General features: G+C 56.3%; 366 protein-coding genes, 4 tRNA genes, 4 pseudogenes, 1 CRISPR repeat array and 3 riboswitches (1 of these 378 only partly in view). Of the genes and pseudogenes, 183 read left to right on the top strand and 191 right to left on the bottom strand.

Going from position 1 to position 461,373, the window contains the following annotated elements:
* Nucleotides 1-281: 281 nt before the first annotated feature.
* The 4 genes from cas1 (at nucleotide 282) to HPC62_RS15295 (ending at nucleotide 11,983) form a co-directional block, all read left to right on the top strand.
* The gene (gene cas1, locus HPC62_RS15310; RefSeq protein ID WP_172357056.1) at nucleotides 282-2,549 is read left to right on the top strand and encodes a CRISPR-associated endonuclease Cas1; all 2,268 of its coding nucleotides are present in this window, start codon (nucleotides 282-284) and stop codon (nucleotides 2,547-2,549) included.
* Between the two features lie 74 nt (nucleotides 2,550-2,623).
* A complete protein-coding gene (cas2, locus tag HPC62_RS15305) occupies nucleotides 2,624-2,899 on the top strand; it encodes a CRISPR-associated endonuclease Cas2 (RefSeq protein ID WP_172357054.1) in 276 nt (91 codons plus the stop codon).
* A 358-nt stretch (nucleotides 2,900-3,257) separates the two neighbouring features.
* Nucleotides 3,258-10,859: direct repeats of the CRISPR family, unit length 35 nt; unit sequence CTTTCACCACCACTTCCCCGCAAGGGGACTGAAAC.
* 2 nt (nucleotides 10,860-10,861) lie between these two features.
* Nucleotides 10,862-11,608 carry a hypothetical protein gene (locus HPC62_RS15300; protein ID WP_172353195.1) on the top strand — a complete coding sequence of 249 codons (747 nt, stop codon included), beginning with the start codon at nucleotides 10,862-10,864 and terminating at the stop codon, nucleotides 11,606-11,608.
* Between the two features lie 18 nt (nucleotides 11,609-11,626).
* Nucleotides 11,627-11,983: a four helix bundle protein gene (locus HPC62_RS15295; protein WP_172357052.1), complete on the top strand. Its 357-nt coding sequence runs from the start codon at nucleotides 11,627-11,629 to the stop codon at nucleotides 11,981-11,983.
* Between the two features lie 166 nt (nucleotides 11,984-12,149).
* On the opposite strand, the gene HPC62_RS15290 is transcribed toward HPC62_RS15295, so the two are convergent.
* Nucleotides 12,150-12,527, bottom strand: coding sequence for a hypothetical protein (locus tag HPC62_RS15290; protein WP_172357050.1), 378 nt, complete (start codon nucleotides 12,525-12,527; stop codon nucleotides 12,150-12,152).
* A 385-nt stretch (nucleotides 12,528-12,912) separates the two neighbouring features.
* Between HPC62_RS15290 and cas6 the strand changes: the two genes are divergently transcribed.
* A complete protein-coding gene (gene cas6, locus HPC62_RS15285) occupies nucleotides 12,913-14,043 on the top strand; it encodes a CRISPR-associated endoribonuclease Cas6 (RefSeq protein ID WP_172357048.1) in 1,131 nt (376 codons plus the stop codon).
* 34 nt (nucleotides 14,044-14,077) lie between these two features.
* Here cas6 and HPC62_RS15280 read toward each other — a convergent pair whose 3' ends face one another.
* On the bottom strand, nucleotides 14,078-14,872 hold the full coding sequence (locus HPC62_RS15280; protein ID WP_172357046.1) for a DUF4058 family protein: 795 nt from the start codon (nucleotides 14,870-14,872) through the stop codon (nucleotides 14,078-14,080).
* 263 nt (nucleotides 14,873-15,135) lie between these two features.
* Between HPC62_RS15280 and HPC62_RS15275 the strand changes: the two genes are divergently transcribed.
* The 4 genes from HPC62_RS15275 (at nucleotide 15,136) to katG (ending at nucleotide 22,883) form a co-directional block, all read left to right on the top strand.
* Nucleotides 15,136-15,927 carry an ABC transporter ATP-binding protein gene (locus HPC62_RS15275; RefSeq protein ID WP_172357044.1) on the top strand — a complete coding sequence of 264 codons (792 nt, stop codon included), beginning with the start codon at nucleotides 15,136-15,138 and terminating at the stop codon, nucleotides 15,925-15,927.
* Nucleotides 15,928-15,998: 71 nt separating this feature from the next.
* Nucleotides 15,999-18,575 (top strand): ABC transporter permease, encoded by a 2,577-nt coding sequence (locus tag HPC62_RS15270; RefSeq protein ID WP_172358985.1) that lies wholly within the window; start codon nucleotides 15,999-16,001, stop codon nucleotides 18,573-18,575.
* A gap of 116 nt (nucleotides 18,576-18,691) precedes the next feature.
* Nucleotides 18,692-19,903 (top strand): lipocalin-like domain-containing protein, encoded by a 1,212-nt coding sequence (locus HPC62_RS15265; RefSeq protein WP_172357042.1) that lies wholly within the window; start codon nucleotides 18,692-18,694, stop codon nucleotides 19,901-19,903.
* Between the two features lie 784 nt (nucleotides 19,904-20,687).
* Nucleotides 20,688-22,883 (top strand): catalase/peroxidase HPI, encoded by a 2,196-nt coding sequence (katG, locus tag HPC62_RS15260; RefSeq protein WP_172357040.1) that lies wholly within the window; start codon nucleotides 20,688-20,690, stop codon nucleotides 22,881-22,883.
* Between the two features lie 311 nt (nucleotides 22,884-23,194).
* Here katG and HPC62_RS15255 read toward each other — a convergent pair whose 3' ends face one another.
* The 11 genes from HPC62_RS15255 to HPC62_RS15205 all read right to left on the bottom strand — a co-directional run bounded on the left by HPC62_RS15255 (nucleotide 23,195) and on the right by HPC62_RS15205 (nucleotide 38,552).
* Nucleotides 23,195-24,508 (bottom strand): NF041680 family putative transposase, encoded by a 1,314-nt coding sequence (locus tag HPC62_RS15255; protein ID WP_172353244.1) that lies wholly within the window; start codon nucleotides 24,506-24,508, stop codon nucleotides 23,195-23,197.
* A gap of 349 nt (nucleotides 24,509-24,857) precedes the next feature.
* The gene (locus HPC62_RS15250) at nucleotides 24,858-25,397 is read right to left on the bottom strand and encodes a hypothetical protein (protein ID WP_172357038.1); all 540 of its coding nucleotides are present in this window, start codon (nucleotides 25,395-25,397) and stop codon (nucleotides 24,858-24,860) included.
* 140 nt (nucleotides 25,398-25,537) lie between these two features.
* Nucleotides 25,538-26,548 carry a hypothetical protein gene (locus HPC62_RS15245; RefSeq protein ID WP_172357036.1) on the bottom strand — a complete coding sequence of 337 codons (1,011 nt, stop codon included), beginning with the start codon at nucleotides 26,546-26,548 and terminating at the stop codon, nucleotides 25,538-25,540.
* Between the two features lie 30 nt (nucleotides 26,549-26,578).
* The gene (locus tag HPC62_RS15240; protein ID WP_172357034.1) at nucleotides 26,579-27,292 is read right to left on the bottom strand and encodes a hypothetical protein; all 714 of its coding nucleotides are present in this window, start codon (nucleotides 27,290-27,292) and stop codon (nucleotides 26,579-26,581) included.
* A gap of 142 nt (nucleotides 27,293-27,434) precedes the next feature.
* Nucleotides 27,435-28,121, bottom strand: coding sequence for a hypothetical protein (locus HPC62_RS15235; RefSeq protein WP_172357032.1), 687 nt, complete (start codon nucleotides 28,119-28,121; stop codon nucleotides 27,435-27,437).
* A 201-nt stretch (nucleotides 28,122-28,322) separates the two neighbouring features.
* Nucleotides 28,323-28,838 (bottom strand): hypothetical protein, encoded by a 516-nt coding sequence (locus HPC62_RS15230; RefSeq protein WP_172357030.1) that lies wholly within the window; start codon nucleotides 28,836-28,838, stop codon nucleotides 28,323-28,325.
* Between the two features lie 83 nt (nucleotides 28,839-28,921).
* Nucleotides 28,922-29,680 carry a hypothetical protein gene (locus HPC62_RS15225; RefSeq protein ID WP_172357028.1) on the bottom strand — a complete coding sequence of 253 codons (759 nt, stop codon included), beginning with the start codon at nucleotides 29,678-29,680 and terminating at the stop codon, nucleotides 28,922-28,924.
* Nucleotides 29,667-32,099, bottom strand: a complete 2,433-nt coding sequence (locus tag HPC62_RS15220; RefSeq protein ID WP_225910557.1) for a CHASE2 domain-containing protein — start codon at nucleotides 32,097-32,099, stop codon at nucleotides 29,667-29,669. Before HPC62_RS15220 ends, HPC62_RS15225 begins: the two co-directional genes overlap by 14 nt.
* On the bottom strand, nucleotides 32,077-33,273 hold the full coding sequence (locus tag HPC62_RS15215; RefSeq protein ID WP_225906642.1) for a DUF1822 family protein: 1,197 nt from the start codon (nucleotides 33,271-33,273) through the stop codon (nucleotides 32,077-32,079). Before HPC62_RS15215 ends, HPC62_RS15220 begins: the two co-directional genes overlap by 23 nt.
* Entirely contained in the window at nucleotides 33,270-34,628 is a 1,359-nt protein-coding gene (locus HPC62_RS15210; RefSeq protein WP_172357027.1) for a hypothetical protein, read from the bottom strand. Before HPC62_RS15210 ends, HPC62_RS15215 begins: the two co-directional genes overlap by 4 nt.
* Nucleotides 34,629-35,114: 486 nt before the next feature.
* The gene (locus HPC62_RS15205) at nucleotides 35,115-38,552 is read right to left on the bottom strand and encodes a CHAT domain-containing tetratricopeptide repeat protein (RefSeq protein ID WP_172357025.1); all 3,438 of its coding nucleotides are present in this window, start codon (nucleotides 38,550-38,552) and stop codon (nucleotides 35,115-35,117) included.
* Between the two features lie 354 nt (nucleotides 38,553-38,906).
* Here HPC62_RS15205 and HPC62_RS15200 point away from each other — a divergent pair, with 354 nt between their 5' ends.
* The 3 genes from HPC62_RS15200 (at nucleotide 38,907) to HPC62_RS15190 (ending at nucleotide 42,724) form a co-directional block, all read left to right on the top strand.
* Nucleotides 38,907-40,070: an FIST signal transduction protein gene (locus tag HPC62_RS15200; RefSeq protein WP_172357023.1), complete on the top strand. Its 1,164-nt coding sequence runs from the start codon at nucleotides 38,907-38,909 to the stop codon at nucleotides 40,068-40,070.
* Nucleotides 40,071-41,249 carry a sensor histidine kinase gene (locus tag HPC62_RS15195; RefSeq protein WP_172357021.1) on the top strand — a complete coding sequence of 393 codons (1,179 nt, stop codon included), beginning with the start codon at nucleotides 40,071-40,073 and terminating at the stop codon, nucleotides 41,247-41,249.
* 68 nt (nucleotides 41,250-41,317) lie between these two features.
* Nucleotides 41,318-42,724, top strand: coding sequence for a diacylglycerol/polyprenol kinase family protein (locus HPC62_RS15190; RefSeq protein ID WP_172357019.1), 1,407 nt, complete (start codon nucleotides 41,318-41,320; stop codon nucleotides 42,722-42,724).
* Nucleotides 42,725-43,810: 1,086 nt separating this feature from the next.
* Here HPC62_RS15190 and HPC62_RS15185 read toward each other — a convergent pair.
* Entirely contained in the window at nucleotides 43,811-44,536 is a 726-nt protein-coding gene (locus HPC62_RS15185; protein WP_172357017.1) for a Bax inhibitor-1/YccA family protein, read from the bottom strand.
* Between the two features lie 532 nt (nucleotides 44,537-45,068).
* Here HPC62_RS15185 and HPC62_RS15180 point away from each other — a divergent pair.
* On the top strand, nucleotides 45,069-45,851 hold the full coding sequence (locus tag HPC62_RS15180) for an RNA polymerase sigma factor SigF (protein WP_172357015.1): 783 nt from the start codon (nucleotides 45,069-45,071) through the stop codon (nucleotides 45,849-45,851).
* Between the two features lie 171 nt (nucleotides 45,852-46,022).
* Here the strand turns inward: HPC62_RS15180 and hydA are convergent, their stop codons facing one another.
* The 5 genes from hydA to HPC62_RS15155 all read right to left on the bottom strand — a co-directional run bounded on the left by hydA (nucleotide 46,023) and on the right by HPC62_RS15155 (nucleotide 51,448).
* Nucleotides 46,023-47,444: a dihydropyrimidinase gene (hydA, locus tag HPC62_RS15175; protein WP_172357013.1), complete on the bottom strand. Its 1,422-nt coding sequence runs from the start codon at nucleotides 47,442-47,444 to the stop codon at nucleotides 46,023-46,025.
* A 316-nt stretch (nucleotides 47,445-47,760) separates the two neighbouring features.
* The gene (locus tag HPC62_RS15170) at nucleotides 47,761-48,294 is read right to left on the bottom strand and encodes a Spy/CpxP family protein refolding chaperone (RefSeq protein ID WP_205369724.1); all 534 of its coding nucleotides are present in this window, start codon (nucleotides 48,292-48,294) and stop codon (nucleotides 47,761-47,763) included.
* A gap of 433 nt (nucleotides 48,295-48,727) precedes the next feature.
* Nucleotides 48,728-49,387 carry a glycerol-3-phosphate 1-O-acyltransferase PlsY gene (plsY, locus tag HPC62_RS15165; RefSeq protein WP_172357009.1) on the bottom strand — a complete coding sequence of 220 codons (660 nt, stop codon included), beginning with the start codon at nucleotides 49,385-49,387 and terminating at the stop codon, nucleotides 48,728-48,730.
* A gap of 6 nt (nucleotides 49,388-49,393) precedes the next feature.
* Nucleotides 49,394-50,782 carry an MlaD family protein gene (locus HPC62_RS15160; RefSeq protein WP_172357007.1) on the bottom strand — a complete coding sequence of 463 codons (1,389 nt, stop codon included), beginning with the start codon at nucleotides 50,780-50,782 and terminating at the stop codon, nucleotides 49,394-49,396.
* 285 nt (nucleotides 50,783-51,067) lie between these two features.
* Nucleotides 51,068-51,448, bottom strand: coding sequence for a translation initiation factor (locus HPC62_RS15155; RefSeq protein ID WP_172357005.1), 381 nt, complete (start codon nucleotides 51,446-51,448; stop codon nucleotides 51,068-51,070).
* Between the two features lie 313 nt (nucleotides 51,449-51,761).
* Here HPC62_RS15155 and HPC62_RS15150 point away from each other — a divergent pair, with 313 nt between their 5' ends.
* The 6 genes from HPC62_RS15150 to HPC62_RS15125 all read left to right on the top strand — a co-directional run bounded on the left by HPC62_RS15150 (nucleotide 51,762) and on the right by HPC62_RS15125 (nucleotide 58,377).
* Complete coding sequence (locus HPC62_RS15150; RefSeq protein ID WP_172357003.1) at nucleotides 51,762-53,627, top strand: pre-peptidase C-terminal domain-containing protein; 1,866 nt, start codon at nucleotides 51,762-51,764, stop codon at nucleotides 53,625-53,627.
* Nucleotides 53,628-53,812: 185 nt separating this feature from the next.
* The gene (trpB, locus tag HPC62_RS15145) at nucleotides 53,813-55,051 is read left to right on the top strand and encodes a tryptophan synthase subunit beta (RefSeq protein WP_172357001.1); all 1,239 of its coding nucleotides are present in this window, start codon (nucleotides 53,813-53,815) and stop codon (nucleotides 55,049-55,051) included.
* Between the two features lie 29 nt (nucleotides 55,052-55,080).
* On the top strand, nucleotides 55,081-55,710 hold the full coding sequence (locus HPC62_RS15140; RefSeq protein WP_172356999.1) for a ribonuclease D: 630 nt from the start codon (nucleotides 55,081-55,083) through the stop codon (nucleotides 55,708-55,710).
* A 150-nt stretch (nucleotides 55,711-55,860) separates the two neighbouring features.
* Entirely contained in the window at nucleotides 55,861-56,886 is a 1,026-nt protein-coding gene (locus HPC62_RS15135) for an alpha/beta fold hydrolase (RefSeq protein WP_172358982.1), read from the top strand.
* Nucleotides 56,887-57,310: 424 nt separating this feature from the next.
* Complete coding sequence (locus HPC62_RS15130; protein ID WP_172354232.1) at nucleotides 57,311-57,811, top strand: helix-turn-helix domain-containing protein; 501 nt, start codon at nucleotides 57,311-57,313, stop codon at nucleotides 57,809-57,811.
* A gap of 20 nt (nucleotides 57,812-57,831) precedes the next feature.
* Complete coding sequence (locus HPC62_RS15125; RefSeq protein ID WP_172354233.1) at nucleotides 57,832-58,377, top strand: IS630 family transposase; 546 nt, start codon at nucleotides 57,832-57,834, stop codon at nucleotides 58,375-58,377.
* 246 nt (nucleotides 58,378-58,623) lie between these two features.
* Here the strand turns inward: HPC62_RS15125 and HPC62_RS15120 are convergent, their stop codons facing one another.
* A complete protein-coding gene (locus HPC62_RS15120; protein WP_216655265.1) occupies nucleotides 58,624-58,986 on the bottom strand; it encodes a hypothetical protein in 363 nt (120 codons plus the stop codon).
* Nucleotides 58,987-59,116: 130 nt separating this feature from the next.
* Between HPC62_RS15120 and HPC62_RS15115 the strand changes: the two genes are divergently transcribed.
* Both HPC62_RS15115 and HPC62_RS15110 read left to right on the top strand, forming a co-directional pair.
* On the top strand, nucleotides 59,117-59,983 hold the full coding sequence (locus tag HPC62_RS15115; protein ID WP_172356997.1) for a Tab2/Atab2 family RNA-binding protein: 867 nt from the start codon (nucleotides 59,117-59,119) through the stop codon (nucleotides 59,981-59,983).
* Between the two features lie 90 nt (nucleotides 59,984-60,073).
* The gene (locus HPC62_RS15110; RefSeq protein ID WP_172356995.1) at nucleotides 60,074-61,384 is read left to right on the top strand and encodes a TldD/PmbA family protein; all 1,311 of its coding nucleotides are present in this window, start codon (nucleotides 60,074-60,076) and stop codon (nucleotides 61,382-61,384) included.
* Nucleotides 61,385-61,971: 587 nt separating this feature from the next.
* Here HPC62_RS15110 and HPC62_RS15105 read toward each other — a convergent pair.
* From HPC62_RS15105 to HPC62_RS15085, 5 genes are all read right to left on the bottom strand, one after another.
* Nucleotides 61,972-62,763 (bottom strand): energy-coupling factor ABC transporter ATP-binding protein, encoded by a 792-nt coding sequence (locus HPC62_RS15105; protein ID WP_172356993.1) that lies wholly within the window; start codon nucleotides 62,761-62,763, stop codon nucleotides 61,972-61,974.
* A 37-nt stretch (nucleotides 62,764-62,800) separates the two neighbouring features.
* Complete coding sequence (gene cbiQ, locus HPC62_RS15100; RefSeq protein ID WP_172356990.1) at nucleotides 62,801-63,673, bottom strand: cobalt ECF transporter T component CbiQ; 873 nt, start codon at nucleotides 63,671-63,673, stop codon at nucleotides 62,801-62,803.
* Entirely contained in the window at nucleotides 63,670-64,386 is a 717-nt protein-coding gene (cbiM, locus tag HPC62_RS15095) for a cobalt transporter CbiM (RefSeq protein ID WP_172356988.1), read from the bottom strand. Before cbiM ends, cbiQ begins: the two co-directional genes overlap by 4 nt.
* On the bottom strand, nucleotides 64,373-65,032 hold the full coding sequence (locus HPC62_RS15090) for a carboxypeptidase-like regulatory domain-containing protein (protein ID WP_225906758.1): 660 nt from the start codon (nucleotides 65,030-65,032) through the stop codon (nucleotides 64,373-64,375). The genes cbiM and HPC62_RS15090 overlap by 14 nt, the downstream gene beginning before the upstream one ends.
* A gap of 206 nt (nucleotides 65,033-65,238) precedes the next feature.
* Complete coding sequence (locus tag HPC62_RS15085; RefSeq protein WP_225910556.1) at nucleotides 65,239-66,003, bottom strand: DUF4382 domain-containing protein; 765 nt, start codon at nucleotides 66,001-66,003, stop codon at nucleotides 65,239-65,241.
* Nucleotides 66,004-66,727: 724 nt separating this feature from the next.
* On the opposite strand from HPC62_RS15085, the pseudogene HPC62_RS23495 reads away from it, so the two are divergent.
* Nucleotides 66,728-66,916: pseudogene (locus HPC62_RS23495) on the top strand (ISKra4 family transposase); the annotation flags it as partial.
* 136 nt (nucleotides 66,917-67,052) lie between these two features.
* Here the strand turns inward: HPC62_RS23495 and HPC62_RS15080 are convergent.
* Nucleotides 67,053-68,225 carry an FtsW/RodA/SpoVE family cell cycle protein gene (locus tag HPC62_RS15080; RefSeq protein ID WP_225906829.1) on the bottom strand — a complete coding sequence of 391 codons (1,173 nt, stop codon included), beginning with the start codon at nucleotides 68,223-68,225 and terminating at the stop codon, nucleotides 67,053-67,055.
* 373 nt (nucleotides 68,226-68,598) lie between these two features.
* Here HPC62_RS15080 and HPC62_RS15075 point away from each other — a divergent pair, with 373 nt between their 5' ends.
* From HPC62_RS15075 to HPC62_RS15060, 4 genes are all read left to right on the top strand, one after another.
* Nucleotides 68,599-70,539 carry an ABC-F family ATP-binding cassette domain-containing protein gene (locus HPC62_RS15075; protein ID WP_172356984.1) on the top strand — a complete coding sequence of 647 codons (1,941 nt, stop codon included), beginning with the start codon at nucleotides 68,599-68,601 and terminating at the stop codon, nucleotides 70,537-70,539.
* A gap of 276 nt (nucleotides 70,540-70,815) precedes the next feature.
* A riboswitch (cobalamin riboswitch) is annotated at nucleotides 70,816-71,036 on the top strand.
* A 1,373-nt stretch (nucleotides 71,037-72,409) separates the two neighbouring features.
* Nucleotides 72,410-72,895: a hypothetical protein gene (locus HPC62_RS15070; protein WP_172356982.1), complete on the top strand. Its 486-nt coding sequence runs from the start codon at nucleotides 72,410-72,412 to the stop codon at nucleotides 72,893-72,895.
* A gap of 67 nt (nucleotides 72,896-72,962) precedes the next feature.
* A complete protein-coding gene (locus HPC62_RS15065; RefSeq protein ID WP_172356980.1) occupies nucleotides 72,963-73,790 on the top strand; it encodes an acyl-CoA desaturase in 828 nt (275 codons plus the stop codon).
* Between the two features lie 211 nt (nucleotides 73,791-74,001).
* Complete coding sequence (locus HPC62_RS15060) at nucleotides 74,002-75,309, top strand: SAM-dependent methyltransferase (RefSeq protein WP_172356978.1); 1,308 nt, start codon at nucleotides 74,002-74,004, stop codon at nucleotides 75,307-75,309.
* A gap of 120 nt (nucleotides 75,310-75,429) precedes the next feature.
* On the opposite strand, the gene HPC62_RS15055 is transcribed toward HPC62_RS15060, so the two are convergent.
* Both HPC62_RS15055 and HPC62_RS15050 read right to left on the bottom strand, forming a co-directional pair.
* A complete protein-coding gene (locus tag HPC62_RS15055; RefSeq protein WP_172356976.1) occupies nucleotides 75,430-76,077 on the bottom strand; it encodes a DUF3611 family protein in 648 nt (215 codons plus the stop codon).
* Nucleotides 76,078-76,163: 86 nt separating this feature from the next.
* Nucleotides 76,164-76,994, bottom strand: a complete 831-nt coding sequence (locus HPC62_RS15050) for a type II CAAX endopeptidase family protein (protein ID WP_172356974.1) — start codon at nucleotides 76,992-76,994, stop codon at nucleotides 76,164-76,166.
* A 120-nt stretch (nucleotides 76,995-77,114) separates the two neighbouring features.
* Between HPC62_RS15050 and HPC62_RS15045 the strand changes: the two genes are divergently transcribed.
* Nucleotides 77,115-78,428, top strand: a complete 1,314-nt coding sequence (locus HPC62_RS15045) for an NF041680 family putative transposase (protein WP_172353244.1) — start codon at nucleotides 77,115-77,117, stop codon at nucleotides 78,426-78,428.
* 120 nt (nucleotides 78,429-78,548) lie between these two features.
* Here HPC62_RS15045 and HPC62_RS15040 read toward each other — a convergent pair whose 3' ends face one another.
* The 4 genes from HPC62_RS15040 to HPC62_RS15025 all read right to left on the bottom strand — a co-directional run bounded on the left by HPC62_RS15040 (nucleotide 78,549) and on the right by HPC62_RS15025 (nucleotide 83,445).
* The gene (locus HPC62_RS15040) at nucleotides 78,549-79,661 is read right to left on the bottom strand and encodes a peptidylprolyl isomerase (RefSeq protein WP_172356972.1); all 1,113 of its coding nucleotides are present in this window, start codon (nucleotides 79,659-79,661) and stop codon (nucleotides 78,549-78,551) included.
* A gap of 143 nt (nucleotides 79,662-79,804) precedes the next feature.
* Nucleotides 79,805-81,529: a glycosyltransferase family 39 protein gene (locus HPC62_RS15035; protein WP_172356970.1), complete on the bottom strand. Its 1,725-nt coding sequence runs from the start codon at nucleotides 81,527-81,529 to the stop codon at nucleotides 79,805-79,807.
* Between the two features lie 499 nt (nucleotides 81,530-82,028).
* Entirely contained in the window at nucleotides 82,029-82,916 is an 888-nt protein-coding gene (locus HPC62_RS15030; RefSeq protein ID WP_172356968.1) for a hypothetical protein, read from the bottom strand.
* Nucleotides 82,917-82,929: 13 nt separating this feature from the next.
* Complete coding sequence (locus tag HPC62_RS15025) at nucleotides 82,930-83,445, bottom strand: hypothetical protein (protein ID WP_172356966.1); 516 nt, start codon at nucleotides 83,443-83,445, stop codon at nucleotides 82,930-82,932.
* 389 nt (nucleotides 83,446-83,834) lie between these two features.
* Between HPC62_RS15025 and HPC62_RS15020 the strand changes: the two genes are divergently transcribed.
* On the top strand, nucleotides 83,835-86,504 hold the full coding sequence (locus HPC62_RS15020) for an alpha/beta fold hydrolase (RefSeq protein WP_315872755.1): 2,670 nt from the start codon (nucleotides 83,835-83,837) through the stop codon (nucleotides 86,502-86,504).
* On the opposite strand, the pseudogene HPC62_RS24080 reads toward HPC62_RS15020, so the two are convergent.
* From HPC62_RS24080 to HPC62_RS24200, 5 genes and pseudogenes are all read right to left on the bottom strand, one after another.
* A pseudogene (locus tag HPC62_RS24080) lies at nucleotides 86,451-87,548 on the bottom strand (transposase); the annotation flags it as partial. The gene HPC62_RS15020 and the pseudogene HPC62_RS24080 sit on opposite strands and share 54 nt — an antisense overlap.
* 74 nt (nucleotides 87,549-87,622) lie before the next feature.
* On the bottom strand, nucleotides 87,623-87,763 hold the full coding sequence (locus tag HPC62_RS15015; RefSeq protein ID WP_225910555.1) for a transposase: 141 nt from the start codon (nucleotides 87,761-87,763) through the stop codon (nucleotides 87,623-87,625).
* A 154-nt stretch (nucleotides 87,764-87,917) separates the two neighbouring features.
* Nucleotides 87,918-89,243 carry an IS110 family RNA-guided transposase gene (locus HPC62_RS15010; protein WP_225910554.1) on the bottom strand — a complete coding sequence of 442 codons (1,326 nt, stop codon included), beginning with the start codon at nucleotides 89,241-89,243 and terminating at the stop codon, nucleotides 87,918-87,920.
* Nucleotides 89,244-89,519: 276 nt separating this feature from the next.
* Nucleotides 89,520-90,050, bottom strand: coding sequence for a hypothetical protein (locus HPC62_RS23145; protein WP_216655264.1), 531 nt, complete (start codon nucleotides 90,048-90,050; stop codon nucleotides 89,520-89,522).
* Nucleotides 90,051-90,260: 210 nt separating this feature from the next.
* Nucleotides 90,261-90,467: a helix-turn-helix transcriptional regulator gene (locus HPC62_RS24200; protein WP_172356962.1), complete on the bottom strand. Its 207-nt coding sequence runs from the start codon at nucleotides 90,465-90,467 to the stop codon at nucleotides 90,261-90,263.
* A gap of 169 nt (nucleotides 90,468-90,636) precedes the next feature.
* Between HPC62_RS24200 and HPC62_RS14995 the strand changes: the two genes are divergently transcribed.
* Entirely contained in the window at nucleotides 90,637-90,897 is a 261-nt protein-coding gene (locus HPC62_RS14995; RefSeq protein WP_172353194.1) for a hypothetical protein, read from the top strand.
* Between the two features lie 419 nt (nucleotides 90,898-91,316).
* Here the strand turns inward: HPC62_RS14995 and HPC62_RS14990 are convergent, their stop codons facing one another.
* Nucleotides 91,317-92,765, bottom strand: a complete 1,449-nt coding sequence (locus tag HPC62_RS14990) for an ABC transporter substrate-binding protein (RefSeq protein WP_172356959.1) — start codon at nucleotides 92,763-92,765, stop codon at nucleotides 91,317-91,319.
* 238 nt (nucleotides 92,766-93,003) lie between these two features.
* Complete coding sequence (locus HPC62_RS14985; RefSeq protein WP_172356957.1) at nucleotides 93,004-93,363, bottom strand: VOC family protein; 360 nt, start codon at nucleotides 93,361-93,363, stop codon at nucleotides 93,004-93,006.
* A gap of 144 nt (nucleotides 93,364-93,507) precedes the next feature.
* On the opposite strand from HPC62_RS14985, the gene HPC62_RS14980 reads away from it, so the two are divergent.
* A complete protein-coding gene (locus tag HPC62_RS14980; RefSeq protein ID WP_225910553.1) occupies nucleotides 93,508-94,341 on the top strand; it encodes an OB-fold-containig protein in 834 nt (277 codons plus the stop codon).
* A 30-nt stretch (nucleotides 94,342-94,371) separates the two neighbouring features.
* Complete coding sequence (locus HPC62_RS14975) at nucleotides 94,372-96,303, top strand: flotillin domain-containing protein (RefSeq protein ID WP_172356954.1); 1,932 nt, start codon at nucleotides 94,372-94,374, stop codon at nucleotides 96,301-96,303.
* Nucleotides 96,304-96,455: 152 nt separating this feature from the next.
* Here the strand turns inward: HPC62_RS14975 and HPC62_RS14970 are convergent, their stop codons facing one another.
* A complete protein-coding gene (locus HPC62_RS14970) occupies nucleotides 96,456-96,671 on the bottom strand; it encodes a hypothetical protein (RefSeq protein WP_172356952.1) in 216 nt (71 codons plus the stop codon).
* An 84-nt stretch (nucleotides 96,672-96,755) separates the two neighbouring features.
* On the opposite strand from HPC62_RS14970, the gene HPC62_RS14965 reads away from it, so the two are divergent.
* A complete protein-coding gene (locus tag HPC62_RS14965) occupies nucleotides 96,756-97,928 on the top strand; it encodes a transposase (RefSeq protein ID WP_172353422.1) in 1,173 nt (390 codons plus the stop codon).
* A 9-nt stretch (nucleotides 97,929-97,937) separates the two neighbouring features.
* Here the strand turns inward: HPC62_RS14965 and HPC62_RS14960 are convergent, their stop codons facing one another.
* Complete coding sequence (locus HPC62_RS14960) at nucleotides 97,938-98,606, bottom strand: sulfotransferase domain-containing protein (protein ID WP_172356950.1); 669 nt, start codon at nucleotides 98,604-98,606, stop codon at nucleotides 97,938-97,940.
* 96 nt (nucleotides 98,607-98,702) lie between these two features.
* Between HPC62_RS14960 and HPC62_RS14955 the strand changes: the two genes are divergently transcribed.
* Nucleotides 98,703-100,607, top strand: a complete 1,905-nt coding sequence (locus HPC62_RS14955; protein ID WP_172356947.1) for a glycosyltransferase family protein — start codon at nucleotides 98,703-98,705, stop codon at nucleotides 100,605-100,607.
* A gap of 41 nt (nucleotides 100,608-100,648) precedes the next feature.
* Here HPC62_RS14955 and HPC62_RS14950 read toward each other — a convergent pair whose 3' ends face one another.
* On the bottom strand, nucleotides 100,649-101,428 hold the full coding sequence (locus HPC62_RS14950; protein WP_172356945.1) for a YdcF family protein: 780 nt from the start codon (nucleotides 101,426-101,428) through the stop codon (nucleotides 100,649-100,651).
* A 333-nt stretch (nucleotides 101,429-101,761) separates the two neighbouring features.
* Here HPC62_RS14950 and HPC62_RS14945 point away from each other — a divergent pair, with 333 nt between their 5' ends.
* The 7 genes from HPC62_RS14945 (at nucleotide 101,762) to HPC62_RS14915 (ending at nucleotide 109,478) form a co-directional block, all read left to right on the top strand.
* A complete protein-coding gene (locus HPC62_RS14945) occupies nucleotides 101,762-102,505 on the top strand; it encodes a cytochrome c biogenesis protein CcdA (protein ID WP_172356942.1) in 744 nt (247 codons plus the stop codon).
* Nucleotides 102,506-102,683: 178 nt separating this feature from the next.
* On the top strand, nucleotides 102,684-104,474 hold the full coding sequence (gene sppA, locus HPC62_RS14940) for a signal peptide peptidase SppA (protein WP_172356940.1): 1,791 nt from the start codon (nucleotides 102,684-102,686) through the stop codon (nucleotides 104,472-104,474).
* Nucleotides 104,474-104,932: an NUDIX domain-containing protein gene (locus tag HPC62_RS14935; protein ID WP_172356938.1), complete on the top strand. Its 459-nt coding sequence runs from the start codon at nucleotides 104,474-104,476 to the stop codon at nucleotides 104,930-104,932. The genes sppA and HPC62_RS14935 overlap by 1 nt, the downstream gene beginning before the upstream one ends.
* A gap of 232 nt (nucleotides 104,933-105,164) precedes the next feature.
* On the top strand, nucleotides 105,165-105,845 hold the full coding sequence (locus HPC62_RS14930) for an NAD(P)H-dependent oxidoreductase (protein ID WP_172356936.1): 681 nt from the start codon (nucleotides 105,165-105,167) through the stop codon (nucleotides 105,843-105,845).
* Between the two features lie 16 nt (nucleotides 105,846-105,861).
* Nucleotides 105,862-107,016 (top strand): 7,8-didemethyl-8-hydroxy-5-deazariboflavin synthase subunit CofH, encoded by a 1,155-nt coding sequence (gene cofH, locus HPC62_RS14925; protein WP_172356934.1) that lies wholly within the window; start codon nucleotides 105,862-105,864, stop codon nucleotides 107,014-107,016.
* A 460-nt stretch (nucleotides 107,017-107,476) separates the two neighbouring features.
* A complete protein-coding gene (locus HPC62_RS14920) occupies nucleotides 107,477-108,169 on the top strand; it encodes a PEP-CTERM sorting domain-containing protein (protein ID WP_172356932.1) in 693 nt (230 codons plus the stop codon).
* A gap of 295 nt (nucleotides 108,170-108,464) precedes the next feature.
* Nucleotides 108,465-109,478 carry a TauD/TfdA family dioxygenase gene (locus HPC62_RS14915; RefSeq protein WP_172356930.1) on the top strand — a complete coding sequence of 338 codons (1,014 nt, stop codon included), beginning with the start codon at nucleotides 108,465-108,467 and terminating at the stop codon, nucleotides 109,476-109,478.
* Between the two features lie 136 nt (nucleotides 109,479-109,614).
* Here the strand turns inward: HPC62_RS14915 and HPC62_RS14910 are convergent, their stop codons facing one another.
* The gene (locus HPC62_RS14910) at nucleotides 109,615-110,541 is read right to left on the bottom strand and encodes a DNA-methyltransferase (RefSeq protein WP_172356928.1); all 927 of its coding nucleotides are present in this window, start codon (nucleotides 110,539-110,541) and stop codon (nucleotides 109,615-109,617) included.
* Between the two features lie 51 nt (nucleotides 110,542-110,592).
* Here HPC62_RS14910 and HPC62_RS14905 point away from each other — a divergent pair, with 51 nt between their 5' ends.
* Nucleotides 110,593-110,739, top strand: a complete 147-nt coding sequence (locus HPC62_RS14905; RefSeq protein WP_172356926.1) for a hypothetical protein — start codon at nucleotides 110,593-110,595, stop codon at nucleotides 110,737-110,739.
* On the opposite strand, the gene fba is transcribed toward HPC62_RS14905, so the two are convergent.
* Complete coding sequence (fba, locus tag HPC62_RS14900; RefSeq protein WP_172356923.1) at nucleotides 110,736-111,815, bottom strand: class II fructose-bisphosphate aldolase; 1,080 nt, start codon at nucleotides 111,813-111,815, stop codon at nucleotides 110,736-110,738. The genes HPC62_RS14905 and fba overlap by 4 nt on opposite strands.
* A 301-nt stretch (nucleotides 111,816-112,116) precedes the next feature.
* Between fba and HPC62_RS14895 the strand changes: the two genes are divergently transcribed.
* Nucleotides 112,117-112,695, top strand: coding sequence for a Uma2 family endonuclease (locus HPC62_RS14895; protein WP_172356921.1), 579 nt, complete (start codon nucleotides 112,117-112,119; stop codon nucleotides 112,693-112,695).
* Between the two features lie 36 nt (nucleotides 112,696-112,731).
* Here HPC62_RS14895 and HPC62_RS14890 read toward each other — a convergent pair.
* Nucleotides 112,732-112,803 (bottom strand) — tRNA-Lys (locus HPC62_RS14890).
* A gap of 267 nt (nucleotides 112,804-113,070) precedes the next feature.
* The gene (locus HPC62_RS14885) at nucleotides 113,071-113,940 is read right to left on the bottom strand and encodes an aldose epimerase family protein (protein ID WP_172356919.1); all 870 of its coding nucleotides are present in this window, start codon (nucleotides 113,938-113,940) and stop codon (nucleotides 113,071-113,073) included.
* Nucleotides 113,941-114,084: 144 nt separating this feature from the next.
* On the opposite strand from HPC62_RS14885, the gene glsA reads away from it, so the two are divergent.
* The 6 genes from glsA (at nucleotide 114,085) to HPC62_RS14855 (ending at nucleotide 120,163) form a co-directional block, all read left to right on the top strand.
* On the top strand, nucleotides 114,085-115,110 hold the full coding sequence (gene glsA, locus HPC62_RS14880; protein ID WP_172356916.1) for a glutaminase A: 1,026 nt from the start codon (nucleotides 114,085-114,087) through the stop codon (nucleotides 115,108-115,110).
* Between the two features lie 423 nt (nucleotides 115,111-115,533).
* Nucleotides 115,534-116,232 carry a fasciclin domain-containing protein gene (locus HPC62_RS14875; protein WP_225910552.1) on the top strand — a complete coding sequence of 233 codons (699 nt, stop codon included), beginning with the start codon at nucleotides 115,534-115,536 and terminating at the stop codon, nucleotides 116,230-116,232.
* A gap of 516 nt (nucleotides 116,233-116,748) precedes the next feature.
* Entirely contained in the window at nucleotides 116,749-117,219 is a 471-nt protein-coding gene (locus HPC62_RS14870) for a hypothetical protein (protein ID WP_172356914.1), read from the top strand.
* A 137-nt stretch (nucleotides 117,220-117,356) separates the two neighbouring features.
* Nucleotides 117,357-117,980, top strand: coding sequence for a Uma2 family endonuclease (locus HPC62_RS14865; protein WP_172356912.1), 624 nt, complete (start codon nucleotides 117,357-117,359; stop codon nucleotides 117,978-117,980).
* A 206-nt stretch (nucleotides 117,981-118,186) separates the two neighbouring features.
* The gene (locus tag HPC62_RS14860) at nucleotides 118,187-118,609 is read left to right on the top strand and encodes a hypothetical protein (RefSeq protein WP_172356910.1); all 423 of its coding nucleotides are present in this window, start codon (nucleotides 118,187-118,189) and stop codon (nucleotides 118,607-118,609) included.
* A 327-nt stretch (nucleotides 118,610-118,936) separates the two neighbouring features.
* Nucleotides 118,937-120,163 carry a DUF3747 domain-containing protein gene (locus tag HPC62_RS14855; RefSeq protein ID WP_172356908.1) on the top strand — a complete coding sequence of 409 codons (1,227 nt, stop codon included), beginning with the start codon at nucleotides 118,937-118,939 and terminating at the stop codon, nucleotides 120,161-120,163.
* Nucleotides 120,164-120,369: 206 nt separating this feature from the next.
* Here HPC62_RS14855 and HPC62_RS14850 read toward each other — a convergent pair whose 3' ends face one another.
* Nucleotides 120,370-120,789 (bottom strand): DUF1622 domain-containing protein, encoded by a 420-nt coding sequence (locus tag HPC62_RS14850; protein WP_205370661.1) that lies wholly within the window; start codon nucleotides 120,787-120,789, stop codon nucleotides 120,370-120,372.
* Between the two features lie 660 nt (nucleotides 120,790-121,449).
* Here HPC62_RS14850 and HPC62_RS14845 point away from each other — a divergent pair.
* Together HPC62_RS14845 and HPC62_RS14840 are read left to right on the top strand one after the other, a co-directional pair.
* Nucleotides 121,450-121,887, top strand: coding sequence for a DUF6918 family protein (locus HPC62_RS14845; protein ID WP_172356906.1), 438 nt, complete (start codon nucleotides 121,450-121,452; stop codon nucleotides 121,885-121,887).
* Nucleotides 121,888-122,533: 646 nt separating this feature from the next.
* The gene (locus tag HPC62_RS14840; protein WP_172356904.1) at nucleotides 122,534-123,004 is read left to right on the top strand and encodes a single-stranded DNA-binding protein; all 471 of its coding nucleotides are present in this window, start codon (nucleotides 122,534-122,536) and stop codon (nucleotides 123,002-123,004) included.
* A gap of 26 nt (nucleotides 123,005-123,030) precedes the next feature.
* On the opposite strand, the gene HPC62_RS14835 is transcribed toward HPC62_RS14840, so the two are convergent.
* A complete protein-coding gene (locus HPC62_RS14835) occupies nucleotides 123,031-125,556 on the bottom strand; it encodes an Eco57I restriction-modification methylase domain-containing protein (protein ID WP_172356902.1) in 2,526 nt (841 codons plus the stop codon).
* 176 nt (nucleotides 125,557-125,732) lie between these two features.
* Between HPC62_RS14835 and HPC62_RS14830 the strand changes: the two genes are divergently transcribed.
* On the top strand, nucleotides 125,733-126,209 hold the full coding sequence (locus tag HPC62_RS14830) for a T3SS (YopN, CesT) and YbjN peptide-binding chaperone 1 (RefSeq protein ID WP_068507856.1): 477 nt from the start codon (nucleotides 125,733-125,735) through the stop codon (nucleotides 126,207-126,209).
* A gap of 229 nt (nucleotides 126,210-126,438) precedes the next feature.
* On the opposite strand, the gene HPC62_RS14825 is transcribed toward HPC62_RS14830, so the two are convergent.
* Nucleotides 126,439-126,564 (bottom strand): DUF4278 domain-containing protein, encoded by a 126-nt coding sequence (locus HPC62_RS14825; RefSeq protein ID WP_172356900.1) that lies wholly within the window; start codon nucleotides 126,562-126,564, stop codon nucleotides 126,439-126,441.
* A 312-nt stretch (nucleotides 126,565-126,876) separates the two neighbouring features.
* Here HPC62_RS14825 and HPC62_RS14820 point away from each other — a divergent pair.
* Nucleotides 126,877-126,960 (top strand) — tRNA-Ser (locus tag HPC62_RS14820).
* Between the two features lie 68 nt (nucleotides 126,961-127,028).
* Here the strand turns inward: HPC62_RS14820 and HPC62_RS14815 are convergent.
* Entirely contained in the window at nucleotides 127,029-127,289 is a 261-nt protein-coding gene (locus HPC62_RS14815; RefSeq protein ID WP_172356898.1) for a MoaD/ThiS family protein, read from the bottom strand.
* Between the two features lie 620 nt (nucleotides 127,290-127,909).
* On the opposite strand from HPC62_RS14815, the gene HPC62_RS14810 reads away from it, so the two are divergent.
* The 3 genes from HPC62_RS14810 to recF all read left to right on the top strand — a co-directional run bounded on the left by HPC62_RS14810 (nucleotide 127,910) and on the right by recF (nucleotide 131,474).
* The gene (locus HPC62_RS14810; RefSeq protein WP_172356896.1) at nucleotides 127,910-128,614 is read left to right on the top strand and encodes a Crp/Fnr family transcriptional regulator; all 705 of its coding nucleotides are present in this window, start codon (nucleotides 127,910-127,912) and stop codon (nucleotides 128,612-128,614) included.
* Nucleotides 128,615-128,982: 368 nt separating this feature from the next.
* Nucleotides 128,983-130,305 carry a type III glutamate--ammonia ligase gene (gene glnT, locus HPC62_RS14805; RefSeq protein WP_172356894.1) on the top strand — a complete coding sequence of 441 codons (1,323 nt, stop codon included), beginning with the start codon at nucleotides 128,983-128,985 and terminating at the stop codon, nucleotides 130,303-130,305.
* A gap of 41 nt (nucleotides 130,306-130,346) precedes the next feature.
* Entirely contained in the window at nucleotides 130,347-131,474 is a 1,128-nt protein-coding gene (gene recF / locus HPC62_RS14800; RefSeq protein ID WP_172356892.1) for a DNA replication/repair protein RecF, read from the top strand.
* On the opposite strand, the gene HPC62_RS14795 is transcribed toward recF, so the two are convergent.
* From HPC62_RS14795 to HPC62_RS14780, 4 genes are all read right to left on the bottom strand, one after another.
* Nucleotides 131,471-132,490, bottom strand: a complete 1,020-nt coding sequence (locus tag HPC62_RS14795) for an aldo/keto reductase (RefSeq protein WP_172356890.1) — start codon at nucleotides 132,488-132,490, stop codon at nucleotides 131,471-131,473. The two genes, recF and HPC62_RS14795, sit on opposite strands and share 4 nt — an antisense overlap.
* Before the next feature lie 91 nt (nucleotides 132,491-132,581).
* Nucleotides 132,582-133,508 (bottom strand): 15-cis-phytoene synthase CrtB, encoded by a 927-nt coding sequence (gene crtB, locus HPC62_RS14790; protein WP_172356888.1) that lies wholly within the window; start codon nucleotides 133,506-133,508, stop codon nucleotides 132,582-132,584.
* A 103-nt stretch (nucleotides 133,509-133,611) separates the two neighbouring features.
* Nucleotides 133,612-135,039: a 15-cis-phytoene desaturase gene (gene pds / locus HPC62_RS14785; protein WP_172356886.1), complete on the bottom strand. Its 1,428-nt coding sequence runs from the start codon at nucleotides 135,037-135,039 to the stop codon at nucleotides 133,612-133,614.
* Nucleotides 135,040-135,216: 177 nt separating this feature from the next.
* Nucleotides 135,217-135,933, bottom strand: a complete 717-nt coding sequence (locus tag HPC62_RS14780) for an SDR family oxidoreductase (RefSeq protein WP_172358975.1) — start codon at nucleotides 135,931-135,933, stop codon at nucleotides 135,217-135,219.
* 96 nt (nucleotides 135,934-136,029) lie between these two features.
* On the opposite strand from HPC62_RS14780, the gene HPC62_RS14775 reads away from it, so the two are divergent.
* Complete coding sequence (locus HPC62_RS14775) at nucleotides 136,030-136,188, top strand: hypothetical protein (protein WP_172356884.1); 159 nt, start codon at nucleotides 136,030-136,032, stop codon at nucleotides 136,186-136,188.
* A gap of 388 nt (nucleotides 136,189-136,576) precedes the next feature.
* Here HPC62_RS14775 and HPC62_RS14770 read toward each other — a convergent pair whose 3' ends face one another.
* Complete coding sequence (locus tag HPC62_RS14770; protein ID WP_172356882.1) at nucleotides 136,577-136,717, bottom strand: hypothetical protein; 141 nt, start codon at nucleotides 136,715-136,717, stop codon at nucleotides 136,577-136,579.
* Between the two features lie 492 nt (nucleotides 136,718-137,209).
* On the opposite strand from HPC62_RS14770, the gene HPC62_RS14765 reads away from it, so the two are divergent.
* From HPC62_RS14765 to HPC62_RS14750, 4 genes are all read left to right on the top strand, one after another.
* Nucleotides 137,210-138,175 (top strand): SGNH/GDSL hydrolase family protein, encoded by a 966-nt coding sequence (locus tag HPC62_RS14765; RefSeq protein ID WP_225906754.1) that lies wholly within the window; start codon nucleotides 137,210-137,212, stop codon nucleotides 138,173-138,175.
* Nucleotides 138,135-139,436, top strand: coding sequence for an FGGY-family carbohydrate kinase (locus tag HPC62_RS14760; protein WP_172356880.1), 1,302 nt, complete (start codon nucleotides 138,135-138,137; stop codon nucleotides 139,434-139,436). The genes HPC62_RS14765 and HPC62_RS14760 overlap by 41 nt, the downstream gene beginning before the upstream one ends.
* A 563-nt stretch (nucleotides 139,437-139,999) precedes the next feature.
* Nucleotides 140,000-141,379: a type IV pilus twitching motility protein PilT gene (locus HPC62_RS14755; RefSeq protein WP_172356878.1), complete on the top strand. Its 1,380-nt coding sequence runs from the start codon at nucleotides 140,000-140,002 to the stop codon at nucleotides 141,377-141,379.
* 133 nt (nucleotides 141,380-141,512) lie between these two features.
* Entirely contained in the window at nucleotides 141,513-142,316 is an 804-nt protein-coding gene (locus HPC62_RS14750; RefSeq protein ID WP_172356876.1) for a circadian clock KaiB family protein, read from the top strand.
* Between the two features lie 49 nt (nucleotides 142,317-142,365).
* On the opposite strand, the gene HPC62_RS14745 is transcribed toward HPC62_RS14750, so the two are convergent.
* Genes HPC62_RS14745 through HPC62_RS14735 form a run of 3 tightly spaced genes read right to left on the bottom strand, consistent with a single transcriptional unit; the run spans nucleotide 142,366 to nucleotide 145,830 of the window.
* Nucleotides 142,366-144,120 (bottom strand): PhnE/PtxC family ABC transporter permease, encoded by a 1,755-nt coding sequence (locus HPC62_RS14745; RefSeq protein ID WP_172356874.1) that lies wholly within the window; start codon nucleotides 144,118-144,120, stop codon nucleotides 142,366-142,368.
* Between the two features lie 16 nt (nucleotides 144,121-144,136).
* Nucleotides 144,137-144,895, bottom strand: coding sequence for a phosphonate ABC transporter ATP-binding protein (locus HPC62_RS14740; RefSeq protein ID WP_172356872.1), 759 nt, complete (start codon nucleotides 144,893-144,895; stop codon nucleotides 144,137-144,139).
* Nucleotides 144,895-145,830 (bottom strand): putative selenate ABC transporter substrate-binding protein, encoded by a 936-nt coding sequence (locus HPC62_RS14735; RefSeq protein WP_225910551.1) that lies wholly within the window; start codon nucleotides 145,828-145,830, stop codon nucleotides 144,895-144,897. Before HPC62_RS14735 ends, HPC62_RS14740 begins: the two co-directional genes overlap by 1 nt.
* 310 nt (nucleotides 145,831-146,140) lie before the next feature.
* Here HPC62_RS14735 and HPC62_RS14730 point away from each other — a divergent pair, with 310 nt between their 5' ends.
* Both HPC62_RS14730 and HPC62_RS14725 read left to right on the top strand, forming a co-directional pair.
* The gene (locus HPC62_RS14730) at nucleotides 146,141-148,036 is read left to right on the top strand and encodes a fatty acyl-AMP ligase (RefSeq protein ID WP_172356870.1); all 1,896 of its coding nucleotides are present in this window, start codon (nucleotides 146,141-146,143) and stop codon (nucleotides 148,034-148,036) included.
* Between the two features lie 512 nt (nucleotides 148,037-148,548).
* The gene (locus HPC62_RS14725; protein ID WP_172356868.1) at nucleotides 148,549-150,000 is read left to right on the top strand and encodes a S1C family serine protease; all 1,452 of its coding nucleotides are present in this window, start codon (nucleotides 148,549-148,551) and stop codon (nucleotides 149,998-150,000) included.
* Between the two features lie 186 nt (nucleotides 150,001-150,186).
* On the opposite strand, the gene HPC62_RS14720 is transcribed toward HPC62_RS14725, so the two are convergent.
* From HPC62_RS14720 to metH, 3 genes are all read right to left on the bottom strand, one after another.
* On the bottom strand, nucleotides 150,187-150,477 hold the full coding sequence (locus HPC62_RS14720; RefSeq protein ID WP_172356866.1) for a nucleotidyltransferase family protein: 291 nt from the start codon (nucleotides 150,475-150,477) through the stop codon (nucleotides 150,187-150,189).
* A gap of 114 nt (nucleotides 150,478-150,591) precedes the next feature.
* On the bottom strand, nucleotides 150,592-151,905 hold the full coding sequence (locus HPC62_RS14715) for an NF041680 family putative transposase (RefSeq protein WP_172353244.1): 1,314 nt from the start codon (nucleotides 151,903-151,905) through the stop codon (nucleotides 150,592-150,594).
* 243 nt (nucleotides 151,906-152,148) lie between these two features.
* Nucleotides 152,149-155,817 carry a methionine synthase gene (gene metH / locus HPC62_RS14710; protein WP_172356864.1) on the bottom strand — a complete coding sequence of 1,223 codons (3,669 nt, stop codon included), beginning with the start codon at nucleotides 155,815-155,817 and terminating at the stop codon, nucleotides 152,149-152,151.
* A 418-nt stretch (nucleotides 155,818-156,235) separates the two neighbouring features.
* Here metH and HPC62_RS14705 point away from each other — a divergent pair, with 418 nt between their 5' ends.
* On the top strand, nucleotides 156,236-156,823 hold the full coding sequence (locus tag HPC62_RS14705; RefSeq protein WP_172356862.1) for a response regulator: 588 nt from the start codon (nucleotides 156,236-156,238) through the stop codon (nucleotides 156,821-156,823).
* A 108-nt stretch (nucleotides 156,824-156,931) separates the two neighbouring features.
* On the opposite strand, the gene HPC62_RS14700 is transcribed toward HPC62_RS14705, so the two are convergent.
* Both HPC62_RS14700 and HPC62_RS24055 read right to left on the bottom strand, forming a co-directional pair.
* A complete protein-coding gene (locus tag HPC62_RS14700) occupies nucleotides 156,932-157,324 on the bottom strand; it encodes a response regulator (protein WP_172356859.1) in 393 nt (130 codons plus the stop codon).
* Nucleotides 157,317-158,981 (bottom strand): ATP-binding protein, encoded by a 1,665-nt coding sequence (locus tag HPC62_RS24055; RefSeq protein WP_216655263.1) that lies wholly within the window; start codon nucleotides 158,979-158,981, stop codon nucleotides 157,317-157,319. Before HPC62_RS24055 ends, HPC62_RS14700 begins: the two co-directional genes overlap by 8 nt.
* 553 nt (nucleotides 158,982-159,534) lie before the next feature.
* Between HPC62_RS24055 and HPC62_RS14690 the strand changes: the two genes are divergently transcribed.
* A complete protein-coding gene (locus HPC62_RS14690) occupies nucleotides 159,535-160,518 on the top strand; it encodes a Gfo/Idh/MocA family protein (RefSeq protein ID WP_172356857.1) in 984 nt (327 codons plus the stop codon).
* 30 nt (nucleotides 160,519-160,548) lie between these two features.
* Here the strand turns inward: HPC62_RS14690 and HPC62_RS14685 are convergent, their stop codons facing one another.
* Nucleotides 160,549-160,863, bottom strand: a complete 315-nt coding sequence (locus tag HPC62_RS14685; protein WP_172356855.1) for a hypothetical protein — start codon at nucleotides 160,861-160,863, stop codon at nucleotides 160,549-160,551.
* Between the two features lie 86 nt (nucleotides 160,864-160,949).
* A complete protein-coding gene (locus HPC62_RS14680; RefSeq protein ID WP_205370648.1) occupies nucleotides 160,950-161,372 on the bottom strand; it encodes a RusA family crossover junction endodeoxyribonuclease in 423 nt (140 codons plus the stop codon).
* A gap of 578 nt (nucleotides 161,373-161,950) precedes the next feature.
* Between HPC62_RS14680 and HPC62_RS23975 the strand changes: the two genes are divergently transcribed.
* The 4 genes from HPC62_RS23975 (at nucleotide 161,951) to devC (ending at nucleotide 165,591) form a co-directional block, all read left to right on the top strand.
* Nucleotides 161,951-162,073 (top strand): hypothetical protein, encoded by a 123-nt coding sequence (locus HPC62_RS23975; RefSeq protein ID WP_267313411.1) that lies wholly within the window; start codon nucleotides 161,951-161,953, stop codon nucleotides 162,071-162,073.
* A 308-nt stretch (nucleotides 162,074-162,381) separates the two neighbouring features.
* Nucleotides 162,382-163,110, top strand: coding sequence for a CorA family divalent cation transporter (locus HPC62_RS14675; protein ID WP_172356853.1), 729 nt, complete (start codon nucleotides 162,382-162,384; stop codon nucleotides 163,108-163,110).
* Nucleotides 163,111-163,227: 117 nt separating this feature from the next.
* Nucleotides 163,228-164,397, top strand: coding sequence for an efflux RND transporter periplasmic adaptor subunit (locus HPC62_RS14670; RefSeq protein WP_172356851.1), 1,170 nt, complete (start codon nucleotides 163,228-163,230; stop codon nucleotides 164,395-164,397).
* A gap of 51 nt (nucleotides 164,398-164,448) precedes the next feature.
* A complete protein-coding gene (devC, locus tag HPC62_RS14665) occupies nucleotides 164,449-165,591 on the top strand; it encodes an ABC transporter permease DevC (RefSeq protein WP_172356849.1) in 1,143 nt (380 codons plus the stop codon).
* Nucleotides 165,592-165,849: 258 nt separating this feature from the next.
* On the opposite strand, the gene HPC62_RS14660 is transcribed toward devC, so the two are convergent.
* The 11 genes from HPC62_RS14660 to HPC62_RS14610 form a co-directional block, all read right to left on the bottom strand.
* The gene (locus HPC62_RS14660) at nucleotides 165,850-166,515 is read right to left on the bottom strand and encodes a sulfotransferase family 2 domain-containing protein (RefSeq protein WP_172356847.1); all 666 of its coding nucleotides are present in this window, start codon (nucleotides 166,513-166,515) and stop codon (nucleotides 165,850-165,852) included.
* Between the two features lie 39 nt (nucleotides 166,516-166,554).
* Nucleotides 166,555-166,899 carry a DUF4870 domain-containing protein gene (locus tag HPC62_RS14655; RefSeq protein ID WP_172356845.1) on the bottom strand — a complete coding sequence of 115 codons (345 nt, stop codon included), beginning with the start codon at nucleotides 166,897-166,899 and terminating at the stop codon, nucleotides 166,555-166,557.
* 142 nt (nucleotides 166,900-167,041) lie between these two features.
* Nucleotides 167,042-167,956: a carboxylating nicotinate-nucleotide diphosphorylase gene (gene nadC / locus HPC62_RS14650; RefSeq protein WP_172356844.1), complete on the bottom strand. Its 915-nt coding sequence runs from the start codon at nucleotides 167,954-167,956 to the stop codon at nucleotides 167,042-167,044.
* An 11-nt stretch (nucleotides 167,957-167,967) separates the two neighbouring features.
* A complete protein-coding gene (locus HPC62_RS14645) occupies nucleotides 167,968-169,341 on the bottom strand; it encodes a cytochrome c biogenesis protein (RefSeq protein ID WP_172356842.1) in 1,374 nt (457 codons plus the stop codon).
* Nucleotides 169,342-169,401: 60 nt separating this feature from the next.
* A complete protein-coding gene (locus HPC62_RS14640; protein WP_172356840.1) occupies nucleotides 169,402-169,791 on the bottom strand; it encodes a YkvA family protein in 390 nt (129 codons plus the stop codon).
* 92 nt (nucleotides 169,792-169,883) lie between these two features.
* Complete coding sequence (locus HPC62_RS14635; protein ID WP_172356838.1) at nucleotides 169,884-170,396, bottom strand: methyltransferase family protein; 513 nt, start codon at nucleotides 170,394-170,396, stop codon at nucleotides 169,884-169,886.
* A gap of 147 nt (nucleotides 170,397-170,543) precedes the next feature.
* On the bottom strand, nucleotides 170,544-171,065 hold the full coding sequence (locus HPC62_RS14630) for a KGK domain-containing protein (RefSeq protein WP_205370644.1): 522 nt from the start codon (nucleotides 171,063-171,065) through the stop codon (nucleotides 170,544-170,546).
* A 280-nt stretch (nucleotides 171,066-171,345) separates the two neighbouring features.
* Entirely contained in the window at nucleotides 171,346-171,786 is a 441-nt protein-coding gene (locus HPC62_RS14625) for a lipocalin-like domain-containing protein (protein WP_172356834.1), read from the bottom strand.
* Nucleotides 171,779-172,285 carry a MarR family winged helix-turn-helix transcriptional regulator gene (locus HPC62_RS14620; protein WP_172356832.1) on the bottom strand — a complete coding sequence of 169 codons (507 nt, stop codon included), beginning with the start codon at nucleotides 172,283-172,285 and terminating at the stop codon, nucleotides 171,779-171,781. The genes HPC62_RS14625 and HPC62_RS14620 overlap by 8 nt, the downstream gene beginning before the upstream one ends.
* Nucleotides 172,286-172,625: 340 nt before the next feature.
* On the bottom strand, nucleotides 172,626-173,873 hold the full coding sequence (locus HPC62_RS23140; RefSeq protein ID WP_216655262.1) for a YbaY family lipoprotein: 1,248 nt from the start codon (nucleotides 173,871-173,873) through the stop codon (nucleotides 172,626-172,628).
* A 267-nt stretch (nucleotides 173,874-174,140) separates the two neighbouring features.
* A complete protein-coding gene (locus HPC62_RS14610; protein WP_172356830.1) occupies nucleotides 174,141-174,674 on the bottom strand; it encodes a signal peptidase II in 534 nt (177 codons plus the stop codon).
* A 454-nt stretch (nucleotides 174,675-175,128) separates the two neighbouring features.
* Here HPC62_RS14610 and HPC62_RS14605 point away from each other — a divergent pair, with 454 nt between their 5' ends.
* On the top strand, nucleotides 175,129-177,861 hold the full coding sequence (locus HPC62_RS14605; RefSeq protein ID WP_172356828.1) for a cation-transporting P-type ATPase: 2,733 nt from the start codon (nucleotides 175,129-175,131) through the stop codon (nucleotides 177,859-177,861).
* Nucleotides 177,862-178,025: 164 nt separating this feature from the next.
* On the opposite strand, the gene HPC62_RS14600 is transcribed toward HPC62_RS14605, so the two are convergent.
* Nucleotides 178,026-178,364 (bottom strand): hypothetical protein, encoded by a 339-nt coding sequence (locus HPC62_RS14600; protein ID WP_172356826.1) that lies wholly within the window; start codon nucleotides 178,362-178,364, stop codon nucleotides 178,026-178,028.
* 563 nt (nucleotides 178,365-178,927) lie between these two features.
* On the opposite strand from HPC62_RS14600, the gene HPC62_RS14595 reads away from it, so the two are divergent.
* The 4 genes and pseudogenes from HPC62_RS14595 to HPC62_RS14580 all read left to right on the top strand — a co-directional run bounded on the left by HPC62_RS14595 (nucleotide 178,928) and on the right by HPC62_RS14580 (nucleotide 182,462).
* Nucleotides 178,928-180,700, top strand: a complete 1,773-nt coding sequence (locus HPC62_RS14595) for a ShlB/FhaC/HecB family hemolysin secretion/activation protein (protein WP_205370637.1) — start codon at nucleotides 178,928-178,930, stop codon at nucleotides 180,698-180,700.
* A 166-nt stretch (nucleotides 180,701-180,866) separates the two neighbouring features.
* Nucleotides 180,867-181,073, top strand: a pseudogene (locus HPC62_RS14590) (hypothetical protein); the annotation flags it as partial.
* A gap of 91 nt (nucleotides 181,074-181,164) precedes the next feature.
* The gene (locus HPC62_RS14585) at nucleotides 181,165-181,755 is read left to right on the top strand and encodes a Uma2 family endonuclease (RefSeq protein ID WP_172356822.1); all 591 of its coding nucleotides are present in this window, start codon (nucleotides 181,165-181,167) and stop codon (nucleotides 181,753-181,755) included.
* A gap of 257 nt (nucleotides 181,756-182,012) precedes the next feature.
* A complete protein-coding gene (locus tag HPC62_RS14580; RefSeq protein WP_172356820.1) occupies nucleotides 182,013-182,462 on the top strand; it encodes a DUF6036 family nucleotidyltransferase in 450 nt (149 codons plus the stop codon).
* A 34-nt stretch (nucleotides 182,463-182,496) separates the two neighbouring features.
* Here the strand turns inward: HPC62_RS14580 and HPC62_RS14575 are convergent, their stop codons facing one another.
* The 5 genes from HPC62_RS14575 to HPC62_RS14555 all read right to left on the bottom strand — a co-directional run bounded on the left by HPC62_RS14575 (nucleotide 182,497) and on the right by HPC62_RS14555 (nucleotide 190,653).
* Complete coding sequence (locus HPC62_RS14575; RefSeq protein WP_172356818.1) at nucleotides 182,497-184,122, bottom strand: alpha/beta hydrolase; 1,626 nt, start codon at nucleotides 184,120-184,122, stop codon at nucleotides 182,497-182,499.
* Nucleotides 184,123-184,170: 48 nt separating this feature from the next.
* Entirely contained in the window at nucleotides 184,171-185,817 is a 1,647-nt protein-coding gene (locus HPC62_RS14570; RefSeq protein ID WP_172356816.1) for a hypothetical protein, read from the bottom strand.
* Nucleotides 185,818-186,012: 195 nt separating this feature from the next.
* Nucleotides 186,013-188,973: a glycerol-3-phosphate acyltransferase gene (locus HPC62_RS14565; RefSeq protein WP_228721627.1), complete on the bottom strand. Its 2,961-nt coding sequence runs from the start codon at nucleotides 188,971-188,973 to the stop codon at nucleotides 186,013-186,015.
* Nucleotides 188,974-189,602: 629 nt separating this feature from the next.
* On the bottom strand, nucleotides 189,603-190,322 hold the full coding sequence (locus HPC62_RS14560; RefSeq protein ID WP_172356814.1) for a DUF6962 family protein: 720 nt from the start codon (nucleotides 190,320-190,322) through the stop codon (nucleotides 189,603-189,605).
* On the bottom strand, nucleotides 190,297-190,653 hold the full coding sequence (locus HPC62_RS14555) for an ArsR/SmtB family transcription factor (protein ID WP_172356812.1): 357 nt from the start codon (nucleotides 190,651-190,653) through the stop codon (nucleotides 190,297-190,299). Before HPC62_RS14555 ends, HPC62_RS14560 begins: the two co-directional genes overlap by 26 nt.
* Before the next feature lie 143 nt (nucleotides 190,654-190,796).
* Between HPC62_RS14555 and HPC62_RS14550 the strand changes: the two genes are divergently transcribed.
* From HPC62_RS14550 to HPC62_RS14535, 4 genes are all read left to right on the top strand, one after another.
* On the top strand, nucleotides 190,797-191,237 hold the full coding sequence (locus HPC62_RS14550) for an ArsI/CadI family heavy metal resistance metalloenzyme (protein WP_172356810.1): 441 nt from the start codon (nucleotides 190,797-190,799) through the stop codon (nucleotides 191,235-191,237).
* 215 nt (nucleotides 191,238-191,452) lie between these two features.
* Nucleotides 191,453-192,766, top strand: a complete 1,314-nt coding sequence (locus HPC62_RS14545; RefSeq protein WP_172353244.1) for an NF041680 family putative transposase — start codon at nucleotides 191,453-191,455, stop codon at nucleotides 192,764-192,766.
* A 304-nt stretch (nucleotides 192,767-193,070) separates the two neighbouring features.
* Nucleotides 193,071-193,778, top strand: coding sequence for a ribulose-phosphate 3-epimerase (gene rpe, locus HPC62_RS14540; protein WP_172358967.1), 708 nt, complete (start codon nucleotides 193,071-193,073; stop codon nucleotides 193,776-193,778).
* 147 nt (nucleotides 193,779-193,925) lie between these two features.
* Complete coding sequence (locus tag HPC62_RS14535) at nucleotides 193,926-194,699, top strand: SDR family oxidoreductase (RefSeq protein ID WP_172356808.1); 774 nt, start codon at nucleotides 193,926-193,928, stop codon at nucleotides 194,697-194,699.
* A 325-nt stretch (nucleotides 194,700-195,024) separates the two neighbouring features.
* Here the strand turns inward: HPC62_RS14535 and HPC62_RS14530 are convergent, their stop codons facing one another.
* Nucleotides 195,025-195,243 (bottom strand): hypothetical protein, encoded by a 219-nt coding sequence (locus tag HPC62_RS14530; RefSeq protein WP_172356806.1) that lies wholly within the window; start codon nucleotides 195,241-195,243, stop codon nucleotides 195,025-195,027.
* 810 nt (nucleotides 195,244-196,053) lie between these two features.
* Entirely contained in the window at nucleotides 196,054-197,043 is a 990-nt protein-coding gene (hemB, locus tag HPC62_RS14525; protein ID WP_172356804.1) for a porphobilinogen synthase, read from the bottom strand.
* 672 nt (nucleotides 197,044-197,715) lie between these two features.
* On the opposite strand from hemB, the gene HPC62_RS14520 reads away from it, so the two are divergent.
* Nucleotides 197,716-198,612 carry a polysaccharide lyase gene (locus HPC62_RS14520; protein ID WP_172356802.1) on the top strand — a complete coding sequence of 299 codons (897 nt, stop codon included), beginning with the start codon at nucleotides 197,716-197,718 and terminating at the stop codon, nucleotides 198,610-198,612.
* 32 nt (nucleotides 198,613-198,644) lie between these two features.
* Here the strand turns inward: HPC62_RS14520 and HPC62_RS14515 are convergent, their stop codons facing one another.
* Both HPC62_RS14515 and HPC62_RS14510 read right to left on the bottom strand, forming a co-directional pair.
* Nucleotides 198,645-199,319 (bottom strand): DUF2301 domain-containing membrane protein, encoded by a 675-nt coding sequence (locus tag HPC62_RS14515; RefSeq protein ID WP_172356800.1) that lies wholly within the window; start codon nucleotides 199,317-199,319, stop codon nucleotides 198,645-198,647.
* Nucleotides 199,320-199,380: 61 nt separating this feature from the next.
* Nucleotides 199,381-205,245: a cadherin domain-containing protein gene (locus HPC62_RS14510; protein ID WP_172356798.1), complete on the bottom strand. Its 5,865-nt coding sequence runs from the start codon at nucleotides 205,243-205,245 to the stop codon at nucleotides 199,381-199,383.
* Nucleotides 205,246-205,336: 91 nt separating this feature from the next.
* Here HPC62_RS14510 and HPC62_RS14505 point away from each other — a divergent pair, with 91 nt between their 5' ends.
* The 8 genes from HPC62_RS14505 to HPC62_RS14470 all read left to right on the top strand — a co-directional run bounded on the left by HPC62_RS14505 (nucleotide 205,337) and on the right by HPC62_RS14470 (nucleotide 212,681).
* The gene (locus HPC62_RS14505; RefSeq protein ID WP_172356797.1) at nucleotides 205,337-205,537 is read left to right on the top strand and encodes a hypothetical protein; all 201 of its coding nucleotides are present in this window, start codon (nucleotides 205,337-205,339) and stop codon (nucleotides 205,535-205,537) included.
* Nucleotides 205,538-205,800: 263 nt separating this feature from the next.
* The gene (locus HPC62_RS14500) at nucleotides 205,801-207,357 is read left to right on the top strand and encodes a phytoene desaturase family protein (protein WP_172356796.1); all 1,557 of its coding nucleotides are present in this window, start codon (nucleotides 205,801-205,803) and stop codon (nucleotides 207,355-207,357) included.
* An 830-nt stretch (nucleotides 207,358-208,187) separates the two neighbouring features.
* Nucleotides 208,188-208,382, top strand: a complete 195-nt coding sequence (locus tag HPC62_RS14495) for a hypothetical protein (protein ID WP_172356795.1) — start codon at nucleotides 208,188-208,190, stop codon at nucleotides 208,380-208,382.
* A 499-nt stretch (nucleotides 208,383-208,881) separates the two neighbouring features.
* Entirely contained in the window at nucleotides 208,882-209,226 is a 345-nt protein-coding gene (locus HPC62_RS14490; protein ID WP_172356794.1) for an STAS domain-containing protein, read from the top strand.
* Nucleotides 209,210-209,692 carry a Mini-ribonuclease 3 gene (locus HPC62_RS14485; RefSeq protein ID WP_172356792.1) on the top strand — a complete coding sequence of 161 codons (483 nt, stop codon included), beginning with the start codon at nucleotides 209,210-209,212 and terminating at the stop codon, nucleotides 209,690-209,692. The genes HPC62_RS14490 and HPC62_RS14485 overlap by 17 nt, the downstream gene beginning before the upstream one ends.
* 546 nt (nucleotides 209,693-210,238) lie before the next feature.
* Nucleotides 210,239-211,300, top strand: a complete 1,062-nt coding sequence (rlmB, locus tag HPC62_RS14480; RefSeq protein WP_225906887.1) for a 23S rRNA (guanosine(2251)-2'-O)-methyltransferase RlmB — start codon at nucleotides 210,239-210,241, stop codon at nucleotides 211,298-211,300.
* 338 nt (nucleotides 211,301-211,638) lie between these two features.
* Complete coding sequence (locus HPC62_RS14475; protein ID WP_172356790.1) at nucleotides 211,639-211,905, top strand: DUF1816 domain-containing protein; 267 nt, start codon at nucleotides 211,639-211,641, stop codon at nucleotides 211,903-211,905.
* 320 nt (nucleotides 211,906-212,225) lie between these two features.
* A complete protein-coding gene (locus tag HPC62_RS14470) occupies nucleotides 212,226-212,681 on the top strand; it encodes a hypothetical protein (protein ID WP_172356789.1) in 456 nt (151 codons plus the stop codon).
* Between the two features lie 105 nt (nucleotides 212,682-212,786).
* Here the strand turns inward: HPC62_RS14470 and HPC62_RS14465 are convergent, their stop codons facing one another.
* Nucleotides 212,787-213,173, bottom strand: a complete 387-nt coding sequence (locus tag HPC62_RS14465; protein WP_172356788.1) for a hypothetical protein — start codon at nucleotides 213,171-213,173, stop codon at nucleotides 212,787-212,789.
* A 353-nt stretch (nucleotides 213,174-213,526) separates the two neighbouring features.
* Here HPC62_RS14465 and HPC62_RS14460 point away from each other — a divergent pair, with 353 nt between their 5' ends.
* The 11 genes from HPC62_RS14460 to HPC62_RS14410 all read left to right on the top strand — a co-directional run bounded on the left by HPC62_RS14460 (nucleotide 213,527) and on the right by HPC62_RS14410 (nucleotide 224,847).
* A complete protein-coding gene (locus HPC62_RS14460) occupies nucleotides 213,527-215,038 on the top strand; it encodes a UbiD family decarboxylase (RefSeq protein ID WP_172356786.1) in 1,512 nt (503 codons plus the stop codon).
* A 29-nt stretch (nucleotides 215,039-215,067) separates the two neighbouring features.
* Nucleotides 215,068-215,391, top strand: a complete 324-nt coding sequence (locus tag HPC62_RS14455) for a HEPN domain-containing protein (RefSeq protein WP_172358966.1) — start codon at nucleotides 215,068-215,070, stop codon at nucleotides 215,389-215,391.
* A 214-nt stretch (nucleotides 215,392-215,605) separates the two neighbouring features.
* Nucleotides 215,606-216,295, top strand: a complete 690-nt coding sequence (locus HPC62_RS14450; RefSeq protein WP_172356784.1) for a glycosyltransferase family 2 protein — start codon at nucleotides 215,606-215,608, stop codon at nucleotides 216,293-216,295.
* A 379-nt stretch (nucleotides 216,296-216,674) separates the two neighbouring features.
* Entirely contained in the window at nucleotides 216,675-217,865 is a 1,191-nt protein-coding gene (locus HPC62_RS14445; protein WP_172356782.1) for a sulfotransferase domain-containing protein, read from the top strand.
* Nucleotides 217,862-218,653, top strand: a complete 792-nt coding sequence (locus HPC62_RS14440) for a sulfotransferase family protein (protein WP_172356780.1) — start codon at nucleotides 217,862-217,864, stop codon at nucleotides 218,651-218,653. Before HPC62_RS14445 ends, HPC62_RS14440 begins: the two co-directional genes overlap by 4 nt.
* Nucleotides 218,646-219,200, top strand: a complete 555-nt coding sequence (locus HPC62_RS14435) for a hypothetical protein (protein WP_172356778.1) — start codon at nucleotides 218,646-218,648, stop codon at nucleotides 219,198-219,200. The genes HPC62_RS14440 and HPC62_RS14435 overlap by 8 nt, the downstream gene beginning before the upstream one ends.
* Before the next feature lie 5 nt (nucleotides 219,201-219,205).
* A complete protein-coding gene (locus HPC62_RS14430; RefSeq protein WP_172356776.1) occupies nucleotides 219,206-220,177 on the top strand; it encodes a GDP-mannose 4,6-dehydratase in 972 nt (323 codons plus the stop codon).
* Nucleotides 220,178-220,249: 72 nt separating this feature from the next.
* Entirely contained in the window at nucleotides 220,250-222,469 is a 2,220-nt protein-coding gene (locus HPC62_RS14425; RefSeq protein ID WP_172356774.1) for an FkbM family methyltransferase, read from the top strand.
* A gap of 73 nt (nucleotides 222,470-222,542) precedes the next feature.
* The gene (locus HPC62_RS14420; protein ID WP_172356772.1) at nucleotides 222,543-223,421 is read left to right on the top strand and encodes a glycosyltransferase family 2 protein; all 879 of its coding nucleotides are present in this window, start codon (nucleotides 222,543-222,545) and stop codon (nucleotides 223,419-223,421) included.
* Between the two features lie 49 nt (nucleotides 223,422-223,470).
* Nucleotides 223,471-223,836 carry a basic helix-loop-helix domain-containing protein gene (locus HPC62_RS14415; RefSeq protein ID WP_172356770.1) on the top strand — a complete coding sequence of 122 codons (366 nt, stop codon included), beginning with the start codon at nucleotides 223,471-223,473 and terminating at the stop codon, nucleotides 223,834-223,836.
* Between the two features lie 294 nt (nucleotides 223,837-224,130).
* On the top strand, nucleotides 224,131-224,847 hold the full coding sequence (locus tag HPC62_RS14410; protein ID WP_172356768.1) for an FkbM family methyltransferase: 717 nt from the start codon (nucleotides 224,131-224,133) through the stop codon (nucleotides 224,845-224,847).
* A gap of 281 nt (nucleotides 224,848-225,128) precedes the next feature.
* Here the strand turns inward: HPC62_RS14410 and HPC62_RS14405 are convergent, their stop codons facing one another.
* Nucleotides 225,129-226,865: a tetratricopeptide repeat protein gene (locus tag HPC62_RS14405; RefSeq protein WP_172356766.1), complete on the bottom strand. Its 1,737-nt coding sequence runs from the start codon at nucleotides 226,863-226,865 to the stop codon at nucleotides 225,129-225,131.
* A 275-nt stretch (nucleotides 226,866-227,140) separates the two neighbouring features.
* Here HPC62_RS14405 and HPC62_RS14400 point away from each other — a divergent pair, with 275 nt between their 5' ends.
* Nucleotides 227,141-229,249: an FAD-dependent oxidoreductase gene (locus HPC62_RS14400; RefSeq protein WP_172356764.1), complete on the top strand. Its 2,109-nt coding sequence runs from the start codon at nucleotides 227,141-227,143 to the stop codon at nucleotides 229,247-229,249.
* A 239-nt stretch (nucleotides 229,250-229,488) separates the two neighbouring features.
* On the opposite strand, the gene HPC62_RS14395 is transcribed toward HPC62_RS14400, so the two are convergent.
* The 3 genes from HPC62_RS14395 to HPC62_RS14385 all read right to left on the bottom strand — a co-directional run bounded on the left by HPC62_RS14395 (nucleotide 229,489) and on the right by HPC62_RS14385 (nucleotide 233,412).
* The gene (locus HPC62_RS14395) at nucleotides 229,489-230,067 is read right to left on the bottom strand and encodes a type I restriction enzyme HsdR N-terminal domain-containing protein (protein ID WP_172356762.1); all 579 of its coding nucleotides are present in this window, start codon (nucleotides 230,065-230,067) and stop codon (nucleotides 229,489-229,491) included.
* Between the two features lie 381 nt (nucleotides 230,068-230,448).
* Complete coding sequence (locus HPC62_RS14390; RefSeq protein WP_172356760.1) at nucleotides 230,449-233,016, bottom strand: CHAT domain-containing protein; 2,568 nt, start codon at nucleotides 233,014-233,016, stop codon at nucleotides 230,449-230,451.
* Between the two features lie 84 nt (nucleotides 233,017-233,100).
* Nucleotides 233,101-233,412, bottom strand: a complete 312-nt coding sequence (locus HPC62_RS14385; protein WP_068515815.1) for a hypothetical protein — start codon at nucleotides 233,410-233,412, stop codon at nucleotides 233,101-233,103.
* 32 nt (nucleotides 233,413-233,444) lie between these two features.
* On the opposite strand from HPC62_RS14385, the gene HPC62_RS14380 reads away from it, so the two are divergent.
* Nucleotides 233,445-233,642 carry a hypothetical protein gene (locus tag HPC62_RS14380; RefSeq protein ID WP_216655261.1) on the top strand — a complete coding sequence of 66 codons (198 nt, stop codon included), beginning with the start codon at nucleotides 233,445-233,447 and terminating at the stop codon, nucleotides 233,640-233,642.
* 293 nt (nucleotides 233,643-233,935) lie between these two features.
* Here the strand turns inward: HPC62_RS14380 and galE are convergent, their stop codons facing one another.
* Nucleotides 233,936-234,955, bottom strand: a complete 1,020-nt coding sequence (gene galE / locus HPC62_RS14375; RefSeq protein ID WP_172356756.1) for a UDP-glucose 4-epimerase GalE — start codon at nucleotides 234,953-234,955, stop codon at nucleotides 233,936-233,938.
* A gap of 174 nt (nucleotides 234,956-235,129) precedes the next feature.
* Nucleotides 235,130-236,887 (bottom strand): GTPase HflX, encoded by a 1,758-nt coding sequence (gene hflX, locus HPC62_RS14370; RefSeq protein WP_172358965.1) that lies wholly within the window; start codon nucleotides 236,885-236,887, stop codon nucleotides 235,130-235,132.
* A 1,398-nt stretch (nucleotides 236,888-238,285) separates the two neighbouring features.
* Here hflX and HPC62_RS14365 point away from each other — a divergent pair.
* Nucleotides 238,286-243,724, top strand: coding sequence for an nSTAND1 domain-containing NTPase (locus HPC62_RS14365; RefSeq protein WP_172356754.1), 5,439 nt, complete (start codon nucleotides 238,286-238,288; stop codon nucleotides 243,722-243,724).
* Here HPC62_RS14365 and HPC62_RS14360 read toward each other — a convergent pair.
* Both HPC62_RS14360 and HPC62_RS14355 read right to left on the bottom strand, forming a co-directional pair.
* Nucleotides 243,643-244,086 carry a VOC family protein gene (locus tag HPC62_RS14360; RefSeq protein ID WP_172356752.1) on the bottom strand — a complete coding sequence of 148 codons (444 nt, stop codon included), beginning with the start codon at nucleotides 244,084-244,086 and terminating at the stop codon, nucleotides 243,643-243,645. The two genes, HPC62_RS14365 and HPC62_RS14360, sit on opposite strands and share 82 nt — an antisense overlap.
* 12 nt (nucleotides 244,087-244,098) lie before the next feature.
* On the bottom strand, nucleotides 244,099-244,611 hold the full coding sequence (locus HPC62_RS14355; RefSeq protein ID WP_068515812.1) for a TIGR02652 family protein: 513 nt from the start codon (nucleotides 244,609-244,611) through the stop codon (nucleotides 244,099-244,101).
* A gap of 169 nt (nucleotides 244,612-244,780) precedes the next feature.
* Here HPC62_RS14355 and HPC62_RS14350 point away from each other — a divergent pair, with 169 nt between their 5' ends.
* From HPC62_RS14350 to HPC62_RS14340, 3 genes are all read left to right on the top strand, one after another.
* Nucleotides 244,781-245,353 (top strand): gamma carbonic anhydrase family protein, encoded by a 573-nt coding sequence (locus HPC62_RS14350; RefSeq protein ID WP_172356750.1) that lies wholly within the window; start codon nucleotides 244,781-244,783, stop codon nucleotides 245,351-245,353.
* Nucleotides 245,354-245,562: 209 nt separating this feature from the next.
* Nucleotides 245,563-246,651 carry a redoxin domain-containing protein gene (locus HPC62_RS14345; RefSeq protein ID WP_172356748.1) on the top strand — a complete coding sequence of 363 codons (1,089 nt, stop codon included), beginning with the start codon at nucleotides 245,563-245,565 and terminating at the stop codon, nucleotides 246,649-246,651.
* A gap of 305 nt (nucleotides 246,652-246,956) precedes the next feature.
* Nucleotides 246,957-247,352, top strand: coding sequence for a VOC family protein (locus tag HPC62_RS14340; RefSeq protein ID WP_172356746.1), 396 nt, complete (start codon nucleotides 246,957-246,959; stop codon nucleotides 247,350-247,352).
* Nucleotides 247,353-247,452: 100 nt separating this feature from the next.
* Here the strand turns inward: HPC62_RS14340 and HPC62_RS14335 are convergent, their stop codons facing one another.
* Together HPC62_RS14335 and HPC62_RS14330 are read right to left on the bottom strand one after the other, a co-directional pair.
* Complete coding sequence (locus HPC62_RS14335; protein WP_172356744.1) at nucleotides 247,453-248,106, bottom strand: Coq4 family protein; 654 nt, start codon at nucleotides 248,104-248,106, stop codon at nucleotides 247,453-247,455.
* A 146-nt stretch (nucleotides 248,107-248,252) separates the two neighbouring features.
* Nucleotides 248,253-248,630 (bottom strand): hypothetical protein, encoded by a 378-nt coding sequence (locus HPC62_RS14330; RefSeq protein WP_172356742.1) that lies wholly within the window; start codon nucleotides 248,628-248,630, stop codon nucleotides 248,253-248,255.
* A gap of 98 nt (nucleotides 248,631-248,728) precedes the next feature.
* On the opposite strand from HPC62_RS14330, the gene hpsN reads away from it, so the two are divergent.
* Entirely contained in the window at nucleotides 248,729-249,688 is a 960-nt protein-coding gene (gene hpsN, locus HPC62_RS14325) for a hormogonium polysaccharide biosynthesis glycosyltransferase HpsN (RefSeq protein WP_172358964.1), read from the top strand.
* On the opposite strand, the gene HPC62_RS14320 is transcribed toward hpsN, so the two are convergent.
* From HPC62_RS14320 to HPC62_RS14310, 3 genes are all read right to left on the bottom strand, one after another.
* Nucleotides 249,663-251,651, bottom strand: coding sequence for a DICT sensory domain-containing protein (locus HPC62_RS14320; RefSeq protein ID WP_172356740.1), 1,989 nt, complete (start codon nucleotides 251,649-251,651; stop codon nucleotides 249,663-249,665). The genes hpsN and HPC62_RS14320 overlap by 26 nt on opposite strands.
* Nucleotides 251,652-252,060: 409 nt before the next feature.
* The gene (locus tag HPC62_RS14315; RefSeq protein ID WP_172356738.1) at nucleotides 252,061-252,849 is read right to left on the bottom strand and encodes a TIGR00297 family protein; all 789 of its coding nucleotides are present in this window, start codon (nucleotides 252,847-252,849) and stop codon (nucleotides 252,061-252,063) included.
* A 207-nt stretch (nucleotides 252,850-253,056) separates the two neighbouring features.
* Nucleotides 253,057-253,719, bottom strand: coding sequence for a class I SAM-dependent methyltransferase (locus HPC62_RS14310; protein ID WP_172356736.1), 663 nt, complete (start codon nucleotides 253,717-253,719; stop codon nucleotides 253,057-253,059).
* A 234-nt stretch (nucleotides 253,720-253,953) separates the two neighbouring features.
* Between HPC62_RS14310 and HPC62_RS14305 the strand changes: the two genes are divergently transcribed.
* The 4 genes from HPC62_RS14305 (at nucleotide 253,954) to HPC62_RS14290 (ending at nucleotide 257,296) form a co-directional block, all read left to right on the top strand.
* Nucleotides 253,954-254,373: a hypothetical protein gene (locus HPC62_RS14305; protein ID WP_172356734.1), complete on the top strand. Its 420-nt coding sequence runs from the start codon at nucleotides 253,954-253,956 to the stop codon at nucleotides 254,371-254,373.
* 94 nt (nucleotides 254,374-254,467) lie between these two features.
* Nucleotides 254,468-255,487: a tetratricopeptide repeat protein gene (locus HPC62_RS14300; protein WP_172356732.1), complete on the top strand. Its 1,020-nt coding sequence runs from the start codon at nucleotides 254,468-254,470 to the stop codon at nucleotides 255,485-255,487.
* Between the two features lie 84 nt (nucleotides 255,488-255,571).
* Nucleotides 255,572-256,885: an NF041680 family putative transposase gene (locus HPC62_RS14295; protein WP_172353244.1), complete on the top strand. Its 1,314-nt coding sequence runs from the start codon at nucleotides 255,572-255,574 to the stop codon at nucleotides 256,883-256,885.
* A gap of 168 nt (nucleotides 256,886-257,053) precedes the next feature.
* A complete protein-coding gene (locus tag HPC62_RS14290) occupies nucleotides 257,054-257,296 on the top strand; it encodes a tetratricopeptide repeat protein (protein WP_172356730.1) in 243 nt (80 codons plus the stop codon).
* A gap of 31 nt (nucleotides 257,297-257,327) precedes the next feature.
* Here the strand turns inward: HPC62_RS14290 and HPC62_RS14285 are convergent, their stop codons facing one another.
* On the bottom strand, nucleotides 257,328-257,930 hold the full coding sequence (locus HPC62_RS14285; protein WP_172356728.1) for a hypothetical protein: 603 nt from the start codon (nucleotides 257,928-257,930) through the stop codon (nucleotides 257,328-257,330).
* 280 nt (nucleotides 257,931-258,210) lie between these two features.
* Here HPC62_RS14285 and trxB point away from each other — a divergent pair, with 280 nt between their 5' ends.
* Nucleotides 258,211-259,605, top strand: a complete 1,395-nt coding sequence (gene trxB / locus HPC62_RS14280; RefSeq protein WP_172356726.1) for a thioredoxin-disulfide reductase — start codon at nucleotides 258,211-258,213, stop codon at nucleotides 259,603-259,605.
* Between the two features lie 77 nt (nucleotides 259,606-259,682).
* Here trxB and tadA read toward each other — a convergent pair whose 3' ends face one another.
* The 4 genes from tadA to HPC62_RS14260 all read right to left on the bottom strand — a co-directional run bounded on the left by tadA (nucleotide 259,683) and on the right by HPC62_RS14260 (nucleotide 266,869).
* The gene (tadA, locus tag HPC62_RS14275) at nucleotides 259,683-260,123 is read right to left on the bottom strand and encodes a tRNA adenosine(34) deaminase TadA (RefSeq protein WP_205371481.1); all 441 of its coding nucleotides are present in this window, start codon (nucleotides 260,121-260,123) and stop codon (nucleotides 259,683-259,685) included.
* A 101-nt stretch (nucleotides 260,124-260,224) separates the two neighbouring features.
* Nucleotides 260,225-262,483 carry a hybrid sensor histidine kinase/response regulator gene (locus HPC62_RS14270; RefSeq protein ID WP_225910550.1) on the bottom strand — a complete coding sequence of 753 codons (2,259 nt, stop codon included), beginning with the start codon at nucleotides 262,481-262,483 and terminating at the stop codon, nucleotides 260,225-260,227.
* Between the two features lie 1,216 nt (nucleotides 262,484-263,699).
* Nucleotides 263,700-264,188 carry a response regulator gene (locus HPC62_RS14265; RefSeq protein ID WP_172356724.1) on the bottom strand — a complete coding sequence of 163 codons (489 nt, stop codon included), beginning with the start codon at nucleotides 264,186-264,188 and terminating at the stop codon, nucleotides 263,700-263,702.
* Nucleotides 264,189-265,012: 824 nt separating this feature from the next.
* Nucleotides 265,013-266,869, bottom strand: a complete 1,857-nt coding sequence (locus HPC62_RS14260) for an iron uptake porin (protein WP_172356722.1) — start codon at nucleotides 266,867-266,869, stop codon at nucleotides 265,013-265,015.
* A gap of 592 nt (nucleotides 266,870-267,461) precedes the next feature.
* Here HPC62_RS14260 and HPC62_RS14255 point away from each other — a divergent pair.
* The 4 genes from HPC62_RS14255 (at nucleotide 267,462) to HPC62_RS14240 (ending at nucleotide 272,001) form a co-directional block, all read left to right on the top strand.
* Nucleotides 267,462-268,733: a NupC/NupG family nucleoside CNT transporter gene (locus HPC62_RS14255; protein WP_172356720.1), complete on the top strand. Its 1,272-nt coding sequence runs from the start codon at nucleotides 267,462-267,464 to the stop codon at nucleotides 268,731-268,733.
* Between the two features lie 111 nt (nucleotides 268,734-268,844).
* Nucleotides 268,845-269,384 carry a nucleoside 2-deoxyribosyltransferase gene (locus HPC62_RS14250; RefSeq protein WP_172356718.1) on the top strand — a complete coding sequence of 180 codons (540 nt, stop codon included), beginning with the start codon at nucleotides 268,845-268,847 and terminating at the stop codon, nucleotides 269,382-269,384.
* Nucleotides 269,385-269,423: 39 nt separating this feature from the next.
* Nucleotides 269,424-271,088: a PAS domain-containing protein gene (locus HPC62_RS14245; protein ID WP_225906690.1), complete on the top strand. Its 1,665-nt coding sequence runs from the start codon at nucleotides 269,424-269,426 to the stop codon at nucleotides 271,086-271,088.
* 253 nt (nucleotides 271,089-271,341) lie between these two features.
* Entirely contained in the window at nucleotides 271,342-272,001 is a 660-nt protein-coding gene (locus HPC62_RS14240) for a hypothetical protein (RefSeq protein WP_205370150.1), read from the top strand.
* 17 nt (nucleotides 272,002-272,018) lie between these two features.
* Here HPC62_RS14240 and HPC62_RS14235 read toward each other — a convergent pair whose 3' ends face one another.
* The 3 genes from HPC62_RS14235 to HPC62_RS14220 form a co-directional block, all read right to left on the bottom strand.
* Nucleotides 272,019-272,573 carry a Crp/Fnr family transcriptional regulator gene (locus HPC62_RS14235; RefSeq protein WP_172356716.1) on the bottom strand — a complete coding sequence of 185 codons (555 nt, stop codon included), beginning with the start codon at nucleotides 272,571-272,573 and terminating at the stop codon, nucleotides 272,019-272,021.
* Nucleotides 272,574-273,134: 561 nt separating this feature from the next.
* The gene (locus HPC62_RS14230) at nucleotides 273,135-273,779 is read right to left on the bottom strand and encodes a PD-(D/E)XK nuclease family protein (RefSeq protein ID WP_172356714.1); all 645 of its coding nucleotides are present in this window, start codon (nucleotides 273,777-273,779) and stop codon (nucleotides 273,135-273,137) included.
* Nucleotides 273,780-274,093: 314 nt separating this feature from the next.
* On the bottom strand, nucleotides 274,094-274,321 hold the full coding sequence (locus tag HPC62_RS14220) for a hypothetical protein (protein ID WP_172356712.1): 228 nt from the start codon (nucleotides 274,319-274,321) through the stop codon (nucleotides 274,094-274,096).
* A 97-nt stretch (nucleotides 274,322-274,418) separates the two neighbouring features.
* On the opposite strand from HPC62_RS14220, the gene HPC62_RS14215 reads away from it, so the two are divergent.
* A complete protein-coding gene (locus tag HPC62_RS14215; protein ID WP_172356710.1) occupies nucleotides 274,419-274,661 on the top strand; it encodes a helix-turn-helix domain-containing protein in 243 nt (80 codons plus the stop codon).
* Between the two features lie 109 nt (nucleotides 274,662-274,770).
* Here the strand turns inward: HPC62_RS14215 and thrC are convergent, their stop codons facing one another.
* Nucleotides 274,771-275,871, bottom strand: coding sequence for a threonine synthase (thrC, locus tag HPC62_RS14210; RefSeq protein WP_225906889.1), 1,101 nt, complete (start codon nucleotides 275,869-275,871; stop codon nucleotides 274,771-274,773).
* A gap of 849 nt (nucleotides 275,872-276,720) precedes the next feature.
* Here thrC and HPC62_RS14205 point away from each other — a divergent pair.
* Nucleotides 276,721-276,909 carry a hypothetical protein gene (locus HPC62_RS14205; protein WP_068507289.1) on the top strand — a complete coding sequence of 63 codons (189 nt, stop codon included), beginning with the start codon at nucleotides 276,721-276,723 and terminating at the stop codon, nucleotides 276,907-276,909.
* Between the two features lie 382 nt (nucleotides 276,910-277,291).
* On the opposite strand, the gene HPC62_RS14200 is transcribed toward HPC62_RS14205, so the two are convergent.
* From HPC62_RS14200 to HPC62_RS14140, 13 genes are all read right to left on the bottom strand, one after another.
* Nucleotides 277,292-278,590 (bottom strand): ABC transporter substrate-binding protein, encoded by a 1,299-nt coding sequence (locus tag HPC62_RS14200; RefSeq protein WP_225910549.1) that lies wholly within the window; start codon nucleotides 278,588-278,590, stop codon nucleotides 277,292-277,294.
* Between the two features lie 640 nt (nucleotides 278,591-279,230).
* Nucleotides 279,231-281,717 (bottom strand): tetratricopeptide repeat protein, encoded by a 2,487-nt coding sequence (locus HPC62_RS14195; protein ID WP_172356708.1) that lies wholly within the window; start codon nucleotides 281,715-281,717, stop codon nucleotides 279,231-279,233.
* Nucleotides 281,718-282,355: 638 nt separating this feature from the next.
* Nucleotides 282,356-282,475, bottom strand: coding sequence for a photosystem II reaction center protein J (locus HPC62_RS14190; RefSeq protein WP_068507269.1), 120 nt, complete (start codon nucleotides 282,473-282,475; stop codon nucleotides 282,356-282,358).
* 121 nt (nucleotides 282,476-282,596) lie between these two features.
* Nucleotides 282,597-282,716 (bottom strand): photosystem II reaction center protein L, encoded by a 120-nt coding sequence (locus tag HPC62_RS14185; protein ID WP_172356706.1) that lies wholly within the window; start codon nucleotides 282,714-282,716, stop codon nucleotides 282,597-282,599.
* A gap of 9 nt (nucleotides 282,717-282,725) precedes the next feature.
* On the bottom strand, nucleotides 282,726-282,860 hold the full coding sequence (psbF, locus tag HPC62_RS14180) for a cytochrome b559 subunit beta (protein WP_068507271.1): 135 nt from the start codon (nucleotides 282,858-282,860) through the stop codon (nucleotides 282,726-282,728).
* Between the two features lie 16 nt (nucleotides 282,861-282,876).
* A complete protein-coding gene (psbE, locus tag HPC62_RS14175) occupies nucleotides 282,877-283,122 on the bottom strand; it encodes a cytochrome b559 subunit alpha (protein WP_172356704.1) in 246 nt (81 codons plus the stop codon).
* A 140-nt stretch (nucleotides 283,123-283,262) separates the two neighbouring features.
* A complete protein-coding gene (locus HPC62_RS14170) occupies nucleotides 283,263-284,282 on the bottom strand; it encodes a photosynthesis system II assembly factor Ycf48 (RefSeq protein WP_172356702.1) in 1,020 nt (339 codons plus the stop codon).
* Nucleotides 284,283-284,421: 139 nt separating this feature from the next.
* On the bottom strand, nucleotides 284,422-284,772 hold the full coding sequence (locus HPC62_RS14165; RefSeq protein ID WP_172356700.1) for a rubredoxin: 351 nt from the start codon (nucleotides 284,770-284,772) through the stop codon (nucleotides 284,422-284,424).
* A gap of 260 nt (nucleotides 284,773-285,032) precedes the next feature.
* On the bottom strand, nucleotides 285,033-285,512 hold the full coding sequence (lspA, locus tag HPC62_RS14160) for a signal peptidase II (protein WP_068515795.1): 480 nt from the start codon (nucleotides 285,510-285,512) through the stop codon (nucleotides 285,033-285,035).
* An 84-nt stretch (nucleotides 285,513-285,596) separates the two neighbouring features.
* Nucleotides 285,597-286,181 (bottom strand): biotin transporter BioY, encoded by a 585-nt coding sequence (locus HPC62_RS14155; protein ID WP_172358956.1) that lies wholly within the window; start codon nucleotides 286,179-286,181, stop codon nucleotides 285,597-285,599.
* Between the two features lie 283 nt (nucleotides 286,182-286,464).
* Nucleotides 286,465-287,445, bottom strand: a complete 981-nt coding sequence (locus HPC62_RS14150) for a ribonuclease Z (RefSeq protein WP_172356698.1) — start codon at nucleotides 287,443-287,445, stop codon at nucleotides 286,465-286,467.
* A 319-nt stretch (nucleotides 287,446-287,764) separates the two neighbouring features.
* Nucleotides 287,765-289,165: a magnesium transporter gene (gene mgtE, locus HPC62_RS14145; protein WP_225906692.1), complete on the bottom strand. Its 1,401-nt coding sequence runs from the start codon at nucleotides 289,163-289,165 to the stop codon at nucleotides 287,765-287,767.
* Between the two features lie 452 nt (nucleotides 289,166-289,617).
* Nucleotides 289,618-291,486, bottom strand: coding sequence for an ArnT family glycosyltransferase (locus HPC62_RS14140; RefSeq protein WP_172356696.1), 1,869 nt, complete (start codon nucleotides 291,484-291,486; stop codon nucleotides 289,618-289,620).
* A 216-nt stretch (nucleotides 291,487-291,702) separates the two neighbouring features.
* Between HPC62_RS14140 and HPC62_RS14135 the strand changes: the two genes are divergently transcribed.
* The gene (locus HPC62_RS14135; RefSeq protein ID WP_172356694.1) at nucleotides 291,703-292,548 is read left to right on the top strand and encodes an LmeA family phospholipid-binding protein; all 846 of its coding nucleotides are present in this window, start codon (nucleotides 291,703-291,705) and stop codon (nucleotides 292,546-292,548) included.
* A 50-nt stretch (nucleotides 292,549-292,598) separates the two neighbouring features.
* On the opposite strand, the gene HPC62_RS14130 is transcribed toward HPC62_RS14135, so the two are convergent.
* A complete protein-coding gene (locus tag HPC62_RS14130; RefSeq protein WP_172356692.1) occupies nucleotides 292,599-292,988 on the bottom strand; it encodes a DUF1823 family protein in 390 nt (129 codons plus the stop codon).
* A 211-nt stretch (nucleotides 292,989-293,199) separates the two neighbouring features.
* On the opposite strand from HPC62_RS14130, the gene HPC62_RS14125 reads away from it, so the two are divergent.
* Nucleotides 293,200-294,249, top strand: coding sequence for a hypothetical protein (locus tag HPC62_RS14125; protein WP_205370158.1), 1,050 nt, complete (start codon nucleotides 293,200-293,202; stop codon nucleotides 294,247-294,249).
* Nucleotides 294,249-295,352 carry a 3-dehydroquinate synthase gene (gene aroB / locus HPC62_RS14120; RefSeq protein ID WP_172356687.1) on the top strand — a complete coding sequence of 368 codons (1,104 nt, stop codon included), beginning with the start codon at nucleotides 294,249-294,251 and terminating at the stop codon, nucleotides 295,350-295,352. Before HPC62_RS14125 ends, aroB begins: the two co-directional genes overlap by 1 nt.
* 206 nt (nucleotides 295,353-295,558) lie before the next feature.
* On the opposite strand, the gene HPC62_RS14115 is transcribed toward aroB, so the two are convergent.
* On the bottom strand, nucleotides 295,559-295,918 hold the full coding sequence (locus HPC62_RS14115) for a thioredoxin family protein (protein WP_172356685.1): 360 nt from the start codon (nucleotides 295,916-295,918) through the stop codon (nucleotides 295,559-295,561).
* 58 nt (nucleotides 295,919-295,976) lie between these two features.
* Nucleotides 295,977-296,687 carry an NnrU family protein gene (locus tag HPC62_RS14110; RefSeq protein ID WP_172358954.1) on the bottom strand — a complete coding sequence of 237 codons (711 nt, stop codon included), beginning with the start codon at nucleotides 296,685-296,687 and terminating at the stop codon, nucleotides 295,977-295,979.
* 552 nt (nucleotides 296,688-297,239) lie between these two features.
* Between HPC62_RS14110 and HPC62_RS14105 the strand changes: the two genes are divergently transcribed.
* The 3 genes from HPC62_RS14105 to HPC62_RS14095 all read left to right on the top strand — a co-directional run bounded on the left by HPC62_RS14105 (nucleotide 297,240) and on the right by HPC62_RS14095 (nucleotide 300,557).
* Nucleotides 297,240-297,920 (top strand): DUF4129 domain-containing protein, encoded by a 681-nt coding sequence (locus HPC62_RS14105; RefSeq protein ID WP_172356683.1) that lies wholly within the window; start codon nucleotides 297,240-297,242, stop codon nucleotides 297,918-297,920.
* Between the two features lie 63 nt (nucleotides 297,921-297,983).
* Nucleotides 297,984-299,195, top strand: coding sequence for a DUF4350 domain-containing protein (locus HPC62_RS14100; RefSeq protein ID WP_172356681.1), 1,212 nt, complete (start codon nucleotides 297,984-297,986; stop codon nucleotides 299,193-299,195).
* A gap of 420 nt (nucleotides 299,196-299,615) precedes the next feature.
* The gene (locus tag HPC62_RS14095; protein WP_172356679.1) at nucleotides 299,616-300,557 is read left to right on the top strand and encodes an AAA family ATPase; all 942 of its coding nucleotides are present in this window, start codon (nucleotides 299,616-299,618) and stop codon (nucleotides 300,555-300,557) included.
* Nucleotides 300,558-300,631: 74 nt separating this feature from the next.
* Here HPC62_RS14095 and HPC62_RS14090 read toward each other — a convergent pair whose 3' ends face one another.
* From HPC62_RS14090 to HPC62_RS14080, 3 genes are all read right to left on the bottom strand, one after another.
* Nucleotides 300,632-303,319 carry a CPBP family intramembrane glutamic endopeptidase gene (locus HPC62_RS14090; protein ID WP_172356677.1) on the bottom strand — a complete coding sequence of 896 codons (2,688 nt, stop codon included), beginning with the start codon at nucleotides 303,317-303,319 and terminating at the stop codon, nucleotides 300,632-300,634.
* Between the two features lie 14 nt (nucleotides 303,320-303,333).
* The gene (locus HPC62_RS14085) at nucleotides 303,334-307,140 is read right to left on the bottom strand and encodes a CAAX protease (protein ID WP_172356675.1); all 3,807 of its coding nucleotides are present in this window, start codon (nucleotides 307,138-307,140) and stop codon (nucleotides 303,334-303,336) included.
* A 213-nt stretch (nucleotides 307,141-307,353) separates the two neighbouring features.
* Complete coding sequence (locus tag HPC62_RS14080; RefSeq protein WP_172356673.1) at nucleotides 307,354-308,025, bottom strand: response regulator transcription factor; 672 nt, start codon at nucleotides 308,023-308,025, stop codon at nucleotides 307,354-307,356.
* A gap of 908 nt (nucleotides 308,026-308,933) precedes the next feature.
* Between HPC62_RS14080 and HPC62_RS14075 the strand changes: the two genes are divergently transcribed.
* The 5 genes and pseudogenes from HPC62_RS14075 to HPC62_RS14055 form a co-directional block, all read left to right on the top strand.
* Nucleotides 308,934-310,010 carry a Gfo/Idh/MocA family protein gene (locus tag HPC62_RS14075; protein WP_172356671.1) on the top strand — a complete coding sequence of 359 codons (1,077 nt, stop codon included), beginning with the start codon at nucleotides 308,934-308,936 and terminating at the stop codon, nucleotides 310,008-310,010.
* A gap of 235 nt (nucleotides 310,011-310,245) precedes the next feature.
* Nucleotides 310,246-310,959, top strand: a complete 714-nt coding sequence (locus HPC62_RS14070) for a polysaccharide deacetylase family protein (RefSeq protein ID WP_172356669.1) — start codon at nucleotides 310,246-310,248, stop codon at nucleotides 310,957-310,959.
* Between the two features lie 166 nt (nucleotides 310,960-311,125).
* Nucleotides 311,126-311,947 carry a tetratricopeptide repeat protein gene (locus HPC62_RS14065; protein WP_172356667.1) on the top strand — a complete coding sequence of 274 codons (822 nt, stop codon included), beginning with the start codon at nucleotides 311,126-311,128 and terminating at the stop codon, nucleotides 311,945-311,947.
* Between the two features lie 159 nt (nucleotides 311,948-312,106).
* Nucleotides 312,107-314,065, top strand: a complete 1,959-nt coding sequence (locus HPC62_RS14060) for a glycoside hydrolase family 10 protein (RefSeq protein ID WP_172356665.1) — start codon at nucleotides 312,107-312,109, stop codon at nucleotides 314,063-314,065.
* Nucleotides 314,066-314,168: 103 nt separating this feature from the next.
* Nucleotides 314,169-314,408, top strand: a pseudogene (locus HPC62_RS14055) (Uma2 family endonuclease); the annotation flags it as partial.
* A gap of 121 nt (nucleotides 314,409-314,529) precedes the next feature.
* Here the strand turns inward: HPC62_RS14055 and HPC62_RS14050 are convergent.
* The 8 genes from HPC62_RS14050 to HPC62_RS14015 all read right to left on the bottom strand — a co-directional run bounded on the left by HPC62_RS14050 (nucleotide 314,530) and on the right by HPC62_RS14015 (nucleotide 324,500).
* Entirely contained in the window at nucleotides 314,530-314,742 is a 213-nt protein-coding gene (locus HPC62_RS14050; protein WP_172356663.1) for a hypothetical protein, read from the bottom strand.
* A 37-nt stretch (nucleotides 314,743-314,779) separates the two neighbouring features.
* Nucleotides 314,780-317,749, bottom strand: coding sequence for an NHLP bacteriocin export ABC transporter permease/ATPase subunit (locus tag HPC62_RS14045; RefSeq protein ID WP_172356661.1), 2,970 nt, complete (start codon nucleotides 317,747-317,749; stop codon nucleotides 314,780-314,782).
* 127 nt (nucleotides 317,750-317,876) lie between these two features.
* Nucleotides 317,877-320,066 (bottom strand): NHLP family bacteriocin export ABC transporter peptidase/permease/ATPase subunit, encoded by a 2,190-nt coding sequence (locus tag HPC62_RS14040; RefSeq protein WP_315874822.1) that lies wholly within the window; start codon nucleotides 320,064-320,066, stop codon nucleotides 317,877-317,879.
* A 351-nt stretch (nucleotides 320,067-320,417) separates the two neighbouring features.
* A complete protein-coding gene (locus tag HPC62_RS14035) occupies nucleotides 320,418-321,836 on the bottom strand; it encodes an NHLP bacteriocin system secretion protein (RefSeq protein WP_216655259.1) in 1,419 nt (472 codons plus the stop codon).
* 203 nt (nucleotides 321,837-322,039) lie between these two features.
* A complete protein-coding gene (locus tag HPC62_RS14030) occupies nucleotides 322,040-323,170 on the bottom strand; it encodes a cyclic nucleotide-binding domain-containing protein (RefSeq protein ID WP_172356655.1) in 1,131 nt (376 codons plus the stop codon).
* Between the two features lie 57 nt (nucleotides 323,171-323,227).
* Entirely contained in the window at nucleotides 323,228-323,533 is a 306-nt protein-coding gene (locus tag HPC62_RS14025) for a hypothetical protein (RefSeq protein ID WP_172356653.1), read from the bottom strand.
* Nucleotides 323,534-323,697: 164 nt separating this feature from the next.
* A complete protein-coding gene (locus tag HPC62_RS14020) occupies nucleotides 323,698-323,988 on the bottom strand; it encodes a CTB family bacteriocin (RefSeq protein ID WP_172356651.1) in 291 nt (96 codons plus the stop codon).
* 296 nt (nucleotides 323,989-324,284) lie between these two features.
* A complete protein-coding gene (locus HPC62_RS14015) occupies nucleotides 324,285-324,500 on the bottom strand; it encodes a DUF4278 domain-containing protein (protein ID WP_172356649.1) in 216 nt (71 codons plus the stop codon).
* A gap of 268 nt (nucleotides 324,501-324,768) precedes the next feature.
* Here HPC62_RS14015 and HPC62_RS14010 point away from each other — a divergent pair, with 268 nt between their 5' ends.
* Nucleotides 324,769-325,011, top strand: coding sequence for a hypothetical protein (locus HPC62_RS14010; RefSeq protein WP_172356647.1), 243 nt, complete (start codon nucleotides 324,769-324,771; stop codon nucleotides 325,009-325,011).
* A gap of 66 nt (nucleotides 325,012-325,077) precedes the next feature.
* Here the strand turns inward: HPC62_RS14010 and HPC62_RS14005 are convergent, their stop codons facing one another.
* The 7 genes from HPC62_RS14005 to HPC62_RS13975 all read right to left on the bottom strand — a co-directional run bounded on the left by HPC62_RS14005 (nucleotide 325,078) and on the right by HPC62_RS13975 (nucleotide 334,646).
* Nucleotides 325,078-326,244, bottom strand: a complete 1,167-nt coding sequence (locus HPC62_RS14005) for a metal ABC transporter solute-binding protein, Zn/Mn family (RefSeq protein ID WP_172356645.1) — start codon at nucleotides 326,242-326,244, stop codon at nucleotides 325,078-325,080.
* Nucleotides 326,245-327,135: 891 nt separating this feature from the next.
* A complete protein-coding gene (locus tag HPC62_RS14000) occupies nucleotides 327,136-327,927 on the bottom strand; it encodes an alpha/beta fold hydrolase (protein WP_172356643.1) in 792 nt (263 codons plus the stop codon).
* Nucleotides 327,928-328,316: 389 nt separating this feature from the next.
* Nucleotides 328,317-328,829 (bottom strand): flavodoxin FldA, encoded by a 513-nt coding sequence (gene fldA, locus HPC62_RS13995; RefSeq protein WP_172356641.1) that lies wholly within the window; start codon nucleotides 328,827-328,829, stop codon nucleotides 328,317-328,319.
* 187 nt (nucleotides 328,830-329,016) lie between these two features.
* Nucleotides 329,017-330,045, bottom strand: coding sequence for a chlorophyll a/b binding light-harvesting protein (locus HPC62_RS13990; protein WP_172356639.1), 1,029 nt, complete (start codon nucleotides 330,043-330,045; stop codon nucleotides 329,017-329,019).
* 203 nt (nucleotides 330,046-330,248) lie between these two features.
* Nucleotides 330,249-331,259, bottom strand: coding sequence for a hypothetical protein (locus HPC62_RS13985; RefSeq protein ID WP_172356637.1), 1,011 nt, complete (start codon nucleotides 331,257-331,259; stop codon nucleotides 330,249-330,251).
* Between the two features lie 413 nt (nucleotides 331,260-331,672).
* Entirely contained in the window at nucleotides 331,673-332,221 is a 549-nt protein-coding gene (locus HPC62_RS13980; RefSeq protein WP_172356635.1) for a universal stress protein, read from the bottom strand.
* A 178-nt stretch (nucleotides 332,222-332,399) separates the two neighbouring features.
* Nucleotides 332,400-334,646 (bottom strand): Calx-beta domain-containing protein, encoded by a 2,247-nt coding sequence (locus HPC62_RS13975; protein WP_172356633.1) that lies wholly within the window; start codon nucleotides 334,644-334,646, stop codon nucleotides 332,400-332,402.
* Between the two features lie 237 nt (nucleotides 334,647-334,883).
* Here HPC62_RS13975 and HPC62_RS13970 point away from each other — a divergent pair, with 237 nt between their 5' ends.
* The 6 genes from HPC62_RS13970 (at nucleotide 334,884) to HPC62_RS13945 (ending at nucleotide 339,866) form a co-directional block, all read left to right on the top strand.
* The gene (locus HPC62_RS13970; RefSeq protein ID WP_205370176.1) at nucleotides 334,884-335,645 is read left to right on the top strand and encodes a DUF4058 family protein; all 762 of its coding nucleotides are present in this window, start codon (nucleotides 334,884-334,886) and stop codon (nucleotides 335,643-335,645) included.
* A 22-nt stretch (nucleotides 335,646-335,667) separates the two neighbouring features.
* Entirely contained in the window at nucleotides 335,668-336,681 is a 1,014-nt protein-coding gene (locus HPC62_RS13965; RefSeq protein WP_172356629.1) for a threo-3-hydroxy-L-aspartate ammonia-lyase, read from the top strand.
* Between the two features lie 121 nt (nucleotides 336,682-336,802).
* Entirely contained in the window at nucleotides 336,803-337,402 is a 600-nt protein-coding gene (locus tag HPC62_RS13960) for a DUF1517 domain-containing protein (protein ID WP_172358953.1), read from the top strand.
* Nucleotides 337,403-337,621: 219 nt separating this feature from the next.
* Nucleotides 337,622-338,518, top strand: coding sequence for a hypothetical protein (locus tag HPC62_RS13955; protein WP_205370179.1), 897 nt, complete (start codon nucleotides 337,622-337,624; stop codon nucleotides 338,516-338,518).
* Between the two features lie 389 nt (nucleotides 338,519-338,907).
* Nucleotides 338,908-339,471, top strand: a complete 564-nt coding sequence (locus tag HPC62_RS13950; RefSeq protein ID WP_172356627.1) for a hypothetical protein — start codon at nucleotides 338,908-338,910, stop codon at nucleotides 339,469-339,471.
* Nucleotides 339,462-339,866, top strand: a complete 405-nt coding sequence (locus HPC62_RS13945) for a carboxypeptidase-like regulatory domain-containing protein (RefSeq protein ID WP_172356625.1) — start codon at nucleotides 339,462-339,464, stop codon at nucleotides 339,864-339,866. Before HPC62_RS13950 ends, HPC62_RS13945 begins: the two co-directional genes overlap by 10 nt.
* A 69-nt stretch (nucleotides 339,867-339,935) precedes the next feature.
* On the opposite strand, the gene HPC62_RS13940 is transcribed toward HPC62_RS13945, so the two are convergent.
* The gene (locus HPC62_RS13940) at nucleotides 339,936-341,171 is read right to left on the bottom strand and encodes an LL-diaminopimelate aminotransferase (protein WP_172356623.1); all 1,236 of its coding nucleotides are present in this window, start codon (nucleotides 341,169-341,171) and stop codon (nucleotides 339,936-339,938) included.
* A 131-nt stretch (nucleotides 341,172-341,302) separates the two neighbouring features.
* On the opposite strand from HPC62_RS13940, the gene HPC62_RS13935 reads away from it, so the two are divergent.
* The 4 genes from HPC62_RS13935 to HPC62_RS13920 all read left to right on the top strand — a co-directional run bounded on the left by HPC62_RS13935 (nucleotide 341,303) and on the right by HPC62_RS13920 (nucleotide 344,737).
* The gene (locus HPC62_RS13935; protein WP_172356621.1) at nucleotides 341,303-342,106 is read left to right on the top strand and encodes a DNA adenine methylase; all 804 of its coding nucleotides are present in this window, start codon (nucleotides 341,303-341,305) and stop codon (nucleotides 342,104-342,106) included.
* Nucleotides 342,107-342,238: 132 nt separating this feature from the next.
* Entirely contained in the window at nucleotides 342,239-342,976 is a 738-nt protein-coding gene (locus tag HPC62_RS13930) for a hypothetical protein (protein WP_172356619.1), read from the top strand.
* Between the two features lie 237 nt (nucleotides 342,977-343,213).
* A riboswitch (Glutamine riboswitch) is annotated at nucleotides 343,214-343,315 on the top strand.
* Between the two features lie 34 nt (nucleotides 343,316-343,349).
* Nucleotides 343,350-343,757, top strand: coding sequence for a DUF4278 domain-containing protein (locus HPC62_RS13925; RefSeq protein WP_172356617.1), 408 nt, complete (start codon nucleotides 343,350-343,352; stop codon nucleotides 343,755-343,757).
* 389 nt (nucleotides 343,758-344,146) lie between these two features.
* A complete protein-coding gene (locus HPC62_RS13920; protein ID WP_172356615.1) occupies nucleotides 344,147-344,737 on the top strand; it encodes a hypothetical protein in 591 nt (196 codons plus the stop codon).
* 72 nt (nucleotides 344,738-344,809) lie between these two features.
* Here the strand turns inward: HPC62_RS13920 and HPC62_RS13915 are convergent, their stop codons facing one another.
* Nucleotides 344,810-345,778 (bottom strand): YsnF/AvaK domain-containing protein, encoded by a 969-nt coding sequence (locus HPC62_RS13915; protein ID WP_172356613.1) that lies wholly within the window; start codon nucleotides 345,776-345,778, stop codon nucleotides 344,810-344,812.
* A gap of 175 nt (nucleotides 345,779-345,953) precedes the next feature.
* Nucleotides 345,954-347,219 carry a YsnF/AvaK domain-containing protein gene (locus tag HPC62_RS13910; RefSeq protein WP_172356611.1) on the bottom strand — a complete coding sequence of 422 codons (1,266 nt, stop codon included), beginning with the start codon at nucleotides 347,217-347,219 and terminating at the stop codon, nucleotides 345,954-345,956.
* A gap of 1,781 nt (nucleotides 347,220-349,000) precedes the next feature.
* Between HPC62_RS13910 and HPC62_RS13905 the strand changes: the two genes are divergently transcribed.
* The gene (locus HPC62_RS13905; RefSeq protein ID WP_172353422.1) at nucleotides 349,001-350,173 is read left to right on the top strand and encodes a transposase; all 1,173 of its coding nucleotides are present in this window, start codon (nucleotides 349,001-349,003) and stop codon (nucleotides 350,171-350,173) included.
* 296 nt (nucleotides 350,174-350,469) lie between these two features.
* Here HPC62_RS13905 and HPC62_RS13900 read toward each other — a convergent pair whose 3' ends face one another.
* Nucleotides 350,470-350,766: a hypothetical protein gene (locus tag HPC62_RS13900; RefSeq protein WP_172356609.1), complete on the bottom strand. Its 297-nt coding sequence runs from the start codon at nucleotides 350,764-350,766 to the stop codon at nucleotides 350,470-350,472.
* 542 nt (nucleotides 350,767-351,308) lie between these two features.
* On the opposite strand from HPC62_RS13900, the gene HPC62_RS13895 reads away from it, so the two are divergent.
* Entirely contained in the window at nucleotides 351,309-352,880 is a 1,572-nt protein-coding gene (locus HPC62_RS13895; protein WP_172356607.1) for an AAA-like domain-containing protein, read from the top strand.
* Here HPC62_RS13895 and HPC62_RS13890 read toward each other — a convergent pair.
* A complete protein-coding gene (locus HPC62_RS13890; RefSeq protein ID WP_228721625.1) occupies nucleotides 352,855-353,901 on the bottom strand; it encodes a DUF6816 family protein in 1,047 nt (348 codons plus the stop codon). The two genes, HPC62_RS13895 and HPC62_RS13890, sit on opposite strands and share 26 nt — an antisense overlap.
* A 436-nt stretch (nucleotides 353,902-354,337) precedes the next feature.
* Between HPC62_RS13890 and HPC62_RS13885 the strand changes: the two genes are divergently transcribed.
* Both HPC62_RS13885 and HPC62_RS13880 read left to right on the top strand, forming a co-directional pair.
* Nucleotides 354,338-356,209 carry a GGDEF domain-containing protein gene (locus HPC62_RS13885; protein WP_172356605.1) on the top strand — a complete coding sequence of 624 codons (1,872 nt, stop codon included), beginning with the start codon at nucleotides 354,338-354,340 and terminating at the stop codon, nucleotides 356,207-356,209.
* Between the two features lie 539 nt (nucleotides 356,210-356,748).
* Nucleotides 356,749-357,036 (top strand): hypothetical protein, encoded by a 288-nt coding sequence (locus HPC62_RS13880; protein ID WP_172356596.1) that lies wholly within the window; start codon nucleotides 356,749-356,751, stop codon nucleotides 357,034-357,036.
* Between the two features lie 257 nt (nucleotides 357,037-357,293).
* Here the strand turns inward: HPC62_RS13880 and HPC62_RS13875 are convergent, their stop codons facing one another.
* Both HPC62_RS13875 and HPC62_RS13870 read right to left on the bottom strand, forming a co-directional pair.
* Nucleotides 357,294-358,277 carry an alpha-ketoacid dehydrogenase subunit beta gene (locus tag HPC62_RS13875; protein ID WP_172356594.1) on the bottom strand — a complete coding sequence of 328 codons (984 nt, stop codon included), beginning with the start codon at nucleotides 358,275-358,277 and terminating at the stop codon, nucleotides 357,294-357,296.
* 209 nt (nucleotides 358,278-358,486) lie between these two features.
* The gene (locus HPC62_RS13870) at nucleotides 358,487-360,934 is read right to left on the bottom strand and encodes a M48 family metalloprotease (protein WP_225906693.1); all 2,448 of its coding nucleotides are present in this window, start codon (nucleotides 360,932-360,934) and stop codon (nucleotides 358,487-358,489) included.
* A gap of 1,050 nt (nucleotides 360,935-361,984) precedes the next feature.
* On the opposite strand from HPC62_RS13870, the gene HPC62_RS13865 reads away from it, so the two are divergent.
* Both HPC62_RS13865 and HPC62_RS13860 read left to right on the top strand, forming a co-directional pair.
* Nucleotides 361,985-363,217: an efflux RND transporter periplasmic adaptor subunit gene (locus tag HPC62_RS13865; protein ID WP_172356592.1), complete on the top strand. Its 1,233-nt coding sequence runs from the start codon at nucleotides 361,985-361,987 to the stop codon at nucleotides 363,215-363,217.
* Between the two features lie 121 nt (nucleotides 363,218-363,338).
* Complete coding sequence (locus tag HPC62_RS13860) at nucleotides 363,339-366,512, top strand: efflux RND transporter permease subunit (RefSeq protein ID WP_172356590.1); 3,174 nt, start codon at nucleotides 363,339-363,341, stop codon at nucleotides 366,510-366,512.
* An 80-nt stretch (nucleotides 366,513-366,592) separates the two neighbouring features.
* Here the strand turns inward: HPC62_RS13860 and HPC62_RS13855 are convergent, their stop codons facing one another.
* On the bottom strand, nucleotides 366,593-367,303 hold the full coding sequence (locus tag HPC62_RS13855; protein WP_172356588.1) for a Uma2 family endonuclease: 711 nt from the start codon (nucleotides 367,301-367,303) through the stop codon (nucleotides 366,593-366,595).
* Between the two features lie 192 nt (nucleotides 367,304-367,495).
* Nucleotides 367,496-367,966, bottom strand: coding sequence for a thiol-disulfide oxidoreductase DCC family protein (locus HPC62_RS13850; RefSeq protein ID WP_172356586.1), 471 nt, complete (start codon nucleotides 367,964-367,966; stop codon nucleotides 367,496-367,498).
* A gap of 322 nt (nucleotides 367,967-368,288) precedes the next feature.
* On the opposite strand from HPC62_RS13850, the gene HPC62_RS13845 reads away from it, so the two are divergent.
* Nucleotides 368,289-369,179: a 4-hydroxybenzoate solanesyltransferase gene (locus HPC62_RS13845; protein WP_172356584.1), complete on the top strand. Its 891-nt coding sequence runs from the start codon at nucleotides 368,289-368,291 to the stop codon at nucleotides 369,177-369,179.
* A 218-nt stretch (nucleotides 369,180-369,397) separates the two neighbouring features.
* Here HPC62_RS13845 and HPC62_RS13840 read toward each other — a convergent pair whose 3' ends face one another.
* Nucleotides 369,398-370,405, bottom strand: coding sequence for an SDR family oxidoreductase (locus HPC62_RS13840; RefSeq protein ID WP_172356582.1), 1,008 nt, complete (start codon nucleotides 370,403-370,405; stop codon nucleotides 369,398-369,400).
* A 206-nt stretch (nucleotides 370,406-370,611) separates the two neighbouring features.
* On the opposite strand from HPC62_RS13840, the gene HPC62_RS13835 reads away from it, so the two are divergent.
* Nucleotides 370,612-371,043 carry an ArsR/SmtB family transcription factor gene (locus HPC62_RS13835; RefSeq protein WP_172356580.1) on the top strand — a complete coding sequence of 144 codons (432 nt, stop codon included), beginning with the start codon at nucleotides 370,612-370,614 and terminating at the stop codon, nucleotides 371,041-371,043.
* Between the two features lie 157 nt (nucleotides 371,044-371,200).
* On the opposite strand, the gene petM is transcribed toward HPC62_RS13835, so the two are convergent.
* On the bottom strand, nucleotides 371,201-371,293 hold the full coding sequence (gene petM / locus HPC62_RS13830; protein WP_306467093.1) for a cytochrome b6-f complex subunit PetM: 93 nt from the start codon (nucleotides 371,291-371,293) through the stop codon (nucleotides 371,201-371,203).
* 353 nt (nucleotides 371,294-371,646) lie between these two features.
* Between petM and pdxA the strand changes: the two genes are divergently transcribed.
* Both pdxA and HPC62_RS13820 read left to right on the top strand, forming a co-directional pair.
* Nucleotides 371,647-372,717, top strand: a complete 1,071-nt coding sequence (gene pdxA / locus HPC62_RS13825) for a 4-hydroxythreonine-4-phosphate dehydrogenase PdxA (protein WP_172356578.1) — start codon at nucleotides 371,647-371,649, stop codon at nucleotides 372,715-372,717.
* Between the two features lie 244 nt (nucleotides 372,718-372,961).
* Complete coding sequence (locus HPC62_RS13820) at nucleotides 372,962-373,183, top strand: DUF4327 family protein (RefSeq protein WP_084781909.1); 222 nt, start codon at nucleotides 372,962-372,964, stop codon at nucleotides 373,181-373,183.
* Between the two features lie 156 nt (nucleotides 373,184-373,339).
* Here the strand turns inward: HPC62_RS13820 and HPC62_RS13815 are convergent, their stop codons facing one another.
* Nucleotides 373,340-373,873, bottom strand: a complete 534-nt coding sequence (locus HPC62_RS13815) for a tetratricopeptide repeat protein (RefSeq protein WP_172356576.1) — start codon at nucleotides 373,871-373,873, stop codon at nucleotides 373,340-373,342.
* 391 nt (nucleotides 373,874-374,264) lie between these two features.
* Between HPC62_RS13815 and HPC62_RS13810 the strand changes: the two genes are divergently transcribed.
* The 8 genes from HPC62_RS13810 to HPC62_RS13780 all read left to right on the top strand — a co-directional run bounded on the left by HPC62_RS13810 (nucleotide 374,265) and on the right by HPC62_RS13780 (nucleotide 384,246).
* Nucleotides 374,265-375,434: a histidinol-phosphate transaminase gene (locus HPC62_RS13810; RefSeq protein WP_172356574.1), complete on the top strand. Its 1,170-nt coding sequence runs from the start codon at nucleotides 374,265-374,267 to the stop codon at nucleotides 375,432-375,434.
* Between the two features lie 198 nt (nucleotides 375,435-375,632).
* Nucleotides 375,633-377,027 (top strand): diaminopimelate decarboxylase family protein, encoded by a 1,395-nt coding sequence (locus tag HPC62_RS13805; RefSeq protein WP_172356572.1) that lies wholly within the window; start codon nucleotides 375,633-375,635, stop codon nucleotides 377,025-377,027.
* Nucleotides 377,028-377,158: 131 nt separating this feature from the next.
* A complete protein-coding gene (locus tag HPC62_RS13800; RefSeq protein WP_172356570.1) occupies nucleotides 377,159-378,511 on the top strand; it encodes a Rossmann-fold NAD(P)-binding domain-containing protein in 1,353 nt (450 codons plus the stop codon).
* A gap of 363 nt (nucleotides 378,512-378,874) precedes the next feature.
* Nucleotides 378,875-379,777, top strand: a complete 903-nt coding sequence (locus HPC62_RS13795) for a fatty acid desaturase (RefSeq protein WP_172356568.1) — start codon at nucleotides 378,875-378,877, stop codon at nucleotides 379,775-379,777.
* 183 nt (nucleotides 379,778-379,960) lie between these two features.
* Nucleotides 379,961-380,680, top strand: a complete 720-nt coding sequence (locus HPC62_RS13790; RefSeq protein ID WP_172356566.1) for an SDR family oxidoreductase — start codon at nucleotides 379,961-379,963, stop codon at nucleotides 380,678-380,680.
* A gap of 280 nt (nucleotides 380,681-380,960) precedes the next feature.
* A complete protein-coding gene (locus HPC62_RS13785; protein ID WP_172356564.1) occupies nucleotides 380,961-383,429 on the top strand; it encodes a dynamin-like GTPase family protein in 2,469 nt (822 codons plus the stop codon).
* Nucleotides 383,430-383,877: 448 nt separating this feature from the next.
* On the top strand, nucleotides 383,878-383,994 hold the full coding sequence (locus tag HPC62_RS24315) for a hypothetical protein (protein ID WP_390819231.1): 117 nt from the start codon (nucleotides 383,878-383,880) through the stop codon (nucleotides 383,992-383,994).
* 9 nt (nucleotides 383,995-384,003) lie between these two features.
* A complete protein-coding gene (locus HPC62_RS13780; protein WP_172356562.1) occupies nucleotides 384,004-384,246 on the top strand; it encodes an HNH endonuclease in 243 nt (80 codons plus the stop codon).
* Between the two features lie 362 nt (nucleotides 384,247-384,608).
* Here HPC62_RS13780 and HPC62_RS13775 read toward each other — a convergent pair whose 3' ends face one another.
* The 9 genes from HPC62_RS13775 to HPC62_RS13735 all read right to left on the bottom strand — a co-directional run bounded on the left by HPC62_RS13775 (nucleotide 384,609) and on the right by HPC62_RS13735 (nucleotide 391,380).
* Nucleotides 384,609-384,992, bottom strand: a complete 384-nt coding sequence (locus HPC62_RS13775; RefSeq protein ID WP_172356560.1) for a RidA family protein — start codon at nucleotides 384,990-384,992, stop codon at nucleotides 384,609-384,611.
* Between the two features lie 293 nt (nucleotides 384,993-385,285).
* Entirely contained in the window at nucleotides 385,286-385,843 is a 558-nt protein-coding gene (locus HPC62_RS13770) for an NUDIX hydrolase (protein WP_172356558.1), read from the bottom strand.
* 70 nt (nucleotides 385,844-385,913) lie between these two features.
* Nucleotides 385,914-386,393 carry a 2-C-methyl-D-erythritol 2,4-cyclodiphosphate synthase gene (ispF, locus tag HPC62_RS13765; protein ID WP_172356556.1) on the bottom strand — a complete coding sequence of 160 codons (480 nt, stop codon included), beginning with the start codon at nucleotides 386,391-386,393 and terminating at the stop codon, nucleotides 385,914-385,916.
* A 141-nt stretch (nucleotides 386,394-386,534) separates the two neighbouring features.
* Entirely contained in the window at nucleotides 386,535-387,401 is an 867-nt protein-coding gene (locus HPC62_RS13760) for a hypothetical protein (RefSeq protein ID WP_172356554.1), read from the bottom strand.
* A 152-nt stretch (nucleotides 387,402-387,553) separates the two neighbouring features.
* A complete protein-coding gene (locus HPC62_RS13755; RefSeq protein ID WP_172356552.1) occupies nucleotides 387,554-388,285 on the bottom strand; it encodes a histidine phosphatase family protein in 732 nt (243 codons plus the stop codon).
* Nucleotides 388,248-388,982, bottom strand: coding sequence for a metallophosphatase (locus HPC62_RS13750; protein WP_172356550.1), 735 nt, complete (start codon nucleotides 388,980-388,982; stop codon nucleotides 388,248-388,250). Before HPC62_RS13750 ends, HPC62_RS13755 begins: the two co-directional genes overlap by 38 nt.
* Nucleotides 388,983-389,117: 135 nt before the next feature.
* Entirely contained in the window at nucleotides 389,118-389,969 is an 852-nt protein-coding gene (locus HPC62_RS13745; protein ID WP_172356548.1) for a metallophosphoesterase family protein, read from the bottom strand.
* A gap of 110 nt (nucleotides 389,970-390,079) precedes the next feature.
* On the bottom strand, nucleotides 390,080-390,940 hold the full coding sequence (locus HPC62_RS13740; protein WP_172356546.1) for a GTP-binding protein: 861 nt from the start codon (nucleotides 390,938-390,940) through the stop codon (nucleotides 390,080-390,082).
* Between the two features lie 47 nt (nucleotides 390,941-390,987).
* Nucleotides 390,988-391,380 (bottom strand): SCO5389 family protein, encoded by a 393-nt coding sequence (locus HPC62_RS13735; protein WP_172356544.1) that lies wholly within the window; start codon nucleotides 391,378-391,380, stop codon nucleotides 390,988-390,990.
* Between the two features lie 178 nt (nucleotides 391,381-391,558).
* On the opposite strand from HPC62_RS13735, the gene HPC62_RS13730 reads away from it, so the two are divergent.
* Entirely contained in the window at nucleotides 391,559-392,854 is a 1,296-nt protein-coding gene (locus HPC62_RS13730; protein WP_172356542.1) for an FAD/NAD(P)-binding protein, read from the top strand.
* A 41-nt stretch (nucleotides 392,855-392,895) separates the two neighbouring features.
* Here the strand turns inward: HPC62_RS13730 and HPC62_RS13725 are convergent, their stop codons facing one another.
* The gene (locus HPC62_RS13725) at nucleotides 392,896-393,174 is read right to left on the bottom strand and encodes a hypothetical protein (protein WP_172356540.1); all 279 of its coding nucleotides are present in this window, start codon (nucleotides 393,172-393,174) and stop codon (nucleotides 392,896-392,898) included.
* Between the two features lie 308 nt (nucleotides 393,175-393,482).
* Between HPC62_RS13725 and HPC62_RS23740 the strand changes: the two genes are divergently transcribed.
* The 4 genes from HPC62_RS23740 to HPC62_RS13705 all read left to right on the top strand — a co-directional run bounded on the left by HPC62_RS23740 (nucleotide 393,483) and on the right by HPC62_RS13705 (nucleotide 397,982).
* Nucleotides 393,483-393,920 carry a helix-turn-helix domain-containing protein gene (locus HPC62_RS23740; RefSeq protein WP_172356538.1) on the top strand — a complete coding sequence of 146 codons (438 nt, stop codon included), beginning with the start codon at nucleotides 393,483-393,485 and terminating at the stop codon, nucleotides 393,918-393,920.
* Between the two features lie 461 nt (nucleotides 393,921-394,381).
* On the top strand, nucleotides 394,382-395,338 hold the full coding sequence (locus tag HPC62_RS13715) for a PIN domain-containing protein (protein ID WP_172356536.1): 957 nt from the start codon (nucleotides 394,382-394,384) through the stop codon (nucleotides 395,336-395,338).
* A gap of 63 nt (nucleotides 395,339-395,401) precedes the next feature.
* Complete coding sequence (locus HPC62_RS13710; RefSeq protein WP_172356534.1) at nucleotides 395,402-397,393, top strand: CHAT domain-containing protein; 1,992 nt, start codon at nucleotides 395,402-395,404, stop codon at nucleotides 397,391-397,393.
* A gap of 223 nt (nucleotides 397,394-397,616) precedes the next feature.
* Entirely contained in the window at nucleotides 397,617-397,982 is a 366-nt protein-coding gene (locus HPC62_RS13705; RefSeq protein WP_172356532.1) for a DUF1818 family protein, read from the top strand.
* Between the two features lie 29 nt (nucleotides 397,983-398,011).
* On the opposite strand, the gene cysC is transcribed toward HPC62_RS13705, so the two are convergent.
* Both cysC and HPC62_RS13695 read right to left on the bottom strand, forming a co-directional pair.
* A complete protein-coding gene (gene cysC, locus HPC62_RS13700; RefSeq protein WP_172356530.1) occupies nucleotides 398,012-398,572 on the bottom strand; it encodes an adenylyl-sulfate kinase in 561 nt (186 codons plus the stop codon).
* A gap of 113 nt (nucleotides 398,573-398,685) precedes the next feature.
* Nucleotides 398,686-399,525: an ion transporter gene (locus HPC62_RS13695; protein WP_172356528.1), complete on the bottom strand. Its 840-nt coding sequence runs from the start codon at nucleotides 399,523-399,525 to the stop codon at nucleotides 398,686-398,688.
* Nucleotides 399,526-399,674: 149 nt separating this feature from the next.
* A riboswitch (cobalamin riboswitch) is annotated at nucleotides 399,675-399,853 on the top strand.
* Nucleotides 399,854-399,971: 118 nt separating this feature from the next.
* Here HPC62_RS13695 and HPC62_RS13690 point away from each other — a divergent pair.
* The 4 genes from HPC62_RS13690 to HPC62_RS13675 all read left to right on the top strand — a co-directional run bounded on the left by HPC62_RS13690 (nucleotide 399,972) and on the right by HPC62_RS13675 (nucleotide 403,605).
* The gene (locus HPC62_RS13690) at nucleotides 399,972-401,207 is read left to right on the top strand and encodes a sirohydrochlorin chelatase (protein WP_172358949.1); all 1,236 of its coding nucleotides are present in this window, start codon (nucleotides 399,972-399,974) and stop codon (nucleotides 401,205-401,207) included.
* Nucleotides 401,208-401,221: 14 nt separating this feature from the next.
* Nucleotides 401,222-401,476, top strand: coding sequence for a regulatory protein SipA (gene sipA, locus HPC62_RS13685; protein ID WP_172356526.1), 255 nt, complete (start codon nucleotides 401,222-401,224; stop codon nucleotides 401,474-401,476).
* 205 nt (nucleotides 401,477-401,681) lie between these two features.
* Entirely contained in the window at nucleotides 401,682-402,995 is a 1,314-nt protein-coding gene (locus HPC62_RS13680; protein WP_172353244.1) for an NF041680 family putative transposase, read from the top strand.
* A gap of 238 nt (nucleotides 402,996-403,233) precedes the next feature.
* Entirely contained in the window at nucleotides 403,234-403,605 is a 372-nt protein-coding gene (locus HPC62_RS13675; protein ID WP_172356524.1) for a PhnD/SsuA/transferrin family substrate-binding protein, read from the top strand.
* Here HPC62_RS13675 and HPC62_RS13670 read toward each other — a convergent pair.
* The 6 genes from HPC62_RS13670 to HPC62_RS13645 all read right to left on the bottom strand — a co-directional run bounded on the left by HPC62_RS13670 (nucleotide 403,589) and on the right by HPC62_RS13645 (nucleotide 409,804).
* Nucleotides 403,589-404,472 (bottom strand): IS630 family transposase gene (locus HPC62_RS13670; RefSeq protein ID WP_205370190.1). Its coding sequence is split into 2 segments (ribosomal slippage): nucleotides 403,589-404,143 and nucleotides 404,146-404,472, totalling 882 coding nucleotides; the frame shifts between segments, so codons are not numbered across the junction. The two genes, HPC62_RS13675 and HPC62_RS13670, sit on opposite strands and share 17 nt — an antisense overlap.
* A gap of 363 nt (nucleotides 404,473-404,835) precedes the next feature.
* Nucleotides 404,836-406,236 carry a glycosyltransferase gene (locus HPC62_RS13665; RefSeq protein ID WP_172356522.1) on the bottom strand — a complete coding sequence of 467 codons (1,401 nt, stop codon included), beginning with the start codon at nucleotides 406,234-406,236 and terminating at the stop codon, nucleotides 404,836-404,838.
* Between the two features lie 899 nt (nucleotides 406,237-407,135).
* Nucleotides 407,136-408,218, bottom strand: a complete 1,083-nt coding sequence (locus tag HPC62_RS13660; protein ID WP_172356520.1) for a glycosyltransferase family 4 protein — start codon at nucleotides 408,216-408,218, stop codon at nucleotides 407,136-407,138.
* A gap of 405 nt (nucleotides 408,219-408,623) precedes the next feature.
* Nucleotides 408,624-408,845 (bottom strand): hypothetical protein, encoded by a 222-nt coding sequence (locus HPC62_RS13655; protein WP_172356518.1) that lies wholly within the window; start codon nucleotides 408,843-408,845, stop codon nucleotides 408,624-408,626.
* Between the two features lie 54 nt (nucleotides 408,846-408,899).
* Nucleotides 408,900-409,688: a DNA/RNA nuclease SfsA gene (gene sfsA, locus HPC62_RS13650; RefSeq protein ID WP_390819223.1), complete on the bottom strand. Its 789-nt coding sequence runs from the start codon at nucleotides 409,686-409,688 to the stop codon at nucleotides 408,900-408,902.
* 42 nt (nucleotides 409,689-409,730) lie between these two features.
* A tRNA-Pro gene (locus HPC62_RS13645) sits at nucleotides 409,731-409,804 on the bottom strand.
* Between the two features lie 292 nt (nucleotides 409,805-410,096).
* Here HPC62_RS13645 and HPC62_RS13640 point away from each other — a divergent pair.
* A tRNA-His gene (locus HPC62_RS13640) sits at nucleotides 410,097-410,169 on the top strand.
* Nucleotides 410,170-410,183: 14 nt separating this feature from the next.
* Here HPC62_RS13640 and HPC62_RS13635 read toward each other — a convergent pair.
* The 5 genes from HPC62_RS13635 to HPC62_RS13615 form a co-directional block, all read right to left on the bottom strand.
* Nucleotides 410,184-411,899 carry a metallophosphoesterase gene (locus tag HPC62_RS13635; RefSeq protein ID WP_225910645.1) on the bottom strand — a complete coding sequence of 572 codons (1,716 nt, stop codon included), beginning with the start codon at nucleotides 411,897-411,899 and terminating at the stop codon, nucleotides 410,184-410,186.
* Between the two features lie 440 nt (nucleotides 411,900-412,339).
* On the bottom strand, nucleotides 412,340-412,714 hold the full coding sequence (locus HPC62_RS13630; protein WP_172356514.1) for a group I truncated hemoglobin: 375 nt from the start codon (nucleotides 412,712-412,714) through the stop codon (nucleotides 412,340-412,342).
* Nucleotides 412,715-413,352: 638 nt separating this feature from the next.
* Nucleotides 413,353-413,649: a CsgG/HfaB family protein gene (locus HPC62_RS13625; RefSeq protein ID WP_255548825.1), complete on the bottom strand. Its 297-nt coding sequence runs from the start codon at nucleotides 413,647-413,649 to the stop codon at nucleotides 413,353-413,355.
* A gap of 216 nt (nucleotides 413,650-413,865) precedes the next feature.
* Complete coding sequence (locus HPC62_RS13620) at nucleotides 413,866-415,191, bottom strand: IS110 family RNA-guided transposase (protein ID WP_225906777.1); 1,326 nt, start codon at nucleotides 415,189-415,191, stop codon at nucleotides 413,866-413,868.
* 376 nt (nucleotides 415,192-415,567) lie between these two features.
* Nucleotides 415,568-415,753, bottom strand: a complete 186-nt coding sequence (locus HPC62_RS13615; protein WP_172356510.1) for a hypothetical protein — start codon at nucleotides 415,751-415,753, stop codon at nucleotides 415,568-415,570.
* A 288-nt stretch (nucleotides 415,754-416,041) separates the two neighbouring features.
* Here HPC62_RS13615 and HPC62_RS13610 point away from each other — a divergent pair.
* The 5 genes from HPC62_RS13610 (at nucleotide 416,042) to HPC62_RS13590 (ending at nucleotide 424,774) form a co-directional block, all read left to right on the top strand.
* Nucleotides 416,042-416,996, top strand: a protein-coding gene (locus tag HPC62_RS13610; protein ID WP_205370770.1) for an IS630 family transposase whose coding sequence is annotated in 2 segments (ribosomal slippage) — nucleotides 416,042-416,385 and nucleotides 416,384-416,996 — 957 coding nt in all. Because the reading frame shifts where the segments join, the coding sequence is not laid out codon by codon here.
* Between the two features lie 224 nt (nucleotides 416,997-417,220).
* Nucleotides 417,221-418,696 (top strand): hypothetical protein, encoded by a 1,476-nt coding sequence (locus HPC62_RS13605; RefSeq protein WP_172356508.1) that lies wholly within the window; start codon nucleotides 417,221-417,223, stop codon nucleotides 418,694-418,696.
* Nucleotides 418,697-419,150: 454 nt separating this feature from the next.
* A complete protein-coding gene (gene argZ, locus HPC62_RS13600) occupies nucleotides 419,151-421,280 on the top strand; it encodes a bifunctional arginine dihydrolase/ornithine cyclodeaminase (RefSeq protein WP_172356506.1) in 2,130 nt (709 codons plus the stop codon).
* 86 nt (nucleotides 421,281-421,366) lie between these two features.
* Nucleotides 421,367-422,227 (top strand): alpha/beta fold hydrolase, encoded by an 861-nt coding sequence (locus HPC62_RS13595; protein WP_205370195.1) that lies wholly within the window; start codon nucleotides 421,367-421,369, stop codon nucleotides 422,225-422,227.
* 264 nt (nucleotides 422,228-422,491) lie between these two features.
* Nucleotides 422,492-424,774, top strand: a complete 2,283-nt coding sequence (locus HPC62_RS13590; RefSeq protein WP_172356502.1) for a caspase family protein — start codon at nucleotides 422,492-422,494, stop codon at nucleotides 424,772-424,774.
* A 63-nt stretch (nucleotides 424,775-424,837) separates the two neighbouring features.
* Here the strand turns inward: HPC62_RS13590 and lepB are convergent, their stop codons facing one another.
* A complete protein-coding gene (gene lepB / locus HPC62_RS13585) occupies nucleotides 424,838-425,449 on the bottom strand; it encodes a signal peptidase I (protein WP_172356500.1) in 612 nt (203 codons plus the stop codon).
* A 573-nt stretch (nucleotides 425,450-426,022) separates the two neighbouring features.
* On the opposite strand from lepB, the gene HPC62_RS13580 reads away from it, so the two are divergent.
* The gene (locus HPC62_RS13580; RefSeq protein ID WP_172356498.1) at nucleotides 426,023-427,369 is read left to right on the top strand and encodes a dihydroorotase; all 1,347 of its coding nucleotides are present in this window, start codon (nucleotides 426,023-426,025) and stop codon (nucleotides 427,367-427,369) included.
* A 219-nt stretch (nucleotides 427,370-427,588) separates the two neighbouring features.
* Complete coding sequence (locus HPC62_RS13575; RefSeq protein ID WP_172356496.1) at nucleotides 427,589-428,671, top strand: Gfo/Idh/MocA family protein; 1,083 nt, start codon at nucleotides 427,589-427,591, stop codon at nucleotides 428,669-428,671.
* Nucleotides 428,672-428,730: 59 nt separating this feature from the next.
* Here the strand turns inward: HPC62_RS13575 and HPC62_RS13570 are convergent, their stop codons facing one another.
* Nucleotides 428,731-429,375 (bottom strand): SH3 domain-containing protein, encoded by a 645-nt coding sequence (locus HPC62_RS13570; RefSeq protein WP_172356494.1) that lies wholly within the window; start codon nucleotides 429,373-429,375, stop codon nucleotides 428,731-428,733.
* A 684-nt stretch (nucleotides 429,376-430,059) separates the two neighbouring features.
* On the opposite strand from HPC62_RS13570, the gene HPC62_RS13565 reads away from it, so the two are divergent.
* Nucleotides 430,060-431,904: a DUF2779 domain-containing protein gene (locus HPC62_RS13565; protein WP_172356492.1), complete on the top strand. Its 1,845-nt coding sequence runs from the start codon at nucleotides 430,060-430,062 to the stop codon at nucleotides 431,902-431,904.
* Nucleotides 431,905-432,034: 130 nt separating this feature from the next.
* Here the strand turns inward: HPC62_RS13565 and HPC62_RS13560 are convergent, their stop codons facing one another.
* The 4 genes from HPC62_RS13560 to HPC62_RS13545 all read right to left on the bottom strand — a co-directional run bounded on the left by HPC62_RS13560 (nucleotide 432,035) and on the right by HPC62_RS13545 (nucleotide 439,398).
* Nucleotides 432,035-433,357, bottom strand: a complete 1,323-nt coding sequence (locus HPC62_RS13560) for a homoserine dehydrogenase (protein WP_172356490.1) — start codon at nucleotides 433,355-433,357, stop codon at nucleotides 432,035-432,037.
* 174 nt (nucleotides 433,358-433,531) lie between these two features.
* Nucleotides 433,532-434,035, bottom strand: a complete 504-nt coding sequence (locus tag HPC62_RS13555) for a nucleoside deaminase (protein WP_225906695.1) — start codon at nucleotides 434,033-434,035, stop codon at nucleotides 433,532-433,534.
* 252 nt (nucleotides 434,036-434,287) lie between these two features.
* Nucleotides 434,288-437,899 (bottom strand): AAA-like domain-containing protein, encoded by a 3,612-nt coding sequence (locus tag HPC62_RS13550; protein ID WP_172356488.1) that lies wholly within the window; start codon nucleotides 437,897-437,899, stop codon nucleotides 434,288-434,290.
* Nucleotides 437,896-439,398, bottom strand: a complete 1,503-nt coding sequence (locus tag HPC62_RS13545) for an AAA-like domain-containing protein (protein ID WP_216655258.1) — start codon at nucleotides 439,396-439,398, stop codon at nucleotides 437,896-437,898. Before HPC62_RS13545 ends, HPC62_RS13550 begins: the two co-directional genes overlap by 4 nt.
* 622 nt (nucleotides 439,399-440,020) lie before the next feature.
* On the opposite strand from HPC62_RS13545, the gene HPC62_RS13540 reads away from it, so the two are divergent.
* From HPC62_RS13540 to HPC62_RS13525, 4 genes are all read left to right on the top strand, one after another.
* A protein-coding gene (locus HPC62_RS13540) for an ISKra4 family transposase (protein WP_172355863.1) occupies nucleotides 440,021-441,084 on the top strand; the annotation gives its coding sequence in 2 pieces (ribosomal slippage) (nucleotides 440,021-440,177 and nucleotides 440,177-441,084; 1,065 coding nt in all).
* 431 nt (nucleotides 441,085-441,515) lie between these two features.
* Nucleotides 441,516-444,473, top strand: a complete 2,958-nt coding sequence (locus tag HPC62_RS13535; RefSeq protein ID WP_172356484.1) for a GAF domain-containing hybrid sensor histidine kinase/response regulator — start codon at nucleotides 441,516-441,518, stop codon at nucleotides 444,471-444,473.
* 7 nt (nucleotides 444,474-444,480) lie between these two features.
* Nucleotides 444,481-445,878: a hybrid sensor histidine kinase/response regulator gene (locus HPC62_RS13530; protein WP_225910548.1), complete on the top strand. Its 1,398-nt coding sequence runs from the start codon at nucleotides 444,481-444,483 to the stop codon at nucleotides 445,876-445,878.
* A 1,014-nt stretch (nucleotides 445,879-446,892) separates the two neighbouring features.
* Nucleotides 446,893-447,183: an IS1 family transposase gene (locus tag HPC62_RS13525; RefSeq protein WP_172356482.1), complete on the top strand. Its 291-nt coding sequence runs from the start codon at nucleotides 446,893-446,895 to the stop codon at nucleotides 447,181-447,183.
* Here HPC62_RS13525 and HPC62_RS13520 read toward each other — a convergent pair.
* From HPC62_RS13520 to HPC62_RS13500, 5 genes are all read right to left on the bottom strand, one after another.
* A complete protein-coding gene (locus tag HPC62_RS13520) occupies nucleotides 447,142-448,380 on the bottom strand; it encodes an AbrB family transcriptional regulator (protein WP_172356480.1) in 1,239 nt (412 codons plus the stop codon). The genes HPC62_RS13525 and HPC62_RS13520 overlap by 42 nt on opposite strands.
* Nucleotides 448,381-448,629: 249 nt before the next feature.
* Complete coding sequence (locus HPC62_RS13515; RefSeq protein ID WP_172356478.1) at nucleotides 448,630-449,268, bottom strand: cofactor assembly of complex C subunit B; 639 nt, start codon at nucleotides 449,266-449,268, stop codon at nucleotides 448,630-448,632.
* A gap of 49 nt (nucleotides 449,269-449,317) precedes the next feature.
* Nucleotides 449,318-450,883, bottom strand: coding sequence for a circadian clock protein KaiC (gene kaiC / locus HPC62_RS13510; protein ID WP_172356476.1), 1,566 nt, complete (start codon nucleotides 450,881-450,883; stop codon nucleotides 449,318-449,320).
* Between the two features lie 233 nt (nucleotides 450,884-451,116).
* Nucleotides 451,117-451,431: a circadian clock protein KaiB gene (gene kaiB, locus HPC62_RS13505; protein WP_068507005.1), complete on the bottom strand. Its 315-nt coding sequence runs from the start codon at nucleotides 451,429-451,431 to the stop codon at nucleotides 451,117-451,119.
* Between the two features lie 95 nt (nucleotides 451,432-451,526).
* A complete protein-coding gene (locus HPC62_RS13500; RefSeq protein ID WP_216655257.1) occupies nucleotides 451,527-452,381 on the bottom strand; it encodes a circadian clock protein KaiA in 855 nt (284 codons plus the stop codon).
* Nucleotides 452,382-452,783: 402 nt separating this feature from the next.
* On the opposite strand from HPC62_RS13500, the gene HPC62_RS13495 reads away from it, so the two are divergent.
* Entirely contained in the window at nucleotides 452,784-455,585 is a 2,802-nt protein-coding gene (locus tag HPC62_RS13495) for an ATP-binding response regulator (protein WP_172356474.1), read from the top strand.
* 75 nt (nucleotides 455,586-455,660) lie between these two features.
* Nucleotides 455,661-456,008, top strand: coding sequence for a DUF952 domain-containing protein (locus HPC62_RS13490; RefSeq protein WP_172356472.1), 348 nt, complete (start codon nucleotides 455,661-455,663; stop codon nucleotides 456,006-456,008).
* Nucleotides 456,009-456,034: 26 nt separating this feature from the next.
* Here the strand turns inward: HPC62_RS13490 and HPC62_RS13485 are convergent, their stop codons facing one another.
* Both HPC62_RS13485 and cimA read right to left on the bottom strand, forming a co-directional pair.
* On the bottom strand, nucleotides 456,035-456,907 hold the full coding sequence (locus tag HPC62_RS13485) for a MinD/ParA family ATP-binding protein (RefSeq protein WP_172356470.1): 873 nt from the start codon (nucleotides 456,905-456,907) through the stop codon (nucleotides 456,035-456,037).
* 99 nt (nucleotides 456,908-457,006) lie between these two features.
* A complete protein-coding gene (gene cimA, locus HPC62_RS13480) occupies nucleotides 457,007-458,653 on the bottom strand; it encodes a citramalate synthase (protein ID WP_172356468.1) in 1,647 nt (548 codons plus the stop codon).
* A 469-nt stretch (nucleotides 458,654-459,122) separates the two neighbouring features.
* On the opposite strand from cimA, the gene HPC62_RS13475 reads away from it, so the two are divergent.
* From HPC62_RS13475 to thiO, 4 genes are all read left to right on the top strand, one after another.
* Entirely contained in the window at nucleotides 459,123-459,503 is a 381-nt protein-coding gene (locus HPC62_RS13475) for a hypothetical protein (protein WP_172356466.1), read from the top strand.
* A complete protein-coding gene (locus tag HPC62_RS13470; RefSeq protein WP_172356464.1) occupies nucleotides 459,494-459,937 on the top strand; it encodes a hypothetical protein in 444 nt (147 codons plus the stop codon). Before HPC62_RS13475 ends, HPC62_RS13470 begins: the two co-directional genes overlap by 10 nt.
* A gap of 144 nt (nucleotides 459,938-460,081) precedes the next feature.
* Nucleotides 460,082-460,501, top strand: a complete 420-nt coding sequence (locus HPC62_RS13465) for a hypothetical protein (protein WP_172356462.1) — start codon at nucleotides 460,082-460,084, stop codon at nucleotides 460,499-460,501.
* A 39-nt stretch (nucleotides 460,502-460,540) separates the two neighbouring features.
* Nucleotides 460,541-461,373 carry the 5' end (the start) of a glycine oxidase ThiO gene (gene thiO, locus HPC62_RS24195; protein ID WP_172356460.1) on the top strand. It continues 1,216 nt past the right edge of the window, so only the first 833 of its 2,049 coding nucleotides appear in the window; the start codon lies at nucleotides 460,541-460,543; the stop codon falls past the right edge of the window.

Genomic DNA, 461,373 nt, shown 5'->3' with positions numbered 1-461,373 from the left:
ACTGAAACCATGAACCAGACCAGTTGCCAAAGCTGAGCAGGTCGGTTCCCCCCTTTTTAAGGGGGGCTAGGGGGGATCGGGCTTATAGGCTCCAGGAGACTTTGAGCAGATCCCCCTAAATCCCCCTTAAAAAGGGGGACTTCCGGAGGGCGGCTCGGTTCCCCCCTTTTTAAGGGGGGCTAGGGGGGATCGGACTCAAGTGCATAAGCCTTAAATCTAATCGCTGGCTCTGGTTTTGCCTCGCAACCTTTAGCTTTTCTTTCCTTTCAGGAGATATCACCATGCTGGATCGGCCCACGCTGAATTGGCCCAAACTGGATTGGCAACGGTTTCTGTCGGCAGAAAACTTTGAGCAGACCTGGCTCAAGGTGCGGCGAAACCGGGGCTGTGCGGGGGTGGATGGCGAAACGGTTGAAGCCTTTGAGCAGGATGCCGATCGCAAGCTGGCCACGCTGCGCCGCCAAATCGAAACGGGCACCTACCAGCCGATGCCGCTGCGATCGCTCCACATTCCCAAGAAGCCCAAGCTAAAACCGGGGGAACCACCCAAAACCGAGTGGCGCGGGCTGGCCGTGCCCACGGTGCGCGATCGCATCGTGCAACAAGCCCTGCTCAACCTGCTGCATCCCATCCTCGAACCCCAGTTTGAAAACAGCAGCTTTGCCTATCGCCCCGGCCGCTCCTACAAAAGCGCCGTGCAGCAAATCGACCAGTGGCGACAACGGGGCTATGACTGGGTGCTGGATGCCGACGTGGTGAAATATTTTGACAATATTCAGCACGGTCGCCTGTTTGATGAGCTGCAAGAGCGGGTGCATGATCCGGCGATCGGGCACTTGGTGGAGCGGTGGATCGGCAGCGGCGTGTCTACCGCGTCGGGGCTGATCTTGCCGAATAAAGGCGTGCCCCAGGGCGCGGTGATTTCGCCCATTTTGGCCAATGTGTATTTCGATAATTTTGATGAAGCCATTGAGGCGGCCGGACTCAAGCTGGTGCGCTATGCCGATGATTTTGTCATTTTGGCTAAGTCCAAAGCGCGGATCGAAAAAGCCCACGACTTGGTAGAAGAGTTGCTCGACACGATGGGGCTGGAACTGCATCCCGACAAAACCCGCGTCACCCACTTCAACGACGGCTTCCGGTTTCTAGGACATACCTTCGTGCGATCGCTCATCGTGCCAGACCAGCCCAAAAGCAAGCGGCAGCGGCAGACGGAAGAAGCCGCGATCGCCCAAAAAGCCGCTGATCCAGCGCGCTCGCCGATTCTCCACTACAGCGACCCGCCGCCCCAGGCGACCCAAATGCAGCAGGCGCTTTTGGCAGCCGTCCAAACCTCAGAGCAGCCGATTCCGCCGCCGCTGTATGTCGTCATGGGCTATCGGGTGCGCGACGAAAAGCCGGTGCAAATCGAATCTAAAGAATGGACTTGGAGGAATGGCATGTCTACGCTGTATCTGGTTCGCCAAGGCACGATGCTCCGCAAAGACCACGGGCGCTTTGTCATCGAGGGCGGCCGGTTTGAAACCGAGGAAAACGAGAGCATCACAGCACAATCGCCCCCGTCCCAACCCCCAACCCCAAAATCCAAAACCCAAAATCCCCAATCTAAAACCACCGCGCCGCCGCCCATACTGGAAATTCCCATTAAAGAAGTCGGGCGCATTTTGGTGCTGGGCAATGTGCAAATTAGCACCAGCGCCCTGTCGGAATGTTTGGAGCATCAGATTCCCGTCGTGTTTATGAGCCGCGCCGGAGACTATAAAGGACACCTCTGGAGCAGCGAGTTTTGCGACCTGCCGACCGAGGCGGCCCAGTTTGGGCGGCGGCATGATCCTGGCTTTCAGGTCAAAATGGCGCAGCAAATCCTGCATGGCAAGCTGACCAACTCGCGCCATCTGCTGCTGCGGCTAAATCGCAAGCGCAAGGTAGACGGACTCCGCGCCAAAATTCATCGCATCGATCAGCACATCGCCGCCCTCCCCAAAACGGTCGATTTGGATGTCATGCGCGGGCATGAAGGCGCGTCGGCCCGGCTCTATTTCACCGCCTTGGGGCAGCTCATCACCAACCCCGGCTTTAGCCTGACAGAGCGCAACCGCCGCCCGCCCAAAGATCCCGTTAACAGCTTGCTCAGCTTTGGCTACACGCTGCTGTTTAACAACGTCCTCAGCCTCATCCTGGCCGAAGGGCTAAATCCCTACCTGGGCAATCTGCACCGCTCCGATCGCAAGGAGCCACACCTTGCGTTTGACCTGATGGAAGAATGGCGATCGCCCATTGTCGATAGCCTGGTAATGGTGCTGATTAACAAAAAAATTCTGCGCCCCACCGATTTCACCTTCCCCAACGCCGAAGGTGGAATTTATCTAAACCCCACCGCTCGCCGAGTCTTTCTCAAACATTTTGAGGAGCGCATTTCGGAAGAAATTGCCCATCCCGCAGTGCAGCAGCCTGTCTCCTATCGTCGAGCCATCCAGCTCCAGGTGCAGCAATACAAGCGCTGTCTGCAAAACTCCCAGCCCTACCTCCCTTTCATCCGAGCCACCTGATCTAAAACCCAGCTTTCAATTCCGGTCGTCAATCAAAAATCCAAAGTCGCCAATCCAAAATCAAAGGTCTGATCATGCTAGTCCTAGTGGTCTACGACATCCCCGACGACAAGCGCCGCCAAAAGCTGGCCACTTTTTTGGAAGGTCACGGACGGAGGGTGCAATACAGCGTATTTGAGTGCTTCATTTCCCTGGCAGACATGAAGAAGCTCCACGAAAAAGTCAAACGACAGGTCAAACCCGCTGAAGACAATGTGCGGTTCTACTGGATTGCCGCCGACAGCCTGCCCAAAGCCCTGACGATTGGCAGTTCTCCACCAGAACCGCCGCCCCGAGCCTACATCATCTAATACCTTCAGAGCCAATCTGCTTTAACTCAGGACGCTCCGACACAATCTAGGGCGATCGCCAGATGAGTCATTCATCAGCGATCGCTCTTTTTGCTGCTTTCTTTTTTCTTTATCCTCTAGCGCTTGACTTTTAGAAACCAATCCGGGTTAATGGAGTTCAAGAGGGCATCGTCCAATCTCCACCGATCCTTGAAAGCCGCATAACTTCGTTGACCAGCGTCGATGCCTTATTCAGTGGGCATCTCAGGCGCTAAAAATTCAGGGTCTTAAGAGAGAAAAGTCGTTTTTGAACCCCAAAAATGACCACCGTCGATTTCCGCTCACGAGCCATTGCTGGGAGCAGGTTTCAGACGGCACTCTTTCACCACCACTTCCCCGCAAGGGGACTGAAACGTTGTCGAGGAACCTGCAAACGGATCAAGCACTAGATCACCAGGATCTTTCACCACCACTTCCCCGCAAGGGGACTGAAACATTTACTTCCAAATATAAATCTAGAGAAGTTATTTGCACCTTTCACCACCACTTCCCCGCAAGGGGACTGAAACGTCATATACCAGAGTATGTATTTTCGCTTCTGTGAGTCTTTCACCACCACTTCCCCGCAAGGGGACTGAAACTCTACATCTGTTAGATCAGTGATGTTACCTAGTATATTCTTTCACCACCACTTCCCCGCAAGGGGACTGAAACGTACGTTCGCGTCGTAGTTGCGCCGTACTGCCCGCAACCTTTCACCACCACTTCCCCGCAAGGGGACTGAAACACGTTCAAGTTCTTAGAGCACTTCAATCTCTTGGAATCAACTTTCACCACCACTTCCCCGCAAGGGGACTGAAACGGTCGATGGCGCTGTAGCGCCCAATCACCTCTCTTTCACCACCACTTCCCCGCAAGGGGACTGAAACTACATTACCTACGACTTTGCGTTTTTACTACGCAGGACTAGGACTTTCACCACCACTTCCCCGCAAGGGGACTGAAACTATTGGGTATTGCTTCATAGTTATTTAATTGGTGTGCTTTCACCACCACTTCCCCGCAAGGGGACTGAAACGCTCCACCGTCTTCCGTTGGCGACAGTACTGGGGACGGCAAGCTTTCACCACCACTTCCCCGCAAGGGGACTGAAACAATCGTCTTCGGTTTAGGCGATCGCCTTTTCTTGCTCGTCTCTTTCACCACCACTTCCCCGCAAGGGGACTGAAACTAAACTCTGCTGTCAATTATTTTTAATGAACTAAAGCCTCCCACTTTCACCACCACTTCCCCGCAAGGGGACTGAAACCTCTTATAGAAAGCCAATCACCTCTTCTAAAAAAGTTCTTTCACCACCACTTCCCCGCAAGGGGACTGAAACTTATCTAACTGCCTCTAGCCTTATCTAGAGCTTCGGGCTTTCACCACCACTTCCCCGCAAGGGGACTGAAACCCGTTGTGGGCGAAAACGAATATATTGTCCAGTCGGTAATCTTTCACCACCACTTCCCCGCAAGGGGACTGAAACGCCGTATTTTATCTAAAATAGATAACTTTGCTTACATGACTTTCACCACCACTTCCCCGCAAGGGGACTGAAACATTCAGACGACGAGACCAGTGGTAGCGACGCGCTTATTTCGTCTTTCACCACCACTTCCCCGCAAGGGGACTGAAACATCTGCCGCCGGAAGCCTTCAAGCCTAGCGATGCGATCGCCCTCTTTCACCACCACTTCCCCGCAAGGGGACTGAAACCACCACTCGTAGGCGTAGTCTACAGATAATGACTCAGTTGTCTCTTTCACCACCACTTCCCCGCAAGGGGACTGAAACTCGTTTTCTCGCCTGGACGATGTGGGGGGATGCGCTTTCACCACCACTTCCCCGCAAGGGGACTGAAACTTAACTCAAGTTGCTAACTTATAGTCGGATCAGAAAGGAGTACTTTCACCACCACTTCCCCGCAAGGGGACTGAAACAGCTTTATCTAGAGCTTCGGGTAGCCCTCCGTCACATTTCTTTCACCACCACTTCCCCGCAAGGGGACTGAAACTTTCTTCCATCGTCAGCAGCTTCTGTGCCGAGTCAGGATTGCTTTCACCACCACTTCCCCGCAAGGGGACTGAAACATTTTTCCTCTAAACTTTTTCTTTTTTGGTATTACTTGAGCTTTCACCACCACTTCCCCGCAAGGGGACTGAAACAAACCATAGAAGAGCAAGGGTTTACTTACATAAAAAGAACTTTCACCACCACTTCCCCGCAAGGGGACTGAAACCATCCGAGTCATCTAACTCCTCATCGTCGTCTAAAACTTTCACCACCACTTCCCCGCAAGGGGACTGAAACTTCATTTTCTAATCTAGTAATTTTATTTTGTTGCTTTCACCACCACTTCCCCGCAAGGGGACTGAAACGGACTAGAGTCTCTAGCTGAGACTGTGACTTAAGCCCTTTCACCACCACTTCCCCGCAAGGGGACTGAAACATTGTCTCAAGAGTTCCAGCAGAAGAGACTGCTTGGCTTTCACCACCACTTCCCCGCAAGGGGACTGAAACATAGCAGTCCCATCCGTAACGGAGGCTTCTACCGTCAACATAGTTGCTTTCACCACCACTTCCCCGCAAGGGGACTGAAACTAGTTTTCGGCTTCGGCTTCGGTAAGCCAGTCTTCGATAATCTTTCACCACCACTTCCCCGCAAGGGGACTGAAACTTTCCCCAAACTCGTTTTTCTGCACGAGTAAAAAGCCGGCTTTCACCACCACTTCCCCGCAAGGGGACTGAAACGCCCACGGCTCAGCCCCTACCACCGCTTCAGGCTCCCGCAGAGCTTTCACCACCACTTCCCCGCAAGGGGACTGAAACACTAGACATTTTACTGTAAAAATAAGATAGTATGCTTTCACCACCACTTCCCCGCAAGGGGACTGAAACGTAAGGGTTCAATTCCAGGAACGTTTGACAGGAGCAATCTCTTTCACCACCACTTCCCCGCAAGGGGACTGAAACGAGTATAAAGTAAATGGCAAGAAGTTAACTTCAACTTTCACCACCACTTCCCCGCAAGGGGACTGAAACTTTAAATTTCATAAATTTAGCCGATGTCTCTTTGAATAACTTTCACCACCACTTCCCCGCAAGGGGACTGAAACCGCTCAAGTCGAAGCGCTCGAAGGCTTTGAGGTTGGCAAGCAGTGTTGATATGTCTTTCACCACCACTTCCCCGCAAGGGGACTGAAACAGCAGGAATAGTCCATTGAATAGAAGCCTCTTGTGCATTACTTTCACCACCACTTCCCCGCAAGGGGACTGAAACAGTTGTAATTATCTAACTCTAACTGGTACTGGTCTTTCACCACCACTTCCCCGCAAGGGGACTGAAACCCTTGAAGTCGAAAGGTCACGCTTGAAGTCACAGGAAACTTTCACCACCACTTCCCCGCAAGGGGACTGAAACCCGAACTCGTTTTTTTCTACGAGTAAAAAACCGGCCAAACTTTCACCACCACTTCCCCGCAAGGGGACTGAAACCCTTTTTTGTGCGGTAGTCTTTTGACTGTGATTTTGAGTCTTCTTTCACCACCACTTCCCCGCAAGGGGACTGAAACTGTAGTTAAAGCATTTCCTGCACTAGGTATTAAACTTTCACCACCACTTCCCCGCAAGGGGACTGAAACCCTTTCACGTTACTCTCCTGGACAATAGAGTGTGCTTTCACCACCACTTCCCCGCAAGGGGACTGAAACTGCAAGCGGAAGAAATATACTACCTGCACCCACTGTTCTTTCACCACCACTTCCCCGCAAGGGGACTGAAACGCCGGAAGCAAACAAAAGTAGTTTTGAAAAAGTAAGCTTTCACCACCACTTCCCCGCAAGGGGACTGAAACGTCTCAGTGCTTGCCAAGTTCCATCCGCGCAGCCCCAGTACGTTGCTTTCACCACCACTTCCCCGCAAGGGGACTGAAACTTTTTTATCTCGATAAGTAGCTGCTTGATTAGGGACTTTCACCACCACTTCCCCGCAAGGGGACTGAAACTATATATAACTAGTTAGTTCTACTAGTTAGTTCTCTACTTTCACCACCACTTCCCCGCAAGGGGACTGAAACCCTATTGAGGAAACGAAAAAGGTAGAGTCTTCTTTCACCACCACTTCCCCGCAAGGGGACTGAAACAAGATCAAAAGTGATTCCGGAGAATTAAACCATCTTTCACCACCACTTCCCCGCAAGGGGACTGAAACTTCTTCAAGTACTTCAAACTGACTCCAGTCAATTTCTTTCCTTTCACCACCACTTCCCCGCAAGGGGACTGAAACCTGCTGATTTGGTTGGCACAGCCGGGCGGGCGGCGGGATCCTTTCACCACCACTTCCCCGCAAGGGGACTGAAACACGAAACAGGTTGCCCCAATCGCCGCGCCGCCTCTTTGGCGACTCTTTCACCACCACTTCCCCGCAAGGGGACTGAAACTTGGCCACCGACATTCCTTCACAGATCAACACTTTCACCACCACTTCCCCGCAAGGGGACTGAAACCCGGTCGGCAGCTGGGCAATGGTTAACTCTGCATCCCTGAATTCGCTTTCACCACCACTTCCCCGCAAGGGGACTGAAACTTTAATAGCCCGCATTGGAATTGCGTTTAATTTTATCTTTCACCACCACTTCCCCGCAAGGGGACTGAAACTAGATGTGTATAAAGAAATTACAAACTCCTTGTCTGCTTTCACCACCACTTCCCCGCAAGGGGACTGAAACAAAATTGGCTTATAGGCGCTCAGCATCCACTCACGGCGCAGGAATCTTTCACCACCACTTCCCCGCAAGGGGACTGAAACAGAGAATTACAGTGAGATTCCCAACTCCCCCTTCGACATCTTTCACCACCACTTCCCCGCAAGGGGACTGAAACCTACCAGTAGTCTGGTGTTGCGAAATAAATTCGACTTTCACCACCACTTCCCCGCAAGGGGACTGAAACTCGCTGCGCTGCGATCGCCTCTCGCAATCGCCGCCACTGTCTTTCACCACCACTTCCCCGCAAGGGGACTGAAACTGGCAATGGCAGACATGATCGCCGAGGCGGGCAAACTAGGTGCTTTCACCACCACTTCCCCGCAAGGGGACTGAAACTCTTCTCTCGCCTTGCGCCGCTCCCAGATGGTTTTCTTCTTTCACCACCACTTCCCCGCAAGGGGACTGAAACCTAGGATCTACTTCAAGTATGTCTCTATAGCTCATAATTAAAACTTTCACCACCACTTCCCCGCAAGGGGACTGAAACAGTCCGCAACGAATTCAGCGCGATCGCCATAGTCTTTGCTCTTTCACCACCACTTCCCCGCAAGGGGACTGAAACTTCGCCACCACGTCCGTTCTTGGCGCGCCGATTAAAGGACTTTCACCACCACTTCCCCGCAAGGGGACTGAAACGTAGGGGATTCGCGCCCTGGACTTGCCGGCGAACCTTTCACCACCACTTCCCCGCAAGGGGACTGAAACCGCTCCAGTACATTCTTTTGCTTATTCTACTGGTTATACAAACAGCAACTTTCACCACCACTTCCCCGCAAGGGGACTGAAACCTGTCGGATTTCCAGGATAAATAATTGTTACCGAGTTTTCTTTCACCACCACTTCCCCGCAAGGGGACTGAAACTCTCTACCGGAAAACGCTGAGGTTGTTCTTCAGAACTTTCACCACCACTTCCCCGCAAGGGGACTGAAACGTCGATTCAGCCGACCCATTCGCCCCAAGCATTTGTTCTTTCACCACCACTTCCCCGCAAGGGGACTGAAACGCTGAGCAGATTCGCCAACGCCCCGAAAAGCTAAACTTTCACCACCACTTCCCCGCAAGGGGACTGAAACCGGACTTGCCACCACATCTTGCGAACTCCGTAACCTCTTGCGTCAGGACTTTCACCACCACTTCCCCGCAAGGGGACTGAAACAAAAACTTTTCCGGCGACATGGTGGCAGACATCAACACCACCTTTCACCACCACTTCCCCGCAAGGGGACTGAAACTTTTTAGTTCGATGTGCTTGATCGGTCTTCGTCTTGCTCTTTCACCACCACTTCCCCGCAAGGGGACTGAAACTCCCTTCTAGCCCCTCACAGCTTGAAGCTGTGAGGGACTTTCACCACCACTTCCCCGCAAGGGGACTGAAACAGAGAAACCGTGTTGCCCGAATAAGGCGTGTAGTACAACACCGTGGCATTGCTTTCACCACCACTTCCCCGCAAGGGGACTGAAACTTCAAACGTGCCCTGAGCAGTTTGAGAACCCACGGACAACTTTCACCACCACTTCCCCGCAAGGGGACTGAAACCATCGGCGGCGAAGAACTTTTTGGAGAGACGTGCTGCTTTCACCACCACTTCCCCGCAAGGGGACTGAAACGGTCGCACGCCCTCGCATTTTGCAATGTGAGTGTACCAGAACTTTCACCACCACTTCCCCGCAAGGGGACTGAAACACCCCCTTAATTTTAAATTCAGGCATAACATTGTGAGAGTTTTCTTTCACCACCACTTCCCCGCAAGGGGACTGAAACGCGCCAGCAATGGGACAGCCAAGCGGCGGCGTTTGGCTTTCACCACCACTTCCCCGCAAGGGGACTGAAACGCAGAAGCTGCTACAGCGAGAAGGAAAACCCAAGCAACTTTCACCACCACTTCCCCGCAAGGGGACTGAAACCCGTTTGAGCGAAGATCGCGTTAACGATCGAGACGTTCAGCTTTCACCACCACTTCCCCGCAAGGGGACTGAAACTCTTGCAGCGAGTTTCCCAGTTCGCGCACGGCGTCTTTCACCACCACTTCCCCGCAAGGGGACTGAAACCTGCTGAGGAGTAACTGTGATGTCACCCACGTTAGCATCGGCTTTCACCACCACTTCCCCGCAAGGGGACTGAAACGAAGTCATGAAAGTTCTCCAAATAGTTGATCCAACTTTCACCACCACTTCCCCGCAAGGGGACTGAAACACGCTCTGGGGGGTTGAATCGGTTGATGTTCCGACTTTCACCACCACTTCCCCGCAAGGGGACTGAAACTTGGTAGATGAGCGACTCTAGCTCGTCGGGGTAGTCGGCTTTCACCACCACTTCCCCGCAAGGGGACTGAAACAAAACCGTAAGGCGGCAAAAGCCCTTATGGATCAACTTTCACCACCACTTCCCCGCAAGGGGACTGAAACTACGACGCAGACGGCGACGTGTGGGATAACGCCAGACTCCCGGCTGCTTTCACCACCACTTCCCCGCAAGGGGACTGAAACGGCGGGATATCAGACTGGTTTGCGTTTGACCCGCACGTCCAGCTTTCACCACCACTTCCCCGCAAGGGGACTGAAACATCGCGGCCCGGTTTGGCGGCACCGATGAGATCCGAGATTTAACTTTCACCACCACTTCCCCGCAAGGGGACTGAAACGCTAACCATTGAGGGGCTGATGGCAGACCTGCCCATGCACTTTCACCACCACTTCCCCGCAAGGGGACTGAAACAACTTGTTCAGGTCTGCCGTATTGCGTGATTACTTTCAAGCTTTCACCACCACTTCCCCGCAAGGGGACTGAAACATGCGTGACACCGATTTGGTGCCGTCAGCGATCTCAAGGATCACCTTTCACCACCACTTCCCCGCAAGGGGACTGAAACCCGCCACCCTGAGGCCGTATCTTATGCTGTCGGGGTCTTTCACCACCACTTCCCCGCAAGGGGACTGAAACCCCCCGATGGCAGCAACACGTCATAGCGCCCCGACAACACTTTCACCACCACTTCCCCGCAAGGGGACTGAAACACAACGCGCCCATAGCCCCAGCTGCGCTCAATCGGCGTGCGTCTTTCACCACCACTTCCCCGCAAGGGGACTGAAACGGGCTGGACATCGAAACGGTGGGGCTAATAACCTGTTGCCGACTGGCCTTTCACCACCACTTCCCCGCAAGGGGACGGAAAGCTTTGGGAAAGAACGAAAAACGAAAAACGAAAAAGGAAACTGGATTTGCCCAGAATCGCCTCGCTCTTCGTTCTTCCCTCTTCGTTCTTCCCTCTTCGTTCTTTGTTCTTCCCTCTTCGTTCTTCGTTCTTCCCTCTTCGTTCTTCGTTTTTCCCTTCTCCCCCACCACTTCCCCGCAAGGGGACGGAAAGCTTTGGGAAAGAACGAAAAACGAAAAACGAAAAAGGAAACTGGATTTGCCCAGAATCGCCTCGCTCTTCGTTCTTCCCTCTTCGTTCTTCCCTCTTCGTTCTTTGTTCTTCCCTCTTCGTTCTTCGTTCTTCCCTCTTCGTTCTTCGTTTTTCCCTTCTCCCCCACCACTTCCCCGCAAGGGGACGGAAAGCTTTGGGAAAGAACGAAAAACGAAAAACGAAAAAGGAAACTGGATTTGCCCAGAATCGCCTCGCTCTTCGTTCTTCCCTCTTCGTTCTTCCCTCTTCGTTCTTTGTTCTTCCCTCTTCGTTCTTCGTTCTTCCCTCTTCGTTCTTCGTTTTTCCCTTCTCCCCCACCACTTCCCCGCAAGGGGACGGAAAGCTTTGGGAAAGAACGAAAAACGAAAAACGAAAAAGGAAACTGGATTTGCCCAGAATCGCCTCGCTCTTCCTTCTTCCCTCTTCCTTCTTCCCTCTTCGTTCTTCGCTCTTCGTTCTTCGCTCTTCGTTCTTCCTTTTTCCTCCTTCCCTCTTCCCTTGGGCACTTTAAACAGGTAAGTGCCTCTCCCTACCGCCATGCCCGAATTTCCCAAAGAAGACCTGCGACAGCGCACGAAAGCCTTTGCCATGCGGATTATCAAGGTGTATACCGCTTTGCCCAAAAGCACCGAAGCTCAGGTTTTGGGTAAACAGCTACTCCGCAGCGGAACCTCTGTCGGTGCCCACTATCGAGAAGCAGTTCGCTCTAGGTCAAAATCTGAGTACATCAGCAAAGTAGGCGTTGGGCTACAAGAACTCGAAGAAGCAATCTACTGGCTAGAGTTATTGACCGACGCTGGGCTGGTTGCTCCCCAAAAAATCAGCAGCCTGATGAACGAGGCAAGTGAACTCATCGCAATCTTTGTAACCCTCTCTAACCGGGCGAAACGATGAAAAGAGAAGAAGGAAAAAGGAAGAACGAAAAATGAAAAATGAAAAACGAAAAGGAAAACCGGATCTCGCCTAGAATCCCTTCGCTCTTCGTTCTTCCCTCTTCGTTCTTTCCTCTTCGTTCTTCCCTCTTCGTTCTTCCCTCTTCGTTCTTCGTTCTTCCCTCTTCCTATTGGGTATATATGTTGATATTTACATTACAAGCCCCCAGTGGATTGACGCAAAACGGCATACTGTAGCGCACTCGAAAAACACCTTCTGCACCGGCGGGAACATTGAAGAAAATGGTTTCGTTTCCAAATCGACGACCCCGAGCAAATTGCCGACCTGTGGGGTCGTAGAGTTCTACATCCACATCGCCAAGTGCGGAGCTTACTTCGAGGATGTAGCTTCCTGGTCTATTAATTGTTAATGTTGCCCAATTGGCCTCTCCAGCATAAAGGGGGCGTACTGGCTCTGCTTTCGCCGCGAGCGGATTCAGCCCTTCCATGAGCGCGATCGCTAGGCACATCAGGGAAACTCGACTGACCAAGCGTTGATAGTTCATAGTGGTGTTCCTATTTTTTGAAAGTACCGAATCGGGAGTTAAGCGTTTGCAGTGAGCAGGACTGGTTTAGCGCAACGGAATCAGTCAACTAAGGCGCGGTCAGTGGAACTGGTTTGGCGCAACAGCATCAGAAAACTAAGACATAGAGGGCTGGGGCTTTTTCGATTGGGGCATCCTGTAGGTGGAGCATTGAACGCAACTGACCACAGAATAGATCCCTGCTGGAAAGCTCCCTTTCCAATCAATGGGGCGATCGCCCAATCCCCAGTACCCAATCCGCAGCACCCAATCCCCAGCACCCAATCCCCAATCCCCAATTCCCACTACCAAATCCCCGTGGGGGATTAAAATGAAACGCAAACACTGCTGAGTTTCCCTGGCATCTATGCCCCGCCCTCGCGCCACGGTTCAAAAAACCCCTGCTGCGGCAAACTGGCCCGCAGACACGCAATTGGTCGGCCTGACGCTCCAGCTTCAGCCCTATGCCGACAGCACGCTCTATCCGCAATACACTATTGGGCTTCATGCCTGGTTGCTCGACCAGGTGCGCCAGATGAATCCGGAGTTATCTGCCTATCTGCACGATGGCGAGTCCGAAAAACCCTTTACAATTTCTGCGCTGCAAGGCGTGGAAATTGCCCCCGGCGGCAGCCCAAGGCTCAGGGGCGATCGCCCTTATACCTGGACGATTACTGCCCTCTCGCAACCCGTCGTCACCTGGCTCACAGACTGGCTGCGGCAGCCTCCCCAAACCATCGACCTGCGGGGCGCACCGCTCAGAATACTCGACTGGGGACTGACCAATTCCGTCCATCCGCCCACTACTTATGAGCAGTTGTTTGACGTGGCGATTCCGCCCAATCCGGCGATCGCCCTCTCTTTCCTCTCGCCCACCAGCTTTCGCCGCCACAAACATCACTTTCCACTGCCTGTGCCCGTTAACTTATTCCACAGCTACTTGCGCCGCTGGAATGATTTTTCAGAGGTTGAGTATGACCAGGAAGATTTTCTGGACTGGATCGATCGATCAGTAATCATCACCCGCCATCACTTGCAGTCTGTCAAAACAGTCGCAGGCAAGCGCGGCTCGGTGACGGGATTTACCGGAGCGATTGAGATAAGCTTAAGTAAGACAGCGCTAGAAGACTCCGAATATGTGCAGTTGTTTATGGCGCTGGGCCGCCTCGCTCCCTATTGCGGCACTGGGCACAAAACGACCTTTGGGCTGGGGCAAACCCGCTTGGGCTGGTCGTCTGCCGAAACCGAAGCCCCCCAGTCTACCCTGCAAGACCTGCTGGCTCAGCGAATTGCCGCCCTTACTGAGCATTTCCTGACGCAACGTAAGCGCACTGGAGGAGAACGAGCAATGGCGATCGCCGAAACTTGGGCCACCATCCTGGCCCGGCGCGAACTGGGCGAATCGCTGCAAGACATTGCCGAAGACTTGGGACTGCGCTACGAAACTGCCAAAACCTACGCCAAACTGGCCCGAAAAGCCGCAGAAGCACTGCCCTAATACTTCGCTTTGAAGCACTCTAAGACAAATCGCCTTAGACCGGATTCTCCAAGTCGGCTTGCTGCAAAATCTCACGCACCCACGCTTCATCTTCGGGGCGCAACGCGGGTTTTGGGGGTTGGGTATAGTCAATTGCTAGGTCAAAGCGGGCACGTCGATATACGTCATTCAGGATGCGTTGCAGATTGACCACGGGTTCTGGGTCATGAACGAGCAGCGGAATAGGAATTGCAGGAATTGGGTCTTGCAACTCGAAAGCGTAAAGATCGGCGATGGGGCGATGGCTTGCTCGACTGATCAGAATGCGGTACAGCGAGTCTGCTGCACCCAGAATGGGCATTGGCTCTCCCTCTCGCAACAAGTCAATCTCGACTAAGCTAGTGCTGGAGCCTAAGATTTTCTGGCGCTTGCTAATGTAGGCCGCTCGTCCATCCTTATTCCGTTTATTTTTGGGAGACAAAATCTCAATCACACAGACAACCTCTCCGGTTTGGGTAGAGCGCACTTCCAAGAATCGCTCGACCACCTCTTGTGGCACAGGAACCTGAACTGGAATCGGAGTTTTTTTGCTGGCAGGGGCGATTTGGCTGGATGGCTCGATATCCCCCGCAGAGCGGCGAGTCAAAGCGACATCAGCAATGCCCACCAAGCCAACTGATAAGGAGTCGTCAATGCTCTGGTAAACTCGCTCTTCGATGGCGACCCGGTAGCGAGGCGCAACTTGGGGTGTGAGATCATCTGCGATCGCCACAATCAAGCGATTATGAACCTGATGCCAAAGTTGGGGATGTTCCAGATAAGGATTCATTCCGGGAAATGGATTATCCACAACGCTCTCTCCGTTCTTCTGAATCAATTCAAAACCAGGCAGATCCCAGATTTATCGTCTTAATTCATCGTCTTGTAGGTCATGCTTCATAAGCAACGCTTTGCAAGAAGCCGATTGTGATTGGAGTGGGGAAACTTTGAGGGGGCTGTCGCCCAAAGCAGAAGACTTGTCCGGAGATCTACGTTAAGATTCTTTAAGAGCTTTCTCAGAAGGCTTGCTAGCGTCATTCTAGACGGTGTTCCACGATATCTCACGGTGTCCCTATGTCAGCAAGTTCCTGGTGGTCTGGTCTGTTTGCCTCGGCTAAACCTGCGATCGCCCTCGAAAGCGCCTCGCCTGCTCAGGGGGCCAGGGTCGAGCTACTGGATCTTTGCAAAGAATTTCAGGAAGGCGACGTGACGCGGAAGGTGCTGAATGGCATCAATTTGCAGTTTGACCCCGGAGAATTTGTCGTGCTGCTGGGGCACAGCGGCAGCGGCAAGAGTACGCTGCTGAACCTGATTAGCGGCATCGATCAGCCGTCTGGGGGCACGATTCGCATCAATGATTTGGCCATTACGGAACTGGACGAGAAATCGCGCACCCTGTTTCGGCGCGATCGCATCGGATTCGTCTTCCAGTTTTTCAACCTAATTCCGACGCTAACGGTGCTGGAAAATGTCACCCTGCCGCAGGAGTTGGCGGGCCAGTCTCCGGCGGTGGCGCGTCAGTCGGCGCTCCAGCTTTTGCAGCAGGTGGGGCTGGGCGATCGCCTAGAGACTTATCCAGATAAGTTATCCGGCGGGCAGCAGCAGCGAGTGGCGATCGCCCGCGCCCTGGCCCACGATCCGCAGGTCATTTTGGCGGATGAGCCGACGGGCAACCTGGACGAGGAGACGGGGCAGCAGGTGTTGGAGTTATTGCTCAGTCTCACCCGCACGAAGGGCAAAACCCTAATCATGGCGACCCATAACCCCGACATTGCCCGATACGCCGACCGCGTGTTGCGGGTTCAAGACGGGCATCTGATTCCCGTGATCGTGCATCCCGATCTCGCCGAGGAAGTGGTGGCATGACGAGTAGCGGCATGGCGAGTAGCGGCATCACGAGTAGCGACATGACGGCTAATGGCATGACGAGTAGTGGCATGACGGCAGGGGTGTCCAACGCCCCCCTCTGGCGCTTGGCGTGGCAGCGGATTCGGCAGCGCCCGTTGCAATATCTCCTCTGCATTTTGGGGATTGCCCTCGGCGTTGCCATGATGGTGTCGATTGATCTGGCGAACGGTTCGGCACAGCGGGCCTTTGCCCTGTCTACTGACGCAATTACCGGCCGCGCCACCCACCGCATCGAGGCGATCGCCCCCACGGGCATTCCCGAAACGGTGTATGCTGATCTGCACCGCGCCGCCCCCCGCATTCCCCTCGCGCCCGTGGTGGAGGGCTACGTGCTGGCGGATGAACTGGGCGCTCAGCCGATGCGCCTGGTGGGGGTAGACGTGCTGGCAGAATCGCCCTTTCGCAACTACTTTGGGGCGGAGGGCGAAAGCCTGGACGCGGCTTCGGTGCAGTTGCTCACCAATCCCCAGGCGATTGTGCTGTCCCAGGATGTCGCCCAGCAGTACGGGGTGGCACTGGGGGATACGCTGCATCTGGACATCGCCGGCCAGCATCGAGAGGTCACCGCTGTTGCCCTTGTCCAGTCCGATGATTCCCTCAACCGCCGTGCCCTCAGCACGCTGCTGTTTGCCGACATTGCCACGGCGCAGGAACTTTTGGGACAGACGGGGCGGCTGAGCTATATCGATGCGATCGCCCCCTCTCCTGCTGAAATCGACGCAATTCAAGCCGCCCTGCCTGCTGGCCTGAAGCTGGAAACGGCAGAAGCTCAGAAAAACGCCGTGCAGCAAATGACGGCCGCCTTTGAACTCAATCTTACGGCCCTCAGCCTGCTGGCGCTGGTGGTGGGCATGTTTTTGATTTACAACACCGTCACCTTCAGCGTGGTGCAGCGCCGTCCCCTATTCGGCATTTTGCGCTGCATTGGTGCGACGCGGGGACAGCTCTTTGCCCTGATTTTGGGCGAAGCGGCGCTGTTTAGCGTCATCGGCTCTCTGCTTGGCGTGGGGCTAGGCATTGTGCTGGGCCGCAGCATTGTGGGGCTAATCACCCAGACGATTAATGATTTTTACTTTGTCGTATCGGTGCAGCAGGTCACCCTATCGAACGCCACCATCGCCAAGGGTCTGGTGATTGGCGTTGCGGCGGCGCTGTTTGCCTCTGCGTTGCCCGCGCTGGAGGCGATGAACACCACGCCGACGCTCACGTTGCAGCGATCGACCCTGGAGGGCAAGGTGCAAAAGCTGCTGCCCATGCTGACCCTGGGCTGGGTTGGGTTTTCCCTTGCTGGCGTGGCCCTGCTGCGGTGGTCGTCGGGGGGGCTGGTGGCCGCCTTTGCCGGACTCTTTGCCGTGTTGCTGGGGGCTGCGCTGCTGGTGCCGCCTGCGATCGCCCTGCTGATGCGGGGACTAGCGCCAGCGGGCTACCGTCTGTTTGGCGTGGTGGGGCGACTGGCTCCACGGGATATTTTGCGATCGCTCAGCCGAACCTCCGTGGCGATCGCCGCCCTGATGGTGTCGGTGTCGGTGATTGTCGGCGTATCGGTGATGATTGGCTCGTTCCGGGGGACGGTGGTGGAATGGCTGGATCAGACGCTCCAGGCAGATATCTACGTGTCGCCACCCACGACTACAGCCAATCGCGTGCTAGGGAAGCTCGATCCTCAGGTCGTGGAGTCGCTGAGGCAGTGGGACGGGCTGCGTTTTGCCGTCAGCTACAACGATGCCGATGTGCGCGTGGTGGACTTTGACCGCAATGCAAAGCTGATCTCCGCCGATGGGGACGTATCTCAGGGCAAGCGGCCCTACGCCTGGATTCGTCCGGGGCTGGAACCCGACCCCTGGATGGCGCTGAGTGCGGGCGAGGGCGCGATTATTTCCGAAGCGCTGATCCGTCGAGAAAACCTGCCCGCGCCGCCGGAGACGATCACGCTGGAAACGCCAGTGGGCGATCGCCCGTTTCCCGTCCTGGCGGTATTCTACGACTATTCCTCCGATCGCGGCACGATTATCCTGGATGACGACGTGTACCGGAACCTGTGGCAGGACGACCGCATCGCGTCGCTGGGGCTATTCACCCAGCCCGGTGTCGATGTGGAAGCGATGGTGCAGGATATTCGATCGCACTTCCAGGGGCGGCAGGATTTGCTGGTGCAGTCGAACCGCAGCCTGCGGCAGGGATCGCTGGAGATTTTTGACCGCACTTTTGCCATTACCAGCGCCCTGCAACTGCTGTCGGTGGTGGTGGCCTTTATTGGCGTTCTCAGCACGCTCATGAGCCTGCAACTGGAGCGGACGCGGGAATTGGGCATCCTCCGCGCCACCGGCATGACCCCCAGCCAGTTGGGCCGGCTGACGCTGCTGGAAACGGGGCTGATGGGGACGCTGGCGGGCGTGTTTGCGATGCCGCTGGGCTTTGTCCTCGCCTGGATTTTGATTTATGTGATTAACGTGCGTTCCTTTGGCTGGACGCTACAAATGGCGCTGGAAGCCCGCTATTTCTGGCAGGCGTGGCTGGTGGCGATCGCCGCTGCGTTGCTGGCGGGTCTGTATCCGGCGCTGCGGCTGGGGCGGATGAATATTGCGGCGGCGCTGAGACAGGAGTGATTTTGGATTTTGGATTTTGGTTAGGGCCTACGCAGGGGTTGTCGGGGAGGGTTCAGTAGGTCGTTCGGATGAGGATGCGGCGTGGGGTTCGGAAGAATGGGTAGGGGAGAGGTGAAATGCGATCGCGCTTGATTCGACTTTGCGTACTGCTGGGGTTCTGCGGCGTGTTCCTAGTTACGTTCCTGAGCATATTCCTGGGTGTATTCCTGGGGGCTGCGGATTCGGCGATCGCCGCCAATGCCGTCACCTGGCAACCGCTACCCGCAGCCAGTGGAGAATACCGCAAGGCGATCGCCCTTCGAGATTGGCACTTTCCCGAAGACTTTGGCCCGCACAATGACTACCAAACGGAATGGTGGTACTACACGGGCAACCTGGAAACCGAGGAGGGGCGACCGTTTGGCTTTCAGTTGACCTTTTTCCGGCAGGCGATTTCGCCAACGGCGGCAACGGTGGCAGCAGCCTCTACGCCATCCCGCTGGCGCACAAATCAAATTTATTCCGCCCATTTCACCGTCAGCGATATTGCGGGCAGCGGCTTTTATGTAGACGAGCGATTTAGCCGCAACGCCATTGGGCTGGCGGGAGCCGAGGCCCTGCCCTACCGCGTCTGGCTGAACGATTGGTCGGCTACGGAACTGGAGCCGGGCCGCGTGCGGCTTCAGGCCCAGTCCGAGGGGGTCGCCATCGACCTCACGGTTCAGCAAACTCGTCCGCCCGTGTTGCAGGGCGATCGCGGCCTGAGCGTCAAGGGATTGGAGCCAGGGAATGCGTCCTACTACTATTCTCTGGTGCAGCAGCCTACCAGCGGAACCGTCACGATTCAGGGCCAATCCTTTTCGGTACAGGGCAAAACCTGGAAGGATCACGAGTTCTCCACCAGCGCGTTGACCGCAGGCACGGTCGGCTGGGACTGGTTCTCGATTCAATTGGAGGACGGAGCAGCCCTGATGCTCTACCAGTTGCGCCATGAAGACGGTACGCCCGAAATCACGTCGGCGGGTACGTTTATCTCGGCCTCCGGCGAGACGACCCATCTGAATCACGACGACTGGACAATCCGCGTCCTCAAAACCTGGACAAGCCCCCGCAGCAAAGCGGTTTATCCTGCCCAGTGGCAAATTCGCATTCCCCGACTGGATCTGGTGCTAGAAGGGCGATCGCGCCTCGCCGACCAAGAACTCAACACCTCCACAGCCACCTATTGGGAAGGGGCAACTGCCTTTGAGGGCACGCGGCAAGACCAGCCGATTCGGGGAGAGGGCTATGTAGAATTAACGGGTTACGCCACCCGCCTAGATTCTCTCCTGTCGGAAAGCACGCCATAACACGCCATAGCACGCCATAGCACGCCATCAGCATCCATACGAATACGAACAGCGGCTTCATGACTGAGCAGCACGCCCGTTGAGGCTGCGGGTTTACCGTAACGTTTTGTATGCACTCTAACCGTTTGAAAGGAATTCACTGTACACTCTTCCCTAAGTCAAACTCATGACGAGTATGACTTGATAACGTGTTGAAAGTTGTTTGAAAGTTGTTTGAAAGTTGTTAGAACTTACGCAGTTGGATCAATTGGACAATTTCTCACGGGCGCAGCCCACGAAAAATTCTCCAAAACTCAAAGAGCGTATCGCAAGTGCGTAAGTCCTGGCTGTTAAAAGTTGTTGAAAGTCGTTGAAAGTCAGTCATTGAAAGTCATTGAGCGACTGGGCACAACTATTCATGCTTGGCAGATTGGGCAGACCCAGGCGGAGGTGTGAGGACGAGTAACTGTTCCAAGGCGACCTCTTTACTCATCTAAGAGGCCGTCTTTACTCATCAATCTCGCAGTCAGGAAGCGTTTAATTGACTTCGAGTTTAGATATTGACCGCAATGTGCAACTTTGTCGATTTCCCTCACCCTAAATCTCTCTCCCAGGGCGGGAGAGGGACTTCAAGCCTCTCTTGCTCCTCTTCTCCCAACCCTAAATCTCTCTCCCAGGGCGGGAGAGGGACTTCAAGCCTCTCTTGCTCCCCTTCTCCCGACTTAGGAGAAGGGGTTGGGGGATGAGGGCAGATTGAAAGTTGCACATCCCGTATGTATTGAACCATGCACAAGTAGGAGTCCCTATGAGCAGCGAAAGCAAATGCCCGTTTATGGGCGGAGTTCAGAAGTTCACGGCGGGCCATGGCACGTCGAACCGAGACTGGTGGCCGAATCAGTTGAACCTGAGCATCCTCCATCAGCACTCTCCCAAGTCAAACCCGATGGGTGAAGCCTTTAACTACGCTGAGGCGTTCAAAAGCCTAGACTATGCTGCCCTAAAAGCCGACCTCTTTGAGCTGATGACCACTTCCCAAGACTGGTGGCCCGCTGACTATGGTCACTATGGCCCCCTACTCATTCGCATGGCCTGGCACAGTGCGGGAACCTATCGCATCGGCGATGGTCGCGGCGGCGGGGGCACTGGGAGCCAGCGGTTTGCACCCCTCAATAGCTGGCCCGACAACGCCAACCTCGACAAAGCCCGGATGTTGCTCTGGCCCATCAAGCAGAAATATGGCGAGAAAATCTCCTGGGCTGACCTGATGATCCTAGCGGGCAACTGCGCCCTGGAATCGATGGGCTTCAAAACGCTGGGCTTTGCAGGCGGACGGGCCGACATCTGGGAACCGGAGGAAGATATTTACTGGGGGTCTGAGGGCGAATGGCTGGGGGATAAGCGCTATACGGGCGATCGCGAACTGGAGAATCCCCTGGCCGCTGTGCAGATGGGCCTGATCTACGTGAACCCAGAGGGGCCGAACGGCAATCCCGATCCCGTGGCTGCGGGGCGAGACATCCGCGAAACCTTTGGGCGGATGGCCATGAACGATGAAGAAACCGTGGCCCTGACGGTGGGTGGCCATACTTTCGGCAAATGCCACGGGGCAGCGAGTGCGACGCTGGTGGGGCCGGAACCGGAAGGAGCCAGCATCGAAGAGCAGGGATTTGGCTGGAAAAACAGCTTTGGCACGGGTATGGGTGCCCACACGATTACAAGCGGCATCGAAGGGGCCTGGACGACCAACCCGGTGAAATGGGACAACAACTATCTGGAAAATTTGTTTGGCTATGAGTGGGAACTGGTGAAAAGTCCGGCAGGGGCGCATCAGTGGACCCCGAAAGACGGAGCAGGCGCAGGGACGGTGCCCGATGCCCACGACCCCTCCAAGCGCCACGCCCCCATTATGACCACGGCGGACATGGCGATGAAGATGGACCCGATCTATGAGCCGATCGCGCGGCGCTTCCTGGCCCATCCCGAAGAGTTGGAAATGGCCTTTGCCAAGGCCTGGTTTAAGCTGACCCACCGCGATATGGGGCCGCGATCGCGCTACCTAGGCCCGGAAGTTCCCGCCGAAGAGTTCCTCTGGCAAGACCCGATTCCCCCCGCTACCTACGACTTGATTGATCAGCAAGATATCGCTGCACTCAAGGCTAGAATTCTGGCTTCGGGATTGTCGGTATCGCAACTGGTCACAACCGCTTGGGCTTCGGCATCCACCTTCCGTGGCTCCGACATGCGCGGCGGAGCAAACGGGGCGCGGATTCGCCTGGCCCCCCAAAAAGATTGGGAAGTCAACCAGCCCGCCCAACTGGCCGCCGTGCTGCAAACCCTGGAGGGCATCCAGCAGGAGTTCAATCGCTCCCAGGCGGGCGGCAAGCAGGTTTCCATTGCGGATCTGATCGTTTTGGGGGGCTGTGCCGCAGTCGAGCAGGCGGCCAAAAATGCCGGGTATGATATCACCGTTCCCTTCCAGCCGGGACGCACCGATGCAACCCAAGAGCAGACCGATGTGGAAGCCTTTGCCCCCCTGGAGCCAACGGCAGATGGATTTCGTAACTACCTCAAAGGGGATCACACCCTGTCGGCCGAGGAACTGCTGGTGGATCGGTCGCAGTTGTTGACCCTCAGCGCCCCTGAGATGACCGTCCTAGTGGGGGGACTGCGGGTATTGGGGGCAAACTTTGGGGGCACTCAGCACGGGGTCTTTACCCGGCGGCGCGAGACGCTGACCAATGATTTCTTTGTGAATCTGCTGGATCTGGGGACGACGTGGAGGGCCGTCTCCGATGCTCAAAACTTATTTGAAGGGCGCGATCGCAAAACGGGCGAACTCAAGTGGACGGGAACCCGCGTCGATCTGATTTTCGGCTCCAACTCGCAGCTCCGCGCCCTGGCAGAAGTCTATGCCTGTGCAGACTCGCAGCCGCGATTCGTGCGCGACTTTGTAGCCGCGTGGAATAAGGTGATGAATCTGGATCGCTTCGACCTGGCATAGGCGGGGTACAACCGTTGGTGAAGCGATCTCAAGGCAGGGGCATCGTTGAGTGATTCCAGGTTCAGGCGATTTGTCTACAGGGCAATCTCGAACGGGGTTGAACACCCAAGACGGCCTGAGAATGCGGTCTGAGAATAAAGTGAAACGGCTTCAGGTGGGGATATCTAGCATTCCTGCCTGAAGCCGTTAAACTCTGTACTTTAGTTTGGACTAACTGGCATCACAATAATGCTCAACAGGATGCCATAAAGAATCTGCTCAACCGTTCATAACAGTTGAACTTAAGGAATTGGATACAATCCTGCTCGCAGTTAAGCTGCTGTTGCAACCGGACTGTTCAGGGATTGTTCGGATGTCTTGCGTTTCGAGGCTCGTTTTTTGACCATCGGATAGCAGGGACGAGGAGTTGGCTTGTGCCCCTTGCCTCGTCCTGGCGATTTACCACGAGGTTTAGGCGCAGGAGCAGGGGTGCCAATCGCTGCCAAAATGCCTGCAAACGCTTGTGCGACCCGACCCGGAGTCAACGTTTCTTGCGGTGCCTGCCAGGGCAAGGGGTGGTCAGTACAGTCCTTTCGCGCTAACCACAACTGCCAACTGAGCAACGGCATCAGGCTGCTCCACTGTTCGGTTGCCGATACAGAACTGAACTGGGGATGTGTCCAATATAGCCTCTGCTTGGCAAAGCGATACCAGTGTTCAATGGCAAAGCGACGGAGGTAGTGCAACCACAGGGTTTCTAACGGAGGCATCTGCTCACCCAGCCAAACTAACCACAAAGGAGCCAAGCGTCGCGTGCTGCTCTGTGTCTCCAGCACCTCCACGCGCAACACTTCCATTGCCCGTTTGGGGGATTTGCGGAAATGGTATGCACTCCAACGACTGACCCGCACTCGTCCCCAGTTGGGATCATCGACTTCAACGGTTTCGACCGGGACACTCCAAGTGTCAGGGTCATTGAGTTTCATCTTATGTCCATGCTTGGCAGGTGCGCCTCGCCCTCGATACGCTGGGGGCGCGCCATAGACACATCGATTGGATGTAACCCGCAGCAGCAAGTCTGCCTCAATCCCTGCCGTTTGGTTGACAAAACTGGCATTGCCGTACCCTCGGTCGTAGATCGCCAACGGACGCACCGCTAACTGCCGAGTCACTTGTTTGAGTTGGAATGCCGCTTTACTGGCGGGTGTTTCAAAGCTGGTGATGCGCTCATGCCGCAATGGTAATGCCCAACTGCCCCTGTCTTCAGCAATCCAGGCTAAGGTACTGTAGTTTTGTCCGGCTATCGGGGCATGTCCTGTTCTGCCTGATAAGGTGCGGTCTTTCAAACGCCTGGCAGCAGGACGGTTCCACCGACTCGCATCACCTGCCAACAACGGTTGCTGCTGAGTCGGTATCTGCTGCACCAACAGCTTCAGCACCTTTGATCGGGGTAGGCGGCTATCGCGCAACGCTTCATAGGTGCTCGACCACTGGCGACGAAAGACAGGACTCTGCGATAGCCTCACAAACGACACGATGCACGCACTCACTAACACGGCATCCATCAGATCAAACAGGGCATCTCTGGCGTTTCCCAAGCTGGCATACAACGTTTGGCGAAATTGCTGAAGTTCGTTGAAAATCATGGGGTCAATGTTGGTTGTACTTCATTGACCTTACGGCAGTCGGTGCTTCTCATTGACTGCCTTCCTCTTCACCATTAGTCCAAACTAAAGTCTGTAAGTATCCTCAGCGATTCTGATTGGGGCGCTGCTTATCCACTGCGGCTCTGTGCAGGGGGCTAGCGCTTCTGAGCTTGTGGATGCTGAATGACGGCCGCCTCGCCGCCAGATGCTCCAGATGCCTCAAAGTTTGATCGGAAGAGTATAGTACTGCTTCCGGTTAAAACACACTGGACAAGAAACCCAGAGATTGGACTGGGCAAACTCGCTGGGGTGTTTTGGATCGGCACAAGGGGCTGCTCTGGAGGTTAAGTTATCGGGTTTGGATTAGGGCGCTGATTAACTGCTGGATCGCGGGTTGGTGCAGGTTTAGCAGACGATTGGCTTCTTCTCGTTTATCGAACTGGGGAGGATACTCCCCGTAGTCGAGGTTGATGGCGACTGACCCATCATTGCGGATACCGAAAAATAGGAGAGGGCGGTCAAACCCGTCGGGGTTGAACTGGTTTGGCAGGGTTCTGTCGTCCACAAAGACGGAGTAGACCAGGTTTGCTGGGTTGGATTCCATCTCGACAACTCGGATGGTCGTCACGGTGCGCGTGAAAATGTTGGGGTCGGTGTAAATGTAGCCCATCATGGCTAACCGTTGTCCAGGACGCTGGCTGGTAGGCAGGTTGGTTACGCAGATTTGCCCATTGTTGACCACCTGCCCGCTGCACAAATCAGCGTTGGCGGCAAAGTCGATGGGCTGACGACCTGCGCTTTGAGCGATAAGCAATGGGGAAGTTTGGGCGATCGCCCGCAAAGGCTCTGACAGCACCGCCGAGACTCCCAGCAAAACAGACCAAACCAAGGCAGACTTCATCATCGTTTTCTGAATTGTGAGGAACATAGTCGGCATCCACTGGATACTGTGGGCAAGAATATCGTGGGCAGGGAGCAAGATTTTGACGCAGACTAGGTGTGGGATAGGAGCTTTTTCCAGACTTAGTTCTAGGGGCGGTTAACCGATTCAGCAGGGTCAGAGAGCGTCACCACAGGGTCTTTGCCACGGGCGATCAGGGCAATGCGCTGGCTGGCAGGGTGCAGCAGGCAGATTTGGTCGCGGTCAAGCTGAAAGACCAGCCAATCGTCCGGCAGGTGGGTGGCGTGGCTGATTGCCCAAACTGCAAAAGGCGTTTCTAGGGCAAAGTGCTGGCGTGCTTGGGTGGCGCGGTTGATACCGAGCAGACCACCTGCCGAAAAGACGTGGGTGTAGTAATCCCAGTCCGTGTGTGCAGCGAGTTTGGGCACGGGGCCAAAGCGGGATTGGGGTTCGGGGCTGAGGGCATCAAAGGCAGCGCGATCGATGGCGATGGGTTCTGTTTCGCCTGAGGTCAGTCTTAGCGCCTGAGCGCCATCGGGACTGAGGTAGTGCAGGGTGTAGGCGGGGCTGGGCGGGAGTTGGGCTACGGGAACGACTCGTGTTTGGCTGATTAGGCTGGTCTGGCTGTTGAAGCTGTACCAGCCAAACAGGAGTAGGTAGCTGAGGCCGTGGATTAGCAGGGTCGCCTTGAGCGCTGTCTGGATAGGCCGCTTGCGCTGCCGCAGCAGGAGCCAGAAGAAGGGATACTCGATGACCAGAGTGAGTAAGAAAGCGAGTAAGGAGGCGATCGCCAGCCAGACCTGCACATTCGCAATCGTCAGTCCAGGATACTGCGACAGGCGATTTGCCAGCAGCAGCGCCCCCGCCCAGGCCGAGGCGTAGTTCGCAGCCAGCAGCACCCAGAGCGATCGCCCCCTGGGAGTGCCAAACCACCAGGAGAGTAGCCCCGCTTCTAGATAAGCAATCACCAGGTTGCCGACCACCAAGTGAATCAGACCTGTCCACAGCAGGGCGCTGCCGCCGTTGGCCCACGCGGGGCTGGGGCACAGAGCCAAAGACAGACCGATGCCAACGAGCAGCCTGAGAGCAGCAGCGATTGAACCGCCCCAGAGTTTCAAGCACTTAAAAATGGGTGGCATAGAGCGTTTCCTGGCGGCGAATAAGGGCGATTAATTGCGGTTGAGATACGTAAACTCTATACCGTTCTCGGCTTGGCAGATGGCTCCTCGATATTGACCACCGATGAGAGTGACACCGCAGGAGCCACGTATCTCTCTTGTTTCGCCACCATACATCAGCCCCACAACACGATAGCTTGAGGCATGATCCAAGCGAAATTCAGAAGCGGCATCAGTGACAAACGAAAAGGGACTGCCATTAAAGTAGTAGCTAAAGACCAGAGCGCCTTCAGAGTGAACCCTTGCGATTTGAAAGGCTTCACATCTGAGCAGGGTATTGCCTTGAGCTTGACAGCGACTGGGTGCATTATCTCGATGAACCACCTGGATATCGCTCGAAGCCGGAGCAGGGCGAGACGCGGGAGGCGCAGAAGGGGCAGAGTTCGCGCTGGGTGGGGCGGACTGGGGCTGCGGGGCAGGCTGGGCTTGGGGAGATGGGTTGCTGCGATCGCCCCTGTTGCTTCGCGGGAAGGATGAGTCAATTGTATTGATCGTATCTGTAACATCTCGAACGGTTTCACGAATGCGCCGGAAAATGTTAGCCGTCAACACTGGGCTAGATTCGCCAGGGATGGTGACTCCACGGACTTGAGTTGCGGCAAGGCTGGGAGAAGCGCTGAGGAGTGAAGCGAGAATCAGGCTGGGGAGTTGCAGTTTGCGAGTATGACTAGCGCGAATAAGGTAACGAGCGATGGGGTATGGCATGGGAGGCTTCCTTCAAGTTTTAAAGTCAAGTTCTAAAGTGGGGGCTAATTGCAAGTTTTTAGTTCTCTGTGGTCTGGACTTATTCAGCGCTATGGAATTGAGTGGAGCGCCCCAGTGCTATGAGACTGGGGCGTATTGAGGGCTACCAGTGGCGATCGCCATAGAAGGGGCTGATGGGAGCAACTGGCGCAGGAGCGGGCTGAGGAGCGGGCCGATTGTCTGGAACCACATAGTAGTCAGGACTACGTGACGGAGCAGAACCAGACCCGCCTGAACTCAAGCTATTTGAAAGTATCCATATCCAGAAGAGGGCAGCAGCCTGATCCGCTTGCTGTCTCAAAGCTCTCTGCTGGGCTAAATAGGCCTGCTGCTGTTCTGGAGAAAGACTTTCAAAATATCGCCGCCGCCGCTCTGCTTCTAGCCGATGTTGTTCAGCGATGCGCTGTTGGCGTTCTTCATACCGCTGTCTGCGTTCCTGGGCCTGTTGCCGCTGCTGTTCAGCCCGTCGCCTGCGTTCCTCTGCCCGTCGTCTGTAGGCTTCAGCCTGCTGCTGCAATCTAATGCGATTGACTTCACGGGGAGTTTGAGACAGGAGATAGTGAGTAGAAACTGGATTCTCCTGAAAATTTTGAACAGGTAGATGAGTGGTATTGAGCGCTTGCGGGGCTTCCAACGGGTTCGTTACGATTGCCGGATTGCCTGCGGCGACGTGGGCTGCGCTTGAGGGTTGGGCAGCGGCGAGGCTGGGTGCGCTTCCCAGTAGTGAGGTGAGAGCCAAGCCAGGTAAGCCTAGCGCAAGGGCGCACCGATGAGCGCGAGAAATCTGCATGGGGCAAGTCCTCATAAACGGGTTGAATTGCAGTTGCCGGGTCATAGTTCTGGATGGGACGCACTTATTCAGCCAATTTGCGATGACCACTTTTTGAAGGCCGGTCGTGCTAACGAGGAAGAACGTGTCCATCACAGGGGAAAGGCGAGGTAGTTCGCAGAAACGAACGCAACGGGGCGCAATTCCTCAGTCTGTAATGCTTTACCGGGTCGATCGCCAATCCCGGATGAATGTGTCTAGCAGACCTGTCAGCAGATCTCGTTCGGCCTGAGCGTAACTGACCCGATAACCTAGAGATCCATATCCTCCCCCCCTGCTGTAGATATCGGCTTCAATGGTGCGGCCATTGAGTTGGACGTTGTGAAACACACGGCCTCTGACACTAATCGCCCCACCATCGTCGGTACATTCAATGGCGATTACGTATCGCGGGGTAGCCACAGGTTGTCCGCGTGGGTTAGAGACAGCCGGAACGTCATGGCGATTGAGGTATTGCACCACCGCCGCTTGCAGTTGCTCTTCACGACTGCCCAAATGACAGAGTTTCATAACTCGCACAGGCATTTGCGAGAAGCCGCGCAGGGCATCGGCTTGCGAGCTGCTGGAGGCGATCGCACTTTCCCTAGCGGCACCCAGGACAGATAGGGCAGCACAGGCAACCAGTAGCGATCGCCCCATGATGGAGGACGGGGTTGTAGGAATCGGTTGTCGAGCCATTGTCAGGTTGGAAAAATTAGTTAACAAGTTAACACTGGCTCTTTCTAGTTCTGGCAAATAGCAACTGATTCACCCGGTGGTGCCTATAGCCCCAGGGGAAAACTGCAAATCGCCGCGATCGCCTCGGACTGGAGGGCAACCCAATCTGGCGTGGGATTGGCAACTGCAAAGAGGACATGCAGCGCATCGGCGGGCATGTCTTTTTCCAGGAAATAGGCGGCCTTGGCCTGGGCGATCGCCTCCCGATTGGCTCCCTGCTGCGCCAACTCCGTTTCCATCTGGGCCAGATCAGCGGCAATTTGATCCCGCTCTTTTCCGGCTGCCATGATGGAGAAGGGCAAACGGTAGAGCAGGTCATCGGCGGGCGTGTCGTAGAAGAGCCACTCGTACTCAGCGCCAGGTTCCAGCGCCAGATTGCCAAAGCGAGTCGTCACGAAGCCATCAGCGTTGGGGGTTGCCGAATCGGTTCCCAGCGTGGCGGGCGCGGGCTGGGTCAGGTCTTTCCAGGCGGGCCGCAGGTGCATTCGATTCACCTGCCCCTGCATGACAAACATCGGCTGCTGGTGCCAGACCACTTCGCGCCGTCCAGGGGTGACAATGCAAAAGGAGTCGTCGGGGGGGACATCGGGGCCGCGGGATAGCCCCGGCTCGCCCCGGCTGCGATCTTCTCGCTCGCGCTGAAAAAATTCCACAAAGCGCCGCCAGGAACCAGCGCCTTGAGAGTCTGCTTGGGAGGGGTCGGTGGGGTTTGCTAGGGCGATGGATGGGGACAGAGCGGATAGTCCCACCCACAGACCGACCCACAGGCTTAGGGGGATTGCTGGGGTTTTAACGAGGTTCATCCGTATTCTCCCGTAGTCTGGGTAAACTATAACACCACACCGCCAGGGATGGCAGTAGCCAGGGCAGCAGCACCCCGGCGCTGATGTAGAGTTGCAGAGACAGCAGCCCATATCCAGCGGTCGCAGCCACCAGCCCTGCTGCAACCAGGCGACGTGGGTAGGGGCGATCGCCCAAATACAGACTTAGAGCCTTGCCGCCCACCGCCGCCAGCAGAATCATCCACAGGTCGGGGATGGGGATGACCAGCCGATGGGCGAGGTGGTGGTGGGTCATGTAGGCGTGAGCTTCGCCACCTGTGAAGTGGGTGGCGGGGTGCAGCGTGCGATCGCGCCAATAGCGCAGGGCGGGCGGCGGCACCAGGTTGTCGGCTCCATCGGGGGCCAGCCCGGCCGCTTCGTAGCCCCCTGCGGCCACGATCACAATCGCGTCCTTAAAGTCGGGCGACGCTGCTGCATCCTGACGCAGCGACCAGGCAGGGATGGCAGTAAACGCCCGCTCTGGCGGCAGAGACAAATCAAGAATCGGCTGGAGCCAGTGCTGCCAGGCATCGTAGGACAACTCGGTGATTGGGTGCAGCGTAGCCCGTGGGGACAGATCCAGCTCGTGGGTTTGCGGGTAGCGGCGAACCTGCTCAGCTAGGGGCGGCCCCTGGAGCGTGGGCTGTGGCCCGAAGAGCGTCCCTGTGCGTCGCCGTTGACGGAGCCGTTGGGCCACAACAAGCTGGTGGCTAAACGGGCCGGGGCGATCGCTGTGGGGGCGGTAGGGCTGCACCCGTCGCCAGGGCAACCAGGCATCTCCCAACAGAACGCGGTCTGGATCGATGACATTGGGATGGGGCGGCAGCCAGCGGCCGTTCTGTCGCACCGTGCCAAACACAAACCAGGTTTGCTGCTGGGCGATCGCCTCGGTCAGAACCCTGTTCAGTTGCTCATCCTGCTCCGGCTGAGCCAAATCGAGCAGGTAGTCGATGCCCACGACGGCCGCACCTCGATCGACCAGCGCGGCGACAATATCAGCCACCATCGCCCGGTTGATTGGGTGGTAGGTGGAAATATCCCACTGGCGGAAGCTTTCGCCATCGATCTGCACCAGCACCACGGCGGATGGGTCGTCGTCTCCCAGTTGCCCAGTGAGGTCCCGATAAACGGCCTGGGCCAGCACCCGCCGATCCAGCAGCCAGGCCTGGGGCGAAACTGGAAATTCCGTCGGCGGCAGCGTTGGGATCAGGCTCACCAGCGCCAGGGCCGCGACGATCCGGGCTTCGCGCCCGGTGGGCCGCCAGCGCCGCAGCCGCGATCGCCAGCCTTGGGGTTCCAGGCGATAGGGCACGGAGGTCGGGTGGCGAAACAGCGACGGCACCAGGTAGGCCGAGGGATAGGTGAGGCTTTGCTCGGCTCGGAGACTCTGACAGGCTCCGTGCAGCGCCTCCTGCACGTTGTGCCCCTGGGTTAGCCGTTGCAGCAGTTGCACCAAAAACGCCTGGGCGACTTCGTTATGAATCGGCTCTCGCATGATGGCGACCTGGCTGAGGCCGAGGTTAATGAGCCCCTGGGCGATGTCGAGGCCGCTGCACGAGTTGAAGAGGGCAAACTGGAGTCCCCGCTGCTGGGCGGTTTGCAAATAGGGAGTCAGGTCTTTGAGGGTGAGGGTGGTTTGGGGGGCGATCGCCACTTGTCCGCCCACCAGGGCCGCCTCATTGCTGTGGCCCGCAAAAAACAGCACGTCCCACCCCAGCGGATCGGCGATCGCCTCACACACTCGCTGCTTCAAGGCAATGGGGTCTTCTCCCGGTTGCCAGCCCAGGTATTGAACCTCCAGGAGTCGCCGCTGGGCATTGAGGGTCTGTCGTTCGCCGCTAAAGTTCAGCCCTGTTTCGTCGCCCAAAATTGCCAGCACCCTGGCCTTGCTGCGTCGGCCAGTGGGTCGGTGGGCTGTGGTGGCTCGGATCGTGGCGGGCGATCGCACGATTTGCACTGGCGCACCCAGTTCCCAGGTTTCCCAAGGCAGTCGAGCCAGATCCAGCGGCGTGCAGGTGAGAAACAGTTCCGCAACCCCTTGAGCCTGGGCCGCCGCCACGACTTCTTGGCGCAAATCGTAGAGATCGCCCTGTTTCAGCCAGGTGTGAAACTCCGACAACAGCCCCGCCTCTGCCTGCACCAGTTGGCTATGCCAGTCGATCGCGGGGGCGACCACCTGCCCTGCGCCCCCTGCCCGCCCCCGCAATGCCTGCTTGTAATAGCCCAGGTAGGCCCGCTGCCAAGCTGCATAGAGCGACAGCAGCCCCTCTGGCAAGACCACACTGGCGGTGAGCCGCTGCCCCTCGCCCCAAGACAGGTCAAACAGACAGCTTTGGTCGATTTTGTGGACGGTGAGGCGATAGACCATTGCTGCCCCCTCATGCTTCGGGATGAAACACAAAGGGCGGCCAGCTCAGGGTCGCCCCATCCGGCAGGGTAACGGAAACCCTGAAGGCTTCCTCCCAGGTGCCAAAGACCTGGGCATAGAGGTGGTTTGCGCCTGAACCCGGAGAGAGGGTGCTATCGGCCAGGATCGTTTCGGCATCGCGCACCACCAGGCGCGTCCCCGGCAAGATCTGCTCACCGGGGGTCGGCCCCAGCACCAACAGCAAACACCATTCCGGCTGGGGCCCTTCCAGATGCGTCCAGGTGAGGGCACAAAGGCGCAGGGGCACGCCCGCCCGTTGCAAATCTGTATAGGCTCCCCTGGCCGTGGGGGGAATCACCACCCCAGCCGGTTCTAGCTGACGCAGCACGGTGGCCAGGGTTTCCGCCGGGCCGTGGCTCGACCGCAGCGCGGGGGACATCACCAGCGGCGGCAGCAGCGCCCAGGTCAGGGTACTGGTCACGGTGTTGGCTAGCGTATCGAGGCGATCGCCCAGCCAGCGCCATACATTAATCGCCTCCTGGGTTGGGGAAGCGGCTTGGGGCAGTTGACCCCCTGTTTCCAACTGGGCGGGGCTGAGGCAGTTGAGATAGAGCAGAATTTCCTCAGGAGCCGTGTCGAAGCAGGCTACGGGAATGAGGGATGTGCCGTTGGGGTGTCGAAGGAGCAAGTCTTGCTGGGCCAGCAGGCGATCGCGCCGCAGACCACCCAGAATCGTCACCTGGTCGGCCTCTTCGCGCACCTCCACCAGCAGATATAGATGAGCAAAGGTGTGGGCATCTTCTAGAGTGCGTTGTGGAAGAGGCACCTGGCCATCGCTGAGGGTTCCCTGGGGCACAATGCAGAGGCGAAACCCGTTGACCGTTCCCTGCACCTCCGAACCCGGCGGCTGGGCTGGGTCGTAGGTCAGCGTCAAGCCTGAAGCGCCGTCCTCCAACCACTGCTGCACCCCCCGCAGCGCCAGCGCCCGCAAAAACGTCATCCACTGCTGCTCTGGGGACACTTGCTGGCAAATCTGCACTGCCCAGTCCACCGCAGCAGGGGGCAGCACCACCGTTGTCGGTTGCAGCGGTTCAAACGCATAGTCTGAGAGTTCGGTGGAATGGCGCATGGGGTGCAGGCTCAGAGAGGGAATAGAGACAAAGGGAATGGAGACAAAGGGAATAGAGGCTATTATCCGTGGGTTCATGGGGTTTGACCTGTCAGAAAGGTGTGGATTTTGGCGCAGAGGCGAGCGGCAAATCGACTCTTGACCTTGCGGGGTTTGGGGGACTGGGCCTCGGCGGCCGCATCTGCCATCAGGGTGTCTACCTGCTCAGACAGGAGGGTTTCTAGGGTGGCATCGAGGGTTCGGAGGCGATCGGCAGATACCAACTCTGCTGCTTCCTGCCGCACCGCTGCGGTGAGTTGGGGAATCAGGATATGGCGCACGTCCGCCCGCAGCCGCTTTAGATTCAGCAGGCGTGTGACCTGCACTTGAGAGGTCAGCCCGATGCGGGGCGCAATTTGGGTCATGGAAACTCCCTCGCAGAGGCGCAGGTGTAGCCCCTGGACATAGGGCCCATCCTGGGGCGGGGTGCGGCGGCTCAACCGAGACACGTTGGCGGCGATCGCCTCCGCAATGGTCTGCCCAAGCAACTGGTCGAGGGCCTGACGATAGCGGCGGAGAAATGTGTTGGAGTCGTCTTCGGCCTCAAAACGGGTCTGAGATCCGCCCAGGCGCTCTAGCTCGCCGTCGTCCTGGGGCTGGTAGATTTGGGGGTTGCCGCTGCGGGCGTGGATGCGGTACTGGCGCAGTTGGCTGGCCAGGTGTTTGAGCTGGGCCTTGACCGCTTTGGGGCTAAGGGACGGCATCATTTCCTGGAGTTGGGCGGGGGTCGGTTCGGGGCAGCGCCCGGTTTGTCCAGCCTGTCGCTGGCGGAGGCGATCGCGCTGATACACCGCCTGATAGCGAGCCAGAAGTTCTACGGCCTGGTCAATTTCAAAGTCGCTCCAGAGGTGATACTCCCTCAAAATTCGCCGCACCCGCTCCCTCTCGCTGTCATTCAGAATGGCCCAGTCGCTAGCCAGGTAGATGCCCTTTTCCAGCAGCAGGCGCGTTAGGGCTGGGTGGCTCTTGGTTAGCAAGTTGCACCAAGTGCCCAGGCTGGCTTTGGCGGGGTCAAAGCTGGTGAGAATCTCCAGGCTGAGGGGGCGATAGGTGGGTTTGGCGTGGCCATTGTCATCCAGCACCAGCGGAAACAGATCGGCTGCTTCTAGCCCGTGGCGATCGCCATAGCGCTGGGCCAAACTGACGCAGGTATTGCGAATCTGGTGGGAAATCCAGCAGCGCAGGCTCATCTGGGCCAGGTCGTGACCGCTGTCTTGCCCCTGCCATACGCCCCACAACGCCTGTTGCAGCCTGCGGTCTGCCCCCTCCAAATCGAGCAATGCATCAGCATAGGTGTCCTCTAGCCAGGTCTTCACGGTAGGCAGTTCTATCGGTTGGGACTGGCCGGTGCTAGTCAATCGCACCAGTTGCCAATAGCGAAAAACGTTATCCATGAATCCTATGACCGAATCAACAGCAGCATTTCAATCAAAGAGGCGACCCCGCCTAAACCATAGCGTGACCCTGCGCGTGGGCTTTGTTCTCAGAAATCCAGCCCCTCAGATCCCATCCGTCTGCTTGAAAACTAAAACAGTGGACTTTCGCCCTAACTTCCTCCTCAAAGGGGGCTAGGCTGCGGTGTACATACAAGTCTTCTATGCCTGAGTAGCGATGCTGTGATCCCCCCTAACCCTCCTTAAATAAGGGGGGAACCGAGCCACTCCGAAAGTCCCCCTTACCAAGGGGGATTTAGGGGGGTCTTGCAAAATAAGGGGGGAACCGAGCCACTCCGAAAGTCCCCCTTACCAAGGGGGATTTAGGGGGGTCTTGCAGCGCATGACGCAAACCATCAAGATGTGTGTACACAGTAGAGACCTAAGGGGGAGATCAGCCCGAATCTTTGGAACAGTAGTTCCCTGGACTCAACACCTATTCAATGTTCAGAGCGACTCCATCGGGGTCCACTGTCCTGAGAGGAAAAAGGCGGCCCAAAAGTAGGGATGGCGATGGGCTGGGTTTTGCAGCGCCGCGAGCTGCACCTGACGCAGGGCCTCGCTGCGCCCGGTTCCTTGCGCCAGGCGTTCATAGTATTGCTGCATGAGGTCAGCCGTGCGGCGATCGCTCACCTGCCACAGGCTCATCAGCAGGCTTTCGGCCCCCGCCAGCACAAACGCTCGGCGCAACCCGTAAACCCCTTCGCCATCAGCCACATCCCCCAATCCGGTTTCGCAGGCACTCAGCACTACCAGGCGCGTCCCTCGCAGGTTCAGACTGGCCACCTCCAGGGCTGTGAGTACGCCATCTTCGCCATCGCTCTCCCGCTGGTTAAAGCCCGCCAGCGCCAGCCCCGACCGCAGCAGCGGATTTTCGACCCGATTGGCGCTCTGGGGAAAGGCTCCAACCCCTGCTTCTGGTGGGGAAATGGGGACATCCGGCAAAAAGAAGCCGTGAGTGGCCAGGTGCAAAACGCTCGGCCCCTGCACCTGCTTGAGGGCGTTTTCTGTGGCTCTAGCTTCGGTCAGCACCACCGCCTTTTGCCCCAGCCAGGGACGAATCGCTGCCACTTCCAGGGCGCTACCCGCCAGCGGCCCAAACCGCAGGCTGCCCATATCGGGCGATCGCGCTCCTCCACGACTGGCAGAGGCCACCTGAATCACGCCCTGGGCATCGGCTGTGTCGAAGTCTGGATTCGCCAACACCACCGGGGGCTGCTGTGGGGGAGCCGTATGCTTTTGCCGCAGCAGGTCGCGCCCGCTGGTGAGGTAGGTCAGGGTGTAGGTTTCAATCAAGTAGCGATTTTGCCCGTCCGCCAGCGCCGCAAAGGGCACCAGATTCAGATGTCCGTCGGGAGAGAGCAGCACATAGCCGGCGTTGCCCAAGTGGGGCTGAACGGGCGCAAACACCATCTGGTAAAGCGCCTGGGCAACGGGCTGCAACTGTTCAGGCTCGTAGCAGGGCGTGGCCCGCCGTTCGCCACAGCGCAAAAACTCCAGAAATCTCTGAATTTGCCCCTCAATGGCGGCTGCATCCCCCAAGTCGGCCCAGCGCACCTCCCCAGACGGCAGCAGCACGTAGGCCGCATAGCGGGGGTCACCAAACCCTCTGTCGCTCCAGTCACTTAGGTTGCTAGCTGGCTTTTGCCCCAGGGGATTGCGGGGGTCAAAGGGTCGGTAGCGCACATACTCCACCAACGCGCCATCGGTCGGCAGGCGGGCCTGAATGTCTGCCAGGTTCACCAGCGGCGCATCCCCAGCCAGGGCCGCGCTGCGACGGGCTAGCACCGCTTCGATCTCATCGATTTGGCTCCGCAGCGTCCTCAGTTGGGCTTGCGCTTGCAGGGAAGACCCCTGTTCTGCAAAGGTGATTTCTGCGACCTGTCGCCGCCGCCGATCCAGCTCGGCCAGCAGCCGCTCATCTTCTGGGTTGGGGGCCTGCTCCAGCAGCGCTAGGGTGGTGATGCCTGCCTCCAGCACCCGCCCCTTGCGACGTAGCAGCATCGTCGCCGCCAGTTGAGCCGCATCCAGATCGTCTGGCGCAGTGTTTAAATGCAGCGAAATTGCGTGGTTCAGTGTGTTGGCTACCGAGGCTGCATAGCGCTGTCGTCCAACTTCGTTCAGCGTGGCCAGGCGGCGATCAAACTCTTGCTGCTCTAGGGCGATGCCCGCTTGCAAAACCTCCAGCGCAGCCGGGATTTTTCCCTGGGCCTGGTATAGACCCGCAAGGTTGTAAAAAATGGGCGCTCGGAAGGCTTGCAAATCGCGGCTATACCAAGCCTCCGATGCGGCCAGGGCCTGACGGTAGAGGCGCTCGGCCTCGTCGTAGCGCCCTTGGCTATGGTATGTCAGCGCTCGACCATTGAGCTGGTTTGGATCGCGGGGAGAACGCTCTTTGGGCGCGGCCGGCTGGCCTTCAAAGGCTTCTAAAGCCAAAGCGTCTGCCTCGGCATTGCGGCCCTGGGTGCGATAGAGGGTGGACGCTGCCTCTAGGAAAATGGCCCGTTCTGACGGTTGGCTGAAGCGTCTGGCGAGGTCAATCATCTCGATGAGCAGCGGTTCTGCTTCGTCGTATCGCTGTTGAGCCTGGTAGACCTGAATCAGAGACAGTAAGCTCGCGGCGATCGCCCGCTGCGCTACAAAGCCTTCCTCCCCATTCAGCAGTGCAGTCCGCCCCAGCCTGGCCCGTTCCAAGGAAAGCGCCTCTTGATAGAGGGCTGCGGCTCGTTCCAAATCCCCCTGCTGGTAAGCCATCGAAGCCATGCCGTCGAGCGCTTGGGCTAGGTGCTGGGGATTGGGGTGAGGCTGGGCCCGCAGAATCTCTAGGACTTCTGCATAGGCACTGCCCGCGTCGGCCCAGCGGCCCAGGAGGGTATAACTTGTAGCCAGGGAGATGAGAGGTTCGGCCACCTCAGGGTGGCGATCGCCCTTCTCAGCCCGCAACCGCGCAATCTGCTCCTCTAGCCTTGGGGCTGCCAGGGTATAGAGGCTATCTAATGAATATTCTTCGCCCCTGGGAACTCGATTGTGTTCTCCCCGATAGGTGAGGGCGCTTGTAGCTGCGCGGCCGCTGGCGTTGCCCCACCACAGGCGATAGCGCCCCGTGCGGCCCGCCGTCCGAGACCCCACCATCACCTGATAAGGGCCCGCGTCTTCGAGCGATAGCGCTATCTGAGTTGCTCGACCGCTGGCGGCGGCGATAAACCCCTGCTGGCGGCTAAACACAAAAATGATTAAGTCATCGAGATCCTCACTCGTGACCGCCAGGTTCACCGTCTGTCCCGCCACGCTATCAAACTGGTGGAGGTTGAAATAGCCCCCCGTCAGCGGCATCCGGGGCAATTGGGAGAGCGGCACGCTGGACAGCACAGGCTCAAACACTTCCAGATAGCCGTGACGATTTGCCTGCAAGCTGCGGGCATCGAGTTGCCCAACCACGCTTTGGGGAAAAGTCTGGGTCAATTGGGCGATCGCAGCGGGCGCAATCGGCGTGCCCTTGCCCCCGCGAGTCATTAAGCGAGCAATGGTGTGATAGCTTTCGGCTTCTTCATGGCGCTCCAGCAGGCTCAGCAGCATCGCCACCTGGTTAAATCCGTGGGGAATATTGGGATTGGTCGATGGCAGCGCCCGTTCCAACACCCGCAGCGCCTGTTCAGCTCGATCCAGCGCCGCCTCATAGCGCCCCTGGGCATAGAGTCGATTCACCTCCTCATACAGCCGTTCGGCATCTGCCAGCGTTGGCTCTGCTGGCGAGCGGGCCACGCGGGGAGCGGCGACCAGTTCGGGCGATCGCCCCGTAATTGCAGGCACAAGCGCAAGTCCTGGCATCTGTCCGCCCAGGAGCCACGTCAGCAGCAGGGCTGCCGTGAGGTTGGGTTGTTTCATAGCTCACCTCGCTGATGCAACAGTTAGGCACGAGTTAGGCACGAGTTAGGCACGAGTTAGGCACGGAATCTTCCTTGCACAGGCTAAACCATGTAAGAGGCAGTTGTCGCGAAAAACCTGTTAAAAACTCATGCAAATCTGCGTTTTTTAAGGAATTGCCTAAGTTGTTTGGAGTTCCGCCAACTGGCTGACCTGTTGCCGATGTCATCAGCGTTTGCCAAAACTCATAATCTGAATAGTTACACGGGCTGATGCCCTTACTGCTGCATCACTGGGGATAGCGCTCCCGGCTGATTCCCGGCAGCATAGGGTTTGTGCGGCCTGCAATGCTGGTCAGTTTCAAAGGAGAATGCGGTGTTAACGGTTGCCATTGGCCATAGCGACGATCCGGACGCGTATGCGGCTGCAAAGGACGTGATTGAGCAGTGTCAGACAAAGCTTCAGGGGCGATCGCCCCAGGTCGGCATCCTGTTTGCAGCGCTCGATTTTGACCACAGCCTGATTCTGGAAACCCTGAGTACGTCTTTTCCAGAGATGGTCGTCGTCGGCTGCACCACCGATGGTGAACTGTCGTCTGAGCTAGCGTTTCAGCAAGACTCAGTGGTGCTGATGGCGATCGCCTCGGATACTCTCGCCATTGGTGCAGGTGTGGGTTACGACCTCTCGCAAGATCCCGAAGCGGCCATTCAGCGGGCGATCGCCCAGGCCCGCAGCGGACTGAACCTCCCTGCCGAGGCGGTTCCGTCCCTCTGCCTCACGTTTCCTGAAAGCCTAACCTACGATAGTCCCCTGGTTGTTGCTCATTTGCAAAAAGCGCTGGGCGACTCGGTTCCTCTCTTCGGCGGCTTTGCAGGCGACCAAAGCCAGTTTCAAAAAACCTATCAGTTCTACGGCTCCGAAGTGTTGACGGATGCGATTCCCATCCTGCTGTTTTTTGGAGACCTGAAGCTGGGTCATGGCGTGGCCCACGGCTGGACACCCACGGGCGAAAGAGGAACCATCACCCGCGCTGATGGGCATCTCCTCCAGGAAATTGACCATCGGCCAGCGCTAGAGTTTTATCAGCGCTACATGAACGATTTGTTGCCCTCGACCGAGTTTCCCCTGGCCGTTTGGGAAGAGGGCGCAGATGGCTATTATCTTCGAGCTTCCATCGGCTTTGATTCAGAGACAGGCAGTATTCAGGCTATTCCCCTCTGGCCCCAAAACGCCCAGGTGCAAATTGCCCGAAGCAGCCGGGATGAAATTATCGGAGGCGCACGCACTTCTATGCAGGCGGCTTTGGCCAGCTATCCAGGACAGCGCATCGAGGCCGTGCTTTTGTTTTCCTGCTGTGTACGTCATACGCTCTTGGGCCTGCGGACCCAGCAAGAATACAAGCTGGTTCAAGAAGCGCTGCCACAGATGCCAGCCACTGCCGGGTTCTATACCTACGGCGAGATCGCTCCACTGACTCCAAACACGACATCCCGGGCGCATCACTCCACGTTCGTTACCCTGCTGCTAGGAACCGCTTAGATGGATATAGCCCAAAAGCTTGTTGCTGTTCCCTCTGTTGCATCGGCTCAGAATTGCATCAGTGCCACGCCCCTGCGGTCTGTTGAATGTCAGGAGAGTTCCGAACCGACTCCAGCGCAACGGCTGGCGGCGCTAGAGAAGGAGAACCGGATTCTTCGCAAGAAACTGGAACGCTCAGAGCGCGATCGCCAAATCCTTGAAGCCAATATGGATCGCTCTGAAAACCTCATGCGGAATGTGATTGCAGAACTGGAGGCATCGAGGTCTTCTTTGGCGCGGCGCGGGGAAGAACTGGAGCAAACCCTCTCACAGTTGCAGCAGGCGCAGGTTCAGCTGATTGAAGCTGAAAAGATGTCGGCGCTGGGAACGTTGGTCGCAGGGATTGCTCACGAGATTAACAATCCCGTGGGTTTTGTGCATGGCAACGTGAACTACACCCAGACCTATGTCCAGGAACTTCTGCGGGTCATTGCCGCCTATCAGGACGCTTATCCCATCCCAACTCCTGGCATTCAGGCGCTGCTGGAGGAGATCGATCTGGAGTTTTTGCAGCAGGATGTAGCCAAGGTGCTGCAATCTATGCAGATGGGCACCAAGCGGATTAGCGATATTGTGCGATCGCTCCGCACTTTTTCACGCCTCGACGAAGCAGACTTTAAAGATGCAGACCTGCATGAGGGCTTAGAAAGCACCCTGATGATTCTGCAACATCGGCTCAAGGCCTGTGGCGACCTGCCCGAAATTGAAATTGTCAAAGATTTTGAGCCGCTGCCCTTGGTCGAATGTTATCCGGGTAAGTTAAATCAAGTGTTTATGAACCTGCTGGCCAACGCCATTGATGCGGTGCAGGAGCGATATCGCCAGGCAGCGGAGCCGAAGCCAGCGCCAAAAATCACGCTAAAAACCCGTCAAACGGGCGATTCAGTAGCAATCCATGTGATTGACAATGGCATCGGGATAGCAGAGGGCGATCGCCCCCGGTTGTTTAACCCGTTCTTTACGACCAAGCCCGTTGGCCAGGGCGTGGGGTTAGGACTATCAATTAGCTACCAGATTGTCGCCGACCAGCATCATGGTCAGCTTTTGTGCTGCTCCAAGCTGAATGAAGGCACAGAGTTTATTATCCAAATTCCTCGCCGACAGAGCCGTCCAGCAGCCGCAAGCCCACTCGGACAGTGATGCCATTTCCCAGTCATCCTAGAGAAATGCGATGATCGAGGCAAGTCCCTGAAACTGCCTTCCTCTGCATGAACTCCTGGCTCAATATCCCCCTGATTTTACTCATTCTCGGTGGGCTGATGCTGGCGCTGCGGCACTGGCAGCAGACGGCGCGGCCCAATCCAGAACTGGTGCGGAAGCTGCTGCACATTCCGATGGGGATGGTGACGCTGACGTTTCCTTGGCTCTTTGAGTCGGTCTGGCAGGTGGCGGTGCTGGGCGGACTGGCGATCGCCTGGCTGATGACCTTGCGGCTCTATCGCCCGCTGGCGCAGGGGTTGGGGTCGGTGCTGGGGGGCGTAGGGCGGCGATCGCTCGGCGAGGTCTATTTTCCGCTGTCGGTGGTGATCTTGTTTGCCCTCACGCCGGGGCAGCCGTTGCTCTATGTCATTCCGATTTTAATTTTGGCGCTGGCGGATGCGGCGGCGGCGCTGGTGGGCACGCGCTACGGGCAAATGCGCTACGTTGCCACCGAGGGCTACAAAAGCACCGAAGGATCGCTCAGCTTCTTCATGGCAACGTTTTTTAGTGTGCATGTGCCGCTGCTGCTGTTTAGCGAGGCGGGGCGACCCGAATCGCTGCTGATTGCCACAATCTTGGGGCTACTGGTGATGCTGATCGAGGCGATCGCCTGGCAGGGACTCGACAATCTGTTCATTCCGCTGGGCAGCTTTTTGCTGTTGCAAACCCACCTGGCAATGGATACGCCCGCCTTGGTAGCGCGACTGGCTGTGTTGGGCGCACTGATCGGATTTCTCTGGCTATGGCGCAGCCACACGACACTCAACGACGGGGCGCTGCTAGGAGCGGCGCTGGTGGGCTATTTTTGCTGGTCGGTTGGCGGCTGGCCCTGGCTGCTGGCTCCACTGACGCTGGTGCTGTGTTATCCCCTGCTGATCTACCGCCCCACCGCACAACAGCCCCTCAGCCCCGCCGAAAAAGCCGTCATGATCTGGCAGCCCACGGAGAACGATTCAAACGCCTGGACGCGCATTCACAATGTCTACGCCGTGCTGAGTGTGGCGGCGGCGGGGCTGGTGTGGCTATTTCTGGCGCAGACCTTTGACCGGCCGCAACTGATTTACCCCTATACGCTTGCCTTTGCGGTGAATCTGGCGGTGATTTGTGTGGCAGGCCTGTCGCCTGTCGGCTACTGGAGCCGTCGCCATCAGTGGCAGGTGGTGCGACACATTGTGCTGAGTTGGGTGCTGCTGTTTGGGCCGCTGCTCGTCTTTCAGGGAGCCTCAACTCGTGCGATCGCCGCTGCGCTGGTCGGGCTGGTGGGCACAGCCCTGGGGGCGATCGCCTTCTACCGCATCCAGCCGCTTTTGCAGCAGCACTGTGCAGAATCCGTGCGCTGGGTCTATCGGGCACTGTTCACAACGCTGGTGTCGTGTTTGGGATTGGGGGCGATCGCCCTTGGCGCGGGCAGATAGCTGCACAGGGGGCAGAGTCTCAATTTTCTTGATGGGAATTTTACGGAATTTCCCAGAACCCCTGACAAAAAGTTTACTGACTTCCCAGTAGAATTTGCAGTAAGGTTGAAGTCTGTAGATGAACGTTTGCTGATAAGCAGCTTATAGATAAACGAGGTAGACGTAGATAAACGTCTGTAGATAAACGTCTGTAGAAGATAAACGTCTGCCACTGAACGTCTGCCACTAATAGTTGGCGAGGAATCAGTTTAGCGAGAAATCAGTTCGCAGAAACTCTTCGCTATCTTATCTCTCATTCCACTTGAGACGTGCGAAGCTCCAGGCTACTAGACCCAAGCCTTGCCCAGTTCCTGAAACTCTCACGACAAAACACGACAAAACCAGGTTAGCTCAGTGCTGGACGGGATCATCCAGATCTCGCTGGCTATCTTTGCTGGTGATTCCCTGCTAAGAATCTGAGTTGACCCGGTTTGGCTCCTTTGCTCAACTCCTTTGATGTTGATTGACGGATACTTCTATGCAACCTTCAACCGCTGCACAACTGAGTCAAGTCGCTGGGCAGATCATTGGAATTGGGGCTTTGGGTGTGGCTCTCACTGCCCTGCTGGAACCAACCGTTTCTGCTGTACAATCCTGCAATTTCTACGACTGTTCTGGTGTCGCCGCAAATATCTGCAATTTTGGGTTTTGCCTAGACCCAGGACTGGCAGATTGTCTGTTCGGTCAATGCAAAGTCGCCACGCCAGATACGGAACATCCTGCTTTACAAGTGCCTGCAAATCCGCAGTCTGACATTCTCCTGAGGGATGCTCCGATAAAGTAAGGATTTGTCGGCGTAAGGATTCATCGGCGATCGCCCGCCAGATTGTGATGAACAGCATTGGGGTAGCCTATCGGTTCGCTCTGTGCCACAGCAAAGGGCGGAGCTTGCAATGGCATTGCCCATCAAACCTGCATTTGCCCAATTGTTATCCAATTGTTATAAAGTGCAGGCCGACTGCGTGCGCCTACCAAAAAGGCTTGCTCTGCACAACGCTTGCGTCATGGATTGCGTCATGCAGAGTCAAGCCTTTACCTTCCTAGACCTTAATCTCGATTGAACGCAATCAGCAGGCGCAGAATAAAGACAAACAAATTGATGTAAGTCAAATACATCGACAGCGCCGCAGGCAGATATTGGTCATCGCGATACGTGCGGGGAAGAATGTAGAAATCTACCACCGCCGCCCCGGCAAACAGAAACACGCCAAAGGCAGAAATACCAATTTCCAGAAAAGTAGGCGTATACACTCCGAACAGAGCCAGCAGCAATTGCCCAACCAGGACGACCAACAGGGCAATCATGCCAAGCTGGACAGTTCTAGTGAGCGCCAGGCCGTCCTGATCCGACAGGTTAGAGCCGATCTGCCGTGCCACAATGAACGTCGCGCCACAGCCCAGGGCAGCCAGCCCAATCCCTGCAACACCGACCCCAGAGGTTCCCAGGGCAACCGCAATCAGCCCAGTCAGCGTGTAGCCCGTCAGCAGGCTATAGGTCGCTAGAAGGGGCAGCGCCACACCGTTGTTGCCTTTTTCTGCGACACCCCGCGCCACAAAGAAGAGAACCAACTGGGCAATCAGCGCCGCGATGAAAGTCGGCATGAACAGCGCAGGACTGTTTTGCATTACGCCCAGCCCCCCGTAGGTTCCCAGGGCCGTCAGCACCAGCCCACCCCCGACGTAGGGCAGGGCATTGCGAATCACATTAGGGCCAACCAGGGCATGAGTCTGGGCCTTGCGAATGGCATCTCGAAAATTACTGGTGTTGCTCATACGTACTCTGTTAGTCGCTGAAAGGTTGTGATATGGAACAGTTGACGAATGGAGTTAGCTCATTCCAGGTTACTCAAAATCCGAGGATTACGCCCGGCAACTGAAGTATGGAATCGTTAACGCAATTGTTAACGAAATCGTTAATGCAGTTGCAGTCTTTAAGTTCGGGACTGATGCACCAACGCAGTTGCAGTCTTTAAGTTCAGGACTGATGCACCCGCAATAAGTTTTCTGAATTTTGAGCGACTGCTCGCAGGATGCGCCCGCGAGCAGTCGCCCCACTGCGTAAGTCCTAGAGTTAATGCCTTGATTTTAGGCGATTTGGCGGATGTTAGCCGGGGTCGGGCAAGCGCTTTCCCGTAGACTTGCTGCCTCACAAACCGCAAGCAAAGGGGGCGGGTTTTCAGGGAAACTCCGTGTTTACGCTGACATACCAGAGAGGTACGCTGTTCATTCCCGTGAAATAACGATGGTTTCACCCCTCGCCAGTGCGGACAATGAGCCTAAATCTTAGAGAACAGGTACTTCCCAGATGACGGCCACTCAACCTTCTCTCCGTTCCCACAGCATGGAATTGCTGATGGCTTATCAGCAGAACAAGTCGGTGAGCATTCGCAATCAGCTCGTGAAGTTGAATGCTGGTCTAGTTCGCAAAATTGCCCACCGGGTCAGCCATCAGTGCGCCGAGCCTTACGAGGATTTAGAGCAGATTGGCTATCTGGGTCTGATTCGGGCAATCGAGCGGTTTAATCCCAGCCAGGGCTGTGCCTTTAGTTCCTTTGCAGTGCCCTATATTCGCGGTGAGATGCTGCACTTTTTGCGCGATCGCGGCAGTGCTGTGAAAGTTCCCCGCCGCTGGCAAGACTTGCAAAAAGAGGGGCAGCGCGTGCGAGCAGAATTGGTCAAAGATCTGGGTCGCCAGCCGATGGATCAAGAAATTGCTGAACACATGGGCATTTCAGTTCACGAGTGGCGTGAAATCAAGATGGCCGTGCGTAACCGCCTGCCCCTGAGCTTGGACGCAACCGTTCAGCAGGTCGATTCCTCTATCACCCTCGGTGAAACGCTGCCCGATGTGCGTTACCAAGCGCTTCAGCGCCTCGAAGAAGACCGTCAGCAGCTTCAGCGGGCGCTGAATCAACTAGAAGACAAGACCCGCGCGGCGATTGAGTTTGTGTTCTTTAGCGACTTGTCTCGCAAAGAAGTGGCCGAGCGCATCGGCGTTAGCCCAATGACCGTGACGCGCCGCATCCAGCGTGGACTGGAGCAGATGGTGTCGTTCCTGCAAATGCAAACGATCCAGACGGGTTCCTAAGATTTTTGAATCTTTTGGGTTTGGTTGAGTTCTGTTCTGAAAATCGTCAACAAGCCGTCTCCATGACCAGTCCTTTGGGGCTGGTCATTTGTCATGTTGGGATTGGCGGGTTGGGATTGGCGGGTTGGGAGAGGGATGGGCTGGACTGGAACTAGTTGATTTACGTTGCATCTACACGCGCCCAGAGGCCGATCGCCGCTGAAATTGTCCCTGCCCGACGCGACCGAGCCAGCGATCGCCCTCCACAATCAACTCCCCGCGCAAAAATACCTTCTGTACCTTGCCCAGAATTTCGCGACCTTCATAGAGCGAATAGTCTGCGTTGGAATGCTGAGCGCTGGCGCTGAGGGTGTGGCGCTGGTGGGGGTCGAACAGCACCAGGTCGGCATCGCTGCCAACAGCGATCGTCCCCTTGCGGGGAAACAGTCCAAACATCTTCGCGGGGGCAGTGGCGGTCAACTGCACAAAGCGATTGAGCGAGAGGCGACCCGCATTCACGCCGCCATCGTAAAGCAGGTGCAGGCGAAATTCGACACCGGGCGCACCGTTGGGAATTTTCTCAAAGTCGTCGCGGCCCATCTGCTTAGATTTACGCAGTCCAAAGGGCGACTCGTTGTAGCAGAAGGGGCAGTGGTCGGTGGAGACGATTTGCAGGTCGTCGGTTTTCAGGCCGCGCCAGAGGGCGTGCTGACAGGCGTGCGATCGCAGCGGTGGGGTCATCACGTATTTCGCGGCTTCAAACCCAGGGCGATCGTATTCCGACTCGTCCAGGAATAGATAATGCGGGCAGGTTTCGGCGTAGGCGGAAATGCCGCGATCGCGTGCTTCGACTACTGAGTTCAGCGCCTCCTCGGCTGACAGATGCACAAAATACACCGGAACCTCCGCCAGTTCCGCAATCCGGATGCCCCGGTGGGTGGCTTCGCCTTCCATGATGCTGGGGCGGGTCAGCATGTGGTATCTGGGTGAGGTGTTGCCCTGCTCCAGCGCCTCCTGGATCAGCGCCTGGATGACGCTGCCATTTTCGGCGTGCAGGTTGATCATGCCGCCATGCGCCCCGACCTTCCGCATGGCGCGAAAGATGTCCGCATCTTCCACCATCAGCACGCCGGGATAAGCCATGAACATTTTGAAGCTGGATACGCCGTCATGGTTTACCAAGTCGGGCAGTTCGGCTAGGGCTTCTGGCGTGACGTGGGTAAGGATGATGTGAAAGCTATAGTCCACACAGCACTGGGGTTCGGCGGCGGCAAGGCGGCGATCGAGCGCCTGTTTGGGCGTATCGCCCTGTTTTTGGAGGGCAAAGTCCACAATCGTCGTGGTGCCGCCAAAGGCCGCCGAGCGCGTCCCGGTTTCAAAGGTATCGACGGTTTGCGCGGCACCTAGGTCAAATTCCATGTGGGTGTGGACATCGATGCCGCCGGGAAACACGATCAGACCGCTGGCATCGTGAACCGTGGCGCTGTCGATGGAGAGGTCGCGGGCGATCGCCTCAATTCGCCCATGTTTCACCCAAATGTCTGCTGTATAGTCGTCCACCGCTGTAACAATTCGCCCGCCCTTGATTAGCACCTCAGACCGCACCTCAGACATTACCGCACTCCTTGCAAAGGGGACTGATCTAAGCTGCTAAAGGCTGGCGCTTTTTCGAGCCGTGCCAACCTTGAAACCAGCCCTAGACTCTGAGTTCTACATCATTTCGGGCGATCGCAAGACGGCTTTGCTTAGTTCTTTACGACTCGTAATTTGTCGTTGCAGAGGGGGCGCTGTGGATTTTCTGCGGAGGGGAATTGGGCGTTGAATTGAGCAGAGCGAGATCTGCTGACCGTGGGCCGCAAATCTCACTCTATGACGCAGTATTGACGCAGTATTTCAGTTCAGTGTTTTTGCCAAAAACCGCTGAATCGGGCTATTGCCCCTGCCCAGATAGGCCAGAACGGCTCATCCCGCGACCCATTGGGCCCTGGCCTGGGCGATCGCCCCGATTTGGGCGCATGTTTTCAAGCTGCTGGCGCTGTTCTGGGGTGAGGACTGCCTCGCTCTGCGTCCGGGCGTTTTCCATAATGGTGCGGATTTGCTGACGCTGGCTATCGGTCAGGTTCAGGTCGGCAAAGGGTTCTGGGCGAGGCCCACGTCCTGGGCCACCTGGCCCACCAGGGCCACCGCCCTGTTCCATCCGTTCGCGGCGAAGCTGCTGGCGCTGTTCTGGGGTGAGGTTGGCAAATTCCTCACGGCGGCGCTCCATCTCGGCGCGGCGTGTTTCCATCTGCTGGCGCTGTTCTGCCGTCAACACGGCCTCAATCTGGCGGCGGCTGTTTTCTCGAATGGCTTGCAACTGCTGGCGCTGGGCCTCCGTCAAATTCAGACGCTCCATTGGGCCAGAACGGGGCCCACCCATGCCGCCCGGAGGATCGGCGATCGCCGCTAGGGGTGCGAATGCCATCACACCAGCCGCGATGCCAGCCCAAAGAAACGTCTTTCGATTCAGTTTCATAGAACCTCCAAATGGTTTATCCAACATGCATTTCAGTCGCAGATATCGATTCTCTTAAGCGGCACTACGACTACGCAGCGCTACGAATGAACTGGCTGGAAGCCGGGTAGATGCTCGACTAGCAATCCAAGAATCGCAAATCTAAAATCGAGAATCGACACGAGACTGCTTGGGGGGATGAATTAATCCTATGAAGCTGAATGGGGCGATCGCCTCAGGCAAAGGTCACGACCTGAAGCATGACTTTGGTCACAGGATCGGCTCAATGCTCAAGCAAAGCGATTCCAGCGTTTCGCATCCCCGTTTCGCATCTCCGTTTCCCATCTCTGCTCGACGGCTGCTATTTGCTATCTACGAATGCTGCGTTCCCAAATGCTGCTTCTTACAAATGCTTCTGCCCAACCTTTGGCTCTGTGCCTGCTAGGAGGCGCTGAATGTTCGCTCGGTGGGTAATCAGGACGTAAATGCCTCCGGCGATCGCCAGCAAGAGGAAGGGCAAGGGCTGTCTCAGGGCAATCATCCACAGCGAGGCGGAAATGGCTCCGGCGATCGACCCCAGCGACACGATGCGAAACAGCGCCAGCATCAGCAGAAAAACGGTCGCCACGCCCAGCCCCACCTGCCACGACAGCGCAAACAGCACGCCCAGCGCAGTTGCTGCCGATTTGCCGCCCTTGAACCCAATCCACATGGATTTGCTGTGGGCCACAATGGACATCAGCCCAGACAGCATGACTGCCCAAGGGAGCCAGGTGCCCAGCGGCAGCCCGCTTGGCAAAGGCAGCGCGGCGATGTTGGGCAGGCTATAGACGTAGCGAGTGAGGGCGATCGCCGCTACACCTTTGAAGATATCGATCAGCAAAACGGCGATCGCCGGGCCGCGCCCCAAAATCCGCAGCACGTTCGTCGCGCCCGTAGACTTGGAGCCATATTGCCGAATGTCGATATCCTTGAGCAGTTTGCCCGCCCAGTAGCCTGTCGGCGTGGCCCCCAGCACATAGGCCGCTAACAGCACCAAACCCAACACCAGCCAAGCGTTCATATTGAATTACTCTGGCAAACTTGTGTTTACGGTTCTGAGCTTATCAGTAGATGGGGCTTCCGTGGCGGAGAGCGATCGCCCCAGTCGCGCAGGCTGGCGAACGGCAGGGCGTTGTGCGGCAGGGCGTTGTGCAGCAGGGGTAGTGCGGGCAGCGGCCGCAGAAGATGAGGCAGAGGGCGTGGCGATTGGTGCAGCAACAGGGCTAGATTCTGGGGACTGGCGCGTGGCGTGCGCCTCTGGCGAGAGCGGAGCAGTGGGCTTGTCGCGCAGGGCGATCGCCGCTGGGGTCAAGAGTTGCTCTAGCTCGACCTGCTGCTCGAGCTGCTGGGCAGACGACAGCAAATTGTCCAAACTCCGCAGCAAATCGCGGACAGTGTTGCGAAATGTCGGATCGCCCGTCAGTTCATCTAAGTCTGCGGTAATCTTTTCTGCATTTTGAAACGTAGCGCGGGCCGAATCTAGCGTTTGCTGGAGCGCCAGCGCATTTTCAGGCGTGCCGATTGCGTCCGTCAGGCTCCGCAGTGTAAGCGAGGCACGGGCCGCATTGTCCGACAGCGCATTCAGGTTTTGCACAAAGGCGCTATCGTCTACGAGCGGCGTGAGTCGAGTCGTCAGCAGGCGCACCTGGTTGCTGGCTTGCTCCAGGTTAGACAGCGTGCTGCTGATGGCGTAGCGATTGGTCTCCAGCAGCGAGTTGACCTGGGCAGCAGTGAGTCCGAGCTGAGTCGCTGCGCCGCCCACCGATGTTGTGGTTCGATTTGCAGACCCCGCCAGCGTCCTCAGTTCCAACTGCACAGATTTTGCGAGTTCAGTCACCTCGCCTGTCAGCGTTGTCACGCCCGCCGCTGCCCGGGAAGAGTTGAAGGTCAGCGCTTTCAAGTTTTCGATTAGTTCTGGATCGGAAAACTGGTTAGACAGGCGAATCGTGGAGCTAATCAGCGCGTCGAAGGTTACGCCCACTTCTCCAGGCAGGCGATCGCCATCACAGATAATCCCGCTCCCCGGACAATCTGCCGCCAGCGGATTGGTCGCCACCGCCTCCACAAACTCCTGACGGGGCACAATGTCAATCGCTGTTTCTCCAATCAGCCCAGCCTGGTTGGTCTGAATTGCCGAATCTCGCGGAATCCGCACCGTCGCAGGCGAAATCTGAATCTCCACCTCCGCAAACTGCGGCCCCGGCCGAATCTTCCGCACCTTGCCCACGATCACGCCGCGATACCGCACCGGGGAGCCTTCCACCATGCCCACCACGTTCGGAAACTCCACCACGGCGCGATAGCTGCGATTCCCCAGGCTCAGCCCCCGCAGCCACAGCAGCAGACTGCCGAATATGCCCAACGCCAGCAGAATCAATAATCCAACAGAGCCTTCTCGAATGGTTCGCGATCGCATGAGCTTATCCTACAAACCAGAAAAATCCCCAAACCCGCTTTACGAAAAACCGGGCATTCACTCGAACCAGAGTACTCCAAATCGAGCGAAACGGGGTAAGGGAAGAGGGAAGAGGGAAGAGGGAAGAACGAAAACAGAAGAACGAAGAGGGAAGAGGGAAAGGGAAGAACGAAAACAGAAGAATGAAGAGGGAAGAGGTTTCCGTTTTTCGTTTTTCCTTCTTCGTTCTTCGTTCTTCGTTCTTCGTTTTTCGTTCTTCGTTTTTCGTTTTTCCGTTTTCCGTTCCTACCCGCCACTCACCTTCGCCTTATACCCCTGCTTCACCAAGACCTGCACGATCTTCTCGCGGTGATCTCCCTGAATCTCGATTTCCATATCTTTCACTGTGCCGCCCGCGCCACACTGGGTTTTCAGCGTTTTCAGCAGCGTCGCCAGCGTTTCGGGCTTGGTCTGAAACCCGCTGATCACCGTCACCGTTTTGCCGCCGCGACCTTTGCGCGAGGCTTGTACGCGGATCTGCTGCTGGTTGGGCGGCAGTTCCTGCACCGGACGCTCCATTGCTGCATCCTCAAAAGCACCCGCGCCAAATTCCTGCCAGACGGTTTTTCTTCCTGGCTGAACTTTTCCTGCGGATTGAGAAGTAGGTTTACGCTTTGTGTCTGCCATAAATTGCTCTAGATAGCCGTCTGCTAAAGTCCATATTCAGAGAATCAGGAATTTTATGGACTAGGGCTGTATCAGAAAGCGAAATTCCTGATTTTACAGCGGAGAAATTTTAGTGAGAATACGCAAGGGCGATCGCCCTGATGAAAATCCACATAAAAGCTTCATCAAGAAGCCTCCAAGCTTTCAGCAATTTCGCTAACACTTGATCCCTCAGATGGGCGATCGTAGACATGTGACACGCACGCCATCGCAACAGCCTGTGTTGAAAGACACGCTGGACTGCTGACCTCTTTAACTCATACGCGCAGGTTTCATGTCAATTAGCAATAAAGATAACACTCTCAGAGGCGCTCGCAATCTGGGTAGGCTGGGTACTCGGCGCATCAATGGATATGTCGGTTCCCGCGATCGCATTGACTTTGCCAAATTCACGTTGGGCGAGGTTCGCGAACTCAGCCTCTCCATCGGACGCATCGCCAACCGCGCCAGCAGCGCTCGAATCACGCTACGCGATGCCCGCGGTGCCATTATTCGCAGCTTTAACACAGGCCGTCGAAACATTACCTTTCGGGATGACTTTGGCCCCGGCACCTACTTCATTGGCATCCAGCAGATCAAAGGCGAAGTTAACTACAAAATCACCGCCGCCGCCCGCCCCACCGAACCCGGCGAACGCCTCGACACTGCCCGCGATCTGGGAGTGCTGACGGGAACCTCAATCGTCTCGGAGGCTGTCGGCACCACCGACCCCTCCGACATCTACAAGTTCACCATCAACGATGTGGGCAACTTGCAAGCGCGGGTCAACAGCATTTCAGCAGGCAGTCGAGTAGAACTCATCCGAGATCTGAACAACAACGGGCTGATCGACAGCGGCGAAGTGATTGCCTCTGAGGTCGATTCCTTCGCGCCCTTCCAGCCCAGTATTGTCACAGATCTGCCGCAGGGAACTTACTACGTTCGAGTTTCGCCCTCCAACCCCAGCAACTCAACCCAATACGAACTGACGCTCGTCAACACGCCCTTTGGTGGCAGTCCGCCCCCCGATCCTGGAAATATCCTGGCGACTGCTCGCAATTTGGGCGCAGTGGCAGGCACAGTGACTGCTAGAGAATATGTAGGTGTGCTGGATGGTCTTGATGCTTATCGATTCACCCTAAATGATCTGTCCAATATTCAAGTCAGCGTCCAGGCAACTTCTACCAACACCCAAATTCAGCTTGTTCGCGATGTCAACGGCAATGGGCTAATTGATAACGGCGAAGTTATCGTTTCTGAAACAAACTTCAGTTCTACCAATCTGTCTCGATTCACACAGGACTTACCTGCCGGTACTTATTTCATTACCGTAGCTAGTCGCAATGCCAGCGCCTCCACGCTTTATGAACTGAATTTAGTGGCGACACCCTTTGGCGGAAATGGCCAGCCCGACCCTGGCAACTTGCTGTCTTCTGCCCGCAACCTGGGTCCCGTGGCAGGAACGGTGAACGTTAAAGAATATGTCGGGGTCATCGATGGACTTGATGCCTATCGATTCACCTTGAACGATATCTCTAACGTTCAGATCAATGTTCAAGCCACTTCTACCAATACCGAGATCCAACTGGTTCGAGATATTAACGGCAACGGGCTGATTGATAACGGCGAAGTCATTGCTTCGGATACAAACTTTAGCTCTACCAATCTGTCTCAGATTACGCGAGACTTACCTGTAGGCACCTATTTCATTACGGTGGCCAGCCGTACGGCTAGCGCCTCCACGCTTTACCAGATGAGCCTCGTGGCAACGCCCTTTGGCGGCAACGGGCAGCCTGATCCGGGCAGCACGATTCCCACCGCACGGAATATTGGCGTGTTGTCCAACACGTTCTTAGCCAAGGAACATGTCAGCGTTAATGTTGACCCCAGCGATTTCTACCAATTCACACTGAATTCCACAGCAAACTTGCAGGCACGAGTTCAGGGTACATCAGGCAACACAATCATTGAGCTAATTCGAGATTCAAACGGCAATGGGCTGGTTGACAGTGGTGAACTGATTCGGAGCGATACTAACTTTGGCAGTTCTTACCTCTCCAGCTTCATCCAGAACGGGCTGGCTGCTGGCACTTACTTCTTTAGAGTGACACCCCGTCCCGGTGTTGCAACTAACTACACTGTGGATTTTGCACTCGTGTAAATCCAGGTCACTAATTTGTAGGTAACTGATTAGTTTAGTTAAGGATCGCTACGTGGCTATGGCTGCGTGGCGATTTTGCTTTCAAGGGGCATAGTATCTCGGTTCTCCAAAGCCCACACCTCTAGCCATCTCGCGCCAGTAGCCCGATAATGGGGGCTGTAAGTATTCAAAGCGCCTTTACTACCGTGACACTGACTCCGCTTCCCCTTAACCAAACCTCAGTTCAGCGACCCGATGCCCTTGGCCGATACGGCAAGTTTGGCGGTAAGTATGTGCCGGAGACGCTGATGCCCGCGCTGAGTGAGTTGGAGGCGGCGTTTTATCAGTATCGCGACGACCCGGACTTTCAGACCGAGTTGCAGGGCTTGCTGAAAGATTATGTGGGACGCGCCACGCCGCTGTATTTTGCCGAGCGCCTGACGACCCACTTTGCCCGCCCCGACGGCACCGGCCCGCAGATTTATCTAAAGCGCGAAGACCTGAACCACACGGGCGCGCATAAGATCAACAACGCGCTGGGGCAAGTGTTGCTGGCAAAGCGCATGGGCAAGCAGCGCATCATTGCCGAAACGGGCGCAGGACAGCACGGCGTGGCCACTGCAACCGTCTGTGCGCGGTTTGGACTGGAGTGCATCATTTATATGGGCGTGCATGACATGGAGCGGCAGGCGCTCAACGTGTTTCGGATGCGGCTGATGGGGGCGGAGGTGCGCCCGGTGGAGGCGGGTACGGGCACGCTGAAGGACGCGACCTCGGAGGCGATTCGCGACTGGGTGACGAATGTGGAAACGACGCACTATATCCTGGGTTCAGTGGCGGGACCGCATCCGTACCCAATGATTGTGCGTGACTTTCAAGCCATCATTGGGCAGGAGACGCGGCAGCAGGCACAGGAAAAGTGGGGCGGCTTGCCCGACATCCTGCTGGCTTGCGTGGGCGGTGGCTCCAACGCGATGGGGCTATTCCATGAGTTTGTGAATGAGCCGTCGGTGCGGCTGATCGGCATTGAGGCGGGCGGCGAGGGCGTGGATTCGGAGAAGCACGCGGCGACGCTGACTCGCGGGCGGGTGGGTGTGCTGCACGGCGCAATGAGCTATCTGCTGCAAGACGACGATGGGCAGGTGATCGAGCCGCATTCCATCAGCGCGGGGCTGGATTATCCGGGCGTGGGACCGGAGCATAGCTTTTTGAAGGATTCCGGTCGGGCGGAATACTACAGCATTACGGACGCGGAGGCGCTGGAGGGGCTGCAACTGCTGTCGCGGCTGGAGGGCATTATTCCGGCGCTAGAAACGGCCCATGCGATCGCCCATCTCAACCGCCTCTGTCCGAAACTGGAGGGCAGCCCCCGGATTGTCATTAACTGTTCCGGCCGCGGCGACAAGGATATGCAGAACGTGGCAAAGTACCTGGACTTGAAATAGCGTCTGGATTGGTTGAGAACATTGAAAGCATGGCCCTAGACGAATTTCAGGTATTCGATGAGGATCTGTCGGCGGAGGCGCTGGCGGAGTATTTAACCGCAGAGGCGATCGCCGTTGACACAGAGACAATGGGGCTGCGGCCCTGGCGCGATCGCCTTTGTGTGGTGCAGCTTTGCGATCCTGCGGGGCGCGTGTCTGTCGTTCGCATCCTGCGGGGACAAACCGCCGCCCCCCACCTCCAGCAGTTGCTAGAAGCGCCGCAAATTACCAAAGTCTTTCACTTTGCCCGCTTTGACATGGCGGCGTTTCAGTACCATCTCAACATTGCGGTTCGTCCAGTTTTTTGCACCAAAATTGCCAGCAAGCTGGCCCGCACCTACGCCCCCCGCCACGGCCTCAAGGAGGTGGTGCAGGAGCTAGAGCGGGTGGAACTGGACAAAACCGCCCAAAGCTCTGACTGGGGCAACGCGCTAAACCTGTCGGAGGAGCAACTCCGCTATGCCGCCAATGACGTGCGGTTTCTGCTTAGCATCCGTCAAAAGCTGGCGGACATGCTCCAGCGCGAAGAGCGGTTAGCGTTGGCAGAATCTTGCTTTCGGTGTCTCCCCACCTTCGTGGATCTGGATTTGCTGCACTACGAGAACATTTTTGAACATTAATTGGTAAAATAATCAGTAGATTTACTGAGTCTCGATTTCAGCACTCTAGTTCCTCGGAACAGCTCTATCTTCCGACTCCTGAGGCCCCTGAACCCAAGTATTCACCCAGACTCCCCATCGGCCCCACTCTGGGGATAGGATGGAAGTATGATGAATGTCGTCGATGTCCTGGGCACCCCCCACGCCTACGAGCGAACTGCTCCCACCCAAACACCGATAACCCTGGTTTTTATTCACGGCTGGCTGCTGAGTCGTGCCTATTGGCAACCCGTAATTCAGCAGCTTGCGCCGAATTATACCTGCCTGTCCTACGACTTGCGCGGGTTTGGCGATTCGCAGCCGGGCCGGGCGATGTCGTCCCGCAAGGCAAGCGCCAATACTTCTTCTTGGTCTGCCCAAACCAGCGCTTCGAGGGAATCCACGAATCAGTTGCCCAGCAGCGCCGGGGGCGGCTTCGTCCCTGCAACGGCTGCGCTCCCCACTAGGGCGATCGCCCCACAGCCTCGACCGGGCTACACCCCCAGCGACTATGCCCGCGACCTAGAGCAGCTCCTTGAAACCCTAGATATCTCCAACGTCTGGCTGGTGGGGCACTCCCTCGGCGGCAGCATTGCGCTGTGGGCCGCAGACCGAATGCCCGATCGGGTGAAGGGCGTGGTCTGCGTCAATTCCGGCGGCGGTATTTACCTCAAAGAGGAATTTGAGCGCTTTCGGGCCGCAGGGCAGCAATTGGTCAAGCTGCGCCCCCGCTGGCTCTGCCATCTACCGATGGTAGACCTGATGATGACCTATATGAACGTTGCCCATCCCATCGACCGCGCCTGGGGACGACAGCGCTTGATGGATTGGGTGAGTGCTGACCCAGCGGCGGCTGTGGGCGCACTGCTCGACTCGACGACCGAAGCCGAGGTGCATCGCCTGCCGCAGGTCGTTTCTCGCCTGTCCCAGCCGGTCTACTTCATCGCCGGACAAAACGACACCGTGATGGAGCCGCAATATGTGCTGCATCTGGCCAGCTTCCATCGTCTATTTCAGCAATGTGGACAGAACGTGGTGCAGCTTCCCGACTGCGGACACCTGGCCATGATCGAACAGACCGACCTAGTGGTAGAACACTTGCAGGCGATTTTGGCGCGGCACGTTGCGGATCAGAGTTTGCAAACGATTGCTGATTAGTTCAGGACTTACGCACTCGCGACATGTTTTCTGGGTTTTGGACAATTTCTCGCGGGCTGCGCCTGTGAGAAACTATCCAACTGCGTAAGTCCTATAGTTGCTAGCTATTTACAGATGGCTCATCAGCGCCAGTTATATCAAATCTCCAAAGACCTGCTACATGTAAGAAGACGTTAGAGCTAGCCGCCATGAGTGGAGTCCTCAAAATCGATATCGCTGAAACAGCAGAAGAACTAAGAGCTAATTTGTAAAGGAGCCTGAAAGCCTTGTTAATCAAGGATTTCCGAGAAACCGCTTTTCCTGGGCAAACATGACCTCAAAGCCACACATGCCAAGAGTTTCAGGCTTCTTAAGATTTGCTTCATAAATTATATCAAATCTCCAAAGATCTGCTACATGTAAGAAGACGTTAGAGCGAGCCGCCATGAGTGGAGTCCTCAAAATCGATATCGCTGAAACAGCAGAAGAACTAAAAGCCGTCTTGGAACAACAGCAACGGTCATCACAGCGCCGTAAAGTACAGGTGTTGTGGTGGTTAAAAACCGGACAAGCGAAGAGCGTTGAGCAGTTAGCCCAACTGAGCGGTTGCCATCGCACGACCGTGTCTCGTTGGCTGAGCCAGTATCGACAGAGTGGACTCGAAGCGTTGGTGAAGGTGGCATCTCGCAGTGGACGACCGCGAGCGATTAGCGGTGAAGTCCTGGCATCTTTGGAGCGGGAACTGCAAGATCCAGAAGGCTTTAGCAGTTATGGAGCAGTGCAGCAGTGGCTCGCAGCGGTACATGGTCAACCCGTCCCCTACAAGACGGTGCATAAGACGGTGCGCTATCGGCTCAAAGCGAAGCTCAAAGTGCCCCGTCCGGTGTCAAAGAAGCAGACTCCTGGGGCGTGCGAGTCCGTTCAGCAAACCTTGCAGCCCAGATAAGCCAGTCGATTCCGCCAGCCTTGAGACAACGCTACGGGGGGCGAATCCGCTATTGGTGCAGCGATGAGAGCCGCGTCGGACTGCTGACGGTTCAACATCGCAAGTTGACGGGCTTTGGGGTGCAGCCGATTGGTTCAGTTCAATGGGACTTTGTGTATCGGTGGCTGTACGGTCTAGTGGAACCGCTGAGCGGTGCATCGTGGATAGTCGAGTTTTCTCATCTCGACAGTTCCTGTTTTGAGGCGTTTTTGCACAGCTTTGCGGCTCAGTTCCCCGATGATTTACATCTGATTCAGGTGGATAATGCCGCAGCCCATACGGCTCAGACCCTGACGATACCGGACAATGTCATCTTGGTGTTTCAGCCGCCTTATTGCCCTGAGGTCAATCCCATTGAGCGGGTCTGGCGGGAACTCAAGCGGGAGCTAGCTTGGGTTCACTTTGATGATGTTTGCCAACTCCAGCACGCCATCAGCCAGTGGGTTTGTCGCCTTTCGGCGGAGTCGCTGCGATCGCTGACTCAGTGGGATTGGATTGTCGATGCTCTATGTGTAGCGGGTATTTAGAGAATTGATATTAGCGTTTGCTATTAGCGGTTTGTATCAGCGTTCGTCTTAGAGGATGTTTGAAAAGTCCTACTGTTTGTAGCAAAGCGTACAAGATCCCCCTAAATCCCCCTTAAAAAGGGGGACTTTAAGGCGGTTTCCCCCCTTTTTAAGGGGGGCTAGGGGGGTTTAAGGGGGGCTAGGGGGGATCTCTGAGTGCTTAACATTACAGGCGATACCTTTTCAAACACCCTCTTAGCGTTCGTATCAGCGTTTGTAAAGGCGACAAACGATCGCCCCTGCGAGGTCTCTGGAAAAAGAAACCGTCGTGCCGTCTGCCTTGTGCCGGAGGCGATCGCGACAGTCATACACCTCCACCGGGCGCACCACACCGTCTACGCTCACCGCCGCCCGATATTCCCAAAAGTTTTTGGCGCTACGCTGGAGGCTTAGCACGCATACCGAATGCCCGTCTACCACCCGACAAAACACGGGCGCAGCGAGGCTGCTGCTCTGCAAAGCTGGCGCTAGCGCCCCAAAACCCAACCCCAGCTCCAACGCCAGCATCCACCCTAGCATTCGCCTAATCCCCAGCATTTTCTTCCTCATCGTTTCACGACGTTGTTTCACGACGGTTCTCAATCCAAACCCCAGAGATTCCCAATCCAAACCCCAGAAATTCTCAATCCCAAATCCAAAACCTTTAATGATCCACCGTCCCGTATGATCAAGGGCAGAGACGCACGTTAGAAGACCGGGAATGCCAACCATCTGGGAGCTAGATTTCTATTCTCGACCGGTTTTGGACGAGAAGGGCAAAAAGCTTTGGGAAGTTTTGATCTGCGAAAGCCCGCTGGACGTGAAGCAGCCAGTGGACGGGCTATTTCGCTATTCCACCTTTTTGAACAACACTGAGGTCAACTCGGTCAAGCTGCGGGAATCGGTCGAAGCGGCGATCGCCCGGGCCCCCGCCCCGCCCGACAAAATCCGCTTCTTTCGGCGGCAAATGTCGAACATGATCACCAAAGCCTGCGAGGAGGTCGGCATTCCCGCCTACGCCAGCCGCCGCACCCTCGCCCTCAGCCGTTGGCTTGACGAGCGCCTGGCCAGTGTCTATCCAGAAATGCCCAACTACCAGGCCGGCGGCAATCCCTCGGTGCTGCTGCCCAACCCCACGCCCCAGCCCCTCCCGGATGCCCTGATTGGGGAAAAGTGGGCCTTTGTCACGCTGGAGGCGACAGCCTTTGACGACCTGAGCGAATGGGCGATCGACTTTGGGGAATCGTTTCCGCTGGCGCTGGCGGGACTCGCCCCTGACACACCCGTTCCGGGTCTGCTGCTGTTTTCCAGCCGCGCCCTGCCCCTTGCTGCCTGGATGTCAGGGCTGGAACTCGCCTACGTGAAATATCTCTCTGAATCCAAGCCGCCACAACTGCTCTTGGAAACGGGTGGCAGCGACTCCTGGATTTTGGCAACCCTGACGACGGCCGCCCTCCAGCAAGAAGCCGCCCAGTTTGAAATGGCCAAAGCCAAAGCTGGCGGCATTCATTTCATCGCCGTGCAAACCGATCCGCAGGCAGAGGAATTCAAAGGATTCTGGCTGCTGGCGGAGCTGGTGCTGGGCTGAGGGAGGGCTGACAATCTCCTCTCCCCATCTCCCGGACTCTCCTCCCTGATCGCTTTAATCGCTCCATCAGCACTTTCTCCACCCCCGCCTATGGCCCCTCGTCCGCCCTCATCCCTATCCCTGGCAGAGCAACTGCTGGAATTGGCGCTGCGGTCTGGGGCCGAGGCGGCGGAGGTTTATGAGTCGCAATCGCTGTCGCGGCCGGTGTTTTTTGAGGCGAATCGGCTGAAACAATTGGAAACCTCGCAGGCAGAGGGAATTGCGCTGCGGCTATGGCGAGATGGGCGGCCGGGGCTGGCGGTGGCCTATGGGCCGGTGGAGCCAGGGGCGCTAGTGGAACGGGCGATCGCCCTCAGTCAGCTCAGCGAGCCAGAGACGATTGAGCTGGCTCCCGCCCATCCCAAGCACTACCCCGATTTGGGGGTGGGCGTGCCCGTCGAACAGTTGGTGGAATGGGGACGAGAGGCGATCGCCCTGGTGCGCGAACAATATCCCGAAGCGCTCTGCACGGCGGACTGGGAGTGCGACGTGGAAACCACGCGGCTGATCAACTCCAACGGGCTGGACTGCGGCTATACCGACACCACCCTCAGTTGCTACATGGCAGCGGAATGGATTCGCGGCGAAGATTTTCTCAGCGTGGCCGACGGCCAGACCGAGCGCGGCATTCTCGACCCGGTTTCGCTGGCGCAGCAGATTGTGCAGCGGCTCGACTGGGCGCAACGCAACACCGCGCCGCCCGTGGGCAAAGTGCCTGTGCTGTTTACTTCCAAAGCGGCGGATATGCTGTGGGGCACGGTGCAATCTGCCATGAACGGCAAGCAGGTGATCGAGCGGGCCTCGCCCTGGAGCGATCGCCTAGGGGAACCCGTGATGGATTCCCGCCTCACCCTGTCGCAGCATCCCGACATCGGCCCCTTTAGCTGCCCCTTCGACGATGAAGGCAGCCCGACCCAGCCCATCACCTTTGTCAAAGAGGGCGCGTTGCAGTTGTTCTACACCGACCGCACCATCGGCCGCGCCCTCAGCAGCGGCACCACGGGCAACGGCTTTCGGCCGGGTTTGGGCAGTTATCCCACGCCGGGCCTGTTTAACCTGATTGTCGAACCGGGCTTTAAGCCGCTGGAAAGCCTGCTGGCGCTCATGCAAGACGGCATTATCGTGGATCAAATGCTGGGCGGCGGCGCAGGCATTTCGGGCGAATTTTCGATCAATGTCGATCTGGGCTATCGAGTGCGGCGCGGTGAGGTGGTGGGCCGCGTCAAAGACACGATGGTTGCGGGGAATGTTTACACGGCGCTGCGAAACCTGATTGAATTGGGCGGCGATGCCGAATGGAATGGCTCTTGCTACACACCGTCGGTGGTGGTGGGTGGGCTGTCGGTAACGGGGCGACTGTAGGGGTGCGGATTTGGGGGATTTTGGATTTTGGATTGGGGTTTACAGCCTCCTCAGATCCAGTCTCTGAAGTACTGCTGTGGATGAAAGTGCTGGCAGTTGTGAAGACGGTTGACCTATGATCTGAAATCGCAAATCCAAAACCGCAAATCCAAAACCGCAAATCCAAAATCGAGAATCGACCTAACGGGGGGCGAATCCGCGATTGGTGCAGCGATGAGAGTCGCGTTGGACTGCTGACAGTCCAACATCGCAAGTTGACGGGCTTTGGGGTGCAGCCGATTGGTTCAATTCAATGGGAGTTTGTAAGTAGGTGGACATTAATAAATATAAAACCCAAAGACCCTGCGCCGCCCGCCGCGCGGGCGGCGCAGGGTTCAGGATCTGTTTTTTAATCTGGTCTATCCACTTAGATTGGGGATTTTAGATTGGCGATTTTGGGTTGCCTGGTTTTGGATTGCCTGTCCCTGGATGCCTGTCTTTGGCTTGCCGGCTCGGGAGGTTGCAGGGCTTTCAACAATTTTCAGCGATTTGATGTGCGTTTATGTGCGACTTCGCTGCAAGTAATCTGGGAAATGAGAGCTGCAAGACTAGTCGTGGTGCGGCAGGAGGTGGGGCATCAAGGAGTGGGGTTTTTCGAGACCATGCGCTTCCATGAGTTCCTGATTGCCCATGATCTGGCGTGGGTCGCCATCGGCAATGATGCGCCCTTCGTCTAGCAAAATCACGCGATCGCACACTTCCAGCACCAGTTCCAGATCGTGGGACGCGATCAGTAACGTCTGGGGCGCACGCTGCAAAAACTGGATCAGGCGGCGACGGGTGCGGAGATCCAGGCTGGCAGAGGGTTCGTCATACAGCACCACGCGGGGACGCATGGCCAAAATTCCGGCGATCGCCACCATCTGCTTTTGCCCGCCCGACAGGTGGTGCGGCGGTCGCGCTGCGAGGTCGGCCGTGCCCGTCAGCATCAGCGCCTCTTGCACTCGCTGGGCCACCTCTCCGGGCGACAGGCCCATGTTCTGCGGGCCAAAGGCGACATCATCCCACACCGATGCCGAGAAAAGCTGATCGTTAGGCGATTGAAACAGCAGCCCCACGCCTGGATGAAAATGTCCGGCCCGCACGGGTTCTCCAAACAGGAAAATCTCGCCTGCATCGGGGCGCAGCACCCCACACATCAGGGTGAACAGCGTCGTCTTGCCACAGCCGTTGTGGCCGATGATGCCGACCCGTTCGCCGTCTGCAATTTGCAGCGATACGTCTTGCAGCGTGCAGGGCTGTCCGGGATAAGCAAAGGTGAGATTTGCCACGGTCAGCGCATCGGGAATCGGGGCGCAAACAGGGTCAGAGCAGGTTGGGCGGAGGTCGGTTTGGGTCATTGAGTCAGGATTAGCGCGTGAGATATGAAGCAGCGAACTAGCGAAACGATAGGAGATGGGTGAGTTGCGGAACGCCAAAGGAGACAGGGACAAATCCCAGCCCCAGAAGGGCGATCGCCAGAGCAACCGCGCCCGCCAGCCCCATCATGCTAGCCAGATCAAGGGTGGAAAACGGCGTTTTGGGTTGGGCAACAGGTGCAGCGCCGGATCGGGGCGTATAGCCGTAGCCGCGCAGCCGCATGGCTTTGTAGACGCGCTCAGACTGTTCATAGCTGCGGATGAGTAAGGTTCCCGCCAGAGCGGATAAATTACCCAGATCGGTTCGCCGTGGCAAAAAGGGGATGGAGAAACCCCGATGGCGATCGCCCGATGGAACTTGCCCAAAGCCGCGCAGCCGCATGGCCAGTTTCATGGTAGCCAGGGTTTCGGCTAGGTCAAATAAGTAGCGATAGGTTAGCAGGGTCATATCGGCCAGCACCGGCGGCAGCCCGAGCGATCGCAGCGCAGCCACCAGCGTCAGAAACGGCGTTGTGCCGAGCAAAATAAAGCCCGTCGTGACGATGGCCAAAAATCGCCCCGCAATCAGCAGCATGGCAGACAGCCCCTCCTGACGCAGCACCACAGGCCCCAGTTGCCACAGGACGGTCTGCCCCGAACAGAACGGCAGCAGCGCCACCACGCCCAGCAGAAAATAGCCCGGATAGCGCAGGCGCGATCGCAGAAACGAGAGGGGCAGCCGAGACAGCCCGTAGAGCGAGAGGGCGATCGCCAGAACCACGGGCACCAGCCAGCCCCGCTCCACAAACGCAAAGGCAAACATCAGCGTCACCAGCCCCAGCAGCTTGCAGCGCGGCTCCCAGCGGTGGATCGGCGAGTCGAGATGGGCAAACTCATCCATCACCAGCCTCATGCAGCCCTCCCGCCCGTCGATTTTTTTGAGGGCTGACCGGCTGGCTGCAACGCCGACGGGTCAGATCGAGTCGGGTCTTGTAACAATTCTGGCTTGACCCGCCGCAAAAAGCCCACCAGCATTGCCGTAAACACGCCCTCAATCAGCGCCAGCGGAATATGCGATGCGACGAGTCCGTAGACGGCGACCCGCTCTGCCTGAGCATCCAGCCCACCGGGAATCGTCGCCAAAATCAGCCCAAAGAAAATCAGCGCTGCCAGCCCTAGCCCAATCGCCCCTGCCAAAAACGCAAACAGGAGATCTGCTCGCCTCGCCCCCAGCCGCCCAAACCGATGGCGCAGCCGAAACACCCACGCTGCCACCAGCGCTGGAAAGCCCATTAGCACGGTGTTAACGCCCAGCGTCGTCAGGCCGCCGTGCCCAAACATGACCGCTTGCAAAAATAGCCCAATGGCGATCGCAGGCACTGCAAAATAGCCCAACACCGCGCCCAGCAGCCCGTTCAGCACCAGATGCACACTTGCTGGCGGGATCGGAATGTGGATGGACGACGCGATGAAAAAGGCCGCCGTCAGCAGTGATGCCTTGGGGATTTGCTCCGTCACGTCTGGCATTCGGTTAATTTTCCGCAGCGCATAACCCAGCAGCGGGGCCGCCAATGCATAGCCACCAATGCAGACGGGCGCGGGGAGGATGCCATCAGGTATGTGCATTGTGAGCCTTGGGTCGTCGAGAGAAAAACAGCGCCGTTCCTACGCAGCCCCAAATCACCGAAGCCGCCATGACGAACCTCTGAATTGGATTTAGCCCGCCGCCGGAGCGCGATCCTGGGGGACTGATTGCAGAGGAACTGGTGGCAGGGGAACTAGTGGCAGGGGAACTAGTGGCAGGGGAACTGGTGGCAGCGGACGCAGGTTCACCAGCGCCCGCCGCCGCACCGCCCCCTACCGGAATCACCAAAATTTCGCCATGCCCTGCCTGCCGCACCTGCACCTCCCAGTTGCCGGGTTGGGCCGGGTCAGGCGCAAAGAGAAAGCGACCGGATTCATCGGCCGTGCCCCGCAGCCAGGGGGTTTGCGGATCGGCGGGCGAGAAGACCGCAACCTGGGCCCCAGACATGGGCTGTCCACCGTCGTAGCGAGCTTCCAGGGCGATCGCCCGCGTCTCCTGATAGGTAATATCAACCCCGTGGGCGTGGGCCGGTGCAGACAGGTTGGCGATGGTTATCCCTGTGGCGATCGCCAGCAGCCCAAATCGCAGCGCCCCAAACCGCAGAACAAGCCGCGTCCTAAACCGTCTTAAACAGCTTAAACAGCGTTTCAAAAAGCGCCCCACCCCCTGCGCTCCCTGGTAATCCATACTCAAACCTCGCCGTAAAATGCCCAACTTTAGCTCACTCAACAGAACGCTCAACAAAACACTCAACGAACGATACCCAAATCAGACTTAAGGAACCAGAGTTCACCCGGTCAGATCTAATCAGGATGTTCCTGAACCGTTCCCAAATCGCTCCAAACCTCAGGATGCACAAGCGAAAACCAAGCGGACTCAGTGCAAACTAAGAGCTAAGACTGGCGACAGTGACCCTCGCCCACATGCCCCAGTGAGGGCAGGATGCTGTTTAGCAAGTCGCGGTTTTCCTTAGACAAGCTTGTGTCCAGGGTTTTCAAGTCGGCACTCACCCGCCCATTCTGAGCCAGCGCGGCGATCGGCCCAAAGCCCAGCGCGCCCGTGTTGAGTTCGTCGTCTGCTGGAGCATCGCCATCCCCAAACAAATGGTCAAAGTGGAACGTTGCCTCTAGGTCGGCGCTGCCGTTTGCCTCCAAGATGCCCTTACGCGCATCGCCCACAAAATCCCCACAGGTAAACGTCATTTCGCGATCCAGGTTGAGCGTAAAGTTCACCGTCTGCCCATCTTTCACGCCCGTTCCCACAATCACCAGCGCATAGCCCTTGGCGGGGCCGTCCTTGGCATTCGCCATTCGCCACGACAGCGCATTATAGCGACCCGCCGGAGCCGCCACCTCTCCCACCAGAATCGGGTCTGCATTTTCATCGCCTGCCGCCAGGTCAACCGTCTTTTCTCCCGGCAGCGTCACCTGCTGTTGCGCCCGGATGGGGTCTGCACCTTCAGGATTAAAAGGGGGATCAGTCTGATAAGCGGTAATATCCGCTAGATTGACATACATATGGTCGAAAGACACCTCCCATCCATCCTTGGACACAAACCCCTGACGCACAAAATCTTCGCCGTTGGCCCGAATCTGCAAAGTCCCCTGACCTTGCGCCTGGGGCTGCGTTTGCCCCTGGGGAGCATTACTCTGAGGCACGTCGTTACCAGAACAGGCGGAAAGTAAACCAACTGCCAGCAGCGCAAATCCAGAACTTTTGACGGATGATTTGAATGATTGTTTTAAGTAACTCTTCCACATACTCCACATACTTCTTCGAGTTTCTTTCTATGATGATTTAACGCACCATTAAAACCGTACCTAACAATACTTGCCAAATCTTGAATTAATCTTGAGTTTCTTGTCGAATGTAGCGACCTCCATACAGTATCTTAAATAAGACTTGGAGAAATCAATCTTCAGATTCACTTCAGATCCTCGACGGATTGCTGAAACCCTTTCTATCTAAACCGGGCGATGTAGTCAAGCTATACGGCCTTGAAATGTAACCAGGTTTAAGTTCAGATTTTGCGATTCTTTCAACCGTGCTTTTTAACACTCATAGTTAATCTGGTTGTGTCCCAGATTTCAATGCCCTTAGGGGGGATAGGGTACAGACGGAGCCTTTTCGCAAGAGATAAAGAGATAAATTGATCGACAAATAAACGTACTGAGAAGATCAATCATGATTTTAGAGGTCTATCCCTGATGCAAGCGCTACACGCATTCAAGTAGGGTGTTTCAGTGTTTAACCATAGAGATTTTGTATTAGGAACAACCAAGTAGGTAGACATTAAAAATATAAAACCCAAAGACCCTGCGCTGCCCGCGCACCGGGCGGCGCAGGGTTCAGGATCTGTTTTTTAATCTGGTCTATCTACTTAGTACTCAACAACGGCTCGTGCATTGTCAAACCTTTGAGTTGCCGCAAGTGGAAGGAACGGTTGAGGAGATGAGTGTAGACGGCGGTAAAGTGCGATTGCGAACACCCCAAGGACAACCGAGTGAATGGCACGATTACAAGGCAGTGAATTTGCACGAGTCCTGTGTGTCTACCTTCTTCCAAGATAATAAACCTCCCATTCACGCAGGAGGTTATAATGCCTATGGGCAACAGGTAATCGTAGGATAGCCTCACACCATAGGTATCTCACACAGGTATCTCACACAGATATTTAGAGAGACAGGCAATTTCTGTTGATAAAGCGTCAGAGCGGTTTTCGTTTGCGCTTTGGGATGGGTTGTAGTGATGACACAGAGCGATCGCCCCCAAACCTGCGCCCCTGGCCCAGCGACACCACCGCAGCGCTGCTGCTTTCCCGTGCCACCCGCACCAGCAGCGCTGCCGACACTAGGCTGGCGATGACGGAACTGCCGCCGTAGCTAAAGAAGGGAAACGGTAGCCCGGTGGTGGGCAGCGCTCCTGTGGCCACGCCAATATTCAGCAGCGATTGCCCCACCAGCAGCACCACCACGCCGATCGCCACTAGTTGATGAATTGGGCTTTTGGCCTTTAGCGCCACCCGCAGCCCCAGCGCCGCGAAGGAACCCAGCAGCAGCAGCAGCAATAGCCCGCCCAAAAAACCAAATTCTTCGGCATAGACCGCAAAAATAAAGTCGGTATAGTGAATCGGCAGGTAAAACAGCTTTTGCTGCGACAGCCCAAAGCCCGTGCCCGTGAGGCCGCCAGAGCCAACGGCCAGCAAGCTCTGAATCAACTGGTAGCCGTTTTGGGCGGGGTCTGCCCAGGGATTGAGAAACGACACGATGCGATCGCGCTGATAGTCGCGCAGGCTGACGCTGAGAACGGCGGCACTCAGCCCGGCGATCGCCGTACCACCCAGGTATCGCCAGGGCAGCCCAGCCGCCAGCGCCATCAGCCATAGCAGCATTCCGCACAGCGCCGTCGTACTCAGGTTGGGCTGGAGCAAGATGCTGGCCAGCAGCACCACAAAAATGCCCAGCCAGGTAAACCGCACCCGCCACGATAGCCGATCCCACCGCCCAAAAATCCGCGCCCCTTGCAGCACCAGAAATGGCTTGATCAATTCCGACGGCTGCAAAATCGGCAATGGCCCGATCGCCAGCCAGCGACTCGCGCCGTTGACCGTTGTGCCAAATCCGGGAACCAGGGTTAGAAGAATCAGCCCCAGGCAGATCAGCATCAGCAGATCCGCCATGCCCAGCACAAACCGCAGCGGCGTACTGACCAACAGGCTAAAGCCCAGCAGCCCAATGCACCCATACAAAACCTGGCGCTGAATATAATAAAGCCCGTTGCCATGCTCGGTATCGGCGATCGCATAAGAGGCAGAAAACAGCACCGCCAGCCCTAGGCCCAGCCACAAAAACGTCAGCCAGCGCAACATCCGCGCCTCCATCGCCCAGGTATCGACTGGCGTACTTTCCCAGGGCAGCGCAGATGACCCAGAAGGGCGATCGCCCGACTCCGGCGATTTTTGGGGCGGCTCGATGATTGGCTGCACAGCCGAGGGCATCGGCGCAGACTGCACCGGACGGCGACTTTTCCCAATACTTCTCACGCGGCGGCTCATATCGCGGCGACTCGTAAAACGATTCACAAATAACAATTCACAAATAACGATTCACAGACGCAGACTCACAAATCCAGGCTCACGAATCCAGACGGAGCAAGCAAACAGCTATCATAAACCAGACTGCCTCTAACCCTAGCGCAACTTTCCCGGTGCGTTAAAACAAAATCCCTGCTGACCCCACTCTCGGATTCCCAAGATGGCTATCTTCAATGTGCGATCGCTCCGCAAAGACTTCGGCATCAAGGAAATTCTCCGGGATGCCAGCTTTAGCCTGGAGGAAGGCGATAAGGTGGGGCTGATCGGCACCAACGGGTCGGGCAAGTCTACTCTGCTGAAAATGCTGGCGGGGCTGGAACCAGCAGACGGCGGCGAGATCTGGCGCAACTCCGGCGCAAAGGTGGTATACCTACCGCAGCAGCCCGCCGTAGATGAGAATCGCACGGTGCTGGAGCAGGTGTTTGCAGACTGTGGCGAACAGATGGCGCTGGTGCGCGAGTATGAAGATTTGTCGGACAAGCTGGCGCACGGACACGGCGACCCCGACGTGCTAATGGCGAAACTATCCAGCGTGTCGCAGAAAATCGAAATGGCCAACGCCTGGGAGCTAGAAACCCAGGCCAAGGTGATCCTCAGTAAGCTGGGCATTCAGGACTTTGAGGCGCGGGTGGGCGACCTGTCGGGTGGATATCGCCGCAGAATTGCGATCGCCACTGCCCTGCTCTCCGACCCCGACGCGCTGCTGATCGACGAACCCACCAACCATCTCGACGCGCTCTCGGTGGAATGGCTCCAGGATTATCTCCAGCGCTTTCGCGGCGCGATTTTGCTGATTACGCACGATCGCTACTTTCTCGATCGCGTCACCAATCGCATCTTGGAAATCGATCGGGGCGACCTCTACGCCTACGCGGGCAACTACAGCTACTACCTGACCCAAAAGGCCGAAGCCGAAGAATCGGCCGCCAGCAGCCAGCGCAAACATGCCGGAGTCTTGCGGCGCGAGCTGGAGTGGCTGAAGCGCGGCCCCAAAGCCCGCAGCACCAAGCAAAAAGCCCGCATCCAGCGGATTCAGGACATGCAGGCGCAGGAATTCAAACAGGCCCAGGGTAAGGTCGATATCACCACCGCCGGCCGTCGGATTGGCAAAAAGGTCATCGAACTCACGAATATTTCCAAGGCCTACGGCGACCGGGTGCTGATCAAAGACTTTACCCACAGTTTCAACCCGGAAGATCGCATCGGCATCATTGGCGGCAACGGCGCGGGCAAATCTACCCTGATGAATATCATCACCGGGCGCGTGTCGCCGGATAGTGGCACGGTGGACATTGGCTCCACGATCCACATCGGCTATTTCGATCAGCACTCCGAAGACCTGGAAATCAACGAAAATCAGCGGGTGATAGATTACCTGAAAGGCGTGGCAGAACTGGTGAAAACAGCGGATGGCAGCGTCATCACTGCGTCGCAAATGCTGGAGCGCTTCTTGTTTTCACCCAACCAGCAGTATGCACCCATTAACAAGCTCTCCGGTGGCGAAAAGCGCAGGCTATTTTTGCTGAAGGTGCTGATGGGTGCGCCCAATGTGCTGATTTTGGACGAGCCGACCAACGACCTGGACGTGCAAACGCTGGCAGTGCTGGAGGAGTACCTGGAGGATTTCAACGGATGTGCGATCGCCGTTTCGCACGATCGCTACTTTCTCGATCGCGTGGTGGACGTAATTTTCGCGCTAGAACCGGGCGGCACGATTCGCCAATATCCCGGCAACTACACCACCTATCTGGAACATCTGGAGCGGCAAAAGCAGGAAGCCGCCACCGAAGCCCCCAAATCTGCTCCCAAAGTAGCCGCGAAGCCTACAACTTCTGAGTCTGCAAGCACTGTCAATTCCTCTAGCAGCGCCACCAGGCCGCGCAAGCTGTCTTTCAAAGAAAAGCGCGAATATGAAACTCTGGAGGCGAAAATTCCCGCCCTAGAAGCGGAACGGGATGCGCTAGAACAGCAGCTTTATGACCAGCCGCCTGCTGACTTTACGGAAATGCAGCGGTTGACAGAAAAGCTGGCCAGCCTGACGACCGAAATCGACACCGCCACAGAGCGCTGGCTGGAGCTAGCCGAACTGATTGACGCTTAGGACGTTTTTAAGGAACGCCTACTGTAAGATGCTTACTGTAAAACGCCTCAAGATGCTTACTGTAAAACGCCTCCTTTTGGAACGTCTTTGAACACCTTTAGAACGCCTTTAGAACACCTTTAGAATGCCCTCGAAGCACTATCCCTAGCGTTCCGTTGGGGCTGAGCCATGCTATGCTCAGGGATGGAGTTGGCGTAAAGCCGTGTTTCCCCGATGCATTCTGGATGGATTGCCTGTCAGATGGATGCCATCGCTCTGTTTCAAGGAATCATGTGCTGTCCGCCGCTCTGCTTCGGTTCTGGTGGGGATCAGCCACCAGACGCAAGGGGGAAAGTTCGGTGCAAATCCGACGCTGTCCCGCAACTGTGATGAGCGCAACCGCACGGGACGCTTGACCCTCTGTTTGCCAGATTCTTGGGCAGGGCAGATTTGTCAGTTCTTTAGCCTGAGCGCGTCGCCTCTGAGTCAGGATGCCCGCCGATAGCACCACCTGATGATTCATCTGCGAGGCATAGATGGTTTCAAGTTTAATTTTTTTGGGACGCGATCCGGGGCGATCGCCCACTTCGTACTACTCCTTTCAGGCTGCTCGATCCTTTGAAATGTTTGAACCAAACGCGGCAGATTCGCTGGAATTTTCTCCAGATGTTTGACCATGGGGATCAAAGAAAACTGCCAGACTCCTTTAGTTCGGCGGTCATCTCAGCATTTCACCGATTAAAGCTTCGGCATAGGCATGATTTGCCAGAAGTGTTGAATCTTGATGGTAAAACTTTACAAAAAGCACTCTCAAGAGGCGGATTATTGAGAATGGAAGCAATAAGTAGGTCATTACAGGCAGAATTATAGATCTTTTGTACTGGATTCAGCTATGAACTTGCCCTGCTAACATTGCGTTCAACACTTCTGATGATTTGCATGTCAATGTTTTCGCATCGTTGGGATTTGCGTCTTCAGCAAATCTTCACCAAATAGGGTGGCTAGATCCCTCGACTGCTGACCCAATTGGCTGAGCTTTTTCTTGATGATCTAGCGATTCAAAATTGCCTCAGAAAGACGCTCGAAACTTCTTTTCTAAAATCTCGTCTAGTTGATGAGCTGTGGGAAAAGAAGGCTTCAAGCAATGCTCTGTCTGGTGCGACCGCAGCAGTGAGGCTTTGCAGCGAAATTTTGCGAATTTGCACACCTATCGGATAGGTTTCTGATTGGCTAATTTGAGGTTTTATCGCTGTTATGAAATCTCCGATCTTGAGGATTCTTTGCAGTTGATTAGTCCTCTGTTAACAGAAGTGTTGAATCTTGATGGTAAAACTTTACAAAAAGCACTCTCAAGAGGCGGATTATTGAGAATGGAAGCAATAAGTAGGTCATTACAGGCAGAATTATAGATCTTTTGTACTGGATTCAGCTATGAACTTGCCCTGCTAACATTGCGTTCAACACTTCTGCTCTGTTAAGTAGGTGAACACTAATAAACGTAAAACCCAAAGACCCTGCGCCGCCCGCGCAGCGGGCGGCGCAGGGTTCAGGATCTGTTTTTTAATCTGGTCTATCTACTTATTAATCGAATTTTATTAGCCGAGTGTTATTAGCCGAGCCAGGTGTGAAAAGTCCTCAAAATAACCTTGCAAACTCGCGCGGAGATTGCATCTGAAAACGAGTGCATCCCACTTTTGTAACCCTCACCCTAAATCCCTCTCCCAGAGCGGGAGAGGGACTTTGAATCCAGCCCCCCTTCTCCCGTTTTGGGAGAAGGGGTTGGGGGATGAGGGCGAATTTGCATAACTGGGATGCACCCTCTGAAAACTGCATTGGCGTGATCAGATGTAATCAATTGTTTGACCTTTTTGAGTGTTTGATGAGAAGCGGCATGAATGCAAAGGATTGTGTTTGGCAGGGCCTTTTGGGCTACTGGCAAAACTTGTTTATTCACCAAAATATGCTGGCGCTGGGCTATCGGGCCTGGCATGGCTATATCAGCCAGGGGCGCGGGCTGCTGGCCTGTCGGGTGGCGATCGCCCAGCCCCACACGGTGGATTGGAGTATCACAACGGTTCCCTTTTCGGCGCAGTTTATTGCTCAGGCAGCGGTGCCAGAGTTTCTGCGATCGCTGGCAACGGAAGGTCGGTCAACCCAGCCAGACTTTCTGGACGAAGCGGCGATCGCCCTGCTGATGGAGGCGATCGCCCAGCATGACCCGACCCAATCCATCGTGCTGCTGATCGAGAACAACGGCACGGTCGATATCAACCTGCTTCAGCACTTGGCGATTTCCCCGGCAGACTGCCATCGCCAGGTCGAGCAGCGCTGGGACGAGTTTCAGCCCTATCTGACCGCGTTCCATTGGATCGATTAGTACCCGATTCTCCACACCTGATTTCTCTACATTTTTCCTACCGGCGCAAGCCAGGAGTTTATTCTGCATGACCGATGCCCATTTCAATGTGCCGCGTCTCCGCTGGGACGTGATTAGCTTCACTCTGTTTTTGCATCTGGCTGCTTTGCTAGCTTTTGTGCCGGCCTTTTTTAGCTGGTCGGCCGTAGCGCTGGCGGTCTTCTTGCACTTTGTCACCATTGGGCTGGGCATTTCTCTCGGCTTCCATCGGCTCGCCACCCATCGCAGCCTGAAGGTGCCGCAATGGCTAGAGTACTTTTTGATTATCTGCGGTACGCTGGCGGGTCAGGGCGCAGTCAAGGGCTGGGTCGGCTATCACCGGATGCACCACCTGCACTCGGACGAGGCCGGCGACCCCCATGACTCTAGCCTGGGCTTTTGGTGGTGCCACATCGGCTGGCTGATGCATCAAGTGCCGAGCCAGTCTCAGCTTGCCCGCTACACCAAGGATATTGCCAAAGACCCGGTTTATCGCTTTTGCCATCGCAACTACATCTGGATGCAGGTGGCGTTGGCGGTGCTGCTCTACGTGCTGGGCGGGATGCCGTTCCTGGTGTGGGGGATTTTTGTGCGACTGTTTGTGGGCTTCCACAGCACCTTCTTTGTCAACAGCGCCTGCCACATGGTGGGCTATCGGACGTATCAGACGGGCGATCGCGCGACAAACTGCTGGTGGGTGGCGCTGCTCACCTTTGGCGAAGGCTGGCACAATAACCACCATGCGTTCCAGGCCTCGGCTCAGTTTGGGCAGCGCTGGTGGGAGATTGACGTGGCCTGGCTGGTGATTCGCGCCCTGCAAGCGGTGGGGCTGGCGACGCAGGTGAAAACCATGCCCGCCTTTAAAGCGAATCAATAGAACAGAACTGACGCAGCGAGATCCCCCAAACCCCCTTAATAAGGGAGCTTCTAGCATTCTCCCCTGGAAGAAGGGGGCTAGGGGTATCGGCGTTTTATGCCTCCCCTGCGAACGTCCTAGTCGGTAATTTTTTCGCAAATTCTCACAAGCTCTCACGAACTCTCACAAACTCTCACAAACTCTCACAAAACTGTTTCTTGCAGGTATTTGTATGACAAAACCCGTTTCTTCGGTCGAACGGCAGACCTCGCAGCCAGATGCAGCGACTCGTTCAGACGCGACAGGGGCGATCGCCGACTGGAGCAAGCTGCCCAGCGGAGAGCGCTATCTCTACCAGCTTTTTAGCTTGATCGATGCTGCCGACTTTACGGTGGTCAACCCAGCGGGGCAGGAGTTTCGCTTTGGACGGGTGGGCGCGTCAGAGCCGCTGCGGCTGATCATCCACCATCCCGGCACTTACGATCGCGTCCTATCTTTTGGCACGCTGGGCTTTTGCGAAGCCTACATGGATGGCTGGTGGGATGAAGCGAACCACAACCTGGTAGAACTCATTGGGCTGTTTTATCGCAACAATGTCTATTCCAAAGCCAGCCGCAAGGTGACGCTGCCGCTGCTGTTCAAGGTGCTAACCCAGCGCTTGAAAACCGTGCCCGTGTTGATTCAAAACAGCCGCAAAAACGTGCAGCATCACTACGACCTGGGCAACGACTTTTATCAGCAGTTTCTCGATCCGACGCTCACCTATTCCTGTGGCTATCGCCGCCACGAGAGCGACTCGTTGGAAACCATGCAGTTGCAAAAATATGAGCTGATTTGCAAAAAGCTGGGGTTAAAATCTGGCGAAGCTCTGGTGGATATCGGTTGCGGCTGGGGTGGCATGTTGATCTACGCGGCGGAGCGCTACGGCGTGTCGGGAACGGGCATTACCCTCAGCGTGGAGCAGGCGAAACTGGCGCAGGAGCGAATCGAGCAGCGCGGATTGGGCGATCGCCTCACGATTAAAATTGCCGACTATCGGGAGTTTCACGGACAATTCGACAAGTTCGTCAGCATTGGTATGTTTGAGCATGTCGGCAAGGGCAGCTTTGCCACCTTTATGCAGCAGGCTAACGCGCTGCTGAAGCCGGGGGGTGCTGGGCTGCTGCACACCATCGTTACCCAGAGCAACGAGCGCAACGGAGCCTGGGTGGACAAGTATATCTTTCCTGGCGGCTATGCGCCCCAACTGCATGAGCTGACCCAGGAGCTATGGGCTGCCAAGCTTGCGGTTGCCCATTGTGAAAACCTCAAGCCCCACTATGCCGAAACGATGAAGCGCTGGGCCGAAAACCTCGTCTGCAACCGAGACACTATCGCCGCCCTGGGCGACACCTACGACGAGAAATTTCTGCGGATGTGGTATCTCTACCTGCAATCCTTTGAGGCCTCGTTTCGCTACGGCAGTCTACATGTGTATCAACTGCTGTTCTACAAGGGCAAGCCCTGGCCGCTGCCCATGCCGCTCGATTTTAGCTGGTGATGTTTGTGCAGTGGGGTTTGCTTAGCTCAGCTTGGGCGATGACGGGAGTCTGGAATTTGGGCGATCGCCCAAACCCTGCCAAGTCATCGGCTTAACACCAAGGCTCGACACCAAACGCTTCTAGCTGCGGCTCATCACGCGCAGCAGCCAGAGCGAGGCGACGATGCCGATAAAGTGCGCCATGTTGATGTTGGTCGTCGCCAGCACCAGCAGCATATCCAGCGGATTCACAAAACGGGCGGCGCTGCCCGAAAAAATAGCAAACCCCTGGGCCGATGCCTTGATCACCAGCGACCCGATGATGGCCTGTGCGCCCAGAAACGTGAGCAGCATTCCTGCCAGATTGATCATCAGCCCCACGCGCAAAAGCTGAAATGCCTCGCCGCGCTTGGGGCGCACCCGCGTATCGGCAGTCTGGAGGCGGCGACCCAGTCGGGCATAGCGAAAGGCCCAGAAGACGCTGGCGGCCAGAGCAATCAGCCCCAGCATCGAGAAAAATGCACCCGTACCCGTTTCGGTCGAGGTGGGCGAGGGCACGCCGGGGGTTGTGGTTGCAGCAGCCAGTCCGAAACTTGCAAAAATTAGCGACCCAGCCGAGATTACCCCCGGCACAAGCTGCGCCCAAAAGCTAATCCAGCCCGTGCGCCGAAACGCTAGCGCCACTCGTTGCACCGCAGGCGGCAAGCTATAGGAAGACTCGATGCGGCTAGACTGGCTTGGTCGGCTGGATCGGCTGGAGATGGGGCGATCGCTATAGCTTTCTGGCATGTCTGGGCGGGGGTAAGGGTGTCCCTGGGGTTTCGTCTATTGTATCGGGTGGGTGGGGCGATGAGGAGATGCGGTAGCGGGGAGGATTATTTAGAAGATTGATTAGAAGATTGATGGAAAACGCGCGATCGCACGCTGAGCGCCAGCCCGCCCAGACAGAGAAACCCCAGTACGCCGGCCAGAGGATTTTGGTTAATGCCCGTCATCCATTCGGGTGCTTGCCCGGTGTAGCGAATCAACGCGCCGACATTCACCAGATAATAGCCCCAGACCATGCCGCCGTGTAGCCCAATCGACAGGCCCAGTCGCCCGGTCTGCCGCTTCGCCCACACCAGCAGCAGCCCCAGCAACACCAGCCCAAAAAACTGGGGCGCGGTAGCCACCACCTCATTTAGCGGGCGGATAAAGTGCAACACGGCAAAGGTCAGTGCGTTGACCCAAAGCGCTGTACGGGGGGCATAGTCGCGCTCCAGTTCATCCAGCAGCCAGCCGCGAAAGACGGTTTCCTCCGCCAGCCCATAGCCTAGACCCACCCCCAGCCCCTCCAGCAAAAGGCGCGGAATGGGAACGGCGGGCGATCGCCAGGTTGCCCAGCCCAACCCGTTCATGAGGACAAATAAAAACAGGAGGCTGCAAAAACCCATGCCCAGCCCTTGCAGCAGTTCTCGACCCATTGCCCGCGTCCCCACTAGACCATAGTGCGCGAACCCGCCCCGCCGCCCATAGACCCAGCGCCCCCACGCCCACAGCAGCCCAAAAAACAACCCAAACAGCACGGGCATTACCAAAATGCTGACGGTATTTGCGTCGTCTACAAGGGCGTAGACCAGCGCAACGTAGGGCAGCCATAGGCCCAACAGCACCAACAGCAGACTGCCGATGCGGAGCGGAATGGGGAGGTGGGCGAGGCGGCGCAAGGGGAGGTTTTGGCCCGGCGGGCTGGGGGACTTTAGTTTGGACTAATGGTGAAGAGGAAGGCAGTCAATGAGAAGCACCGACTGCCGTAAGGTCAATGAAGTACAACCAACATTGACCCCATGATTTTCAACGAACTTCAGCAATTTCGCCAAACGTTGTATGCCAGCTTGGGAAACGCCAGAGATGCCCTGTTTGATCTGATGGATGCCGTGTTAGTGAGTGCGTGCATCGTGTCGTTTGTGAGGCTATCGCAGAGTCCTGTCTTTCGTCGCCAGTGGTCGAGCACCTATGAAGCGTTGCGCGATAGCCGCCTACCCCGATCAAAGGTGCTGAAGCTGTTGGTGCAGCAGATACCGACTCAGCAGCAACCGTTGTTGGCAGGTGATGCGAGTCGGTGGAACCGTCCTGCTGCCAGGCGTTTGAAAGACCGCACCTTATCAGGCAGAACAGGACATGCCCCGATAGCCGGACAAAACTACAGTACCTTAGCCTGGATTGCTGAAGACAGGGGCAGTTGGGCATTACCATTGCGGCATGAGCGCATCACCAGCTTTGAAACACCCGCCAGTAAAGCGGCATTCCAACTCAAACAAGTGACTCGGCAGTTAGCGGTGCGTCCGTTGGCGATCTACGACCGAGGGTACGGCAATGCCAGTTTTGTCAACCAAACGGCAGGGATTGAGGCAGACTTGCTGCTGCGGGTTACATCCAATCGATGTGTCTATGGCGCGCCCCCAGCGTATCGAGGGCGAGGCGCACCTGCCAAGCATGGACATAAGATGAAACTCAATGACCCTGACACTTGGAGTGTCCCGGTCGAAACCGTTGAAGTCGATGATCCCAACTGGGGACGAGTGCGGGTCAGTCGTTGGAGTGCATACCATTTCCGCAAATCCCCCAAACGGGCAATGGAAGTGTTGCGCGTGGAGGTGCTGGAGACACAGAGCAGCACGCGACGCTTGGCTCCTTTGTGGTTAGTTTGGCTGGGTGAGCAGATGCCTCCGTTAGAAACCCTGTGGTTGCACTACCTCCGTCGCTTTGCCATTGAACACTGGTATCGCTTTGCCAAGCAGAGGCTATATTGGACACATCCCCAGTTCAGTTCTGTATCGGCAACCGAACAGTGGAGCAGCCTGATGCCGTTGCTCAGTTGGCAGTTGTGGTTAGCGCGAAAGGACTGTACTGACCACCCCTTGCCCTGGCAGGCACCGCAAGAAACGTTGACTCCGGGTCGGGTCGCACAAGCGTTTGCAGGCATTTTGGCAGCGATTGGCACCCCTGCTCCTGCGCCTAAACCTCGTGGTAAATCGCCAGGACGAGGCAAGGGGCACAAGCCAACTCCTCGTCCCTGCTATCCGATGGTCAAAAAACGAGCCTCGAAACGCAAGACATCCGAACAATCCCTGAACAGTCCGGTTGCAACAGCAGCTTAACTGCGAGCAGGATTGTATCCAATTCCTTAAGTTCAACTGTTATGAACGGTTGAGCAGATTCTTTATGGCATCCTGTTGAGCATTATTGTGATGCCAGTTAGTCCAAACTAAAGTGGGGGATTATGGTTCTACCAAATTCTCTAAGCCCGAAATCACTTTCATCGACTGGATCGCGTCACCTGCCTTCAGTTTTTCCAGCACTTCTTTGCCTTCGACGACGTAGCCGAAGATGGAGTAGCGGCCGTCTAGCAGGTTTAGCCCAGCAGGGGTGAGTTCGGGTTCAAATAGGAAGAAAAAGAACTGAGAGGAGCCGCCGTTGGGGTCGCTGTCGGGGTGGGCCATGCCGAGGGCACCAAAGGCAGAAAAGGGCAGCACAGGCTGATCCAGATAGCGCCCCGCGTCCTCCAGCGTAATGCCGTAGGTGGGGGCTTTGTCGCCCTGCACCATCACTTCCAGGGGAATCTTGCGCTCTTGCTTGGTTTTGGGGTCGATGAAGCCGTCTTCGGGACCTGGCGGATCGCCAATTTGCAGCACATAGAAGTCTTCAGCGCGGGTGAACTTTAGCCCGTCATAGAAACCACGCTGAACGAGATCGACAAAGTTGCCTGCTGTAACCGGAGCATTGTAGCCATCCACCACGGCCACCATATCGCCCTTGTCGGTTTTGATGCTGATGGTGGCGCGTCCCTTGAGCTGGGGCAGGTTGCTGTATTCTTCCGGCACTTCGTAGGGGAACTGGGCGACCATGAGTTCTTCGAGCTGCCCCACCATGTCGAGCAGTTCAGAGCGCTTTTCCCACAGGGCAGCTTTGTTGTTTTCTTCAACGGCACTCCGCATGGCGTTGATGCCCATTTCTAGCTGGGTAATCAGCAGCCCAGCCGCCGCTTGGCGATCGGCTGGCACGCTAGCCAGCAGTTCCTTTTGCTTCGTGTTTAGAATTCGCTCCATCTGCGACAGCTTGGGGTTGATGGCGTTGAGGCTGGTGCGGCTGATGCGGAGGGGCGTAGACAAGTCTTCGAGCAGCGTTTGCAACTGGCGCACGGGCTTGTTGCTAATCGGCAGGGCGTAGCGCAAAATGGCGCGGCCGTCGGTGATGGCGTTGCCCTGGGGGAGGGCGATCGCCGCTAAGTTGCTATGGGCGGCTCCCCATCCCACCAGCAGCAGCGTCATGAGCAGAGAAACGGCTCCGGCCTTTAGCCAGCGGGTGAAGGAACGCTTGGGCAGTTGAATCATGGTTCTGCAAGAGCAACAACAGGAATCGGCTTCCTGTCTGATTTTGCCATAGCGCGGGCCGCGTGGCGGGGTTGAATTGGGGAGCAGGGGAGGGGGATGGATACACCCCACCAAAACGCCATCATGCCATTCCGCCATCGCGCTCAGCGACAGCGATACAGGTCGTAGCTATAGCCATTGATCCAGATTTTGCGAATCTCCTGCGCGGCGCAGTCCGGCTGGTTCACGTTTTCAGAAGCGTGCCAGTTGACGAGCCACAGGTCGAACGGGCGCGGCACTTGGCTTAGCGCCTGGTTCAGCGTGGCAGCGGGGGTTAACGAGTTCTTTTCGCCGTGCGCCAGGATAAACCGGGGCAGCGTGTAGGGGCTGGCATCGGGCGCAAGCAAGAACTCGCGGGCAAGGCCCATCATTTCGCCCGTTTGCACATGGGTTTGGTGGTCGGTGGCGACGAGGATGGGGGCTTCGGTATATTGCCGCATCTGGGCCGCCAGTTGCTCGGGTCGGTAATACTTTTCATAGCCCAGGTTCACTGCCACCGAGAGGGCGCTGAGAAAACCCAGAAATAGGATGCCCAAAACCGCTGTTTTCCCTGTTTTAGGAAACTGGTGGCGGGGGGCATACCAGCGGCGCGAAGTCCAGGGAGGCGGTGTTGTTGCCTCATCGGCCAGGCCGCCCCGGTTCCACAGCGTCGCCAATGCCGCGCCCAGCAGCGCCAGCGCTGCCGGAAAGTAGATGAAGTTATAACGTGCGCCCCGCGTCACGTCGCGCCCCAGTCCGTAGGTAATCAGCGTCATCACGGCGATGCCGCCCAGCACCAGCCCACCCAGTAGCACCACCGCCCAGCGCGTTTGGGGATCGGCGAGCAGCATTTTGAAACTGCGAACCAGCAGCGGCACAACCCATAGGAGAAAAGCAATCATAACCACGGCCGCTACGGCCGCCAGCGGCAAAAAGTCTGCCTCCAGCGGCAGCAAGATTACCATCACGACCCAGGCCGCAAGGAACTGAAAAATAGGGTTTAGCCACATTAACAGGTCGCTGCGGTCGTAAAAGATCCACTCGGTGAGGGGGCTGGTTTGCGAGCTAGCCAGTTCGGGCAGCCAGACGAGGCAGGCCGCAAGAGAAAGGAAGGCAACCGCAAGGAGTTGGGGATTGAGAAAGGATGAGCTGGGGTGAGCGTGGCGGTGGGCAGGAGCCTGGAAGCGCCAGAAAAAGAGGAGGGCGATCGCCTCGCTCAGCAAACTCAGCATGACAAAGTAGTGAACCGCTACACCCAGCGCATTTACCGCCACCCACCCAGCACACAGCCAGAGCGGAATCGGCTGTCTTGCCTGCATCTTGCGGACAGCAACCACCAGACAGCAGAAAGACAGCGTAATCAGCAGCAGTGCCAGCGTGTAGTGGCGGGCATCCTGCGCCAGGAATACCGCATAGGGCGACACCGCATACAGAATGGCAGATAGATTTGCCGCTAAGCGCGATCGCCCTGCCAGCCAACCCAGCCCGTAGATGGCAGGAACCGTGAGGATGGCAAACACCACCGAGAGCGATCGCCCCGCCCACACACTGACAATCCCCTGCGGCAGCGCCGGAAACAGCTTCAGCCAGAAATGCGACAGCAAAAAATACACCGGCGGGTGCGTACTCTCGCTCATGAGATAGCGCACCACGTCCTGCGGCGTGCCCTCTGGCTCCGGGCGCAGCGGCGACAGCAGATCCTCTGACGAAATCACCTGATCCAGCGGCACCGTGCGAAAACTGTGCCCCAGGCTAAACACCAGCGTCGAAAACTCATCCGTCCAAGGCGGCTTGCTGCTCAAATACGCAAACCGCACCAACGCCGCCAGCGCCATCCACAAGAGCAGCATCGCCCAAGGGCGGCCTGCAAACCAATCTCTTAGCCCTTTACTCACACCACAAATGGAAAATCGACAAGTCTTTAGGCTAGCAGGAGGGAAGGGATGGATGGAACCAAAGAGAGGGGTTGACAAAGGATAGAAGCGATGGGCCGGTGGAGATGGGGCGAAATGCGCGATCGCCCCCTGCCGCCCCTGCAATACGAAGCGATCCCTCAGCACGACCAGAACACCCTTAGGAGGGGGTGTGGGGGACGCTTCGTCCCCTGCAAAAGGGTTTGGGGGATTATCCCCCAAGGCTGTTGGCTTGGCAAGCCCCCGCAATCTTTGAAAGGGAAAAGAGACGCTGAAAAGACTGCTGAAAAGATTAAAGGCACTGAGCATAAAAAAGCGCTGCTGCGAGCAAACTCGAAACAGCGCCGATGGGTTTCTGTATGTGGGAGATAGAGGGCATTCAGAGATAGAGGGCGATCGCCCGCCGCCCCAAACCTTTCTGGTTAAATCTCCGCCACTAAACCTCCGCCACGGCCCGCTCAATCAGGCGACGAGCCAGCGTTTGCGTGCCCGTGTGGGAATAGTATTTCACCGCAATATCCAAAAACGCGCCCAGATAGTCGAGCTTATCCTTCGACACATCCGCCACCTGCACCAGCCGATCCACAATCCCTTCCTGGGTCAGGCCGTTTTGAGTCACCAAATTACCCATCCAGCCCTTCACCGACTCAAAGCTCTGGCCAATAAAATTTAGTTTCTCTTCTGAGCTTCCACCCGGAATCAGTTCATTCACACCCTTAAAGGTCTGGTTTTGCTCCAAATCCTTCGGTGAGAGTCCGTTGAGATAGGTCCCCACCTTCTGGATAAAGTTGGGCCCCAAGGGCACTAACCCATCAAACGACACCAGCGCCGCCATCCGCAGCAGCGCCTCACCACCATAGTCACCCAGAGCCGCCAAAAAGTCGCCTAGGCTGTCACCCGGAATGCCGTTGATCTGGCAAAAGGCGACCACCTCCGTCACCAGCTTCACGGCCAGGTCAACGCTCTGTGCCTGTTCTGGCTTGGGCGCGAGGTGCTTGAGCAGTCCCAAAAAGGAAATATCCTGCCCAACGCGATTCGCCAGCGCCGCCGCCCCCAGCGCACTGGAGGCACTGTCCACCGTGTTGTAAAGCCACAGCGCCTTTTGATAGCCCTGCGACTTGTCGTTATAAAGCTGGACAGCCCGTTCGCCAATCGCCTGAATCATAGCGGGATCGGTTTCCATTGTCACTGCTTTGATCGTGTTATCAAAGCCGACCAGGTTTTCCCAGTGACCCGGCACCACAAAGTCTAGAGATTTGAGGGCGCGGACGGTCAACCCGGTAGTGGGCAGATCATCCACGATTTCATAAATCGGTTTACTCATGGTCAGCGCTCCATTACTTCAGCTTGGATAGGCCAATCAGGTCAAATTTTTGAATCCAGGCGCGGCGATTTTCTTTGGTGAATTCTGGATCGCGGCTGAGGGCCTTGACCTGATAGCGATCTGCCACGAGGATGCCAGTCTGGGTGTTGCCAATTTCCAGGACGGGATAGCCCGCCAACTTTTCGGTGGCGCTGTCATACTTTTTGGCGGCAGTCGGCAGGCTAATGGTGTCAGAAATCGACAGCAGCGCCATATCCTTTGCGTCTTTCTTCAGCTTGGCTTCTGAAAACCCTTTTTTCTCTTGAGAAAAGACAACGGTATAGCCCTGACCAGAACTTGGGAAGAACTTGTTAAAGCTGCTGCCTTGTTCGGCATCTTTGGCAACGGCTCTGGCTCCGCGCTGGGTAGACTCTTTTTGCGCTTGGGCATAGGGCGAGTTGTCTACTTTGCTACAGGCCGTAGCGCCAGACAACAGCAGAACAGATAGCAATAAAGCAGCCAGTGCCTTACGCCAATTAAAACGGATCATCCTACTCTCCTTTGCAACACGGTTGAAGGTGGCTGGGTCTTACAGGCGATCGCCGCCGGGGTGCGAGGTAGACAGGTTGTGAACCTTGTCTAGCGTGGGGTAAACCAGAATCCAGAAAGGAGCCGTCTGGTCAAGCCACAACTCGTCTAAAACACCCTGTTCTGAGGCTTTTTGCAGCGTTCAGGACATAGCATAACGTTTGTGGTTCCCTTTTCTCTGTATCTATTCCGAACGCTTGGTTAGGTTTTGTAAATCTCTGGGGTTTGCGGCGGGCGATTTTTCTTTGCATTCTTCTTTGCAGGGAAAGGCAGGAAACCGGGTGTGATACGCTCTGGATTGCACAGAAATTTCGCAAAAAATTCTACGAAAACGCTCTCGGCAGCGTGCGGATGAATCGTGCGGAATCTCACCAGCAGCATTTCAGCGGCATCTCAGCTTCTCAAGGGTTTAGCAGCAGGGCTATGGCACACCACACCAGTCTGGGGCAGGCGGCACAGTTCAGCATGGGGCAGCGGAGATGGCGACCCCGAAACCTTCTCCAGACCAAGCTATTGCCCCTGGCCTGCGGGCTGACGCTGGGCCTATCGACCTGGTTTGCCCGCCCCGCCCACAGCGCCGAGCGCGTCATCGTCAACCTGGGTAATTTTGAAATTTCCCTGGCGGTGGACGACCTGGAAACCTACGCTACCACGGGCGAGGTGCGGGGCGGGCTGAAGCTCTATTCGCGGTTTTTGGGCGAAACGGGTATGGCGGAACTGCGCCAGTTTCTCCAGCGGCGGTTTGAGGTCGATCCGGTGGTGATTTCCCAGTTGCTCTATTCCTCTTTGGGCGAGGAAACCCTGCGGCGACTGGGGGCAGTCGTGCGAACCGACACGCGACAAAACGGTTTTTCCGCGATTCGGGCAGCGGCGATTTTGGCGGCGAGTGAGCCGGAGGGACTGTCTATCATCGGCTGGCTGCGGCAATATCCGTCCTACAGTATCCGCCTGAGTGCCCAGCAGTTGCTTGAACTGCGGCAGCAGTTTTCCACCCAGATCGACTATCGAGATGCCGTGGTGCGGGCAATTAACGAAGCAGCAGAAAAAGAGGCGGCTGCGTCGCCCCTGCCCGCAATCACCGGATTGCCCGATCCGGGGGAGTTGGGCCCCTACCGCGTCATTTCGCGCACGCTGGAGTTTAGCCGCGATCGCCGCACCCTCTTGGGCGATCGCATCCCTCGTCCGTTTCGCGTACTGCTGCGGCTGCCCGACGGGTTGCCCCAGCCCGCGCCCGTCGTCGTCATTTCCCACGGGCTGGGGTCTACGCCCGAAGCCTTTGCCTACCTGGGCGACCACTTCGCGTCCCACGGCTTTGTCGCTATTCTGCCGCAGCATATCGGCAGCGACGAGAGCCGCCGCACTAGCGCCCTGGCAGGTGTGCTGACCAGCCCCGTGACACCCGTGGAATTTGTCGATCGCCCGCTGGATGTCAGCTATGTGCTGGATACCCTGGGCGAGATGGCAGACACCGACCCAGGGCTGGCTGGACGTATGGACTTGCAGCGAGTCGCCGTGCTGGGGCATTCCTTTGGCGGCTACACGGCGCTGGCGTTGGCGGGCGCAAGCTTGAACACGGGCGACCTGTTTCAGCAGGAATGTGCCCGTCCGCAGGCGCGACTGGATGTGTCGCTCGTGCTGCAATGTGGGGCCAGCCGCCTGCCGCCCTATACCTACATGCTGCGCGACCCGCGAGTCCAGGCGGCGATCGCCGTCAGTCCGCTGACCCATCCCGTCTTTGGGCCCGAAGGGCTGGGGCAAATCCAGGTGCCCGTGATGATGATGAGCGGCAGCAATGATTTCATCGCCTCAGCGGTGCAGCAGCAGATTCATCCCTTTCTCTGGCTCAATACGCCTGCAAAGTATCTGGCCATCATGGTTCCCAGTAGCCACACCTTTGCCGACAACACGCCCTCCTCTGGGGCGACGCTAGACACCGTGAGCCTGCTGCTCTCTGGGCCGTCGCCGCGCCTGGGGCAGGAGTATGTGCGCGAGATGAGCCTGGCCTTCTTGCAGCGGCATTTGAACAATCAGCCCGCCTATGAGATGTTTCTGAGCGCCGCCTATGCCGAGTCGATCAGCGAGGAGCCGCTGGACTTGCGACTGGTGCGATCGCTCTCCCAGGAGCAACTGGAACAAGCCTTTGGCGGGCCGCCGCCGATTCCCTTTGTGCCAGAGGTGACGACCCGCTTACCGGGCGATCGCCCCGGGTCGGTGCTGGGGGCGATCGCCGAATCGGGCGTGCTGCGGGCCGCCGTACAACCTGGCTCGCCGCCCTTCGGCACGGTCAACGCCGCAGGGAACCTGTCGGGCTATTGCGTCGATTTACTCAACGGCCTCACCCAGCAACTCCAGGCGCAACTGGGCCGCCCGATCCGCCTCGACCTCATCGCCGCCGAGGTGTCGAACCGCTTTAGCCTGGTGCAAGCAGGCACTGTACAAATCGAGTGTGGGCCCAACACGCTGCGATCCGATATTGAGGGAGTGCTGTTTTCTGCGCCCTTTTTCCTGACGGGGGTACAGCTTTTGGCCGCGGCCGACACCGCCGAACAGTTCAACGCGCTGGGTACGCTGACCGGAGCCAGGATCGGGGTTCTGCGCGACACGGTGACCGAGCAGGTGATTCGGCAGCGCTATCCAGCGGCGCAAATTGTGACGTTGCGCGGCGATACGGCTCGTACAGCAGGATTCCAGGCGCTGCGGAGTGGCGCGATTGATCTGTTTGCGGGCGACGGCGTGCTGCTGCTGGGCGAAGCACTGCAAACCAGCAGTTCCTTGGCTAGGGCAGGCTACACGCTGCTGCCGCCAGAGCCGCTGTCTTGCGACCCCTACGGAATGCTGCTGCCTGCCACCGACTCCACCTGGCGCAACACGGTGAACCAGTTCCTCACCAGTCAGGCGGCGCGGCAGGCGGGCGATCGCTGCCAAAATGCCTGCAAACGCTTGTGCGACCCGACCCGGAGTCAACGTTTCTTGCGGTGCCTGCCAGGGCAAGGGGTGGTCAGTACAGTCCTTTCGCGCTAACCACAACTGCCAACTGAGCAACGGCATCAGGCTGCTCCACTGTTCGGTTGCCGATACAGAACTGAACTGGGGATGTGTCCAATATAGCCTCTGCTTGGCAAAGCGATACCAGTGTTCAATGGCAAAGCGACGGAGGTAGTGCAACCACAGGGTTTCTAACGGAGGCATCTGCTCACCCAGCCAAACTAACCACAAAGGAGCCAAGCGTCGCGTGCTGCTCTGTGTCTCCAGCACCTCCACGCGCAACACTTCCATTGCCCGTTTGGGGGATTTGCGGAAATGGTATGCACTCCAACGACTGACCCGCACTCGTCCCCAGTTGGGATCATCGACTTCAACGGTTTCGACCGGGACACTCCAAGTGTCAGGGTCATTGAGTTTCATCTTATGTCCATGCTTGGCAGGTGCGCCTCGCCCTCGATACGCTGGGGGCGCGCCATAGACACATCGATTGGATGTAACCCGCAGCAGCAAGTCTGCCTCAATCCCTGCCGTTTGGTTGACAAAACTGGCATTGCCGTACCCTCGGTCGTAGATCGCCAACGGACGCACCGCTAACTGCCGAGTCACTTGTTTGAGTTGGAATGCCGCTTTACTGGCGGGTGTTTCAAAGCTGGTGATGCGCTCATGCCGCAATGGTAATGCCCAACTGCCCCTGTCTTCAGCAATCCAGGCTAAGGTACTGTAGTTTTGTCCGGCTATCGGGGCATGTCCTGTTCTGCCTGATAAGGTGCGGTCTTTCAAACGCCTGGCAGCAGGACGGTTCCACCGACTCGCATCACCTGCCAACAACGGTTGCTGCTGAGTCGGTATCTGCTGCACCAACAGCTTCAGCACCTTTGATCGGGGTAGGCGGCTATCGCGCAACGCTTCATAGGTGCTCGACCACTGGCGACGAAAGACAGGACTCTGCGATAGCCTCACAAACGACACGATGCACGCACTCACTAACACGGCATCCATCAGATCAAACAGGGCATCTCTGGCGTTTCCCAAGCTGGCATACAACGTTTGGCGAAATTGCTGAAGTTCGTTGAAAATCATGGGGTCAATGTTGGTTGTACTTCATTGACCTTACGGCAGTCGGTGCTTCTCATTGACTGCCTTCCTCTTCACCATTAGTCCAAACTAAAGTTAACAGGATGACGGCGCGGACCCTGCACCACTACGTCACTGGGCAAGCGTAAACAATAGTGCCAGCGACTTTGGCTTAGCCACTCCAGCAGGTCATGGTTAGCAAACCCGCGGTCGGCTAACATAGGCCCTGAGGGAGACGGAGTCAACAGTCAACCGTGAAAAGGTACTGAGTAAATTGATGCACAGACTCTAAACGCAGCAAACCATAAGCCAGCCCGAGGTTGGCTACATTGCATTAAATGTTTCATTCCTAAATACGTTCCATTTGTTGAACTGTCATGTGTCTTTTAGCGTAACTTGAACCCTAGAATTACCGCACTCACCTCCTGCACTCGTCATCCCCTCAAGCGGACTTTGGACTAGCATCGCCGCTAGCGGCGACCTCTTCCGCTGGAGCGCCGCCAGATAGCGGTCTTCGTCATAGGGCACTCGGTCTTGCCAGCAGCGCCAGAGAATCCGTCCCCACTTATACGCCAGAGCGCGAATCGCTTTGGGATGACTTTTGCCGGATCGCCGCTGCTGCTGATAGAACGCATTGGCCCACGATGAGTGCCGCCGCGACTGGTCAGCCCACTCTACAAAGGACTGCCGCAAGAACTTTGGACAACTCCAGCGCAAATGCGTCCAACGTTTCTTGCCACTCTCCTCTTTGACGGGTGCAATGCCGATATAGCTCATAAACGCCTGGGCGCTGCCGAAGCGACTGCGGTCATCGCCAAACGCAATCAGTAGCCGGGGCGCAAGATGGGGTCCTGCTCCGGGTAAAGCATCGAAAAACGCCGCATCTGGCAAAGACTGAAACAATTGCTCAATCGTTTGATTTAACTCATCGAGTCGATGCAACAGCGCCTTGAGCTGAATCACCAGCGTTTGCACCAGCCATTGCATCGGTTCAACAATCCCTGGGTCTTCTGTCAGGGGGATGCCAGCGGTTTGGATTTGGTGAATGCGCCGCTCAATGGCGCTCCGGCGGATGACTCGATGAGACTGGAAGAACAGAGTCAATTCCTCAGCCGAAACCGCTTGGGCAGAGTGGAGGTCAGGGTATTGAGTGATAAAGTCACAAAACACTTGAGTATCTTTATCCTCAAACCACTCCAGCACTTGAGGATAAAAGTTCTTCAAAGCAGCGGTGATGCGATTGGTCAGTCGTACCTTCTCTCCCACCAGCATGCGGCGGGATTCACTCCACTGCCGCAACGCTCGCAGTTCACAAGATGCGGCTTGCCACGGGGGGATCTTGTCTGGGTGCTTGAGCAGCAGCTCAATCAAAATCTGGGCATCTACGGGGTCTGATTTTGCTCGTGAGGGCTGAAAGGCTCGTCGATAGTTAGAAACCGTGCGCGGATTGATGGGAAACAGCACTAGGTTGTCGTACTGGCACAGCGCGTAAATCAGGGGTCCTCGCTTTTGCTCCAGGCAGATGGCAATTGGGCTGTTGCCGTATCGCTGTTGCAAGGTCGCAACCCAGTTGGCAATCTCTTGCGGTTGAGCGCCAATCACGCTGTATTCTCGCTGTGCGCTCTCGGGGTCGTACAGACAGATGTCGTGTTTGCGATCTGACCAGTCAATGCCGATGTAGGCGACAAAGGTTCTTTCCATCAGCTAAGTTGGGGATAGTTTGTTGTCTGGAACTGGGCTGCCTGCTTCTGAGCGAAGAGATTATGGAAGGTGTCTGTCACCACTCCCTGAGAATTCGTTGAAGGAAGCTGGTCAAGGTTGAGGCGATGCAATATGTTAGTAGACATCGAGATGTCTGACGTTGGATGGTCGTCCTCAATCCCTAGCCCAGTTCCTTTTCCTATTACCATTTCTCTGGCTCTTAGTGAGCTGTATGAGAGGAGCGAAGCGATATGTTAGTAGACATCTGACTGTCGCTCAATGCATGGTCGTCTCCTCTCTGTTGCGGTTCTGTCTCCCCATAACCATCACATCGGGGTACGACTGCAACAGCCGATGGGCTAACCGCAGCATGGGGAGGTATCGCTTCGTGCTGACGGTGGCACTGGGATGCTCCAAAACCCGCCACAGCAGCGGCACCGCTCGTCCGCAACAGGTAACCGTCAGGTGAATCCTGCAGTAGCGATTCCACAACACCGTCGTATCGAGCGCCAGGTAAAGCCGCCGACCTTGCCAGCGATGGATGGCGGCTAGCACCAGCGGCACGTACAGACTTTTGACCCGCACCCGGCGATTGCCTAGGAAGCGCTGCCACCGGCGTTCGGTGCTTTGCGCCTGACGGGCCCGACTGGGCACATAGGCTTCCCACTGCGGCAGGCTCAACCGACCGCTGCACACCAGGGCCGTCACCATCCACGCCAGCGCTTTGAGGTGGCGCAGGTCGCGGGCATTACTGGATTGACGCAATAACGACAGCACTTGATCATAGAGGCAGGTGGTGGCTGGCATGATACAGACCCTGAGATGACGCAAATTTCAGCGTCTCATGTCAGCTCACCTTTTCCCTCTGTTGACGAGGTCTCAACTCTTTCAACCACTTGTGTCAGGCAGTCAGGTCGCAGCCTGCTTTCATCTGGGTCGCGTAAAGCTTCGGTTTGTAGCGATCGCTCTCCCAGTTGATCACAGTCGATTGGACAACATCCTGGACAATATATACGCCTAACTTTCGCCTGCCAGATCATCTAGACTGATGCCCAAAGTTTGGCAAAGTAGCTGCGTTTGCTGAGGGGTCAGCCTGGGAAGGTAGCGATCTGCTTCCCAGTTTTGCACAGTAGTGATTGTCACATCTAATCTGGCTGCTAGTTCACGCTGAGTTAAAGACGCTGCCTCACGATATTGTTTCAGCCTTTTTCCAAAGCTTTCCATCCAAATCTCTCAAACCAAATTTACCAATTTGACTTAACCAACCCGAATATGTAGGATGAGAACAGTTTCAGCAGCGCAATAAGCCAGTGCATCCCGGCGACCAACCTTTCTGCACTGGCTTAGCTTCCCTTGCTGCGGAATCATCCACACTCAACGGAACAGAACCATTATGCCTTACCGAGACTCTTTGAATCGGTGGCTTGTCGTGCGCCTGCTGCCCAAAATGCAGCGGATCACGGTGGCCGCCTTCTGCAAACGTGCTGATGCCGAGGGCTATTTGCAAGCCGTGCGGCGGCTATTGCCCCAGGCGCAGTTTGTGATTGTGTTCAATGCGGAAACCCAGCGCCATCGGCAGGATGCAGACAGAGTGACCGAAAAGGGGCGATCGCCCTCTATGCAACCAACCAAACCAACTTCGCTGCATCAATGACAGCGCAATCTATCCCTCTGGCAGTGGTTTACGATTTTTGGTGTAAATCTCGTACAGCTTTCGAGCCACTTCAATTGGGATACCTGCCAGCGGATAGAACGCTTTGACGGCTTCAGTGCCGCCTGCAAACAAAACGCTGAGCCAATCTACGATGCGTTCCCACTTTTGCGGATCGTTGCGCTTGATTTCCAGGAGTTATAAATAGGGCTTACGCAGTTGGACGACTTCTTGCGGGCGCAGCCCACGAGAAATCATTCAAAATCCAGGAAACGATTTCAGGTGCGTAAGTCCTGGCTTTAGCGTAATGGAAAACTGGGTGAGGCTGCTTCTTGCCTGCCTGGGCGTAATCCAATAGTAACTTTGGCGCTCAATGAAATGGATCGTCCAACCTTTGCTGGCCGCTAATCAATGGCTCTGAATTAATCAATGGCTCTGAATCGGTAGCTGCCTGACTCGATTCGTTGAACTTGCACCAGGACGGGCGTGAGGCGGCGATCGCCCGTGTCGAGAAACCGCACCATTTCGTCTTCTGCACCCGTGGTCGCGAAATCTGGCGCTTGCAATGCTTTTTGTAAACCGCTACGGGTCGCCTCTCGGCGCAGTCCCGCAATAGCAGCCTGGGTTGCGTCATAGGCCGTCGCCGTGCGCCAGTTTACCGTTGCGCCCCAAAGCTGCTGGGCGCTGCGGGCAAAACGGGGATAGGCATCGGGACTCCAGGGCGTGGGCAAGATCAGGCCTTCTACGGCAGCCTGACCGTCTTGCAGAATCTTTTGGGTATAGAGCGACGGGCTGCTGTAGAGCGGCAGCTTTCCGGCGTTGGCACGGGCGACCTCAATTGCCGGATCGAGATAGTTAATGCTGGGGCCGAGGTACAGTCCTGTGGCAGACTGCTCCTCGGCCTGGGCGATCGCCCTCGCTGCATCAAAGCTCTGGGAGCCAAAATCACACAGATCCTCACCCTGCTCATTCAGTAGTTTCACAATCTCGCCGCCCCGCCCGGTCAGCGCATCGATAAACGCATTTCTAAACCGGTTGTTGTCGGGCGCTTGGGAATCGTAGCAGACAAGGATTCTGGCAGGACGGGGCGATCGCGCCATAATGTATTCCACCAGCGGCAATACCATCGACTGCGCCGTGGGGACTGCGCGAAAAATATAGTCGCCCACCTTCGCGACATCGGCATCAAAGGTCGTGGGGGAAATCATCACCAGCCCATGCTGCTGATAGATCGGCGCTGCGGCCATCGACGCATCCGAGGTGTTATGTCCCACTATTGCCAGCAGGCTCTCGTTTTCCACCAGCAGCTTCGCCATTTCTCGTGTGATCGCTGGGTCGTTGTCGTCGTTGATGATGGTGACTTCTAGCCCCGCACCGTTGATGCCGCCGTTGCGGTTGACCTCATCCTGTGACTGGGCCACGCCCCGCAAAATCTCCTGCGCCACGTTGAGATTTTTGCCAATGGGAACGCTGGTGGCAATTTTGTAAGGGGTCTGCTGCCGCGACAGCCGCGCATTGTTCAGATAAATCAGCGTCTCCGGGTCGTTGGGCAGTGCCTTCAGCGACAGCTCAAACCACTCCACAGCCTTGTCGTAGTCTTGCGCGTCAAACGCGGCAATGCCCTCCCGCTTGGCAGGCGTAGTGACTGACGTGATTAACTGCCGATTGCCAAGGCTGATTCGGTCTGGCAGGCTGCTTAGGTCTGGCGGCGTCTCACCTACGGTTGGGGAGGGCGTGCCCACAACCGTAGGCGACATTCGTCCTGGCTGAAGGCGAGGAAAAATCCAGGCAGACAGCAGACCGATCGAGCCAACGGTAACCAGCAGCGAAATGATCAAAACCGTCAAATCTTTACTTTTTGTTTTTGTCATGGCGACAGGCTCCGGGGAAAATCGACAGGGATGGACGCGCAGTCAGCCAACCTCTGCGCTTACTCCGTAAGCTATTGCGCGCACCTGCTCGCCTATGTCGCCAGACCAATGCAGCGTAAACATTTCAGAATCCGCAGAAACTGCGGCTTGTAGCGAGTGCTTTAGCGCCAAAGCGCTCACTACAAACTGGGGGGCTGACCCTAAAACTAAAGTTGACAAAACGAAAGTTGACAAACCACTAGGCAGGCACAGCGACTGGCTCGTAAAGGTACTCAAACCAGTTGCCGTCGGGGTCGCGGCCATAGAACGAAGCCGTGCCGTCGCGGTGTTCGTGGACGGGCGTGACGTGAACCCCTTCGGCTTTAAGTTGCTCATAGGCAGCATCCACCTCAGCGCGATCGCCAAACACAAAGCCAAAGTGGGGCTCCGCCTGCTCGTAGGCGGCACTCAGCAGCGCCAGCCCGTCGTCCCCCGCTTTCAGATATGCCCAGTCTGGGTCTTTCCAAACCAGATCCATGCCCAAGTTCTGATAGAACTGCGCCGCTCGATCCAAATCCTCGACGCGGATCGCCACATGCCCAATGCGCTTTAGTTTCATAGCCTTTAGACGTTAAGAAACAGTCACGTTTGCCGTACTTCTATTCTAGGGCCGCTAGGATGGGCGCATAGAACTCCGGTTTCGGGAATGCTGCCTGACTTTGCTGTAGTGGATTCTGAGTAGACGATTTTTTCGCTGGCACATTTGCCCCCTGCTGCTAAGCCAGCACGACGGGGCGATCGCAGCAGGTTTCAGCCCCTTCTTCAGTCTGCCGTCATCATGCCTGTCTTTGCCGCTGCTAACTTACCTTATTGGGTGCTGCTTGGAATTGGAGTGGCGCTGTTTCTGGTAGTCATTTTTTCTGGCGGCGGCGATGATGCAGATTTAGACGCTGATCTGGACTTGGATGCCGATCTGGATGTGGATCTGGACGCAGAGTTGGACGTAGACTTCGAGGTTGCTGCGCCGCTCGACCTGGATACTGATGTAGATTCTGGCAGCGAATTCAGTCCGCTAGACGTGCTGCGGTGGTTTGGGTTGGGTCGTGCGCCGCTAATGCTGTTGCTGGCGACAGACTTCAGCCTATGGGGGCTGCTGGGCTGGATGGGCAATGTGTTTCTGGGGGGAACCCTGGAAACGCTGCTGGGGAGTTTGGCAAGTGGCTCTGTACTGCTGGGGTCGTTTGGGCTGGCGCTGGTGCTAGGTGGACAGATTGCGCGGCCGCTGGGGCGAATTTTTGCCTCCTTTGGAGAAGATGTCAGTGGCGATCGCCTCGTGGGTTGTTTGGGGATTGTCAGCACGGGACACATTCCCAGCGTGGCAGAAGGGCGCATCGGCCAGGTAGACGTGCTGGATGCGGCCCGCAATCGGGTAACGGTGAACGCTATGCTGCCAGACTGGGCCAGCGTGTTGCCCCGGCGGGGAGACGCAGTGCTGGTGATCGAGCGATCGGGGGCGGGCTATCTGGTCATTGCAAAGGACAGTCCTGACCAGGATCGCTGGCTGAACGGTTCTCATACTCTCAAAGATTCTCGTTGAGTTACTTTAATCTATCTTAGGGATATTCCAATGCTGTTCTGGCTAACGTTCATTCAGTCTTTGCCCACGGTTCCGGTTTATGAACTGGACGAGTTTCAGGCGCGTGATGCTGAGTATTCCGAAATTGTGGCGATCGCCCCCCTCGACACTGCGCTTGTTCCCACTAGGCTGGCCCAGTTTCCCGTAAGCGGACTGCTCGTATTCCCAGCGTTAATCGGCAGTTTGGTTCTGTTGCTCCTGGTGGCAGTTTTTGCGTACACCCGTGTTTACAAAATTACGCCCAACAACGAGGCATTTGTGCGAACGGGCGGGGTCTTTTTTAAGCGCAAAACCGTGATTTTGAATGGGGGCTGTGTCGTTCTTCCCGGCTTTCATGAACTGACTCGCGTACCCTTGCGCGAAATCTCCATCGATGTGGAGCGGGCTGGTAAACTTGCCGTTCGCACGAAAGATTACCTGCGTGCCGACATGCGGGCTACTTTCTATGTCTGCATCACGGCCTCTGAGGAGGACGTGCTAACGGCTGCTGCGCGGCTATCTCAGGGCAACAAGATTACGCCAGAGGACATCAAAAACGCGCTGGAAAAGCGGGCAGATGACGCGATTCGGGCCGCTGCAAAAACAAAGAGTCTGGCAGAAATCGACTCCGACAAGCTGGGCTTTGCCCAGGAAGTGTTAAACCTGATGCAGCCCGACCTGGCGAAAGTTGGGCTAACGCTGAACAACATTGCCGTATCAGAAATTCAGGAAAGCGACACTTACGACACCAACAACTTCTTTGACGCGCAGGGCGTGCGGCTGCGGACGGAGACGATTCAAAAATCCATTCAGCAAAAGCGGGAAGTGGAACTGGCTACGCAGGTCGCCATCGAGCAAAAAGAACTGGATGCTGAGAAGCGATCGCTCCAAATTTTGCAAGAAAAAGAAACTGCTCGGCTGGAGCAGCAGTTGCAGGTAGAAAGCCTGAAGGCACAGCGGGAGCGAGAAATTGAAGAAGCCAAGGTGAAAGAACTGGCTGCCACCCAGCGGGCCAAGATCCTCCAGGAAAAAACGGTGGAAGAGGAGCAAATCCGCAAGCAGTTGGGCGTGCAGCAGAGCCAAATCCAGGCGGACATTGCTCTGGAGGAACAGCAGAAAAAGCTGAAAGTGGCTCAGGCGTTGCAGCAGCAGGAGGCAGCCCTGGCAGAAATCACCCGCCAAAAAACGGTGGAATCGCAGCGGCTGGAGGCGCAGGTGCAGGTGGCAGAGTCCGAGCGGCTGGCGCGGATTGCCCAGGAGGATGCGGCGATCGCCATTGCCACCAAGCGCAAGGAAAGCCTAGAGGCCGACGCAGAGCGGGCCCGTGCCGAAGCAGGCGTAACCACTGCAACCGAACTGGAAGTCGCCGAACGGCAGCGCCAGTTGGCCGTCATCGCGGCTGAACGCGCCGCCCAAGAAAAGCGCATTTCAGAACAAAACGTGGTGGAAATCGACGTGTTCCGCCGTCGTCGTCAGGCAGAAATCGCTCGTCAGGCGGCAGAGCTAGAGGCCGAATCCATCCGCACCCTGGCCGCCGCCCAGCGCGACAAGCTGCTGGCCGAAGCCGAAGGCTTGCAAGCAGAACTCACCGCCCGCAACCTGATCAGCACGCCCAACCTGACGGCGCAAACGCTGGTCACGCTCTGGCCAGAACTCTCCGAAAAGCTGCCAGAAATTGTCAAAGCGCTGGCTCCGCAGCCGGGTGTTTTGGGCGATGCCCGCATCTACGCCTTCCCTGGCGCAGGCAGCAACGGCAACGGCAAAAGCCCCGACGTGAGCCAACTCTTGCTGTCTACCAGCGGGCTGTCGCTGATTAACACGCTGCTGGACGAAGGCAAGCTGAGTCAACTCATCGGGGCGATCGCCCAACTCATGCGCGACTCCAGCAGCCCGGCCCAGCCCGCCGATTCTGCAGCCCCGCCTGTGTCGGTAGAGTTGGAATAGTTCCAGGGCTGATGCACTGCGATCGGTTTTCTGGGTTTTGGACAATTTCTCTCAGGCGCAGCCCGCGAGAAATTGTCCCACTGCGTCAGTCCTAAGTTCGTAGCTGATACGGCGCTCCTAACGGATTTGTGAATTCGCAACTGGTTCGTATCTCATCTCAAGGCGTTGAGAACCTCTGCGAATTTCTCGTTTAGAACCGCAATCGTTTCCGGTTGCAGCTTGCGCGTGTGATCTCCGGGAAGCACCTGTCGCTTGTGGCGATAAACGTCTTCATCTTCTACCTGGAAATCAGCTTTGTGGGCTTCAAAAAGCTCCTGATAGAGTGCAGAGAAAGTGGGGCTGGGCGATCGCCCCTGCTTGACTGACAAAACAGGTTAAAGCTGGAACGAAAGCCATGCGGGAAGCAGAGCATGATTTAGGCTGAGAAGTAACCACACAAACCAGTCAAATCAATGTCACCGACTTCCCGTCTTTATGATGCGTTGAATGATTTTCTGCGTCAATGCGACATTCAGTGGCAGGATGCTCGCCATCTGCAAACACTGTGCTGGATGATCATTGGCATGATTGGAAGCCAAAACGTTCATCTCAATGGATTTGGGGTGTATGTGAGGAGTCGCGCTCAAATGGCTCAATCCCACCAACGCCGGTTTCGCCGCTGGTTGTCGAATCGGCGGATCAATGTCGCGTCCGCTCATCATGCGCTGATTGGGCAGGCTCTGTCCAACTGGCAGACCCAACGACTCTACTTAAGCCTCGATACAACGGTCGTATGGAATTGTTTCTGCATCGTCTGGGTCGCAGTGGTGTACCGAGGAAGAACGGTTCCGGTCGCTTGGAAAGTGGTGGCGCAATCAAGCAGCACCGTCAGGTTGTGGACGATTCAACGGGTACTGCGGCAAGCGCAACGGCTGATGCCCGAAGGTGTCGCGATTGTCCTTTTGGCAGACCGAGGGTTTGCCGATGGCAAGTTGATGAAATACCTCCGGGAGAATCTGGGTTGGCATTTCCGCATCCGCATCAAACGCTCCTTCCAATTTCAGCACCAAGGGCAGTGGCGCCAGGTATCGTCGGTTCAATTGCAACCAGGACAAGCTTACTTTACGCCTGCAGTGTCGGTGGGTAGAACAAAGCCCTACGACAATGTTTACCTTGCCTTTGCCCACGACAAACTCAGCAGCGAGAATTGGACAATTGTGAGTGATGAGCCGACGAACTTGCAGACGTTTGCCCAATATCGACTGAGATTTCAGGTGGAGGAGTCGTTTTTGGATTTGAAGTCCAACGGGTTTAATCTCGAAGCCTCCAGACTCAGAGACAAGGTTGCCCTTTCCCAGTTGTGTGGGGTAATCGCCTTGACGATGCTGTTCTTAGTTCTCCAAGGGGTGCAAGTGGTCGCATCCGGCAAGCGTCGCCAAGTCGATGCTCACTGGAAGCGCGGCATGAGTTATCTCAAGCTGGGCTGGAATTGGATTCGGCTGGCTATCACTCACCAGTGGAAGATTCACGTTTATCAGTTCCTCTCCTGTTCACCTGACCCTCAACCTGCCATCGCATCAAGGCGACAACACGATGACTCCCTAAAGCGTGAATTCACTGTCCTCAGCCGTATTCCAGCTTCTTAGTTTTGTCAGTCAAGCAGGCGATCGCCCTTCTCGTTGAACCAGCGGCAGCTTTTCTAGCAGCGCCAGCAGTCCTTTGGGCTGTGTTTCAGTTGGGATATTTGGCTCTGGTGCAATAAAAACTGATAGGAACTTTGCTAGCCATTCCTGATAGTTGAGTACCATATCCTCATACTTCAAAAAGAGGACATTTTCTCGTCCCAGCAGGTTGGCAATCAGGCAGTTATAGCGATCGATCACAACGGGCGATCGCTCGATTACAAACGCATCAATACCCCGCTCAATCCATTCCCGTCGGGCTGCTTCATCTGGATTGAAAATCACCGGATTAACCGGGTGACTAAAGGCATTGGAAAAGAACGAAGAAACCAGCACGTCTCGCGGATCTCGTAGATGCAGAATTACCGAAAAATCTTCTATTCCTTCGGGAATAGAAGGCATCGCTTCGAGCGAGCGAATTGGGCCGAAGCAAGCTCGTTTTTCTGCCTGACTCAGATATTTTTGGATGAACCCATTCCAGGACAATTCCTTCACTTCTTGATAGCCCGCCGCCTTGTTGTTAATAGAGAAATATTCCATCTCCAGGTCCCTCGCGATCTGCCGCGTCAGCCGATGCAAAAACATCGAAGCCGCTTTGTGGACGGTGTAGATCAAAATGGGACGGTCTGCCGAAGAAGTCATAGCAAATCTAGAGGGGTTAGCGGGATGCCCTAAGATAAACTCTAGCGCGTTGCGTCCCCTGCGCTCGGTTTTTGCCTGCTGTCTGCGATCGCCCTCATGAAACTTGCCATCCAAAATCCCTTTTTCGACAAGCCCTACATTGCCGAAGTCGAAATGTCTCGGCGGCTGGTGCTGGCTGCAGAAAACATTGGCTGGCAGGCAGTCGAAGTGCAAACCGGAGCGGAAATTCGTGCCGCCCAGCCCGATTGCGTCATCGTGCTGCACCACTGGACCCCCAAGGTTGCGCCCGTGCCTACCTATCTCTGCATGTGGAGTCCGCCCGAATTTTTTGAAGGCACCGATCGGCTGATTACCAACACCCTGTCCTACGACGGCTACCTGATAGGCTCCCGCGTCGTCGATCGCTGGCTGCATCACCTGCTCTGCCACACCCCCAAGCGCTATTTCAAATCGCCCTTCTACACCAGTGCCCCCAAAACGGCCTATCGCCCGCCCGACCTGAGCCAGCCGCGCCTGGTCTATCTGGGGTCAAACTGGGACGGGCCCCGCTTCAAGCAACTCTTTGAAGGGCTAGACCAGCAGCCCTACATGGACGTATACGGCAACCCCGACGGCTGGACCTATCTGAACCAGACCCATCGCGGCGCACTGCCCTACGACGGCAACAGCGTGTTTGAGGCGATTCACAGCGCGGGGGTGGGGCTATGTTTGCACCGGGAAGAACACCGCCAGGCCGAAATGCCCTCCATGCGGATCTTTGAGATCGCCGCTGCCGGAGCCGTCGCCATTTGCAGCGACCACGCTTTTATCCGCGAAGCCTTTGGCGACACGGTGCTGTATATCGATGCCGATGCCGACCCCGCAGAACAGGTCGAGCAAATTTCGCAGCACATGGCTTGGATCGCCCAGCACCCCCAGCAGGCCGAAGCCTTGGCCGCCGCCGCTCACGAAATTTTTATCCAGCACTACACGCTAGAAAAGCATTTGCTCGATTTGCTGCCACACCACGAGGCCCTGCTGACAGACAAAGGCTTCAAAGGCTTTGTGCCTGCGCCCATGAGTGCCCAACCGCCTGCCCAGGTGCAGGTCATTGTGCGGGTGGGGGGCCGTCCTCTGTCCTATATTCGTCGCGCCCTCGACAGCCTCGCTGCCCAGACCTATCCAAATATCGGCGTGATTTTGGTGGAATATCAGCCTGTGCTGGGGCTGGATGAGGCGTTTTTGGGGCACTATGGCGATCGCCTCCAGTTTCGCCGCCTTGCCAGCCCTGCTCCCTGCCGCAGCACCACCCTCTGGACGGGCCTCCGTGCCGTCGATGCGCCCTACTTTGCCATCCTGGACGACGACGACGCGATCCATCCCAACCATCTGCAAACTCTGGTAAAGATCCTCGAACAGCAGTCCAATATTGGGGTTGCCTACTCCGGCACGCTCAAGGTTCTAGAATCCGGCAGCCCTGAAACATTGCACCAAATGGACACCATTACCCTGCCCTACTTTCAACCCTTTCGGCTGCAAGATTTGCTGGAGCTAAGAAACTTCATGCCGCCCAATTCCTACGTCGTTCGCCGTCAGTTGCTTCAAGACATTCTCGACCGCGACCCGCTGCTGGATCTGGGCGAAGACTTTTGCCTGGTGCTGATGCTCTGCCAGCGGGCCGAGTTTTGCTTTAGCTACGAGGCCACGGCCGAGGTCTATTGGCGCAGCGACACCCAAGACAACGCCAGCTACAGCGGCAAACCCGCCTGGCGCGATGCGATGCGCCGCCTCCGTCTGATGTTTTGGAAGCAGGAGTTTGCACCCGGACAAACCCTCCTCAGCCTACAAGAATTGCGCGATCGCGAACGGCAAGCCAGCCAGCCCGAAGCAATCCAGCACCTTGAGGCAGAACTCGGCCGCGCCCGTGGCCGCATCGCCGCAATGGAAACCAGCAAATTCTGGCAATTGCGCGATCGCTGGTTTAGGCTGAAGCGGCGGCTGGGGTTACCAGTAGAAGAGTAACGAGCAGTAGAAGGGTGATGAATAATCCCTAATCGCGCCGATTAAGCCTGCCCCGCTGCTCTACCAACCAAACACTGCTGCTTGCTTAGCCGCTTTTCTACATAAGCAGGCGTGTCAAAAGTAGTGCGATCGCCCAGCCTGCCCTTCAGGCGGTAGGCAATGAGGGCTAGCGATTCACGGGTCATGAGCGAGAGGCGGCGCTTGCGAGAGAGCGTGTCGCGCAGGGGGCTGGGGTGGGTGATAACGGAAAAACCGACGCTTTCATAAGTCATCTGCGATCGCCAGAGATGCGGATAATCGGTGACCAACAAAATCCGCCGCACGCCTTGGGGAAACAGGGTAGCGCGAGAAAACCAGGCGTTCTCCTCCGTTGTGCGAGAGCATTCTTCGCCGCCCAGCGCCTCAGCCGGAATGCCTGCCGCCCGCAGCGACTCTACAATCAGGGGCGCATCACTCGCGCCGCTAGCAAAAATCTGGGGCGATCGCCCCGCATTCCACAGTTCAGCCACCGTAGCCACCCGCGACGGGTTGAGCCGCCGCCCGCGCCCCAGCACCACAATGGCATCCACCGATTCCCCTGTGTCTGGAGCGGCAAAAACCGCCATACCCCGCTCTAGCGCAGCCACCCCAGTTGGGGAAACCACCACCAGCCCAAAGCAGACCAGAAACAGGATGACATTTCGGGCAACGCGGCGGGCAGACGGGGGCATCAGCCGTAGCCCAATCGCCAGGGTCGCAGCGAGCATCAGGGCCATTGGGATAGCGAGTTGCCGCATCCCGTTTTCAACATCGTGCCAGGTTAAAGAATCGAGTCCGGGCATGGTAGTTGCAATCCTTTACACTTGCTTACCAGGATGGATCGGATTTTTCGGAACTGGATCGATGTTTTGATTAAGCGCCTGTGAAAATTCCGTAATCTTCCGGGAGCGTCAGGTTCTAGAAGTCCAGATTTACGCCCCGCAGATCGGTGCAGGAGTCGGTGCAGGAGTCGGTGCAGGAGTTGGCGTAAGGGTCGGCACTTAGACCCGCCAAATCCAGCTTTACCATACCAATACTCTGAGAATCTGTGGCGTTTCCGGGCACACTCTACAATTGAGGGGAAGAAATAAATGGCTCTGTCCTGCCTATCATGCGTCGCAACCCTGCCTGCTGCCATGCTTGAGACTCTGAAAACCTCGCTCTATCAACTCCAGCACGCAGCAGATGTGCTGGTGTCGGGACAACTGACCCACCTCTCGCCCGCCAGCGTGGGCATTATTTTTGTCGCCGGCCTGTTGACCAGCCTCACGCCCTGTATGTTGTCCATGCTGCCCATTACCATCGGCTATATCGGCGGCTACGAAGCCAAGAGCCGCTGGCAGGCTGCGGCCCAATCGACCTGGTTTGCGCTGGGGCTGGCGACGACGCTGGCGGCGCTGGGAATTTTGGCGGCGATCGCCGGCCGCATCTACGGCCAGGTCGGCATCGGGCTGCCGATTATTGTCAGCCTGATCGCCATTCTCATGGGCCTGAACCTGCTGGAAGCCCTGCCGCTGCGGTTGCCCTCTTTCACGGGCATGGAGTGGATTTCCAAAGACTGGCCCGAAAGCGTGCGCTCCTACCTGCTGGGGCTGACCTTTGGGCTGGTGGCCTCGCCGTGCAGCACGCCGGTGCTGGCGACGCTGCTGGCCTGGGTTTCGACAACCCGCGATCCGCTACTGGGCAGTCTGCTGCTGCTGTCCTACACGCTGGGCTACGTTGCACCGCTGATCCTGGCGGGCACGTTTACTGCCTCTCTCAAAAAAATTCTGGAACTGCGCCGCTGGTCAGGCTGGATTACGCCTGCGAGTGGGGTGCTGCTCATTGGCTTCGGCGTGTTCACCCTGCTGTCTCGCGTCGTCGGATCAGGGGCAATCTAGCGCCCTGAATCTAGCGCCCTGAATCTAGCGCCCTGAATCTAGCGCCCTGAATCTAGCAGACTGAATTTAGCGGACTGATAAAATCGCTGGAAGCCCCACAGACTCTTGAAATTGGCAATAATGTGGCAATCTAAAATCGCCAATCTAAAATCCAAAATCCACACAATTCCTCACTCCCATGCGCGATTTTCTGAAGAATGTATTGGCAACGCTGACTGGGCTGGCGCTATTTGGCGTGCTGAGCGCAGGCGGGATGGTGATGCTGCTGGTGGCGATCGCCCTTTCTGGACGCGACAGCGGGCCCAGGGTCGAAGATAAATCCGTGCTGACGCTGAATCTGGATCGGGGCATTGCCGACGCGCCCGTTTCGGTGAACCCTGGCCAGGTCTTTCAAGAGGCGCTCTCTGGGCGCACGACCCGCCAGCCCGTCTCGCTGCGAACCGCCATAGACGCGATCGAAGCGGCCGCAGCAGACAAAAAAATCGTGGGGCTATTGCTGGAGGGGAATCTGCCTGCCACCACAGGCTATGCCACGCTTCGGGAAGTGCGGCAGGCGCTCGACACCTTCCGCGACAGCGGCAAACCCATCTACGCCTACGACGTGAACTGGAGCGAGCGGGACTATTACCTGGCTTCGGCGGCAACCGATTTGGCCATGAACCCAGCGGGCGTGCTGGAGATGAACGGCCTGCGCTCGGAGATGACCTTTTTTGCAGGGGCGCTGGAGCGATTCGGTGTGGGTGTGCAGGTGCTTCAGGTGGGGCGCTACAAGTCGGCGGTGGAACCCTTTACCCGCCAGAACAATAGCCCCGAAGCGCGTCAGCAAACCGAAGCGCTGCTGCGAGATCTGTGGACTGAAGTGATTACAACCGCCAGCCAGCACCGCGACCTGTCGCCCACCCAGATCCAGGCGATCGCCGACAGTGGCGGTCTGCTCATGGCTACCGAGGCGAAGACCACAGGACTGATCGATCGGGTCGCCTATCCCGATGAGGTACTCGCTGACCTAAAAAAATTGACCGACCGCAAGGAAGACGACAAGACCTTTCGCAGTGTTGGTTTGGGCACTTACGCCCAGGCGGTGGCGGCGGAGAAAAAGCGGGGCGATCGAATTGCGCTGGTCTATCTCAACGGCGACATCGTGGGCGGCACGGGCAGCACGGGGCAGATCGGGAGCGATCGCTTCGTGAAGCTGCTGCGAGATCTGCGGCTAGATAAGGAGATCAAAGCCGTGGTGTTGCGGATCAACAGTCCCGGCGGCAGCGCAGTCGCCTCTGACCTGATCGCCCGCGAAGTGACGCTGATGCGAAAGGAAAAGCCCGTGATCGCCTCGATGGGCAATGTTGCGGCTTCTGGCGGCTACTACATTGCTGCCCAGGGAAGCAAGGTCTTTGCCTCGCCCAACACCGTCACAGGCTCCATCGGCGTGTTTGGACTCGTGCCCAATTTCCAGACCCTTGCAAACCGCAACGGCGTTACCTGGGACATCATCAAAACGGGGCGCTATGCCGACATCGAAACCACCTCCCGCCCCCGCACCGAAGCAGAAATGGCGCTGCTGCAACGGATGGCCGAGCAAGCCTACGGTACATTTCTAGACACCGTAGCATCGGCACGGCCCCTCTCGCGGGAGCAGGTTAACCAGGTGGGGCAGGGGCGCGTCTGGTCGGGCGTAGCGGCCAAAGAGGTGGGGCTGGTGGACGAACTGGGCGGGCTGCAAGCCGCGCTCAAAGAAGCCGCCGCCGAGGCGAAGTTGGAAACTTGGTCGGTGGAGGAATATCCCAAGCGCCTCAGCTTCGGCGAACAGTTTTTGTCTGATTTGCAGAGCCGTCTGCCGGAAGATTCTCGGAGCCGTACCCTGCTGGGCGATCGCCTCGATGCGCTGCAATCTGACCTGGAAATCTTCGAGCTACTGGACGATCCCGCCAACCTCTATATGCGCCTGCTCTTTAACCTGAGGATTGAATAATGTCGGACACCCAGCCGATATCCAGCATCCCAGGGCCCCCGCTGCGCGTCGCCGTCGTCGCGCTGTTTGTGGACGGAGATGAGGTGCTGATGCTGCACCAGGTATCGCCGCCAGAACCCGACTGCTGGGACTTGCCAGGGGGCGGGCTAGAGCCGATGGAACCCATCTTGACGGGGCTACGCCGCGAGGTTTGGGAAGAGACAGGGATTCAAGACTTCCAGTGCGATCGCCTGTTGACCGTGTTCGAGCAGTTTTTCCCCAACGCCGACGCGCCCATCTCGCACACCATTCACCTGATTCACCAATGCACGCTGCCTGTACGTCCTGCAATGCTGCAAGGCGACCCGACTGAGGTGGGCCCAGAGGGCATTCAGTGGCGGGCGATCGCCAATCTGCGCCAGGAGGACTGCTCTGCTCGCGCCTGGGCAGCCCTGCGGGCGCTCGGCCGGGTTGCCTGATGAGTTTGGCGCGTAACAGTTTGCAAGCTCAGCAAATATTTTGCAGAATGTTTTCGCACTAAACCTTTACACGGTTGAACTATTAAGCAAATATTAACTTAGCCTTCTAGTGGGAATGCCTTCTCCGGCAAGTCTCCCTTCTTTAAGAGAGTTTCAGGGAACTTAACTGCGCCAGTCCTGACCCTATTGGATGCGTTTCTGCTACAAGCCACTTCACACCAGGCCATTTCTTATGACACTTTCTGCCGATCCGATTGCTCCGAATCCGGTTGCTGCCGACACAGTGCTTCAGCAGCTTCAATGGCGCTATGCCACCAAAAAATTTGACCCGTCTAAGACGATTCCCGAACCCACTTGGCAGGTTTTGGAACAGAGCCTGGTGCTTGCGCCCTCGTCCTTTGGGCTTCAGCCGTGGAAATTTCTGGTGGTGCGAAATCCAGAACTGCGCCGCCAAATTGTAGACCTGTCTTGGGGACAAACGCAGGTGGTGGATGCGTCGCATTTGGTCGTGTTTGCTGCCAAAGTCAAGACCGACGCGGCCGATGTCGATCACTACATCGCTCGCATGGCGGACGTGCAGCAGACCAGTGTTGAAAATTTGCAGGGCTTTGCCAATGTGGTCAAGGGCTTTTTGGACAAGCCGCCCTACCCGCTGGATTTGCACGAATGGGCCAAGCGCCAGACCTACATTGCCCTGGGTCAGTTCATGACGGCGGCGGCGCTGCTGGGCGTAGACACCTGCCCGATGGAAGGCTTTGCACCTGCTAAAGTAGACGAACTGCTGGGGCTGGCGGGCGGTGAGTATGCGTCGGTGGTGATGTGTCCTGCGGGCTATCGCGCCGAGGATGACAAGTCGGCCGCCCGTCCCAAGGTTCGCTATCCTCTAGAGGAAGTAATCAGCTATATCGACTAGGCAAGCTAAGGCACCTATGGTAGCGACGCATCCAGGAACCGTGAGCCACATCCTAGAGCGGGCGCTGTCGGGGGTAGACCTGACCGAGGCGGAGGGCGTGACGCTGTTGCGGCAAACCGACCCAGGGGCGATCGCCGCGCTCCGCCAGGCCGCTGATGAACTGCGACGACGACAGGTGGGTGAGGTCGTCACCTATGTCATCAACCGCAACATCAACTACACCAATATTTGCGAACAGCATTGCAGCTTTTGCGCCTTTCGCCGCGATGCCGACGCGGCCGGAGCCTATTGGCTAAACGAAGGCGCAATTCTAGAAAAGGCTGCCGAAGCCGTGCAGCAGGGCGCGACAGAAATCTGTATGCAGGGCGGGCTAAATCCAGAGGCACGGATCGGGGGGCGATCGCTCTCCTACTATGTCCACTTGGTGCGCCTGATTAAACGCGAATTCCCCCAACTCCACCTGCACGCCTTTTCGCCCCAAGAGGTGCAGTTTATCGCCCGTCAGGATGGGTTGAGCTATGCCGAGGTAATTGTGGCTCTGCAAGACGCGGGCGTTGGCTCCATGCCTGGAACGGCGGCCGAGGTGCTGGACGACGAGGTGCGAAAAATCCTGTGTCCTGAAAAAATTAGTGCTGCTGAGTGGCTAGAAATCGTCGCCACTGCCCACCGCCTGGGAATGCCCAGCACCAGCACGATGCTCTCTGGGCACATCGAAACGCCAGAGCAGCAGATGCGGCATCTCGGTCAAGTGCGATCGCTCCAGCAGGCCTCTCTTTCTCAAGGCGCGACGGGCATCACCGAATTCATCCTGCTGCCGTTTGTGGGACAAGACGCGCCCAAGCCCCTGCGCCGTCGGGTGGGGCGCGATCAGCCCGTGCTGGCCGACGCGCTAAAGCTGACGGCAGTAGCCCGGCTCTTTTTGGGCAATTGGATCGCCAACCATCAGCCAAGCTGGGTAAAGCTGGGGCTAGCGGGCGCAACAGAAGCCCTCCAATGGGGCTGCAACGACCTCGGCGGCACGCTGATGGAAGAACACATCACCAGCATGGCGGGTGCCCAGGGCGGTACGTGCAAGACGGTCGAAGAGTTGCGGGCGGCGATTCTCCAGTGCGATCGCCCTGCCCAGCAGCGAGACACCCTGTATCAGCCCGTTGTCTCCAGTGTGTCCTGACCCGGCGACGATTCATCAGCGCCACAGAAAGATTTGTGAAACTCGTACTATTACGGTATATCTGATCATCTTTTATACAACGCGAGTCTGCTCCTGCCGTGGCAGATGGCTCTGTGATGGAGTTGTTTTACTCAGACTCCTCAATTCTCCAGGTCGTTTTACAGGAATTCATCCCCAGAAGGCAAAGTTTAAAGATCGTATCAAGAATGGTGTATAAAAGAGTACTTAACTCAATAGAGTGGGTATCTTAAATGTAGTCAGGAATACAATGTTTTGCGCGAAATATTCTCTCCGCATTGTGTACAGCATCCTGTGTTGAATCAGACACAGCGCAGTGAATGGAGCGCATGAAATAAGGCGCATGGAATAAGGCGCATGGAATAAGGGGGCATTAACACAGCGCGTTCTGAGTTTTCTCTCAGCCGCGCCCTTTGATCACTACATCAAGAGGTTTGGATTCGTGAAAAACGCACTCACTACTTGGTCTACGGCACTTGCCTCTACGGGCATCGTGGTTCTGATGGCAGCGGTCAACCCTGCCAACGCCGCTAGCCTTAGCTTCTCGGCCTCTGATGGCACTCGCAGCGGCACTCCGGTTAACGTCGATATTTTTGCAAAAGATGTGGAAGATGGCGTTGAAGTAACGCTCAAGGTCAACGATTCCAACAATATTGGCGACCTGCTGGCGGTTTACTTCAACTTTGGCGGCACGTTCAACCACAACACGCTGAAGGCGAGCAATGTCACCGGGCAAGACGTAACAAAAGTTGCCTTCAACACCAACAACATCGTCGGTGGCAATATTGGTCAGCGGTTTGAAATGGCGGTTCAGTTTGGCACCGTGGGGGCCGCAGGCGGGCTGCTGACTTCTACTACCTTCAAGATTGCCCAGGCTGGTCTGACGGTTCAGGAGTTCCTCAACCAGACCTTTGCGGTTCGTCTTCAAGCAGTCGGTTCTGGCCCCAACGGCGGTAGTGGCAGCGCCAAGCAGTATGGGGTTGCTCCGACGGCATTTGATCCTGAGAAGCCGCCCACAGTGGTTCCGCCTACGGGCACTGCGGTTCCGGAGCCGATGACGATTCTGGGTAGCCTGGCAGCGCTGGGTGCAGGCTATTCGGTAAAGCGCAAGCAAGCCAAGCAGACCGAAGCGTAATCATCAGCATCATTATCGACTTCGAGAAGTCTTGGCAAGGGGCGTACCTGGGCATCGGGTACGCCTTTTTTGCGCTTTTTTCGCGCTTTTTTACAGTCTGGGAACTTAAGCATCGCGAAGGCTAAGCTGGAGAAAGCGCACTAGCAGTGCATTAGTGCAGAACTGTTGTGACTGAACCGCCATCGTCCCAATCTGGCGGCTATAGTCGTTCCAGGTCTGAGGAGGAATCGAGATGTTGACGCAGGCATCCACACACCAAGCATCCCTACAACCCCCTTTGCAACCCCCGGCGACTTTGCCGTCAATTCCAGAAACACCAGAAACACCAGAAACACCAGAAATAGTAGACTGCGGCGAGTTTGACGAAGCGACGATGAACCTGTTTCTGGCACCGGGGCCCAATCCCTACCAGGACACCGAAGAGTTTTTGTTTGATTGTGAAATGCGGGCAGACGAGATGCCCCGCTTTGTGCGGCGATCGCTCCTAGAGTTTCAGGTGCGCTCGAACAGCGACGGCATCCTGCTGATTCGCGGGCTGCCGATTGATCCAGGGCTGTACCGCATTCCCACACCGCCCAACGCCGAGCGATCGCCCCAAAAAACCACCTTCGTTAGCGAGCGCTGTCTGGCAATGATCGGCAGCCGTCTTGGGCATCTGGTGTCTTATATTCAAGAGAAAAACGGCGACCTGTTTCAAAACCTGGCTCCCGTCAAGGGAACTGAGCATGTGCAGGTGTCTACAGGGTCACAAACCCGGCTCCAGTTTCACCGAGAAACCGTGTTTCATCCCTACCCGCCAGAGTTTTTGCTGCTGTTTTGTTTGCGGCCCGACCACGACCACATGGCCGAAACCACCTACGCCAGCGTCGCCCATGCTCTGCCACTGCTGTCGGAGGCGCATCAAGACCTCCTGTTCCAGCCGCTCTATCGCACCGGGATCGACTATTCCTTTGGCAATCGCGATCGCACGCAGCAGAGTGACCGCATTTTGCCCGTCCTCTACGGCCGCCGCAACGATCCGTTTTTGAACTATGATGAAGACCTGATGACCGCTACCACGCCGGAGGCAGAAGAGGCGTTGACAGCGCTGCGAGAGGCGATCGCCCAGGTCTATCGCGGCATCAAGCTCGACACGGGCGACCTGCTCTGCATCGACAATCGCCGCACGGTTCACGGCCGCTCGTCCTTTGTGCCCCGCTACGACGGGCGCGATCGCTGGCTGCAACGGTCTTTCGTCGTGCGCGACTTAGGACTTTCCGCCGTCGATCGGCTCCCCGGCGAACGCATTATCCGCACCACATTCGAGTAGTTTCTGTCCGCTTCCTAACCCGCGATCTTGATTTTAGATTGGCGATTTTGGATTTTGAATTGGCGGTTTTGGCACGGATAATCTGATTTTGCCTAATCCCAACCCCCCTCGCGTTAGCGTTGCGGAGCAATAACCCCTAACCCCTACTATTCCGTTCCCAAAATATGCCGTCGGTGTAGCCCTGGATGCGGCGATCGCCCTCGGCCAGCGCCAGCCGTTTTTCCGCTAGACAAGCGTAAGTCTCGTCGAGTTCAATCCCGACAAACTGCCGATCTAGCTTTTTGGCAACGACAGAAGTCGTGCCGGAACCCAGAAACGGGTCCAACACCACGGCTCCGGGCGGGGAACTGGCGAGAATAATTTTTGCCAGCAGCTTTTCGGGCTTTTGGGTTGGGTGGTCGGTGTTTTCGGGCATCGACCAAAAAGGAATGGTCAAATCGGTCCACAGGTTGGAGGCGGCAGTAAGGCGAAAGTTGCCGTTGGGCTGGCGCTGCCAGTCTTTGGGGCTGCCGTTTTGGGTGTAGGGTGCGAGGACTCGCCGCTTGATCCGCACGGCTTCGGCGTTGAAGTAATAGTCGGGCGACACGGTGCAAAACCAGATGTCTTCCGAGCAGTTTTTCCAGTTGGCGCGGGCGGCGCGACCCTTTTCCCGCTCCCAGGTAATGCGGTTGCGGACGATTAGGTGCTGCGCGGCCACCTCATATAGCGCTGGAGACGATTGCCAGTCGCCGCAGAGATAGACCGAGGCCGTCGGCTTGAGCGTGGGCAGCAGCAGCACCAGCCATGACTGCACCCAGGCGGCATAGTCTGAGAGCGATCGCCGCCGGACGGTTTGCCCGTTAAACTGCTTGCTCAGATTGTAGGGTGGGTCTAGCACCAGCAGATCTACAAATTCACCGGGTAGCCACGCCGCCGCTTCAAACATATCCTGGCAAATTGTGCGGTTTAGCAATTCATCCACTGTCATGGGACGATCTAGCCGCAGCAGACGGGTGCGAAAGTGCGATCGCTCGGCATCCGTCAGCCGCAGCGTGCGATTTTGGGGGGCAGGATTGCGAATCATTCCCTTCTTATAGCGAAATTCCCCCAAAGCAGGTCAGTGGGGCAGGTCGGAATGTTTTCTCGAAATGTCTTTGCAGATATCAAAAAGCCGCCCCTGCAATGCGAAGGAGTGGCTGATTGGAGAGCGATCGCCCAAATGGGTCAACTCCCTGAAGGGGCGATCGCCTTGAAGTTCAAGTTGAAATTCAAACAAAACTAGACAGAGACGGCTTTCTTAGCCACCTGAGTCAGTTCGCCCTTGGCATACTTGGCGGCATACTCTTCCAGCGAAACCTGCTTGATCTTGCTGGCGTTGCCCGCTGCCCAGAACTGCTGATAGCGGTCGGCGCAGACCTTCTGCATGTACTTGATCGACGGCTTCAGGAAGTGGCGGGGGTCAAACTCTTTGGGATTGGCAGCCAGCGCCTCGCGCACCGCAGCCGTAATTGCCAGACGGTTGTCGGTGTCGATATTCACCTTCCGCACGCCGCTCTTGATGCCCTTCTGGATTTCTTCCACGGGCACGCCGTAGGTTTCGGGGATCGCGCCACCATACTGGTTAATCAGCGCAATCAGGTCTTCGGGCACCGAGGAAGAACCGTGCATCACCAGGTGGGTGTTGGGCAGGCGGCTGTGGATCTCTTCAATGCGGCTGATGGCGAGGATTTCGCCCGTCGGCTTGCGGGTGAACTTGTAGGCTCCGTGGCTGGTGCCGATGGCAACGGCCAGCGCGTCTACCTGAGTCCGCTCCACAAAGTCTACGGCTTCGTCAGGGTCAGTCAGCAGCATGGAGTGATCCAACTCGCCCTCAAAGCCATGCCCGTCTTCTGCTTCGCCCTTGCCTGTTTCCAAAGAGCCGAGGCAGCCCAGTTCGCCTTCCACCGAAGCGCCGATGGCATGAGCCACTTTCACCACTTCGCTAGTGACGGCCACATTGTAGTCGTAGCTGGCGGGCGTTTTGGCATCTGCTTCCAGCGAACCGTCCATCATCACGCTGGTAAAGCCGTTCTTGATGGCGGAATAGCAGGTCGCAGGCTCGTTGCCATGATCCTGGTGCATCACGATGGGAATGTGGGGATAGGTTTCCACCGCCGCCAGAATCAGGTGGCGCAGGAAGTTTTCACCTGCATATTTCCGAGCGCCACGAGAAGCTTGCAGAATCACCGGGCTATCGGTCTCGTGAGCAGCCTGCATGATGGCCTGGATCTGCTCCATGTTGTTGACGTTGAACGCAGGGATACCGTAGCCGTTTTCGGCCGCGTGATCCAGCAGCAGTCGCATAGGCACGAGCGCCATAGAAATTCCTCCTAGTCGGTGTGTTCAGCTAATTTCGGCGTTGAACAAGAAAAGCTTACGATAATCTTAAGACACTTTTATCACCGGACGCGAGATCGTCCAGTAAGTCGGCTGCGGATCGTCTGGTTGCAGCCTGTCTTAATTTATTCTAAGTATAAATGCTCATCCCGTCTTTTGCACAGAGATATCGACGGCAGATTAATCTGGCTGTGGATCGACCAAAATTTACCCAAATTTACACTGAGCTTACGGCACCGAATTTACGAATTTATTTTACGAATTTACAAGGAGCGTTGAACCGATGACGATCGCCCCTGAATTGCGATCGCTCAGCGTGCAGGACTATCGCCGCATGGTGGAAGCGGGCATCCTGGCTGCCGACGAGCGCGTAGAACTGATTGAGGGACAGCTTTATACAATGGCAGCCAAGGGAACGGCCCATAGCGCAGCGGTGACTCGAATTGATCGCGTATTGTCACAACGGCTGGCGGGTCGAGCGCTGCTGCGGTTCCAAGACCCGGTGCAGTTGAGCGATTTTTCGCAGCCAGAGCCAGATGTCGCTATGGTTCACCCCGACCCGCTGGACTATGAAGATCACCACCCCACGCCAGCGGAAATCTTCTTGCTGATTGAAGTGGCAGACAGTACGCTACGCCGCGATCGCGACCTGAAGGTTCCGGTTTACGGGCGATCGGGCATTCAGGAATGTTGGATTCTGGACGTGCAGGAGCGTCGCCTATACGTATTTCGAGACCCTGGTGGGGCGGGCTATGGTGCAGAACAAATTTTGTCGGAACAGGAGGCGATCGCCCCGCTGTCTTTCCCAGACTGCGTGATTCAGGTCAGCGAATTCCTGCGATCGCCTGCTGCACAAGCCTGAAAACAGCAGTCGTAAAGCAAAAATTCTGAGAAAAAATGGGTCGCCTGGGATTCGAACCCAGGACCAATCGGTTAAAAGCCGAGTGCTCTACCGCTGAGCTAGCGACCCGTCAGTGCCAAGCGCACCGATTAATCAATATATCACCTGTCTGTGAGGTGTGACTATCTTTTCTAAGCTTTTCTAAGAAAGTCTGGATGACTTTACTAGAGGGTAGCAGCGAGGGCGATCGCCCCTTCCCATATCCTGTGAGGTTGCGTGTCCCGAAAGTTCGCGTGTCCCGCAAATTCGCGTGTCCTGCAAATTCGCGACCGTCTTTTAGAAAAGCCACTGGAAAAGCCGCTGGAAAAGCCACGCCACCCCAGGCTAGGCTTTGCTTTACGACAACTGGGCCGTGATGCGGAAACTCGTCCGCACCGTGCCGCCCGGAGCCAGTTCGATCAAATGATCGCCCGTGTTCAGCGCGTTGCGCGGCCCCGTCCAGGGTTCCAGACAGTAAAAGTCCTTGCCCTTTAGCGTCCAAAACACCAGCATCGTGTAGGGATCGTCAAAATCCAGCCGCAGCTTCAGGTTTTCTCGAAAATCTTCCACCGTTGCGGACTGAAACGACAGCTTGCGAAACAGCACGTCGATTTCGTCCTGGCTGAAATCGAACCCATCCATATAGGCGTGGGTTTCCTGCGTGCGCTGGTCTACGTATTGCGTTGAGGGAATGTCGAAATCTAGCCGCGCCTTGTCCGACACCGAGAAATAGGGATGTAGCCCCAGCGAAAAGGGCATGATGGTATTTCCTGAATTGGTGACCTGCTGCTGCAACACCAGGCGATTGCCCTCCAGGATGTAGGTAAAGTCCAGCGAAAACTCAAACGGATAGAGCGCACGGGTCTGGTCGCTGCTGCTCAGGTTGAGCGTGATGCTGGCTCGATCCAGCGCTTCGGTATGGGTGACTAGCCAGGGCAGGTCGCGGGCAAAGCCGTGCTGCTTCAGCAGATAGGTCTGGCCGTTGTAGGTGTAGGCATTGTTGGGCAGGTTGCCGCAAATGGGAAACAAGATGGGAATGCCGCCGCGCACGCTGAGGCTGGGGTCTGCAAAGCGGGCTTCGTCGAGATAGAGAATGTCGCGCCCCTGCACGCTCCAGCGAGTGATGATGCCGCCGCGCTCAGGCACGACCTCTAGGCGGGCATCGGTGGCCGAATCGGTCAGCGCATAGGTGAGATATTGGGATGGGTGCTGGGAAACCTCAAACACGGCTTTGGGGAAATAACGACACCTCTAATCATGGACTGCTCTGGCACAAACCCCAGAATTTATTAGAATTTTCTGGGTTTTTCCAGATGCGGCAAGCCCCGCTTTTCTCGCCTGTCTTCTCCACCCCATTCCCCAAACGTTGCCATGCCCGACGATGCCAGCCTATGTCGAACACCTGATGCAGTGCAGTCTTTTTTGGAAGGTCTTTACCAATCTTGCCGCGAGCTGCGCGGGGGCAAAGTGGCGGACTACATTCCCGAACTGGCCAAGGTAGATCCCAATTTGTTTGGCATTTGCCTGGTAACGGCGGATGGACAGGTGTTTGAGGTGGGTGATACGGCGCATCTGTTTACGATCCAGTCCATTTCCAAGGTGTTTGTGCAGGGGTTGGCGCTGGAAGACCACGGGCGCGACTATGTGCTGGCGCGGGTGGGCGTAGAACCTACGGGCGATGCCTTTAACGCGATTATTTTGGATGAAGCGTCGAAGCGGCCCTATAACCCAATGGTCAATGCGGGGGCGATCGCCACCACTAGCCTCATTGCTGGCGACGGCCCAACGGAACGGCTCAATCGCCTGCTAAATATGTTTCGCCGCTACGTCGGGCACGACATTGTGGTAGACGTGGCAACCTACGTGTCGGAGCGGGCCACGGGCGATCGCAACCGGGCGATGGCCTACCTAATGCGCCATTTCAAAATGGTGGACTGGGACATCGAAGAAGCGCTGGATCTGTACTTTCAGCAGTGTTCGGTGATGGTGTCCTGTCGGGATCTGGCAGTGATGGCGGCGACGCTGGCCAACCAGGGCGTGAACCCAATGACGGGCGATCGCGCGGTCGAGGCGGGCTATGTGCGCGACATGCTCAGCGTCATGTATACCTGCGGTATGTACAACTTTGCGGGCGAGTGGGCCTATCGCGTGGGGCTGCCCGCCAAGAGCGGCGTTTGTGGCGGCATTATTGCCGTCGTGCCCGACCAGCTTGGCATTGCCGTCTTTTCGCCGCCGCTGGATGGCCGAGGCAACAGCGTGCGCGGCGTGCGCGTGTGCGAAGCCATCTCGCAAGAATTTGGGCTGCACTTATTCGACTCGTCTCGCGGCTGCCACTACTTTTTAGAGCATCTCGGTGGAAAAGAGCGTCTCATCTCGCTGTCTAAAGAAAACTCATAATCCTCTTTGAGATCTTTAGTCTTGCTTAGTCTTGAAACGCAATGTGCAACGTTGCCGATCCCCCTCACCCTCAATCCCTCTCCCGCTCTGGGAGAGGGACTTCAAGCCTCCCTTGCTCCGCTTCTGCCGACTTGGGAGAAGGGGTTGGGGGATGAGGGCAGATTGATTGAAAGTTGCACATCGCGTTCTTGAAACTTTTTCAAGGCTTTAGGGCAGTGTTTCCCGCAAAACGCCGTTTATCTGAGTTTTTCCTCTGTCCTGAGATAGATCTTTGCCATAGGCGAATCTCCTACCTCTGGTTGACGGTTTCTCCAGCCTGCTGATTTTAGACTGCTACGAGTCTGCAAGTATTCGCAACATTTCGCAATATGCAGGGTTGTTGATTAACCATTCAGCAAGGCGTTTAGTCGCAAAGAGGTAACCATGAACATCAAGCAAACGAGCACTCGCAATCAGTGGATCAAGCTGCTGGGTCTGGGCGTTGTAACGGCGACTGTAGCCTACACTTACCCCGGCATGGCCTCGATGGATGAAGTCATGCCCTCTGCCGCAACGACCGATGCTGTGTCTGAAACCGTAGCTGGCGAGACGACGATGGGCGAAACGGTCATTGATGCAACGGTCACGGGTGTAGAAGCGCCTGCTGATATGCCGACGGCGGATGTTGCTCCAAGAACCGACGGGGCAACTGCGATGGCAGCGGGCACGTTGACCCAGATTGTGTCCCAAGGGGAATCCTTTAGTACGCTGGAAGCCGCCCTCAAAGCAGCAGGTTTGGACGGTGCGCTAAACGAAGCTGGCCCGTTCACCGTGTTTGCCCCGACTAACGAAGCCTTTGCGGCACTGCCCGAAGAGACGTTGCAGGCGTTGCTACAGCCCGAAAACCAGCGTGTGTTGCAGCAAATCCTGGCGTACCATGTGGTTTCCGGTAGCGTCACCTCAGACGCGATTCAGCCCGGTGAAGTGGCAACGGTCGAGGGCAACTCAGTGGCGATCGCCCAGGATGGCGAAACCGTCACTGTCTCCGGCGCTCGCGTCATCCAGGCCGACATCGTAGCTAGCAACGGCGTGATCCACGTAATCGATCAGGTGCTGATTCCTCCCGGACTCGACCTGCAATAGTGGGCTAAAGGTGTTCTGTTCTCTATTTCTACTCTCTCTAAGTGGGGTCATTGCATCGCCTCTGCGCTGAGCAGCGACCCCGCTCCACACCAAAGCATGGCACAAGTGCCCAGCATCCTGGCAGATTAGTCAGGCGGTTGGGCACTTTCTTGTCTCCTGGGCACTTTTCTATCTTTGATGCAGCGAGGATTAGCAAAACTGGAGAATTCTGAGAAATAGTGTTGATCGTGACTGCGGTCAGCAGGGTCGTATCGCACTATAGATTGCAGTTGCACCTGCGGGCTAGTGTTTATGTCGAGCGACATTGCCAGAACGCCGCTCTTTCGTACCTTTACCGTGATTCATGCTGAACTGTAAGATTTACACTCAAGTCATTCCTCAAGTTATTAGCCAAGTCATTCGCCAAAGCATTCTCCATCACGCCCAACTCAGTTCATAAACCCAAGTCCAAAACCCAAAATCCAAAATCTAAAATTCCAAAACCCCGAACGGGGATTCATCGCAGGAGCAAGCAGCGTGAATGCAGCAGAACAGGCAAAGGGGCTAGAGCTAGCCGCCAAGATTGCCGCCGCTGTTAATTTATTCAAGTCTTACTTTCCCGACGCGCAGGCAGACCTGAAGCCCTGGGCCAATGACCCCGGCACCCGCGAACTGGTAGATCCTGACTCCATCGACATTGGCTTTCACTTGCCGGGTTGGAGTCCTCGGTTTCAGGCCCGCAGTATTTTGGTGCAGATCCGCTTGTTTGAGGATGAAGCAGCGGCAGAATCGGGCGAGGGGGCGATCGCCCAAACCCGCCGCGTCATTGGTCTAGAAGCCGTCGGGCTGACGCACCAGGGCGAGCAGTGGCGCTTGTCTACTGTTGGCGAGTGGCGCGTGCTGGGAACGCAGCAGCCCGTCGAAGAAATCCAGACCCGGCTGCGGTCGTTTTGTACCCAGGTCTATGAGCTATTCAATGGGAACGCTAAGCAGGGTGGTGAATGCTAAACAGCGAATGCTAAGCAGCGATTGCTAAACAGCGATTGCAAAAGCCGAAACCGCTGTCTTGGAAGGGCGATCGCCCCAAGCCGATACAATAAACCTATGCAGTGACTCTATGGCTGTTCTGGCCTACCTCAGCCCCGATGGTTGCAGTCTCCGTTGATCACTACGTTTCTCCAGAAGAGTATCTGGCGGAGGAAGCCGCCCGCCCTACGAAGCATGAGTATCGCGATGGCTATATCTACGCGATGGCAGGCGGCACCGATGCCCATGTCACAATTGCACTCAATTGTTGGGCATTCCTGCGAGGACATCTCCGCAACCAAAGCTGTCGGGCCTACGCCTTAGACATGAAGGCCCGCATTGAGGAACTGAACTGCTACTACTATCCAGATGTGATGGTGACTTGCGATGAGCGCGATCGCACGACGAATACTTTCAAGCGCTATCCTTGCCTGATTGTCGAAGTCCTGTCCGAAGCGACGGAAGCCTTTGACCGGGGCGACAAATTTGCCGACTATCGCCAAATCGAGAGCTTGCAAGAATATGTCCTGATTTCTCAAACCCGGCTCCAGGTAGACGTGTTTCGTCGCAACGAGGAGGGCCTGTGGGTGCTGCATCCCTATGGCGAGGGCGATCGCGTGTTGCTGACCAGCGTGGGCTGGGAAGGGGCGATCGCCGACTTTTACGAAGCCGTTGACTTCCCAAGCCCCAAAGAACGCCCACCAGCGGCGGACGAGAACCGCCAGGGAGACGCTCTGGTCTAACGATTTATTACAGAAAAGCGGTTTCAGGGCTGTGAACCGCATGGGTGCTTTGAAAGGTGGAAATAGGATTGAATGACCCACATCGAGTTCCGACTTCCCGTTTCCTGGTTGCTTCCAAAGTTCTTTTCAACGCTGGGCACAAATTGAACTGAGCCACAGTCATGGGATATGGAATCGGTGCTCGAATCTACCCCATGGAATTCGTTATGAAATCAGCGTTTCTGTTTGTCCTCGTTCCTGCCGTAATGCTGGTCGGCGTTGCCCTACCCCAAGCGCAGGCACAGACTGCTCCAGAAGCTCGTCAAATTTCGCAAGTTTCCCTAACGGCGATCGCCGAAAGCTTTATCACCCGTCTTGGAGACCAGCAGTTCGAGTCGGCCGTTGCAGACTACGAAGCCAGCCTACAAGATGTAAACGATATCAGCGCCCGCTCAATCCAGACCTATTGGAATGATATTGTGGCTGAGAGTGGGCCATTTCGGCAAATCATTCGCTCTACGGTTCTTTCTGACGGCAGGCCCAATGGCGAGTCTGTAGTCAGCGTTGTCTGCCAGTTTGGGCGCACCAATCGCGAACTGTTTGTAGTGTTGTCTGGTACTGATGTCGTTAGTTTTAGCCCAGTGGAATAGGCTGCTTTCGAGGATTTGGATGAGCCGGAACGTCCAGCTAGCCAAGCCTCAAGCCACATCAGCCCATTTTACTCGCCCCGCTCCTCGACTTCGTTTGATCGGCGGGCCGTCTTTGGGAACACTAGCAGATGTCAGGTGCAGACCGACTGCAAATGGTTGGATGCCCCGAACGGTCAATCCACAAGCTTGGAAACCTTCTGATGCCTACGCTGTGGGTAGCGGGTGGCGATCGTGCTGGAGATCTGAGTCTCAGCGTCTTGTTGCTGCTCGATCCGGCCCGGCCGCGGTACTCAATTTTGCAGTCCTACTTCATTTCGCATCTCAGCTATGAAACGTTTGCGTCATCGTCTCGTAGCCCTTAGCGCGATCGCGCTGGGTGCTCTGTCTATTTCCGCTCCCACCTCTGCCACCACCTTTGGTCAGCAAGAGGTAGACCAGGGTCGATTTATCGCTGTGTCGTCTTCTGGCGTGACCACCCGCCGACTGCTGATTTTGGAGCAAGTGTCTGATGCACGCCCCTGCTGGAGCGAGTCTGGGGCAAATCCAACCATCGTTACACCGCTGCTGCTCCAGTTTGATTTCACGGGTATTTGCAACCGCGCCACCGACCGCAACGGCTACTCGATCCGGGTCAATGGCCAAGATATGGGGCTGGATTACAGCATCCGGATTTTGCCGCAAAACGGCGACCTAGTGATGCTGGGCGTGCCCAACGACCGCTCTCGCCCGCAACTGCTTATCGGACGGGCGAATGGCTTAACGGAAGACTTTGCCAAAATTACGCTGCAACCGGGCTGGCGATTTACCAAGCGCACCTTTGGCGATCGCACGCTGGGCCACGTCTATCTCACCTACGAAGGGGTCTTCCCGCCCGGAGATGTCGCCACACAGCCCACGCCCACGCCAACCCCAACCCCCACGCCTACGCCGACCCCAACCCCCACGCCCGTCCCGGTCACCTTCACGGACATTTCCAGAGACATCTACGCCACGCAAATTCGCAACGCGGTTGCTGCTGGATTCATTTCGGGCTTCCCCGACAACACTTTCCGCCCGCTGGATACGCTAACCCGCGAGCAGTTGGTGTCGATGGTGCTGGATGCGCTCACCAAAGCGCCTAACGTCAATCTGCAGATTCCTGCCGCCGCCAGCGGTGACCCCTATCGAGATGTCAATGCATCCCGCTGGAGCGCCGCCAAGATCCAATTTGCCCGCGATAACAACATTGTGCGCGGCTACGAAGACGGCACCTTCCGTCCGGCACAGCCCGTGACCCGTGCTGAACTGGTGTCGGTGCTGAAGCGAGCCGCTGAGTTTGCGCTGACGGCGCGTGGCTCGTCGCCTACCCTGCTGCTAAATCAGCCCACCCGCACCTTTGCCGACACCACAAACCACTGGGCCTCGGCGACTATTACCGAGCTATCGGGCTTCTGCGGCGTTGCGTCTCCGCTGAATGAGCAGGGCAACAACTTTGCGCCTAACGCCGCCTCCCAGCGCAACTATGCGGCTGCGGCAACGCTGCGAACCCTCGACTGTCTGCAACTGCCTCAATAGCCTCTAGGACTTACGCAGTTGGACGATTTCTCGCGGGCTGCGCCCGCGAGAAATCGTCCAAAGCCCAGAAAGCCTATCGCAAGTGCGTAAGTCCTGAACCTCAATAACTGTCTTCTGTGGCGAATGGCGATCGCCCCTTGAGTCAGCTTTCTGCCGATGGTGGAAGTTCTGGCCCAGGGGGCATTTTTTCTGCTTTCTGTTGCGCCTCACTCGACCTCGGAGGAGCGCACCACGTTGTGCGACTCCTGAAGCTCCCGCACTTCTCGGTGCAAAAAGTAGTTGAGAAAGGTGCGAATGCCCGTGATCGCTGCCAGTTTAGCGATTTCGTTCCAGTGGGGAGAAACCGCCGTGCCCACAATGTCGGCTGCCAGCAAAAACTCCAGCGCCAGCGCTAGAGAAAGCCCCAAATCCAGCCGGATCGGCGGCTGCACAATGTAGCCCTGATAGCGAAACATACGAACACACTTGCGGATTGTTTTGACGAGGGCGATCGCCACAATCAAAATCGCAATGAACTCCAGAATAATCTTCAGCAGCAGCGCCATCTCCTGAAGCAAAAACTCTGCTCTGTGGATCAGCGAGCTACTTGCAGACAGTGAATCAGTTGCCGGGAGATGAACCAGCATAGGGAACGCTAAACTTCTATAAACTGAACTTCTATGAACTGTAGGACTTACGCAGTTGGACAATTTCTCGCGGGCTGCGCCCGCGAGAAATTGTCTGAAATCCCGCTAGCTTATTGCAAGTGCGTAAGTCCTAAACTGAACAAGTAAATCCAAGCTGGAAATCGAATGCTCAGACAAAAGCAGAGATTCATAACCAGCCCAACTAAGCCCAAAGATCCATCCAACCCTGAGAGGCTTTGATTCGAGTTTTAACCCCCTCCTTGCCCCTTCTCTCATGCCAGACGACTTGCCAATTTTTCTAATCACTGCCGGATTGGTGATTGTGTATCTGGTGATTTCAGCCCTGACCGAAATGGGCACCAAACTGCCCTGGAAAAAATGAGACAGCTGAACTGGAGCCTAAGAACCGAAATCCTGCTGTAAAATAAGCTCCAGTCAAAAAAAGATTTACATACTTGTTAAGACTGTCCAAAGATCGCTATGGAAATCTTAAGATTCCAGATGACCTGGCTTAGATCAAGAAGAAGTGGGCAGAGTAACGCTGTGAACGCGAACGGATCCATGCATCCACCTAGTTTTTCTGTCCAACGCAGTTCTGTCCAACGCATTCACCCGACGCATTCACCGACCCATTGAGGCACAGCAAAGAGGCACAGCATCATGGCGCTTAGCGACACACTCAGCGATCAAACCACCACTCAAAACCTCGTAGCAGATTGCGTCAAGCTCATCGACGAACAGGTTGCCGCCAAAGGAGGCATTTCGGGGCTGGCGCTGAAAGCAGCTTACGGAGTTGTGAAAGGCATAGAGCCAAGCTACATTTCCGGCGCAATTCGGCGGCTATTGCCCGAAGCCCTCGCTGCGCTAGACCCTATGTGGAACGAGGGCATCCAGTCGGGTGACCCGGTGCAGCACCTAATTCAAAACCGCGATCGCACGGCAGACACCCTGCTCAGCGTCACCGACCACAAGATTGAAAAAGCCAAAAACAGCGTAGTGCGGGCTTCCTACGGCAAGCTGCGAACCTCGGTCAAGGGCGACGTAGAAGCAGCCGTGCCTGGACTGGCGCAAATCTTGGGAACGCACGTCCAGAGCTAGCCCTGCGCTGGGATCGAGGGGATTTAGCGCCATGCGAAACTTAGCGCCATACGAAACGTCATCCTAAAGCTGCCGACGCTGACTGCAACTTCCTGACGGCGATTTTATCCAAAATTTCCATTAATCCAAGAATAACCCAGCGTGTTTTGTCTGGGTTCTTTTTGATGTTCGTTTTGCAGTTCTTTTGGCAATTCGTTTCGTGGCTAGCGAAGTCTACACCGAGCGTATCCCACTTTTGTAGCCCTCACCCTCAATCTCTCTCCCAAAGCGGGAGAGGGACTTCCAATCCGGCTCCCCTTCTCCCTTTTTGGGAGAAGGGACTGGGGGATGAGGGCGGGAGCATGTCATCTTTGTAAGGAGGTACTTATACGCATAGGCTGTAATGCTCTATCTAAGGGCTTTCAGCTACCCTGTTGCGATATCACTCAAGTTCTGCATCTGCAAAAGTGACATGCACCCGATGAGGGCAAACTTGCAGAACTGGGATGCGCCCTATTCACCGCTATTTTTTGCCAGACAGCTTTTTTAGGGTCATCACCGTATAATCGACCCGGATCCCCTGCCTGGGACAGATGTTAGAATATGAGTTTAAGAAATACACCTGTACTCTGCTTGGGTTGAGCCAACCACACCGCCAGGAGCATTTATGAACAACTGTATTTTGATGGCTGAGGTGATTCAAGAGCCGCAGCTTCGCTATACCTCCGATAGTCAAACGCCAATTGCTGAAATGACGGTGCAGTTTGCGGCGCTGCGCGATAACGAGCCGCCAGGACAGATCAAGGTAGTGGGCTGGGGCAATCTGGCGCAAGAGATCCAGGCAGGGTTTCATGTGGGCGATCGCGTCATTCTCGAAGGTCGGCTGGGTATGAACATGATCGACCGCCCAGAGGGCTTCAAGGAAAAGCGAGCAGAGCTAACGGTATCCCGCATTCACCGCATCGAAGCTGATGCCAGCCTGAGGTCCTCTACTGCCGACGTACCAGGGACAGCCGCATCCCGTCCCGCTGCGACTACTCCCGCTGCTCCGCCGGCCTATGCAGCCTCCACGGCCAAAGCTGCCCCCGCCGCCAAGGCTCCCGTGGAAACGGCCGACTATGACGATATTCCGTTCTAGGCTAGACAGGTTAATCCTTAACCCGCTTAATCCGCTAAACCGCTTGTCTGCGGGCGAGCTTCTGCGTGGATTTCTGCTATCTCAGGTGCGCTCAGGTCGTAGAGTGCGTAAACGGCTGCGTCGATTTGGGCATCAAGCTGGGCGATTTCCGCAGGAACCGCTTCGCGAATCGCCCTCAGGTCTTGACTTATTCCGCAGTGATGCCGCTGTTTCGCCAAGTCAATTAGGACTTGCTGTAGCCCAGGGCGATCGCTCTTTTCACCCAGCGCTATGGGAATCTGGTGCAACTGGGGCGGCCCCACGCGCAAATAGCCGCCCTGGAGCGCGTTGCCGCCATGCCGCTGCACGAAGTACCAGTGGATTAGCGAACTGTTCAGAATCGCCAGCAGCAGCCACAGCAGATCAGGGCAGGTCGCCAGAGGGTTGGCTAGAGGGGAGGATGGGTTGGGCGCTTGAATAATCGAGGTCGATTTTCCCGCCAGCACGCCCCCAGACTCATCTAGCGCACACTCTAGCCGTCGGGTCATGCCCGCGACGATTAGCTTGGGTTGGGTAGCCTGTCGCTGGCGCTGGGGCGAAAGTTGGCACAAGTGTTGTGCAGGCAGGATGGGGTGCAGGTAGCGATCGCCCAAATAGCGCAACGGGCGATCGCCCCACCGCAGGCGATAGGGATCGATCGTGCCGCTGTTGACCAGGCGCAGGTCGCTGGGGGCAGGCGTGGGATGATTGCAAATCCAGCGCTGGAGGTCATAGGCTTCGGCTACCGTCGCCGCTCCCCGCACGCTGGCAATTTGCCCCAGCGTCGGAAACTGCTGCAACCGCGCCATTAGGCTGCCTGCCTGCTGCGAATCGCCCAGCCACCATGCTTCGCCCTTGGCGTGTAGCCATTGCCGCCGTCCCACCTCTGTCAATGTTTCCATCACCTCATAAGGCACTGGTTCATAGGGCACTGGCTCTTGGGTCACTGGCTTTTGGGTCACTAGCTCTTGGGTCACTGGCTCATAGGGCACTGGCTCATAGGGCACTGGCGCACTTGCAAAAATCGAGTCCTGTCCTGGAGAACCCAAACCTGGCTTTTCCGGCTTTCCCCGCCGCGCCACATACACCAGCGGATAGACCGCCGCCCGAAACACCGCCACCTGGGCATAGTCCCGCAGCGCCACAAGCTGACAGTTCTCTGCTAAGAGCGATCGCGCTGTGGCAGCATACCCCGCCGAGCGCAGCTTGTTAGGCACCACCAGACTCGTCATTCCACCTGGACGACACAACTCCAGCGATCGCTCGATAAATACGCAAAACAAGTCCCAGTTGCCCCTGGCGCAGCCATAGCGCTCGGTGCAGGCACGTCGCCAGTCGGGGGTTTCCAGACTCATCTGGGCAGCGTCGATATAGGGCGGGTTGCCCAATACCCCGTCAAACCCGCCTGCCTGTGCGGCTGATGGAAAGGCGGTGGCCCAGTCCAGACCCAGCAGCGCGTCGGCACAAACTAGATTTTGCGTCAGGTCGGGTAGCACAAATCCCGGTGGCGGCTGGCCCTCCAACAGCTTGAGCTGGAGCGAGAGACGGGTGAGGGCGATCGCCGTTTCATCCACATCCACCCCATAAATACAGTCGAGCAGCACTTGCTGACGAGTGTGCCAATCTACTGGGCAATCTACTGGGCAATCCACTGGGTAATCTGGGCGATCTGGGCGATCTGGACAATCTATTGGGGCGATTGGGGTCCGCTGGGTACAGGGGGGGACAGTTGCCCCGTCCACACTCGCCGAATTCGCAGGCCAACCCGCCACCCACCGCAGCAGCGCATCATAGCTTGCCAGCAAAAATGCCCCTCCCCCCGCCGCCGGATCAAGGATGCGCGGAACCCTCAGCAGCTTTTGGGTAGGGTCGCTCAACAACTGCCCCAGGGTTTGCGAAACGCAGTAGTTCACCAGCGGCTCCGGCGTGTAGTAAATTCCCCGTGCTTTGCGGCCGTCTGCTTTTGGGGCAGCCCTCGGCGCACATTGTCCGGGTGACGGGGCCCAGGCGAGGCACTGCTCATACAGTTGCCCCAGCCGCGCCACCGGGTAGGGAGCGCAGAGAAAGAGCGATCGCAACAGCGCAAGCAGGGCCGCATTCGCCTCGGTCGACAAGGAAGGCAGGGCCGCCACCGGAAACGCCAGCCCGTGCTGATGATTGGCAGCGGTCAAAAGTTGATCTAGCGCAAACTCATCGGGTTTGAGGGATAGCCAATGTACTGCCAGCAGTTTGCGCTGCTGATAGAGCGGGATGCACAGCAGCGCCAGCAGCAGCATCCGAGCGTGGGCGTGGTCGGCGGGCTGAGTGGGTTGGTGATTCGCAAAGCAATCCCTACGGGAATCGCCCAGGATGTCCAGCAACCGCCGATAGCTCCGCGCTGCCCAGGTTTCCAGGTCGCTTGTGCCTTGCAGAGAATGAGGGGCGATTTGCGAAGCGACCTCTACGGGAATCGCTCCACTGGGCAAATCATCTACCGCATAGGCTCCACGGGCATCCGACTGGCGCAATTCATCCGACTGGCGCGATTGAAGCATAGCAAGACGACCGCAGAAAAACGGCGAGAAGACTCCACCAAAAGACACAGAAGACAGCCGCTAGAAGACAGCCGCTAGAAGACAGCCATCCAGTCATCCGAAAGCTTACTATGGCATTGGATTGATGGCACAGAATCGATCGCGTCTCGCTCCTACGTTTTTCCTTATCGCACGCTATGCCTTTGACGTTTACCAACGCAGTTCAAGAACTGACCTATCGCAAGGTGTCGGACTACCTCACGACCTCTGCGCTATTCAAGGACTCGCTGCAAGTTTTGTCCTATGCTCCCCGGTTTAACCTGTCCTACGGTTCAGCCAAGGTTGAGGTAGAGGTGCTGGATTGGGAGGTGCATCCCTGGGACGAGCGAGAACTGGCAATTGTCAAGGCGAGTAGCTGCGTTACCCTGGGCAGCCGAACGGATGAGCCGCTGATGCGATATCTGCTGATGGAAAACCACCGGATGCGGTTTGGCGCGTTTCATCTGGCAGAGACGGGCGGCGTGATTTTTTCGCACAGCGTCTTGGGCGGGGAGAACATGGACTTGATGGAACTGCAAACCTGCATTTTGTCTGTGGTGACCATTGCCGATACCTACGACGACTTGATTATCCAAAAGTTTGGCGGGCAGCGGGCGTGCGATCGCCTACCCTGACCGCCCAAAGCCCAACGCTCAAACCCCAGCGCCCAAACCCCAGCGCCCAAACCCCAGCGCCCAAACCCCAACAAAGGCAGGACTTACACACTTGCGATAAGGGTTCTATCGTCCAACTGCGTAAGTTCCAAAAGAAAAACACCCAGCAGCCCCCTGCCAGGTGTTATGTCGCTTCGGAAATCCGATTTTTTCTACCAAAAACTACCAAAAACGTCGCATGGCGGATGAACTATTGCTCTTGCTTGACCTGAGCATGTAGCTCAACCCCACGGTATTTACCAATCACTTTCCCCGAAACTGTGGCGACGGCGGGAACGTTGGCTTGGTATTTGATACCGCGATAGGAGAGGTTCATAGCTGGTTTCCTTTTGAATTCCATGCTTTTAGAATAGGGCGGCAGACCCGGCCCACACCTCATCCGAGCGTCTCACCTGAGCGGGTGAACTTCTGCTTAAGAACGTTTCCCGTAGGGATCGCTTCGCGAATTACCCCCTCCTGCCAACTCTGCCAATCGCCCATCTAATCTCCAAAATCTCGAATAGGTTAGGCCTTACGCACTTGCGAAGTTTTCTAGGTGTTGGGCGATTTCTCACGAGCTGCGCCCACGAGAAATCGCCCAACTGCGTAAGTCCTTTCGGTATAAGTCGGTATAAGATTGAAAAGGCTCGGAGAGGTGGCAGAGTGGTCGAATGCGCTCGACTTGAAATCGAGTGTCCCAAAAGGACCGTGGGTTCGAATCCCACCCTCTCCGTTTCGGAATGTTTCGGAATCTTGTGAACGGTGGCGCAATCTAGCGGCTCTGTGCGTCGGCCGCCTGCATCAGCCGCCGCTGACGGGGGGAATTAGCACGACCTCGTCGCCGTCTTGCAGCACCCAGTCCGGCTCTACAAACTGATAGTTCACGCCAAAGCGAGTGAGCGATCGCCACTGCTCCAGTTCGGGATGCTCCTGCAACAGGCGATCGCACACCTCAGCGACGGTTGCCCCCTGCGGCAGCGCCAGCACTAGCTCTGGCATACCGTAGGCTTCCTGATAGGCGGCAAATAGCTTGATGGTCACGGTCACCGTTGGGTCAGACACACTCGACAGGCTCCAAAAACCAGGTTGAACCAGAGCCAGATCGCAGACTGGGGCGCTGCGAACCGCTCAGGAGCGATCAGGCGCGAATAGAAGCAAACGGGCGATCGCCCCCCACCCTCATTCTGGCCCAATCCTCATTCTGGAGGGCTAATCCTTAAACAGTCAAAGCTTTTGTAAAAGTCTCGTAAAAAACTGCGGGAGTTTACGGCGGTGCTGTCCACTTTCCCGCACACTTTCAAAGGAGATTTACGTATTGTGAGTAACCTAGACTCCGTAAAATTCCCTACTATGATTGATAAAGTGTGAAGCTATTCTGAAAGCGTGCGCTAGAATCACAAGAATCATTAACTTTCTATTCTTAGATTTTGCGGTTCACTGCTGTCGGTTCCCCCTTGTTGACGGTCTAAAGTTGGTAGTCCTAAATGCGGAAAGGCTGAACGAGGTCGGTACGCTAGATTACGTAAGTGGAAATATCTAAACCACCTATAACTTAAGGTTTCTGCCTGAGCAGCACTCTGCCGGTTGGGCTGAGCCGTCACATGATCTACTTCGGGGTTTGCACTTGGTTCAACGCAACAGCACACTTCGGTACGACTTACTGAATTCCCAGGACTTGCCTCATGTATTCTGTGTCTTCTCAGGCTGACTCTTCTAGACCATTTCTGACGTGGCAGCGGATTTTGGACTGGGCCCAGGAGCATTACCGCACCCGCACCTTTGCCAAGGATGAAAAGATTCCGGCGCGTCCTGGACTGCTGTATCTGGTGCAGCGGGGCGCAGTGCGTCTGGTGGGCGAGGCGCAGGTCAGCGCCAACGGCAGTTCCTCCCGCCTGCCCCGAATCAACTCCGAAGAGGCATTTCTGGGCTTTGTCGGCGCGGGTCAACCCTTTGAAATCGTGGCGCAATCGCCCTTTACGCTCCAGGCCTTTGCCCATGTCGAACAGACCTCGGTGATTTGGCTTTACTGGCACGATCTGGACAACTGGCCCCACTTTCGTCGGGAAGTGTTGGATGCCTTCCGATTGCAGCACCAGCGCAAGCTGCTGTGGCTGAGTACGTTGGGCCAGCGCCGCACCATCGACCGCCTGCTGGGCTTCATCACGCTGCTGGTAGAAGAGTTTGGCGAACCCAGCGATGATACGTACTATTTGCCCTGGTCGCTGACCCACGCCCAAATCGGCAGCGCCATCGGCTCTACTCGCGTCACGGTGACCCGGCTGATGGGCAAGCTGCGCCAGCGCGGGCTGATTCGCACCTACGGCGATAATCTGATCGCAATTCCAGCCGAATCGACCATGCTGCAAAAGCGTAACAGCGCTTCATAGGTTTTGGAAGCTAGGGCGTGTTCTAAAACCCTTCGATCCCCCCTAGCCCCCCTTAAATCCCCCTAGCCCCCCTTAAAAAGGGGGGAACCGAGCCGAACCACTCCGGAAGTCCCCATTAATAAGGGGGATTTAGGGGGATCGACTCAAGGCAATCAACGACCTAGAAAGTTTTAAGACACTGCCTAGGGTGCTGTTGTCAGGCTTTGATGCGTTCCGATGGCGCAAATGCATCCTGTGGGAGGGCGATCGCTCGATGAATTTGCGCCTGCCTCAGAAGCACCACCTGCGGCGGTGTCAGCTATGTACCGACTGGAGGGCCGGAGTTGGTGTATAACTTCCAGGTCTAGTGTTTCGGTGACTGAGCTGCCATGTCCAATTCTTCGCCCAACTCGTTGTCTGCGATCGCCCGTGCGCGAAATATTCGCTATTTCATGATTTCCTTTACGGATCTGTTTGGGGTGCAGCGGGCTAAGCTGGTGCCTGCTGAGAGTATTGATGCGATCGCAGCGAATGGGGCGGGCTTTGCGGGGTTTGCGGCCTGGTTGGATCAGTCGCCCGCCGACCCCGATATTCTGGCCTTTCCCGATGCAGAGCGGCTATTTCAGCTTTCCTGGCGGCCGGATGTGGCGTGGCTGCCCGCTGACTTGCATCATGTCGATGGCCAGCCCCTAGAGCAAGCGCCGCGCCTGGTGCTAAAGCGAGTGATCCAGCAGGCGGCAGAGATGGGGCTACGGGTGAAAACAGGCGTGGAGTGCGAGTATTTTTTGCTATCGCCTAGCGGGGAGGAGATTTCCGACGCGGGCGATCGCCAGAGCAAGCCCTGCTATGACCAGCAAGCCCTGATGCGCCGCTACGACGTGATCCGCGAGATCTGCGACAGTATGATCGCCCTCGGCTGGGGGCCCTATCAAAACGACCACGAAGACGCAAACGGTCAGTTTGAAATGAACTGGACCTATGACGATGCGCTGGTGACGGCCGATCGGCAGGCGTTTTTCAAATACATGGTCAAGTCCATCGCCGAAAAGCACGGCCTGCGGGCCACCTTTATGCCCAAGCCCTTTGCCCACCTGACGGGCAACGGCTGCCATGTCCATTTTTCAGTCTGGGACAGCGCTGGAGACACCAATCTGTTTGCAGACCCAGAGGGCGAACTGGGGCTATCGCCGCTGGCGTACCAGTTTTTGGGCGGCGTGCTGCATTCTGCTGAGGCGCTATGCGCGATCGCCAATCCCACGGTCAACTCCTACAAGCGCATCAACGCGCCCGTCACCAACTCTGGGGCCACCTGGTCGCCCAACACCGTCAGCTACAGCGGCAACAACCGCACCCACATGGTCCGCATTCCCGAACCCGGTCGGTTTGAGCTGCGTCTGGCCGATGGCGCGGCAAATCCCTACCTGCTGCCCGCTGCCCTGATCGCCGCCGGACTCGACGGCATCGCCCACAAGCGCGACCCCGGCCCCCGCTACGACAACAACAGCTACACCGATCCGCTACCCCCTGGCACCGTTCCGCAACTGCCGCTCTATTTGCTAGATGCACTGCGCCGATTTGAAGCCAGCCCTGTGCTGCCCCAGGCGCTGGGCGAATCTTTCACCCAGGCTTATCTCAAGCTCCAGCGACAAGCCTGGAACGAATACAGCGCTCACATTTCCACCTGGGAACGAGAGACGACGCTAGACTGCTAGGCTAGGGATTACCGCAATCTGCCCCCGATTCCCGCCTGCTCATGTTCCTCCGATCGCTGCATCTGCGCCAGTTTCGCAACTACCGGGATCAGGCGGTGAGTTTCGCTGCGCCGAAGACGATTTTGGTGGGCGACAATGCTCAGGGCAAATCAAACCTGCTGGAGGCGGTGGAACTGCTGGCCACGCTGCGATCGCACCGTAGTAACCGCGATCGCGATCTGGTGCAGCAGGGAGCCGAAGAAGGCAGCATTGCTGCACGGCTGGATCGAGACAGTGGCTCTGTGGATTTGGGGTTGGTGTTGCGGAGCAGCGGGCGACGCACCGTGTCGCTAAACGGGCAAACCCTGAAGCGCCAGGTGGAATTTTTGGGCACGATGAGCGCCGTGGAATTTTCCAGCCTGGATCTGGAACTGGTGCGAGGCGGGCCGGGGCATCGTCGCCAGTGGATTGATACCCTGCTGACCCAGCTTGAACCCGTCTACGCGCACCTGTTGCAGCAATATACCCTGGCGCTGCGCCAGCGCAATGCCCTGCTCAAGCAATCTTCCAGCCGTACCGAGGCCGCCATCCCGCTGGATCGCGCCCAGCTTGCGGTGTGGGATGCCCAGCTAGCGACCCTGGGCACGCGGGTCATCCGTCGCCGGGCCCGGGCGATCGCCCGCATTGCCCCCTTTGCAGAATTCTGGCACAGAGACATCAGCGGCAGCCGAGAAAGCCTGGAGATCCGCTATGCGCCCAGCGTGCCGATGGAAAAAGATGACCCGACGCTGATTCAGCAGGCGTTTTTGGAGAAAATTCGGCAGCGGGCGATCGCCGAACAGGTGCAGCACACCACCCTCGTCGGCCCCCACCGCGACGAAATCGAGTTCACCATCAACCACACGCCTGCGCGTCAATATGGCTCCCAGGGGCAGCAGCGGACCCTGGTGCTGGCGCTGAAGCTGGCCGAACTGAAGCTGATCGAATCCGTCGTGGGAGAGCCGCCGCTGCTGCTGCTGGACGACGTGCTGGCCGAACTAGACCCCAAGCGCCAGCACAAGCTGCTGGACACAATTCAAGATCGGTTCCAAACCCTGATCACCACGACGCATCTGGATTCTTTCGATTCGCAGTGGCTCCGGTCGTCGCAGGTGCTAACTGTGGTGGCGGGACAGATTGCGCCAGCCTAGCCCCGATACTCGTCGCCGCAGTCGCCAATTTGGTTGAGCAAGTTGCGCGATCGCCCCGAAACCTGCTCAATTTGCTGCCAGTCGTTGGCATCCAACTGGAAGTCAAACACGCGGGCATTGTCGGCGCGGTGTTCGGCAATGCTGAGGCGCGTGCCCACGATGACCCCCGCTACGGCAGGGCGATCGAGAATTGCCCGCACTGCCACGTTGGACAGACTCACCCCGTGCCTGCGGGCGATCGCCGCCAGGGTCTTCAGCAAGTCCTGAAACAAGTCCCAGCTGCCCCAGGCATCGATCATGCGTTTGTATTTTTGCTGAGACACGGTGGCCAGCTCGCCCCGACGCGGCTCTGGTTTGCCCAGGTAGCGATCCGACAGAAAGCCGCCGCAGAGCGTACCGTAGGTCAGCAGATGTACGCCCCGCTCCTGACACAGCTTCGCCATGTAGACCTCCGGGCGGCGATCGACCAGGGAATACTGCACCTGGTTCGACACGATCGGGATGCCGCTATCGAGGATGATTTGCAGATGCTCGGTGTCAAAGTTGGTAAGCGCCAGATGGCGGAGTTTGCCGTCGCGCTGCAAGTCGGTCATGTGTTTTAGCGCGTCCAGATAGGCCGGGTCGCCATAGTCCCACCAGTGAAACTGGAGCAAATCTAGGCAGGGCGTGGCCATGCGCTGGCGCGACACGTCGATGCTGCGCTCTACGACAGCACGGGGCATCGGGCCCGGCCGGGGCACCCATTTGGTAAAGGCTTGAACCTGAGACAGCGCCGCCTCGCCCCGCGTGGCCGCCAGCTGCTGCCGAAACGCGCCGATGAAATCCTCTGCTGGGCCGTAGTGATCGGCCAGATCCCAGGTGGTGTAGCCCGCATCGAGATAGTCCACCATGCTGGCGATCGCCCCCTTTGGATCGATTCGGCCGTGCGCCCCCGACACCTGCCACATTCCATTCAGCAGGCGGCAAATGGTCAAATCTGGGGTGAACTGAAGGCGGCTAGAGTCGGGTAGCAGCATAGAACAGGAGGCTTCATTTCAGGGATCACGGGTCAGGCAAAACGGCTATTCAACCGGGGCTTTTCAGGCTTGATCCGTGCCAAAGGCAGCCCTACAGCACCTCGGCCCGCAGACGCGCCAGCGGCAGGCTCAGCAGTTTGCGCGGGCCCGATACATAGGCTCGCTTGCGAAACACGTCGTAACGATTGCGCTCGATCGCGTCCAAAATCTGGCGATAGAGCATCAGCGCCGACCACACTGGGAATCGCGCATCCCGACTGAGCAGGCCAACGCCGCTCTCGGCCTGGACAAAGAACTTTCGCGCCCGCTGAATCTGGAACTTCATCAACTCTCGCCAGCGCTCGTCCACCACGCCGTTAAACAGGTCTGCCTCGGTGTAGTTGAACAGGGCCAGGTCTTCTAGGGGCAGGTAAATTCGACCCCGCCGCGCATCTTCGCCTACGTCGCGGAGAATGTTGGTGAGCTGGTTGGCAATGCCGAGGGCGATCGCCTCCTGCGTTGGATCAACCGCACCCCCTTTGCTCCAGGGAGCCGTGCGGCGGCTCTCATCTACGCCCATCACGGCCGCCGACATCAGCCCCACCGTACCTGCCACGCGATAGCAATACAGCTTTAGCTCCTCAAAGGTTTCGTAGCGGTTGCGATACAGATCCATCCGCTGCCCTTCGATCATGTCGCGGAAGGGCTGGATGTCCAGCGGAAAGCGCTCCAGCGTATCCACCAGCGCCACGTCCACATCCTCCAGCGGATGCCCCGCAAAAATCGTTTCTAGGTTTTCTTCCCACTGATCGAGCGTTTCATCCGTGGTGTAGGCTGCCTCTGCTCCGTCCACCAGTTCATCCGTGCGCCGACACCAGACATAAATCGCCCAAATCGCCCGACGCTTTTCTTCCGGCATGAGCAGCGTCCCAAGATAAAACGTCTTGGCATATTCCTGAGTGATCTGGCGACAGCGCTCATAGGAATCGTCCAGAGATACCAGGACGGTTTTGCAGGAAGGCTTCGGCAGTTGCAGCATTACATCGCAGGGCTGGAGGAATACAGTTAAACCTATCAGTAATCCGTCACCTGCGGTTCATTTGAAACGATTAGCATTCCAGAAATGAAACCGCTGGAGTGATTTATCGGGCTGAAGTGGCCACCAGGTCAGGCGGCGCAGAATCGACCGGAGAGGCAGGGAATCGCTGGGCGATCGCCTCGGCCGCCTGCTTACCCGACAGCACTGCACCCTCCATGCTGCCCAGGTAGCGCTGCATGGTGTAGCTTCCGGCAAGGAAGAAGTTGTCGATTGGCGTTGCCTGGTCAGGGCGACACGCCTGCATTCCCGGTGCGGCCGTATAGACCGAGCGCGGCGTTTTCACGATTTTGTATTTCAGCAGCGTGGCCGGATGGTCGCCCGCCAGGTCATCTGGGAAAAGCTTCTTCAGTTCTGCCATCGTCGCCGCCAGAATTTCCGCCTCGGACTTGTCAATCCAGTCCTTTGCCGGAGCCAGGACGAGTTCTAGCATTGAGCGGTCAGGGTTGGCGTATTCGCGGCAGGTGTTGCTCATGTCGGCATAGACGCTGAGCAGGGGCGATCGCGAAAAGAGCAGTTGATCCACATCCGTTAGCTTGCGGTCAAACCACAAATGAATGTTGATCACGGGCACGCCTTCCAGCGCCTCCATCTTCTGGAAGAATTCCAGCTTCGTCCACGGTTCCGGCATCAGCGCTTTCATCACATCCACGGGCATCGCCGAGACGTACACATCCGCCGTCACCACCTCATCCGGCGCACCGTCCAGCCCGCGCACCGCAAACCCGCATACTGTACCGTCTTCGTTTAGCAAAATCTGCTTCAGCGGCTTCTTCAGCAGCACCTCGCCGCCGCGCTCGGTCACATAGTCCACAATGGGCTGACACAGGCGCTCCGTCGGCGACCCATCCAGAAACGCCACCTTCGAGCCGTAGCGCTCTTGCAAAAAGCGGTTCAGCGCCGTCAGAGGAACCGTTGCCGACACGTCTTCAGGATTGATAAAGGTGAGCGCCTTGGAAGCGGCCACAAAAATGTCGCTGTTGACCCGCTCGTCTACGCCTTGCAGCCGCAGCCACTCCAGCAGCGAGTACTTATCCATGTTTTCCACATACTGCTGACCGCGCACCACCGCTGGCAATAGCCCGATAGCAAAGCGAATTTTCTGATTCCAGGTCAGCATGTCGTTGTTGCGAAGAATCGACAGGATGACGTTGAACGGTGCGGGAATATCGGGCACGTCGAAGCGCGACAGCACGCCGGGTTTCTCCGGCTGGTTGAAGATCAGCGTGTGTTCTTTCCACTGGAGCCGATCTTCGATGTCCAGTTCCTTAAACAGCTGGAGCATGTTGGGGTATGCCCCAAAAAAGACGTGCAGCCCGGTTTCATACCAGTCGCCATCGGCATCCTTCCAGGCCGCCACAAGCCCGCCCAGCACGTCCCGGCTTTCCAGCACGATGGGCGTGTGCCCTGCGTCTACTAAATACTTGGCGCAGGCTAACCCGGCCAATCCTCCCCCTGCGATCGCCACCCGCATGTACGCGCTATCCTCTGAGATACCTGTTTACACTAGCTCTCATTATATGTTGCAAACTGTAACAAAGCGGGCCGTCAACGGGCATTTTTCCGAGATTTGCCGCTTGAGGAGGGTTCATTTGATCCCCACTCGGAGCATCAGTCAATATTAGCCAAAAAATTTAGCCAAAAAATAAGGTTAGCCAAAAAACAAGTGGCTCTCAGGCTGGATGTTGATCTCCAACGGCACTGCCTGGGGTTCTGCCGTGAGAGCAAACAGAATAGCGTCGGCCGCCGTCTCCGGGCGCAGCATCTTCGTGCGATCGACCTTGAGGCTGACCTGATCCCAGAAGGGCGTATCCACGCCACCGAAATAAAACAGGGTGAACTTTACGCCAAAGCGCTTTAGCTCGTCTGCCATGCACTTGCTGAAGCCCACCACACCAAACTTGGAAGCGCAGTAGGCCGCCGCCATCGCCATCGGGTGCTGTCCCAAAATTCCGATCACGTTGCAGATGTGCCCCGACTTGTGTTCCTTCATGATGTTGGCGGCGGACTGACAGGTGTAGAAGCTGCCCTTCAGGTTCAAATCCAACATGGCATCCAGGTCGGCGGGTTCGATCTTGTTGTACTGCTTGAGAATGCCTGCGCCCGCTGCGTTTACCAATACGTCTACCTTGCCGAATTGGGCGATCGCCTTTTGCATCAGCGCTTCGGCCTGCTGCGGATCGGTGATGTCTGTTGGCACGGCCAGCACACCACCGGGCGCACCAGCCAGCGAATGGGCCAGCGGGTTCAGCGTCGCTGTATCTCGCGCCGCCAGCACCAGCGCTGCACCCAAGGGAGCTAGCTTTTGCGCCAGTGCCGACCCAATGCCCCCCGTTGCGCCTACAATGACAACCACCTTGCCCTGCATAACTCGCCCCGCTTCTTTACATTTCTTAATTTCACTCCTCATCATATCGCCTTACTCGGCACGGTGCATCTGCCCAATGCCAGCCCTAATTCCAGCATGGGTACGGGTGGGAAATCGAGCAAGCATGGCGATCGCCCGTCTGCGGGGATCACGGCCGACAGCCGCTTTGCCGAGTTCCAGTCCGGTTTGGCAGCGGGTAAGAAATTAAGTTTAGTCACAGGGCGATCGCCTGCCGAATTGCCAGTGGTAGCTTAGACTACAGGCACGTTTCTCAATCAATCTTCCCGGACGGGGCCTGTGCCTCCTGCCTCGCTACCGGACGCGGCGATCGCTTACGGCTTGTAACGCTGCTTTGATTGGGGCATATCAGCCTAGCAATGGTCTAGAACCTTCTGTTTCGTCTAGATGCTCGGCTGCATCGCCCAAGCTCCTCTGCCTCCGAAAGAGGCATCGGCGTGCAGGCTCAAGAGCGAGTGCTGCGGGTTCAGCCTACACTGAATTAAAATTCAGCATTCACGCCTTTTGTCCCTGGCATTGGGAACTAGGCGTATTCAACGCAAACAATTAAATACACTTGAAATTGAAAAGGTCTGCCCAAGAGCAGACCTTTTGGCTTATATTTGCGTATCGCAAACCCCGCGGGCTACGGCAGCGCGTAGGCAGACTGGAGCGCCCACAGAATCAGCGCCGCAATGCTGCCCAAAATCAGCACCGCCGAGAGCGTCAGCGCAATCGGACTATCTGCGCCGGGGAATTTCATAATGCCTCGATTCCAGTCCGTCATAAGTACCAATCCTTGCTAAATAAGTAGAGTTTAGAAAGTTTAGAAACGTTAGGACTTACGCACTGCGATTAAGTTTTCTGGGTTTTGGACGACTTCTCGCAGGCGCAGCCCGCGAGAAGTCGTCCAATTGCGTAACTCCTAAACGTTTCAGAATTGATCAACTCAGAATTGATCAACCGCTGAAGTGACTCTGAAAACGCGGTTTGGGCAGCGCCCTGGCCGGCTTGATCCTGCAACGAACCGAATCCCCATTGGCTGGATGCAGTCTGGCGAGATTCAGGACAGCGAGATAGGTTGCGGCAGAGTCATTAGGCTAGCTGAAAGCAGTTGAGAATGCATCAAGAATATGTAGATAGATCGACTCGAATGCCAGACAAACTGCGCCAAGCCGACTTGATTTTAACCACACTTTTTTCACTTGAGGGTTATGTGGCTCACCTCTGTAAAGTTTTTAAGATTTAGAACAGAATTCTTCAAAGACTCACGAATGGGATGGATTGGGAGAGGCTGATGCGGGCGATCGCCCAGGGGGGGGCGGCCGGGCTGCTGCTGATGGGGCTGCTCTTGCTGGAACTGGGGCTGCGGGCGCTGGGCCTGGGCAACCCCCCGCTCTACGTTGCCGACCCAGAAGCGGGCTATCGGCTGCGCCCCCATCAGCGGCTCCGGCGCTGGGGCAAGCGTATGGTGATCAACCAGCACAGCCTGCGGAATACTGGTGAGATGCCTCCAGCAGGCTGGCGGGTGCTGCTGCTGGGCGACTCTATTGTTCACGGCGGCATCTGGACAGACCAAGCGCACACGATTTCCGAACAGGTGCGGCAATTTCTCGTGCTCCGGCTGGGCAGACCGGGCATTGTGCTGAATGCGGCCGCGCCCTCCTGGGGGCCGCAAAACCAGTGGGGCTATTTGCGGCAGTTTGGCACCTTTGGGGCGCAGGTGGTGGTGCTGCTGCTGAATACAGACGACCTGTTTGCGCCGCCGCCGACGGACTGGCCCGTGGGGCGCGATCGCCAATATCCCCGTCGTCGGCCGCCCCTGGCCCTATGGGAAGCCCTGTCGCTGCTGCTGCCCTACCCTACCCAGCGCCCTGCGACCCGTCCGCCCAGCGGCGACCCCGTTGCCGATAACCTGCTGACGATTGAACAGATGCGTCAGTTTGTGCAGCCCCAAGCGCAACTGCTGGTGGCGCTGTCTCCCCTGCGGCGAGAATTAAAACAGCCTGGCCCACGAGACTATGAACAGGTCGCTCGCCAGCGACTCAGCACCTTGCTGGCAGCGGGCAATGTGCCGTTTCTTGACCTGCTGCCTCGGTGGAACGCGCTGCGAAACCCCGAAGCCCTCTATCGCGACGGCATCCACCCCAGCCCCGCCGGAAACACGCAAATCAGTCAGGCGATCGCCGAATTTATCCTCCACCATGCCAGCCGCCACCTCTCTCCACACCTTTCTCGGCATTGACTTTGGCACCTCCGGCGCACGGGCGATCGCCATCAGTGCTAGCGGCGAAATCGTGGCGCAGGCCAGCCTACCTTTCCCAAGCGTTCCGTCCAGCGCCCTCGCCGAAATCTGGCGAGACACCCTCCTGGCGCTGATTGCCCAAATTCCGGCTGAGATTCGCCAAACCCTGGCGGCGATCGCCCTCGACGGCACCTCTTCTACCGTCCTCCTGTGCGACGATGCCGGAATTCCCCTGGCCGAACCCCTGCTCTACAACGATGCACGCGGTGCGGCAATGCTAGATCAGGTGACGGCGATCGCCCCGCCCCAGCACACCGTCCTCAGCGCCACCTCCAGCCTTGCCAAGCTCCTCTGGCTCCTTAGCACGCTGCCTCTGGCCCAAAACGCTCCCCCCCCGCACCTCCTCCACCAGGCCGACTGGCTGGCCTTCCTGCTGCACGGTCGCCTCGGCCTCAGCGACTATCACAACGCCCTCAAGCTGGGCTATGACGTGGGCGCACTGCGCTATCCCGACTGGCTGCTGGCGGCCAACCTGCCCGTGCAGTTGCCCCAGATAAACGCGCCCGGTACGGCGATCGCCCCCATTTTGCCTGACCTGGGCGATCGCCTGGGCATTCCCGCCACCTGCCAGATCTGCGCGGGCACGACAGACAGCATCGCCGCCTTCCTGGCCAGTGGAGCCAGCACGCCGGGGCAAGCCGTCACCTCGCTGGGGTCTACGCTGGTTCTCAAGCTGCTCAGCACCGTGCGAGTAGAAGACGCTGCCAGCGGCATCTACAGCCATCGGCTGGGCAATCTGTGGCTGGTGGGCGGCGCATCGAACACGGGCGGCGCGGTGCTGCGGCAATTTTTTAGCGATGCCGAACTTGCTGCCCTCAGCGCCCAGATCGACCCGTCTCGCCCCAGCCCGCAGGACTATTACCCCCTGCCCAAACCGGGCGATCGCTTTCCCATCAACGACCCCAACCTGCCGCCCTGCCTGGAGCCGCGCCCCGACAATCCCGTGGAATTTCTGCACGGGCTGCTAGAAGGCATCGCCCGCATCGAAGCCCTGGGCTATCGGCGGCTGGCAGACTTGGGCGCAACGCCATTACGAGAAGTGCTGACTGCGGGCGGTGGGGCGCAGAATGAGGTTTGGACAAACGTGCGATCGCGCCTGTTGCAAGTGCCCGTCCTGCCCTCTCCCCACACTGAAGCCGCCTATGGAACTGCACGCCTGGCCCGCGCCGCCCTCCAGCCCGATGGTGATTTTGGATTTTAGATTGGCGATTTTAGATTGGTAGACTAGGCGCACGCAGGGCTTCCATCGGTTTCATCGGTCGTGCCGTTCTAGAGAACCGAGATAGTCCCAAAACTCAAAACCCAAAATCTAAAATCCAAAACCCAAAATCCCAATTTCGATCACCGACTCAATCACCCATCTACCCAATCACCCATCTAATCACCTATCTAAAATGATGTTTCACTTCCCCATCTTGGGAATTCTCAAGGGGGTATCCTACGGGATTCGTAATTTCTTGAGTATGCTGTTATCCATTAGGACTTACGCAGTTAGACAATTTCTCGCGAGCGCAGCCCGTGAGAAATTGTTCAAAACCCAGAGAGCCTATCGCAAGTGCGTAAGTCTTGCCCATAATCAATGTAGATTATGGAGATTGAGCTAATTTGGCAATCATCTAGACGATCCTCTACTGGTTAGGGATTGAAATCTGGCTTAACCAAACTCTGGATGAACCGAAATCTGGCTTAAATCTGGCTTAACAGTGTCCGCTCAGAAACGCCGCCAGTGAACACGCTTCCCCATCGTTTGCGAGACGTGGACTTATGACAGACGCACAACGCCCAAGCATTCCGCCCAACTCCGTTCCCCGCACGCCGCCACCGCCGGGTCGTCCGCCTGCCAGCGCTCCACCGATGGGCGATCTGGGGCAAACCAGCCAGCAAATGCCCTCGCAAACCTTCGCATCGACCCAGGCCAACACAGCACCCGGCACTCGCGTCAACCCTGCTTCGGCGGGTGCAATGCCCGGAATGGGCGCTCCAGCGGTGAAGCCACCGCCCACACCCGCGCCGCCGCCCATGATGGGACACCGTCCCGCTGCGCCGCCGCCGATGCAGACCTCCCGCAGCAAGGCTGCACCCGGTCAGCCGACGCTGGCGCAAATCGTTCGCGAAGCCTACGACAAAGGCTATTCCGATATTCACTTGGGCGTGGGCGAAACGCCGCGCTTCCGCAACCGGGGCGAGATCGACATGACCGAGTATCCAGTCACCGATCTCGATACCTTCTTTAGCTGGCTGCAAGAAATTCTCTCGGATGCCGAGATTCAGCGGTTTAAGGACACGCTCGACTTTGACGGCGCAACGCAATACGACTTCGCCCGCGTCCGGATCAATATCTTTGATTCGCTGCGCGGGCCGGCGATGGTGATGCGTCTAATTCCGCTGAAGATTTTGACCATCGAGCAGTTGAACCTGCCGCCTGTGTTTAAGGAAATCTGCCACTATCACAAGGGGCTAATCCTGGTGACAGGGCCAACCGGGTCGGGTAAATCGACCACGATGGCGGCGATGGTGGACTACATGAACAGCGAAATGCCCAAGCATATCGTCACCATTGAAGACCCGATTGAATTTGTCCACACAAGCCGCAAGTGCCTGATCCGCCAGCGGGAAGTGGGCATTCACACGATGAAGTTTGACGCAGCACTGAAGGCCTCGCTGCGGGAAGATCCGGACGTGATTCTGGTGGGAGAAATGCGGGACATTGAAACCGTGAACACTGCCCTGAAAGCCGCGCAAACAGGTCACTTGGTGATGGGAACGCTGCATACCAACAGCGCTGTGAAGACCATCGAGCGGATTTTGGGGCTGTATCCGCCGGATCAGCAGGAACCCATGCGGGTGGCGATCGCCGAATCGCTGGTGGCCGTCATCGCGCAGGGCCTCTGCCGCACCACCGACGGCAAGCGGGCCGCCTTCCACGATATTCTGATCAACACAGACGCAATTCGCGACTATATCCGCAAGGGCGATCTGGACGAAGTGGAAGCGCTGATTCCGCGATGCAACTTTGACGGCATGTGTACGATGAACCAGTCCCTCTATAAGCTGTATGAGGCGGGACGGATCACCGAAGAAACGGCGCTGGAAATGTCGCCCAAGCCCAACGAAATGGCGCAGATTCTGCGCGGGCGCGTCTAAGTTGCAAAGCTCAACGGTTCCTGGGGTGGATTTTTCGGACTGTATCGGGTGCGAAAGATCTACCCTTCTCGCTTTTTTGCACATTCCTGTTTTTGCACATTCCTGCACCCCTGTGCCTGGCGGTTGATTTTCCATGAAAGCCCCGTTACCAGAGCTATACAAGGGAATTGCCCTGTTTACGCCGGGGGGCGACCTGGTGTACTGCATCGATCCAGACAAGCAGAGCCATTGGCATTTGCACCTGTGCGCGGCGCTTCAGGAGTGGCTCGATCTGTCGGAGCCGCCGCTGTTCCTTGTGCCGTGGTACACCGCGTCCATCGACCGCTGGCGATCGCCCGAAAACCAGTCTGTCCTCACATCCGCTGAGGTGTATCCCCTGGTGGCGCGGCATCAGGCCGTGCTGAATGCCGTCTTTGGCACTGGGGACTTGCTCTGGCAAACCGTGCAGCCGCCCGACAACCTGGACGAGTCGCTGATGCTGCTGACCTATCAGAGCCGCTTTCCCGAACTGTGGCGATCGCACGATTTGGTGATTTGCTACGAATCTCCGACAATTCAGCAGGTCAGCCAGCCAGAGGCTCAGCCATCGTCTTGGAGTCGGCTATCGTGGCAAGCCCAGTCGCCGGATTTCTCCAAACAGGGCTATGTGCTGCGCCTCTATGTGTCGAGCAACAGCGACGTGACGGAGGCGATTTTAACGAACCTGCATCGCCTGCTCGAAGACCTGATTCAGCAGCCCTACACGCTGAAAATCATCGACGTATACAAGTTCCCTGAGCTGGCCGAGCAAGACCAGGTGGCTGCTACCCCCACCCTCGTCAGGGTTTGGCCAGAGCCAGTCCGTCGTGTCACTGGGCGGCTCGAAGATGCCAGCCGCGTCATGCAACTGCTGCTCGCCTCGAACGGAGAGATGGAAAGCGGGATGATGGAGAGATAGGGCGCGAGCAGCCTGGAATGACAAAAGGCTCTCTTCACTCCGGCAGCTATCACGCCTCCCCTTTGCCGCTGACGACCGATCGCATCTGCTGGCTAATCAAATCCACCAGAAAAGTGAGCGCCACAAAGCACCCCAGCGTTAGCACCAGCCTGCCGTAGTCAAAGCTGCTGAGTTGCTCGGTCAGGAGGCGGCCCAGCCCCCCTGCGCCCACCAGTCCAACGATTACGGTTTCGCGCATACAGACCTCCCAGCGGTAGAGGGTATACGCCAGAAATCGCCCCAGGTTTTGGGGCAACACGCCGTAGAGAATTGCCTGCCCACCGGATGCGCCCAGGGCGTGGAGCGATCGCACGGGGCGCTCGTCCAAGTTTTCGTTGACCTCGGCCATGAGGCGGCCCAGGATGCCCAAATTGTGCAGACCCAGGGCGATCGCCCCCGGCAAAATGCCTGGAAATAGCACAAACAGACACACCAGCGCCCAGATGGGGGCAGGCACAGCGCGGCTGAGCAATAGCAGCAAACGGGTTGCCACCAGCAGCAGCCAGGCCAGGGGGGCTTGGGTCGTTGTGGGGTCGTCTAGCGGCCGCAGCCAGCCGCCGGGCAGGAGAAAGGTCTGGGCCGCAGGAAAAGACAGCAGCACCCCGCCCAATCCGGCCAGGGCGATCGCCAGAATGGACATCACCAGCGTCAAGCCCGACAGGTGGAGCAGCGTTGCCCATTCGGCCGGGCTGGGCCACTGGGGCGTGGCGGCCGCTGCAATGTCGCCCAAGAGTCGTCGCGTGCGGGCCGACCAGAGCCGCGTCCAGTCGATGCCCAATCCCCAAAAGCAGAGCGGAATCGACAGGGCGATCGCCCCCCAGGATAGCCGCAGCGGCCAGGGATTGGCAGTTTGCAGATTGGGCTTTGGGGCGTGGGAATTTTGGGATCTTTGGGCCACGTTGAGATCTAGCCGACTGGTGAAGCCCAACCTGCGCCGCACCCAGCTGCTCCACCAATCGACCCCGCCATTCAGCAGCACCAGCGCATAGAACCCCGTCCAGAGTTGCCCATAGCGGAGCGATTGCAGGCTCAGCAAAATTTCATAGCCCAGCCCACCCGCGCCGATCACCCCCAGCACCGCCGCCGACCGCAGCGAACACTCGAACCGATAGGTCGTGTAGGACAGCAAATCTGGAAACGCCTGGGGCAACAGTCCGTAGAGCCACGCTGCCAGCGGCGACACTCCGCTGCCCAGGAGGGATTCCAGCGGTTCCTGGGGCGTTTCGTCAAAAATTTCGGCAAATACCTTAGACACGATCGCCCCAAAGGGCAGGGCGATCGCCAGCACCGCCACCAGCGGATTTAGCCCCAGAATATTCAAAAAAAACAGGCCCCAGAGGAGTTCATGAATCGCCCTGGGAACCGCCAGCAGCCCGCGAATCAGCAGCCAAAGGGGAGCCGCCCACGCGCCGCCCGCCGCCGCCCTCGGCAACACCGTCCGCCACCAAGTTTCCGACGACAGCACGCCGCCCACCAGCCCTAGCGCCACGCTCAGGGTCGTGCCGCAGACTGCATAGGCAAAGGTGACAAAAGTTGCCCTGGCAATTACCTCTAGAAAGTCGCGGCTGAGGTCGGGCCGCAGGCTGCTGGCCCAAAACTCCACAAACTGGCCCCAGCCGCCGGGGTTGACCAGGGTCGCGTCTGGTCGTCCGATGCCCGTGGCGTAGAGCGAAAGGGCGATCGCCCCCAGCATTACCAATCCCCACCCGTTGCGGCGGTTCAGCCAGGGGGGAGGCGGTGGGAGGGCAGTGGGTGCAGCGGGCATCGGGGTGCAGAAACGGTTAAAGGACAGGCTGCTCTAGGCGGTATAACTCGTGGATCATCGCGTCCGTCACTTGGGCAGGCGGCGCGTCGAACTGAATCTGCCCCTGCCGCAGCCCCACCAGCCGCGTGCAGTACTGAAACGCATATTCGATATCGTGCAAGCTGATCACCAGCGTTTTGCCACTCTGCTCTGTCAGGCGGCACAGCAGCGCCATCAGGTCGTGGGCGCGGGCCGGGTCGAGGCTGGCGATCGGCTCATCTGCCAGGATGGCCACCGGATCTTGCACCAGCACACGGGCGATCGCCACTCGCTGCTGCTCGCCGCCCGATAGCCGATCGGTGCGAACATACAGCTTCTCGGCAATGCCAACCTGAGCCAGCGCCCGTGCAGCGATCTCTACCGACTGGGGCCACAGCAGCGACCAAGCGGCCTTGGCCAGCGACCAGCGCCCTAGGTGTCCGGCATTGACGTTGTGAATCACCGACAGATTGGTGACGAGGTGATGCTGCTGATAGACCGTCCCAATTTGCCGCTGCACCCGCCGTCGCTGCCGAGGCGACAGCCGCCGCAGGTCTTGCCCCAGCACCGTCACCTGCCCCGCCGATGGCAGCAGCGTCCCGTTCAGCAGACTCAGCAGGGTACTCTTGCCCGCGCCGCTGGGGCCAATCAGCGCGACCCTTTCCCCAGCAGCAATGCTCAGGTTCACCTCGGCCAGAGCCGTGAGCCCCTGAAACTGGCGCGTCACCTGGCTGAGGTAAAAAATGGGCGGGCCCATCACTGAATCTTGCCAATCTGGCGACCGACAGACTCAATCTGCGAGTAGTTCTCGTTTTTTGTGGGAATAAACTTTGCCGCGCCAAACAACTCCAGCACCTCTTTCTGGTCTGGGTTCGCCGGGTCTAGCTCCGTAAATGCCGCCTGTACCTTTTGGATGAAGCCCTGGCCATAGCGCTCTTCCACCTCTGGGCTAATCACCCAGTGATAGTCGTAGTAGGGCGGCGTGGTCCAAATCACCTGCACCTTATTGGTGTCTACTGCACCCTCCGCCACTCGCGATTCCCAGACTTGAGAATTCAGTGCGCCGACTTCGTAGGTTCCTGCTTCCACCAGCTTGATGGTGGCATCGTGATTGCCCGAAAAGCCCACTTCCCCTTTGAAATCTGACAACGTCATGCCTGCCTGCTGAATGAAATATTGCGGCATCAGCCGACCAGAGGTAGAAGATTCGCTGCCAAAGGTGAGGGTGCGCCCTTTGAGCGTGTTAAGGTCTTTGAGGTCAGTAAAGGGCGCAATGCCGCTCTGGGTGTTGGCAATGAAGACGCTGGTGAATTGTTCGTCGATGTCGCGCTGGGCGATCGCCTGGGCCCCCAGCACTTGCAGCCGCGCCTGCACACCCGTCAGCCCACCAAACCACACCAGATCTAGATCACCCACCTTGAAGGCCGTGACCGCAGCCGCATAGTCCGTAACGGGCTGATACTTCACGGGCACGCCCAGCTTTGATTCTAGATAGGCGGCCAGCTTCTCGGCCTGTCGCTGCACCTTTTCGGGGTCTTGGTCGGGAATCGAGCCAACTACCAAGGGGGCGGCAGTTCCGGCAGGTGAACCAGTTTCAGGGTTTTGGGCGGTCGGGCTACCCGCGCAGGCATTCACCAAAAGCACTGCCAAAGTGCCCAACAACAATGAGCGGCGTTTGAAGGAGGTCATCATCAGGTTAATGGCTTATGTAAAACTCTGTCTTGTGCTGTCTTGAGAGCTAATTTATGAAGCAAATCTTAAGAAGCCTGAAACTTTTGGCATGTGTGGCTTTGAGGTCATGTTTGCCCAGGAAAAGCGGTTTCTCGGAAATCCTTGATTAACAAGGCTTTCAGGTTCCTTTACAAATTAGCTCTGATGGACGACGTTTTGCATTCTGTCTAGCATCCAGTCTTGGATTCTATCAGGTCTGCCTGCAGAACTTGAGTATCTGGCCCAGTCAGACTACCTTTCAGAGGGTGTCCAAAAGCTGCCTAGTCCAAAGATGAGCGATTTTATTCATTTGACACCGGAACCGTCTAACCTGGTCGAGTTGTTGGAGCGGCGATCGCACGTTCATCCAGACCGACAGGCGTTCATCTTTTTGCAGGATGGCGAAACCGAAGCGGGACACCTGACCTACGCCGGGTTATACCAGCAGGCGACCGCAATGGCGGCCTGGCTCCAGCAGCAGTTTGCACCGGGCGATCGCCTGACGCTGGTCTATTCCTACGAGGCGGCGCTGGAATTTATCGTGGCGTTTTTGGGCTGTCTGGCGGCGCAGGTGGTTCCCGTCCCCTGCCATCCGCCCCGCAATCAGCAGGGGGTGGCCGACGTAGCGGCGCGGTTGGTGGGGTCGGGGTCGGCGGGCGTGCTGACGGGGCGATCGCTCTTGCCCAAGCTCCAGCGCCAGCTCGTCCCTGCCTTGCCCCCGGCACACCCGATCTGCTGGCTGACCCATGAAACGGGTCGCGCCTCAGCAGCGGGCTGGAGCAGGCCCGACCTATCGCCCGACAGCCTGGCCTTTTTGCAATATACGTCTGGCTCCACGGGCACACCCAAGGGCGTAATGGTGACCCACGGCTGCCTCTGGGCCAATCAGCAGATGCTCCACGGCGCGTTTCAGCATACCGAAGCGTCGGTGGGCGTGGGCTGGCTACCGCTGTTTCACGACATGGGGCTGATTGGCAATATTTTGTACTCGCTCTATGCCGGGTCGCTGTGCGTGCTGATGTCGCCGATTGCCTTTGTGCAGAAGCCCGTGCGCTGGCTGGAGGCGATCGCACGCTACGGCGCAACCACCAGCGGCGGCCCCAACTTTGCCTATGGCCTGCTGGGTCGATACGTTACCGAAAACCAGCGCGATCGCCTCGACCTGTCCACCTGGGACATTGCCTTTTGCGGCGCAGAACCCGTGCGGCAGACCACGCTTGACCAGTTTGCCGAAAAATTTCGCCCCTGTGGATTTCGCCCGGAGGCATTTTACCCGTGCTACGGCATGGCCGAGGCGACGCTGTTCATCACGGGCGGCGCTAAGCATTTGCCTCCCAAAATGCTGCATGTGGACACGCAAAGCTTGGAGCAAAACCGCGTGGAGATTTGCGAACCGGCCCGTCCCGGCCTTGCCCGCCCTGGCGCACGGCGGACGCAGACCTTAATCAGTTGCGGACACCCCTGGCTAGACACGCGAGTAGAAATCGTCAATCGAGACACGCGGATGCCCTGCGCCGATGGGGAAATTGGCGAAATCTGGGTGGCGGGGAGCGGCATCGGCAAGGGCTATTGGCAGCATCCGCCGGAGCAAGAGAATCCGTTTGGGGTGACGCTGGCCACGGGCGAGGGCGGCTTTTTGCGGACGGGTGACTTGGGCTTTGTGCAAGCGGGGGAACTGTTCATCACCGGACGGCTACACGATGTGCTGGTGTTGTGGGGTTTCAACCACTATCCGCAGCACATTGAGCAGACGGTGGAATCGTGCTATCCGGCGTTTCGTGCGGGCGGTTGTGCGGTTTTTGCCGCGCCGATCGATGGTGAACTGGGGGGCGACGCAGCGGGCGAAGAGCGGCTGGTGATTGTGCAGGAAGTAGAACGCAGCGCCCGCCAGCGGTTGTGTTTGCCAGACGTGGTGGAAACCGTGCGGTGGGTGGCGTTTCGGGAACATTTTGTAGACGTGGGGGCGATCGCCCTGGTGAAACCCGGCGGCTTGCCCCGCACCTCCAGCGGCAAAATTCAGCGGAGTCGCTGTCGGCAGCAGTTTTTGGAGGGCAGTCTGGCGGTGATCGACGTGTGGCGATCGCCCGACTCTCTCGATGTTTCCAGCCTAGTGCGGCGCTACCTCAGTCCGCGTACCCACCTGATTCGCCTGGTGGCGCGGCTGCGAGCTAAGCTTGGCCGGGCTTAGGGCACAGAAGATATAAAAAACAAACGCTAGAAGGCAGGAGCAATACTCCCTTTTCCTGCCCCTTTTCCTGTCTGCTTGCACTTTTATGCAACCCCCTTTTCCTGTGAGCGCAATGAAACGTGCGGGAAAGGGGAGTGCTACGGCTGGGGCGATCGCCCTATTGTACTAACAACAGCTTCAAGCAACCCCTGCAATTAAGCCGCAACGGTTAAGCAGCAACGGCTCGAAGCAGCATACTGCATAAGCTTACTGACCGGAGAAATACTTCTTTTTGGAACCCAGTTGGCAGTCCAAAAAGAACTTTAACATACCGCTTTGGTTTTTGTTCTGGATTGTGTTTCGGAAGGAAATCGAGAATCGAAACCGTAAGCTTTTATACATATCAAATTTCAGTCAAATTTCACTAGCTGGTTGACAAGTTCGCACGATGGCATACATCCCTGCGATCGCCCTCTGATCACGCTCCGACCATTGCACTGAACTACCTAACACCCCTACGGAGGTCATGCTCTATGGTACGCTCCTTTGCACGTCCCCAGCCCGTTCGTTTTGCTCATCTGGCTGCCTCTAGCCTGCTGCTGCTGCAAACGGCGATCGCCACCACGCTCGTCAGCGAATTTGCCCTGACCACCCCCGGCACTTCCCTCACCCAATCGGCCGCCGCCCAGTCGCGGAGTAATATTCAAGATGCCGAAGCTGCTGTGGTTCACATCCGCGCCAACGGTCGCAATGGCAGCGGCACAGGCAGCGGCGTGATCATCGACCCCAGTGGATTAATCGTCACCAATGCCCATGTGGTTGCCGGAGCGCGGGAAGTAATTGTGACTGTGCAGGGTCGCGAAGTGCGGGCAGAGGTTGTGGCAATGGGCGATGCGGACTGCCTGGATCTGGCGCTGCTGCAACTGCCCAATCAGCGCAACCTCCCCACCCTGCGCCTTGCCGATGCCAGTTCCATCACAAAAGCGCAGAACATTTGGGCATTGGGTTTTCCCGTTGGTAGTACCCCGCGCTCCCCATCGATTGTAGAAGGGACGGTCAACAACATTCACATTCCTCAGGGTGTGGTCGTGTTTAATGCACCGGTGAATCCGGGCAATTCCGGTGGGCCGGTGATTGATAGCCAGTTGCGGATCGTGGGCATTACCAAGTCGGGCGCTCGCGATGCCCAAAACGTGAATTTCGCCGTGTCGGTGGGGCAGGTGCGGCTGTTTGTAGAGGCCCATCGGCAGGGGCTACGGTTCCCCGTTGGGCAGTATGTGATTCCCGCCGTGGCCTCATCCAGCCAATCCATCAGCCAGCCCATCTCCCTGGCCCGTGGCAACGTGCAGGGCAACTTGCAGCCCGGTGACAGCCGCTTTTGCGCCGATTACAGTCCTACGGATATTTACACCTTCGAGGCAGAGGCGGGGCAGGCGGTGATGCTGAGAATGTCGAGCCGTCAGGCCGGATCGCGACTGGTGCTGGTCGGGCCCGATGGACGGGCGATCGCCCTGGATCAGAGTAATGGGGCGAATCGAGATGCGCTGGTGGTGCAAAAGCTGACCCAGAGCGGGCAATACACCGTGCTGGCAATGGCGGCTGGCGAAAATCAGTCTGGGCAGTATGACCTGCAAATCTCGCAGCCAATTTTGGTGGAGCGGGGAATGCTGGATGCCAGCACTGCACCCTGTTTCGACGATGGCTCCCTTTGCCGTGCCTACAACTTCCAGGGACGCGCCGGACAGACCGTTGCGCTGATTGTGAACTCGGCGTTTAATCCGTACCTGATTGTGCGCGACCCCAATGGCGATCGCGTGGTGGAAGGCAAGGCAGAGCGCCAGGGCAGCGTGCGGTTTGAACTGCCTGCCGACGGCTGGTATCGGCTGATTGTGGGTGGTGTGGAACCGGGCGATCGCGGCGAGTTCTTTATCTCCATCCTCGACACGCAGGATTTACCCGGTGCAAACCGAGTGTCGCAGCGCTGAGGTGATGCTTGCTGAAGCATGAATCTGAAGCGTAAATCTGAAGCGTGAATCTGAACGCAAACCAATGCCCCTGCGGCGGGAAGTCTAGCAGCCAGTCCAGCACCCCGCCGCAGAGGCATTATGGCTCTGTGCCAAAACCCGCGGGCGATCGCCCCCAAAATGTCTTGAATTCTTAAATCCCACGATCTAGATGACATGCCGCAAATCTTTCATCACGGGTTCACGAACATGCTCTCTCAGCGCCTTTGCAGTGCCCAAATCCACCTTGCAGTCCAGCAGATCCTCTAAATAGTGGCGCACCCGAAACAGTTGAAACAATCCGCCTAGGCGATCGAACCCTACCAAAAAATCGACATCGCTATCATCCCGCGCCTCATCCCGCGCCACGGAGCCAAACAAATCGAGCGACTTCACACCCAGCGCTTGAAGCTGAGAGCGATGGGCTTGCACCAATACGATCACCTCATCTCGTTTCATGCTTTAGTTTGGACTAACTGGCATCACAATAATGCTCAACAGGATGCCATAAAGAATCTGCTCAACCGTTCATAACAGTTGAACTTAAGGAATTGGATACAATCCTGCTCGCAGTTAAGCTGCTGTTGCAACCGGACTGTTCAGGGATTGTTCGGATGTCTTGCGTTTCGAGGCTCGTTTTTTGACCATCGGATAGCAGGGACGAGGAGTTGGCTTGTGCCCCTTGCCTCGTCCTGGCGATTTACCACGAGGTTTAGGCGCAGGAGCAGGGGTGCCAATCGCTGCCAAAATGCCTGCAAACGCTTGTGCGACCCGACCCGGAGTCAACGTTTCTTGCGGTGCCTGCCAGGGCAAGGGGTGGTCAGTACAGTCCTTTCGCGCTAACCACAACTGCCAACTGAGCAACGGCATCAGGCTGCTCCACTGTTCGGTTGCCGATACAGAACTGAACTGGGGATGTGTCCAATATAGCCTCTGCTTGGCAAAGCGATACCAGTGTTCAATGGCAAAGCGACGGAGGTAGTGCAACCACAGGGTTTCTAACGGAGGCATCTGCTCACCCAGCCAAACTAACCACAAAGGAGCCAAGCGTCGCGTGCTGCTCTGTGTCTCCAGCACCTCCACGCGCAACACTTCCATTGCCCGTTTGGGGGATTTGCGGAAATGGTATGCACTCCAACGACTGACCCGCACTCGTCCCCAGTTGGGATCATCGACTTCAACGGTTTCGACCGGGACACTCCAAGTGTCAGGGTCATTGAGTTTCATCTTATGTCCATGCTTGGCAGGTGCGCCTCGCCCTCGATACGCTGGGGGCGCGCCATAGACACATCGATTGGATGTAACCCGCAGCAGCAAGTCTGCCTCAATCCCTGCCGTTTGGTTGACAAAACTGGCATTGCCGTACCCTCGGTCGTAGATCGCCAACGGACGCACCGCTAACTGCCGAGTCACTTGTTTGAGTTGGAATGCCGCTTTACTGGCGGGTGTTTCAAAGCTGGTGATGCGCTCATGCCGCAATGGTAATGCCCAACTGCCCCTGTCTTCAGCAATCCAGGCTAAGGTACTGTAGTTTTGTCCGGCTATCGGGGCATGTCCTGTTCTGCCTGATAAGGTGCGGTCTTTCAAACGCCTGGCAGCAGGACGGTTCCACCGACTCGCATCACCTGCCAACAACGGTTGCTGCTGAGTCGGTATCTGCTGCACCAACAGCTTCAGCACCTTTGATCGGGGTAGGCGGCTATCGCGCAACGCTTCATAGGTGCTCGACCACTGGCGACGAAAGACAGGACTCTGCGATAGCCTCACAAACGACACGATGCACGCACTCACTAACACGGCATCCATCAGATCAAACAGGGCATCTCTGGCGTTTCCCAAGCTGGCATACAACGTTTGGCGAAATTGCTGAAGTTCGTTGAAAATCATGGGGTCAATGTTGGTTGTACTTCATTGACCTTACGGCAGTCGGTGCTTCTCATTGACTGCCTTCCTCTTCACCATTAGTCCAAACTAAAGTTCATGAGAAACCGTGAAAAAACGAAGAACGATAAGCGAAGAACGAAACTCTCTTCTTTCTTGTTTTTTTAACTCTCTTCTTTACAGTGCAAACGTTCGAGAGGAACGCTCTCTCCCCGTCACCCCAACACCCCAACACCTCGTCAATCTCCACTAGGCGCTGAAATACTTCGCAGTCGGGTGATACACCACGATCGCCGTCGTCGATTGCTCCGGATAAAGCTGTTCGCTTTCATCCATGTGCAGCCCGATGCGCTCGGCTCCCAGCAGGTCAAGCTGCGTATACTGATCCTGAATGTTTGGACAGGCCGGATAGCCAAAGCTATAGCGCGACCCCTGATAGCGCTGTGCCAGCACGTCGCGAATGGTGTCGGGTTCCGCTGCGCCAAAGCCCAGTTCGCGCCGAATGCGGGCGTGAACCCACTCTGCCAGCGCTTCTGCCGTCTGCACTGCCAGCCCGTGGAAGTAGAGATAGTCGGTGTATTGGTTGGCGGCGAATAGCTGCTGAGCAAACTCCGTAGCAATGTCGCCGACCGTCACCGCCTGCATGGAGAAGACATCGAAGGTGGTTGCCTGATCCTTGGGCAGGAAGAAATCGGCAATGCAGAGTCGTCGGAGGGACTTTTGCCGGGGGAAGTTGAAGGTGGCGGCGGGCTGCAAGTCGCTTGGTTTCTTGCCATTCTGGGCAGCGGCGGGGTCGAAGAGATGCAGCGAGTTGCCCTCGGCTAGGCAGGGGAAATAGCCATAGACCACCTGCGGCCGCAGCAGGTTTTCTGCCAGCACGCGCTGTTTCCACTGCGCCAGGATGGGATAGGCCTTTTCCTTCAGGAAAGCATCGTAGGCTTCGCGGGTCTGATCTTTGGGTTTGCGGAACTGCCATTGTCCGGCAATCAGCGCCTGCAAGTCCAAGTACCAGAACACGTCCTCTAGCGAAATGTCCTCTGGGTTTAGGATCTGCGTGCCCCAGAAGGGCGGCGTGGGGCGGGGAATGTCGAGGGCTACGGCTTCGGAGCGCAGGGTGTCTGCGATGGCAGGAGCAGTGGGAGCGTTGGCAGGAAGGGCAGTTGGAGGGGCGATCGCCTCTGTTTCTGTTTCTGCCTCCGGTGCTTCAGACAACGCTGAATCCTGACCCTGCTCATCCAAAAAGCCCTGCACATCATCCCACCGGCCTGCTGCCTTCGCGGGCATCAGCTTGTCCATAAAGTGCAGATCAGAGAAGGCATCTTTGCCGTAAATCACCTTCCCTTTATAGGTGTTTTGGCAATCTTCGTAGACAAACTTGGGCGTGAGCGCTGCGCCGCCCAGGATAACGGGCACAGTGATGCCGCGCTCGTTAAACACTTCCAGGTTCTCTTTCATAAAGGCGGTGGACTTCACCAGCAGCCCGCTCATGGCAATGCAGTCGGCCTGGTGTTCAAAGTAGGCATCAATGATGTTATCCACAGGCTGTTTGATGCCCAGGTTAATCACGCGATAGCCGTTGTTGGTGAGGATGATGTCCACCAGATTTTTGCCAATGTCATGCACATCGCCCTTCACCGTGGCAATTAGAAACGTGCCTTTGGCATTGCCGCCGGATTCTTCCTTGTCCATAAACGGTTCCAGGTGCGCGACGGCGGCTTTCATCGTCTCCGCCGATTGCAGCACGAAGGGAAGTTGCATTTGTCCAGAACCAAACAGGTCGCCGACGACCTTCATGCCATCCAGCAAGAAGGTGTTGATGATGTCCAGCGGCTTGTAGGTCTTCAGCGCTTCGGTGAGGGCTTCTTCCAGCCCGATACGTTCGCCGTCGATGATGTGCTGCTTCAGGCGCTCCTCGATGGGCAGATCGGCGAGGGAGCCGCCGGAGCGGGTGTCTTTGGCCGAAACGCCCTCGAATAGTTTGGTGAGTTCTGTCAGCGGATCGTAGACGCAGACCTCGCCTTCAAACCGCCGCTGGTCGTAGATGAGCTGGCGGCAGACTTCCTGATGCTGCGGATCGATCTTGGCCAGGGGCAGGATTTTGGCGGCGCTGACGATCGCCCCGTCCATGCCCGCCGCCGTTGCCTCATGCAGAAACATCGAGTTCAGCACGATCCGCGCTGCGGGGCTGAGGCCAAAGGAGATATTCGACACGCCCAGCAGGATGTGAACCCCTGGCAGGTTTTGGCGGATCTGGCGAATCGCTTCGATAGTGGCCTTGCCGTTTTCCCGGTCTTCCTCGATGCCTGTGGAAATGGGCAGTGCCAGCGGGTCGTAGAAGATTTCGTAGGGCGGAATGCCGTATTCTAGTGCATCGCGGTAGGCCCGTTGGGCGATCGCAAATTTCTTTTCCGCCGTCCGAGCCATGCCCTCTTCATCGATCGTGCCCACCACAATCCCCGCACCGTAGGTCTTGGCTAGTCCCAGCACCTTGAAGAAGCGCTCGTCGCCATCTTCGTAGTTTGTTGAGTTGAGGATGCACTTGCCGCCTGCGACTTTTAGACCCGCTTCCATCTTTTGCCATTCGGTGGAGTCCAGCATCAGCGGTAGGTTTACGTTTGTCACCAAGCGCGACACCAGTTCCCGCATGTCTCGTTCGCCGTCGCGTCCCACGTAGTCTACGTTCACATCCAGGACATGGGCCCCTTCTTTGACCTGCGATCGCGCTACGGCCACTAGCCCGTCCCAATCTTCCGCATTCAGCAACTCCCGCACCTTTTTGGAGCCGCTAGCATTCAGGCGTTCGCCAATGATCAGGAAGGAGTTGTCCTGGTCGTAGGGCTGGGCACTGTAGATAGAGGCGGCGGCGGGGATGTAGGAGAGGGCGGGGCGGGGGGAGGGGGTTTGGGTTTCGGATTTTGGATTTTTGGGGGGATGGTTTGTGGTGGGTGGGTGCTGACTCCTGACGGCCCGAGCTTTGGGCTTGAGGGTGGGGGCGATTTCGGCTAGCTGTTGGATATGTTCTGGGCGCGTGCCGCAGCAGCCGCCGATCACCTGCACACCCAAGTCTTCGACAAAGTGCATCAGGGCCATGCGGAGTTCCATTGGCGTGAGCTTGTAGTGGGCATGGCCGCCAACGTTTTCGGGGATGCCCGCATTGGGGATGCAGGAAATGACAAAGGGAGAATGCTGCGACAGATAGCGGATGTGGTCGGCCATGCGGTCTGGGCCGGTGGCGCAGTTTAGCCCCAGGATGTCGATGGGGTAGGGTTCCAGAATGGTAAGCATGGCGGCCACGTCGGAGCCAACCAGCATCGTGCCCTGAATTTCCATCGTCACAGAGACCATCAGCGGACGACGTTTGCCCTTCCGCGCAAACACCGCCTCGATTGCGTTCAGCGCCGCCTTGATTTGCAGCACGTCCTGACAGGTTTCCACAATGAACAAATCCACGCCGCCGTCAAACAGTCCCTCTGCTTGTTCCTCAAAAGCCGCCTTCATGGTGTCGTAGTCGATGTGGCCGAGGGTGGGCAGCTTGGTGGTGGGGCCCATCGACCCGGCCACAAAGCGGGGCTTTTCGGGGGTGGAAAATTCTTCGGCGCAGCGTTTTGCCAGTTCCGCTGCCAGCTTGTTGAGTTCATAAGCGCGATCGCCCAAGTTATATTCCGCCAGCACAATGGAGGCTGCACCGAAGGTGTCGGTTTCGATCACATCGGCCCCAGCGGCGAGAAAGTCCCGATGCACTTTGGCAACGGCTTCTGGCTGGGTGACGACCAGATACTCGTTGCAGCCCTCATACTCTGCGCCACCAAAGTCTTCTGCCGTCAGGTTTTGCACCTGAAGGTTGGTGCCCATCGCGCCATCGAAGACAATCACCGGGCGATCGGGGCTATGGAGACGATTGAGAAAGGCGCTGTTCATAGGTGCAAGTTGAGCTTGGTGTGGAGGCAGGGTTTGCCCTCATCTCCCGGCTGCTTCTCCTGCAGGAAAAGGGGAGCAAAGTCCCTCTCCCGGTGGGAGAGGGATTTAGGGTGAGGGCTGGCACAGTCGTTCTAGGGTTTGTCGATGTTGTCTTTTGTCAGTATTGTCTTTTGTCGGTATTGTCTAGCGTATCTCACTCGCTGGTGTGACCCAAGCGATCGCCCCTGCAAGTCTCAGGATTCACCAGACAATCTGGGTGCGGCCAACGGTGAAGTTCAGAGAAAAAAAGCGAAATGAAACGCAAGCGTGAGGGAATCCTCACTTATGCATACACTTGGGAATAGAGCGATCGCTGTTGGGGCGATCGCCCTGCATCTTCCTCCTCATCTGCACAACGGCGTGCAACGCGATAACCCCTATGGCGAGCCTCAAGATCCTGATTGTGGACGACAGCAAGACGATTCGGATGCAGGTACGAGACATGCTTCCGCGCGGCAGCTATGAGGTGATCGAGGCGCGAGACGGGGTGGAAGGGCTACATGTGATTCGCCAGGAGCGCCCCAATTTAGTGCTGCTGGATTTCTTTATGCCGCGCATGAACGGCTGGGAAGTAGTGCAGACAATCCAGGCCGATCCCCGGCTCAAGTCGATCCCGATCGTGATGATGTCGGGTCGCCGCGAAGATGTGGAAAAAACCGTGCCGGAACTGTTTGACTATTTTGAATTTGTCGGCAAGCCGTTTGGTCAGTCGCATCTGTTCAACGCAATTCGCTCTGCCACGGCTAAGGCAAAGGATCGCCAAGAGGTGGCAGCGATTCCGATGCGCTCTCCAGCAGAGGTGGAAGACGCTCCCGCCGTTGGGCCCAACGGAGCCACCGAACTCCAGCAACTCAAGGCCGAAGTGCAGCAACTCCGCAACCAAAATGCCCGCCTGCGAACGGAAGTAGAAACCCTGAAAAAGCAGATGGCGCAGGTCGTCGCCCTAGTGCGCCAGAAGTTGGGATAGCGCAAAGTCGTGGGCAACCAGAACCAGCTTGCCTAGAATAGATTCGCCTTTAGTAAGAAACCTTGAATAGAGGATGGAAAGAGCGAATGGCAAGAAATTATGCCAAGCCTAATGGCTTAGCGCTGAGGTAATCACCCGCTCCAAATCTGACTCTTTCCAGGGTTTGCGAAGGCAAGTGTAGAGATTGGCCTGCTGTCTCGCTCGCTCAATAGCCGCTTCATCGGCCTGCCCCGTCAGCATAACCGTTACAATTTGCGGAAATTGCTGATGAACTTGGCGCAAAAACTCATCCCCCTTTACGTTAGGCATGAGCCAGTCAGACACGATTATCAAAATTTTGATGGATTCTTCCTCCAATTCACTAATAATTTCCCAAGCTTCTTCGGCACTTTGAGCAAATTCATACAAATACCGACGACCAAATAGCCGCTGTAGCTGAGATTTCAGCGCAGCGATAACAACTGCTTCATCATCAACACACAAGATTGCCGCGTCAGACATGAGCCAATTCCTCAGTAGTGTTCTCAATGGGATCAGTGTTTTTGCTGGACACTTTATTGGCAGGTAGCCAAACCCTAAATTCAGTGTTCCCAGGATGGCTTTCTACTTCTATAGATCCACGATGTTTGTCAATGATTTTTTTACTAATGTACAGCCCTAAACCACTACCCTCTCCAGCAGCCTTAGTGGTGAAAAATGCGTCAAACATCTGCGTTTGAACTTCCTGTGGAATGCCGCTGCCAGTGTCAGCAATTCTTACTTCAAGTCCTCCATTCTTCTCGATGACTGAAATGGTTAATGTTCCACCGGATTCCATTGCCTGAATTGCATTATGAATCAGATTTGTCCAGACTTGAATCAACTCGTCAGGGTATCCCCAAATATCAGGAACCTGCTGATAGCTGCGAACTAGCTGAATATTTCGCTTAATCTGGTTGTGATAGATTTCCAGCACATTTTCAATGCCGTCAGTAATTTGGAGCTGCTTTTGTTCTCCAGTTTGGTCGAATCGAGCATAGCTCTTGAGAGCGAAAACGATCTTAGAGGAACGCTCAACTGCTCTTAGAATCGTTTGGTTATTGAGAAAAGAACTGGCGAGGTTGTGAGCTAAACAAATCGCCCAATCTTGATGTTCACTTTTGAGAATCGGCGACAGAAATTCAAGATCCTTGCGAACTCCAATATCAATCAGTAAATCTGCCAAGTATCTAGGATCATCAACACCCTGAGACTTTAGTTGAGCCGTAAGTTCTCGCTTGATAGAACGCTGCTCTTGATGAGACAGCGGAGGAGTCAGTGCCTTAGAAATCAGCTCAAAGAAGCTCTCTTGCTGCTCAGGCGTGAGACGATGGTGTAATTTGGGCAAGCCGGCGATCGCCTCTTTGAGCGCGTGGTTTGTATTGCTTGCAGCGGCTTGGATGGCTCCCAATGGATTATTGATCTCATGAGCCACTCCAGCAATTAGCTGTCCCAAGGCAGCCATTTTCTCCTGCTGAACTAGATGCTCCTGAGTGTTTTTGAGTTCGGTGAATGCTGACTCCAGAGCAAGATTTTTCTGCCACAATTTTTTACTAAATTCATGAAAAACTAGGCTAATGGCTGAGGCAGAGAATACGAGAGAGAGGGTAGTTCCTAGGTTTACTAGGAAGCGTGTTCTTTGATGCTGCTCAATATACACCTTCTCTAGCGCCATAATCTCGGCATAGAGATCGTCATAGATTTCATCAATTTCGTCTGCCTCAGCCTCAGAGGCCTGCTCAACTTGTCCAGCCTCAATCAGACTAAAAACTGCTGCCATCTTCTGTTGATAGACGGTGTGTAGAGCCAGGATACGCTCTAGATCAGCTTGGTATTTTCCCTGTTTAAGCTGCTCAAGCCCTTCAAGGATTTCATCAGTATTTTCTCGGTTCTCGGCAATCTCTTCGGCAAGATCTTCATCAATTTTCTGCTTAGAAAATCCCTCCCACTCTAAAGCATTGAGACGACTCACCTGTTCCTTAATCTGCGTCAACAGGAGCCGGGCGTTGTTACTGCGCTCTGCCATCCGATCTAATCCATAGATTGCAGAACTGCTTATAACTGCAAAGGCTAGGGCAGTCACAATTACTGAACCTGTTGAAAGCCCAAATTTGAACCTGCTTGAGGCTGGAAAAATCATGATATAACCTTGCTACTTGACTCTATGCAACTATGCGAATTTCCAGATCTACTTTGCTCTTCCAACTATGCGTTGTGGATAAGCCCATTTAGATCCTGCTGGGGAAACCTTACACTCTGCATTAATACACTTATTATTGACAGCCTGTGCGGAAAATTTACACGTCTCGATTTAGGATCGGCCACAAGAGACGCACTTTCGGCCAATTGACTGAATCTGTGCTTATGTTTGAGGATTTTTGTCCTACTTGATATTAGCTTGTTTTTATCATGGAATGATGAAGAGAGGAACGAAGTTGAAATCCTTGTAGGTTATGGTTTAGATTTAGCAGGCTGCTTGCCTCTTTGATAGCTTATTTGACGCGCGTTATTTAATCATCTAACGCTTTTGTCGGTTGACTCAATCGAGTTTTTGAAGGTGTTTTTCAGTTTTTTATGGCCTATGATGCCCTACTTAAAATCTAAATAAAGATCTGGAGGTCTGGAAAATCTGGCATGATGCAGAGGAAGGTTGCACAGGAAGTCTCAGGAAATCTCACAGGAAATCTCAATTTATGGAGCAGATGATTCGGGTGGGGATTGTGGGCACGGGCTACGCGGCTAAGACCCGCGCCGAACTGGTGCAGGCAGATGCTCGGACGCAACTGGTGGCGATCGCCAGCCGTGACCTCTCCCGCGCTCAGTCTTTGGCAGAACCCCTCGATGCAGAAGCGACTGACGATTGGGGCACTCTGGTGCAGCGGACGGATATTGACCTGGTGATCGTGTCTACTGGCAACGCGCAACATGCGACCGTTGTGAGAGCCGCGCTGCAAGCAGGCAAGCACGTCGTGGTGGAATATCCGCTGGCGCTGGATTTGGCGACTGCCAAGGATCTCGCTGCGCTGGCGACATCCCAAAACTGCCTGCTGCATGTGGAACATATCGAACTGCTGAGCGGCATCCACGAAGCCATCCAAACCGCCCTGCCCACCATTGGCACGCCGTTCTATCTGCGCTATAGCGACCTCACGCCCAAGCAGCCCGCTCCCGAAAAGTGGACCTATGACATGGCGGAGTTTGGCTTTCCGCTGGTGGGGGCGCTGTCGCGGGTGCATCGGCTCACGAACCTGTTTGGCCCGGTGAAAACGGTCAGTTGCCAGACCCGCTACTGGCAGCCCGATGCCGCCAATTCCCGGTTTACCACCTGCGTTTGTACGGCTCAACTGCGGTTTGCCAGTGGGCTATTGGGCGATGTGATTTACGGCAAGGGGGAGGCGCTGTGGGCGGCGGAGCGGACGCTGACGATCCAGGGGGAAACGGGGGCGATCGCCCTCAATGGCGACAGCGGCGAACTCATCTTGCCCGACCAGACGCAGCCTCTTGAGTTGGGCAGTCGCCGGGGCCTGTTTGCTCGCGACACGGCCGCCGTGCTGGACTTTCTCACCGAAGGCAAGCCGCTGTATGTGTCGGTGGCGGACAGCCTCTATGCCCTGGCGGTGGCAGAGGCGGCAAGGATTTCGGCGGAGAAGGGGGAGGTGGTTGGAGTCGTGGAGTAATCGAGGAATAGAGTAGCGAAGGATTGCTCCCTACCCCTCTGCCTTCTTACGGGGATTGGTAATGACTAGCTCGAACTCCCAGCCGGGAATTTTCTTGACAGACTCGCTGAGCTTGCGGAGGTCGTCAGGGCCGTTGAGCGTCAGGCTTTCGCGGGTGCGGACTTCGGCGGCGATCGCCTTTTCGTCGCGCCGGGCTACCAGATCTAGGGAACAGTGAGCCAGCGGAGACGGCAAATCTTCTGGAGCAGGATAAAGAGTCACCTGATATCCCTGCTTGCGGTATTCCCGCGCAAGCTTCAGCAGGCGCTGATGCTCTAACGGACTCCGATTCGGTGGACGGGTCATATACGGCAACTCTAAATAACGCAGAAAGAATAACGCAAAAACGGTAGCGCGAAAACGCCACTGCAAATAAATCCTAACCTAGTCTTCTAGCTTAGCTCAGACGGATCGGGAGCCGCCTCTATCCGGATATGCAAAAACTCCTCACCCTGGCAAAATCCTTCTGCCAGCGCCGTAGACATTCCTTTAACGCGAAAAGAAGCGTTCAAGTTTCGGCGGCGGCTGATGAAATCCGTGATCTGATAATCGTCTACGTAAATCACCCCGTTCAGCGCGTCTCGCACTGGTTTCACTATATTATCACTGTCGGGAACACCAGACTCGTCGCCGAGAGGCGCGTCGTAGTAGTGCGTAATGATCACCTTGAGGTAATCGCCCAGCGGTGCTTTGCCATTCCAGCAGGCGATCGCCCTCTGCCGCACTTTTTCTCTCCAGTCGCGCAGACGAGCCTTGTCTTTGGTTTGGTGCGAAATCGGCTTGCCGATCACGATCAATTCAATGGGTAGCACCATGTATGTCCCACGGGTTAGGCTGGTTGGTTGAATGGTGTTGCCCATGCGGGGGGGGATAAGCCTGGGCTAAACGCTGGGCCGATGGCAGCAAAAGAAGTTCTGGCTGAGATCTTTGAAATCAATCGCCTGAAGAAGTTAATCATCGGAAGCGAAGCGTTCAAAGTCAGGATATTGCAACCCGTATATTAAAGCTAAAAACCGGAGCCAACAAACAGGGCTGAAACCTGGAGCGAAAACTGGGGAACCCCTAGAAGTAGAGAGTGCTAGAAGCAGCGGTTAACGCAAAACGGGCTGCGGTATCTGTTCGCGGTTTAGAGAAATTGCCCGTTTAGAACTGCCCGTTTAGAACTGCCCGTTTAGAACTGCCCGTCAATAAACCGTGCAAAACCCCTGCTTCTGGTAAATGCTGACCGTATGGATTGATACAGGTGGCGGGAATGGTTTTCCTGGCAGACACGCAGGTTACCTATCAAGTTACCTGACCAAGTTACCTATATAGTAAGTCTGTTTTCTGGAATGTGTGTTATCACGCAAGTCACTGGTTCTTTTTCGGCTTTCTTTTGGCTCTCTTTCCATTCATGGAGCAGTTCCCCGCACAGGCAGTCTGCGACGGGCGATCGCCCGACCCATTGCTGGATTGGCAAGCAGAGGACTGGCGCGAGTCGCGATCAATGTCAGTTCGTTTGAGTCAGTTCGTTTGAGTCAGTTCGTTTGATACCAGTGACTCTAATAACACGGGACTCCTCCGGAGTAATGACGTGCATTGCTGGCTAAAAGGTTGCCGCAAGCGGGCAAAAGCTGGGTAGAAATCGACTAAGAAACTGAACTATACGCAATGTGCAACTTTGCCGATCTCCCCCACCCTAAATCCCTCTCCCAATCTGGGAGAGGGACTTCAAGCCCCTTGCTCCCCTTCTCCCAAGTCGGGAGAAGGGGTTGGGGGATGAGGGCAGCTTGAACGTTGCACATCGCGTGAACTACGTGAACTATATGAGACAGGACAAGGCTTATGAAAATTCCTCCTACGTGGCGATTACCTCCCGCGATTCAAAACCGATTTGGCGAACGCAGCGTCGGCAAGCAGCGGGCAATGGTGGTAGACGGACACCTGCTGCTGATTTTGCACAAAGCCCCTGAGGCCGGTGAGCAGACCCGCGTCGGCGTGCTGTTTTGGCGGCAGCCCAACGGCATCTGGGAACACAGCGGCGGCGGCATTGGGTTGCAACCGCTGCTGAAACATCTAGAAAATTACAACACCGCCGAGGAAAAATTGCAAATTGCCTATCGGCAGGCCGAGAGTGCTGAAGACTACTTTCACCTGCTGGAGGCGATCGCCCCTCTGCGCCTGTCGGCCAAGAACATGCACGCAACCCTGCAAGCTGCCCGCGAAGGCGTTCCCGACGACCGCGACCTGATCGACCTGCGCGACTGGGCCTACGAAATCGATCGCAGCCTGGATCTGCTGTATGAAAACACGAAAAACGCGCTAGATTACCAAATTGCCCAGCGGGCCGAGGAGCAAAATCGACTGGCCACGGAGGCGCTGGTGGCGGGGCATCGGCTGAATATCTTGGCGGCGGTGTTTTTGCCGCTGACGGCGATCGCCGCGCTGTTTGGCATGAATCTGAACAGCGGCGTAGATGCCTCCTCCACCTTCACGTTCTGGTTAGTGTCCGTGGGGGCGATCGCCCTCGGTTCCCTCATCCGCCGCTGGGTGGTGACGGGGCGCTGGCTGTAGCGCTGGGCGTTGGGCAACCGTCGGATCGCAAATTCACCCGACCGGATCTGCTGTCGCCCAAGCAAATACGATAGGATGCCCAATGGGTCAGGAGTTGCGCCCAGACTGAGGAAATCTATGGTGAGTGAAAAGCGCAAGGTAGGACAGCGCGGCTGGGGCTGGGCGATCGCCGCTGGCGTTGCGGCTTTGGGGCTGCTGGGGTTAGGCGTGGCCCAGATCGTCGCTTCCCGTCGTGCCGCGTTTGAGGCAGAGCTAACCGAAGTGCCCGCCCCTACGCGAGTCGAAGTGGTGGCGCTGGGACGGCTGGAGCCACGGGGTGAAGTGGTGCGTGTGGGCGGGCCCACGGGCGAACGGATTCAGCGGCTGGAGGTGCGCCAGGGGGATATTGTGCAAACGGGCACGGTGCTAGCCTATCTGGAAAGCTATGACGAGCGGCGGGCCCAGCGGGATGTGGCGGCGGCCCAGCTTGCCGAAGCCGAACAGCGCCTGCGGGCGACGACCACTTTTGCCCAGGCCCAGGTGCGCGAGGCTCAATCCCAGGCAGAGCGGATTCAAAGCCCGGCCCAGTTTGAACTCCAGGCACAGCAGGCGCTGGTGCGGGAGCTAGAGGCAGATTTGGCGCAGAAAAACCAGGATTTGCGCCGATTTGAAGATCTGTACGCGCAGGGAGCGATTTCTCAGCAGGAGCGCGATCGCCAGCGTAGCACCGCCCGCCAGTCCGAAGAAAAGCTCAACAATGCCAGAGCCAACCTGGTGCGCCTAGAGGCTGACCTACAAGCCTCGCTGCGGAGCGCCCAGGCGACTGTGCAGGCCCAGGAAGCGAACCTGCCCCTGAGCCAGGTGCAGGTCGCCGTCGAATCGGCCCGCCAAAACCTGAACCTGGCCGAAGCGCAGCTAGAGCGCACCATTATTCGCGCTCCCCAGGCCGGGCGCATTTTACGAATTCTCACTCTGGCTGGTGAGACAATCGGGCAAGACGGCAGCGTGCTGGATATGGGCGACACCAGCCAGATGTTTGTTGTGGCAGAGGTCTATGAAACCGACGTGGGACTGGTTCGGGTTGGGCAACCCGCCATGATCACCAGCCGCAATGGAGCCTTTGATGAAACGCTGTCGGGCAGGGTGGCAGAAATCGGCTGGCAGGTCTTCAAAAACAACGTGCTGGACGATGACCCGGCCGCCAATGCCGATGCCCGCGTGGTGGAGGTGAAGGTGCAACTGGACGACGGCCGCCCCGTGGAAGCGCTGACAAATTTGCAGGTTGATGTGCGGATTGATGTGAGATGAGCGCCTGTTGTGGCGTTGCGATGCTACGCTAGTGCTGGCCAGAGAAACCCCATGCGTACCCCCCTCGCTCTGCTGAATCTGACTGCTGAAAAGACGCGATTTGTGGTGGCGATCGCCGGAGTCGCGTTTGCGGTCATTTTGGTGTTCATGAACCTGGGTTTTTTGGGTTCGCTAGCGGAGACGGCTGCAATCATCTACAGCCGCATCAATGCCGACATTTTTTTAGTGTCGCCCCAAGCGTTAGAGATTACCTCGACCAAGCCCTTTCCTATTCAGCGAATTTATCAAGCAGCGGGGGTGCCGGGGGTGCGGCGCGTGATGCCGCTGTATGTGGGCTATCTGCAATGGCGCAATGTGGAAACGCGCCAGAGTCGCGCCATGTTTGTCTACGGAATTAACCCGAATGATTCGGTGTTTACGATGCCGGAGATGCAAACGCCGGAAAACCAGGCGGCGCTGCGGCGATTTGATACGGTGCTGATCGACACGCTCTCGCGGCCGGAGTATGGCCCGCAGACGGTGGGGACAGTCACCGAGGCGGATGGACGCAGGGCGACAATTGGCGGGCAGTTTACGCTGGGCGGCGGCTTTGCAGCAGACGGGACGCTGATCATGAGCGACCAAAACTTTCGGCGTTACTTCGATCCGTTTCCGCTCAACCGAATTAATCTGGGCTTGATTCAGGTCGATGAGGGTGCTGATCCGCTGCAAGTGAGCGATCGCCTCCGGGAAATCTTGCCCAAGGACGTGATGGTGTTCACTCAGCAGCAAATCATCGAGCGCGATCGCGACTATTGGATTGGCGCAACCTCGACGGGCTTTATCTTTGGCATGGGCGTGGCGGTGTCTTGCATTGTGGGTACGGTGATTGTGTACCAGATCCTCTACACGGAAATTTCGGATCATCTGAAGCAATACGCAACGCTCAAGGCGATGGGCTACAGCAATCGTTTTTTGTTTACCACGGTCATTCAGGAATCGGTGATTCTGGCCGTGCTGGGCTACATTCCAGGATTTATCATTTCTCTGATGCTGTATGAGCTAACCATCCGAGCAACGGCAGGAGGTCTGCCCGTTCGCATGGATCTGGAGCGGGCGGTGCTGGTGCTGGGGCTAACGGTGATGATGTGTGCGCTGTCTGGGCTGGTGTCGGTGAATAAGGCGATTACTGCTGACCCGGCGGACGTGTTTTAGCTAACGGGTTTTCGGGGGAGGCTTCGGCGAGGGTTTCAGCCAGCGCTCAAGCGTCTGGAAACATGAATGGTGCCCGTACATCAATCGATGGGATGTTAAGAGCTAATTTATGAAGCAAATCTTAAGAAGCCTGAAACTCTTGGCATGTGTGGCTTTGAGGTCATGTTTGCCCAGGAAAAGCGGTTTCTCGGAAATCCTTGATTAACAAGGCTTTCAGGCTCCTTTACAAATTAGCTCTAAGAGGGTTTCAGCCAGCGCTCAAGCGTCTGGAAACTGGTAGCCGAAGTAATCTAGCTCAAAGGCGTAGGCGGCTTCCACCAGTTGCCGGGATTTGTTGGTATAGAGAGCGTGGGCGATCGCCACTTTGGGTCGAGTTCCCGTTTTGAGTTGGGGCAGCGCCTCCGGATTCCACGGCACTCCCAGCTTGGCGCAGATGCGCTCCAGGTCTGCCGCCAGAGACTCGTAGCGAATCACCTCATCCAGACAAAACTGTCCGTCGATCAAATACTTGTTGCGGTCGATGGGCGGGCCGTGCGTCATCAGCCAATGCTCAAAGGCGGCGGCATCGCTGCTGGGCGAATCGGGTGCAGAGGGCGCGTGCGATCGCCCAAAGTAAAAGGCTGAAATCGCCTTTTCGTAAGGATTGCGAATGACGCAAAACTTGAAATAGCGCGTCCAGAGGTCTTCGCCCAACTGTTCCCGAATCTGGGCGGCGGGCATGTGGTTCCACCAGCGGCAGCCTTCTGGCTTGCCCGGCCCGCGATAGCCCACAATGCCCGCCGCCGATACCGATTCCTCACGCACGCGGGCCAGGTTTGCCGCACCCTCTTCTACACAAAACGGCTCAAAGTAAGCCTCCACAGAGGTACTCGCCGTCTTCAGCGTTTTCGTGTAGATAAATTGGTGACCGTGGCTAACCAGCATCCCGCATCCTGGAAGTCTGCAAACTTGGACTGGCCAAGCTTACACTAGGCGGAGGATGAACGGGTAGCGGTAGCGCGTTTCGGGATTGCTAAGGCAGGCGAAAATTGCCAGAATGGGCAGAATCAGGTTGACCAGCCCCAGGATCGGGAACAGGAGAAAGCCGACCAAAACGATAGAAAGCACCCCCACAACTAGCCACCATAGCCACATATTGATGTGGAAGTTGATGGCTTCTTTCGCATTCTCTTTGACCACTGGATCGTCTGAAACGAGCAGGATGGCGATGGGAATACCGATAGAAACAACTAGGGCGTTGATAAAAATCGACCCATGACACAGGGCCGAAAGAATTCTTCGCTTGTCTGAATTATCTGAGCTTTGCATGTCGTTTTACCTTGCGACAGCTACATCCTATCGTTTTTGCTGGCAGGAATCATGCAGGCGGAGGGGAGGTTTTCCGTAACCAGGAGGGGGTGTTTTACGGGCCGCTTGGTTTGCGGAATGGCGGAGGTGGCTAGCGGGTCGGCTAGCGGGTCGGGTCAGGGGTCTGGATTCGCATACTCAGGTCCAGCCAGGAGGAGCGGGTGATGGGGGCGCTGCTGGAAAGATAGTCTACGCCCGTTTCGGCGATCGCCCGGATCGTCTCCAAGGTAATGTTGCCCGATGCTTCGATTTTGATGTGCGGGTTCGTGCGGCGAATCATCCGCACTGCCTCCCTCATCTGTTCTACGGGCATGTTGTCTAGCATGATAATGTCTGCGCCATGTTCGAGGGCTTCGGCAACCTGCTCCAGGGTTTCGGTTTCCACTTCCACCGTCAGCGGATAAGGAATGCGGGCCCGCGTCTGGGCGATCGCCGCTGCAATGCTCCCTGCTGCCGCAATGTGGTTATCTTTGATCATCACGCCATCGTCCAGCCCCAGGCGATGGTTCACCGCGCCGCCTGCCTGCACTGCGTATTTTTCCAATACTCGCAGGCCGGGCGTGGTTTTGCGGGTGTCTACCAGTTGGGCGGGCAGGTCGGCAATTTGAGCGACGTATTTGCTCGTCAGGGTGGCAATGCCGCTCAGCCGCATGGCCAGGTTCAGCGCCACGCGCTCCCCCGTCAGCAGGGCATCCAGCGGGCCGATGATTTGGGCGATGACGCGACCGCGATCGCACCACTCGCCATCCTGCGCCAGCGCCTTGAACTGCACGGCTGGATTGAGTAAGTAAAATACTCGCGCCGCCATCGGCAGCCCCGCCACCACGCCCGCCTCTTTGACGACCCACTGCGCCTGGCCCTGGGGAGCGCCCTTGGGAAATAGGGATTGCGTTGTGCGATCGCCCCGCCCAATGTCTTCTAGGAGCCAGTCTTGCAGCAGCCGATCGAGCAACACGGTAGGCGGCAGGAGGGCGATCGCGCTGCCTGGGCTAGGAGGGAGCAGTTCAGAGTGCTGCATAGGAGTTTGGGCTAAGCCTCCGCTGTTGCAGGGTGGGGAGCGGCGCTGAGGGCATCCAGCATGTCCAAAACCTCCCGCTCGAAGGCAACTTGGGCACGGTTGGTGCGACCGCCGACATAGAGCGTTTTGCCCTGCTGCAATGCCCACACCTGCGAGTGCGATACATAGCTCATCAGGACGCTGATCATCAGTAGCCCAAAGCCCGTGTAGACGATGGGAATGCCTGGATCGGCTTTGATTTGTAGCCCCGTGCTGCCCACCAGTTCGGCAATGGTCAGCCGCACGCCGTTGACTTCGGTCGCCATGCCCGCCCGCACGGTGGAAATCAGTTGCCCGTCCTGGTCGTATACCAGTACCGTTCCCTTCAGGTCTTTAGCGATCAGCGATACGCCTTCGCTGAGGTCGGGCTTGGTGGGAAGCCAGGTTCCCCAGAGGCGACCCGCGCCGCCCGTATCGAGTTGCCCCATTGGGATTTGCAAAATCGGGCTGTTGTTGATCTGCACGCGCACGGCGGCGATCGCCCAATCCGCTTGATACAGCGTCACGCCCCTGTAGCGCAGCGGCTCATTGACGTGGATGGTCTTGCGCTTCACTTCCTGCCCAGCAGCATCCAGCACCGACAGGTCGGAATAAAACTGGTCAATGTTGCCCTCTGGCGTGTAGTCGATCCAAAAGCGATTCACGCGCACAGACCAATCCTTGGGAATTTGCGGCGCTGCCCAGGGGCCCGCATCGAAGATATTTTGAATGGTGAAGGTTTCGCCGCTGGGAATCATCTCCTGGGCAAAAAAGCCCGTCATTGCGCCCCAAATCGACCCCAGTAGCACCAGAATCATGCTGGCATGGACGATGATCGGCCCGATGCGTCCGACAAGGCCCTTCCGCGCATAGAGGCGATCGCCCTCGCGAAACAGCCGATAGCCCTTGCGTCGCAGCAGTGGCTCTAGCCCGTCGAGCGTTGCGGCATCTACTTCGGCGCTCATGGCCAGCTTCTCAAACTGGCGCAGTTGGCTATAGTAGCTCCACTTTTGCGCCGCCTTGAGGGTGGGAAACTGGCGGGTAAAGGTGCAGGCGATCAGGCTGGAGCCGAAGAGAATCAGCAGCGCCAGAAACCACCAGGTGCGATAGACGTGATCCAGCCCTGCCGCCAAAATCACCTTCCAGGTCAAAAAGCCAAACAGGGCCGGGCTTTCGGGATAGTTTTCTTGATAAAACGCCAGCGATTGCCCCTGCTCGATCACCGTGCCGGAGATGCTGAAGAGGGCGATCGCCAGCAAAAGCACAATTGCCAGTCGCAAGTCCGCCAGCAGCGGCAGCAGCTCCCGCTGAAAGTATTGGCGGGGCAGGTCTTTCCAGGAAGAAGGCGTGGCGGAGTTTAGAGACATGGGGGTATCTAAGCGAAAAGGTATGCAGTCACTCAGTACTACATACCTTTGCAAATCACACTACTCAATTACAATCTCACGAATTGCGTCGCCTTCTGGAGCGCTACCGCTGCTTACCTCGGTGCCGTCGCCAAACCAGTCGGTCACTTTTTGCTTCGCGGCTGCTTTAACTTCGGGTGTGATCGCCATTGCCACTGCGCCCAGCGCTGCCGCCAGCGTGCCCAGGTCGTCTACATAACCTGTCAGCAGCACAAAATCGGGAATTGCGTCTGCGGGCAGAATAAAATAAGCCAGCGCTGAGTAAATCACGGTTTTTGCCCAGACGGGGGTTTCGGGTCGCTGAGCTGCAAAGTAGAGCGTCAGCGCCTTTTCCACGACCTCGCGCCCCGCATACACTGCTGCTCGTTGGAGCGATTGCCAAAATCCCTGTTCCGAAAACCCACGCGCCATGTTTGAAAACCTCACGCTTAAACCTTGACTCTTAGGCACTAGTTCTGAGTATAGCGCTGGAGCTTGGGCACTGCGGGGTTTGGTCGCAGGAGCTAGTAGAGCCAGGGAATCAGGCGCTTGACGCGGGTTTTATACTCAACGTAGTCGGGATACTTTTCCTGGAGCCAGGCCTCTTCTTTTGCGGCCTTGGCGTTAAAAAAGATAAAGAAGACCAGCGCCGCCAGCAGGTGCGTCCCACTGAGCCGATAGAGAGCGATCGCCAGCACAGCAAAAATCACGCCGCTGTAGATGGGATGGCGCACAATGCGGTACACACCCGTTTGCACCAGTTGCCCATCCTCTCGCGGGTAGGGCAGCGGGGTCAGGCTTTGGCCCAAGTCCAGCAGCCCTTTGCCCAAAAATATAGCGGCAGTGAGCGCACACAGAGCGGCGATCGCCCACAGCCCATAACGCAAGGGCGGCTCAATCACCAGCCTTGGCACAGGCACGGTTGGCAAAATCAGCAGCCCCAGCAGCAGCACCGCCTGCAAGATGACCCAATATTCGCCCTTTTTGCCTTGCCACCAGTCCTCGCGGCTAAATCCCCAGTCGGTGAGTGGTTTCATAAACATGGGTCGGAATTACGGCATGGATCAATGACTTGCCGAAATTGCTGAGAAGCAGAATTGCTGAGAACCATTGATCTTTGTTATCGATCCTACCGCGAAACCGATGGCAGGGGCTTGGGGCAGAGGGTAGAGAGGTATGCCGGGTTAGAGACCCGCTCCATTCGTGTAGGCATTGCCGTTTTGATGACCATTGCCGTTCAGGTGGCCGTTCCCGTAGTCGTTTTGATGACCATTTCGATGACCATGATGACCCTGACGATAGGCGTTCCCAAGGCTGGCCTTTGTCTCGTCGGGCAGCAGCGGCAAGTCAATGAATTCGGGCGTTTCGGCGTAGTCGGTGTAGACGGGCTGGGCCGTGAGTTCGTTGGGCACAAATTCGACCGTCACCCGCAGCCGCAGTTTGCCCTGCTGCCAGCCTGCCGAGCCAAGCTGCAAGACTTCACAATCAATGCCGTCTTGAAACCAGTTGCGATCCTGACGCATCCAGGCTTTGCTGCTGCGAAACTGGCGATCGCCCCCGAATAGGGCTTTTTGCGTCGTTAGCGAATCTGCCAGCGCATCGGGCAGCTTGGAACTGAGTGCGACATCTAGAACATGGCGTAACGTAGCGACTCGAACAGTGCCGTCTCGAAATGACAACACATCATCATCATTGAATGCCGTCATATCGAGATTATTTTGTATCGGCATGATTGCCCCCCTTTGGCGATCGCGCATTTCCATGTCATCTTTTACACTGCGCGGTGGGTCAGATCAGGCAAATTCCAAGGCAATCTGTCAAGACTTGGAGACGGCTTTCTGTGGGGATTTCACCGATTATTTACATTCATGGCAGAGTAATTCCATACGGAGATGCGGCGAAAGGGTAAGGGGGCTGGGGCAAGGGGACGCTGGGGCCAAGGGGGCGCTGGGGCGCTGGGGCGAGGGGGCGCTGGGGCGAGGGACCCTATGAAAGTCGCTGCCAGATTAGCTCAACGTGCGTGGAGTTTGCGCTGGGCGGCGTTTTCAGCGTGAGGCGATCGCCCTCCAGCGAAAGGATTCGTACCAAGTCTGTGCCAGTGCGGTTGGGAATGGAGGCGATCGCCACATGATGCGTGACGGTGTTGCCTGCCAGCGTGTAGGTTCCGGCGTAGGCGCTGAAGCTAGAAAACGCCTGGGCGCGTTCTGGCCTGGGCACGGCCTCTAGCTGGAAGGGGGAAGCGGGAGTATGGCTCAACGGCGGGCGATCGCCCTGGGCAAATAGAACCGTCATGTGGCCATCGGCGGTGTAGGTTAGGCGACCGACGGGAGAGGGGCCGTAGGCTTCGGGGTTAATGCTGCCGTCCGGGGCGATCGCCCGAATCGCAACGAGCATCCAAGTGCCCACCAGCGGATTGGGGTCATCCATCGAGCGATCGCTCCAGACATACAAGAAACTGTCGCAAGAGTCGAACCAGCGTCTCGCACTCTTGCTCTGTGGCAAACTGCGCCAGTAATGCCTGCTCTTTTTCAAACAGCACGGGCATGACCTGATCGGAAAGCCGGATGCCCTTGTCGGTAAGCTGGACAATCACACCCCGGCGATCGCCCGGATCGCGCAGCCGCGCCACGATGCCGTCTTGCTCTAGCCGATCAATGCGGTTGGTGACTGCCCCCGACGACAGCATCAGTAGACTGTACAAATCGGTCGGCTTGAGCTGATAGGGCGGGCCCTGTCGGCGCAGCGTGGCCAGCACGTCAAACGACCACACGTTTAGCCCATACGCAGCCAGCACCGTTTCTCGGTGTTTTTCCAGCAGACGGGCAATTCGCAGCACACGCCCCACCACGGCCAGCGGCGCGGCGTTAAGCTGGGGCGATTCTCGCTGCCACTGCATCAGAATGTGATCGAGACGGTCTTGCTCCATCTTGCAACTTTATCTCGACATTGAGAACCTTAACGCAGGATTGAGGATAGAGAAACCGATGCCCCGCAATCCTGCAACCCGTCCTGCTGTAGCGCCCCAAACTATAACGCCCCAAACCATAACGCTCTAACTGAAATAGCGGGAAGCCCTGCAGTGGTCGGCAGTGGTCGGCAGTGGTCGGTAACTGTTGTCACTGCATCTGCCCTCACCCTAATCCCTCTCCCAGAGGGCGAGGGACTTCCGATCCGGCTCCTCTTCTCCTTTGGCAGAAGGGGCTGGGGGAAGAGGGCGATTCAGAATGCTAGATCCAACACTGCCGGGCTAATACCTATGGGCTGCGCTAACGCTGCACTGGATCGACCACGATTTCAATGCCCTCTGTCGGGCTGCCGTTGGTAATAACGCTGGTGCGCGTGGTGTTGATAAATCGCAACTGCCCGTCTATCGTGATTCGGGCCTGCACCGCGTAGGTGTAGCGGCTGTCGATCTGCGCTGGGTCATAGGGTAGCGCGAAGGCAAAGGGGACTTGGCGACCGTTGGACTCGATCGTCTGCGTGGCCAAGATGCGGGCGGGTGCGTCGGCGCGGCTGACATCCGCCAGCGACACTTCGATCAGCGCGTTGGGCGGCAGCGCAATTCGCGGCAGATAGGTAACCGTACCCGTGACGAGCGATGACTGTTGCACCATACCGTTTACCGTAAGCGATTGGGTTCCTGAATTGCCGCGACAGACCCGTGCAGAAAGCGCTCCCTCGTAGGCGTAGGTCGTGCCGTCTGCATCAGTTGTGGCCGTGACGGGAACGCCGTTTAGCTCTAGCCGTCCCGTTTGCCGATTGAACAGGTTCATCCGCATTGCGCCATTGCGGCTGAACAGGCGCACGGCGTAACCCGGTGTTTGGAAGAAGGAAAGCGTGGTGCCGTCGGGGAGTGTCGATGCGCCTGGGAGGGCGGGCAGCGTTTCACCAGAGGGCGGCACTTGCACCACAGAACCGTCGATGACGCGATAAAACTGCGTGACTTCCTGCGTCGGACAGCACTGGGGATCGTTGGGGCCTTGAATAATCATGTTGACGCTGATTAGCCCGTCGTCCAGAATGCGGACACGGTTGACCTGGATGCGATCGCCCAGCCCCGCCAGCATCGGCGACTCGATCGCCCCGTCCAGGTTCAGCAGCGGCGCGAGGTAAACGAAAATGCCGGAGCCGCCCGTATTCACTGCCATGATCATCACGGCATCTTGCTGGCCGTTGCCATCCAGGTCGCCAAATGCGATCTGTCCCTGCTGCCGCGACAGCACCGCATTCAGCCGCCGATTCGGATCTTCAAACCGCCCATTTTCAAAGGTAATCACGCCGACCTGCGGCTGTTCGCCCAGGCTGGGGACGCTGTAGCTGGCGTTGAGGGCGATATTGAGGCGATCGCACCAGGCCCGTTTTTCTGGCGTAAACACTTCGCGGGTCAGGCAGTTATACCACGCTTCGCCTGCCTGGGCCAGCGTCGCCCTCGGCAGCGCCCCCGCAACGCCCTGACCGAGCAGCATCACGCCCAATCCCACACCTGCCCATCGGGAAAATATAGTCTTCTTCATCGTTAACATGTGTAACATCTGTGCATCAGTAACCAGGCATTCATCAACAGGTCAGCCCAAAGTCAACCCAAGATTGACTCACTCAGAACCTACGCACTTGCGATAAGTTTTCTGAGTCTTGGACGATTTCTCGCGGGCTGCGCCCATGAGAAATCGTCCAACTGCGTAAGTCCTATCACTTTTGAACGATAACAGGGAATTTTCTGGGGATCACCAGAAGTTTCCGTTTTTGCAACGTCCAGCAATATCGATTGTTAAGAAATTGCTCTAGCGGAATCGTCGGATGAGGGTTGAAAGTAGCCAATACAGGATGGAAATGTTTGTAACAAAACTTCCCAGCCTGACGGCTATATCTGCTAAGTTGAAAATAGGAAGCGGGGGCGATCGCCAATCTAAGTAGATCGCAATGTCGCCGTATAAAATTTGCTCGACCGTGTTGCTGATCCCCCCAGCTAGCAGTAGTCCTAATCCCACTTGCAGGGGCAGAATCATCTCTTTTCTAAATCTGCTAAATAGCAGCGTTACGACAGCAATGATTCCCATTGAAATCAGTCGTAGCCAGAGTGTCCAGGAAGTCAAGTTTGAATCAAAAAATGAGAAAGCAGCACCAGGATTTTTCAGATAAGTGAGATGGAAAACTCCTGGTATGAGCGGCAGGGTTTTGGATAGAAGCTGCTCCTCAAAAGCCTTGCGTATGAGGACTTGAATTAAAAATCCCAACACGCCGCCAGCCAGCCCAATGATCCAGGCCCAGCGATTTCTAGCCCTAGTTTCTGTCATGAAAGTTTTTGCCCGCAGCATCCGCTATGGTCAATTGATACATCGGTTTTAGTTCATGGTTTTGATACATGGTTTTGATACATAAGTTTTGATGCATGGTTTTAATACATGAGTTTCGAGGTTTCGGGTTGACACACTGATTTTAGTTTTCATGCTGCCCAGTCTTTTTGTTAGATCCAGATTGTTAGATCCAGACGAGTTTGGGGTTTGAAATTTCTGGCTGGCGATAGATTTTTTTTCCCTGCTTTAGAGCCAATTTGTAAAGGAGCCTGAAAGCCTTGTTAATCAAGGATTTCCGAGAAACCGCTTTTCCTGGGCAAACATGACCTCAAAGCCACACATGTCAAGAGTTTCAGGCTTCTTAAGATTTGCTTCATAAATTAGCTCTTAGGCGTAAATTTCGGTGGGAGCAATTGCCTCGATTTAACTCAAGATTTCGATTTAGTGAACTTAAGATTTTGATTTGGAACTGCCTATGACTCGCACTCTAGAAAAGTCGCAAGCTCAATCTTGGCACGCGCAACCCGCCGACCTCGTAGCGCGATCGCTCGACGTTGATCCCCGGCTTGGCCTATCTGCTGATGAGGTGGCCCGGCGGCGAGAACGGTATGGGCCCAACGAACTCAAGGCAGCGCCGGGGAAGAGTCCACTGGTGCGGTTTTTGCTGCAATTTCATCAGCCATTGCTCTACATTTTGCTGATTGCAGGGACGGTCAAGGCGTTTTTGGGATCGTGGGTAAATGCCTGGGTGATCTGGGGTGTGACGCTGATTAACGCCATCATCGGCTACGTGCAGGAGGCGAAGGCAGAAAGCGCGATCGCTGCGCTGGCGGCGACCGTGCAAACCGAGGCGACGGTGGTGCGCGATGGGCAGACGGTGCAGGTGTCGTCGGCGGAACTGGTGCCGGGGGACGTGGTAAAGCTGGTGTCGGGCGACAAGGTTCCGGCAGATTTGCGGCTGGTGACGGCGCGAAATTTGCAGATTAGCGAGTCGGCGCTGACGGGCGAGTCGGTGGCGGTAGAGAAGTGCATTGACCTGATGGCGGAAGATGCGCCGCTGGCGGATCGGCGGAACATGGCCTATGCGGGCAGCTTTGTGACTTCTGGACGCGGGCGCGGCGTTGTGGTGGCGATCGCCAACGACACCGAAACCGGGCGCATTTCCCAACTCATGCAGCGGCAGACTAACTTATCTACGCCGCTCACCCGGAAGTTTGAAAAATTCAGCAAAACGCTGCTTTATTTTATCCTGGCGGTGGCAGCGCTGACTTTTGTGGTGGGGCTGGGCTATGGAAATCCCTGGCCAGATATGTTTGAGGCGGCGGTGGCGCTGGCGGTGAGCGCGATTCCCGAAGGGCTGCCTGCGGTGGTAACGATTACGCTGGCGATCGGCGTGTCGCGGATGGCTCGTCGCCATGCGATTATCCGCAAGCTGCCTGCGGTGGAGGCCTTGGGCAGCGCCACCGTCATCTGTTCGGACAAGACGGGCACGCTGACGGAAAACCAGATGACTGTGCAGGAAATCTACGCGGGCGGGGCGGCGTTTTTTGTGACGGGGACAGGCTACAGTCCAGTGGGCGCAATTCAGCCCGTGGAGTCTGGTCAGCCAATGAATCCGGCGCTGACAGAGTGCCTGAAGGCGGGGCTGCTGTGCAATGAGTCTTATCTGGAGCAGGATGATGGCCAGTGGCAGATGATTGGCGATCCGACGGAGGGGGCGCTGATTGTGTCGGCGCAAAAGGCGGGCTTTGAGATGGCAACCCTCAAGGCAGAATTGCCCCGCATCGACTTCATTCCGTTTGAGTCGGAACATCAGTATATGGCGACGCTGCATTCGACGGGTGAAGGCGATCGCGGCAGCGGTGCGAAGCAATATCGCCTGGTGTATGCGAAGGGATCGGTGGAGGCAATTCTCTCTCGCTGCGATCGCGCTTTGTCTGCCAGTGGGACACTCCAGCCGCTGGATGTGGCTGCTATTCAGCGCCAGGTCGAGTCTATGACTGAGGCGGGAATGCGGGTGCTGGCCTTTGCCACAACATCTCTGGCGCAAGACACGCTTGACCCGCCGGATATTGACACTGGCCTGACGTTTCTGGGCTTGCAAGGGATGATCGATCCGCCGCGCCAGGAGGCCGTGCGAGCAGTGCGGGCCTGCCAGTCTGCGGGTATTCAGGTGAAGATGATCACGGGCGACCACATTGGCACGGCAACGGCGATCGCCCGCCAGATTGGGCTACAGCGGGATGGACAGGTGCAGGCCTTTACGGGGCAAGCCCTGGCGGAGATGGACGATCGGCAGCTTGCCAATGCGGTGGAAGACGGCTCGGTGTTTGCCCGCGTTGCGCCAGAGCAAAAGCTGCGGCTGGTGGAAGCATTGCAGGCTAAGGGCAACGTGGTGGCGATGACGGGCGACGGCGTGAACGATGCCCCGGCGCTGCGGCAGGCGGATATTGGTACGGCAATGGGGCGGGCAGGGACAGAAGTGGCGAAGGAAGCCGCCGACATGATCCTGACGGATGACAACTTTGCCTCCATCGAGGCGGCGGTGGAGGAAGGGCGGACGGTCTATCGGAACCTGCTGAAGGCGATCGCCTTCTTGCTGCCTGTGAATGGGGGCGAGTCGATGTCGATTTTGATCAGCGTGCTGCTGAATCGGGCGCTGCCGATTTTATCGCTGCAAGTGCTGTGGATGAATATGATCAACTCCATCGCCATGACCGTGCCCCTGTCCTTTGAACCCAAGTCGGAGCGGGTGATGCAGCGTCCGCCGCGCAACCCCCGCGAGCCACTGCTCAACCGCAAGCTGCTGATGCGCGTTTTACTCGTGTCGCTGTTCAACTGGATTGTGATTTTTGGCGTGTTTGAGTGGATTCATCAGACTATGGATAACATTGCGCTGGCGCGGACGATGGCGATCCAGGCGCTAGTAGCGGGTCGGATTTTTTACCTGCTGAGCATCAGCGAATTGGGGCTGGGACTGGTGGATAAGCTGCGCGGTCGGGTGCAGCAGATTCCGCCCGCTCCGGCCGTGTTGGCGGGCATTGCCGGGGCGATCGCCCTGCAAGTTCTCTTCAGCCAGTGGAGCGTGATGAATCGCCTGTTTGCCACTGCGCCGCTAAGCCCAGAGCAGTGGGGCATTTGTCTGCTGATTGGGGTGCCGATGATTGGCGTGGCGGCGATCGCCAATCGGCTGCATCCGCCGGAGTAGGGAACCTTGTGGAGTTTGGAGTTTGGATTGGCGATTTTGGATTGCCCGCCGGAAGTCTAATCAAAAACCTGAGCAAAAACCTAATCAAAAGGGCGATCGCGCTTCCATGCGGAAATGGCGATCGCCCTTTCGTTTGTATCCTTTGCCCGTTTGCAGCCAGGGTGCTACTGCTTCACCTCGATCCGTCGCCAGTCTCCGGAGCCGTCTGCGTGTTCCACATAGCCGTTGATCACCACATCACCCGTGCTGTATACGTTGACGCTGCGGATCTCCAGCGTTTCCCGCTGCCCAGTACAGGCATTGATCAGTTGAATCTGAAACCGTAGCTCACCATTGGTGTCCATTTGCTGACGAATGTTCATCAGCGAATCCATTGTCTGATCCACAAACTGGAAGTTGCACCGGAGGCTATCGTCTCTTCCTTCCAAAGCAAAAGCGGAACTGCTCACCAAAATCGAAACCACCGGGGCAAGGGCCAGCGCAGCAATGTGAAACATTTTCATAGGTGAATGCAAGAGGAGTGTATGAGGTATTTGAGCGGAACCGTTACACCTGCAAAATACCTATGTAACTCATCCGGTTTCCGACACTATCTCACCAGTTCATAGTGTCTTTACAGGGCGATCGCGCTTCATGTTCAGGAAATGGCGATCGCCCTGTCGCTTAAGTTGCAGTCTGCTGCTGCTTCATCTCAAGCCGTCGCTAGTCTGCCGAGCCGTCTGCCTGTTCCGCCTCCACATTGCTAACAATCACTCCATCACCCGCGCTGGACACTCTGATGCTGTGGATCTCCAGCGCTTCCCGCTGTCCGGTGCAGGCATTGACCCGTCAACTTGGCGAGTGATTCCAAAAGTTCATAAAATTCATCAATTTTGAGCCGGCGTGACTGTGGATGCATGAGGAAGCCACCTGGGGTGGTAGATTTACAGGCAATGGTTTTTTACTATGCTGGCAGGATTGAGTATGGATAGGGCGTTCTTCTCAGGTAGATCTGTCTCAGAGGTGTAGGTAAACAAATGGACGAAGGGCTGGCGTTGAGTCGAGAGAGTCATGCATGAGACAGGCAATGGCAACCGTCCGAAGCGTGGGCAGGGCAATGGTTGAAGGGAGCGCTACGGGAATGGTGCTGTGGGCCGCCGCCGGACTCGTGCTGGTGTTTCCAGGGCAGCACCGGGCGATCGCCCAGGCAATTCCCGACGGGGCCACTCCACCTGGGGTGTTGCCGCCAGAGGTTGAATCGCGCCCTTTCCCCATCGAGCAGCCGCGAGACACGCCGCCGCTGCCCGTCGAAGTGCCTGCTGAGCCGTCGCCGCCCGTGCTAGACCCCAGTTTGGGAGGGCCAGCTTCAGATCCGGCAGTGCCGCTGGTGCGCTTTCGGGTGAATGAAATTATCGTGACGGGGAACTCTATCCTGCACGACGAGATTGCCGAAGCCGTTCAGTGTTGCGTGAATCGAGACGTGACGTTTGAAGAACTAATCGGGTTACGCAGCGCCATCACGCAGCTATACGTGGAGCGGGGCTACATCACGTCGGGCGCGTTCCTGCCGAATAACCAAGACGTTCGCAGCGGCGTGGTCGAAATTCGAGTTGTGGAAGGAGAACTAGAAGACACTATTCAAATTACGGGCTTGCAGCGTCTGAATCCGAGCTACGTGCGATCGCGCCTTCGCTTAGCCGGAAAAAAACCATTAAACCAGCGGGATCTGGAGCGGGCCCTGCAACTGCTGCAAATTGATCCACAGATTGAATCGGTGGATGCAGAACTGACGGCGGGCAGCGTTCCCGGCCGCAGCCTGCTGGCGGTAAATTTGCAGGAAGCGTCACCGTTTTCTGCAAATATCGGCGCAGACAACTATCAGTCTTCTAGCATTGGCTCGGCGCAGTTCAGCGTCTCTGCCAGCTACAGCAATCTGCTGAGCGCGGGCGATCGCCTCTTCGCCAGCTACGGCCGCACCGACGGGCTAAACCTTTACAACATCGGCGTTAGCCTTCCGGTCAATCCCCGCGACGGCACGATTACCCTCAGCTACAACACCAACGATAGCCGCATTATCGAAGATGCGTTTGAGGATTTTGACATCCGCAGCGAGGCCGAAACCTGGTCGCTCCAGTTTCGCCAGCCCCTCTCGCGCAGCGTGAATCAGGAATTTGCCGTTGGCGTGGGGCTAGATCTGCGCCGCAGCCAGACGTTCATTTTGGGCGATCGCCCCTTCAGCTTTTCGCGCGGCGCAGAAAACGGCGAATCCAGGGTGACGGCGCTGCGGTTTTTTCAGGACTGGGTAGAGCGCGATCGCCTTAGCGTGTTAGCCGCCCGGTCAGAGTTTAGCTTTGGGCTGGATGCCTTTGGCGCAACGGTCAACGACAGCGGCACAGACGGATTGTTTGTCAAATGGCTGGGGCAGTTTCAATGGGTGCGGCGCTTTTCGGGGCGATCGCTCTTTCTGGCACGGCTCAATGCCCAACTCACGCCCGACTCGCTGCTGTCGATTGAGCGGATTGGGCTGGGCGGCTTCGACACGGTGCGCGGCTATGCCCAAAACCAAATTGTGGCCGACAACGCCATCTGGGGGTCTCTCGAAGCCCGCTTTCCGCTGCTGCGAAACTCCAACCGCCTGACGCTAATTTCATTTTTGGACGCGGGCCATGCGTGGAACATCGACCTCGATAATCCAGAAGACGACTTTCTGCTGGGCATTGGCGCAGGGTTGCGCTGGGAGGCGTTGCCCAATCTGGTGGTGGGGCTAGACTATGGGCTGCCGCTGATCGAGGCGCAGTCTCAGGGCGACTCGCTGCAAGATAACGGATTCTACCTGTCGGTGCGCTACTTCCCGTTTTAGCTCGTCGCGCCAGGAGATCGCGAATATGGCGACCTACGAAGTGCATTACGAGGTGCATTACTACGCGGTGCATTACTTAGTGTCTGCCGCAGTTAGTTTGTGCCGCAGAGAAAGGAAGACGAGATCAGGGAATTCTGAGCCATGATCTGTGTCATGTCTGTGTCAGGGCAGTACCCAGCTTTATAACGAATACTTTCATGAACCCAGCAGCCAGCTTGCCAAGCTCCATGCCAAGCTTGATGCGCTGGTGCTCAAGGCTTACGGCTTTGCCCAAGACGACGACCTGCTAGAGCGGCTGCTGCTGCTGAATCTGGAGCTTGCTGCCAAAGAGCAGCGCGGCGAGGCGGTGGTGGGGCCGTGGGCACCGGAATAGGAAGGGGAAGATAGAGGGCGATCGCCCTTTACCTTCATTACCTTTAGAGTGATGTCATACTGAATAGAATCTTGGCGTGTGGCTTGAGTCGATGAAAGCGCCCTACAGCAGGTTCTACATCTCTCCAGAAGATTATTTGGCGGGCGAGCGAGTCAGCCCGATTAAGCATGAGTATCGGCAGGGGCATGTATATGCAATGGTGGGGGCGAAAAAGTCCCACGTTATTTTGGCGAGTAACCTGACCACGCTGCTGAATGTTTATTTGCAAGATTCGCCTTGCCTGGTGATGTCGTCGGATATGAAGGTGCGGCTAGAGGCGGCCGATTGCTACTACTATCCTGATGTCGTCGTCACTTGCGACGAGCGCGACCTGTCCACGACCGAAGATTTCATCCGCTTTCCCACGCTGGTTATCGAGATTCTGTCAGACTCCACGGCTGCGTTTGACCGGGGCGACAAGTTTGCCGATTACAAGTTTGCCGATTATCAGACCGTGCCAACCCTGCGCGAGTACGTGCTAGTGAATCAGGCTGAAATGGCGCTGGAATGCTATCGGCTGACGGCAGAGGGCTGGGTTGGGCAGCGCTACGGCGTGGGTGACACGGTGCGCTTTGAGAGTGTGGGGCTGGAGTGTGCGATCGCCACCCTCTACCAAAAAGTGCCTGGAACTGCCGCAGGATGAGTGAGGGGCGATCGCCAGCGAGAGAATCCAGCAGGGTTTGAGTATAGTAAACTAGCACTAGTGCAGCACTCTAAACTGATTAAAAATTAGAGTAATGCTTTCCAAAATTACTCTGTTAGTTGCATTTATGTTTAGCGTAGATAAAACTGCTTTTTCTGTTGTGTCTCTGTTTGACGATTCCGATGAGACGCAATATTGGCGCTCAAAAACACCCCATGAGCGGCTGCAAGCAATAGAGCAGATGCGACAGGTTATCTATGGCTACAAGCCTTCTACCGTCAGATTTCAAAGATTTTTTGAGATTGCTGAATTCAAAACAAGTTGAGTATTTACTAATCGGTGGCTATGCGGTTGGATATTATGGCTATGCCCGTGCAACCGCCGACATAGACATCTGGATTGCAATCAATCCAGGAAACGCTCAAAAAGTAGTGGATGCAATTCGAGAGTTTGGATTCAATGTAGAGGGGCTAACCTCAGAGCTATTTTTACAACCCAACAAAATCGCTCGTATGGGGGTTCCTCCATTTAGAATCGAAGTTCTGACTACCATTTCTGGGGTGTCTTTTGAAGAATGCTACGCAGAGAAGACAGTTGATGTACTGGATGGTGTTGAGGTGAAGATTATTAGCCTGAAAGATCTAAAGCGCAATAAGCAAGCTAGCGGCAGGCTGAAGGATCTCAATGACTTAGAAAATCTGGAATAGAGCAAAATCACTATTCAGGCAACTCTGCCACGGGCTAATCCTCCACGGCATCAAGGGAGGCCACAAAGCCGATCGGGAAAGACGGCTCCGCAAGCTGGGTGGCGTAGGCTGCCGTGAGAAACGGGCGATAGTCCTCATTTCCGGCAACGTGGGTCTGGAAAAATGCCAGCGTCAGGGCGTGGTGATAGCGCTCGGAGATGGCTTTGATGTCTTCCCAGGAGGGGCGAGTCGTGGGGCGGTCTGACCCAGAATCTCCGCCAGCCGTGCGGCCGGCGATTTCGTAGCTGATGCGGGCGTGGGGCAGTCCTTTGGTCAGTACGAAATAGCGCTCTGCCTGGGGCGCGGAGGGGGTAAGCTGCTGAAACGAGGGAACCTGTTCTTTGAGCATGGGCGTTAGCAAGTCTTCGTCGGACGCTTCCCACAGCAGAGGCACGTTAATTTGCGAGAGACCCGTTCCAAACAGGCTCTTGCCAAAGGGCAAAAAGGCATAGACCGCCTTGATGCGAGGGTCGCGCAGGTTGGGCGGCGGCGGGGCTTCGAGCGCCTGACACTGATACAGCAGCGAAATATTGAGAATGAACGAATCGGACTGGCAGGCTGGCTCCAGCGACGAAAGCTGTATCTCTGCGCCCGCCAGGGAAAAGGCGGTCGTGCCGCCAAAGGAATAGCCAAACGCCCCCACCCGCTCCAGGTCGATGCGTTGGAACTGTCCCTGCTGCGGCATTTCAGCCAGCGCGTCTAGCAAGAAGGAGATATCCAGCGGGCGATTGGCAAACTCGGCGGGGTCGAAGTTTTCTCGGTGCAGCCCGTCGTAAAAATCCTGGAGGCGATCGCGATCGCTCCCTGGATGGTCGGGAATGGCCACCGCAAAGCCGTGCGATGCCAGATGGCTGGCCAGCCGCGTAAAGCGATCGCGCCGTGCGCCCAGCCCGTTCGACACGACGATCAGCGGGGCGGGCCTATCCACCGCTGGCAGATAGAGGTCTACCACAAGGGGGCGATCGCGCTGAGCATCTACCAGCCGCAGCGTTTGGGATTGGAACGCGACGGAACCGGGCTGGCGCGGGTCGATGGGCGGCAGGGTTCGCAGCACGTCGGCTTCAGTCTGGGCGATCGCCTGCGTCGCGTCAATCACCTGATTGGTCACAACTGCCGTCCGTTGCAGCAGCGCCCCCAGTCGCCGCTGAAAGGCGAGGGCCTGCCGCAGGTCGATCTGCATATCTACGGGCAAATTCCGCAGAAAGCTCAGCACGCTGAAGCCGTCTGGATCGGCCGCCGCCAAAATGCCCGCACTCCGCAGGCTGCCCGCGCCGTTGCGCCCAGATGCCGTCCGCAGTAGCCCCCCTACCTCTTGCAGCAGCCGCTCTCCCGACCGGGTATAGCTAAACTGCGACACCATCATCAAGTCCACGTCGTAGGTGGCGTTGAGGGTGTTTTGAAGCTGCGATCGCTGATGGGGCGCAAGCCGCTTGAGATAGAACCTGAGGCGGGGGTCGTCGCCTGTTTTGCCAAAGTTCTCAATTGCCTGCACCGGAACATTAAGGCGGAGCGGGCCATAGCGCAGATAAATCTGGGTTGCAGCCCAGCCAGGAAGCGTCGTTCCCAATATCGCCAACGCGCTCAGCAGCGCCAGAGCCGTGTAGCGACGAACTCCTCTCATCCGATGCCAGTGTGCCAAATCGACTGATTGCCAAATCGACACTTCATTCTAGTCGCGATGTGGATCGGGTGTCAGGTGCCAGTCCGGTACAAAGTCAAAATCCACCAAGACTTGAAGCGTTGCGGGATGGGGTTCGGGGTCGGCTTCGCTCCACAGATCTACCGCAGCGCCCTCCAGCAGCAGATGCACTTCGGGCACAGCGGTTTCGATTTGCTGCATTACATGCTCGGTCAGTTGCGCCAAGGGCGTGGGCTGTTGTAGCGACAGCGGCGGCAGGGCCGCCTCGGGCTGGGCCTCGAACGCTAGGTCGCCCGCTTGTAGCACCACGTCCGCCGCCAGCGGAAACACCGTTGGTTCTGGCATTTGCCCTGTCGCTAGGTCAATGTACCAGTCCATTTCCGGTGTTTGCAGTTTCAGCGTCACCAGCAGCCGCAGCGTGCCTGCATCCCACGGTGCTTCCGGTTGCAGCATTCGCACCTTCACGCCGCCGAGGAGCTGCATCATAGCTGGGCTGCTGCGGCTGAGGCTCCACAGGAGGCGCGATCGCAGGCGATCGCCCGGCATCCGGTCTTGCCAGCGGTCGATCGGCGCAAACAGCGGCGAGTAAGTCTGTAAATCCAGCAGCAGGCAGGCATCCGCAACCAACCGCGGCACCACCTCTTCCGCAGGCAGCGGGAAGACGGCTTCGGACACCATGCGACAGCCGCTCAGATGCAGGGCTTGGTGGGCGAGTGCATAGTCTCTCAGGTGGGTGCAATAGCGCTGGAGCCAGGCCCCCGGCGTGAACTGGAGGGTGGTCGGTAGGGTTTCCTCATCGTTCGACGGCATCGCATCGTGCGGTTCCGAAGCCTCAGCAGCCCCAGCAGCCACAGCATTTGGCAACTCTGACGAGGCGGGCAGTCCACCGGGCACAAACTCTAGCTCTAGGTGCAGGCGCAGCGTTGCGGGCTGCCAGTCATATTCCGGCAGCAGCAGTTGAATCGGCAGACCCACCAAGAGCGGCGACAGGGCCGGCGTGACCAGTTCCACCTGCTGGGCGATCGCCGTCAGGATTTGCCCAGCCGTGAGCGTGCCGGAAACTGCTGTGCCGTCGAGTTCATAGACCTGGGCATCGAGCGACAGGGGCGATCGCCCTGGCTGATGCATCACCAGGTCATGGCGCTGGCTGCCGTCCTCAGTGTGTAGCTCTAGCACCGCCGCCAGCCGCAGCCGCCCCCGCTGGCGCACTGCCCCCGCCGGAGCCACCGTCGCAGACACACTTTCCAATAGCCGCATCACCTCTACCGCGCTGCGGGCCAGCCCCCACAGCAGCCGGGGGGTGAGGCTGTCGAGCGTGCAGTAGGGGGGCCACAGGGGGGCCGGTTTGGGCGAGTCGGCCGCCTCGGTGGGAAACGTGCGGTCGCTTGTCTCGGCGGCCAGCGCTTCCGACGTTTCTAGCGCTTCTAACAGGTCACAGGCTTCGTCGGCTACATAGGGGGCGATCGCCTCTGGGGTCGGCAGCGTGTTTGCATCCCAGCCGTTTTCGGGCGATCGCACCTCGTCTATCACCGCCATCAGCGTTTGCAGGGCCCGCACCACCTGCCCCGATGCCACCCGATCGGCAGCGTCGGGCATTGGCAACTGCAAAATGGCCGCCGTTAGCAGGTGGGGCGAGGCCGGCGCAGAGTTTGGAGGTGCGGCAGTAAAAGACACCATGAGCGGATCGGGGGATGGGGTGAGGTTGGGCGCCTGTTCTCAGAATGCCCAGGGCGATCGCAGCACTAGAGATGACCGTGTGAATTTTTACAGCGTGAATTTTTGCAGCGTGAATTTTTGCAGCGTTGCATATCCCGTAGTACATCCCATAGCCCAGGCAATTGCCATCGTTTCGCGGGTGTCCCCAGCGTTCGACTATTCCGGTTCCATCACCTCCACCACGCCCGTCTCTCCGTCCAGCCGCACCCGCTGGCCCGATCGAAGCCGCTGCGTGGCGCTGGCCAGGTTCATCACGGCGGGAACCTGGTACTCGCGGGCGACGATCGCCCCGTGGGAGAGCCGCCCTCCAACTTCGGCAATCAGCCCGCCCGCCTGCGCCAGCAGCGGGGCCCAGCCTGCATCAGTGTAGGGCACAACGAGGATATAGGAGCGGTCGAGGGGCGGCGCGTCCTGGGGCGATCGCACCACCACGACTGTCCCCACCGCCACGCCAGGGCTGGCCCCGATGCCGATCAGTCTGCTGAGGGCGGGCTGTTCTGGCTGGGCCACCGGGCGCGGCGGCTCGTGTCCGTAGGCCAGCAGGGGAATCATCGTCTGCTGGGAATCTTCCTCGAAGCGCGATCGCCGCTCCTGTACCCGCCGTTTTACCAAACCCCAATCGGCATCCTGTTCTGTCACCACCGCCCGAATTTCCGAAATTTCCAAGAAAAAAATATCACCAGCCGCGTTCAGCAAGCCGTCAGCCAGCCAGCGCTGCTCCAGCGCCACAATGCTCCAGCGCAGGTCTGCCAGCAGGCGATTGTAAACCTCAGCCACGCGCCCCTTGAGGTCGAGCCGCTGCTGGACGGTTCGCACCTTGCCAGCAGGCGGTCTAGACTGCGGCGCAGCGGGTACGGTCGCAAACTGGTCAAGCTGGGCAAATTGGGCAAGCTGGCGCTGCACAGCCTGGGGAGCCTCGCGCCAGGTCGGAACGGCGATATCTGTCCCTACTTCGCTGAGGTAGCCATAGCGGTCGAGGAACTGGTCAAACTGGTGGAGAATGTCCCGTCCCGCCGGGGTTTCCCCAAGCTGCATCAACAGCACGTCGGGGTCAGCAGGGGGTGCGGGCAGGTGCGATCGCACTTGTTGGGCCAGGGTTTGGAGCGATCGCACGGCCGCCACCTCCGGCATCACGCTGTTATCGAGCGCCGCTTCATCCACCCGGAACAGGGCGCGTCGGGCGGCAAATCCCAGCGGCGCAAGGATATTGAAATAGGTGGCGGGGCGCAGCAGTTCCAAAATCTGGTCGATGCGATCGAGCAGATCGGCGGTGGCCAGCGAGTCGGCGGGCCGGGCGGCCAGGTTGGCCAGCGCCGGGGCAAACTGCTGGCGATCGCGCTGGGTAAACTCCTTCAGCAGTCGTCGTTCGCGCTGCACCAGCCGCAGCAGTCCAGGCAGATTTTGCAGCGTAGACCCCAGCGGCGGCTTGCTGAACTTTGCGCCCCTGGTGAGAAATTCCAGGCTCTCGGCGGGTAGCCCCATCCGCCGAAAAATATCGCCCAGCAGGGTCGCATTAAAGTATGCAGCAGAGTGGTGCAGCGTCGCCGTTTCCTCAAAGTCCAGCCCCTGAGCGCGGTTCCCCAGCACAATGGTAAAAATTTCGCCCCACACGCCGCAGGTCAGGGGTCGGTTAATCGACCAGGTGAGCGGCCGGATAAAGCCAGGAATCACCTCGGCGGCAATCTTGCGCGTCCAGATGGGCACCAGCGTCGTAATCGGCCGCGCCTGCAAGATCCACACCTGCTGCCCGTCATAGCTCCATTCCACATCCTGCGGAACGCCGTGAAACTGGGCTTCGATCTGCCGCGTCAGCAGCGCCACCCGCCGGATCACCGCCAGCGGCACATCGCCCGTTCCTTCTATCGGGAAGGCTTCAGGGTCGGGGGTGTCCTCTGGCGATTCCGGCAGCCACACACGGTAGGATTCCGGCGTGACCCGACCCGACACCACCTGATCCGCCCGCCCCGGCAGCGCCTCGATTACCAGCGCCTCGCCCTGCCGCTGGATCGGGTCGCGGCTAAAGGCCACCCCGGAAAACGCCCCCGCCACCTGCCGCTGCACCAGCACCGCCATGCCCCCCTCGGCGCTGCCCTGGCGCTGGCGATATTGCACCGCCCTGGGCAGGTTGTAGGACTCCTGACAGCGCAGAATCGCCTGCTCTAGCGCGGGCGGACTGGTGATCTCCAGAAACGACTCGTATTGCCCCGCCGCCGAAGCCGTGTCCGAATCTTCACCAATGGCAGAAGAACGCACCACCAAGGGCGCATCGGCGCTGGGTGAGAGGGCAGTCAGCAACGGCGCGGGGTCGTCTCCCGGTGGCAGCACCCACCCATCGGGCACAGCATAGCCCAGGCGCTTGAGGGTGGCCAGGGTGGCGGCTTTGGAGCCGACTTTTGCCGGTGAGAGAGCCTGATCCAGGGACAGTAAGGCGCGATCGCCCCGAAAAAACTGAAACACGCGCTTCGATTCCTCCTGAGCTTCCTCTGCCGATAGATCCAGATCGTCGGGAATTTTTTGGTAAATCCACGCCAGCAGCAGGCTGAGCAATGCGGTAATGGCGACCCGCTTGCCGCTGTAGGGATGCAGCAGCGCCACCAGGATCGGCATCAAAACGAGGACGCTGAGCTTGCCAAGCGTGCGATCGCGCAACACAGTAAACCCAATGCCGCCGATCAGCGCCACCAGCCCCGCCGCCACCGGGTCATGCAGCAAAAAGCCCCACACCACGTTCGTCGTGCCCGCGCCGCGCCCGCCCCAATAGCGCCCCATCACCAGCGCCATCAGCGCCACCACCTCCCACAGCGACTCCGCCGGAAAAAACTGCCGCGCCAGCAGCACCGCCGCAATTCCCTTCGCCGCCTCCGACAGCACCGCCAGAATGCCCGCCGCCCGCCCGCCGTGATAAAACGCTGCCGACACGCTAACGTTGCCCGTGCCCAGCTTCGACAGGCGCTTCCCCGTCAGCCCCCGCACGATCCACTCAATCAGCGGCAGCGCCCCCAGCACAGGGCACAGCACAAAGATTAGAAATACGCCCCAAACTTGCATCAGCGACATCAGGCACCTTACCCAAAACGGCTCCAGTTCCGGCTCCGGTTCCGGTTCCCCCCTTACCAAGGGGGGCTAGGGGGGATCTTCGATCGTCCGAATTCCGAGCCGATCCCCCTAAATCCCCCTTGAGCAAGGGGGACTTCCGGCTTTCCCCCCCTTGATAAGGGGGGCTAGGGGGGATCTCCGATCACTTCTGTACCCGAGCCGATCCCCCTAAATCCCCCTTGAGCAAGGGGGACTTCCGGCTTTCCCCCCCTTGATAAGGGGGGCTAGGGGGGATCTCCGATCACTTCTGTACCCGAGCCGATCCCCCTAAATCCCCCTTAAGCAAGGGGGACTTCCGGCTTTCCCCCCTTGATAAGGGGGGCTAGGGGGGATCTCCGATCGCTTCTGTACCCGAACCGATCCCCCTACATCCCCCTTGAGCAAGGGGGACTTCCGGACGGCGGCGATACCAGAACCTAAAATCCCAGAGTCCCGCATTCACCGGCCATAATAGAGCTAAATTTCAGAGCTAAATTTCTCTTGCCCTCCTCATGACTGGATTTGAAGCGCCGCTCGTGGCTGGACTTTCCACATTCCTGCTGGACACCCTAGAGGATACCGCTAGGGAAGAATCGGGCGGCAGCCTCGCAAAGTGGCTGAACAAAGACATCGGCAAAGCAGCCCAGCAGGTCATTTACAACGCTACGAACTTACCCAACAGCGTGAGAAGGAGGCGGCTGCGCTGCGCGAAAGAACGCATAGAGCGCGACCATCTGCACCAGATGATAGAGGTCATTGGGCATGAGCCAGGGCCGCAGGGCAAGCTGCACCACCTGCACCCCGGCTGCGGCAAACGACAGACCCACCCCGCCCAATAGCCATCCTGCAGCGACCCGCTGCGCTGGGCCGACCAGAACCGCCCCCGACCCCACCAGCCCCAATATCAGCCCCACTACCAGACCCGCCACCAGCAGCATGGACAGCAGATAGTCGGCGATCGCCCCCCAAAAGGATTCCGCCTGCCATGCCCACAGCCCATACACCGTCAGCTTGCCCAGCGCCAACTGGCGCACCTTGCCCAATTTGCCCCCCGGCCCCCAATCCGCACTCACGCCAGCCACCAGCCCATAACTGGCAACCCCCAGCGCCAGCAGCATGGCTCGCCACAGGCCCAATGCCCAACCCGGCGACAACGCGGCGCTCCATCCGTGCAGCGTGCCGCCCAGGGCCGCAGCCAGCGCCGTGCTGACAAAGGCCAGTATCCATCCCTTTGCAGGCTTGGGGGGTGCTGCCTGTTTCAGCAAGCAGACCGCAAAGATCAGGCATTCCAGGGCGATCGCATAGTCGGTCAGCGTGGTAATGGGTTCGCTCAGCGTCATCGCACGGGGCCTGCGGGCAGTGGGTTCAGCGGGCTGGGCTGGCCAGGGCAACGCGCAACTGTTCCAGGCGATCGCCCACCAGTCGGTAATATATCCAGTTGCCGCGCCGCTCTTTTTGCAACAGTCCCGCTTCGTACATCACCTTGAGGTGGTGGCTGATGGTCGGCTGCGACAGACCCAGCGGCTCGGTCAATTCGCAGACGCAAGCTTCCTGACCCGGCTGGGACGCGATCAGGCTGAGCAGTTGCAGGCGGGCCGGTTCGCCCAACACGCGAAACAGGGCAGCAAGCCGGGCCGCGTCTTCGGGCGGTAATGCGCCTGCCAGCAGCGGAGTGCAGCAGGTCGGCACGGCAGTTGGTGGAGCAGATTTAGGGAAATTCATATTTTCATATTGACACTCATCGATATAGAGTGCCAGTATATTGATGGGAGTCGATATTGATGGTTGTCAATATGAACGGCTGTCAATATCGATGACTGCCAAGATTGAGTGACTGATGCCAACTTCTACTCAGGAGAAACCCGATGTCTCGCGTACAACTGGCGCTGAATGTGAGCAACATTGATGAAGCCGTTGTGTTCTATAGCAAGCTGTTTGGCACCGAACCTGCCAAGCGGCGGCCCGGCTATGCCAACTTTGCGATCGCCCAGCCGCCGCTGAAGCTGGTGCTGATTGAAAATCCCAACGCGACGGAGCGGCTCAACCATCTGGGTGTGCAGGTGGAAACGTCGGAGGATGTGAAGATGGCGGGCGATCGCCTCGCGCAACTCGACCTGGCCACTGTGCCCGAACCGCAAACCAACTGTTGCTATGCGCTGCAAGATAAGGCTTGGGTTCACGACCCCGACGGCGCACCGTGGGAAATCTACACCGTCCTGGCAGATTCGCCCGTGCCGCCAACCGAAGGACTGCACCCCGTTCCAAGGGCGACTGCATCCCAAGACTGTGTCATGTGCAAGAGCTAGCCTCTAGCTTTTCCAGGGCTGGTTTCAGGGCTTTATAAGGCTTTATTCAGAAGCGTCTGCCAGAATCCAAGGCTGGGTAAGCGGCGAGCGGCAAATTTCTCGAATTTCTCAATGAAAATTTCTCACTTTAGTTTGGACTAATGGTGAAGAGGAAGGCAGTCAATGAGAAGCACCGACTGCCGTAAGGTCAATGAAGTACAACCAACATTGACCCCATGATTTTCAACGAACTTCAGCAATTTCGCCAAACGTTGTATGCCAGCTTGGGAAACGCCAGAGATGCCCTGTTTGATCTGATGGATGCCGTGTTAGTGAGTGCGTGCATCGTGTCGTTTGTGAGGCTATCGCAGAGTCCTGTCTTTCGTCGCCAGTGGTCGAGCACCTATGAAGCGTTGCGCGATAGCCGCCTACCCCGATCAAAGGTGCTGAAGCTGTTGGTGCAGCAGATACCGACTCAGCAGCAACCGTTGTTGGCAGGTGATGCGAGTCGGTGGAACCGTCCTGCTGCCAGGCGTTTGAAAGACCGCACCTTATCAGGCAGAACAGGACATGCCCCGATAGCCGGACAAAACTACAGTACCTTAGCCTGGATTGCTGAAGACAGGGGCAGTTGGGCATTACCATTGCGGCATGAGCGCATCACCAGCTTTGAAACACCCGCCAGTAAAGCGGCATTCCAACTCAAACAAGTGACTCGGCAGTTAGCGGTGCGTCCGTTGGCGATCTACGACCGAGGGTACGGCAATGCCAGTTTTGTCAACCAAACGGCAGGGATTGAGGCAGACTTGCTGCTGCGGGTTACATCCAATCGATGTGTCTATGGCGCGCCCCCAGCGTATCGAGGGCGAGGCGCACCTGCCAAGCATGGACATAAGATGAAACTCAATGACCCTGACACTTGGAGTGTCCCGGTCGAAACCGTTGAAGTCGATGATCCCAACTGGGGACGAGTGCGGGTCAGTCGTTGGAGTGCATACCATTTCCGCAAATCCCCCAAACGGGCAATGGAAGTGTTGCGCGTGGAGGTGCTGGAGACACAGAGCAGCACGCGACGCTTGGCTCCTTTGTGGTTAGTTTGGCTGGGTGAGCAGATGCCTCCGTTAGAAACCCTGTGGTTGCACTACCTCCGTCGCTTTGCCATTGAACACTGGTATCGCTTTGCCAAGCAGAGGCTATATTGGACACATCCCCAGTTCAGTTCTGTATCGGCAACCGAACAGTGGAGCAGCCTGATGCCGTTGCTCAGTTGGCAGTTGTGGTTAGCGCGAAAGGACTGTACTGACCACCCCTTGCCCTGGCAGGCACCGCAAGAAACGTTGACTCCGGGTCGGGTCGCACAAGCGTTTGCAGGCATTTTGGCAGCGATTGGCACCCCTGCTCCTGCGCCTAAACCTCGTGGTAAATCGCCAGGACGAGGCAAGGGGCACAAGCCAACTCCTCGTCCCTGCTATCCGATGGTCAAAAAACGAGCCTCGAAACGCAAGACATCCGAACAATCCCTGAACAGTCCGGTTGCAACAGCAGCTTAACTGCGAGCAGGATTGTATCCAATTCCTTAAGTTCAACTGTTATGAACGGTTGAGCAGATTCTTTATGGCATCCTGTTGAGCATTATTGTGATGCCAGTTAGTCCAAACTAAAGTTCTCAGAAAGTTTCTCAGAAAATTTCTCGATGAGCAGTTGCGCGACTCTCCATTTTGTATAAAGCTTCTTGTAGACAGCTTTTTTATAAAGCCTTAAGAATTGTCCCTGAACCTCTTTGCAAAGGGTCTGGACTGATGGATGAGCTTTGTTAAAATTGATACCAAATCAAACCCAGGAGAACCCGCCGCCATGACCCTGCCTACTTCACAAAAGCCCATCGTCATTGCCCCGTCGATTTTATCTGCCGACTTCAGTCGCCTGGGTGATGAAATCAAAGCGGTTGACCAGGCCGGAGCCGACTGGATTCACGTAGACGTGATGGACGGTCGCTTTGTCCCCAACATCACCATCGGCCCGCTGATCGTAGACGCGATTCGTCCCTACACCCAAAAGCCGCTGGACGTGCATCTGATGATTGTGGAGCCAGAAAAATACGTGGCAGATTTCGCCAAAGCCGGAGCCGACATTATCTCCGTCCACGCCGAACACAATGCCTCTCCCCACCTGCACCGCACCCTCTGCCAGATTAAGGAACTGGGCAAGCAGGCCGGAGTGGTGCTGAATCCGTCTACGCCGCTGACGCTGATTGAGTATGTGCTGGAGGTGTGCGACCTGGTGCTGATTATGAGCGTCAACCCCGGTTTTGGCGGCCAGAGCTTCATTCCGGCAGTGGTGCCCAAGATCCGCAAGCTGCGCGAAATGTGCGCCGAGCGCGGCCTCGACCCCTGGATCGAAGTCGATGGTGGGCTGAAGGTGAACAACACCTGGCAAGTGCTGGAAGCAGGCGCAAACGCAATCGTGGCCGGGTCTGCGGTCTTCGGCGCGAAGGACTATGCCGAAGCCATCGAAGGCATTCGCCACAGCAAGCGTCCAGAGCCTGCCCTGGCAACGGCTTAGGAGCAGCGGCTTAGGAGCATGGCTGGGGATCACGGCTTAGGATCACGGCTTAGGATCACGGCTTAGGCTTACGAGCGAGGGTTCCGGCAAGGGAAAGCCGGGGCGGGTGATAGGATGAATCCGGATTCCTAAAACCTGACCCCTCCAATGGCTTCTATCCAAAACCAAATTGTTCTGATTACGGGTGCAAGCAGCGGCATTGGTGCGGCTTGTGCCCATTTTTTTGCGGAGGCAGGGGCGCGGCTCATTCTGGTAGCGCGGCGATTGGAGCGGCTAGAGGAGCTAGCAGCCGCGCTCAAGACCCAGTTTGGAACGGAGACGCTGCTGCTGCAACTGGATGTGGGCGATCGCCCCAGGGTCGAGTCTACGCTGAGCGCACTGCCCAAAGACTGGGCGGCGGTCGATATTTTGGTGAACAATGCAGGGCTAAGCCGGGGGCTAGACAAGCTCCACGAAGGCCAGGTGCAAGACTGGGAAGAAATGATCGACACCAACGTGAAGGGGTTGCTCTACGTTACGCGGGCGATTCTCCCTGGGATGGTGCAGCGCGATCGCGGCCATGTGATCAACATCGGCTCCATCGCCGGACACCAGCCCTATCCCGGCGGCAATGTGTATTGTGCCACGAAGGCCGCCGTCAAAAGCCTGACGGAGTGCCTCAAGCTGGATTTATTGGGAACCGCTGTGCGAATTACCTCGATTGATCCGGGCATGGTGGAAACCGAGTTTAGCGAGGTGCGGTTTCATGGAGATGGCGATCGCGCTCGCAAGGTATACCAAGGGCTTACACCGCTAACGGCTGAGGACATTGCCGATGTAGTGCTGTACTGCGCCACGCGCCCCGCCCATGTCAATATCAACGACGTAATTCTCATGCCTGTAGCTCAGGCGAGTACCACAATGGCCCATCGCCGCCCCTAGGAACCTACGCAAAAGAGAAACCCTGCAACCGCAGAACCGAACAAAAGGCTTGGCAGAAACTTTGCAAAAGGGGACTGACTTCTTTTCGGATTGTGTTCGGATGAGTGAAGTGTTTCAGGAAAGAAGAAGTGGGAGTGATTGCTAGAGCAATTTCTAGAGTTCTAGAGCAATTTCTCTAGAGTTCTAGAGCAGTTTCTAGAATAGTCCCTAAGCAATCTTTCCCGAAGCAATCTTTTTGGGAATCTTGGGAATCGCCACTCACCGTTTCTAAACCCAATTAATCTGGGCACAATTAATCTAGTCAATCACAATTAATCTAGTCAATCTAGACTGCCATGAGCGCCCCCATGTCTGATATCTCTAGATGGCTCGTGCCTGAGTAGAGCATCTTGTAGTGGTCAAGCACCATCAACGCTTCTTTCTCAGAGCTAAACCGCAACTTGATTTTGTAAAGAAACGGCAGATCTCGTGCGCTGTCAACAGGCGCAGGTTCCCAGATTTTCAGCAACCAGTCCGTTCCGGTATGAGTAATCGTGTATTTCATAAATCAACAAAGAACACGCAGCGTCTCAGAGCCGCGACCTGTAAAAGAATAAAAGACCAGTTTCTAAAGAGACCCGTTTCTACATCAGTTCAGCAATTTGTGATTCAGCAACTTGTGATCATCATCTATGAGCAGCAATTCTCGAACCGGTGAACTGTAGATGCGGTTTTGATCTCCTTGCCACCTTCTGCTTGCTACCTTTTGGCCGAAGACTAGTCTGGACGAAAACCAGACAGAAGGATGGAATTCCTAAAATCCTCCCTACAAAAGGAGTTTCCTCTATCAGGAAAAAGTAGTAAAAATCAACCGTAGAGGCTTGGGTTGAGAGCAAATTGTGCGATCGCCCGTCGATACAGGGGGCTTGTGGCGATCGCTCCGCAAGGCAACATCTACAGGCTACTCAAAATCTCCTCTGCGTCCTGGCAAACTTATGCCCTTGATCAGCAGATAGGACAGTTAAGATTCTGTCCACTTAGAGTTTTATGCCTACAGAATATTGTCAATTCTAGGCCATCTAGCCAGGATTACAAGTATTCCTGCGCCTGCTTCACGAAAACAAGCGCCTACTTAAAATCCTGCTGAACTAAATGCCGAAAATCGGCGCTTAAAGCGCCTATTCAGGCCTAAACGATATCTGAACTAAACTGGCACCCTGGCAAAGCGAAGCACCCCAGCTTTCAAGTCTCCGAAGCAAACGTCGAACCGTAACAGAAGCCGAGCGATGATGCCGAAGAAAACCCGTGCTAGAGCTACCTGGGTAGAGGGCCAGGAAGGTCAGGATTGGGAAGGTGAATGGTTAAAGGGCAGATGCTACGAGCCAGAAGCCAGCCAGCGGGCGGCATCTTTTGCGTGGTAAGTCAGAATCAAGTCTGCCCCAGCACGCTTAAAACTCGTGAGCGTTTCCAAAACGACGCGCTGCTCGTCAATCCAGCCATTGAGAGCGGCTGCCTTGATCATAGCGTACTCGCCTGAAACGTTATACGCCGCGACAGGCAGGTTGGATGCCTGCTTGACCTGCCAGATGATGTCCATATAGGACAGCGCAGGTTTGACCATCAACATGTCTGCCCCTTCGGCAATGTCTAGCTCAATTTCCTTCAGGGCTTCGCGGCGATTGCCAGGGTCCATCTGATAGGTGCGGCGATCGCCAAATTGCGGAGATGACTCGGCCGCATCGCGGAACGGGCCGTAATACGCCGACGCATACTTCGCCGCGTAGGACAGAATCGGAATATCTTGAAACCCGCCTTCGTCTAGCCCCTCGCGGATCGCCTTGACAAAGCCATCCATCATCCCCGACGGCGCGATGATATCCGCTCCTGCCTTTGCCTGCGAGACGGCGGTTTTCTTGAGTAGCTCCAGTGTTGGGTCGTTCAGCACGCGCCCCGTCAGGTCGCCCACCTCCAGATAGCCGCAATGCCCGTGGGAGGTGTATTCACACAGGCAGGTATCGACAATCACAATCAGGTCGGGCACGGCTTCCTTCACCGCCGTTGCCGCCAGTTGCACAATGCCGTGATCGTGCCACGCCCCCGTCGCGTCGGTGTCCTTGTCGGCGGGAATGCCAAACAGAATGATGGCAGGAATGCCCAAGTCGTAGACTTCTTTTGCTTCCTCTACGATTTTGTCGATCGACAGTTGGTACACCCCCGGCATCGACCGCACCTCGGTCGCCATTCCCTCCCCCGGCACCGCAAACAGCGGATAGATCAGGTCGCTGGTGTTCAGCACCGTTTCGCTGACCATGCGGCGCAACTGGGGATGACTGCGGAGACGACGAGGACGCTGAATGGGAAACATAGTTCTTAAAAAAGACCTGTGTATGAAGGATGAAGCTGGAGATAGGGTGCATCCCACTTTTGTACCCCTCACCCTAAATCCCTCTCCCAAAGCGGGAGAGGGACTTCCAATCCGGCTCCCCTTCTCCCGCTTTGGGAGAAGGGGCTGGGGGATGAGGGCAAACTTGCAGAACTGGGGTGCGCCCTGAATATAAGACTAGAAGCAAGCACAGCCAGAAGCCAAGTGCCAAGAAGCCAAGTGCCAAGAAGCCAAGTGCCATGCATTCATCAAGTCTACGGCGTGGGTTGGCCCCCCGGCTCAATGCAAACGTTACAAACTGTAAAAGCTTGCGGTGGCGGAAGTTGAGGATTGTTGCTCTGCAATGCAGGCGCGAGGGGGCTTGGAACTGCGAGAGTTTCGAGTTCTGATATCAATTCTCCTGAGCGACGCTACAGGTGAAACTGCGGAAAGCCCCGCAGCCCCTTGGCTGGCAAGCCAAATCGCAAATCCGAAATCGAGAATCGGTCCCTCCTGAACCCCGGAGCTTCCACGTCTTCTCTCCACATCTTCACAGAAACTTGCCTGTAAAGATTTCAAATCATTTGTAAAAGAGTTCGAGAAGCTGAGCGTCTGCGCCTGGCCGCTGACCCTACTCAACTTCTTCAATGAAAGTCGTTGCTGGATTGATAAACCATGACACAAGTTCAGGCAAGATTTCCACGGTGGGCGATCGCCCTGCTGGCAGCAGCTACAAGCTGCTCATACACGCCGCTTGCAGTTTCTGGTACAGCCAATCTCACTGACGCTGCACCGTCAGCAGAATCCTCCCATCCTACTTTGCTCAGCCGTGCGACGACTCAATCGCGAGTTTTGTGGCGCGGCAACTTTGGACAAGGCTGGGAACAGCGCTGGGGTGTGCAGACGCGCGGCGGCTTTGGCCCGCAAAATCGACAGATCGCAAGCGAACGGGGCGGTACTCATCCCCTGTTCCTGCGCGTCCGCTATCCCCAGGGTTCAATCAGCCCCGGAGCCGTGAGCCGATATAACGTGCCCTTGGGCGGCAGCCAGTTCTTCGCTCGCTTGCCCATTGGCCCCCAGGAAGCAGTGCGGCTCAGCTATGCTGTGCGGTTTTCCAGCAATTTCAGCTTTGTGCGCGGCGGCAAGCTGCCCGGACTCTATGGCGGCAGAGGCAATACGGGTGGCAGCATTCCCAATGGCACCGATGGGTTCTCAACCCGATTTATGTGGCGGCAGAATGGCGCAGGGGAAGTCTATGCCTATTTGCCAACCAGCCGGGGCTATGGCACCTCGATTGGGCGGGGCAACTGGCGCTTTAGCACGGGCGTTTGGCATCGCATCGATCAGGAAGTGACGCTAAATACGCCTGGTCAGGCGAATGGCCGCATCCGTGTCTGGTTCAACGGCCGTCAGGTTTTAGACAAGCAGGGTGTGACATTCCGCACCGTGCCAGAGCTTCAGATCGACGGCATCCTGTTTTCTACCTTCTTTGGCGGAGAAGACCCCTCCTGGGCAACGCCGCGCTCGGTTCATGCTGATTTTGCGGATTTTGTCGTCTACTCAGTTCTTTAGGCGCACCCGATTCAGCTCATGGGTCAGCTTACCTAATCGGCTGATTTAGCTGATTTAGCGACCTGGCTTTCCTGCCGGAGATATTCAAACACGCTCTTGTCGCCGATATCCGGCGGGATTGCCTGGACACACTTTCGCACCGCAAAGATTAGCATCAAGATCGCCCAGACCAATAGCAGCTTGCTCTCGATGCCCGGTGACAATACCCCCGCTAGGTGACCCAGCAGCAGCAGCGGCACCAGGGGCGTGAGCAGTTTCGTTTCCAGACGGTTAAAGCAAAACGCTTCTTTGAAGAAAATGCCCGTCAGCGCAGCAAAAGTAAACCCCACGCCCAGAAGGGTCTGCGGGTGCAGATAGACTGACTGCACGAATGGCTCTGGATACAGGTGGGCAACGGCGATCGCCGCGATCGCCCCCACCAGCCAAAACGCCTGGAGCGCCCGATGCAGCGGCTTCATATAAATGTGAATCAGCAGCAGACTCGCGCCCAGCGCCAGCGAAAACAGCGTATATAGCGGACTCAGCCACCGCAGCACCGTCGGGTCGTCGCCGCGCCCCAGCACCAGCCCCGTGCCCACATCAAAACACAGCGCCGCCACCATCAGCGCCGCCCGATATAGGACGACCCCCAGGCGATCGCCCTTCGTAATCGTGAACTCACCAAACTGTCCCTGATAAACCTCCGGCTCAGCAAGGGTGTGGGTCATGGCTATACCTCGCTCCATAATGCGAATGCGATGGGCTATGCAAACCTACCCCACAATAATCCTACCCCACAATAATATTCCCTGCGCCCAGCGACGGTCGATTGCTCAGCGTGCCAATCAACACCTGACGCTGGCTGCCCGTGCCGTCGGGGTCAAAGAATAGGCGACCCGTAGCGGCATCGTAAATGAAGCGATCGCTCTGGCGACGAGCACTTGTCCCCCGGATAAACTGGGCAGCATCAATTCGTCCGGCCGATAGCCCCGTCCCCCGCACCAGAATCCGATCTTGACGCAGATTGAAGTCCGTTACGATGCTGCGACCCAGCCCCCTGCCCACGCCAAACACAAACGTATCTCGTCCCTGTCCGCCTGTCAGGATGTTCCGGCCACGCCCACCATCCAGCAGGTCGTTACCTTCCTCTCCCAGCAGGGTATCCGCACCGGCTAGCCCCACCAGCGTATCGTTCCCCGCGCCGCCTCGCAGCAGATTTCTCAGCGCGTTACCCGTGATGCGGTTGTTCTGGGTGTTGCCCGTGCCAGTTCTGGCGTTATCAATCAGCACCAAATTCTCAACGTGATCCGGCAGCGTATAGTTCACGGCGGCTTGTACCGTATCGTTGCCTTCGTTGGGGCGTTCAATAATCGTGTCCGCTGGACTCCTGACAATGTAGACATCATTGCCCGGTCCGCCAATGAGCGTATCGTTACCCGTGCCGCCATCCAGCGTGTCGTTGCCAAGGCCGCCCACCAGATAATCATCAAAATTATCTGCGCCAATCATCAGCGCATTGCCCCGGAACCCGCTCAGATCAAAGACTTCAAACTCGGTGACCAGCGTCCCCGGAGAAACGTCAGGAAGCTGGCTATTGAAGTTGCCGACATTGACGGTGATTGTGCCCGTACCATCCGTCAGCACAAAGGTATCCACCCCTGGCCCACCGCGAATCACGTCCTGCTGCCGCAAGTTCGCCAGTGTAGACCGGACGATATCGTTTCCGGCTCGGCCCGAAAGCAGGTCAGTGTTCGGCGTGGTCACCAGCACATCGTCCCCATCTGTGCCATCAACCTGCCGCAGCCCCACAAAATTCAGCGTGGTGCGGGCAATGGGGCTAAAGGTTTGCCCGTCGGAGGCAGCGGCAAAAATTGTCCGAGTCGATGTGTTTGGAACAGCCGCCGAGTTTTCGTAGGTGACGGTGCGTAAAACTTGCTGATAGACCGAGGCAGGAGCGCTGCCCCAGATCGTGAGTACGCCCGTGGGATCATAGTTGGTTCGCAGGTTAGTGCCGCTGACATCGGCGATCAGGCGCTCGCTGGCTCCATTTATTGGATTGGTCAGGTTGACCACGAGCTGGGTCAGGTTAGTGGGGCTGGTTTTGGTAATGGTGGCGTTTGGCGCGGCAACTTTGATCGACGCAACCGTCGGCGCACCAATGCTGAAGTCGATTCCCGCAGCCGTGCCATTTAGGTCAACCACGATTGAGGCTGAAACATTGGGTGGCGTTTCATCCACATCCAGCACGCTGATGATAAATACTTTTTCAAAGCTGCCGCCGCTGGGGTCGGTGGTGCGGACGCGGATGCTGTAGGAGCGTTTTGTTTCAAAGTCGGGCGAAGACCGAATGCGGAGGCGATCGCCCTCAATCAGAAACGCAGCGTTGTCTGTACTGCCTGCGCCGCTGACCAGCGTATAGGTAAACCCGCTGGAATGATCCGGATCGGAACTGTCGAACTGGCCGATGATTGTGTTCGCCGGAACGTTTTCTAGAACGCTGAGGCTGCTGAGGGCAATGTCTGTCGGCGGCTGATTAACAACGGGTGGAAGTTCGGGCAGATCGTTGATGGTAATCGTAAAGACTTGCTCGAAGAAGAGGTTGCCGCTGTCAGTCGTGCGAACCCGAATCGTATAGCTGTTCTTGGTTTCAAAGTCGGGGGAAACGTTCAGCCGGAGTTGATTGCCGACAATCGTAAAGCTGGCGTTGTCGGTGTCGCCTGTCCCTGCGACAAGCGTGTAAGTATGCGTATCGCCCGTGTCTGGGTCGGTGGTTGTGAATGTGCCGACGGTGGTTCCGACCGGGACGTTTTCATCGACATTGGTTGGCGTGAGGGCGATCGCCGTGGGTGCTTCATTGACGGGTGGCGGCGGCCCTTCTGGCAGATCGTTGATGGTGATGGTGAACGACTGCTCGAAGAAGAGGTTGCCGCTGTCAGTCGTGCGAACCCGAATCGTATAGCTGTTCTTGGTTTCAAAGTCGGGGGAAACGTTCAGCCGGAGTTGGTTGCCGACAATCGTAAAGCTGGCGTTGTCGGTGTCGCCTGTCCCTGCGACAAGCGTGTAAGTATGCGTATCGCCTGTGTCTGGGTCGGTGGTTGTGAATGTGCCGACGGTGGTTCCGACCGGGACGTTTTCATCGACATTGGTTGGCGTGAGGGCGATCGCCGTGGGTGCTTCATTGACGGGTGGCGGCCCTTCTGGCAGATCGTTGATGGTGATGGTGAACGACTGCTCGAAGAAGAGGTTGCCGCTGTCAGTCGTGCGAACCCGAATCGTATAGCTGTTCTTGGTTTCAAAGTCGGGGGAAACGTTCAGCCGGAGTTGATTGCCGACAATCGTAAAGCTGGCGTTGTCGGTGTCGCCTGTCCCTGCGACAAGCGTGTAAGTATGCGTATCGCCTGTGTCTGGGTCGGTGGTCGTGAACGTACCGACGGTGGTTCCGACCGGGACGTTTTCATCGACATTGGTTGGCGTGAGGGCGATCGCCGTTGGGGTCTGGTTGGGCGGCGTTTCGTCGATGTCGTTGATGGTGATGATGAACGACTGCTCGAAGAAGAGGTTGCCGCTGTCAGTCGTGCGAACCCGAATCGTATAGCTGTTCTTGGTTTCAAAGTCGGGGGAAACGTTCAGCCGGAGTTGGTTGCCGACAATCGTAAAGCTGGCGTTGTCGGTGTCGCCTGTGCCGGAAACGAGCGTGTAGGTGTGGGTGTCGCCCGTGTCTGGGTCGGTGGTTGTGAATGTACCGACGGTGGTTCCGACCGGGACGTTTTCATCGACATTGGTTGGCGTGAGGGCGATCGCCGTTGGGGTCTGGTTGGGCGGCGTTTCGTCGATGTCGTTGATGGTGATGATGAACGACTGCTCGAAGAAGAGGTTGCCGCTGTCAGTCGTGCGAACCCGAATCGTATAGCTGTTCTTGGTTTCAAAGTCGGGGGAAACGTTCAGCCGGAGTTGGTTGCCGACAATCGTAAAGCTGGCGTTGTCGGTGTCGCCTGTGCCGGAAACGAGCGTGTAGGTGTGGGTGTCGCCCGTGTCTGGGTCGGTGGTTGTGAATGTGCCGACGGTGGTTCCGACTGGGACGTTTTCATCGACGTTGGTTGGCGTGAGGGCGATCGCCGTTGGGGTCTGGTTGGGCGGCGTTTCGTCGATGTCGTTGATGGTGATGATGAACGACTGCTCGAAGAAGAGGTTGCCGCTGTCAGTCGTGCGAACCCGAATCGTATAGCTGTTCTTGGTTTCAAAGTCGGGGGAAACGTTCAGCCGGAGTTGGTTGCCGACAATCGTGAAGCTGGCGTTGTCGGTGTCGCCTGTGCCGGAAACGAGCGTGTAGGTGTGGGTGTCGCCCGTGTCTGGGTCGGTGGTTGTGAATGTGCCGACGGTGGTTCCGACTGGGACGTTTTCATCGACGTTGGTTGGCGTGAGGGCGATCGCCGTTGGGGCCTGGTTGGGCGGCGTTTCGTCGATGTCGTTGATGGTGATGGTGAACGACTGCTCGAAGAAGAGGTTGCCGCTGTCAGTCGTGCGAACCCGAATCGTGTAGCTATCTTTCGTTTCAAAGTCGGGGGAAACGTTCAGCCGGAGTTGGTTGCCGACAATCGTAAAGCTGGCGTTGTCGGTGTCGCCTGTCCCTGCGACAAGCGTGTAAGTATGCGTATCGCCTGTGTCTGGGTCGGTGGTTGTGAATGTGCCGACGGTGGTTCCGACCGGGACGTTTTCATCGACGTTGGTTGGCGTGAGGGCGATCGCCGTGGGTGCTTGGTTGGGCGGCGTTTCGTCGATGTCGTTGATGGTAATCGTAAAGACTTGCTCGAAGAAGAGGTTGCCGCTGTCGGTGGTGCGAACCCGAATCGTGTAGCTGTTCTTGGTTTCAAAGTCGGGGGAAACGTTCAGCCGGAGTTGGTTGCCGACAATCGTAAAGCTGGCGTTGTCGGTGTCGCCTGTGCCGGAAACGAGCGTGTAGGTGTGGGTGTCAACAAAATCGGGATCAATGGTTGTGAAGATGCCAACTTCTGTGCCAATGGGCACGTTTTCATCCACAGACTGCGGATCGAGATTAATGGCAGTGGGCGCTTCATTGACGTTCGTAACCGCCACCACCACTTCTTTGTCATAGCTCAATCCGTTTGGATCGGTTGCCCGAATTTTGATGGTGTAGCTGTTCTTTGTCTCAAAATCTGCCGCCGCCCGCAGCACCAAAATCGGCCCGCCAGACCCAGTTTGGATTTCAAAACTGTTGTTGTCCGGGAAATTGACTGAATCGATCAGTTGGAAATTGGTGACGATATCTCCATCCGGGTCGATGGCGGAGAGATTCCCAATGACGGTATCCAGCGGGGAGTTTTCTGGAAAACTAGCAGGCGTTAGCAGGATATCGGTCGGCGCGGTGCTGGTCGGCGGCGAAAACCGCTGTCCATAGACACCGGTGCCGTTAGCGTCGGGCCCCGTCCAAACGACGACAAAATTGCCGCTGGGAGCAACACCAACGGCAGGGAAGCGCTGATCGCCTGGGGTGGTGGTGTTGACCAGAAACTCGTCACCCAGGGGAGTGCCCGTTCTGCTGAAGCGCCGCGCCACAATGCCCGTGGTCGTCACAGTTTCAGAAGGCTGGCTAAAGCTTTGCCAGGTGACGACAAAGTTGCCGTCGCTATCCATTGCCACCGTGGAATAACGCTGCTCGCCCGTGGTGAACTGGTTGACAAGGATTTCGCCCGTCAGCGGGTCGCCGTTGCTGTCAAACAGGCGAGCGTACACGCCCCAGCTAGAGCCGTCCTGGTTTTCGCTCGACCAGGTAATGACAAAGCTGCCATCAGGGGCGATCGCCACATGGGAATTTTGCTGATTGCTGGCAGTGGTGGTATTGACGGGGAATTCCGGGCCGACTCGTGCGCCCGTGCTGCTGAACCTTTGGGCGTATACGCCATAGCCGTCGCCATCCTGCAAAACGCTCGACCAAGTGACGACAAAGCTGCCGTCGGGGGCGATCGCCACGTTAGAAAAACGTTGGTTCCGATCTGTTGTGGTGTTGACCTGGACATCGTTGGTGCTGGCGGGCCCCATCGGCGGATTAATTGGCTGTGCCACACCTGCGCTGTTGAATCGCCGGACGAAAACTCCAGTGCCGTCCCCATCGCCCACATCGCTAGTCCAGGTAACCACGAACTCGCCCGTGGGAGCCATCGCCACGCTGACCTCGGTCTGTTCGCCCAGGACGTTAGTGTGAATCTGGGTTTCGCCACCGATGCGGTTGCCATCTTTGTCAAAGCGCTGAGCATAAACGCCTGAATCACCCGTTACCGGGTCTTGGATGCTTTCCCACACCACGATAAAGTTGCCGTCGGCATCCGCTGCAACGCTGGCAAGTCGCTGGATATTAGCTGTTGTCGTATTGATGCGGGCATCTGTGCTGACTAGGGAACTGGAGTCCGCATCGAACAAACTCTGCGCCACACCCGCACTATCGAACCGTCTGGCGTAAATTCCAGTGTTTGAGCCACCGCCGTCTGGCCCCGTCCACACCACCACAAACCCGCCGCTGCCGTCTACTGCGATCGCCCTCGTCGAGAATGCCTCAGCGGTGAGTAGCGACGTACTCTGACTGCCTGTTGTAATCGTGTTGATGGGAAACTCGGAGCCGACGAAGTTTACAGATGACATGGCAGGTTGCTCGCAATGGGCTGGGTAGACGACCGACTGAGGCTAAATCGAACGCGGCGCTTGGGTTTGGGCGCAGCAGCAAACCGCTGAATTGAGGAAGATCCGCACACATCGTACCCAAATTGGGCTATTTTCCCATCAGGAAGCGATCGCCCTTTCTCCGTATTTTCCGGTCTATTTTTGCGATTTTGCGATCGCCCTCCTACGCTGGCTGGCGGTACAGGAAGAGGCTGAGACGTTCGATTCTCAATCGCTAATGCCCCTCAAGCATCAGTTCTTCAAACGGTATTAGGACTTACGCAGTTGGACAATTTCTCGCGGGCTGCGCCTGCGAGAAATTGTCCAAAATCCAGAAAGCTTATCGCAAGTGCGTAGGTACTAGGTATGATCAAAGTTACAGCAAGGCTTTGTAAATTCAGCTTTGTAAGTTTAGCTTCGTAAATTTAGCGCAGGTTAGCGTAAGTCAGCGCAGTTTGCTGTTAAAGAATCGGTCAAATGAAGGATCGGTCACGCCTGGATCTGAGATATTCAGAAATATTCAGAGGATTTTAGTTCGTGGATTCACCCGATAGCCCAAAGGCTCCTTCCCCCGACGAATCCCCTCACGAAATTGTGGTGATTGGCAGCGGCATCGGCGGGCTGACGGCGGCGGCGCTGCTGGCGCGATATGGGCGGCGGGTGCTGGTGTGCGAAAGTCACGCGATTCCGGGTGGCGCGGCCCACAGCTTTTCGCAGCGCGGTTTTCATTTTGATTCAGGCCCCTCCTTCTATTGCGGACTGAGTGACGGGCGATCGCTCAATCCGCTCAAGCAAGTGCTGGATGTGCTGGGTGAATCAGTTGCCGCTGTGCCCTACGATCCGCTGGGCCACTACCACTTTCCAGAGGGCACGTTTCCGGTCTATTGCCAGGGCGATCGCTACCGGGCTGCCGTGGCCGACATCACGCCCCAGGGTGCGCGGGAACTGGCCCAGCTAGAACAGCGGTTTCTCCAGATTTACGACGGACTACGCGACATCCCCACCCTGGCGCTGCGGGCAGACTGGCAACTGGTGCCGTTTTTGCTCAGCCGCTATCCCTGGGCGCTGCTCAAGCTGCTGCCCCAAGTGCGATCGCTCCAGTCCTCGGCGGGCGACCTGCTGGATGAAACCGTGCGCGATCCGTGGGTGCGGCGGCTGGTAGACCTGGAATGCTTCTTGCTGTCGGGGCTGCCTGCGGCGGGCACGGTCGCGCCAGAGATGGCGTTTATGTTTGGCGAACGCACAAATTCTGTGGTGGACTATCCGCTGGGCGGCAGTGGAGCGATCGTGCAAGCCCTCGTGCGCGGGCTGGAGAAATGGGGCGGCACGCTGCGGCTGAATGCCCATGTGGAGCAAATTTTGGTAGAAAACGGGCAGGCGGTGGGTGTGCGGCTGCGGTCGGGTGAGGCGATCGCAGCGAAGACTGTCATTTCCAACGCCACCCTCTGGGACACCTACACGCACCTGCTCAAGCCCGATGATTTGCCTGCGGACCATCGTCAGAGCGCTCTGGAAACCCCCGCTGTAGACAGCTTTATGCACCTGCACCTGGGCATCCGCGCCGACGGGCTAGAGGGACTCACTGGGCATCATGTCGTGGTGCAAGATCCGGTCGAGCGCTACGACCTGGCAGCGCCGGGCCACACCTGCATGATCTCGATTCCCTCGGTGTGGGATGCCAGCCTCGCGCCGTCAGGTCATCACGTCGTCCATGCCTACACGCTGGAACCCTACGACGGCTGGCAGCGCGATGAAACCTACGAAGCCCGCAAGCGAGAACGGGCAGAGCCGCTTTATCGGGCGCTGGAGCGGGTCATTCCCGATGTGCGCGATCGCCTCGTGCTAGAGCGCATTGGCACACCGCTCACCCACGCCCGCTACCTGCGCCGCCATCGGGGTACCTATGGCCCGGCGATCGCCGCCCATCAGGGCCTGTTTCCTAGCACCCACACGCCCATTCGCGGCCTCTACCGCGTCGGCGACAGCACCCTGCCAGGGATCGGGGTTCCGGCGGTCGCTGCGTCGGGGATTCTCTGTGCCAATACGCTGGTAGCGCCTGCCGCTACAGCAGCACTGCTTAGGGAACTGGCCTGATTCCATCATTTGGCTACAGAGAGCAAACGCCAGTTGGCAAAGCGCTTTCGTCAGAAAGTGCAAGAGAAATTGCAAACTCAGCCCGCCGTCTGCAATCGAGGCTCTTTCCCCTCTTCCAGGGCGCGAAAAAAGGCGGTAGGATTACAGGCTTTTTTTCGGTTTTCTCTTGATTTTTAAAATTTTGTGCTTAGAATGAATGCTATCCGCTTCCAGCCCGCTGTATTTATTGAAAACATTTCTAGGACTTACGCAGTTGGACGATTTCTCGCGGGCTGCGCCCGCGAGAAATCGTCCGAAACCTAGAAAATTTCATCGCAGGTGCGTAAGTCCTAATTTCTTGGGAAGTTTCCTAAGAATCGGTTTACTCTAAAGGCAGGGGCAACTGTTAAAGATTCAGGAACGAAAGTTAATTGAGGGCATCAACTTAGGGGCGGATTGATGTTCTAGTACAGTTCTTAAGGTTTATTCGGAAAATACGGTCTTAGAATGATCGAGAATCTGGCAGGCTGATATCCAAAGTCATACCTTATCTTTAAGAGAGCTGAGTTTTGAAGCAGGGTTTTGACTGTTTTGACCGTAGTTAATTGCCATCTTTGGAACTGTTTTTGTATTTCTGTTTTTGTATTTTGCAATGCTCTAGCCCCCATGCTCTAGCTCCCGTCTGAAGTTAGTGCTTTTCGGTCTAGCGTCTCTCTGTGAAAGTCTTTCGAGGCAAGGCTTTGGCTTAGCCTCGCGACCATCTTGAAATTGGAAAAGGTTCCGCAGACTCAGGTGTTTACTTTGCTTGAGTCATATTTCTAGTGTTTTGTTGAATTTGGATCTCCATATCTATGACAGGTGCAGAGTGGATCTTTATTGGGTTTGCATTTGCGTGTTCATTCTTGTTCAACAAGCCTGCTGAGAAGAAAAAGGAAAAAACTAAGGAAGAAGAGTTTGCTGATCTAATTAAGCACTTCATGACCGAGGGAATTCCTGTAAAGATCAAGGGCGCATCCGAATGTGAAAAAGCCGAAAAACCGTCCTGAAATTCGGTTCAGGAAATCTGACTGATCGGCCGGTTGATTGTCCGAAAAATATGAATGGATGGTTTCTCGATAAACGCGAGAATTCTAATTGCTTGACGACCTTTTTCTGTGGGGACGATCGCCCAAAAATAACCATCCTCTGTTTGGGTTTTGAGTTATTTTCGAGTTGATTTCGAGTTGATGGAATACTCAATTTGCCCCGTTCATTCGCGCCTTTTAGCAGCGTGTGTTGAAGGTGGATTTGGGGCGATCGCCCCCACCCCAAATACCCAAGCTAAATCCCCATTCCTCATTGGCGTATCGGCATTGGCGTATCGGCATCGGCGCATCGGTATCGGCGTATCAGCGCAGAATAGACAGCGCGGCTCATGCGGCTAAAAGTTCTATTGGCCACAAATTCACTTTGGAGTATACTTAAGCCTCGATTCACTTACCCAGACACAGCGCTGAGTTGAACGCCAGCGGGGAGGTTCTTATTCCTGAGACACTTACTTTAACGGTGAGCTTGCGCGGCACTCGGGAGGTGCGAGACAACAGCCAGGTCTTCCGCCTCGCGGGGCTTCTCGATGCGTTTTCTGAACCCACCTTCCGCAAGGTTGTCGATAAATATGTAGAGGAGGGGCCGTCTAGCGTCATCCTCGACATGTCCCAGATTGACTTTATTGATAGCTCCGGCATTGGAGCGCTGGTGCAGGTGGCCAAGAAAGTGCAGCAGGCAAATGGCAAGCTGCAACTGATCGCCAACTCCCGCGTCATGCAGACGATCAAAATGGTGCGTTTGGAGCAGTTTTTCAAGATTCAGCCCAACGTCGAGGCAGCGCTGGAGAATGCCAAGCGGTCTTGATGCGGCCGGGTCGTGCCCCGCTGAGAAGGGATTCCGGGAGCAAGACCTCCAGCGGCTCTCTCCGGCGGCATTGGCCTACGTGGGCGATGCAGTGTACGAACTGCATGTACGGATAGCCTGCCTGCTGCCGCCCAAACGCATTCAAGACTATCATCGGCAAGTCGTGGAGCAGGTGCGGGCCGAAAGCCAGGCCGCCCAAGTGCGATCGCTCTCTAGCCATCTCACCGAACAGGAGCAAGACATTGTGCGGCGAGGGCGCAATGCGGCTCAGCGAGGCCCCCGGCGGGTGGATGCTGAAATTTATCGTCAGGCCACAGGTCTAGAAACGCTGCTGGGATACCTGTATCTCAGCAATCCGGGGCGATTGCAGGAGTTGCTGGCACAGATGCAGCCCCTCGAAAACTTGAAGCCCCCGCCAGAAGCAAGCGGTGAAAAAGGCGGTGAGAGAGGCGGTGAAAAAGCCTGATAGACCTGTATAGATCCGTTGCAATCTGCCCTCCGCTCGCTTAAGAAACTGAAACGAAATCGCAAGAAATCTTTGGTCAGGGAATCGTGTTGATTTTCCCCCAATTTGGAGCTGGCTCCGCTATGCTAGAAACCCGGAGATGCTGACGGTTTTACTGCCCGGCGCGTCTTAGACATTTGGACACTACGACTACGTCAGGGAAGGAGACTCATGGCTGCTCAAAACCGCGACTCAAACCGGGGGTCGTCCCCGCGCAAAGGACAGGGTTCATCCCGACCAGGCAAACCGCGTGCAGGCGGGGGCGGGCGAAAGTTTTCGGGCGGAAAGTCGGCAGGCGGAAAGTCGGCGGGCGATCGCTACTTTAGTGAGCGGGCAGCAGGCGACGATCGGGGCGATCGCTATGGTGACGGATCTGCGAGTCGAAAGCCTTCTGGCGATCGCTACGGCAAACCTGCGGGCAGAAAGTTTTCGGGCGATCGCCCTGATCGTCCTGCCAGAGACTCCTACAGCGCCAGACCGTCGGATCAGAGGCAGCCAGAGCAATCAGTGGGCGATCGCCCTGCCCGTCGTCGCAGTGATGCAGACAAGCCCGCCAAAGCCAAATTTAGCCCAGACCGGCCCGTCCGCCTTTCCGGTGACCAGGTTCGACCTATTTCCCGCCGCCCGGCCGCTGCGCCAGGCAGAGACGGGAGCGATCGCCCCGGCCGCAAACCGCCCCGACCAGCCTGGGAGAGCGATCGCGGCACATCCCAACCGAGGAACTTTGGGGACGTTTCGGAAGCCCGCTATAGGGCCACGGAGAGCCTCGGCAATGAACTGCATGAATCCGAAGAAGCCAGCCTCGATTTGATCTATGGTCGTCATACGCTGGTGGCGGCCCTAGAGAGCGATCGCCAGCTTAACCGCATCTGGGTCACGCCGCGCCTGCGCTACGATCCCCGCTTCCATACGCTGCTGCAAAAAGCCAAGAGCAACGGAGCCGTCATCGACGAGGTAGACAATCGACGGCTCGACCATCTGACCCACGGCGCAACGCATCAGGGCATCGTGGCGCAGGTTGCTCCCTATGAATATCTGGAATTGGGCGACCTGATTGCCCAGGCCAAAGCCGCAACCGAACAGCCCGTGCTGGTAGCAGTGGACGGCATCACCGATCCCCACAACCTGGGTGCAATTATTCGCACGGCCGAAGCGCTGGGCGCTCAGGGCATCGTGATCCCGCAACGGCGCTCGGTCGGTGTTACCTCAACGGTGATGAAAGTCGCGGCGGGTGCATTGGAAAACCTGGCGATCGCCCGCGTGGTCAACCTGGGACGAGCGCTCGAAGAGTTGAAAGCCGAAGGGTTCTGGATTTACGGCACCGACGCAGAAGCGGGGCAGTCGATCAACACGGTCACGTTTCACAGGGCGACGGTGCTGGTGGTCGGCTCCGAGGGTGACGGGCTAAACATGCTGACGCAGCGCAGTTGCGATGTGCTGGTGTCGATTCCGCTGCGGGGCAAAACAGCCAGCCTGAATGCCTCGGTGGCCGCGGGTATGGCGCTGTATGAGGTGTATCGCCAGCGCTGGACGAATACGCTCTCGCTCAGTCCGGCGATCGCCAAGTGATTCACTGGCTGGGTATACATCTGCCCCCCGAAACAGAAAATATGCCAAAAAAACGCAGAGGCAAAATAAGTCTGAAATCAGAAGCGATCAGAATTTTTGCCTAAACGTCACACACAATACGATCTGGGGGGCAGATTTCAAGGGATGCTGTAGGCGGGACAAAACTTGAGCTAGGAGTCTTAGGGATTGAAGGGGATGGAAGCTTAGCCCCCTTGAATAGACTGGCTCATAGGATGCCTTATTTTGCTGAAGCTGGTTCATAAAGGATTGTAATAAATATTGAATTTTCCTAAAGAGAACCCTACAGTTTAAGCCAAAGACTTACATCCTAACGCCTTATGAAAGAAACCTGGACATCAATCTTGCAAACGGTAGGTGCGGCCTGGTGGGTGGAAATTGTGACTGACTCGCCCCGCTGCACCTACTACTTCGGCCCGTTCGCCAGTGCAACGGAAGCAGAACAACACAAGGGCGGCTACGTCGAAGATCTGGTGCAAGAAGGCGCACAGGGAATCAAGCTCAGCATCAAGCGCTGCAAGCCCCACAAGCTGACGATCGACGATGAGCAGGAAATGCCTACCCGCAGCGCGGCGGCGTTTGGCTAGGTCGAGCGAAGCCGGGTTTTGTCAGAATTGGGCGATCGCCTCTCTTTTTGAGTTCTCTGTTTGAGCTTGTTTGAACTTGTTTGAACTTTCTAGGGAGGGCGATCGCTTTTAACTTGTACAGACAGCTTGTACAGATAACTTGTACAGAAGCTGCTTAGTACATAAGCTCTGCTTAAGAAAAATTGCGCCTAGTGAGCAATTCTGCTTGCCAGAGGTAGGATCAAGGTGTAAGCCAAAGCCCATAGAAAACGCTTCAAACTCTCTATCTGCAAGGCTTCTACCAGGGAACCTGATCGCTGATCAGGAGGAGGGTGTCTACCATGACGCTGCATACTAATCTCAATCCCAACTCTTGGAGAGATATTCACTTACCCCCTATTTTGCTTGCATCGCTTCTTATTCTCTTTGCCGGTATTCCAACTGCGGTTCAAGAATATCGACTGCGGAATGTTGCTCAAAGCTCAAGCATGGTAGCAGAGCAGCTCAGGCTGACTCAAAAAGCTCTGCTGGCTAGCCAACAAACTGAGCTATCGCTTAGCCAGCAATTAGCGCAAACTAAGGCAGATGCGACGCTAATGAGTGCCTGTCTTGTCGATGTTCAACGCTTCTCTGAAAATGCCCAGACGGCATACAACAGGAGTAAAGCTCCTTCCGTAAACTGGCGAGTGGTGGGTGAACAATTTTGGTTAGCGGCTCTCGATTTGTCCAGCTTTACAGAGTCTTGGCAGACTGGTGCTTGTAGTCAGGCCAAGCCCATTATTCAAAACTACAAATAGATGCTCGAAACAAGGTGACTAGGGCTGCTAGGTAAAACTTAAAATTGCCCTTAGCAATGAGTAATATTTTTGTTAAGGGCAGCTTTTCAAAGTGAGAAGTCATGTTTATGGACAAGTTGGCCATGTTTTGCGGCGGCGACGAGCAGGAGGGCGATCGCTCCACCGAAAATCCTGGGTCGGGTTCACCATTTCAAACACTGCCACGTAGGGATTTCCTGAATCTGGCGTGGCGTAGGTCGAAAACACCTGCCGATGATCCCGCCAAAACAGACATGAATCTGCATAGCCCGCCTGCTTGAACTGTTGCACCAACACCTTTCCATATTGCAGACGATACAGCTCTGCGAGGCGCGAAAATTGCACCCACGGCCTTCCGCTTCTGGCAGACTCCGCCCGCAGCAGCGTGCAAAGCTGACGGCTTAACTCCCCCTCCTCAGCTTCCGAAATGCCCAAACGAACCTGAGATATTGCACTGTGATGATTGATAGCCATGACGATTTTCAGATTTAGCTGAACTATTGCCAAATTGCGATTTGAGGTGCAATTTGTGGATGTTGAAAAACTACATTCTGCAAGGTTTACGTTTCTGGCTAATTTGGGTGTGGATCTCTGCACCCTGACTGCCTGACACATCTCTAGAAACCCCTGATTTCTCGTAGGGGACGCTGGCCCAAAAGCTCCTCTGACCAAGCCCTCCGGCTCCAACTCAGGAGCTATGGGCTTCGATCCCAAGACAACGAATTTTCTGGGCTTTCGGGACTTGTGTCAGGCAACCAGCTCTGCACCGCAAAACTACTGCCCCAATCTCGTTGATAATGAGAGGAGACACGTTACAGTTCTTCATCATGGCGCGAGATCTGCGGGGATTTTTGAACCAGCTAGAGCAGCGGGGGCAGTTGCGGCGCATTACGGCGCTGGTTGATCCCGAACTGGAAATTGCCGAAATTGCCAATCGCCTGCTGCAAAGCGGCGGCCCGGCCCTGCTGTTTGAAAACGTGAAGGGGGCTGAGTATCCCGTTGCGGTGAACGTGATGGGTACGGTGCAGCGCGTCTGTTGGGCAATGAACATGGAGCAGCCCGAAGAACTGGAAGCGCTGGGCAAAAAGCTGGCCCTGCTGTATCAACCCCGCCCGCCCAAGAAGATTTCTCAGGCGGTTGACTTGGGCAAGGCCCTGTTTGACGTGGTGAAGGCCAAGCCCATGCGCGAGCTTTTGCCGCCGTGTCAGCAGGTGGTGCTGAAGGGCGACGAGGTAGATCTGACTAAGCTGCCACTGCTGCGGGTGTATCCGGGCGACGCGGGCAAGGTGATCACGCTGGGGCTGATGATTACCAAAGACCCTGAAAACAAAATTGTGAACGTGGGCGTATATCGCCTCCAACTGCAATCCAAAAACACGATGACGGTGCAGTGGCTCTCGGTGCGCGGCGCAACGCGGCATTTGCGGAAGGCGGCCGAGCGGGGCGAAACGCTGGAGGTGGCGATCGCCCTTGGGGTAGACCCGATGCTCGTGATGGCGGCCGCAACTCCCCTGCCCATCGACATGTCGGAGTGGCTCTTTGCTGGCCTCTACGGCGGCGGCGGCGTGCATCTGGCCAAGTGCAAGACGGTGGACTTGGAAGTGCCCGCCGATTCAGAATTTGTGCTGGAGGGTACGATTACTCCCGGCGAGGTGGCGATGGACGGCCCGGCAGGCGACCACATGGGCTACTACGGCCCTGCAAACCCCAACGGCCCGCTGATCCGCTTCCACTGCATGACCCACCGCAAAAATCCGATTTATCTCACCGCCTTCAGCGGTCGCCCGCCCAAGGAAGACGCAATGATGGCACTGGCGCTAAACCGGATTTATACGCCCATTTTGCGCCAACAGGTGCCGGAAATTGTGGACTTTTTCTTGCCGATGGAGGGCTTGAGCTATAAGGTGGCCGTGCTGTCGATTGACAAATCCTATCCGGGGCAGGCGCGGCGGGCGGCGCTGGCGTTTTGGAGTGCGCTGCCGCAGTTTAGCTATACGAAATTTGTGGTGGTGGTGGACAAAGATATCAATGTCCGCGATCCGCGCCAGGTGGTCTGGTCGATTACGTCAAAGGTGGACCCAGCGCGGGATGTGTTCATTCTGCCGGATAACCCCTTCGACTCGCTGGACTTTGCCACCGAGCGCCCGGGTCTGGGCAGCAAAATGGGCATCGACGCGACCACCAAGATCTACCCAGAGAGCGATCGCCCCTGGGGTAAGCAGCTAGACCCCGACCCCGACACGGCGGATTTGGTGTCGCGCCGCTGGGCTGAATATGGCCTCGCTGACCTGAATCTGGAAGAGGTAGACCCCAATCTGTTTGGCTATGATATGCGCTGAGGCGTTTGGCTTGATTTTCATTCTGAGAAATCGGCACGCTGAGAAATCGGCAATGGGTTTACGATTTTGCTGTTTTCCGTGCGTACTATGCCCTGTTTTACGTCGCTGAGGCGCTCTTGGACAAAAAGGGACTCTCTTTCTCTAGCCATGCTGCTGTGATTAGCGCCTTTGGTCAGTATCTCGCTCGCCCAGGAAAAGTGCCGCTCGATTTACACCGCCAGTTGATTGATGCCCAAGCCCTTCGCACTCGTGCCGATTACGACATTTATCCTAATCTCTCGAAACAAGACGCTCAGATGCTAATTGCCCAAGCAGATGCTTTTTTGGCGATCGCCCGACAGGTGTTTTCCTGAGCGACGAAGCGCGATCGCCCTCCAGTCTGCCACTCTGAACCCAACCGTGCAAAATTTAGCAACACTGAGTCCCCGCTTTATGGTACTTATAGTCAGATATTCGACTGCGGACGAGTGATTGTGGACGAGTACGCATTTTGCCTGCATGGGCTTGTTCGCATGAGCGTGTCTGCATAGAGCAGGGTCAAGTGTTTGAGGAGGGAGGGCAAACTGCATGAAACTTTCGGTTGTGGTGCCCTGCTACAACGAATTGGGAACAATTGGGCAGGTGGTGGAGGCTGTGAGGCGATCGCCCGTCCAAGATCTCGAAATCATCATCGTTGATGACTGCTCGACCGACGGCACCCGCGAACTGCTGCAATCTCAAATCGAGCCGCTAGTAGACCAGGTGATTTATCATCCCAAAAATCGCGGCAAGGGAGCCGCCCTGCGGACGGGCTTTGCGGCGGCAACGGGCGATGTCGTCATTGTGCAAGATGCCGACCTGGAGTATGACCCCCAGGAGTTTCCCCTGTTGATAGAGCCGATTCTCAATGACAAAGCCGATGTGGTGTTTGGCTCTCGCTTTATGGGCGGCCGCCCCCACCGCGTGGTCTACTTTTGGCACATGGTGGGCAACAAGTTCCTAACGCTGCTGTCGAACATGCTGACCAATATCAACCTCAGCGATATGGAAACCTGCTACAAAGCCTTTCGCCGCGAGGTAATCCAGTCTATCCGCATTCAGGAAAACCGCTTTGGCTTTGAGCCAGAAATCACCGCCAAGGTCGCCAAGGCAGGCTGCCGCATCTATGAGGTGGGCATTTCCTATTACGGCCGCACCTACAAAGAAGGCAAGAAAATCGGCTGGAAAGACGGCTTCCGCGCCATTTACTGCATTTTGAAATACAACCTGGTTGGGTAGAGCCACCCAGCTTTGTAAAGTTCGCGTTCTAGAAAATGAAATTTCTTGCACAAAAGCATCCCATGACTTGGTAGCCTGTAAGGCTATAGTATGCATTGCTACGTCATACCAGACAGAATGGCGATCGCGCTGGAGGGATCGCCCTGACTGCCTGACACATCTCTGGAAACCCCTGATTTCTCGTAGGGGACGCTGGCCCAAAAGCTCCTCTGACCAAGCCCTCCGGCTCCAACTCAGGAGCTATGGGCTTCGATCCCAAGACAACGAATTTTCTGGGCTTTCGGGACTTGTGTCAGTCAACCAGGGACAAGACACAGTTGTAGCCGTACCAGATCTGATTAGTTCTGATTAGTACGGTGTTAGAGAGAGGAGTTAAAGCATGAACATTTTTCATTGTTGCACCCATAAAACTGCAAGCCAATGGGTTCGTGCTATCTTTTCAGACTCCAGGGTACAAGAGTTTTCAGGGTTGCAGCCATATTTTTATGAAGATGAATTACTCTTAAAATATGGTGTTCAGAAGCCGACTGAGAAAGTTTTTAATGAGCCATTTCCAGACAATACGGTGATCACACCGCTCTACGTAGACTATGAGAGCTTTTGCAGGGCCAGAGCAATGGCACATTCCCCATCTTTTGCCTTTTTTGTGACGAGAGATCCGAGAGATATGCTCGTTTCTTGGTACTTCTCTATGAAATATTCGCATCAGGCAATTGTAGATGATGTGTCATTGATTAGGGAATTGCTTAACTCAAAGCCTGAAAAAGAAGGACTAAAACAGAGTATTCGATTATTGGATAGTTTTGATTTATTTGAGTCAATTCGCTCGTGGATTAATGCATCCTCAAAGGACAAGAATATTGTTCTCATTAAATATGAAGACTTGACATCAAAGAATAATGTCAAAGTTTTCATGGATCTTTTCAGAGGCTTCGGAATAGATGCGCCCGAAAATACTTTAAGAGAGGTTCTGGAGGAGTATAGATTTGAGAGTCTGACAGGTCGAAAAAAAGGGCTTCAAGATCTTCAGGCGCATCTCAGGAAAGGCATAGAAGGGGACTGGATTAATTTCCTGGATGACGAGATCCTGGAAGAGCTTCAAAATGTTGCAGGAGGATTGCCAGAAAAACTAGGCTACAAGTCGAGGGATGAATTAACTTGGCAAAATTTGTGTTTTTATCAACGGCTTTCATCTGAAGTCTATTCTGATCTGTGTGCCGCCGAGACGAGGATCAGTTCTATTGAAGGTGAACTGTCTTCTACCAAACAAGAACTGTCTTCTACTAAACAAGAACTGTCTCTCAGGAATTCTTGTCTTGCGGAAATCAGTCAAGAACTTTCGCACACTCAGGAGAAACTGGCTACTGCAAAATCAGTTATCAAGAGAAAGTCTTCCGCAGTCAAGAGATTGAAAGCCAGAGTTTCGGAGCAGGAACGTCAATTATGCGAAACTGTTCAAAATTTGAGGATTCTAGAGAACAGAATTAAGCAGATGGAAAGCAGCAAGTTTTGGAAGATTAAGCGATTTTTGTCAAGTTTGACGACCAAACGTTGTGGGATGTATCTATGAAGCTTGCGGTGTTTTACGCTTTTGCCCGCTCCGGTGGAACCTTGATTAATAGATGCATTGGTTGTATTCCCGGAAACTTGGTTCTGTCCGAGGTTAATCCTCATGCTTCTGTTGTTCCTCCTGAGCAACAGGCTCATGAATGGTGGAAGTTAATTTCGGACGAAGAAGTTGATGTTCTAAGGTCACAAACATACATCCAAAAGATTAGATACTTTTCTCAAAAAGCTCATGAACGTCAGTTGAATCTTATTATTCGAGACTGGCCATCTGTCAATTTTCTGGGGGATCTCCTTGTTCAAGATATTCTCACTCCTAGCTATGTTCTGGAGCAGGAGGTCTACTTATCGCATGGCGATTTTGAATGCTGCTCTGCGGTAATTACTAGGAGAGCAGAAGATGTCTATACATCAATTATTAAATCCTTTGCAGAAAAAGTGCCAGAAAGCTTCCGTTTCTTAAGTGCTGAAGATTTTGGCATACGCTATTTACGTTACGCAAAGTCTGTTTGCAAACATCGAATTTTTCACTACGAAGATATTTGTGAGGAGCCAGAGGCTCAGATTAAAGAATTGTGTGAGTGCTTAGAGATTCAGTACAGTGCGAGTTTCTTGGAAAAGTTTAAATACTTCAGGCAGTGTACAGGTGATAGTCAACCTGCTGTTGGGTCTAGGGGATTTAATCTGGATGTTATCACACGACTAAAAAGTTATACTGATTCCGAATACTATGTTGACACCCAGAAAAATGAGTCTTGTGTAGAAGCAAACAGACTATTAGGTTATGGATAACAATCTAGATACAGATTTTTCATATTCATGTATTAGCAATCTCTGGAAAATTATTGAGGCGCGTGACCATTCTGTTACTATGTCGCGTGAGCGCTTCTTGTCTTTAAATTATGAGTATCAAAGCTTATTCCAAAGACAAGATCAATTTCAAAAGTATCAGCAGGAACAAATCCAACACCAGCAGGAACAGATCCAACACCAGCAGGAACAAATCCAACACCAGCAGGAACAGATCCAAGAACTGAACAAACAACTTCAGGAAGTGTATCTCTCCCTAGAACAGGTTCAGTCTTACGCCAAGACTCTAGAGGTGCAAGCCCTACAATTGCGATCGCACGCAGAACAGCTACAATCACAACTAGCTGAGCGGCAATCTCGGATTGAGCAACTCAAAGGGGATAAGCAGAAGTTGCGCGATCGCCTGCAAAAAACAAAGCTCAAGATCAGCAACTTGCAGCAACAGATCGAATCTATGCAAAGCAGCAAGTTTTGGAAGCTCCGCACAGCATGGGTTTCTTTGAAAAACCGGTTGCGTTTGAATCCATAGCGGCTATGAAAACGGCGCTGATTTGCGGCGTTTCGGGACAAGACGGAGCATACCTGGCGAGGTTTTTGCTCGAAAAGGGTTACACAGTTCATGGAACCTCCCGCGATGCCCAGGTTTCGTCGTTTAAAAACTTGGATCGGCTGGACATCCGCGATCGCCTGGTGCTGCACTCAATGGCGCTTAATGACTTCCGCAGCGTCCTGCAAGTGATTCATCGGGTCAAACCCGACGAAATCTACAATCTGGCTGGGCAGACCTCCGTTGGGCTGTCGTTTGAGCAGCCCGTAGAAACGATGGAAAGCATCACCCTAGGCACGCTCAATCTGCTAGAGGCGATTCGCTTTATCAATGCCCCCATCAAGTTCTACAACGCTGGCTCTAGTGAATGCTTTGGCAACACGGGCGATCGCACAGCCGATGAAACCACTGCCTTTTCTCCACGCAGTCCCTACGCCGTTGCCAAGGCCGCTGCCCACTGGCAGGTTGCCAACTACCGAGAGGCCTACAATCTCTTCGCCTGCTCTGGCATTTTGTTCAACCACGAATCTCCGCTCCGTCCCAGGCGCTTTGTCACTCAAAAAGTGGTGACCACTGCGATCGAAATCTCAAAAGGTCGTGCAGAGCGACTGTACCTGGGCGATATCTCAATTCGGCGGGACTGGGGATGGGCAGCAGAGTATGTCGAAGCAATGTATCTAATGTTGCAGGCTCCACAGCCTGAGGATTATGTGATTGCTACAGGTGAAACCCATTGTCTGGAAGATTTTGTGGCCGAAGTCTTTGCCTATGTGGGATTAGATTGGACGGCTTACATTGAAATCGACAAGTCCTTGTTTCGACCGTCTGAAATTGCCGTCAACCGAGGCAGTCCCCAAAAGGCTCATGAAAAGTTAGGCTGGCTGGCCCAGCGAAAGATGAAAGACGTAGTACGGGGTATGGTTGATGCCATTCTGTGCGATACTAGTCTAAGTGCGTAAGCCAGGACGGAGCGAATCAAGGCGAATCTTGGGCGATCGCAGATTTAGGATTCCGCAAGGCGGCAGTTTGAGATGCAGAAGAAGGTTAATTTTCCAGCAAAACAGGCTAAACTTCGCCGACGCTTAGAGACTTTACTAACTGGTTACTCTGCATTTCCTAAGGGCAAAACGCTGACAAAAGCGGATGTTGTTATCACACCAAACGAGATCAATACTCGACACGGTACAGGCCTTCTCGTAAAGCGAATCTTTGGCACAGGGGCGAATACAATCTCAATTCGCTCTGCGGATACCTACCCTGGCGATCATCAGTTTGGGGATCTCAGCTTGTCAATTTCTCATCGAGGCTGTTCTCGACCAGAGTCTTTCAAGAAGCTATTGAAGCAGCTAGAGGACGTAACCATTCGTCGAATTCTCTGCATCCCCTTCTTCAAAGATGACCTGATTACGGCGATCGCCCTTAAGGAAATATTCAATGTCCCACTTTGCACTTACATTCTGGACGATCAGAACATATACGTTAAGAATATTCCAGATGGCTTGATGCGCGAGCTATTAGAAAAGTCCTCACTTCGTTTAGCCGTTTCTCCTGAAATGAGAGATGCTTACGAACAGCGCTATCGCCTAAAGTTTTGGTTCGTTCCACCCGTTGTACCCAGTGATCTAATTCAGAACTACTTCAAGCCCGCCGCCGATGACAAAAGCAATGACAAGACGGGCGTACTAATTGGGAATGTCTGGAATGAGCGATGGTTCAACAACCTGCAAAAGCTGCTGACTGGTTTCCCGCATCACATTGATTGGTTCCGCAGCGGGCAGGTTCAAGATTTTGAATGGCTTGCTGATAAACAAGCTTTTCTGCAACAAGGCATTCTTCGTGAGCAAAACTTCATTGAAGATGAGTTTGAATTCGTGCAAAAGCTGCGGCAATACCCCTACGCCGTAATTCCCTCCAGCACACTCGATCAAGAAGATGAACATCTTCCCGTTGGGTATCTCAGCCTGCCTAGTCGCATTCCTTACCTACTGGCCACCACAAATATTCCGATGATTGTGGTAGGTAGCCCAAAAACCGCAGCCGCTAAGTTCATTGAGCGCTTCGGCATAGGAGTAGTTTCAGATTACGATCCTGCTAGCTTCAATCAAGCTGTGGAGTACGTTACTGCTCCCGACAATCAGCGTGAAATGCGGCAGCGGGCTGCTATGCTAGCTGACGCATTTTCAGATAAGAAATTTGACACCTGGTTATGGAAATCTCTAGAAGCAGGACAGCCAATCGACTTTAGATTTGAGGAACTCTGCCCGCACCGCCCTAGCGACCTGCTTTATTTCATTGAACCGCCGACACCACGCGATTTGTTTCCGGAGTTTGTTCCATCATTCAATTCATTTCGTCGGCTAAAGCGGCGAGGGTATGAACCTGATTTCATCATTGACGTGGGCTGTTCTGTTGGTGTTTGGTCATTCACCATCAGTAAGCTATATCCCAGCGTTCGCTACGTCCTCATTGATCCACTGTTGGCAAAACATGATGCCAACTTATTGCGTCAGTTCGCTGGATCATTAAGACATCATGATTTGGTAGAAGCAGCAATTTCCAATCAGTCTGGAAAAACGCACCTGCAAGTATCTCAAGATCTCTATGGTAGTTCTTTGCTAAAACCTGCTGACTTCCGTTCATACGAATCTGTGGAAGTCGAAGTGAAAACCCTTGATCAAGTCTCTGAGGAACTGTCGATTGAAGGACGGGGTGTTCTAAAAATTGATGTTCAGTGTGCTGAACATTTGGTTCTAGAAGGAGCAGCCCAGTTTTTGTCCAAGGTCGATATTCTGGTTGTAGAGTTATCCCTCGTTCAGTATGATGCTGACGCTAGAACCCTCGCAGAGATGGTAGGCATTATTTCCGACTTAGGATTTCGCTACTATGATGATGCTGGAGAATGGCGATCGCCCGTTGATGGAGCCTTGCTCCAAAAAGATATTGTCTTCGTTCGCGAAGGACTGATCCCCTCAGAAACCAGTGATATTCTTCTAGACGAGAAAGCCTTTATAAAACCCTCAGTTCGCTCTAAGGATGAAGAGTTTCGCCTGGGTGAATCATCTCCTGCTTTACCTTCTTACTACGAAGGCGAGATGATATATAGCAAGATGTTTGGCGAACTAATCAATGAAGTCCAGCGTTTACATCGATACTATGTTGACTATCAGGCAAAGTATACGCTGACTGTCCATGACGAGTTGCTTGCGATGAAGCAAGATTTAGATGACCTAAAGAAACGTTTTATGTATTAATTCCTCCTGTTTGGGGTGTACTTAGTTGAGGCGGCAATAGGATTACAGAAAACCCACAGAGTCAAGGCTTAACATGAAGGTTAGCATTATCACCCCTTCGTATAATCAAGGGAAATTTATTGAGAAGACTCTGCTTAGTGTCCTATGCCAAAATTATCCCGACATAGAGTACATCGTGGTTGATGGAAACTCCAGCGATGAAACCATTAAAATTCTGGAATACTACAGGGATTTTATTGATCACCTAATCATTGAGCCAGATCGGGGTCAGTCCGATGCTCTAAACAAGGGATTTAGATTGGCTACAGGGGATGTCCTAGCCTATCTGAATTCTGATGATGTATACGCAGATGAAAATGTTGTTTCTACAGCCATCAAGCACTTTCAGGAAACCAAAGCAGATGTTGTTTATGGTTGTCGGAAGTTCATTTCAGAAGATGGCTATCAAACAAATTTTCATCCTTACAGGGAGTATTCAAAAGAGTATCTAGTTTGGACAGACTATATCCCTCAAGAGTGTGTCTTTTGGGGGAGAGATATCTTTAGGAAAGCAGGCGAGTGGATAAACGAAGAGTTCGATTTCGCGATGGATTATGAGCTTTGGTTTAGGTTTCTGGAGCATGATGCTCGATTTTACGCCGCACCTGAGACATTTGGCTTCTTTCGATACTATCCCGATCAGAAAACAAAGTCCCGCTGGGAAACTGTAGGACTTCCTGAGATTGCTAAGTTGCATCAGCGTTATAACGGTTCCACAATTCCCCAAGATAAAATGTACGCCTATTTTGCAGAGTACACGTTTGGTTCTAGCAATCAGGCACTCATCTCTAGCTTGTATGAGTCCTGGAGAAACTATGCTGAGTTTGAATCAAGAACTTTTGAACGCTTGCCAATAGATAATTGGGTTTATTATTGCCAAATCAATCCAAGACGGCTTGGAAAGCAGTTCTAGTACAAGTTCCAGATTCAATTGACGGGTTCTTAGAGGTACGGAGGAAGCAATGGTAGTTGGTAGACTAAAAACGATTAAAGACCTAATTCTAAACAAATTAGATCAGATTCAATCGAAGGTTGAGCAGTTTGAGCAGGTTTCTTCTGCCGCCTCTGAAAATGAGACTGCCCTATTAAGGTCTTCAGTGTTTTTAGTAGACGCGATGCAGCGCCAGGAAAAGCTTAATCAAGATTTTCAAACAACGCTTTTACATCAGATCAATACAATTCACCGCCAAGGGATGGCTCAGCATGAGTTGCTGAGCAATGCCATATCTCAAATTCGTGATATGAGAGAGCAAGTTAGCGCCCTCCAAGATAGGATTGATCGGCTTGAGAAGAGTTCGGAAAAAAGTCATGACATGGGTAGGGTTTAAAGCAATTTTGTGACCAAACTTGAGAGCTGATTTATGAAGCAAATCTTAAGAAGCCTGAAACTCTTGGCATGTGTGGCTTTGAGGTCATGTTTGCCCAGGAAAAGCGGTTTCTCGGAAATCCTTGATTAACAAGGCTTTCAGGCTCCTTTACAAATTAGCTCTGATGAACTTGAGTCTGTAGGTTTAGAAAATATGCTCAGAAGCTTAAGATCAATTCTCCGTCGAGCTGAGTCTGTTCAAGAGGTGCTTGCTGACGCTGATTCTGCTCAAAGAGCTTCTGCTCAAGGATCTACAGTGTCTCAAGTAACCTCTCAAACATTTCCTGTTCAGCAGCTAGTCGCTAACAAGAAAGATAGGGTGATTTCGCTGCTTGCGTTAGGCGTTCCTATCAATGCAGTGGTTGATGTGGGTGTTCAAAGAGGTACTCCAGAATTGATGGAGCCACTTCGGGAAAGACATCACCATCTATTTGAGCCTGTTTCCTTGTGGTATGGAGATATAGAGAAGAACTATTCCGCCATCAGCAATACGCTTTACCCTATTGCATTGTCAGATGAAATAGGATCTGCCTGGCTTATTCAGACGGCGCTCTTGAAGGATGGAGTTGCTACTCATGCAAGAATCAGCGAAGTACCAGTAATACCGGATGGGCAAGAAATTGTTTCCTGTGAGGAGATCAAGGTAGACAGACTTGACTCATACTCCGATTTACTTGAAAAGGATTACTTGCTCAAGGTTGATGTTGACGGAAAAGATTTGGAAGTTCTTAAAGGAGCCTCTGGCTGCATCAGTAATGCCTCCGTTGTGATTGTGGAGGCACATTGGGCTGCATTGACGGCTAGGGGAAAGATTCTTGAGGAATACGGGTTTGAGCTGATTGATATTGTGGATCGAGTTATGTATGGACAAGTTTTGTGGCAGTGTGACTTGGTTTATCTAAGGAGCGATCTGATGAATGAAAAACTACGTCCTCCCATGTTTGATCCCGCCCACTGGCATCCTCTTCCATAGCAGAGGCAGATTATAGATTATCTTAGATTGGGAAAGTGGTGCCCGATCTGGTTGACTGACAAATCTTTTTCCCTCATCCCCCAACCCCTTCTCCCAAAAAGGGAGAAGGGGAGCCGGAGTTTAGAACTGGGTTTGAAGCCCCTCTCCCGCTTTGAGAGAGGGGTTGGGGCGAGGGTGATTCGAGTTTTGTCAGTCAACCAGGGTGCCCGATTCAATAGATTAGACAAACCTGACCGCATCGATCGCATCAATCAAAACCTGAAAATCGAAAAGCTTTATTGCTAAAGAAAAATCATTACGGCGGCGGCTAGCGTGATCAGGATGGCGTTGTAGGCGGCGTGGTCGGCGGTGCTGGCTTGCACGCCTGCTTCTTCGGACTGGAAGGCGTTGCCCGTTTGCCGCAAATGGCGATCGCGCACATACTTATAGCGGCAGGCAAACAGGAACCCCGGCAAAATCAGCACGATCCCGCCGATTAGGGGGATTCCCGCCAGCAGGTGCGCCAGCCCAAACCAGGTGGAACGCACGCCGATTTGCCGCCAGGTGTTGGCCCCGCGCCGAAACAGCCGCTCCTCCAGCCGCGCCCAAAAGGGAATGCCCAGCAGCAGCGCCAGCCAAAACAGCAGAATCAGCAGCGTCGCCCAGTTGAAATGGGATACTGCTTCTGGCACAGGCGGCGGCTCCAATCCTGGCATCGGCGGGGTAGGGAGGTCTGGCACAGGGGATGGCGCAGGGGCGGCATCTTTGATCAGGTTAAACGGCTGAAACATGACGTTGCCGGGTCGCCCAAACACCAGATCCGACCAGCCCAGACGCAAAATCGGCGGGGCGATCGCATCGGCAATCGAATAGGTCACCAGCGTTGCCACGACGATGCCCAGCGCCCGCCCATAGGTCAGCCAGTGGGTGCCAAAGTAGGTCTGCCAGACGAAGCCCAGCCGCGACCGATGCCGCCACAGATCGGCCACAATCAGCCCCAGCACGCCCAGCGATAGCAGCACCGACACCCCCTGCCGCAGCAACTCCGCCGCCGGCCCCTGCCCCAGCGCCAGCAGCAGCACCGCCGCCGTCACAATCAGCAGCCGCAGCTTGGCCGCATTCAGCACTGCGCCCACATTGTGCAGCAGGGGCCAGCGCGTTTCCCCCCGCCGCAGGTGCATCCACAACTGCCCCGCCATGCCCAGGCTCAGCAGCCGATTCAGCGCCGCCGGAGCATAGCCCGGTTGCAGCCGCAGTGCCTCTTCGCAACTGGCGATCGCCCGCTCATAGCGCCCCAGCCGCATCAGCGCCCGCCCGTGATGCGCCCAAGCAGCCGCTTTCCACGCCTCCTGCCGATGCGGAGCCAGCGAGAGGGCCTGCTCAAAATTGGCGATCGCCTCCAGCACCCGATCTTGCCGCAGCATCGCAATCCCCCGGTTGCTCCAGGCCCGGTCTAGCCTGCTGTCGAGGGCGATCGCCCGCTCATAGCACTGCTGCGCCTCGGCATATTGCCCCGCCACCGAATGCACCACACCCTTACTGTTCCACGCTTCTGGCAGGTTTGGGTCAAGCTGCAAGGCACGATCGCAAAGCTGCATCGCCGCTTGCTTTTGTCGCCGCAGCACCGCCAGCAAAGACCCCTTCGCGCTCATCGATAGGGCATCCTGGGGCTGTTGTTCCAATGCGTTGCCAAAGCTGGCCAGCGCCTCGCCATAGCGCCCCAGACTGCGGAGCGTACAGCCGCGATCGCGCCACAGCCTTGCCCTCGGTTTGGCCGCCAGCTTGATCGCTTGGTCAAAATTTGCCAGCGCCTCCTTAAATCGCCCCAGCCCATCCAGCGCCCGCCCCCGCCCGTGATAGGCCGCCACCAAGTCTGGCCACAGCAGCAACGCCTGGTCAAACTGGGCGATCGCCGCTTCGATCTGCCCATCTCGCAACTGCCACCAGCCCAGCCGACACAGCAGCCCTGCCCGCTCTGCCTCTGGCAACGCCGCCTCACTCAGCCGCTGCCCACACTCCGCTGGCGTTAACCGAGCCAAATCATTACCAGACCATGAAACATCCGAATCAAACTCAGAATCAAACTCAGAATCAGCGTACATGCAAAATACTCAGCGGCGCGACGGTGTGGCAATGCCTCTATTTTAGGTTGAGCAGGATTGAGGCAGTTGGCAGATTTCTCACGGGCTGCATCCGCGAGAAATCCGCCAAAGTCCAGAACACGGATGGCTAGTGCATAAGTCCTGTTGAGGTTTTGGCGGGTTGAGGGGCGGGAGTGAGATGATTAAATAGCACCGCCCCTACCAACCCACCCATGCTCACCGCCCCCCTGCGCCAGCACAACGGCATTTTTGAAGACCGCGCCTTTACCCGCCCAACGCCAAACAGCGAACTTTCCTGCGCCATTCTCGTGGTGGGGGGATCGACGGCGGCCTATACGGCGGCGCTGGTGGCGGCGCGGGCCAATCTGTCGGTGTGCCTGGTGCAGCCGACGCAAATCTTGGGGGGACAGTTCACCGTGCAGGCGCTGCCCGCGTCGGACGATGGCGATTTGCTCAAAGAGCGGGCGGGCGCATTTCATCGGGCAGGGGAAGAATTTGCGATTTCGCCGTTGCAGCGCTGGTTTCGCGATCGCCAGCGACAGCTCCAACCCGTGCAGGGGGAGGTGCTGCAAAACCCCGGCGGCGGCTGGGTCAGCCCGATTTGCACCAGTCCCGTCGTATCCGCCATAGCCCTAAACGAGGCGATCGCCCCCTGCTTGGAACGGGGTACCCTCCGCTTCATTCCCTTTGCAGAACCCGTCGAGGTGCGGTTTGTCACTCCCCCCGGCGGGCGGCGGCGCGTCACGGGGGTTGTGTTTCAAGACCTCCAGCGGGGGCATCGCTTCACGATTTCGGCGCAGATCACCATTGAGGCAACCGATTTGGGGGATTTGCTGGAAGTCGGCAATATTCCCTCCCGCGTGGGGCAGGAAACCCGCGAAGAAACCGGCGAACAGGCGCTTCCCAAACATCCCCTGCCGGAATGTCAGCAGTCCTTTACCTACGGCGCGGTGATCGAACTGGCGGAACCGGGCAAAGGCAAACCCATTGGCGCACCGCCAGGATACAACGTCGCCCCCTGGCTGCTGGCGGCAGATTTTGAAGCCGATTTTTGGACGAAATCTGGCGGTCAGTGGGAGCCACAGCCGCGCCCCTTTTTGCATCCCTTTGGGATTTTCCGCTATCGCCGCCTGATTCGCGTGTCTACCCAAGAGAAGCTGGTAAAGCCGGGGGACGTGTCGGTGCTGAACTGGGGCCAGCATCAGCACGGCGAGGGCGGGCCCATGCTCTGCGGCAACGACTATCGCGTGGGGGAACTGGTCGGCGTGAGTCGGGAGGAACGCAAGCTGCATCTAAAACAAGGGCGCGATCGCGCTCGGGCCTACGTCCACTATTTGCAGCAGCGGGGCATTCCGCTAAAACCCCGGGGCGACCTCACCTGGACCGCCGACGGCATCGCCCTGGAACCCTACATCCGCGAGGCGCGGCGCGGTATCGCCCTCACCCCCATCCTCCACGAAGACGTGGCCAAGGCCTTTTTCCCCAACCAGGCGCGGGCCCGCTGCTTTGCCGACAGCGTGGGCATTGGGCAATATCACTATCTCGACCTGCACGGCAACGATCGCCAGGGCCACGCCAGCCTGCCCGGAGACAAGGTAATTGCGCTGCCCTTTACGCTGCCCGTGGGGTCGCTTGTTCCCCTGGACACCGACGGGCTGGTGCTGTCCTCCAAAAGCCTCGGCACGACCCACATCACCAACGCCGCCTACCGAATGCATCCGGTGGAATGGGCGATCGGGGAAGCCAGCGGCTATCTGGCGGCGCTGGCCGTGTGGGCGGGAGTGCAGCCGAGGGCGATCGCCCTGCAAGAACCCCTCCTCCGCAAGCTGCAAGGGCTGATCACCCGCAACGGCATTCCTATCTTCTGGTTTGACGATGTATCCCACAGCGACCCCGACTTCGAGCCGATCCAGGTGATGGCGACCGCAGGCATCGTCCGCAGCGAAACCACCACCGATCTGCATTTCCGCCCCGAAAACACCGTCACCCGCGCCGTCGTTTCTACCGCAATGGTGAAGCTGCTCAACCTGTCGCCCACCACGCCCCACCAGCCCACCTTTTCCGACGTGCCCAAAAACCACTGGGCCCATCCCTATATCGAGGCGCTGGCCGCAGCCGGACTGATCGCCGGAGTCGGCCGCGGCCGCTTTGCGCCAGAGTCGCCCATCACCCGCGAGCAGTTGTCCTTCTTGGTGAAAAAAGCCGCACCCGATGCCTATGACCGGGCCTTTGCCCGCACGCCCATCGACCGCCAATCCCTGCGCCGCCGGGAACTGTCGCGGGTGCTGTATGAAGTGATGAAAGTCGTGTTGAAGAATTAGACAATCATGGGGGCGATCGCCCGGATTGATTGCTATGCTGCACAGGGCAGGCAAGCATTTGAACAAAATGAATTAATTCAAGCTTGGTTCACTCAAAACTTGACTCAAAACTTGCAAGTGATTGGGGAGGCTTCCCGCTCGCTCTCTTCAACCCTGCAAGCTCATCAACCAGAAGTCCCTTGGGCCGACTCCATCATCCGCGCTAGCTTCTTTAGTACCTGTAATGCCCCCTGCCACTCTTAAGTGAGCGTATAGAGCGAAAAGACCCGCGACAAACTGTACTGTTTTTCTGGTCGCAGCACTAGCTTGATAAACAGCACATCATCCCCATTGGTCAACATTCCGTACTGGGGCTGGTCTGACTCAGGGGTTGCCATCATGTAGGCTAATGCCTGGGGCAAGGCCGATCGCGTTGAGATTGTCGTTTTCTTCGATTCCAAGACCAGCGCCCAAAACTGCCGCTGCATAATCAAAACATCAATGCGCCCCCGCAAAATTTCTTCGCCATCTATAACCGTCACTTCCACGCCTGTCTCTGCCTGCATCCGAAAGGGCGGGTCGTAGAATCCGGTCTGCTCCAGAAGAGGCGAAGCCACCAGCAGCATCACCGAGCCTCCCAGCAAATCCCCTTCAGCCCGATGATAAAGTAACCGTTGACGCAAAACTTGCAGCCTTGCCCGTTCAGCATCATTCAACTCCGGCAAATCCTGCTGCCATTCGGTAAAAAATTGCTCATCTTCCACCCGGCGTAATCCAAACCGAGCTTCCACTTCAGATAAGCTTTTAACCGCGTCGGTGACTGCAATGACTTTTGCCATGATGGGTTCCCTTCACCGGAGTCCTAATCATATCAGGGACAAATCAGGGACAAATCTTTTAAGTAGATAGACCAGATTAAAAAATAGATCCTGAACCCTGCGCCGCCCGCGCAGCGGGCGGCGCAGGGTCTTTGGGTTTTATATCTATTAATGTCTACCTATTTATCAACGGGATGTGCAACTTTGCCAATCCTCCTCATCCTAAATCCAGAGCGGGAGAGAGACTTCAAGCCTCTGTTGCTCCCCTTCTCCCGACTTGGCAGAAGGGGTTGGGGGATGAGGGAAAATTGAACGTTGCACATTGCGTTTCTAACATTGCGGTTTTAACATCGCGTTTCTAGTTTTTAGCATTGCGTTTTTGTCAGATAGCAAAATCTCGCTTCAAAGTCCATTGCCGATCAGGATAAACGGGGCCCAGAAAAACGGCGGCTGGTTGTCTTGAATGAGACTGATCTGGGCCTGCTGGAGGGCTTCTGCTTTGGAGATGGTTTTCTGATTCAGCAGTCGGTAAAACTGGGTCATCAGCGCCTCGGTGCCTTCGTCGTTGACCCGCCACAGCGAGGCGATCGCCGCTCTGGCCCCGGTGCGCTGCATCTGGAAGCCAAATCCCAGAATTTCTTCGCCATTGCTCTCGCCGCTCACGGCGGTCTGGCAGGCGCTCAGCACGATTAGTTCCACATTGGGCAATGACCAGCGCGACGCATCTTGAAGCGTGACGCGATCGCCATTCCCAAACACAATAAACGTTTCCTCCGGCGAACCCGCCACAAACTGCGCGTGGGTCGCCAGGTGAACTACCGTATAGTCATTCATGCGGGGCACGGTTGCCTGGGGGCTAAACTGGGCATCAATCAGCTTTTGCGTGTTGGGAATCTGGGCTGCAATATTCTCTACCTCGATGCCTGCAAACGGCAGCCCCGGAAACCGCAGTTCTCGCGTCCCCACTCGCACGCTAACTTCACCCTGCACAAACGCCCCTGCCAGCACCCGCAAGTCGCGCTGGGGTCGTCGATCAAACTCTGTGAGGGAGGCGGCGGTAATGTAGTTAACCCGGTAGCGCTGGGCCAGCCATTGCGTGCCGTCGTGCAGCGCCGCCAGCGGAATGTAGCGCAGTTGCCCGTCTGGGGCATAGACAATGGTTTGGGTGTTGGCTTGGGCCAGGTCTGCTTCGAGCGGCCGCACCAGCCAGTTGTAAAGTCGCTGGGCGCTGGGTCTGGGGTTGACCCGAATGTCGGTCAGGGATTGCCGCAGTTCCAAAACTGCCTGATTGAGCTGGGTGCGCGGGACGTTCACCGTGCGGCGGATGGGCGGCGAAAAGGGCGTAACCAAAATTAGCTCTAGCCGATCGTCTAGCACCAGCGGATAGAGCAGGACGGCGTTTTGATTCAGGTTTCGCAGATTGTTTTGCAGCGCGGTGAACTGCACCGGGTCAATGTTTTGGCGGCGCGTGGTGCGGCTGAGCTGATCTAGAGCGGCGGCCACCTCTGGGCGATTGAGGAAATCATCGAAGGTGCGGGCCAGGTTTTGCTCGGCGGCGACCAGCACGGCGAGGCGCTGCTGCTGGGCGGGGGTGCGGCGGTCGGGGGCGATCGCCCGCAGCCTGACCAGTTCCCGTCCCTGGGCGATCGCCCGATCGTAGAGGTTGAGCATGTTTCGCTCTTCCTCAGAGAGGGCAATGCCGCGTCCCGTCTGCTCGTTGCCGCGCACGTCGCGCAGATAGTCGTCTAGTTCCTGCACCTTGAGCAAATCCAAGACCTGCTGCGCCTCCAGCACCCGATCCTGGCGCAGCAGCAGATCTGCGAGCAGGCGATAGGTGCTGGCTACCCGGTCGGTGTAGGTCTGCTGAATGTCGGGGTTGGTCTGTTGCAGCCCGGCCCGCAGCGCTTCCCACAGGTTCACCGCCTGCTTTAGGAACACGATCGCCATCGCGGGCTGGTCTTGCTCCAAAAAGAGCCGCCCCAGGTTTGCCAGGGTGCGGGCTTCGCCCTCGCGATCGCCAATTTCCTGCTTCACCAGCAGCGAGTCTTGCAGCATATCCATCGCCTGGGGATATTGCTGAAGCTCGACATGCACCAGTCCCAGGTTGTTGAGCGCAGTGGCTTCGAGGGAGCGATCGCCAATCTCGCGGGCAATGTCCAACTGGCTTTGCATGGCGGCGATCGCCCGGTCATACTGGCGCTGGTTGAGCCACAGCACTCCGATGGCTCCCTGAATGGCAGCCTCGCCCTGGCGATCGCCCTGTTCCTGGGCAATTCGCAGTTCTCGCTCCAGTCGAGTCATCGTCTCCCCAGCGGGCTGCGAAGCCACCTCTCCCTCGCCGCCAGCCGTCCGAGCTTGTTGCACGCGGCGATCGGCCTCCTCTGGCTGGCCTAGCGCCCGATAGACGACCGCCTGATTAAGCAGCGCTGTGGCGATGCCCTCGCGATCGCCCACGTCCTGAGCAATGGCTTGCGCCTGCTGCAAATTTTCCAGGGCCAGAGTATAGTCGCCCGTGGCATAGTAGGTCACGCCCAAATTGCCCAAAATCAGCCCTTGCCGACGGCGATCGCCCGTTTCCTGGGCAATCGGGAGCGCCTGGGTAAAGGCCGCAATGGCTTCGGCATATTGCCCCAGGCTGCGATGGGCTTCGCCAATGTTGGTTAGCGCAACCGTGCGGCCGGGGCGATCGCCCAACTCCTGATAAATCGCCAGCGCCGCCTGCCATCTGTCTAGCGCAACGGCAAACTGACTGGCGCTATAGGCCTGTACGCCCTCTCGCAGCAGGCGATCGGCCTCATCCTGACGGGTTGCCGCTTCTAGCGTCTGCGGCAGGTTTGGGGCTTGAGCCTGAGCGCTCTGCCCCACCAGCGCAGCTAGCAAACTCAGACCGCCGATTAGACTGGTGAACAGCAGCAGCCAAGATCGAGATCTGGACTGGGAATGGCAGGAATCGATTGACGGAAGCGTCATGGCTGAACCCGTAAAGTTAACCGTTGACCACAGTTGACCGCAGTTGGCCGCAGTTGACCGCAGTTGACCGCAGTCCAGTGGAGACTAGGATTTTGCCTCCAGATCGGCTCCACACAACAGTTCTAACACCTGTTCTGCCGTGATCAGCCGCTTTAGCACGACTTGCCCAATCGATGCACTTGATCCGTCTGCTTGGATCGTAGGCGATGGACAGACTTCTACCATCAGTACCGACTCTTCGACCTGGTGCAGCCAGAGGCGCTCGCCCCGCTCCACGATAGAGAGCTGCATCCGCTGGATATGGGGCGGTCGCCGCCAGGCCCGCTCATCCCACAGCCCGCCAAATTCCCACACGCGCCCCACCGTCCAACCATCCGATAGAAAAAAATACTTCACAGGCTCCCACACCGATTTGTCTATTCAGTCTGTTGGTTCAATCTGTTGGTTCAAGCTGCTGGCTCAAGCTGTTGGCTCAATCTGCTGGTTCAAGCTGCTGGCTCAAGCTGTTGGCTCAATCTGCTGGCTCAAGCTGCTGGCTCAAACTGCTGGCTCAAGCTGCTGGCTCAACGGCTCAAGCTCCTGGCGATCGCCCTCATGTCAACACAGATGTCAATCCAGAAGCATAAAAATCACAGAAGCATAAAAATCACCACTCGAAGGGCGATCGCTCCGAGTGGCATCACTCAAACTGTCATTGGCCCCTTGCTGCTTAGAATACCGGGTTGCCGAGTGGATTTATCGCAATCTGGCTTCAAAGACGTTGGGATCTGCTTCTGGAAACCTGATGAACCCTATTAGGACTTACGCAGTTGGACAATTTCTCGCGGGCACATCCCACCAGAAATTGTCCAAACCCCAAGGAGCTTATCGCAAGTGCGTAAGTCCAGTGCTAAGTCCTGCCTATAATCTGGAACCCTGGCTATGAGGCAACCAGGGTGCTGCCATGCCGCTTTAGGTGCCAGGCCCAGGCGTGGGAAATGATATCGTCAATGCGGTTATACTGCGGCTGCCAGCCTAGAATTTGCCGGGCCCGGTCGGCGCTGCCGATGAGAGCGGGGGGATCTCCAGGGCGGCGATCGCACGCCTTCACCGGAATGTCCCGTCCCGTAATCTGACGCGCCGCCTCGATAACTTCCTTCACCGAGAAGCCGCTGCCATTCCCCAGATTAAAAATGTTGCTGCCGCCGCCGTTGAGCAGGTATTCCAGCCCCAGCACATGGGCCGAAGCCAGATCGGTCACATGGATATAGTCGCGGATGCAGGTGCCGTCGGGGGTGGGATAGTCCGTGCCGAAGACCTGAATGGCATCGCGCAGCCCCAGCGCCGTTTGCAGCACCAGGGGAATTAGGTGGGTTTCGGGGTTGTGATCTTCGCCGAGCCGTCCGTCTGGATCGGCTCCCGCCGCGTTGAAATAGCGGAAAATCACCGATTGCAGGCCATAGGCTACGCCAAAGTCCTTCAGCACCCGTTCAATCATCAGCTTGGTTGCGCCGTAGGGGTTGATGGGGTTCTGGGGATAGTCTTCGGGGATGGGCACGACGCTGGGAATGCCGTAGGTGGCGCAGGTGGAAGAAAACACCAGCTTGTTGATCCCGGCAGCGTGCATTGCTTCTAGCAGCGTCAGCGTGCCGACTACGTTGTTGCGATAATACTTCGCGGGTTCTTTGACTGATTCGCCCACATAGGCATAGGCGGCAAAGTGCATAACTGCGTCGATGGTGCGGCTGGCAAAGATTTGGTCGAGCAGGAGGCGATCGCCAATCTCTCCGACAATTAGTTCCGCTTTCAGAACGTCTTCGACTAGCTCCCGATGCCCATACACCAGATTATCCAGAACCAGAACCTCGTATCCCGCTTGCTGGAGCGATAGCACCGCATGGGAGCCGATATACCCCGCACCCCCCGTCACCAAAATCGTCGGTTGATTGGTTGAACCCATGACCAAACTCCTAAAGCGAAGTGCCATCTGATGCTTACCTATGTCTACTGGGAAAGTAACAGGCAAGTTTAATTTTCTTTATAAAGATTTAGTGAATTTATCGGTTTTTACGGAAAGAATCAAGCCTGGATCGGGAGTCATCCGGGCTTGATTCTTCCAAATCTCAGTCCATCGCTAGGGGAAATCATAAGAGCGGCGAGACTGCTGGGCAGGAGAATCCGATGCGGGAAGCTCGCCCATTTCTGCGTTCATCGACACGGCGTAATGAACCAGTTGCAGCAAGCGCTGTCGGAGGGTGCCCAAACCGAGGCGATCGCCCGCCGAAATAAACAACGCCTGCGGAAACTCCGACTGAGCCAGCGCCAGCGTGTCGCCGTCTACTTGGTCAATCTTGTTAAACACCAGCAGCGCCGGCCCCGGCGTAATCGGCATTTCGCTCAAAATCTTCATCACCGAGCGGATTTGGCTTTGCCAAGCCGGATGAGACAAATCCACCAAGTGCAGCAGTGCGTCTGCTTCAGTCACCTCTTCTAGCGTCGCCCGAAAGGCATCCACCAGCGATGGCGGCAGGTCGTGGATAAAGCCCACGGTGTCTGTCAGCACCAGTTCCACAGGTTCCTGGGTTTCGGCATCCGTCACCACCAGGCGGCGGCTCGTGGGGTCGAGCGTGGCAAAGAGCTGGTCGGCGGTATAGACCTCCGCATTGGTTAGCGCGTTCAGCAGGGTAGATTTGCCCGCGTTGGTATAGCCCACCACCGCCACCGAAGGCACGTCTCGATGCTGTCGGCGCTGTCGCAATCGGGCCCGATGCGCCTGGAGCTGGTTGACTTCCTGTTGCAGTCGGGCAATCCGCCGCTGAATCGCGCGTCGCTCGGTTTCTAGCTTGGTTTCTCCTGGGCCTCGCGTGCCGATGCCGCCCCCCAGTCGAGACATATCGCGCCCTCGCCCAGTTAGCCGGGGCATGGTGTATTCCAACTGCGCCAGTTCCACCTGGAGCTTGCCAGCCCCCGTCTGGGCCCGTTGGGCAAAGATATCGAGGATTACTTCCGTGCGATCTACCACCCGCACGCCGATCTGCGCCTCCAGGTTCCGCACCTGGGCAGGCGACAAATCCCGATCAAACACGATCAGGTTTGCGCCGACGGTCTGGGCGGCTAGGGCAATTTCCTGGACTTTTCCTTCCCCTACGACGGTTTGGGGATGGGGGTGGGCCCGCTTTTGCGAGAGGACTTGCACCACGTCGCCGCCTACCGTTTCTACCAGCCGCGCCAGTTCCTCCAGCCCTGCCTGAAACTGCTGAGCCGAAAGGTTGTCGGTCATTACGCCTACCAGCAACGCGCGATCGTGATCGACTTCGACCTGCTGCGCCACAAACTCGCGGCGAAATTCTGACTCCAGCCCTTCCGTTAGCTCCAGAAAGTCTTGCTGGCTGACCCGATCGAGGCTGAGAGGCTGCGAAACGGTCCAGTTGGCCTCAGGATGGGGAATCAGGTGGGCCAGATAGGCTTCGCGGATATAGCCCGTTGCGCCGCCGCCGCGTCGCTCGAAGCCTTCGCCCGTCATCACCAGCAGCACCAGTGCATCTAGCCGTTGTAGCGCCATTGCGGTGAGGGCCGCGCTGCTGGGGGGTTCCGGTTTGAATTTGGTGGCCACACAGCGGATGCCGCTGAGACGCTCTGCGCCATATCGCGGGAGCTCTTGTGGCGGAATTTGAGTTTGTCGCAGAGTGCCCACTCCCACGCGAATCACCTGTCCCCGGCGATTAATATAGGCGCAAACGGGCTGACCAATCTCAGTGCTAACGGCCGCGAGGCGTTGGGCAAATTCGGGGGTCGTCAGGCGATCGCCCGGAAGTCGCTGGTGATAGAGCCGCTGCAATTGCTTGATCTGGCTGGGCTTGAGTCCCTGCAAGTTGCCAAAAATCGTTTCGATAGGCACAACGGATCGGCAGTCCGATCCCCTAGCTCGACTCCCTCATTTTACATGGCAGGTCTGGGATGGCTGTGTGGAGGTTAATAAGAGTTGAGATCCGTGCCGATTTGAGTCGAACTTCGGGCAAATGGCGGAGCAAAACGATCCATCGGGCGTGATGTAGGCGCTGTGCAAATCTTTTGTGAAGATTCAAGCTTGACTCATTTCGCCATATTTCACGGATACTACGCAAGTAAATTCAGAGAAAATACGCAGGGCGATCGCCACCGTACTAAATTTCAAAAGGTAAACTCCGGGATAATACATAAGCACATTAAGACTAATCTTACGATCGATAACAATCAATAGAATTGCTTTAAAACCTTCAGCGTCTTGGCGGATTGACGTAAGGTTTTTTGCGCCTTAAAGACCTAATTAATATCGATTAATAAAGGGTTGAAATGCTTTCAAATGAGGGGTTTTGCCCTCTTTTTATTAAAACTTGGTTTTGATTATAGTTGGATTAGTAAAGCCGATTCAGGTTTTTTCAATTCTAATTGATCTTGTTCTTGAGAGTATCGCATCGCTGACAAATGAAACAAAAACAAAACATAAGCGAGGGACATGCGAGGAAAAATTAAGTGGTGAAATCTGAAAACTTTAGGGCATTTTAGCAAACAAGGCTGAAAAATCAGGCTTCGGCAGCAAATGCTTTTCGAGAATCAGTAGTTTCCCGTAGTTGCCAAAGACCATTTTCAAGAAGCCGAGTTGTGAAATTGTCTCTAATGATTTCTCTAGTGATTTGAATTCAGCGTCATGGATTAGTTCGAGTTTGACCAAGTTTGACCCAGTTCGACCAAGTTCGATAACAATGACTAGCTCTACAGGCTCTACTGGCTCTATCGAGCATCTGCATTGACAGACTTTATCAGATTGACCTTTTGGCAGTGCTTTTATAGCTCGTGAGGGTCGTGAGCGATCACGAAACCCTTGCCTCTCATGGCAAACGCGCCTCGCGATGCAAGGAAACTCTATAAGGTTTTGCGATCGCAATTAGGCTACGCAAGTTTATAACCGCCTTCCAGATAACTTTAGAAACTGAGAATATTCAGATGCGGACATCGTGAAGAACGCTTGCCGTCATTTTGTCACGACTTTTTCAGGCGCTTTTTCAATTTTCCAGTCTTAGTTTTTCTGGCTGATTTAAGTGATTTGTTTAAGTAGTTTGTTTAAGTAATTTTCAGTGGGCTTAGCCTGCGATCGCCAACTCGATTAATACATCCAGAATTCTTTCTTCACCTGTCTTAGTCTATTCTTCTCGTCTAAGTTCTTATGTCTATCCATAGCGGTATTAGTCGTCAAATCCACCGTCGAAGTTACTACAGCTAGCCTTGTTTGTTGTGTGTGAGGAGTTGGGTCATGTCTCGGGATGCACTCGTTGTTGGAGTTAATGCTTATCAGTTCTTACAGCCGCTCAAAGCCCCCGCTAGAGATGCAGAAGCGATCGCCCAAATGTTGCAAACCTACGGCGAATTTCGGGTGCAGCGACTGCCCGAAGTTGTGCAGGTAGGGCAGCCCAAAATCGGTCAAGCGACACCCGTTTTTTTGCGAGATCTAGAAACTGCGCTGGTCAATTTATTCAAGCCCAAAGGCAGCAATATTCCCCAGACTGCGCTGTTTTACTTCTCTGGACATGGCATTCAAAAAGAAGCGGGGATTCACGAAGGCTACCTCGCAGTCAGCGATGCCAACCCCGATGCGGGATTTTACGGACTGTCGCTCTACTGGCTGCGGCGGCTGTTGCAAGAAAGCCCAGTGCGGCAGCGAATTGTGATTCTGGACTGCTGCCACAGCGGCGAGTTGCTCAACATGCTGGAGGCAGACCCCGGCGCACGGACGGGAACCGATCGCCTGTTTATTGCGGCCTCGCGGGAATATGAAGCCGCCTACGAATCGCTCAATAGCGACTACAGCGTTTTGACCCAAGCGCTGCTGGAAGGGCTAGACCCGCGCCACGCCAGCACGGGCACTGTGACGGCGCACTACCTGACGGCCTGGGTGAGCGATCGCCTCAAGCACGAACTCCAGCAGCCCTTGTTTGAAAACTCCGGCAGCGAAATCATCCTGACGCGCTGCGGCATGGCTACTTCCCCCCTTCTCCCCAAAACCCCGGAAAAGCCGGAGATTTGCCCCTTTCGCGGGCTGGAGTGCTTTGAGGAAGAACACGCCGACTTCTTCTTTGGGCGCGAAGAACTGACCCATCAACTGGTCGAACGACTCCGCACGAGTCCCTTTGTCACGGTGCTGGGTGCGTCGGGCAGCGGCAAGTCGTCGCTGGCGCGGGCCGGGCTGATGCACGAATTGCGCCGGGGGCAGCGGCTCGCAGGCAGCGATCGCTGGCGACTCAAGCTGATTACGCCGGGCGAAAACCCCCTGCGGAGCCTGGCCAGCGCTTTTGTCGATCCAAACGCACCAGAGATCGAGCGGGCGGAGCAAATCCAGCGGGCAGAGACCTTTTTGCAAAGCGGCGGCACGGGGTTGGCGCGATTGGTTCGGGCTAGCCTGCCCAACAGTCCCACTTCCAGCCCAGTCTCCACGCTTCCCTCTGGGGCCGTCCGTCCGCGCCTAGTGCTGATTATCGACCAGTTCGAGGAGGTGTTCACGCTCTGCTGTGGCTCTCAGGCGGAGACCCTACGGCAGCAGTTTTTCCAGTGCTTGACCAGTGCTCTGGCCCAGTCGGAAGACTGCCTTAGCATAGTTGTCGTGCTGCGGGCAGATTTTTTTGGCAAGTGCCTGCAATATGCGGGGCTAGCGGCTCAGATCAAGCGGCAGATTCTCAAAGTGCTGCCCATGAGCTATGAGCAGATTAAAAATACGATTGTGCGCCCTGCCAAACGGGCCGGGCTGATTTGCGAACCCAATCTTGTCTACACGATGCTGCTGGACGTGATTGGGGCACCGGGAGAATTGCCGCTGCTGCAATATACGCTGCGGGAACTGTGGGAACAGCGCGAGCGATCGCCCCAGGGCGCACCCTCCAAGCTGACCCTCAATGCCTACACAGAACTGGGCGGCGTGCGGGGCACGCTGCAAAAGCGGGCGACGGACATTTACAACAGCCTGGAGCCGGATGAGCAGGCGGCGGCGCGGCGCATTTTCCTGACGCTGACTCGACTGGGTGAAGGCACGGAAGACACGCGCCGCCGCGCCGCCAAGGATGAGTTAGTTAGCCCTGCGTTTCCCAGACCGCTGATCGAGCGCACGCTGGAAAAGCTGGTTGCCAGCAAACTCGTTGTCACCAGTCGGGGCAGCGAGGGCGATCGGACGGAAGGGAAGATGCGGAGTCGCCCATCGGCAGAATTGCTGGATGTGGTGCATGAGGCGCTGATTCGCAACTGGAGCCTGCTGCGGGGCTGGCTGGATGAGAGCCGCGAGATGCTGCGTCGCCAGCGGCGGATCGAACAGGCGGCGCTGGAGTGGGCAAAGCTGGGCAAACCCACCCGGCACGAGTATTTGCTGGGGAGCGATCGCCTCCAGGATGCCATCAGCTTCCAGAAGACCTATCCCCAGGAGCTTTCGACCCTGGCCCGAGAATTTCTCAGCGTCAGCGATGCCGAAAACCGTCGAGTTCGTCGCAAGGCTGTGTGGGTAAAGGTGTCTGTGCCGTCTGCCCTGGCGCTGGCGGTGGCGCTGTCGTTGGGGCAATATCGCACTACCGTAAAAACGCAGGCCGAGAAAGATTACCAGACGATGGTGGCCACCTCGCGGGCGCGAGCGGCGATCGCCCAGTCGATGTTGCAAGAGCCAGACCGAGACGCGATGGCGGCCCTCGTGGTCAGCCGACTGGCAGCGGCCCAGGGCGCAACCTACGAAGCCGAATCGAGCCTGCGGGCTGCGCTCCAGGACTTGCGGCTGCAAATCTGGCTACCGGGGCATCGCGGCGCAATTCGCCAGTTGGTCCATAGCCCCGATCGTCGCTATCTCGCCACAGTCAGTGCCGACGGCAGCATTCGCCTGTGGGCCAGCCCCGATCAGGTCATCTATGCCGACACGACCGCGAAGCCGCTGCGGGTGTTCACCAGGCCCGGCGACGCTAAGGCAGAGATTACGGAAATTGCCTTTAGCCCAGACGGCAAGAAGCTGGCTGCGATTTTGCTCCACAATGCCGACACAACCGCCAAATCTGCGACTCAGCTTTACCTCTGGGACGTGGACACTGGAACTCTGGCGCAAACCCTGCCGATGACCCAGCCTGCGACCCAGCTTCGCTTCAGTCCTGATGGCAACTGGCTGGCAACTGTGGGCGATTCGCAAACCGATCCCGTCGGGAGTCGTACCCTTTCCCTCTGGCATGTTGAAAGCGGTCAGCAGGTGGCTCAACTCACCCAAGAGTGGCCGATCCAGACGCTCCAGTTTAGCCCCCAGGAACTATCCCTGCTCATCGCAGGACAGTCGGGTATGGTGCAAATCTGGAAGATTACGCCCGCTCAGCCGGAGTCCTCAGAAGCAGAAGCGACTGCTGAAGCAAACGACCCAGCGCAACCCACGCCCCCGGCCCCGGCAGCCCTGACGCTCACGGGCAACCTCGATCTCCGACAGCACATTGCGCTGCCCTACACGGGCGGTATCCTGCACGCCACCTATAGCCCCAGCGGCCGGTGGATTGCAACGGCGGGAGCCGATGGCATCGCTCGTCTGTGGGATGCCCAAACGGGTACGCTGGAGATGACACTCACGGGGTTTGCCCAGACTGCTCAGCAGCCGCCCGCCCTTAGCCAGCTTCAGTTCAGCCCCGATGAAACCCTGCTGGCGGCGGTGTCGCCTGGGCAACCTATCCGGGTGTGGGACTTGCGGACTGGACAGGTGCAGCAAGATCTCTCGGTGGGGCGGGGGAAGACTCCGCAGCCCATCGTGCGGGCGATCGCCTTTAGCCCGCGAGGAAATCTGTTGGCCGCCGTCAGCGGGGCCACCACGCAGCTTTGGAACCCGCACACAGGGCAGCTTGTGGCGCTACTGCAAAACCCCAGTGGCCCTGTAACCCGCCTGCAATTCAGCCCTGGGGGAACCCACCTGGCAACCGGAGATGACGCGGGTGATGTTTACCTGTGGTCGGCTGAGGCGGGCGGGGAACTGCCCAGCATTGCTATTCCAGAGGGTGGTGTGTCCTGGCTGGCGTTTCTGCCCGATGGCGGGGTACAGTCGGCAATTCCCGCAGGGATCGCTTCGCGAATCGCGCCAGCGTTGCAAAGTAAAACCGCCTCTTCTGGCGACGAACGGGGCAGCGAGCGACAGATCGGGCTTCCGGCAAATGGGGCGCTGCTGTCGATTCGGCGCGATGCGGCTCCCCAGAGCTTGCGCCAACGCCCCAAGTTCACCCTGGCCGCAAAGCAGGCGGAGGACGCTGCGGAGGCGCTGCTGGCGGAACCCGAAGACCGTTTGCTCGACTCGACGGCTCCGCTGCCCGGAACCCTCAGTCTGGCACTGGTCACCGCTGAGGGCATCTTGCAAAACTGGGCGTTTTACGCCGATCGCTCGACAGATCCCTACGTTGAAACCGTGGTCCAGGAGATGCCCGACGCAATCCACCTGCATCGGCTTAATCCGAGAATGCTCTGGCAGCAGATCAAAACCTGGATGCCGCCCGATCGCCCTGCTGCGGACTCAGACTCCAGCGCTGACGCAACTGCATCTCAGCCTGCGCCTTCTGGAACCGTTGCCGAAGAGGCGCAAGAGCAGCCGAGCATCACTCAGCAGATTCTCTCCCGGTTTCAGCAAACCTCAGCGCGGGCTGCACGGGTGGCGGATGCAGAGGGCACATCGGGGCTGACCAGTTTTGCGCTGAGTGCAGATGGCGAACTGATGGCGATCGCCACTCGCGAAGGGCAGCTCGAGATTCGTCGGGTTCAGTCGGCCGACAAACAACCGCTACCCGGCTCAGCCACCACTACACGGCTGCACCAGCTTTTGTTGAGTTCCTCATCCCCGTCCGGTAATCCATCGGGTAATCCATTAGGTAATCCATCGGGCAATCCCGTTACGATTCAACAGTTGGCGTTTAGTCCTGATAATCGGCTGCTGCTGGGGTTGGGCAGCGACGACCGTGTGCGCCTGTGGCGGGTCGAGTCGGGCGAGTTGGTGGCAGCGCTAGAGGGGCATCAGGGGGCAATTCCCGTAGGGATCGCGTCGCGAATCGCCACGGCCCGCTTTAGCCCAGACAGCACGCGAATTGTTACTGCTGGCGCAGACCACACTGCGATTGTGTGGGATGCCCAGACTGGCCGGCGACAGGGCATCCTCAGCCACACGGCCCCGCTCACCAGCGCCAGCTTTAGCCCCGATGGGTTGAGCCTTGTCACCACCACTCGCGATGGCACGGTGCGAATTTCCGATGCCACCACGGGCGATCCGCGCATGGTGCTGAGTGGCCACCAGGGCCCAGTGCTGGATGCCCAGTTCAGCCCCGACGGGCGATCGCTCGTCACCGCGGGCAGTGATGGCACGGCTCGCCTGTGGAACCCCCACACAGGGACAGAGCAGGCCCAACTCCGGCCTGCCACCGAGTCGCCTGTTACCATTCAGCGGGTGTTCTTTACGCCCGACGGCAGCTACGTCGCCACGCTGGCCAGCAACGGCCGCCTGTATCTGTGGGCGGCAACCTGGGACACCCTGCTAAAGCTGGCCCGCGATCGCACATTGCGCCAGCTCAGCCCGGACGAGTGTCGCCGCTATCTGCGCCTTGCATCCAGCGAGTGCCCCCAGGTGGACTTGGGCAGCGACTATGCGCCTCCCCGTTCCCCCAGCACCCGGATAAACTCCAGCGGCAACCCGTCGGAATCTGCCACAAACGCGACTTCGTAGATGCGATCGCCGATCATCTGCTGCGTCGGCTCCAGCAGCACCTTCAGCGCATCGCCCTCGCCTGCGGCGGCCGCCTGGGCAAAATCTTGCTGCAAATGTTCCAGCCAGTCCGGCAAACTCTCGACTGCTTCCGTCAGGTCAAACGATAGGTGATAGTAACCCGTGTAATGCTCATCCCCAAAGGCATCTGCTGCGGCCCTGGGCTGGGGCACCTGCAATAGCTCGATGCGTCCGCCTAGTCCCTCCATCCAGCAGCCCAGCGTGATGCCCGCCGTGAACCGCTCGCACACCGTGAAGCCCAGCCGCTCATAAAAGGCGATCGCCCGAAAGATATCGGCAGTGCGAATTGAAGCGTGATGCATGGCTCGCGCAAGCTACTCAAACAGCCGAAAGTAGGGATACCGCACGGGCGCACCCGGCTCTTTCTCCAGGTCAAAGTTAATCACATCCCAACATGGCTCCTCCTTCGGGTCGGGGCTGAACTCTACGGGCAGCCCGTAGAGGCGGGGGCGAGTGCTAGCGTCTGCCTGGCCGCGCCAGGGGGCACTGCGGTCAAGGTAGGTGCTGATCAAATCCTGGTAGCGACGGGCAATGATTACGCGGGTAGCGCGATAGCCCTGGGTATAGAGGCGATCGAGCGCTTCATGGATTTCAAATCGGATGCCATCGGGATGCGTGTGCTGGCGATACCATTCGTTATCCCACTGTCGCCAGTGTCGGCCAGACTGGAGGTGAATCAGTTCGCCCGTTTTGGGATTCGCTTCAAAAGCTCCGTGGCGCTGGCATAGATAGGTGTCGGTCAGGGTCAATGCCGGAATTGTCTGACGACAGTGGGGACACTGAATCTCCGGGCCGAAGATTGGGTACTGTAGGGCTGGGTTCATCATGAAATCGCGACCCGCGTAGTCTCCATCTAGCATCAGCAAGGCTCTATTATAACTTTGGGTTTTTCTTAGGCTTTTCTCAGTTAAAAGCTAGAAACAATTCTACGGGTATTCGCTGGAAGCAAGGGCGCGAATCCTGGCAATCTTAAGAAATTTGACTGGAGTTTACAGCTTGTCTACGGGTTTCACGGAAAATTCACAGCAAAATCGCACCAGCGGTTGGTCTGTCCCAGATCTCTCCAGGGCGGCGTTTGTTGCGCCGGGGGCAGCGGTCATCGGTGAGGTGTTGCTGGCGGAGGGCGCAAGCATCTGGTATGGCGCGGTGGTGCGCGGCGATGTGGAACGGATTGAGATCGGGCACTGCACGAATATTCAAGACGGTGCAATTTTGCACGGCGATCCGGGGCAGCCAACGGTGCTGGAAGACTACGTGACGGTGGGGCATCGCGCCGTCATCCACAGCGCGCATATCGAGCGGGGCTGTTTGATCGGCATCGGGGCGATCGTGCTGGATGGGGTGCGCGTGGGGGCGGGCAGCATCGTAGGTGCAGGCGCGGTGGTGACGAAGGACGTGCCAGGGCGATCGCTCGTCGTGGGCATTCCCGCAAAGGTGGTGCGTTCCCTCAGCGATGAAGAGGTGGCCGACCTGATCGACCATGCTAAAAAATACGAAAAGCTAGCCCAGGTTCACGCAGGCACAGGGACAGATTTGGGGTTTAAGCGTTTGCCGCCTGCGTCATCTTGATTTTGGATTGGGGATTTTGGATTAGGGATTTTGGATGATTGGACGACCCATCCCCAAGCCAAAACCTAAAATTGACATAACTAGGACTTACGAAGTTGGACGATTTCTCGCGGGCTGCGCCCGCGAGAAATCGTGCGAAACCCAGCAAGTTTATCGCAAGTGCGTAAGTCCTAATAAGGTTCTTTGCATGGAAAAATAAACACTTTGCCATGGCTAGGTCACTGCTTACGGTGGGCGAACCCGCTCCCTGGTTCACCGCCCCTTCCACCAGCAACCCCCGCTATCATTTCGACTCGGTAGCTGGCCGCTATGTGGTGCTGTGCTTTTTCGCCTCCACCAGCGTCCCCGTCAGTCAGCAAGTGCTGACGCTGCTGTTCCAACATCGGGCGCTGTTCGACGATACCCACTGCTGCTTTTTTGGAGTCAGCATTGACCCGGAAGATCAGGCGCAAGCCAGAGTGCAGGAAGCCATTCCCGGCATTCGCTTTTTTTGGGACTTTGACCAGTTAGTGAGCCGCCAATACGGCGTTTTAGACGAAGCTACCCAGAGCTACACGCCCTGCACGTATATCCTGGATGAGCGGCTGCGGGTGCTGGGGGTGCTGCCCTTTGGCGACCAGCCCGAACAGCACGTCGCCCTGCTGGTGAAGATCCTCGAACAACTGCCGCCGCTCCACCCTGCCGAACCCGCCGCCGTGCAAGCGCCCGTGCTGGTGGTGCCGCGGGTGTTCGAGTCAGATTTGTGCGAAGCCTTGATTGATTACTACAACCAGCACGGTGGCGAGGAATCGGGCTTTATGCGGGAGGTGGGCGGGCGCACCGTTGCCGCACGCGACCACAGCTTCAAGCGGCGAAAAGACCAGGAAATTTTGGACGAACCCCTGCGGAATGCGGCGATGTATCGGATTCACGATCGCCTCGTCCCCGAAATCGCCAAAGCCTTCCAGTTTCGCGCCACGCGCATCGAGCGCCACATCGTCGCCTGCTACGACGGCCACTCCGGCGGCTTTTTCAGGCCTCATCGCGACAACACCACCAAAGGTACGGCCCACCGCCGTTTTGCGGTGTCGCTCAACCTCAACACGGGCGAATATGAAGGGGGTAAACTGCGCTTTCCCGAATTTGGCAGACGAACCTACGAAGCCCCCGCGGGCGGCGCAGTGGTCTTCTCTTGCTCGCTGCTGCATGAGGCCACGCCCGTGACGCAGGGACTCCGCTACGCCTATCTGCCCTTCCTCTACGACGATGCCGCCGCCCAAATCCGCGAGGAGAATCGGCAGTTTTTGGCCGTCGAGTAATCCGTAGTGAGGAGTTCGTGATAGTCCGTAAAACCGTGAGTCCAAATCCTGATGCCCTTTGTGGGATTAGCTGACCTTTGAGTCTACATCCGGGAGTCTACATCCAGGAGTCTCCATCCGGGAGTCCCTATCAGGGGAAGACCTACTCGTACTCATTACGAGTATGATTAAGGAGTGGGGGCTGTTTGGCTTTGGCGATCGCCCCTTTCCAGAGGGCCAGATCAGGTTCATCGCCCATCGCCACAACGCGCCTCACACGACACTCCTTACACACCACACTCCTTACACAATGGCTGGAGGCAGTCATGAACTTCAAACGGATGGAACACGTCAATCTATCTTGTCAAGATTTGGAGGCGAGCCAGCGGTTTTATCAAACGCTGTTTCCCGACTGGTATGTGCGGGCGGAGGGCAGCTATGGGGGCGATCGCTGGGTTCACCTGGGCAATGAGCAGTTCTATATGTCGCTGAACAATGCCCACGAACCTGCGGCGGCTCATCGCCCCTATGCCAGCGCGGGGTTCAACCACGTCGGCTTTGTGATCGAAGATGCCGAAACGATGCGATCGCACCTAGAAAAGCACGGCATTGAGTATTACACCTACACCTCGCCCGAAACGCGGCTGCGGCTCTACGTTAGCGACCCTGACGGCAACGAGGTGGAACTGGTGGAGTACCAGCCTGACTATGCGCTGCGATAGTCACGGCTGCGATACTCACGGTTGCGATACTCACGGCTGCGATAGTCACGGCTGCGATACTCACGGCTGCGATACTCACGGTTTCGGGTTGGCCTAGCGCCTATGCGATGCCCAGTTCTTGCCGCCATTCAGCCAGCGGACGCTCCCAATGTTCCTCCCACTTTTGCGCCAGAAATGGCTTGGCGGTCATGCCCATGCGGTAGCCCTTCGACAGGTCGTTGAGGATGCCGTCGAGGGACTCTGGCGCATCGGTGAGGGTCTTCAACAGCCCGCCGCAAATCAGCACGATTGACATGGGACGACGGGTCTGCGCCAGTTCAAAGGCCTTTAGCCCCAGTTCGCCAAAGACGCTGGTTTCAAAGCCCGTCACCAGATGCCAGATGTCGTGCGTTTGCCGCAGGCGCAGCAGCATGTAGGTGATGTCGTCGGTGACTTCGACCTTGCGATAAAAGTTGGGGTCGAACCCGGCGGCGGTGAGCGTCGAAGCGTAGATGTAGCCGAGGGAATCGGGCGGCAGCTTCAGCAGGGCATCCAGATCGGGCGGCGGCGCGATGTAGCGTTCTGCAAACAGGCGGGCGATCGCCTCGTCACGCTTGACGTATTCCACCGCCAGCGCCATTGCTTTGGTCGATCGCAGACCGTCTTCAATGTCATACACCGAGTCTGTATTTTCAGCATTCCGCAGCAGGGAAATGGTGCCTTTGCCGACGCTCAGCAAATCAATGTTGAGCTGACGAAGTTTTTGAAACAACACAGCAGCCTCCTGGAGGACTTGGGTGAGGAGAGGGGTTCACAGGGAGAGGAACAGAGAGGACTACAGCAAGCCACAGCCGGATTCCAGAATGTCGGCACTTTCGGCGGATTTCTATTCTCTCCCATCTCTCAAACACACATCTACAACTAGGAACCACCAGGCTTGCGGATGGTAAAAGAAATTGGGCGGGGCGGGGGCGCAGGCGGGGCGGGGTGGAGGTTGGGAAGCTGGGTGGGGGGGCGCTGTGGCGCTGGGCTTGGGTGCGGTGCGGAGGCGGGGTTGGCGGGTTGAGCGGTTTCTGGAGGAGTGGCTTTTGGCGCGGGCTTTGGCGCGAGGCGGGGCGATTCCCGTAGGGATCGCTTCACGAATCGCCCTCTACCGTTGAGGGGAAACCGATTGGAGGCGATCGCCAGTCCCAGCCCGGCCGCCACCATCAGCGGCAGCGGTAAGCTCAGACCCTCGACCCAGGGATATAGCTCTGCCATTACAAAAAACAGCACCACGCCTGCAACCCACACCTGCATTCTGCCAAGCCCTTGAATTTCCAATGCTCACAATACCCGAAGGATAGCTGAAGATTGGCAAAATGCGACAGGATGGAGGCTGATGCGCCTTGCTCCAAATGCTTCCCTTCGTGTCCTTAATTATTCCCACCTACCAGCGCGAGGCGGTGCTGCGGGCCACGCTGCGGGATGCCCTGTGGCAAGATTACCCGACCTACGACGTGGTCGTGGTGGATCAGACGGCGGTGCATGAACCCGAAACCGAGGCAATGCTGGCAGAACTCAGCGCAGCAGGCAAGCTGACCTGGCTGCGGGTGGACTGGGCCAGCCTGCCGCAGGCGCGAAATGTCGGCATTCGGCAGGCAACGGGCGAGATTGTGGTGTTTGTGGACGACGACGTGCAGATGCCGCCGGATTTTTTGGCAAGACACGCGCGGCATTATCAAAACTTAGAGATTGGAGCGATCGCCGGCCGGGTGCTGGATCGGCTGAAGCTGGCGGATGACCCCGATCGCCGCATCGAGCAACTGCCGCCGGAGGCAAACGATCCGGCGATCGCCTGGTATCACCTCGACCTGGTGCATACAGTGCAGCCGCAGCGGGTGCTGTCGGCACGGGGCTGCAATATGTCCTTTCGGCGATCGCTCTTTACCCAGCATCATCTCTGGTTTGACGAGCGGTTTCGGGGCAGCGCGGTGCGGGAAGAGTCGGACGTGTGCTTGCGGCTGCGGGCGACGGGGCTGGTGATCTGGTACGACCCGGAGGCGTGGCTGGTGCATCTGGGGGAGGAAACGGGCGGCTGTCATGACCTCTCGACGCGATCGCCCCGCTATCAGATCAGCTTCTATCACAATCATTTCTGGCTGGGGTTCAAGAACCTGACCCCTGCTCAATGCCTCCGGTTTTTTGCCAAATTATTTGACTGTCATGTGCTGGGAAATCCGCCCTGCAACAAGGGCGGCCACCCGCTGAAGGTGATGACTCGTCTGTTTTTTTACCTGTTGGGGCTGCTGGCAGCAATGGGAACTGCGCTTTTGGCAAAGATGTCAGAACTCAGGAGCGGCCGTTCTTTGCTCTAGCCCCAGACGTGCCCGCCGTCTCCTGCGCCAGCGGCAGCGTAAAGTGAAACTGGCTGCCCTTGTCGCGCCCATCCGACTCGGCCCAGATCTGCCCGCCCAGGGCCAGGATGATCTGTCGGCAAATCGCCAGGCCCAGCCCCGTGCCGCCCGCCGTCCGCCGCAGGGCTCCTTCTTCCTGATAGAAGCGATCAAAGACGACCTCTAGGCGATTTGGCTCGATGCCGCGTCCCGTGTCGGCAATGGTGACTTCCAGCATCTTGCCGCCGTTTGGGTGCGCCTCGATCAGCACTTCTCCGGTGGATTCGGTAAATTTGCAGGCGTTGTCTAGCAGTTTGGCCAGCACCTCGACCAGCCATTCCCCGTCGGCCTTGACCAGCGGCAGTTCCCCCGGCACGTTGGTCTGGATTTTGGGCAATGGCGCGTCGGACTGGCGGGTTCGTAGGCTGCTGAGGGCTAGGTCTACGCACTCTTGCAGCGCCAGCGGTTCCAGATGCCACTCGACGCGGCCGCTCTCCAGCCGCGATAGGGTGAGGAAGTCCTGCACCAGTTTTCGCATTCGTTCTGCATCGGACAGGGCCGTGCTGAGCATGACTTGGCGCAGTTCTGTGGGCATGTCAGGTTCGCTGGCAAGGCTTTCCAGGCAAACCTGAATGGTGGACAGCGGCGTGCGGAGTTCGTGGCCCGTGATGGCGATCAGGTTGCTGCGGGTGCGCTCTAGCGCTTCAAGCTGCTCGTTCAGGTCTTCCAGGTTGGCGTAGGATTCGGATTGGAGGATGGCAACGCCCAACTGGGAGGCGACGGATTCTACGAGCGATCGCGCTTCGTCTGTCCAGGTATGTGGCTCTTTCTGGCAGTGGTGTAGCTCCACCATGCCCAGCAGTCGTCCCTGGTTAATCACAGGCACCATCAGCCAAGAGCGGATGGATGCACGCTTCAAAATTGGCTTGATCGGCGACAGGTCGAGCGGCGGGTCAGTGCTGGTGTTTGCGATTCCCGCAGGGAGCGCCTCGCGAATCGCCACCGAGGTCTGCTGCTGGGCCACGGCTTGAAACAGGGGATTGTCTCGCAGCGGCCAGTCCTGATCCACCAGGGAAGCAATGCGCTTGTCGCGGAGATATTCATAGGTGATTTTGGCGCTGGTGTCGGTGTCTTTGCAGCGATAGATGATGCAGCGACAGACCTGCATCGCTTTGCCCAACTCCTCCACTGCCACACGGAAGATGTCGTCGGTGTTGAGGGACTGGCGCATTGCTGTGGTGATGGAGTTCACCAGGCGTTCTTTGCGCTCCTGTGTAGCGATGGAGCGATAGGCCTTGAGCAGCTTGTATTGCCCTGCCTGCAAATGAGTGACTAGGCGCTGGGCAAAGGGGTCGGGGTCTACTTCCAGCTTGGTGGGCTGCGGCAGCAGAATTTCGGCCTTGGCGGCGGCGATTTTTTCCGCCAGTTCTGGGCGATAGCTCAGGATGCGATCGAGCAAAATTTCGGCGGCATGGTAGCTCACCTGGCGGTCAAACGTCCACACGCCTTCAAAGCGGCGGGTTTGATCCATCGTCGTTTCTGCGGTGTCGGCAGCGCTGGGCAGGCTGGTACGCTCGCGGCAGACCAGACAGGCGGAATACTGCTGCCCAATCACCACCAGATGCCATTCCTGGCTTAATTGGTCAGAGGGGTCAAAGGCGACGGTTTCATATTCTTCTGAACGGTTCATGAAGTCCGTTTCGGGCGCAGCCAGGACGTAGACCTGGGGTGTGAGCGCGGCGATGCGGAGGTAGCGGTGAGATTCCTGTCGATAGAACCGTTCGCGCTGGAAGCTGGCAATGATGAGCGGCTGGCCGGAGGATGCCAGAACCTGATCCTCCATCGCGTGAGAGAGGGCGGTGAGCGACGATTTGAAGTAAAGCTGGGGGCGCAAGTGGGGCGATCGCTTCAATAGCGCATCCAGCACGGACTCAGAAATGCTCATGCAGGGCTTGCTTAATCCAATCCGGACAATCCAGCAGCGGTAATCACCAAAGCAGGGTGAGGTGATCCTATTCTCGGATAAACTTGCGGTCTTAGATCTAGAGAATAGCTAGATTAAAGCAGGATTGGGGGATGGAATGCGGTCGTCTGGCTAGCAGAGGGAAGGGGAAGAGGGAAGAGAGAAGAACGAAGAGGGAAGAACGAAGAAAGACAAACTCTAGCGGGGCAAGGGTGATAGACCGGGAAGAGAGAAGAACGAAGAGAGAAGAACGAAGAGGGTTGGATGGGCGGAGACTGGGCTGACTGTAGTCAGTGGTAGGAATGACAGGCTTGGAGATGGTGGGCCGAAAGTGGGCTGACACAATATTTACGCAATTTACGCATATTTGCGCTTCAGGTATGTTTGCGCTTTAGGCAAGCTGGTGGGCCAGGAAGTAGTAGGCTCCAGCGATCGCAATGGCGGCGATCGCCCCCAAAAATGTGTTCACAATATTCACCATCTCGTTGGTGAGCCAGCGGTATTTGGATTGCAGCGTTGCGCCGATCAGGCTTTCCAGATTCGTGGCGATAAATGCGGCGGCAATGCACATGGGAATTTCAATCGGGGCGATCAGCCGCACGGCCCAGCCCAGCGTGGCAATCAGCGCTGCCCCCAACAGCCCTGCCAGCGTTCCCTCCAGGCTCACTGCGCCCTCAGTTCCCGCTGGAACGGGTTGGAAGTTGGTAATCAAAAACGTGCGGCGGCCGTAGGCTTTGCCAATTTCCGTAGCGGTGGTGTCGGCTAGCTTGGTGGCAATGCTGGCCACATAGCCCAGCGCTAGCAGCACGATGATCACCTTCGTTGTCGCCGTGCCCGCACTCCCCAGGGCGTAAATGCTCAGCGCACAGAGCGTCGCCGTCAGCGCCGACCCCCAGACGTTTTCGGGGCCCCGTGCCCCAGAGCGCTTCTCGGCAATGCCGGCCTCTTCTTTGCGCTGCTTGCCGATGCGAGTGACCGCCGATCCCACCAGGAAGTACACCACCATGACGACATAGCCGCGCCAGCCCAGCGTGCCAAACAGAATCACCCCCAGGGCCCAGGCGTGGAAAATGCCCGCCGGAGTCAGCAGTTTCTTGGGCAAAACCCAGGCGATCGCCGCCAGCAGGCTATTCAGCCCCAACCCCACCAGCCAGGGCATCCATTCGCTAGAGATAGGCATCGCACCTCCTCCCAGACGCGGTTTTGCAAGAGGACTCTGATCTTAGGGTAAGTGATGATTTCGGCAGAGGCATGGGAAAAACGAAAAATGAAGAACGAAAAACAAAAAAGAGCCTCCTTCCCTCTTCGTTTTTCCCTCTTCGTTTTTCCCTCTTCGTTCTTCGTTCTTCCCTCTTTGTTTTTCCCTCTTCGTTCTTCCCCCTTCCCTCTACCGCTTCACCGCCAGCGTCAGCCCGTCCGATACGGGAATCATGCTGAGGGAGACGCGGTTGTCCTGGTGAATTTTTTGGTTGAACTCGCGAATGGCGAGGGTGTTGGGGGATTGGTTATCGGGGTTGATGACCTCGCCGCCCCAGAGGACGTTATCGACGGCGATCAGCCCGCCGGGGCGCAGGAGTTGGAGCGATCGCTCGTAATAGTTCCAGTAGTTGCCCTTGTCTGCGTCGATAAAGGCAAAGTCAAACGTGCCCGCCTGTCCCTCTGCCAGCAGGCGATCTAGCGTTTCCAGCGCAGGTGCAAGATGCAGCGCGATCTTGTGCGCCACGCCGGCCTGCTGCCAATAGCGACGGGCGATCGCCGTGTAGTCTTCGCTCACGTCGCAGGCGATGACTTGCCCCGCTTCCGGCAGCGCCAGCGCCACCGCCAGGGAACTGTAGCCCGTAAACACGCCAATTTCCAGCGTTTTCGTCGCGCCAATCAGTTGCACCAGCAGCGCCAAAAATTGCCCCTGATCGGGCGTGGTCTGCATGATGCGCTCTGGATGGCGGGACGTTTCCTCTCGGAGCGATCGCAGCACCTCCGGCTCTCTCAGCGACACCGACAGCAGGTAATCGTGCAGCGGTTCCGACAGTCCCAAGCTTTTGCCTGTCATGGTTTTCAACGGTAGAAGGGCAATTGGATCATAAGATGTTCTGAGAAGGGAAAGGGGAGAGGGAAGAACGAAAAGAGAAGAACGAAGAGAGAAGAACGAAGAGGGAAGAGGCTTCGTTTTTCATTTTTCATTTTTCGTTTTTCATTTTTCATTTTTCATTCTTCGTTCTTCGTTCTTCGTTCTTTAACTTCCCCTTCCCTCCCTTTGTGCTTTATTCCTTCAATTAACCCGAAAATGCTCCGTCCCCTCCTCGCGCTCCTGCTCACGTTCCTCCTGACTGCCTGTAGCTCTGTCTCTGGGCCGGGTCGAGATATCGTGGAGCGGGCGATCGCCCTCCAGTTCAGCCAGACGCAGGAAGACCTGATCCAACTGCTGAATCCTCAAGACCCGACCTTTCCCCCATTTACCATCAGCAATGTCAAAATCACTGATGAGCAGGGATTGCAAATCGGCAACCTGCGGGGGTTTCGGGTGCGGGGAACCTATGATGTGACGCTGGAGTTTCCGGGGCGAACGGTAACGCAAAAGGCTAACCCGTTTGAGATTTACCTCCAGCGGCAAATTGAGGGCAAAACCTGGCGCTTGGCGCGGCGGCAGGCCAATCCCAAAAATCAGACCGATACGGAAAGCTGGGTGACGCAGTTGGTGTTATGAACAGCCCCGGCGGCTGTCAGTGGCGGCCCTGACGGGTGAAGGATTCGCTTCAGAATACTGCTCCTGTAAACCTTTGCCTTGTGGAGAAGCGCCCGTGGAACAGCCCGCTCTGGAACAGTCCGCTCTGGAACAGTCCGCTCTGGAACAGCCGCCTCTGGGTTCCGCTGCTCCGCTCGGATCGTCTGATCATCTCGTGCTTCGGCGCTATGGAGTGGCTCTGGAAACGCTGGAAGCCCACGCCGAGCAGCCCAGTGAAGATGTGATTTTGCAGGCGTTGACGGCGCGAGACGCGGTGCAGGCTGCACTGGATAAAGCACCTGCTGATCCGACAATTCGGGCTGAAATCTATCGGCTAGATCAGCGGCTGCGGCAGCAGAGCGGGGCGATCGCCCGTCATCTCGATCTGGCGACCTGGCGCGACAGCCTCAATCCGCCCGCAAGCGCCTGGTGGTGGAAGTTTCCTAAGCCGCCCGACCCGCGCGATCGCCTTGACTGGCTCTGGGACGCGCTCACTGTCACCACGCTGGCCGCCAGCTTTAGCCTGGTGATGGATATTTCCAGCAAGTTCTTGACAGGAGGCACCGACCTGCTCGGTTCTTTCATCATCGTGGGACAGAGCGTGTTGACGCTGCTGACTGGGAAAACAGCGCTGACCCAAGCTGGGCAGGAAGCCACCGAACGCAGCCTGGAGCGCTTGGGCGTGCCCTCCCCCTATCACCACGAGGCAAAGCTGGGACTCTCGACCGGGCTACTGCTGCTGCTGCTGGGGCTACACGCCAATCTGCCCCGCATTGCCAGCCTCTATGCCGCCTGGGGCAACGACAATCAGGCTCAGGGCGAAATGACCCGCGCTGAGGAGAACCTGCGGCGATCGCTCGCCCTTAATCCCGACAATCCCCAAACGCGCTATGACCTGGGCACGGTGTATGAAGACGGGCAGAATCCCGAAAAGGCGATCGCCCAATATCGCCTCGCGCTCCAGGGTGGATTGCCCCAGGCCAGTATTCCGCTCTCTCGGCTATACATTCTCGATGGGCAATACGACATGGCTGCCAGCGTGTTGATGCAGGGCGAGCAAACTGCATCTGCTGGGGCGACTCCCGAAGGACTTTAGTTTGGACTAATGGTGAAGAGGAAGGCAGTCAATGAGAAGCACCGACTGCCGTAAGGTCAATGAAGTACAACCAACATTGACCCCATGATTTTCAACGAACTTCAGCAATTTCGCCAAACGTTGTATGCCAGCTTGGGAAACGCCAGAGATGCCCTGTTTGATCTGATGGATGCCGTGTTAGTGAGTGCGTGCATCGTGTCGTTTGTGAGGCTATCGCAGAGTCCTGTCTTTCGTCGCCAGTGGTCGAGCACCTATGAAGCGTTGCGCGATAGCCGCCTACCCCGATCAAAGGTGCTGAAGCTGTTGGTGCAGCAGATACCGACTCAGCAGCAACCGTTGTTGGCAGGTGATGCGAGTCGGTGGAACCGTCCTGCTGCCAGGCGTTTGAAAGACCGCACCTTATCAGGCAGAACAGGACATGCCCCGATAGCCGGACAAAACTACAGTACCTTAGCCTGGATTGCTGAAGACAGGGGCAGTTGGGCATTACCATTGCGGCATGAGCGCATCACCAGCTTTGAAACACCCGCCAGTAAAGCGGCATTCCAACTCAAACAAGTGACTCGGCAGTTAGCGGTGCGTCCGTTGGCGATCTACGACCGAGGGTACGGCAATGCCAGTTTTGTCAACCAAACGGCAGGGATTGAGGCAGACTTGCTGCTGCGGGTTACATCCAATCGATGTGTCTATGGCGCGCCCCCAGCGTATCGTGGGCGAGGCGCACCTGCCAAGCATGGACATAAGATGAAACTCAATGACCCTGACACTTGGAGTGTCCCGGTCGAAACCGTTGAAGTCGATGATCCCAACTGGGGACGAGTGCGGGTCAGTCGTTGGAGTGCATACCATTTCCGCAAATCCCCCAAACGGGCAATGGAAGTGTTGCGCGTGGAGGTGCTGGAGACACAGAGCAGCACGCGACGCTTGGCTCCTTTGTGGTTAGTTTGGCTGGGTGAGCAGATGCCTCCGTTAGAAACCCTGTGGTTGCACTACCTCCGTCGCTTTGCCATTGAACACTGGTATCGCTTTGCCAAGCAGAGGCTATATTGGACACATCCCCAGTTCAGTTCTGTATCGGCAACCGAACAGTGGAGCAGCCTGATGCCGTTGCTCAGTTGGCAGTTGTGGTTAGCGCGAAAGGACTGTACTGACCACCCCTTGCCCTGGCAGGCACCGCAAGAAACGTTGACTCCGGGTCGGGTCGCACAAGCGTTTGCAGGCATTTTGGCAGCGATTGGCACCCCTGCTCCTGCGCCTAAACCTCGTGGTAAATCGCCAGGACGAGGCAAGGGGCACAAGCCAACTCCTCGTCCCTGCTATCCGATGGTCAAAAAACGAGCCTCGAAACGCAAGACATCCGAACAATCCCTGAACAGTCCGGTTGCAACAGCAGCTTAACTGCGAGCAGGATTGTATCCAATTCCTTAAGTTCAACTGTTATGAACGGTTGAGCAGATTCTTTATGGCATCCTGTTGAGCATTATTGTGATGCCAGTTAGTCCAAACTAAAGCGAAGGAACAGGGGCGCTACTAAGCTCAGACTTTACCTATAGCTATCACAAGAATTTGGGATGGATTGCGTTCAGACAGAGCCGTCTCGATGAAGCGGCTGCCCATCTGCAAGCGGCGATTCAGCTTGACCCCCAACGGGCCGCTGCTCACTGCCTGCTGGCTCAGGTGTGGACGGCTCAGGGCAAACCTGCGGTGGCAGAATGGCAAGCCTGCGCTAACACCGCAGACCGCACCATTCCCGAAGAAAACACCTGGTATACGCAGGCTCAGTCTGCCCTACAGCGGCGAGGTTCCTAGGAAGCCGGAAAGTTAGTTAGAAAAAGCAGGGTTAGAGCGGTTGCTTCATGGCCTCTAGCAGGGCAGAGAGCGCCTGATCCTCTGAGGCGGTGACCCGACGATCGAGCATCGACAGACTGACGGCCTTGGGCAGGGCGATCGCCGCCAAGTCAGCATCCAGCCCCTCCGTCAGCACCTCCAGCGATTGCGGAATCTTCAGCGCCGAACGAATCCCCAGCAGCATGTCTTCTTCATAGCCCAGCCCGCGCAACTGCGGCAGCACATCCTCCCACACCACCTTGCTATCGGGGCTACCCGCCTGAATCACGTAGGCTAAAAGCCGCTGCAACTTGCTCTGCTGTTGGGGAGTCAGCACGATCGGCTCTGCTGGTTCTGCACCACTGGCCCGCTCGCTCTCCTCCAAATTTTTCAAAATTTGCTCCCAGTCGTGGCTATCGCAGGCCTCAGGCTTGCCAACCACCAGCGACACCTGAATCTTGTCCGATGCGGCATCAATTTCGGTGACCCGTGCCTCCACGCCCAAAAAGCCCAGCCATTGGGCGATCGTATTCACCAGCGTGGCGCGGGTAGACTGGCTGCTTGCCAAAAGCCGCAGTTGCGTGCGAACCATCGGGCGCACAATCTGTGTCAGCATAGCCTCGATCTCTGAGGAATGAAGAATGAGTGTTGTGAGTAGGATAGCGCAGATCCCACCCGGCAAATGGTGGCCAAGATTCCAGTCCGAGGGGAAACCTAATTTTAAAGAACGAAAAACGAAAAATGAAAATTTCCAGGTACCTATCCAACCCTGACCAGATTTTCTTCGTTCTTCGTTCTTCGTTCTTCGTTCTTCGTTCTTCCCCTCAACATCTCTTTACACCCCCAGTATCCTGTGATAACCTAAACGTAGTCGTTATGAGTTTATCTATTTCCCTATGGCGAACCCAGCGGTAGAAAATGCGGTAGAGAATGTGGTCATCATTGGCTCCGGCCCAGCGGGCTATACGGCTGCGATCTATGCAGCGCGGGCAAATTTGAAGCCGTTTATGTTTGAAGGGTTTCAGGCCGGCGGGCTGCCCGGTGGACAACTCATGACCACCACCGAAGTCGAGAATTTCCCCGGTTTTCCCAACGGCATCACTGGCCCCAACCTGATGGACAACATGAAGGCGCAGGCGGTGCGCTGGGGCGCGGAATTGGTGACTGAAGACGTGACTTCTGTAGATTTTAGCCAGCGTCCTTTTGTGATTCGCTCAGAGGAGCGCGAAGTGCAGGCCCACACGGTCATCATTTGTACTGGCGCAACGGCTAAGCGGTTGAATCTGCCCGGAGAGACGGAGTATTGGACGCGGGGCATTTCGGCCTGCGCGATCTGTGACGGCGCAACGCCGATTTTCCGAAATGCGGAACTAGTGGTGATTGGCGGCGGCGACTCGGCGGCCGAAGAAGCGGTCTACCTGACCAAGTATGGCTCCCACGTTCACCTGCTGGTGCGCGGCGATAAGATGCGGGCTAGCAAGGCCATGCAGGATCGCGTGCTGCGAAATCCCAAGATTACTGTGCATTGGAACACATCGGCGACTGAAGTATTTGGCGATGGTAACCTGATGACGGGGATTAAGACCATCAACAACCACACGGGCGAAACGGGCGAAATTGCCGCGAAGGGTCTGTTTTATGCCATTGGTCACACGCCGAATACGTCGCTGTTTCAGGGGCAGATCGACCTGGATGGCGTGGGCTACATCGTCACCCATGAAGATGTGAAGACGAATGTAGAAGGTGTGTTTGCGGCGGGCGACGTGCAGGATCACGAATATCGTCAGGCGATTACGGCGGCGGGGACGGGCTGTATGGCGGCGCTGCTGGCGGAGCGCTATCTCTCGGCAAACTCGCTGATTCAGGAGTTCCACCAAACGGAAGCCTCGGAACGTCCCCACGAAGCCCCTGCCCACAAGACCGAAGAACAGCAGGCTTCGGAATTTGACCTGGCAAATACCCGGCACGAGGGCGGCTACGCGCTGCGGAAGCTGTATCACGAGAGCGATCGCCTGATTGTGGTCATCTACACTTCGCCCACCTGCGGCCCCTGCCACACGCTGAAGCCGATTCTCAGCAAGGTGATCGACGAGTTTGCAGACCAGGTTCACTACGTCATCATCGACATTGAGCAAGATCCTGAGATCGCGGCCAATGCAGGCGTGACGGGAACCCCGACCGTGCAGTTCTTCAAGGACAAGGCCCTGGTGGGGCAGATGCTTGGCGTGAAGCAGAAGAGCCAGTATCGGGAAATGATTCAGAAGAATCTGGCGGCCGTCCCGGTGGGGTAGAAGAAGAGGGGAAGAACGAAGAGGGAAGAACGAAAAGGGAAGAGGGAAGGTTGGAGTTAACGAATCCCTCTGCGTGGCTACCCATTCCCCCTCCGCTTGGCAAACCACTGCTGCAACTGCGCTCGACACGCTGCTTCTAAAACTCCCGATAGCACTCTGGGGCTGTGGTTTGAGGCGGCGCTGTCGGGCAGGTTGAGGACGGTGCGGATGGCTCCGGCTTTGGGGTCGTCTGCGCCGTAGACCAGCATTCCCAAGCGAGCAAGGGCGATCGCCCCAGCGCACATGGGGCAGGGTTCCAGCGTGACGTAGAGCGTGAAGTCTTCCAGTCGCCAGGTGCCAAGGCGTTGCCCTGCCTGACGCAGCGCCAGAACTTCGGCGTGGGCAGTGGGGTCATGGTCGCGTTCGCGGCGATTTTCGCCCGTGGCGATCAGGGTGTTGTCTGGGGCGACGACGACTGCGCCGACGGGCACTTCTCCGGCCTGTCCGGCGGCGGCGGCTAGGGCGATCGCCTGCTGCATCCAGCGACAGTGGCGATCGTAGATTGACTCAGAGATCGATTCAGAGATCGGCTCAGAGATTGACTCAGAAATTTCAGACGATTCAGAGGCACCCATCATGGCTAAGGGGGCGGGGATAGGGGCGGAATTTTCTCTGGAAGAATAACTGTGAAGCAACTGCCTTTTCCGAGCTCCGACGACACCGTAATCTGGCCGCCGTGCAGCCGGGCCAGCTTGCTCGACAGCACCAGTCCCAACCCAGTGCCTTCGTATTTGCGGTTGAGGCCTCCGTTGAGCTGCTGAAAGGCTTGAAAAAGACGGCTCTGGTCGGACGGGGCAATGCCAATGCCCGTGTCGATTACGGCAAAGTGCAGTGCTTTTGCCTGCTGCCATACCTTCAGCGTCACCGACCCTTCATCGGTAAATTTAACCGCGTTGGCTAGCAGGTTCGACAGGATTTGCTTGAGGCGGCGCTTGTCGGCTGTGCAAACGGTAACATCTTGGGCGATGTCAAGAATCAACCGTAGTCCCCGCTTTTGGGCGGTTTCTTGCACCATGCTCATGCAGGCATCGCAGACTTCCTGAACCAGAACGGGTTCAAAAAACAGTTCCTCGCGTCCGGCTTCGATTTTAGATAAATCGAGCAGGTCGTTGATTAGCTCCAGCAGATGGTCGCCACAGGAGCGAATCCCCTCCACGTATTGCCGCTGGAGGCTGCTGAGGGGGCCGTGGAGTTGGCGGCTCAATACGTCGGCAAAGCCCAAAATGCCCGTGAGCGGGGTTCGCAGTTCGTGGCTCATATGAGTCAGAAATTCACTCTTGGCGCGGTTGGCGGCTTCTGAAATTCGCTTTTCTTGTTCTAGCTCTTGGGTGCGCTCCTGCACCAGTTTTTCCAATCGTTCATAGCTTTGGGCATTGAACAGGGCGATCGCCGTTGCGTCTGCTAGTCGCTGCACAAGCTGGATCTCGTCGGTCGTGAAGGTGCGGCGGGTCTGGGTGCAATCGAGCGACAGTTCGCCATAGTGCTGCCCGCGCACGAGAATTGGCGTGCTAAGCATGGACTGGATGTGCTTGCGTTGGCCCCGCAGGCGGGCGCTGGGGATTTTTTGCACCCACGGGTCTTCGAGAAACGTGGGGGCGTGCCAGACTTTCTGCGTCAGGTAGTCTCCCTCGGGTCGGAAAAAGTCCTGCCATTCGTGCATGGGCAGCGGCAAATCCAGGCTGGGTATCACCGCGTCCGAGGCTCGCCACTCTGTCTGGGGCACAATCCACTCCGCCTCATGCCGCAGCAGCACCACGCGGTCTACCCCGAAGTATTCCCCCGCCAGCCGCACCAGTTCTTGCAAGATAAAATCCAGATCTAGGCTGGAATTGAGGGTTTGCCCAAGCTGGTTGAGAAACTGCTCTCGCTGGGCCTGCTGCTGCACCTGTTCAAACAACTGGGCCTGGTGGATGGCCAGGGCAAACTGGCCGGCGATCGCCTCTACCAAATCCACCTCTTCGCGACTCCAATCCCGCTGATGCTGGCACTGATGCAGCGTGATCGCCCCTAAATAGGTCTTCTGACACAGCATCGGCACAATCAGCGTGGACTGAATATTCTGGGATTGCGAAATAGACAGAATATCGACTGGAGAATCAATCGGAATGGTGGATAAGACGATCGACTGACCCTGCAACAGGCGATCGCCATAGTAGCGCTGAAACCCGCACTCAAATTTTCGACCCAACAGGCGATCGCGCTCTGGTGTTGCATTGCTTACGCAACGAACCATCATCGTTTCGCTCCACGCTGACCGCTGAGCCGTGTTCCCTTGCATTAACAATGCACAGACATCTACACCTAGCACCTGATGCAGCACATCCATTGTGGACTGCATCAAGTCGTCCAATACCAGCGTTTCGCGCATCTTGCGTAACACCTGGTTCATGATGGCGACCTGGCGCGTCTGCTGCCGGAGGCGCTGGTCAGCAGCCAGCTTTTGACGGCGCAGGGCATATTCCTGGAGCGATCGCCTCAGCACCATCGGCAGCCGAAAGAGCCGATCCTTCATCACATAGTCCGTCATGCCCGCCTTAATGCAGTCCACCGCAGCCTCTTCGCCCAGGCTCCCAGTCACCAAGATCAGCGGCACATCCCGTCCGGCAGACTGCAACGCCGCCAGGGCCTCGTAGGCCGTAAATCCAGGCAGGCGATAGTCGGCTAATACAGCGTCATAGTCATGCTCTTTGACGCACTGTTGATAGGTCGATAATGAGTCCACAATGTCACAGGTAAACGACACGCCGTTCTCTTCTAGAGTCAGCGCAACCAGTTCAGCATCCATTGCAGAATCTTCGACCAGCAGCAGTTTGAGCGGCAGTTCGGGGGATGACGGCACTGTAGATGCTCTCTTCGATAGGGTTCAACTTCCAAAATGGCGTGCCCGCCTAGCTTATAAACGGAACAAAACCAAGGATGCTGCTGATAAATCCGGTTCAGCTAAATCTAAATAGATGAAATCTGGGCGATCGCCCTTGCTGAACACAAGCAGCTCCGACTTAATTAAGAGGTTGAATCAAGAGGTTGAAAAGCTTTGGAATTGAATGGAATTGAGTCACTCAATCGCGTCCTTTTACGCAAATTGAGCAGGCTTTTGAAATAAAAAATCTCAGGCTTAACCTTAGACAATCACTTCGAGAGACACATTTCCAGGAGAAAAATGCCCTGATTAAAAAAGCATTGAAGTGACTTCAAAACTGATTTGAATTCCAAATCTGTCTGTTCAGACTACTAGATATGTCATCCAGTAAGAAGCCCTAACAGATAGTCCCTGAATCGCTGCCAAGCCTTTAATCTCAACGGCTTGAACCGTAGGCTACCTCAACAAGGCGCATTGCGTTTGCTACGAATCGCCCGTTTCGGCCACACCTAATACCGCATCAAGCAGTTGATAACTAGCCTAACTTGGTCGGCACTTGTTTGCTAAAGCATTGTATCTGCTAAAGCCGAAGCAGCAGAACACGCCAAGGGTAGACTCTTTAACGGGAGCCATCCCGCTCCGAAAGTTGTGCCCTAATGCTCTGCGATGTTCTCATCTCAACCTGAAACTGACACCCTGATAGCTCACTTTCCAGTAATAAGAAGAGCTACCGTTGAAACGGGAACTCCTGCAAAAAAAGACCGACTCCATTTCGATTGCGATCCGAAATAGCGGTATGAGCAGCACGGCTGAAATTCCACAGCAACTCGCTCATTGCTTGAACCCATTTCAAAACAGAAATCAGATTCAAGCAGAACTTGCTGCTTCGATGGTTTCATCTGGCTGTGCTGGTAAAGTGGATAACTCAGTATATCGGGATTCTAGATTTAATGCATCTCCCTAGACAACTATTAGCGGGATGGGGCGAGATGGTGGGGGGCAGAAGTGTTGAACGCAATGTTAGCAGGGCAAGTTCATAGCTGAATCCAGTACAAAAGATCTATAATTCTGCCTGTAATGACCTACTTATTGCTTCCATTCTCAATAATCCGCCTCTTGAGAGTGCTTTTTGTAAAGTTTTACCATCAAGATTCAACACTTCTGGGTGGGGGGGTGCCCCCCTACTACTGAGAAGTTAAGAGGGCAGAGGAGTGGGTAGTGGCGGACAATTCAACTGCATCCAGTAGTGACTGATTTGCTGAACCGCGTCTGAAAATTGCTGGAAGTCCTGGGGTTTCACAATGTAACTATTGATACCCAGGTCATAGCAGGCGTTGAGATCTGGGTCTTCTTGGGAGGAGGACATGACCACGATGACGAGACGACGAGTGCGGGGGTGCGATCGCAGCCTTTGCAAAAGCTGAATTCCGTTGATGCGGGGGAGTTTCAAATCCAGCAGCACAAAGCGGGGCAGCGGACGCGCCGCCGCGGATTGGGAAGCGTCATCCAATGAATTGTCTAGAGCCTCGCCGAGTAAATAGTTCAAGGCTGCTTCTCCATCGTTGACTACATCCATTGGGGCTGCTAGCCCGCCAGTCTCCAGAGCAAGGCGGATCAGTTCAACATCATTGGGATCATCTTCGACTAAAAGTAAACGTGACGATTCGATTTCAGGAGGATTCATACGCGCAGTGCAACGAAATTGATCAACAGAGAAGAGACGCACCCGCGATCGCAGATAAAGCGAGAACACCGACTAGAGCAGATTGAGTCAGTCACCTGTGCGTTGGATGCAGCGTGAAGGTCTTGACTTTTTCTAAGTGTAAACACTTAAAATAAGGTATTATTATTTACACTGTTTAATTCAATCTAGTTCAGTATTCATTGCAAGGCAAAGACTTTATGGGAACCTTTAATCGCTCCTTTAATAAAAGTTGAAGTTTTAGAAAGCACATGGCTTTGCTGCGATTTTTCCGAAGCAGGCTTTGTCGATCTAGGGCGATTGATCGAGGGGGGGTGGCACACCAAACGAATACTTGGAAAAGAGCGATCGCCCAAAAACTCACCTGCTAACTCATCTGTTATTCACTGTTCAAAAGTAGACAGAAATAGGCCTAAAAAAAGAACCTTTTCGTGAATCTTGCTGAACAAGATCCTCAAAAAGGCCCTTTGTGATACGCACAGATTTTTGTTAGCAGCCGATGCTGCAAACGCTCTGAACGAATTGTTGAACGAGTTGCCTATGTCTGCACTGATGCAGAATGAATGAAACTATCACCTCAACCTGGTTGCCTGACACAAGTCCCGAAAGCCCAGAAAATTCGTTGTCTTGGGATCGAAGCCCATAGCTCCTGAGTTGGAGCCGGAGGGCTTGGTCAGAGGAGCTTTTGGGCCAGCGTCCCCTACGAGAAATCAGGGGTTTCCAGAGATGTGTCAGGCAGTCAGCACCTCAACTCTGAGCCAGACGATTTGCAGGGTGACAATTAGAGCAGTCAACTTGCAAACGGACTAGAAATAGAACGTCGTGCGAAGCACACCCAGGAAGGTGTCGCTATTGTCGTTGTTGTTGCCGGGGTCAGCCGTCCAGATGATGCCTGGAGTCAGCGAGATATTGTCGCTAAAGCTAATGCGGTACGAAAGCTCTGCTGAAAACGCAGCATCGTCAATAAACGCGCCGATGCGAGTGCTGCCGATTTCGTAGTCAGAAATGCGAGGCGGCACCCCTGCTGCCAAAACAAGCTGGTTATTGGGCCCGCCCAAGTCGTTAATCGCCAGATAGCCCGCATAGGCCACCGAGCGATAATCCGCCGTTCCAATCAGGATGCCGTCTTCATAGTTAAACCAGGCTCCGATGTTGAAGGTATCCGACAGCGCGTAGTTGATGGTAATGCCGTACTGGTTGGTCACGGCGGCGGGCAAACCGCTCGACTCCAGGTTGTTATACCCGTTGAGATAGATCAGACCAATCGACAGGGGCCCCGGCCGGAAGGTGAGTTGCCCAAACAGAGAATAGCCCCCGTTGAACAGCCCAAAGCCAGGAGACGGATTGCCCTGGCCAAAGCCCGTCAGATAACCTACACCAATCTGGAAGGTGTCGCTAAAGTCGTAGGTTAAACCAATACCAGAACTGGGCGCACCCGCATCGTAGATCGGGTTATAGGCCAGAAAACTGATGGAGCCGTAGCCGCCTGCATCGATGGGGCTAATGCTGGAGACGATATCGGTAATGCCTGTGCCCGTAGCCGCCAGCGTGACGCGCAGGTTCCCCACCGGAAAAGCATAGAACAGGCGGGTTACGTCGAAGTTGTTAGTGCCAAAGAAATAGTAGGGCGAAGTTTGCCGCAAGTAGGGGTTGGGAAACGTCGCCATCGGCACAACATTGCCAGCCGTAAAACTGTCGGGCAGTCCGTTGTCTCCCAGGTTAAAAAACTCCAGGTTGGAGAACTGAAGACGGGTATTCAGCAGGTCTTGACCCGTAAAGCTGGTATTGAAGTTGAGGCGGACGCGGGCCTGGAAGACGGTGCTATTGGCATCGTCTACGTTGCTGCCAAAAATGTCGGCAATGGAAAAGATGGTTTCACCAAAGAGGGTGGTGGTAGTGGAGAACTGGTTCGCTTGCAGTTCTTCGACGGCGGCCTCGAGGGCATCGACCCGGCCGCGCAGGGCGGCGAGTTCAGACGCAAACTCTCGCTGGAGCGCTTCGATGCGGGCCAGAGCTTCGGGGTCGAGGCTTTCCAGCCGTCCCACGACTGCATCTAGACAGGACGCTAGACCTGCGGCGAATTCGTAGCGGGTCATGGCTCGTCCGCCCAGGTAGGTGCCGTTGGGGTAGCCCTCCAGACAGTCCAAACCACCCTGGCTCTCGGAATTTGCGAGATAGGCGAGGGCTTCGTAGGCCCAGTCGCCGGGGCTAACGTCAGAAAACTCGGTGACAGACGTGACCTGGGCCATGTTGCCGTCGCCTCGGTTTTCGCCGCCATATTCCGAAAGCTGGTCGAGTGTGGTCAGGCTGACAGCACTTGCCGGAGTATCCAGGCTGTATTCGGACAGATTGCTTCCAGCGAGTTCGCTTGCTGGAATTTCGGAGACTGGAATTTCGGAGACTGGAAGTTCGGAGACTGGAAGTTCGGAGGCGTTGGCGATATCGCTCTGCAAGGCTAGCGCCAACGTCCCCAACCCGGCCCACGCCATGCCCCCAGTCATCAGCGCCATACCCAGCATCAGCGTTTGCCAGAAGGACTTAGCAGGCGACGGCTGGATCTGCGACCGATGTCCTTCGGCTTGTTTAACCCCTGTGGAAAAATGATTCAGCTCAAACTCTTCAAACTTTTCAAACTTTTCAAACTTTTCAAACGTTGACCTCATGTTCTCCTCACAACCAAACGGAACAACCAGACGCAGAAACGCCTAAAGAAACGCCCAAATTGCAAAATCCGAATGCCTTGCGGCTTGCCGTCGCCGAGCATAACTCCAACAGCAATGCCCAAACCCGGAGCCGCGATCGCACAGGACAGACGGATTTTTAATTTCCTAGAATATTTGGGATATTGCAGGATTATTCAGGGTTCTACCGGTGTCCGTCGTAGCGCTCAATACACAGACACGGGCAGTTCAGATAACGATGACATTCTGCACGTCTATCTCCACTGTGATCTCGATGTAGTGGTGCCCCTGTAGATTCACGCTGCTATGTGAACGACTTTCCTTCGAGACGCGACTTTCTATAGAAAAGCTTTGGTTTATACACTCCGGGGCAAGTCAACCTGATACTTTTGGGCGTACTCCTCATGCAGACAGGGCCAGGTTATATGCAGCACGAAGCGTCGTGCGTATGCCGTAGAGATGCTGTGCGGCAGGTACTTGACACCTGATTTTCCGTTTAGTAAAGCTCGTTTTTTGTGTATTTGCGAGAGGTGCCGCCATCGGTTCTCTCAGAAAAGCTTGATAGGGAGTGTCCATGGAACGTGCGATTTCACTGATTGGGATTCTTATATTTTTTGGTTTAGCGTATCTGTTTTCTGTCAATCGTCGGGCTATTAACTGGCGGACGGTGACTATCGGCTTTTTGCTTCAGTTTTTGATGGGTTTGTTTGTGCTGAAGCTGCCAATTGGCTATCAAATTTTCAAGTTTATTGGCGACCTGGTTACGGGATTTCTAAACTTTGCGGATGCGGGTGCAGAGTTCGTTTTTGGAGCCGATTTTCGGGAGCATTTCTTTGCCTTTAAGGTGATGCCCACGGTGATCTTTTTTTCTGGGGTGATCGGGCTTTTGTATTACCTGGGCGTGATGCAGAAAATTGTGGGGGCGATCGCCGGACTGATGCGTCGCACCATGCGAACTTCTGGCCCTGAAACAACGTCTTGCGCTGCCAATATTTTCATCGGGCAGACGGAAGCGCCGCTGATGATTAAGCCCTTTGTGGGGCGCGTCACGCTGTCGGAGCTGCACGCTATTATGACGGGCGGCTTTGCGACGGTGGCGGGCGGTGTGTTGGCTGCTTATATTTCGTTTGGTATTAACCCAGAGCAGTTGATTGCTGCTTCGGTGATGAATGCGCCGGGTGCTTTGGCGATGTCAAAGGTGTTTTTTCCACAGACTGGAAAATTTTCCTATGATTCTGTTTTAGATGAGGAGCTAAAGGAAGACGAAATCGCGCGCAAAGAAGCAGGCGAAGAAGAGGTGCTGATTCCGCCCGAAGCTGCTTCTACAGCAAAAGATCCGATTGGGGCGATCGCCGATGGTGCGATTCAGGGCATCCAGTTGGTATTAGCCATTATGGCGATTTTGATTGCGTTTCTAGCGCTGATTGCTGCCATAAATGCCTTTTTGGGCTGGCTTGGCGGGCTGATTGGTGTGCCCCAGCTTTCGATGGAATTTTTGCTGTCTTATCTGCTGTTTCCGCTGGCGTTCATCATGGGTGTACCGATTGCCGACTGTGCCAACGTTGCCGTATTTTTGGGCAAGAAAATTATCCTGAATGAATTCATTGCTTACACCGATCTGGCAGAAGCTATTAGCAACAGCGCCATCGGGGCCCGTGCAGCAACGATCGCTACCTTTGCCCTCTGCGGCTTTGCCAACTTGGGGTCTATCGGTCAGCAAATCGGCGTGATTGGTGGCATGGTGCCCAGTCGTCGCGACGACGTAGCCCGCCTGGGCGTTCGCGCTATGATCGCAGGCTCGTTTACGAACTTTGTCAGCGCGGCGATCGCCGGCCTGTTGACCTGATCTGGAGTCTTGGCGTAACGGGGGGATGGGGGATGGGAATGGCTGAATCTCTATCCTCCCAAGTCCCCGCATGACCTGCTCCGAAGCACTCCAACCCCCCAATCCTCTTTCATGAACATCTACCTCGCCGGGCCCGATGTCTTTTTACCAGAACCACTGGAAGCGGCGCGGGCCAAAAAGGAAATTTGTGCAAAATATGGCTTTGTTGGTCAGTTTCCGTTTGACAATGCGCTGGATCTATCGGGGTTGACCCCTGTTGAAGCGGGGCTGGCAATCTACAAAAGCAACATTCAACTGATGGATCGCTGTGACCTGATCGTGGCCAACATGACCCCGTTTCGGGGCCCCAGCATGGACGTGGGCACGGCGTTTGAAATGGGCTATATGGCGGCGCAGGGCAAGCCTGTGTTTGGCTATAGCAATGATGGTCGGCTGTATGGCGATCGCGTCCCTCAGCCCACGCCCGAGCACGACGAAAACAACCTGTTTGTAGAACAGTTTGGAATGCATGACAACCTGATGTTGGAGGGGGCGATCTACACTAGCAGTGGCGACTTTCAGGGCAAGCAGATTGACACAGCGAGCTATTACACGGATCTGAGCGTGTTTGAAGCCGTGATTCAGCTTGCTGCGGCAAAGCTCTTGAGCTAGCCCTGAAGTGCCGGGTTGCACTGATTCTTTGCGGCACTTATGGCTCTTGAAAATGGCGATCGCCAGCAAGATGATCCTGCGCCCAACCAGGTCGGGCTAACGCCTGAACAGCAGCTTGCTGCCCTAGAAGTCGCGGTCTACGGCATGGCTATTTTCAATGATGACGGATGCATCATCTATGCCAACCCCGCCTGCGCCAATCTCTGGCAATACGACAATCGCGAAGACTTGATCGGCCAATCCTGGCAGCGCCTCTACGCGCCAGAGGAACAACAGCGGTTTGAGCGAGAGATTTTGCCGCAGTGCCTTCAGGCAGGCAGTTGGACGGGAGAGGCGATCGCCCAGCGGCAAGACGGCACAACCTACCCCCAGGCCCTTGCCCTATCGCAGATGACCGATGGCAGCATGGTCTACATTGCCCAAGACATCACTGAGCGACAGCTCGCGGAAGACTCTCTCCGTCGCAGCGAAGCCGACAAGCAGGCAATCCTCCAAGCAATCCCCGATCTGCTGATGCATTTTCGAGGCGATGGCACTCATCTAGATATTGCTAACAGCGACGGCTACTCAGTTTTGGAGTTAGACAAGCTGGTTCAGGGAAATGCCAGCGTGTACGATCTCATGCCCTACGAGCTAGCCAAGCAGCGGATGCACTACATTCAGCGGGCACTCCAGACGGGACAGATTCAATTCTATGAGCAGGATATCGAAGTTAACGGGCAGATCCAGTCCGAAGAGGTGCGCCTAGTAGCAACTGGGCCAGACGAAGTGCTGGTCATTATTCGCAACATCACCGAGCGCAAACGCTCCGAATCCGCCCTCCGCCAAAGCGAAGCAAAAAACCGAGCGCTGATTGAGGCGATTCCCGATTTGCTGATCCGAATGCGGGGGGACGGCACCCATCTGGAACTGGCTAATGGCGATCGCTACCCAGTGCTCAACAAAGACAAAATGGTTCCAGGCAAAAGCACCGTGTATGAACTCATGCCGCCTGATCTGGCAGAGATGCGGATGCGCTACATTCGACAAGCCCTACAAACAGGCAAGTACCAGTTTTATGAACAGCAGATCGAAATCAATGGGCAGCTTGAGCTTGAAGAGGTTCGCGTGGTGGTGACGGGCCCAGACGAAGTGCTGCTGATCATTCGCAACATTACGGAACGCAAACGCCAGGAAGAAGCCCTGCGAATTGCCGAGGAAAATTACCGCAGCATCTTTGAAAACGCGCTAGAAGGTATTTTTCAGTCTACGCCAGAGGGACGGCTGATCACCATCAACCCAGCGATGGCGAGAATTTACGGCTACGATTCGCCCGCTGACATGATCGCTAGCATTACTGACATTGGCGAACAGATGTATGTTGAGCCGTCCCTCCGTCTTCAAGTGAAGGCGGTGCTGGCAACCCAGGGCTTTTTAAAAGGCTTTGAATTTCGTAGCTATTGCAAAGACGGCAGCATCATCTGGACGGCGATGGATGCTCGTGCCGTTTGTGACAGCGGCGGCACCCTGCTCTATTATGAAGGGATCGTGCAAGACGTGACTGAGCGCAAGCGCAAGGAAGAGGATCTGAAACGCCAGCTAGAGCAGCTCGAAATTCAAATCGACCAGTCCAGACGGGCCCAGGAAGTCGCAGAGATCGTCCAAACCGATTATTTTCAAAAGATTTTGGAAGAGGCTGAGTCTTTGCGCTATCTGGATGACTAATATTTGGATGACCAATACCAGATTAATATCACGATTAATCTGGCTGGGAAATTGATGTAGCGGGACGATATAGCGGGACGATATAGCGAGATGTGGCGATCGCCCCAAACTCCAAGCCACCCCAGCATCCCCCTGATTTGCTGGACCTTGAGACTTTTTCCATTGGGGGAACCTCCCTGTTTCCATTGGGGGAACCTCCCTGTGCCAAGACGAGTCAACTGCATCTGACGGACTCGTTTCGAGGAATCGCGGGATGCTTAAGCAATATCAATACCGCTCACAAGCTGCGCTGCTGCTGGCAGTTGGCATGACCGCAACTTCGCTGCTGCCTGTGTGGACTTCGCAGCGTGCGGTGGCTCAGTCGATTCAGCTTGCTCAGGTCTTTTCTAATCCGGCGCGGGTGGGGCTACCTGCGGGCACGGTGCTGCCTGTGGCCTACAGCGGTGCAGAGAGAGTGGTGGTGCTACCGACCGAAACTGCGCCCCTGACCCTGACGCTGACCAGCGACGTGCGAACCCCCAGCGGCACGGTGATGCTGCGGGCGGGCAGCGAAATTAAGGGCGAACTGCGCCCGGTGGACGGAGGGACTCAGTTCTTTGCTCGCTCAGTCATTCCGGCCGGAAGCACCCGCGAAATTCCGCTAGACGCGACTTCCAACCGAATTACAAAGCGAGAAACCATTACTCGCCGCAATCGCCCTGACGTGTTGCGGGGTGCAGCCATTGGTGCAGCGGCGGCGGCGGTGCTGGCGGAAGTGTTTGGCAGCGTGCAGGTTGTAGAGGTGCTGGCAGGTGCAGGCATTGGTGCAGCGGCTGAACTGCTGATTCGCCGGAATCGCCGGGTCGAGGTGCTGGTGGTGGAACCCCGCACAGATCTGAGCCTGACGGTGCAATCTCCGTTTTCTCTGCAATAGCCCTGGGATTCGGTTCCTCAGGAGTTGGGCGCTAATAGCGTCAAGTTGCGCTGCGATCGCTCGATTTTGCCTTCTTGCTCTAGCTGGCTCAGCAGGCGAGTTACGGTGACGCGGGTGGTGCTGATGGTTTCTGCGAGTTCTTGATGGGTCAGCAGTACGTCGAGCGATCGCCCACCCGGCACAGGCTGCCCAAAATGGGTCGTCAGCCATTCCAAAAGCTGCAACAGTCGCATTACCACGGAGGGCTGATGCACAATCGTCAGCAACTCTTCACTCTTGCGGGCGCGGCGGATCAGCCCCTCCTGGAGATGCCGACTTTCAAGCGACAGTTTCACGACTTTGACCGGGGTAACACATTCGGCCTGGTAGGGCGAAATCGGCGACAGCGGCAAACCCAACACATCGCCCTGTCCCCAAAAGCCCAGCCCAATCGTGCGCCCTTCCTCATCCCAGGTTAGCGTTCGCACAATTCCTTGCTCGATCGACCAAACGCTATCCGGCTCGAGCGGGAGCAAATCTTTGCGCTGGAACGAGCGAACCGATGAAACAAGCTGGAGTGCGGGTTCCCCCATCAAGGGAGCTTCGTGAGTGGAAACGTTTAAATTCTGCATCATCGCTCACCACAGCTATACACTTATGAATTTAATTTTTGAAAAGCGTTACTATCAGTCTAAACAATACTACGCTTCAACTCTTAATCGGCAAATGCCCCCCACCCCCTTCTGTATGGATCGACCTCTTCGCAATACTTTGACCAGTATGCGCTAGAAAAAGTCTGCAAACTGGCGAAAAAAAGAAGGGACTTTAAAGAACACGGACTATCGAACGAAATAGCCTGACAAAGGTCTAGGATCGGACTTTTTGGGGCGATCGCCCTTTCCTGAGTGTATCCGCAATTTCACGGATCTGCTACTGGAGCCAATTGAGAGTATTCTCAATAACTGGAGGTTGAACTATCTCCCTCTGCCCAGAGAATGGACTCAGGTAATTCTCTTTCAAGGTTTCTCCGTAAATTCTCGGTTTGCAGACGCACCTTGATAATCTAACCAAACTTTCAGCACTGAAATAAAGTGTTGGTCAGTACATCATCAATTCATGCTCTTTGCGGAAGGACGATCGCCGCTATTTTTCGGCTATTTCGACCCCATGCGCCGATAGTATTCCCCTACGCGCCGCTGCCACTGGCCCCAGTATTGGGCGATCGCCCCCGGTTCAAACCAGAACACCTCGGCGGGCTGATGGGGAATGGCCACTACCAGCATGGCTTCGCGGATGTGAATCTTCTCGGCTTCGCAGTAATGGTTCACCGCGCCGCAGTAGGCCGCCAGTTGCAGTGGGCCGTCATACAGCCGCTCGATACTGCCCTTAGGGCGATCGCCCGTTTTCCAGTCCAGCACGCAGGGCACGCCGCGATAGCTGGCTACGCAGTCCACTTTGCCTGCATAGCCCAGGTCATAGTGAAACACGGGCGCTTCTAGCAGCCGCACGTTCTGGATTTCTGCAACAATCGGCTCCAGGCTTTCCCAGTAGGGGCGCACTGCATCAGGACAGGTGGGATGTTCGCCTGCCAGATAGCGGCGGATGTGGGCGTGGGTCTGACTGCCCCGACGGCTGGCAGCGGTGGCGATGCGTCCTGCCTCCTCTGCCCCCAGGCGATCGCGCCATTTTGCCAGCGCCTCTCGTGCCTCTGGCGGCTTGGTAGCGTTGAGAATCGTGCTGACGCTAGGGAGCGATCGCCCCGCCGCATCGACCAGATAGCCCCGCCTCGCCCGCTTCATCACGACAGAATTCTTGTAAACGCCGTTCGTCAAATTGCCCGTCGAACCGATCTTAGCCCGTTTAAACCCTGAAGCTGGGCAGGAGCGCGATCGCCCTTAAACCGGAACCTCAACGATGCAGGAGCGGCAAATAGCGGCAAATATTAGGGACGGCAAATATCCGGGGCGGCAAATATTAGGGACGGCAAATATTAGGGACGGCAAATATCCGGGGCGGCAAATATTAGGGGCGATCGCACAGTCTTCCTTTCGCTACACAGTTGGCTGCACAGTTGGCTGCACAGTTGGCTGAACCTTTGGCTGCACAGTTGCCTTTAGTCACTCATGCGGTGCGGCCTTTGCAAAAGACTCATCACTTCGCCCGGATTTTGCGTAGGCACTAAACGGCTCCAGTCCCGGACATGGGCAATGCCAGCGCTGTGCGGGCGGGCGATCGTGCCGCTCACCCAGTCCGGTGCGCCAACTAAAATCATCTTGTTGTAATGGGAACAGGCTTTGGCGGCACGGGGCGTGGGTTCATCAGTAGGGAATTCTCCTGCCATAGAGCGATGTATCCAATTGGTGACATCCGCAATCATAGCCTATTTGTCTCCAGTTGGGGACATTTACTCCGTCAAAACCCTCTGACACGATGAGGGCATGGGTAAAGCAGGCAACGCGCTAAGAACTGTTCTAACCACCTATGGCATTAGCCAAAATCGCCTGGCCGTAACGATGGGCATTAGTCGTGGCACGGTCAACAATTGGTTTAACGAAACGCGAGATCCTACCGCAGAATCAATTCCTGCGATTGTGGCGGCGTTGGACACGCTCAATCCGACGGCAGCACGAGACTTTTTGCGGCTGTATCTGGACGAATATTGGGCCAAGCGATTGGATTAACCCGCTGAGGGCATGGGTAAACCGTCGAGTTCTCCTGCGTGGTGAGCAGGAGAACAAGAGTCGCTTAAAGTTCCTCACCGCAAATCCAAAATCGCAATCGATCAAATTCCTAAAATCCCATTGCCTGCGCGACGGCCTCCAACTCCGGCGCAATGCCGCCTTTGAACTGGTTTTCGCAATGCTTGATGGCGGTGTCGGGGTCTTTTAGCCCATTTCCTGTGAGGACGCAGACGACAGTAGCTTCCGCAGGCACGCGATCTTTTACCTTGAGCAGGCCCGCCACAGAAGAGGCGCTGGCGGGTTCGCAGAAAATACCCTCGCGGCTGGCCAGCAGGCGGTAGGCGGCCAAAATTTCTTCGTCGGTGACGGCGTTGAACTCGCCCTGGCTGGCATCTCGGACGGCGATCGCCTTTTCCCAACTTGCGGGGTTGCCAATGCGGATTGCGGTGGCCAGCGTTTCGGGATGGGGAACTGGGGCCCCGCTGACCAGGGGCGATGCGCCCGCCGCCTGAAAGCCCATCATCCGGGGCAGGCGATCGCACTTGCCTTCCTGGTGATATTGGCAAAAGCCCATCCAGTAGGCGGTGATGTTGCCCGCGTTGCCGACGGGAATGCAGAGCCAGTCGGGCGCAGTGCCCAGCACGTCTACAATTTCAAAGGCAGCGGTCTTTTGCCCCTCTAGGCGGTAGGGATTGACCGAGTTCACCAGCGTAATTGGGTAATGCTCTGCCATGTCGCGCACAATTTGCAGCGCCCGGTCAAAGTTGCCCTGAATCGCTAGCACTTCTGCGCCATAGAGGAGCGCCTGGGCCAGCTTGCCCACCGCCACATAGCCATCGGGAATTAGCACAAAGGGACGCAGCCCCCCCCGTCTAGCGTAGGCGGCGGCCGCAGCGGAGGTATTGCCCGTGCTGGCACAGATCACCGCTTCGGCTCCGGCTTCCTTGGCTTTGGAAATGGCCATGGTCATGCCCCGGTCTTTGAAACTGCCCGTCGGGTTCAGCCCGTCGTACTTGACAAACACCTGCACGCCGCGACCAATCTCTTGGGCGATCGCCGGCACGGGGATCAGCGGCGTATTGCCCTCTAGCAGCGTCACCACGGGCGTTTGCGCCGTCACGGGCAGATAGCGGCGATAGGTTTCGATCAGCCCGCCCCAGGCAGCTGCGCTGCTGGCAGAACTTGCAGGTCGATCAACAGGTTGAACCAGATGAGAATCAGAAGTCAGGGTCACGGCAATATCACTGAGCGTAAGTTTGAAAAGCGGTGAAAAGCGGTTTTGCTGAAAAGCAGCGGTTTTGCTGAAAAGCAGTTTTATCGAAAAGTGGCGTTGGTTTCAGGCAACTAATTGGGCAAAACAGGAGTCTTTTAGCTGGAAGGTCAATTTTGAAGATTCAGATTGAGATTCAGACTGAGATTTAGTATTTCAGTCTCAACCCCGCTCCAAAAAGCTCGGACTACTGAATCTAGACGCTGTGTTCAAAAGGCTATCTCTAAAAGGGTGCTACAAAACTCGTTTCAAGATTCCCATTTTCGCCTATAGTGGCTGAGGCTTCATCAGACTCGGACTCGATTCAGACTCAGGCTCGATTTGAAAAAGCAGTTTGAAAAAGCGGTCTGAGGAAGGCATGTTCAGCGAGTGTGCGATCGCACAAGGCAATCGCACAAGGCGATCGCACAATTGGAGTGAAATGAGGAACAGAGCGAAATGGGGGATGGATCTCAAGTCTACCCGCAGAGGGCTTGCTGCGTAACCCGTCAGAACAGGCGCAACTGAGTGCGATCGCGCTGCCGTTTGGTCGGGACGCTGACCAGTGCCCAAACTGCCACATTCTGCGGTGGGTGCATCAATGATTTGACTAGGATCGATCTTTAGCACTAAGTTAAGATTACTTAATGGTGTGAGTGAGTACAAATGACTAGCGCAACTTTGCATCTGTCTTTGGATCAGGTTTCTACTGGTCAAGCAGTGAATGTTTCTGTGGATGCGTCTGTTTCTCCCATTGTTGGTGACGTTGTAGTTGGTGACGTTGTAGTTGGTAACGTTGGTGACCGAGCTATGCTAGATAACCCCGCAGTTGAGAGCGATCGCAGTCTTGTTTCAGCCGCCCCCGCTCCAGAGCTGAACAAGCTTCCCTACGACAAAGCCCATCAGCTTGAGCTGTTGCACCTCCGCGCCGAGGCCGAGGCCCTGCTCCAGCAGCTCCAAATTGAAAAGCAGCGCAAGTTGGTTTCCGCAGGCAGCTAAGTTTTAGCCTCCAGGTTTTAACTGGCTTTCGAGGATTTCAAAGCACCTCAGCCCTGTCAGCGTGTGCGGGTCTGACTTTGCCATATCTCTTTGCATCTCTTTTGAGAAGGGCTGCTTGAGAAGGGCTGCTGAGCTCGTTCCACCCTGGATCGCTCTTGGCTCGATGTCTTGGGCTGATGTCTTGGGCTAAGGATCTTCAGCCAAGCCTTCAGAATTCCAAATACTGGCAATATCTGGCAATATACCGACTCTGGCAATATACCGACCATTTAGGCTTTGCCTGAACCCTCCATGCCTTCATCGCTGCATTGGGTTCAGGCAAAGTCTTTTTCCGGGTGAACCGAGGTCGTCGGGCGCTATCTGGCGACGCTACCCGCCAATTTTATCCGCCGACGTTAATCGTGGACTTGACCTCGATTTGTCCGGCATCATTAACCGTCCAAACGTCGTAGCTGCCCACCACGTCACCCTGCTCGTCAAAGTCCAGGCTGCCGCTTGCCCCCTGAAAGTCTACGTCCTTGCCCTCGCGAACAAGGGCCAGCGCTGTGCAGATGTCGGTCGTTTGTTCACCTGGGGGGTTAGACACGCTGCGGATACTGTCTTTTATGGCGGGGCCACTGCCGCTCTTGGCTGCTTCTGCTGCCAGAACAAGGAGCGCCGCCGCGTCCCAGCTATTGGGGTCATAGACCTGTGGATCGCGGTTGAACTTTTCTCGGTAGCGATCGCGGAAGTCGTTTAGCCCTGGGCCACCTGCGCTGGGGGCCGTGCCCATCATGCCCGTCACGATGAACTTGCCGTCGGCCGTCTTGCCGACCAGTTCCGCCAGGTTGTCGGTCTTCATGCCGTCGGTGAAAAGCACCTTGGTCGTGCCGTCGAGGAAGCCCTGCTCTTGGGCAGCTTTGAGAATGATGCTGCCCGATTCGGGATAGGCAATGATCAGCACGGCATCGGGTTTGCTGCCAAAGGCGCTGCCCACTTCCGAGTCAAAACTGGTGGCGTTGGGGGCGTATTTGGTGGGGTTGGATTCGTTGACGACCGTGCCGCCCAAGGCTTTGAAGGCAGGCACAAAGGACTGGACGAGTCCGTTGCCGTAGTCATTGTTGATGGCGAGGATGGCGATCGTTTTGATGCCTTCCTGATTGGCGAGTTGGGCTAGCGCGTCACCCTGGAAGGTGTCGGGGGGCGCAGTTCGCAGCCAAAAGCCGTTAAATTCTCCCTTCTTCGCCCGCTCGGTAAATACAGGACTGGTGCTGGAGGGGGAGATTTGCACGACCTGATTTCGCACTGCGATATCCACAGCAGCGCTGGAGACGGAACTGGCGGCCGCGCCCACCACTGCGCCGACTCGATCCACCTCGGCCAGCTTGGTCATGCCCGATGCACCTGCGGCTGGATCAGTCTGGTCGTCCTCGGACACCAGTTGCACGGGTTGCCCCATCACGCCTCCACAGGCATTGACGGTTTCCACCAAGAACCCGACGCTATCTTGCATGGGCTGTCCATATTGAGCCAGGTCGCCCGTGACAGGCAACAGCGTCCCCAGTTTCAGCGCACCCGATCCGCCTGTGGCTGGGCTGGCGGCTGGGCTAGACGTGCTACTGGTCGGCGTAGGCGGTTGGCAGGCGGCTGTGGCCAACAGGAGGGCGATCGCCCCGCCTCGTCCCAGCCAGCGCAGCCCCAATGTGCCTGAACCATTGGCTAATGCGCCTGGGTGGGTTAGAGTCTTAAATTTTGGAGTGGTCGTTTCAGTAGGGTTTGCAGAATTAGCAGACCGAGACTTGGCAGACTTGAACGATGTGAAGCGTTTCATCATTGCACCATGTTCTCCTATGGTTCTCCTAAAGTCGTCTATGGATTTTAGCTTGAGTGATGCCGCAGCAAAGTCAGTCGATGGGTTTATTAACCCAATTGGTTGGCATCCCTTAGAGGATGTTTGAAAAGTCCTACTGTTTGTAGCAAAGCGTGCAAGATCCCCCTAAATCCCCCTTAAAAAGGGGGACTTTAAGGCGGTTTCCCCCCTTTTTAAGGGGGGCTAGGGGGGATCTCTGAGTGCTTAACATTACAGGCGATACCTTTTCAAACACCCTCTTAACGCTTAGGACTCACGCAGTTGGACGACTCCTCGCGGGCGCAGCTCACGAGAAACCGTCCAAAACCTAGAAAACGTATCGCAGGTGCGTAAGTCCTGGCGCTTTCAACGATAGGAGAAAAAGCAAGTGGTGTCCTTATGGAAAAGTATGGACTGGACGTATGGTTCTTGCAGGCTGCGTGCTACACGAATGCTACAGATTGCGTCCTACAGGCTGCTTAACACAGCGGAACTATAGGCGGGGCAAGAGTTCGGGTAGCAAGTGGGCAGGTACGGTCGAGAGCGCCTGATTTTGCCCTGCCGTTCCAAACAGTTCGTAAAAGGCTTTCAGGGTTTGCAACACGCTCTGCATCGCCGCTTGCCGCAGTTCCGGCTGGTGCTGCCATCGGGTGGCGGCCTGGAGATGGTGGTGCAGCGCTTTTTCGAGGGGGGCAACCTCTGGCGCAGTGCCCAAGAGCCGGGGAACCTGGGTGGCAATGTGGAAATAGGCAAGGCCGAGGTTGTTGTGTGTGGTGGCGGGGTCAAAGCTGAGCATGGCTGGGCTGGATAGCGCTTCAAGCTTTGCTACGCCCTGCAATGCGGCTTCGTAAGCCTGGATGGCTGCCTGGAGCTTTTGAAGCTGCTCTTGGGGGCGATCGCCCAGACACAGCGCCAGATGCCAGAGGGCCGTGCCCAGGTTGTTTTGCGTGGCGGCAAAGGCGGCTGGAGCCGCATCCAGGGTGCGCTGCTGAAGCGATTGACGATAGGCGGCGATCGCCTTGGGCAGGTAGACCTCTGGCTGCTCGATCTGCGCCAAACTCCACAGCGCCGTGCCCAGGTTGTTTTGGATCATGGCGTAGCTCAGCGGCGGCTGGCTATTGGGATGTTTCAGCGCTTCCTGATAGGCGGCGATCGCCCGCTTCAGGGACTCTTTGGGCTGGTGGTGCTGTGCCAGATTCCAGTAAGTCGTGCCCAGGTTATTCTGCGTCGAGGCGTAGCGGGCAGGATCGCTGCTGGCATCCCGATAGCGCAGCGCCTCTCGGTAGGATTGCGCCGATTTCTGTAAATTCTCAACGGGCTGCTCGTAGCGGGCCAAATCGGCGTAGGCTGCTCCCAGGTTGTTGTGCAGCATGGGATAGCTCTGGGCCTGGGTGTGGGTGTCCAGCTTCTTGAGCGCGAGTTGGTAGGACTGGATCGCCTGCCGCAGGTTTGGCAACACTTGGTCAGGGGCAGACGAGTTGCGCGACAGCAGCCAGCAGAGATTGCCCACGTCATTCAGCAAATCAGTCCACAATGGCGATTTATCCGGCAGGCGCACCATCACCTGCTCATAGGCTTGCAGCGCAGCCATTAGGGTGGGCAGACTGGTATCGCCCTGCTCAATGCGATCGCGATAGGCATCCCCCAGCGTGCGATAAGCGTCCTGCAATTGAGCCGCTGAGGCCGACTGTCGATGCAGATGGGCAATTTGCTCCAGCAATCGAGTGATCTGCGCGTCGGGATCGGTCGGCGGGGCTAGGTTAGCCAGTGGCGGCTGGGGCGGGGTGGGGGGCGGCGGGCTGGCTGACGAGTCTGCTGGAGGCGTTGGCGGTTTTCCGATGGCTGCCGATGTCGCAGGCGATCGCCCAACGGAAACCGAGGAGGGAGTCGGAGTCTGCGCGGCATCTAGCCGAAACGAGCCAGAAACGAGGCTAGACGACGGTTTGGCAGCAGCAGACGAGGCAGTCGGCGGGGCGGCCACTGGGGATGCAGGCGGTTTGGCGATCGCCGCAGGGCGGGCTGATGAGGCCGCTGGGGACTTTGCAGAGGGGTTCGCAGGCGAGACGGGGCGAACCGTTCCAGTCGGGGCCGCAGGTGGAGCAGACGGGGCGATCGCCCAGGGATTCACAGGAGGACTTGCGCCAGCCTCGGCGGGTCGTTTGGATTCTGGCGCTTTGGCGCTCGGCGTCTCAACTTTTTCAACTTTTTCAACTTTTTGGGCTACGTCTACCTTGGCAGGTGCCTGTGCAGCGGGCGGGGCTTTTTGGGGCGTGGGTTGTGTCACAGCGCGAGCCGCAGGTGGAGAAGAGGCGGCGCTATTGGACAGTGAATTGGGCGACGGATTGGGCGACGGGCTGGGCGGGCGTTGGGCTGCGGGGGCTGTGCTGACGATGGGGGTCATCGTTCTTGGTGGGCGCGGGGTCGGCTCCCCAACAAACTCAAACACGCCCGTTCGACAGCGCCAAAACTCCAGCGCCGACTGGGGCAACAGCCGAAACCAGGGCTGTGGCATCCAAAATAGCAGGCTAGAATCCAGCACGGGTAGGCTGCGCTCGATGCCCTGTAAACGGGTGATGAACATGCGCTGAGTGGTCGGAGACTGGCGCGTGAGTTGCTCGATCCCCAAAAACTGAAAGGCGGGTACGGGCGATCGCCGTTTGCCATTCATCGGCGGCGGCGAATCTGCTAGCCATTGCGCCACCTGCACAATCGGATTTGGGTCAGACAGGTTGAGATCGAGCGTCACCAGCCGGGGATAGCGGCGTTCTCCCACTTCCCAAAAAGCGCGATCGCCTTGGTGAATCGGCGACGGGTTGGAGAAATCTGCCTGGAGTTGGGACGCGAGGCGATCGCGCAGGGGCAAATCATCGCATACGGCGATAAATACCTGTCGGCGCAGATTCAGGCTCAGCGCCAGCTTGAGCCGCAGGTAGCTCTGCTGATTAAAGGTCAAATTCTGACGAGGGGAACTCTGGCTCACGGGAGGGAACGGCAAGAACGACAGCGGTAAAATTTGGACGGTTGCAGGCCTGTCGCAGGCTTGTTGCAGGCTGGATAACGAGAACGAGGCGGGTGAGAAACGGGGCGATCGCACTACTCAGTTCTTCGCCTCAGGAAAATTCCTATCGGGACAGGATCGAGACAGGATTGACAATTCAACTCCAAATTCAACCCAATAACGAGCATTTCACCGATTCCAGAGAGTGACCGAGACGCATTCAACCGCCCGTCCGTTCCCAGCAAATTTCACATAGGACTTATATCAATTCTCGATTTTGGATTTGCGATTTTGGATTGCCAGTCAAGCGCTTGCAAGGCTTCTAGCAATTTCATTCGTAGCTCCACTTAAAAGAATTGATATTACAGACACTTCACCAGCAATCCAAAATCCAAAATCGCAATCAGTCACGCTCCACACGGGTCACGTTCCACACTGGATTCATGCCAGAGATTTCACACAAAAAGGCTCCAGTATTGCAGCGATGCCGCCAACTGGAGCCTACGATTCAAGACAAATATTCAAGAGAAATTCTGATCAGAAACCTGCCGCATCAGGGCGTGCTTCAACCGTCAACTTTCGTCAACTTTTCTCAGTCAATTTTTCTAGAGTCGATTTTTCTAGATCGAAGAACCAATGCCTGCGTAGGCACCATAGAAAAACAGACCCACGATTGCAATCACGCCAAGGCCCGCAATCGTCCCGACAACCCACAGCGGAATTCTGCCATTTGACAACATAATGCCTCTCCGAAACTCTCCTAACCTGACCAAAAACACAGCAAAATCGAATCTGAAAGTTGGATACTAGAACAGCTTGTTAGCAGGTATGAAAACTCATTTCGGCTAACAAGCGATCGCCCTAGTTAAAGAAGTAGCTAGAAAAAAGAATACCAACCGTGAACACCAGCAGCAGACCCAGATAGAGGGACGTGCGGTTTAGCTCGACAGGCTGATTGTTGGGATTCGGTGTGCGTTCCATGTTGCTCTCCTATCGCTGGATAAACTGCATTGCGGCGATCGCCCCCAGGAAGAACACTGAGGGAACGGCTAGCGTGTGAACCGCCAGCCAGCGAACGGTAAAAATAGGGTAAGAAACAGGCTGATTGGGATTGTTGCTCGTCATAATAAACTGTCGCTTGCTACTTCAAAAATTCCTGGATTTGCTCTTTTGCCGTGAACCGATCTTGCACAATGGGCACTTCTTGACGCTCTTGCGTGAAGTATTCGTTCGGACGCGGTGTGCCGAACACGTCGTAGGCCAAACCCGTGCTGACAAACAGCCATCCAGCAATAAACAAAGCCGGAATGGTAATGCTGTGAATTACCCAATACCGGATGCTTGTAACAATGTCTGAGAATGGACGTTCTCCAGTGCTGCCAGCCATTCAGATCCCTCCCAAAGAAACTACGAAATCATAACTTTTATCATACGAGAGCAGGGGAAGAGTCACAACCTCGTAAAGCCATCTCTTGCTCATCGCGATAGATTCGATATTAGATTCAGCATTCGATCAAACTGCGTTGGCTAAGCTGCTTTGGCAGCCGCGTCTGCATCGTAGCGCAATAGGTTGCCCTCCTGGCCGAGAATGAAACCACGCTCCGGTGAGTCAAACACAATTTTGTAGAAATTGGAAGGCACGTCTTCGACCGCGCGATCCTTTTGCCAGGTTTGTCCACCATCGCCGCTGTAAAGCAAGTTGCCGCTGCCGCCCGCGACCCAAATCTCGTCAGGGGTTCGATAGGCCAGATCGAGCAAGCCCCAGCTTGTAGCAAACTCCGGCGCGACCTGCTCTCCCCAGGCTTCGTAATCTTCAGAATCGCTGAACTGCACTAGCCCACCCCGCGCCAGCAGCCAGAGCCGGCCATCTTTGGCAAAGCCCATATTCTGCAATCGGCGAGAACTGGTTCGATTGTGTGGCTGCCAGGCATCCTGACCCGGCTCCCAGGTGGAGTAGAAGTTTCCACGGGCCGAAACCGCCACATAGCGCCCATCGTCCGACCGAGAGATGTTGCGAACCACGCCGACTGCTTCCTGCACCAATGCCTGCCAAGAGCGTCCGCCGTCTTTGGTTTGGTAGATGGCTCCGATATCAGTGGTCATTTCAGCGGTCTTAGGACCGAGCGCTTTTACCGTGTTTGGCGAACCCGGTAGCTGGGCGCTCAGCGGCACCCGCAGCCAGGACTTGCCGCCGTCGGTCGTGTGCAGCAAGATTGAGGGTTGCCCCGCGATCCAGCCTTCCTCTCCGGCAAAGCTGACGGATGTGAAGCTGTAGGACAGGTCATCGCCCAGATCGAGCGATCGCAGTTCCCAGGTTTTTCCACCATCCTGCGTTTCCAGCAGCGTTGCCGATTTGCCTACCAGCCAGCCGTGAGGCGAATTGCCAACAAACGCCACGTCTGAGAGCGTCGCAGTAGTTGGCAACTCGACCACCTGCCAGGGGTTAAAACTCGTGGATGGCAGGTAGCCCCGGGAGCATCCGGTAGACAGAACCAGAACCGCCAGCAAAATGAGAATGCGTCGGAAGGAGAGGAGAAGTCGATTCATCGAACTGTTGGGCGCTGTGCGCGTTGGCTAACGTTGAATAGGAGTTTCACTGAGGGGTTTGGGACTGGAATACCTCTGAAGCGGGCTTGTTGAGTGGAGTCGCCAGAGCAGAGTCGCTATATGTGACTCCAAGCTTCTCCTACTGCAAGCCGTAGAGGCTGAGGAAAAACAGAACGGCGATCGCCAGCCCACCAAAAATCAGCAAATTCTTCTGACCCGGTGTGAGCGTGTTGACGCCAAATCCGTAGCCCAGGTTTTCCTTAAAGCCAGAGGGGCTGCCTGCTGGCCCGATGTTTGTAAACCGAGCGGTGCGGGCCCCGCAAACGGGACAGCGCCAGTCGGTCGGTAGGTCTTCAAACGGGGTTCCGGCTGCAATTTTGCCCAGGCTATCGCCTTTGACTGGCTCATAGATATAGCCGCAAGCGCCGCACTCGTGGCGGTCGAGCGTCCTTGGATCGATTGCCTCTGCACTGCTTTCTACACCACTCATCGCTCTACGGGCCTCCCCTGGCCAAGATGAGAATTTATGTAAATGATTATGACACAGTGGGGGATCGGCGGAAGGGGGTAGGAAGAACGAAAAAGGAAGAAGGAAGAACGAAGAAGGAAAAATGAATAGGACTTACGCAGTTGGACAATTTCTCGCGGGCTGCGCTCGCGAGAAATTGTCCAAAACCCAAGAGCTTATCGCAAGTGCGAAAGTTTTGACGAAGAAGGAAAACCGAAGAAGGAAGGTGATGCGCTGGGTGTTCAGGATTTTTTGTCGCTGCTGCTGGGGCCGAAGGCGACGAAGAGCAGGCAGAGAATGCCCAGGTTGATGAAGACATCGGCAAAGTTGAAGATGGGGAACCGGATCAGGCGAAAGTCTAGGAAATCGATCACTTCTCCCAGCATGAAGCGGTCGATGCCGTTGCCAACTGCGCCTGCCATGATCAGCCCGTAGCCCAACTGCTCCCAGCGAGGCAGCCGTGCCCCCCAAATTGCCAGCGCTGCCAGGGCCAGGCTGACCCCCAGCGACAGCCAGCGCAGCCAGCTTCCGTCTTCGCTAAACCAGCTAAAGGCCGCGCCTTTGTTGGTGACGTAGGTGATGTGAAACACGCCGGCCCAGAGCGGGATAGTTTGGGGTGGATCGGTGAGCGTCATATTTTGGGCGATCGCCATCTTGGTGATCTGGTCAAAGACGACCCCCAACACGGCTGCTGCCCAAAAGAGAAAGTTTTTAATCGGCATGGTCATTTAGTTAAGTCAAGCGCAGCCAGAGAGAAGCGGAGTGCCGTCAGGCGAGGGGTCAGTTTGCAGAAATTTAGATTTGTATCAGTAGAACAAGAGACGTCGCAGGGCAAAGGAGACGACCGTGACGGCGCACAAAATTGCCAGTTGCCCCAGGAGTGGCTGGAGGGAATGCAGGATGAGAAGCTGGCCCAGTGGCAGCGTGGGAGCCAGGAGCCAGTTGCTGGAATGGGCGATCGCCAAATAGGCCATGCCCACCAGATGCACCGTCACCAGCCCACACAGGCAGCTAAAGGCCAGCGACTCCAGCCGGGGCGGTACGCGAAACGCCAGCGCTCCACAAATCCACGCACCAGGGATGAACCCCAGTAAATAGCCAAAGCTGGGACGATGAATATACTCCAGCCCGCCGCCCTGGGCGAAGATATTGAACCACGTCAGCCCCAGCAGCACGTAGGCAATCTGAGACATGGCTGCTGCGTTGCGCCCCCCCAGACACCCCGCCAGCAGCACCGCCCCAAGCTGAAACGTCACCCCCAGCGAGTGCGTTTGCAGTCCGCTGTGTGCCCACTCCCACGGGGCATTGGTAATCGAAGCCCGAAGAAACGTGCCGCCAATCGTCAACACCAACCCGATCAGGGCCCAAAGCAAATCGGTGGGGGCGATCATGCGACGCACAGGCAGCCTGGGGGTAGGAAATGGCAGCGGACGGAGATGGTTTCGTAGATGTGTCAAGCGGTTGCCCAAAACCTCAGACTCTATAGTAAGCCCGAACGAGAAATAGAATGACAGAACTTACGCACTTGCGATAAGTTGTCTGGGTTTTGGACGATTTCTCGCGGGCTGCGCCCGCGAGAAATCGTCCAACTGCGTAGGTCCTAAATGAATCTGGATTTTTGGGTTTTGGATTTTGGGTTTGAAGGACGAATGGTTGAGAGATTCAGTGGCTGGGTTAGCGTCGGGACGGGGATGGAGGGCGGCGACTGGCCGTGAGGGCAGCGGGGCGGCGGCGCGGAATTTCGTGAGTGTAAAAATCTTGTGCCATAAGGGTGTTTGGGAAAATAGCGCGGGCCTCGGTGAGCAAATCTTCGAGGGCGATCGCATTTCCAGGGGCATAGCGCGGGCTGAAATGGGTCATGATGAGCTGCTGCACGCCCGCATTCAGCGCCACCTGTGCCGCCATTGTGGAGGTGGAATGGAGCCGCTGATAGGCCAGTTCGGCATCTTGATGGGCAAACGTCGCCTCGTGAACCAGCACATCGGCATCCCGCGCCAGTTCCACCGCACTGTCGCAGTAAATGGTATCTGTGCAATAGACAAACTTGCGCCCGATCTGCACCTCGCCGCAGAGGTCTGCGCCATTGATCTGGCGGCCGTCGGGCAGCGTCACCACTTCCCCCCGTTTCAGCCGACCATAGAGCGGGCCAGAGGGAATGCCCAGTGCCTCGGCTTGCTCTACGTTGAAGCGGCCGGGTCGGTCTTTTTCTGATACGCGATAGCCAAAGGCTGGAACGCGGTGCGTCAGCGCCTCGCAGCTCACCACATACTCGGCATCTTCAAACACCACACCCGGTTCGACCGTGTGAACCTTGACAGGATAGGAGAAGTGGGTCTGGGAATAGCGGCCGCAGGCCCGCAAATAGTCATCCAGCTTTGGCGGGCCATAGACATCGATGCGCGTGGGGTTGCCCGCCAGCCCAATGCTCGACAGCAGCCCCATCAGCCCGTAGATGTGGTCGCCGTGCATATGGGTAATAAAAATGCGGCTGATCTGGCTGATGCGGATATCGCTCCGCAAAATCTGATGCTGAGTGCCTTCGCCACAGTCAAACAGCCAGGTTTCTGCCCGCTGCGGCAGTTGCAGCGCGATGCTCGACACATTGCGCGATCGCGTTGGCACCCCCGAACTGGTTCCCAAAAACGTAATTTGCAAAGCCCGACTTTATCCCCCATGCTCAACGTGTTTCCTATCCTCAGGACTTACGCACTTGCGATAATCTTTCTAGGTTCTGAACGATTTCTCGCGGGCGCAGCCCGCGAGAAATCGTTCAACTGCGTAAGTCCTAATCCTACTGGGCAAGTCAGTTGCAGGCTATATGACTGGCCCAAAGCTTACTCTTCCCCTTTCATATTGCACCAATCTCGCAGGCTTCTGGGTCTTGCGCTGATGCTAGATTCCGTTCTTCAAAAAAAACTGAAGATTCGGAGGCATCTAATCAACCCTTCTTCTCAACCCTTCTTCTCCAACTCTGCTACAGCTTGAGGATCAGCCGAGCCACGTTTAAGTAAATCATCACGCCGAGGACATCAACAAACGTGGTGATGAACGGGGCCGACATGAGGGCGGGGTCGAACCCCAGCCGCTGGAACAGGAAGGGCAGGCTAGAACCCGCCACTGAAGCCAAGACGGAAATGCTCACCAGACTCGTACCGACGGCGATCGCCACTACGAGATTTCCCTGCAACAGATACGCCCACAGCAGCACTACCGCGCCTAGCATGATGCCCAGAAACGCCCCGGCGATCGCCTCTCGTCCTATCACCGCCCAGGGTTTAGTAGAGCGCAGTTCGTCAGTATTCAGCCCGCGAATGATGACTGTAGACGACTGTGCGCCCACGTTGCCGCCCGTGCCAATCAGCAGCGGGATAAACGCCGTCAGGGCTACCACCTGCTCCAGTACGTCCTGCTGGCTGCGAATCACGGCACTCGTCCCCGTATTGGTAATCAGCAGCACCAGCAGCCAGACCACCCGCCGCTGTGCCACCGTCAGCAGATTGGTCTGAAAGTAGCTGGCATCGCCCGACTGCACGCCGCCCAGTTGGTAGATCTCTTTCGTGGCCTCAGCCTCCAGCACATCCAGCACGTCGTCTACCGTGACAATGCCCACCAGCCGTCGCTCGGCATCCACCACGGGCAGCGCCAAAAAGTCGTACCGCTGGATCAGCCGCGCCACGTCTTCTTGGGCTGTGTCTGTTTGCACGCTGACCACCTCGCGCACCATAATGTCGCCGATGGTCTGCTCTGGCTGGGCTACCACTAGGTCGCGCAGGGAGAGGATGCCCGTCAGCCGCCGGGAGCTGTCCGTGACGTAGAGGTAATAGATCATTTCGCTGGCGCGGGCGAGGCTGCGGATGTGCGCGAGCGCCTGGGTTGCGTCCCACCCTTCCTCTAGGGAAATGTATTCGGGGGTCATGATGCGCCCAGCGGTGCCCGGTTCATAGCCCAGCAGCAGGGCCGTTGCGCCACGCTCCTTGGGGCTAAGCTGCGACAATAGCCGCGTCACGACCTTAGCGGGCAGCTCGTCGAACAGGCGGGCGCGGTCGTCGGGCGACATCTGCTCCACGATATCCAGCACGTCCTGGCCGCGAAACTCTTCGATCAGCGATTGCTGTACCTCTAGGTCGAGGTATTCGTACACCTCAATGGCTTCGTCTTTGGGCAACAGGCGAAAGGCGATCGCCTGTAGAGGGTTGGGCAAATCCTCGATTGCTTCGGCAATGTCGGCCGGCTGTGCGGGCGCGAGCAGGGCTTTGGCTTCTGGCAGGTTGTTGGCTTCTAGCAATAGCTGGAGTTGCGATCGCACGATGGGCCGCAACTCAGTTTGGGAAAGGCTTGGGGAACCCGACGGAGACTCGTTTTTAAGAGCGGTCAAGGGTGTTTGAAAAGGCGAGATGGGGTAGGACTGGCAGATGATCTATGGTGATTTGGGGCGATCGCGCTGGCTCTCGCTTGTTATCTCAGTGTAGAACGAGTAGGTAAAACGAGTGGGTAAAACGAGTGGGGCGATCGCCTTAATCTTGTCCCGAATCTCGTCGGATAGATCAATCGTTACTTGATTTTTCTTCGTAACCACGCGAATAATCCCTGCTTGCCTCTATTCAAGGCTATTTCCTTATGTTTTAATTAGGGTAAGGTACTTATAAGTACATATATTCAAAAGAGGAGGAATAACCCACGACCCACCTCACCGATGATGAAGTAGCGCTGCTAAAATCCCTGCTCATTGCCCTGCGGAGCATCAAAATCCGCGACATCGACAAGGCCCTGGTGATTCTGGCAGGGCAGATCGGGTCCGCAAGTCTTGAGCGGATTGTTGGGGAGCGTTTAGTTGGGCTGGGGCGGCGGCAGCGCCACGGGCAGTTGCAGGCGCACTAGGTCATACTTGCCCGCTTCGGCCAGCAGCGTCATCTGCTCCGGTGGCAGGTTCAGGTCTTCGATTTTGTAGCCCAGCCCCACCAGCAGCATCGACGGCGGATCGCCCTGGCCGCGAGACTGGCGACGAATGTAGGCGATCGCCGTTTCCTGGCGCTGGGCAAAGAAAATCGGTCGATGTCCATAAAACACCAGACTCGGCTTGTGTAAGCCCGCCATCATGATTGGCTCGTCGGGCTGCTGCTGTTCCACAATTTCGGCGGCAAGCTGGCGCAGGGGCAGTTGGCGATGAATGTCCAGAATATCCATCAGCGGAAACACAAACAGCAGCAGCGTCAGCGCCATTGCCGCTAGGTTTACGCCCCACAGCCAGCACCCCTGTCGTCGGATTAACAGGGCGATCGCCCCCAGCAGCGCCAACCCCCAGATCACCGTGCCCATGATGGGCAGCCCCGACCGGGTGATAGCTTCCTCTAGTCCGCGCACGGCGTTGTCGCTGTCTAGCCAGGGGGCGCTGTTGTAGCTGGCGATTGCCAATGCCGCCAGCAGCAGCAAATTCAGCCCGTGGCTCAGCGCCATGCCCCAGCCAGCGCGGGGTCGATGCAGCAGCAGATCACTCCAAAACAGCGCAACCAGAATGGCGATCGCCGGATAGAGCGGCAGCACATAGCTGGGCAGCTTGGTGACGGCGATGGTGAAAAAGCCAAAAATCACCGCTGCCCAGATCAGCGCAAATAGCCCAAGCTGGGTGCGGCGGTCTTCTGCCTGCCAGCGCGACCGTCGCCAAAACCGCAGTCGGGCGATCGCCGCAGGCAAATGCGCGGAATAGGGCGCAAACCCCACCAGCAGCACCACGACGTAGAAATACCAGGGCGCACGGTGCTGGTTCACCACGCGGGTAAAGCGCTCGACGTTGTGATAGCCAAAGAAGGCGTTGATGAACTTGTCGCCATTGGCAAGGGTGACGAGGATATACCAGGGCAGGGCGATCGCCAGAAACACCAGCCCGCCCCGCAACGGGCGCATGTCCCTCAGCACGGTTCGCCCGTTGCCCAGATACAGCAAAAACGCCGCCACCGTCGCCCCCGGCAGCACCACGCCCACGGGCCCCTTCGTCAGCACGCCCAGTCCACACAGCACAAAAAACGCCAGATACCAGCGCTCTTTTGCCCTCAGTGAATCTGGCGACGCGGCATAGCCCCAGAAAAATGCCAGCAGCGCCCCGCCCACGCAGGCACTCAGCAGCATATCCGAAACGCCCGTCCGCGCCCAGGCAATGGTCTGCAAGTTCAGCGCCATCAGCCCAGAGCCAAGGACGGCGGGGAACCAGTGGAATTTGAGGGATGGCGGGGATGGGGCGGATGACGGGGATGGCGGAGATGGGGCGATCGCCTCCTCACCGTCTGGCTCTGCCTTTGCGGACAAGCCGGGTCGGGAATAGCCAAACCGCAGCAGGGTGAAGAAGCCGAAGACCACCAGCGCCGCAGCAGACAGGGCAGAAGGCAGCCGGACGGCCCATTCGTTGACCCCAAGCGTTTTGTAGGCGATCGCCATCAGCCAGTAGATCAGCGGCGGCTTGTCAAATCGAGGCTTTTCGTTAAAGTACGGCGTGATCCAGTCGCCCGTTTCCACCATTTGGCGCGTCGCTTCGGCAAACAGTGGCTCGGTTTCGTCCACCAGCCCAATGCTGCCCAGTTGCCAAAAGAAGCCCAACCCGCAGAGCAGCCCCAGCCACGCCGCCACCAGCCCCCATCTCAGCATCGGGCGCTTGTCGAGGTGCTGGAGCCAGGGGCGGAGGTGGGGAAACGCGAACGAGGTCATGGGTCAGCGCAGGCGGGGAAGAGGGGAAAAATACCGTTCCCATCATCGCATCATCGCCCCTTCTGTACATCCTCAATCCGTCTCAATCCGTTGTACAGGCTGGACCCTACGCTCAAACTTCAAAGGTGGGGCAATCCCTACTCTGGTGTGGATAGAGTGGACAGAAGGGGGGGATGACGCGGGCGCTACACTGGAGGAAGCGAATCTGTAGGCCCGATGACCCATTTTCAACCGCAATCCTCTGACCCGACCACGGCCGACTACGAGGCTCCGGCGCTCGACCCGCAGGCTCCGGCGAGTTTGCCCGATCCGGATCGCAACCTGCCCGTGCCGCGCCAGAGCCATATCATTAGCACGATTCTGACTCCGGCGCTGCGGCTGTGGCTGCGATCGCAGGTGGAACACGTAGACGACCTGAATTTGCTGATTGAGGGGGGCGATCGCCAGTTGCTCACGGGTCTGATTCCCCGCGTCACGATTTCGGCGCGAAACGTGGTCTATCGCGGGCTATACCTGGAGCGCATCACCCTGGTCGGCCGCGGCATCAAGGTCAACTTTCGGCAAATCTTGCGGGGCAAGCCGCTCCAGCTAGAGCGAGCCGTCCCGGTGCAGGCAGAAGTGCACCTGTCGCAGCAAGACCTGAACGACTCGCTCCAGGGGCCTCTGCTGGCAGGCGTGGTGAACGATCTGCTGCTGAATTTGCTGAAGGCGGGAGCCGCGCCGGATCTGGTCACGCCAGATGGCAAAACGCCGATTTTGCTGGACGACTTTCGCGCCAAAGTTGCCCCAGGGCTGTTGACGCTGGGTGCGGCGCTGGTGTCGAGCAATCAGGGCAGTCCGGTTCCCTTCATCATCCGCACCGGACTCCGCACCACGAACGGGCAGCAGCTTCATCTGGTGAATCCGGAGTGGCTGCCTACGCCCAAGGCAAAGCGCGGGCTGGCGCTGCACGATTTAGACGGATTTGCGCTGGAGTTGGGCAGTGATGTGGAGATTCAAGACCTGGAGTTGGGCGATCGCCACTTGGTCTGTCGCGGCAAGATCAACGTTTTGCCCGAATAGTTTTGCCCGAATAGTTTTGCCCGAATAATGGCCGACTGCACAGCGGCAAGTTAGCCGGAGGGATTCTGCTCGGTCTGCTGGTCTTTCATGTAGCCCAATAGCCAGTTGGCAATCGTGGCGCGGCGCGTTTTGCGGGGCACGAGTTCGCCCACCTTATAGCCACCAAAGCCGAGTTGCTCTTTCAAAAGCTGCTTGTTTTCGGGCGCAATGGAGCGGGTCAGCTTGACGGTGGCCGGGCGGCTGTCGATAAAGTCAGGCGGCTCTGGGTAAGCGTTGCGCCAGTCTTCGGATACGGCGGCAGTGTCCCAGGAGCCGTCTTCGCGCTGGCGATAGCCCAGGCAGTGCCACACCAGTCGATTGGCGGTGGCATCGTCGAGGGTGTCATTGAGGATGGCCCACACGGTTTCGACTGTGAGGGACGGTGGATTTGTAGTACTCATGGCGCTGATGGCGAATTGCGTCTGTCGGTGCAGTCGGTCTGCGAAATATGCAAAAATCATGACACGCAGTGAAGCGCATTGCAGCGTTTCGCAAGTTGGGTTTTGCAAGTTGGGTTTCGCAGGTCGGGATAGAGGGGCGATCGCCCAGCTTCTTTCCCGGCGCTGCGCTTCAGATCTCTTTATCAGATCTCTTCAAAGGTATCCCGTGGAATTGATTAACGGTCCTTACCAGATTCCGCCGCCGAAGGGGTGGTCGCCACCTGTGGAGCCTGTTCCCCCTGCTCAGGCATCTGCACATCAGACCTCTCCGAATCTGCCGCTTTACCCAATCGAATATCGACCCATTTCGCCGCCGATCGGGTCGCGTCCGGTAGGCGCAACTGTGCCGCCGCCGATTGGGTCAACCCCTGCGAACCTACCGATTCAGCCGCCGATTGGATCACGTCCGGTGGGCGAAATGATTCAGCCGCCGATCGGGTCGCGTCCGATAAACTCGCCGATTCAGCCGCCGATTGGATCAACTCCTGTGGGCGCAACTGTGCCGCCGCCGATTGGATCGACTCCTGTAAACTTGCCGATTCAGCCGCCGATCGGGTCAACTCCTGCGAACCTACCGATTCAGCCGCCGATTGGGTCGCATCCGGTGGGCGCAACTGTGCCGCCGCCGATTGGGTCGCATCCGATGGGCGCAACTGTGCCGCCGCCGATCGGGTCAACCCCTGCGAATCTGCCGATTCAGCCGCCAATTGGGTCACCTCCTGTTGGCGCAACGATTCGGCCACCGATCGGGTCGCGTCCGGTTGGCTCAACGCTGCAACCGCCGATTGGGGCTGCACCTGTGGACTATTACCGGCCGCCCTCGGTGGGGGCGTATCCGTCGGATTATGCGATCGCCCCTCCAGTTGGAGCGCACGGGGCCCAGCCTGCTGGAATGCCTGTGCGTCCCCCGGTTGGCGCTACGCCTGCGGAATACGCGGTTGCGCCGCCAATTGGTTCGCGTCCGCAGCAGCAGCCCCTGCCGCCGCCCGTGGGGGCCTACCCGTCGGATTACAGCATTGCGCCGCCCGTGGGTTCCCAGCCCCTACCCCACGCAGTGCCCCCCCCGGTGGGTGGAGGCTCGACCGAGAAGGTGCTGTCGCCGCCGATTAGCTGGGTGCCGCCGACCCATGCTGCGGGCCAGGCCGTGCCGCCGCCCGTAGGGGGCCCGCCCAAAGATGAAACCCTGGGCTATTGGCAGTCTTACGGAGCGAAGCAGGATTGATGAACGCTGTGATTTCGGTGGATCTGCCGCAAAATTCCTACGAGGTGGCGATCGCCCCCGGCAGTCTGTCGCAATTGGGAGCCTGGCTCCAGCCGTTGGGATTGGGGCGCAAGCTGATGCTGGTGTCGAACCCGATGATTTTTCGGCGCTATGGCGAAGGGGCGATCGCCTCGCTGGAGGCGGCCGGCTTCGACGTGTGCCACGCGCTGATTCCGGCGGGTGAGCGCTACAAGACGCTGGGTTCGATTCAGAAACTCTACGATGTGGCGCTGGCCCATCGGCTAGAGCGATCGTCGGCGGTTGTGGCGCTGGGCGGCGGCGTGGTGGGCGACATGGCGGGCTTTGCGGCGGCCACCTGGCTGCGGGGCATCCGGTTTGTGCAAGTGCCGACCTCGCTGCTGGCGATGGTGGATGCCTCCATCGGCGGCAAAACCGGGGTAAACCATCCCCACGGCAAGAACCTGATCGGCGCGTTTCACCAGCCGCGCCTGGTGCTGATCGACCCGGAGGTGCTGGCGACGCTGCCGCCCCGTGAGTTTCGCGCAGGCATGGCAGAGGTGATCAAGTATGGCGTGATTTGGGATGCCGACCTGTTTCAACAGCTAGAGCAGGCAAAGCGACTGGATCAGCAGCGCTATGTCTCGCCAGAACTCATGCAGACGATCTTGACGCGATCCTGTCAGGCAAAGGCGCACGTCGTCAGCAAGGACGAGAAGGAGGCGGGCCTGCGGGCAATTCTCAACTACGGGCACACGATTGGGCACGCAGTGGAAAGCCTGACGGGTTACAAGTTGGTGAATCACGGCGAGGCGGTGGGCATTGGCATGGTGGCGGCAGGGGCGATCGCCCTCCAACTGAACCTATGGGATGCAGACTCTAACCGTCGCCAAACCGCGCTGATTCAGAAAGCGGGCCTGCCTACGCGCCTGCCCGCTGGACTCGACCTAGAGGACATCATTGCTACCCTGCAAACCGACAAGAAGGTGAAGGCGGGCCAGGTGCGGTTTATCCTGCCGACGCAAATCGGCACGGTGATTGAGACTGACCAGGCTACGCCAGCGGTGATTCGCAAGGTGCTGCTGGCAATGGCTGAAGCGGCTTAGAAAAAGCTTAGAAGAAAAAATCTTAGAAGAATTCTAGACAGGCAGCTTCACGTCAACGCCCTGGTATAGAGGCTGGATTGAAAAGACGTAATTGCGGGGCAACTTGCGAGGCAACTTGCAGGGCGATCGCTACACAGGCTCACCCGTGCAGCGACGAAGGATATCTGGAGTATACGAATTGGGGTATAGCAAACTCGCTAGGCGTGCTATGCCGTGTAGCTGTAGCTGCCCAGCAGAGAAGCAAGCACCGCATGGAAAGACTCGGAGGCATTGCGGATGTCGTCTCGACTGGCGAAATGATCAAACCGATGCAGCACCCTGTCCCCTTCCACCAGCAGCAGCGTGGGCAGCGTCGTCAGCCGATAGGTATTTGCCAGCTTAAAGTTTTCGTCGGCGTTGATCGTCACCAGCTTGATCTGTCCGCCCCATTCTGCCTGAAGCTGATTCAGCATCGGGTTCATGAGCCGACATAGCCCACACCAAGGGGCCCAGAAGTTGATCAAAACTGGGGTCGAAGATTCCAAAACTTCTTTCGAGAAATTGCTTTCGTTAACAGAGAGTGGCATAGGAGTTTTTAAGAAGAAAGGTTAAAAACCAGCAGGGGATCAATCGGGGATCACACGATTACCCTAGATTACCTGTTGCTTGGATGAATAGCGGGTGGGCAAACCAGAATAGCAATACAAAAATCGCCACGCCGACATAGGCGGGGCGAAGAAACTCTTTGAATTCGAGCGTTTGACGACCATCGAGAATTGCTAAAAAGGGAATGACCGATGTGCGGGCTTTGACCGCTGCAAACGCTTCGCCGTAGCGCTGGGTCAGGCGGCGATCGCCATGCCACACGCCAAACAGGTGATGCAGAATCAGTCCCGCAGACGTGACCAGCATGAAGGTCGTCCCCAGCCACAGCGTATGGGCAATACACCAGATCACCTGTCCCACCATCTGTGGATGGCGGGTAATCCGAATAATGCCCGTTTCATAGAGATGAACTTGAGGTTTTTGAATAGCCGCAATTTCTAGCAGATTAAACGTAGCCGGATAGAGAAACAGGAACGAAATCGCCGACAGCGCCCACACCAGCGGTTCCACCCCTGGTACACCCTGCACATTCCACAGTCGCAGCCCGTCGTAGCGGTGCTGGATAAAGTAGACAATGAGCAGCGTGGCTAGGGGCAGGCTGACTAGCGCAAAAATCACTCGATAGGGACGTGCCCCGATGCGTTTTTCGGCATAGGGGCGCAAGGCCGCGAGGCCGCTATGGGCGATCGCAAACCCGATCAAAAGCCCAAACATTACAAAGTGGCTGGAGGTAAGCCAGTCGTCACGCATGAGATGAGAAGCCAAGTCGGGAGATCAGGGGGTACAGTGGCAGCGGTTACGGAGACAAGTCCGTCAAACGGGCAAACCGGGCAGCATAATCCTGGTCTGTAACCTGGTTTATAACCTGGTCTGTAAGATCAGCATCAAAACCAGCCAGATTTTGAGCCAACCACAGCAGGGATCAAAACTCCCTTCGTGTTACAGGATACAGGTTCCTGCATATTCAGCCAATGCTAATTTCGCCAAAATGGGAAGATTCTTGATCCCAAATTGATCCTAAAGTTTCATTCCGACAGAAAACGCAGAATTACGGGTTCCAGTCCGTGGCTCATTTGTGGCTCATTTGTGACTCATTTTTAAGCAAAACGACCTGTTTGCCTTCCAGAAAGCTAGGACTTACGCAGTTGGACGATTTCTCGCGGGCGGCGCCCGCGAGAAATCGTCCAAAACCCAGAAAATTTAATCGCAAGTGCGTAAGTCCTAAAAGCATCCATTGATTGGGCAATTGTGTCGATTCCCTTGCCCCCTGATATTTTAGGGAGAGAGTGAACAGCCGATGCGATGGGTATTGCAGTGAGTCTTACGGTCTATTTAACGGCCTATTTAGCCGTCTATTCAGCAGGGGCGATCGCCACCGCAGCGCCAGAGGCCGCAGGCACCTTTGCCAAAACGAGTCTGGATTGGCAGGTGCAGCGATCGCTCCAGCAGGTGGGCGAGTGGATCGAGTGGGTGCTGTTTGGTGAAAGCCCGAACCGCCCCAATTTCTCAGGCTGGATGCCGCCAGAGTGGGTCTTGCAGGCGCTGTTTTGGGGGATTGTGGGGCTACTGGGAATTTGGGCTGCATGGTGGCTCGTGCAGTGGCTACGGCCTTATTGGGAGGCATTTCAGCGGCAGCAGGGCCGGGCGATCGCCCCCATGCCCCCAGCCCCAGCGCCGGATCTCAGCACTGCCGAATGGCTGGCCCGATCGCAGGCGGCCCAGCGCCAGGGCGACTATCGAGAAGCCTGCCGAGCGCTGTATCATGCCGCGCTGCATCGACTGAGCGATCGCCACCAGATTTCGCCCCTGCCCAGCCGCACAGATGGCGAATATCTCAACTTGCTGAATGCGCTGCCCAATGCTCAGCCCTATGAAGTGCTCATTCGCACCCACGAGCGGCTCTGTTTCAGCCCGACTCCGGTTTCGGCAGCAGCCTTCGAGCAGTGTGAGCGGGCCTACCGGGAAATTTCGACTTCCCAGTAGCAATCTTGCAAATTTTGTCGAAATCTTGCGGAAGTGTTGCTATGAATTTGCTATGAAGCTGCCATGAAGCTGAACCGTCGCGCCTGGATTGTTCTATCAGTTGCACTGGCGACGCTGGTGGTCTTGAGTGCGATCGCCGCTCCCAGCACCCGCCTGCGAGCCGGATCGACCTACGGCCGCGCCCCCGGCGGCTATGGAGCCTGGTTTGCCTACATGCAGGCGCAGGGAACCCCCGTGCAGCGGTGGCAGCGCCCCTTTGAGGACTTATTGGAGCTGCCCGATTCCAGCCTGCCCGAAGCCATGCCCATTTCGGCCCATGCTCAGAGTCCGGGGAGCGGCGCTGGCAATCCTCCGTCCCCTGGCTCTGGGGAAAATCCGGGGGCAGGTTCCTCCCTCGACGATCGCCCGGCGGAGCCGATGACGCTGGTGGGCATTGCGCCGCTCGTGGAGCAATTATTACGCCCCGACGAGGCCTGGCTGCGGCGGGGCAACGTGCTGGTGCTGGTGGGTGTGCGATCGCCCGTCACGGGCGCACCCTTTCGATCGGTCTTGCCCACCCCCCAGGGCGAGGTGACCGTGGAAACCACCCGCCGTCAGGCTCCGTCGCCCGGACTCAATGCCCGCTTGAGCGATTCGTTTGGACTCGTTGCGTGGGAGCAGACGGTGGGCGCAGGCAAAGTTATCCGCGTTGCCACGCCCCACCTGGCCGCCAATGCCTATCAGGACGAGCCGGGAAACTTCTCGTTTCTGGCCAATCTGGTGACAGAACCGGGGTATCCCGTCTGGGTAGACGAATATATCCACGGTTATCGTGACCCCCAGAGAGAGGCTGCGACCGGGCGATCGCCCCAATCCGTTTGGGCATACCTGAGCCGCACGCCGATCGCGCTGCTAGTTGTGCAATCCTTGGTGCTGCTGATGCTAGCGGTGTGGGCTGGCAATCGCCGCATGGGACAGCCGCTGCCTGACCCACCGCCCAAACTGGACAACAGCGAAGCCTACATCCAGGCCCTCGGCACTGTCCTCCGCAAAGCCAAATCGACCGAATTTGTAATCGACATCCTCTGCAAGGCTGAACAGATCAATCTCCAGCGATCGCTCGGCCTGGGCACTATTCCCGCCGACCTGCTCACCCTCTCCCAAGCCTGGGAGCAGCACACCGGCCGCCCCGCCGCCGAACTCCGCCGCCTGCTCAACCCAGAGCGAAAGAAACGGCTGGGCGATCGCGCTTTGCTGGACTGGGTGCGTCGGGTGCAGGCGTTGAGGCGGGAGTGATGGCATGATGGCGGCATGGTGGACTGGTGGGTTGGTTGGCAGATTGGAGTGACGGAGTGACGCAGGCGGCAGATAGCGAGATGATGGAAGGATAAAAGGAGGCTACTGTCGGACAGACCTCTCGATTGTTTGCATAAGGCTCTGTTTGCATAAGGCTCTGAAAAATCCCCCTTAAATCCCCCTTAACTAAGGGGGACTTCCGAGCCAGTCCTCCCTGCTGCGGGTCACTCCGGGTTCGGTTCCCCCCTTAAACAAGGGGGGCTAGGGGGGATCAAAGCATCGCCGCTCAAGCCTAGAAGACTTGTGTATACCCAGTAGATGAAAGCAGGAGAGTAAGATTTCAGATGCCCTGCTCGCCCGGACTCCTATAACTTCTATAAAAAGTCCTCCCAGATCTGTTACTCCAGCACCCCACGCTCTATGCCCAACCCCTTCCAGACCCTCGCCCAAGCGCTCGATCGCGTTGTCGTTGGACAGGCTGCCCTGTCGCAGCAATTGCTGGTGGCGCTGCTGTGTGGCGGGCACGTCATCCTGGAAGGTGTGCCGGGAACGGGCAAAACGCTGATGGTGAAAGTGCTGGCGCGGCTAGTGCAAGGCGATTTTCGGCGGATTCAGCTCACGCCTGATATCCTGCCGTCGGATATTTTGGGCACGAATATTTTCGACCTGAATACGCGCAGCTTCAGCCTCAAAAAAGGGCCGATTTTTACCCAAATCCTGCTGGCAGACGAGATCAACCGCACGCCGCCCAAAACCCAGGCTGCGCTGCTGGAGGCGATGGAAGAACAGCAGGTGACACTGGATGGCGAGAGTTTGCCATTGCCAGACCTGTTTTGGGTCATTGCCACGCAAAACCCGCTGGAGTTTGAAGGAACTTATCCGCTGCCCGAAGCCCAGCTGGATCGTTTTTTGTTCAAGCTGGTGGTGGATTATCCCGACCCCAAGGCAGAGCGACAAATGCTGGTCAACGCGCAGGCGGGACTGCAAAATCGGCGGCTCGACCTGAGCCGAATCAAGCCCGTCATGTCGGTTGAGCAAGTCCTGAAAGCCCGTCAGCAGGTTCGCGCCGTGCAAATGACCGATGCCCTGGTGGATTATCTGCTGGCGCTGGTGCAGCGGAGCCGACAGCATCCGGATCTGGGGCTGGGTGCATCGCCCCGCTCGGCGGTGGCCTGGCTGCAAGCCAGCAAAGCTAGGGCATGGCTAGAGGGGCGCGATTTCGTTACCCCAGACGACGTGAAGGCGATCGCCCGTCCGCTTCTTCGCCATCGTCTCATCCTCCGCCCCGAAGCCCAGCTTGACGGGCAGCAGGTGGATGAGGTGATTACCTCGCTGTTGGGTCAGGTGGCAGTTCCCCGATAGGATGGGAGATAGGAGAAGGATCAGTCATCTAGACTTGTTCAGGCTTGTCAGGACTCATCTAGACTTATCTGTACTTATCCGTCGGCCTTGTGCCACTTTAAGACAGACGGCGTGTGCTGCCAGCCGCCCAGCAGCAGCCACCACGCGCTGACGGCGATCCAGTGCAGGGCAATAATTGTCCATGCCGATTCAGTCAGACGATAGGTCAGAATAGTGGCTATTCCCAGAAGCATACTGAGCACCAGTCGCAGCGGAGCAGTTTTGTCTTGCTGCTTTGTCAGCCGGAGATACAGCCAGCGGTATAGCACGTATAGCCCCAGCGCCAGCAGTGCCCAGCTCCACCAGCGCCATTCAGCAATCCAGGGTTTGGGATAGGGAATCAGCAAAACGCGAAACAGGTATTCTTCCAGGAACGCGGGCACGAATAGAAATTTGACCAGCGTTAGCAAAGTCTGCACCCAAGATAAGGAGGCGGGGTTCCAGGTCAGGAGATGTTTGACGGCAGGAGATGGAGCGTTTTTTTGAACAGCGCGGGTAAGGGCGATCGCCACCACGCCAAACGCCAGCAAGACCGTCAGCATGATGAGCCAATCTACGACGCGAGGAATCGTCGCGCCGCCGAAGGTGCGATGCACCAGGAACGTGAGTAGGGGCAGTTCCGTGAAGGGCAATTTCCAGCCGCCAAAAATCAGCGTCGCCTCCAGGGGCGCAATGCCGGGGTCGTTGCCGCCGACCTGGTTGGGCCGCAGAAACCAGAGCTTTGCGCCGTTGGTGAGAAACAGCATGGCCAGTTCGTCGTGGGCCTGGCGGGGCATGGCGGTGCGCCAGCTAATCAGCCCCGTCAGCAGATTGCGGATTTGGAAATCGTCGATGCTGATGAATTTGCCGGGGTCTTCGTCGGGCGATTCGCGCAGCGCCCCCTCTGGAGATCGCACGCCCATTAGCACGTCGGCATTTTGCGCCCAGTCCCAGCGCAGGATTCCCATCGGCATCAGTTGTTTTTCCAAATCTCGTCCCAGCCGTGCCAGCCGCCGAAACCGCTGCGTGGTGGGGTTGTCGGGGTTTGCCCGTAGCCATTCCATGACTTGGGGATTGTTGGCAACGGTCTGGCGGAAGCGCTGAATCGCCAGAAACATTCCCTGCGCCGAGTCCTGCACACAAGACGCAGCCGAGGTAATGGTCGAATCGCCCGTGCCGTCGCCAATGCGATAGCGGGCCCCGATCAGGCTCAGTTCGCCCAGCAGTTCGTTAAAAAAGGACAGTCGAGTGCCGCCAAAGTCGTAGTCTTCGGTCAGCGTGTCGAGCTTGACTAGCACATCCGACACGGGGCGCGTTCCGGCTTTGCCGCGAATCAGGCTGCCCATATAGTTGTGCCAGGTGTTTGCGCCGGAGAGGGTGCCGTCGGAGCCGTTGCCATAGACCTGGAGGTAGTCCAGGTTAAAGATGAGTTCGTTCGTGAATGGATCGCGCACCACCTGCCCCAAGCCAAAGGAAAAGTGCCCCGCGTAGGTTCCCAGAATCAGCAATTCACGGGCTTTGTGGCTACCGCCGCGTCCGCCATATAGGTGCATGAGCAAAGCGCGATCGCCCTCTTTCCATTCAGCTTTGGCGTTCTCTGACGTATTCGCGCTGGCATCAATCAGGACGCTCTGAATCGTTCCCTTGCGCTGCTCTACGGACTGCCAGTTGCGGAAGTTAATGTAATCCAGCCCTTTGCGAAAATCGAGGATTGTTTGCTGGGGCTGGAGTTGCACCAGCATTCGTGGCTGCATGGATTGCACCGTGAATTTCCCTGTGCGATCGGGCGATCCGGTGATATACCAGCCTGCATCCGCGACAGGCGATCGCACCAGGTCACGAGTCGTTGCGTTAAACACGCCGTCTTTATCTTGTGGCTGTTGCGGAACGCGAATAATTTCCTCTGCCCCGTCAAACTGGCGTGAGGTGGGGTTGTAGTGGCGCACTCGAAAATCATCACTCTCGCAGGGCAGTTCACCGGGACACTGGGCGGGCAGATCGGCAGGATTTGCAGGCGGCACGGGTTCGAGAAACTTCACTAGCCCGATGTATCGTCCGGTTTCCTGAACGGGTTCGCGCACCACGCGCAGCGTCGGCGATGCACCCGGTTGTCCTTCTGGCGTGACCCGGCCGCGCAGCACCACCGTCACGTCGTCGTAGGGATGGCCCCCCGCCAGCGATTGCAGCGGCCCGATGCGATCGCGCCCATTTAGCCGAATCGGGTGGATGATGCCCTTTTCCAGCGTCTTTTGCACAGCGGGCGGAAACCGTACATCGCGGGAGGCTTTGGCCACGTAGGCCTGGGTGAGGGGAGTTGGCTGCCAGGCCAGGCGCACGGTTTGCCCCACCCAGTCGCGATATTCCGCAGGCGCAAGGTGGACTTCGAGCCAGGCCCAGTCGGTTTCCCGCGTCGCGGCGGCGGTCTGCTGATACGCTCCTGCACTGGGCAAAATCAGCCGACCCACCCAGTCCCCCAGCGGACGATAAGCGTCAGACGGCTGCGCGGCGATGGGGTAATAGTCGGGCTGGTTGAAGGGCGCAATGACCGTGGAGGCGTATTGGGAAGGGAAGAGCGAAAGATGTTGTGGAGGTTCGCTGGCTTGCAGGGGCGTGTCTCGCAGGAGTGTGTATAGAGGCGTGTATGGAGGCGTGTATAGAGGCATGAACGCGAAGGCGATCGCGCTAATCGCCGAAACCCAGAGCCAGCGTTCCCATCGCCGTGCTGTTCTCATTCGTCGCCGCATTCCGAAACCTCATGCTATAGCGTCATCGGTGCAATCGGTTCAATATCTGGATCGTATCCACCGACCTGGTTCGTTCGCAGTACCCATATGGATGCACCATGTTTCAGAAACGCATGGGCGATCGCATCACTAGCTTTGCGCGGCAGGATGGTTCGCCAACTGCCTAGCCCAATCCACAGGTTCCGCAAGGGATAGTCTTCTAGCGTGCTGCCGAGGTTGTACTCGCTGCGTTCCCAGTCGCGTCGCAGTCCGCCAAAAGATTGCAGCTTACCTTCCAGATCCTTGCCCAATTCTCGAAGCTGCTGAAACTGTCGCGCCTGCTCTGGCTCTTGCAGCAAGAGTTCCAGAATGCGGGGATTTTCGCGCAGGGTGCGTTCTGTGTTGCGAATACTGGCAAATAGCGCCTGATTGGAATCCTGGGAACAGTTATAGGCGGCGTTGACATAGGTTCCGCCCGTGCCGTCGCCAATTCGATAGCGGGCCGTCATCACCTGCAACTGTCGCTCTAGCAAGTCCAGCGGCGAAACCAAGACATTGCCGATTTTGTAAGGGTTGGTGTAGGCGGGCAGCTTGATCAGCAGGTCGCAGATTGGGCGCGTGCCCAGCCAGCCAAACTGGCGATCGCCCAAGTAGCGCGACCAGTGCAGCGTGCCTGCCACCAGCCCGTCGGTGTTTTGCGTATAGACCTGGTAATAGCAAATATCGAACTGGCGTTCGTCCGCCAGCGGCTCGTGGATGACGGTCGCCACGCCGTAGGCAAAGTGCCCAAAGAAAATCGGCGTGGCCGCGGCGGGTTCCTTTTTCTCGCCGCCGATGCCGCCGTAGGTATGCAGCACCAGCGCCTCGTCGCCCACGCGCCATTCGTCGATCGCCGCCTGGATTGCCGCATCCGACCCGTTGGACAGGCCGCTGCACAGCACCGACGCAATCTTGCCCTTTTGGGCCGCGATGTCCGCCCAGGTCTGCTTGCGGATGTAGTGGTAGGCTGCTTTGCTGCCAAACAGCACCGATTCGGGTTGCAGGCGGAACAGGGCACGGGGGGCGATCGCCTGCACCACAAACGCACCCGCCGCGTCCTTCGCGCCGTAGACGTACCAGCCTGTCTCGTTGTAGGGCGATTTTTCCAGGTCGCGGGTGGTCGAGGGATAGCTGCCATAGGCCTTGGCCAACACCACCTCTGGCAGCCGCATCGTTTCCAGCTTGCCGCTAAACTGCCGCGTTGCCCGGTCAAAATGCGTCACCACAAACTGGTCGCTACCCGCCACTGGCTGCTCAAATCGCACCAGCGCGTAGAACCGTCCCGTAATTTGCACAGGCGTATCGGCAATCAGCAGCACGTCGCCCTGCACCACCACAGGCGGTTCCAGCCGCACGATCAGATCATCCACCGGATGCCCCGCCGCCAGCGACTCCAGCGCGTTCACCCGCCGCCAGTGGTTGAGCCGATCGGGATGCACCATGCCGCCGTAGCGACTGCTGAATTCTGCCTCGGCGCTAAAGTGGACATCCTTCACGACCGAGTTCATGCTCTTTTGCACATTGGGGTAGTCTACCCAGCGCAGCCGTACTCGCTCTCCCACCAAGTAGCGGTAGCCCTCTGGGGCGTGGTGAACCTCCAGCCAGGTTCCCTGGACGTGCGATCGCTCTTCTGGCTTAGGCAAAATGAGCCGACCCATCCACTCACCGATGGGGCGATACCACTGGGGATCCACGGTTTGGGCGATTGGATAATAGTCGGGGCGGTTGAACGCGGCTGCCTGGTACAGGGCATAATTGCTGGGCGTTTGGGGAATCATGTCGCCGGCCCGCAGCGCCTCCCCCCGCAAAATTTGCAGAATCGTCTCGATGGTCTGCTGCAAATGGGTGCGACCGTCGGGTAGCGTTGCCTGGGGATCCATATATCCACCGGGAACTTGGTGACCGACCGGCCCAGCCGAGAGAACGGTGACTTTGCCCTTGCGCTTGCCCCGATTCCAGTAGGACAGCGGAAACAGCTTCCAGCGGCCAGGAAAGATGATGGGGCCGACCCGCTCCACCACATCCTTATCGCCGACGATGTGATAAAGATGCTCCAGCACCAGCACGTTGTTGTTGGCGCTCATTACGCCGCCCAGAGAAATCACGTCGATGGGAGCATTGGTAGACCGCTTTAGGTAGGGCGCAGCCGCCACAGACATTTCGCCACCGCCGCTATAGCCCAGCAGCGTAATCGGCACACGGCTGCCGGGCCGATAGCCCCGGCGCACCAGCCCGTCGAAAATCACCTGGGCAATGCCCTGGTTATAGATGGGGCCATAGCGCTTATCGGACGACACCGCCACGATCAGCACGTTTCGCAGATTCACCAGCATCCCCAGCAGCGCCGCTGGGTTGTTCCACCGCATCTTGTCTGCCAGTCGCCACAAAAACGCCAGCGGCCGGTCTTCATACAGCGGGCGATTCAGCACCGAATACATCATCAGACCCTCAACCAGTTCTACATCTTTGGGCAGAGCGGGCTTGAGAGCATTCAAAAAGTCTTCGATATCGGGGGTGTATTCTTCGCCCGACTGGGCAATGCCGTCCAGATATACCAGATAATGATTGATTTGCGGGATGTAGGGGTCAGGGCGATATTGCTCCGCGGCGCCGGGGCGATCGCCCGCTTGCAACCCCTTCAAGCTGGTTTGAGCAGTTTCATACTCATTTTCATGCCCATACTCATACCCATGTAGAGATGCATTCACCGCTGTTGCATCCAACTCGTCGCCATACCAACCGGCCCACCAGCCCAGCGACTCCAGCGGCGCGATGATTCCCGCAAACACCGTCGCCACCACGCCAATCCAGGCTAAATCAAACGTTAGACGAAACGGGGTCGGCAGGCCGTTATACCAGCCAAACAGCCCATCCCGCACTGGGCGCATCAGCACAAAAACTAGCCAGAAGGCGATCGCCAGCGCCAACAGCCCCAGCACCACCTTCACCACCTGGGGAACGCCGCGTGTTTGATAGTCAAGCTGTAACACGGGGTCATTTGCTTCCGGCACGTCCACCGGACGCAGCGAATAGCCAGAAGACGGCTGCTCCAGCACCGCCTGAGACACGCTGCGAGCCGCCTCCGGATGCGATCGTCCCGCAGCCGCCACCAACTGACGCACCTCCGGCAAAGCCACATCCGACGGGGGAATAATTGGCTCTGCGGGGCGGGTCCCAGACAAAACGCGCTCCCGCAGTTCACGAGAGTCTTTAGCCAGTTCGACCCCCGCCACGCGATCGGCCAGACGGCGACCAAACTCGGCAATCGGCTGGGCGATCGTGCCTTCCAAAAGTTGCTTGACGACCCAGCCCAGCAGCACATAGGCCAGGGCTTCGCTGGCGCTGAGCCGAACCACCACCGCAACCCCTACCAGCATCGACAGCAAGTTCCACACTGACAGCAAATTCTGAATCGGGTAGCCCAGGTAGGGCAGCGCTCCTAGAAACCCAAACAGCAGCGGCGCATAGCCCAGCCCTAGCACCGTCACCAGCGTCGGCAAGGGCACCCGCACAAACCCCGGCAGCAGCCCAATGAGCCAAGTGCTGAGGGCGAGAAACAGAAACCCAAAGGCAAATAGAACAGCATTTAGCAGCAGGCTAAAGACAAAGCGGCTGGGCTTGACGCGGTTGACAAATAGAATGATGCTCTGCCCCACCCCTAGCGATAGCCCCGCCAGCAGCACAATTAGCAGCGCCAGCCAAAAGCCGCCGGGCAGTGTCACAGCCCGCCGAAATGCATCAGATTGTAGCGAAAAAGCTCCGCCGATCAGCTCAGCCGCCTGATTCCACGCTGTATCAGCCATGATTTCACTCCTAAATAACGCAATGGGCGATCTTGCTGACCGCCAGGCCGTTGCTGCGATAATAAACCGCACCGCGCAAATTCAGAAGTTAAATTGCCATAAAAAATTGCCCTAAAGCAAATTCACGCAAGCGCTCAAGTCGAAACTGCTCCTTTGGCAATGCCATTGCAGTAGTGCAGTAGCCGCTATTCCACTAGGGCTATTCCACTGGGGCTATTCCACCAGATGGTGATCCATCACGTAGCGGACGAGTTCGGCGCGGTTGCTGGTGTTGGTCTTGCGGAGGAGGCTGCTGACGTATTTTTCGACCGTGCGGGGGCTGAGGTGGAGGCGATCGCCAATTTGTGAATTCGACAGACCATCCGCCAGCAGCGACAGTACCCCCTGTTCTCGCAGCGTTAGACCCAAATCGCTCTCTGGTTCCGCAGCGGACGGCTCCTCGGCTGATCGATGCGTGCCAGACTCCGCCGCCTGCGACGCGCGGATCTGCCGTCGCCATTCGGTCTGGATCAGCTGCGATCGCTCCAGCAAATTTCGCACCACCGCCCCCAACTCCTTCAGGTCAAATGGCTTCGGCAGATAGGCATCACACCCAAGCTGATAGCCCCGAATGCGTTCCTCTGTGCGGCTCAGCGCCGTCAGAAAAATCACAGGCAAAAGCCGCAGCGCGGGCTGCGATCGCACCTGTCGCACCAGCTCAAACCCATCCATCCGGGGCATGGCCACGTCAGTCACAATCAAATGCGGCTGCACTTGATCGACCAAGGCCAGGGCCTGCTCACCGTTTTCCGCCATCACCACAAGATAGCCAGACAACTCTAAGTAGTCGCCAATCGAAAGCCGGGTGCCCAGATCATCATCCACTACCAGAATCGTCAGAGGCATTGCGGAGAGCCTGAGTTCAGAACCATTGAGTTAGTACAATAAATACAATAATTTCCACCGATTTCCACTAGCCTAAGCCAAGATTGTCAGAATCCGTCAATTTTTCCCAACCGAGCCGACCCAAACGCCAGGAAGGGCGATCGCCTCTCTACTGCGTCCTCAGCTTGCTTGATAACCAAATCTAGATACTTTCGGCCTTGCCAGATGCTAAGCCGGACTAAAGGCGATGCTTGCGATCTTGGGAGAGCGTGTGGGGGCTGTTTGATGGAGCATTTGTGGCGTAGCCCAGTAATACGGAACTTTCAGAGCGGAACTTTCAGAATGGAACAGCAGTCTTTCATGGTCAGATTCAGACAAGCCAACCCGCGACCCGCAGCTCCGGTAAACCAGCCTTATAAAATTAACCTGGAATTGGCTAGGCAGTGTCTTAAAACTTTCTAGGTCGTTCAATGTCCTGAGTCGATCCCTCTAAATCCCCGCGGTTACGCGCCGCTTCGCTAGAAACAAGGGGGACTTCCGGAGCAGTTTTGCCCGTTTCCCCCCTCGTTAAGGGGGGCTAAGGGGGATCAAAAGGCTTTAAGACACGCCCTAGGCAGACCGCAAGACAAGCCATAGTCAGCAGGTTATCGAGAAGTCAGCAGGTCATCGAGAAAAGTGAACCAGCAGAAACCTAGCGCAAGAAAAACCGACACAGGAAAAACTGACACAAGTGAAACTATATCTTGATCATCAGCCATCCAGAATAAAGACGACTACTGATATCATAACTTTGTCAAGATTTGTAAGTTTTCTTCAAACTGTCCCGTTCATATCCAGCGGCCCCAAGCCTTCCTGAGCAATGGATTGGGTCAGCGCTCCAAGAGAACAGCGGCTCCAAATTAGCGATTGTGGTGTAGGAGAGTGCAGGCGTGCAAAACGGATTTGTTGGAACTGCGGATACCTCAGCGCCACGCAGCTCGCATGATCCCATTCGAGTTGGCGTGATCGGCGTTGGCAATATGGGCCAGCACCACACCCGCGTCCTCAGCTTGCTCAAGGACGTAGAACTGGTGGGCATTTCCGATGTCAACGTCGAGCGAGGGCTGGATACGGCAAGCAAGTATCGGGTTCGGTTTTTTGAAGACTATCGCGAACTGCTCAAATGCGTAGATGCGGTCTGCGTGGCAGTTCCCACCCGGCTGCACTACTCTGTGGGGCTGACCTGTCTCCAGGCGGGGGTGCATGTGCTAATCGAAAAGCCGATTGCCGCCAGCATTGCCGAGGCAGAGCTGTTGGTCAACGCGGCGGCCGAGTCCAACTGCATCTTGCAAGTGGGGCATATTGAACGGTTTAACCCGGCGTTTCAGGAACTCAGTAAGGTGCTGAAAACAGAGGAACTGCTGGCGCTGGAGGCTCACCGCATGAGTCCCTATTCCCAGCGGGCCAATGATGTGTCGGTGGTGCTGGATCTCATGATCCACGATATCGACCTGCTGCTGGAACTGGCCGCTGCGCCTGTCACGCGATTGACCGCCAGCGGCAGCCGCGCGTCGGATTCTGGCTATCTAGATTATGTGACGGCGACGCTGGGCTTTGCCAACGGCATTGTGGCCACGCTGACTGCTAGCAAGGTCACCCATCGCAAGATTCGTCGCATCGCTGCCCACTGCAAGAATTCCCTGACGGAAGCCGATTTTCTGAACAACGAAATCCTGATCCATCGGCAGACGACGGCCAACTATCGAACCGACTATGGGCAGGTGCTTTACCGTCAGGATGGGCTAATTGAAAAAGTGTATACCAGCAACATCGAGCCGCTACACGCCGAGCTAGAGCATTTTGTGCAGTGTGTGCGCGGTGGCAAACAGCCTTCGGTAGGCGGCGAACAGGCCCTCAAGGCATTGCGGCTGGCCAGTCGCATTGAGCAGATGGCGCTGGATGGGCAGGTGTGGCAGCCGGATGATCTGAGCGGCGTGCAGTCGGAGGTGTCGGCGATCGCCCTCTAGCCTCTTGCCTGTTCTAGCCTTTGGTAGCCTTTGGTAGCCTCTGGTCGTCGCAGGTGGCTTCAGGCGCTATCTTAGACTTTGCAAGTCTTCTGACGAATCTGGCGTTGATTACGAATCAGGCGACAAATGCAGGCAACAAATTCAGGCAACCAAGCAGGGTCGGATCTTTGGGATTTATCGACAGGCTCCCCACTCTTTACTATGGAAAGGTACGTTGTTTTGAGTGCGAGAGGCTATGGGGCTTGCTCAGCAGCGGCTCGTGCAGCAGGTAGCGCGGGCCTTTCCGGACGGACTGTTCTATAAAGAAACCACCGAGCGCGTGGTGACGCTGACCATCGACGACGTGCCCACGCCCGGTGAACCAGAGGATGAGTCTACCCAAAAGATTTTGGAGGCGATCGCTGAACACAATCGCCAGATCGAAGATCCAGACCGCCATGTACGGGCCACGTTTTTCATTATCACCAGCCACCTCAGCCCCGAAAGCACGATTATTCCTCGCATTCGCGCTTACGGGCACGAAGTCGCCAACCACGGCATCGTAGACGACACGACCGCCCTCCAGCACCCCGAACTGTTTGCCCTGCAAATGCGCGAAGCCCACAACCGCATCTGCAAAGATTGCAATCAGCCCATCCGCTGGTATCGCCCAGGTCGCGGGCTATATGCCAAGAGCATGGTTCCCAAATTGCAAGCCATGCCCGGTTACGAACCCCGGTTTGCCCTGGCCTCCATGATTCCTGTAGACACCTTCAAGCCAACAGACAACGCCCTATTTAGCGCCTGGTATGTGTCGCGCTTCGTGTTTCCTGGCGCTATCTTGGTGATGCACGGCGGCTCTGCCGAGCGCTCCGAAAAAACCGCCGCCGCCATGCCCCTGCTGCTCGACTACTTGCAGCGCAAGGACTATCGCGTGGTCACGCTATCCGAACTTTGGGATAACTATTAGGTTGTGGAACGGGTAGGCTGTGAAATGGGTAGGCTGTGGAATTAGGCTTTGGAAATCTAAAATCCAAAATCGCAAATCCAAAATCAAGAATCGACCTAAGTCCTGCGATTGGCTCCCATCCCTCCTGCCCTTTGCATTGCACCCCCAAACCTGTCATGATCAGCCTATGCTGATTTACATTTTTTCATGTTTGCTGGCAGCGCTGTTCTGGCTGGGCGCGTGGCCCTTTGGAATCGCGGCTGAGGCGCTCCCAACAAAATCACCGGAACCGCTTCCGGTCGAGCTTCCGTCGCTGAGCGAGCTGCGCGAAAAAGCGTTTGACGCAACCAACCGGGGCAGTTTCGCAGAGGCAGAAACCTATTGGACGGAAATTTTGGAGCAGTTGCCCGACAACGCGGCCGTATGGAGCAATCGCGGCAACTCGCGCGTCAGCCAGAACAAACTGCAAGCGGCGATCGCCGATTTTGACAAAGCCACCGAACTGGCTCCCGATGCTCCCGATCCCTACCTCAATCGGGGTGCGGCGCTGGAGGGATTGGGCCGCTGGGAAGAGGCGATCGCCAACTACAACAAGGTGCTAGAACTCGACCCCAACGACGCGGCTGCTTATAACAATCGGGGCAACGCCAAGGCCGGCCAGGGCAACTGGGAGGCGGCGATCGCAGACTACCAAAAAGCGGCAGACCTTGCGCCCGATTTTGCCTTTGCCAGAGCCAATTATGCGATCGCCCTCTACGAAACCGGGCAGATCGACGAAGCCATCCGCACCATGAAAAACCTCGTCCGCAAATACCCCCGCTTTGCCGACATGCGGGCCGCCCTCACCGCCGCCCTCTGGGTCGCGGGCAACCAGGGCGAAGCCGAAAGCAACTGGTATGCCGCCGTTGGGCTGGATGCACGATACAAAGATTTGGACTGGGTTGCGAATGTCCGCCGCTGGAGTCCGTCACTCGTCAGCGCTCTGGAGAAGTTTCTGACCTTGAAGTAAATAGGACTGACGCAGTTGGACGATTTCTCACGGCCTGCGCCCGCGAGAAATCGTCCAAAACCCAGAAAGCTTATCGTAAGTGCGTAAGTCCTGGTAAAACTGAATCCAGCCCCACTGGGAGCCTGACGAGTCTGGGAGCCTGACGAGTAATGAGTTTCAATGAGTTTCTCTGACATCCAAAGCCATTGGGCAAAAGCGTTTATCGAGGCGTTGTCCGAGCGTGGCATTGTGCGGGGCTTTGGGGACGGCACATTCCGCCCTGAGCAGACGATTACTCGCGCTGAGTTTGCATCCCTCCTGCGTTCTGCCTTTTCCGTTGCGCCCAAGCGACCTTACGTGCCGTTTCAGGATGTGTCGGAGAGTTTTTGGGCTGCGTCTGCGATTCGTTGGGCCTACGAAACCGGGTTCATGTCCGGTTATCCTGACGGATCGTTTCGTCCCGCAGAGGCGATCGCCCGCGTGCAGGTTTGGGTGGCGCTGGTGAGCGGGCTGGGGTTTGCGGCATCGGGTCAGGCTCTGTTGTTCGACCTATATGCGGATGCGGGCGAGATCCCCGACTGGGCAAGACGGGCGATCGCCACGGCGACGGAAACGGGGTTGGTCGTAAACCATCCCGACCTGAAACGAGTGCGATCGCAGCAAGCGGCTACACGGGCCGAGGCGGCTAGCTTTGTGTATCAAGCACTGGTGCGTTTGGGCCAGGTTCCGGTAATCGAGTCGGCGTGGATTGTGCGCTGGGTGCGGACGGTCGCAGTGTCGCATCGGCGCGAGTTTCGGGCGGCGTGGGTGGCAATCGTGTGGAATATTGACTTTCCCAGCGCCCGCACGCTGACCACCGACCAGCAGCAGGCAGAACTGATTGCCATTTTTGACCGACTGCGATCGCTCCATTTCAACGCTGTGATTTTGCAAATTCGCCCTGAAGGGGATGCGCTGTATGCCTCAACGCTGGAGCCGTGGAGCTTTTGGCTGACGGGCACTCAGGGCAAACCGCCCAGCCCCGCCTACGACCCGCTGCAATGGGCGATCGCCCAGTGTCGCCAGCGCAATCTGGAAATTCACGTCTGGTTCAACCCCTATCGCGCCCGCACGTCTCAGCAAACGGTCAACGTTTCGCCCCACCTAGCGGCGACGAATCCTGATGTGGTCTACCCTTGGGGCAACCAGATTTGGATGGACCCCGGCGCGACCGTCGTGCAGGAACGCACCTATGCCGTGATTCTGGACGTGTTGCGCCGCTACGACGTGGACGGCATTCACCTGGATGATTATTTTTATCCTTACCCAATTGCTGGGCAGAGCTTTCCCGACGACAAAACCTATCAGGCCTATCGCAATAGCGGCGGCACGCTCTCCCTGAAGGACTGGCGGCGGGATAACGTAAATCGCCTAGTGCAGCGCCTTTCCAGCAGCATCAAAGCCACCAAGCCGCACGTAAAATTTGGCATCAGCCCGTTTGGAATTTATCGCCCCGGCCAGCCGCCGCAAATCCAAGGACTCGATGCCTACGACCAACTGTTTGCCGACGCGCTGAAGTGGCTCCAGCAGGGCTGGGTCGATTACCTCGCACCGCAGCTTTATTGGCGCATCGACCCACCCGCCCAGAGCTATCCCGTGCTGCTGGAATGGTGGGCAGATCAGAATATCCAGAAGCGTCATATCTACCCTGGCAATAACTTATCTCAGCTTGATGGCAAAGCCTGGGACGTGACCGAAATCGAACGGCAGGTGGCCATCACGCGCCAGCTAGAGAGTAAACTCGCCCTCGGCAATATTTTCTATAGCATGAAGGCGCTGCTGACGAATCGCGAGGGCATTGGCGATCGCCTCCAGACCAATATCTACCGCACCGCCGCCCTGCCGCCCGTCATGCCCTGGCTCCGCAGCTTGCCCCCCGTGCCGCCGCAAAATGTGCGCGTCTTGGGAAATCGACTCGTCTGGAGCAGCGCCGCCAGTGTCCGTTCCTGGACGCTCTATCGCCAAGCAGGAAGCACCTGGACGCTGCAAAGTATCTTACCTGCCACTACAACACAGCTTACCCTGTCGCCCGGAACCTACGCACTGTGTACGGTCGATCGGCTGGCGAATGAGAGCGCGGGCGTAGTAGCAGTGGTTTAAGCAGCAGTAGTTTAAGCAGAAGCGATACAGGGAAGATACTCCGCCAAAAACCACCTGATGCGGCACTGCGCTAAGCTAGAGCATATTGCGCTGGTGCTGTGCGATGACGACTTCTTCTGCGCCCAAAACGGCTAGCCAATCTACAGATATTGCTACAGATATTGTTTATCCCACTGGGGATGGATCTCCTGTGGCAGAAACCTTCGATCATTTGTATGCGCTGCTGATCACGCTAGAAGTGCTGAAGCAATACCTGAGTGGGCAGCGGGCAACCGTCTTGGGGAACCAGTTCTTGTACTATGCCAAGGGCTATCCCCGTGCCCGCACTGCGCCCGATTTCCTGAAGAAATGGCAGATGCGCTACGGCAGGAAACGCTGAGCCGTCAGGAAGCAGAGGCAAAAGTAGAGGAACTGGAAGAGAAACTGGAACGCTATCGCGAACGCTTTGGTGAATTGCCAGAAGACTAGCCCGCATCTTGAAACAGACGCTCTAGCGTATTGATTTGCTGCCATCGATGGCGATCGCGCTTTTGCTTTATGAACACAGAGATCGCCGCGCTCAGCAGCGGAATTGTGAGCAGCCAGAATCCTGTAGCTAGGGGAAAACTGGGCGGCGTGGATTGGGGCGATCGCTGGTAGGCAACGCTGGTGCAAACGGGTGGCGAAAAGGCTTTCATGGAATTCTGAGACAGGGTGAACTGGTTAGCAAGTTTGCTAAACGCGCTGGCGCTGAATCAGTTGGCTAAACAATCCAGGCTGGGTGGCCAGCGCCTCGAAGTCACCTTTCTGCATGACGCGGCCGTTTTGCAGCACGTAGATGCGATTGGCATTGCGAATCGTGCTGAGACGGTGTGCCACTACAATTCGCGTCACGCGGAGGCGATCCAGACTCTCGCTGACAATGGCTTGTGTGCGGTTATCTAGGGCACTGGTGGCTTCGTCAAACAGCAGAATGCGGGGACGCAGGGCCAGGGCGCGGGCAATCAGCAAGCGCTGGCGCTGTCCGCCCGAAAGGTTTGTGCCGCCCTCGCTGACGACCGTGTGCATTCCCATTGGCATTGCCTGCACGTCATCGGCCAGTCCTGCCATGCGGGCTGCTTCCCAGGCTTCCTCCATGCCAATTAGCGCACCGCTGGCAATGTTTTCAAAAATCGACGCAGACATCAGGCGGCTATTTTGCAGCACTACGCCAAGCTGTCGCCGCACAGCCTGCATGTCTAATCCAGACAAGTCCTGCCCGTCGTAGTAGACCGTACCCGACTCTGGCGTGTCGAAGCCCAGCAGCAGCCGAAACAGCGTCGATTTGCCGCTGCCCGATGGGCCCACCAGCGCAATGAACTCTCCCGGCTCGGCGTGAATGCTGACACTATCCAGCGTTAGCGGTCCATCTTCGCGATAGCGAAACACCGCGCGATCGACGGAAACTTGCCCGGTTAAACGACCCGGATCAGCCTTGTCATCCGCCACTTCTGGTACGGCATGAAGAATGGGTAATGCCCGCTGCCAGATGGGTAGCACTTCCATCACATCGATTACTGTAGTGCCGAGACTGGTCGCCCCGCCGATGAACGTGCCGAACGCGGCATTGAATGCTAGAAACGTGCCGATGGAAAAGCTGCCGTCCTGGGATTGGGATTGCTGAAGTAACTGTACCGTGAATGCAAACAAGACGGCTGGGGTCAAGGCAGATAACAGGTTATTGATTACCGCCAGATTGTCTTCAATGCCCTGGGATGCCAGGGTTAGCTTCAACTGCTGGCTATATTGCCGTCCCCAGTAGGCAAAGGCGCGAGTCTCCGCTCCGGCAACGCGAAATTTTGCCACGCCGTTAATGATTTCTCTCATGATGCCTTGCAGTTTGCCCTGGCGATCGAGCAGGGGACGCGCCTTTCGCAGGGTCAGGATACTGGAGATGACCGTCACGCTGATGTTAATTAGGGCAACGAGGAGGGCGATCGCCGCTAGGGGTGGACTGTAGTAAAACAGCAAAAACAGGTTCAGAAGCGAGAATATACCAGAGAAAACGCTTCTGAGAATAGTATTTCCCAATTTTTGCCGAATTTGGCTGACGGCAGACACTCTTGTGCTTAAATCACCGATGGAATATTGCCGAAAGAAGGACAGCCGCAGCGCCAGCAGTCGATCCCACACTGCCGCCTGGGTCGAGGCATCGGCAACGGTTTCTAGCCGCATCAGCGCAATGCTCTGAGTAATCTGAAACAGGGTCGCGCCGATCGCCGTAGCCAGCAGCCCCAGCGCGATTTGCAGCAGCAAACTGCGGTTGGCATCGGGAATGGCCTGATCGATCAGCAGGGCCGTTGCCTGGGGCGTGACCATGCCCAGCAGCGTTGCGCCCAGCCCCGCTAGCAGCACAACCCACAGTTCTTTGAAATGTCCCCGCAGGGCAAATTTCAGCAGTGCTAGGGGCTTGGCGACGGGTGGCAGCGGGCGATAGAAGGTGTAGGCGGTGGGCGCAAGGGTTTCCGCAGTGCGGGCATCGCAAATCGTGCGGGTTTGGCGCAGCGGGTCGAGCAGTTCGTAGCGCGAGGCAGATCGAGGCAGCAGCGCCACAGGACGGCCGTCTTCCAGCGAGTAGGCCAGCAGCGGGCCGCCGTCCTGATGCCACCAGCCCTCTCGCAGCGTGACGCGGCGAATGCGGATATGGGAGGCACGGGCGATCGCCTCGATGGGGTCTTTCAGCCGCCGCAGATCTTCTGACTTGCCAGGGGGTGAAATGGCAATCCCCAGGGCCCGCCCCACAGCCCCGGCCGCTTCCAGTAGCGCCGTTTCCGGGTTCGTGGCGATCGCCTCTTGTGCAGAATTCGCAGAAGATCTCGGTGCAACATCAAACACGGTCGATAGTTCATCCAGCGTCCGCGTTATGGCTTCTGTATTGAGATGCTGCCGTTCGCAATAGCGTGCGAGTTCCTGCTCCTGTTCCTGCGCTTCGAGCCTCTGGATTCCCTGCATCACCATTGCTTGTAGGTGGCTTAGTCCAGTCACCAGGGCGATCGCCGATCGGGCATCACTGGTGCTGGTTTCTAATTCTACAATATCGCTAGCTTGTAGCCAGAGATGTCGTTCCAGCGGCAGCCACACCCCCAGTTCCAGCGGCAAACTCGATACCCCTTGCAGCAGCGCAGTTCCTTGCAGCACGCGCACCCAGGTCACTGCATCCTGGGCAGGCTGAAATACCTCGCCTGTGCCCAATACGCCATATCGATCGAGGGGCGTTGGCAAGATAGTTGCGGTCATGCTTGCCAGCGTCGTGCCCAACTGATGCACCCAGCCCTCAAACTGCTGCTGGGCAGTCTGCGGTTCGTCGTGCAGCCATTGGAGGAATTCAGCGGGCGATCGCCCTTTCAAATCCGTCTCTTCCAGCGCCACTGCCATTAGTTGATACGGCTGTTGACACGGCTGCTGACACGGCTGTTGACAGGGCTGCGATAACCCCGGTTCGCCAGACTCGGCTGCGTCGGCTACAAATACGGCCCGGCCCGCGTTGACGCTGAACAAGTATCGCCGCCGCCCGCGTGGAATTCCATCTTGCATTGGCACAGCAAACAGCGCCAGCGAGCCGGATTGTACCTGCCAAACGGTCTGGTGGTCTAGCAGTAGGGGTTCATTTCCGTGCAGCGATCGGGTAGGATGAATCGGCTCAAGCTTTCTTTCTTCTGCCAGCATTCCTGCATTCCTTTTGTCTCGTTTTTTACATGCAATCTGCAATGCAATCTGTGATTCAATTTGCAATGCAATTTGCAATGCAATTTGCATTGCGATCTGTAATACGGTCAGCAACACGATCTGCAAGTTATTCAATCGAGCCGCCTTCGCTGCGAATGAGCTGGAGATAGGGCCCTTCCTGCGTCTTAAGTTGATCGTGGCTGCCTCGCTGAACCACTTTTCCGCGTTCCAGCACAATGATTTCATCACAGTCTCGAATGGTGCTGAGGCGGTGCGCCACGATGAGACAGGTGCATCCGCGTAGCCGCAGGTTGTAATCAATGATGCGTTCCGTTTCTGTGTCTAGGGCGCTTGTCGCCTCGTCCATAACCAGAATTGAAGGATTGCTAACCAGCGCCCGCGCAATTTCCAAACGCTGCCGCTGTCCGCCGCTGAGGTTCGTTGCGCCTTCCGACAGTTCCGCCCCATAGCCCCCTGGCATGGATAAGATAATGTCGTGTACCGCAGCATCCCGACAGGCTTGAATCAACTGTTGATCGGAAAGCGTTGTGTCCCACAGGGTCAGGTTGTCGCGCACGCTGCCTGCAAACAGCAGCACCTCTTGCTCAATCATTGCCAGGGAATTTGCCAGCACAGAACGCGGAAGTCCCTGGCGCGGCTGTCCGTCAAAGTAAATCTCGCCCGCCCAGGGCTGATAGAGTCCGCACACCAGTTTAGCAATCGTCGATTTGCCGGAACCACTGCCGCCCACTAGCGCAACCCGCTGACCGGGCTGGAGCGACAAACAGAAGTTTTCAATCAGCGGCGGTGCAGTGCGGCTATAGCCAAAGGTGAGGTTGTGAATGTCTAGATAGCCTTCAAGTTTGGTGAGGGCGGGAGAGGCGGCGAGAGAATGGGTCTGTTCCGAAGCAGGAGTGGCGTGAGACATGGCAGGTGAGTTGTAGGTGGGTGTCATGTGCTGTTCTAAAAGCGGATCTTTGGGATTCTGCAAAACATCATCTAGGCGGGTCAGCGTCCCTTCCAAATCTTGAAAATCGCCGCCCAGCCGAATCAGTTGACTGACAGGCTGCATGAACTGCTGAATCAGGGATTGAAACGCCACCAGCATCCCGATGCTGAGGTAGCCCTCCATAACGCGGAAACCACCGACAACGAGCAACAGCATGGTGCTGAGGCTGGTCAGAAACGTGGGCAACACGCCGAGTTTTTGATTGAGGCTATCCATGTCCTGACGCGCATTCAGTAGCTTGGCATAGTAGCCGGCCCAGCGCGTGAAAAAGTCTGATTCTAGACCGGATGCCTTGAGCGTTTCGATACTTTGCAAGCCAGACATTGCCACGCCGTTTACCTTGCCCTGTTCCTGCATCAGCCGGAGATTGGTATCGGTACGGAAGCGAGATACCGCCTGTAATGCCAGCAGGTTAATACAAACGAATGCGACTCCGATTAGCGTGAGGATACTGTCATACTGCCACATGACCAGTCCATAGAAGATGACCATGACCGCAGAGATTACCGTCGTTGCAAGCTGACCCGACAGCAAGCCTGCCAGACGATCGTTTAGCTGAACGCGGCTGCTGATTTCACCCGCAAAGCGCTGATCATAAAAGCTAACCGGAAGGTAAAGCAGATGCCAGAGAAAACGGCTGGACATCCCCATTGCCAGCTTGACTCGCAAACGACGGAGTAGCTGAAGTTGCAAGCGTGTGAGCAGCCCGGTGACCGCCGCAGTGAATAGCATCACGAACACCAGCGGACGCAGCCAGTCCTGTCGTCCTTGCAGCAGCACCTCGTCCACAAACACTTGAGAGAAGGCGGGCATTGCTAGCCCAGGCAACACCAGCAAAAATCCTACGGCAACACAGAACATCAGCGAACCGACGGAACCCCGCAGCCGCTGCTTCAGCGCCCGCAACACGCTTGGTTTTTGTCCACCTTTTTGAAACTCAGCACCCGGCGCAAAGGTCAGCACTACGCCCGTAAACGCTTCGCTGAATTCGTCCAAAGAAACAGTGCGCGGGCCCGTTGCCGGATCGTTCAAATAGACCCGCTGGCGATGGAACCCTTGCACGACCAAAAAATGGTTGAAATTCCAGTAGACGATAAACGGTGGCCTCAACCGTTGCAGTCCGGCAAGATCTAGCTTGAAGCCTTTTGCATCCAGCCCATAGCTGCGGGCGGCGTTGAGTAAGTTCGAGGCTTTGCTGCCGTCGCGAGAGATGCCACAGGCTTGACGTAATTCTGCAAGAGAGGCGATCGCCCCGTGATAGGCCAAAATCATCGCTAGCGATGCGGCTCCGCATTCCACCGCCTCCATTTGCAGCACCGTGGGAACGCGATAGATGCGGCCGTGCCCCCAGAGGGTGGTGGGCAGTTGCCGAAGCGTGTGCGGAAGCTGGCGGAGGTGTTGGGGAAGCTGTTTGCAGTGCTGGGAAGCCTGCTGGAGGGCTTGGGAAACCTTTTGAAATCGCTGGGTCCAGCTTGGGGGGGAAGGTTGTAGAAGTTGTGGAGTCATGCTAGGCAGTGTCTTAAAACTTTCTAGGTCGTTGATTGCCTTGAGTCGATCCCCCTAAATCCCCCTTACTAAGGGGGACTTCCGGAGTGGTTCGGCTCGGTTCCCCCCTTTTTAAGGGGGGCTAGGGGGGATCGAAGGGCTTTAAAGCACGCCCTAGTTCATCCCCGTCAGCGATTTGAAAATGGGCAGCACGTAGGAAATGGGCGATCGCGCTTCGGTGGTGATGCGCCCAGTCGCCGTTGTGCCTGCTGTGATCGCCTGGCGCGGCCCGTTAGAAGACGACCAGACATACTGGAGCGTGTCGTCAGACTGCCGCCCCGATTCGCGGGTTTCCAGCCGCACGAAAACAGCCAGATGGGGCTGCTCATTCATCAAGGCAGGTAAGATATCGGGATTGCCGACCAGACTGGCGGCTCCGGCCCGGGTCAGCGGAAACTTGGAGACTTCAAATACCCGCCCTTGAATGCCGCCATACTCTTCCCGCTTAACGGTGGTAGGCGTAAGCTGTACGGCCATCCCTGGCATAATTTTCTTACCTTCGCTGACGGGTAAGAACATCACCCCAACCAGCGGCGTAGCATCGCCCTGAGCCGACAGCGTGAGGATGCTTGCGCCCGCCTCTATCCGCTCGCCTGGTTTGGCAGAGACTTCTAGCACCTGCCCGTCGTAGGGACTGGTGATTTCGCTGTTTTTCTGAAGCTGTAGCTCTAGCTGGGCGATCGCCCGCTGGGTTTCCTGGATCTCCTTTTGCCGCGCCGTATTGGCGATTAAATTCTGCTCTCGTCGCGCTGCCGCTTGGGTTTCCAGGTTCTTGATCTGCGTCTGCAACTCATTACTCTGGTTTTCGCTGCGGAGATACTCACGTTGGGCATCGGCTTCCTTTACGTCAAGCTGCTTGAGTTGGGATTCTGCCTGATTTAGCTGGGCGCGGGCGTTGAGGTATTCCTGCTCTGCTTGCAGCACCATATCGCGAGACAGTGCGCCTTCTTCGTGGGCTGTTTGGCGGGCTTGCCAACGCTGTTCGTAGGTGGGCAACTGGTCGCGCAGGGCTTGGAGCCGCTGTTCTAGCGCAATCCGCTCCTGCTGAATGGCTTCGATGCCCTTTTCGCGGATGACGGGCGTGAGGGATTGCACCGTGCGTAGACTCTGCTGGAGTGCTTGCCGCTGTTGGGCGATCGCCGCCTGTTCAAAGCGATCGCGCTGAAGTTGGGCGGTGCGGGCTTCCTCATCCTGCCGCTGAAGCTGGGCCAGCTTTTCTCGCGAAAGCTGCAACTGCTGCTTGAGTTCCGACTGATCCACCGTTGCCAGTACGTCACCGGGCTGGACGCGATCGCCCATTCGCACAGGCAGCGTCAGCAAGCGCCCAGACGTGGGAACCTGAACGCGAATGATTTGACTCGGATCAACGCGCCATTGATCGGGCCCTAACTGGGCAACGGGAAGGGGCACTAAAACCCCCTGTCCTGGAACAGTAATGGGAATGCGACCCAGCACGCTCCAGACCGCACCGCCGATTACAATCGTACCCAGCGCGAGTAAGGACAGCCAGCGCTTGGGACTGACAACCTGCACCAGTTGATCGAGCTGCTCCGGAGAGGCGCTCCGCTCCAGCGCCTCAGTGCGAAACAGCTTGTTTTTTGCAGAGGACTTTGCATTTGAGGACTTTGCATTTGAGGACTTTGCATTTGAGGTCTTTGCATTTGCTGGAGATGGACTCGCAGATGCATGACCGCCTAATGAACTAGATAAAGAATCTGGCAAACGATTTTCTGGCATTACCATTGCAAGTCCCTCCCGTTTTCTTGTTGCGCCTGGATTCGCTTGAGCAGCCACTCAAACCGCGCTTCGGCAAGAGAAATGCGGGTCAGTAAACGGCTACTCAAATCGTCGCGATCGCCCATCAGTTCTGTCCTTTCGTCTGCGGAACCCAGGGTTGCGGCATAAAGCTGATGCAGCATTGCCTCATATTCCGTAGTAAGTAATGTTGCCAGCACCCGGTAAAACCGCGCAGCAAAGCTAGGATCGTGCAGCAGTTTTGCCGCCAGTCGCCAGCGCGGAATCGACAACACCTGCGAATCGCGCAGAGCGCTGGCACAGAGCGTTAGGTCATGGGCATTGACCAACTGCATCTCGCCCACCAGATCGCCCCGCGACAGCCGTGCAATTTCTTGATGGGGTGCAGAGGGATTTTCAGCAGGTGCAAGCGTTTGGGCAATCAGGCTAGACATTTCGACAGGCTGGCTCAGCAGCAGCGCTCCCTCCAGGACAATATGCAACGCATCGGGCGATCGCCCCGTAGACAGCAGCACCGTCTGCGCTGGCAGGGATTGAACCATTCCCACCGTTGCCAGCCAGTCCAGATCGCTATCCTGCAATTCGGCAAATAAGGTAATGGATTGTCGCAAGGGCGATCGCCGGATGGGAAGGTTTTGATACTCGAACTCGCGCACCAGCCGCCGATTTCGAGCCGACATCAGCAGCGCAACGGTTCGATAAAACCGGGACGCAAAGCTTGCGTCTTCCTGGAGCTTTTGTAGCAGCACGGCACGCGGAATGCAAAGAACCTGGCACGGGGACTCAGAAATGACTGAGTAAGGAAGCGATCTGGAATCTAGAATCGTAGCGAGACTGGCAAAGTCACCCGGCAGGATTTGCGAAAGGGTGGTGATTGTCCATGATATTTCCCCGGATTCGGCAGAGGAGGGCTTCTTGGACGAGTAGGCGATTGCCTCTTGCCGTATCGGTGCGGCGATCGCCACCATGCCTTCGAGAATCAAAAACACATGGTCGGACGGCTGATCAGAATCCACCAAAAGCGTTTCTGCGGGAACGCTGCGATACACTGCGGCTTGCACTAGCCAGTTCAAATCTGAGGAATCCAGTTCCTCAAGCAACAAACAAGTCATTGACAGCCTCCCGATCGCCATGAGAGCAAGAAATAAGGAATGGACAAGATCCAGTCTCTAATAGCCAAACAGCCTGCCAATGCTGGACAATGCTTTCATCAGACTATTCGTTGAGTCGAATCCCGTCAGATGAATCTGGAACACGGAGAAGCGCGTCTGCGAAGACTGGCTGGCTTGCGATAGAGCCGCGTAGTCCGACTCAGTAGATACCAAAGACAGTTCATCGCTGCCATCAAATCTGACCAAGGTGAGGGATAAATCGACCCCGCCTGAAATTTGCTCTAGATCTTGCTCTGACAACTCGACGGGAGCAGCGGTGGATGGGGGTGGTTCCGCCGGATAAAACTGAGGCGCATGAGACATGGGACTGTCCGAATTCAACACTTAGGCGCTTTACTGCACGGGGTCATACTGGCGCGTTGACAACATTCAACACTTAGGCGTTTTGCTGCACAGGGTCACACTGGCGCGTTAATCGACTCAAAAGGGCGATCGCACGACACCAGCAGTGACCCCTGTAGACTTATCTATTTACCGAGGGACGTGAATCGATTTGCGCCAGAAATCGTGCGCTCGAAGTCGAGGGTCGAAATCGTGCCGCTACCATTTGGGCCCGCAAAGGTCGCCTGGCCCAGAGACAGCCGTTCTTGCCCAAAGAAACTGGATGACCCGTCCATTAGGCTGCTGAAATCGCCCAGGCTCAGACCGCCCGCGCACTCATCCAGATCAGCCTCAGAAAGTTCGGTCATGGCCAGGTCGCTGGGGGGAATCTCCTCGATATAGGTTGCAGTGAACCGTTCGGTTTGCATCGATTCCATGTAGATTTCTCCTTAAATGTAAGGTCGGATAATCGGGAGGCGTGGATGTCTCGCCCTCCCGTACTGCCATATTTTTGGTGGCTGGAAGGGTATACAGGTTTTGGATTTTGGATTTGCAATTTTGGATTGGTCATTTAGCAAGTGGAGTAAGTTCTGTATGTTGAGTAGATAAGTTCAAATAAAAAGCGATCGCCCTCCAAAAAGAGCGATCGCCATTTACTTGTGTGGGAAATTTGGGTAAAAATCTGCTGGAACGTCCGTCAGGCGCTCAAGAAACTGATCTAGAACCGCCTAGTTTAGATAGCCAGAACGTTCTCAGGAACAAAGCTGGGCTTTGCTTCGGCACGATATTGTGCGCCGCGATAGGTCAGATTTACAAACACCTGTGCAGGCAGTTTAGAGGGGGAGTGCATCGTCATCTCTGCGCCGCGATAGCATCCGTTGAAGCTTTGGCTGGTAGTGGGCAGTTGGTTGCTGGCGATGTATTCGGTGCCACGGTAGGTCAGATTCATGGTTGTGTCTCCTGGAAGTGAGGTAGTGTGAGGTGCGTTTCGTTCGATGCTTTGGTTATAGAGCGATCGCCCCGGTCAGCGCGATACTGAAAAGTTAAGGACTTTTTTCCGGCTCAACTCCTTAACTTTTCTGAATAGAGCGATCGCCCTTTTCGTCCTATAAATAATTTATGGCTCCAAAGCGATAGCTCGTCAGCCAAAGGTACGCCTCGACACCCCTCTATAACTTCCTTTACAACCCCGTCTACAACCCCCTCCAAACGCTCCCATGTTCTACACCACTGATGCTCCCGGATTGTCAATCGATGCAACACCCGACCCGTCCCCATTCTCTGTCGCAGAAAGATCCAGCAACCCCGCAGAAGCAGAGCATGGCGGCTGGATCGGGTTTGCTGTCCTGGCAATGCTGATGGCGCTGGGTTTTGCGGGTTTGACCTTCGGCTCTATCAAACTCGCCGAAGGAGCCATCCTATCCCAGCAGAGCATCGTTGGCCCTGCCCTGATGCGCTAAGATTTGTTGCACTGTGGGCTGGACAGCGAGTTAGACGGCGGGCTAGACAGCAAGTTAGACGGCGGGCTAGAACCTCAGACTGACTCGCTGCGGCAACACAGCGCTGGTTTTCTGAATCGTCCAGTGTGGCAAGACCGATTGCGTTGATCCGTCTGTAAACGCAGACACCAGCGCCTTCACGTTCTGCCGCATGGTGGCGATGTAGTAGTCCGGCTGCAAGGCTTCGGGGCCACCTGTTTCCATAGGGTCAAAGGTGCTGATATTCACGTCCAGGTCTTGGGCGATCGCCGCAAACGCATCTTCTCCACTTTGAGGCTCCGTCAGCAGCGTTTTTAGATTACTGGCTTTTACCGTATCCATGACGCGCTTCACGTCTTGGGGCGATGGGTTGACATCGGGCACATCCACTAGAAACTCAGCCTTTAGCCCATAGCTTTCGGCAAAGTAAGGCGCAAAGTCATGAAAGGCAACAAACGTTTTGTTGGCAAACGGCTGGAGCTGTTGAGCAATCTCCTCATCCAACGCTTGCAATTGCTGAATGTAGGCGGCTGCATTGGCGGTGTAAACAGCTTGCCCATCGGGATCGGCCGCAATCAGCCCATCGCGAATAGTTTCAACCTGTTGAATTGCCCGCTTCGGATCGAGCCAGATGTGCGGGTTAAACTCACCGTGATTGTGGCGATGGGCGGTTGGTTGGCTTGCTGCTTCTTCAGCGTGATCATGAGCATGAGCGTGATCATGACTATGGCTGTGCCCGTAATCGTGCGCCTCTCCTTCAATAGATTCAGTCGTAATTGTGGCAATGCCAGCGCTGGAGTCAATCACTTTCAGATCTGAATTTCCTGCATTTTCAATCAGGCTGTCCAAAAATGACTCCATTTCCAGACCGTTTTTCACCAACACATCGGCCTGGGCAATCCGCTGGGCATCTTCGGGGCGGGCTTGATAGTCGTGCGGGCCAACATTGGTGGGCAGCAGTTGGGTGACCTCAGCGCGATCGCCCGCCACGGCCTTTGTGAACTGGGTCATTGGGATAAACGTAGTGACGACCCGGAGTTCTGGCGTATCGGCGGCTGTCGGCGGCTGAGATTCGGCATTGTTGCTGGTGGAAGCAGTGGTGCAACTGCCCAAACCGAGGGCGATCGCTGACGCAACAACAATGGAAATGCGTTTTGGAGAGACATAGCGAATGGCTGAGCTTGCGTGTTGCCAGGTTGCTTTGGCAGGGGTCATAGTACTCATCCTCAGGTACAGGTCTAGTGGGAAAACGATTAGAAAAGCAGCTAGTAGCTATGAGAGCAGCTATGAGAATGATTATCATTTTCTAACGTTATACCACAGAACCAGAGGTGCAGTTTTCCTACAAGCAGTCATTAAAACTGGCTGAAACCCGCGCCATGAAACCAGCGCTATACCGGGCTCAATAACAAAACTTTCTTCTATATCACTGCATGAGATGGCTAAGAGTCCTGCAAGAGTGCATCTCACTTTTGTACCCCTCACCCTAAATCCTTCTCCTGCTCTGGGAGAGGGACTTCAAGCCTCTCTTGCTCCCCTTCTTCCGACTTGGGAGAAGGGGCTTGGGGATGAGGGCGAATTTGCGTAACTGGGATGCACCCGCTTGCAGAACCCTGAGTTGGCAATCCAAAATCGTCAATCTAAAATCCAAAATCAGAAAGTCCCGTCAGATTGGTACTCAGAAACTCCAGGTTTTGCAAAACGCTTGAGCGATCTGCGCTGCCCAAGGAACTTGGGAAACCGACCCAATCGATTCGACATTTGGTTAATCAGATGTCTAATCAGATTAGCGCCTTGAAGGATTGCAGGCTGTGGCATTGTCTTGAGTTCATAATCCGTGCAGCCGATTGCTAATTCCGACAGCGCCCGACAGGGATGCACCGCACATTTCAAGTGATACTCCCCAGTAAAGTAAGCACAGCGGCTGCACGGAACCTGATGCAGTCGCCTGAGTCGCGCTATCCCGTCCTGAATTGCAAAACAAACGGACAGACAAAAGCAGACCGTGACCAGCCAAATTCCAAGAATACAGAGAGGATTCATTTGAGAACGATGTTGGTAAGCATAGCTGTAAGGAGTGAGGTACTCATGACTGAAGGTTTCACTCTAGCCCGCAGACGCAATCTCGAATGCAGGGTGTTGGACAGGCAGACGCGAGAAGGATTGCCAAAAGTCTAGAATTTGCTCAGCCGTGGACTGGGGAAAGTGATAGTGAAAGAAATAGCGCCCACCCGGACATTGCCACAGGCGATCGCCCGGTGGAGTCCAGCCTGTTTCATCTTTTGGGAAGAAGCCTTCGTCTTTGAGCCAGGGTCGCCAGCCGTCCAGTGCGTTGGGGTCGATGATTGCGTCTTCTGAGCCACCGCAGACCAGCAGCGGCACGGGCACTCCGCCAGGAAACAAGCTTGCCCGCCGATATAGCGTGTGGGGCGACAGTGAGTTGTCCAGGTCTTTTTCCAAAAGCTGAATCAAGTTTTGCGTGACTGGCCAGGACTGTCGCCCAAACAGGGTGGGCACCATTTGCGCCAGCACCGTTTCGCGGCTACAGGGCAGCAGAGCAAAGCGGCTGTAGTAGTGCGCCTGCCAGTCTACCAGCGGGTATACGCCGACGGAGAGCAGGGTGAGCGATCGCACTCGTTCGGGATGCCGCCGCGCATAGAGCAGGGCCAGTGCGCCGCTGATGCCGTGCCCCAGCAGATGCACCGGGCGATCGCCCTGCTTGAGATAGTCGTGCAGTAGCACCAGCGCTGCTGCCATCGACACGGCTTCGTCCTGGGTCTGGCAATATTGCCAGTGGGCGATCGCCCCATGTTGCGCCAGATGCTTTAGCAGCGGGCGATCGAATTTTTGCAGCGCAGGGCTGACGTTGAGCCACAGTGCATCGGGCGATGAAGACATACAGAATTCCTTGCAAGATAAACACGAATGGAGCCGCTAGATGAGAATTTAAGTCAATTAGACTTTTAGCCTCATCTGGCATTCCTCATCTGGCATTTGAGTTGCAAGGCATTGGGCAGAGGGGGAGTCGGGAGGATGCTAAACGCCAAATCCCAATCCCAATCCTAATGCCTGCTACGCTACGAAAAACGGCTTTTAGGAAATCTTGAAAAGCCTTGCACTCTTAGAGGATGTTTGAAAAGTCCTACTGTTTGTAGCAAAGCGTGCAAGATCCCCCTAAATCCCCCTTAAAAAGGGGGACTTTAAGGCGGTTTCCCCCCTTAACAAGGGGGGCTAGGGGGGATCTCTGAGTGCTTAACATTACAGGCGATACCTTTTCAAACACCCTCTTACACCCCAAATTCCCGCTTGAGCTGAGCAACCCAGGTCTTTACACGCTCGTCCGTCAGGTCAGACTGATTATCTTCGTCGATCGCCAGTCCTACAAACTTGCCATTGCGTACCGCTTTCGATTCGTTGAAGTCATAGCCATCGACTGGCCAGTAGCCGACCGTTGTGCCTCCCAGCGACGAAATCTTTTCCTCTAAAATGCCCATCGCATCCTGAAAGTTGTCTGCATAGCCGACCTGATCGCCCGCGCCAAAGTACGCAACCTTCTTGCCAGAAAAGGCGATCGCATCTAGCTCGTCATAGAATCCTTCCCAATCGCTTTGCAGTTCGCCAATGTTCCACGTCGGACAGCCCACAATCACACACTCATACGCTTCAAAATCCTCAGGGCTGGCATCGGCAATGTCGATCAGTTCCACTACGCCATCTCCGCCAAATTCCTTTTGAATTTGTTCTGCAATGGTTTGCGTGTTGCCCGTCTGCGTTCCAAAAAATAGCCCAATCTTCGCCATAGTTTCTCCGACTTCTATCCATTGAACGTTCTAAAGAAAAGTGTTCTCATCTCTCAATGGATCGTTGGAGCCATAGACACTCATGATCACATTCCGCTAAGTGTTTGGCAATCTTGCAAACTGCCTGCATTTTTGCCTGCACTTTAGCTTACAGTTCAAGTCTATAGTCCAAGCCTGTGCTGCAAGCCTACACCTCAATCGTATTCAGCGCCCGTTCCACACGGCGAAAATCGAAGCCCATTGCCCGCAGCGCATGCCACAGGTGACCCTGCAAAAAGAAAAACGCCAGGAAGAAATGAGCATTTGCCAGCCAACAGCGCGAGGTGTGCGCCCCCATTGGAAGCTCAACGGTATCTGCGAAATAGGGCGCAACACCGAGCTTGACCTCTAGCGGCGGCCCGTAGAACTCGACGGGATAGGCCAGCGTATTGACCGCACAGAAGTAGGCAGCGACGAAGCCGGCCAGCGCAATGCCGCCCAGCGAGTAGGATAAGATCGCTTCTCCGGAGAACGTTAGCACCTTCTTGGCCCAGTCCAGTGGCGGCACCAGGATATGCCAGATTCCGCCCCCAATTAGCATCAGACCCACATAGATATGCCCGCCGACCAAATCTTCCAGATTATTGACGCTGGCGAAATGGGTCTGGTAGCCATAAATCACAGCGGGGTCGAGGGTTGGGTTTGTCACCAAGCGCACCGTTTGCGTGGCTGCGTCATACAGTCCGCCCCAATACATCGCCTTGGCAACCAGCAGCAGCGCTCCTGCACCCAAAAACAGCAGGTGATGTCCGAGAATCATCCCAAGTTGTTTGGGATTATCCCAGCTAAAGTCGAAGAGGCGGGCGCGACCCGACGCAGCGGATAAATCTTCGGGGGCGCGGAAGGTATGGAACAGCGCTCCTGCACCCAAAACGGCTGACGAAATGAGATGCACGGCCCCTACTACAAAGTAAGGATAGGTATCAACCACTTCGCCGCCGCTGCCAATGCCCAAACCGAGCGTGGCCAGGTGTGGCAGCAGGATCAGTCCCTGTTCCCCCATTGAGCGCGTTGGGTCAAACCAGGAAATTTCAAACAGGGTGAAAGCACCGGTCCAAAAGGTAATGAGTGCAGCCTGGGCCACATGGGCTGCGATAAACAATCCAGAGAGATTGGCAAAGCGGGCATTGCCGGCCCACCAGTCATATTTCACATCGGGATTATCGTAGGTTTGCATAAAGACAACTGTCCTCACATGTTAGGAACTGCAAGTCATCGAGGATTAATGAGAAATATCCTCAATAAGAAGCCTACCCCACAAATCGGAATAGTTCTCAATAGCAGTCCATAAAGTTTTGTATCAATTGTCGCAGCAGTCACAAAAAAGAGGGCGATCGCCCTCCCTAACCCAGACTTTGTTTCTGCGTGGCCCAGTGCGTTCTACACGCGCCGCCGCACCAGATAAAAGCAACTGCTGTAGGCTTTGCCCTGCTGCATCGACCAGTTGCCCGTAAACGGCGTAACGCTGCTGTCGTCTGCGGCCCGCACCAGCACGCTGTATTGCCCAGGCTTGAGGGTATAGGTTCCCTCTGCTCCTTTTTCGGGGCAGGATCGGGGAGGCGTGCTGTATACCTGACAGTCGCGGCAGGGCGGCAATTCGGCAAACTGCGGTTCTGGCCCGCTAAAGACAATGCGTAATACATTGGGCGAGTCGTTGCGAATTTTTACCACACTGCTGCTGTTGCCGGAAGACCCCAGGGGTTGCGGCGGCGGAATCTTGCCTGCGCCTGTTTCATTGGCTTGGGCAACCAGCGTGCGGGCGATCGCCGCTTCAGCATCTCGCGCTTCGGCGGCGTTGGGATAGTCGTTCAGCACGCTGCCGTAGTGCTGTATCGCGCCCGCGTAATCTTTTTGCGCCTCATCCTTTTTGCCACAGGCGAAGTGGAGCGCTGGGGCTTGGGTTGCGGGGTCAACTATGAGGTTTTGGTTCATCAGCGCCGTCATGCTGGAACAGACTTTTTCATCGGCCAGCGCGTCGGGACTATGCTGCTGAAACAGCGTCCTGGTCTGCTGTTGGACAGTTTCGAGGAGGGCAGTGTCGGGGTTGAATGTCAAAAACTGGCTGTAGCTGACCAGCGTGGCGCTGGGGCCAGCCGCTGCTTGATCCGTGCCAATTTTCAAAAATTGTTCGCATTCGCCGCGCAGTGGGATGGCGCGAGTCACGTATTTTTTGGCGTTGAGGTCTTGCAGGCGAGTAAATTGGGCGATCGCCGTTGGGCAGTCGCCTGTCTGGTAGGCGGACTCGCCCTTGCGGTAAATTCCAGAGTTTCGCAGTTCTGGATAAACCACGCCGCCCAGCAGCGCTAGCACACCGACCAGACCCACCCAGAGCAGGGGGCGCTGGCGACGCGGAGACGCAGCAGGCGTAGCAGGTGCAGTACGATGGCTCATGGTTGGCTCCCGTTAGACAAGGAAGGGGGTTACGCCAATTCCTATTGCCCACGCTGCTGCACCTATGTATTAACGTGAGAGGACGTTTGAAAAGTCCTACTGTTTGTAGCAAAGCGTGCAAGATCCCCCTAAATCCCCCTTAAAAAGGGGGACTTTAAGGCGGTTTTCCCCCTTTTCAAGGGGGGCTAGGGGGGATCTCTGAGTGCTTGACATTACAGGCGATACCTTTTCAAACACCCTCTGAGGTATTAACGTGAGTTCGAGGGTAGAAACGTTTCAAAGAAATGCTGAGGCTGGACTTGAAGTTGAAACAGCCCAGCCATGACTTTCATCGTATCGCGCCTCGATTCCATCCAAATCTTCTATGACCTTGAGGATTCCTGCCAAGCGTCTGAGTCGAACTCATGTTCTATCTAAGACAAGGGCGCGGTCTTCGCCAAATCGGTCTGCGCCACGTCGGACTGTAGGGCAGTCGAGGGCGTGGGTGTCGTTTGCAACACCAACACCGCACAGGGGGCATGGTGCAACACATAGTTGCTGACGCTGCCCAGGAGGGCTTCCGCCAAGCCGCTGCGGCCGCGCCGACCCAGCAGCACCAAATCCGCATTCCACTCTTTCGCCAAGTCGCAAATGCCGCGTCCCGCATCGGTGCAGCGATAGCTGAATCGGGTAGACACACCCTGGGCGATCGCCCCTTGACACAGATCATTCAGCCAGTCGCGCACCTCTTGGGTTTGCCGATCCAGGTAGTTTTGCTGCGCCTCATAAGCTTGGGTCACCAGTTGCGGAGCTAGCCCCATTTCGCCTGGCAGCAGCATCGGGCCCAAGATCAAATCAGGGTTCAATGCGTGATACAGCATTAGCTCAGCGTTTTGCGTTTTCGCTAGCTCTAGCGCCTGTTCATAAATCGATTGCCCCAGTGGAGATTGATCGAGTGCCGCCAAAATCTTCTTGAATGTCATAACGGTGTCTCCCTACCAAATTGCAGCGAAGAGGGAATTTAACGAGGGTCATCAGCAGAGGACGCGACGGAGTTAATGCGTATTTCTGCTTACCTACAAGCTATCGCATTTTGCGTGGGTCATCTCAGGTTTGCAACAGGACTTTACGAGCTTGGGAGGTGGGAACGCAGGATGCAGGCTAAATTGCAGGCAGGCGGATCGAGACAAAATCGGCTTTGGTGATTTGGGCTTTGGCGATGCCGGGGAGGATGGCGAGGAGGTCGTTGCCGAGGCTGATGCGAGTGCTGACGCTGGAGCCGCTGCCCTGCTGCACGATTTTCAGCCGGGGAAAGCGAAGTCCGGGGGTGAGTCCGAGGCGATCGCCCCCATCCTGAAAATCCAGAACGCGGATCGACCCCGGCCCCCGCTCTAGCGCAAACACATCGCGCCCTTGGTTGCCGCGCAGCGTGTCGTTGCCCGCGCCGCCAAACAGCGTGTCGTTGCCGCGCCCGCCCGTGAGGGTGTCATTTGCGCCCAGTCCCAAAATCGTGTCGTTGCCGTTCAGTCCGGCGATCGCATCTTTCTGCGGCGTGCCAATCAGCAGATCATTTCCATTCGTTGCGCCTGCATCTTGGATGGTAACGGTTGCTAAATTTACATTCCCAATCAGCGTATCCAGTGTTCCTGCAAAGGGGTTATTTACGGGGGAAAGAGATAGCAGAATTGTTTCATCTCCTTCTACAAATGCATCCCTCAGAATGGGAATTTCAATCGTCTTCTGGGATTCGCCAATGCCGAACGTGATCGTCTGCGGAAATGGGGCAGCGCCGAAATCTACATCGGGAGTTGCTGTTCCACCGGCGATCGCCACGCTGACCTGAGACAATCCCGCCAGCGTTCCGGTGCGATTCAGCGTGATAGTCGCAACGCCTGCGGTTTCGTTAATCAGCAGCGTGCTTTGGGCAAACTGCACGCTGGGCGCTAGCGGCAGGGGGTCGCTGGGCGCTGGGCGGCGGCGCGTGTCGTCAAAGGTGACGATGTACGTGTGGTTGAAATTGCTGAGACTTGAGCCATCACCGCTGCTGAGATCGGCTAGCTTAATCTGCTCGGTGGGGCCAGAGCCATCGGGATCGAAAAACAAGGATGCGGAAGAATCACCAAAGCTACTTAAGGTAAGAATGAAGCGATGGTTGGCTGTAGTTGCGTTGCTGCCAATGACAAACTGGCTGGATAAAATAGCGCTGTTGACAGTCAGCCCAACGTTGCGAAAGCTAGACGATTCTGCGGTTCCTATGTAAATACCAACTGTATCGTCTGCCAGGCTGAAGTCACGAATAAAATCGTCATCATTAAATCCAGGACGATAGGTGTAGAAATCGAAGCGATCGCGCCCATCTCCGCCTTCTAAACTGTCTTTTCCAGGGCCACCCGATAAGTAATCATCCCCTGCATCACCAAATAACTTGTCGTTATCAGCTCCGCCAAAAATAACATCGTTGCCGTTACCCCCGCTTAAAACATCTTGTTCGTCTGTAAAAGGGTTTTCAGAATCAGGGTTATCCAAGCCAGGGTCAGGATTGTCGCCGTAGATTAGATCATCGCCCTCCATCCCATCAATTGTGTCCCAGCCTCCCTCGCCATAAAGCGTATCGTTGCCTGTACCACCATTTAGATAGTCACCTGCTGGGCGGGTATAGCTGGAGTTTTGAATATCTGTAATTCGGCTATTGCTGCCCCGCAGCAAGTCATTACCAGCTTCACCGTAGAGCATGTCGTCGCCATTGCCACCTACTAGCCAATCGTCACCCTCTTCGCCCCGCACGGTATCATCGCTAGCGCCTGTGTCAATTGTGTCGCTACCTGCACCCGCATAAATCACATTGATGCCGCTAGTGTTGCCAATGCCGCTGCCGGGAACGGTGTTATTTTCTGCTCCAAGCTGAATAGGCAACGGGCTTTGAGCATCTTCGATGATAATGATGATTTCCTTGAAGCGTCCACCAGGAATGAGGCGAGGCGTGTTGAATGGGCGACTAGCACCATCAACTAAAAATGTTTTTGACAGGTAATCTGCCAATTGTTCTGGTTGAGGATAGGAAAATCGATAAGGGTCTGTGAAAACATCACCAGCGATTGCATCCCATGATTCTTTCAAGATATAAGTTTCCTGAGTAAAACCGACTGTATCTGCTGGATCGAGCGATAGGGTAATCGTGTTAAATCCGTCTGTATCGTTGCCAATGCCGTCATTGTTGACATACAGCGGCAGAAAAAGCTGAGATCGTCCCTGCAAATCCGCGTTAAAAGATAGCGGCTCGATGGGGCTAAATGTTTCGCCTTCTGGCAGTTCCCAAACGGGTAAATAGTCGTCTACGTCCCAGTCCACGCCGTCACCATAGGGTGAGGAGTAGTTAACACCTTTTCCCTTGCCCTTCTTTTTTGCCATTGCAAGTTGTCTCCAGAAGCAATTCTCGAATATTCTCCAGGAAAAACTTGCATAATTCAGGAATTGATCGAAAAGTCTGAAGATTCTTGCAAGCTCTCGTCAAATTCACGCTTTTAGCGATCTGGAGTGCCGTTATGATCGAAAAAATGACTGGGCTGTGATTTGAATGATTGATTTGGATAGTTAATTCGGATAGTTGATTCGGATGCTTTAGCCATGCCGTCGCCTTTTCCTGGAATGGACCCCTATCTTGAAGGCTATCTCTGGTCAGATGTACACAACGCCCTTGCCAACAAAATTCGGCAAATGCTCGTGCCGCTGCTGCGCCCTCGCTACACAGCGCGACTGGAAGTGTACCTGGTCGAAGATACGTCGCCAGAGAGTGAAATCGGCATTTTGTATCCTGATGTAGAAGTGCTTCAGGTGCAGCCGACTGAGGCGAGTCGCCAAACAGGCCGAGCGTCCCAAGGCGCAACGGCAACCACGCCTGCCCTCCTAACCCTGCCGCTGCTTCTACCCGTCGAAGTTCGCATTCCAACCATCGAGATTCGCGATACGGCTCAGAATCGGTTGATTAGCTGCATTGAAATTCTGTCTCCGGTCAATAAGCGAGAACCTGGATTGAGCGAATATCGCCGCAAGCGGCAACGGCTCTATCAAGCCAATGTGCATTTGATTGAGATCGATTTGCTACGGCGAGGCGCTCGTCCGTATAATCATCCGCGCTTGCCTGCGGTGCCTTATCTGGTAACGCTGACTCGCGCCCATTCTGGATTAGTGGAGGTTTGGGCGATCGCCCTTGCGGATGAGCTACCCACTCTTCCAGTGCCGCTGCAAGCGCCCGATGAGGCGGTGCCACTTGATTTGGGGGCAGCTTTGAGGGCTATCTACGACGAGGCCGCCTATGACTTGTCGATTGACTACCGGCAGCCACCGCCGCCCCCCGCGCTCTCTGAACTGGACATGGAATGGCTACGGTCACAAATTGAAAAGGCTTAGAAAAAATCGGGTGGACATCGCAATGGCACTTGCTGCTTCAACTTCCAATCAGGTCAACGAGTTGCCCGTGTCCTACGCCGATGTGGCAGCGGCGGCAGAACGGCTGGCCGGCGTAGCCCACCGCACGCCCGTCATGACCAGCCGCACGGTGAACGATCGCACGGGCTGCGAGGTGTTTTTCAAATGCGAGAACTTGCAGCGGATGGGCGCGTTCAAGTTTCGCGGGGCGTATAACGCGCTGTCGCAGCTTGCGCCCGAAGAGAAACAGCGGGGCGTGCTGACTTACTCATCGGGAAACCATGCCCAGGCGATCGCCCTCTCTGGCAAGCTGCTGGACATTCCCACCACCATCGTCATGCCCGCCGATGCGCCCCAGGTAAAGCAGGATGCCACGCGGGGCTATGGCGCAAAGGTGGTGCTGTATGACCGCGCCGAAGCCGTGCGCGAACAAGTGGCCCAGCAAATCGCCCAGGAGCGCGGCGCAGTGGTGATTCCGCCCTACAACCATCCGCACGTCATCGCCGGCCAGGGCACGGCGGCAAAGGAACTGATCGAAGAGGTGGGCGAGCTGGATTACCTGCTGGTGTGCTGTGGGGGCGGCGGGCTGCTGTCGGGCTGTGCGATCGCCGCCCACACGCTTTCCCCAAGTTGCCGGGTGATCGGCGTGGAACCCGCAGCCGGAGACGACGCGACCCGCTCGTTTCATACCAAAACGCTGCAAACCGTGCAAAATCCCAACACGATCGCCGACGGCGCACGCACCCCCGCGCTGGGTAGCCTCACCTTTCCCCTGGTGCTGCACTACGTTCACGACATGGTGGCCGTGCCCGACGACGCGCTACTGCGGACGCTGTTTTTCCTGTGGGAGCGGATGAAGCTGGTGATCGAGCCGACGGGAGCGCTGGCTGCCACAGCCCTGCTCGAAGGCTACTTGCCCCAGGTTACCGGGCGCGTCGGTGTGCTGATCAGCGGCGGCAACGTAGACCTTCGGCAAATTGGGGCGCTGATGGCGGAAATCCTCCCTGCTGATAGGTGAGGAAACAGGAAGCCAGATGACAAAATATGAATGGGGTAGCCATCTTGCTGCTTAACCCAACCCCAGATCCAAAACCCCAAAACTCAAAATCCAAAATCCAAAAATCTAGATTCCTATGCCCCTGCGCGATCGCTTTCAACAACTCAGCGGCAAAACGCGGTTTGTCGTGTGTCGTATTTTTCTGCACTTAGCCGGCCGCGAGGTTGCGCCACTGCTGGGCGTGCTGAACCAGGCTGGACAGCGGGCGATCGCCGCCGAGGGTGACCTAGACGTGCTGGGGGAAGAACTCGTCACCCTCTGCGACCACCTGCTAGAGTACGAACCGTACTGGCAGTCTGCCGCAAACGAAGGCGATGTTTTCTGGGACGAGGGCGAAGCGGGCGACTACGTGACGGAACTCTTTACCGACTCGGCCCAGCGCTATGGCAGCGGTGCAGAACTGCTGGACTCGGACACCGAGGATGCAGAAACGCCGCTGATTCTGCCCATTACTCAAAACTTGGTGGTAATGATCACCGTCGCCTATGAAGGCGAAGTGCCTACCCTGGAAACCGACCTAACCAACGCCAGCGCCCTGCGAATGGGTCTAAAGTCTATCATCAACCTGCATCACAACGAAAAGCTGCGGGCGATTCAGGTGCATTTTTCCCCGGCGCAACTGGGCGACGAACTCACCTACGACGAGCTATTGCAGCATTACCCCGAACTTGTTCCCCTGTAGACTTCTAGCCTGTTTACCGAGCCTGTTTGCCGAGCCTGTTTCCTGTGACGCTGTGACGGACTGCGCTTGGTTCAGGTCTTGCGTCTGGTTTAGATTAGAGTCAGGGCCGATTTTTGCCGATTTTTTATTGAGCGTTCAGCCCGGTTCACTTGTTTTATCAAACCCTTGTCAACCCCAACGCCTGATAAGTTCCCTTCTTTGTTTCACCCATTGATTCTCATGATGCAGTTTTCTGTGCTTCGCAAGCTGGTTGCCCTCACGGCAGCCTTTACGCTCGCCTTCACTACGCTGGCCTGCTCGTCCTCTCTGGGAGATTCGGGGGCGATCGCCCCTGCCGATCAGCCCATAGTTGCCGCTGCGCCGTCCCAAGCGACGCTGCCCGATGGCAAGTATCCTGTGCAGCAAGCCAGCTACAACGACCTAGAAGGCGACTATACGCTGATGCTGCTGAATACGCCGCCAGGAACCTCTTCAGTGTTCCAATCTGCCGACCTGCCGATGGCGCGGCTGACGGATGAAGAAATCAGCGCTGGCGAAAAGAGCTACCTTAAGGTCGAAAACGGGCAGCCCTCGCTGCACCTGACGGAAGACTTTCGGATTGAGTATGTCCACAACGTCACCGAAACCCAGGTGAATCCGCAGACTGGGCGGCAGGAAGTGGTCGTGGTGCGCCAGGAGCCGAGCTTCTGGTCGCCCTTTGCTGGAGCGCTGGCAGGTCAAGCCCTGGGTAGCCTGCTGTTTACGCCGCATTACTACTTCCCGCCTGCCTATGTCCCTGGTCGCGTGATGACGGGCTACGGCGGCTATGGTCGCACCTACGGGCAAGCGGTTGAGCGCTATCAGGCGCAAAACAAGACCGTGCCCAATGCGGTGCGTAATCGCCAGCTTCGCACGTCGGGGCAACTGCGAGTGCCCACTACGGCCCGCCCGGCGACCGCTCGACCCAAGACGACGGTGAATCGTCCCAGCGGCTCTGGGTTTGGCTCCACCAACCTGCGCCCGAATACGGCTCCCCGCCCGAAGACTACGGTGCGCCCCGGCGGTGGCTTTGGCAGCGTCCGTCCGCGTCCGTCCTTTGGTGGCGGAATGCGGGGCGGTGGGTTCCGTCGTCGCTAGGCTAAGCAAACAGTTTTGATTGGATATAAAACCAGAGGGGACGATCGCTCCCTCTTTTTTTTGGAATCAATGGGATTTTTTGGAATTACTGGGAGCAGCAAGCTGCTGGCCATTTTCCCGAGGGGCGCGACGAGTAAAATTGCCGGAAGCCCCGAAGACGCTTGACTGGCACTCCAGAATCGCCATTCCAGAACACCATTCCAGAACACTATTCCAGAATCGCCAATCCAAAATCACCAATCCAAAATCGCAAATCGACATTATCCCCATCCTCAGCAGGGGCATCGCAAATTTAACGCAAACTCGGTAGTCTATGCCTTAATTCGACGGGACTACCTGTCGTCCCAAAGATAATCGTCCCAGTGATAGTTGTGAGGAAATGGGTGTTTATGCGATCGCTCGATTTACCAAAACTTTCAGTTGCAATCCTGACGGCCCTGGCTTGTCTGAGTGGGCACAGCGGATTGGCAAACGAACCCGTAGCGGTTGTTTCTCCAAATTCCAGCGTTCCGTTTTTGGGCGTGAATGGCGTGTTCACACTGGATACAGCCGTGCCCTCTTCGCTGAATGACCCTAGAAATCCGGGGCGCATCGTCTTTAACCAGATGGAGCAATTTTCCTTCTATCGGGATCTGGCGGGCGAAAATGCGATCGCCGAGAATTGTCAGTATGCCTATCGCGGCGCCGCGCCTGACCCGTTCTACTATCCCCGCTTTCAGTCGTCGATTTGGGATTTGTTTGAGCTAGTGTCCGAAGATGCGGCTTGTAGTGGCTTCAAGTATGTGGCGCTCCGCGCTCCCCACGGCGACCCAATCCACATGCATGTGCGCTATGGCGGGGTGAATTCCAGTTTTGAAGAGTTGCTGGGACACAGCACGGGCGAAGCAGATACCAATCAGCTTGATCCGTGGTGGAGCTTGTATTGTGCAGAAGGAGTGACCGCATGCGACTAGAAGGCAGGGTCAAGCAGTATCTAGGGCGATCGCTCGGCCTGATCTTGCTGCTGGGCACGTTAGCCGTTCCAGCCCTGGCCCACGAAGTCGGCTTAAGGGCCATCGTGCAGGCGCGGGGTGTGCGGGGGGAGAGCATTACCTACAGCGAATCTACGCTGCCCCAAAATGCTCAGATAGTCTCGGTGGAAATCATCGCCGACTATAGCACCGGGGAACCGATGGCAGGCGCACAGGTGTTGATCTTTGCGCCGGGGAATCCCAGTGTGCCCTGGCAACGGGGGACGAGCGATCGCCAGGGTCGCTACAGGTTCACGCCGGATTTATCCAGACGCGGCCGCTGGACAATCCGAGTAGAAGATGCCGGTCACAGCAGCTTCATAAACCTAATGATTTAGCACCAGATGATTTAGCACAGAGGGCGGCGGGCGATCGCGCAGATCGTCGCCGCCACTGGATTGCAGAGTTCAGCTTTTGAACTTTTCCACAATTCGGCGCATCGCTTTGTTTACGTTCTCGCGGCTATTGAAGGCGGAAATGCGGAAGTAGCCCTCGCCTGCCGCACCAAAGCCGGAACCCGGCGTGCCGACGACGTTGCAGGTGTGCAGCAACTTGTCAAAGAAATCCCAGCTTGACAAACCGTGGGGCGTTTTTACCCAGACGTAGGGCGCGTTTACGCCGCCGTGAACCTGAATTCCAGCATTTGTCAACTGTTCCCGAATAATGCGGGCGTTTTCCATATAAAAGTCGATCAGAGCGCGGGTCTGAGCCTTACCTTCGGGCGAGTAGACCGCCTCTGCGCCGCGCTGTACGATGTAGGACACGCCGTTGAACTTGGTGGACTGGCGACGGTTCCACAGTCCCCATAGCTCTACGTCGGAGCCGTCAGCCGCTTTGCCCTTGAGAGATTTAGGAACGACGGTGAGGGCGCAGCGAGTGCCCGTAAAGCCTGCATTTTTGGAAAAGGAGCGAAACTCAATGGCACACTCCCTCGCCCCTTCGATTTCATAAATGGAATGCGGCAGCGAAGGATCGGTGATAAAGGCTTCGTAGGCCGCGTCAAACAGGATGATCGAGCCGTGGGCGCGGGCGTAGTTTACCCAGTCGGTCAGGTGTTCTTTGGTCGCCGTTGCGCCTGTGGGGTTGTTGGGGAAGCAAAGGTAGATCAGGTCTACTTTTTGGCTGGGGATCTCGGCGGTGAAGTCGTTCTCGGCGCTGATGGGTAAGTACACTAGTCCGTCGTATTCGCCGCGCTCGTTGGCATCGCCCGTGTGCCCTGCCATAACGTTGGTATCGACGTAAACCGGATACACGGGGTCGGTAACGGCGATGGTGTTGTTGTTGCCAAAGATGTCCAAAATATTGCCACAGTCGCACTTGGAGCCATCGGAGACAAAGATTTCGTCGGCGCTGATGTCGCAGCCACGCGATTGAAAATCATGGGTGGCGATCGCCTCTCGCAGCCAGCTATACCCTTGCTCTGGCCCATAGCCCTTGAACGTCGCGCGATCGCCCATGTCTTCTACGGCTTTGATCATTGCCGTGCGGCAGGCTTCGGGCAGCGGTTCGGTCACGTCGCCAATGCCCAGCCGGATGATCGGCGCGTCGGGATTCGCCGCCGCAAAGGCATTCACCCGCCGCCCAATTTCCGGAAACAGGTAGCCTGCCTTAAGCTTCAAATAGTTGTCATTGATGGTCACCATAGTTTCTTGCGCCTAGTCTTGCGTCTGGGTAATCGTCTCAATAATTTAAGCCTCAATCCAGCTTACGGCAAACCTTGGTGCGCTAACCTGTGCTAAGGGAATTTTTGCGGAAGGGAAGTGGGCGGAGAGGCATGATTAAGAGTCCGTTGCGGTATCCAGGTGGCAAGTCGAGGGCGATAGCCCAGATTTTGCCGCTGCTGCCGGAGCGCATTGCCGAATTTCGAGAGCCGTTTGTCGGCGGTGGCTCCGTGTTTCTGGCAGCTCAGCAGCAGTTGCGTGAAGCTCCTCGCCTATTCTGGATCAACGACCTGAATCGCGACCTCGTTTGCTTCTGGAAAACTGCCCGCGATCAGAACGAGGCACTGGTCGAAAAAGTATCCTGGCTGCGTTCCAGTTTTCCAACCGGACGTGAACTGTACGCATTCCTGCTGGATGAACAAAACAGTTCTACGGATTTTGATCGTGCCGTTCGCTTTTTCGTGATGAACCGCATCACGTTTTCGGGCGTGATGGATTCTGGCGGCTATTCGCAGCAAGCCTACGAGCGGCGCTTTACCGAGTCGGCGATCGCCCGCCTTGCCAGACTTCCTGCCTTACTTTCAGGCGTACAGATTACGCATGGCGACTATGCAGAACTGCTGCAAAAGCCTGGCGAAGACGTGTTTATCTTCCTCGATCCGCCCTACTTATCTGCCACGCACTCTAAGCTATACGGAGTGAAAGGCAACTTGCACACGGCCTTTGACCATGCGCGATTTGCCGCCGCGATGCAGCGCTGCCCCCATCGCTGGCTGATTACCTACGACGACTCGCCAGAGGTGCGGCAGTTGTTTCGGTTTGCAACCATTGTGGAATGGGAGTTGCAATACGGCATGAATAACTACAAGCAGGCGATCGCCGCTAGGGGTAAGGAGTTGTTTATCAAAAATTACTGAACTAAACCTAAAAAATCACTCCAAAAATCACTCCACTGAGCGATAGGCAAACTATCCGGACGGAGCATCAGCCTACAGCAATAGATCTATTACCATTACCATAGTCGCAGATTGGCGAAAGGCTGGAGTTCCATGTTCACATCCCTGGTTCGTAAATCCCGGACACGCTTTGCGATAGCATCTACCTTACTTGCCGCAGCGCTGCTGGCGGGATGTGGTTCTGCACCCTGGCTGTCCTCTGCGCCCTTAGAGTCGCCCGCAGAGTCGCCCAGTCCCTCTGAACCCAGTGGCGGGGCGATCGCCCAGTCTCCCGCTGCCACGCTGGACACCACGATCGTTCCTGGCGAACGCTTTGGCCCCGTAACGAAAAACACGACCCGCCAGGATCTGGCTGCACAGTTTGGCGAAGCCAACCTAGAAGATAAAGAAATTGTCATGGGCGAAGGCGAAACCGAACTGGGAACCGTCGTAAACCTTGGCCCAGAACGTTCTTTCACCATCATTTGGGGCAACCCAGAACGCACCGAAGCCGCTGCTGTGATGAACCCTGGCCCGACTTGGCAAACGCCAGAAGGAATTGGGGTGGGAACCTCGTTTGCAGAGCTACAGCAAAAGCTGGGCCCCTTCAAGTTCTACGGATTTGATTGGGACTATGGCGGCACAGTTCTGCTAGAGGGAACCGAACTGCGGGACTACTATGGGCTATTGGTGATGCGCCTACACATGGATGATGCAGCCCGCACCCAGTCCGCTTCCGACTATCAGGCGCTGATTGGCGATGAACTGTTTGAGTCCAGCAATCCCCACGCCCAAAAGCTAAACCTGACAGTCGGCGAATTACTGGTTTCTTTGCGCGAAACGAATAACTAAGTGGGTGGACATTAATAAACATAAAATTCAAAGACCCTGCGCCGCCCGCGCAGCGGGCGGCGCAGGGTTCAGGATCTGTTTTTTAATCTGGTCTATCTACTTAGTGCGCCTGAATCTGATGGAGTGATCGGCGTGGGCGATCGCCCAATCGGGTGATTTCTAGAAAACTCCGCCCAAATCAAGCCAGGAACCCTTGACAGATAAATTCAAAACAGTAACAATAGATACAGAAAATAAATCGTTCATCTCTTCCCGCTGTCAGCTTCAGCCAGCCTAATCGCTCGAAGCCTGATCGCTCAAAAGAGACGGAAGTAGGGAGCAATCCCGAAGGAACGCGCCTCACCCTTACCCTTCAAAAAGAGAGGCGAATCCTATGAAACTCACCTATCGTGGCGTAACCTACAACTACGATCCCCAACCCCTCAACCTGAACAACAGCCACCCAACCACTACTGAACTGAAGTTCCGGGGCAACGAATATCAGACCAATCAACCCGTTGCAACTGACGCGGTGGCAACTGACGCAGCCGCGACCGTTCCTGCTGCTGCTGCACCCGTAGCCCAGCCCGCAGCCTCCGTTTCCATCGAAGAGAGAGCGCGGGAGCTGATGATGAATCACCACAAACTGGTGAAGCGCCGCCAGCAAGCGATGCTGACCCGTTTGGCGGCCAACGTCGGGCTAGATGCCGGAACCACCAGCCAATACTGGGGACACATTCAAGGCAAGGTGCAGCCCGGCTTCTGGGACAGCTACGACCGCAGCCACGCCAGCATCAGCTAGGGTCATAACGGGTTCTCATCTGCTTCCCATCTCCGCTCCACCAGTTTCCCGAACATTTCCTAAAAGTTAGCTGGTTGCAGGCACTCCCATCGGGGGTGTCTTTTCTTATGCCGATTCCTTGGTATCGAATGAAATACGGTAAACACCGTCACAATTTGTAGATTTTTTTGTAGATTTTTGCAAAGTTCCGCAAATCCTCGCCGTGCTTCTGCTGCTAATTTTTTAGAAAAAATTAATCTTTAGCCTTAATAATGTGATCCAAACAACAATGATGGGCATAATGCTAGTTAACATACGGTTAACCCTCCTATATACAGCAGTGCCTTAGCCTAGGAAGACTGCATTTTGAAGGTCGTTCACCTGATAGTCCTGACTTAGCTGTTGCAACGATGAAGTATCAAGACTTTGGTCTGATTACCGTAGGACAACGCCACACCCGATCGCTAGATGCAGAGGGAGCCGAGTTTACCTGGCGTTCCGACTGGTTAGAACTGACCCTAACCTTTCGCAATCCCTCCCTGGCTGAGCAGTGGGTCGTCGAGTCTGGCGTTTTTGAGGTTGCTCTTAACGTCGTCGAACAAGTCCCCTTTCTCTGCTTTCGGATTTTCCAGGTTGACAAGTACGCCGGGCCCGGACGAACAAAGCCCGCAACCCTGGTTCTCCCCTGGCAGGAATGCCCATTTCACCTCTGTCAACTCCATCCAGAGCAACTGCCCAACTTTGACCCTGTCTTACACAATCCCAACTTTCAACTGCCCCTAGCAGTAGTGCTGACTGATTTGGAAACCAAGCGAGTGAGAGCCGTGCGGCAATTTGCCCTCGGTTCTTTTCTGTCTCGCTCCTTCGTGGAGGCTTTGCTAAAAACATTCCCTTACTACACTCACCTTTCCTATCCGAACGCCGTTGACCGCATCCTGGCAAAGCACCCGATAAACACGATTGGTGATAGCGCCCGGATTCGATGTCGTTCAGAGCAGTAGCGTGGCAGAAAGCACGAATCGTTGCACGACAATGCCGCACAACGATTCACTCTAGAGGAGACGTTTTAAGTTCTAGCGAGCGCTACGAACTTTTTCCCAGGCATAGTGAATTACCGCCTTGTTCTGATCCCAAGTGCCGGGGTTCTTCTCTTCCCAAATGCGGCGAGCGTCTTGCTCCACGGCAGACCACGGGCTGCTGCGGAAGGGTTCGCGGGTGGCCAGGCTATAGCCATAGTTAAAGGCCGGACGGAGTTCATCATACTGAACGCCCTTGTTGGACAGCTTCTCGTTGTAGAAAGCGCGGAAATCGGCATCATAGTCAACAAAAGGACGGGCTGCCGGGATTTCCTCGATCTCTACATCCTGACGGCGGAGGGTTTCCTTGATGGTTTCAATCTTCTCGGAAACTTCCTTACCCAGAACAATCTCTTCAACCACCCGAGCAGTTTTGCCAACTAGGGCGATCTCATCCATCTCCACCATCTCGAAGGAGCGCTCCTGGAACAAGTCAGGGCGAATTTCGACCTGGCGGTTCACGGGGCGACGGCTGACGCGCAGGGTCTCATCGCGCAGAGCCACATTCTGGGAGACTTCACGCTCGGTGACAACGGAATAAATCCGCATCCGGCCCCGCTCAACGGCGGTCTTGCCGACTTGCAGATCTTCTTCAATCACCTCCAGAACGTTCTCATCCCGTGCAGGATCGCTGAGGGTCAGGTTCGGGTTTACCTTCCTGAGTTCGGCAACGCGATCAGCAATCACAACCATGTTGAAATTGGACATGATTTCGGCTGCACGAGTAGCAGTACTGTCGGTCACGTTTGCAGTGATGATCGTGCCACCTTGACGGACCCCTTCCAAATACACTTCGGCATCGGAAGCGGGCAGATTTCTGCGAAGATTTTCCAGCTTGGGCACGTCATCTTCGTCGTCGTTGGTCAGAATGTCCAAGTCTGCCAAGGCAAATCCTTCATCGTGCAGAGCAGTATAAGCACGCATCCCTTCTTCGCGATCATCAAACAAACCAATAACAGTTTTCATGAATTCGTCCTTTCGTGACTAACGATATGGGGTCAAAACGTAACCGAATCCCCTGTTCTCGCTACAAGGGCTACCTTAGATAGGCTGGATAACACCTATCTCAACCGAGGAGAAAGCTCGTACTATCAATCTTTTGAAAAAACCTTCGCTCTCAAGGAAAAGCGTAGAGAACGAACTATTCGCTACTATCCTCAAAGCTGATCTGCTCAATATCTGCAACCTCATAGCGTAAAGTGATTGCCTGAGGAATATTCTCTGTGACTCGACGCTTTGAAATTCGCACCTCTTCTCGAAGCAAAAGCTGCTTTCTGCTCACCAATACTTCTTCCAAGATGGGGATAATTTGTACGCCGTTTTCTTCGCGGATTTGCGGTAGATCACCCTGAATGGACTGGTTTCGAGGAATATGCTCGATAATCAGTTCCTCACGCATCACAGGTGCTTCGACAATTTGCTCTACTGTGTCAAACCTGGTGCGTACCTGCACCTTGCTACGAGCGATCTGTTGAACCGTTAAAGCAGCCTCTTCGGCCATTATCGGTACGACAATCTCTTCCTCAGCAATCGCCTCACGATTAGAAACTCGATTGGGAGTTTGGGGCTGATTGGCTTGAAGCTGTGCGCTGGAAACAAAGGCTAGAGCTTCTTCAGAGGAATCAACAGGAGGCTCTGTGCGCTTTGATTCTGGCACAGCTACAGTGTTAGCTTCAGCTTCATAAAGGTCAAGTGAGGTAGATCTCAATTCTTTTTGCGCTGTTGCTGGCCCTAACTGAGCTTCTGGATTGATTGAGGCGCTGGTTTGAGAATCTATAGCAGCCTGAGTTTGGTTCGATAGCTCACTCTCAAAAGCGGTACGCTCAATATCAACGACACCACGTTGAACCGCTACGGCTTGCTTTGCATTTGCTGTAACAAGCTTTTTAGAGATATGCACTTCTTCTCGCAAAACGAGATGCTTTTCAGCTACCGCAACTTCCTCAAAAATGGGGATGATATGAACCCCATTTTCATGCCGCTCTGTGGGGATCTCTCCCTCAATTACTTGATTGCATGGAACACGTTCCACGACAACTTGCTCATGCACGATTGGGGCGTTGACTATTTCCTCACGACTTTCTACTCGCTTATTAACTCGAATCTTGCCTCGTTCAACCTGCTGCTTACTAACCGATACCTCTTCTTGAATGACCGAAAGCGCTTCCTGCTGAGCAGTCGAACTCTCTTGCTGGGTGTTAGAGGTGGGTTCAGGCGTTATAGAAGCTGAATCAGGCAAGTTAGCTGAATCAGGCAAGTTAGATGTTTCTTCCATGAGAGAGTTGATCGTAGAATTGCTGGCTTCGGGCTGCTTACTGGAGGGCGGATGAGCAGGATAAGGAGCCTCGGCAGGGGAGATGCTTTGCTGCACAGATTGCCGTTTAGATCGCATCAAAATGAGCAGCAATAGCCCTAGAAAAGGCAACAGTAGCCACAGCCAAAAAGGGAAGCCGATTAGTGCCTGACTACTGGGATCTGTGGGTGAAAATCTGCTCTGTGGACTATTCCTTGGTTCCATAGAAACTGACACATCATCCGTAGCTGCTAGATTTGCGATCGCCCAAGGAGCTATCTGCGCCTTAGAAACTTTCAGTAGGCAAGCCTCCCTGCGAAGGGTAGCTTGAAGGGTAGCTTGACCTTTAGCCTGGTTCCTGGAGGTGAGTAGGTAATCCGTCGTAATCAGACTTTCTAGCTCAGCGTATCCAGGACGCACATTTCCAGATGTAAACATTCCGGATGTAAACATTGAAGCCGCATTGCCTTGTAATGGGCGATCGCAGTAGCAAAGCCATAAATGCTTATCAAAGATGCTTACCAAAGCTGGTAGAAACGCTGGCAGTAGAACGAGATCACTGCTCCGACTGTCCACGCACACTTTTGTCACACAACACAACTCCAAGGAGCATCACTGGTTAACTGTCAACCCGCTGCTCTATGGGATAAGCCTATGGAACATGAAGGCTAATAAACTGGGAAGTATCTCAATACCAGCCCTACACTAAACCGTAATACTAAACCCCTGAGGTTTCTAGAGGGAACCAGGCTTCTGGCTCAAGCATTCTAAACAAAATCAGGCTTTAAGAACCGTTCATGAAATCTGGCGAAACCAGAGTTGCTGAAGCCTTGAATATTAAAACCATACTTATCCTCAAGCGGCATGTTTTCCAGAACACTTAAGAACAATCAAGGATCGGGCTCAACAGCGGTATACCTTGACTGCACTGCATTTCAGCGCTGTAAGTACGCAATATAGAGACACGCTGAGCATGAAGCAAACTATTGCATTCTCTTAAGGATTTCAAACCTTATATGAAGCTAGCCTATTCCGGCAAAAAAGCAAGGTTTGGTGGCGCACAATTTGTGAGTATGCAACTGCACATTTTGAGCAAATTGATGAAGGATCTCACATTTCTCGCTCTGTGGCAAACTAAATTCGCCTGAGATCCAAGCTTTTCAGACGGGTGCATAAAGGTGGATGAAAATCAAGTTCAACCAGAAATCGCATACGCATAGTTTGGGGCCGGAGAACCAAGAACAGGATGAGAGGATTGTGATGATTTGAAACCGAATAGCTCTAATAAACCCGCAATAAACAAGGCTCTAATGCATGGTTCGTGACATGCAGCATCTTCTTGCAAGGTGAGATACGTGCTGTTTTGCAAAGACGAAAGTTTCATAGCCTTCTGTGTACCTCACTGGCTTCAAAAACGCTGCATCCTTGTTTCAAAAGCGCTTTTCCTGGAATGTGACGACTGTAGGTGACGAATGTAGGAATGATTGAGAGCTAAGAGCTAATTTGTAAAGGAGCCTGAAAGCCTTGTTAATCAAGGATTTCCGAGAAACCGCTTTTCCTGGGCAAACATGACCTCAAAGCCACACATGCCAAGAGTTTCAGGCTTCTTAAGATTTGCTTCATAAAGCAGCTCTAAGCAAATTCAGTTTGAAACGAACGCGCTAGGGTTCAATGGTTCTCCATCTCTATAATTTTTGTATGGAAATGTGTAGAACTCTTGTGTTGTTGTGTTAGCAACTGAAACAGTCGTGTCAGGCGTTTGTGTGGAAATTCGCGCATGAGGCGAGAGGTTCCTGCTGCTTGACTGACAAAACAGGTTAAAGCTGGAACGAAAGCCATGCGGGAAGCAGAGCATGATTTAGGCTGAGAAGTAACCACACAAACCAGTCAAATCAATGTCACCGACTTCCCGTCTTTATGATGCGTTGAATGATTTTCTGCGTCAATGCGACATTCAGTGGCAGGATGCTCGCCATCTGCAAACACTGTGCTGGATGATCATTGGCATGATTGGAAGCCAAAACGTTCATCTCAATGGATTTGGGGTGTATGTGAGGAGTCGCGCTCAAATGGCTCAATCCCACCAACGCCGGTTTCGCCGCTGGTTGTCGAATCGGCGGATCAATGTCGCGTCCGCTCATCATGCGCTGATTGGGCAGGCTCTGTCCAACTGGCAGACCCAACGACTCTACTTAAGCCTCGATACAACGGTCGTATGGAATTGTTTCTGCATCGTCTGGGTCGCAGTGGTGTACCGAGGAAGAACGGTTCCGGTCGCTTGGAAAGTGGTGGCGCAATCAAGCAGCACCGTCAGGTTGTGGACGATTCAACGGGTACTGCGGCAAGCGCAACGGCTGATGCCCGAGGGTGTCGCGATTGTCCTTTTGGCAGACCGAGGGTTTGCCGATGGCAAGTTGATGAAATACCTCCGGGAGAATCTGGGTTGGCATTTCCGCATCCGCATCAAACGCTCCTTCCAATTTCAGCACCAAGGGCAGTGGCGCCAGGTATCGTCGGTTCAATTGCAACCAGGACAAGCTTACTTTACGCCTGCAGTGTCGGTGGGTAGAACAAAGCCCTACGACAATGTTTACCTTGCCTTTGCCCACGACAAACTCAGCAGCGAGAATTGGACAATTGTGAGTGATGAGCCGACGAACTTGCAGACGTTTGCCCAATATCGACTGAGATTTCAGGTGGAGGAGTCGTTTTTGGATTTGAAGTCCAACGGGTTTAATCTCGAAGCCTCCAGACTCAGAGACAAGGTTGCCCTTTCCCAGTTGTGTGGGGTAATCGCCTTGACGATGCTGTTCTTAGTTCTCCAAGGGGTGCAAGTGGTCGCATCCGGCAAGCGTCGCCAAGTCGATGCTCACTGGAAGCGCGGCATGAGTTATCTCAAGCTGGGCTGGAATTGGATTCGGCTGGCTATCACTCACCAGTGGAAGATTCACGTTTATCAGTTCCTCTCCTGTTCACCTGACCCTCAACCTGCCATCGCATCAAGGCGACAACACGATGACTCCCTAAAGCGTGAATTCACTGTCCTCAGCCGTATTCCAGCTTCTTAGTTTTGTCAGTCAAGCAGGAGGTTCCTGTTATTAGCAGGATTATGCTCAGGACATTCTATCGGTTCATCGGTGTCTTGGAAGTCGGAGTTTGTTCATGCATCAGGGAGTGCATCAGCATCGCTCTTGCTTGGTAGAATCAGGTATTCAGCGCGTTGCTGGTTGAGTAATATAGGGAGAAGGGGCTGGGGGATGAGGGCAGGTTGAAAGCTTCACATCGCGTGGATTTTGGATTTTGGATAGGCAGACTGAACCGCCAAAATCCAAAACCCAAAACCCAAAATCGCCCTTATCTGTTCTTACTCGTTTGCGCTAGGGTTGCTGCGGATGTCGCGGTGGAGGTAGCGCAGCACTTCGCCGGGGCGACCGTCGAGGACGATGCCGTGGGGCGGGAAGTCGAGGGCGTGCGTCCACTCGAAGCGTTCGGCGTAGCGGAGCAGGTGCAGACGGTCAATCGCCATCTGCGCGTCTTCAGGCAGGCCGATGATGCAGTGGCGCAGGCGGCGACGGTGGGGCAGTTCGCAGGTGAGCGGGGGCAGCGAAAACTGGGTCGCCTCCGAGCATGGGGACGACCAGGTGTATTGAATTGTCAGCATTTGGGGTTTCCTCCAGGAAACGAGGGGGTAGGAAACCCCGAAATGTTGGCCGCCCACGGACGTGAAGCGCTGGGACAGGGCGGCCTACAATGGACGCAGCCCTGAGACAGCCACGGACTGTCGAGGGGTCAGGCGTTGGTGGGTGCGGGAACACCTGCCAATGCCGTAGATGACTAAACGACCAAAATTTCGGGGGTAAGGGTAAGCCGCGCTGACTTGGGGTCATTCACAGCTTGATGGTTGATTGTAAGGGATGCGATCGCCCCTGGCAAGAAAAAGTTTCATGGGTTCAACACACGGGTTCAACATTAGACCTCTTGCGTGAATCGTTTGGCAGCACCGCCGCCCAACGATTCACGCTCTCAGAAAAGCATTTATGCAAGAGGTCTGAGGTCTATTGAAGACAAGAATTGGGGACAAAGATTGAGAACAAGGACTGGGGGCAAGAATTGGGGACGACCTTGAGCAAACCTGTGATTAGTTGCCGAAGCGAGAAAATAGCTTGATACTGGGGAGGAACCTTGATGCACTGAGACTCTGCCATGAGTGCCTCTTCTGCCTATGAATATCAGGTCGGCGGCAGGCTGCCCGCAGGCGCACCTAGCTATGTCGTGCGACAGGCAGACGACGAGCTATATCGGGCGCTCAAGGCGGGTGAGTTTTGCTATGTGCTGAACTGTCGGCAGATGGGCAAGTCTAGCCTGCGCGTGCGGACGACCCAGCGCCTCCATGCGGAGGGCTGGAGTTGCGGCGTGGTGGATTTGTCGAGCATCGGCAGCCGCGACATCACGCCTGACCAGTGGTATGCCGACCTGATTATGCGCCTGTTGCGGAGCTTCCAGCTTGCCAAGCAGGTTCCTCTGCGGCAATGGCTGGCAGAGCGTCAGGACTTGTCGCCTGTGAATCGGCTGGGTGAATTTCTAACAGAGACGCTGCCTGCGCTGGTGTCGCCGCCGATTGTGATTTTCGTGGATGAAATCGACAGCATTCTCAGTCTGTCGTTCAATACCGACGATTTTTTTGCGCTGCTGCGGGCCTGTCATGATGCGGGGCAGTTGACCTTTGCGCTGCTGGGGGTGACCACGCCCTCTGACCTGATTGCTGATAAGACACGCACGCCGCTGAATATTGGTCGGGCGATCGCCCTCACTGGGTTCCATCTCGACGAGGCCGAGCCGCTGCTGATGGGGCTGGAGGGCAAGGTCGATCATCCCAGAGCCGTCCTGCGCGAAATCCTTGCCTGGACAGGCGGGCAGCCGTTTCTGACGCAAAAGGTGTGTCAACTGGTGGCCCAGCACAGCCGGCTAAACGCCACGCCCGGACGCGCCCCGTGGGAAACGCCCGATTTGCAAACGCCGTTCTTGCAGCAGCTCGTGCGCGAGATCTTGACCAATCACGGCGCAGAGTCGGTGCAGGTGGCGGCAATTGTGGAATCTAAGGTGATTGAAAACTGGGTCGCCCAGGACGAGCCGCCGCATTTACGCACCATTCGCGATCGCCTCTTGAACGACGAGCGGCGGGCGGGCCGCCTGCTGGGGCTTTATCAGCAGATTCTCCAGCAAGATCCTGCAACCCTGTCGGTATCCCCACACTCTATGTTTTCACACCCAGGCAGCGGGCGATCCACAACCCTCACCGACGACAGCCGCGACTCGGTGGAACTGCTGCTGTCGGGGCTGGTGGTCAAGCAAAACGACCGCTTGCAGGTTTACAACCGGATTTATGAGCGCGTGTTTAATGCAGCCTGGGTTGAAAAGCAACTCTCGGCGCTGCGTCCCTACGCGGACGCGCTGGATGCCTGGTTGCAGTCGGGTGGACTGGACGAGTCGCGGCTGTTGCGCGGGCAGGCGCTGGCCGATGCCCAAACCTGGTCGGCTGGAAAAAACCTGCCCGCCGATGACTACCGATTTTTGGCGGCCAGCCAGGCCCTCGACCAGCGGGATATGCAAACGGCGCTGCGGGCCGCAGAACAGGCTAACGAAATTTTGCAAACTGCCCAGTTGCAGGCGCGGCAGACGCTTCAGCGGGGGATTGTGCTGCTGCTTTTGGCAGGGGTGGGGCTGGCGGCAGCGGCGATCGCCCTTTCGGTTAGTCTGTGCCGGGTTCGGGGATAAACTCCAGCCGATAGCGGTAGAGCGCAACGGGGCGATCGCCCGCCGCAAAGTAATCGGGGTCTTGGGGCGATAGATAAATTGCCGTCACTTGGTCAGCAGTAATGCGGGGCAGTTCGTCGGGGTGCAGTTGATAGGCCGTGCTGGTTTCCACCGTATTGAAGTAGATTTGCGGCGATCCTAAAAACTCCTGCTGAAAGACCTCAGTGGTAATGAACTCTGAGGGACTGGGCGTTTCCACCCCCCGCGCCACCACCGTAGACACCAACTCCTTGGCCCCCAGCACGCTGTCTTCCGACTCGTCGCGCAGCAGCGTAATCTGGCGGTTGGGATTTTTGGGATCAACCTTCACCGCCAGCACCGGACTTTTCTGATGGGGCTTGTCTAGATACGCTTTCGCCAGGTTCAGCCCGTTAAACGCGCGATCGGCGACGACTTGCGGCTTGCCCAACAGCGACGGCGGCAGCGGCAGCCCCCCAAAGCGATTGGGCAGCGTCGCCACAAATCTCGCCTGAAATGGCACTGGCTGGTTGAGATACTGCCGATTGCCCTCAAACCCAGGGGTTGTGATCTCTGGGGCCAGCGGCGCGACCAGATCTACCAGCGTTGTCGTCACGTTCCAGGTGCCCTCAAACCAGTCGGGATAGACCAGATCGCCCCTGGCGCTGGGCAAGAGTGGCTTGCTTTGCCAGTCGGGAAACTGGGCCAGGCGATCGCCCAGCGGCCCTGCCTGTGCGGTTCCAGCCGCTCCCAGCCCAACCCACAGCAGCAGCAACGCCACCACCAGCCCGATTCGTCTCAGGACGCACCAGCCGCCAGTGATCTTTTGGGATACACTCCTCACTGGAGTTTTAGAAAGCTCCAAAGATCGCTCTGGAGTCCAGGCCGCCGCCCCCAGCAATTTTGCGGAGCCGTTGACCAGGTATGGTTTCAGAGTAGACATGAGAACGGAGATGGGCAATTTTGCGGAGACGATTGCCAGACGTTTTGCAACGCTGGGGGCGATCGCTCGTTGCGTTGACACCGCCTTCACCGGGCACCTTCCTGTAGGTCTGATTTTCTGCAAAGCTACCATACAATAGGTTTTTAGGGGATCTTTAGCGAGTTTTTGGAAGATTCGCAAGCTCTTTGGGTGCCTACGCTGGACGAGGGGCGATCGCGACGATTCTGAGAAATTTTGAAATTTGGAGAAACTCAGGATAATTACTGAGATCATCACCCAGTAAATTCAAGCAATTGCCTGAAGTATGGCCGATAAATTACCAAAATGCGTCTAATCTAGGTATTAAAATCAAATTTTCTAAAATTCCGCCCAAATCGACTCTTTGGGAACAATATGAGAAGGCAAGCTTGCTTTATATGAAAAGCTAACTTGCTGGATTCCAGCAAGGCAATCAGATCAGTCAGATCGGTCGTATCAGTCATTTCTAGCGTTGGCACATACCCGCTAAGTGCGGTTTATGAATCACTCCCAATTTGAACAGTGGCTCCGGGCACTCCCGCGCGATCGCCCTCACCATAGCAATCTCACAATTCCACTTCTGCAATCGGTTGATTTTTTGGGCGACCCTTCGCAGGTGTCTGCGTGGCTCGATCGATTGCCGCTAGGCATTGCAATCTATCAAAAAGATGGCTGTGCTGTGTTTCTCAATCAAGTGGCGCGGGACATGATTGGCATTGCCCCATGCACGTTCTCAGATATTTCCTTAGACACTGCCCTAAGCACTGCCCTGGATACCCCAATGTCAGTTTGTCCGATCTTTCAGGCGGGCACGGGGCGGCTGTACGCTACCGAAGCATTGCCCATCTCTCGCGCCCTGCGTGGCGAAAGCTGCACAGCCGACGATTTGGAAATCCGCCGTGCAGAGCGAACCGTTCTGCTGGAAGCGCGGGCCGTGCCATTGTGCAACGGTCAGGGCGAAGTTTTAGGCTGTGTCGCGGTGTTTCAAGACATCACGCTGCGGCGACAGGCCGAGCGATCGCTCGTCACCCAAAACCACGCCCTGCGGTCAGAAATTACCCAAAAAACGGAGGCGTTACATCATCAAAAAATAGAAACGCAGGCCCTGCTCGATGCCATTCCCGACCTGATTTTTCGCGTCAGCGACCAGGGCATTTATCTCAGCTATCTCAAGACGAATCATTTGACTGATCTAATCCCGCCAGATGTCAACCCGGTGGGAATGCGGGTGTCTCAGCTTTTGCCAAAAGAAGTCGCCCAGCGCAAGCTGCATTATTTAAGAGCGGCCTTTGCCACGCAGCAGATTCAGGTCTATGAGCAGCAGGTTTGGTTTGGCGATCGCCTCCAGTATGAAGAAGTCCGCATTGTGCCCTATGGCCCTACCGAAGCGCTGACGATGATTCGCGATGTCACCGACCGCAAATCCGCAGAAGAGGCGCTGCGCCAGAGCGAGGCAAGGTTTCGCGCCGCCTTTGACCACAGCGCCGTGGGCAGTTCCATCAATGCCCTCAACGGTCAGATTCTGGCGGTCAATGCTGCTTGTTGCGATTTGCTGGGCTACACCGAGGCTGAACTGCGATCGCTTACGTTCCAGGCCGTTTCTCACCCCGAAGACTTGGCTGCTGACTTAGCGATGGTGCAGGAATTAATCGACGGTAAGCGAAACTCCTTTCAGATGGAAAAACGCTATATCCGCAAGAGTGGAGAAATTACCTGGGCACTGCTGAGCGTATCGCTGGTACGAGATGCACAACAAAATCCGCTCTATCTGCTGGCGCAAATGCAAAACATCACCCGGCAAAAGCGGGCCGAAGAGATGCTGATTCGAGCCAATCAGGAGTTAGAAGCCCTCGTCAACATTGACGGACTGACGCAAATCGCCAATCGCCGCCGCTTTGACCAGCACCTCAAACAGGAGTGGAATCGGCTCTTGCGAGAACAGCAGTTTCTCTCGCTGATTTTGTTTGATGTAGACGAATTCAAACGCTTTAACGACCACTATGGACATCAGGAAGGCGACGACTGCCTGCAAAAGCTGGCTGAAGTTGCCAAGCGCGCGGCGCAGCGTCCGGCGGATCTGGTGGCTTGCTATGGTGGTGAAGAGTTTGGCGTGATTTTGCCCAACACCGATATGGCAGGGGGGCGGGCGATCGCCGAAAAAATTCGCCTCGGCATCCAGGCGCTGGGCATCCGCCATGAGTATTCTCGTGTGGCCCGGGTCGTGACGGTTAGCCTTGGTGTCACTAGCCAGATTCCCACCTCTACGCAAACTATTGAAGCCCTGATGGCGCAGGCCGACCAAGCCCTCTACAACGCAAAACGTCGGGGCCGAAACCGGACTGTGGTCTACCGGGACTTCGACATGTCCTAATCAGGCTTTGCAGATGTAGCAAACTCTAGCAGGACAAAATAAATGGACCAATTAAGTACCAATCAAGTACCGACGGGAGTATCGGTACAGATTGCTTAATTTAATTAAACTCAAGGCGTTACGAAATTTATTGGTATTCGCAAAACTTATTTACAAATTGAAATATCAAACTTCGTAACAAAAATGAAAGCAAGGTTCCAATTTTTAGGGATTCATTTCTTAAAGAAACGAGCCTATATTGTTACATTTCATCACTTCAGAAAAATCTCTAAAAGTCCTTGCACCAAGACCGTTTCAGGCTGTTTGAACCTCCTTTTTAGGAATTCACGCATTAAATCTTTTTGCAATCCATCGTTTGAGTTTTTGATCTGCGCTTGAATAAAAGTATTGAAAAGAAGCGCAGTTGCGCGATCTCCTCAGGTGTTTCCCTAGAATCTTGCGTTTTACCGAATAGGTAGCTGCAAAAGAGGATGGGCGATCGCTGGGGGGCGGTTGCAGGTGCGTCGCCTTAATAAATCCATCTTTAGGGGTTCGCTGCAATGAACTGGTTTGCCCAACTCACTCGACTCATCCTCGACTTTTATCGGGAGAACCCGGTCGAGCTACGACAGTTGCAAGGGCTAAAGGCATGCCGACTGTCTCGCCGCTGGGGAGTGCTGCGAATTGAGTGTCGCGATCGCCAAGTCGCCGAAACCCTCCTTGCTGCTCAAGACTTGCTCAAGGAGCCGATTTCAGAACTCCGGATTGCTCACCAAATCAATATTCTGGTCAACGGAGTGTTGATTAGCAGCCTGGTTGTGGACCCGACCAAGCTCACCTTTTCGTAGCCTGGTCGGAGATGGGTTATTGATATCTCTGCGCGACATCTCTGCGCTGACATCCGTCCTGCTGGCTGAGCGATCGCTCGGTCTACTTTTGTTTTCAGAGCGCATCGAAATCAGAGCGCATCGCAAAAGGACTGGCAGGGGCGATCGCCCAGCGATTCCCCCCAGCGATTTCCACAGAAGAACACCGCTACACCCCAGTCCTGTCGCACACTAACGTTTTTCGCGTATTTCTCGCGTGTTTCTCGCGCAGGGCTGAACTACACCTTCAGCGCCACCAGCTTTTGCACTGCTTCCACAATTTGGGCAGGTTGCACAATCGTCAAATTCTCTAGCGTGCCGTTGTAGGGCGTGGGAATATCCTGCGAAGCGAGGCGAATCACGGGCGCGTCCAGTTCGTCAAAGAGGCGATCGTTAATCGATGCCGTAATTTCTGCGCCGATGCCGCCAGAGCGCATACATTCTTCCACAATGATCACACGATGGGTCTTGCGAATTGATGCACCAATCGTCTCAAAGTCCAGCGGCTTCAGCGAAATCAGGTCAATCACTTCCGGGTCAAACCCCTCTTTCTCCAGGGTCTTCACCGCCTGCATCACGTGGTGGCGCATCCGCGAATAGGTCAGGATGGTCACGTCATTGCCTTCGCGCACGGTCTCTGCTTTGTCCAGCGGCAGCAGGTATTCTTCCTCTGGCAAATCCTGCTTCAGGTTATAGAGCAGCACATGCTCAAAGAAGATCACAGGGTTGTCATCGCGAATGGCAGACTTTAGCAATCCCTTAGCATTGTAGGGAGTCGAGCAGGCCACCATCTTTAGCCCAGGTACGCCCTGAAAATAAGCTTCTAGCCGCTGGGAATGTTCTGCGCCGAGCTGCCGCCCCACGCCGCCGGGCCCGCGCACCACCAGCGGAATCTTGAAGTTGCCGCCGGAGGTGTAGCGCAACATTCCGGCGTTGTTGGCAATCTGGTTAAACGCCAGCAGCAAAAAACCCATGTTCATCCCTTCGATGATGGGACGTAGCCCCGTCATCGCCGCCCCGACGGCCATCCCCGTAAAGGCATTTTCGGCAATTGGCGTATCCAGAACGCGCAAATCGCCGTATTTCTTATACAGGTCTTTGGTGACTTTGTAGGAGCCGCCATAGTGCCCCACGTCTTCGCCCAACACGAACACGGACGGGTCACGCGCCATCTCTTCGTCGATTGCTTCACGCAGGGCGTTGAACAGGAGGGTTTCTGCCATTGGAATTGCTAATTTTGGTAAATCACTCAATCTAGAATCATACCCTGGTTGTCTCTCATCTGTTTGAAAGAGATGCACTTTTAGACGAGAGAAGCGACCGAGGCTTGACAGAAGCGACCGAGGCTTGACTGGCTAGCCAAAATCGCCAATCCAAAATCGCCAATCGGTGCAAGATAGATTCCTGCCAGCGTTGCTGCCTGCGCCGCGCTCTAGGCCAGCACCGACGGCAGCACAAACGCCAGCCCAATCAGCAGCGCCCCAAACAGCAGATTCCAGAAGCGGTGATAGCTGCGAACCGTCCACTTGGCGGGGCAGTCTAGCCGAATCAGGTCCACCCAGGGCATCATGCCGCGTCGGAACCAGCCCACCGCACTGACGGACTGGTGGATGAAGCTTTCGGCCTGACTTGCGCCAAACAAGAAGTTGCCCAGGGGCCCAAAGCGGGACGAATAGCGCAGCAAAATCATCCCTGTTGGGTCTTGCAGCTTGATTTCTGAGCCATAGGCATAGCCAGAGTCGCCTTTGCCAATAATTTCGCCGCTTAGCTTGACCGGACGACCCCGCAGCGGGCTGGCGTAGGGGTCAGACATGAGGGTGAGTATGTCCATCGCCGGGGCGCGGTTGAAGTCGGGATACATGACGAAGGTTTTGAACAGTAGCCCGATGCCGCCACCCAGCAGTGCAGGAGCGGCGATCGCCCCCAGGTTGCTCGCACCGCTTTGGTAGAGGGCGATCGCCACGAGCAGCCCCAGCCCAAAGCCGATCCAGTCTGCCCAATACAGCAGCACATCCAGCACAAAGTTGCCATAGAGCCGCGTTTTGTTTAGCCCGCGCCCTTCACGCACCACCTGCGCCATGTCGAACTCTGCACCCAGCCCAAGCTGTTCGGCATAGGTGCTGAGGGCGCGGACACGCTTGCCCGTTAGCGGGTGAGTGGAATTTAGCTCCATCCAGGCCGCCCAGGGGTTAAACATATCCCAGAGAAAGACGCGCCCCACCTGCACCGGGCTTGCTGCCACGCGGTAGGCTGTGCCTGTAAATCCGGCGCTGTTGCTGTCGGCAATGCCCAGCGTGCGTGTACCTTGCAGCACCTTGCTGGGCTGGGGGTTGTGCTGTCCCTCTTCCACAATCCCGTAGGCGATTTTCACCAGCGCCCGCGACAGCCCGTTGGGGTTGCCCGTCACCTCGGCGGCAAAATGGTCTGCATAATATTCCCGCGTGCGCGACAGATACAGCACCAGATATTCGCCTAGAACATAGAACACGTAGGCGGCGATCGCCACACTCCGCGTCCCCAGCTTGAGCCGTCGCGCCATTTCGCTGTCGCCCAGCCAGTCCTGGGCCTCTCGCAGATACACATACAGAAGATACGTAATCTGGACCAGCGTTGCCGCCAGCGTCATCACGGCAAAGTCCCAATGCACGACATGGCCCAGTTCGTGGGCGTAGACCGTGGCCACTTCGTCATCGTCCAGGTACTTAAACAAGCCCTGGCTCACCACCACCCGCGCCGTGTTGGGCAGCGAGCCGTAGGTAAAGGCGGTGGGGTTGTCGTCGGGAATTAGCCCCAGGCGAGGCTGAGCAAGCTTCTTTTGCTGGCAAACGGTGCGGATGACGCGGCCCGCCTCCGGACTGCGCCGCTCAATATCCGACAGCGAGACCCAGCGCGTGCCATAGAGCCAGCCCTGCACCACATCCATGATCAGCGGCGACAGGAAAAAGACAATGGCATTGAACAACAGGGTTGCCACCAGCGCCAGGCCCAGCCCCGCCGTGGGGTTGTCGCTGCCATGCAAAAACAGCAGCGCCATGCAGAGCGCAAACACCATGCCAAACAGCAGCGTGATCGTCATGCCCGATGCCAGGGCCAGGCTGCTGGCTACGCCTTTCATCACCAGCGAGACTCCGCCGCGAGGGGCGCGGGTTTTGGTGGGACTAAGGGCGGAAGGTTGGGTGTTTGAGATTTTAGATTTTAAATTTTGGATTTTGGGATGCAGGCTGGCTGCGTTGGCGAGGGGGGCTTCGAGTTGGGTTGCTTCGGCTTCGGGTTCGGGAGCCAGCGTGTTGAGGTATTGGCGGGCCCAGAGCTGCACGAATTCTTTTTCGTGATGCAGCAATCGACGACAGAGGGCGATCGCCGTCTCGGTTTGCCCATTGCCGTTGTAGGCTTTCACCAGCCACATCTGGGCTTGGGCGAAATCTTTGTGATGGGGATTGGCGGATCGGCAGTACGTTTCCAAATGCTCGACGGCTTCGGCAAAGCGCTTGGTTTTCAGCGCATGATTACCCCGATTGAACAGGTCGAGGGCTTCTTCGGCGCTGAGCTGGGGCAGGTCGGCGGTGGGTGCGTCGGTGGCGGCCGATCCGGCGGTGTCCAGGCCGATTGCAGGCGCAGCGGATAGCGTGGGCAGCAGGTTCATAGCCCAGGTTTGCACTTGGGGCGGCGCGTCGGTGCTGAGCTGCTGACAAAGGGCGATCGCCCGCTCTGCCTGCCCACTGTCATAGTAAGCCCGCACCAGCCACATCTGCGCCTGGAAATAGAGCTTGGACTGGCGATCGGCGGTCTGGCAGCAAGCCATCAGCGCTTGAATCGCCGCTTTATACTGCTGCTGTTTAACTGCTTGAATGCCCGATTTCAGGAGGTTCTCGGCCGTCATGACTCGTACTCCCCAAGAGACAATGAGGTATCAAATTGAACACGACACCTCTAGGGTTCCCATCTGAGAATCTTCCTTATTCTTCATCGCCAAAACTTGCGTTCCCGGAGTCTGCCCCAATCCCGCAGCCTGATGGGAGTAACCCAGTTGGAGGATGCTGCAGCAGGGCGATCCCGCTACATTAGTTGACTATTCGTGCAATATCATGAATAAATACTTAGATGCGCAAGAAAAAATTATAAAAATTGCCGTAAAAACACCGACATTGAATAGTTAAGGGCATAAAATCAAGGTGAGCCTGACGGAATGTCTTGAATATGGTTCAACTGGTATCAGTCAGAATAGCGGGCGAAGAGGTAAGCAAAATCACCTCTCTAAGACCTGTCAGTGGTAACCTGTTGAAGCCTATGGCTTTCCTTTTGCCTATTCTGATGAATTTAAGCGCGAGTATCTCAGAATGTTATTTCAATGACATGGGTTTTCGCAGCATCGAACGAGTCAGAGGGAGTTCACCATGACACGGTCATTATTTATTTGGGTCAAGCAAGTTGGTGAATTATTACCTAATGCCTATGATTCAGATGTTTCGTCAAAGGTGGGTGAGTTGGATGCATTGATGCATTGAAGATCTTTGTTGGGGCAAAAAGCAAAATCTGGCTCTAGGCTGCTGTTGACCGCTGCCGATAAGGGATCTTAGGTCGGGTTCTGGGCAACCAGAGTGCGGAAACATTCCGGCCATTGTGGGCAATGGTTGCAACTTGGAAGCGCTATTTTATGTCGCCGATAGCTCTGTACAACTTGGTAGCTCCATAGGAATGGTTTGAGGATAGGGCAACACGTCAGGTAGCGCCACTTTGTATGTCGCCGGTTGAAGTTATGAGATCGCTTGGTGGCTTGTGGCTTCTTGACTGTTATGGTTTGGTGCTAGCAATGCAGTTCCGGCAGTATTTTATGACTAGAGTATTCACATCTTTGTTTCGGGTTTATTTCGCTAACTCCAGGTTTCAACGTGAGCGTAGGGTGTCGCGTCGGGGTTCGCTACTTAGCGCCATGCTGCTGTCAATGGTTGCTGGGGCCTGCCAGAGCGGCCCGCCAGAAGTACAGGGCGGCCCGCCTCCTGTGCCTGTGGAGTTGCAAACTGTGCAATCTAGTACGGTGCTAGAAACTTCAGAGTTTGTGGGCGCACTGGAGGCAGAAGATCGGGTTGTGCTGCGTCCCGAAGCCGATGGGCGAGTGGTAGAAATTTTTGTGCGTCCGGGGGATGTAGTGCAAGCACGAACCCCGATTTTGCAACTGCGGGCTGACCGCAGCCGTGCAGAGGTCAGTGGGGCGATCGCCAACCTAGAGGCTGCACAGTCATCCCGAAACACAGCAGTAGCTCGGCTCCGAGCCGCAGAGGCTGATGCCGACCGCGCAGCAGCCGATGTCAGCTTAGCAGAGTCAGATTATCGCCGCATCGAGTTGTTGGTGTCGGCCGGCGCGCTATCGCGGCAAGAGCTAGACCGAGCGCGAAATAGACGGGATACGGCGATCGCCAGCCGTCGAGCAGCAGAAGAGAACGTGCGAGCGGCCGAAGCCTCACTGCGCGAAACCGAGTCCCAAATTGCCCGCGCCCAGGCAAATCGCAACATTGCTGTTGAAGACCTACAAGATCGGCAGGTGATTTCGCCGATTGCGGGCGTGGTGGGCAATATCCCGGTGAAGGTGGGTGACTTGGTCACGCTTAGCACTACGCTTACCAGCATTATTCAAAACAGCACGCTGGATTTGAACATTGCTGTGCCCATTGAACGATCGCGCCAACTCCGGGTCGGGCTGCCAGTCGAGCTATTAGACGAACAGGGAAAACCTGCTCTGCGCGGTCGCATCAGCTTTGTTGCGCCGGAGGTCAGCAGCGGTGAGCAGTCGGTTCTTGCCAAGGCCAGCTTTACGAACGACGGCAGCCTGCGCGATGGTCAACTAGTTCGCACTCGTGTTGTTTGGAGCAGCCAGCCGGGGCTGCTAGTGCCCACTGCCGCCATCACCCGCATCGCTGGACAAACCTTCGTTTACATAGCCGAACAGCCCGAAGTCAATCCGGATCAGCCCACACCGCCCAACGGCCAATCCGGACAGCCGCCCATGCAGGTGGCCCGCCAGCGGCTTGTGCAACTAGGCGACATCCAGGGTAATAGTTATCGGGTCATCTCTGGTCTACAGCCAGGTGAGCAGGTGGTCGTGTCGGGCGTGCTAAACCTTACTGAAGGCACGCCGATTATGTCCGCTCAGGCAATGGCGCAGTAGGAGTTTGGGATTTGGGGTTTGGCTTCGCGTAAACACCAGCATTCCAAACAATCCAAGCCCTTCTCTTGTTGCAACTTAGTGTGCTAGACCCTTAATCGCTGAACCCTCAATCCAACTCCACATGTTTGCCAACTTTTTCATCAAACAACCTGTTTTCACACTAGTTTGCGCCATTATCACGGTGTTTTTGGGATTGGTGGTTCTGCCAACGCTGCCGATCGCCCAGTTTCCTGATATCGCACCGACGCAGGTGGTGGTAACAGCAAATTATCCAGGGGCAGACGCAGAGACTGTAGAGAATACCGTGACAAATATTCTAGAGCGGGAAATTAATGGTATAGATGGGCTGCGCTACATGAGTTCTAGCAGCGGCAGCGATGGCACCAGCCAGATCACTGTTACCTTTACAGCAGGGCAAGATTCGGACATTGCAGCGGTGAATGTGCAGAACCGAGTAGCTCGGGCCGAGTCTCGTTTGCCAGAAGTGGTAACCCGTACGGGGATTAAGGTAGAGCAGTCGTCTAGCGACTTCCTGATGGCGATCGCCCTCTACCCCACCAACGGCGAATACGATAGCTCTTTCCTCAGCAACTACGCCGACCTGTACATGGTGGAAGAATTGCGGCGGATTCCGGGGGTCGGGTCGATCCAGATTTTTGGAGAACGGAAGTTTGCCATGCGCCTCTGGCTCGATCCAGCGCGGTTAGCAGCACGGGGTCTGACGGTGCAGGATGTTACGAAGGCTATTCGCGAACAAAACATCCAGGTAGGCGCAGGGCAACTGGGGCAACAACCTGCCGATCCGAACCAGGAATACCAAATCAACCTGCGGGCTGATAGCCAGCTCAAGTCCGTCGAAGAATTTGAAAACCTAGTGCTGAAGACGGGAGAAGGCGGCAACTTGGTGCGCCTGAAAGATGTGGGACGGGCGGAACTCGGTGCAGAGAACTATGCGACTTTCTTGACTTATAACGACATAGAATCTGTTGGTTTAGGGATTACGCAACGTTCCGGTTCCAATGCGCTAGAGACGGCGGCTGCCGTTCGCCGAGAGTTAGAAAACTTGAAACGTTCCTTTCCGCCTGGCGTTGACTATGCCATTGCGTTTGATGTCACAAGCTTTGTGCAGGTTTCGTTACGAGATGTGGTGTATACGCTAATCACCGCTATTCTGTTGGTGATATTAGTGCTGTTTTTTTTCCTGCAAGATTGGCGAACCACGCTGGTTCCAGCGGTCGCCATTCCTGTTGCGCTGATTGGGACTTTCGTATTTATCAAGATATTCGGCTTCTCAATCAACACACTGACCTTGTTTGGTTTGACGCTGGCGACAGGTATGGTGGTGGATGACGCGATTGTGGTAGTGGAGGCGATCGCTGCCAAGGTGCAAGATCGCGGCATGAACCCGTTTCGCGCAGCAGCAGAAGCTATGAAAGAGCTGTCTGGCGCGGTGATTGCAACTTCGCTGGTGCTGATGGCGGTGTTCGTCCCGGTGGCGTTTTTTCCCGGCACAACGGGCGCAATCTATCGCCAGTTTGCGCTGACGATTGCTTTTTCTATCGTCGTGTCTACATTCAATGCGCTGACCTTTTCGCCTACGATGTCGGCACTGCTGCTGCGGCCCCGTTCCGACCACCAGGGCTGGCTGGGGCAACAGTTTGAGCGATTTAACGGATTTCTGGAGAGTGTGCGGCAGCGCTATCGCCGATCGCTCACAGTGCTGTCTCGGTTGAAGTATTGGGTGCTAGCTGGGTTTGTACTAGCGCTGATAGCCACGATCTGGGTCTATCGAGTTGTTCCCGGAGCCTTTTTGCCAGAAGAAGATCAAGGCTATTTTATTACGCTGGTGCAGGCTCCCGAAGGCGTGTCACTTAACTACACCAAGAAAATCCTGGATGAAGCCTCAGCCGAGGTACGCAAAATTCCAGAGGTAGAGTCTAACTTTGCTGTGACGGGCTTTAGTTTCGGGGGTGTTGCACCCAACCAAGGCATCATGTTCACCCTGCTGAAGCCGTGGGAAGAGCGTAAGGATCGGGGACAATCCGTCCAAGAAATCATCGGGCAAATCCAGATGAAGTTCTTGGGAATGCCCAAAGCCCGAATTTTCTCGCTAAACCCGCCCTCGATTCAGGGCTTGGGCAGCTTCGGCGGCTTCCAGATGGAAATGCAGGATCGCAGAGGAAACATGCCCCTGGACGAGTTTGTAGGCTACCTCAACGCCCTAATAGGAGTTGCCAACCAGAATCCCAATTTGCAGGCAGTGTTCTCGACCTATTCTGCCAGCACACCACAACTGGTTGTGAATGTTAATCGAGAGCGGGCAAAAGCGCTGCGTGTGAATATTGATGATATTTTCTCCACCCTCCAAAGCTTGTTAGGCTCGAACTATGTCAATGACTTTACGTTAGATCGGCGCAGCTACCGCGTTTATGTGCAGGCCGACCAGCAGTTCCGCGCCCGGCCGGAAGACGTGAACCAACTCTACGTCCGCTCTGCTGCCGGAGATATGGTTCCCCTGGGCAACTTGGTAACGCTGACCCCAACCACCAGCGCCCAGTCGATTACGCACTACAACCTGCTGCGGTCGATTTCGGTGCAGGGCAGTGCAGCGCCGGGAAGAAGTTCTGGTCAGGCGATCGCCACGATGGAGCAGGTTGCCCAGCAGGTGCTTCCACCTAGTCTCGGGTTTGAGTGGACTGGCACTGCTCTAGAGGAAATCGAGTCGGGCGGGCAAGCACCGCTGCTGTTTGCCCTGGGGCTGCTGATGGTGTATCTGGTTCTGTCGGCGCAGTACGGCAGCTTCGTAGATCCGGCGATTGTTTTGTTTGCGGTTCCGCTAGCGGTGTTAGGGGCGATGGGAGCGCAGCTTCTGCGGGGGCAGGCCAACGACGTGTATTCTCAGGTAGGTCTGGTGATGCTGATTGGTCTGGCGAGTAAAAACTCGATTTTGATTGTGGAATACGCCAACCAGTTGCGCGAGAAAGGCTTGCCCATTACCAAAGCAGCCATCGAGGCAGCACAAGAACGACTGCGACCCATTTTGATGACGGGCTTTTCTAGCTTGGTAGGCTTTTTCCCGCTGGTAATTGCTACTGGAGCCGGGGCCGCTAGCCGCCGTTCGATCGGGACAGCTATTTTCGGCGGCTACCTGCTGTCTACGTTTCTCAGCCTGTTCATGGTTCCCGTGCTATACATCATCGTGAAAAAGCTGACGGATCGCTTTATGCCTGAATTGCCCACGCCGCCTGCCGATTTTGAAGATTTGGAGGAACCGCTGTCGACAACGCAGAAATAGGGCAACGCAGAGATAGGAGGGCAGTAAACTTAGTAAGTTGTGTTAGTAAGTCGTATTAGCAAGTCATGCAACTCGCTTGTCTAGGTTGCACGACTATTTGGCGATCGCCCCTCCAGTTCCTCCACAAAGGCCTGATGCGCCGGGTCAGCCAGCCCCGCTTGCAGCACATTTAGCATCTCGATCATCCGCCCCTCTAGCAGCGCGGGCGCGTCCAGCCACAGCCCCGGAAACACGCTGATGCGAATGATGCCCTCCGCATCGGGTTCCACCAGGACGTATTCTTCTGCCTGCAAGCGAAACCAGCTCAGGCGGTTCTCGAAGGTCTGCCAGACCAGATATTCCTGCACCCCGTTGCGGCGATAGGCGTTTTGTTTGGCTCCCAGGTCGATTGCAGCGCTGCTAGTGGCAATTTCTGCAATCAGTTCTGGCGCTCCTTCGATATAGCCGTCATCACTAATTGTGGAGGTTCCGCCCACCTCAATCCGCAGCAGCGCATCCGGCTGGGGTTTGTTGTCCATGTCCAGCCGAGTCGTCGTATTGTCTGAGCCGCTGACACCCGGCGTTGCCACGCTATAGACCCCTAGCCAGGTGATGAGATTGAAATGCGGGTTGCCATGAAACGTTCGGACGGGAGATGCCACGTAAACCACTCCTTCGATGAGTTCTGCTTTGAAATGCTCTGGGGTTGCCTGGTAGCGGCGCTCAAACTCGGCGCGGGTGAGGCGATCGCCACTTTCCAGCGGCGGCATCGGCACAGAGCGGGCAGGCTGTTGAGGATGTTGCAACACCATTGGCGACTCTCTGGGGCAATCTTGGGACAATCTTGGGGCAATCTTGGGGCAATCTTGAAGCGGCACGCTTAAAGCATCGAAGGAGATGGCGCTATTTTAACGAACGGCTACCTCCGCATAAAGCGTCTGCAAAAGCCCCGTTTGACCAGGGCTGAGTCTGCAACGCATTCATCGCTGACTAGGCATCGCGGGCTAGGCGTTGTGCTGGCTCGACTCCTGCGGTGAGCCATCGGGTTGCAAATTGCAGTCGCCCAGTCCGCACATCGGATAGGCAGACTGGTAGAGGCGATCGCGCTTGCCAAACAACGCATAGCGGTTGTCGCGGACTTGTTCATAGAGGCGATCGCCCGCCCACTTCACCCCCGGCAGCGCCCGATAGGCTGCGACAAACCCGTTGCCCAGCGGCAGCAGTCGCCCAATCTCTTCGGCTGCATCACTGCCCTGCCAGCGCACCTCCGGCGCATCTGCCCGCAGCAAAATCATTCCCATTTCGCAGTCCTGCGGCGTAATGCCAAACTGCGCCAGCGTCGGTTCATCCTGCATTGGCGCATATTGAAACATCTGGCCGCGATCCAGCGATTCCAGCAGTTTCACCAGATTGACGCAGAGATTGCAGTTGCCGTCGTAAATCACGAAATAGGGTGCGCTGGCTGACGAACTCATAGCATCTGGGAAGGAAGGATTGCGAACGTCAGTCATAGCGCTCCGATAAGCTCCGATAACTTGATGAATTCGTCCAGAACCTACGCACTTGCGATAGGCTCTTTGGGGTTTGGACGATTTCTCGCGGGCGTAGCCCGCGAGAAATCGTCCAACTGCGTAAGTCCTATCGTCTTTGTCTCTATTCTAGAAACTGAATGGGGGTGAATTCGGTTGCAAACTGAATTCTCGATTTCCTCATTTCTTTATCTTTCCGCTATCGCCTGCAACCCTGTAGGCTAAGGATAAACGCATTCATTCCCCAAAGCTTTTGGCAACTCAACCTATGGTGACTCATCCCTCGCCCCAACCCGAACCGACTTGGCTGAAGGTGGTGCGCCTCTTGCGCTGGGACAAGCCCGCCGGACGGCTCATTTTGATGATTCCGGCGCTGTGGGCGGTGGTGCTGGCGGCGCGGGGCAATCCGCCGCCGATTTTAATTGGGGTGATCGTGCTGGGGACGCTGGCCACCAGCGCGGCGGGCTGCGTGATTAATGACCTGTGGGATCGCAACATTGATCCGCAGGTGCAGCGCACCAAAACCCGGCCCCTGGCCTCGCGGGCGCTGTCGGTGCGGACGGGCATTGCGGTGGCGCTGGTGTCGATGCTCTGCGCCTACGGATTGTCGCTGTATCTAAACCCGCTCAGCTTTTGGCTCTGCGTGGCGGCGGTTCCGGTGATCGTGCTGTATCCGCTGGCAAAGCGGGTGTTTCCGGTGCCGCAGTTGGTGCTGTCGTTGGCATGGGGCTTTGCGGTGCTGATTAGCTGGAGCGCGGTAACGGGCACGCTGGAGCCGGAAACCTGGCTGCTGTGGGGCGCGACGGTGCTGTGGACCCTGGGGTTTGACACCGTTTACGCCATGGCCGACCGGGAAGACGATTTGCGCGTCGGGGTCAATTCCAGCGCAATTTTCTTTGGGCGATACGCGGCGCAGGCGGTGGGCGCATTTTTTACGGCGACGGCGGTGCTGCTGGGGAAACTGGGTAGCTTGATGGCGCTGGGCTGGGTCTATTGGATGGCGCTACTAGGGGCGATCGCCCTATGGATCTGGCAATACCTCCGCCTCCGTCGCACCCCCACCGCCGCCCCAAATCCCGCCCTCTATGGACAGATCTTTCGGCAAAACGTCTGGGTCGGCTTTGTTTTGCTTGCGGGGATGGCCCTTGGCTTTTTCTGAGATTCGCGATTTTGGATTTGCGATTTTGGATTTGCAATTTTGGATTTGCGATTGGGCTTTCTAGCAAGTTTGTTCGGGGTGCCGCTGAGGGGTCTTGAGATAGAGCCAGATCACGTTTAGTCCAAGACACGTCAAAAAGAGGGCAGGAGCAAGACCCCCACCCCCTTTCTGCTAACGTTGCCCAGCAGTGTCCTAAAATCAGCGCCCCAAATTCTGCACTAGGGCTTGGGTTCTTCGACCTTTTTGAAGGGCGATCGCTTCATTTTGCGCTTCATCGCCTTCTCTTTCGCCTTTTCTTTTTCGTACTCTGCTTCCTTCAGCTTTTTCATGATCAGGCTGAAGTATTCCTGCATATAGCCTTCCAGCGTCGTCAGTTCCTTGGGGTCGATGCCGAAGACCTGATAGGTTTCATCCATCGGCGCGGTCAGCGGCTTACCCGTTGCCAGCACTTCGGTAAAGGCGAGGCGATCGGCCTGGTTCCAGCCCCACTGAAAGAACCGGGCAATCTTGCGGGCGGCTCGCAACAGTTCCAGCGGCATCCGCGACACCTTAGATTCCTGCCCCGACAGACGCTCACACAGGCGGATGATTTCATACGCGCCCCAAGGCCGCGACCCCACGACCGGGAAAGTGCGGTTAGCGGTTTCCGGCACCTTCAGCGCCCGCACAGCAAACTTGGCCAAATCCTGCGTGTCGATGTAGGCGATCGGCGACGTTTCCCCCGTCACCCAAACAGCCTGCTTTTCGAGAATAGGAATGGCATACTGCCCGATTAGCCCCTGCATAAAGCCAGCCGTCCGCAGAACCGTGTAGCTCAGCCCTGATTCTGCCAAAAACTGCTCTGTGCAGTGCTTGATTTCCATCAGCGGCACGTCGGGATATTTCTCTGCATCCAGGATGGAGAAGAAAATGAAGCGCTCGACTCCGGCCAGCTTGGCCGCCTGAATCAGCGCCACCTGCCCTTCCCAGTCCACCTGGCGCACGCTGAGGGAATCTGTGGCACGAGCCGTTGCCGCGTCAATGACCGCTGTAACCCCTTCAAAGGCAGGGGGCAACGTCTCCGGTTCGCACAAATCTCCCAGCACCAGCTCTGCGCCCCATTCCCTGAGAAACGAAGCCCTACGGAAGCTTCGCACCAGACAGCGCACCGGATAGCCTTCATCCAGTGCGCGACGAACCACTTGTCTGCCCAGGGTGCCCGTCGCACCGACCACGAGTAACATCATTATAGATTTCGTCCGAAATCGTTAACTTTTTATAAGATACACCTTTCATTCTCTAATATTTCGGCCTGCTAGAGAATCCGTTTTTTTGCGAGACGCGCTGAATAGCAAGCAAATTGCTAGGCTAGAGAGAGATTCACCTGTGCTGTGCAGGCTGTAAAGCGGCTTGCAGTTTGTCAAATCTTTATCAAAGCCCAGACCTCAGACCTATGCCCAAAGCAGTGTCCCAGAGGAATTCCTCTCCGCTTCGAGCGGCTGTCAGCGCGTCTATTCCTGAGAATAGCCCCAGTTGTGCGACGGAACATCCTGTTGATCTGGAGCATGTGCGGCAGGCGCAGCGGGGGCTGCTGAGTGTCGAAAAGGCGCAGCGGATGGCAGAATTTTTTGCGCTGCTGGGAGATGCCAATCGTCTGCGGATCGTGTCGGCGCTGGCTCAGCAGGAGCTCTGCGTCTGCGATCTGGCAGCAGTGGTGAAGATGAGCGAGTCGGCGGTGTCTCATCAGTTGCGATCGCTCCGATCGCTCCGACTGGTCAGCTATCGCAAGCAGGGGCGCAACGTGTTCTATTACCTGAAAGATAGCCACGTCCTCAATCTATACCGTGAAGTGGCAGAGCATCTGGACGAGCCAGAGGATAGCTGAGGCGTTGGATTTCGGATTTGCGATTTTAGATTTGCGATTTGGGGTTTGGGAATGCGCTTGGGGAGGGCTGCCTGGTTTTTCGTGCGCTTTGTCGTGTGACCGATCGACGGGGACGCAGCACAGTCTTACAGAAAACCAGGCCAGCTAACCTCAAAAATTACTCTTCGCCGCCTTGGAGCTTCAGCAGCGCAAAGCCCAGCGCTAGCCCCACCAAGATTAGAGTAAATGACAAGAAAGTTGCGTTCAGCATTTCACCGCTCATGTGTTCGATATCTCCTTAGTTTGTTTGCTTGAATTGATTGAGTGGGATGACGTGGGTTTGCGAGCTTGGGAACTGGCGATCGCCCTCAATGCCGCCTTGAGAATGCCGCCATTAGGAAAGCGCTGCCGAGAAAGCGCTGCGGCATAAACCTAGCGTTGACCGGGGTCGAGGTTGCCAGAGCTTGCACCATGCACTTGCACCATGCATTTTAAGGCAGTTTGCAGCCCGTTTGGTGGATTGGCTAAAGGTTCCGCTGATTTGATGAATTGTGCTTGGGGGCTTGGGGCAGGCATTGTCCGGTGTTTTGCGAGGCTCAACAGGTATTTAGCGAGGAGGAAGCAATGGTGCAGCCAAGAGTGGCGATCGCTCTGGGAGATCCGGCGGGGATTGGGGCGGAGGTGGTGCTGAAGGCGCTGGCGGCGCTGGCGGATGACTCCCCAGAAGACCCACCAGAACCGCCCAGCAAAATCACGCTGGTCGGCAACCGCGCTTTGCTGGAACAGACGTGCGATCGCCTCGTGCAGGCAGGGTTCTCCTATCTCCCTGACTTCTCTACGCTCGACCTGCTGGAGGTGCCGCTCGACTCGGCGCTGGTGTCCCAAATTACGCCAGGAGCGGAAAGCGCTGCTAGCGGCGAGGCCAGTTTTCGGTTTTTGCAGACGGCGATCGCCCACACGCTAGCAGGCAAGTTTGACGGCATTGTCACTGCGCCCATCGCCAAGTCTGCCTGGAAAGCGGCGGGTCATGTCTATCCGGGGCAAACGGAATTGCTGGCAGAACAGGCTGGAACGACGCGGTTTGGCATGATGTTTGTCGGGCGATCGCCCCATACAGGCTGGACGCTGCGGGCGCTGCTAGCAACGACGCATATTCCCCTGCGGCAGGTGCCCGATGCCCTCTCGCCCGATCTGATGACGCGCAAACTGGGGCTATTGCTGGACAGCCTGCGGGACGATTTTAGAATTTTGCAGCCGCGAGTGGCGATCGCCGGACTCAACCCCCACAGCGGCGAACGGGGCCAGCTTGGGCACGAAGAATTGGAGTGGCTGACCCCCTGGATTCACCAAATGCGGCAGCAGCATCCCTACCTGACGCTAGACGGCCCCATTCCGCCAGATACGCTCTGGGTGCGGCCGGGCCAGGCTTGGTTTGGCACGTCGCGCCCGGTGCAGACCCACGATGCCTACCTAGCGCTGTATCACGATCAGGGGCTAATTCCCGTAAAGCTGATGGCGTTCGATTGCGCCGTCAATACCACAATCGGGCTGCCGTTTGTGCGGACTTCGCCCGATCACGGTACAGCCTTCGACATCGCGGGTCGGGGCATTGCCGATGCCAGCAGCATGAAAGCGGCAATTCGGCTAGCGATCAGCCTATCCGCACAACGGCTGATCCTTCAAAATCAGTCTTGATTTTAGTAAGTTCGTATTACCAAAATGTTATGGTTTCGTGACTTTTTAACATTTTTTAATCTCACTACCGGGAAACTGGCGTGAGAATAGATATGGTTCAGTATACTGAAATACAAAAGGTAACACTGATTGTAAATAAACGCTAACTTTTGATACAGAGTGTTTCGTTGAGTGTTCCTACGTAGGTCAGTCATGCTTGAAGCACTCACGACGTTTCGATAGTTCTAGCGCAGAGGTCGAAATCATGCTCCAAACCGTTCAATACTCTATGGATCTCCTTCAAGACGAAGCCCGTCAACTGGTTCAAAAAGGGATTGTCAGCCGTCAGCAGCCCATCTACGTCCTCTGCAAGTACATTCCTGCCCGCGAGTGGGCCTGCGTTGAGTGCGAACTTGAAAAATGTGACTTTTTGTTGCGCGATCGCATCGGCGATCTGCTTGGCCATGAAGAGTGGGACAACGACTAGGCAAGCTTAGCTCCAGAACCGTCTGGAGTGACTCTAGCGACACAACCGTACAACTACGGAATCCAAAAAAGTCAACCGGGGATCTCTACGCATAATGGCGGAGTGCCCCGGTTTTTTTGTCCAGTACGAAACGGAATCACGTTCGGTCAGCGCAGACTAGGCAGGCGTGGCGACACGCCGCTTGAGGGACTCGGTGCGCCGTTTGGCAGTGCCGTTTTTCGGGTCAATGGCCAGCGCTTGCTCGTAGGCTTCGATTGCCTGGGTAACCAACTGCTTTTTCTCGTAGGCAAAGCCTAGATTATTCAAGGCAGTAACGTACTTGGGCTGCTTTTCCAGCGCTTCTTTGTATTGGCGAATGGCCAGGTCATATTGCTCCTGAGCGGCATAGGCATAGCCCAGTGCGTTGTAGACCAGAGCCGCGTTCTCGGCTTCTTTCAGGTCTTTGGACTTGAGCGCTTTTTGGAACTGGGCGATCGCCTGCGAATAGAGCTTCTTGTCCAGATAAATGCTGCCTAGTTCATAGTATTCCTGCGCCGTGCCGGGGCCCTTGGTGAGCTTGTTTTGCAGGCGCGTCAGGGCGGTTTCGACCTTGCGGGTTCTAAGCACTTGGCGAAACAGGAAGATACCCGCGATCGCCAGCAGCGCCACCAGCACACTGAGATAGACAACGGGCAGCAAGCTATCGTCCATAACCTTTAACTTCTAACTTCAGCTAAAAGAAAACTAGAAAACTATAAGAAACCCAAGAGAAATCAGACTCAACTCGATCGAGCGCGGCCATTATCCGGCGGCCAGTATCCGATTGAAACGCGGATCCAAAACCTCTTTACGAAACCTCTTTACGAAACCTCTTAGAGACACTCAGACCGCTTTCTTCAGCCTACACCATCGCGCCGATGCATCGAGGGGCGATCGCCGCTAATCCCTGAGATTTGGACAAGTAAGGGCTTTTGGGGTTCAGCGCTGCCGAGCGACTGTCCATCGATGCTGCGTCAAGCCAAACATCAACAGACCACTGCTCGAAAATCGTATGCTATGAGAGGTGATTTTAGGCTGTGTGCTTGCAGCGGTAGGCGGGTTTATGCTTCCCTTTTTGCGCTCCGATTTGGCTCAGTTGGTGTCCTACACGCCCCATCCCGGTGGTGCAGATGCGGCGGCTCACGGCTCTCCGACGCAGCCTGCCCAGGTCGATCGGCTGGATACCAACGAAAGCCCCTACGATTTGCCAGAGGACCTGAAGCAAAAACTGGCCTGGGCCTATCAGCATGAACTGGAGGCAAACCGCTATCCCGATGGAGGACATGCGGCGCTGAAAGGGGCGATCGCCCAATATGCCAACCAGTCCGCTTACCAGTCCGCTCAATCCTCTGCTCAATCCTCCGTAAGCTGGGTTACATCGGCGCATATTTCCGTCAGCAACGGGTCTGACGAACTCATCCGGTCGCTGCTGATTGCCACCTGCCTGCGGGCGGAAGGTTCGGTGCTGGTGGCCGACCCCACATTTTCCATGTATGGCATCACGGCCAATACGCTGGGCGTTCCGGTGGTGCGAGTCGGTCGCAACGCGCAAACCTTTGAAACGGACCTCGCCGCTGCCAGCCATGCGATCGCCACGCCTGCCGCCGGACAGCCCGCCATCCGCATCGTGTTCACAGTCCATCCCAACTCGCCCACGGGCAATGCACTCACAGACGCAGAGCTAGACTGGCTGCGGAGCCTGCCGCCCCACATCCTGGTGGTGATTGACGAAGCCTATTTTGAATTCAGTCAGCAAACCGTGCTGGCAGAACTGCCCCAGCATCCCAACTGGGTGATTCTGCGAACCTTTTCCAAGGCGTTTCGGCTAGCGTCGCATCGGGTTGGCTATGCGATCGCCCATCCCGAACTGGCCGCCACGCTGGAAAAAATTCGCCTGCCCTACAACCTGCCCAGCCTGTCGCAACGTGCCGCCGAGCTAGCCCTGGCGCATCAGGATGCGCTGCTGGCTGCTATCCCCATGCTGCTGTCCGAGCGCGATCGCCTCTTCCAAGCCCTTGCCGAGCTGCCGGGAATCACCGTCTGGCCCAGCGCCGCCAATTTTCTGTTCCTGCGGCTCCAGAACGATCCAGCCGAGGAACAGCTAGAAACCCTATTTCAAAGCCTGAAATCCGCCGGAACCCTCGTCCGCAAAACCTGCGGCGGGCTGCGAATTACCATCGGAACGCCAGCGGAAAACCAGCGCACCCTTAATCGCCTCCGCGACCGACTTTAGCCCGCCTCCAACCCTGCGGCATCTAGACAGAACCCTGCAAACGATTCATAATAAAAGCGAGTTTACAAATCTTAAGAAATAGTTAAGAATTCTCCTTTCGATAAATCCGGTTAGGTCGCTACGACCATTCACGACGATTCACCTTCTGAACGCCCCATAGCAAGCTTTAGAAGGCTTCCCATCGCTTGAGGACGATCGATGCCCGGATTGACCCTACCCCTTGCCCCCGCGCCACCAAGCGCAGCCTTGCTGTCTCAGGCCGCCACCCAGTTTGGAGCGCCGCTTTACCTATATGACCTGGCGCTGATTGAGGCCCGATTTGCGGCTCTCAACCACAGCCTCCCCCAGAACTTTCGCCTGCACTACGCCCTCAAGGCGAACAGCAACCTTACTCTTTCGCACCTGCTGGCGCGACGGGGCGCAGCCGCAGAGGTTAGCTCTCTGGGTGAATTCATTGCCGCGCTGAAGTCGGGCTATCCTGCTGAGGAAACGGTTTTCACGGGCCCTGGAAAAACCAATCATGAACTGGCTGAGGCTCTCAATTACCGCATCGGACTGATTGTCGTAGAGTCGGTCAATGAAGCACGACGGCTGAATCAGATAGCGGCGGAGCAGGGGAAACAGCAGCCCATCCTGCTGCGAATTAACCCCCAGTTTCGCACGCTGAATAGCTGTGATTCTGGCTGCGCGATTGACGCGAAGACGAATAGCGTTGTACACGCTGCCGAGAATCCCAACGCAGCCTCCGAAACCATCGAAACAATCTCTGAGTCAAATGGCGGTCATAATGGCGACACGCTAAGACCCATTGCCATGAATGGGCAGGGTGCGAGCAAGTTTGGCGTAGATGAGGCGCAGGCAGCAGCCGAACTGTTGCAGGTTCAGTCGCTTAGCCATGTGCGGCTTCAGGGAATTCATGTGTTCACCGAAAGCAACGTGCTGGATTATCGGCAACTGATTGATGCGTGGCAAAACACTGTGGCGATCGCCCATCGACTGCGGGCCCAGGGGTTTTGCATCGAGGTCATCGACTTTGGCGGCGGTATTGGCGTTCCCTACAACTCCGTAGATGCCGCGTTTGATGTGCCTGCGTTTGGGGCGGCCCTGCAAGCCCTCTTTAGCCACGAGCCGTTTCATTTCATTTTGGAAATGGGGCGCTATCTCGTTTGTGAGGCAGGCATGTATTTGACAGAGGTGCTGGATATCAAAGAATCTCAGGGCAAGCGGTTTGCGATTCTCAACGGCGGCGTTCACCATCTCTACCGCACCCCCGCCATGCAAAATGCCAGCAAGTTTCTGCGGGTATTGGGTAAAGAGTCATCCGACACGATGCCCACTACGATTGCGGGCCAGTTGCCAACGCCTATCGATGTGGTGGTGCGCGATGCGCTGCTGCCCGTGGATTTGGAAATTGGCGATCGCTTGGTCATCCGCAACTGCGGCGCTTACGGCTTCAATCACTCGCTGACAAACTTTGCGCTGCACCCCGCCCCCGCAGAGGTTGCCATCTGGGGCGATCGCCTAGAGCTAATCCGCGCCCGCAGCCACTACGAGGACTTCTTCCAGCATCAGCGATTAATCCAGTTTGACTAACCCAGTTTTAAGTCTTTGGGGGTTGAAACCGCCGAGTTAATTCTTAGCTCGACTCTGCCGAACGCTTCGCAGGTCTGATTCTGCACTTGGCTGTGCAAAATGCTGTGTAATGAATTGATTCAAAAGGTGTCATGACTAATCTAAGCTACGTGACAATTGGCATTCGTCGAGAGAACGAAGCACGCAAGTTTGAAGCCAGAGTGCCGCTGGTTCCATCCGATGTGCAGCGATTGAAGAAACAGTTGGGCGATCGCGTTCGGTTTATCGTGCAGCCAGCACAACTGCGGACGTTCTCTGATGCTGAATTTGCAGCAGCAGGAGCCGTGATTCAGGAAGACCTATCCGAGGCAGAGATCATCTGTTGCGTCAAAGAGCTTTACCCAGAGCAACTGCTGGATGGCAAAACGTACCTGGTGTTTGCCCATGTAATCAAGGGGCAGCCCGAAAATATGCCCCTGCTGCGACAACTGCTCGATCGCCGCATGACGCTGATCGACTACGAATGCATCACCGATGAAGAAGGGCGGCGGACAGTATTTTTTGGGCGATCGGCTGGGCAGACAGGCATGTTTGAAACGCTGAGGGCCTTTGGGCAGCGCTGCGTAGCGTTGGGCAAGTCCTGTGTGTTTGCAGAACTGAAGCCTGTGTATGAGTATGCAAATTTGGCCGAGGCAACGGCGCATTTGCGGACACTGGGCGATCGCCTCCAGCAAGATCCGGCGCTGCTGGGCGTGACGGACTATCCGCTGGTGGTGGCGATCGCCGGATTGGGCAACGTTGGCCAGGGCGCGATGGAAATATTGCAACTGCTGTCGCCGCAAATCGTTTCTGCAGAGGCGTTGCCCGCGCTGTTTGCCTCTGGTCGCACAGGGCTGTTTCAGTGTCCCCTGCGAAAGCCCGACACGCTCCGCAATGGGGACGGTCTTTTCCACAGTGCCGAGTATGCAACCTTCCCTCAGCGCTACAGCAGCCGCATCCCCGACTTATTACCTTACTTATCCATCTTGCTAAATTGTGTCTTCTGGGCCCCGCAATATCCGCGCATTCTGCCCCACGATGCATTTCAAGCTGCATGGCGACGTGGCAATCATCGTCTGCAAGTTGTTGGAGATCTGAGCTGCGATCCACCTGCGGGCAGCGTCGCCTGTACGGTGCAATCGGGCGATTTGTACAACCCGGTGTTTGGCTATGACCCGATCTCGCGGGCAGTGCTAGAGCCATTTCCTGAACAGGGGATCACCGTGATGGCAGTGGACAATCTATCGGCTGGCTTGCCCCACGATGCCTCCGTTGCCTTTAGCGAAATGCTACGCGACTGGATTCCACCGCTGGTTGCGGCCAAGCTGCGCGGAGACAACTGGGTAGCGACACTTCCCCCGGCCCTGCTGCAGGCCACCGTGACGCATCAAGGCCGCTTGATGAAGGGTTTCCAGCGGTTACAGTCTGATCTAGAACGATATGGTTCTATGGTGCAGCCCGTGTAGCGTCTGGAAATCTTAACCCGCGATCGCCCGTGAAGACTTCTTGACTTCTAGCGTGCGATCGCTGCTCATTTCTGATTGCGCTTGCCTATCCTGATCACCTCCTCTAGCTTGATAAATATGCTGATTTGTCAGGCTTTTTTTGCGTGAAAAATTGATTCTTCTCGATGTACCATCCTGGTGTTCTAAAACTTTCCTAGAAAACACCTGCGGAATGTTTTCTAGACATCATCGGAAGTGCTTTGGCTAACTCTAAAATTAAGGTTAATTTTCATTAAGCATTCTCTATTACATTCATCGTTGATACGACTCAGCTTTTCAATACTGGATTCCCTTTGAATCTTCTCGTCCGACGGAGTACGTATCGTGACCCTATCTGTTTCTACTGCAAGCTTTCTGAAAAAGCTGGCGATTTATGGAGCGATCGCCGCTGTCACTATCCCATGCATCCTCCTGTTCCCATTTCCATTCAGGCTGCCGTTCCAATTTGTGATGGGCGTGATGTTTGCCCACGGGGTCGAGCTTTCTCACGAAATGATTCACCAGAAGCACTTTGGGCGACGCTGGGGCGGGGCGATCGGCTTCCTGCTTGGGCTACCGATGGGTGTGGAGTTTACCCGCTACAGCCTCACCCACAGCTACCACCACCGGGCCGTAGGTACGCCCGAAGACGAAGAATCCTTTTCCTATGACTTTGGCAAGCTGAGCGCACCGCTGAGCTTTTTGCTGCACTTGTCTATGCTGAGTCACTACTGCACAGTGGCTCGCAGTTTGCTGAGTTCCCTATTGGGTCATGAAGCTGCGATTCGGATTAGTATGGGTTCGGCAGGCACAACAGCACCCCGCTGGGTGATCGCCAACGTGATGCGCGGCTACAAAGTCATGGCACTGCTGCTGTTTGGCATGGGGCTGATAACAGCCGTTCTGCAAACGCCTGTGTTCGTTCATCTCTGGCTCGTGCCGCTGCTGTTTGCGGGCCCCGTTCATGCACTGATCGAGCTGCCGGAACACTGGGGCTGTCAGCGAGATACCACAGACATAATGGTCAACACGCGCACGATCTTACCGAGCCGCTTTGCCGACTGGCTGACCAATGGCAACTGCTGGCACGTCGAACACCACTACAAGCCTGCCCTGCCAATGGCCGACCTCCCCAGACTACATGAGGCGATCGCCCCCCAGATCAAGTATCTGAACTTGGGCTACGGCGAGTTTTATCGCGAGTTTTTCACCGAACTATGGAGATCGCCAGTTGCCCCCACTGACTGAAGCCTATCGCAATCTTGGTCGCCGGACATTTCGCCAAGCAGTGAGGGACTGGGTTGAACGACAGATGGAACAAGAGTCAGCACAGGATTAGACCGGGTAATCCAATTTTTTAGAGCCTTTTGCGTTATTTTTTGTGCATGGCAGCGGTGCAGGCTTAGGATATCTTTGGAAACGCAAGAGCGTATGCAAAGACGAATTGCTATTACAGGCGTTGGGCAGGGGCTAGGGCGATCGCTCGCGCATCGGTTCATCACGCTGGGGCATACGGTCTGTGGCTGTGATCTGAATGGAGGGGCGATTGCCCAGTTGCAGCAGCAATACGCCGCCCTGCATCAGTTTCAGAGCGACCCGTTTCAAAGCCGCCCGTTTCAGAGCCACCTGTTTCAGAGCGTGGACGTAACCCGACCGGATCAGGTAAATGCCTGGGCGGAATCGATCCTAGAGCAGGGCGCACCAGATTTGCTGATCAATAATGCGGGCTATACGCCGCCGATGTCTGCCTTTTGGGACTTGCCTGCTGTCGAGTTTGACCGGACGCTGGCGGTCAACGTGCAGGGAGTCGCCAATGTGCTGCGGGCGTTTCTTCCGGCAATGGTGGCGCAGCAGCAGGGCATTATCGTGAATTTGAGCGCCCGCTGGGGACGACAGGGAGCCGCCAACGCTGCTGCCTACTGCGCCAGCAAGTGGGCCATCGAGGGGCTAACCCAGGCGATCGCCCTGGAACTGCCTGCTGGCATGGCGGCGGTCACCTTTTCGCCCGGAGCCGTCCACACCCACGCGCTAGAAGTGGTTTATGGTGCAGAAAAGGCTGCGACCTATCCCAGTCCCGATGAATGGGCAGAGCAGGCGGCTGAAACCCTGCTGGCGATCGCCCCAGAGCAAAACGGTCAAGCCCTGCCCTAGGCGCAAAATTCTGTCGCCAACTCCTGCTGCTAACTCAAACATTTCAAACATTTAAAGATTCAGGACTTGCACACTTGCGATAAGTTTTCTGGGTTTTGGAGGATGTCTCGCGGGCTGCATCCGTGAGATATCCTCCAACTGCGTAAGACCTAAGATTTTCTGGCAAACACCGTGATTTCCGAAGTGTGGCAATCCGAACTGATCGGGTTGCGAAGTGTTGCGAAATGGGAATCCTGTCGTTGGAATCTACCCATGTACCAATTCTTGGATTGTCACAGCTATGACTGCTCCTTCACCCCAGGGCCAATCGCTACAAGTCCCGGTTACTCGTTTGATAGAACTGCTGCGCCAAGAGCCAGCGCTGCGATCGCACCTCGACACGACTCAGGCCGAAGCGTCGCTGGCAAAGGCGATCGCCCCTACGTTTGAAATCGTCTTTGCAGGAGCCTTCAGCGCCGGAAAATCCATGCTGATCAACGCCCTGCTGGAGCGCGAATTGCTCTATAGCGCCGAAGGCCACGCTACCGGCACGGAATGCCGGATTGCCTACGCCGAAGCGGGCCAGGAGCGCGTCGTGCTGACCTTTATGAGCGAGGCAGAAATCCGCGAACAGGCGGCGGCGCTGTGCCAGCGGCTAGGGGTGACGGCTCCGGCAGACATTCGCCAGCCCGACGTGGTCAGCCTGCTGCAAGGGCTGTGCCGCGACGTGATTGCCACCGAGGGCGGCGAGAGCAAGTCGGAACGGGCTAAGCAGGCCAGTGCGCTGAATTACCTGCTGGAAGGGTTTGTCGCCAATGGCGATCGCATCCACCCGACGCAAAACCAGACCTATTCGATGGAGCAGTTCCAGTTTGCCACGCTCCAGGAAGCCGCCGCCTACGCCCGCCGGGGAGCTAACAGCGCCGTCCTCAAGCGGATTGAATACTACTGCCATCATCCGCTGCTGCAAGACGGAAACGTGCTGGTAGACACGCCGGGAATCGATGCGCCCGTAAAGCGCGATGCGGAACTGACCTACCGCAAGATCGAAAATCCCGATACGTCCGCCGTGGTGTGCGTGCTGAAGCCTGCTGCTGCGGGCGACATGACCAGCGAAGAAACGGAACTGCTGGAGACGACTCGCAGTAATCCTGGCGTGCGCGATCGCGTCTTTTATGTGTTCAACCGGATTGACGAAACCTGGTACAACACGCAGCTTCGCCAGCGGCTCGATCGCCTCGTGCAGGAGCAGTTTCAGGACACCAACCGGATCTATCGCACCAGCGCCCTTTTGGGGTTCTATGGCAGCCAGATTCGCCACACCAGCGTGGGCGATCGCTACGGGTTAGATTCTCTCTTTGCCGACAGCATTCGCATCAGTGGGGAAATTGAAGACACGCCGCAATTCGTGAATGAATTCAATCGCTACTGCGCCAACTCTGGCAAACTGCCTGCCGATCGCTTTCGCATTGACGTGCGGAGCTATGAATCGCCCAATGAAAACTACGTGCGAATCTTGAACGAACAGGGGCGATCGCTGATTGAGCAGTTGATTCACGATAGCGGCATTGAAACCTTTCGCAACGCTATTACTCGCTATCTGACCGAAGAGAAGCGTCCCCAACTCCTCGCTACACTGGCAGACGACTTGCAGCCCCTCTGCATCGCCCTCCGCAAAGCCTATCTGGACGCATGGCAGCATATCGGCAGCCAGCCCCGCGACCTAGAGGGCATCAAGGCGATGGAATTGCGCCAGCTCAGCCACGACCTAAAGCGCGTTGGCGAAGCCTTTCAGCAGGATATCGAAGCTTCGGTGAATGAAGCCGTTGCCAGCAGCCTCAACACTGCCTTTGAAGACGATTTCAAACGCCTCAAAGCCCGCATGGTCAGTCGCTTGGATGAACTGCTGCAAACCTTTTCCGTCAGCGAGGTGCATCGTCAGGCACAAGCCAGCCATAAGCGCAATTCCGTCGTGCCCCTGTCGGGCATTCTGGCAGAGGCATTCTACTACCTGGCAAACGGGCTAGAAGAAGTGCTGGTAGAATCGTCGCAAGACCTGATGGGGCGCTTCTTTCAGCGGCTGATCGACCGGGTGCGCCAGCAGGACTATTACCGCGATTTGTATCGACTGCTGGGCAACGACGGCGGCATCGAGCAAGCCCTGCGCCGACTGCGCGACCGGGCGACTCTGGCGCTAGAAAACGAGGCCAAGACAGAGTGCGATCGCTACGTGCGGGAACGTCCAGAGTTCTATACCGAGGGCACTTGCTCCATCTGGCAACTGCGGCAAACGCTGCAACAAGCCTGTCGCGGCTACGACTACCAAACGATGATCGAGGCGGAACCCGCAATTCGCCAACTGCTCAAGCTCGACTTTGAGCAAAAGGTGAAGGACACCATCACCCGCACCTTCCGCCAGACGATTAACCAAACGCTGAATACGCACCTGCTGCCTAGCGCCCAGCAGCAGGCAGACCACATCCTCCAGCAATACGACGCGGCCCGCGCCTATCTGGCCCGCGTGCTGGAAAAGGAAGCCGAGGAAAAAATTCGCCAGCTCGATCGCCAAAAGGCAGACCTAGAGCAGCACATCGCCGCCTACAACGAGGCGATCGCCACGTTCAATCAGCATCTAGAAACCATGCAGCTTGATCGCAAGGCGTTGCCCAGTATCAGCGAGACAGATCTGGTCATTTTGCCCGCCGAGGAACCCGCCGAGACGCTGGAAACACCGGAAATCGCGACAGTAGAAGAAGGGGCGATCGCCTAATTTCAGCACCTTGGGAAACCCGGTCGTTCTCAACGGGCGATCGGGTTCCCTGCCTGCTTGTGGGATAGGGCGATCGCCCTTTCGGGAAAACTAGGTACGGCTAGATGGGGTGTATCCCAATTTTATAACCCTCACCCTAAATCCCTCTCCCAAAGCGGGAGAGGGACTTCCAATCCGGCTCCCCTTCTCCCGTTTTGGGAGAAGGGGCTGGGGGATAAGGGCAAACTTGCAGAACTGGGATGCGCCCGCCAGACGTGGGTTTACAGGAAAGTTAATCAGGCTAAAAATATGAGTGACTACCCCTATCAAATCTCTTCAGAACTCGCGGAAAGCACAGACGGAGTTATTCAGGTTTTCGTAAATCAATCCTCCGGAGATAACTACAATCGATCTACGGTCAGAGTTAGAACGGGTATTGAAACTATTGGACGTTTGAATTCGATTGAAAGTGTCGGTTGAATTTGTGCCAGATGAAGCAAACACTCCGCAGAATGAGCCGATTGGAGAACATTTGGATACGACGCTTGAGGAAATCCGGCAGATGATGCAGCATCAGGAGCAGTAAGAATTTCGCATGGACAAAACGCCACGGATACGGATTCCGTCGGAGGTGCGGCGGTATGTGATGGAGCGCGATCGCCATCAATGCAACCACTGCGGCGCGGGGCCACACCAGGCAGAACTGACGGTTAATCACATCATTCCGCTGGCGCAAGGTGGGGCAAACGACCTGAGCAACCTGCAAGTGCTGTGTCGGCGCTGCAACTCATCTAAGCGGTATGGATTTGATACGAAGCGCGATCGCCGGATGGTTTGATCCAGAGCAATGCCTATAGGCAGCAGGTAATCGAGGATAGCCTCACACAGGTATCTCACACAGATATCTCACACAGGTATCTCATACGGATATCTCACGCAGGTATCTCATACGGATATCTCACGCAGGTATCTCATACGGATATCTCACACAGGTATCTCACACGGATATCTCACACAGATATTTAGAGAGACAGGAAATTTCTGTTAATAAAGCGTCAGAGCGGTTTTCGTTTGCGCTTTGGGATGGGTTGTAGTGATGACACAGAGCGATCGCCCTTGTCAGTTGTCCTGTGCCAGCCTCCCCATGTCTTCTCCTTCCACAACACAGCACACCGCATCCCCAGGTTCCCCAGTCTCAGGTCAGGAAGGGCGATAGGCCGTCACTTCGATTTCTATTCGCATATTCAAATCGGCTAATCCCGCCACGATCATCGTCGAAGCGGGGCGGATCTCTCCGAAGTATTTTCGCAGCACGGGCCAGCAGGGTTCAAAGTCTTCTCGGTTGGGCACGATATAGCGAACACGCACCACATCCGCCAGGGAAAACCCGGCTTCGTCTAGGGCGGCGCTGATATTTTTCAGGGTTTGCTCTGCCTGCTCTACTACGTCGTCCGCAATCGTCATGGTGCGATAGTCGTAGCCCGTGGTGCCCGACACAAACGCCCAATCGCCCTCCACCACAACGCGAGAATAGGCGACTTCACGTTCAAAAAAGGAACCGGAGGAAATCAGGCGGCGACTCATGATGAAGAGAAATCAGGTTTTAAGTAGGCGGACATTAATAAATATAAAACCCAAAGACCCTGCGCCGCCCGCTGCGCGGGCGGCGCAGGGTTCAGGATCTGTTTTTTAATCTGGTCTATCTACTTAGGTTGCAGAAATCTGGACAGAGCCATGCCCTCATCATGAACGAGGCGCTTATATTCAAGTCTTGCAAACGGCGCTCCAAATGAAATCACAAGAAGCCTTGCAGCCTCCTAGACTCGCCATCTAAAATCGCCAATCTAAAATTGCCAATCTAAAATCCAAAATCAACCTCAGCCCAACTGCCGGGCCTGTAAGTAGGAGCGCAACAGCAGCAGGCTGGAAATCGACTTGGAATCCACCGCTTCCCCGTCTAGGATTGCTTGCTCTAGATCCTGCGGGGTCAACAAGAGGGTTTCCAGATCCTCATCTTCATCCAATCCTGGCGGCGTGTCTAGCTTCTCCAACTCCGTCGCCAAGTAGGTATAGATAATCTCGTCGGAATAGCCCGGAGCCAGGAAAAACTGCCCCAGTTTGTGCCATTGGCTAGCTTTGTAGCCTGTCTCTTCCTGGATTTCGCGCTGGGCAGTGGTCAGTGGGTCTTCGTCTTTCTCAATCGTGCCTGCGGGAAACTCCAGCAGTCGCCGCGATGCCGCAAAGCGATATTGCCGCACCAGCACCAGCTTGCCTTCTGCCGTCATGGGCACGGCCACTGCCCCGCCCGGATGCCGCACACACTCCCAATCGCCCTCGGCTCCGTTTGGCAGGCGCAGGCGGCTCACCTCAAAGTTGAACTTGCGTCCCTGAAAGAGGAGCTTTTGCTTGAGGCGCTGGGGAGGTTCGTGGGCCATGGTCTGGAAAGGGTAGGTAACGAGATTTTGGGGTGAGGGGGTGAGGGGAGACGGTTGCTGGACGATGCCATCATGCTCGCATCAGCAGCGCCACTGCGTAGGCCGCGATCCCTTCTTCTCGTCCGACGGGGCCCAGCTTTTCGTTGGTGGTGGCTTTGATGCCAATTTGATCCGGGGCGAGTTGGAGGGTGGTGGCGAGGCGATCGCGCATCGTTTTAATATGCGGCTTCAGTTTGGGGCGTTCTGCCACGATGACAGAATCGATATTTCCGATCTGCCAACCTTGTGACTGAATTAGCGCGTGGACTTGTTCCAGCAGTTTCAGGCTGTCGGCTCCGGCCCACTGCGGGTCGGTGGGTGGAAAATAGTGCCCAATATCGCCCAAGCTGAGCGCTCCCAGCATCGCGTCCATGATGGCGTGGGTCAGCACGTCGGCATCGCTGTGGCCCAGCAGCCCCAGTTCATGGTCTATCTTAACGCCGCCCAAGATGAGGGGGCGATCGCCCACCAGTCGATGAATGTCGTAGCCGTTCCCAATCCGAATCGCCATAGAGTTTCAGAATTTCGTGGAAAGTGTGTTGCAGAGAGTGTGTTGCAGAGAGTGTGTTGTAGAAAGTGTGTTGTGAAAAAGATGCTCTCTCACGCTAAGCCCTGCGCGAAAGCGGGCGATCGCCCAGCGCTCGGTTGCAGGCTAATTACCGCCCCTTTGCCGCAGTCGATCTGCCTGTTGCAGTGCAGCGTTGCTGTTTTCCCGGTAAAGCACGACGCGGTTTTGGGCAGTGGTGTAGCGGCTGTCGGTGGCGGGCACTTGGGCCATGAGATCGGAGGCTCGCTGCCATCGACTGGCCAGGTCTAGCCAGTCGGCCGAGGTTTGCGCCGTTTGCCCATCGCGCACGGCCGCCTCTGCCAGCCGCACCGCTTGGACAAAGGGATCGGGCGTGGGGGCAGGCGCGGGAGACGGGGACGACTCCACTGGCGAGGCCGGCGCGACGACCTGCTCCATTGGTTTGGGAAGAGAAATGCCTAGCCAGTCGGCCAGGGCCCAGCCCACCAGCAGCGCCAGCACCCCCAGGCTCAGCCCGCCAATCAGAATGCCCCGCCAAAACTGTTTCTTAGCGCGTGCCTCGGTGGGGGATTGGGCCGCAGGTTTGGCTATGTCGAGCATTCGGTTATAGCGCCAGTCTTCGACCATGCGCTGGAGCGGGTTGGGCTGGGGCAGGGTAATTTCTTGCGACCAGAGGAGTTGTTTTTTGGGGTCGCGCTGGATATCCTCAAGCCAGAGAAGCTGCTGCTCTCGCACAATACGGCTGTTGATATTGACACGACGAATGCCATTGGGACTGAGCCGCTCCAAGATGTAGCGGACATCTTCAACGAGCGACTGCTGTTCCAACTGTTCCAGCGTCTCCGCCTCGCACAAAAGCTGAAGCACGCCGTGATCCAGCACCGCCCGAGTCCGCACGCCAGCATCCGCCAGCCGTTCGTTTAGCACCTGAATAATTGCCGACACGCTTCCTTGGCGTGCCTGGCGCTCGATATCGTCGATGGGATCTACCATAATCGCTTGGCAGCAGTCTGATGGCGTTTCCAGTGATTTTAGTGATTTTTAAGGCTAGCGTAAGATTAGCGCATCCTGAGAAATTTATCGCAAAGGATAAACAGCCCCCAATTTTGACCTGTTTTAGGCAGCCTGCTGGGTTTGCTGGGCAGCTAGAACTCTTGCAAATGGCTGGTGTCGTTAAATCGACGAATATGCCAGAGGTCGCTGTTCCAGCGGTTGGGATTGTTGGAGGGGAGTGTCCAGCGCGATCGCTCTAGCCAAAACTCAAACACAGCCGTATTTTTTGTAGAGCAATGCCAGGTGCGATCGCTCCCCAGCATCGCCGCAATGAGATGCTGCAAAATCCAGCTATGGGTGACGATCCATAGCGTTTCGCCGTTGCAATGCGTTGCCAAAACCCGCTGGATAAACCGCTCAGCGCGATCGCGCCCATCTTGTAGGGTTTCGGCTCCTGGTGCGGGAATCCAGTCGGGCGAAGCTTCCAGATCAGCACAGAGTTCGGGATATCGCTCCCGCGCCTCGTCCCAGGTCAGCCCTTTGAAAATGCCGTTTTGAAATTCCAGCAGTTCCTCGGCGTATTCAATCGTCGGTTCAATCGTAGGAATAGAAATTGGATGCAGAACTGGTTCGCTCGTTCTCTGAGCCAGCAAGATTTCTGCCGTTTGCGCTGCCCGCTTGAGGGGGCTGCTGTAGACCTTCGAGGGCGGCTGTCCCTTTGCCCACAGGCGTTCTGCCAGTTGCCGTGCCTGCTGTCGGCCGCGTGCTGTTAGCTCATAGTCGGCATGGCCCTGCATCCGCCGCTCCACATTGCCCACTGACTCGGCATGGCGAATGAAGAGGAGCTTAAGTCGATCTCGGCTGAAATCCTCGCCCTGCTCCATAGCGAACGGTTTTGAATTCGACGATGTTGCTGTATGGATTGTAGAGCGTATAGGTGGCCCGACCCGGAATACGGCCGACATTGCCCACGCCAATTATTTGCCGGGGACGGACGGTTGCTGTTTGGCGCTCTACAGGTCGATCTAGGGTGGCTATAGTAGAGACAATTCCACCCTCCTGCAAGGTATATTGAAACGTTAGCCCCGATCGCCCGCAAAACAGAGAGTTGGCATCCATCCGCAGGAGACGATCGAGCATTTGCACAGGTGGAGTGTCGGGCGTGAGTTCTTCGCTGACGCTGACGCTGCTGCCGTGAATCAGCAAGCAATCTAGCTCAAAAAAGCCAAAATCGAGCGATCGCACCCATGCGACGACCGAGCGCGGTATGGATTCCCATAGCGCTTTGGCTGTGCTTGTGCCGTGGCGCTCCAGCAATTCGGTGGGTTCTGGCGTGCGTCCTAGCCCGTGCAAGCATAGCAATTGCTCTTCCCACCAGCCCTGGCAAACTTGCGGCTGGGGATTGGGATGTTGGGGCGATCGCAGCCATTCTACCAGCGCGATGCTCTCCGGCGTTGGGGCAATCACATCGCCTAATACGTAGAGGGCTTCGATGGGCTGTCGCTGTCGCCGCAGGTCAGCGAGTACGGCTTCATAGGCGGATAAGTTTCCCTCAATGCCGCTTAAAATTGCCCAGAGCATGAATGTTCACCAAATTTTTGATTTTGGGTTTTGGATTTTAGGTTTGGGCGATGGGTATGGGGCGATCGCCCGTTGCGTTTGCCCGCCTTAAGGATTCTGAAGGGATTCTGATACAATGCCGAACTGACCCAGTCCCTAGCGTTCGCAAACGTGGGTGGGATCATCGGCCCGCTCTGCAAATTCCAGACCGTGGGCCAAGCGCCAGGCAAAAATGGGTGACAGTCCCTTAGCGACAATATCGGCGCAGGTCTTGTGATAGTCGTATTCCACCTCGCGCAGTGTCACTTGCTCAGTATCGGTGTCATAGAGAACGTACGTGGCGTTGGGGCGACCGTGGCGCGGTTCGCCAACGGAGCCAGCGTTGACAATTCGCTTCAGCGGCGCATCAAATTTAGTGGTTCTAGAGGACTCCTTGGCAGACTCTTGGGCAGACTCCCTAGCAGACTCTTGTCCTGGAGAGTAGACGCGAACTTGTAGCTGGCCTGACTCAAGTTGCCGGATGTAAGGCACATGGGTGTGCCCGCAAAACAGCACATTGGCACCAGTGGATAGCACTCGCTCCAACGCCACAAAGGCATTTATATTCGGCAGCAGATATTCGTGCTGGCTATGGGGACTGCCATGCACAAAGCAAAGATCGCCATGCCGCAAACTCAAGGGAAGCTGAGCCAGATACTCGCGCACCTCTGGATGGATGGTCTGCTGCGTCCACTCGTGGGCGAGGCGACCGCGCTTTTCGGCCAGCACGGAGGGATAGCTACACTCACAAGCATTCAGCCCTTCCACAATGTCTTCGTCCCAGCAGCCTTGGCAAGTGGGAATATCCAGCGAGCGAATCATTTCTACGACGGCGTTGGGGTGGGGCCCATAGCCGACCAGATCGCCCAAGCAGTAAATTTTGTCGGCGTTCTGGTGGTCAATATCAGACAGCACGGCATTTAGGGCTTCGTAATTGCCGTGGATACAGGAGAGGACTGCCAGTTTCATAGGGGTGCTTGTGTTCTTGAAAGAAGAAGGGCGGAAAGGGTCTTGAATTGGAGGTTGCTTCGGCTGGAAGTCGAGAGTTGGGAGATGGAATGGTAAGGGGGGGTGGGTTGCTAGCCTAGGCTGGCTTTGAGCTGCTGCTGATAGTAGGCGATCGCCTCGTCATCTAGGCAACAATCTTTTAGAGTTTGGGCGATCGCTCTCTGATCTAGCCCTATGCCCAGCACCTCGACACCACTTAGGCGAGTGGGTCGGCCCTCTAGCCAGCGCGGCAGGTCAAGTTCGGTGTAGTCGGTGGTAGGTGGCGCTGCGGACAAGTCAGTTGCAGACAAATCAGAGGACAGCGATGGCGAAGGTGATGAGGTTGCAGTAGGCGCAGCCGTGGCGTTCACAAAGGCGTTCACAAAATTGAAATAAAACGCTCGCCCGTCGGCTACGTCAAAAAGGCCCTTCGCCCGCAGAACTTTGCCATACGCGCCGTGGGTTAGCTCAAACCAAACGGTGTCTAGACTAGCGGGGTCAAACACTTGCCCTGTAAGGGGCGATCGCCACAAATCCAACACCTGCGCCTCGCTAGATACCATCGCTAGCAGAGAAACCCCCATGCCCCCAACCACCACCTCCTCTGCCCAATCATGCCACTCGGTTTGTGTCGCAGCAGGCGGCAACACTGCCACTCGCCGACAAGCCGCCACTCTAGGTAACGACAGCGTAGAGGGATCAATCTGAAACCCTAGCTCCACAAACAGCGGACAGGATCGCTCGTCAAGCTCCCAGTCCAATAAATCCGCCTCTTCCCATAGAAACAGGTTTGGCAGTTCTGCTGCCAGGTAGGTTCCATCCAGCGGCACAGCGCCCGCCCCCAAGTTGAGATAACCAGCAGGCTGACCTGCCGCTGCGATTTGCTGTCTAATCCAGGTCGTTTTGCCAATGCCAGGGGGGCCGGCCACAAGCGTGAGGAGGGGCGATCGCATCTCGAAGTTCTACTCGAAGTTCTATCTATATCTCAGCAGTCTTTATCTCAGCAGTCTTTGAGTTTGGGAGTTTGATTGAGAATCTGACTGCGAATCGAGACAAAATCTCGGTATTCCGGTGAATCTAGAAAATCGAGGCGAAATGCTGCCAGATTGTGGCAATTTTGAAACGCTAGCTTGACCTTGAAATGACGCTCCACTGCTCCTCGAATTGCATCACCCCCTACCAGGCGAAGCAGTTGCCCCCGTGCTTGCTCGCTCGGCGGCACAACGGCGTAGTGATCCCAGGCTTTCCCGCCCCGATGAATTTGGTGGGCCAGCTTTTCTACGATCTGCCAGGCATAGGGCAACGACTCGCGGATCGTTTGCACAAACGCAGCTTCATCGATGTCGCCAGTCTGGGCTTGCTGAATGAGGTCGGGTGAAACGGTCAAAGACATGGGCTTTGCTCCCTCGATAGCGAGATAAATCGCGAAACACAGGCAATTGGTTTCAGTATACCGAAAAAATGATAATGATTATCATTCTAATTGGATTCATTTAAGAATTGCGCTGGGCGGGCTGAGGTCAGGTTATCAGCGCTTTGTGTGGATTTCGTGACGTTTTTGAGTTTCTGCTATGGATTCGGTTGTGCGATCGCTCCCACAGGCTATTGACTTAGCGGTGATTGGGGCTGGGCCCCACGCGCTGACGCTAGTGACGCATCTGCTGCAAAAGAACAAGCGAATGCGAGGGCGAGTTTGGGTGTTTGACCCCAGCGGCACCTGGATGCACCAATGGAATCATCAGTTTTTGGCTTTGGACATCCCTCACCTGCGATCGCCCGCGGTGCATCATCCTGATCCCGACCCCTACGCGCTGCGCCGCTTTGCTGAGTCTCGCTGGGATGAGTTGTTTCCACCCTATGATTTGCCCGGAACACTGCTATTTCAGGAGTTTTGTCAAAATGTGGTGCAGCGGTGGAATTTGTCTGATTGGGTCTACCCCGCACAGGTGGTGCAGGTGCAGCCGGAGGGCGATGCTCGCAGGGATCGCTTCGCGAGTCGCCGTCGAAGCCGTTTCTTGCTAACCCTTTCGACTGGAGAAACACTCCACGCCCGACGGGTCGTGCTAGCGACGGGCAGCGGTCGTCCCCACTGGCCCGATTGGGTGCAACAGATTCCGCCAGGCTATCCGGGCGATCGCCTGTTGCACTCTAGCCAAATCGATTTACGAACCCTGCCACTCCGGGGCGAGCGGGTGCTGATTATTGGCAGTGGGCTGACCAGCGGCCACCTGGCCATCGGTGCTATTCAACGGGGTGCAAAGGTCATCCTGCTGGCGCGGCGAAAGGTTTACGAAAAGCTGTTCGATGCCGATCCGGGCTGGCTGGGGCCAAAGTATCTCAAAGACTTTTGGGCAGAGCCAGATTGGTTCGCTCGCTGGCAGATGATCCAGCAAGCCCGCAATGGCGGCTCGATGACACCGGCCATTCTGACCCAACTGCGGCGGCTGATGCGGGACGGACATCTGGAACTGTTTGAGCAGTGTGAAGTCGCGGCCGCCCGCTGGGTTCTAGAGGAACCGCCTGATGCATCAGAGCAGGCGGCACAACATCGCTCAGGCTATTGGCGCATTTGCTGCAAGAACCCAGCCCTGCACGACTGCATCCACACGCAGCGAATTGACCGCCTTTGGCTGGCTACTGGCAGCCAGCTCGATGGGTCGCAGCATCCCCTACTGCAAGACATCGCAGCCCAGTACCCGGTGGAATGGGTCAAGGGGCTGCCTGTGCTGGAGGAAACTCTGACGTGGCCGGGTATTGGGCTACACGTCATGGGTGGACTGGCAGCGCTGCACGTCGGCCCTACAGCCCGCAACCTCTCTGGGGCCCGGTCGGCGAGCGATCGCATCGTTAGAGCGCTGTTGACCTGAGGGCGATCGCCCCACCGCCGATCTGTTTCATCAATCCCCAGCTAGCCAATCGGCCGCATCGGCTGGGTTGGGTAAATCCGTTCGGGTGTGGGCTGCGGTCGAGGCGTTTGAACCCCGCCCGTATTCACCACGAGCCACAGCAGCACTCCCAGCAAAATCGCCAGAATGAAGCCGCCGTCAGGGCCGCCTGCTGGGTCTTGGCGTTCGATGCGATAGCGATCGCCCGTGTTGGGGTCAAAGGCTTCCCGGTCGGAAAGCTTGACTAGGCGGCGATAGTCGCTGCGGAAATCGTCGTTGTGGTCGTCTGGCAAAATCAGCATGATTTTCAGTTTCCCCCGAAAAATTTGGCAGAAAATTGCAGAAAATTTTGGCAATCGAGTGATTGAGCGATTCAGCAATCGGTCTAGCGATCTCTAGTGATTTCTAGCGATCGGTCTAGCGATCGGTTAGTTGCCTGCCAGTCTGCTGCTCCCGAAGCCGATTGGTGGAAACTATAAACAGTTTAGCCTAAAAAAATACAGGGTGAAAATATTAGGCTTATAATCTTACACAAGATTTAATACACAATTTGAATTGCCTAAAACTGTGTTAGGCTGAGCCTCTAGAACCATCAGATTGGGAGGACTGAATGCACACCCCAGAACCCCGCTCTCGCATTGCGGAACTTCGCAAAGCGGCTGGCCTCACTCAGCTTCAGCTTTCGCAGCGAGTCGGCGTAACAGAAACCACCATTGCCAACTGGGAACGCGGTCGCGGCGGTCTAGATTGGATTGTCAAGCTGATCCGGCTGTGCGATGCGCTGAACTGCAATCTCAAAGACCTGATCGAAGACCCGGCGACGACTGCTGCGCCGCTGCTGTCGCTGGAGGAGGCGCAAGCCCTGATGCGACCACCTGCGCCGACCCATCCGCCCGCCGCAGAAACCGAGGCGATCGCCCCCCCACCCCCTGCCCCAGTCGCAGAACCCAATGCGCTATCCCTCAGCGAGGCACAGCGACTCATGGGCAGTCCGGCTCCTGAGCCTGCTCCAGAGGCGACGCAGCAACAGCCCCGCTCCATCGGCTAGCGGCCGTGCCCCAGCCAGATTCTCAGCCCGTCCAAAAAGTTCATTTAGTTCAGCTAGTTCAGCAAATAATTCAACAGCTCTGTCAACTGCCCCCGAATACAAGCAAATAATGCTATCATCAACCCATTCGAGTCAAAGATATCGTTTTTCGATATCAACTCCGCCATCAATCCCGCCATCAATCCCGCCATCAATTGAGCTTTGTCGGGGGAGTCCACACGGCTAAACGGGCGATCGCACTGCCCGCGTCCTGGTTCTGACGGTTTAGCGCAACGGCCGCCTTGTGGATGATGACCGACCCTCGCGCCCGGTTTGCTCTGTCTTCAGGAGGAGTTTTGGGGCTGGGGCCAACGCCAAATCATAAAGCTGAGTCATCAGGCTGAGTCTTTTAGATAAGCCCCCTCACCAAACCCCTTGAGGAGTCTGCACCGCTACTCACGTCACGCTCAGGAGAGAGTTTCATGGTTTCTAATCGCTCCCCCCAATCGCTCTGTACCCGGTGCTACATGCTAGACGCAGATTTGTTGGTGGATCTGATTTTGAGCCGTCCGAGCATCAGCGCCGACTATGCCAGCTTTCTGTGGCAATGCTTGCAGCAGCGGCAGATCCACGGCTGCATCACCGAACTGGGCTATCAGCGGCTCTGCATCATTATGAACCAGCGCGACGCTCGCCACGCGCTGACTCTTGCGGAGGTGCTGATGCGGATGCTGACGGTGTGCCGGAGCGATGCCAATATCTGGCTGCGGGCTAATAGCCAGCCCTTTGAATACGACTCGGCAGAGGAAATCGCCTGTGCCTTGCACTATCGCATGGACGGGCTGATCACCCATCGCCCAGAACAGTTTGAGGGCGCGGGCATTCCCGTGCTGTCGCCGCGCGATGTGCTGGAATCTCACCTGCGGCGATCGCTCCAGCCCCCGTCTCACCATTCTTTCCCTCTCCCTGCCCGCTCGATCACGCATCTGGCGAACTGGCGCAATGGACAGTTCGATACGTCCTGGCTGCCGCTGGCAGACATTTGGGATCAGGGACATCTGGGCACGATTTGCCGCGACGCATCGCCCTATGCCGCCCCTTCATCCGCTGGCGGCACGCGGCCCGTCGCCCGTGGCAAATTCGTCGAGGTGCGCCATTTTGACCGACGGCTGGAGCGGGTAGCGCTGATTGTGCAGATCTGCCCGATGCAGCAGCCCGACGTGTTTGATTTGTCGGTCATCTGCGCGGCCCGTGATGGCGGCGACCTGCCCGCAGGCTTGCAACTGTGGGTGGTCGATCAACAGGGCCAGGAGTCGATGGTGGCCCAGCCCAGCCGCAGCGGTCGAGCCACGCTCCAGTTTGAGGGCCAGGCGGGTGAGGCGTTTGATGTGGTGATTAGTCTGGGGGGCGATCGCCACGTCGAAACCTTCCTGATTTGAGCCTTTCCGAACTCCCCTTAGCCCCCAATCCCCAACCCCTACGCCTACCCCGGAGGCATAGCCATGACGAAACTCGTTCTGCTGAGACTAGACGGCGATCTGGCATCGGGCGTGCAGGTGGGTCTAGAAGTGGGCGAAGACGGCAAGCAGCCTGAGCTAGAGTCGTCCGGTCGACTGCCGCCCCAGCCCCACCTGCTGGAATACTTCAACTACTGGCGGTATTGCTATCGCCAGTTGCCCGTGCCGACGCGCCTGCGCCCCAAACAGGTGTCTTATACCAGTTCGGTCTGGTCGTGCATCCAAGCCTGCCACACGGCGGCCAACTATCTCCAGCGGGCAATGTCGAACTGGCTGGCCGCAAGGGAATTTCGCCCCATCAAAGAGGATTTGCTCTGCGAACTCAAGCGCAACGACACTGTGCGTGTGCTGGTTCACACCCGCGACCCGCTGCTGGCGCAGTTGCCGTGGCACTTGTGGGACTTTTTTGAGCGCTACCCCAATACTGAACTGGCCTTTAGCTCGCCTGCTGCTCAGCGCACTCGTCCGGTGCTGACTGTGCCGCCCAGCGGTCGGGTGCGAATTTTGGCAATTTTGGGCAACAGCGCCGGAATCGATATCGCCACCGATCGCGCTTTGCTGGAGCGCCTGCCCCAGGCGGAGGTGAGGTTTCTGGTAGAACCGTCGCGCCAAGAGATCAGCGATCGCCTGTTTGAGCAAACCTGGGACATTCTCTTTTTTGCTGGACATAGCGAAAGCGTTGAGGGTGCAGGCGCGGAGGGGGGCGATCGCGGGCGGATTTTTATCAATCAGACCGACAGTTTGGCGATCGCCGACTTTCGGGCCAGCCTCGACAAAGCCGTGCATCGCGGCCTAAAGCTGGCAATTTTGAACTCCTGCAACGGGCTGGGCCTGGCGCAAGATCTGCGACAGCTTCATATTCCCCAGCTCATCGTCATGCGCGAACCCGTGCCAGATCGCATCGCCCAAGAATTTCTGAAATACTTCCTCAGCGCCTTCTCTCGCGGCACTCCGCTGTATCTGTCAGTGCGGGAGGCCCGCCAGCGTCTAGCAGAACTGGAGCGCGATTTTCCCTGCGCCAGTTGGCTGCCCGTGATTTTTCAAAACCGGGCCGAGATGCCGCCGAGTTGGGCAGAGTTGCTAGGCGAGCCAGGGATAGTGCTGCAAGCCTCCTGGTCGGGGCAGCGGTTTGGGAACCCTGCCAAATCCGCGCTGCCCAGCCCGTCCCCCCAGCATAATCTGGCGCAAGAGGGGCGATATAGAGAACAGAAAGAACAGGAGCATCCCTTCCGAGAACCCGTACAAGCGGCTCCTGGGGGGCGATCGCCCCTCGCCGTGGCCCCGCCCAAAACCCATCTCCTCCCCCTAGCCGAGGCTTTCTCCCATCCTCGACAGATTTCCCCAGAGGAAACTTTATGGGATGCTTCTATTCCGGGTTCCACTCCTGGGAATTCTGAATGGAGAACTCCGAGTTCTACCCATCTGGATGCTCTACCGCCATCAACCACCGCCATGCAAAACCTGAGCCAACCCGCAGCCCAGCCCGACCAACCCACGCCGCCTGCTGTTCCATTCCCTGCGCCCACGCCCCAGCCAGCGGCAGTTCCTACACCTGCTGCTGTGCCGACTGCGACCGCGCCGACTGTACCACCTATGCCGACTGCGCCGACCGCGCCGACCGCGCCAGAGCGCACCAGTCCCGAATATAGCGCCCCCACCACTGACCCCAATTCCGCCGAAGCCAAGCTTGCTCCTGGTATTGAGGCAACGCCTGCCCCGCTTACCTGGCTGCCAGAAGAGGTTTTGCCTATCACTGACGCACTGGGCGTGGGCCCCGTCAGCGACCAGGGCGTTGTAAAAGAAGCCATTTATCCCGGCTATACGGGCTGGGTCATGCACGAAGGGATTCGCTGGAAAGCGTGCCTAGATTTGCCCTGGCGACAGCTACACCTGCCTGTGGATACGCCCGTGCGCGTGATGGGGCGGCTGGACGGCACAAATATTCTGGTGGTTCAGCCCATTAGAGTAGCGGAATGAGCGGCATGAAACGCAAAGGGATGATGCGATCCAGAGATCAGGCACGTCAAGATCCTATCCTCTTCTTCCGTCATCCCATCCCATTGATTCCGACAGCACGCTTGAGGCTTGCTACAACCAAGAGCTACCAACGAAATTGCGAGAAGCCCCGCAGGTTCTTGACTGCCATTCAATCGCCAATCCAAAATCCAAAATCGCCAATCCAAAATCGATATCACTCCCAATGCCTCGCACCCTCAAACGCGGCCCCGGCTGGCAAATCGGCTGGGACGAAGACGCGCCCGAATTTGTTGGACTCGTTGGCGGCGACGACTGGGCGCTGGAGCTAACCGCAGCGGAACTGGAGGATTTTTGTCGGCTGGCGGGGCAACTGGCGGAAACCATGAGCCAGATGACGGCAGAATTGATGGAAGAGGAGCGGATTGCCTGTGAACTGGAGAGCGATCGCCTCTGGCTGGAGGTCGAAGGGTTTCCCCAGTCCTACAGTCTGCGGATGATCCTGCTGACGGGCCGCCGTGCCGAGATGGGATGGAACGCAGCAGCCGTACCAGGACTAATTCAGGCGGCGCAGTCGCTCAGGGTTTTCTAGTCCCCTTTCTGTCCCCTTGCTTAGACTCCCTACTGCTGTTTGAGCGAGGCCGCAGGCTGCCCAGTCAGATATCCCTGCTGCTTCAGGAAATTCAGCACCTTGGCGGCGCTCTCTTCTAGGGTTTCTTGATCGGTGCGGCATTCCACTTCCGGATTCAGCGGCGCTTCGTAGGGGTCGTCGATGCCTGTGAACTGCTTGATTTCGCCCGCCCGTGCTTTTTTGTAGAGGCCCTTCACGTCGCGCTCTTCGCACACGCTGAGCGGCGCGTTGACATACACTTCCACGAAATCTCCGATGCGATCGCGCATTTCGTTGCGCACATCCCGATAGGGCGAAATCGCCGACACCAGCACAATCACGCCATTGCGGCTGAGCAGGTGCGCCACAAACCCAATGCGGCGGATGTTTTCGTCCCGGTCTTCCTTGCTAAAGCCTAGCCCCTTGGTGAGATGCTGGCGCACGATGTCGCCGTCCAGCACCTCTACCGCCAAGCCGCGATCGCGCAGTTCCTTTTCCACCGCCATGCGAATCGTCGTCTTGCCTGCGCCGCTCAGCCCGGTAAACCAAACTGTGACCCCTCGCTGCTGCATTGCTTTTTGCTCCTCACGATAGAACTAGCACAAGAACCAGCACGCTCTTGGGGGCACCGACGGGCGCAAACCAAGAACGCTCTGGAAAACCAGAAATAAAACTGCCCCCTAGTCTACTTGATCACGTTCTCCACTTGGGTTGGATTTGTATCACTCTCTCCCGGAAAAAACGCTGGCTTTGCAGGCAGCCGCGTCCCACAGTTTTTGCAAAACAAGGCATCCGAGTCATGCACCGACAGGTCGCAATTTGAGCATTGCACAGCGACACGAGTGCCCGTTTTAACCAACTGCTTGATCAAATCGCCCAACTGCCAGGGAATAAACAAAATTCCGGTCAATAGCATCAAAATGGTGAGCGATCGCCCACCATCGGTAATTGGCACCACATCCCCCAAGCCTGCCGTTGAAATGGTCGAAATCGAGAAATAAATCGCGTCAAAAAACGTGCTGAATTGCTCCGGGTTGACCGGATGTTCGACCTGATAGATCAGCCCAGAATAGACAAACACGATAGAAAACAGCGTGAACAAAATGCGGGCAACAATGGCGCTGTCTTCCGTCGTGACATAGCCAAACACCGTCCGCCCTTCAAAAAATCGCGCCAGCCGCAAAATCCGAAACCAGCGGAAAATGCGGATAAACCGAATATCCACTGCGCCCAAGAAAAATGGCAAAATCGCCATCAAATCAATCAGCCCAAAGAGGCTGAACACAAACTTGAGTCGATCTTCCGCACACCACAGCCGCAGCAAATATTCCAGCGAAAACAGCAGCAGCAGCACCAAATCCAGCGCCCCCAAAACCGTCCGCCACTCCTCCGACAGCGGATAGGTCTGCGCGACAAAAATCGCCACCGACAGCAGCACCAGCCCGGTAATCAGCAGGTTGAGCGCCTTTCCGGTAGGCGTGTCGATATCTTCGAGGTAAAAGGCGATGCGCTTGCGAAAAGACATTGGGAAAACGCAATTGAAAACGCATTGAAAAAAACGCAATTGAAAACGCAATCCGGGGAAGGACGCGATTCCGCGATCCTCTTATTATCCCCTCATTCCCAATCTGGGACACATCCCAATCCCCCTCTCCCCCATTCCACGACTCCCCGCCTGGGGTAAGATGGCTAGGCACATGTGAACAGCCGCAGGGTGGGAAAGTCCGGTGAGAGTCCGGCGCTGTGCCGCAACTGTGATGGGAGCTGGAGCATGTTTCGTTGGGTAAACATCAAATCATCCAAATCATCCAAAGCTCCCCAGCCAGAACGCCAGCCTGCTGCTTTTTCACTCTAGCTCTCGCGTCGCACGGGAACGGAGTTTTGATTTTTATGACCCTTTCTATTGACCCTGTTTCTTCAAAGTCCAATTTCCCCATTGCTGCAAACTCTGAGTCGCTAGCGCAGCCGCTGATGTATCCTCTGGAGTCAGAGCAGGGGGCGATCGCCCTCGGAAATTCGCCCCAGATCGATCTTCCCCCGCTACCGATGCAGCGTCCGGTGCTGCTGGTGGGCCACGGCAGCCGCGATGCCGATGGTCGCCAGGGCTTGCTAGATTTTGCAGCGGCGTATCAGGCGTTGGATCTCTCGCGTCCGGTCGTGCCCTGCTTTTTGGAACTGACGGAGCCATCGATTCAGCAGGGCGTAGACGAGTGCGTTGCCAAGGGCTATACCGACCTTTCGGTGCTGCCTGTGCTGCTGTTTGCGGCGCGACACAACAAGTTCGACGTGACCAATGAACTGGATCGCGCCAGCCAGCGCCATCCCCAAGTCACGTTTCACTATGGGCGGCATTTTGGCATTACGCCAGGAATTCTGGATCTATGGCGATCGCGCCTCGCAGATCTCGACCAGCCGCAGTGGAACCCCCAGGGCATTGCGCGGGAAGACACAGTGCTGCTGTTTGTGGGGCGCGGAGCTAGCGATCCCGATGCCAACGGCGACGTATACAAAATGGCGCGAATTCTCTGGGAAGGCAGCGGCTATCACACCGTCGAAACCTGCTTTATCGGCATTACCCACCCCCGGCTAGAAGAGGGTTTCCGCCGCGCCCGTCTGTATCAGCCCAGGCGGATTATCGTGCTGCCCTACTTTTTGTTTACGGGCGTGCTGGTCAAGAAAATTGCCACAATTACTGCTCAACAGCAGGCCCAGTTTCCCGATGTTTCGATGGTCTGCCTGCCAGAAATGGGGCTGCACAGGACGCTGTTTTCTGTATTGCGCGATCGCGAAATCGAAACGCAGCTTGGGCAGGTGCAGATGAATTGCGAAATGTGCAAGTTTCGTCTGGCGGCTGTCGGCAATGGCGCAGCCCACGGGCATGACCACGCGCACGCACACGGGCACAATCATGGACATGCACACGCACACGGGCACAATCACGAGCACGCACGCGGGCACGATCATGGACACACGCATGAACATGCCCAAAATCATGCTCAAAATCATGCTCAAGATCATGCACATAGACCCAGCCATCCGCAGGATCACACGCATGACCACACGCATAATCCTACGCACGACCATGAACCCAGCCACGCCCACGGGCATCCCCACAGTCATACGCATGGGCATCATCATCATGGCGAAATGATCGATCCCTATGCGGAACCGAGCCAGTATCATGAAAAAATCTGGCAAGTTCCCTGAACGAGGGTGAAGCAATGGCAGAACTAGATGGAACAGAGGAGAAGGTGTTTCAGGTGGGCGATCGGGTGCGGGCGATCGCCCTGCCAACCTACCTCAAAACCGCAGAACCCATGCCCATGCTGCGTCCACCCGACCTGATTAAGGTTGGAGAAGAAGGTATTGTGCTAGATCGCCGTCCCGGTGGCTATTGGGGCGTGCGGTTTGGGCGCGGCGCGTTTTTGCTAGAAAGTCAGTATCTCGAAAAGGTTGTGGAATCAGGAAGTCTGTAACGATACCTGTGGCTTTCCAAAATAAGCAGACCTTACGCACTTGCGATAAGTTTTCTGGATTTTGAACGATTTCTCGCGAGCGCCGCCCACGAGAAATCGTCTAACTGCGTAAGTCCTTTAGTTTGGACTAATGGTGAAGAGGAAGGCAGTCAATGAGAAGCACCGACTGCCGTAAGGTCAATGAAGTACAACCAACATTGACCCCATGATTTTCAACGAACTTCAGCAATTTCGCCAAACGTTGTATGCCAGCTTGGGAAACGCCAGAGATGCCCTGTTTGATCTGATGGATGCCGTGTTAGTGAGTGCGTGCATCGTGTCGTTTGTGAGGCTATCGCAGAGTCCTGTCTTTCGTCGCCAGTGGTCGAGCACCTATGAAGCGTTGCGCGATAGCCGCCTACCCCGATCAAAGGTGCTGAAGCTGTTGGTGCAGCAGATACCGACTCAGCAGCAACCGTTGTTGGCAGGTGATGCGAGTCGGTGGAACCGTCCTGCTGCCAGGCGTTTGAAAGACCGCACCTTATCAGGCAGAACAGGACATGCCCCGATAGCCGGACAAAACTACAGTACCTTAGCCTGGATTGCTGAAGACAGGGGCAGTTGGGCATTACCATTGCGGCATGAGCGCATCACCAGCTTTGAAACACCCGCCAGTAAAGCGGCATTCCAACTCAAACAAGTGACTCGGCAGTTAGCGGTGCGTCCGTTGGCGATCTACGACCGAGGGTACGGCAATGCCAGTTTTGTCAACCAAACGGCAGGGATTGAGGCAGACTTGCTGCTGCGGGTTACATCCAATCGATGTGTCTATGGCGCGCCCCCAGCGTATCGAGGGCGAGGCGCACCTGCCAAGCATGGACATAAGATGAAACTCAATGACCCTGACACTTGGAGTGTCCCGGTCGAAACCGTTGAAGTCGATGATCCCAACTGGGGACGAGTGCGGGTCAGTCGTTGGAGTGCATACCATTTCCGCAAATCCCCCAAACGGGCAATGGAAGTGTTGCGCGTGGAGGTGCTGGAGACACAGAGCAGCACGCGACGCTTGGCTCCTTTGTGGTTAGTTTGGCTGGGTGAGCAGATGCCTCCGTTAGAAACCCTGTGGTTGCACTACCTCCGTCGCTTTGCCATTGAACACTGGTATCGCTTTGCCAAGCAGAGGCTATATTGGACACATCCCCAGTTCAGTTCTGTATCGGCAACCGAACAGTGGAGCAGCCTGATGCCGTTGCTCAGTTGGCAGTTGTGGTTAGCGCGAAAGGACTGTACTGACCACCCCTTGCCCTGGCAGGCACCGCAAGAAACGTTGACTCCGGGTCGGGTCGCACAAGCGTTTGCAGGCATTTTGGCAGCGATTGGCACCCCTGCTCCTGCGCCTAAACCTCGTGGTAAATCGCCAGGACGAGGCAAGGGGCACAAGCCAACTCCTCGTCCCTGCTATCCGATGGTCAAAAAACGAGCCTCGAAACGCAAGACATCCGAACAATCCCTGAACAGTCCGGTTGCAACAGCAGCTTAACTGCGAGCAGGATTGTATCCAATTCCTTAAGTTCAACTGTTATGAACGGTTGAGCAGATTCTTTATGGCATCCTGTTGAGCATTATTGTGATGCCAGTTAGTCCAAACTAAAGTAAGTCCTAACAAAAGCATAAGATTAAATAAGTTTGGTAAACCTTATTTATGCTTTGGTGACTTTTTATGATGGGCGGGAACTCTAAGCTGAGTTCTGCCAATCTAGCATAGTCCCCAAAATGCCATGAAACGACGCAATTTCCTGTGGTATTCCAGTCTCTTTATTGCTGGCTGTAGTGCAACCTCCACGGCTTCGCGGGTATCCACTGTCAAATTACCTGAGAAAATTAGATTCGCAATTACGGATGTTCAGGGAATTGATGAATTAAAGGAAAAGTACGATCCGTTTCGGGCGGCTTTGGAAGACGTTTTAGAAACTTCCGTTGAGTTTTTTCCTATGGATGATTTGCTCACGGCCGCCTCTGCATTGCAAACCAATCAACTGGATTTGGTTTGGGCCGGCCCATCTGAATATGTCACCATCCACGCCCGCACTCAAGCCACACCACTGGTCAGCTTGATTCGCTCCAACTATAGCCCTACGCAGTCACGTTAGGGCATTCTCTAAAAGCAGCATCAACACAATCGCGAAAGTTATCAAACTCATCCCAGCGTTGCCGCATCCAATTCTTCAGCACAAACCACCAATGCTCAATCTCGTTCAAGTCTGGGGAATAAGGGGGTAAATACCAAATCTCACACCCTGCTTGAGCCACGATCTCTTCAATGGTTTGAGAATGATGGAAACTGGCATTGTCAATCACAATCACATCTCCCGCTCGCAGTTGGGGGACTAAGCACTCCTCCAACCCCCTCTCCACTAAATCCCGGTTGCACGAGCCAGCAAAGGTCATTGGCGCAAAGAGGCTGTTCTCTCGTAAGGCCGCAATCCAACTGACTCGTTCGGTGCGTTTTCCTGATTTAAGCCCATAGAAGCGGTCTCCAACCTCGCAGTAGCCGTAGGGATAAACGTCTCGATGATCAATGCCTGCTTCATCGACATAGACAACCTGATGCGGCAGCTTACTCCTCAAGCGCTCTTGAAACTCTTGTCGCTTCAGGTCGTCTCGTTCCCGATAGCCATAGGTCTTTTTTTTCGACTAAACCCAATCTTTCGCAAGGCTCGACTGATGTCCTGCTGTGTCACATTATCCCCCCACAGGGTTGCCAGTCTCGCTTGGGTCTGATCCCCATGCTGCTTGACAAACTCACGAAAGCGCGACCAGTCGGTAATCTTATGCCGATTTCCTCGCTGAAACCCAGTCATCGCTCGGCAATCTCCCGTTTCTTTTTCCCGTTTCAACCACAGGTCTAAGGTATTGCGACTGATGTTGAACATTCGACAGACATCAACTTTGCGGTGACCTTGTTTCACGGCTTCAATCGCTTTGCAACGCAAGTCGTAGCTGTAGGGGGCGGGCATAGGTGTTCCTAAACTCTCCTGATGGCTCTATGATAACGTCCTAACCCAAATACGTAGTGCTATAATAAATATAAAGCCCAAAGACCCTGCGCCGCCCGCGCAGCGGGCGGCGCAGGGTTCAGGATCTGTTTTTTAATTTGGTCTATCTACTTATTAGGCTGAGGAGAAGCTTTTGGGAGATAACGATTGCGCCGTATTTGCGGCAGCCAGTCCCCGCGACAACACTCAAAAGGAGCGCAGGCACACCCACACTCCTTTTGATTCCTTTAATTCCTGACTCCTAGATGGGTTAGCCAGCCCAGCGCAGAAGGCAGCCAGTGCTGTTGTGCGTCCTATCTACGTCCTGGCATTCTAACCAGTATGCTAAGACACATTCACTAGCGGCTGCTCCAGCGGCTCGGCGGGCAGTGAACTGAGGGCGGCTGCGGTGGTTGGAGCCATCGGAACCGACAGCAGATCGCCTGTGAGCGATTGTGCCAGCAGCCTGCGATAGAGGTCGCTGAGGCGAGCGGCCACTGCGCTCCAGCTAAAGTTTTGCTGGACTCGTAGGGAAGCCTGACGACGCAGACGGTGGGCCCAGAGGTCGTCGCTGAGAATGCGGGCGATCGCCCCCGCAAAGCCGTCTACATCCTGCGGAGCCACTAGCAGCCCCGTTTCCTCCGGCACGACGGCAAACTTCAGCCCGCCAACATCCGACGCGACCACGGGCGTACCGCAGGCCATCGCCTCCAGCGCCACTAGCCCAAAGGGTTCAAACTGGCTGGGCACAACGCACACATCTGCAGCGGTGTAATACAGCGGCAGACGATCGTGTCCGACCTGACCGACAAACTCCGTGACGGCGTTTAGCCCCAGTTCGGCTACAAGCGACTGGATGCGATCGCGCTCGGCCAGGCTCTCGGCATCGTCGGCCGCGCCCACCAGCAGCAGCCGCAGCGGTTCCCCTGCTAGGGTATCCATTTGCTTGATTTGGGCACAGGCTCGCACCAGCGTCTCAATTCCCTTGCGCGGGTCAAACCGTCCTACATGCAGCACCACGTTTTCCGAGGGCGACAGGCCCAACTGGGCGCGGGCATCGCTGCGCGACATCTGGTGGAACACGTCCAAGTCAGTGCCACCGGGAATCACCTGCACGTTGCCGGGAGTGGCCACCAATTCCCGCAGGGTTTCTTGCTCTTGGGGGCTGGTTGCCACGATGCAGTTCGCGCCGACGAGCGTATGCCGCTCTACGGCCATGCGGTGGTCGGCAACCAGCGGCTTTTGAGCCATGCCTGCGTATTTAACCGCCGCCAGAGAGTGGTAAGTATGAACCAGTTGAATATTGCTCTCCTGCTTCAGTTGCAGCCCCACCCAGCCTGCGAGCCAGTAGTGGGTATGCACCAGCGGATAGTGAAATCCGTCCTTGGTCTGAAACTTACGGAAAGCTTCGACAAAGGCGGGCATATGCTCCAACAGGCGATCGCGCGGGATAAACTCCTGCGGGCCAGCGACCAGACGAATCGTGCGGTGGTGGGGCGAATGCTGCACGATCGTTGGATCGTCGGGATTCGTCTTGCGGGTAAACACATCCACCTGCCAGCCAAGCTTGGCCAGCGCCTCGCTGATTTGATTCACGTATACCCGGCTGCCGCTGGCTTCTTCGCGCTGAAATTCCAGCGCCGGATCATTATGAACCAGGATAAGGGCGATCGCCTGCCGCTGGGGCCCAGCAGAAAACGTTGCCCTAGGATGACGCGATTGGGATACGGGAGGGGTCTGGGACATTGCTAACCTCGTAGACTTGGATATCGTACCGGACACCGCAGCCAAGCCAACCCTCTAGCTAGGATAGGATCTTCCTGTCCGGTTGGTCTGACCTCGCCAGTGAACCATCGGCGAACCGCTAACAATCCTGAAATAAGCCGTGATGTTCGTTAGGGTTCCTTTACACTGCCATATTGTGCCGTGTGGAGCGATTAAACGCTGTATCGAGCGTGCTGCTTTTTAAGTTTTTCTCCAGGGGCATTGTATAGAGCAGAGGTACGCCAACAATGTGCTAGGTCACGACATGAGCGATGTCTCGGAAGGGGTGAACGAAAAAATCAGGAACACGCGAGGGACGAACCGCCTGTAGTCGGCGTATCACCTTGCAATACATCTGCAAGGCAAAATGTCTGTAGCGCGAAGGGAAACACGTCAAAGCGTCATCAGTCAAAGCGCCATCACAGTCAAAGCGCCATCATCAGGGGAACTTAGACTACTTCAAGCGCGGGAATTGCGTTCCCGGACTAAAGTGCAAAGAAAGCACGACGCTTTACAAAACCAACTCTGCAATTTACAAACCCTGCAATTTGCAAACCCTGCAATTTACAAAACCAGAACCCGATGCAGGCGGCTCGCACCCTGTGCTGATTCTGTGCTGACCCTGGGCTAACATGGGCTGAACTCAAACTGGGACCTGACTTGACCAGGGTCAACCTTATCTTGTGGTTTGGAAGCCAACTCTGCGGCAACCCGGATAGACTGCCATCCCTGCGGCACTACAGAAGCGCTATAAGCGGCGCTACAGATATAAGAGTTGCAACTCAACTTCAAAGCATTGCACGTTTGAAGGGTTGAGGCTTCGATCTTAGGGCAGAGTTCGCTCCTCAACCCTTGCTATAACCCCTGCTATTGGTCAAGGGTTACCCGGCCAGCTTTGGCTGCGGCAGGCTGAAAATTGCCGGACTGGTCAACGTGCGATCGCCCACCAGTTGGCGATAGACCTGCTCATAGCCATCGGTCATGCGCTGCACACTGAAGTTCGCCTGGACATGATCTCGACAGGCCCGACGATCGAGCTGCGGCACCTGGGCGATCGCCGCAACACACTCCTCCACCGAATGGCAGAGAAAGCCCGTCTTGCCGTGAGCAATCACTTCGGACGTGGACCCCAGTTCCATCGCCACGACAGGCGTACCCGCCGCCATTGACTCCACCATCACTAGCCCAAACGGTTCGCGCCAAGTGATGGGGAACAGCGTGGCGATCGCCCCGCCCATCAGCACATTTTTCTGCTGATGATTGGCCTCGCCGAGATACTGAATCTGTTCGCCATCGATGTGGGGCTTAATCTGCTGCTCATAGTATTCCCGATCCACCACGTCGATCTTGCCTGCCATCTTCAGCGGATAGCCCGTTTTCTTGGCAATTTCGATGGCGTGATGGGTTCCCTTTTCGGGCGACAGCCGCCCCAAAAATGCCAGATAGGGGGGATCATTCGGCACAGGATGAAACTTGTGGCTCTCTACATCAATCCCGTTGTATACGGTGGCAACATAGTTTAGTCCCAGGCACGGCTCCCGCTGCGTGTTGGAAATGCTCACGTAGGGCTGCCGTTGGGCATAGGTGAACATCTTTTCGTTGTCTGGCGTAAAAATGCCGTGCAGCGTGTGGACGGTTGGCGTTTTGACCAGATTTACATAGGGCAGCGCGGCACAGCCCACATGGGAATGAATTATGTCGAATTCGTCAGCCCGTTCGTAAACCTGAGCCAGTTCCAGCATTTCGTAAATGCCGTATTCTTTCACCGTGCTATCGAGCCGCAGCGCACGAGGATGAACCGATTCCAGATTCGCCAGCGTAATCGAATCTCCTGAAGCAAATAAGGTCACTTCATGCCCCCGTCGGACTAACTCATCCGTGAGCAAGCTCACCACCAGCTCTGTTCCACCGTAGGTGGTAGGAGGAACTCGTTCCCAGAGCGGAGCAATTTGTGCAATACGCATAATTTGTCTCTCCTTTCACGAACATGGCTAGCCGTTTTGATTGGGCTATTCGGTCTAGGAAATTCGCAGGAATTTAGCAAGAATTCTCAGGAATTTGTATCTGAAATGCGCGATGGAAGCAAGCGAGTCGGCAGCATCGGCCGCCAGCGTGACACCAGCTAGAAAACCATTTTCCGCGAAAGTTGATAGACATGAGTAGAGGCAGGGAACCCTGAATCTTGAGCTTCAGCGAAATCAACAATTCTGCTCTTTATCTGCTCTTTATCGGATGTCCACAACTGCGGATGGTCTTCTTTTAACGGTCAACATAATGTCTCGTCTTGTGTCGCAACTTTATCAGATGTATACAGCAGATCCACGCCCCCCAAGGAGGATTAAGAAGTTCCTAGAGGCGTAGAACAGAATTTAAGAAATATTCATGTTTGAGGCAAGGCGGATATCTCTACCGTGGCAAATACGGATATCCGAATCGAGCGATCGCTCTCCATTTTGTTCTAATAGAAACCAAATCCCTGAAAGCTGCTTGCAAAGAGGCTTTTGGGCGATCGCACTGGACTGAAACCGGCTGACTTGGCGCATTCTAACGGTGATCATGACAAATACGAATGAGGCGATTAATCGTGTCATTTGCTACCGTTTTGCGCTGTTCCATTCCTCGATTTTTTCTCTTTTCGCCCTGCGTTATGGCGCTTTTCGTCGTTTGCCCTTGGGTGTGTGAACTTCGATGGGTTGCGTCGTCTCAAGGCAAAGCTCAGCCAGACCTAGATAGCGGATACCCGCAGGCGAAATCTCGAATCGACAGGGCAGCACTTCTAACCCCTGGGCGATCGCCCCCCGCAGCAGTTGCCCATAGACCGGATCAGCGCGATCGCCCGGCGAAAACCGGGTGCAGTCGCCTCGATTAATGAAATACAGCATCACCGGTCGCGCCTGGGGCAGCAGCGCTGTCAACTCTCGCAGATGCTTTTGCCCCCGTTCTGTCACGGTGTCGGGAAACAGCGCCAGGTCGCCCAGCGCCCAGGTGGTGTTTTTGACCTCGATATAAACGGGTCGCCCATCGGCGGCTCCCGTCAATAAAAAATCGACCCGGCTTTTCTGATCCTGTCCGTAGGGCACTTCGCCCCGAATCTGCTGATAGCTGCCCAGTTCTGGAAACAGCCGTGCTTCCAGCGCCGAGCGGACGATGCGGTTGGGCAGCGCCGTATTCACCCCCACCCACGTTGGCCCGTTGTCGTTCACCTCGATCAGTTCCCAGGTATAGGCGAGCGATCGCTTCGGGTTATTGCTAGGCGACACCATCACGCGACTGCCAGGGCAATTGACCCCCGTCATCGGCCCGGTATTGGGGCAGTGCGCTGTAACGATCTCGCCACTCTCTAGCTCAATGTCCGCGAAAAATCGCTTGTAGCGCCTAACCAACACGCCAGACAAAAGAGGCGGATAGGGATAAATCCAGTCCGTTTGCACCACTACCCGCCTTTAGCAATTTGCAGTTCCATTCAAAATGAAAAATCGGGATGACAGGATTTGAACCTGCGGCATCCTGCTCCCAAAGCAGGCGCGCTACCAAGCTGCGCTACATCCCGAAGCGAGTTGTCGCCTTCCCTAGTATAGCGGACTGGATAGCTGAGTCAGAAGTTGGGGTCATAGATATTCCCACACACCAGATCACAAGGATCAAACAGACCCAGGGCATACGCACTTGCGATAGGCTTTCTGGATTTTGGGCAATTTCTTGCGGACACAGCCCGCGAGAAATTGCCCAACTGCGTAAGTTCTAAGATCAACGTAAGTTCTAAGATCAAAAGGCACAAAATTTGTGACAAGGCCCATCAGCCAAATGCTATACTAGTATTCGCCTGTAGAGGGCACTGTACGGCGAGCGTAGCCAAGTGGTTAAGGCAGCGGATTGTGGTTCCGCCATTCGTGGGTTCGAGTCCCATCGTTCGCCCTTGTTTCACATCCTTATCCAACGCCAAGCTGAAACTCATCGAACTTGACCACAGGCGCATCCGGGGTGCGCGTGTCAAAGCGGTAGCTACTGATGGTGCCCGTGCCTGTGTCGAAAATGGTGAAGGCGGTGATGTCGTTGCTGGAGAGAAACGGCAGCGGCTGTCCATCATCTCCCGTCACGGGCGCAAGGGTCGGCGTAATCGGTTCCAGCCCCCCCGGATCGCCCGCCGTCACGTAGTTTTCCAGGTTGTAGAATTGCGGGTTCAGATCGGGCAGCTTCCGGGGCTGCGGTTTCCAATAGGCTCCGTAGGTATTGCCCACGTTGGAGGTTTCCAGCAGGTGCAGGCCCGCAGGCGAGCGGAAGCGGTTCCAGACGTGAGAATGCCCGTACAGCACCAGTTGCGCCTGCGCCGCCTCCAGCAGCGGCATCACATCCTTCAGCAAATAGTCGTCCGACTTTGGATAATCGTAGCGAACCACCGCAGGGCTGCCCTCGGCGTTGCGCTCCACTACGCGAATGGGGTCGGTATAAGGCGGCACGACGTTATCCCCCAGGGTATGGGTTGGGTGGTGCAGCATCACGATCTTATAGCGGGCCTGCCGGAACTCCGGGCTGCTCAGTTCCTGCTTTAGCCAGTTGTATTGCGGGCTGCCCTTGCGGATTGGCTCAAAGATAATTTGCCCATAACCCCAGTCTTCGCGGCTATTGAGCTTGGCTTCGGGTTCGCGGAAGCGCCCCTTGGCAGAGGGGTCTAGGCTGGGCACGCGCCACAGGTTGGTGGCAAACAGCGATACCAATCGCACATCGCCAATGGTGGTAGCGTAGTAGGTTTCGCCGCCCTCTGGACTTTGGGGCAGGCTGAAGATTTCTTCGTAGGTGTCGGTGCTGAAGGCGGTGTTGTTTAGTCCGTTGGGGCCGTAGAGCCGCAGCGCTACATCACGGGGAATCGCGTCTTCAAATTCGCCGTTCAAGCTATCTAGGCGGCCGTAGCGCCCCATGATTTCGTGGTTGCCGATTGCCACGTACATCGGCGCGTGCTGAATGATTTCGCCGCCAGTGTAAACCCGCGTAGTGCCGTTGCGCTCTAGGGAATAGCTGGCGCGACCCTGGAGGCAGGGGAAGAATGCACCGCCGCGATTGTCATCAAACCATTCCGAGGCGCGGTCGGGGATGTTCACCGTGTCGCCTGCCAAAAAGACCGCATCCACCTGTCCCACTGTCTCCACGACCTTTTGCAGGTTGGTGGCGGTCATGGGCATACTCTGGTGGTCGGAGGTGAGCAAGATTTTGAGCGGCGTACCGGGCGGTGGCAGGGGAGCCAGGGTAAAGGGGCGGCTGGCGATCGCCCGTGTGAATAGCCCATTGGCCCGCAGGCTGGCGACGCGATAGGGAATGCGCTGCCCCGGTGTCAGGCCCGTCACTTCGGCTTCGTGCCGCCAGATGTCGCGGGGCGTGGGCTGCTGATAGACCTGGCCGGGTTCGGTCTGCTGGCCGACGCGCGATCGCTGGTCTTCGCGCACGCGGGATAGCTTTGTGGTGGTGGCGATCGCCCGCTGCTGGAACCCGTCGCCATATTCCACCCGATGCTCGCCGCCCTCAAACTCGGTAAACCAGACAACGCGCACGCTGGTCGGCGTGGGCAGTTGCAAAAACGGGTCAGTGAGCAGCGTGGCAGCGGGGCGATTGGCGACGACACAGCCATAGGTCAGCGTCAGGACGAGCAGGATGAGAAGGGGCGATCGCCACTGCCCAGTCGATCTCCATCCGGCTTTCCATTGAATACTCCGGCAAGTATTTCTCAAGGAATTCCAAAAAATGCTCCGAAAAGCGCTCCGAAAAGCGTTCTGAAAAGCGTTCTGAACAGTGTTCCGAAAAGTGTTCCGAAAAGTGTTCCGAAAATCATTCCACAGGAAGTTCCAAGGTTGCCATTGAGGGTACATGATGGGCATCGGGAAAGAGGACACAAATCAACTTTACAGAGTTAAAACCCGTTCACCCTGCCTCTTCACCCCAATTTTGCCAAATTCATCGCCAAGTTATTGCCTTTAGGACTTACGCAGTTGGACAATTTCTCGCGGGCGCAGCCCGCGAGAAATTGTCCAAAATCCAGAGAGCTTATCGCAAGTGCGTAAGTCCTGGCTTTCTTGGATCAAGTAATTCAAAACTTTTAGCGATTCAAAACATCGTTGCGATGGGCAACAGATCCCACAATTTCCACCACCTCGTCAATTAGGGCTTGGGGAACCTCTAGCTCGACCAGCGTGGCGACCAGATCTTCGGCGATCGCATCAAAATGGTGATCCGTTAACCCCATCTCCGCAACCAAGCTGCTGTGGGCATCTCTCATCGGCCGACCGTTCCAGTGATTAGCCCCCCCAAAGGCGTAGGTCATAAACGCTTTTTGATGGCGCTTTTGCTGTGCCATGTCTGTATGAGCAAAGAAGTGTTGAACCCGCTCGTCTGCCAAAACCTTCTCGTAAAACTTCTCGACTGCTAAATCCACCGCCGCCGCGCCACCCAGTTTTTCATACAGCGTGTTCATGGAAATGTCTCCTCTGGCAGGTTGTTTTTAATGTCCCATAAAGTATTTTGGAAAAGCCGAAATATTCAACAATGTTGACCTAATATCCAGAGCTTTCTGAATAGTCTGTATAGTCTGTGATAACTGTCCCTGTGCTAAGAACCACAAAGGGGTAGCTCGAATGGCCGCGCACTTTACGCTCCACTGCGAGGCATACCCCTCTTTCCTCTAGCAAGTCAGTGACTTAGGTACAGGCAGTCCGAGTTGGCTAGGGCGTGTTTTAAAACCCTCTGATCCCCCCTAGCCCCCCTTAACAAGGGGGGAACCGAGCCGGGCCACTCCGGAAGTCCCTCTTTTTAAGGAGGGGGATCGACTCAGGGCAATCAATGACCTAGAGAGCTTTAAAGAGAGTTTTAAAACAGTGCCTAGGTTCTGTTTGATCCCCCCAGCCCCCCTTAACAAGGGGGGAACCGAGCCGGGCCACTCCGGAAGTCCCCCTTTTTAAGGAGGGGGATCGACTCAGGGCAATCAATGACCTAGAGAGTTTTAAAACAGTGCCTAGGTTCTGTCTTAGAAGCTGGCTTTCCAGGCGCGTCGCGCTCAAAGCATCAAGCCCTCTCTTTGTGAGATACAAGCGAGATACACCTGGCGAGATACACCTAGCGATTCATATCCTCTACTAGGGAGGCAATCGCCTGCTCAACTGCCCGACTCATTAACTCATCTTCACGGTTTCTATCAGAGCCGCCGCCAATGCCGACGATGGAAACACTGGAAGAGCGATCGCCCGCCGAGCCTCTCCCACGCATTGTGTCCACGATAGCGCCATCTGCCGTGCTGATCATGCGAGCCGTTAACGCGACATTGGCAGTGGTTTCCCGCTGTCCTACGCCGATTCCTAAAAATCCACCCCCTGACCTTTCGGTAGATATATTAAACTCCGTGACCGAACCCATAATCACATAGTCAACGCCGAGTTCGCGGCCGATGGCAACGGCTGTTGATACGTCAGTAACATAGGCCCTGAGGGAGACGGAGTCAACAGTCAACCGTGAAAAGGTACTGAGTAAATTGATGCACAGACTCTAAACGCAGCAAACCATAAGCCAGCCCGAGGTTGGCTACATTGCATTAAATGTTTCATTCCTAAATACGTTCCATTTGTTGAACTGTCATGTGTCTTTTAGCGTAACTTGAACCCTAGAATTACTGCACTCACCTCCTGCACTCGTCGTCACTTCAGCAGCGCTTTGAACTAGCATTACCGCCAGTGGTGACCTCTTGCGCTGGAGCGCCGCCAGATAGCGGTCTTCGTCATAGGGCACTCGGTCTTGCCAGCAGCGCCAGAGAATCCGTCCCCACTTATACGCCAGAGCGCGAATCGCTTTGGGATGACTTTTGCCGGATCGCCGCTGCTGCTGATAGAACGCATTGGCCCACGATGAGTGCCGCCGCGACTGGTCAGCCCACTCTACAAAGGACTGCCGCAAGAACTTTGGACAACTCCAGCGCCAATGCGTCCAGCGTTTCTTGCCACTCTCCTCTTTGACGGGTGCAATGCCGATATAGCTCATAAACGCCTGGGCGCTGCCGAAGCGACTGCGGTCATCGCCAAACGCAATCAGTAGCCGGGGCGCAAGATGGGGTCCTGCTCCGGGTAAAGCATCGAAAAACGCCGCATCTGGCAAAGACTGAAACAATTGCTCAATCGTTTGATTTAACTCATCGAGTCGATGCAACAGCGCCTTGAGCTGAATCACCAGCGTTTGCACCAGCCATTGCATCGGTTCAACAATCCCTGGGTCTTCTGTCAGGGGGATGCCAGCGGTTTGGATTTGGTGAATGCGCCGCTCAATGGCGCTCCGGCGGATGACTCGATGAGACTGGAAGAACAGAGTCAATTCCTCAGCCGAAACCGCTTGGGCAGAGTGGAGGTCAGGGTATTGAGTGATAAAGTCACAAAACACTTGGGTGTCTTTATCCTCAAACCACTCCAGCACTTGAGGATAAAAGTTTTTCAAAGCAGCGGTGATGCGATTGGTCAGTCGTACCTTCTCTCCCACCAGCATGCGGCGGGATTCACTCCACTGCCGCAACGCTCGCAGTTCACAAGATGCGGCTTGCCACGGGGGGATCTTGTCTGGGTGCTTGAGCAGCAGCTCAATCAAAATCTGGGCATCTACGGGGTCTGATTTTGCTCGTGAGGGCTGAAAGGCTCGTCGATAGTTAGAAACCGTGCGCGGATTGATGGGAAACAGCACTAGGTTGTCGTACTGGCACAGCGCGTAAATCAGGGGTCCTCGCTTTTGCTCCAGGCAGATGGCAATTGGGCTGTTGCCGTATCGCTGTTGCAAGGTCGCAACCCAGTTGGCAATCTCTTGCGGTTGAGCGCCAATCACGCTGTATTCTCGCTGTGCGCTCTCGGGGTCGTACAGACAGATGTCGTGTTTGCGATCTGACCAGTCAATGCCGATGTAGGCGACAAAGGTTCTTTCCATCAGCTAAGTTGGGGATAGTTTGTTGTCTGGAACTGGGCTGCCTGCTTCTGAGCGAAGAGATTATGGAAGGTGTCTGTCACCACTCCCTGAGAATTCGTTGAAGGAAGCTGGTCAAGGTTGAGGCGATGCAATATGTTAGTAGACATCGAGATGTCTGACGTTGGATGGTCGTCCTCAATCCCTAGCCCAGTTCCTTTTCCTATTACCATTTCTCTGGCTCTTAGCGATCTCTATGAGAGGAGCGAAGCGATATGTTAGTAGACATCTGACTGTCGCTCACTGCATGGTCGTCTCCTCTCTGTTGCGGTTCTGTCTCCCCATAAAAGCCCTGCCGTCTTCCGCCAACTATGCTGTTGTCTAGAACGATGTAGTCTCCTCAATCCACTAGGGCATCGACAATCAAATCGCTAATGCCCGATGCATTTCCCCGTCTCCAGTAAGACCAATAATAGTTAGTGTCGCTGGTTGCAGAATAGTCAAAATCCAGAACCACGACCCGCTGGCGCTCTCGTTTGGTTGCTTCGACTTGCATCGGAGCAGCAGTTGCGGGGGATGCAAGCATCAGCAAATCCATTCCCCCGATACACAAAGTTCCAGCAAACAGAATCGCAAGGCTAGATTGTAAGTGACTCATCGCTCTTTTGGGCATAGAAATTACAGAGTGAATACGGATATCGTGCGCGACGATCATGAGGGCAGGGCGATCGCCCTGCTTATTGCTGGCAAAGGGTTAACCCCGACTGTTGAGGATTTAGTATTCAACAGGTCAGGGTTTATATAGCAATTTCTAGCCTAGTGAGGCGTATTTTGATATAATCTATTCAGTGAATTTACTTTACCCTTAACTCAAATGCGACCCTACTCACTAGATCTTAGACAAAAAATTATTGATGTCTACATTGAAGGGAATACGTCGCAACGTCAAATCGCTCAACAATTTCGAGTTGCTTACAGTTTCGTGCGAAAGCTGATCAAACAATATCGGGAAACAGGTGAGATTGCCCCCAAACGCCGCACTGAGCAAACGCCAACCAAATTAAGTAATGAGCAACTAGAGATCCTAAAAACGATTGCTGAATCAAATCATGACGCGACATTGGCAGAGTTGTGTGACTTGCTGGAACAAAGGGTCGGTGTTCGGATTGGCGTTTCGACGATGTTTCGTATGTTAGAGAAACTGAACTTAACCCTTAAAAAAAACGCTGTATCCCGACAAAAAGGAAACTGAACGGGTGCAAATCGAACGAGTCAAATTTTGGCAACTGGTTCGAGGATTCCTGGCTCAAGACTTAATCTTTATTGACGAATCAGGAGTGAACCTGGCTTTGACTCGACTCCGGGCACGTGCCCCGAAAGGAAAACGAGCCCATGGCAAGCGTCCCAGCAAACGAGGGAAACGGGTCTCGATTCTTGGTGCAATTAGCCTTAAAAAGGTAATTACCTATTCCAATCTCATCGGTTCAGTCGATGGACTTACCTTTGAAGCCTTCATTTCCCAGAGACTCGTTCCTAAGTTGTGGAAAGGGGCATGTGTCATCATGGATAACTGCTCGATTCATCTTGGTGAAGAAGTTAGGAGGTTGATTGAGGATGCAGGTGCTAAACTGATGTTTCTACCGCCGTACTCGCCGGACTTTTCACCCATCGAGAATTGCTTTTCAAAGATTAAGAGTATTCTGCGCTCCCTTGGGGCACGGAGCTATCTTGATCTAGACAAAGCCATTGAGGAGTCCTTCTCCCAAGTGTCATTGAATGACCTACAGAATTGGTTCTCCCATTGCTGTTACTATGCCTCGCCAGAATGAAAAACGCTATAGCTCGCCAGATTTATCATTCCCGGATTGGACTGCTACTTCACAGAAGTTCTGCGTCGAGGAGACGCACTGGCAAACCTGCTGCCAATCTCTTCCCCCCGTGGCAGAGGAACCTCTGTTAGACCAAAACATTGCTTTTGCCGGAGGACAACCCGTGCATTTCGTACTTCAATAGGGTGGGAACTGAATGCGGGGCGGTAAGGCGTAAGGCAGGTATGGTCAATCCTTCCAGAACATCTTTTAAGGCAACTTTTAGAGCAAAAAGTCCGTCGCGGCCGCTGGTGCGCTGGCTGGATCGTGCAATGGCGCTGGTGGTGCTGCTGAACTTGCTGCTGGTGTTGGTAGATACGAGTTACATCCCGCTGCGCGACTACTACCTGCGATTTTTTCCGCAATTCACAGCCTGGTATGGCGAAACTTATAAAGGTATTGAGCCGCATCGCGTCACCGAGGGCTATTTGGAGCAGGCGGCCAAGCTATGGGACGCAGACTTGGGTTCGCCGGAGTCGGAGGCGCTGCTGAGAAATTTGCGCGATCGCAGCGATGAGCTAATCGACGAAAACCCCTTCAACCTGGCGGGCAAAACGGGGCAACTGGAGCGCCTCAAGCACCGGATGCGGCGGTTTGTGGGCACGGACTCGTCGCGGCAGGCGTTTCGCACCTTTTGGAGTCGTGCCTATCTGGAGCAGATTGGCGAAGACCGAGCGATCGCCTTTTTTGACCGCGAAATCGAGCCACTGCTCCAGCGCAACTACTATCGCGGTGTTGACGAAAACGGACGACCCATCGATCGCTTTTGGCGCATTGACCTCTGGTTTATGGGACTATTTGCGGTGGATCTGGGCCTCCGGCTGTGGCATCTCTACCATCGCTATCGCCGCACCAACTGGTTTGATGTGATCCTGTGGCGCTGGTATGACCTGCTGCTGTTTCTGCCGATTTGGCGATGGCTGCGCGTGATTCCGACGGTGGTTCGGCTGGATCAGTCGGGGCTGCTGCCGATACGATCGCTCCAAAGTCGGGTCAGTCTGGCGATCGCCAGCTACTTTGCCGTGCAACTGACCGAGGTTGTCGTGCTGCGGGTAATCGAACAGGCCCAAGACTTTTTGCGGCAGGGTGGGCTGACCAAGCTGCTGCTCAATCCCGACACGCGGATGCGATACGTAGACGTGACGGGCGTTAACGAAGTCGAAGAAATCGCCCGCCAAATCGCCCATCTCACTGTGCATCAGGTCTTGCCTGCCCTGCGCCCAGACATCGAAGCGCTGCTGCACTACACGCTGACCAGCGTCTTGGAGCAATCACCGGTCTATCGGGGGCTTAGCCGGATGCCGGGGGTCAACGCGCTGCCCCACCAGATGAGCGAGCGGCTGGTGTCTAATGCGACCCAAACGGCCTACGGCAGCCTAGTGACGGCGCTCGACGACCCCAAGGGCGTAGAGCTAACTCGAAATTTAGTTGATCGGGCGGGTAAAACCCTGCGGCAACAACTGCGCGAAGGCGACACATCTCGCGAGCTAGAAAACCTGCTGGCCGACCTACTAGAAGAAATCAAGATTAGCTACGTTCGCCAGATTTCGGAACAGGATATCGAAGCGCTGCGCGACAACAATCGCCACCTGTATGAAATTGCTCAGGCTGGCTTCTTGCCGCCCGATTTGGAACATTCCTCGGAATATTCCGATGCGTAAGTGTTTGCCGAATAATTTGCCAAATAATTTGTGGTCATGAATCGCGTGGGCAGTGATACCGGGCATTAATTCTGTCTAAACATGACAGGATTCAAAGCAATCGCTAAGAATATCCACACATCTTGACAATAGCCAGCACCCCTCACCAAGCGTACTAAAATGTTAGATCGACTTTGTGTCGTGACTGAATCCATAGAATAGACCGCGAAAAGACCCCGAAAACAGCCGTTGGGCAGCGCCAGTTAGCCCCTGCAAAGGCACGTAGATTCACTTGGATTCTAGATCCAGATATCCAGCTTTGTAGAGGCTGGTTGGGCGATCGCCCCTGCGACTGATTCCGATTGTTGCCAGGGCTTTGCCACAAGTCATGGCAAGCATAATCTACGCCAGCTAATCTCCGCCAGCTCATCTCTCCTTTAACCCCCAATCCTTAGTCCTTAACCCCTGACCTACCATGAACTCTGCCATTCGGTTTTTGATGTGCCCGCCCGACCACTACGACGTGGATTATGTGATTAATCCTTGGATGGAGGGCAATATCCACAAATCCTCGCGCGATCGCGCCGTTGAGCAGTGGCACGGGCTGTATCACCTAATCAAAGACCGGGCAGCGGTGGATCTAGTAAAGCCCCAGGTCGGGGTTCCCGACATGGTATTCACCGCCAACGCGGGGCTGGTGCTAGAAGATAAGGTCGTCCTCAGCCGCTTCTATCACAAAGAGCGCCAAGGTGAGGAGCCGTTTTTCAAGGCCTGGTTTGAAGAACAGGGCTACACGGTTTATGAACTACCCAAGGATTTGCCTTTTGAGGGGGCGGGCGATGCCCTACTGGATCGGGAAGGACGCTGGCTGTGGGCGGGCTATGGCTTCCGCTCGGAGCTAGATTCTCACCCGTTTTTGGCGAAATGGCTGGATATCGAAGTGCTGTCGCTGCGGCTGATGGACGAGCGCTTCTATCACCTCGACACCTGCTTTTGCCCGCTGACGGACGGCTACTTGCTGTATTACCCGCCCGCGTTTGATGCCTATTCTAACCGCCTGATCGAGATGCGCGTGCCCGCCCACAAGCGCATCGCTATTGAAGAGGCCGATGCGGTGAACTTTGCCTGCAACGCGGTCAATATCGACCGGGTGGTCATTATGAACAAGGCCAGCGACGGTCTGCGCCAGCGGATGCAGGATCTGGGCTTTGTGCTGTTGGAAACGCCGCTGACGGAGTTTATGAAGGCAGGCGGTGCGGCCAAGTGTCTGACGCTGCGGGTGACGGAGCCGCTGGAGCCGCTGCACCAGGCGATCGCCGCTGTGGAGAGCCGCGTGATTCAGCTAGAGGGACACTTGCTCGATTCGGGTCTGATCAACAATGCGCTGGATTTAATTGTGGAAAGCGGCGGCAGCTTCCAGGTGCTGAACTTCCGTCTGGGCGAACAGCGCCAGAGTACGTCGGCGGCGGAGGTGAAGGTGTCGGCTCCCTCCCACGACGTGATGGAGAGCATTATGTCGGGCTTGATCGACATGGGTGCAGTGCCTCAACCCCAGGAAGTGTGCGACAACCCGCTGGAAACCGTGACGCAGGACGGCGTTGCGCCCGACGATTTCTACGTCACCACGATTTACCCGACGGAGGTGCGGGTGAACTGTGAGTGGGTGCGCGTGCAGAACCAGCGCATGGACGGGGCGATCGTGGTGTCGCAAACACCGGAGGGCCCCAGGGCAGAGTGCAAGCTGCTGAGGGATCTGCGGGTGGGCGATCGCGTTGTGGTGGGGGTCGAGGGCATCCGCACCGTCCGCAAGCCCGATGCCCGCGACAGTCGAAACGGCAGCGGCTCTGGCGACAAGGAATTCAGCTTTATGGGGTCGGGCGTGTCGAGTGAGCGCCGCGTCGAGCTGGTGGTCGAGCAAATCGCCTGGGATCTGCGCCGGATTCGCGACCAAGGCGGCAAGGTGGTGGTGGTCGCTGGCCCCGTGGTGATTCACACAGGCGGCGGCGAACACTTGGCGCGATTAATCCGCGAGGGCTATGTACAGGCGCTGCTGGGCGGAAATGCGATCGCCGTTCACGATATTGAACAGGCGATGATGGGCACGTCGCTGGGTATGGACATGAAGCGGGGCGTGTCGGTGCGCGGCGGCCATCGCCACCACCTGAAGGCGATCAACACCATCCGTCGCTGCGGCAGTATTGCCAATGCAGTAGAACAGGGCGTGCTGACCAGCGGAATCTTCTACGAGTGCATCAAGCACCAGGTTCCTTTCTCGCTGGCGGGGTCGATTCGCGATGACGGCCCCCTGCCCGACACACAGATGGACTTGCTCAAAGCCCAGGCAGAATATGCCGAGCTAATTCGCGGCGCAGACCTGATTCTGATGCTGTCCTCCATGCTGCATTCCATCGGCGCGGGCAACATGACCCCGGCGGGCGTGAAGATGGTCTGCGTAGACATCAACCCGGCCGTGGTGACAAAGCTGAGCGATCGCGGCTCGGTAGAATCCGTTGGCGTGGTGACGGATGTGGGCTTGTTCCTCAGCCTGCTAAACCAGCAGTTGAGCAAGCTCACCAGCCCCTACCGTATTGCTCAGATGGTCTAGGAATCGGAGGGCGATTCCCGTCGGGATTGCTTCGCGAATCGCGCTCTCTGTTCTACCAGCCAGGAATCCTGCTGCTCCCAATGCCCATGTCCACGCCCCATCCGCTTACCATTCATACCCACGGCAGCGGCTACCCGGTGCTTTGTCTGCACGGACATCCCGGCGCAGGCAGCAGCATGGGCGTGTTTACCCAGCATTTGGGGCGGCGGTTTTGGGCGATCGCCCCTGATCTGCGCGGCTATGGCCAGAGCCGGGTGGCGCAGCCGTTTGTGATGGCGGATCATCTCACAGATCTGGAGGCGCTGCTGGATCGGCTCCAGATTCAGCGCTGTCTGGTGTTGGGCTGGTCGCTGGGGGGCATTTTGGCAATGGAACTGGCCCTGCGGCTGCCCGAACGGATTAGCGGGCTAATCCTGGTGGCGACGGCGGCCCATCCCCGCAGCAGCCACCCGACCATTTCCTGGCAGGACAATCTGTTGACGGGCGTGGCGGCGCTGATTAATTCGTGGCAGCCGGGAAACCGCTGGAATATTGAGCTATTTGCCAAGCGATCGCTGTTTCGCCACCTGATCCAACAGCACACGCGCACGGCCTACGAGTACATTGCCGCCGATGCCGTGTCTGCCTACCTAAACACGTCGCAGGCGGCGACTCGCGCCCTCAACCAGGCCATTCGCGCAGGCTATAACCGCGTGCCAGATTTGCCCAACATTCGGGTTCCGGCGCTGATGCTGGCGGCAGAGGGCGATCGCCACATCACGGCGCTTTCCAGCGAAGAAACCGCCCGCAAACTGCCCAACTGCGACTGGCAATGCTACGCCCGGGCCGCCCACCTGTTCCCCTGGGAAATCCCCCAGCAAATGCTGCAAGACATTGACGCTTGGCTAGCGCGGCATCCGGAGGTGGTTAGCCCCTCTGCACCGTTGGCAAACCCGCAAAGCTCCTGAAATCAGGAGTCATAATTCATCCTTCCGCCAGCGCCACGAAGAACGAACACTGCCGCAAGCCCCGTCCACACCTGGCTGGCAATCCAAACAGGACTTACGCACTTGTAAGTTTTCTGGGTTTTGGACGATTTCTCGCGGGCGCAGCCCGCGAGAAATCGTCCGACTGCGTGAGTCCTACCAAAATCCAAAACCCAAAACCCCAAATCCCTAACTTTGTCCCTCTGCCTGCTCAACAAAGGGAGGCTTTGATGCTGAAATAGAAGCATGGGGCTGACACGGCGCGAATTTTTGCAGCGGAGCAGTGGGGCGATCGCCATCGGTGGGGCGCTCGGCAGCGGCCTGTGGGCTTGGGGCGATCGCGCTGGGCAAGTGCTGGCCGCGCCAACCTCGCGCAAGCTAGCCCTGCTAATCGGCATCAGCCAGTATCCCGAAGCCGTGAGCGATATTCCCCCTGTGAAAGGCGGGCTGCTGCCAGGAGCGCTGACGGACGTGGAAATGCAGCGACAGGTGTTGCAGCACCGCTTTGGGTTTCAGCCTGCGGATATGGTAACGCTGACGGATGAGCAAGCCACCTGGGCAGGCATTACGGAGGCATTTCAAGCCCATTTGCTGGAGCAGGCGAAACCCGGCGATGTGGTGGTGGTTCACATCAGCGGGCTGGGCAGCCGAGTGCGCTCGGCGACCGATCCGGAGCAGCTCTGGGACAGCATCGTGCCCATCGATGGCGGCCTGCCCACGAGCGATCGCCCCCTGATTGCCGACCTCACCCGCGCAACGCTGGAGCAGTTGGTGCGATCGCTCCCCACCTCACAAGTGGTGACGCTGCTGGATTTGGGCTTCTCGAACCTGGGCACCTCGCTCCAGGGCAACCTCCGGATTCGGGCCCGCCCCAATGCGCCCACGGGCGACCTGCATCCCCAAGACCTCGCGCTGCAAGAGTCGCTGGGCGATCGCCTCCGGGCTGCCAAGGCAACTCTTTCGGGCCCGCTGCCGGGGCTATTCCTCACCGCTGCGGCCTCCGGCCAGGCGGCGCTAGAAGGTCGCTGGAGTGGCTTTAGTGCAGGTCTACTCACCTACGCCCTGACGCAATATCTCTGGGATGCCACCGTAGGCACGGCCCTCTCGACAGTGCTGACTCAAACCAGCAGCAGCATCAAGCGGCTGTCGGGCGCAAACCAGGAGCCACAGGCAAACGGTACGCTTAGCCGCGACGGAACCAGCGCCTATCCGCTTGTGCCTGCGGAAGCCGGAGCCGACGGGGTGATCCTGGTTGCGCCGGACTCTGCCCGGACGCTGCGCCTGTGGGCGGGCGGACTGCCACCGTCTGCCCTCAGCGCCTATAGCCCCGGTTCACTTTGGGAAACCCTCGGCAGTGCGCCGCAACTGCTGCGGGTGCAGGGCCGAGACGGGCTGACGCTGAAGGTTTTGCCCGTGATCGAGGGCGCGTCCGTAGAGCCAGGACAGCCCGTGCAAGAGCGGGTGCGCCTGCTGCCCCGCAGCGTGGGGCTGACCATCGCCCTCGACAGCAGCCTGGATCGGATCGAGCGGGTGGATGCCACTAGTGCATTTACGGCAGCGAAGGTGTCGCTGGTCAACGCGGGCGAACAGTCGGCCGACTATCTCTTTGGCAAGCGCCGGGCGGTGGAAACGACGGTAGCAGCGGTGTCGCTGTCAGAGTTGCCCAATCCAGCCGTGCAGACGGACGTGCCCCCGTCCCAGCCTGTGTTGGAGATGCCCAGTTCACCTGCAAGCCTGGATGGAAAGTATGGTCTGTTTTATCCGGGGTGTGTGCCGCTGGGCATTGAGCTATCCACAGCAGATGAAGCGGTGAAAACAGCGGTCAATCGCCTCACACCCCAACTGCGATCGCTCTTTGCCATGAAGCTGCTGCGGCTGACGGTGAATGCGTCGTCCTCGCGCCTCAGCGTGCGGGCGATCTTGGAACAGATGGGGCCAGGTTCCACCACCGCTCGCCCCCTGCCCATCGTGCAGCAAGAAACCGTTAGCATTCCCAACCGCCTCAGCAGCAAGCGCCTGGGGGCAGCGGTCGAATCCGGCGCATCCGTCCCCGCAGGCAGCACCCTCCGCTATCGGCTGCAAAACGCAGGCGACCAGCCGCTCTACGGCATGTTGATGGGGCTGGATAACACGGGCCAGGCGATCGCCCTGCCCCTGTCTACCAGCACCGAGCAGCCGCCGCTGTTGCCCGGATCGAGCCTAGCGCTGCCCGCCGAACCCTTTCCGGGCTGGGTCGTGCCCAATGTGCCCGGCCTGGCGGAAATCTTCCTCATTTTCAGCGTGGCTCCCTTTAGCCAGACGCTGGCCGGGCTGCCCATCGCCCCCGGAGCGACCCCCCGACAGGCGATCGCCCTCTCCAACCCCCTCGATGTGGCCCAGTCCATCCTGCAAGACCTGCACGATGCCACTTCTATAAACAGCCCTTCCTTAGGAAATTTTCCGAGCAATTTCCCAGGCGGCTCCTACGCCTTGGACGTAACACGCTGGGCGACGCTGCACCTCATGTACCGGGTTGAAGCAACGGCTTAGCGGAAAGCCAGCGGACGAGACTGAACGAGATTGAACGAGGTTGAGTTCCAGGAAAATTGCTGGCTAATAGTTGGGTTGAGGCCCTAGTTCACCCAGACGATCGACTGGCCAGAAGCGCACCACCGCCCGTCCGATAATATTCTGGCGAGGCACATAGCCCCAGAAGTGGCTATCGTAGCTGTTGTTGCGGTTGTCGCCCAGCACTAGGAACGAATCTGCGGGTACAACCTCTGGGCCCCACTGATAATCAGGCGGTGACTGAATATAGTTTTCTTCGATGGGCTGGCCGTTGATCAACACGCGCCCGCCCGTCACCTGCACTGTTTCACCAGGCAGCCCAATCACCCGCTTGATGAAGGCCTCGTTGAGGCTAGGGTTTTGCTGCTTGAGCGCCTCGGTGGGGTGAAACACGATGATGTCGCCGCGTCGGGGTGGGTTGAAGTGATAGCTGATTTTTTCCACAATCAGGCGATCATTCACCTCCAGCGTCGGCAGCATGGACTCGGAAGGGATATATCGCGCTTCTGCCACAAAGGTGCGAATGCCCAGCGCCAGCACTATGCTCAGGCCAATCGTTTTGATCCCTTCCATGAGGGGGCTGTCGGCCTTGGGCTTTGGGGCAGCCTGCTCAGCAGGAGGCGTTTGAGGAGTGGGGGAATCAGATTGACTGGACATCTGCGAGTCTATGTAGTTAGTGGTTGATGTACTTGATGAGGTAAACGATGAGGTGAACTCAGAATCGGGTGAGCCTAGAAATCTGGAGACGGTCTAAGAGGGTGTTTGAAAAGATATCACCTGTAATGTTAAGCACTCAGAGATTCCCCCTAGCCCCCCTTAACAAGGGGGGAAACCGCCTTAAAGTCCCCCTTTTTAAGGGGGATTTAGGGGGATCTTTCACGCTTTGCTACAAACAGTAGGACTTTTCAAACATCCTCTAAGACTAGGGATGTAACCCAAGTCAGCCGTAATTTCAGATGTATAGCCGTTAAGTACAGCCGTTACGGTTTATGTGGGTTAATGCACAATCATCACGATAGACCACTTTCCAGCAGACGACACCTTTTCTTTAATCCCAGTTTATCTGAGGAGCAGATGTACCTTTTAGCTCTGGCAGAGGCTAACACAGGTGTTCTGTTTGAAAAGTCAACACTAAAGTCAACTTTTCAGACAGCCGCTCACAAAATTGGGGCCGCGCCGATACAATCATTTCACGGTTTGGAAGGGGACACGAGGGATAGCAGGTAGCATATGGCAAGTTTAACAACTGCTCCACTGGTCATCCGTCAGGCGCAGGTCTTGCTGCCGGATGGAGCGATGGCGCTGCGAGATGTGCGTGTCGAGAATGGGGCGATCGCCCAAATTTCTCCAGACCTTCCCCCAACGCCGGACGACATCCTCATCGACGCAGCAGGGCTGACATTGTTGCCAGGGGCGATCGATCCGCAGGTGCATTTCCGCGAACCAGGGCTGGAGTACAAGGAAGACCTGTTCACCGCCAGTTGCGCTTGTGCCCAGGGCGGCATTACCTCGTTCCTGGAAATGCCCAACACGCGCCCGCTGACGATTACCCAGGACGCATTGGACGACAAGCTGCGCCGCGCTTCGGAGAAGTGCCTGGTCAACTACGGCTTTTTTATCGGTGCAACGCCGGAAAATCTGCCCGATCTGCGGACAGCCCATCCCGTCTGCGGCATCAAGGTCTTTATGGGGTCGATGCACGGGCCGCTGCTGGTAAATGACGACGATGCGCTGGAGCGAATTTTCTACCGCGACCTGAGCGACCCGAATTACGAAAATCGGCTGATTGCCGTCCATGCCGAAGACATGGCGAGAATCCTTCAGCGGCGCGAAAAGTATGCCGGGGTGAGCGATCCGGCGATTCATTCCGTGATTCAAGACAACGAGGCGGCGCTGATCGCCACGAAGCGGGCGCTGGTGCTGTCCAAAAAATATCAGCGGCGGCTCCACATTCTGCACCTGTCTACGGGTGAGGAGGCGGAACTGCTGCGGCAAGACAAGCCAGCCTGGGTGACGGCCGAAGTCACGCCCCAGCACTTGCTGCTGAATACCTACGCCTACGAAACCATCGGCACGCTGGCGCAGATGAACCCGCCGCTGCGATCGCCCCAGGACAATGCCATCCTCTGGCAAGCGCTGATAGACGGCGTGCTGGACTTCATCGCCACCGACCACGCCCCCCACACACTGGAGGAAAAAGCCCAGACCTATCCCAACACCCCCTCTGGGATGCCCGGTGTGGAAACCTCGCTGCCGCTGATGCTGACCCAAGCCGCCAAAGGACGCTGCACCGTCGCCCAGGTGATGAACTGGATGTCTACCGCCGTTGCCAAAGCCTACAAAATTCCCAACAAAGGGGCGATCGCCCCCGGCTACGATGCCGACCTAGTGCTGGTAGACCTTAGCACCTACCGCCCGGTGCAGCGAGAAACGCTGAAAACCAAATGCGGCTGGAGTCCCTTTGAGGGCTGGGATCTAACGGGCTGGCCGGTGGTCACGATTGTCGGCGGCCAAGTGGTTTTTGATCACGGCACGCTGAATACGGCAGTGCGAGGGCAGGCGCTGCGGTTTGAGTGAGGAAGGAAAAAACGAAGAACGAAAAACGAAAAACGAAAAACAGAACCTCTTCGTTCTTCCCTCTTCGTTCTTCGTTCTTCCCTCTTCGTTCTTCGTTCTTCCCTCTTCGTTCTTCGTTCTTCCCTCTTCGTTCTTCCCTCTTCGTTCTTCGTTCTTCCCTCTTCCTCCAGCCCCCTTCTGCTATATCGTGAAAAAGGCAGATGAGCGGACGAACCTCGCATGACACTGTCGGAAATTGGCGTAGCCGTTGTGGGCACTGGGTTTGGGCAAAAGATCCACATTCCCGGTTTCCAGATTCATCATCAAACGAAATTGGTGGCGGTGCAGCACCGCGATCGCCCCAAGGCAGAGGCGATCGCCCAGACGCACGGCATCCCCCACGCTTGCCAAACGGTGGAAGAAATAGTAGCCCTACCAAAGGTGCAGGCAGTCAGCGTCACCACGCCCCCGTTCTTGCACTACGAGCAGGCGAAAACCGTGCTGAATGCAGGCAAGCATTTGCTGCTAGAAAAGCCCACAGCTCTGTCGCTGGCCGAGGCGGAGGAATTGCAGAATCTAGCCCAGTCCAAAGGGCTCGTTGCGGCGCTGGATTTTGAGTTCCGCTTTGTGCCCACCTGGATGCGGCTGGCAGAACTGCTGGCTGAAGGTTTTGTGGGGCAAAAGCGGCTGGTGAAGGTGGACTGGCTGGTGAGCGGTCGCGCTGATGCCAATCGCCCTTGGAACTGGTACGCCCGCAAAGATCAGGGCGGTGGGGCGCTGGGGGCGCTCGGTTCCCATACGTTCGACTATTTGCGCTGGCTCTTTGGCCCGGCGACGCGCCTCTGCGGCAGCCTCAGCACCACCATTCCCACCCGACCCGACCCAATCACGGGCGAGCCAAAACCCGTCGATTCGGACGATACCTGCCGCGTCTGGCTGGATCTGGCGGACGGAACGCCCGTGCAAATCACCCTTAGCACCGTCACGTTTCAGGGCCGTGGGCATTGGGTGGAGGTGTATGGCGATCGCGGTACGCTGATTCTCGGCAGCGATCATCAGACCGATTATGTCCACGGCTTCAAGCTCTGGGCTGCTCCAGCAGGGCAGTCGCTCCAGGAGGTCGAAATTCCCGATCGCCTCGCGTTTCCCCAAACCTACCCGGACGGTCGGCTTGCGCCGTTTCTGCGGGTGGTGGATAGCTGGGTGCGGGCGATCGCCCAGGAATCGTCACCCATGCCCACGCTGGCCGATGGGGTCTATTCGCAGCGGCTAATCGACCGCACCCACGAATCCCATCAAAAAGGGGGCTGGGTGAGCCTGTAGTGACCCGTCCAAACCCCCTAGTTTGTCATAGCAGGAGCGAACTAGCGACGAACCTGCCCCTACCGGCCGCTAAAGTTGCTGCGACCGTGGTCAATCCCAGAGCCAGTCACGCTGCAAAAACTGCGGCTGACCGACGTGCCGCCGCTGGTCTGGATGTTGCAAGTGCCAGACGCAGAAACCGTGCGATAGCCCATCTCAGAAGAGCGGAATTGGTTAATCTGAAGTTCCACCGCACCCTCAAAGTTGCTTCGCACCGTGCCAATGTACTCGACGTTGAAGCGCCCACCCGTGAGGCTAAAGGAACCGTTGCGGTTTTGGCGACCAATCACTAGCTGGGCCTCGCCGGAGCCATTGTAGCGGGCGTTGTCGATAGTGCCCGTGCCGCGAAATACATCGTTTGTGGGCGTGGGGGAGGGGGCAGGAGAGGGGGTAGTGGTGGAGAGGTATTGACCAAAGACCCAGCCTTCGCCGCCGCGCTCGCCCACCACAAAAGCCCAGTTGCCCTGGCGGCGGATAATCTCGACGCGATCGCCACGACGAAGCACAAAAGTGACTGGGAAGCTGGTGCCTGGGCCGCTGCGAACGTTTAGCTCATTGGCCGTCACCGTGGCAACTTGGGCCAGCGCAGCCGTTGCTGCAATGACCAGGGCTGAGCAGGCTGCAAGACCGCCTGCGATCCAGTGTTTTACACGCATATGAATCATCAATTCCTGTTTTTGAGAACACGACAAAACGAACGCTAACGGTTCGATAAAGGCGCAGTAGAATTAACCCAAAATCAACGCTTGTTACACAACGCTTGTCACACAACACCTTCAAACCAGCGCATACGCTGCGTGAACGTCCTGCGTCATACAAGCCGACTCTTGTGTTTGATAAGCGGTTTGATAAACCTGAAGCTGATCCTAAACGCTTAAACTTTACCAGATTTGCCCAAAATCACTTCAAAAAATAGAGAAAAATTTCCTTAAGAGCTTCGTTCTCCAGCAAATTCCCGGCAAGTCTCCGATCAAGATAAACCAGCATCATCGCACAATCTCTTTTGCATCCTCTGTTTTCTTCACCTCTCTTCTGACGCAGTAGCGATTGTGAAACAGATTTAAGCCGAAACAGATTTTAACTAATGCGTTGGGTAGCGCCAAAAGTATCGGTTCTAAGGGATTCGGCTCTAGGGAATTGGCTCTATTGACGATCGCCTAGCCAGAATGCCAAAGATAGAACAGCGCAACGCGATTTCTTTTGGGCGATCGCCATTATCTCTTTGTTCGCACTGTTCGTGCTGTTTGCACTGTTCGTGCTGTTTGCACTGTTTGCACTGTTTGCACTGTTTGCACTGTTTGTTTTGTACTGCTTGCACTGTTTGTACTGTTTCTTCACCAATACTCCGCATGTATTTGTCAAAATCTGACTTCAAGCTGGCTCGGTCTTGCCCTACGAAGCTTTACTACCACAAACTGGGCTATCCTTCGGTGCAGGCCGGCAGCGAGTTTCTGGAACTGCTGGCAGAGGGCGGATATATTGTGGAGGCGATCGCCAAACTGCGCTTTCCAGACGGAGTTCGGGTGCAAGCCGAAGCAGACCCAGAAGCGGCAAATGCAGAAACGCTGGCGCTGCTGAACCGTACAGACTCCATCACGCTGTTTGAGGCAACCTTATTGTGCGATCGCGTCGTGGCGCGGGCCGACATTTTGGTAAAACGGGGGCGACGGATTGACCTGATCAAAGTCAAGGCCCGATCCTTTGACCCCACCGAGTATCAAAAGCGCATCGCAGAAGGAAAATCCAGTCTGTTTTCGCTGGCGGCCTGGCGCGACACGCTCGAAGATGTTGCGTTCCAAGCCCACCTGCTGCGATCGCACTTCCCCGATTTCGAGATTCGCGCCTTTCTCATGCTGCCCGACAAGACCAAACCCTCCGCCATCGACCAACTGCATCGCCAGTTTCAAGTACGGCGCATTCCAGTAGATGCAGGCTTTTCGCAGATTCAGGTCGAGTTTTTGGGCGACGAAGCAGCGCTCAGCGCGGCCAGCTTTCTGACCCAGAAGATCGACATCACCGCCGAAGTAGAGGCGACGCTGCCGACAGTTCGTGCAGGCATTCAGCAATACACAGCGCTGCTCTGGCCCAGCTTGCAACGGGCCGAACCCGCCCTGTCGATCAGTTGCCGTGACTGCGAGTATTGGGTCGAGGACGAAGCCCCACTCAACGGTTTTCGCCACTGCTGGGGCGACTTAGCAGACGTGTCGCCGCATCTGCTAGACCTATATCGCGTCGGCAGCCTGGGCGATCGCGCTAATGAACTCATTCAGCACGGCAAGGTCAGCCTATACGACGTAACGCCAGATCTGCTGGTCAAAAAAGACGGCTCCATGAGCGCCTACACCGATCGCCAACTGCGCCAACTCCATCACACCCGCGAAGACACCGAGTGGGTTTCGGCAGAGCTAGCGGACATTTTAGACAGTTTTGACTATCCGCTGCACTTTATCGACATGGAAACCTGTGCGCCTGCCATTCCCTGCTACAGCGGGATGCGCCCCTACGAAACGATCGCCTTCCAGTGGAGTTGCCACACGCTGACCGCACCCAATGCCGAACCGCAGCACGAATGCTGGCTCTGCACCGAAGACGAGTTCCCCAACTTTGCCTTTGCCGAATCGCTGATGCAGCACCTCGGCAGCACGGGCACGCCCTTTATGTGGAGCAAACACGAAAACACCGTGCTGCGAGAAGTGCTGGAGCAAATGACCCGGCGCAGCTATGACAACCCTGCCCTGCGCGACTGGCTTGGCCACACCGTCAAGCTCAACGGGGTCGATCGCGGCCGCCTGGTCGATCTCTGCCAGCTAACAGAAAAGCACTACCTCCATCCCCAGATGCGCGGCAGCACCTCGATCAAAGTCGTGGTAGAAGCGATCTGGCGCACCAATCCAGTCCTGCGCGATCGCTTTCCAGAATATGTCCGCTACGACGAGACCGGCCGCCTGCTCAGTCCCTACAAAGCACTACCCACGCAGTCGATCCACGGAGCAGCGATCGCCGTCACCGAAGGCCCTTCCGCCGTCCGCGCCTACCGCGCAATGGTTCACCACACCGAGGGCCCCTGCGACCCCGCTACCCGCGACCAGTGGAAAGACCTGCTGCTGCAATATTGTCAGCTTGACACCGCCGCAATGGTGATGATCTGGTGGCACTGGGCGGGACTGTTGCGGGGGAAAGCGAGAAGAGGGTGAGGGAAGAACGAAGAACGAAGAGGGAAGAACGAAGAACGAAGAGGGAAGAACGAAGAACGAAGAGGGAAGAACGAAGAGGGAAGAATGGGGTTTTCGTTCTTCGTTTTTCGTTCTTCATTTTTCATTTTTTCTACAGCACCCGCAGCACGCTAGGAATCTCCGCCACGCCCTCAAAGCCGCGAATCTCTGCCAGGGCTTTGCGGAAGTTGCCCTCGCGCACGTCATGGGTGACAACGACAATTTCCGCCAGGTCGTCCTGAAAGCCAATCTGCACCACGGATTCCAGACTCACGTCATGGTCGCCAAAGCAGGTGCCCAGTCGCCCAATCACACCGGGCATATCGCGGGTGAGGAAGCGGGCGTAGAAGCGGCTGACGACTTCATCCATCGGGCTGATGGTGCAGTAGTGCTGATGGATGCAGGCCAGCAGCAGATGCAGGTCGGCAGTGGAATGAGGCGACCTGCTACCCGTTGCTTTCAAAATCGCCACGATGTTTTGAATATCGGACACCACGGCGCTGGCGGTGGGCCCAGACCCCGCACCCCGGCCAAACAGCATTACCTGCCCCACCGGATCGCCTTCAAACAAAATCGCGTTGTAAACGTCATTGACGCTGGCGAGGGGGTGGCTCTTGGGCAGCAGCGTCGGGTGGACGCGCACTTGCAGATGGTCGGTTGCGTCGTCCGGGGCGCTGGGTTCCCGCAGGGCTGTGGCCAGCAGCTTGATCACAAACCCTAGGCGATCGGCGTAGGCGATGTCGGCGGCGCTGATGCTGCGGATGCCTTCGCAGTAGACTTCGGGCAGCTTGATGCGGCCGCCAAAGGCGAGGGAGGCCAGGATAGCAATTTTGTCGGCGGCATCGAGTCCGTCTACGTCGGCGGTGGGGTCGGCTTCGGCATAGCCCAAGCGCTGGGCATCCGCCAGCACTGCATCAAAGTCTGCGCCTTCGCGGGCCATGCGCGTCAGGATGTAGTTGGTCGTGCCGTTGACGATGCCCATGACGCGGTGAATGCGGTTGACGCTGAGGGATTGTTTCAACGGCTGAATGACCGGAATGCCGCCTGCTACGGCCGCCTCGATCATGACGTACACCCCGGCAGTGCTGGCTGCATCAAAGATTTCGTCGCTGTAGCGGGCAATGACGGCTTTGTTGGCGGTGACGACGTGCTTGCCGTGGGCGATCGCCTTCAAAATGAGCGATCGCGCTGGCTCTAGCCCGCCAATCACTTCCACCACAATGTCAATGTTTGGATCGGTGACGATGGCTTCTAGGTCAGTGGTCAGCAGGTCGGCGGGCAGATCCACCGGGCGCGGCTTGTCGAGCGATCGCACGCCCACTTTGCCAATCTCGATTTCCTGCACCAGCGGATGGCGCAACTCCGGATTCAGCAGAATCTCTGCCGTCCCTGCGCCCACCGTTCCCAAGCCCAATAGCCCAATCTTGAATGCCACAGTTCTCGACCCGTGAAAATCGTCTTCCCCCAATTGTAGGAGGGAATGTCTGCGCGGGTGAGGGCGCTGCTACTGCAAAAAATTCGTATCCAGGGTTCGCCCCGGCTGCTCCAGGCGTTTGGCCGATGCTTTCCGGCGTAAGCGTTAGGTTTTGTAAGGTCTTGACAGGAGACTTCAGGGCGATCGCCAAAAGTCTCGATGCACCGCTACGATTTCGTCCTCCAGCGCATCGAACGGCCCCCAAACGCGAATTGGCTTTTGTCCAGCAGCAAACACCTGGCGACAGGGCAGGCTCAGCGTCGGGTTTTGCGCGTCGCTGCCCGTCAGCGCCAGCAGGCTGGTTTCGGCAATACCATAGACCAAGCGCCCAATGTTGCCCCAATACTGGGTTCCCGCGCACATGACGCAGGGTTCGGCGGTGGTGTAGAGCGTGCAGTTCCACAGATACTCCGGGCTGAAATTGGTGCTTGCAACCCGCACCAGCACGGATTCGGCGTGGTTCACCGTGTTGACGTTGCCCTGTTCTAGCAGCACCGTTTCGTGATCTGGCGCGACGAGAATTGCCCCGAAGGGATGATGCCCAAAGCCCCTAGCGCGGAGGGCGATCGCATTGGCCCGCCGCAGATGATGCAGCATTTGCGCTGGCGTGGGGTCTGGATGGTCGAAGGTGTAAGGCATAAGGCATACGTCTTTCTCAAAATTCGCGCTTACACCACACTCAGCGCGACTCCGCAAAATTAAGCTCGCCCATGACCGACTATATCCCGGCTTCGCTCCGCCAATTTGTCACCCGGCGAGCATCCGAAGCCAGGGAGTATTGCCTAATCCATCAGACTTTCTCTATCTATCGCCATGAGTCTCCATGAGGTTGCCCCGAATGTTGCTTAACGAGGATTCCGCTTGCAATGACCTGCCCACCGGCCCGGGCGCTCAGAAAAACTTGCGGCAAAGTTGGCGATCGCCCTCGTTCAGGGTCGGATGGGTTTTAAAGTAATCCCGCAGCCAGTTGCAGCCGTAGCCCATCAAGTCCAGATTCAGCAGAGAATCCATATTCCAGATAATGGCCACCCGGTCTTCGCCCCCCGATACCACCGTTTTCCTATCGGGGCTAAAGGCAATCGATCGCACGCCCGAATTGTGCCCTTGCAGATTAAACAAGCGCCCGGTAGTGCGATTCCACACAGTCACAGTGTTGTCCATGTTGCCAACTGCAACCTGCTGACCGTCTGGACTGATGGCTACCCGCGACAGGCCAAGCCCGTCTACTTCAACTGCTTCTAGCAGTTCTCCCGTGCGGCTCCATCGCCTAATCGTGCGATCGCGCCCCGTAGACACCAGCCACGTTCCATCTGGGCTAAACGCCACCCCCCACACGGCCCCCAGATGGTCTGCCAGGGTTAGCTTCGGTTCTGGAGATAGCCGTCCATCCGGTTCCAGTCCCCACACTTTAACTGTGCGGTCAATCGCTGCGGTTGCCACCTGCTGACCGTCGGGGCTAAAGGCCACGCTCCAGATCCGCGATGCCGGATGCGCCAGAATCGCTTGGTGTGGTGCAAACGAACCGTCCGCCCGGCGCGTCCAGAGCCGCAGGGCCCCGTCGTCTCCCACAGAGGCAATATGTCGTCCATCGGGGCTATACTGCACGTTCATAATGGAAGCCGTGTGGCCCGAAAGCGCGGTCGTGGTGCGGCTTTGTAGGTCGAGCAAGTAAAGGTTTGTATCTACGCTACCCAGGGCCAGGGTTTTGCCATCCGGGGCAAATGCGCCGGAGTTGAGCCGCTCTGGCAGGCTGAATTGATTGACTAATGCCCCATCCGATCGCCAGAAGCGAACCTGCGCTCCAGAGATGGTCGCCAATAGCAGCGGCTCTCCAGGCGCTTGAGGCTTATAGGCGACTTGATTCACCACTTCTGGTAGCCCAATCAGGGGGATTGAGAACGACGACGGTTTCCATAGCTTGACCTGTCCATCTTCTGATGCGGAAGCAATGGTCTGGTTGTCCGCTGCGATCGCCACATTCCGAACAACCGCCTGATGGCCTTGAAATGTTCTCAACGGGGTTCCATCGCTCCGCCAGAGCTTGACTGTCCGGTCGGCGCTGGCAGAGGCGAGGGTTCTGCCGTCGGCGCTAAAGCGGACGTGCAACACTTCGGCATCATGACCGGCCAACGTTTTGGAGAGGCGACCGGCCCGACTCCAAAGCCGGATTTGACTGTCCCCGCTGCCTGTGGCAAGCAGTTGCCCATTCGGGCTATGGGCGACACTCCATACAGGCGCATCGCTGACCTGAGTGGTCCGAATCAAGGTGCCATCCACTGTCCAGAAAGTCAGTTTTCCATCAGTGCTGCCCGACACAATCTGCTGACCATCAGGACTAAACACGGCTTGCCAGGTAGCCGCATCGTAGCCCGTTAGGGTGCGAACTAGGCTGCCGTCGGCAACGCGCCAGAGCTTGAGCGTGCGATCGCCGCTGGCAGACACCAAAAGGCGACTATCCGGGCTAAACGAAACGTTCCACACCGGGGCAGTGTGCCCTTTCAGCATTAAGCCAACGGAGCCGTCTAGCCTCCACAACTGCACCATGCCGTCTACGTTGGCCGTCGCTACAAATTGGCTATTGGGGCTGATGCGGATGCCGTGGGGCGTGGCGCTGGTGGACAGGGTGCGAACCAGGGTTCCGTCAGGCTTCCAAAGCTTAACGGTGCGATCAGTTCCCCCGGACGCAATCCACTCACCATCGGCACTCTGATCGACTGCCAGGACTCCTCCCTGATGACCGACCAGCCGATTCGTTTCATCCGCACCCTGAACCGCTTGCGCCAAAACCCTGTCAGTTTTCGCATCCAGATCTTGGCGCAGGGTCGGGTCGAGGAATAGCAGCGATTGAAATTTGTGACGCGCCTGAATCGCTTGGAACAGTGCATCGAGCCGCTGGTGTGAGGCGTAGTTGCCCTTGGAAGCAGCGGCGATCGCCCGCACCTCGCTCACTGCCGACCGCTGATAAGCATTGAGCGCCGCCAAACCAGACAGCACCGCAACCCCCAGCGCAATGCTCATGCCCACCAGTAGCCGCCGCTGGCTGCGAGAGCTCCGGCGCTCTAGCTCTAGCCGTGCTTCCACTTCTTGCAGCCGCTCCGCTTCGAGCTGCTGCTGCATGATGCGTCGATCTAGCCCCTGGCTAGCTGCCAAAAATTGATAATCTAAATCGCTTAGATATTTGCCCTGGGCCCAATCTACGGCCGCCTGGAGCGCCTGCCCCCGCAGCAGCCGCGATTCATCCTGAAAGCCAGAGTCTACCCAGGCATTCAGCGACTGGGCATAGGGACGCAGCCGATCCAGTTGCGTATTCACCCAGGCTTTGTCAAACACGGCTCTGTAAATGCGGTTTTTGACGCGCAGGATGCCGTTGTGCTTTTCGACCAGCCCGGAGAGCAGGAGTTGGGTTTGTTCGGGAGAGTCGGGTAGATTTTGGATTTTAGGTTTTGGATTGCTGGAGATTGCAGGTTCGCAGGGCGTTTGTGCAACAGGCTGGGGCAATGGAATCTGGGGCGATGGAATAGCCGTGTCGGCAGTTTCTCGCTGCAAGATCTGCTGATAAAGGCCCAGGAGACGGCTGGCGCATTGCTCGTTAATCAAGAGGCGATCGCGGATTGTTTTCAGGTGTTCTGGCTCGTCTTGCGATTCCCAATGCTGGAGAATGCGCGATCGCACCAGTTGATCAATCCACAGCGCTTCAGTGCCCGGTGGCAGCACGAGCTTGCCCGATGGAGCCTCCAGCGCAATCTGCACCACCAGATGACACAGCTTTTGGGTCAAAAACGGCTGCCCATTCGTCCAGCCCAAAATCGCCCGCACTACGGCAGACGGCTGGCTGACGATCCCCACTAGCCCTTCGATCAGCGGGGCGACTTCATCCGGCTGAAACCCAAATAGCTCGATCGCCGTGCCAATATTAAACGGGGTGCGGCGCTTGTCGTCGATCAGGTCAGAGGGCGTGGCTACGCCAAACAGAGCAAAGCTCAACTGCTGAAACAGGGGATTGTGCGATCGCTGGTTATAGCAATGCCGAATCCAGGCAAAAAAATCGCTCACGCCAAAGGGCAGGCTCAGCAGGCTGTCGATTTCGTCAATCAGAACTACGATGGGCTGCTGCGCCAACCGAGAGACTAGAACATCTTCTACAAACTGGTGCAACTGCTGCACAGGCGAGAGGTCAGCGTGGTTATCGCGCCACTGCTTCAGGTTGATCTGGCTATCTAGACCTACGCCGTGGTGCAGAATCGTGATAATGCCGCGATACCACTGGAGCGGTGTCAGGTTTTCGCTGCCCAGTTGCGTAATATCGAGATAAACGCAGAGACGGCCAGCTTCCTGAAGACGAGCGCTGGTGCGCTGGAGCAGCGACGACTTGCCCATCTGCCGCGAATTCAGCACATAGCAAAACTCTCCCCGAATCAGCGCTTGATAGAGATGCTCATCGGCCTGGCGCACCACATAGGTTGGGTCGCTGGCGCGGAGGCTGCCGCCGACCTGATATCTCATAGCAAGGGCGACTCAGACATAAACTGCTGCCGGAAGTATTGATGGTACAGCCGACAGCGGGACAGTACGCGATTCCCGCAGGGATTGTTTTGCAAATCACCCTCGTAGCGCAGCAAGCCCCGGCTTTCCAGCCGATAGGCCTGGAGCGGGTCTAGCAACACGCTCTGCCCACACTCGGCCAGCACAACGGTTCGCAGCGCCGCCAGCAGGTTTGGATGCTGTTGTATTGTTACCCAGTGTCGCCAGAGGTGGGGACGAAAAATGCCGCCTGTGGCGATCGCCCCTTGCACCAGTTGCGACAGCGACAGTCCATAGGTACAGATGTGATACAGCGCCATCCGCACCAGCCCTGGATGGCCGCCAATCAGATCGATCAGTTGCTCCACTTCGTCCATGCCCCAGGGTAGCCCATGCCGCTGCGCCAGATTTAGCACCTGCTCAGCCGAGAACTCCGGCAACCGCAGCGGCAAGCCGATATTAAAGGGCGATTGATTGATATCCAGCGCTACATACGCTTCGGTAGAATAAACCACCACCAAACGCAGCTTTTGCAGTGTTAGATCTCGCCGCGACTCCTCGTACCACGAGCGCAACAGCGGAAAAAAGTCCTGAGCAAAGGCGGTATGCTCAAAAAATCGATCGATCTCATTCAGCACCAGCACAACGGGCGCGTCGATCTGCTTGAGCAGATAGGTTTTCAGATAAAAGCTACAGCTTAGCTTGCTGCCAATCTCCTCATCCCAATAGTCTTCCAGGTTTGGCGGAATATGGAGCGCCTGCGCCAGCCGCAGACAGAAACTCCGCAAAAACTTACTGAGATCGTTTAGCAGCGCCGAGTCAAGCTGGTTGCAGTCTAGCGTCACCGTGCGATAGCCTTGCGCCTCGGCCACCGTCAGCAGGCGCAGCGTCAGCGAGGTCTTGCCCATGCCGCGCGGCGCACGAATCCGGATGACGCAACCGGGTTGAGAAATTTCCTGGTAGGCTAGCGCCTCGATGGGCGGGCGATCGATATAGAACGGTGAGTCGAGCGGTACAGGCCCGTCGGGGTAGGGCAGCGCTCCTGAGAGCGACGGGTTTGAAGGATGAACCGCCGCAGCGGGGCGAGGGCTGGCTTTGGGCCAATGAGTTGGAGGACTCAACGAACCAGACGATTCGCTGGAGCCTAGTTCTATCTCCGTTCTGGGTGATTGGGCAGGCAAGGGGCAAGGCGATTCGCCTGGGGCAACCTCCGATTCCGCCAAATCGCCGACGACAACGTAATCCCTGGACTGCAAATCTAAATTAAAGCTACTAAAGCAGAGGTGCAGCGTTCTTCGATCGATGCCAGAGTTGAGAGACCAGAGGCGGCTGAGGGTTTTGGTAGACACCCGAATCCGGTCGCCCAACTCTTCCAATGTAAAGCGTTCACCATCGTTTTCTGCAATTTCCACAGCGGCGATCGCCGCCTGCAATCGCTTCAGCCCTGCATGGGTCAGCACTACTCCTCGCCGTCGTTTCATTTTCGACTGCTTCGCTGTACCTGATTTTCCTATACTAGATATCTTTGCTTGATCTGCGTCTATCGTTGCCATAGCCCCTTTTCATTTCGCCAGTCCTATTGGTAGTGATACGGAGAGAGTAGTCTGCTGTACGCTACCACCAGAGATCCGCCTTCTGGAATTCAGGCTTACCATAGGCGATCGCCCGCTTAATCGACACGTTAGTCCAGCTTTTCTGACAGCCAACGCCAATATCCACTCATACTACCCGCAAATTTCCTGTAAAGACTTTAGATACGCTCCTGGTTAACTTCCTAACCGTTCCCACGCAATACCTCCCTTGACAACCGAAACCCGGCACAGAAATCCAGCGATGAAATCTGGCCCCTTATCGTCGCAAGCGATACAGCATTTCCTTTCGAGGGGACGCAAGTGCCAACCAAGAAAGGCGAGGGCTTTTGTCCCATCTCATGCCTCACCTGCTTCAAAAACGCTGTATTGGGCGCTTAGTAAACAAGCTTCTAGACAAGCCCCCACTCCATAGCCCGCAGGAATCGATGCAACTCCTTAAAGGGAGCATCCCACTTTCGCGAAAACAGTGCGAAGGGTGAGAATGGGAGGGTAGCCCCAGGGATGACTCACCATGACACCTGAAGACCAAAAGCGATTGGAAACTTGTACAGCAGAGATCGCCGAGATTTTGTATCGCAATAGCAACCGAGAGGGGCTCGATAGTCTAGAAGGCATCGAGCAGACTGTACGACGGCAAATGCTAGAGGAGGTGAGCCCTCGAGTTGCCCTTTTTTTGTCAACCAGAAAGCCTACCCCGCCCGAGGCCGGGTTCGCCGATTGAAGAGTTTGGTAGGGGTCCTTGAGATTCGTCAAAGTCAGGCAGAACGGTTAGGCGTAAAGGCTTACAGCCGTCTCAGTGGTGGCCTAGAGAAAGCCAACCTACGCTTAAGTGCCAACGAATCGTTTCAAGATGCAGAGGATGACATCGTAGCCCTGACCGGGATGCGGGTCGGGCACTCGACCCAACAACGTCTGGTGGGGCGTCAGTCGTTCGAGTCTGCCGAGGCTAAACAAGGCGTCAGTGAGGTCAGCATTGATGGCGGCAAAGTCCGTCTGCGTGACCTGCTAGAGTCCGATAGCCCGTGGCGAGACTACAAAGCGGTGCGGGTGGAGGGGATTTATTACAACGCCTTCTTCCAAGACAATGACAGCTTGATTGATTATCTCAGCGCTCAACGCTTGCTCTCCCCACTGGTCTGTCTGGGCGATGGTCACGCTGGGGTGTGGAATCTGTTTGCTCAACTCACCACCGTTGAGACCCGTTGGGAAATCCTCGATTGGTACCATCTCAAAGAAAACCTCTACAAAGTCGGTGGGTCGCTCAAGCGCTTAGCAGCGGCGGAAATGCTGTTATGGCAAGGTCAAGTGGAAGCCGCCAGGGCCCTCTTTGCCGACTGTCGGCGCAAGCAAGCCCGCAATTTTGAAGCCTATCTGAGCACCCATCGCTCTCGCATCGTGAATTATGGGTTCTACCAGGCTGAGCAACTCTGTTCTATTGGATCAGGAGCCGTAGAATCGGCTGTCAAACAGATTGGGCGACGCCTCCAAATTTCGGGTGCTCGCTGGAATACGGCCTCCGTTAATGCCATGTTGAGTCTGCGCTGTGCCTACCTCAATGGACAGCTCGCCAGTTGACTGTTTCATCGAAAGTGGGATGCTCCTCTCCTTAAAGGCAAGGCAACCATGCGAAAACTGTAATATTAAGAATTTGTAACGTCACTTGTCGTGTCTGCCGCACTCTGACCTTTCTTTCGTAAAACTTCTCCATCCGTTTGAACCTTCCCTCTAGCGGGTATTCTATGCTGTATAGTAGCCAAAATATAGACTTAATCAGCTTTTATAGCTGGTTTTCCAGTATTTTAGAGATTCTGTCAATCCCCTGGCGAAGAAACCTTCTTGCCAATCCACTTGTATTTGGATCTCTCATCGTTGTGTTTGTGTTTGATGGTTTGCCCGACGCGTTTCTAGGCTGTTCTCTCTGGTTGGCTGTCTTTTCTTTTCATACTGTTTAGTATCCGTGTGTTTATTGTTCGTTCGCCTCTACTAGCAAAATGTTTAGCCCATTGATGAATGGTCTTCTGTCGTCCGAGCAGTATATGCCCCACGGTCATTGTTATCTTTGGCAGACACCGCTGGTCAGCCTGCATGTGGTCAGTGATGCCCTAGTGGCGATCGCCTATTTTTCCATTCCAGCGATCCTGATTTACTTCGTCCGCAAGCGCGAAGACTTGCCCTTTTCCAGAGTGTTTTTCCTGTTCAGCGCGTTTATCGTGCTGTGTGGCATTGGGCACCTGTTCGACATTTGGACGCTGTGGCATCCGGACTATTGGCTTTCGGGGTTGGAACGAGCGCTAACCGCACTAGTGTCTTGCTATACAGCGCTCCAGCTGGTGGAACTGGTGCCGCAATTTTTGGCCCTCAAAAGCCCTGAGCAGCTAGAGCGGCTAAACCATCAGCTTGCCGCCGAGGTGGAGCAGCGCAAGCAGGCCGAGTCTCTGCTGGAGGTGCGGGTACAAGAGCGCACCAGCGAACTGCTGAAAACCAACGAGGCGATGCGCCAGGAGATCGAAGAACGCACCATAGCCGAACGCAAGCTACAGCAGTCGTTTGAGCGGGAACAGGCGATCGCCCGCGTGGTGCAGCGGATGCGCCAGAGCCTCAGCCTCAGCCACATTTTTGAGACGACCACCCACGAACTGCGACAAACGCTGGCGTGCGATCGCACCCTCATCTATCGATTCAACCCAGACTGGAGCGGCGAGGTGGTTGCCGAATCGGTCGCCGACGGCTGGAGCAAAATTGTCGTGTCGTCAGAAGTGACCGACGCTTCGTCGCTTTCTTCCAGCCTGGAAAACACAAATTCACACCACTCTTACAACGCTTCTCGCAACTCTGTAGATCTATCCAGTCCCAAAGATCTATCCAGCCCAAAGGATACGAACCCGCCTCCTGAAGCCAGCACGCTGGTCAACCAGGCGGGCTGCACCGTCAAACAATTCGATGGCACCGAAACCCTGATTCGGGATACCTACCTGCAAAATACCGAAGGCGGCATCTATCGGCGCAAGACTGGCTCGTACTGCTGCGTTCCGGATATCTACACGGCTGGCTTTTCTCCCTGCTACCTCAACGTTTTAGAAACCTTGCAGGCTCGTGCGTATACGATTGTCCCCATCTTTTGTCGCAATCAGCTTTGGGGGCTACTTGCCGCCTACCAAAACAGCGCTCCGCGCCAGTGGCAAGAGAACGAAGTGCAGATGATTCTGCAAATTGGTAGCCAGCTAGGGGTTGCGGTGCAGCAGGCAGAACTGCTTGCCCAAGCGCAGACCCAGGCAGAGGAATTGCAGCGGGCCAAAGATCAGGCCGATGCTGCAAACCGCGCAAAGAGCGAGTTTTTGGCCAACATAAGCCACGAACTGCGGACTCCGCTGAATGCCATCCTGGGGCTTAGCCAATTGCTCAGCCTAGATCACAGTCTTCACCAGGACTATCGAAATGACTTGGATACCATTCAAGCCAGCGGGGAACACCTGCTCCAACTGATCAACGACGTGCTGGAGATGTCGAAGATTGAGGCAGGGCGGCTCACCATTCAGGAGAGCGTGGTAAATCTCCAGGATTTGCTCAACAGTTTGCAAAGTATGCTGCAAGTCCGGGCAAATGCGAAAGGGCTGCGGTTGGCGTTTGAGATAGATGCGGATCTGCCCGTGGCGATCGCCACCGATGAAGGCAAGCTGCGCCAGGTTCTCATTAATCTGCTGGGCAATGCGGTTAAATTTACAGAAAAAGGCTGTGTGACGCTACGGGTTCGTGCAGTTCCACATTCCAGCAATTTGACAGCCTCAGATCTGCTGGCGTTCTACCGGTCACCGGCCGACTTGTATCTAGGTTCCATTGATGCAGCGGCTCATTCCACAGCCCACGCTGAAGCCCATTCCGAAGGAGCAGTGAAGCTGGCAACGCCATCCGGACTCAGCCAAACAGCATTCCACTTGCCGTCCAATCCCAAATCAGGCAACGAGGCTGCTCAGAAATACACGCCCATGTATCTGGTGTTTCAAGTAGAAGACACGGGCTATGGCATCGCTGAAGACGAGCTAGACCAACTCTTTAAGCCGTTTAAGCAGACTCGCAGCGGCATGAACGCTTCAGAAGGAACCGGCCTGGGGCTGACCATCAGCCGTAAGTATATACAGATGATGGGGGGCGACATCACGGCTCACAGCAAACTGGGGCAAGGCAGTGTGTTTACCTTCTGCATCCAGGCAGACGCGGTGGATGAATTCCTTTGCGTCCCCGAAACGACGGAGCCAAAAGGACGGGTATTGGGGTTAGCAATGGATCAGCCCACTTACCGTCTGCTGGTGGTAGAAGATCATCCGGTGAATCGAGATTTGCTGATTCGCTTGCTTAGTATTCACGGATTTGAGGTGCAGCAGGCGACTAATGGGCAAGAGGCGATCGCCCTCTGGAAAGCCTGGCGGCCCCACCTCATCCTGATGGATATGCAAATGCCCGTGATGAATGGCTACGAGGCAACTCGGCAGATTCGTCAGGAAGAGGAGAAACTGTTAGATACCAATCCCACTGCCAGTCACACCTGCATCATCGCCCTCACGGCCAGTGCCTTTCGAGAGCAGCGCCAGCAAATCCTGAATATGGGCTGTGACGACTTCATCAGCAAGCCCTTTAAGCGAGAGCAAATCTTTGAGGCGATCGCCCGCCATCTCTCTGTGCGCTATGTCTACGACGATGTTTCGTCAGAACGTGCAGTGGGTAGCGCCAGCACAACCCTCCCCATGCAGCTAGAGCCGGAGCAGTTTCAGTCGATTCCAACTTCCTGGATCGCCAATCTTCATCAGGCTGCCCTCCAGGGAAACGACCTGCGGATTTTAGACCTGTTGGGCGAACTTTCTTCCGATCAAGCCGAACTGCATCAAGCCTTGTCTTACATGGCCCAAGAATTTCAATTCGACAAAATTCTAGCGGCGACTCAGCCGCTTCTTGCCAATGCTGCATCCTAATCCTCCGATGGCTGAGACATCTCAGCACACCAGTATGCCAAACTCTATGCCCAACGCCACCCTAAACCCATTGTGCATCTCAGTGTCGGAGCAACCGCCGAATTCACCCCGACCCGATCTGCTGATCGTGGACGACATCCCGGACAACATCCGCTTTTTGTCAAAATTTCTGATGGCGCAGGGCTACGAAGTCCGCAAAGCCACCAGTGGGGCAATGGCACTGCGGGCGATCGCCGCCTTGATGCCAGACCTGATCTTGCTCGATGTCAACATGGGCGAGATGAGCGGCTATGAACTTTGCACCCGGCTCAAGACCGATCCGGCAACCCAGCACATCCCGATCATCTTTCTCAGCGCAGGCAGCGATACCCTCGATAAAGTCCAAGCTTTTAAGGTCGGTGGTTCGGACTACATCACCAAGCCCTTCCAGCTAGAAGAAGTGCTGGTGCGGATTCAGACCCAACTCACATTGCGATCGCTCCAGGAGTCGCAAAAAATTCAAAACCAAAAGCTGCGACAAACCCTGGAAGATCTCAAACGAGCGCAGGCCAGCCTAATCCAGCAGGAAAAAATGTCCACCCTGAAAAAGGTTGTAGCTGGCGTTGCCCACGAAGTCAACAATCCGCTGAGCTTTATTGCCGGCAACGTCGAGCCGGCCCGCCAGTACGTGCAAACCCTCGTCGAGTTGTCCCATCTCTACCAACAACACTACCCAGATCCACCCGCTGCCATTCGCGACTTCCAGACTGAGGTTGATTTAGATTTTGTTGCTGAAGATCTAAACAAAATCTTGCGGTCGATGAAAACAGGCGCAGCCCGCATCAAAACTGTCGTGTCGGCGCTGCGTAGCTTCACGCATCTAGACGAAGCAGGCCTCAAGCGCATCAGCCTGCAAGATACCGTAGAAACGGTCTTAACCCTCCTCCGCTATCGTCTGGAAAACCGCTCCACAGGTACGACTATTCAGGTTCGCAAACACTATCAGTCTATTCCTCCGGTCAATTGCTACGCTGAGCAAATCAGTCAGGCAATTTTTAATCTACTGGTCAATGCTGTCGATGCCGTCGAAGCAAAACTAGATCATCTGGAGAAAAATCCCTCAGAGGTTCCCTACACGCCAGAAATTGTAATCACGATTCGACAAGGGTCGGAGCGGTGCATCCTGCTCCAGATTCAAGACAACGGCATTGGTCTTTCCCAGGAAAAGCAGAGCCGTCTGTTTGAACCATTTTTTAGCACCAAGCCTGCGGGGAAAGGGCTGGGGCTGGGGCTAGTGACAGCTCGCCGCATTATTGAGGAGCAACACTACGGGCAACTCACCTATGCCTTCGAGGATCATTGCACTACATTTTCAATTTCCATACCTATCAGCGATCTCGCACTCTCTCCCGTCTCTCGCCCTTAGAACAGGCGCACTATTTTCTCTTTATAGAGAGCAGCTTCAGGGTGCCTTCAGTTCGTGGGTCTGGCTTGGCGGCGTTGGTTTTGTGCCGCTGCAATGCCCAATCGAACCAATTAGCAAGCATCTTAAAATATTAAGTGTCTTAAATGTCTCCAGGACTCACGCACTTGCGATGAGTTTTCTGAGTTTTGGACGATTTCTCGCGAATTGTCCAACTGCGTAAGTCCCATGCAAGCTGAACTATCTGAGATTATTCTGACAGTACCTGTATAACAGTACCTGTATATACACCCCTAAACGCCTACTCTAAATTACTCTAAATATAGATAAACCTATACAGTAGGTAACATTATGTCTTTTGGCAATCCCCCGAATGGATGACTTAAATTTCCAAACTGCTATGTTTTTTTTCACCTAAAGATGGGATTGTATTAGGGAGTAATTCGATCTAAAGCCGCTTTGCAAATGGGGCAGGTGCGTTTTTGCGGGTTGCAGGGTTCGTGTCTAGGTGTGTCTGTTTTCGGGTTCAGTTCGTTCAAGAAGGTTTGTTCTCTTTTTTGTGCGGTTTCTCAACTCTATGTCGGCTGTTTTGGCGAGGTGTGTAAGTCTGCTGGCAGTGTCTTGGCATTTTAGGATTCGAGTCAATTCGGAGTTGGGAACGAGGCGTGAGTAGTCCGTATGCCGCACGGCATGTTTTTGACATTTCTTTCACCAAGCGAGATACATAAGCAAAATACACGAGCAGTCTCAGGTCGTGGCGTTGCCGGGTGTTGGTCTTTGATCACACTGATGGGTTTGCCCTCTGCAGGCGTTGTGGCGCAGTTTACAGACTCTAGTGAGAGCGCTGTCTTCGCAGCAGGTCTTTGCTTTACCCCAATGGCACGACTTTTGAGCTTAGTTCTGACTTTCGACTATCAGAGCGGTTGTCGGCTTGTCTGACCGATGTTGCTGTGTTGAAAACGTGAGCCAGCCCAGAGCGGGTAATGGCTCATGCTTATGTAGTTGATTAATTGCGCTATGAAATGTCCTCAATGCGGTTCAAACCAGATTCGGAAGAATGGCCATCGCCAAGGAAAACAAAATTACCTTTGCAAGTGCTGTGGTCGCCAGTTTGTAGAGTTTTATTCCCAGCGGGGATACTCTGAAGATGCCCGCCAGATTTGTCTGCGGATGCATCGCTCTGGCATTAACTTTCACGAGATTGAGCGGCTGACGGGCATTAATCACAACACAGTGATCAACTGGGTGAAACAGCAAGAGATGTCTTCACTGCTCAGTATGGATGACGATGCCCTGCTGAGCAGCTAAGCGACTATCTATGTAGCTGGCCAGCCAGATCAGCCCTGGCAGGCTCAGGTTAATCACCAGCAGGCGCACCAAATGGGAGGCGGTGACTAGCTCCACATCGTGCTGGAGCGTGAGAGCAATCCAGATCATTTCTGGGGAGCCACCCGGCGCCGCAATCAGCAAGCAAGTGAGCCAGTCCCAGGGGGTCAGCGCTTTGGCGATCGCCGCCGTGAGCAGCCCCGCACTAAAGGTCAACGTGACCGGGATGATGGCCCGCGCTAGCGTGCTAAGCGTGATGCGCGGGCTGTTTGCCCAGTATTCGCCAATCGTTGTGCCCAGCAAAATCTGCCCCACTACCTTGAGCAGCGGTGGCAGGCTAAAGCTGGCATCAGCGCCGCTGGGCAGTCCAGCAAACCAGTCTGCAAAGCCCAGGGGCGCGAACCCCAGTCCTACTAGGATGGGGCAAAAGAAGGTGGCAACGGGAATGTTCAGCCGCGTGCCCAACTGGGCTGCGAGGGCTGCGGCCGCCAGCACAGCAGCTAGCTCTAGACCATTGCCTAGGGTCAGCCAGTGGGCATCGGGCAATAGCGCCGACAGGGTGCTTCGTAAATCGGTCGTGTGGGGAACCTGCGCCACTAGTGGAATCACGGCAATGATCGTGGTGAAGCGCAAAAGCTGCACCAGCGAAACGAATGCGGTGTTTTTGCTGTAGTCAGCAGCGATGCTGGCCATCACGCCGATATTGCCGGGGGTCGTCGCCAGCACGCCCGTTAGCAGGTCTACTTTCTCTAGACGGGAATAGAAATAGCCAATCACCCCGCCGCTGACTAGGAGCGTCATCCCCAGCAGCACCAGCACAGGAATTTGGGACGACAGGCTGGATAGCGTAGACTGCCGGATGGAAAAGCCAATCGCTAGACCGATGAGCACCTGACCCATTTTTCGCAGGGTTTTGTTGGGCAGAGCAGGTCGATGAAACCAGGTGCGATCGCCATAAAAGACCAGTGCCCCGGCTGCAACACCGCCCAAAATCCATGCGCCGCCGCTCAGCCCCAACATGATGAGCGCCAGTCCGATGAAACCCGCCAGCACCACTTCGGCGATCGCCCGCAATACCTTGACTCCAAGGCTACTTTCTAAATCAGCGGCGATCGCCTCAATCGTGTCTTCAGGTGGCTCAATAGGTGGCTCAATCCGTGGCGCGGTCGGGTCTGTCATGCTGCACAGGCAAGCGGTGAGAGGCTACGTCCCTGGCATGAGTGTATAGCAATTCCCGCCCCTCCAATCTCTCGGCCAAGGGTCTGCGGTTCTGGCGTAAGTTCAGCGTAATTTAGGACTTACGCAGTTGGAGGATTTCTCGCGGGCTGCGACCGCGAGAAATCCTCCAAAACCTAAAGAGCCTATCGCAAGTGCGTAAGTCCTGACAATTATTCAGGTTAAAAATCGGGACAGGTGCAGGAATCGTCCCTACAGGCGGAGCGTCTCGCCCAGCTTGTCGGCAATTCCGGCAATCCAGATTTCGTCCTGGCGGGTATAGCTGCGGGGGGCATTGGCGGCTAAGATAATCACGCCGCGATCGCCCATCGGCTGGCAGATCACGCCCTGGGTATTGTCTGGCAGATAGTCAAACTCAATCTTGCCGGGATAGAGTTGCAGGTTCACCAGATAAATCGGCTTCTGGGTATCCAGCGCCCGCTGCACAATGGGGCCGGGGGTTTTCATGACTTTGGGACTCAGCACACCGCGCCGCAGCAGCACGCGCCCGTCTTGCCACACCACGAGCGATCGCGTCACAGTATTGGTCAACAGCAGGTGCGAAGCCCAGGCCAGCTCCAGCTTGGCAGCGTCGGGCAAATCTTCTGCCAGGTCAAACCCTTCTTCGCCGTTGAGAATGACCGCATCGGGCGATCGCGGCTGGATGCGCTGCCACAGCAGCCCAGTAAGAATCAGCACCGCGCTCAAAATCACCCCCACCACGTCCGACCGGGCTTGAAAATCCGTCAGATTTGACGTAGCCAGTCGGTTAATCAGCAGCAGCGTGCCGCCCAGCCCGCCCACCGCCAGCGGCATCAGGCGCAGCACCCGATTTGGATCAGCCTTGCTCACGAGATTTGCTCAACGTGCAACACTTAGCGTAAAACAGCGTAAAACTACTCTAAACTTCGCCGTCGCTCTTTTCCTGGAAGCCCCGCACAATGCGGGATAGCTCGTTCTTCTCGTCTACCGAGATGCGGGTGGGCGAACCGCTGATGATCCGCTCAAAGTTGCGGAACGAATCCTTAATCTCTGGACCATTCTCGCTGATGATATATTCGCGGATGCCCTTGTCATGCCAGGAGCCACGCATCTTGAAGACGTTGATGGCGCGAGACATTTCGCCGCGAATCTCCACATATTGCAGCATCAAAATCGTGTCTGTAATCGTGGAAATGTGGGAATCGGTGATCGAGTGCGACCCCATGAATTGATCCGTGGTGTTGGTAAAGAAGCCCGTAATCTCCTCCTGCTTGGCATAGCCCGTCACGCCGATCACAAACTGCCGGAAGGCATTATTGCTCACGCCCCGCGCCAGCGCCGAGAGCGAGTCGATGGCAATGCGCGACGGCTTGAACTCGGCAATTTCTGACTTAATAATTTGCAGGTGGTCTTCCAAACCCGCCGATTCGGGATAGGCGCAGATGATTTTGAGCAGGCCGCGCTGCTCCAGGTCTTCAAAGTCAATACCCCAGGAATAGGCGTTGCGCGAAAGCTGCGCCCGCGACTCTTCATAGGCAAACAGGATGGCGCGTTCGCCGTTCTGACAGGCGTTTTGCAAAAACATGCTGACCAGCAGCGTCTTGCCTGTCCCTGTTGCCCCTGTTGCCAGGATGATCGAGTCTTTGAAAAAGCCGCCGCCACACATCGAGTCCAGCGTTGCCACGCCAGACGACACGCGGGCATTAGAGGAGCGCTGGGTCAGGCGCATGGCTCCTAGGGGGAAGATATTGATGCCCTGATTGGTGATGGTGAAGGGATATTCGCCCTTCATGTGGGTGGTGCCGCGCAGCTTCAGGATTTCCATCGTGCGGCGGCGGCGTTCGCCCTCTAGCACGTTCCGCACAATCACCACGTTGTCAGACACAAACTCTTCGACCCCAAAGCGGGCGACGGGGCCGTATTCATCGACGCGCTCTGTCGTCATGATGGTGGTTGCGCCGACCTGCTTGAGGCGAGCCACCAGGCGAAAGATTTCGCGCCGCACCACAGAAACGGCGGCATATTGCTGAAACACTGCCGTTACCGAGTCGATCGAGACGCGCTTGGCTTTGTATTTTCGGATGGCGTATTGAATCCGTTCGATCAGCGCCGACAGGTCAAAGTTGCCGACGACTTCCTGCCCTTCGGGATCGGGCGAAGCATCAAGGATGAACAGCTTGCCGTCGTCGATCAGCTTTTGCAGATCCCAGCCAAAGCTGTAGGCGTTTTTGATGATGTCAGCAGGGGCTTCTTCAAAGGTGACGAAGATGCCTGCTTCGTCGAAGTGAGTAATGCCGTTGTAGAGGAACTGCACCGCAAAGAGGGTTTTGCCGGTTCCAGAGGTGCCGCTAACGAGCGTGGCGCGTCCGACTGGCAGCCCACCGTTGCTAATGTCGTCAAAGCCCTCAATCATGGTGCGAATCTTCTGGACACCCATGAGAGCCGCGCCGTTCTGCTGCTGTCCAGTCTGACTCGAATCGTTCATACCCAGATATCTACCCAAAATTTAGAAACTTTTAGAAACCTTGAAGACTCGAAGCGAAGATTCAATGAGGTTTGCTGCTGGAATCGATGGGGCTGATGAGGCAGCTTTAGAAGACGCTGGTAGTCGTGTAGGGTATTCGTGTAGACGGGCGATCGCCCTATCCCTACACGCTGTCTAAAACGCAGCCAGTCCGGTAAAAACGCAGCCAGCACCCCCCAGAAATCCCAGACACTCTAGATTTCTGCCTCCTCTTCACCCAATTCATCATACAGAAGGTCAAGGCCGATCAAGACTTTTTCTCGGTCAGATAGATCGCCAATGATCTTGCGGACAGGGGGCGGCAGAATCTTAGCCAGGGTCGGCGTTGCCAGAATTTTGTCTTCCTCTGCAAGCTGGGGGTTCTTCAGCACGTCAATCACTTTGAGCGCGTAGACTCCCTGAAATTCATTCTCCAGGATGTGGTTCAGGGTTTTCAGCGCCCGCACGGAGTTCGGAGTATTCCCGGCAACGTAGAGCTTGAGGATGTAGGTTTTTCTTAGAGGACTCATGGGTTGATGGGAAAGGCAATCGAATAAAGAATATTGATATAAACCTGGGCGGATAGATAGTGAGATTTGCAACGAGCCAGTAAGGTTCAGCGGATTCAGGTTTCGCGAGGAATCGAGCGGCGATACATCTCACACAAATGGGCAATCACATCAATCAAAGTCAGCCGATAGTCAAGCAGAATTTCGTCGTTGCGTCCCTCCAGTTTGAGCTGTTTGGCAAACTCATCCATTAACTCCATATGAATCTCAACGACCTGCGCCACTGGCACGTCGGCAAAAAACGCCAGGTTCACGAAGTTATCGATTTTTTCGTTGAGATGTGAGTCTTCTATGAAGTAGCGGAGAATGATCTCTCGGTATTCGGCCTTAAGCTGTTCCAGAAATTCCTGCCGCTCTGGGGGGGGCATGTGTCGAAGGAAGTTTGCGGAATTACGCTTGTAGTAGACCCCCAGGTATCCTAGGCGTTCGCTCAACTTCTCAGAGAGGCGACGCTGCTGCTGAATCAGAGAGGAATGGGTCGTAAGCGTGCCAACCCGACTGGGGGTAGACGGATTCAAGCTGGAGGGGGTTGCAGACAGCTTGAGGAATTGGTTGATCGCCTTTTCGGTTAGATGTTCTAGATCGGAGAACTGAGTTACCGGGACGTGCAGGATCGCCGAGTGGTAGGTGATGGCATCTGCTTCTTGCAGCAACTCGTCGAAAATTGCATCGGCAGAGGGCACGGGCTGGAGGGGTTCCGGCTCTAGCACGATGGCAGGCAGAAAGATACTCCTTTGGCGAAGCTGAGAGAGGGCTGTTTTGAGGTCGGGGCTGTTCTCAAACAGCAGACAGTCGATCTGACGCTTTTCGCGCTGAACGTAGTCTAGAAAGAGGTCGAGCTGGTGGAAAGACGTGACCCGACATCGAGAGCGATCGCCCCCGATCATCATATCGCTTTGCCAAGCCTGCAAGAGTGAAGGAAGCAGGCCCTGGGGGTAGATTAACGCGCAGAGAGAAAGCAAGGGCGTGAGTCAGGGATTGCAATGAGCAAGTTGGCAAAAGTCTCGAAGATTCTGCAAGAAATCTGCAAAAAAGGTGACAGTTCTTCAGGCAAAATCGTTGGGAAACGCAACATTTAGCACTAATGTTAGAAGTTTAACACTAGTTATCGGGGCAAACGTTTCCAATCCCTGGATCACACCACCATAATGAGTTTAGGTCTTACGCAATGGGACGGTTTCTCGCAGGCGCAGCCCGCGAGAAATCGTCCAAGACCTAGAAAACTTATCGCAAGTGCGTAAGTCCTAAAGTTTATTGGGTTTAGTGGGTTTTAGGTTATAGCGCTCACCGACCCGGAGTTCTGCCTTGGTGCTATGCCCATTCCTCGACTGCGCGATTTTTTGGAACCCATGTTGTCAGTCTCTATCAAAGAGACGCTGATTGGGCTGATGGCTCAGGGTCGGCAGCAAGAGACAGCTGAGGCGATCGCCGTGGATGAACAGGGTGCGCCGCTGGGTCGGCTGCAAATCAGCCGTATCCTCACACTCTTGCACCTAGACCTGCCCGCAGAGGCGACCCCGCTGCTAGATACCAGCCTAGAAGATATTTTGATCGATCATCCTGCGCTGCTGCAACCGCTGACAGTGCTGCCAGCCGATTGGGAAGTGACCGAGGGTTGGCACTGGCTCCATGCCAGCGATCCGCCGTGGGTGCTGGTGGATGAGGCGGGCAAGGTGCTGGGCGCAGTAGATGCAATCGCCTTTTGGCGACATTTTGCCGTTCTGCCAGCGAGGGCTGACGGGCCGTCCGCTTTCACCGCTCCCGATGCTCTGGCTGCTTCAGCATCACCGACCGACTCATCTTTCCCACCAGACGCGCCTGAACCCCCCTCTGCACTGCCTACCGTCAAACCTGAGAATAGTGCGGGCGATCGCCCCTGGCAGATTGCCGTTGGCACGGCCTCGTCCCCCTTTGGGCGATCCAAGCACAAGGCTCAGCCAGCCGAGGGTGAATCGCCGCTGGGGTCGGGGCTGGTGGGGCTGGTCAAAGGGCTACCTGTGCCGATGATCCTGTGGCGAGCAGAGTGTGGAGGGGTGGCCTATAGCCAGGGTTGGCAGCAGCAGATTGGCGACGAACCCAAGGTGCTGGAGGCGATCGCCGCGATGGAGGAGGCCGACGTTGCTCAGACGGAGGTGCGGTTACCGCCGTTTTGCCGTCTCGAAGCAGAGCCACCCACCGGGCGATCGCCCAAACCTGCGGCAGCGTGGCCGACCCACAGCCCTGCCCACGGTTCCACTCATAGTTCCGCTTATAGCCCCACTCAAAAAGCCCATACGCTACACCAGCGAATCCCCAAAGAGCCAACCCCGACTCCGCCCAACCGCGTCTCTACCCTGCCGCCCTCGCCCCAGCCGCGTCATCTTCATCCCCAAGACATCCTTTCCGACAGCCCCGACGAGGAATATTTTCCAGACCGCGTGTGGCAACTGACCCGGTTCTCGTTGGGCAAAAGCAGCACGCCAGACCTCCAGCCCCTCTGGCTGGTGATTGCTCAAGATGTAACCGAGCAGCACCAGATGGCGCGAGAGTTGGCCACAAAAACCGCTGAGCTAGCCCAGCTTAACCGCCTCAAGGACGAGTTCTTATCCTGCATCAGCCACGAGCTGAAAACCCCGCTGACAGCGGTGCTGGGTCTATCGAGCCTGCTCAAGGAACAGCTAGTTGGGCCCCTCAACGATCGCCAGGCCCGCTATGCTCAACTCATCTATCAGAGTGGTCGCCATCTGACGCTGATTGTAAACGACATTCTGGATCTGACCCGGATTGAAACTGGGCAGCTTGAGCTAAATCTGGAGTCTGTCGAGCTAGCTTCCCTCTGTCATCGGGCCTATGAGCAGGCCCGCCAGCTTCATCAGGAAGTTTCTGTGTCTGAAGCCGGAAAAGCCGCCGAGACGCTTGAAGAACCAGAATTTAGCCTGAGCATTCAGCCGGGGCTAAGCGAAATGACGGCGGATGACCTGCGGTTGCGGCAAATGCTGACCAACCTGCTCTCCAACGCGCTCAAGTTTACGCCGACGACGGGCAAGGTGGGGCTGGAAGTGACTACTTGGGATGGCTGGGTGGCTTTTACTGTCTGGGATACGGGCATTGGCATCGCGGCAGATAAGCAGCATCTCATCTTCCAAAAATTTCAGCAGCTTGAAAACCCCTTAACGCGACGGTTTGAAGGCACCGGGTTGGGATTGGTGCTGACGCAGCGCATTGCCCGACTGCACGGTGGCGACGTTACCTTTATCTCTGAGGAAGGCAAGGGCAGTCGCTTTACGGTGCTGCTGCCCAAAGATGTGCAGCCCCGGCCGACCAAACTGCCGCTTCATGCATCCCGAAAACTTCAGCAGCGGCTTGTGCTGGTGGCCGAGACGAACACGGCCCGAATTGAGATGCTGGATTCTGGTTTGCGCCAGTTGGGCTATCGGGTGGCGATCGCCCGCAGCGGCACCGAAGCCCTGGAAAAAGTGCGGCGGCTCCAGCCTGCGCTGGTGATTTTGAACCCGAATCTGCCGCTGCTGTCGGGCTGGGACGTGCTAACGCTGCTCAAGGCCGGCATCGATACTCGCGCCACGCCCGTCATCTGGAGCGGCAGCACGGAGGAAAAACCGAGAGCGATCGCCTACGGGGCCAGCGCTTGCCTGAGTCACCCCATCCACCCTGAGTCTCTTCGCAAGAGCATTCTGGAAGCCACCCAGACACCGGATGAGTGGTCGCCGATTCCTGCCAATCGCCTGACTGTGCTGCATCTGCGTCTGTCGCCCCAGGCGCTTGCTGCCGATGGCCCCAGCGTGTCAGAGCTATTGCACAGCTACCCCTACCGGGTGGTGGAGGTGAGTGATCTCGACCAGGCAGATTTGCTGGCGCGGGTCTGGAAGCCCCATGTGGTCGTGCTGGAAGGCAGCCTGCCCGATCCCACTACCTATTTCAAACATCTCTATGAACATACGGTGCTGAGTACCGTGCCGATGGTTACCCTCACCCCTGAAGCTACCCAATCTGCTAACCGCGTGCCAGGGCTGACGGTGTTTCCCTGTCTGGCACCGCTGACCCCCGTCGATGCGTTTGGCGCGGTCGAAGAATCGGCCCTGTTTCAGGTCATTCAGGTGGCAAGCGGGCGAGGGTGAGTCTTGGAGTCGGTTCTCGAAGGCATCTCACCCGTCCGTCCTGTGGTTGTCCATCACGTTTCCTAGTGCCTGCCTATGCTCCTGTTCCACATTACAACTCAACCCCAATGGCGGCGGGCCCAGGCGTTGGGCGAGTATCGGGCCCCCAGTTTGGACGCAGAGGGCTTTATGCACTGTTCCACCGCAGCGCAAATTAGCTGGGTGGCGAATACTTTCTTTGCGGGGCAGACGGGGTTGATGCTGCTGTGGATTGAGGGCGATCGCCTCCAGTCTCCGCTTCAGTATGACGAGGTAGCGGGCGTGCCTGTTGACCGCCACTTTCCCCACGTCTACGGTTCGCTCAATTTGGATGCCGTGGTGCGCGTGCAGCCGCTGCAACCCAGCGCAGACGGATCATTTGCGATCGCCCTTACGCCTCAGTAGCGCGTTTCGTGCCTAATCTCGCGTGCCTAATCTACAGATTTGGGATCTGGCGGCAAATCGGCAGAAACAGATTGCAACTGAGTGATAGGCGCGAGCGCTTTGATCACAGGCGCTTTGATCAACTGATGGGCGATCGCCTCTAGCGCAAGACTGAGCGGATGATCGGGATAGGTCAGGTAAAACAGCCCAGTGCTGCCCAGCGCCAGCATCTCATCCTCCATCGGCAACACGCCAATCATGGCGTTGCCATAGCTATGCTCCAACTTGCGCCAGACTTCCCTCAGCCCATAGGCAGGCGGCACCTGGTTAGCCAATAGCCAGACTTGAGGGACTTCCAGCGTGTGGGCAATGTCCATCCGCACGGCCAGGCTTTGAAACTCGGTCGCATCCAGCCCCAGCACCAAAACGACTGCATCGGACACTGCCATCCATAGCATTGTGCCTTCGTCCAGTTCGGGGTAAGTGTCGATGAGCAGAAACTCTAGCCCCAGTCGCTCTGCCACGGTGCGGAGGCCCTGCCCCAGGGGGTCGGGATCGTAGCCCTGCTGAAGACACCGCTGCACATCCCGCACCCGCAGGTCGGGCGGCACTAGGCACAGATCGCCCCCCAGCAGCAACACAGTGCCTTGGCCTATCGGAATAGCAGTACTTGAAAAGGGTAGCGGGCGATCGCCCGATTCGGAATCGCTCGTCCAGTTGCTCCACACGTCCTGATTAATTGCTACATCGTCCAACGCAGCCGTTCGACCAAACAGGGCATGAATTCCTGGCGCAGCGCCATCCGCATCCAGAACGCCCACACGGTAGCCCTGGGCGGCAATGCAAGCTGCCAAATTTGCCGTCAGATTGGTTCTGCCGACCCCGTGGCGACAGGACTGGAGTGAAATCAACGTGGGCATGGAGGGGCAACCCCGTTACTTCTCACGTTATTTCTCATCAGTATGACGAAGTTTTGCAGGAATAGGATTAATCCCTGCTGCTTCGGCCGAGTTTCGACTTCAGGTGCTAAGCACTGCCTCCGCCTGATTTTGTAGCAGCAGACCATATTCCAGTCCCTCCACCACCGCCTGATAAGACGCTTCGATGATGTTGGTAGACACGCCCACGGTCGTCCAGCGCTGGTGGCCATTGCTCGACTCCACCAGCACGCGAGTTTTGGCCGAAGTCCCCGCGCCGCCATCGAGAATCCGCACTTTGTAATCCGTCAGGTGGAATTGGGCGATCGCCGGGTAAACATTCACCAGCGCCTTCCGCAGGGCTGCATCCAGCGCCGACACGGGGCCATTGCCCTCAGCCGCCTCCAGATAGTCCTTGCCGTCAATCCGGACCTTGATCGTTGCCAGCGCGTAGGAATTGCCGTCATTCATCTCTGGAGCCATATCGCACCGCGCCTGAAAGCCCTGTAGCTCAAAGAACCGCTGCCGCTGCCCCAGCGCCTCCCGCATCAGCAGCTCAAAGCTAGCCTCCGCCGCTTCAAACTGATACCCTTCGTTTTCCAGCGTTTTCAAGTGCTGCAAAATATGGCGACAGGTGGGATCATCCTTTTCTAGCTCGATGCCAAAGCTGCGGGCCTTGGCCAGCACATTGCTCAGCCCGGCCTGGTCAGAAATCACAATGCGGCGGCGGTTGCCCACCTGCTCTGGGCGGATGTGTTCGTAGGTCAGCGGGTTGCGCTCTACGGCGCTGACGTGGATGCCGCCCTTGTGGGCAAAGGCAGATAGTCCCACAAATGGCGCGTGGTCGTCCGGGGCCAGATTGACAATCTCGCTGATCAGGCGGCTGGTGTCGGTTAGTTTGGCCAGTTGCTCCTCACGGACGCAGGCATAGCCCAGCTTCAGTTGGAGGTTGGGGATCAGCGTGCATAGGTTGGCATTGCCGCAGCGCTCGCCGTAGCCGTTGATCGTGCCCTGCACCATGCGTGCGCCCTCGCCCACGGCCGCCAGGGCATTGGCCACCGCCGTGCCAGAGTCATTGTGGGTATGGATGCCGATTTGGGGAGCAGGGCGATCGGGGTCGAGCGGGTGGCTAGCCAGGTGATTGACAATATATTTGGATACCGCGCGGGTAATCGTGGCCACGTCTTGGGGCAGCGTGCCGCCGTTGGTGTCGCAGAGGACGAGCCATTCCGCCCCTCCGGCGATCGCCGCCCCCAGGGTTTCCAGCGCATAGTCAGGATTTTGCCGATACCCGTCAAACCAATGCTCTGCGTCGTAGATTACGCGCCGCCCCTGGCTGCGGAAATAGCTCAGCGTATCGCGGATCATCTCCAGGTTTTCGTCCAGCGTGGTCTTCAGCCCCTCGACAACGTGCAGATCCCACGACTTCCCAAACACCGTCACCCAGCGCGTCCCCGCCGACAAAATCGGTTGCAGCATCGGGTCTTCGGCAGCGGTGCGTCCCGGTCGGCGAGTAGAACAAAAAGCCACAATTTCCGCCTGGGACAGCGGTTCTTCTTTGATTTGCCAGAAAAACTGCACGTCTTTGGGGTTTGCGCCCGGCCAGCCACCTTCGATAAAGGGAATGCCCATCTGGTCAAGCTGGTGGGCGATTCGCAGCTTGTCTTCTAAGGAAAGCGACAGCCCTTCTCGCTGGGCACCGTCGCGCAGGGTGGTGTCGTAAATCCAGATCGGTTCGGCAGTGGTCATTGAGAGGTGTGGGGTTAGAGGGTAGAAATCAGGAGAAATCAGGAGGATAAGCGCAAACCTTGCGTTTCCCAAACGCTTCAAAAGATTTTTCAAAAGACTCCCTGAGGGAGGTGAATGCAAGTCAAAAAGGAATGTTAAAGTTCAGATGGAGTTTAGATGGACAAATGTATTTCAGTATTCGTGTATTTGGCTGATTTTGCAGAGTTCCAGTCCTCAGAGCCTCGATTTTTCAGAGCCTCGATTTTGAGGGAGCTTTTGAGGGTGCTACCGAACTGCTCCAGCCAAGTGGTTCTGTTTCTTCGCCGTGCTAGGTCTATGCTGCCAGTGCAGACTTTAGGAAAACCGTCTGAGGACAAAGCAGGAAACTATCTCCGTCAGATCCTATTACAGCAGGGGATTGACCTTCATAACAAATTGGCTTTCATAACAATTGGTTGAGTGGGTTGGTTTAGTGGGTTTAGTCTGAATCATGCGTTTGATCAACGGGCGTGAACTGGGGGCTAGCAGTACTCGCGCCATGCAGGCAGAGGGGGCTGGGGCAATCTGGGACTGGCTAGGCTGGGATTGTCTGGGCTGGGATTGTCTGGGCTGGGATTGTCTGGGCTGGGATTGTCTGGGCTGGGATTTTCCAGATTGGGCGCGGCCGTCGCTGTCTTCCAATTCTCCCACGAAGGATCGGCGGTTAGCTTGCCAGACTAAGGTGTTAGGCAGTTTGCGGTTAGGCAGTTTGCGGATGAAGTTTACGGTGAAGGATGACGGGGGCTGGAGGGCGATCGCCCTCTACGTCCAGATCCAAACCCAAAGGAAGTGTGGACTAGGGGCTATTTTGGGGAGCAGGTCATGCTGTTAACTGCTGAGTTTCTTGGGTTTCTCATTGCGTTTTTGATCCTGGCCGCCCTGGTCAACATCTTGGCAAAGGATTGGTATCGCTACCTGGGCTTTGGGCTGCTGGTGTTTTTCGCGCTGACGATTTTCCAGACCCGCTGGCCCATTTCGTTCACGCCACCATCCCTGCGGCCAACGCGGGAACAGCCTCCTGCGGCTCAGGCTCCTGCCAACCTGCCCTCGACCCGGACTCAGGTCAATCCCCAAACCGTTCCCCAAGCCACCAATCAGGCTCCTAGCCGCAGCACCCAGGATATGGGCGGCCCTATCTACGGCGATGGCCCCATCTATGGCGACGGCCCCATCTACGATGGCATGGGGGGGCCATCTGGGGTCTACTACGATGGAACCTACTATTACGACTCTGGTGGCCGCGGCCCAATTCGAGCGCTGTGGTAATCCGGCGGAGTTGAGGCGGACGTAATGCCGCAAGCTTATCTGAGGGCAACTGCCCAGCATAGACTTGAGAAAGCGATATGGGAACGCAGCACGATAGGCACGATACATCGAGATGTCGAGTGAACTCTGGAGGGGGCTAACTGCATGAATACGATCTCTATCGTGGGTTTCATTCTCATCATCCTGGTGTTGGGTGCTTTGATTAATACGCTGGCAACTGGGGCAGTGCGGCTGATTGCGTTTTCTGTGCTGGGGGTAATCGCCGCGCTGTTGCTATCCAATGCAGTCAAAAATCCCTCCGCTACGCTGTCGCTGCCTAGGCTTCCCATTCCCAATATCTTTCGCACCAGTCAGCAGACTCAGCCCCCTCCCAGCCCTGCTGCGGTTGGGGGTGAAGCCACAACCCCCGCCGGAGAAACGCCCGTTCAGCAGGCTCCTGCCTCAGTTGGCGGTGAGGCCACCTTTTCGCCTGATCCCGGCAGCGTTCCACAACAAGACTCGACCTTCCAGCCCCAACCTGCCCCAGCGGCTCCAGCGCAGACACCCGTTAGGGGTCTATGGTAGGGTAGTGGACTGTTTCACCCCCCTCCTTCTGCTGTAGATATGAACTCGGCCTCTGATGTGCTGATTATTGGCGGTGGTGCAGTTGGACTGGCGATCGCTGTAGAGTTAAGACTGCGTGGTGTGTCGGTGACGCTGCTCAGCCGCGACTTTAAGCAAGCCGCCAGCCATGCCGCTGCCGGAATGCTGGCTCCCTACGCCGAGCATCTCGACGGGCCGATGCTCGACCTGTGTTTGCAGAGCCGCGCTCTCTATCCTGACTGGACGCAAAAACTCGAAGACTTGACCGGACAATCCACGGGCTACTGGCCCTGCGGCATTTTGTCCCTAGAACTCGCCATTGAGGGTTCGTCCCCACGCCAACGCGCCCATTTGCCTTCTCCTCATTCCTCCCCTTATCTCGACACTGCGGCCATCCACCTGGCTCAGCCGGGGCTGGGCGATCGCGTCGTCGGCGGCTGGTGGTATGCCGAAGATGGGCAGGTAGACAATCGAGCGCTGACGCTGACGCTGCGGCTGGCGGCAGAGTCGCTGGGGGTGGAGATGCACGAAGGCGTGGAGGTGCTGGGGCTAGAGCAGCGCAGGGAGCAGGTGGTTGGCGTGCAAACGAGTGCGGGACTGTGGCGATCGCCCCACTACATCTTGGCGACGGGAGCCTGGAGCCGTGCCTTGCTACCCGTGCCCGTACAGCCGCGCAAGGGGCAAATGTTTTCGGTCACGGTTCCCTCTGGCGCAATGGCCAGCGCAACGGCGGAACTCCCGCTCCAGCAAGTGCTGTATGCGCCCGGAGCCTATATCGTGCCCCGGCGCGACGGGCGCATCGTAGTGGGGGCAACCAGCGAACCCGTTGGCTTTATGCCTGGAAACACGCCTGC

This window comes from Thermoleptolyngbya sichuanensis A183, from assembly GCF_013177315.1.
Classification (GTDB): Bacteria; Cyanobacteriota; Cyanobacteriia; order Elainellales; family Elainellaceae; genus Thermoleptolyngbya; species Thermoleptolyngbya sichuanensis.
This window is presented reverse-complemented; position numbering and strand designations above follow the sequence as displayed.

What these genes read in the sequence shown, in the direction of transcription:
- HPC62_RS13850 (WP_172356586.1), bottom strand. Translation starts at nt 367,966, where the DNA reads ATGAGTTCGTCAGCCAGCGCACCCTATTTCGTGATTTACGACGGCAAC.
- HPC62_RS14725 (WP_172356868.1), top strand. Translation starts at nt 148,549, where the DNA reads ATGGTACGCTCCTTTGCACGTCCCCAGCCCGTTCGTTTTGCTCATCTG.
- HPC62_RS14550 (WP_172356810.1), top strand. Translation starts at nt 190,797, where the DNA reads ATGTCTCGCGTACAACTGGCGCTGAATGTGAGCAACATTGATGAAGCC.
- HPC62_RS13820 (WP_084781909.1), top strand. Translation starts at nt 372,962, where the DNA reads ATGCTCCAAACCGTTCAATACTCTATGGATCTCCTTCAAGACGAAGCC.
- HPC62_RS14640 (WP_172356840.1), bottom strand. Translation starts at nt 169,791, where the DNA reads ATGGCGCGTGGGTTTTCGGAACAGGGATTTTGGCAATCGCTCCAACGA.
- HPC62_RS14255 (WP_172356720.1), top strand. Translation starts at nt 267,462, where the DNA reads ATGGAACGTGCGATTTCACTGATTGGGATTCTTATATTTTTTGGTTTA.
- HPC62_RS14240 (WP_205370150.1), top strand. Translation starts at nt 271,342, where the DNA reads ATGCTTAAGCAATATCAATACCGCTCACAAGCTGCGCTGCTGCTGGCA.
- HPC62_RS14415 (WP_172356770.1), top strand. Translation starts at nt 223,471, where the DNA reads ATGGTAGTTGGTAGACTAAAAACGATTAAAGACCTAATTCTAAACAAA.
- HPC62_RS14735 (WP_225910551.1), bottom strand. Translation starts at nt 145,830, where the DNA reads ATGATGACCTCCTTCAAACGCCGCTCATTGTTGTTGGGCACTTTGGCA.
- HPC62_RS23740 (WP_172356538.1), top strand. Translation starts at nt 393,483, where the DNA reads ATGCACACCCCAGAACCCCGCTCTCGCATTGCGGAACTTCGCAAAGCG.
- HPC62_RS14645 (WP_172356842.1), bottom strand. Translation starts at nt 169,341, where the DNA reads ATGTCTCTAAACTCCGCCACGCCTTCTTCCTGGAAAGACCTGCCCCGC.
- HPC62_RS14965 (WP_172353422.1), top strand. Translation starts at nt 96,756, where the DNA reads ATGTCACCGACTTCCCGTCTTTATGATGCGTTGAATGATTTTCTGCGT.
- HPC62_RS15180 (WP_172357015.1), top strand. Translation starts at nt 45,069, where the DNA reads ATGACGGCCACTCAACCTTCTCTCCGTTCCCACAGCATGGAATTGCTG.
- HPC62_RS15030 (WP_172356968.1), bottom strand. Translation starts at nt 82,916, where the DNA reads ATGAGTAAACCGATTTATGAAATCGTGGATGATCTGCCCACTACCGGG.
- HPC62_RS14305 (WP_172356734.1), top strand. Translation starts at nt 253,954, where the DNA reads ATGCTCCGTCCCCTCCTCGCGCTCCTGCTCACGTTCCTCCTGACTGCC.
- HPC62_RS14260 (WP_172356722.1), bottom strand. Translation starts at nt 266,869, where the DNA reads ATGAGGTCAACGTTTGAAAAGTTTGAAAAGTTTGAAAAGTTTGAAGAG.
- HPC62_RS13575 (WP_172356496.1), top strand. Translation starts at nt 427,589, where the DNA reads ATGACACTGTCGGAAATTGGCGTAGCCGTTGTGGGCACTGGGTTTGGG.
- hydA (WP_172357013.1), bottom strand. Translation starts at nt 47,444, where the DNA reads ATGTCTGAGGTGCGGTCTGAGGTGCTAATCAAGGGCGGGCGAATTGTT.
- tadA (WP_205371481.1), bottom strand. Translation starts at nt 260,123, where the DNA reads ATGCAGCAGGCGATCGCCCTAGCCGCCGCCGCCGGACAGGCCGGAGAA.
- argZ (WP_172356506.1), top strand. Translation starts at nt 419,151, where the DNA reads ATGAACTCTGCCATTCGGTTTTTGATGTGCCCGCCCGACCACTACGAC.
- HPC62_RS13905 (WP_172353422.1), top strand. Translation starts at nt 349,001, where the DNA reads ATGTCACCGACTTCCCGTCTTTATGATGCGTTGAATGATTTTCTGCGT.
- HPC62_RS13705 (WP_172356532.1), top strand. Translation starts at nt 397,617, where the DNA reads ATGCCTCGCACCCTCAAACGCGGCCCCGGCTGGCAAATCGGCTGGGAC.
- HPC62_RS14610 (WP_172356830.1), bottom strand. Translation starts at nt 174,674, where the DNA reads ATGCTGCGGGCAAAAACTTTCATGACAGAAACTAGGGCTAGAAATCGC.
- HPC62_RS14040 (WP_315874822.1), bottom strand. Translation starts at nt 320,066, where the DNA reads ATGGAGGCGGTGGAATGCGGAGCCGCATCGCTAGCGATGATTTTGGCC.
- HPC62_RS14510 (WP_172356798.1), bottom strand. Translation starts at nt 205,245, where the DNA reads ATGTCATCTGTAAACTTCGTCGGCTCCGAGTTTCCCATCAACACGATT.
- lspA (WP_068515795.1), bottom strand. Translation starts at nt 285,512, where the DNA reads ATGCCGATTAAAAACTTTCTCTTTTGGGCAGCAGCCGTGTTGGGGGTC.
- HPC62_RS14365 (WP_172356754.1), top strand. Translation starts at nt 238,286, where the DNA reads ATGTCTCGGGATGCACTCGTTGTTGGAGTTAATGCTTATCAGTTCTTA.
- HPC62_RS13840 (WP_172356582.1), bottom strand. Translation starts at nt 370,405, where the DNA reads ATGATGTTACTCGTGGTCGGTGCGACGGGCACCCTGGGCAGACAAGTG.
- petM (WP_306467093.1), bottom strand. Translation starts at nt 371,293, where the DNA reads ATGCTGAACGCAACTTTCTTGTCATTTACTCTAATCTTGGTGGGGCTA.
- HPC62_RS14010 (WP_172356647.1), top strand. Translation starts at nt 324,769, where the DNA reads ATGTTCTACACCACTGATGCTCCCGGATTGTCAATCGATGCAACACCC.
- HPC62_RS14545 (WP_172353244.1), top strand. Translation starts at nt 191,453, where the DNA reads ATGATTTTCAACGAACTTCAGCAATTTCGCCAAACGTTGTATGCCAGC.
- HPC62_RS13770 (WP_172356558.1), bottom strand. Translation starts at nt 385,843, where the DNA reads ATGGCCCACGAACCTCCCCAGCGCCTCAAGCAAAAGCTCCTCTTTCAG.
- cbiQ (WP_172356990.1), bottom strand. Translation starts at nt 63,673, where the DNA reads ATGAGGCTGGTGATGGATGAGTTTGCCCATCTCGACTCGCCGATCCAC.
- HPC62_RS14330 (WP_172356742.1), bottom strand. Translation starts at nt 248,630, where the DNA reads ATGCAGGTGTGGGTTGCAGGCGTGGTGCTGTTTTTTGTAATGGCAGAG.
- HPC62_RS14905 (WP_172356926.1), top strand. Translation starts at nt 110,593, where the DNA reads ATGTTTTCTCGAAATGTCTTTGCAGATATCAAAAAGCCGCCCCTGCAA.
- HPC62_RS14935 (WP_172356938.1), top strand. Translation starts at nt 104,474, where the DNA reads ATGTCGGACACCCAGCCGATATCCAGCATCCCAGGGCCCCCGCTGCGC.
- HPC62_RS13990 (WP_172356639.1), bottom strand. Translation starts at nt 330,045, where the DNA reads ATGCAAACCTACGATAATCCCGATGTGAAATATGACTGGTGGGCCGGC.
- HPC62_RS14025 (WP_172356653.1), bottom strand. Translation starts at nt 323,533, where the DNA reads ATGTCTCATGCGCCTCAGTTTTATCCGGCGGAACCACCCCCATCCACC.
- HPC62_RS13815 (WP_172356576.1), bottom strand. Translation starts at nt 373,873, where the DNA reads ATGGACGATAGCTTGCTGCCCGTTGTCTATCTCAGTGTGCTGGTGGCG.
- HPC62_RS14345 (WP_172356748.1), top strand. Translation starts at nt 245,563, where the DNA reads ATGGCTAGGTCACTGCTTACGGTGGGCGAACCCGCTCCCTGGTTCACC.
- HPC62_RS13550 (WP_172356488.1), bottom strand. Translation starts at nt 437,899, where the DNA reads ATGAGATATCAGGTCGGCGGCAGCCTCCGCGCCAGCGACCCAACCTAT.
- HPC62_RS14205 (WP_068507289.1), top strand. Translation starts at nt 276,721, where the DNA reads ATGCTAGATAACCCCGCAGTTGAGAGCGATCGCAGTCTTGTTTCAGCC.
- HPC62_RS14360 (WP_172356752.1), bottom strand. Translation starts at nt 244,086, where the DNA reads ATGCATCACGCTTCAATTCGCACTGCCGATATCTTTCGGGCGATCGCC.
- HPC62_RS14985 (WP_172356957.1), bottom strand. Translation starts at nt 93,363, where the DNA reads ATGAAACTAAAGCGCATTGGGCATGTGGCGATCCGCGTCGAGGATTTG.
- HPC62_RS13810 (WP_172356574.1), top strand. Translation starts at nt 374,265, where the DNA reads ATGCTTCCCTTTTTGCGCTCCGATTTGGCTCAGTTGGTGTCCTACACG.
- HPC62_RS14295 (WP_172353244.1), top strand. Translation starts at nt 255,572, where the DNA reads ATGATTTTCAACGAACTTCAGCAATTTCGCCAAACGTTGTATGCCAGC.
- HPC62_RS14690 (WP_172356857.1), top strand. Translation starts at nt 159,535, where the DNA reads ATGGAGCAGATGATTCGGGTGGGGATTGTGGGCACGGGCTACGCGGCT.
- HPC62_RS14775 (WP_172356884.1), top strand. Translation starts at nt 136,030, where the DNA reads ATGGGTACGGGTGGGAAATCGAGCAAGCATGGCGATCGCCCGTCTGCG.
- HPC62_RS13655 (WP_172356518.1), bottom strand. Translation starts at nt 408,845, where the DNA reads ATGACACGATTAATCGCCTCATTCGTATTTGTCATGATCACCGTTAGA.
- cimA (WP_172356468.1), bottom strand. Translation starts at nt 458,653, where the DNA reads ATGACCACTGCCGAACCGATCTGGATTTACGACACCACCCTGCGCGAC.
- HPC62_RS14930 (WP_172356936.1), top strand. Translation starts at nt 105,165, where the DNA reads ATGACACTTTCTGCCGATCCGATTGCTCCGAATCCGGTTGCTGCCGAC.
- HPC62_RS14310 (WP_172356736.1), bottom strand. Translation starts at nt 253,719, where the DNA reads ATGACAGGCAAAAGCTTGGGACTGTCGGAACCGCTGCACGATTACCTG.
- HPC62_RS15290 (WP_172357050.1), bottom strand. Translation starts at nt 12,527, where the DNA reads ATGAACTATCAACGCTTGGTCAGTCGAGTTTCCCTGATGTGCCTAGCG.
- HPC62_RS14845 (WP_172356906.1), top strand. Translation starts at nt 121,450, where the DNA reads ATGGCGCTTAGCGACACACTCAGCGATCAAACCACCACTCAAAACCTC.
- HPC62_RS15230 (WP_172357030.1), bottom strand. Translation starts at nt 28,838, where the DNA reads ATGGCTCGACAACCGATTCCTACAACCCCGTCCTCCATCATGGGGCGA.
- HPC62_RS13870 (WP_225906693.1), bottom strand. Translation starts at nt 360,934, where the DNA reads ATGACGGCCGAGAACCTCCTGAAATCGGGCATTCAAGCAGTTAAACAG.
- psbF (WP_068507271.1), bottom strand. Translation starts at nt 282,860, where the DNA reads ATGACGAGCAACAATCCCAATCAGCCTGTTTCTTACCCTATTTTTACC.
- HPC62_RS14320 (WP_172356740.1), bottom strand. Translation starts at nt 251,651, where the DNA reads ATGAGCATTTCTGAGTCCGTGCTGGATGCGCTATTGAAGCGATCGCCC.
- HPC62_RS15295 (WP_172357052.1), top strand. Translation starts at nt 11,627, where the DNA reads ATGCCCGAATTTCCCAAAGAAGACCTGCGACAGCGCACGAAAGCCTTT.
- HPC62_RS14635 (WP_172356838.1), bottom strand. Translation starts at nt 170,396, where the DNA reads ATGAAACCACTCACCGACTGGGGATTTAGCCGCGAGGACTGGTGGCAA.
- HPC62_RS14515 (WP_172356800.1), bottom strand. Translation starts at nt 199,319, where the DNA reads ATGACCCACACCCTTGCTGAGCCGGAGGTTTATCAGGGACAGTTTGGT.
- HPC62_RS14020 (WP_172356651.1), bottom strand. Translation starts at nt 323,988, where the DNA reads ATGGAATCGATGCAAACCGAACGGTTCACTGCAACCTATATCGAGGAG.
- HPC62_RS13625 (WP_255548825.1), bottom strand. Translation starts at nt 413,649, where the DNA reads ATGGGTTCGGTCACGGAGTTTAATATATCTACCGAAAGGTCAGGGGGT.
- HPC62_RS13525 (WP_172356482.1), top strand. Translation starts at nt 446,893, where the DNA reads ATGAAATGTCCTCAATGCGGTTCAAACCAGATTCGGAAGAATGGCCAT.
- HPC62_RS13745 (WP_172356548.1), bottom strand. Translation starts at nt 389,969, where the DNA reads ATGAAACTGGCAGTCCTCTCCTGTATCCACGGCAATTACGAAGCCCTA.
- HPC62_RS14595 (WP_205370637.1), top strand. Translation starts at nt 178,928, where the DNA reads ATGGCAACCGTCCGAAGCGTGGGCAGGGCAATGGTTGAAGGGAGCGCT.
- HPC62_RS13875 (WP_172356594.1), bottom strand. Translation starts at nt 358,277, where the DNA reads ATGGCAGAAACCCTCCTGTTCAACGCCCTGCGTGAAGCAATCGACGAA.
- HPC62_RS13615 (WP_172356510.1), bottom strand. Translation starts at nt 415,753, where the DNA reads ATGCTTGCATCCCCCGCAACTGCTGCTCCGATGCAAGTCGAAGCAACC.
- HPC62_RS14485 (WP_172356792.1), top strand. Translation starts at nt 209,210, where the DNA reads ATGCCAAGCGGTCTTGATGCGGCCGGGTCGTGCCCCGCTGAGAAGGGA.
- HPC62_RS13755 (WP_172356552.1), bottom strand. Translation starts at nt 388,285, where the DNA reads ATGGAGCAGGGCGAGGATTTCAGCCGAGATCGACTTAAGCTCCTCTTC.
- HPC62_RS15130 (WP_172354232.1), top strand. Translation starts at nt 57,311, where the DNA reads ATGAGTGGAGTCCTCAAAATCGATATCGCTGAAACAGCAGAAGAACTA.
- HPC62_RS14395 (WP_172356762.1), bottom strand. Translation starts at nt 230,067, where the DNA reads ATGGCAAAAGTCATTGCAGTCACCGACGCGGTTAAAAGCTTATCTGAA.
- HPC62_RS23140 (WP_216655262.1), bottom strand. Translation starts at nt 173,873, where the DNA reads ATGAAGAAGACTATATTTTCCCGATGGGCAGGTGTGGGATTGGGCGTG.
- hemB (WP_172356804.1), bottom strand. Translation starts at nt 197,043, where the DNA reads ATGTTTCCCATTCAGCGTCCTCGTCGTCTCCGCAGTCATCCCCAGTTG.
- HPC62_RS14945 (WP_172356942.1), top strand. Translation starts at nt 101,762, where the DNA reads ATGCTTGAGACTCTGAAAACCTCGCTCTATCAACTCCAGCACGCAGCA.
- HPC62_RS14080 (WP_172356673.1), bottom strand. Translation starts at nt 308,025, where the DNA reads ATGCCTCTGACGATTCTGGTAGTGGATGATGATCTGGGCACCCGGCTT.
- HPC62_RS14460 (WP_172356786.1), top strand. Translation starts at nt 213,527, where the DNA reads ATGGCGCGAGATCTGCGGGGATTTTTGAACCAGCTAGAGCAGCGGGGG.
- HPC62_RS14860 (WP_172356910.1), top strand. Translation starts at nt 118,187, where the DNA reads ATGAAATCAGCGTTTCTGTTTGTCCTCGTTCCTGCCGTAATGCTGGTC.
- HPC62_RS15025 (WP_172356966.1), bottom strand. Translation starts at nt 83,445, where the DNA reads ATGATCCGTTTTAATTGGCGTAAGGCACTGGCTGCTTTATTGCTATCT.
- HPC62_RS14875 (WP_225910552.1), top strand. Translation starts at nt 115,534, where the DNA reads ATGAACATCAAGCAAACGAGCACTCGCAATCAGTGGATCAAGCTGCTG.
- HPC62_RS14430 (WP_172356776.1), top strand. Translation starts at nt 219,206, where the DNA reads ATGAAAACGGCGCTGATTTGCGGCGTTTCGGGACAAGACGGAGCATAC.
- HPC62_RS13465 (WP_172356462.1), top strand. Translation starts at nt 460,082, where the DNA reads ATGAATACGATCTCTATCGTGGGTTTCATTCTCATCATCCTGGTGTTG.
- HPC62_RS14235 (WP_172356716.1), bottom strand. Translation starts at nt 272,573, where the DNA reads ATGGGGGAACCCGCACTCCAGCTTGTTTCATCGGTTCGCTCGTTCCAG.
- HPC62_RS13835 (WP_172356580.1), top strand. Translation starts at nt 370,612, where the DNA reads ATGCCCAAAGCAGTGTCCCAGAGGAATTCCTCTCCGCTTCGAGCGGCT.
- HPC62_RS13485 (WP_172356470.1), bottom strand. Translation starts at nt 456,907, where the DNA reads ATGCCCACGTTGATTTCACTCCAGTCCTGTCGCCACGGGGTCGGCAGA.
- HPC62_RS14465 (WP_172356788.1), bottom strand. Translation starts at nt 213,173, where the DNA reads ATGGCTATCAATCATCACAGTGCAATATCTCAGGTTCGTTTGGGCATT.
- HPC62_RS15195 (WP_172357021.1), top strand. Translation starts at nt 40,071, where the DNA reads ATGGATATAGCCCAAAAGCTTGTTGCTGTTCCCTCTGTTGCATCGGCT.
- HPC62_RS14495 (WP_172356795.1), top strand. Translation starts at nt 208,188, where the DNA reads ATGACAGGTGCAGAGTGGATCTTTATTGGGTTTGCATTTGCGTGTTCA.
- HPC62_RS13775 (WP_172356560.1), bottom strand. Translation starts at nt 384,992, where the DNA reads ATGAGTCGCCGCCTGATTTCCTCCGGTTCCTTTTTTGAACGTGAAGTC.
- HPC62_RS15245 (WP_172357036.1), bottom strand. Translation starts at nt 26,548, where the DNA reads ATGCCACCCATTTTTAAGTGCTTGAAACTCTGGGGCGGTTCAATCGCT.
- HPC62_RS14825 (WP_172356900.1), bottom strand. Translation starts at nt 126,564, where the DNA reads ATGAACCTCTCCTATCGCGGTATCAAATACCAAGCCAACGTTCCCGCC.
- HPC62_RS13690 (WP_172358949.1), top strand. Translation starts at nt 399,972, where the DNA reads ATGTATCCTCTGGAGTCAGAGCAGGGGGCGATCGCCCTCGGAAATTCG.
- HPC62_RS15035 (WP_172356970.1), bottom strand. Translation starts at nt 81,529, where the DNA reads ATGCTGCTCTTGTGGATGGCGCTGGCGGCGTTGGTGCGGTTTGCGTAT.
- HPC62_RS14435 (WP_172356778.1), top strand. Translation starts at nt 218,646, where the DNA reads ATGGATAACAATCTAGATACAGATTTTTCATATTCATGTATTAGCAAT.
- HPC62_RS13780 (WP_172356562.1), top strand. Translation starts at nt 384,004, where the DNA reads ATGGACAAAACGCCACGGATACGGATTCCGTCGGAGGTGCGGCGGTAT.
- HPC62_RS13695 (WP_172356528.1), bottom strand. Translation starts at nt 399,525, where the DNA reads ATGTCTTTTCGCAAGCGCATCGCCTTTTACCTCGAAGATATCGACACG.
- HPC62_RS14115 (WP_172356685.1), bottom strand. Translation starts at nt 295,918, where the DNA reads ATGCCACTCTCTGTTAACGAAAGCAATTTCTCGAAAGAAGTTTTGGAA.
- HPC62_RS14835 (WP_172356902.1), bottom strand. Translation starts at nt 125,556, where the DNA reads ATGCTTCAATCGCGCCAGTCGGATGAATTGCGCCAGTCGGATGCCCGT.
- HPC62_RS14520 (WP_172356802.1), top strand. Translation starts at nt 197,716, where the DNA reads ATGACACAAGTTCAGGCAAGATTTCCACGGTGGGCGATCGCCCTGCTG.
- HPC62_RS13925 (WP_172356617.1), top strand. Translation starts at nt 343,350, where the DNA reads ATGAAACTCACCTATCGTGGCGTAACCTACAACTACGATCCCCAACCC.
- HPC62_RS13595 (WP_205370195.1), top strand. Translation starts at nt 421,367, where the DNA reads ATGTCCACGCCCCATCCGCTTACCATTCATACCCACGGCAGCGGCTAC.
- HPC62_RS14340 (WP_172356746.1), top strand. Translation starts at nt 246,957, where the DNA reads ATGAACTTCAAACGGATGGAACACGTCAATCTATCTTGTCAAGATTTG.
- HPC62_RS15235 (WP_172357032.1), bottom strand. Translation starts at nt 28,121, where the DNA reads ATGCAGATTTCTCGCGCTCATCGGTGCGCCCTTGCGCTAGGCTTACCT.
- HPC62_RS14760 (WP_172356880.1), top strand. Translation starts at nt 138,135, where the DNA reads ATGCCAGCCGCCACCTCTCTCCACACCTTTCTCGGCATTGACTTTGGC.
- HPC62_RS14005 (WP_172356645.1), bottom strand. Translation starts at nt 326,244, where the DNA reads ATGACCCCTGCCAAAGCAACCTGGCAACACGCAAGCTCAGCCATTCGC.
- HPC62_RS13495 (WP_172356474.1), top strand. Translation starts at nt 452,784, where the DNA reads ATGCCCATTCCTCGACTGCGCGATTTTTTGGAACCCATGTTGTCAGTC.
- HPC62_RS14765 (WP_225906754.1), top strand. Translation starts at nt 137,210, where the DNA reads ATGGATTGGGAGAGGCTGATGCGGGCGATCGCCCAGGGGGGGGCGGCC.
- kaiB (WP_068507005.1), bottom strand. Translation starts at nt 451,431, where the DNA reads ATGAGTCCTCTAAGAAAAACCTACATCCTCAAGCTCTACGTTGCCGGG.
- HPC62_RS14745 (WP_172356874.1), bottom strand. Translation starts at nt 144,120, where the DNA reads ATGCCCGCTGCACCCACTGCCCTCCCACCGCCTCCCCCCTGGCTGAAC.
- HPC62_RS13675 (WP_172356524.1), top strand. Translation starts at nt 403,234, where the DNA reads ATGAAACGACGCAATTTCCTGTGGTATTCCAGTCTCTTTATTGCTGGC.
- HPC62_RS14155 (WP_172358956.1), bottom strand. Translation starts at nt 286,181, where the DNA reads ATGATCGCCCCCACCGATTTGCTTTGGGCCCTGATCGGGTTGGTGTTG.
- HPC62_RS14190 (WP_068507269.1), bottom strand. Translation starts at nt 282,475, where the DNA reads ATGTTGTCAAATGGCAGAATTCCGCTGTGGGTTGTCGGGACGATTGCG.
- HPC62_RS14740 (WP_172356872.1), bottom strand. Translation starts at nt 144,895, where the DNA reads ATGGGCCCGCCCATTTTTTACCTCAGCCAGGTGACGCGCCAGTTTCAG.
- HPC62_RS14185 (WP_172356706.1), bottom strand. Translation starts at nt 282,716, where the DNA reads ATGGAACGCACACCGAATCCCAACAATCAGCCTGTCGAGCTAAACCGC.
- HPC62_RS14130 (WP_172356692.1), bottom strand. Translation starts at nt 292,988, where the DNA reads ATGAGTACTACAAATCCACCGTCCCTCACAGTCGAAACCGTGTGGGCC.
- HPC62_RS14990 (WP_172356959.1), bottom strand. Translation starts at nt 92,765, where the DNA reads ATGACAAAAACAAAAAGTAAAGATTTGACGGTTTTGATCATTTCGCTG.
- HPC62_RS13900 (WP_172356609.1), bottom strand. Translation starts at nt 350,766, where the DNA reads ATGCTGACAATTCAATACACCTGGTCGTCCCCATGCTCGGAGGCGACC.
- sppA (WP_172356940.1), top strand. Translation starts at nt 102,684, where the DNA reads ATGCGCGATTTTCTGAAGAATGTATTGGCAACGCTGACTGGGCTGGCG.
- HPC62_RS13790 (WP_172356566.1), top strand. Translation starts at nt 379,961, where the DNA reads ATGCAAAGACGAATTGCTATTACAGGCGTTGGGCAGGGGCTAGGGCGA.
- HPC62_RS14400 (WP_172356764.1), top strand. Translation starts at nt 227,141, where the DNA reads ATGCTCACCGCCCCCCTGCGCCAGCACAACGGCATTTTTGAAGACCGC.
- HPC62_RS14840 (WP_172356904.1), top strand. Translation starts at nt 122,534, where the DNA reads ATGAACAACTGTATTTTGATGGCTGAGGTGATTCAAGAGCCGCAGCTT.
- HPC62_RS13580 (WP_172356498.1), top strand. Translation starts at nt 426,023, where the DNA reads ATGGCAAGTTTAACAACTGCTCCACTGGTCATCCGTCAGGCGCAGGTC.
- HPC62_RS14950 (WP_172356945.1), bottom strand. Translation starts at nt 101,428, where the DNA reads ATGCCCGGACTCGATTCTTTAACCTGGCACGATGTTGAAAACGGGATG.
- HPC62_RS13885 (WP_172356605.1), top strand. Translation starts at nt 354,338, where the DNA reads ATGAATCACTCCCAATTTGAACAGTGGCTCCGGGCACTCCCGCGCGAT.
- HPC62_RS14625 (WP_172356834.1), bottom strand. Translation starts at nt 171,786, where the DNA reads ATGGATGACCCCAATCCGCTGGTGGGCACTTGGATGCTCGTTGCGATT.
- HPC62_RS15020 (WP_315872755.1), top strand. Translation starts at nt 83,835, where the DNA reads ATGAATCGTGCGGAATCTCACCAGCAGCATTTCAGCGGCATCTCAGCT.
- HPC62_RS15135 (WP_172358982.1), top strand. Translation starts at nt 55,861, where the DNA reads ATGAATGTCGTCGATGTCCTGGGCACCCCCCACGCCTACGAGCGAACT.
- HPC62_RS14770 (WP_172356882.1), bottom strand. Translation starts at nt 136,717, where the DNA reads ATGACGGACTGGAATCGAGGCATTATGAAATTCCCCGGCGCAGATAGT.
- HPC62_RS13895 (WP_172356607.1), top strand. Translation starts at nt 351,309, where the DNA reads ATGAGTGCCTCTTCTGCCTATGAATATCAGGTCGGCGGCAGGCTGCCC.
- HPC62_RS13975 (WP_172356633.1), bottom strand. Translation starts at nt 334,646, where the DNA reads ATGGCAAAAAAGAAGGGCAAGGGAAAAGGTGTTAACTACTCCTCACCC.
- HPC62_RS15150 (WP_172357003.1), top strand. Translation starts at nt 51,762, where the DNA reads ATGTCAATTAGCAATAAAGATAACACTCTCAGAGGCGCTCGCAATCTG.
- HPC62_RS15045 (WP_172353244.1), top strand. Translation starts at nt 77,115, where the DNA reads ATGATTTTCAACGAACTTCAGCAATTTCGCCAAACGTTGTATGCCAGC.
- HPC62_RS14555 (WP_172356812.1), bottom strand. Translation starts at nt 190,653, where the DNA reads ATGAATTTCCCTAAATCTGCTCCACCAACTGCCGTGCCGACCTGCTGC.
- pds (WP_172356886.1), bottom strand. Translation starts at nt 135,039, where the DNA reads ATGCGGGTGGCGATCGCAGGGGGAGGATTGGCCGGGTTAGCCTGCGCC.
- HPC62_RS13760 (WP_172356554.1), bottom strand. Translation starts at nt 387,401, where the DNA reads ATGGTAGATCCCATCGACGATATCGAGCGCCAGGCACGCCAAGGAAGC.
- HPC62_RS14570 (WP_172356816.1), bottom strand. Translation starts at nt 185,817, where the DNA reads ATGGTGTCTTTTACTGCCGCACCTCCAAACTCTGCGCCGGCCTCGCCC.
- HPC62_RS15265 (WP_172357042.1), top strand. Translation starts at nt 18,692, where the DNA reads ATGCGATCGCGCTTGATTCGACTTTGCGTACTGCTGGGGTTCTGCGGC.
- HPC62_RS14975 (WP_172356954.1), top strand. Translation starts at nt 94,372, where the DNA reads ATGCTGTTCTGGCTAACGTTCATTCAGTCTTTGCCCACGGTTCCGGTT.
- HPC62_RS13620 (WP_225906777.1), bottom strand. Translation starts at nt 415,191, where the DNA reads ATGGAAAGAACCTTTGTCGCCTACATCGGCATTGACTGGTCAGATCGC.
- aroB (WP_172356687.1), top strand. Translation starts at nt 294,249, where the DNA reads ATGAACGCTGTGATTTCGGTGGATCTGCCGCAAAATTCCTACGAGGTG.
- HPC62_RS14110 (WP_172358954.1), bottom strand. Translation starts at nt 296,687, where the DNA reads ATGCGTGACGACTGGCTTACCTCCAGCCACTTTGTAATGTTTGGGCTT.
- HPC62_RS14955 (WP_172356947.1), top strand. Translation starts at nt 98,703, where the DNA reads ATGAAACTTGCCATCCAAAATCCCTTTTTCGACAAGCCCTACATTGCC.
- HPC62_RS14675 (WP_172356853.1), top strand. Translation starts at nt 162,382, where the DNA reads ATGAAAATTCCTCCTACGTGGCGATTACCTCCCGCGATTCAAAACCGA.
- HPC62_RS14795 (WP_172356890.1), bottom strand. Translation starts at nt 132,490, where the DNA reads ATGCTGCTACCCGACTCTAGCCGCCTTCAGTTCACCCCAGATTTGACC.
- HPC62_RS14830 (WP_068507856.1), top strand. Translation starts at nt 125,733, where the DNA reads ATGCCTTTGACGTTTACCAACGCAGTTCAAGAACTGACCTATCGCAAG.
- crtB (WP_172356888.1), bottom strand. Translation starts at nt 133,508, where the DNA reads ATGCTGCAACTGCCGAAGCCTTCCTGCAAAACCGTCCTGGTATCTCTG.
- HPC62_RS14355 (WP_068515812.1), bottom strand. Translation starts at nt 244,611, where the DNA reads ATGATGAACCCAGCCCTACAGTACCCAATCTTCGGCCCGGAGATTCAG.
- HPC62_RS14475 (WP_172356790.1), top strand. Translation starts at nt 211,639, where the DNA reads ATGAAAGAAACCTGGACATCAATCTTGCAAACGGTAGGTGCGGCCTGG.
- cofH (WP_172356934.1), top strand. Translation starts at nt 105,862, where the DNA reads ATGGTAGCGACGCATCCAGGAACCGTGAGCCACATCCTAGAGCGGGCG.
- HPC62_RS15225 (WP_172357028.1), bottom strand. Translation starts at nt 29,680, where the DNA reads ATGAACCTCGTTAAAACCCCAGCAATCCCCCTAAGCCTGTGGGTCGGT.
- rpe (WP_172358967.1), top strand. Translation starts at nt 193,071, where the DNA reads ATGACCCTGCCTACTTCACAAAAGCCCATCGTCATTGCCCCGTCGATT.
- HPC62_RS23145 (WP_216655264.1), bottom strand. Translation starts at nt 90,050, where the DNA reads ATGCCAGCCACCACCTGCCTCTATGATCAAGTGCTGTCGTTATTGCGT.
- HPC62_RS13845 (WP_172356584.1), top strand. Translation starts at nt 368,289, where the DNA reads ATGGTGACTCATCCCTCGCCCCAACCCGAACCGACTTGGCTGAAGGTG.
- HPC62_RS13570 (WP_172356494.1), bottom strand. Translation starts at nt 429,375, where the DNA reads ATGATTCATATGCGTGTAAAACACTGGATCGCAGGCGGTCTTGCAGCC.
- glnT (WP_172356894.1), top strand. Translation starts at nt 128,983, where the DNA reads ATGTCCAATTCTTCGCCCAACTCGTTGTCTGCGATCGCCCGTGCGCGA.
- HPC62_RS14895 (WP_172356921.1), top strand. Translation starts at nt 112,117, where the DNA reads ATGACGATCGCCCCTGAATTGCGATCGCTCAGCGTGCAGGACTATCGC.
- HPC62_RS14620 (WP_172356832.1), bottom strand. Translation starts at nt 172,285, where the DNA reads ATGGAGCAAGACCGTCTCGATCACATTCTGATGCAGTGGCAGCGAGAA.
- HPC62_RS13860 (WP_172356590.1), top strand. Translation starts at nt 363,339, where the DNA reads ATGTTTGCCAACTTTTTCATCAAACAACCTGTTTTCACACTAGTTTGC.
- HPC62_RS15060 (WP_172356978.1), top strand. Translation starts at nt 74,002, where the DNA reads ATGACAAAACCCGTTTCTTCGGTCGAACGGCAGACCTCGCAGCCAGAT.
- HPC62_RS14450 (WP_172356784.1), top strand. Translation starts at nt 215,606, where the DNA reads ATGAAACTTTCGGTTGTGGTGCCCTGCTACAACGAATTGGGAACAATT.
- HPC62_RS13915 (WP_172356613.1), bottom strand. Translation starts at nt 345,778, where the DNA reads ATGAAAACTGTTATTGGTTTGTTTGATGATCGCGAAGAAGGGATGCGT.
- HPC62_RS14245 (WP_225906690.1), top strand. Translation starts at nt 269,424, where the DNA reads ATGGCTCTTGAAAATGGCGATCGCCAGCAAGATGATCCTGCGCCCAAC.
- HPC62_RS13855 (WP_172356588.1), bottom strand. Translation starts at nt 367,303, where the DNA reads ATGGTGTTGCAACATCCTCAACAGCCTGCCCGCTCTGTGCCGATGCCG.
- HPC62_RS14015 (WP_172356649.1), bottom strand. Translation starts at nt 324,500, where the DNA reads ATGAATCTGACCTACCGTGGCACCGAATACATCGCCAGCAACCAACTG.
- HPC62_RS13590 (WP_172356502.1), top strand. Translation starts at nt 422,492, where the DNA reads ATGGGGCTGACACGGCGCGAATTTTTGCAGCGGAGCAGTGGGGCGATC.
- HPC62_RS14470 (WP_172356789.1), top strand. Translation starts at nt 212,226, where the DNA reads ATGACGCTGCATACTAATCTCAATCCCAACTCTTGGAGAGATATTCAC.
- HPC62_RS15110 (WP_172356995.1), top strand. Translation starts at nt 60,074, where the DNA reads ATGGCCCCTCGTCCGCCCTCATCCCTATCCCTGGCAGAGCAACTGCTG.
- HPC62_RS13470 (WP_172356464.1), top strand. Translation starts at nt 459,494, where the DNA reads ATGCTGTTAACTGCTGAGTTTCTTGGGTTTCTCATTGCGTTTTTGATC.
- plsY (WP_172357009.1), bottom strand. Translation starts at nt 49,387, where the DNA reads ATGAACGCTTGGCTGGTGTTGGGTTTGGTGCTGTTAGCGGCCTATGTG.
- HPC62_RS14810 (WP_172356896.1), top strand. Translation starts at nt 127,910, where the DNA reads ATGTATTCTGTGTCTTCTCAGGCTGACTCTTCTAGACCATTTCTGACG.
- HPC62_RS14420 (WP_172356772.1), top strand. Translation starts at nt 222,543, where the DNA reads ATGAAGGTTAGCATTATCACCCCTTCGTATAATCAAGGGAAATTTATT.
- HPC62_RS15115 (WP_172356997.1), top strand. Translation starts at nt 59,117, where the DNA reads ATGCCAACCATCTGGGAGCTAGATTTCTATTCTCGACCGGTTTTGGAC.
- HPC62_RS14855 (WP_172356908.1), top strand. Translation starts at nt 118,937, where the DNA reads ATGAAACGTTTGCGTCATCGTCTCGTAGCCCTTAGCGCGATCGCGCTG.
- HPC62_RS14755 (WP_172356878.1), top strand. Translation starts at nt 140,000, where the DNA reads ATGACAGACGCACAACGCCCAAGCATTCCGCCCAACTCCGTTCCCCGC.
- HPC62_RS13865 (WP_172356592.1), top strand. Translation starts at nt 361,985, where the DNA reads ATGCTGCTGTCAATGGTTGCTGGGGCCTGCCAGAGCGGCCCGCCAGAA.
- HPC62_RS15015 (WP_225910555.1), bottom strand. Translation starts at nt 87,763, where the DNA reads ATGTTAGCCGACCGCGGGTTTGCTAACCATGACCTGCTGGAGTGGCTA.
- HPC62_RS15270 (WP_172358985.1), top strand. Translation starts at nt 15,999, where the DNA reads ATGACGGCAGGGGTGTCCAACGCCCCCCTCTGGCGCTTGGCGTGGCAG.
- HPC62_RS14425 (WP_172356774.1), top strand. Translation starts at nt 220,250, where the DNA reads ATGCAGAAGAAGGTTAATTTTCCAGCAAAACAGGCTAAACTTCGCCGA.
- nadC (WP_172356844.1), bottom strand. Translation starts at nt 167,956, where the DNA reads ATGCAGCACTCTGAACTGCTCCCTCCTAGCCCAGGCAGCGCGATCGCC.
- HPC62_RS13665 (WP_172356522.1), bottom strand. Translation starts at nt 406,236, where the DNA reads ATGTCCCAGACCCCTCCCGTATCCCAATCGCGTCATCCTAGGGCAACG.
- HPC62_RS13940 (WP_172356623.1), bottom strand. Translation starts at nt 341,171, where the DNA reads ATGGTGACCATCAATGACAACTATTTGAAGCTTAAGGCAGGCTACCTG.
- HPC62_RS13805 (WP_172356572.1), top strand. Translation starts at nt 375,633, where the DNA reads ATGCCCGGATTGACCCTACCCCTTGCCCCCGCGCCACCAAGCGCAGCC.
- HPC62_RS13710 (WP_172356534.1), top strand. Translation starts at nt 395,402, where the DNA reads ATGACGAAACTCGTTCTGCTGAGACTAGACGGCGATCTGGCATCGGGC.
- HPC62_RS14750 (WP_172356876.1), top strand. Translation starts at nt 141,513, where the DNA reads ATGAAAGCCCCGTTACCAGAGCTATACAAGGGAATTGCCCTGTTTACG.
- HPC62_RS23975 (WP_267313411.1), top strand. Translation starts at nt 161,951, where the DNA reads ATGGAGCAGTTCCCCGCACAGGCAGTCTGCGACGGGCGATCGCCCGAC.
- HPC62_RS14730 (WP_172356870.1), top strand. Translation starts at nt 146,141, where the DNA reads ATGAGCGATTTTATTCATTTGACACCGGAACCGTCTAACCTGGTCGAG.
- HPC62_RS14600 (WP_172356826.1), bottom strand. Translation starts at nt 178,364, where the DNA reads ATGAAAATGTTTCACATTGCTGCGCTGGCCCTTGCCCCGGTGGTTTCG.
- HPC62_RS15155 (WP_172357005.1), bottom strand. Translation starts at nt 51,448, where the DNA reads ATGGCAGACACAAAGCGTAAACCTACTTCTCAATCCGCAGGAAAAGTT.
- HPC62_RS14445 (WP_172356782.1), top strand. Translation starts at nt 216,675, where the DNA reads ATGAACATTTTTCATTGTTGCACCCATAAAACTGCAAGCCAATGGGTT.
- HPC62_RS14850 (WP_205370661.1), bottom strand. Translation starts at nt 120,789, where the DNA reads ATGCTGGTTCATCTCCCGGCAACTGATTCACTGTCTGCAAGTAGCTCG.
- HPC62_RS15080 (WP_225906829.1), bottom strand. Translation starts at nt 68,225, where the DNA reads ATGGAGGCGCGGATGTTGCGCTGGCTGACGTTTTTGTGGCTGGGCCTA.
- sipA (WP_172356526.1), top strand. Translation starts at nt 401,222, where the DNA reads ATGGCAGAACTAGATGGAACAGAGGAGAAGGTGTTTCAGGTGGGCGAT.
- HPC62_RS13880 (WP_172356596.1), top strand. Translation starts at nt 356,749, where the DNA reads ATGAACTGGTTTGCCCAACTCACTCGACTCATCCTCGACTTTTATCGG.
- HPC62_RS14605 (WP_172356828.1), top strand. Translation starts at nt 175,129, where the DNA reads ATGACTCGCACTCTAGAAAAGTCGCAAGCTCAATCTTGGCACGCGCAA.
- devC (WP_172356849.1), top strand. Translation starts at nt 164,449, where the DNA reads ATGCGTACCCCCCTCGCTCTGCTGAATCTGACTGCTGAAAAGACGCGA.
- HPC62_RS13970 (WP_205370176.1), top strand. Translation starts at nt 334,884, where the DNA reads ATGGACCCCTATCTTGAAGGCTATCTCTGGTCAGATGTACACAACGCC.
- HPC62_RS14995 (WP_172353194.1), top strand. Translation starts at nt 90,637, where the DNA reads ATGCCTTACCGAGACTCTTTGAATCGGTGGCTTGTCGTGCGCCTGCTG.
- HPC62_RS14705 (WP_172356862.1), top strand. Translation starts at nt 156,236, where the DNA reads ATGGCGAGCCTCAAGATCCTGATTGTGGACGACAGCAAGACGATTCGG.
- HPC62_RS14135 (WP_172356694.1), top strand. Translation starts at nt 291,703, where the DNA reads ATGACCCATTTTCAACCGCAATCCTCTGACCCGACCACGGCCGACTAC.
- HPC62_RS13945 (WP_172356625.1), top strand. Translation starts at nt 339,462, where the DNA reads ATGCGACTAGAAGGCAGGGTCAAGCAGTATCTAGGGCGATCGCTCGGC.
- HPC62_RS15275 (WP_172357044.1), top strand. Translation starts at nt 15,136, where the DNA reads ATGTCAGCAAGTTCCTGGTGGTCTGGTCTGTTTGCCTCGGCTAAACCT.
- HPC62_RS14865 (WP_172356912.1), top strand. Translation starts at nt 117,357, where the DNA reads ATGGTTGCAGTCTCCGTTGATCACTACGTTTCTCCAGAAGAGTATCTG.
- glsA (WP_172356916.1), top strand. Translation starts at nt 114,085, where the DNA reads ATGCCCGACGATGCCAGCCTATGTCGAACACCTGATGCAGTGCAGTCT.
- HPC62_RS15160 (WP_172357007.1), bottom strand. Translation starts at nt 50,782, where the DNA reads ATGCGATCGCGAACCATTCGAGAAGGCTCTGTTGGATTATTGATTCTG.
- HPC62_RS15210 (WP_172357027.1), bottom strand. Translation starts at nt 34,628, where the DNA reads ATGGATAACGTTTTTCGCTATTGGCAACTGGTGCGATTGACTAGCACC.
- HPC62_RS15205 (WP_172357025.1), bottom strand. Translation starts at nt 38,552, where the DNA reads ATGAAACAACCCAACCTCACGGCAGCCCTGCTGCTGACGTGGCTCCTG.
- HPC62_RS13715 (WP_172356536.1), top strand. Translation starts at nt 394,382, where the DNA reads ATGGTTTCTAATCGCTCCCCCCAATCGCTCTGTACCCGGTGCTACATG.
- cas2 (WP_172357054.1), top strand. Translation starts at nt 2,624, where the DNA reads ATGCTAGTCCTAGTGGTCTACGACATCCCCGACGACAAGCGCCGCCAA.
- fldA (WP_172356641.1), bottom strand. Translation starts at nt 328,829, where the DNA reads ATGGCGAAGATTGGGCTATTTTTTGGAACGCAGACGGGCAACACGCAA.
- HPC62_RS14315 (WP_172356738.1), bottom strand. Translation starts at nt 252,849, where the DNA reads ATGCCTATCTCTAGCGAATGGATGCCCTGGCTGGTGGGGTTGGGGCTG.
- HPC62_RS14140 (WP_172356696.1), bottom strand. Translation starts at nt 291,486, where the DNA reads ATGACCTCGTTCGCGTTTCCCCACCTCCGCCCCTGGCTCCAGCACCTC.
- HPC62_RS15190 (WP_172357019.1), top strand. Translation starts at nt 41,318, where the DNA reads ATGAACTCCTGGCTCAATATCCCCCTGATTTTACTCATTCTCGGTGGG.
- HPC62_RS13920 (WP_172356615.1), top strand. Translation starts at nt 344,147, where the DNA reads ATGAAGTATCAAGACTTTGGTCTGATTACCGTAGGACAACGCCACACC.
- trxB (WP_172356726.1), top strand. Translation starts at nt 258,211, where the DNA reads ATGGCGAACCCAGCGGTAGAAAATGCGGTAGAGAATGTGGTCATCATT.
- HPC62_RS13630 (WP_172356514.1), bottom strand. Translation starts at nt 412,714, where the DNA reads ATGAACACGCTGTATGAAAAACTGGGTGGCGCGGCGGCGGTGGATTTA.
- cbiM (WP_172356988.1), bottom strand. Translation starts at nt 64,386, where the DNA reads ATGCACATACCTGATGGCATCCTCCCCGCGCCCGTCTGCATTGGTGGC.
- HPC62_RS14220 (WP_172356712.1), bottom strand. Translation starts at nt 274,321, where the DNA reads ATGGCAGGAGAATTCCCTACTGATGAACCCACGCCCCGTGCCGCCAAA.
- HPC62_RS14575 (WP_172356818.1), bottom strand. Translation starts at nt 184,122, where the DNA reads ATGAGAGGAGTTCGTCGCTACACGGCTCTGGCGCTGCTGAGCGCGTTG.
- cas1 (WP_172357056.1), top strand. Translation starts at nt 282, where the DNA reads ATGCTGGATCGGCCCACGCTGAATTGGCCCAAACTGGATTGGCAACGG.
- HPC62_RS14285 (WP_172356728.1), bottom strand. Translation starts at nt 257,930, where the DNA reads ATGCTGACACAGATTGTGCGCCCGATGGTTCGCACGCAACTGCGGCTT.
- HPC62_RS13530 (WP_225910548.1), top strand. Translation starts at nt 444,481, where the DNA reads ATGGCTGAGACATCTCAGCACACCAGTATGCCAAACTCTATGCCCAAC.
- ispF (WP_172356556.1), bottom strand. Translation starts at nt 386,393, where the DNA reads ATGGCGATTCGGATTGGGAACGGCTACGACATTCATCGACTGGTGGGC.
- HPC62_RS14655 (WP_172356845.1), bottom strand. Translation starts at nt 166,899, where the DNA reads ATGCAAAGCTCAGATAATTCAGACAAGCGAAGAATTCTTTCGGCCCTG.
- HPC62_RS15105 (WP_172356993.1), bottom strand. Translation starts at nt 62,763, where the DNA reads ATGACCCAAACCGACCTCCGCCCAACCTGCTCTGACCCTGTTTGCGCC.
- HPC62_RS15055 (WP_172356976.1), bottom strand. Translation starts at nt 76,077, where the DNA reads ATGCCAGAAAGCTATAGCGATCGCCCCATCTCCAGCCGATCCAGCCGA.
- HPC62_RS14680 (WP_205370648.1), bottom strand. Translation starts at nt 161,372, where the DNA reads ATGGTGCTACCCATTGAATTGATCGTGATCGGCAAGCCGATTTCGCAC.
- HPC62_RS14000 (WP_172356643.1), bottom strand. Translation starts at nt 327,927, where the DNA reads ATGTCTTCATCGCCCGATGCACTGTGGCTCAACGTCAGCCCTGCGCTG.
- HPC62_RS13785 (WP_172356564.1), top strand. Translation starts at nt 380,961, where the DNA reads ATGACTGCTCCTTCACCCCAGGGCCAATCGCTACAAGTCCCGGTTACT.
- HPC62_RS14170 (WP_172356702.1), bottom strand. Translation starts at nt 284,282, where the DNA reads ATGAATCGACTTCTCCTCTCCTTCCGACGCATTCTCATTTTGCTGGCG.
- psbE (WP_172356704.1), bottom strand. Translation starts at nt 283,122, where the DNA reads ATGGCTGGCAGCACTGGAGAACGTCCATTCTCAGACATTGTTACAAGC.
- HPC62_RS15065 (WP_172356980.1), top strand. Translation starts at nt 72,963, where the DNA reads ATGACCGATGCCCATTTCAATGTGCCGCGTCTCCGCTGGGACGTGATT.
- HPC62_RS14230 (WP_172356714.1), bottom strand. Translation starts at nt 273,779, where the DNA reads ATGAAGCGGGCGAGGCGGGGCTATCTGGTCGATGCGGCGGGGCGATCG.
- HPC62_RS14045 (WP_172356661.1), bottom strand. Translation starts at nt 317,749, where the DNA reads ATGCTGGCAGAAGAAAGAAAGCTTGAGCCGATTCATCCTACCCGATCG.
- HPC62_RS15010 (WP_225910554.1), bottom strand. Translation starts at nt 89,243, where the DNA reads ATGGAAAGAACCTTTGTCGCCTACATCGGCATTGACTGGTCAGATCGC.
- kaiC (WP_172356476.1), bottom strand. Translation starts at nt 450,883, where the DNA reads ATGAACGATTCGAGTCAGACTGGACAGCAGCAGAACGGCGCGGCTCTC.
- HPC62_RS15185 (WP_172357017.1), bottom strand. Translation starts at nt 44,536, where the DNA reads ATGAGCAACACCAGTAATTTTCGAGATGCCATTCGCAAGGCCCAGACT.
- HPC62_RS13965 (WP_172356629.1), top strand. Translation starts at nt 335,668, where the DNA reads ATGGCACTTGCTGCTTCAACTTCCAATCAGGTCAACGAGTTGCCCGTG.
- HPC62_RS14960 (WP_172356950.1), bottom strand. Translation starts at nt 98,606, where the DNA reads ATGACTTCTTCGGCAGACCGTCCCATTTTGATCTACACCGTCCACAAA.
- HPC62_RS14440 (WP_172356780.1), top strand. Translation starts at nt 217,862, where the DNA reads ATGAAGCTTGCGGTGTTTTACGCTTTTGCCCGCTCCGGTGGAACCTTG.
- HPC62_RS15215 (WP_225906642.1), bottom strand. Translation starts at nt 33,273, where the DNA reads ATGAACCCACGGATAATAGCCTCTATTCCCTTTGTCTCCATTCCCTTT.
- HPC62_RS13660 (WP_172356520.1), bottom strand. Translation starts at nt 408,218, where the DNA reads ATGCGTATTGCACAAATTGCTCCGCTCTGGGAACGAGTTCCTCCTACC.
- HPC62_RS24055 (WP_216655263.1), bottom strand. Translation starts at nt 158,981, where the DNA reads ATGATTTTTCCAGCCTCAAGCAGGTTCAAATTTGGGCTTTCAACAGGT.
- HPC62_RS14910 (WP_172356928.1), bottom strand. Translation starts at nt 110,541, where the DNA reads ATGATTCGCAATCCTGCCCCCCAAAATCGCACGCTGCGGCTGACGGAT.
- katG (WP_172357040.1), top strand. Translation starts at nt 20,688, where the DNA reads ATGAGCAGCGAAAGCAAATGCCCGTTTATGGGCGGAGTTCAGAAGTTC.
- hpsN (WP_172358964.1), top strand. Translation starts at nt 248,729, where the DNA reads ATGCTTCCCTTCGTGTCCTTAATTATTCCCACCTACCAGCGCGAGGCG.
- HPC62_RS14390 (WP_172356760.1), bottom strand. Translation starts at nt 233,016, where the DNA reads ATGACGCTTCCGTCAATCGATTCCTGCCATTCCCAGTCCAGATCTCGA.
- HPC62_RS14250 (WP_172356718.1), top strand. Translation starts at nt 268,845, where the DNA reads ATGAACATCTACCTCGCCGGGCCCGATGTCTTTTTACCAGAACCACTG.
- HPC62_RS14700 (WP_172356859.1), bottom strand. Translation starts at nt 157,324, where the DNA reads ATGTCTGACGCGGCAATCTTGTGTGTTGATGATGAAGCAGTTGTTATC.
- HPC62_RS13950 (WP_172356627.1), top strand. Translation starts at nt 338,908, where the DNA reads ATGCGATCGCTCGATTTACCAAAACTTTCAGTTGCAATCCTGACGGCC.
- HPC62_RS14215 (WP_172356710.1), top strand. Translation starts at nt 274,419, where the DNA reads ATGGGTAAAGCAGGCAACGCGCTAAGAACTGTTCTAACCACCTATGGC.
- cas6 (WP_172357048.1), top strand. Translation starts at nt 12,913, where the DNA reads ATGCCCCGCCCTCGCGCCACGGTTCAAAAAACCCCTGCTGCGGCAAAC.
- HPC62_RS14085 (WP_172356675.1), bottom strand. Translation starts at nt 307,140, where the DNA reads ATGGCTGATACAGCGTGGAATCAGGCGGCTGAGCTGATCGGCGGAGCT.
- HPC62_RS14630 (WP_205370644.1), bottom strand. Translation starts at nt 171,065, where the DNA reads ATGACGGCATTCAATGATGATGATGTGTTGTCATTTCGAGACGGCACT.
- HPC62_RS14105 (WP_172356683.1), top strand. Translation starts at nt 297,240, where the DNA reads ATGGGTATTGCAGTGAGTCTTACGGTCTATTTAACGGCCTATTTAGCC.
- HPC62_RS15255 (WP_172353244.1), bottom strand. Translation starts at nt 24,508, where the DNA reads ATGATTTTCAACGAACTTCAGCAATTTCGCCAAACGTTGTATGCCAGC.
- HPC62_RS15075 (WP_172356984.1), top strand. Translation starts at nt 68,599, where the DNA reads ATGGCTATCTTCAATGTGCGATCGCTCCGCAAAGACTTCGGCATCAAG.
- HPC62_RS15140 (WP_172356999.1), top strand. Translation starts at nt 55,081, where the DNA reads ATGGCCCTAGACGAATTTCAGGTATTCGATGAGGATCTGTCGGCGGAG.
- HPC62_RS14165 (WP_172356700.1), bottom strand. Translation starts at nt 284,772, where the DNA reads ATGAGTGGTGTAGAAAGCAGTGCAGAGGCAATCGATCCAAGGACGCTC.
- HPC62_RS13740 (WP_172356546.1), bottom strand. Translation starts at nt 390,940, where the DNA reads ATGCGATCGCCCCTCCTCACGCTTGTGGCCGGCCCCCCTGGCATTGGC.
- recF (WP_172356892.1), top strand. Translation starts at nt 130,347, where the DNA reads ATGTTCCTCCGATCGCTGCATCTGCGCCAGTTTCGCAACTACCGGGAT.
- HPC62_RS14265 (WP_172356724.1), bottom strand. Translation starts at nt 264,188, where the DNA reads ATGAATCCTCCTGAAATCGAATCGTCACGTTTACTTTTAGTCGAAGAT.
- HPC62_RS15040 (WP_172356972.1), bottom strand. Translation starts at nt 79,661, where the DNA reads ATGATTCAACTGCCCAAGCGTTCCTTCACCCGCTGGCTAAAGGCCGGA.
- HPC62_RS14095 (WP_172356679.1), top strand. Translation starts at nt 299,616, where the DNA reads ATGCCCAACCCCTTCCAGACCCTCGCCCAAGCGCTCGATCGCGTTGTC.
- HPC62_RS13930 (WP_172356619.1), top strand. Translation starts at nt 342,239, where the DNA reads ATGTTCACATCCCTGGTTCGTAAATCCCGGACACGCTTTGCGATAGCA.
- fba (WP_172356923.1), bottom strand. Translation starts at nt 111,815, where the DNA reads ATGGCGCTCGTGCCTATGCGACTGCTGCTGGATCACGCGGCCGAAAAC.
- HPC62_RS13955 (WP_205370179.1), top strand. Translation starts at nt 337,622, where the DNA reads ATGATGCAGTTTTCTGTGCTTCGCAAGCTGGTTGCCCTCACGGCAGCC.
- HPC62_RS13935 (WP_172356621.1), top strand. Translation starts at nt 341,303, where the DNA reads ATGATTAAGAGTCCGTTGCGGTATCCAGGTGGCAAGTCGAGGGCGATA.
- cysC (WP_172356530.1), bottom strand. Translation starts at nt 398,572, where the DNA reads ATGCAGCAGCGAGGGGTCACAGTTTGGTTTACCGGGCTGAGCGGCGCA.
- HPC62_RS15070 (WP_172356982.1), top strand. Translation starts at nt 72,410, where the DNA reads ATGAATGCAAAGGATTGTGTTTGGCAGGGCCTTTTGGGCTACTGGCAA.
- HPC62_RS14780 (WP_172358975.1), bottom strand. Translation starts at nt 135,933, where the DNA reads ATGCAGGGCAAGGTGGTTGTCATTGTAGGCGCAACGGGGGGCATTGGG.
- HPC62_RS13475 (WP_172356466.1), top strand. Translation starts at nt 459,123, where the DNA reads ATGCGTTTGATCAACGGGCGTGAACTGGGGGCTAGCAGTACTCGCGCC.
- metH (WP_172356864.1), bottom strand. Translation starts at nt 155,817, where the DNA reads ATGAACAGCGCCTTTCTCAATCGTCTCCATAGCCCCGATCGCCCGGTG.
- HPC62_RS14685 (WP_172356855.1), bottom strand. Translation starts at nt 160,863, where the DNA reads ATGACCCGTCCACCGAATCGGAGTCCGTTAGAGCATCAGCGCCTGCTG.
- HPC62_RS13800 (WP_172356570.1), top strand. Translation starts at nt 377,159, where the DNA reads ATGACTAATCTAAGCTACGTGACAATTGGCATTCGTCGAGAGAACGAA.
- HPC62_RS13680 (WP_172353244.1), top strand. Translation starts at nt 401,682, where the DNA reads ATGATTTTCAACGAACTTCAGCAATTTCGCCAAACGTTGTATGCCAGC.
- HPC62_RS13605 (WP_172356508.1), top strand. Translation starts at nt 417,221, where the DNA reads ATGGTCAATCCTTCCAGAACATCTTTTAAGGCAACTTTTAGAGCAAAA.
- HPC62_RS14090 (WP_172356677.1), bottom strand. Translation starts at nt 303,319, where the DNA reads ATGCGGCGACGAATGAGAACAGCACGGCGATGGGAACGCTGGCTCTGG.
- HPC62_RS24200 (WP_172356962.1), bottom strand. Translation starts at nt 90,467, where the DNA reads ATGGAAAGCTTTGGAAAAAGGCTGAAACAATATCGTGAGGCAGCGTCT.
- HPC62_RS13980 (WP_172356635.1), bottom strand. Translation starts at nt 332,221, where the DNA reads ATGACATTCAAGAAGATTTTGGCGGCACTCGATCAATCTCCACTGGGG.
- HPC62_RS13490 (WP_172356472.1), top strand. Translation starts at nt 455,661, where the DNA reads ATGCTCCTGTTCCACATTACAACTCAACCCCAATGGCGGCGGGCCCAG.
- HPC62_RS14670 (WP_172356851.1), top strand. Translation starts at nt 163,228, where the DNA reads ATGGTGAGTGAAAAGCGCAAGGTAGGACAGCGCGGCTGGGGCTGGGCG.
- HPC62_RS14720 (WP_172356866.1), bottom strand. Translation starts at nt 150,477, where the DNA reads ATGAAACGAGATGAGGTGATCGTATTGGTGCAAGCCCATCGCTCTCAG.
- HPC62_RS13545 (WP_216655258.1), bottom strand. Translation starts at nt 439,398, where the DNA reads ATGAAACGACGGCGAGGAGTAGTGCTGACCCATGCAGGGCTGAAGCGA.
- HPC62_RS14070 (WP_172356669.1), top strand. Translation starts at nt 310,246, where the DNA reads ATGGGGCTTGCTCAGCAGCGGCTCGTGCAGCAGGTAGCGCGGGCCTTT.
- HPC62_RS15090 (WP_225906758.1), bottom strand. Translation starts at nt 65,032, where the DNA reads ATGGATTACCAGGGAGCGCAGGGGGTGGGGCGCTTTTTGAAACGCTGT.
- HPC62_RS14585 (WP_172356822.1), top strand. Translation starts at nt 181,165, where the DNA reads ATGAAAGCGCCCTACAGCAGGTTCTACATCTCTCCAGAAGATTATTTG.
- HPC62_RS13985 (WP_172356637.1), bottom strand. Translation starts at nt 331,259, where the DNA reads ATGAGCCATCGTACTGCACCTGCTACGCCTGCTGCGTCTCCGCGTCGC.
- HPC62_RS15170 (WP_205369724.1), bottom strand. Translation starts at nt 48,294, where the DNA reads ATGGCATTCGCACCCCTAGCGGCGATCGCCGATCCTCCGGGCGGCATG.
- HPC62_RS14535 (WP_172356808.1), top strand. Translation starts at nt 193,926, where the DNA reads ATGGCTTCTATCCAAAACCAAATTGTTCTGATTACGGGTGCAAGCAGC.
- HPC62_RS14030 (WP_172356655.1), bottom strand. Translation starts at nt 323,170, where the DNA reads ATGACTTGTTTGTTGCTTGAGGAACTGGATTCCTCAGATTTGAACTGG.
- HPC62_RS14060 (WP_172356665.1), top strand. Translation starts at nt 312,107, where the DNA reads ATGAGTTTCTCTGACATCCAAAGCCATTGGGCAAAAGCGTTTATCGAG.
- HPC62_RS13565 (WP_172356492.1), top strand. Translation starts at nt 430,060, where the DNA reads ATGTATTTGTCAAAATCTGACTTCAAGCTGGCTCGGTCTTGCCCTACG.
- pdxA (WP_172356578.1), top strand. Translation starts at nt 371,647, where the DNA reads ATGGTGCAGCCAAGAGTGGCGATCGCTCTGGGAGATCCGGCGGGGATT.
- HPC62_RS14050 (WP_172356663.1), bottom strand. Translation starts at nt 314,742, where the DNA reads ATGAAAGCCTTTTCGCCACCCGTTTGCACCAGCGTTGCCTACCAGCGA.
- HPC62_RS13730 (WP_172356542.1), top strand. Translation starts at nt 391,559, where the DNA reads ATGGATTCGGTTGTGCGATCGCTCCCACAGGCTATTGACTTAGCGGTG.
- HPC62_RS13535 (WP_172356484.1), top strand. Translation starts at nt 441,516, where the DNA reads ATGAATGGTCTTCTGTCGTCCGAGCAGTATATGCCCCACGGTCATTGT.
- HPC62_RS14660 (WP_172356847.1), bottom strand. Translation starts at nt 166,515, where the DNA reads ATGCTGGTTAGCCACGGTCACCAATTTATCTACACGAAAACGCTGAAG.
- HPC62_RS13725 (WP_172356540.1), bottom strand. Translation starts at nt 393,174, where the DNA reads ATGCTGATTTTGCCAGACGACCACAACGACGATTTCCGCAGCGACTAT.
- lepB (WP_172356500.1), bottom strand. Translation starts at nt 425,449, where the DNA reads ATGTCCAGTCAATCTGATTCCCCCACTCCTCAAACGCCTCCTGCTGAG.
- HPC62_RS15240 (WP_172357034.1), bottom strand. Translation starts at nt 27,292, where the DNA reads ATGCCATACCCCATCGCTCGTTACCTTATTCGCGCTAGTCATACTCGC.
- HPC62_RS14715 (WP_172353244.1), bottom strand. Translation starts at nt 151,905, where the DNA reads ATGATTTTCAACGAACTTCAGCAATTTCGCCAAACGTTGTATGCCAGC.
- HPC62_RS14065 (WP_172356667.1), top strand. Translation starts at nt 311,126, where the DNA reads ATGCTGATTTACATTTTTTCATGTTTGCTGGCAGCGCTGTTCTGGCTG.
- HPC62_RS14530 (WP_172356806.1), bottom strand. Translation starts at nt 195,243, where the DNA reads ATGAAATACACGATTACTCATACCGGAACGGACTGGTTGCTGAAAATC.
- HPC62_RS13735 (WP_172356544.1), bottom strand. Translation starts at nt 391,380, where the DNA reads ATGTCTTTGACCGTTTCACCCGACCTCATTCAGCAAGCCCAGACTGGC.
- HPC62_RS14100 (WP_172356681.1), top strand. Translation starts at nt 297,984, where the DNA reads ATGAAGCTGAACCGTCGCGCCTGGATTGTTCTATCAGTTGCACTGGCG.
- galE (WP_172356756.1), bottom strand. Translation starts at nt 234,955, where the DNA reads ATGGGTTCAACCAATCAACCGACGATTTTGGTGACGGGGGGTGCGGGG.
- HPC62_RS13555 (WP_225906695.1), bottom strand. Translation starts at nt 434,035, where the DNA reads ATGCCTTACACCTTCGACCATCCAGACCCCACGCCAGCGCAAATGCTG.
- HPC62_RS13520 (WP_172356480.1), bottom strand. Translation starts at nt 448,380, where the DNA reads ATGACAGACCCGACCGCGCCACGGATTGAGCCACCTATTGAGCCACCT.
- HPC62_RS13750 (WP_172356550.1), bottom strand. Translation starts at nt 388,982, where the DNA reads ATGCTCTGGGCAATTTTAAGCGGCATTGAGGGAAACTTATCCGCCTAT.
- HPC62_RS14580 (WP_172356820.1), top strand. Translation starts at nt 182,013, where the DNA reads ATGGCTACAAGCCTTCTACCGTCAGATTTCAAAGATTTTTTGAGATTG.